The following is a 453,141-nucleotide window of genomic DNA, read 5'->3' as shown; positions in this document are numbered from 1 at the left end:
CACAATGCGCCGAACCGGCACAGCCTGTATCATAGGCGGCCATCTTTTTATCCGAATCGAAGGATATTCGCCCGATGTCCAGCTACCTGTTCACCTCCGAGTCCGTGTCCGAAGGCCATCCGGACAAGATCGCCGACCAGATTTCCGATGCGGTGCTGGACGCGATCCTGGCCCAGGACAAGCGCGCGCGCGTGGCCTGCGAAACCATGGTCAAGACCGGCGCTGCGATCGTCGCCGGCGAAGTCACCACTTCGGCCTGGGTCGATATCGAGTCGCTGGCGCGCAAGGTCATCAACGACATCGGCTACAACAATTCCAACGTCGGCTTCGACGGCCACACCTGCGCGATCATCAACATGCTCGGCAAGCAGTCGCCGGACATCGCCGCGGGCGTCGACCGCAAGAAGCCGGAAGAACAGGGCGCGGGCGACCAGGGCCTGATGTTCGGCTACGCCTGCAACGAAGCCCCGGAGTTCATGCCGGCGCCGATCTACTACTCGCACCGTCTGGTCGAGCAGCAGGCCAAGGTCCGCAAGCAGAAGAACTCCAAGCTGCCGTGGTTGCGTCCGGACGCCAAGTCGCAGGTCACCCTGCGCTACGACGACAAGCACCAGGTCGCCGGCCTCGACGCGGTCGTGCTGTCGACCCAGCACGATCCGGGCATCAAGCAGAAGGACCTGGTCGAGGGCGTGTACGAGCACATCCTCAAGCCGGTGCTGCCGAAGGCGTGGCTGGAAAAGCTGCCCAAGAGCAAGGTCCACATCAACCCGACCGGCATCTTCGTGATCGGCGGCCCGGTGGGCGACTGCGGCCTGACCGGCCGCAAGATCATCGTCGACAGCTACGGCGGCATGGCCCGTCACGGCGGCGGCGCGTTCTCGGGTAAGGATCCGTCCAAGGTCGATCGTTCGGCCGCCTACGCCGCGCGCTACGTCGCCAAGAACATCGTCGCCGCCGGCCTGGCCGACAAGTGCGAAGTGCAGGTCTCGTACGCGATCGGCGTGGCCGAGCCGACCTCGATCTCGGTCACCACCTTCGGCACCGGCAAGATCAGCGACGACAAGATCGAGAAGCTGATCCGCAAGCACTTCGACCTGCGCCCGTACGGCATCGTCAAGATGCTGGACCTGATCCACCCGGTCTATCAGCTGACCGCCGCTTACGGCCACTTCGGCCGCAAGCCGCGCGACGTCACCTACACCGACGGCGCCGGCAAGAAGCACACCGCGACCGCGTTCTCGTGGGAAAAGACCGACAAGGCCGACGATCTGCGCAAGGACGCCGGCATCAAGAAGTAAGTAGCGCCGCGCCCTCGGGCGTCGCCACGAAAACGGAGCGCCTCGGCGCTCCGTTTTTGTTTGGGGGGCGCAAAAGCAAATCTCCCTCAATCCCCCTCAACAAAGGGGGAAGCAGAGCGGCGCCTTGATGGCATTCGCATAGCCGAGGCGCCACGCTCGCTTCACAGACGCCTCATCCTGCGCGCACCCGCACGGCCCAGCCTGTTGCCATCGCAGCGCAGGAGCCCGCCGTCGTGTCCAGCCCGTCCCTAACCTCGCAAGTCGCCGTGTCGCTGCTGTGCCTGGGCAGCCTGTGTCTGATCGCGTTCCGCCTGATCGGTGTCAGCATCGACGAAGACGGCGTGCTGCACGAGCCGTTCGCGCTGATACCGATCGGCTTCGCGCTGATCGCGAGCGGCGCGGTGGTCGGCACGGTCGGCCTGGTCCGCGCCGCCTTGGGCGCCCTCACCCGTCGCCGCCGCTGATAGCAGCCAGGAGCGGTCGCCATGGATCCCAACGATTTCCGCATCCTGCTGCTGAATCCGCCGCACACCGCGATCGGCAGCCGCATCCCGCGCGAGCAACTGCCGCCGCTGGGCCTGCTCAGCATCGGCGGACCCTTGATCGACGCAGGCTTCGCGGTCGAACTGCTGGACGCCGAGTTCGGTCCGCTGACGATCGACGAGATCGTGCGGCGCGTACTCGCGGCCGCGCCCGATCTGCTGATGGTCGGTCACTCCGGCTCGACCTCGGCGCATCCGACCATCGCCCGCATCGCCGCGCGCCTCAAGCGCGAGCGTCCGCAGCTGCGCATCGTCTACGGCGGCGTCTATCCGACCTATCACTGGCGCGACGTGCTGGAGCGCGAAGCCGCGGTGGACATCGTGGTGCGCGGCGAGGGCGAGCGCACCGCGACCCTGCTCGCGCAGGCGCTGGCGCGCGGCGAGGACCTGGCCGGCGTGCCGGGGCTGGCCTATCGCCGCGACGACGGCCGCATCGTGGAGACCGGCCAGGCCGAGATGATCCTGGACCTGGACCAGTGCCGGGTCGGCTGGGAGCTGATCGACCACGACCGCTATTCCTACTGGGGCGGCATGAAGGCGGTGGTGGTGCAGTTCTCGCGCGGCTGCCCCTACCTGTGCAGCTACTGCGGCCAGCGCGGCTTCTGGAGCCGCTGGCGCCATCGCGATCCGGTCAAATTCGCGCGCGAGCTCGCGCGCCTGCACCGCGAACACGGCGTGCGCCTGATCAACTTCGCCGACGAGTTGCCGACAGGTTCGCGCAAAGCCTGGCAGGCCTTCCTGGAGGCGCTGATCGCGGAGAACGTCGATCTGACCCTGGTCGGCTCGACCCGCGCCGGCGACATCGTGCGCGACGCCGACATCCTGCACCTGTACAAGCGCGCGGGCGTGATCCGTTTCCTGCTCGGCATCGAGAGCTATTCCGAAGCCACCCTGAGCAAGATCCGCAAGGGCGCCAGCGTCAGCGAGGACCGCGAAGCGATCCGTCTGCTGCGCGCGCACGGGATCATCTCGATGGCGACCTATGTGGTGGGCTTCGACGAGGAGCGCGATCGCGACTACTGGAATTCGCTGCGCCACCTGCTGCGCTACGACCCCGACCAGATCCAACTGCTCTACGTCACCCCGCATCGTTGGACGCCCTATTACGACAGCGTCGCCGACCGGCGCGTGATCCAGACCGACGCGCGCAAGTGGGACTACAAGCATCAGGTGCTGGCGACCACGCGGGTGCCGCCGTGGCGGGTGCTGCTGTGGGTGAAGGCGATCGAGGCGATCGTGCAGTTGCGCCCGCGCGCGCTCTACCGCAGCCTGCTGCACCCCGACCGCGAGGTGCTCAAGGGCATGCGCTGGTACGTGCGCATGGGCCGGCGGGTGTGGCTGCGCGAGCTGTTCGAGTTCTTCTTCGCCGGCGGACGCAGCCGCAACGGGCCCAGCGTCGAGGAATTCTGGGGCGCCTCGCTGTCGGCGCAGGAGTATGCCCTGGCCAAACCGCAGCGGCGACGGATTCCGATCCGCAGCCTCACGCCCCCGCCTTGAAACGAGAAGGGGCGCCTAGGCGCCCCTTATCGCGCGGCTGCCGGCGCTTACTTGCCGGCCTTGCTCTTTCCGCCCTTGCCCTCGGCCTGCGCCGCCTTGGCCTCGGCCTTGCCGTTCTTGACGTAGCGTTCCAGCCAGTCGTTCGACTCGGCCAGCATGTGCAGGATCGACTCGCGCGCGCGGTAGCCGTGCGCCTCGTTGGGCAGCATCACCAGGCGGGCGTTGCCGCCCAGGCCCTTGATCGCGGCGTACATGCGTTCGCTCTGGATCGGGAAGGTGCCGGAGTTGTTGTCCTGCTCGCCGTGGATCAGCAGGATCGGATCCTTGATCTTGTCGGCGAAGTTGAACGGCGACATGGTTTCGTAGGTGCTCTGCGCCTGCCAGTAATTGCGCTCCTCGGCCTGGAAACCGAACGGCGTCAGGGTGCGGTTGTAGGCGCCGCTGCGGGCGATGCCGGCCTTGAACAGGCGCGTGTGCGCGAGCAGGTTGGCGGTCATGAAGGCGCCGTAGGAATGGCCGCCGATGGCGATGCGTTCGCGATCGGCGACGCCGCGCCGCACCACCTCGTCCACCGCCGCCTGGGCGCTGGCGGTGAGCTGTTCCAGATAGGTATCGTTGGGCTCCTTGTCGCCCTCGCCCACGATCGGCATCGAAGGATCGTCGAGCACCGCGTAGCCCATCGCCAGGAAAGCCTGCGGGCCCCAGTAGCTGATCGCGTTGAAGCGATAAGGCGAGTCGGTGACCTGGCTGGCGGCGCTGGCGGATTTGAACTCCTGCGGATAGGCCCACATCAGCAGCGGCAGCGGGCCGTCGCGCTTGGGCTCGTACTTCGGCGGCAGGTAGAGCGTGCCGGTGAGCTCGACGCCGTCGGCGCGCTTATAGCGGATCTGCTCCTTCTTGACGTCCTTGAGCTGCGGCGTGGGATGCGCGAAGCGGGTCAGCGCGGTCGGCGCGGCCTCGGCCTGGCTCAGGTCGCGAATGTAGTAGTTGGTCGGCTCGGTCGGCGATTCGCGCGTGCTGATGACGCGCGTACCGGCGTTGTCGAGCAGCGCGCGCGGGTACTCGTAGTACGGCGCCTGCGAGTGGAACAGACGGGTTTTCTTGCCGTCGGCGAGATTCAACTTGTCCACGAACGGGCGGTCGCCTTCGGCCGAGGCGCCGTCGCCGATCAGGAACACGTTGTCGCCCTCCAGGATCAGGCGCGGATTGCCGGCCGCGTCGCTCTGCGTGGCCGGCGTGCCGGGGTCGTTGTAGCGGTCCTCGTAGGAGCCTTCGAACACCAGCTGCGGCTCGCGACCGACGTCGTCCGGCGCCACGCGCCACTGCTTGGTCTGGCGGGTCTTCCACCACGACTCGCTGATCAGGGCCAGGTCGCCACGGCCCCATTCGATGTCGGACACGCGCGTGCCCAACCGCGCCAGGGTCACCGGCGGCTGCTCGAACGGCGCGGCCTGCATCAGCACCGCATCGCGGATCGCGACCTGCTTGGCCGGATCGCCGCCGTCCTGGGCCTCAGCCCAGATCAGGGTCGCCGGCGCATCGGCGCGCCAGCCGATATCGCGCACGCCGGTGGGCACCGCGTCGTTGCCGTTGGGCAGTCCCTCGAACAGCGGCAGCTTGGCGATTTCGTTGACCAGCTTGCCGTCCAGCGCCAGCACTTCGATCCGGCGCGGGAAGTAGAACGAGGGCACCACGTAGGAGAACGGCCGCTCGATCCGCTGCGCGAGCAGCAACTTGCCGTCCGGCGACGGCGTCAGCGACTGGTAGAGATCGGGCAGGCCGACCTTGGCGAGCTTGCCGCCCAGATCGATCAGAGCCGGCTGCGAGCGCAGGTAGTGCGCGAACAGGCGCGCGTCGGCCTCATTCTTGAGCAGGTCCTGGTAGGTGCGCAGCTGCCGCACCGAGCCGCCGGCCTGGGTCTGCTGGGTGGCGGGACCGGTCGGGATGCCGTCGGACGCGGGCGGCGCGCCCTGGTTTTCGGGCTGCAGCTGCACCAGCAGGCGGCGGCTGTCGGGCATCCAGGTGTAGCCGCGTCCGCTGACGGTGTTCAGCGGCTGTGCGGTCAGACGACGCGCGCTGCGCGTGGCCACATCGACCACCCACAGCTCGTTGGCGCCGGTCTTGGCGTCGACGTGGTTGAAGGCGATCTGGCTCTGATCCGGCGACCAGCTGACGCTGGCCAAGGCCAGCGGCTGCGGCAGGCCCTGCAGGCGCAGGTCCTTGCGGGTTGCGATATCCAGCAGCCACAAATCGGTGCCGAAGCTGAATCGGCTCTGGGCGTAGGTGCGCGGATTGATGCGCACGCCGGCGAGCTTGAGCTCGGGCTGCGCGACCACGTCGATGCCGGGCAGATTGGGCACCTGCATCATCGCCGCCAGATCGCGGCGCGGGCTCAGCATCAGCTGCGGCGGACGCGGGGCGTCGACCAGGGCCTGCAGCGCGGCCGGCGGCAGGCGGTAGCCGTTGTCGGTGGCGGCGGGCTTGGCCGGCGCGGCCGCGAACACGGCAACCGGCGCTAGCAACAGGGTGGCGATCAGGGCCAGGGAGACACAACCAGGCCGTAAGGGCTTCTTCATGGGCGATCCGCTTGCGTAGTGATGGCGGAACGGCCGCGCCGCGGCGGTGGATCCCCTGCCGGTGGGCGGTCCGTCGATGAACGGGGCCGGGCGCCAGAGCCCTCCCCTGAGTCGAGAATAGCGGCTTCCGGCGGCGACTACCGGTACAATTCTGCCGGTTCGCCGAGGGGCGCTGCGACCGCGACGCAAGAGCGCGGCCAGGCTTGGCGGATTCCAAACGTAACGGCGCCCGATGTCCGCGGTCCCCGCGCATTCCGGCCCCATGCCGGTCTCGACGCGGCAGACCCCAAAAATCGGAGCTAAAAATGAACGCAGTAGCCAAGACCTTCTCCACCGACGGCGATTACAAGGTCGCCGACATCTCGCTGGCCGATTGGGGCCGCAAGGAACTCGATATCGCCGAGCACGAGATGCCGGGCCTGATGTCGATCCGCAAGAAGTACGCCGCCGCGCAGTCGCTCAAGGGCGTGCGCGTGACCGGTTCGCTGCACATGACCATCCAGACCGCGGTCCTGATCGAGACCCTGAAGGACCTCGGCGCCGACGTGCGCTGGGCGTCGTGCAACATCTTCTCGACCCAGGACCACGCCGCCGCCGCGATCGCGGCCACCGGCACCCCGGTGTTCGCCTGGAAGGGCGAAACCCTCGAGGAATACTGGGATTGCACGCTCGACGCGCTGACCTTCCCGGGCGGCAAGGGCCCGGAGCTGGTCGTCGACGACGGCGGCGACGTGACCCTGCTGATCCACAAGGGCTATGAGCTCGAGAACGGCTCCAAGTGGGTCGACGAGCCGGCCTCCTCGCACGAAGAGCAGATCATCAAGAACCTGCTCAAGCGCGTCGCCAAGGAGCGTCCGGGCTTCTGGCACACCGTGGTCAAGGACTGGAAGGGCGTCTCCGAAGAGACCACCACCGGCGTCCACCGCCTGTACCAGCTGGCCGAAGCCGGCACCCTGCTGGTCCCGGCGATCAACGTCAACGACTCGGTCACCAAGTCCAAGTTCGACAACCTGTACGGCTGCCGCGAGTCGCTGGCCGATGGCCTCAAGCGCGCGATGGACGTGATGCTGGCCGGTAAGGTCGCGGTGGTGTGCGGCTACGGCGACGTCGGCAAGGGCTCGGCCCACTCGCTGCGCGCCTACGGCGCCCGCGTCGTGGTCACCGAGATCGACCCGATCAACGCCCTGCAGGCCGCGATGGAAGGCTTCGAGGTCAACACCGTCGAGAGCACCCTGGGCCGTGGCGACATCTACGTCACCACCACCGGCAACAAGGACGTGCTGACGCTCGAGCACATGTCGCAGATGAAGGATCAGGCCATCGTCTGCAACATCGGCCACTTCGACAACGAGATCCAGGTCGATGCGCTGAACGCTTCGGGCGCGACCAAGCTCAACATCAAGCCGCAGGTCGACAAGTACACCTTCAAGAACGGCAACTCGATCTTCCTGCTGGCCGAAGGCCGCCTGGTCAACCTGGGCTGCGCCACCGGCCACCCGAGCTTCGTGATGTCGAACTCGTTCTCCAACCAGACCCTGGCCCAGATCGACCTGTGGGCGAACAAGGACAGCTACGAGCCGAAGGTCTACATCCTGCCGAAGAAGCTGGACGAAGAAGTCGCGCGTCTGCACCTGGAGAAGATCGGCGTGAAGCTGACCCGTCTGACCGACGACCAGGCCGCCTACCTGGGCGTGTCGGCCGACGGTCCGTACAAGCCGGATCACTACCGCTACTGATCGACGCCGGCCGCGAGGCCGTTGCGAAGCAAGACGAAAACGGGCGCCTCGGCGCCCGTTTTTTTTTGGGCGAGTTGTAGCGCGATCGCGAGGACGCGCGCGTGTCATGGCATCGCGAGGCCGTGCGGTTGCCACCGCACGCTACGCGCTCGCCCTTGTAGGAACGGCAATGGCGAGCATCCACTTTTGATGCGCCAACCCGCCCAGTCGCAAGCTACGCGCTGCCCCCTGTAGGAGCGGCGCAAGCCGCGACCACGCGGACGGACGAAGCGACGCGATCGCGGCTTACCCCGCTCCTACCCCAAAGCCGCGGCTTCGAGAATGACGCAACGCTCCGATCGCCCGCGGAAGCCTGGCTCTCTGTGGGAGCGGCGTAAGCCGCGATCGCGCCAGCCAGCGAAGTTACGCCTGCACCCGCCGCAACGACCAGAACGGAATCTCGCGCCGCAGCCGATAACCGTTTTGCTCGTACAACCCGATCGCGCGCGGATTCTCCTGGCTCACGTGCAGGAACGGGATCAGCCCGCGCGCGTGGTTATCGTTGGACAGAAACACCAGCAACCGGCGCGCATAGCCGCGGCCGTTGAAATCCGGATGCGTGCAGACCGCGCTGATCTCGGTGTACGCCTGCGTGCCCATGCGCTCGCCGATCATCGCCGCCAGCCGGCCGTCCTGATAGATGCCGAAGTAGCGCCCCAGCTCGGGCGTGCGCGGCCGGAAGTAATGCGGATATACCAACGCGGTCAGCGCCAGCACGTCCTCGCGCCGGCTCTCGTCCAGGGGCACGATCTGCGGCCCCTCGACCGCGGCGACTGGTCGCTCGCAGATCATCTGCGCCAGCTCGGCCAGATGCGTGAGCTGCCAGCGCGCGGACACCGCCGGCGCGCGCCCCAGCACCAGCGCCGTGTCGCCGGCCGGCACCAGGGTTTCCAGCGCGTCCTCGACCGCGGCGCCGGCCTCGGGCACGCCCAGGAACGGCGCCACCTGGGCCGGATAGCGCGCGGCCGCGCCGGCGCTCAGCGCCAGCGCGCGATGCCGGCTGGCCAGGGATTCCCAGATCGGGTTGTCGAGCACCTGTTCGGACATGCGTGTTCACCGTATGCGCGCAGCGGGGTCTAAGGCCAGGTTTGGGCCGGCAGGACCTGCGATCAAGGGCTGGCCCAACTTGATTTTATTTCATCGCGATGAAGAGATACCATGGACACCACTCCGTCGCCTGCCCCGCGCCCATGCTGCCGATCAGTTTCGAGTTCTATCCGCCCAAGACCGACGAGCAGCGCGCGCAGCTGGACAAGACCGCGGCCAAGCTCAAGGCGCGCAAGCCGCATTACGTGTCCTGCACCTTCGGCGCCGGCGGTTCGACCCTGAGCTACACCCCGGACACCGTGCGCCATCTGCGCGATGCGCACAGCCTGGACGCGGCGCCGCATCTGTCCTGCGTGGGCGGCACCCGCGCCGAGATCCGCCAACTGCTGAACCAGTACCGCGAGATCGGCTGCCGTCGCCTCGTCACCCTGCGCGGCGACCTGCCCTCGGGCATGGCCAGCGCCGGCGACCTGCGCTACGCCAACGAGCTGGTCGAGTTCATCCGCGCCGAAACCGGCGACCACTTCCATATCGAAGTCGCCGCTTATCCGGAAATGCATCCGCAGGCGCGCGACGCGCACAGCGATCTGGAGAACTTCAAGCGCAAGGTCCGCGCCGGCGCCAACGGCGCGATCACCCAGTACTTCTACAACGCCGACGCCTATTTCCGCTTCGTCGACGACGTGCGCGCGGCCGGCATCGAGGTGCCGATCGTGCCGGGCATCATGCCGATCGCCAACTTCAGCCAGCTGCGCCGCTTCTCCGACCTGTGCGGCGCCGAGATCCCGCGCTGGATCCAGCAGCGCATGATGGCCTACGGCGACGACGTCGACAGCCTGCGCGAGTTCGGCGCCGACGTGGTCGCGCAGCTGTGCCAGCGCCTGATCGACGGCGGCGCGCCCGGCCTGCACTTCTACACGCTCAATCTCTCCAAGCCGACCCTGAGCGTGCTCTCGCGCCTGAGCTGAGCCGGTCAGCGCGCTCCGGCTTGCGCCGGGGCCGCGCAGGCTGCCGCAGCGTGAACGGACTGCGACCGCCGCACTGTCGCCGGCTACGCGCCGGCGCTACGCTGCGGCGATGCCTTGGTACGTCCGTGTCTGCGCCCTAGCCCTGCTGTCGCTCGCGGCCCTGCTGTGGCCGCGCGAAAGCCAGGCCCAGATCCGGCGCTGCGTCGGCCCGGACGGCGCGGCGGTGTTCACCGACCGCCGTTGCGAGGACATCGGCAGCAGCGACAGCCTCCCACGCGCGCCCGCCGGCGCGGCCGCATCCAAGGGCGGCTATCGCGGCGGCTGCGCGCGCAACGTGCAGGATCTGGTGTACCAGATGACCAGCGCGATCGACGCCCACGACGGCAATCGGCTGGCCGGGGTCTATCACTGGACCGGCATGTCCGGCAGCACCGCCTATTCGGTGCTGGAACGCCTGGAAACCATCGCCCGGCGGCCCTTGGTCGATATCGTGCCGATCATGCCGGCCGCGGCCGCACCGCCGGTCGTAGCGCCGCCGACGCAGAACCAGGGCTGGGTCGAGGTCGATCCCACGGCCGACATCGAGCCCGGCTCCGAGCTCGCACCCGCCGCGCCCGAACCCGAGTACGTGCCGCAGGCCCGCCGCCTGCCGGTGGCGCTGCGGGTCGAGCAGACCCTGGCCAACGGCAGCACGCCCTCGCATACCGTGTTCGGACTGATCCGGCACTTCGGCTGCTGGTGGATCAAGGGCTGAGCGCGGACACGCCCTGAGCGTGCCGGCGCGTGCGGATGGGCCCGGCCGCGCCGACAGGGCACAATAGCGGTTTCTCCCCCCACGGAAGCCGGCGATGCAATACCCCGAATGGATCTGGCACAACGGCGCGATCAAGCGCTGGGCCGAAGCCACCACCCACGTGATGTCGCACGCGCTGCATTACGGCTCGTCGGTGTTCGAAGGCATCCGCAGCTACGACACGCCGGACGGGCCGAAGATTTTCCGTCTGACCGAGCACAACACGCGCCTGTTCGCCTCGGCCAAGATCTACGACATGCCGATGCCGTACACGGTCGAACAGGTCAATCAGGCCTGCCGCGACGTGCTCAAGGCCAACGACTACACCACCGATTACCTGCGTCCGGTCGCCTACCGCGGCCTGGGCGGCTTCGGCCTGTCCGCCGACACCCCGACCGACATGGCGGTGGCGACCTGGAAGATGGGCCAGTACCTGGGCGCCAGCGTGCTCGAACAGGGCATCGACGCCTGCGTGTCCAGCTGGCAGCGTTTCGCGCCGAACACCATTCCGGCCGGCGCCAAGGCCGGCGGCAACTACCTGTCGGGCCAGTTGGTCGCGCGCGAAGCGCGGCGCCTGGGCTTCGGCGAGGGCATCGCCCTGGCCTCGACCGGTCTGTTGTCCGAAGGCGCGGGCGAGAACCTGTTCCTGGTCTTCGACGGCGCGCTGCACACCACCCCGGTCAGCGCCGCGCTGCTCAACGGCATCACCCGCAACACCATCATCACTCTCGCCCGCGACGCGGGCTACACGGTGGTGGAACGCGATCTGCCGCGCGAATATTTGTACCTGTGCGACGAGCTGTTCATGTGCGGCACCGCCGCCGAGATCACCCCGATCCGTTCGGTCGACGGCCGTCAGGTCGGCACCGGCAAGCCCGGCCCGGTGACCCAGCGCATGCAGGAACTGTTCTTCGGTCTGTTCAGCGGCAAGACGCCGGACAAGTACGGCTGGCTCGAACGCGTCGACTGAGCCGCATCCTCGGCTCACGGCGGCGATGGATTACCGCGAGCGCTACCGCAACGGCGAGCATCGTCAGGTGACGGCGGAGCTGACGCGGCTGGACCCGCGCGAGGGCGACGCGCGCATGCAGATGCGCGCGGTCGCCGAACTGGCGATGGAGCGGGTGGCGCACAACTGCCGGCTGCTCGTCCAGCGCCTGACGGCGCACGGCTATGCCTACTCGGTGTATTGCGACCCGGACGACGGCGGCGGCGTCTCGGCACCCTTGCTCGACGCCGATGCCGTAGCGCCGGCCATGTTGAAAACTCGGATCGGCGCGTTGCCGGTCACGCTGGAATGCTTCTGGCAGGCGATGGGCGGGGTCGCGCTCACCGGCACGCACCCCGATTTCCCCGACATGCTCGACCCTCTGGTGGTCTACCCGGCCGAGGCGCTGCTGGAAGAATCGGAGCAGGCCGAACGCGAGGACGACGGCCTGTTCCACCTGGCGCTGTCGCCGGACGATTACCACAAGGATAACGTCAGCGGCGGCGCGCCCTACTCGGTGGCCCTGCCGCAGGACGGCTTCGACTTCGTGCTGCTGTACGAATCGCGCGAGGCCTATTTCCTCGACTACCTGCGCGACGTCATCCTGCATCGCGGCGGTTTCGGCGCGCTGGACGCCCAAGCCGCCGGCGGCGTGCCGCTGAGCGCGCTCACCGAAGGGCTGCTGCCGTTCTGAGCGACGACGACGCTCAGCGTTTCAGCCGACCAGGGCGGTCGAACCGCCGAAGCTAAGCGTCGCGACCACGCCCTTCTCCTCGCCCGGCTTGACCCGCACGTCCCAGCCGTAGAGCTCGCACAAGCGACGCACGATCGACAGGCCGATGCCGCCGCCCTGCGAATGGCCGGCGTGGGTGCCGCGGTAGCCGCGCTCGAACAGCTTGGCCGCGTCTTCGGCGCTGAGACCGGGCCCGGAATCGATCACCTCCACCCAGCGCGGATGCAGGCGCACGATCACCTCGCCCTGGGTGGTGTACTTGACCGCGTTGCCGATCAGATTGCCCAGCGCCACCGCGACCGCGGCTTCCGGCGCGTCCACGACCAGGCCACGCTCGCCTTCCACGCGCAGGTCCAGCGGCTTGCCGGCGAGCTGGGCGCGGTGCGCGTCCAGCAACTGCTCGGACAGGCGCGCGATGTCGGTGGCGCCGTGGCCGCGCTCGTTGCGCGACAGCAACAGCAGCGCGCTGATCAAGTCGGTGCATTGCTGCTCGGCGCGCTGGATGCGGGCCAGGCGGATGCGGGTCTTCTCGTCCAGGTCCGAGCGCGTAAGCAGCAGCTCGACCGCGCCCTTGATCACCGCCAGCGGCGTGCGCAGCTCGTGGCTGACGTCGGCGTTGAACTCGCGATCGCGCTGGACCACGTCGGTGAGGCGCTCGGCGTAATCGTCCAGGGCCTTGGCGAGCTCGCCGACTTCGTCGTCGGGGAAGTGCGTGGCCAGGCCTTCGGGTTGCGAGGCGCGGCCGGACAGGCGCAGGCGGCGCGCCAGTTCCGACACCGGGCTCATCACGCGCGAGGCCGCCCACCAGCCGACCAGCAACGACAGCAGGGTGAACACCAGCACCGAGCCGTAGATGGCGCGGTTGAATTGCTGCTCGCCGCGCGTGGTCGAGCTCATGTCGTAAGCGAGGAAGAACCAGGCGTTGGGCGTCTTGCGTACCGCGAGTTTGTAGGCGAATGACTCGCCGTTCTCGTCCTGGCCGCGCAGGCCGTGGATGCCGTCCTTGAGTTCGAACCACTCCGGCCGGTTCACCCGCACCGAATCGAATTTGTCCGGGGTGTAGACGAAGGCGCGGATCTGGTCGACCGCGAACTCCGGGTTCTTCGGATCCTTCTCGAACTGCAACGCGAACTGGGTGATGTTGCGGTTCATCACGTCTTCGACCAGCGCGTTCTCGACCCGGGTGCGGGTCCAGTTGGTCGCGAACGCGAACATGGTCGTCAGCCCGAAGCCGAGCAGGACGAAGGACAGAATGATGCGGCTGCGCAAGCGCCGCCGATAGCGCACCCGTTTCTTGCGCCGCTCGGGCGCGGGCGATTCCCCTGTCGCCACGCGATCAACCGTTCTCGGGCGCCGCGATGCGGTAGCCGATGCCGTGGCGGGTCTGGATCAGGGGCGTGTCGAAGGGCTTGTCGACCACCGCGCGCAGGCCGTGGATGTGCACGCGCAGGCTGTCGGAGTCCGGCAGTTCCTCGCCCCACACGCGGGTTTCCAGTTCCTGGCGCGTGACCACCGCCGGCGAGGCTTCCATCAGCGCCTGCAGGATCTTCAGCGCGGTCGGATTGAGCTGCAGCAGCTTGCCCTGGCGACGCACTTCCAGCGTGTCCAGGTTGTATTCCAGATCGGCGGCGTTCAGCACCCGCGTCTGCACGCCGCGACCGCGGCGCGAGAGCGCGTTCAAACGCACCTCGACTTCCTGCAGAGCGAAGGGCTTGATCAGATAGTCGTCGGCGCCGGAGTCGAAACCGGCCAGCTTGTTGTCCAGGCTGTCGCGCGCGGTCAGCATCAGCACCGGAGTCTGCTTGCGCGCTTCGTTGCGCAGCTTGCGGCAGACTTCCAGACCGTCCAGCCCGGGCAGATTCAGATCGAGCACGATCGCGTCGAAGTCGTGCACCACCGCCAGGTGCAGTCCGGTGATGCCGTCGGCGGCGAAATCCACGGTGTGGCCGCGGTCTTCGAGAAAATCGCCCAGATTGGCGGCGATGTCCTGGTTGTCTTCGATTACGAGTATGCGCATTGGACCTTCCTGTTTGAGCCTTCGACCCGAGGGCCGCGGCAAGGTTCCTGAACTCAGCGGCGGCGACGCGCGCCAGCCGATCATGAAGTCGAGGCGGCGAGGCTCACGATTCTGCCAGAGCCCGCGCTGTGCGCTTCTCACTCGCTCATGACGGGCCGCACCGGCAAACAAAGGCCCAAGCGCGGGGCCACCGCGCCTGGGCCAAAAGGGTATTGCCCCGATTACCGTAACCTGCTTCGACCAGATCGCTGACTTGGAAGAGCGGCATGCTGCGGTCCGGACACGCTACGCGGAAATCGATTAAACGGCTGTTAAAACGAATATTAATTATTTGTTAAACGCAACCTGAAATCGCGCTTTGTTCAGGTCCCTGCTGGCGCCGCTGGCAAAGCCCGGGACGTCCGGCAGGGCGCGATAGCCGACGAATCAGACGGTTACCCGGCGTTCGCGGCAGATCGCGGCAAAACGCCAAAATGAGCGGTCCGTCACGATTTCTTGGCTGCCGCCCGTCGGGCCGAATGCCGCTTGGTGCGGCCGGCGACGTAGGCGATGACTTCCCCGGCCACGTCCACCCCGCTGGCCTCCTCGATGCCCTCCAGGCCGGGCGAGGCGTTGACCTCCAGCACCAGCGGGCCGCGATCGGAGCGGATCAGATCGACGCCGGCCACGCCCAGACCGAGCACGCGCGCGGCGCGGATCGCCACGTCCTGCTCGGCCGCGCTGGCCTTGACGCCCTTGGCGGTGCCGCCGCGATGCAAGTTGGAGCGGAAGTCGCCCTTGGGCGCCTGCCGCTTCATCGCCGCGACCACCTTGCCGCCGACCACGAAGCAACGCAGGTCCGCGCCCTTGGCCTCGGCGATGAATTCCTGCACCAGGAAATTGGCGTACAGGCCGCGCAGCGCCTCGATCACGCCGCGCGAGGCCGACAGCTTCTCGGTCAGCATCACGCCGGCGCCCTGGGTGCCCTCGTTGAGTTTGATCACGTGCGGCGGCGGGCCGAGCATCGACAGCAGGTCGGCGGTGTCGTCGGGGTTGTCGCCGAACACCGTCGCCGGCAGGCCGATGTGCTCGGCGGCCAGCAGCTGATGGCTGCGCAACTTGTCGCGCGCGCGCAGGATCGCGTCGGAGGAGTTCGGGGTGTAGGTGCCCATCAGCTCGAACTGGCGCAGCACCGCCGAGCCGTAGCGCGTGATCGAGGCGCCCACGCGCGGAATCACCGCGTGGTAGCCGGCGATCTCGCGGCCCTTGTAGTGCATCTCGAAGCCGTCCGAGTCGATGCGCATGTAGCAGCGCAGCGGGTCCAGCACGCGCACGCTGTGGCCGTGCTGGCGCGCGGCTTCGACCAGGCGCCGGGTCGAGTAGAGCTTGGTGTTGCGCGACAGGATCGCGAGCTTCATGACTGGGGGTTGTCCGAATGGGGTGCGGCAGGATTGGGCGCCGCCTTGCCGTGCAGGAACGAGCGAGCCGGATCTACCGTGAACACTCGCGCCATCGCGGTGCGGCCGAGCAGCATGGGGAAGCGCATGCCGCGACGATCCGCGAGGTTTATTTCAATTTCGCGTTCGACCCCGGCCAGACGCAGGCCGGTGCGCACGAACACGCGCTCGCCGCGGTGGCCGCCGGAGTCGGTGACCACGCGTTCGTCGTGGACCGGCGCCAGGCATTCCACCACCTCCGCCCCGACCGCGCCGGGGCTGAGGCGGAAGCCGACCCAGGGTGCGCCGCCTTCGCTGAAGCGCCACTGCGCGTCGACGTGCAGCGCCGAGCTGCGCGCGCCGCTGTCGATCTTCGCGCGCAGGGCGGCCACGCCCAAGCCGGGCATCGCCACCCATTCCCGCCAACCGAGCACGATACGGGCTGCCATCGCGTCTCCGCTGCGTCGAGGTCGCCCTCAAGAAAAAACAGCGGCCGTCCGGATCAAGGGACGCGCCGCCGTCGCTGTCGGATCGGGCGCGCCGTCGCGGCGCGCATCGAACCGTGGAAGTGTGGCGCGGTGGGTCGGGCTGTGGATAGCAACCGGACCTTGCCCAGCCCCGCCGCGGACGATCGAAAACTTAACGATCGACCGCTCGGGAAACCGCACCTGAAACCACGTCCATAGCCTACCTCAACAGCGCGGGGGACCTCCAGCGATGGGCGTGAGCGGCCGGTTCGCGGACACGAACCGAAGCATCGCCCCCGCGCGAACGATGCCGCGGCCTATCCCCGTGCGGTTCGCTTACTCGGGCATGCCGTCGAATTGCGGCAAGGCCGGATCCACGCGATCCCAAACGTGGCCGCGTGCGCGATAAGTGACCATCTGCGGCCGATAGCGGCCAGGGTCGTCGAGGCTGGCCGCATGCACGGTAAACACGTCGGGCATGGCCGAGAAGGTCAGGTACACCGGCGAGCCGCAGGTGGGACAGAACGCGCGCGTCTTGGCGTTGCCGCTGTCGCCCAGCAGATCCCAATGCGTCGCCGCGCCGCTGAGCTTCACCTGCGCTCGATTCGGGAACGACAGATACGATCCGTGCCCGGTACCGCTCTTGCGCTGGCAATCGCGGCACTGGCAATCGTTCATCGCCAAAGGTTCGCCGGAGATTTCGTAACGGATCGCGCCGCAGGCGCAACCGCCGGTGTAAGGCTCGCTCATGTTCGTATCCAGGTTGTGCTTCAGTGCAGGGAAGTCGGCGGCGCTTGTTCGGCCGCGACGCTGTCGAGCTGTTTGAACACCTTCGGCCAACCTTCGCTGAGGTTGCGGTAGGTGGCGTCGTTGCTGGGCGCGACGAAACCGGCGTGAACCAGGCGCAGGCGCGTGCCGCCTTCGGCCGGCGACAGGTCGAAACTCACCACGGTGTCCAACAAGGCACCGTAGCCGACGTTGCTGGCGTGGCCGCTGCGCCAGGCGAACGCGAGGCGCCGGTTCGGGCTTACCTCCAACACCTCGCAATGGATCACGCCGTCCCAGGCGCCGCCGGGCGTGGTCTGGAAGCTAAAGCGCTGGCCGACCACCGCTTCGAATCCGCTCGGCGGCATCAGCCAGCGCGCCATCAGCGCGCCGCTGGTCAGCGTGGCCCAGAGGATCTCCGGCGCGTGCGGAAATACCTCGTCCAGCACGATCGTCTGCGTGGCGCTCTGCGATGCCGCATAGTTCATGGGTCGATTTCCTTCAAGAGAGTGCGCAGGCTGGCGAAACGTTCGCGCCAGAACACGCCGTAGTGGCTCATCCAATCGACTAGCGGCGCGAGGCCCTCGGGCTGAGCGCGGTAGTAGACCTTGCGACCCTCGGGCCGCTCGATCACCAGCCCGGCCTGCTTCAAGGATTTGAGGTGCTGCGAAATAGCGCCTTGCGTCACCCCGCTGCCGCGTGTGAGCTCGGCCACGGAGATCTCGTCGCTACCGACGATGCGCTCGAACACCGCGCGACGGGTGGGATCGGCGAGCGAGCGCATGACGGCGTCGATGGGGGCGGCTTGGGTCATGGAAAAACATTAGCCAATGCTTATTAATTAGTCAATACTAATTATTATAACGAACTCATGTCATTGTTAAATAATGGATTATCGTTTTCGAAAGACAGGTGCCCCCTGCTCCACCCGGCATCGGCGCAGTGCCTCCAAGCCGCACGAATTCCCATCGGCACCCTGGCGACGTCGCGCAATCGACCGCAGCCGCGGACGATCGGCGTAAGCGAACGGCTACAACGGCCCGATGCGGATCGGCCGCGGAGACTTGAAAGAAATGGAGGCTCGCGCGGAACGCGCTTCGAATACCCGTCGAACAACGTCGGGTGAAAGATCGAGCGGGTGATGGGAATCGAACCCACGCTAGCAGCTTGGGAAGCTGCAGTTCTACCATTGAACTACACCCGCATGCGGCGAAGTCTATGCGCGCCTACGCGGGTTGGCAAACCGCGCGGACCCGTGCGGGCCCGCGCGGTTGCGATGCTGCTTAGAAGCCGGCGCCGATGGTGGCGAAGACGGTGGCGTGATTGCCGCCGGCCTGGCCCACGGTGACGCTGCTGCCGAGGTTGGCGTCGAGCCCGAACAGCTGGGTGCGCGCGCCGATCAGCAGGGTGCCGTAGCTCTGATCGAAGTCGTGGCCGGGCACGGCGTAGGGCGCGGTGCCGGGCATCGACTGCAGACGCGCGAACACTTCCTTGTCGGCGTCTTCGAACTCGCGGTCGTAGGTCAGACGCGCGTAGGGCTTGAGGTGGTCGTTGATCGCGTAGCTCACCTGCCAGCCGGCGCTGCCGATCAGCGAGTCGAAGCTCTGATCGTTATAGGCCAGCGAAGTGGCCAGGGCCGGGTCGCTTTCCTTGAAGCCGTCGACATCGATGCGCTGGGCGACAAAGCCGATCACCGGGCCGTGACGCAGCGCGCCGTCGCCGAATTCCCAACCGGCGCTGATAGCGGCGGTCAGGTTCTTGCCGTCGGTGGAGCCGCGGTGGACGCGGCTGGTCGGGCCCAGCACGACGCGGCGGTCGATGTCGTAATCGACCTTGGTCCAGCTGAGCTGGCCGTTGACCCAGGCGTTGGCGCCGTACCAGGCCGCGAAGCCGCCGAGGGTGGCGTCGCTCTGATCGAACTCGCCGGCGTTGCGGCCGAAGTCCAGGCTCTGCTTGCCGAAGCCGGCGAAGCCGCCGAATACCCAGTCGCCGCGGGTCCAGTCGACGCCGCCGGCGATGCTGGGGCCGCTGCCGTCGTAGACGTCGCCCTTGCCGTAACGCTGGAAGTCGCCGCGCGCGTCGGCCCACCAGCGCATGCCGTCGCCTTCCGGCTTGCCGGCCAGATGATTGGCGACGCGATCGGCGCGCGAACGGCCGACCATGGCTTCGGAGTTCGGCAGCAGCGCGATCTGACGCGGCGCTTCCAGGATCGACACGGCGTAGTCGCCGAGGATCTTGTGCGCGCGCGAGGACGGGTGCACGCCGTCGGCGAAGGCGTAGGTGTCCGGCGCGGTCGGGTTGACGTAGTTGAGCGGGCTGCAGGTGACCGACGAGGCGGTGATCTGCGGATTGCAGGCGGTGCCGGTGACGTTGGTGATGCCGTACGGCGCCGGGTTGGCGACGATCTCGCGCAGCAGGTTGAAGGTGTCGAGCGGGATCACTCGGTAGCCGGCCGTGGCCAGTCCGCCGAACAGGGCGTTGTTGTAGGTGGTCGACAGCTGCGTGCCCGCGGCCTGCTGGGCGGCGCCGCCGGCGCGGAACTGCGGGGTCAGGCCGAGGTCGGGGATGGTCGGCACCAGGATGTACTTGGCGCCGGCGTTGGTCAGCGTGCCCACCAGGCCGATCTGCGAGGTGACCGCGGCGCCGATCAGGGTCGGCGAACCGCCGCCGGCGACCGCGAACAGGTCGTTGGCGCCGCCCCAGACGGTGTACAGCGCGCGCGAATCGGCGCGGCCGCCGTTGGCGGCGAGGTAGCCGGTGACCTGGGTGGTCAGCGACGGGATCGGGCCCAGCGCGCCGGCGGTGTTGGTGCCGGTGCGGGCGCCGCCGACGGCGTAGTTGGTGCCGCCCTGGTTGTCGCTGACCGCGTTGGTGCCGTAGTAATCGGCCAGGTACTCCGCCCAGACCAGGCCCGGATTGGTGGTGAAGCGACCGATCTGGGCGCCGTTCGGGCCCACCGCCTGGATCAGCGCGGGGCGGAAGTGGCCGGAGTCGGTCAGGCTGTCGCCGAAGAAGACCGTCTGCGAATAGGTCTGGGCGAAGGCCGGCGCGGTCGCCAGCGCCAGGGCGGCGGCGAGCACGGTGCGAACGGGTTTGATCATGGGGTTCCCTGCGAGATCGTGAGGTGGTGTTGGTGTCGGAACTGGGCGTTTGCCGCGCTGCGACAGTACGCACGCGGATGGCTCGGCATCGAAGCATGCGGCGCTGCGACATACAAGGCGCAGTGCGTCAAAAACGCTCAGCGGGCAGCCAGCCTGGGCACAGCGACCGGCCGCCCCTGGCCGCGCGCCGGGCGGCGCGGGACAATAGCCGGCATGGACATCACTCTCAATGGCGAGCCGCGCGCTATCGCGGCCGCGACCACGGTCGCGCAACTGCTGCTGGACGAGGGCCTGGGCGAACGCCGGGTCGCGGTCGAGGTCAACGGCGAAATCGTCCCGCGCGGCGCGCACGCCGCGCATGCGCTGGGCGCGGGGGACAAAGTGGAAATCGTGCATGCGTTGGGGGGTGGGTGAGCCCAAACGAGCTTTGCGCGGCACTGCCGCGCAGTTTGGGCGAACGCCCGGCCACGGATTGGCCGGGCCGGGTGAGCCAAGACGCGCTTTGCACGGCACTGCCGTGCAGTCTTGGCGAACGCCCGGCCACGGATTGGCCGGGCCGGACGATCCGAAGCCCAGTAGCCGCGCCATGGATGGCAACGCGCATCAACCCGAAGCGATGCCAGCAACGACGCAACACCACCTCCTATCGGTCTCACGTCGCACCCGCAGCCCATCGCGGCTCACGCCGCTCCCACAGAGAGCTGCGGCGCGTGCAGCGATACCCGACTCGTAGCCACGTCGCCGGCGTAGTTGCCGGTCGCGGCTTGCGCCGCTCCTACCCCTGGGCTCGAACCTCGCCTTGCCTCGGAGCCCATCGCGGCTTACGCCGCTCCCACAGAGAGCTGCGGCACGTGCAGCGATGCCCGACTCGTAGCCACGTCGCAGGCGTAGTTGCCGGCCGCGGCTTGCGCCGCTCCTACCCCGAGACGCGAGCTTCGCCTCGTCCTTGCAGTCCATCGCGGCTTACGCCGCTCCTTCAGAAGGCCGCGGCGCCTTCAGTGAAGTCTGAATCGCGTTCGCACCGCAGCCGTAGTTGATGGTCGCGGCTTGCGCCGCTCCTACCTCTAGGCTCGAGCCTCGCCTTGCCTTGGAGGCCGTCGCAGCTTGCGCCGCTCCTGCCCCAAAGCCCCGGCGCCACGCGCGACCCCGCTCGAACCCCACTCAGGGCTGAAAAAGCCCAGACAAAGCCGCTTCGCGATCACCCTGCGCCCCGGTCGATCGTTCATAATTCCGCCTATGACGACCCCCACCGCTGCAGACACGCTGGTCATCGCCGGCAAGTCCTACCGTTCGCGCCTGCTCACCGGCACCGGCAAGTTCCTGGATCTGGACCAGACCCGCCTGGCCACCGAGGCCGCCGCTGCCGAGATCGTCACCGTCGCGATCCGCCGCACCAACATCGGCCAGAACCCGGGCGAGCCCAACCTGCTCGATGTGCTGCCGCCGGACCGCTACACCCTGCTGCCCAACACCGCCGGCTGCTACAACGTCGACGACGCGGTGCGCACCTGCCGGCTGGCGCGCGAACTGCTCGACGGCCACAAGCTGGTCAAGCTGGAAGTGCTGGGCGACCAGCGCACCCTGTTCCCCGACGTCGTCCAGACCCTGGCCGCGGCCGAGATCCTGGTCAGGGACGGCTTCGATGTGATGGTCTACACCTCCGACGATCCGATCCTGGCCAAGCGCCTGGAAGAGATCGGCTGCGTCGCGGTGATGCCGCTGGCCGCGCCGATCGGCTCCGGCCTGGGCGTGCAGAACAAGTACAACCTGCTGGAGATCGTCGAGAACGCCAAGGTGCCGATCATCGTCGATGCCGGCGTGGGCACCGCCTCCGACGCTGCGATCGCGATGGAGCTGGGCTGCGACGGCGTGTTGATGAATACCGCCATCGCCGGCGCGCGCGATCCGATCCTGATGGCGCATGCCATGAAGCTGGCGGTCGAGGCCGGCCGCGCCGCGTTCAAGGCCGGCCGCATCCCGCGCAAGCGCTACGCCAGCGCGTCCTCGCCGGTAGACGGGCTGATCGGCTGAGATGACCGACCCGTTCTCCAGCGACGGCGCCAAGACCCCGCCCAAGCCGTTCACGGTCGAGCAAGGCCGGCGCCAGGTGCGCAGCTTCGTGCTGCGCCAGGGCCGCTTCACCCCGGCCCAGCAGCGCGCCTTCGACGAGCTGTGGCCGCGCTTCGGCATCGACTACCAAGGCGCGCCGCGCGACTACGACGCTATCTTCGGGCGTTCCGCCAAACGCGTGCTCGAGATCGGCTTCGGCAACGGCGAGGCGCTGCGCTACGCCGCCCAGCACGATCGCGAACGCGATCTGATCGGGATCGAAGTGCACGCCCCCGGCGTCGGCCGCCTGCTCAATGCCTTGGCCGCCGACGGTAGCGATCACGTGCGCCTGTACCACCACGACGCGGTCGAAGTGCTGAACAACGAGATCGCCGACGGTTCGCTGGACGAGGTCCGGATCTACTTCCCGGACCCCTGGCACAAGAAGCGCCACAACAAGCGCCGCCTGGTCCAGCCCGAGTTCGCGCAGCTGCTGGTGCGCAAGCTGGCCAGCGACGGTCGCTTGCACCTCGCCACCGATTGGCAGGACTATGCCGAACAGATGTGGGACGTGCTGGATGCGACCCAGGGCCTGAGCAACCGCGCCGGCGCGCGCGGCGCCGTGCCCCGGCCGGATTGGCGCCCGCAAACGCATTTCGAGACCCGCGGCCAGAAGCTCGGCCACGGGGTCTGGGATCTGCTCTACGACAAGAGCCGGGATTAGAGATTCGGGATTAGGGATTCGGAGTGGACGTCATCGCGCATCCGCAACGCTTCGCTGAAGGCATGCTCCCGGAGCATCGCCGCATCCGCTATCGCCAATCCCGAATCCCGAATCCCGAATCCCGGCCCTGATGGACACCGCGCTGACGCTCACCACCGACATGAAGCTCGTTCTCGGGCTGGTGGGCTTCACGATGGCGATGTTCCTGTTCGAGCGCATCCGCGCCGACGTGGTCGCCCTGGTGGTGCTGGTGCTGCTGGGCCTGTCCGGTCTGGTCGAACCCGACGAACTGTTCAACGGTTTCTCCGGCAACGCGGTGATCAGCATCATCGCGACCATGATCCTGGGCGCCGGCCTGGACCGCACCGGCGCCCTGAACCGGCTGGCCGGCTGGCTGCTGCGGCGCGCGCACGGCGTCGAGCAGCGCTTGCTGTTGCTGACCACCGCGGTCGCCGGCCTCAACTCCTCGTTCATGCAGAACCCGTCGGTGATGGCGCTGTACATGCCGGTCGCCGCGCGCCTGTCCTCGCGCACCGGCCTGTCGCTGCCGCGCCTGCTGCTGCCGATCGCCGCCGCGATCGTGATGGGCGGCGCCCTGACCATGGTCGGCAACTCGCCGCTGATCCTGCTCAACGACTTGCTGCTCAACGCCAACAGCAACCTGCCCTCGGGCGCGGCCACGATCGAACCGCTGAAGATGTTCGCGCCGCTGCCGATCGGCCTGGCCCTGCTGGCCGCATCGCTGGCCTACTTCCATTTCTTCGGCGACAAACTGCTCAAGGACGACAGCGACAAGGGCGCGACCCCGGCACGCACCCAGAGTTACTTCGCCAAGGCCTACGGCATCGAAGGCGACGTCTACGAGCTCACCGTCACCGCCGACAGCCCGCTGGTGGGCATGTCGCTGGGCGAAGCCGAAGCGCTGCGCGGCGCGCCGCTGCTGCTGGCGCTCAAGAGCGACAACGAGTCGCGGCTGTCGCCGCCGGCCGACGCCCGCATCTGGGTCGGCAGCGTGCTCGGCGCGATGGGCTCCAAGCAGCACGTCAGCGACTTCGCCCAGAACCATTTCCTGCGCCTGTCCTCGCGCCTGCGTACCTTCGGCGACCTGTTCAATCCCAGCCGCGCCGGCATCTCCGAGGCGGTGATCCCGGCCACCTCGGCTTACATCGGCAAGACCGCCGGCGACCTGCACCTGCGCAAGCAGGCCGGCCTGAGCTTGCTGGCGGTCAATCGCGACAAGCAGGTGCTGCGCGAGAACGTGCGCAACGTCCCACTGCGCGCCGGCGACATGCTGGTGCTGCACAGCATCTGGACCGACCTGGCCGACGTCGCCGCCAGCAAGGACCTGGTGGTGGTCACCGACTACCCCAAGGGCGAGCAGCGACCGCACAAGCTCAAGCTGGCGCTGACCATCTTCGCCGTGGCCATGCTGCTGGCGCTGTCCTCGCGCCTGCCGGTGTCGATCGCGCTGATGACCGGCGTGGCCGGCATGCTGATCGCGGGCGTGATCAACATCGACGAGGCCTACGCGGCGATCAACTGGAAGACCGTGTTCCTGATGGCCTGCCTGATACCCCTGGGCTGGGCCATGGACTCCAGCGGCGCGGCGGCCTGGATCGCCGGCCACACCATCGAGCGCCTGCCCACCGGCACGCCGGTGTGGCTGCTGGAGTTGTTGATCGGTCTGCTTACTACTTTGTTCTCATTGGTGATCAGCCACGTCGGCGCGACCATCGTGGTCGTGCCGCTGGCGGTCAACCTGGCATTGGCCGCGGGCGGCAACCCGACCGCGTTCGCCCTGATCGTGGCGCTGTCGGCCTCGAACAATTTCATGACCGCGTCCAATCCGGTGATCTCGATGATCACCGGCCCGGCCGGCTACACCGGCAAGGAGCTGTGGAAGATCGGCGCGCCGCTGTCGCTGATCTATACGCTGATCGCGGTGCTGATGGTGAATCTGCTGTTCTGGGGTAAGTGAGCGGCTGCGCTGCTTGGGTGCAAGCAGGAGCAAAGCAAAAGCAAATCCCACCTAGCCCCCCTTTTGCAAAGGGGGGAATAAACAGCCGCTGCTCGAACGCGGACTCAGTTCGCCGCGAATCAGTTCCCCCCTTTGCAAAAGGGGGCCAGGGGGGATTTGCTCTCAACCCCGCAGCACTAAGCCAACCAAACCGCCCCATCGCGCACCACCACCGCGATCGCGCGCAGCGCTTCGCCGCGGCAGGGGCCGGCCACGCAGGTACCGCCGCCCAGTTCGAAGCTGGCGCCGTGCGCCGCGCATACCAGCAGGCCCTCTTTGCTCTTGAGGAACTGACCCGGCGCCCAGTCCAGGCGGCGGCCGGCGTGCGGGCAGATGTTGAGCCAGGCGCGCACCCCGGTTTCGTCGCGGTACAGCAGCAGCGATTCGGCGTCGCCGGCGATGCTGGCCTCGGCCTCGGCGAAGCCGCCAACGGCGATGCGCTCCAATGAAATCAACGGCTGCGCCGCCGAACCGCCGGCTTCGGCATGGTTTAACGAAGTTCTCACACCCTCGTCCATCGCTGGTCCGATACTCATCCGTCCGGCCTTGTTGCCGCATTGTGTCACGACACAAGAAATGTTCGCCCACAGCTTCCGCTTCGACCATCACCAATTCCAGCAGCGCATGCGCAACGCCTTCGAGCCGCGCAAGCCGCGCCACCGGCTGCTGCGCTTCGCCGTGGGCGTGGTCGGCCTGGGATTGCTGGCATTGCTGGTGATGTTCAGCGTCGTCATCGGCACGGCCATGATCGTCGCTGGCATCGTCTACAAACTGTGGAAGCGCCGCGGCCAGCCGATGGCGGCGCGCGATCCGCGCATCGTCGAAGGCGAATACCGCGTCGTCGATGCCGCACGCATCGAACGCGGCGATACCACCCGACCCCTGTAAGGCCCGCAATGACCGATGTGATCGCGGCACCGCCGCAGCCCCGTATTCCGGTCCGCGGCGGCGGACAGTTCCCGGTCCGTCGCATCTACTGCGTCGGTCGCAATTTCGCCGAGCATGCGCGCGAAATGGGCGCTGCCGTGCCCACCTCGGCCGCCGACCGCGGCCGTCCGGTGTTCTTCCTCAAGCCCGCCGACGCGATCGCGCTCGACGAGGCGGTGCCCTACCCGCGTGGCACCCAGGACCTGCACCACGAGGTCGAACTGGTGGTGGCGCTGGGCCGCGACGCGCCCGCCGGCGAGCTCGACCCGGCCAATGCCGGCGCGTTGGTGTTCGGTTACGCGGTCGGCCTGGACCTGACCCGTCGCGACCTGCAGACCGCGGCCAAGGCCAAGGGCCTGCCCTGGGACACCGGCAAGGCCTTCGATCGTTCCGCGCCGGTCAGCCCGATCGTGCCGGTGGCCGAGGTCGGCGAGCTCGGCGCGCGCACGCTCAGCCTGGAGGTCAACGGCCAGTTGCGCCAACGCGGCTCGCTGGACGATCTGGTCTGGAACGTGCCCGAGATCCTGCACGAGCTGTCGCGCCTGTACGCGCTGCGTGCGGGCGACCTGGTGTTCATGGGCACACCGGCCGGCGTGGCCGCGCTGCAACCCGGCGACCGCTACCACGCCGTGCTCGAAGGCGTAGCCGAACTGCACGGCCATATCGTCCCCGCGACGGTATAGTCGGGCCTTAGGCACCCCCGTGCCGTTCAATCCAGGGAGACCGCCATGGGCATGATCAGCGAGTTCAAGGAATTCATTTCGCGCGGCAACGTCGTCGACCTCGCGGTCGGCGTGGTGATCGGCGCCGCGTTCGGCAAGATCGTCACCGCGCTGGTCGACGGCATCGTGATGCCGGTGATCGGCTTCCTCAGCGGCGGCGTCAGCGTCAGCGACTGGAAGTACGTGCTCAAGCCTTCGCAGCTGGACGCGGCGGGCAAGGAAGTCGCGGCCGAGGTCGCGATCAAATACGGCCTGTTCCTGCAGACCGCGATCGATTTCCTGCTGATCGCGTTCGTGATCTTCCTGGTACTGAAGGCCTACAACAAGGTCCGCAAGCCGGCCGAAGCCGCCGCTCCGGCCACGCCGGAGGACGTGCTGCTGCTGCGCGAGATCCGCGATTCGCTGAAGAAGTAAGCGCGCTCCATCGCGAACCACCCGCAACGGCCGCCTAGTGCGGCCGTTGCGCTGTCTGGGCTCGCTCTGCTGTGGGGTAGCAGCGGCGTGAGCCGCGACCACCCATCCCATTGACGACGCAAGGTGGACAAAGCAGGCCTGTCGCAATCGAAAGCCGAGACGAGCCGCGGCTTTCGTCTACGCCGATTGCCGCGATCGCGGCTTACGCCGCTCCTACCCCGAAGCTGGCTTATGGGGTTGTGGCGCCATAGGACGGCAAGGAGCACTCCAGCCCCGAAACGACAACTTCGGCAAACGCAGGAGCCAGCCTCAAGCGCCGCGATAGTCAGCGACAAAAAACGCTCAAGTCCGGCGTGACTTGAGGCATGCAAGCTGCGCGCCGCGGGTTGCTAAGCTCGACGCTTCGTCTTTGCAGCCGGGGAGTTGGGGAATGCGTGCACCGTTGTGGGCGGCCATGGCCGTCGTCTTGTCCGTCGCCACGCTGGGCGGCACCGCGTTCGCGGCCGAACGCGAAACCCGCATCCCCGAATCCGCCCTGGCCAACGTCGCCCAGCTGCGCGAACGCGCGCTGGCCAGCGACCTGGGCTATCGCATCACCGAATCGCTGACCACCGAGGTCGGCCCGCGCCTGGCCGGCAGCGAAGCCGACGCGCGCGCGGTCGCCTGGGCCGAAGCCAAGTTCCGCGAGCTGGGCTTCGACAAGGTCTGGCTGGAACCGGTGACCTTCCCCAAGTGGCAGCGCCGCAGCGAACGCGCCGAAGTGCTGGGCGCGCACCGTCAGCCGCTGACCCTGACCGCGCTGGGCGGCAGCCCGGGCGGCACGGTCGAGGCCGAGGTCGTGCGTTTCGCCGACCTGGCCGCGCTGGAAGCCGCGCCGGCCGGCTCGCTGGCCGGCAAGATCGCCTTCGTCGACTACCGCATGCAGCGCGCGCGCGACGGCGCCGGCTACGGCCCGGGCTCGCGCGTGCGCAGCCGGGCGCCGTCGGCGGCGATCCGCGCCGGCGCGGCGGCCATGCTGATGCGCTCGGCCGGCACCGACTCGCACCGCGCCCCGCACACCGGCATCACCCGCTTCGACGAAGGCCTGACCCCGATCCCCTCCGCCGCGCTGGCCGCGCCCGACGCCGACCAGCTCGCGCGCCTGGTGGCCAAGGGCCCGGTCAAGGTCCGCGTGGCCTTGGATTGCGGCTGGGACGGCACCGCCACCTCGCACAACGTGATCGGCGAGATCCGCGGCAGCAAGAAGCCCGATGAGGTCGTGATCATCGGCGGCCACCTGGATTCCTGGGACCTGGGCACCGGCGCGATCGACGACGGCGCCGGCGTCGGCCTGACCATGGCCGCCGCCAAGCTGATCGGCGAGATGAAGCAGCGCCCGGCGCGCAGCGTGCGCGTGATCGCCTACGCCAACGAAGAGCAGGGTCTGTACGGCGGCAAGGCCTACGCGGCCGCGCACGCCGACGCCGTCGCCAAGCACCAGATCGGCGCCGAGAGCGACTTCGGCGCGGGCCGCATCTACGCCTACTCCAGTTCGGCGCCCGCGCACGCGCAGGCCGCCGACAAGCAGATCGCCGAAGCGCTGGCGCCGCTGGGCATCGAGTACACGCCGGGCAAGGGCGGCCCCGGCCCGGACATCGGGCCGATCGCCGAGCGCGGCATGGCCTGGGCGCGCCTGGCCCAGGACGGCAGCGACTACTTCGACCTGCACCACACCCCCGACGACACCTTCGACAAGATCGATCCCAAGGCGCTGGCGCAGAACGTCGCCGCCTATGCGGTGTTCGCCTATCTGGCCGCCTCCGCCGACGGCGACTTCGGCAGCCAGCCCAAGGCGGCGCCGGTCCCGGAAGAGTAGGCAGGCAGCGCAGCCCCCACGCGTGGGCTGCCTCGCGTGGGCGCCGGCACCGTCGGCGCCCTCCGCCGATGCCGATCGTCGCAAGGCTTCACAACCGGCCCCGCGCGTCGTTGCGCGGCCTTAGACTGGCCGCGCAAGGAATGCCCATCCACCGACCAGGAACGCCGCCATGTCCTTCCCGACCGCCGTCAACGATCAGATCACCGATGCCGTCACCCAGAGCAACGTCAAAGTCATCGGCGAAGCGCCGGCCTTGGCGATGGGCTCGATCTACCAGAGCATGGCCCATTCGACCGGGCTGTTGTTTCAAAACGCGGTAAGCGCGCAGCAGCAGCAGAACGTCCTGATGCAGGCCGCGGTCACCCAGGGCGTGATGCAAATCTACTCGGTGGACACGATGGCGGCGGCGGGAGCCGAGCAGTTGCAGTCGGCGCCCCAGGAAAGCGCGGCCAACCTGCAGAACGCAGTCGCCGGCACCAGCGTGAATTCGCAGATCGTCGACGCGGTGAAGCTGAGCCTGCACAGCGTGCTCGACAGCGCCGGCGATTTTTCCTACGCGGTGCGCAGCGCGGCCGAGGCGATGCAGGCGGCGGTGGACGACATCGGCGAAACCGCGCATCACGAAGGCATGCGCACGCTGCAGCTGGCCGCGACCGCGTCCTGCCTGCGCGCGATGATCGCCGACCCGGACAAGGCCGACGCCTACGCGGGCGTGCTGGATACGATCCGGCGTCTGTGCTGAGCAACGGCGACTGTTTTAGCTCGGCAGCAGCAATAGCAAGAACAACAGCAAATCCCCCAACGCCCGCTGCGCGAGCGTTGGTCCCTTTTTCAAAGGGGGCTAGTGGGCTATCGGTGGGATCGAATTCGCCGGCAGAGGCTTATGGTTTCGAGAATGCCCGCAAGCCCCTTGGAAGCCCGCGTGCCCTCGTGTCCGCGTGCCCGCGTCGGCCAAATCGCCGGCAAGCATTCCCCCCTTTGAAAAAGGGGGGCTAGGGGGGATTTGCTTCTAACACGCAGCGGCGCCCGCTCAAGCGCGCTGTCGCGACGCCCAGGCCGCCAGAAACACCGCCGTCGCCGAAGCCACGTTGAGGCTTTCGACCGCGCCGCTGCCGGGAATGGACAGGCGCAGATCGCAGCTGGCCGCCAGCTCGCGGTCCATGCCCTCGCCTTCGGCGCCGATCACATAGACCACGCGCTCGGGCAAAGCAGTGGCGAACAGGTCGGAACCGCCGCGCACCAGGGTCGCGGCCAACGCGAAGCCGGCGCCGTGCAACTGCGCGATGGCGTTGTCGCCGCGGCCCAGGCGCACCATCGGCACCGCTTCGGCGCCGCCTTCGGCCACGCGCGCGGCCGCGCCGGACAAGGCCAGGGTCGAATGCTTGGGCAGCAGTACCGCGGATACGCCGAAGTGGGCGGCCGCGCGCAGGATCGCGCCCAGGTTGTGCGGATTGCCCACGCCGTCCAGCCACAGCGCGGCCTGCGGGCCGGCCGGCAGATCGCGCAGCCAGGTCGACAGCGACGCGCTTTCCTCGCGCAGCACGTCGGCGACCACGCCTTCGTGATGGCTGCTGGCCGCCAGCTTGTCCAGATCGGCGTCCTCGACCACGCGATAGCCGACGCGATGGGCCACGCACCAGGCCAGCAAGGGCTGCAGGGCCGGAATGCGCGCCTCGCTCAGATACAGCTTGCGGATCGCCTGCGGCCGGCGCGCGAAGGCCGCGCGCACCGCGTTGAGGCCATACAGACGCAGCTCGAGATCGCGCGCGCGGCGTGGCGCGGCCTCGCCCTGCAGTTGCGCTTCGTCCAGACGCTCGCCGACCTGGAAACCTTGCGCGGGTTCGCGCGGCGGGCGCGCGCGCTCGCCATAGGCCGGCGCGGGACGCTCGCCAGCGCGCGCAGGCTGCGGCGCGCGTTCGCGCCAGGGCGTGTCGCGCCCGCGCGGCGCATCGCCGCTGCGTTCGCGTTCGCCGTCGCGCGGCTTGTCCTCGCCACGACCGGCCCAAGGGCCGCCCGGGCGTGGCGGACGCTCGGTACTCGCACGCTCGGGGCCGCCGGCGCTTCCGCGTCCGGCGCCGGAACGCTCTTGTCCCGACCGTTCGCGGCCGGGCGCGCGCTCGTCGCGGCCGCCCTCGCGGCGCCAGGGATCGCCGCCGCCGGGCGGGCGCGGACCACGGGGAGGATCACGGCGCATCTTGCAGACTCCTTCTTACCTTGGCGAACACGCGCAGATCGTGCAGTTCGCCGTACTTGACCACGGCGCCGCGTTGCGCGCCCTCTTCGATGAAACCGTTCTTCAACAGCACCTGCGCCGAGGCCGGATTGCTGTCGAGCACGGTCGCGTACAAACGGTGCAATTCCAGTTCGCGCATGACCCAGGGCGCGAACGCGCCGACCACGCGCGTCATCAGGCCGCGGTTCCAGTGCGCGCGGCCCAGCCAGTAACCGAACTCGGCGCCGTGGCGGCGCTCGCCCTGGCCCGGACGCGCGCCGATGCCGCCGCAGGCCTGGCCGTCGACTTCGATCGCGTAGACCGGATCGGCGAAGTTGACCACCTCGCCGGCCAGGAAACGCTCGCCGTCGGCGCGCGTATACGGATGCGGGAAACGGTCGCTGACGCCGCGCGCGACCAGGGCGTCGTCGGCATGCGCGATCAGGCTGGCGAGGTCGTCGCCGCGCCACGGGCGCAGGACGTAGCCCTCGCCCGCCGGTGGCAGGCTGGCAACGGTGGCGGGTGGGTTCATGCAAGTAGCCTAAATGTGCGACCGTCGCGCTGCAAACGGCGCGCGCGGGCACGGAAGAAAAGGCGGCGATGAAGACCTATCCGATCGAGGAAGTCCATTCCGGCGAAGACGACTGCCTATGGGTCAGCCTGGGCTTCGTCTCCGAGAGCGATCCCTTGGACGTGCTCCATATCGTCTGCGCCTACGAGGTGGAGCCGCAGGACCGCGAACACGGCATGGACGCGATCTACCTGGAGCGCGACGACCAGAGCCGCGGCGGCTACGGCGGCGCCCAGCGCATCCTCGTCGACGAACGCGCGGTCGAGGTCCGACTGAACGAGACCGGGCGCGCGCTGCTCGAATTCGAGGACAGTCTGTGTCTGCTCTGGCCCGCCGAATTGGCGGGCAAGGCCGAAGCGCTGCGGATCCTGGAGCGCATGCGCGAATGCGAAAGCGGTCGCGCGATCGAACTGGCCTGAGCGCGGGAGCGGCGCCTACCGCCCCCGCGCCGACTCAGGCGTGGCCGCCGGCCTGCGGCGTCTCGCGCTCCAGCTTCTCCAACTCGTGCGCCACCGCTTCCGGCGACTTGGTGTACTTGGCCAGCAGCACGTAGAACGCCGGCACGATGAACAGCGACAGCAGGGTCGAGAACGACACGCCGAAGATCACCACTATGCCGATGGTCGCGCGGCTGGCCGAGCCCGGGCCGCCGGCCAGCACCAGCGGAATCGCGCCGACCACGGTGGCGATCGAGGTCATCAGGATCGGGCGCAGGCGCACCGCCGAGGACTCGACGATGGCCTCGTGGATCGCGCGGCCTTCGTCGCGCAGCTGATTGGCGAACTCGACGATCAGGATGCCGTTCTTGGCCGCCAGGCCGACCAGCATGACGATGCCGATCTGACTGAACAGGTTGAGCGTGCCGCCGGTCAGGGCCAGGCCGATCAGCGCGCCGAGCACGCCCAGCGGCACCGTCAGCATGATCACGAACGGGTGGATGAAGCTTTCGAACTGCGCCGCCAGCACCAGGTACACCACCAGCAGGGCCAGGGCGAAGGTCAGCAGTACCGCGCCGCCGGCGGCCTGGTATTCGCGCGACTCGCCCTTCCAATCGATCTGGGCCTGGTCCGGCAGTTCCTCGTGCACGGCCTGGTTGAGCCAGGTGATCGCGTCGCCCATGCGGTAGCCCGGCGACAGGCCGGCGCTGATGGTGATCGAACGCAGGCGGTTGAAGCGGTTGAGGCTGCCCGGCTCGGCCAGCTCCTGCAGGGTCACCAGGTTGGACAGCGGCACCAGCGCGCCGTCGCGCGCGCGCACCTGGATCGCGGCCAGATCGGCCGGCGAGGCGCGCAGGGCCTTGTCCGACTGCACCACCACGTCGTATTCCTCGCCGTTCTGGACGAAGGTGGTGACGCGGCGCGAGCCCATCATGGTTTCCAGGGCGTGGCCGATGTCGGTCACGCTCACGCCCAGGTCGGCGGCGCGCTGGCGGTCGATCTCGACCCGCATCTGCGGCCGGGTTTCCTTGTAGTCGGAGTCGACGGAGAAGAAACCGGGGTTCTTCTCGATGCGCGCGAGCAGCTTGTCGCGCCACTGGGCGAGCTCGGCGTACTCGGGGCCGCCCAGCACGATCTGGATCGGCTGGCCGCGCGTGCGCACCAGGCCGCCGCTGACCTGCGGCAGCGCGCGCACGCCGGTGAGCTGGCCGAGTTCGGCGCGCAGGCCGTCGGCGACGTCGGCGGTGCTGACGTCGCGCTTGTCCCAGTCCTGCAGGAACACCGCGATGCGGCCGGTGTGCATTTCCTCGCTGGCGCCGAAACCGCCGGGCACGCGCGGGTTGTAGCGCTGGATGGTCTTGTCCGGGCCGACGTGCGCGGCGACGATCTTCTCGACCTGCTGGACCTGCTTGACGGTGTAGTCGAAGCCGGCGCCTTCCGGGCCGATGATGGAGATCTGGAACGAACCGCGGTCTTCCGGCGGCGCGAGCTCGGAGGGCACGTAGCGGAACAGGCCGTAGCTGAGCCCGATCGCGACCAGCATCAGGATGCCGAACAACCAGGGCCGCTCGACGCTGCGGTCGAGCCAGCGCCGGTAGCGGCGGCTCACTCCGTCCAGGCGCGCGTTGACCCAGCGATTGATCGGGTTGGATTTTTCCTCGCTGTGCGGACGCACCAGCTTGGACGACATCATCGGCGTCAGGGTTAGCGCCACGAACGCCGAGATCGCGACCGCGCCGGCCAGGGCCACCGACAACTCGCGGAACAGGCGACCGGTATTGCCCTCCATGAAGCCCACCGGCAGGAACACCGCCACCAGCACCGCGGTGGTCGCGATCACCGCGAACGCGACCTGCTTGGTGCCGCGCGCGGCGGCGACCAGTTTGGGTTCGCCCAGGTCGGCGCGGCGCTGGATGTTCTCCAGCACCACGATGGCGTCGTCGACCACCAGGCCGATACACAAGACCAGGGCGAGCAGGGTCAGCAGGTTGATCGAGAAGCCGAACAGGTACAGCGGAATGAAGGCGGCGATCAGGCACACCGGCACCGTCACCGCCGGAATCAGGGCGGCGCGGAAACTGCCCAGGAACAGCCAGATCACGATCAGCACCAGCACGATCGCCTCGGCCAGGGTGTGATACACGCGCTCCACCGCCGACTCGATGAACACCGTGGTGTCGAAGGCGACGAAGATGTCGGTGCCCTGCGGCAGCGAGGGCCGGATGGTGTCGGCGGCCTTGCGCACGGCCAGGGCCACGTCGAGGCTGTTGGCGGTGGAGGTCTTGACTATGCCCAGGCCGATGTTGGGCTCGCCGTTGCTGCGGTAGTAGGCGCGGCGCTCGGCCGAGTCGAGCTGGATCTTGGCAACGTCGCCCAGACGTACCACGTAGCCGTCGGCGCCCTTGCGCAGCGGAATCTGGGCGAAGTCCTCGGGCTTCTGGTAGCTGCGCGCCACGCGCAGGGTGAAGTCGCGGGTTTGCGATTCGATGCGTCCGGCCGGCAGCTCGACGTTCTCGGCGCGCAGCGCGGCCTCGACCTCGTTGACGGTGATGTCGCGCGCGGCCAGGGCGTCGCGGTCCAGCCAGATCCGCATCGCGTAGCGCTGCTGGCCGCCGATGCGGACCTGGGCCACGCCGTCCACCGACGACAGGCGATCGACCACGTAGCGCTCCGCGTAGTCGGACAGCTGCAGCGTGTCCATCTGCTTGGAGCTCATGTTGAGCCAGATGATGGGGTCGGCGTCGCTTTCGACCTTCTCGATCTGCGGCGGGTCGGCCTCCTCGGGCAGGCGGTTGGTGACCCGGCTGACCGCGTCGCGCACGTCGTTGGCGGCGGCTTCGATCTCGCGCTGCAGGGTGAACTCGATGCTGATCGAGGCGCGTCCGTTGACGCTGCGCGACTCGATGGTTTCGATGCCTTCGATGCCGGCCAGCGCATCCTCCAGCACCTGGGTGATGCGGGTTTCGACCACCGCCGCCGAGGCGCCCGGATAGGTCACGTCGACCGAGACGATGGGCGGATCGATCGCCGGCAGTTCGCGCAGGGTCAGGCGCGAGAACGCCATCACGCCCAGGGTGATCAGCAGCAGGCTCATCACGGTGGCGAACACCGGACGGCGGATCGAGAGATCGGAGATGTTCATCGTCGCTCAGCCCCGCGACGCGCTGAAGCGGCAAGCCATGCGCGGGCGCTCAACCATTGCCGGCGCCCTTCGCGGCCGCGGCCGGCTTGGCGCCGCCCTCGACCACCTTGCTGCCCACGCGCAGCTTGCCGGTGCCGTCCACCACCACGCGCTCGCCGGCCTTGAGGCCTTCGACGATCTCGGCCAGACCTTCGCGGCGCGTGCCGATCTTGACGTCGGCGCGCTCGACCGCGCCGTCGGGCTTGACCCGATACACGAAGGAATCGTTGCCGACCTGGACCACCGCGATTTCCGGAATCAGCAGGGCCTGGCGCTGCGGACGCTCCAGGGTGATCTGGACCAGCATGCCCGGACGCAGCACGCGGTCGTCGTTGGCGAAGTCGCCGCGCACGGTGATCGCGCGCGTGGTCGGATCGACGCGCGCGTCGACGGTGCTGACCTGACCTTCGAAGGCGCGGCCCGGATAGGCGGCGCTGGTGCCGCTGAGGTGCTGGCCCGGCGCGATGTCGGCCAACAGGGTTTCCGGCACCGGGAAATCGACGTAGACGCGCGCGGTGTCGTCCAGGGTCGCGATCGGCGTGCCCGGCGTGACCAGCGAACCCGGACTGACCTGGCGGATGCCGAGCACGCCGCCGAACGGCGCGCGGATCACCCGGTTGTCGAGATCGGCGGCCATCTGCGCCACGCGCGCGCGCGCCGCGTCGCGGGTGGCGCGCTGGGTATCCAGGGCCGAGCGCGCGATCAACTGCTGCCCCGCCAGTTCGGTCTGACGCTGGTACAGGCTGTCGGCTTCCTTGGCGGTGGCCTGGGCCTGTTCCAACGCGGCCTGCTGCGCCTGGCCGGTCAGGGTGATCAGCGGCGCGCCCGCGGCGACCACGTCGCCGCTATCGAAATGCACGCGCTGCACGGTCTCGCTGACCTTGGCGGTCACGGTCACCGATTCGCGCGCCTTGACGTTGCCCAGCGCTTGCACGGTGTCGTTCCAGGGCCGCATCGCGGCGGCCTGGATGGTCACCGGCACCGGCCGGTCGCCGCCGCCACCGGGTTGGCGTTCCTCGCCCTTGCTGCAGGCCGCCAAGGCCAGTACGACAACGAGCGTGCAGCCGACGCGGGAGCAAGCTGCACGGAATCCGGGGGCAAGGCGCATGCGGTTCTCTGAACGGGGAACACGGGAGGGAGGCTGGACGCAGGGCCGCAACAGGCGCGTGTAGGCCCAGCCGGGCGATTCTAGCGGCCCTGCGTTAACGTTCGCGTGGGCCATTGGTTGACGCCTGGCGAGCCCCGACATGCCCGTGTGGCCGGATGAAGCCGCTCGGCGCGTGTAAGGTTTGCCGAATGTGGCGGATCGCCCGCAACCGCGCCTCGGGCCGGCGCTAGCCCGCCCCGCCCGCCTGCACTCCTACTCCCGCCCCCGCTCAGGAGCCGTACGCCATGATCCACGACAGCATTCTCGACACGATAGGCCGCACGCCGATCGTGCGCCTGCACCGCATCGCGCCCTCGCACGTGACCTTGTACGCCAAGGTCGAATCCTTCAATCCCGGCGGCTCGGTCAAGGACCGCCTGGCGATCGCGATCATCCTCGACGCCGAAGCGCGCGGCCTGCTCAAGCCCGGCGACACCGTGGTCGAAGCGACCTCGGGCAACACCGGCGTGGCCTTGGCGATGGTGTGCGCGGCGCGCGGCTACAAGTTCGTGGCGACGATGGCGGAAACCTTCTCGATCGAGCGTCGCAAGCTGATGCGCGCGTACGGGGCCAAGGTGATCCTGACCCCGGCCGCCGAGCGCGGCAGCGGCATGGTCCGGCGCGCCGAAGAACTGGCCAAGCAGCACGGCTGGTTCTTCGCCCGCCAATTCCAGAACCCGGCCAATCCGGCCTATCACCGCCAGACCACCGCGGCCGAAATCCTGCAGGACTTCGCCGGCCGCCGGCTCGATCACTTCGTCACCGGCTGGGGCACCGGCGGCACCCTGACCGGCGTCGGCGAGATGCTGAAACTGGCGCGGCCGGAAGTGCGCGTGACGGTGTCCGAACCGGCCGGCGCGTCGCTGCTCAGCGGCAAGGAATGGCAACCGCACAAGATCCAGGGCTGGACCCCGGACTTCATCCCCGAGGTGCTCAACCCGCAGGCCGCCGACGCGATCCTGCCGGTCGACGACCTGCTCGCGCGCGACACCGCACGCCGGCTCGCGGCCGAGGAGGGCGTGTTCGTCGGCATTTCCGCCGGCGCCACCGTGGCCGCAGCGCTCGAGCTCGCGCAAGGCGCGGCGCCGGGCTCGGTGATCCTGGCCATGCTGCCTGACACCGGCGAGCGCTACCTCAGCACCCTCCTGTTCGAAGGCGTCAACGAAGGCTCCGACGACGAATGGCTGGCCAGCCTGTCCTGAGTCCCGCGCGCTGAGCCGCGCACGCATGCAGCCTTCGGCGCGCAACCTGCTGCTGTCCAACGCCGCGACCCTGGTCGCGGCGTTGGTGCTGCACTGGAACGTGGGTTGGCTGTTGTGGGCGTACTGGATACAGAGCGTGATCGTGGGCTACTACGCCCGCGAGCGCATGCTGAATCTGCGCGAGTTCAGCACCGAGGGCTTCACCTCCGGCGGCCAGCGGGTGCCGGAGAACGAGGCCGGCAAGCGCTCGACCGCGCGCTTCTTCGTCTTCCACTACGGCTTCTTCCACCTGGGCTATCTGGTGTTCCTGTTCGCCCAGCACCGCGTATCCGGCATGTTCGACTGGCTGGTGCTGGTGGCCTGCGGCGTCTCGTTCGCGCTGTCGCAGCGCAAGACCTACGAGGTCCAGCACGCGGCCGATCTGCGCGGACGGCCCAACCTGGGCGCGCTGATGTTCACGCCCTATCTGCGCGTGCTGCCGATGCACCTGACCATCCTGTTCGGCGCCGGCGGCCACGGCACGTTCGCGCTGCTGGTGTTCTGCGCGCTCAAGACCGCCTCGGACCTGGGCCTGGACGCGATCGACCGGCGCATGGCCGAACGCGCCGCGCTCCAGCGGCCGGCGACGCGCGGCGACACCGCACGCGAGGAGTAGGCGTTCGACTCGTAGGGTGCGGTGAGCGCAGCGAACCGCATCGAGCGCTCGATTGGAGCGTCGCACGGTGCGGTTCGCTGCGCTCACCACACCCTACGGGGCGGTCGAAGTCGAGGCGTTGCGGCATCCAGCGCGACGCCAGCGCCGGCGCTCGTGTAGGAGCGGCGTGAGTCGCGATCCCCAGTCGCGGGGTTGCGCGGAGCCCGTGGAGTCCAATCGCGGCTCACGCCGCTCCTACAGGAAGCGAAGCCGCGACACCGGCCGTAGGATGCGGTGAGCGCGGCGAACCGCATCGCCGCGATGCCGCGACAGCGAAGCGATTCGCTGCACCCCCTTACGGTCGAGTCCGAGCTTCGCGGGCGTCTACAGCCAGCCCGCTTCCCACAGATAGCCGACCGTCGCGATCGCGACGGCCAGCAGGGCGTACACCACCAGCTTGCGGTCGCTTTCGTCGTGCTGCACGGTCGGCGTGCGCACTGAGATCACACTGGGGCGCGCGCTGGCGGCATTGTGCGCCACCGTTGCAGTCTTGGTGTGCGCGTGCAGATGCGCGTCGACGCGCTCTTTGGCCGTGCGCAGGTCCACGCCGGATTGGTGCAGGACCTTGATCGCTTCGATGGTCTTGCCCTGCGACAGGGCCAGCAAGGCGGCCGCGGGCAGGCCGCCCTGCGCCGTCGGCGCGGCCTTGGGCTTGGACGTGGCGTGGGACGAGGTGCCGCCGCTGGGCAAGGGTCGGCTGTCGCGCCAGGCCTCGACCGCTTCCTTGGCCAGGCGCAGTTCGATCCGGCCATTGGCGTCGCGCACCAGCTTGATCGCGGCGATCAGATCGCCACGCGCGACCGCCGCGGCGGCTTCCGGGGAAATCGCGACCTTCTTGGAATCCGCCATGCCGCGCTGCCTCCCGCATCGACTGGCCTCAGTCTACTCGGCTTTGGCGGGAGACCCGATTAGCCCGATAGCGCTAGGCGGGGCGGGGATGCGCGCGCCGCCGGCGCATGACGGTCGAGGTTCGCCGGCCCCTGCCCTGCCGGCTCTGGAAAACTGGGCGGGGACGCGCAAGCGCGTTGCGTGCGCGCTTCATCGGTCGCCGCGCGCGCCCTCCTCCCGCTCGCGGGAGTAGGGAAACGGAACGGAAAACGCCGGCACGAGGCCGGCGTTTTCGCTACAGCGGGCGACGGGATTACGCGGCCGACTGCCACTGGCCCAGCGCGGCCAGGCCGTTGTCGCGCGCACGCGCGAACACGGTCTGCTGCGCCGAGGCGACGTTGTTGACCAGGTCCTGCGACCACAGCTTGAGCGCGGCCGACTGCATGGCGCGGCCGTAGGAGAACGACAGCGGCCACGGATTCGGGCCCATGCGGTTCATCGCGTCCAGGTGCGCGGTGGCGGCTTCGTCGGACTGGCCGCCGGACAGGAACACGATGCCCGGCAGGGTCGCCGGCACGGTCGACTTCAGGCACTGCAGGGTGGCGGCGGCGACTTCCTCGACGCTAGCCTGCTCGTCGCAGGTCGAACCCGGCAGCACCATCGAGGCCTTCAGGATGGTGCCTTCCAGCATCACGCTCTGCTCGTACAGCGCGCCGAACAGCGAGCGCAGCACGACCTCGGTGACTTCGAAGCAGGTGTCGATGTCGTGGCTGCCGTCCATGATCACTTCCGGCTCGACCATCGGCACCAGGCCCTGCTCCTGGCAGAGCGCGGCGTAGCGCGCCAGGGCGTGGCTGTTGGCTTCGATGCAGGTGCCGGACGGGATGTCGTCGCCGATGTTGATGACCGCGCGCCACTTGGCGAAACGCGCGCCGAGCTTGTAGTACTCCTCCAGGCGCGCGCGCAGGCCGTCCAGGCCCTCGGTGACCACTTCGCCCGGGAAACCGGCCAGCGGCTGCGGGCCCTTGTCGACCTTGATGCCCGGGATGATGCCGTTGTCGGCCATCAGCTTGGTGAACGGCACGCCGGCCTTGGTCGACTGACGGATGGTTTCGTCGTACAGGATCGCGCCGGAGATGTAGTCGCCCAGCTTGGGCGTGCTCAGCAGCAGCTCGCGGTAGGCGCGGCGCTGCTCTTCGCTGTTCTCGATGCCGACGCCGGCGAAGCGCTTGGCGATGGTGGCGTTGGACTCATCGATGGCGATGATGCCCTTGCCCGCGGCGACCATGGCCTGGGCGGTTTCGGCAAGCTGTTCGATGCTCATGGACATCCTGGGGAGCGGTGGGAAGCCCGCAATTATAGCGGCTGGCGACGGCAGCCGCCCCCGCGCGCCGTTCAGACCCGCCAGTCCGTTGCGGGGCCTGGCGGTAACCGTTTTCAAGTCGAGCCGCGCGGCACCGCAAAGGTGTGCCGCGGGCCGGCACGCCCGGCCAGGCTCAGAGCTCGCCCAGACCCTCGGCGCAGCCGCCGGCGCCGACCTGGAGCAGGCGCAGGGTGTTGGTGGCGCCGTGCTGTTCCATGGTGTCGCCGCTGGTGAAGATCACGCGCTCGTCGATCGCCAGCTTGCCGCTGTCGAACAGCTGCTTGACCGCGCTGCGCGCGGCATCGCGCGAGGCCAGGCCGCGGCTGTCGAAATCGATCGGGTAGACGTCGCGCATCAGGGCCATGCGCCGGCGCGCGCCGTCGTGGCGCGAGAAGGCGTAGATCGGCGAGTTGGAGCGGAAGCGCGACAGGAAGCGCGCGGTGCCGCCGGACTCGGTCATGGCCACGATCGCGCGCACGCCGATGTGCTCGGACAGGAACATCGCCGCCATCGCGATCGCCTGGTCGGCGCGCTCGAGGTTGCGCGGCGCGGCTTCGAAATCGGTGTCGTGGTCGAACTGGCGCTCGGCGCCCAGGCAGATGCGCGCCATCGCCTCCACCGCCTTGATCGGATAGCGGCCGGCCGCGGATTCCTGCGACAGCATCACCGCGTCGGTGCCGTCGATCACCGCGTTGGCCACGTCCAGCACTTCGGCGCGGGTCGGGATCGGGCTGTCGACCATGGACTGCAACATCTGGGTGGCGGTGATGACCACGCGGTTGCGCGCCAACGACTCGCGAATGATCTTCTTCTGCAGGCCGGGCAGCTCGGCGTCGCCGATCTCCACGCCCAGGTCGCCGCGCGCGACCATGACCACGTCGCTGGCTTCGACTATTTCGGCCAGGTTCTCGATCGCTTCGGCGCGCTCGATCTTGGACACCAGCGCGGCGTCGCTGCCGGCGGCGCGCGCGATCCTGCGGGCCTCGTTCATGTCCTCGGCGTTGCGGCAGAACGAGACCGCGATGAAGTCGGCGCCAAGCTCGGCCGCGACCGCGATCAGCTCCTTGTCGCGCTCGGTCAGCGCGCCCAGCGACAGGCCGCCGCCCTGCTTGTTCAGGCCCTTACGGTCCGACAGCGCGCCGTCGTTGAGCACGGTGGTGACGATGCGCTGGCCTTCGACCGCGCCCACGCGCAACTGCAGCAGGCCGTCGTCGAGCAGCAGCACGTCGCCGGGTTTGACGTCGTTGGGCAGGCCCAGGTAGCTCACCCCGACCTCGCGCAGGCTGCCGGGCGGCGCGTCGGTGCTGGCGACCAGGTCGAAGCGGTCGCCGGCCTTGAGCAAGACCTTGCCGTCGGCGAAACGCTCGATGCGGATCTTCGGGCCCGGCAGATCGGCCAGGATGCCGACCTCCACCCCGACCCGCTGCGCGGCTTCGCGCACCGCGGTCGCGCGCGCGATCTGCGAGGACGGATCGCCGTGCGAGAAATTGAGTCGGACCACGTCGACGCCCGCGGTCAGCAGGGCGTCGAGCACGCCCGGCGGATCGGTGGCCGGGCCCAGGGTGGCGAGGATCTTGGTGCGACGAGGATTGGCGAGCATGGCAGACTGCGGTTCCGTGACTGCGGGCCACGCTAGCACAGCTGCCGCGTCCTTCCATCGGTTCCGCCCGCATGTCCGCTCCGATCCGAGACGAATCCGCCGAACGCGACGACCTGCCCCTGCTGCGCGGCGAGCGCCTGCGCCTGCGCGGCTTCCGCAGCGACGACCTGGGCGATTTCTACGCCCTGCACGCCGATCCAGCGGTGATGCGCTATTGGAGCTTCCCGGCCTGGACCCAGCGCAGTCAGGCCGAGGACTACCTGGCGCGCGCGATCGCCGCGCGCTCGCACGACAGCATGCTGTGCTGGGCGATCGCGCTGCGCGACAGCGACCGCCTGATCGGCGCGGCGACCCTGTTCGACATCCATCGCGAACAGGGCCGGGCCGAGATCGGTTATGCGCTGCGGTCGGCGCATTGGGGCCGGGGTTACGCGCAGGAGGCCCTGCAGCTGGTGATGGAGCATGCCTACGACCGCCTGGGGCTGCGCCGCCTCGAGGCCGACATCGACCCGCGCAACCAAGCCTCGTGCCGGCTGGTGGAGCGCCTGGGATTCCGCCGCGAGGGCGTGCTGCTGGAGCGCTGGCAGGTCGCCGGCGAATGCCAGGATTCGGCGATCTACGGCCTGCTCGCGCGCGAGTGGCAGGCCCGCGGCGATTGAGCGGGCACCGTAGGGTGCGGTGAGCCGTCAGGCGAACCGCATCGTCGCGTAGCTACGGTGCGCAGCGCCTGGGCCGGGAATGCGTAACGATGCGGTTCGCTGCGCTCACCGCATCCTACGAGGCGCCGGCACGAGGCGCCGGTATGGCGTGCGGGTGCGAGCAGCGATGGCGCACCGCGAGACCGCAGGATGCGGTGAGTCCTGCCACGAAGCGCGGCGTCGTCGTAGGCCAGCACCCAGCGCGCGCGCCGACCGTGCTCGATGACCGGGGTTCGCTGGACTCACCGCATCCTACGTGGGAGAGGAGGCGACGCGGCATGCGGCCTTCGCGCTCACGGTGGCGCGAACGTCGCGCGATGCCGCGCGCGGCTGCGGGACCAACGCGACGCTGGCGTCAGTCGCAGATCCAGGTGTTGCGGGTGTAGTGGGCGGTACGCAGGCCCCAGGACACGTACTGGCCGCCGCAGTTGGCGGTGGCGCCGCCGACCTCGTTGCCGGCGTCGTCGAAATAGATCACCGAATAGCCTTCGCCGGCGCGCCCGGCGACGGCGACGCCGGCCATGAGCAAGCCGAGCAAGGCGACGGCGATCGAGGTATTCCGGAACACACTGCCCTTGCGACGCATGGTGCGGACTCCGTGTCTGCGCGATCGGACGACCGCAACTAGACGCTACCCCCGGCGCGCGCCGCAAACCTTGACCCGCTTCACAGCAGGGCACGTGAATGGCACAAATTGCGTGCATCGGCACATCCGCAGCCGCGCGCGCCGACGCGCGGTGCGGTCGGCGGGTCCGGAATGCTGCGCCACGGAATGCGCTGGCGCAGCTCGCGGTCGCGTAGGCCTGGGCTCAGGCCGCGAGCAGCGCCGGCAACTGCTGCGGCGTCGCCGCCAGCAGGTGCGCGCCGGCCTGGCGCAGTTCGTGCTCGCCGCCGAAGCCCCAGAGCACGCCGATGTTGCGCATGCCGTGGTGGCGCGCGCCCTCGATGTCCATGCGCCGGTCGCCGATCATCCAGCAGTCCTGCGGCGTCAGCGCGAAGCGCCGCAGCGCCTCGGCGATCAGCTCGGGCTTGTCGCTGAGGCTGCCGTCCATGGTCGAACCGATCACGTCGTCGAAGCGGTGCCCGAACGGCAGGTGCTCGATGATCTTGCGCGCGTGCGGCTCGTTCTTGGCGGTCACGATCGCCAGGCGATGGCCGGCCGCATGCAGCGATTCCACGGTCTGTTCGATGCCGGCGTAGACCTCGTGCTCGGCCCAGCCGTGGCTCTCGAAGCGCTCGCGGTAGTGCTCGACCGCGCGTTCGACCTGGGCCGGCTCGGCGAACAACGGCCCGAAGCTGGTGCGCAGCGAGGGGCCGATCCAGCGCCGCAGTTCCGACTCGGGCGGCACCGGCTGGTCCATCCGGGTCAACGCATGGGCGACGCAGCGGGTGATGCCGACCGCCGAGTCGATCAGGGTGCCGTCGAGGTCGAAGAACAGCGTCGGCGTGGCCGCGGCCACGCTCAGGCGCCCGCCTGCTTGAGCGCGGCGACCGCCGGCAGTTCCTTGCCTTCGAGGAACTCGAGGAAGGCGCCGCCGCCGGTGGAGATGTAGCTGACGTCGTCGGCGATGCCGTACTTGTCGACCGCTGCCAGGGTGTCGCCGCCGCCGGCGATCGAGAACGCCTTGGACGCGGCGATCGCGCGCGCCAGGGCCTGCGTGCCGTGACCGAAGGCGTCGAACTCGAACACGCCGACCGGGCCGTTCCAGACCACGGTGCCGGCGTTCTTGATCAGCTCGGCGTAACGCGCGGCGGTGTCCGGGCCGATGTCGAGGATCATGTCGTCATCGCCCACCGCGTCCACCGCCTTGACCGTGGCCGGCGCGTCGGCGGCGAAGGCCGGCGCCACCACCACGTCGGTGGGCACCGGGATATCGGCGCCGCGCGCCTTGGCGTCGGCCATGATCTGGGTGGCGGTGCCGATCAGGTCGGTTTCGACCAGCGACTTGCCGACCTTGTGGCCGAGCGCGGCGATGAAGGTGTTGGCGATGCCGCCGCCGACGATCAGCTGATCGACCTTGCCGACCAGCGAGGACAGCAGCTCCAGCTTGGTCGAGACCTTGGAGCCGGCGACGATCGCCAGCAGCGGACGCGCCGGGTTGTCCAAGGCCTTGGCCAGCGCATCGAGCTCGGCCATCAGCAGCGGGCCGCCGGCGGCGAGCTTGGCCTGGCGGATCACGCCGTGGGTCGAGGCCTGGGCGCGGTGGGCGGTGCCGAAGGCGTCCATCACGAACACGTCGCACAGCGCGGCGTACTGCTTGGACAGGGCTTCGTCGTCCTTGCCCTCGCCCACGTTCATGCGGCAGTTCTCCAGCAGCACCAACTGGCCGGGGTGCACGTCCACGCCGTCGACCCAGTTCTTGATCAGCGGCACCTCAATGCCCAGCAGCTGCGACAGGCGCGCGGCCACCGGCGCCAGCGAATCGGCCTCGCTCCACACGCCTTCCTTGGGCCGGCCCAGGTGCGAGGTCACCATCACCGCCGCGCCTTTTTCCAGCGCCAGCCTCAGGGTCGGCAGCGCCGCCAGGATGCGTTGTTCGGAGGTGATGCGGCCGGCGTCGATCGGCACGTTGAGATCTTCTCGGATCAGCACGCGCTTGCCGGCGAGATCGAGATCGGTCATGCGGACGATGGACACGTAAGGCCTCCTGGGCACGGACATAAGGGGGAAGGCGGCGCGCGCAGGGTCGGCCGCCGTAGCCCGATAGTGTAAAGGCCGGGATTTGGGATTCGGGATTTGTGATTCGAAAAAGCAAAAAAGCCCGCGTTTGCGGGCTTTTGCTCTTGCCGTAACGAATCCCGATTCCCGATTCCCGAATCCCGGCTCTCCAAATCACGCCGCCGGCGGCGCGCTCCCGCGCAACAGACTGAAAGCGAAGCCGGCGACCACCAGCGCGCCCAGCACCAGCACCGCCCACAGCAGCCAGGTGCGCCAGTTGCGCTCGGGCTCCGGCGCCTGCAGCGCGGCCGCGCCGGCCAGGGCCTTCATCGCACCCAGGCTGGCCTCGGCCGGGCGCCAATCGGCGCCGCGGCCCTGTTGCAGCGCCATCATCGCCTGCGGCAGCGGCAGATCGTCGCGTGCGGTGCGCGCGCTGCCGGCGACCAGGGCGTAAGGCGGCGCGCCCTGGGCGATGAAGACCACCATCTCCGATTGATAACCCAGGCGCAGGGTCGGCTCGGCCGGCACCGCCGCATCGGCGCGCAGGCGCCAATAGCGGTCGTCGGTACGCGCCGTCAAGGCGCGCGAGGACGAGCGACCGTCGGCGCCGACCCGGAAGGCGGTCCAGGTGTCCAGGCGGCGCTGCCAAGGCGCATCGGTCTGGTCGCGGCTTTCCAGGGTCCAGCGCACCGCGTAGTTGCCGGGCAGCGCGACGTCGATGCGCTGGATCGGGAAGCGGCCGTCGAGTTCGAATTCGAAACGCGCGCCCTTGTCCTTGGCCCCTTCGGCGGCCAGGCGCTGGCCCTTGAGCTGGCGCCAGCGCAGCGGCGCGGGATCGGCACTGGCGCTGAGCTCGGCGCTGACCGCGCGGATCGGCGCCACCGCATCGGGATTAAGCGGGCTCAGGCGCAGATAGCGCGCACGCAAGCCATTGGTCTCGAACGCGATTCGGCGCTGCAGCAAACGCCGACCGCCCTGCTCCAGGTCGACCAGGCGCCCGTTCGCGGCGACCTCGCGCCAGCGCTCGAGATCGTCGCTGGCCTCGACCCGATAAGCCGCGTCCAGCGCGGTGCCCGGCGCCCAATCCAGCTCCAGCGCGCGGATCGGCGTGCGCACGGTGCTGGCGTCGATCAGCAAGGCGGTCTGCGGGCCGGTCGCAGTGGCGCGGCCGATGCCGCGCGCCTCGACCCGGCGCAGGCGTCCGTCGGCCTCGACCTCGCTGACCAGCTGCCAGTCCTGCGCGCCGCCGGCCGCGCGCGCGGGCAAGGCGAACCAGGGCAGGCTGACCTTGCTGGTCGCGCGCACGTCGTTGGCGCCAGGCCGGTAAATCGCCGCGGGCACCGGATTGCCGGTGCCGTCGATCACGTCGACGTCGCGCAGGCCGGACTGGCGCGCCTGCAGATAGACCGCATCGTCCAGCACGACGCGGTAAGCGCCCGCGTCCGCGCTGCTCAGTTGCAAGGGCCATTGCTGGGCATAGTCGTCGCGCGGCCCGGCCAGGCCCAGCGCGGGCCACAAGACGAAGGCGATGCTCGCTACTGCGCGGACCAGGCTCATGCCGACATCTCCGAAGGGGGCTCTGCGGGTGCATCGCTCGTCGCCGGCGGCGCCGGCGCGAGGTAACCGACCAGGGTGCACAACAGGCCGTAAGCGATGAAGGACGCGATTCCGAGCAGGTTGCCCAGGTGGGTGCGGTCGACGAACACCAGCTTGGCCAGCACCACCGCCATCAGCACCGCGCCGGCCAGCCACAGCCCACGCTGGCCGCGACGCGAGCCGATCACCCAGCCGAGCACGCCGAGCAGGCTCCAGACCACGGTCAGGCTGGTCTGGACCAGGCCGGTGCGGTACATCGACCCATCCCAAGGCACGCCGCCCCAGTGGTGGGTGGCGCGCAGGGTGATCGCGGTGATCAGGGCGAAGCCCGCGGCCGCGAGCAGCGGCACCCGGCGCGCGCGCAGATCGTCCGGCGCCGACGGCGAGGCCAGCCAGAACGCGAACAGCGCCAGCACCGCGAGCTGGATCAGGTCCAGCGGATTGAGCAGCGGCACCCAGGGCAGCGGCGCGCTGCCGCCGGGCTGGCCCAGCACGACGATGGCGCCCAGCGCCAGAGCGAACACGAAGCTGCCCTGGACCACGCCGCGCCATTGCCGGAAGCGCTCGCTCAGCGGCGGCGCGACGGCTTCGGGCCGCCACTGCAGGGCCGCCGCCATCAGCAGGAACGGCAGCGCAAGCGCGGCCCAGGTCCAGCCGTCGCCGACGGTGGCGCGGCCGACGAACTCGTGCAGCGACAGACTGGCCGCCAGCGGCCAGGCCCACAGCCAGGCCGCGTGCGCGAACGCGAGCTCAGCGCCGGCGCGATCGCGCAGGCAGCGCAGCGCGCGCAAGCCCGCGAGCGCGTACACCAACCAGGCGGCGAGGCCATAACCGGCGAACGGATGCAGATGCGCGGTTTCCTGCACGAGCGCCAGCGGCAAGGCCGCGGCCAGGCCCAGCGCGACCGTCCACGACAGCGCGCGCGTGGGCAGGCGGCGGTAGGCTTCCGCGGCCAGCCAGGCGGTGAACGCGACGAAGGCCAGGCTGGCGTCGGCGCGCAAGTCGGACAGCAGGAAGCGGTCGAACTCGCCCCAGGCGTTGCCGCACCACCAGGCCAGGCCCCACAGGTAATACATCAAGGCCGGATTGCGCTGCTCGGCGCGGCGATAGCTCCAGGCGCTGGCGAAACCGGCCAGCGCGATCAGCAAGGCACCCATGAAGCGCGCGTTGAGCACCGCGGTCAGCGGTTCGGGGCCGTCGCTGATGCCGATCAGGAAACCGCCGGCGGCGAACAGCTGCAAGGCCAGGCCGGCCAGCTGCGGCAAGATGCGCTGCTGACGCAGGCCCAGCCACACCAGCGCCGCGCCTTCGACCGCGAACACGCAGGCGGTGGTTTGCGCCGACAGCGCCAAGGGCACGGCCAGGGTCGCGAAACCGACCGCGAGCAAGGCATACGGCGTGGCCAGCGCAACGAAGTGCTCGCGGCGCTTGAGCCACCAGGCCAGCGCCGCATACAGCACGGCCAGGCCCAGCGCGCAGAACGCCAGCGGCATGCGCTCGCCTTCGAGCAGGCCGGCCTGCAGCGAGAACGCGACCAGCGGCGTGCCGAACACCAGGCAGCCGTCGATGAAATCGCGCCGTCCCGCGGCCTGGCGCCAGGCGTAGAGGATGGGGATCAGCAGATAGAAGACGAAGAACAGCAGCAGGAAGGGTTCGGTGCTGGCGAAGTCCGCGCTGCGATAGCGCAGTACGCCCCAGGCGGTGCCGATGCCGAAGGTGAACACGAAGCCGAGCAGGTTGAGCGCGCGCCACGGCCGCCACCAGGCGATCACGAAGATCGCCGCATTGAGCACGGCGTAGTAACTGAACAAGGCGACATGGTTGCCCTGCCCGGTCGACAGCCAGATCGGCGCCATGAAGCCGGCGAAGATGCCCAGCAGCGCCAGCGCGATCGCGTTCTGGCGCACCGCCAGCACGCCGGCGCCGGCGACCAGCACGATGCTGAGCGCGAACGCGGGCCCGGCCTCGATCAGCCCGTACAGTTTGAACGCCGCGAACACCACCAGTAGCAGCACGCCGATCGCGCCGCCCTGCAGGCTCAGCGCGAAGCTGCGCTTGCGTTCGCGCTGGCGCCAGCCGAACACCAGCCCGGCCAGCGCGGCCAGGGCGATGCCGGCCAGGCGGAACTCGATCGGGAAGCGCATCCAGCCCTGATCGGTGGCGTACTTGAGCAGCGCGGCCACGCCGGCGAACAGCACCAGCATGCCGACCTTGACCGGCACGTTGCCTTCGGTGAACCAGCGCTTGACCGCGCCGACCATGCGCTCGATAGGATCCGGCTGCGCGGGCGCGCGCACCTGGGCGCGCGCGGCGCGGGCGGGCTCGGCGCGCGGCGACTCCTCGAAGATCGGACGCGGCGCCGAGGCGGGCAACGGCGGCGGCAGCGCCGAGGCCGGTTCGGCCGCCGGCGTCGGAGCGGCTGGTTCGCCGGGAATCGTGCGCGGCGGCGGGCCCGGGGGCGTGCTCGAGACGGGGCTGGGCGGCGGCGATACGGGTGCGGGCGGCAGCGGCGCGTCGCGCATGAGCTCGCCCAGGGTCGGTTCGCGCTCGCCGGGCTGCTCTTCGGCCACAGCGACGGCCGCCGTCGGCCGCGCGGCGGCGCGCTGCGCGAGTTCGGCGATGCGCGCCTCCAACAGCCCGACCCGGGCCTTGAGCCCGGAGATCGATACCAAGGCGATGATCAACAGCACCGGCACGGCCAGCAGCACCAGCACCAACAACGCCAACAGACCCTCCATCGCGCCCCATCCCTGTCCTTGTCGCCACGCACGTTAACACCAAGCGCGGCGCCGCAACGGCGCCGAAGTTTTTGTTGCGAATCTGCGGTCGCTCACCACATATCGTGTTGACGGATCGGGGCACCCCTAATATGTTGTGCCTGTCGGTGCCGATCGCGAGATCGGCTTAAAAGGGAAGCCGGTGCGGACCCGCCCCGAAAGGGCGGCGACAAAGCCGGCGCTGCCCCGCAGCGGTATGGGAAACGAACGCGGTCATTGCACTGGGCGCCCGGCGCCTGGGAAGCGGCCGCCAGTAGGCGTAGCAGGAACGAGTCGAGAGTAACGAGCACCCATTCGTTACTCGTTGCTCCCGACTCGTTCCTGGCTACAAGTCCCGAGCCCGAAGACCTGCCGACAACCGCGCGTCGCACACCGCGCGGTACCGGCTCAGGAGTCTTCGGGGGAAGACGGCCGGTGTCGCCCCGCCACGGTTCGCCGTCGCGGTCCGCGGTCCGTCTCGGCCCGCGCGACACCCTGTCGTCATCCTCGAACACTTCGCGCCCGCGGGGGCGCAAGCCGCAACGCCGACCCTCGGCGTTGCGTCTGCGTCCGCGCACGTCGGCCCTCGTGGGAAGGCCGACGACCCGTGCGCCCACGCATCGGAGCCCCTATGACCACCACCACCGAAGCGCCCGCCGTTGCGAGCACCTCCCCCGCCCCCACCGTCGCCGAGGCATCGGCGCGCAAGCCCGACGCCGCGCCCGGCTTCGCCCTGACCCCGCCGGCGGCCAACCTCACCATGAGCGTGACCAAGCGCAGCGGTCGCCGCGAACCGGTCGACCTCAACAAGATCGTGCGCGCGGTCACCCGCTGCGGCGAGGGCCTGTACGCGGTCGATCCGATGCGCGTGGCCACCCGCACCATCTCCGGCCTGTACGACGGCGCGACCACGCGCGAGCTGGACGAACTATCGATCCGCACCGCCGCCCTGCTCACCGCCGAGGAGCCCGAGTACGGCCGCCTCGCCGCGCGCCTGCTCAGCAACGTGATCGAGAAGGAAGTCGCCGGCATCGAGATCCACGCGTTCTCGCAGTCGGTCGTGCGCGGCCACGAGTTGGGCCTGATCAACGACCGCCTGTTGACTTTCGTGCAGGCCAACGCGCGCAAGCTCAACGACGCCATCGACCGCAGCCTGGACGCGCGCTTCGACTACTTCGGCCTGCGCACCCTGTACGACCGCTACCTACTGCGCCATCCGACCGCGCGCACCGTGATCGAGACCCCGCAGCAGTTCTTCCTGCGCATCGCCTGCGCCCTCAGCGAGGATGTCGGCGACGCGCTCGCGTTGTACCGCCGCATGGCCCAGCTCGACTACATCCCGTCCTCGCCTACCCTGTTCAACGCCGGCACCACCCACGAGCAGCTGTCGAGCTGCTTCCTGCTCGATTCGCCCGACGATTCGCTGGAAGCGATCTACAAGCGCTACATGGACGTGGCCAAGCTGAGCAAGTTCAGCGGCGGCATCGGCCTGAGCTACACGCGCATCCGCTCGCGCGGCTCGCTGATCCGTTCCACCAACGGCCTCAGCAACGGCATCGTGCCCTGGCTGAAGACGCTGGACGCCTCGGTGGCCGCGGTCAACCAGGGCGGCAAGCGCAAGGGCGCCGCCTGCGTGTACCTGGAGCCCTGGCACGCCGACGTCGAGGAGTTCCTGGAACTGCGCGACAACACCGGCGACGAAGCGCGCCGCACCCACAACCTCAACCTGGCCAACTGGATTCCCGACGAATTCATGCGCCGCGTCGAGGCCGACGCCGAGTGGTCGCTGTTCGACCCGGCCAAGGTGCCGCAGCTGACCGATCTGTGGGGCGAGTCCTTCGACCGCGCCTACCACGCCGCCGAAGCGGCCGGCCTGGCGGTCAAGAAGGTCAAGGCGCGCGACATCTACGGCCGGATGATGCGCACCCTGGCGCAGACCGGCAACGGCTGGATGAACTTCAAGGACAAGTCCAACCGCGCGTCCAACCAGACCCTGCGCGACGGCAACGTCATCCACCTGTCCAACCTGTGCACCGAGATCCTCGAGGTCACCTCGCAGGACGAGACCGCGGTGTGCAACCTGGGCTCGATCAACCTGTCGCACCACGTCGAGATGTACGAAGACGGCAAGGGCGCCTTCGACTTCGACAAGCTCGCCGAAACCGTGCGCCTGGCCGTGCGCCAGCTCGACCGCGTGATCGATCTGAACTTCTACCCGATCGAGACCGCGCGCCGCGCCAATCTGAAGTGGCGCCCGGTCGGCCTGGGCAGCATGGGCCTGCAGGACGTGTTCTTCAAACTACGCCTGGCCTTCGACTCCGAGCCGGCGCGCAAGCTGGCCCAGGAGATCGCCGAGGCGATCTACTTCCACGCCCTGTCGGCCTCCAACGAGCTGGCGATGGAGCACGGCAAGCACCCGTCCTTCGACGACACCCGCGCCAGCGTCGGCGAGCTGCAGTTCGAAGCCTGGGGTGTGACCCCGTCGCAGCCGGAGCGCTGGGAAACCCTGCGCACGCGCATCGCCGAGCACGGCCTGCGCAACTCGCTGCTGATCGCGATCGCGCCCACCGCGACCATCGCTTCGATCGCCGGCTGCTACGAGTGCATCGAGCCGCAGGTGTCCAACCTGTTCAAGCGCGAGACCCTGTCGGGCGACTTCCTGGTGGTCAACAAGTACCTGGTCGAGGAGCTCAAGAAGCTCGGCCTGTGGACCGCCGAGATGCGCGACCGCATCAAGATGGCCGAAGGCTCGATCCAGTCCGTGCACGAAGTGCCCGAGTCGCTGCGCCAGGTCTACCGCACCGCCTGGGAACTGCCGATGCGCTCGCTGATCGACATGGCCGCCGAGCGCGGCGCCTACATCGACCAGAGCCAGTCGCTGAACCTGTTCATCGAAAGCCCGAACATCGGCCAGCTCAGCTCGATGTACATGTACGCCTGGAAGAAGGGCCTGAAGACGACGTATTACCTGCGTTCGCGTCCGGCCACCAAGATCGCCAAGAGCACGGTCAGCGCGCCGGTGGCCGCGCCCAAGCCGGAGTACACCCAGGACGAGGCGATCGCCTGCTCGCTGGAAAACCCCGAGTCCTGCGAAGCCTGCCAGTAAACCCGCTTTAGCCCCTCTCCCGCCGCGCGGGAGAGGGGTTGGGGTGAGGGCCGCCCTGCGACTCGCGCCGTAGCCGATTGTCGAGCGCCCTAATCCGCCCTCCGGGCACCTTCTCCCGCTCGCGGGAGAAGGAAAGCAATTCAAGGAAATCCCATGTCCCTCGCCCCGCCTCGCCTGCTCGACCCCGGTTTCGATCTCACCCTGCGGCCGATGCGCTACCCGCATTTCTACGAGATGTACCGCGACGCGATCCGCAACACCTGGACCGTCGAAGAGGTCGATTTCTCGCAGGACGTCAACGACCTCAAGCACAAGTTCGGCCCGGCCGAGCGGCATCTGGTCGAACGCCTGGTCGCGTTCTTCGCCACCGGCGACAGCATCGTGGCCAACAACCTGGTGCTGAACCTGTACCAGCACATCAACGCGCCCGAGGCGCGCATGTACCTGTCGCGGCAGCTGTACGAGGAAGCGCTGCACGTGCAGTTCTACCTGACCCTGCTCGACACCTACCTACCCGACCCGAACGAGCGCGCCAAGGCCTTCGACGCGGTCGAGAACATTCCCTCGATCCGCGCCAAGGCCGAGTTCTGCTTCCGTTGGATCGACTCGGTGCAGGAGATCAAGCGCATCGAGACGCGCGAGCAGCGCCGCCAGTTCCTGCTCAACCTGATCTGCTTCGCCGGCTGCATCGAGGGCCTGTTCTTCTTCGCCGCCTTCGCTTACGTCTATTACCTGCGCTCGCGCGGCCTGCTCAACGGCCTGGCCTCGGGCACCAACTGGGTGTTCCGCGACGAAAGCTGCCACATGGCGTTCGCGTTCGAGGTGATCCGCACCGCGCGCGAGGAAGAGCCCGACCTGTTCGACGCCGACCTGCGCGCGCAGGTGGTGAAGATGTTCGAGGACGCGGTGAACTGCGAACTCCAGTTCGCCCAGGACGTGCTGTCCGGCGGCGTGGTCGGCCTGTCGCTGAAGGACATGCGCCAGTACCTGGAGTACTGCGCCGACCAGCGCATGGCCCAGCTGGGCATGCCCAAGCATTTCGGCGCCACCAACCCCTTCGGCTTCATGGACCTGCAGGACGTGCAGGAAGTGACCAACTTCTTCGAGCGCCGGGTCTCGGCGTATCAGGTCGGCGTACAGGGCGAAGTGGCGTTCGACGAGGCGTTTTGATTTAGGCGGGTGAGATACCCGCGCGCCGAAACCTCTCCGACCTGCTTAAAGCCCCTCTCCCGCTCGCGGGAGAGGGGTTGGGGTGAGGGCGTGAGCGCCAACGGCGCGAATGCCTCTGCTTTGATTCCTAGCCGCTAAAGCAAAAGCGCCCCTCACCCTAACCCTCTCCCGCAAGCGGGAGAGGGAACTGTTCGCTACGACGTCGCTCTCCTCGCTCCGCCGGGAAACAAACCCATGACCGAAGCCCGCATCATCGAAATCGTCTTTCCCGACCACACCAACCACCTGGGCACCCTGTTCGGCGGCCAGGCCCTGGCCTGGATGGACAAGGCCGCCTTCGTCGCCGCCTCGCGCTACGCGCGGCGCACGGTGGTGACCGCGCGCTCGGAACAGATCGACTTCCACACCGCGGTGCCCAAGGGCGCGCTGGTGGAGCTGATCGCACGCGTGGTCTCGGTGGGCCGCACCTCGATGCAGGTCGAGGTCGAGATGCATTGCGAGGACCTGCTCAGCGGCGAATCGCAACTGGCCACGCGCGGGCGCTTCACCATGATCGCGCTCGATCGCGACGGCGTGCCGACGCCGGTGCCCGCACTGGATTCCGCCGCGGACTGAACCCGCAGTCGTCGATTGACGCGCCCCGCCCCGAGGCGTACTTTGGCAGCCGTCATGGTGACCATCGCTTCATAAAGATAAAGCGATGCGACAAGACGCCGCCGGTTCGCGCCGGCGGCGGCTAGAGGGAATCCGGTACGGACTCGCGTCCAATTCCGGAGCTGCCCCGCAGCGGTATAGGGAACGACCTCCGTCAGGCACTGGGTGCAAGCCCGGGAAGCGACGGACAGTAGGCGGCGTCGAACCACGCCATGCCCCAAGCCCGAAGACCTGCCATGACCGGAGGGTCCGCCCTCCGTCCGACTCCGGCCCCGCGGGCCGGCGCGTGCGTGCGGCCATGGCCGTTCGCCCTCGCCCTCCACGGGACCGGTTCGCCCGCGGGGGCGAAGGTCGAAGGCAGGTCGTGCTCCGGCGTCGCCGCATCCGCGGCGGGCGGTCGCGCGTGCGTACCCACCTTCCTTCGTTGCCCTGCTCATGCCCACACGCATCGCAGGAGACTTCAATGATCAGCGTTACCCACCTCGGCTTCCCGCGCATCGGCGCGCGACGCGAGCTCAAGCAGGCCCTGGAATCGTTCTGGAAAGGCGAGACCGCGGCCGGCGATCTGCACGACACCGCACGCACGCTGCGCGCACGCCACTGGACGCTGGCGCGCGACGCCGGCGCCGACGTCGTGCCTTGCAACGACTTCTCGCTCTACGACCATGTGCTGGACACCGCCGTCCTGTTCGACGCGGTGCCCGCACCCTATCGCGATACCTTGGATGCCGATCCCTTGGCCGGTTATTTCGCGCTCGCGCGTGGCCTGCAGGACGCGCGCCACGACCTGCGCGCCCTGGAAATGACCAAGTGGTTCGATACCAACTACCACTACCTGGTGCCGCAGTTCGAGTGCGATCAGCGCTTCGCGCTGCGCGGCGACAAGCCGCTGGCCGAGCTCGCCGAAGCGCAGGCGCTGGGCCTGCAGGCACGGCCGGTGCTGCTGGGGCCGGTGTCGCTGCTCAAGCTCGGCAAGCGCCGCGACGGCGGCGATCCACGCGAGTTGCTGGACGCGCTGCTGCCGGCCTACGCCGAACTGCTGACGCGACTGAAGGGGGCCGGCGCGCAATGGGTGCAAGTGGACGAGCCCTGCCTCGCGCTGGATCTCGATGACGACGATCGCCGGGCCTATCGCCGCGCCTACGACGCGCTCGCCGGCGTCGACGCGCCCGCGCGCCTGCTCGCCAGCTACTTCGGCGGGCTGGGCGACAACGCCGAACTGGCCGCCGCCCTGCCCGTGCAGGCCCTGCACCTGGATCTGGTGCGCGCGCCCGGCCAGCTCGAAGCGCTGCTGCCCAAGCTGCCCGAAGACCGCGCGCTCAGTCTGGGCGTGGTCGACGGCCGCAACATCTGGCGCGCCGATCTCGACGCGGCGCTCAGTCTGGCGCGCCGCGCCGGTACGCGCGCGCAGTGGCTGGCGCCGTCGTGCTCGCTGCTGCACGTGCCGATCGACCTGGGCCTGGAACGCAAGCTGCCGCCACCGTTGCAGCAGTGGATGGCCTACGCCAAGCAGAAGCTCGAGGAACTGCGCCTGCTCGCCGACACCCTGGCCGACGACGGCCGTGCGGCGGGCGCCTTGGGCGCGGCCGCGAGCGCGCGCGCCGCGCGCCTGGCCTCGCCGCTGCTGCGCGACGCCCAAGTGCGCGCCAAGCTGGCCGCGGTGGTGCCGGCGATGACCCAACGCGATTCGGCCTATGCGCAGCGCGCGCGGGTGCAGGCGCAGCGCCTGAACCTACCCGACTTCCCGACCACCACGATCGGCTCGTTCCCGCAGACCTCGCAGGTGCGCCAGGCGCGCGCCGAGCACAAGGCCGGGCGCCTGGACGACGCCGGCTATCGCGCCTTCCTCGAGCGCGAGACCGAGCTGTGCCTGCGCGAGCAGGAAGCGCTGGGCCTGGACGTGCTGGTGCACGGCGAGTTCGAACGCAACGACATGGTCGAGTACTTCGGCGAGCAACTGTCCGGCTTCGCCTTCACCGCCCACGGCTGGGTGCAGAGCTACGGCTCGCGCTGCGTGAAACCGCCGGTGCTGTACGGCGACGTCGCCCGTCCGCGCGCGATGACGGTGGACTGGGCGCGCTACGCGCAGTCGCTGACGCCGCGCCCGGTCAAGGGCATGCTGACCGGGCCGGTCACGATCCTGCAGTGGTCGTTCGTGCGCGACGACCAGCCGCGCGCCGACACCTGCCGCCAGATCGCCCTGGCCTTGCGCGAGGAAGTGCTGGACCTGGAGGCGGCCGGCATCGCGGTGATCCAGATCGACGAGCCCGCGTTGCGCGAAGGCCTGCCGCTGCGCCGCGTCGACTGGCCGGCCTACCTCGCCTGGGCCGGCGAAGCCTTCCGCCTGGCCGCCAGCGGCGTCGACGACGCCACCCAGATCCACACCCACATGTGCTACGCCGAGTTCAACGACATCATCGAGGCGGTGGCCGCATTGGACGCCGACGTGATTTCGATCGAGACCTCGCGCTCGCGCATGGAGCTGCTGGACGCGTTCGTGCGCTACCGCTACCCCAACGGCATCGGCCCCGGCGTCTACGACATCCACTCGCCACGCGTGCCCAGCGTGGACGAGATGCGCGAACTGCTGGACAAAGCCCTGGACGTGCTCACGCCCGCGCAGTTGTGGGTCAACCCGGACTGCGGCCTCAAGACCCGCGGTTGGCCGGAGGTGCGCACCGCGCTGAAGGCGATGGTGCAGGCGGCGCAGGCTTTGCGCGAGTCGGCAACTGCGGCGGTTTGACGTCGAGCTCGAAAGCAGCCCCTTCGCACGAGTCCCCCCTTTGAAAAGGGGGGGCTAGGGGGGATTTGCTTTTGCCCGGTGCCAACAGCAACAGCAAATCCCCCGGCGCCGCTAGCCACAAATCGACATCGATTCACACAAGGCGCCCGCCCCCTTTTTCAAAGGGGGCGATGGAGATGGTGCAGGCGCCGCAGGGTTTGCGCGAGTCGGCGACCGCGGCGGTTTGACGTCGAGCTCGAAAGCGGCCCCTTCGCACGAGTTCCCCCCTTTGAAAAAGGGGGGCTAGGGGGGATTTGCTTTTGCCCTGTGCCAACAGCAACAGCAAATCCCCGGCGCCGCTAGCAAAGAATCGATATCGACTCACACAAGGCGCCCGCCCCCTTTTTCAAAGGGGGCGATGGGGATGGTGCAAGCGGCGAAGGGTTTGCGCGAGTCGGCGACCGCGGCGGTTTGACGCCGAGCCCGAAAGCGGCCCCTTCGCACGAGTTCCCCCCTTTGAAAAAGGGGGGCTAGGGGGGATTTTCTTTTGGCCGGCGCCAACAGCAACAGCAAATCCCCCGGCGCCGCTAGCAAAGAATCGATATCGACTCACATAAGGCGCCCGCCCCCTTTTTCAAAGGGGGCGATGGAGATGGTGTAGGCGCCGCAGGGTGCGCGAGTCGGCGACCCCAGCGGTTTGACGTCGAGCCCGAAAGCAGCCCCTTCGCACGAGTTCCCCCCTTTGAAAAAGGGGGGCTAGGGGGGATTTGCTTTTGGCCGGTGCCAACAGCAACAGCAAATCCCCCGGCGCCGCTAGCCACGAATCGATATCGACTCACACAAGGCGCCCGCCCCCTTTTTCAAAGGGGGCGATGGGGATGGTGCAGGCGGCGCAGGGTTTGCGCGAGTCGGCGACTACGGCGGTTTGATGTCGAGCTCGAAAGCGGCCCCTTCGCACGAGTTCCCCCCTTTGAAAAAGGGGGCTAGGGGGGATTTGCTTTTGGCCGGTGCCAAGAGCAACAGCAAATCCCCCGGCGCCGCTAGCCACGAATCGACATCGACTCACACAAGGCGCCCGCCCCCTTTTTCAAAGGGGGCGATGGGGAGCCAGCTAGAGATATCGCGCCCGCCCAAAAGAAAAGCCCCGCATGCGCGGGGCTCTTCGTATCGCAACAATCGCCGCGGCTTACTTGCCCGCGACCACCTTGACCATTTCCAGGCACTTGTTCGAGTAGCCCCACTCGTTGTCGTACCAGCTCACCAGCTTGACGAAGGTGCCGTCCAGGGCGATGCCGGCGTCGGCGTCGAAGATCGAGGTGCGGGTGTCGCCGCGGAAATCGGTGGCGACCACCTTGTCCTCGGTGTAACCCAGGATGCCCTTGAGCGCGCCTTCGCTCTGCGCCTTCATTTCGGCGCAGATCTCGGCGTAGGTGGCGTCCTTGTTGAGCTCGACGGTCAGGTCGACCACCGACACGTCCGAGGTCGGGACGCGGAAGGACATGCCGGTGAGCTTCTTGTTGAGTTCCGGAATCACCACGCCGACCGCCTTGGCCGCGCCGGTGCTGGACGGGATGATGTTCTCGAGGATGCCGCGGCCGCCGCGCCAGTCCTTATTGGACGGGCCGTCCACGGTCTTCTGGGTCGCGGTGGCGGCGTGCACGGTGGTCATCAGGCCGCGCTTGATGCCCCACTTGTCGTTCAGCACCTTGGCCAGCGGAGCCAGGCAGTTGGTGGTGCACGAGGCGTTGGAGATGATGGCCTCGCCCTTGTAGGTCTTGTCGTTGACGCCGTAGACGAACATCGGCGTGTCGTCCTTGGACGGCGCCGACAACACGACCTTCTTGGCGCCCGCGTCCAGGTGCTTCTGGGCGGTGGCCTTGTCGAGGAACAGGCCGGTGGACTCGATCACGACCTCGGCGCCGACCTCGTCCCACTTGAGGTTGGCCGGGTCGCGTTCCTGGGTCAGACGGATCTTCTGGCCGTTCACGATCAGGGTGTTGCCCTCGACCGCGATGTCGCCCTTGAAGCGGCCGTGGACCGAGTCGTACTGGAGCATGTAGGCCAGGTAGTCCGGCTCCAACAGGTCGTTGATCGCGACGACCTCGATCTCGCCGCCGAAATTCTGCACCGCCGAGCGCAGCACGTTGCGTCCGATGCGGCCGAAGCCGTTGATGCCTACCTTGATCGCCATTTCTTCAAGCTCCTGCGCCCGCACAGCGGTGGGATGGGAAACCCCTATTCTAGCAAGCCCGGGCCTGGGCCCGGTCCGGGAGCCCCGGGCGGGCGATATTGCAACGAAAGTCATGGTTCCCAAGCTGAACGTGCCACTAAAGTGCCATCTGATCCAAGCCGGATCACTCAGGGGACTCACGGAATGAACAAGCGTTCGCAGCGGGCCGCGCTCGCGGCCCTGGCCTTGGCCTGCCTGGCCCAACCCGCCCTGGCCCAGCAGGCCGGAACCTGGACCCTCGGGGTCGGCGCCCATCAGGTCTCGCCCAAATCCGACAACGGCACCGTCCTGGGCGGCACCGCGCAGTTGGAGATCGGCGACGACGCGCGCCCGACCATCACCTTCGAGTACTTCGTGCACGGCAATGTCGGCATCGAGGTCTTGGCCGCCATCCCGTTCGAGCACGACATCGACGTGGTCGGCGTCGGCCGGGTCGGCAGCACCAAGCACCTGCCGCCGACGGTGTCGGTGCAGTACCACTTCAACAGCCACGGCGTGGTCTCGCCCTTCGTCGGCGTCGGCCTCAACTACACCGCGTTCTTCAGCGAGGACACCCGCGGCGCGCTGGCCGGCACCAAGCTCAAGCTCAAGGACTCCTGGGGCCCGGCCGCGCACGCCGGCCTGGACTTCCCGCTCGGCGATCGCGGCGCGATCCGCGTCGACGTGCGCTGGATGGACATCGACAGCGAGGTCCAGCTCAACGGCGTCAAGATCGGCACCGCCGAGATCGACCCGCTGACCTACGGCATCGCCTACGTCTGGACGTTCTGAGGCGCCCGCCCCGGCGCCGCGATCGCGACGCCGGGGCGCGAAACGACAAGAGCGGCATCGTCCGCGCGCCGCGGCGCGGCGCGGGAACGCGGTTGCCTCTAGTAAAGTGACGGGATGATCCGCGCCCTCTTCATCGCCCTGCTGTTCCTGCTGCCGTTCGACGCCCTGGCCTGGGGCACGCTCGGCCATCGCCTGGTCGCGCTGCTGGCCCTGGGCGAGCTCGATCCGGCCGTGCGCCGCGACATCGACGCCCTGCTCGTCGGCGAACCCGATCCGACCTTGGCCGGGATCGCCAACTGGGCCGACGATTTGCGCAGCAACGACCCCGACCTGGGCAAGAAGAGCGCGAAGTGGCACTACGTCAACCTCGGCGAGGACGACTGCGTCTACGATGCCGCGCGCAACTGCCCCAAGGGCGATTGCGTGGTCGAGGCGATCCGCGCCCAGACCCTGATCCTGGGCGACCGCACGCGACCGCGCGACCAGCGTCTGCAGGCGTTGAAGTTCGTGGTCCATTTCGTCGGCGACGTGCATCAGCCGCTGCACGCCGGCTACAGCCACGACAAGGGCGGCAACGACGTCCAGATCAACCTCAACGGCCGCGGCAGCAACCTGCATCAGTTGTGGGACAGCGGCATGCTCAACGCCGCCAATCTGGACGAGAACGCCTGGCTGCTGCGCCTGCGCGCGCTGCCGTTGGCGGTGACGGTATCGGAGCCCGCGCTGCCGCCGGACTCGCCCGCCTGGGCGCAGGCCTCGTGCCGGATCGCCCTGCAGCCGGGCCTGTATCCGGCCAAGGCGACGATCGACGAAAATTACGTGCAGACTTGGCGTCCCGAGGCCGAGGCGCAGTTGCGCCGCGGCGGCAGCCATCTGGCCGCCGTGCTCAACGCCGCGCTGAAGCGCTGAGCGCAATACACCGCCGCGCGCCGAGCCCGGCGCAGGCGCACGAATCGCACGGACGCCCCAGCAAGAGGAATCCGATGTCCCCGCAGGTGCAGTCTTTCCATCATGCCGACACCGGGACCTGGAGCTACCTGGTGGTCGATCCCGCGACCGCGCAGGCTGCGATCGTCGATCCGGTGCTCGACTACGACGCCCGCTCCGGCCGCACCGGCGGCGCCTCCGCGCAAGCGATCCTGGACGCCGCCGAGGCCTGCGGCGCGCAGGTGCGCTGGCTGCTGGAAACGCATGCGCATGCCGACCACCTCAGCGCCGCGCATTGGCTGAAGCAGCGCCTGCCGCAGGCGCGCATCGCGATCGGCCGGCGCATCCGCGAGGTCCAGCGCACCTTCGTGCCGGTGCTGGGCCTGGACGCCAAGGTCGTGGCCGACGGGAGCCAGTTCGATCACCTGTTCGAGGACGACGAGGACTTCGCGATCGGCGAACTGCACGCGCGTACCCTCGCCGTGCCCGGCCACACCCTGGACAGCCTGGCCTACCTGATCGGCGACGCCGTGTTCGTGGGCGACTCGCTGTTCATGCCCGACAGCGGCACCGCCCGCTGCGATTTTCCCGGCGGCGACGCGGCCATGCTGTACGCCTCGATCCGCCACCTGTACGAACTGCCCGACGCCACCCGCGTGTTCGTCTGCCACGACTACGGCCCCGAAGGCCGCGCACCGCGCTGCGAGACCAGCATCGGCGAGCAGAAGCGCGCCAACATCCACCTGCGCGCCGATACCGCCGAAGCCGACTTCGTGCGCATGCGCGAGGCGCGCGACGCGACCCTGGCGGTGCCGGCGCTGATCCTGCCGGCGCTGCAGGTCAACCTGCGCGCGGGCGCCCTGCCCGAGGCCGAGGACAACGGCGTACGCTACCTCAAGATCCCGCTCAACCAGCTCTGAGGCCGTCATGCATCCGACCCGTACGCCGCTCGCGATGGTCTGTCTGTCACTGAGCCTGGGCTGGTGCCTGGTCGCCGCCGCAGCAGAGCCCGAAAAAAACGCGCACGCGCATGCCTCCGACCCGCCGCAGCGCATGGCACCGATCGACGTGGCCCTGGATGCGGCGAAGATCGCCGGCCTGCCGCGCACGACCGCCACCGACACCGCGCACGGCAAGACCCTGAGCTGCGAAGGCGTGTCGCTGGCCGCGCTGCTGCGCGCGTCCGGCGCGATGCCGGAGGAGCCGCTGCGCGGCGCGCAGTTGGCGAGGATGGTGGTGGTGTCGGCGCGCGACGGCTACCGCGTCGCGTATTCGCTGGCCGAACTCGACGCCAGCCTGGGCGCGCGCGAGGTGGTCCTGAGCGACCGCTGCGACGGCGCCGCGCTCGACGCCGATGACGGCCCCTGGCGCCTGATCGCGCCGGGCGAATCGCGACCGGCGCGCTGGATCCGCCAGATCGAATCGATCCGGGTGATCGACGCGCCTTAGAGCGAGAAGTGAGCGTGGAGGAGTGAGGAGTGAGTAAGTGCAAGGCTTGCTTACGCTCACTCCTCACTCCTCCACGCTCACCCCTCGCTTTTCGCGTTACCCTGCCGCCGTCGCCCATCGGAGCTCCGCCATGCTGCTGTCGCGTCGCCGTTGGCTCGTCGCGTTCTGCGCGCTGGCCCTGTCCTGGTCCGCCCTCGCCGCGCCGCCAAAGCCCGAGCCGATCACGGTGTTCGCCGCGGCCAGCCTGAAGGAATCGCTGGACGAAGCCGCGGTCGCCTACGAGGCCCAGACCGGGCAACCGCTGCGGGTGTCCTACGCCGCCAGTTCGGCGCTGGCGCGCCAGATCGAGCAAGGCGCGCCCGCCGACGTGTTCCTGTCCGCCGACCTGGACTGGATGGACTACCTGCAGCAGCGCAAGCTCATCGACGAATCCAGCCGGCGCAATCTGCTGGGCAATACCCTGGTGCTGATCGCGCCGCAGACCAGCGCCGCTCAGACGCTGACGCTGAAGCCCGGCGTCGATCTGCGCCCCTTGCTGGGCGACGGCCGTCTGGCCCTGGCGCTGACCGCAAGCGTGCCGGCCGGCAAGTACGCGCGCGCCGCGTTCGAATCGCTGGGCGTATGGACACAGTTGCAGCCCAAGGTCGCCGAAGCCGAGAACGTGCGCGCGGCCCTGATGCTGGTCGCGCGCGGCGAGGCGCCTCTGGGCGTGGTCTACGCCAGCGATGCGCGCGCCGAACCCAAGGTGCGCGTGCTCGCGACCTTCCCGGACTCGACCCATCCCGCCATCGTCTATCCGGTCGCGCGCCTGCGCGCGAGCAAGCACCCTCAGGCGGCCGGGTTCGTGCGCTGGCTGAAAACGGCGCCCGCGGCGACCCTGTTCCGCCGCCACGGCTTCAGCGTGCTGAAGTAAACGCGGCCGCGCATGTTCGATTTCAGCCCGGCCGAGCTGACCGCGATCGCGCTCAGCCTCAAGGTCGCCAGCGTGGCGGTGTTGTGCAGCCTGCCGCTGGGCGTGGCGATGGGCTGGTTGCTCGCGCGCAAGCGCTTCCCAGGCAAGCTGCTGTTCGACGCGATGCTGTACCTGCCGCTGGTGCTGCCGCCGGTGGTCACCGGCTACGTGCTGCTGATTCTGTTCGGCAATCAGGGGCCGATCGGCCGCTTCCTGTCCGACAGCTTCGGCGTGAGTTTCGCGTTCCGCTGGACCGGCGCCGCGCTGGCCTGCGCGATCATGGGCTTTCCGTTGATGGTGCGCGCGATCCGGCTGTCGATCGAAGCCGTGGACCAGCGCCTGGAGCACGCCGCGGCCACCCTGGGCGCGAATCCGTGGCGGGTGTTCTTCGGCATGACCCTGCCGCTGGCCCTGCCCGGCGTGATCGCGGGCGCGGTGCTGGCCTTCGCCAAGGCGCTGGGCGAGTTCGGCGCCACCATCACCTTCGTGTCGAACATCCCCGGCGAGACCCAGACCCTGTCCTCGGCGATCTACGGCATGTTGCAGGTGCCCGGCGCCGAATCGGGGCTGTGGCGGCTGACCGTGGTCGCGGTGGCGATCTCGTTCGGCGCGGTGCTGTTGTCGGAATGGCTGGTGCAGCGCCAGCGCCGCGAGCGCGGCGCATGAGCGAGTCGCCGCTGCATGTGCTCGACTTCACCCTGCGGCGCGGCGCGTTCGAGCGCAGCGTGAGCATCCGCAGTCGGCAACGCGTGATCGCCCTGGTCGGCGATTCCGGCGCCGGCAAGACCTCGCTGCTGCATGCCATCGCCGGCCTGCTGCGGCCGCAGCGCGGTCGCATCGAGATCGGCGGGCGCTGCCTGTTCGATGCCCAGGCCGGCATCGACCTGCCCGCGCATCGGCGCCGGATCGGCTACGTGTTCCAGGACGCGCGGCTGTTCCCGCATCTGGACGTGCGCCGCAACCTGCTCTACGGCCTGCGCGGCGAGGCGCGCGCAGCGCCGCGGTTCCAGTTGGAGGCGATCGTCGAACTGCTGGGCATAGGCGCGCTGCTGGCGCGCTCCACCGCAGGCTTGTCCGGCGGCGAGATGCAGCGCGTGGCCCTGGGCCGCGCGCTGCTGTCGCAGCCGCAGATCCTACTGCTGGACGAACCGCTGTCGATGCTGGACATGAACCGCCGCGACGAATTGCTGCCTTATCTGCAGCGCGTGCGCGACGAGGTCGCCTTGCCGATGATCTACGTCAGTCACTACCCCGACGAAGTGCGGCGCATCGCCGACGAGGTTCATATCGTCGGCGGCTAAGCCGCTTCGATGCGCGCCGCTACGCGGCCGCGATCATTCGTCCGTGACCTGGATCGGATCCAGGGCGACCGTCGCCGCGTCGAACGGCGCCGCCGCGGTCGGACCGGACGTGGCGGCGAAATCGACCGGCACCTGCACCCACGACGCCACCGGTTGGCCATTCTGGGTCGCAGGCTGGAAGCGCCACTTGCGCGCGGCCTCGACGGTGCTGGCATCGAGCTCGGCATCGCCCGAACTTTGCGCCAACCGCACCTGCTGTGCGCCGCCGTCGCTGCCGACCTGGATCTCCAACAGCACCCGCCCGTTGACCTTGCGGCCCTTCGGGTACGGCGGCGGCGACAGTGCGCCGTAGGCCGCGGCGGTCATATCCACCGTCTGTGCGTAAGGGTTGGCGACCGGCTTCGGCGCGGGCTTGGCCGCGGCCCGCGGTTCGACCATCGGTCGCGGCTGGACCACGGGCCGCGCATCCGCCGCGGCGCTCACCGTCACCGTCATGTCGATGCCTTGCAGCACTTCGGCGTTGCTCGATCCGCGCACGCTGCCGATGCTGATACGCGCCGGTTCCCCGTTGCGCACCGTCAAGCGCGGTTGTCCGAGCGGCTTGCCGTCGCGTTGCAGCGAGGCCACCAGCAGCGACCGCCCTTCGCCCAGCGGCGATACCCGGCCCTGCAGCGACCACGTCGAACCGCCGTCGTCGCCGCTCACGCCGAAGGATTCGCCGTAGCGTTCGAGCACACGGAAAGTGCTGGGGTCGCCGCCGTCCAGGCTGACCTCGAACTTCAGCAGGGCATAGCCATCGGGCAACGCGGCCGCGGCGGCCGGGGCGCGTTGCGGCTGCGCCGACCATGCAGCCGCGCCGGTGGCTGCGGCCAGCAGCGCCACCAGGGCGCCGCCCGCGATCCAGCGCCTCGACGATACGTTCGCATGCTTCAGCATTTCGATTCTCTCCTTGAGCGGATGGCTGTGGCCCCAGTGGCAGCCCAGCGGCACGGGGCGCGAGGCCAGTTGGGTTTTGAGCATGGCCTCGCCATAGGCGCGACGCGCCTGCGGATGGCGGCGGATCACGCGTTGATCGCAGGACAGTTCCTGGTCGTGGCGGTAGTGGCGCACGGCGTAGTGCAGCAGCGGGTTGAACCAGTAGACGCAGCGCAGCAGCGCGACCAGGGCGTTGAGCGCCAGGTCGCCGCGCGCGATGTGCTCGCGCTCGTGGGCACGCATCAGCGCCTGCTGTTCGACGCTGTAGCGCCGCTCGAAGTCCTCGGGCACGACGATGATCGGCCGCAGCACACCGATCGCGGCCGGCAGGCCGGCCACCGCGTCGGCCTGGCGCGATCCATCGGCGCGCGCGCGCAACACGCCCAGCGCGCGCACGAAGCGACGCTGTTGCCAGGCCAGGGCGAGCAAGGCCAGCAACGCGCCCACCAGCCAGACCAGCACGACCGCGGCGGCCGGCGCGATGGCGGACGCCTGCGGCGCGGCCACCGTCAGCGGGGCCTGGACCATGGCCTGCACCGGCAAGGCCAGCGGCAGGCGTGCGGGCGCGGCCGGCAACAGCACGGCCACTACCGCCACCGGCACCAACGCCCACAGCGCGTACGCGGCGGCCGCGCCGAAGCCGCGCCGCAGCGGGCGCCGCAACAGCAGCACCACGGCGATCGCGAAGCTGCTCGCGAGCGCGGTTTCCAACAGCACGGCGGCGATATCAACGCTGCTCATCGTCGAGCTCCTCCAGCAGTTTGCGCAGTTCGGCGATGTCCTTGCGGCTGAGCTTGCGCTGCTCGCTGAAGTGCGCGACCAACGGCGCGACCCGACCATCGAACAAGCGCTGCAACAGGCCCTGGCTCTCCTCCAGCACCCAGTCCTCGCGCTTGAGCACGGGCGCGTAGAGATAGCGCCGGCCCTGCTTCTCGGCGCGCACGGCGCCCTTGTTCAAGAGCCGGTTGAGCAGGGTCTTGATGGTCGCCTCCTGCCAGTCCTGACGCTGGGCCAGGGCCGCGACCACGTCCTCGGCGGCGAGCGGATGCTCGCGCCAGAGCACGTCCATCACCACCGATTCGGCTTCGCTGATCTGCATCGTTTACATCCGTAATTTTTCTTGAGATTACACCCGTAATCGAAGTTGTCAAGCCAGCCATCGCGGCGATGCGATACTCCTGGCCATGACCGCCCCCGCCCATTACGAACGCCTCGACGACGCCGTCGATTTCCTCTACACCCGCATCCAGGGCCCGCTGCACCTGGGCGCGCCCCTGGGCCTGGGCAAACCGCACCGGCTGTTGAATGCGATCTACGCGCGCGCCGAAGGCGACCCTACGCGGCCGCTGCATCTGTACACCGCGCTGTCGCTGGATCCGCCCGGCGCCGGCCAAGGCCTGGAGGGCCGCTTCATCGGGCCGTTCGCGAGCCGCCACTTCGGCGACGACTTCCCGCGCCTGCGCTATGTGAGCGCGCTCAAGCGCGACGCCCTGCCCGCGCACATCGAGATCGAGGAGTTCTATCTGCAGTCCGGCGCGCTGCTGCATTCGCCGCCGGCGCAGCAGCGCTACGCCAGCCTCAACTACACCCATGTCGCACGCGCGCTGGCCGACCGCGGCGTCAACGCGATCGTGCAGAAGGTCGCGCGCCGCGACGGCGATACGCGCCTGTCGCTGTCGTGCAACACCGACCTGACCCAGGACGCGGTGGATGCGATCGTCGCACGCGGCCTGCCGCGGCCGCTGCTGATCGCCGAGGTCGATCCGGAACTGCCCTGGCTGGGCGGCAGCGCCACCGTCGCCGAGGACTATTTCGACGTGGTACTGACCCCGCCCGGCCCGCACCCCAAGCTGTTCGGCTTGCCGCGCCAGCCGGTCACCGACGCCGACTACGCGATCGGCTTCTACGCCAGCACCCTGGTGCGCGACGGCGGCACCCTGCAGATCGGCATCGGCGCGCTCGCCGACGCGCTCTGCCACGCGCTGGCGCTGCGCCACGCCGACAACGCCGGCTACCGGCGCGTGCTGGCCGCGCTGGATCCGGCGCTGGCCGCGCGCGCGGATCTGGCCCCGTTCGCCGAGGGCCTGTACGGCTGCAGCGAGATGATCAACGAGGGCTTCCGTCGCCTGGTCGAGGTCGGGGTGATCCGGCGCAAGGTGGTCGACGACGAAGCGCTGATGCGGCGCCTCGCCGACGGCAGCGCCGACGACGCCGACCGTGCCGCGCTGGAACGCGACGGCGAATATCTGCACGGCGGCTTCTATCTGGGCTCGCCGGAGTTCTACGACTGGCTGCGCCGACTGCCCGACGAGCAGCGCCGCGGCATCGGCATGCGCCGGATCAGCGAGGTCAACGAGCTCTACGGCGGCCACGAGGCGCTGGAGCGCCTGCAACGCCGCGACGCGCGCTTCTTCAATACCTGCATGATGGCGACCGCGCTGGGCGCGGCGGTGTCCGACGGGCTGGCCGACGGCCGGGTGGTGTCGGGCGTGGGTGGGCAGTACAACTTCGTCGCCATGGCGCACGCGCTGCCCGATGCGCGCTCGGTGCTGATGCTGCGCGCGAGCCGCGAGGCCGGCGGCCAGGCCAGCTCGAATATCGTCTGGAACTACGGCCACACCACCATCCCGCGCCACCTGCGCGATATCTACATCAGCGAGTACGGCATCGCCGACCTGCGCGGCCGCGCCGACGAGGACTGCGTGCTGGCCATGGCCGCGATCGCCGACGCGCGTTACCGCGGCGGCCTGCTCGACACCGCGCGCCGCGAGGGCAAGCTGCGCGCCGATTACGCCATCGCCGCGCCGGCGCGGCACAACACGCCCGAGCACCTGCGCGCGGCGCTGGCGCCGCTGCGCCGCGACGGCCTGCTGCCCGACTATCCGCTGGGCAGCGATTTCAGTGCGGTCGAACAGCGCCTGGTGCGTGCGTTGGGCTGGCTCAAAACCGCCACCGCCAGCCGCGGCGGCAAGCTGGCCACGATCGCGCGCGCCCTGACCGGCGCGCGCAGCGACGACGCCGAGGCGCTGGCGCGCATGGACCTGGCCGCACCCTCGGCACTGGGCGAACGCCTGCTGGCGCGGCTGCTGGCGCTGGGCCTGCGCGAGACGCGCGCGCCCTGACCGGCGCCGGGCGCGCGGCAGGGAAAGCATATTGGCGCCGGTCATGGCGGGCGCGGCCCGGGTCGGGTTCGCGATCGCGGCTGCCGCCGCTCGCACAGGAAGCGGGGGCGGACGCCGCATATACTTCGGTCACTGACCGGGTTTCAGGGAGCGCCTCGCGGATGTCGTCGGATAACGTCTACAAGCATTTCTACCGCACCATGCGCCTGGGCGCGGCCGAGCTCAGCGACGACGGCGGGCCGTTCGGTTTCGACATCACCACCGCGCTGGAGTTCGACTATCTGATCGAGCGCTATCAGTGCGACGCGATCATCGAGACCGGCTCCAACGTCGGCGACACCACCGAGTACCTCGCGCGCGCCTACCCGCACCTCAACATCGTCACCTGCGACGTGGTCGACCGCTATGTCGAGCTGGTCAAGCGCCGGGTCGGCTTCATGCCGCATACGCATGTGGAGAAGCTGGACTCGCCGGAGCTGATCGCCAAGTTCCGCGACCAGTTCCGCTGCCCGCTGTATTACCTGGACGCGCATTGGTACGACGCCTGGCCCTTGGAGCGCGAGCTGTCGCTGATCGACAACGGCGTGGTCTGCGTCGACGACTTCAACATCGGCCATCCGCGCTTCGGCTTCGACAGCTACGACGGCGTCGAGTGCGGACCGCAGATGCTCAGCCGCTTCATCGACAAGATCCCGGCCTACTACACCAACAACCCCGACGCCCAGCACGAACTGCCCTGCCTGCAGCCCGGGCGGCGCGGCGGCAAGGCCTATTTCGGGATCGGCCAGCAGCACGACCATCTGCGCCACCACCGCTACTTCAAGCGCTACGACACGCCGCCTCCGTCAGCCTGAGGCGACAGCCCGGGCGGCGCCCGTCCATGCCGCCCGGGATCACGCTCGCGTTCATCCGGCGCGCGCGATCATGATCGGGTCGGCCGCCGAAACTCGGCGCCGGCCGCGCGGTCCAATCCCGTGCCGACCGCCGCGCGGGCGCCGGCCGCAACCGTAACCAGGACGAGCAAGGCATGTCGAAGAGGTGGTTGTTCGCATCGGGTCTGCTGGCACTGAGCCTGTTGGCCGCGGCCTGTCAGCGGCCGGCGAGCGGCGACGATGCGACGGCCCGGGCCGAGGCGGTCACCATCGGCGACCAGTCCGGCGACCGCTCCGCGGCCCCCGCCGACGACCAGGCGCCGGTCAAGGCCGACGCGCTCAAGGGCACCTACTGGCCGCCGGCCAAGCTCGATTCCGGCGAGGCCTCGATCAGCTGCGAATACGACTACGCCCAGCACGGCGACGGCGAAGCGCTGACCTCGCTGGAGTTCTTCAGCCTGGTCGACGCGCTGCGCGCCTGCCAGCCGCAGGGCATGGTGCGGGTGCGCTACCGCGGCAAGATCGGCGCCGGCTTCACCGCCCTGGTCCAGCGCGTGGCGGCGATGGCCGATCGCATGGAAATCCCCACCCGCATCCTCGACCTGGATTCGACCGGCGGCCACGTCGAGGAAGCGATCCGCGCCGGCGACTCGATCGCCGAATCGCGCTGGGCGATCTGGATCCGCGAGGATTCGCAATGCCACAGCGCCTGCGTGCTGGTGCTGGCCGCGGGCGACACCCGTTCGATCTCGGGCAAGGTCGGCATCCACCGCCTGATCCGCGACCGCTCCACCGCCACCTCGCGCGCCGAACTCAGCGCCGAGCTCAAGGCCATCAACACCCAGGTGCGCGATTATCTGGAGCGCAACGGCGTGGCCACCGCGGTCGCCGATCAGATGATGACGGTCGCCAACCGCGACCTGCGCATCCTCAGCGAGGCCGAGCTCAAGGAGTACGGCCTGGCCGGCACCAACGCGGCCCAGGACGATCTCGACCGGATCCGGGTCGGGCGCAAATGCGGCGAGGATTTCATGCGCCGCCGCGATGCGTTCCGGCGCGATTTCGACAAGCAGTGCATGCAGGTCGGCCAGGCCTTCCAGGCCATGGCCGAATGCGGGCTGGCGCTGCGCCAGCGCTACGGTTTCCCCGACGCGCGCTGCGCGCAGGACAGCCCCATGTCCGAGTACGACCGGTATCCGGGCCGCCTCGAGACCGACGAGCCGCCGACACGCGTCACCGTGCGCGGCGAACGACCCGCCGGCTGATCGCGGCCGCGGGGACGGCGCGCGATCCCCCGAGACGACTCCCCAAAACGATTACAGCTGCGAGCAGTCGGTCCAGCCGGTGGCGTAGGCGGCGTTCATTTCCGCGATCAGCGCGCTGTGGCAGTCCTGGTACGCGGTGCCGTAGACGTAGTAGACGCTGCGGAGGGTAGTGCCGACTTCGCCGATGTGCTCGATGCCGTCGCCCCACACGGTCTGGTCCTTGTAGTAGCTGCCACGCCAGTTGCCGAACTGCGGATCGGCCGGCTTGCCGGGCTGGCTGATGACGCGGCCGGGAATGCCGTTGGCGGCGCTGGCGGGGTCGGAGGCGAGGCCGACACCGAGCAGCACGGTCGTCATCAGGCCCAGGTTGAACAACTTCAGCTTCATAGCGATCTCCAGGTGGGACCGCCGTGGCGACGGCGGTTTGGGTCGGTGCGGGCCCCGAGGCCGGCGGCGCGATCGCGTGATCGGCGGCCGACCGGGTCCGATCACGCTAGGAGCGGCGCCAGCCGGCGGCCAGTGCGCGCACGGGACCAAACCGGACCGCGGCGGGAACGAATCGCGCCGATGCTTCGAAGAATCAATCGCTTGGCGCGGATTCGTACCCCGTTTGTGCCCCCGAAACCGTTGGAGCCGCGACCGCGCCGGCGCCTACACTGAGCGGGCCATCCACCTACCGTGACCGAGCCATGACGCGCCATCGCCTGCTCTGCCTGCTCAGCCTCAGCCTGCTGTTCGCCACCGGCGCCCACGCCCACGACCCTCTGGCCAAGAACAAGAAGTGGTGCCTGGACCCGAACACCGCACCCCAGATCGTCAGCACCTTCAGCATCACGCCGGCGGCGTTGTCGCAGTACCGCACCGAGCACGCGCCGCTGCTGGGCACGGCCGGCGCGACCTACTGCGTGCCGGAAAAGACCTGCGGCATCGTCGACGAGTGGTATTGGGCCAACGAGGCGGCGCACGACCAGTGCTCGGCGCTGGGCGTCAAATCGACCGACCCCGCGGCGCAGGCGGTGCCGTTCGTGCAGGGGCCCGTCGATTTCAGCCCCGACAACGGCGACCACCACGACCTCTACCGTTTCAAGGACGGCAACCTGCAGGGCGTGTGCGTGGTCTGCGTCGACAACCGGGTCGAGGCCGCGCCGCTGTTGCCCGATCGCTGAGGCCGCGCCTCAGACCAGCGCGCGGCGCCGGGTATAGGCCAGCGCCGCGTCGACCCGGCGCTGCAGGTCCTCGCGCTCCTGGGCCGTCATCGTGCAGTGGCTGAGCACGTAGTAGGCCGAGCGCAGCACGTCGCGCCAACGCGGTCGCCGCGGCAGCCGCGCCAGGCTGAGATATCGCTCCATCGCCCGCACCCGCAGACGGCCGTCGTCGACGGTCACCCGCCAGATGCGGCTGCGTTCGGCCAGCTCCAATCGGCTGCTGCCGGTGCTGCGCTCCCAGCTCTCGACCACCGCCAGCATCAGTTCGACCAGGGCGCGCCGGAAGTCCTCGCGCAGGTGCGCGTCGTGGGCGGAGTCGTCGCTGTTGGCCGTCGCTTCGGACAAGCCCGTCATCGCGACCGCGCCGGCGACATCCTCGCGCAGCCCCAGCACGATCAGGCCGTCGCCGCGCAGCCAGGGCGTGAGCCGCGCCTGCAGACGGATCGCGCCATCGCGACGCGCGCAGGCCAGGGTCTGTTCGCTGGCGTCCTCCATGCCCTCCAGCGCCGCCGCCCATGCTTCGCGATCGGCCTCGCCGAGGTAGTCGCCCAGGGCCTGGCCCACCGGCGAGGCGGCGTCGGCATCGAGCAGTTCGCAGGCGGCGCGGTTGGCAGCCAGCACCTGGCCCTCGGCGTCGATCAGGCAGACCGCGTCCTGGCGGCTGTCCAACAGGGCCTGCAACAGGCTGCGGTCTTCGGCCAGGGCCTCGGTCTCGCGCCGGTAACGCGCCAGCGCCTCCTCTTCCCGCACCTCGCGCTCGGCGTCGAGCAGGCGCGCGCGCTGACGCCGGCGCATCCACAGCAGGCCCACCGCCAGCGCCGCGGCCAAGCTCGCCGCCAGGGTCAGCCATAGCAGCAAGGTGCGCTGGCGCAGCTCGCCGCGGCGCAAGCGGTTCTCGCTCTCCAGCCCGGCGATGGTGCGGTCGCGTTCGGCGGTTTCGAAACGCGTGCGCAGCCAGCCCAGTTGGCGATCCTGTTGCGCGCGGCTGAGCATGCGTTCCTGTTCGTGGGCGCCGCGCAGGGTCGCGATCGCGGCGGCGCGGTCGCCCGCGGCCTCCTGCGCCAGCGACAGTTCCTCCAGCAGCGCGATGCGTTCCACGCCGCCTTCCGGCAGCGCCGCGATCGCCGCGCGCAGGCGTTCGGCGGCCGCATCGGCGCGCCCTTCCAGGCGTTCGCTGCGCGCGATCTGCAATTGCAGGCTGGCCGGCAGACCGAGCTTGTGCTCGCTCGCGATCGCGAACGCGGCCTGGCGCCACTGCCGCGCCTGGGCGAGGTCGGCGCGCGACAAGGCGGTGCGCATCAGGCCGGCGTAGACGCGCAACTCGTAGGCGCGGTTGCCGGCTTCGCGGTAGGTCTGCAAGGCTTCCTGCAGCCAGCGCTGCGCCTGCGCCGCGTCGCCGCGGTCCAGGCTGAGCTCGCTCAGGCTTTCCAGCACGTGGCCGGCTTCGACGCGGTTGTTCTGGGCGCGGAACGCGGCCAGCGCCTCGCGGTAATGCCGGGTCGCCTCATCGGAATCGTCGAGCTCGCGATAGACGTCGGCGATGTTGTTGAGCACCGCGCCGCCGACTTCGCCCTGGGCGCGTTGCATCCGCAGGCTGGCGGTGAGCGTGCGCAGGGCGCCGCGGAAATCGCCGAGCCGGCGCAGCGCGCTGCCGACGTTCTTGAGATCGCGCGCGATCGCGTCACGATCCTCGTGCGCGGTCGAGAGTTTGAGCGCGCATTCGAAACGGCTCAGGGCTTCGGGAATCAGTTCGCGCCGATACGCGAGGATGCCGCGCTGGCGCACCAGTTCGTAGTGCAAGGACCAGTCGGCGTCGCGGCCCAGGGTCGCCTCCGCGCAATCCAGGGCCTGCCCGGCCTCATCGAAACGCCCGCCGCCGATGCGCTCGCGCGCCTGCGCGAGCAAGGCTTCGGCGGTGGATGCCGCGGTCGGCGCCGCCGCTGTGGCGGGCAGGCCGAGCCGGCGTGGGCAGGTGTCCGGATCCGGCAGCGGACGCGGCGTCGGCGCGGCATCGCACAGCACCCGCGGCGGCGCGGCGGACGCGCCGCCGATCACGATCAGGAACAGCGCGGCGCAAGCCGCGGCCAGCGCGAGAGGCCGACGCCGCGCGGGCGGCGAGCACCGTCTACGGGCCGGCGCGACGATCAACCGTCGCGCCCTTGCACGACGGCGGCGGCTCGCGCGGCTCGCGCTGCGCGAGCCGCGTTCGACAGTTTCGGTGCCGGCGGCCTCATCGGCGCGGCCCCTGCGCTCAGACCAGCGCCTTCGCCGCCGCGACCACGCGCTCGACCGTGAAGCCGAAGTGCGGGAACAACGCCTCGGCCGGCGCCGACGCGCCGAAGCTGTCGATGCCGATCACGGCGCCGTCCAGGCCGACGTACTTGCGCCAGAAATCGCTCACGCCGGCTTCGATCGCCACGCGCTTGCGCACCGCGTTGGGCAGCACGGATTCGCGGTAGGCGGCGTCCTGGCGATCGAACACGTCGCTGGACGGCATCGACACCACGCGCACCTTGGTGCCTTCGGCGCTCAGCGCGTCGGCGGCCTGGGTGGCCAGGCCGACCTCGGAACCGGTGGCGATCAGGATCAGCTCGGGCGCGCCCTCGCTGTCGCGCAGCACGTAGCCGCCGCGCGCGATCTGTTTGAGCTGTTCGTCGCTGCGCGGCTGATGGGTGAGGTTCTGGCGCGAGAAGATCAGGCAGCTCGGGCCGTCCTTGCGCTCGATGGCGGCGCGCCAGGAGGTCGCCGATTCGACCGCGTCGCAGGGACGCCAGACGTCGTTGTGCGGGATGTAGCGCAGGCTGGCCAGATGCTCGATCGGCTGATGGGTGGGGCCGTCCTCGCCCAGGCCGATCGAATCGTGGGTGTAGACGTGGATCGCGTGCGCGCCCATCAGCGCGCTCATGCGCACGGCGTTGCGCGCGTAGTCGCTGAACACCAGGAAGGTGGCGTCGTAGGGAATGAAACCGCCGTGCAGGCTGAGGCCGTTGCTGATCGCGGTCATCGCGAACTCGCGCACGCCGAAGTAGATGTAGTTGGCGTTCGGATCGTCGCTGGCGACCGACTTGCTGCCCTTCCACAAGGTCAGGTTGGAGTGGGCGAGGTCGGCCGAGCCGCCGATCAGTTCCGGCAGCAGCGGCGCGAAGGTCTCGATCGCCATCTGCGAGGCCTTGCGCGAGGCGATGGTCTGGCCGTCGGCCTGCAGCTTGGCGATGTAGGCGTCGGCATCGGCGGCGAAGGTCTGCGGCAGTTCGGCGTGCGAGCGGCGTACCAGTTCGGCCGATTCGTTCGGGTACTGCGCGGCGTAGGCGTCGAACAGACGATTCCACTGGTCCTCGCGTACCTGGCCGGTGCTGCGCGCGCGCCAGCCGTCGTAGATCGGCTCGGGAATCTCGAACGCCGGATGCGGCCAGTGCAGGGCCTCGCGGGTGGCGACCACTTCGTCCTTGCCCAGCGGCGCGCCATGCGAGGACTCCTTGCCCGCCTTGGCCGGCGAACCGAAACCGATGGTGGTGCGGCAGCAGATCAGGGTCGGCTTGTCGGTCTTGGCCATCGCGGTGTCGATGGCGGTCTTGATCTCGACCGGATCGTGGCCGTCGACGTTGCGGATCACGCGCCAGCCGTAGGCCTCGAAGCGGGCCGGGGTGTCGTCGGTGAACCAGCCGTCGGTGTTGCCGTCGATCGAGATCTTGTTGTCGTCCCAGAACGCGACCAGCTTGCCCAGGCCCCAGGTGCCGGCCAGCGACGCGGCCTCGTGCGAGATGCCTTCCATCAGGCAGCCGTCGCCCATGAACACCCAGGTGCGGTGATCGACCACGGCCAGCTCGGGACGGTTGAAGCGCTGTGCGAGCAGCTTCTCGGCCAAGGCCATGCCGACGGCGTTGGCGAAGCCTTGGCCGAGCGGGCCGGTGGTGGTTTCCACGCCCGGGGTCATGAAGTTCTCGGGGTGGCCCGGGGTCTTGGACTCGAGCTGACGGAAGCGCTTGAGCTCTTCGATCGACAGGTCGTAGCCGGCCAGGTGCAGCAGCGCGTACTGCAGCATCGAACCGTGGCCGTTGGAGAGGATGAAGCGGTCGCGGTTGAACCACTTCGGATTGTTCGGGTTGTGGTTGAGGTAATCGTTCCAGAGCACTTCGGCGATGTCGGCCATGCCCATCGGCATGCCCGGATGACCGGAGTTGGCGGCCTGCACCGCGTCGATGGCGAGGAATCGGATGGCGTTGGCGAGGTCGCGGCGGCTGGGCGTCGTCATGGCGTCGGGCACGGGGTCTTCTGGAGGCGGGAGGCGCCCGCGCGAGCGGCTGGACCAGCCGGGCGGACCGGCCATTGTCCCATCCGCGCGCCGCCCTGTCGCGCCGGATCGGCGCGGGCCGGGCCCGAAAACGGCAAAGCCCGCCGTAGCGGGCTTTGCGCATCCTGGCTGGACGCCGCCGGACGGCGGCGCCGGGCTCAGGCGACGGTTTCGGGCGCTTCCGGCGCCTCGTCGGCGAGTTCGCCGCTGCGATTGGCCACCACCACCGCGGTCGCCAGATCGCCGGTGACGTTGAGGGCGGTGCGGCACATGTCGAGGAAGCGGTCGACGCCGAGGATGATGCCCACGCCCTCGGGCGGGATGCCGAGCACGCCGCAGATCATCGCGATCACCGGCAGCGAGCCGGCCGGGACGCCGGCGGTGCCGATGCCGCCGAGCAGGCACAGGCCCAGCACCATGATCTGGTGGACCAGGGTCAGCTCGATCTGGAAGGCCTGGGCCAGGAACAGCACCGTGATGCCCTCGAACAGCGCGGTGCCGTGGTGGTTGGCCGAGGCGCCCACGGTCAGCACGAAGCGCGAGACCTTGCGCGGCAGGTGCAGGTTCTGCTCGGCCACGCGCAGGGTGATCGGCAGGGTGCCGGTCGAGGACGCGGTCGCGAACGCGGTCAGCAGGGCTTCCTCGCTGCCGCGGAAGAACGCGCGCGGGCTCATGCCGCCGGCGAACTTCACCCACAGCGGCAGCACGATGAACATGTGCACCGCAATCGCCAGGATCACGGTCAGGGCGAACTTGCCCAGCACCAGCAGCAGCTCCCAGCCGAACTGCGCGCACAGGGCGAACATCAGGCAGGCCACCGCGTACGGCGCCAGCTTGATGATCATGCCGATCAAGCGCATGCAGATCTCGAACAGGCCCTGCAGCGCGGTCTTGAAGGCCTTGGTGGCCGGCGTCGGCGTCATCACCAGGCCGATGCCGATCATCAGAGCGAAGAACATCACGCCCAGCTTCTGCTTGTCGTCGACCGCGGCGGCGACCACGTTCTTGGGCACGATGCCCAGCAGCAGCTTCATGAAATCCATCTGCTGACCGGTGGCGGCGATCTCGCCGGCCTTTTGCGCGCCCTGGGCCATGGCCTGGTCGAGCATGGCGCGGTCCAGGCCGTGGCCGGGTCCGATCAGATTCACCATCAGCAGGCCGATCGCCACCGCGATCAGGGTCACCACCGCGGTGTAGAGCAAGGTGCGCCAGCCGAGCCGGCCGAGGCTGGCGACGTCGCCCAGTTCGGCCACGCCCAGCACCAGCGCCGAGAACATCAGCGGCAACACCAGCATGAACAGCAGCGCCAGGAAGATCTGGCCGATCGGCTGCGCGACGTAAGCGACCAGCCCCAACACCAGCGGCGAGCCCGGCGCGACGAAGTGCGCGACCAGGCCGATCACGGCGCCCAGGACGAAACCGATCAACACCTTGATGTGCAGGGGGATGCCCTTGGACGGCGTGGCGTCAGGCAGGCTGGCGTGGCTCATGCGGTACTCCCGGGTGCGTCAGCCGGAAAGAGTACACCAGCCCGGTCACCGTCCCGGCGGGTACAGCGGCGGCAAGGGCGAGGCCAGCTGCGCGGGGGCGGCACGCCAACGCGGGCCGGATGCGAACGCGGCGCGCAGTTGCGCGCGCGCGGCCGGGCCGTCGCCGCCGGCCCAACGCGCGCGCTGCATGGCCTGCAAGGCCGCGCGCTGGGCAGGATCGTCCAGACGCTGGATCAGTTCGTCGACATCGGCCGCCGGCGGCTGCGCGAGCGCGCACAGCGCGGCCGCGACCTCGCCGAAATCGCCGCTGTCCAGGACCTGCTTGAGCGAGCCGCGTCGGCCCGAGCCAGGTATCGGCTGCGCGGCACCCTCCCCCGTGGCCGCGGGCAAGGCCGCCGCGCCGGTGCGCGCCGGCGCCGGATGCGCGCGCAACTGCAGCGCCCAGACCAGGGTCGCCAGCCACAGCGCCGCGAACACCAGCGCCGCCAGCGCCCACCAGCGCGCGGCCGGGTCCTGGGCGATCGCCGCGATCGGCGAAGCGGTCGAAGCGGATTTGGCATCGGCGCCGGCCGGCGCCGGCAACGGCGCCGGGGTCGAACCGTCGGCGGCCGCGATCTTCCAGCTCAGTGCCGGCAGCTGCGTCGTGCGCGCGCTGCCGCTGCCCACGTCCCACCAAGCCAGGCGCAGCCCGTCCAGACGCGCATCGCCGGTGCGCGTGGGCACCAGCGAGAACTTGCGCGTGAGCTTGACCCGCGGCCGGCCGTTGACGAAGTTCTCGTCCGACTGCAGCGGCTCGGCGAACACCTGCACGCCGTCGATCGGCGGCAGCTGCAGCTCCGGCAGTTGCGCGGCGGTGGCGCCGTCGGCGCTGACCTCGACGGTCAGGGTGGCGGCGCTGCCCGCGCGCAGGTCCTGCGGCGCGGATTGGTAGCGCAGTTGCAGATCGCGCAAGGGCAGCCAGGGCTGCGGCGCGTTGGCCGGCATCGCCCGCACCTGCAGGCGCTTGGCGGCGGCGGCGGTGCGCAGGCTGTCGCCGTTGCTGCCGAACATGTCCTCGAAGAAGCTGGGCGCGCCGCGGCCCTCGAAGCGCGCGCCCGGCACCGTCACTTCGCCGCTGCGTTCGGGCACCAGCAGGTAGCGGCGCTCGACCACGTTGTAGCGGCGCCCGCCGAGCTCGCGCGAATACTGGGCATCGTCGCCGACGCGCTGGAACGAGGCCCCTTCCGGTGCCGGCTGATCGAGCTGGCCGGCCACGATCGGCACCGCCGAGTACAGCCGCACCACCCAGCCCACCGCCTGCTGCACATAGGGGTCGGCGTCGTCGGCCTCGCTCTCGATGAAGACATCGTCGCCCGCGCGCGCCGGCGCGCGCGCGGCCACCGGCGCGACCACCAGGGTCAGCGCCGAAGTGCGCTCGCCGCCCACGCTCAGCGCCGGCACGGTCAGGCGCCCGTCGCGACGCGGGCGCAGCGCCACGCCGTACAGCGAGCGGGTGACGAATTGGCCGTTGCTGCGCTCGAAGGAACGCCGGCTGGTGTTGTTGCTGACTTCGAAGTCCTTGGCCAGCGGCGCGTAATCCGGGCCGGCGCCGCTGAGCGAGGTGGTCTCGATATTGAGCGTGACCGTCTCGCCGGCGTTCATGCTGTCGCGATCCAGCCAGGCGCGCGGCTGCGCGATCGCGCCGAAACTGACGGCGCACAGCAGCAGCCACAGCGCGAACGCGGCGGCGGTGCGGACGTGGGCGGATGGCATGCGCGGCATCGCGGTCAATCTCCTTGCTCGCCCAGGACTTGGCGGCGTTCGTGCTCGATACGGAACTTCTCGCGCAGCAGCCCGCCCGGATCGTCGGGCACGCGCTTGAGCCAGGCTTCGTTGGCGACGCGGATCTCGCGCTGCCGCGGCGTTTCCTTGCCGCGCGCACGCGCCTGCGCCGGCTGCTCGCCGCGAGGTTGTTGCTGCAGCGCGCGCTGCATGCGCTCGCGCTGGGCACGGTCGGCCTGCTCCTGGGCCTTGGCCGCGGCGGCCGGGTCCTGCTCGGGTTTGGAGGCGGATTCGTCGCGCTCGGGTTTCTGCTGGCCCGGCGCCGGCTTCTGCTGTTTCTGCTGGCCCTGCTGCGGATCCTGCTGCGGCTGCTGGGGCTGGCCCTTGCCGCCCTGCGAGGACTGGTTCTGCTTGGACTTGTCCTGCGGCGGCGGCTTGCGCTTCATCGCCGCCTCGACCGCACGCTTGTTGGCCAGGGCGTCGGGCATGCCCGGCTGCAGGCGCAAGGCGCGATCGTAGGCCGCGATCGCCTGCGGGTACTGCCCGGCCTTGGCCAGCGCGTTGCCGAGGTTGTAGTGCGCGTCGGCCGTGTCGGAACCGCGGAACAACTGCGCCGCGCGCGGGTAGTCGCCGCCGCGGTAGGCGCGGCTGCCCTCCTGCATGCGCTTGTGCTCGATCTGATCGGGGCGCTGCCACAGGTCGGCCGCGCGCGCCGGTTGCAGCGGCCACCATGCGCACAGCAGCAGCACCGCGAGCGCGCTGCCGCCACGGCGACGGAACGCGAACAGCGCGAGCAGCAGCAGCGGCGGCAACAGCCAATAGCCTTCGTCCTGCCAGATCCGACCTTTCTCGCCCTTGGCCGCGGTCGCGTCGGTGGGCTTGGGTTTGAGCACGCCCAGCGCCTGCAGATCCTCGTCGCCGCCGACCACGGCCGCATAGGCGCCGCCGCCGGCCGCGGCCAGATCGCGCAGCGAGCCGGGATCGAGTTTGACCCCGACGATGCTGCCATCGCCGCGCCGGATCGCCGCGCCGGCGACGCTGCCCAGGCCGAGCGCGGATACGCGATAGCCCTCGCCCGCCGCTTCCGCCGCGGCCGCGCGCGTGCGCGCATCGCTGTGGTCGCTGAGCAGCAGGATGTCGCCGCGCTCGAAGCCGGCGCGACGCAGCAGGCGCGCCGACCAGGCGATCGCGCGATCGCCGCGCTGGCCGTCGACGGGCATCACATCGGGATTGAGCGCGTCCAGGAACAGCGCCACGTTGGCGACGTCGTCGGTCAGCGGAGCCACGGTGTAGGCGTCGCCGGCATAGACGACCAGGCCGACCTGGCCGCCGTCGCGCTCGCGCAGCAGAGTCGCGATCTTGGCGCGCGCCTGGGCCAGGCGCGAAGGCGGCAGATCGGCGGCGAGCGCCGCGCTGGACAGGTCCAACGCGATCACCAGCGGTGCCCGGCTTTGCCATAGCGCCTGTTCGGTCTGGCGCCAACTCGGGCCGGCCAGCGCGAGCACGGCCAGCACGCCGGCGAGCATCGCCAGCCACACGCCGTAGCGCGTGCGGCGGTCCTGCCCGGACTCGAGCAGGTGCGGCAGCAGGTGCGGATCGACCGCGTCGCGCCAGGCGTTGGCGCGGCGTCGACGCGCGCGCCACCACAACGCCAGCAGCGGCAGCGCCAGCAAGGCCCACAGCCAGTGCGGGCGCAGCAGATGCAAGTGCGAGAACGCGCTCGCCAAGCCGCTCAACCAGTCGCTCATGCGCGTCGCCTCCCCTGCAGCGCGAACGCCAGCAGCGCCAGCGCGAACGCGCCGGCGAGCGGCCAGGCGTAACGCTCGATGCGCGGACGCACGGCCTGGCCGGGACGCTGGATCGGCTCCAGGCGGTCGATCTCGGCGTAGATGCCGGCCAGCTCGGCGGTGTCGCGGGCGCGGAAGAAGCGGCCGCCGGTCTGCTTGGCGACCGCGCGCAAGGTGGTCTCGTCGATGTCGTCGCCGGCGCCCGGCATCGGCAGCTTGATGCCGAACAGGGACAGGGCGCCGTCGCCGCCGAAGGCGATGGTGTGCACGCGCACCTGATCGGCCGAGGCGAGTTCGGCGGCCTTCTTGGGTTCGATCGCGCCGGCGGTGTTGACGCCGTCGGTGAGCAGGATCAGCACGCGCTGCTCGGCCGGCTGCGTGCGCAGGCGCTTGACCGCCAGCGCGATCGCATCGCCGATCGCGGTCTCCTGGCCGGCCAGGCCGACCACGCTGTCGGCGAGCTGGTCGCGCACGGTCGCCCGGTCCAGGGTCAGCGGCGCCAAGGCATAGGCGCGCCGGCCGAACACCAGCAGACCGACGCGGTCGCCGACGCGACGGTCGAGGAAATCCGACAGCACGGCCTTGGCCGCGGTCAGGCGGTCCACCGGTTGCCCGCCCAGTTCCATGTCCGGCTCGCGCATGCTGCCCGACAGGTCCAGCGCCAGCATCAGGTCGCGTCCCACCTGCGGCGGTTGCACGGCGTCGCCTAGCTGTTGCGGGCGCGCGGCGGCCACACACAACAGGATCCACGTCGCCCACATCAGCCAGCCCGGGCCGCGCCCGCGCAGGCCGTGGCCGCCGACCGCGGCGACCGCATCCAGGCGCTCGCCGAACGGCACCTTCAAGGCCGCCGAGCCATCGCGCGCCGCCGGCAGCCACCAGCGCGCCAGCAACGGCAGCGGCAAGGCGAGCAGCCACCACGGCCACGCGAACACATCGCGCGCGTCGCTCAGCGCTCGCATCAGCGCGTCCATCAGCGCACGCCCATCAGTTCGAGGAAACGCGCGCGTACCGGCTCGCGCAGCGCTTCCACATGCAGGGGATCGACGTCGCGGCGGAAACCGCCGTCCAGCAGCAGCCGGCCCGCGGCCTCGACGAATTGCGCCGACTTCGCGCCGCGGTCGAGGAAGGCCAGCCAGTCCTCGCCCTGCAGACGATCGGCCGCGCCGTCGCGCCGGCGCGCGGCCCGGCGCAGCAGTTCCGACATCGCCGCGACCTGCGCCGCCGGTGTGGCCGCGGCCGCGATCGCGTCGTCGAACAAACGCTCGGCCGTGCGCCGCTTGCGCAGGCGGCGCGCGCGCAGGAACCACACCGCAGCGGCGATCAGCGCCACCGCGACGAACACCATCCACCAGCCCGGCGCCGGCGGCCACCACGAGGGCGCCGCGCTGTCGTGCACATCGCGCAGCAGCAGGGTCGGATCGGCCATCACGCCACCAGCGGCCGCGCCCGGCCCAGCAAAGGCAACCAGGACTCGCTGGGCGCGTCGGTGGACAGGGCTTGCGCGCGCACGCCGCGCAGCGGCAGGGTTTCCAGCGCCGCCGCGACCGGCGCGGCGAACTCCTGGGCCCAGCGCTGGCGTTGCGCGGGCACGCCCAGATCCAGTTGGATCCGGCGCTCGCCGCTGCGGAAGGCCAAGGCCGACGACGGCGGCGCGTGTTCCAGCGGATCGGTCAACAACAGCACGATCACTTCGTGGTGCTGGGCCAACGCCGGCCAGCGCCGCTCCGGCACCAGCGCCAGGCTGCGCGGATCGGCCAGCACCACCAGCCGCGACCCCGGCCGCAGCAGGCGCTCGGCGTGATCCAGCGCGACCGCGAGCCCGGCGTCGTCTTCGGGCGGGCGCGCGTACCAGCGCACCAGCGCGTCCAGCGCGCGCAGGGCGCCGCGCGGACCCGAGGCCGGCGGCACCGGCGCCTCGCGCAGGCTGCCGCGCAAAGCCGCGATGCGGTCGCCGTCGCGCGCCGCGGCCCAGGCGGCGATCGCCCCCGCGCGCGCGGCCTGCACCGACTTGAAGCGCACGCGGGTGCCGAAGTACAGCGCCGGCGCGGTGTCGGCGACGATCAGGCTCAGGCGTTCGCGCTCGGCCTGGAATAGCTTGGTGTGGGCGCGCCCGGTGCGCGCGGTCAGGCGCCAGTCGATGTGGCGGGCGTCGTCGCCGTTGGAGTACTCGCGCGACTCGGCGTACTCCATGCCGCGTCCGCGCAGGGGCGACAGCGCATGCCCGCTCACGCCGTGGCGGCCCAGGCGCGCGTTGCGGCGGCCGCCGACGGCGGCGCGCAAGGCGACCAGCTCGGCCAGGTCGGGAACGATGCCGTCGCTCATCCGCCGCTACTCGGGGGCCGATGCCGGATCACGAACGCGCCATCCCGGCCGTCAAGGCAGCGGCACGCGCTGCAGCAGCTCGGCGACCAGACGATCGCCGTCCCAGCCCTCGGCGGTGGCCTCGTAGCTGGGCAGGATGCGATGGCGCAGGACCTCGGGCGCGATCGCGCGCACGTCGTCCGGGGTCACGTAGTCGCGACCGGCCAGCCAGGCGTGCGCGCGTGCGCAGCGCTCCAGCGCGATCGAGCCACGCGGGCTCGCGCCCCAGGCGATCCGGCGCGCGAGCGCGCCGTCGTAGCGCGCGGCGTCGCGCGAGGCCAGCACCAGTTCGATCAGATAACGCTCCACCGCCGGCGCCACGTGCAGCGACAGCACCGCCGCGCGCGCCGCGAACACGTCGGTCAGCGGCATCCGGTTTTCGATCGGCGCCGTCGCGCGCAGCGAATCGCGCGCGCGCTCGCGCGCCAGGCGCAGGATCTCGGCTTCCGCCGCGGCTTCCGGGTAGCCGATGCGCACGTGCATCAGGAAGCGGTCGAGCTGGGCTTCGGGCAGGGGAAAGGTGCCTTCCTGCTCGATCGGATTCTGGGTCGCCATCACCAGGAACAGCGAGGGCAGCGCGTAGGTCGCGCGCCCGACCGTGACCTGGCGCTCGCCCATCGCCTCCAGCAGCGCCGATTGGACCTTGGCCGGAGCGCGATTGATCTCGTCGGCGAGCAGGATGGGATGGAAGATCGGCCCGGGCTGAAATTCGAAGCGGCCGTCCTGCGGGCGCCAGACCTCGGTGCCGGTGAGATCGGCCGGCAGCAGGTCGGGAGTGAACTGGACGCGCGCGAAGTCGGCCTCCAGGCGCGCCGCCAGCGCGCGCACCGCACTGGTCTTGGCCAGACCGGGCGCGCCCTCGACCAGCAGATGGCCGTCGGCGAGCAGGGCGATCAGCAGGCGTTCGATCAACGCCGCCTGGCCGACGATCTCGGCCGCGAGCGCCTCGCGCAGGCCGCGAAAGGCGTCGTGCAGGCGCGCCAATTCGGCGTCGGGGAGGACGGGCGTACGGTCCGGCGCAGGGCCGGCGAGGCTTTCGGGGGTATCCATCGAGGGTCCGACGCGGGGCGAAGTCCGATTTTGACCGAACTTGGCGGCCCGGGTTCACCCAACCGATGGCACGTTCAGTTCCCGGCCGTCCGCCCGGCCCCATAAACGCGAAGAGGGCCCGTAGGCCCTCTCGCGTATTTCGGCTGCGGCGGCGGGCGCTTAGCGCTGCGCGACCTTGAGCACCTTCGGGGTGACGAAGATCAGCAGCTCGGCCTTTTCCTTGGAACGTCCCTTCTTCTTGAACAGGTTGCCCAGGAAGGGGATGTCGCCCAGGAACGGCACCTTGGTGATGTCGCTGCGGTCGCGGAACTCGTACACGCCGCCGATCACCACGGTCTGACCGTCTTCGACCAGCACGGCGGTGTTGACCGCGCGCTTGGCGATGATCGGCACCTGACCGATCGAGGTGTTGAGCTGGCCGTCGACCTCGTCCTTCTTGACCGCCATGTTCAGGAACACGCGGCCGTCGTTGGTGATGGTCGGGGTGACCTTGAGCTCCAGCAGCACGTCCTTGAACTGGACGTTCGGGATCGGCGTGCTGTTGCCACCCTGCTGCGGGGAGATCGTCACGTAGCCCACTTCCTGGCCCTGGCTGATCACCGCTTCGCGCTGGTTGCTGGTGACCACGCGCGGGTTGGAGATGACTTCGCCGCGGCCTTCTTCCTGGATCGCCGACAGCTCGATGTCGAGCAGGTAGCCGGCGTTGAGGATCGACAGCGCCAGCGAACCGGCCGGGTTGTCGACGCCCAGGTTGGTCATCAGACCGCGGGTGATCGAGCCCAGGGTGCGCACCGGCGGGGTGCCGACCGAGCCGCCGTTGAGCCAGTCGCGGAAGGCGTTGGCGTAGGCGGTATCGGCGGCGACCTGCGAGTTGCGGGTCGCGGTGTTGGCGTCGAGGTTGCCGCTGAAGTAGGAGTTGTCCTTGTTGCCGCTGATGCCGAACTTGGCGCCGAGCTCGCGCGAGACCGATTCGGTCGCGATCACGATGCGGGCCTCGATCACGACCTGGTCGACCGGGCGATCGATCACCCGAACCAGTTCGCGCATCTGCTGAACCTTCTTCGGGATGTCGCTGATCATCAGCGTGTTGGTGCGCTCGTCGGCGACCAGGCGGCCGCGCTGCGAGAGGAAGCCGTTCTCGTTCTGCGCCTGACCGCCGCCACCGCCACCGCCACCGCCCGAACCGCCGACGCCCTTGGCCTCGGTCAGCGCTTTGAAGATCGCGCCGGCGTTGTGGTAGTTGATCTGGATGTACTCGGTCACCAGGTCGACGCGGTTGTCGAGCGCGATGCGCGCGTCTTCCTTGTCCTGCTCGTACTTGGCGACCTCGGCCTGCGGCGCGATCCACACCACGTTGCCGCTGCGGCGCTTATCCAGGCCCTTGGCCTGCAGGACGATGTCCAGGGCCTGGTCCCAGGGCACGTTGACCAGGCGCAGGGTGACGTTGCCCTGGACCGTGTCGGCGGCGACCACGTTGAGATTGGACTCCTCGGCGATCAACTGCAGCACGGTGCGCACCGGCACGTCCTGGAAGTTGAAGGTCACCGGGCGGCCGCTGTAGCCGCGCTTGCTCGCGTCGCTGGTGCTGCTGATGGTGCTGGCGCCGACCGCACGGCTGGACGCCGCGGCCGCCGACTTGGGCACGATCTCGACGATGTACTCGCGACCGGTCTGGTAGGCCAGCGACTCGAAACCGCCGTTGGTGTTGAGCACCAGCTGGGTGCCGTTGCCGCTGGCGCGCGCGTCGATGCGCTGCACCGGGGTGGCGAAGTCGGTGACATTGAGCGGTCGCTGCAACGCGGCCGGCAACTGAGCGTTGCCGACGTTGATGATCACGCTCGAGCCCTGGTTGCGCAGGTCGGGCGCGGCACCGTCGCCGCTGAACTTCAGGATCAGCTTGCCGGAGCCGCCATCGCCGCGCTTGAAGTCGATGTTCGCGACCGAGATCGCGCCCGGCAGCTGCTTGGCCGGGTCGAGGCTGTGCGCGGGAGCGACCACGGGCGCGGCGGGAGCCGCGACCGGTGCCGCGGCTTCGGACGCCGGCGTCGCGGCGTGCGCGGCGCTGAGTCCCGCGAGCAGGCCGACCACCAGGCCGGCGCTACGCGTGCTGAAAGCCAAGGGGCGCCGGGCCGGCCGCGAGCATTTGGCGTTGAATACGGTCATCGTGCTATCCCCCAATCAATTGTCTTCTAACGCCACGGTGGCTGGACGTTCCAGCCAACCACCCGCGCCATCCGGCACCAGTTCCACCAGCTCGATCCGGTCTTCGGACACGCTGGTCACCCGGCCGTCGTTCTGGCCCATGTACGCGCCCGGCCGTACCCGATAGGTCACCTTGTCGGGCGCCATCACCAGGGCGATCACCCCAGGACCGCGGCCGAGCGTGCCGACCATGTCGAGACTGTCGAGCGGGAACTGCTCCAAGGTCTGCTTGCGACGCGTCGAGTCCGGACGCGGGCCGCTGCCGCCGCCCTGGTCGGTGAACGCGTTGCTGAACGGATCGCGCAGCGCCTGCGCGGCGTATTCGAAGGTTTCGAACTGCTGCATCACCGGCAGCGGGTCCAGCGGCGGCGCCGGACGCGCCTTGACCTCGGCGACCCACTTTTCCAGATTCGGCGCTTCACCCGGCGTGCTGGTGATGCCGCGCGAGCAGGCCGTGGCCGCCAGCAGCATCGTCGCCGCGATCAGGAGACGGCCGCGAGCGCCCTCGTTGAATGTCGTACGCATCAGCCGCCCTCCTTCTTGTCGCCAGTGGGCGCGGCAGGCGCGGCCGCGGCATTCGGATCGCCGTTGGCCTTTTCCTGCGCCGACACTTCTTCTTCGTCCAGGTAACGGTAGGTCTTGACCGTGCCGGCCAGCTCCAGAGGGCTGTTGGGCGTGATCACCGCGGTCTTGTCGCCGGCCGCGGCGCCGCGCGGACGCAGCGAGATGTCGTGCATGGTCATGATGACCACGCGCGGCAGCGAGGCCACGCCGCTGACGAAAGCGCCGAACTGGTGGTAGGTGCCCACCATGCGCAATGCGATCGGCTTCTCGGCGTAGAAGTCCTTGGGTTGCTCCGGGCCGGGCTGGAACAGTTCGTTGGTGATGCCGGTGGCCAGCGCGGTCTGGGAAATGTCGACGATCAGGTCGGGCATTTCGGTCTTGCTCGGCAGCTGGCGCAGCATCTGCTGCAATTGCTGCTCCATCTGCACCAGTTGCTGCTTCAGCGGTTCCAGGTTGGCGGCGCGGCCCTGCTTGGTTTCGAACTCGGCGCGCAGGTCCTTCTCGGTACGCTCCAGGCCTTCCAGCGCGGTGCGCTTTTCGCGCACGAACGCGTACCAGACCAGGCCCACGATCAACAGACCGACGATCACGCAGAAGCCGATTTTGGCCTGCTGCGGCCACGACCCCATATTGTTGAAGTCGAGGTCCTTGAGCGACATCTTCTTCTGGCTCACGATTCGGCCCCCTTGTTGTTGCCTGCGGCCGGAGCCGCTGCGGGCTGCTCCTGGACCGGCGTCGGGACGCCGCCCGGAGCGTTGCTCGGAGCCGGTGCGGCGGCGGGCGCGGCAGCCGGGGTCGTCGGAGCCACCGGAGCGATCGCCGCCGGCGCGGCGGCGCCGGCCGGTGCATTCGCGGCAGGCGCCGCGGCGGCGGGCGCCGCGGCCGGAGCGGTCGCGCTGGCCGCGGCGGCGTCGGCCGTCGCGGCGTCGGCGCCAGCGGCCGGAGCATCGGGCTGACCGTCGCCGTTCTCGTCCTTGGGCGCGTTCGGGTTAGCCAGCTTCACCTGCAGCTTGAACTCGTACGGCAGGCCCTTGTCGGTGCCCTTGGCCTCGATGATCGACAGGTCCGGATTGGTCATCCAGCCCGAGCCTTCCAGGTTGCGCATATAGGTACTGACGCGGGCGTTGGACTGCGCGCGGCCTTCCAGGGTCAAGGTCTCGGCGTCCTGCTTGATCGCGGTCAGCACCGCGCCGTCTGGGATCGTGCGCACCAGCGAATCGAACAGGTGCACCATCTGCGAGCGGTTCGACTGCAACTCTTCGATCACTTCCTTGCGCGCCAGCAGCTTCGACTTCTTCTTGTCGAGCTCCTCGATCTCCTTGATCTGCTTGTCGACCTCGGTGATGCGATCCTTGAGGAAGTTGTTGCGCTTGTTCTGACCGTCGATCTGGCCGTTGTAGAACATCACGATCAGACCGGACAGCAACAGGGCGCCGATCACCGACGCCACGATCATGGTGACGAATTCTTTCTGCCGCTGTTTACGGCGTTCGGCTCGCCACGGGAGAAGATTGATGCGTGCCATCAGTCGAAGCTCCTCAGGGCGAGGCCGCACGCGATCATCAACGCCGGCGCGTCCTGCGCTAGCGCGTGCGCCTGCACGCGCGGACCGAGCGTCATGTGCGCCAGCGGATTGGCGATGATGGTGGGCACGCCCAACTGCTCCTCGACCATCTCGGCGATGCCGGGAATCGAGGCGCAGCCGCCGGCGAGCACGATCTGGTCCACGCGGTTGAACTCGCTACCGGCGTAGAAGAACTGCAGCAGGCGGCTGACCTGCTGCACCATCGCTTCCTTGAAGGGCTCCAGCACTTCGGCCGAATAGCTCTCGGGCAGGCCGCCCTGGCGCTTGGCCAGGCCCGCTTCCTCGTAGCTCAGACCGTAGCGGCGCATCACCTCGTCGGTGAGCTGCTTGCCGCCGAACACCTGCTCGCGGCTGTAGAGGCTGCGGCCGTTGCGCAGCACGTTGAGCGTGGTCATGGTCGCGCCCGAGTCGATCAGGGCGACGATGCCGTCGCGCGGCGTGCTGAGATGATCGGCGATCAGCGCGAACGCGTTCTCGACCGCGAAGGCCTCGACGTCCATGACCCGAGGGGTCAGGCCGCCGATCTCCAGCGCCGAGGCGCGCACTTCGACGTTCTCCGAGCGCGAGGCGGCCAGTAGCACCTGGATCATGTCCGGGCTGTTGGGCATCGGGCCTAGGACCTCGAAGTCGTGATTCACTTCCTCGATCGGATACGGCACGTAGTTCACCGCCTCCAATTCGACCTGGGACTCGAGTTCCTCGCCGTCCAGGTCGCCCGGCATCGGGATCACCTTGGTGATCACCGAGGACCCGGCCACCGCCGCGGCGGCGTGCTTGGCCCGGGTCCCGGACCTCGCGACCGCGCGCTTGATCGCTTCGCCCACGGCCTCGACCTCGACGATGTTCTTCTCGACGACGGCGTTCGGCGGCAGCGGCTCGACGGCGTAATGCTCGACCCGGTAGCGGTTGCCGGCTCGGGAGAGCTGCAACAGCTTCACTGCGGTCGAACTGATATCCACGCCGACGAGGGCCGGCTGGCTTTTTGTGATGACGCCCACTGTTTTCTCCCCATGCCACAAGCGCTTACGCGCACTTCGTGTGGCCCCGCCTTAGATAACGGACTTTTCACAGGCTGGCAACCATTTCTTTCAGGAATGCCAACCTAGACCGCCTTTTTTGCGTAACGGCCTTAGCGGAAATCACCGGCCGCCTGCCCCCTGGGGCGGTCCGTGTCCCCGCTCCTCTATACTCCACGGCCACTACAACCCGCAATCGGAACCCGCTTCGATGCCCCGTCTTCGCCGCCTTCTGCGCTGGGCGCTGTATGCGTTCGCCGGCCTGACCCTGCTTGGGGTGATCGCCGCCGGCACCCTGTATTACCTGATCGCCCCCAAGCTGCCGGACGTGGAGACCCTGCGCACCATCGAGCTGCAGGAGCCGATGTACGTCTACGCCGCCGACGGCCGCCTGATGGCCATGTTCGGCGAGACCCGCCGCTACCCGGTGGCGATCGAGGACGTGCCGCTGCGGCTCAAGCAGGCCTTCATCTCGATCGAGGACGCCCGCTTCTATAAGCACCACGGCATCGACTACAAGGGCATCGGGCGCGCCGTCTGGCTGCTCGCGACCACCGACGACAAGCGCGTCCCGGGCGGCTCCACCATCACCCAGCAGGTCGCGCGCCAGTACTTCCTGAGCTCGGAATACAGCTACAAGCGCAAGCTCGGCGAAATGCTGCTGGCCATGCGCATGGAGCGCGAGCTGAGCAAGGACGAGATCTTCGAGCTGTACTTGAACAAGAGCTTCTTCGGCAACCGCGCCTACGGCGTCGGCGCCGCCGCCGAGTTCTACTACGGCAAGAAGATGAGCGAGCTTGCGCTCGACGAAATGGCCTCCCTGGCCGGCATTCCCAAGTTCCCGTCCAGCGGCAATCCGCTGAGCAACCCCGAGCGCGCCAAGGAACGCCGCGACTACATCCTCGACCGCATGGCCGAACTCAAGTACATCAGCGCCGCCGAGGCCGCCCAGGCCAAGACGGTGCCGATGCACGCCACCCCGCACGAGCGCCCGGTCGAGGTCTACGCGCCCTACGTGGCCGAAATGGTCCGCCAGCAGATGATCGAGCGCTACGGCGCCGAGGCCCTGACCAAGGGCTACCACGTCACCACCACCATCGACCCGACCCTGCAGGTCGCGGCCGACAAGGCGGTGCGCGACGGCCTCAAGGTCTACGACCGCCGCCACGGCTGGCACGGGGTCGAGCAGCACTTCGACCTGGCCGCCAACGAGGACGCGGCCACCGCCAAGCAGCGCCTGCGCTCGATTCCGGCCCAGGCCGGCCTGCTGCCCGCGATCGTGCTCGGCAACGAGGGCGGCGGCGCGCGCCTGGCCCTGGCCGACGGCAGCGAAGTGACGCTGGCGCCCAACCAGGGCTGGGGCGGCCGCAACCCGGGCAGCCTGGTCAAGCGCGGCGACCTGGTCCGGATCGAGCGGATCGAACCGCCGGCGCCCAAGCCCGACCCCAAGAACCCCGACGCCGTGGTCGCGGCGGCCCCGCCCGTGGTCGGCGCGCCGCTGGGCTACCGCCTGGAGCAGCTGCCGCAGGCGCAGGCCGCGCTGGTCTCGCTGGAACCGTCCAACGGTGCCCTGCGCGCCCTGTCCGGCGGTTTCAGCTTCGCCGGCGCCAAGTTCAACCGCGCCACCCAGGCCCGCCGCCAGCCCGGTTCCAGCTTCAAGCCCTTCGTCTACGCGGCCTCGTTCGAACGCGGCTATAACCCGGCCTCGATCGTGCTCGACGCCCCGGTGGTGTTCCGCGACCGTCGCGGCCATATCTGGCGCCCGCAGAACGACGGCGGCAACTTCGCCGGCCCGATGCGCGTGCGCGAAGCCATGGTGCAGTCGCGCAACCTGGTCTCGGTGCGCCTGCTCGACGCCATGGGCGTCGACTTCGCGCGCAAGTACATCGCCAACTTCGGCTTCGACATCGAACAGCTGCCGCCCAACCTGTCGATGTCGCTGGGCACCGCCTCGCTGACCCCGTTGTCGGTCGCCCGCGGCTACGCCACCTTCGCCAACGGCGGCTTTCGTATCACGCCCTGGTTCATCGACGAGATCAAGGACCGCGCCGGCGCGGTGGTGTTCAAGGAAAAGCCGCCGACCGCCTGCCCGGAATGCGGCGGCCGCGGCCCCGGCACCAGCGTGCGCTCCAGCACCGTGGTCGACGGCTTCAACTTCGGCCCCGAAGGCGAGGCCAAGCCCGATCCCAAGGCCAGCGCCAAGGCCTCCGAGCCGGCCAAGCCCGCGGCCAAGCCGCCGGCGGACCTGGTGATGGCGCCGCGCGCGATCGACGACCGCATCGCCTACCAGATCGTGTCGATGCTGCGCGACGTGGTCCTGCGCGGCACCGGTACCGCGGCCAAGGTGCTCGGCCGCGAGGACATCGGCGGCAAGACCGGCTCCACCAACGACCACCGCGACGCCTGGTTCTCCGGCTTCGGCGGCCCGCTGGTGACCACGGTCTGGGTCGGCCGCGACAACTACAAGTCGCTGGGTTACCGCGAATACGGCGGCAAGGCCGCGCTGCCGATCTGGATCGACTACATGCGCGCCGCGCTCAAGGACAAGCCGATCGCCCCCAACGAACCGCCGCAGGGCATGGTCAAGGTCTCGGTCGGCGCCAACGGCGCGCTGATGCCGGACGGCGGCGGCGGCATCACCGAATGGGTCAAGGCCGAGGACCTGGACAAGATGCAGTCCTACGTCGACTACGGCCCGGCCGAAGCCGCGCCGTCGGAAGAGTCCTTCGACATCTTCTGAGCCCGATCCGCAACGGACGCCCGCCCCGACGCGGGCGTCCATCGTTCCAGCGCCAATGTGATTAGCAAAACCACATCGGCGTGGTAGCGTTGAACCGCCGGCACGCGTCGCCGGCCGCGGCGAGTCCCCTCGCCGACGCCGTGCCCGCCGCGGAGGTCGTCATGCCACATCACGCCCGTCAGCACGCACAGCAGCACGCCGAAACCCGCACCCGCGAACGCCGCCACCGCCTAGCCCACGAGGCCGCGCGGCTGATGGCCGAGGGCGGCATCCGCGACTACCACCAGGCCAAGCTCAAGGCCGCCGAGCGCCTGGGCATCTTCGACGACGCCTCGCTGCCGCGTAATCGCGAGATCGAGGACGCGCTGCGCGAGTACCAGCGTCTGTTCCAGCGCGACAACGCGACCGGCCTGCGCCAGCGCCGCGAAGCCGCGCTGCGCGCGATGGAGTTTTTCGCCGCGTTCGAACCGCGCCTGGTCGGCCCGGTCCTGGACGGCACCGCCGACGCGCGCAGCCCGGTCGCCCTGCAGCTGTACAGCGACGACGCCGACGCCGCCCCGCGCTTCCTCGACCAGCACGGCATCCCGGCCGAAGCGCGCAGCCGTCGCCTGCGCCTGGATCGCGAACGCAGCGACGACTTCCCGGTCTGGATCTTCAGCGCCGAAGATCTGAGCTTCGACCTGACCGTGCTGCCGCTGGACGTGCTGCGCCAGGCCCCGCTGTCGGGTGTGGACGAGAAGCCGATGAAGCGCGCCTCGGCCGCCCAGCTGCGACAGTTGCTGGCGGAGGAGGAGATCGCGGTGTACGAGGGGTTGCGGCAGGAGTGAGCGTGGAGGAGTGAGCAGCGAGCGGGCGCGATGGTGCGGTTCGCCCGCGCGCCCCTCGCACCCGCTCGTCTTCCCCCTTTGAAAAAAAGGGGGATTAAGGGGGATTTGCTTTGCAGTGAGATGCGGAGACGCCACATCGACGCCTGCCGCCGAGCACGCGCGACTACGTCGGCGCTCCAACTGCGCGCTGAAGTCACTGGATCCCCGCCTTCGCGGGGATGACGGCAAAAAAGGCCGGGCTATGGCGCTAACGCTGTTGCCGTTGCCGTTGCCGTTGCCGTTGCCGTTGCCGCGGCATTGAAGTCCAAAAGCACCGCACTCACACAGACACCCGTAGACCCGAAGGGCGGCGCGCAGGACGCGCGCCGTTTTTCGAATGGACAGGGACGTCCATTCGAAACATCCCAGCGCCAGCTCCGAACCCGCAGGGGAGGGTTGGTCACGCTAGCCCTTCTCTTTGGTTACTTTTGACCGAAGGGAAGCCAGACGGACTCTTGGGCTAGCAAGGGAAAGTGACCTGCATGCGTAGCAGGCAGGAGCTTTTGACCTTTGTCCAGAAGAAGCAACAGCAAAGCAAAAGCAAATCCTCCCCAACCCTCCTTTTCCAAAGGAGGGAGCTAAGAGCAAGAGCTTGCTAGTGTTCAACCGTGCACGAACCTACGGTTCGTAAGCCGCACGGCTTCGCCCCTTTTCAAAGGGGGAGCCGAAAACGAGCCCTGCTACCCATTCCATCCCCAACCCCCAAACGAAAACGCCCCGCACTAGGCGGGGCGTTTCGTATGCGCTGCGATGCGGCTTCAGCGCTTGTCGCTGGCCACGTAATCGCGCACGCCATGACCGGTATAGATCTGACGCGGACGCCCGATCTTGTTCTCCGGATCGTTCTGCTGCTCCAGCCAATGCGACACCCAGCCGGCGGTGCGCGCGATCGCGAACATCACCGTGAACATCTCGACCGGAATACCCAGCGCCTTGTAGATGATGCCGGAATAGAAGTCGACGTTCGGATAGAGCTTGCGCTGCACGAAGTATTCGTCCTGCAACGCCGCCTCTTCCAGCTTCATCGCCACTTCCAGCAGCGGATCGTTGACGCCCAGCGCGCCCAGCACGTCGTGGGTCATCTTGCGCACCAGCGCCGCGCGCGGGTCGTAGTTCTTGTAGACGCGGTGGCCGAAGCCCATCAGGCGGAAGCCCGATTCCTTGTCCTTGGCCTTGTCGACCGCGGCCTTGACGTTCTCCGGGCGGCCGATCTCGTTGAGCATCTTGAGCACGGCCTCGTTGGCGCCGCCGTGCGCCGGCCCCCACAGCGCCGCGACGCCGGAGGCGACGCTGACGTAGGGGTTGGCGCCGGTCGAACCGACCAGGCGCACGGTCGAGGTCGACGCGTTCTGCTCGTGGTCGGCGTGCAGGATGAACAGCAGGTCCATGGCCTTGGCGGCGACCGGATTGAGCTCCAGCGGCTCGCTCGGCACTTCGAACAGCATGTGCAGAAAGCGCGTGGTGTAGTCCAGGCTGTTCTTCGGATAGCGGATCGGCCAGCCGATCGAATAGCGATGGCAGGCGGCGGCGATCGTCGGCACCTTGGCGATCAGACGGATCGCGGCCAGGCGGCGCTGTTCCGGATCTTCCAGGTCGAGTTCGTTGTGGTAGAAGCTCGCCATCGAGCCGAGCATGCCGACCAGCATCGCCATCGGGTGGGCGTCGTGGCGGAAGCCGTACAGGAAGGTGCGGAAGGCCTCGTGCATCATCGTGTGATGCGTGACCTCGTGCTCGAACTTGCTGAATTCGTTGGCCGTCGGCAGTTCGCCGTTCATCAGCAGATAGGCGACTTCGAGGAAGTTCGACTTCTCGGCGAGCTGCTCGATCGGGTAGCCGCGGTACAGCAGCACGCCTTCGTCGCCGTCGATGTAGGTGATCGCCGACTTGCAGCTGGCCGTCGCGGTGAAGCCCGGGTCGTAGGTGAACAGACCGGTTTCCTTCGGCACCTTGGCGATGTCGATGCAGGAGGCACCGAGCACCGGGTGCTGGACCGGAAGGGTCACGCTCTTGTCGCCAGCGGCCAGGGTGACCTGGTCGAAGCCGGGTTTATTCGGGACAGCTTTCTCAGCAGCGGTTTTTTCAGGGGCGGACTTATCAGTACCGGACACGAACAGCTCCTCATGTCTGCGCCGCGCAGGGATGGCCGCGGGCGAGGTGGGGACAGGGAATCGCGGACTCGCCGCGTGCTTGAATTATCGCACACCGGCATGGAGCACCGGCTCTGACTTTGGTCGCGGGGACGGGCCGGGCTGTTCCGCCGGCGGGGTCGATCGCGGCGCGGGCCGGGGCGCGGAATTCGTCAGCAGGCGCCCGTCCGGCGGCACCGGCGACGGTCGCGAACGCGGGCGATGCGGCGGCCATGAGACGGGGCCGGCGACCGACGCGGCCCAAACGCAAACGGCCGCCCAGAGGGCAGCCGTTGTGCGCGAAACCTGGCGACGCGATTACTTCTGCGCGTAGCGCTTGCGGAACTTGTCGACGCGACCGCTGGTGTCCATGATCTTGTGCTTGCCCGTGTAGAACGGGTGCGAGGCCGAGGAGATATCGACCTTGATCAGCGGGTACTCAGTGCCGTCGACCTTGACCGTTTCCTTGCTCGACAGGGTCGAACGGGTCACGATCTGGAAATCGGTGGTGACGTCCTGGAAAACGACGTCGCGGTACTCGGGATGGATACCTGCCTTCATGGCACTCACAAATTGATGCGGGAAAGAGCGGCATTATAGCCGCCCCTCCGCGGCCGAGGCAAGCCCCGGCCTAAACGGCCGCCAGCGCCCCCCGAATCAGGCCCTGGAAGCGCTCCTGGTCGTAGCGCATCAGGATCGCGACCCGGGCCGGGGCCCCGCCCTCCCCGCGCCAGTCCACGATGGTGGCGCCGCGGCCGTGCTGGCCCTCCAGCTCGATCGCCAGGGCCCGGTCCAACACCTCCAGCGCGCCCTCCGGCTCCAGCGCGAACGCCATCGCCAGAGCGTCGGCGGCATGCCAGTGGGCGCCGCGGCGGTCGGCCGACCACAGCCGGGTCTTCTCCGAGATGCGCTCGTAGAAGCGCGCGCGCTCGCTGTCGGCCTGCAGCCACTGGACCACGTCGTCGTGCAGGAAACCGTGCGCGATCACCGCCTCCCAATCGGCCAGCTCGATGCGCTCGAAGGCCTCGAACACGATGTGCGCGGCCTCCGGATCGAAGTAGATGTTGAACTCGGCGGCCGGGGTGATGTTGCCGCGGCAGGTGACCGCGCCGCCCATGACCACGAAGCGCGCGACGCGCTCGGGCAGGGTCGGGTCCAGCTTGAGCGCCAGCGCGATGTTGGTCAGCGGCCCCAGCGCGACCAGCAGCAGCTTGCCGGCGTGCTCGTGCGACAGGCGCAGGATCGCCAGCGCGGCGTGCTCGGCCTCGACCTGGCGGCGCGCGGCCTGGTAGCCGACGTCGCCGAAGCCGTCCTGGCCGTGCACGTAGCCCGCGTCCGGCGAGGGATGCAGCAGCGGCGCGGCGGCGCCGGCGAACACCGGCACCTCGACGCCGGCGACCTCGCACAGCTTCAGCGCGTTGGCGACGGTGTGCTTGAGGCCGACGTTGCCGGCGGCGATGGTCAGGCCGACCAGCTCATGGCGCGGATCGTTGAACGCCATCAGCAGCGCCAGCGCGTCGTCCACGCCCGGGTCGGTATCGATAAGCAAGGGAATGCGGTCGGTCATGTAGCCACTCTTTCGACATTGACGGCCGGATCGGCCGGGATGGCGTGCAGCGCGCCTTCGTAGCGCAGCAGTTCGCCGAGGGGAAACAGGGAGAAGGCGACCGCGAAGCGATAGCGGTCGCCGTCCTCGATGCGTTTGTAGGCATCGGTGCGCGGGAACAGGAAGCGCGGCAGCGGCAGGCCGCGCAGGGCGACCGAACGCAGGCGCCAGCGCCAGCCGCCGTCGGCCAGGTCCACGCCCAGGCGCAGCCGGGCCGGGCCGGTGGTTTCCAGCCAGTGTCCGTCGGGGTAATGACCGACCGGACGGAATGTCGACACCAGTTCGCTGCCGTCGTCGAAACGGCGGCGCCAGTGCATGGCCTGGCCGTCGTGGACGATGCGCACCTGGAAGCCGCGGCGCGGGCGATCCAGGGGAATGCCCAGGCGTCGCGCCAGGCGCCGGCCCAGGCGCCCGGCCAGGCCGCTGCCGGTGGAGATCGCGACTTCGCCGCTCAGGCTGCCGCCGCTGCGATGCAGCGCTTGCAGCAGCGGGTGCAGCCGCTCGAAAGCCGGGCCGAACCATTGCGTGGCCGCGTTGTGAGGGGCTCCCGGCATCCGGGGGGTGCGCTCCTGGCGGCGGGACACTATAGCCAGAGTTTTGCGGGTTTGTGTGTTGAGGGTGTGGGAGGGGACCTGGATGCTCGAGACGAGGTCACGGATCTCGGGATGCTCGCTTGCGCCGGGCCCTCTCCCCAACCCCTCTCCCCGCTGGCGGGAGAGGGCCCAGAACCGAGCGGGATGCAGACTCTGCAGCCCCTACTCCCGCTTGCGGCGACCGCAGGAGGTGTGGTGCCCGCAGGGCGGATATGGGGCGAGCGGCTGCGAGGCTCCGGCCCCACACCGCCTCGTCGCTACGCTAGGGCGAGCCCTGCGGAAACCGCGACAGCCAGTACCGCGTACGCCGCAGATAGTGATCCGGCGCCAGCGGCGCATAGTCGAAATAGCGCCCATCGCGGTCGGCCGCGCGCGCCGGCTCCAACTGCGTGCCTTCGTGCCATTCGTTGAAGGACGTGATCGACACCCAGCGGGCGCCGCTGTCCACGGCCGCGCCGAACATCGCGTCGTAATAGGTGCCGCCGTCGCGGCCACGCTCATTGGCGCGGTTCCAGGGCCGCACGCGCCGGTCGCTGTAGCCCGGCCCCACCGAGGGGATGAAACGCAGCCCGTGCGCATCCGCCCAGCGCTGCAGTTGCGGCCAGTGTTCCGGCGTGGCGCCCCAGGTGAAGCCGCGGCTGGCGAAATAGGTATAGACGCCGTCGAAGCCGGAGTCGAGGAAGAACCGGCCCTCGTCGGCGTTCACCCACAGTCCGATCACGTCGGCGTCGTAGGCGCCGCCGCGCAAGGATTCGCCGCCGTCCGCGCGCAGCAGGCGCGCCCAGTCGGAGGCCGGCAATTGATAAGAATCGTAGACGAAGAACAGCGGCCGGCCGTTGTCGGGATCGCGGTAGAACGCGGGGTGCCCGCCGTAGTCGTCGATCGCGGCGACGAACTGCGCGCGCGCCGCGCCGATATCGGGGCGCGAGCCGGGCTCGATCTGGAAACAGATGCGCAGGCCATGCCGCTCGGCGGCATCGAACAGCGCCGGCAGGCTGCGCGCGCTCGGGTCCTGGCGGCCCAGCCAGGTCACCGCGACGATGCCGATGCCGGCCTGCGCGATCATCGCCATGTGACGCTCGGCCAGCGCCGGGTCGGCGCTGCTGTACTCGCCCAGCGCGGGGTAGAAGTCGGCGGCGATGTCGCCGCCGCCCGGAATGTCCGGCGCGCCCGCGTCCTCGGCGCGCAGCTTCAGCACCGGATGCGACCAATGCAGGCGCGCGCCGTCGCGCTCGGGGTTGCCGTACCAGTTGTAGTAGAAAACGATCGCGCGCGGATGGAGCGCGACGGCCGGCGGCGTGCGTGGCGGCGTGACGGCACAGGCCACCAGCCACAGCGCGCACAGCGCCAGCGCCGCGCGCGGCCTCACTGCGACTTGGCCGCCGGCAGGCGCAGCGGATGCGCCTCGGTATTGAAGGTCACCTGCTCGAAGTCCAGCGTCTGCGCCGGCGCGAACAGCAGGTAGTAGTACTTGAAGGTCTCGGCGAACAGGAAGCTCTCCATCGAGTCGTCCTGCTGCTTGCTGGTCACGTCCTTGAGCGCGGCGTAGCCGGCCTCGGTGCGACAGTGGCGCACGAAGTCGTCGAAGAACTCGCGCCCCATCGCGCGGTACTTGGGATCGCCGGTCAGCACATGCAGGTAGTAGGCCGATTCGACGATCTCCGGCCGCAGCGCGTAGCCGGGCGATGCGACCTGCATCTTGGCGTAGTCCAGCGACTCGGGCTCGATGCCGTGCAGGCGCCACATCTTCAAGCCCGAATCCTGCAGGCGCTGGGCGCGATCCAGATCGCCGCCCAAGGCCAGCAGCGCCGGCATGAACGCGTCCAGCGCGCCGTAGCGCGTGGCCGTGCGCTTGCCGGTGACCATGTCGGCGTGGCCGTACCACAGCTCGCGCTCGCGCACTTCGTCGGCCAGGTGCGCATTGACCGCGACGATGCTCTGATCCCACATCGCCTTGCATTCCTGGTCGCCGAACAAACGCCAGCACTTGTACAGGTACTCGTAATAGGAATCGATGCCGCCGCCGATGTGCGAGCCGGTATCGGTCCAGCGGCCGCTCTCCACGTCGATCCAGGACCCGACCAGGCCGGTCTTGGGGTCGCGCCGCTTATAGGTCTCCACCAACGCGCGCTTGGCCCGCTCGTAGTACACCGGCTTGCCGGTGAGCTTGGACAGCATGCCGAACTCGATCAGCAGGGTGCCGGTCTCGGCCGGGTTGCTGACCTTGCCGCGGGTCTTGCCGGTGCGCAGATTGACGTGGGTGTAAGGCAGGCCGGTGGGCGAGTCGAACGCCGGCAGCAGGCGCGTGCCCAGGTCGTCGGCGAGTTTGAGCAGGCGCTCGTCGCCCGTGGCTTGATAGCCCGACAACAGGCCGCCGAGCAGGCGGATGGTGACCTCGAAGTTCTGCACGACCATGTCGCGGTCGAAGTTCAGCTGGGTCGCGATCAGCTCGCGCGCCTCGTCGGCCTCGCTCTTCAGGCCCATCAGCAGCAGAGTGTCCAGCGCGTCCACCGGCGTCATCAGCAGCGAGTGCGGATACCAGTCGTGGCCGCTCTTGCTCAGCGGCTTGAGCGCGTCGCGGCCCCAGGCGTAGCGCTTGTAACCCTGCCAGGCATGACGGGTCTCGGCCTTCACTCGTTCGGCCATGCGCGCGGCCTCAGCCACGTCGGCGCTTTGCGCGGGTGCCGCGGCGGGTGGCTGGGCGGCGGGCGCCGTAGCGACATCGCTAGCGGGGCGGGCGCAGCCGACGATCAGGACGGCGGCGATAAGGCAGGCGAGCGTGCGTGGAGTCATCAGGGTCACCAAGGTCGGTTGGGGCCGCGCCCATACCGGCGCGCGGCGCGGGAAAACGGAAGCCGGACTTAGGGGGCGCGCAGCCAGCGCAGCCGCAGCGCCTGGCGCAGACGCGCGAGATCGGCATCGGCGCGCACGCGCAGCTGCACGGTTTCGCCGGGCAGCAGGGTCAAGGCGTTGTCGGACAATTCGGCGTCGAGGCCGTCGAACTCGATCCACAGCCCGCGCGCGAGGCGCTCGGTCTGCAGCGTCAATGCCGCGGCCTTGCCGTCGCGACGCCACTGCGTGCGCAACTGCGGATCGCTCAGCGCCAGCGCCTTGGCTTCGTCGAAATAGATCACACGGCGCGATACCGGCTCGCCTTGAGCCTGCAGCTCGAACACCGCCGCGGTACGGCGCGGGTCGGCGCCGCGCAGCAGTTCGGCATCGCTCCAGGCGCCCGCGGCGGTGACGGCCAGCGGCGTCAGCGCGACCTCGCCCTGCGCACGCCAATGTTCGCGGCCGTCGAAATCGATCACGCGCAGCGTCCATCGCGCCGGCAGGGCCTGGGTGCGGTCCGACAGCAGGCTCAGCGTGGTGCGCCCGTCCTTGCGCAGCGCCGCCGCCGCGACCGGGGCGAAGAAGCGGCGTGCGTGGAAGTGCAAAGCCTTCCAACGGCCGTAATAGTCCAGGCTGGACCAGGACGCGCCCGGCCAGACGTCGTTGAGCTGCCAGTACAGCGAGCCCATGGTGTGCGGCCGGCTGGCGCGGTGGTGCAACGCGGCCAGCTCGATGCCCTCGGCCTGCATGATCTGGCTGAGGTAGACGAACTGGGCGAAATCGCGCGGCTCGCCGTAGCCGGCGCGAATGTAGTGCAGCAGGCGCTCGTTGCCGGCGCCGGCCAGGAACTTCTGGTGGGCGCGGATCACCGGCGTATCGATACCCTGCTCCGCCGCGCTGGCGAAGGCGTCGACGGTGCGCAGCGACGGCCAGGCCTGCAGGCCGAATTCGGACATGAAACGCGGGGTTTCGTCCAAGTAGGCGGCGATCGGTTTGGAGCCGGCCCACACGTCCCAGTAATGCTTGTCGCCCTTGGACGAATCGTTGGCCTTCTCGTCCAGATCGTTGCCGGGCGAACTGGACCAGTACGGCAGGTCGCCGGCCTCCTGCGCGACCACCTCGCGCAGGTCGCGTCCGAACAGCTGCACGTAGCCGTCCCAGACCGTCTGCGCGAAAGCAGGATCGGATTCCATCAGCTTGCTGCGATGGCCCCAATCCTTCCAGGCCGTTTCCTCTTCGTTGTTGCCGCACCACAGCACGATGCTGGGATGGCGGCGCAGGCGTCGGACCTGGTCGCGCGCCTCGGCCTCGGCATTGGCGCGGAAAGCCGGATCGAAGCCCGGCTGCATGCCGCCGCCGTACATGAAGTCCTGCCACACCATCAGGCCGAGCTCGTCGGCCAGGTCGAAGAACGCATCGCTTTCGTAATAGCCGCCGCCCCAGTTGCGCAGCATGTTCATATTGGCCGCGCGCGCGTCCTCCAGGGTCTTGCGCAAACGTTCGCGCGGCACCCGCGCGGGAAACATGTCGAACGGGATCGCGTTGGCGCCCTTGGCGAAGATCTCGATGCCATTGACCGCGAACGCGAAGCCCTGCCCCTCCGCGTCGCGCGGCCGGCGCAGCTCGACCCGGCGCAGGCCGGTGCGCTGCTGCGCCTGGGCGCGCTGGCCGTCCGCGTCGAGCAGACGCGCGCGGAAGGTGTACAGCGCCTGCTCGCCGTAGCCGAACGGGTACCAGCGACGCGGCCGCTCGATCCGCACCGGCACATTCAGCGTCTGCGCGCCGGCTCGCAGTTGCACGGTCTGGCGCAGCGCGCGCGCGCGGCGGCCGTCGGGGTCCAGCCAGTCCAGCTCCAGGGTCGCACTGCCGGCGGCGTCGGCGCGCACTTGCACCTGCGCGCGCAGCTCGGCGACATCGGCATCGACGCGCAGCTGACGCAGGTGCAGTTCGTCGATACGCGGCCCGTCCCAGCTCTCCAGCTTCACGTCGCGCCATACGCCGGCGGTGACGTAGCGCGGGCCCCAGTCCCAGCCGTAGTGGTAGCCGGGCTTGCGCGCGAAGTTGCCGGTCATCGCCTCCTTGGGCTCGTCGCCGTAGGGCGAGGGGTAGTTGCCGGCGATCTTGTGCGGCATCGCCTCCACGCGCGGTAGCAGACGCCGGATCGGCGAATGCAGCACCACCCGCAGCTCGTTGCCGCGCGCGCGCAACTTGCCGGCCACCGGCAGCCGCCAGGTCCGGAAGGCGTTGTCGGCCGACAGCAGCGCCTCGCCGTTGAGGTAGACGTCGGCGTAGGTATCCAGGCCCTCGAATACCAGCTCGGCATGAGACTTGCGCAGTGTCGCCTCGCTCAGATCGAAGCGGCTGCGGTATTCCCAGGTGCCCAGGCCTATCCATTGCAGCTGCGCTTCCGGCGCGCCGACATAGGGATCGGGTATCAGCCCCTGGGCGAGCAGGTCGGTATGCACGTGACCGGGCACGCGCGCGGCGCGCCACTGCGTCGCGGGCGCGTGCTCGCGCGCCTGCGGGTCGTCCGGCAGCAAGCGGAACTCCCAGCCCTGATGCAGGTAGCGCACCTGGGGCTGCGCCGCCGGCGCGGCCGTGGCGAACAGCACCGCCACGGCGATCGATACGACCGCCGCGCCGCTACGCCATCCCCGCCAGAGCTTGGCCGGCCGCATCTTCGCCCTCAGCTCCCGCGCACCAGGTTCAGCACTTCGTAACACGCGCCCATGGTGTGGTAATCGGTCTTGCCGGCCGGACTCTTTTCGTCGCTGTACTTGCGATTGTCGGCATCGAGGATGCGGAACCAGGCGCCGTAGCGATGATCGACCAGATGCGTCCAGGCGTAGGCCCACAGGCGCTGATACCAATCCCAATAGCGATCTTCGCCGGTGCGCGCGGCCAGCAGCGCGGCGGCGGCCAGCGATTCGGCTTGAACCCAGAAATACTTGTCGTCGTCGCACACATACGCGGGTCCCTCCGCAAGCGCCGGGCCATCCATGGCTGGACGTTCCAAAGCGCTTGCTTCGCTCAACGCCTGCCGTAGGCCCTCGAACGCAAAACCGTAATACATGCCGCCGCGCCGTCCATCCCAGGAATGCGCGAGCGCGGTGTCGAACAGATGGCGCGCGGTCGGCAGCAGCCAGTCGGCCTCGACATGCCGGTCCAGGATCAGCAGCAGCTTGGCCCACTCGGTCTGGTGGCCGGGCTGGAAGCCCCAGGGGCGGAATAGGTGTTTGGGATCGTCCAGGTGGTAGGTCCAGTCGATGTTCCAGTCGGCGTCGTAGTGCTCCCACACCAGCCCGCCGGCCTGGGTGGCGTGGTGGCGGGTCATGCGCTCGGCCAGGCCCAGCGCACGATCCAGGTAACGGCGCTCGCCGCTGGCTTCGAACGCCGCCAGCATCGCCTCGCACATGTGCATGTTGGCGTTCTGGCCACGGTAGCCGCTGAAGTTCCAATGCGCGTCCGCTTCGTCGCGATACAGGCCGTGCCGCGGTTCCCAGTAGCGCCGCTCCAGCAGCTGCCAGGTTTCGTCCATCCAGGCGCGCGCTTCGTCCATGCCGGCCTTGAGCGCGGTGGAGTACGCCAGCAGCACGAAGGCCACGCCGTAGCAGTGGTAGGTCTCGTCCTCGACCCGGCCGTCGCGCAGGCTCCAGGCGTAACCACCGGTGTCCGGATTGCGGTGGCGCTCGCGCAGGTAGCGCAGGCCGTGGCGCGCCGCCTGCAGGTACTGCGCGCGCAAAGCCGCGTCCTCGCCGAACTCGCGCGCGGCCATGGCGTAGTTGAAAACGAAGCGGGTGCTGCTGACCAGATGCCGGTGCGAGGCCTCGAAAACCCCGCCGTCGTCCTTGAAATAGTGGAAGAAGCCACCGGACGGATCGATGCAGCGCGGGTGATAGAAGGCCATGGTGCGCGCGATATGCGCACGCAGGAAGTCGGCGGAACGGAAGTCCGGGGCGACGGGGTCAGGCCGCGTGTTCATACTGATCCTTGAGCAATTGCTGGACCTGCGCGCGCGAGGGCATCGCGGCGAAGGCGCCGTGCCGGGTCACCGCCAGCGCGCCGACCGCGGCGGCGAAACGCAGGGCGTCCTCCAGCGCGGCGCGGTCGGCCAGGAACGCGGGCAGGCCCGCCGCATCCACGCCGCGTTCGCACAGATACGAGAGCAGGCCGCCGACGAAGGCGTCGCCGGCGGCGGTGGTGTCGACCGCCTTGACCCGGAAGCCGCGCACCTCGCCCTCGCCGTCGGCGCTGTACCAGCGCATCGGCGCGCCGCCGTCGGTGACCACCAGCCAGCGCGCCGCGCCCGCAAACAGGCGTTCGCGCACCGCGCGTTCGCCGGCTTCGCCGCCGCCGTAGGGCTCGGCCAGATAGTCCAGTTCGTTGCGCGCCAGCTTGACCAGGTCGGCCGCGGCCAGCGCCTGCCACAAGCGCGGCCGCGGCTCCACGCCCTGCGGCCACAGCATCGGGCGCAGGTTGAGATCCAGGCTGACCAGGGCGCCGGCCGCACGCGCCAGACGCATGCCCTGCAAGGTCGCCTCGGCGATCTCGTCTTCGGTCAGGCTGTTGGAGCAGACGTGGAAGGCGCCGGCCCGGGCAAAGCAGTCGGCGGCGTAGTGCTCGCTGCGGAACAGCAGATCCGCCGCCGGCGGACGATAGAAGCTGAAACTGCGTTCGCCGTGTTCGTCCAGGGCGACGAAGGCCAGCGCGGTCTTGGCCGCGTCGGTGCGCAGCACGTAGTCGGTGGCCACGCCGCAACCGCGCAGGCTGTCGAGCAGGAAGTCGCCGAACATGTCGTGGCCCAGCATGCCCACGAACTGGGTCGGCGCGCCCAGCCGCGCCGCGGCCGCGGCGACGTTAGCCGGCGCGCCGCCGGCGTATTTCAGGAACGCGCGCGGCGCGTCGTCGGCGGGCGCGGGCTGGGCGAGGAAATCGATCAAGGCCTCGCCGAAGCAAACGATGTTGCGCATGCGGTTCAATCCTGCCCCTGTACGGTGTTGGCTGGCGGCGATAGGCGCGAACCGCGCAGGCCGTACCAGACGATGTAGGCGTAGCACAGCGCGGATACGACGAACGCGTACTGCAGGGCGCGGGTCTCGTCGCCCAGCGCGCCCTTGAGCAGATCCACCAAGGCGCCCTGCAGCGGCGGAATCACCGCGCCGCCGACGATGGCCATCACCAGCAGGCTGGAAGCCTTCTCGGTCATCGGGCCCAGGCGCTCGATCGCCAGGGTGAAGATGGTTGGGAACATGATCGAGTTGAACAGGCCCACCAGCACCACCGACCACAAGGCCACGCCGCCCAGGGTGTTCATGGTGACCAGCAGCAGCACGATGTTGACCGCCGCGTACAACGGCAGCAACCGGCGCGGATTGGCGCTCATCAGCAGCGCCGCGCCGAGGAAGCGGCCGATCATCGCGGCGCCGTGGTAGTAGGACAGGTACAGCGAAGCCTGGCCTTCGCTCATCGCGCCGATCTCCGGGCGCGAAACGTACTTGACCATGAAGTGAGCGACCGTGACCTCGACGCCCACGTAGAAGAAGATCGCCAGCACGCCCCAACGCAGATGCGAATGACGCAGCACGTCGACGAAGCCGTGCTTGCGCGTGTCGGCTTGTTCGGTGGCCTCGGTGAGCGCCGGCATGCGGAAGAAGTACACCGCCGCCGCCAGCGCGATCAGCGCCACGGCCACGCCGATGTACAGCGGCTGCACGGTCTGCACGCGCTCGGCCGCCGGCAGCTTGGCCAGCTGTTCGGCGCTGAGCAGGGTCGCGCTGAAGATCAGCAGGCCGGCCACGTAGGGGCCGATGGTGTGGCCCAGCGAATTCACTGCCTGGGCGAAGTTGAGCCGGCTGGCGGCGCGCTCGGGCGCGCCCAGCAGGCTCACGTAGGGATTGGCCGAGACCTGCAACAGGACGATGCCGGTGGCCAGAATGAACAAGGCCGGCAGGAACAATTCGAACGAGGCGGCCTGCGCCGCCGGCAGCACCAGCAGCGCACCGCCGCCGGCGATCAGCAGGCCGATCACGATGCCCAGCTTGTAGCCGACTCTGGCCACCACCCGCCCGGCCGGCACCGCCATCACGAAGTAGGCCCCGAAGAAGGCCGAGTCCAGCAGCATCGAGCGCGCGTGGGTGAGCTGGAACACCGACTGCAGGTGCGGAATCAGCACCCCGTTGAGCTCGGTGATGAAGCCCCACATGAAGAAGATCGCGGTCATCGCGATCAGGGCCGCGCGGTTGCGCGCGGCGGACGCCGGCGCGTTGGGATCTTGAGTGCTCATGGCGTCGACGGCTCGGTGGAGGCGTCGTGCGGTCGGCGCCGGAGGAGGGAACTCACATGGCCGCGGCTCCGCTGCTGCCGCGCACCACCAGCTTCACCGGCGCGATCACGCGCCGCGACAACGCGCCCGGATCGCGCACGCGCTGCAACAGCAGCTCGGCGGCCTGGCGCCCGCACGCGCGCGGCTGCGCCGCCAGCGTGGTCAGCGATGGCGTCGACAGCGCCGCCTCGGTGATGTCGTCGAATCCGGTCAGGGCGAAGTCCAGCCCCGGCCGGATCCCGCGCGCGCTCAGGCCCAGCATCAGGCCCAAGGCGACGGTGTCGTTGTAGCAAACCGCCGCGGTCGCATCCGGCGCGTGCTCGAACAGTTCGGCGGTGCGCGAGGCGGCTTCGACGCGGGTCGGGCTGCATTCGACCAGCCAATCCGGCGAGGGCTCGATCGCCGCCGCGCGCATCGCGTCGCTGTAGCCCTGCCGGCGCTGCCGACAGGAACTGGAATCGGCATGCCCGCCGAAGAACGCGATCCGCCGGTGTCCCAGCGACAGCAGGTGCTCGGTGGCCAGACGCGCGCCGTGCTCGTTGTCCAGCGCCAGGAAGTCCCAGTCCACGCCCGGCAAGGCGCGGTTGAACACCAGCGCCGGCGTGTGCGCGCCCAGCAAGCGTTGCAGCGCCGCGCCGTCGCTGTGCTCGGCCGGCGACAGGATGATGCCGGCCGGCCCGTGCTCGACCAGCGAGCCCAGCACCGCCAACTGGCGCTGCGGCGATTCGGCGGTGCTGCCCAACAGGGTGACGTAGCCCTCCTCGCCCAAGGCCTCGTCCACGCCCGCGGCGAACTCGGCGAAGAAGGGGTTGGACAGGTCGTTGATCACCAACGCGACCGAACTGGAAGTCTGCCGGCGCAGGTTCGCCGCCGCGCGGTTGTAGACGTAGCGCTGCCGCTTCAATTCCGCTTCCACCCGCGCGCGGGTATCGGCATGCACCAGCGGACTGCCGCGCAGCACCAGCGACACCGTCGCCCGCGACACGCCGCAGGCTTGGGCGATGTCGGTCACGGTGACCTGCTTGCGGTTGGACCGGCCGGTGCCGGGCTTGTGGGTCGTCATCGGAGATCCCGGGTCCTTGGACTCGTGCTGTCGCCCGATTATTCACCAAGTGGATCGATCCAAGTTGGCTGCTTGCGGCGGTAAGGCCCAGGCCGGCCGACCCGCGGCCGCTGCGGACCGCCGGGCGGCGCGGCGGCGCCGCGACCGCATTCAAGGCGCGCTCCCGGTTTGCGCGCCGCAGGCCGCGGCCGGACGCGCCGAAGCGGCGGTGGCCCAGGCCGACGGCACGGGACCGAGTTCGAAACGCAGGGTGCCGCCATCGCGTACGCGCGACCAATCCAGCCAGACCTGATCGACCGCCGCGCTGCCGAAACGTACCGACTGCGGATATTGCAGCTTGCGGCCGTCGGCGCCCGGCGCTTCGATGCGCAGGGTCTTGCCCTCGCCCAGGTCCAGCTCGACGCGCTCGAAACGCGGCGCGTGCAGCACCAGCTCACCGCTGCCCGGCATCAGCGGGTACAGGCCGATCGCGCTGAACAGGTACCAGGCCGACATGGTGCCCAGGTCGTCGTTGCCGGTGACGCCGTTGGGCGCGTTGGTGAACAGCGTCTGCGCCGAACGCAGCACCGTCGAGGTCTTCCACGGCTGTCCCAGCAGCGCGTACAGCCAGGGCGCGTGCAGGTCGGGTTCGTTGTTGGGGTTATAGCGGTACTGGCTGTAGTAGCTGTACGGCCCCACCACCCACTGCTTGCGCGCGGCGTGGGCCGGGTCCGCCACCAGCGCGTCGTAAGCGAAGAACGCGTCCAGCCGGCGCAGCGCCTCGGCTTCGCCGCCCATCGCCGCGGCCAGTCCGGGCACGTCCTGCTGCACCAGCCACTGGTATTGCCAGGCGGTGCCTTCGTGGAAGCCGTGGTGCGAACGCGGGTTGTAGCGTCCGTCCGGCCCGCTGTACCAGCCGCCGTCGTCCAGGCGCGGACGCGGGAAGCCGGTGTAGCCCAGCTCGGCGTCCTGGGCTTGCGCGTCCCACACCTTGCGCCAGTTACCGCCGCGCGTGCGCAGGGTCTGCGCGTCCGCGTCCTCGCCCAGGGCCTGGGCGAAGCTCGCGAGCGAGCAATCCGCGAGCGCGTATTCCAGCGTGGCCGAACCGCCGTGATGCGGATCGATGTCCATGCTCTTGACCGGGAACGCGCGGTCGTACTGGACGAAACCCCGCTGCAGATAACTGGGATTGCCGGCGCGACCGCTGCTGCGCGAGCCGAACGGCGGCACCCCGAAGGCGTTCTCGCGCAGCGCGGTCCAGGCCTCGCGCTCGCGGCCCTGCAATGCGCCGAACTTCCACAGATCGACCAGGAAGGGCGTGACCGGGTCGCCGGTCATCACATTGGTCTCGAAGCTGGCGTAGCCCCAGCGCGGCAGCCAGCCGCCCTGCTCGCGGATTTTCAGCACCGACTGGGCGATGTCGCGCGCGCGCTGCGGACGCAGCATCGCCAGCAGTTGGTTCTGCGAGCGGTAGGTGTCCCACAGCGAGAAGTACTCGTAATAGGTCCAGCCTTCGGCCTGGTGGATGCGATCGTCGTAGCCGCGATAACGGCCGTCGGCGTCGCTGCCGGTCAGCGGCTGCAACAAGGTGTGGTAGAGCGCGGTGTAGAACACGGTGCGATCGTCGCCGCTGCCGCCCTGCACGCGCACGCTCTGCAGCTCCTTGCGCCAAGCGTCCTGCGCACGCGTGCGCATGGCGTCGAATCCCAGCGTTTGCTCGCCGGCCATGGCATCGGCGCGCAGATTGTTCCAGGCGCCTTGCTGGTCGACGTGCGAGATCGCGCTGATCGCGGTGACCGCGCGGCCCTGCTTGAGATCGAAGCTGAACCACGCGCCGGCCGGACGGCCGTCGCCCTGCATGGCGCCGCGGCCGCCGGGGTGGCCGCCCTCCTCGTCCCAGGTGCCCTGGCTTTGGAACGGGCGATCGAAGCGCAGCACGAACCAGGTGGTGTAGTTCTGGCCGCCGCAGAAGCTCTTGGTGGTGATGCGGCCTTCGACGCTGCGCTCGTCGACCACGCGCAACGCGCTGCCCACCACCCAGTGGCGGTTGTTGGCCTGGCCGGTGTTGACCAGCACGTGGCCGGTGCCGGCATCGACGCTGAAGGTGTAGCGCTCCGCGGCGGCGCGGGTGCGCGCGGTGGCTTCGACATCGATGCCACCGTAATCGGTCAGCCGCACTTTGTAGTAACCCGCCTGCCCGACCTCGCCTTCGTGGGTATAGGCGGCGGCGTACTTGCGCTGATCGAAGCTGTCGGCCTTGGCGGTGTCGAAGGCGCCGCCCGGCGCGATGCTGCCGGTCACCGGCAGCACCGACAACTGCCCGCCCTGCTCCCAGCAGCCGGCACCGGACAGGAAGGAATGGCCGAAGCCGCGGATCTTGGGCTCGTCGTAGCGCCAGCCGGCGTAGTGATCGCCGATCGGCGAGACCTGGATCAGGCCGAACGGCGCGGACGCGCCGGGATAGGTGTTGCCGTCGTCCTTGCTGCCGATGTAGGTGTTGACCGTGGCGGCCAGGTCCTCGCGCGCGGGCGCGGCCTGCGCGGCGGCAACGGTCAAGGCCAGGGCCAAACCCAGCCAGCGCAGGCCAACGCGCAAGCGGAGAGCGGAACCGGCGGTCTGCGGCGGCGTGTGCAAGCGACTCATTCGATCACCAGTTCGTCGACGAAATAGAAGGACGGGCTGCCGGCACCGGGATGGCCCGCGGGCAGAGCGCCATAGCCTTGAATCTGCAAGCGCAGGTAGCGTGCGCGCATCGGCTGCGGCAAGGCCAGACGCGGCGTGTGATAACGCTGGCGCAACTCGGCGGCGTCCACGTCCAGCGCGAGTTCCGCGCCCGGCGTCCAGCGCCGGCCGTCGTCGGACGTGAACAGCTGCAGGCGGCGCGGCGGCAGGATCCAGCTCTGGGTCTGCTGCAGGAAGCGCGCCGACAGCGCGCGCAGCACGGTCGGCGCGCCCAGGTCCACGATGAGTTCGACGTCGCCGCCGGCCCAGGCCGTCCAGCGGCCGTCGGCATGCTCGTCGCCGGCCAACACGCCATCGCTCAGGGTCGCGGTATCGGCATTGCCGCGGTAGCGCGGGTGCGCCGGCAGCGAGTAGCGCACTTCGCGATCCAGACCGCGGTGCGCCACCAGGGTGTAAGCGCGGCTGCGCGCATAGGCGCGGCCGTGGCGATACGGAGTCAACTTCAGCGTGCCCGGCCGGGCGATCTCCAGGCTGTCCTCGAACCAGGGCGAGGTCGCGTCCGGTTCGCGGCCGTCGGTGCTGTAGTGGATGCGCAGGTCGGAGAAACCGCGTTGCGCGTGCACACGCCATACGCGTCGCGCCGGATCGCGCTCCAGCCGATAGCCCACCACGTCCGTCGCTTCCGGGCCGTAGCTCACCCGCCAGGCGTCGAGCCTGGGGTAGTGCTGGCTCAGGCGGCGTTGGAAATCCGGATAGTCGCCGACGCCGCTCCAGGTGTTCTCGGCGAACGCGAGCAGGCGCGGATACAGCATCGCCTCGGCATTGCGCGGCGTCACCCGCTCGGTCCACAGCGGCGCCTCGGCGCCCAGCACCTGCGCGGCATGCTCGGCGAACGCCGGCGCGGCGGCGAAATCGGTGCGATAGAGCTTTTCCAGGCTCAGATCGCTCAGCGCCCGGTCCAAATAGAACGGGCTGGCCACGACGATGCGGTTGCCGTTGCGCAGCGCGCGCGCGGCCGGTTCGTCTCCGCGCCAGACTTCGACGATGGCGTCCTTGCCCAGGCCGCCGTCGAGGATCTCGTCCCAGCCGATCAGGGTCTTGCCCTTGCCGGCGAGGTAGCGCTGGATGCGGCGCACGAACCAGGCCTGCAGTTCGTCCTCGTCCTTCAGCCCGAGTTCGCGCATACGCTGCTGCGAGGACGCGCTTTCCTTCCAGCGCGCCTTGGGCGCTTCGTCGCCGCCGATGTGCACATAGGGCGCGGGGAACAAGGCGACCACTTCGTCCAGCACCTGCTGCAGGAACTCGAAAGTGGACTCGTCGCCGGCGCAGTAGATGTCCTCGAACACCCCCCAGCTGGCGGGCACGGCGATCGGCTGCTTGCGGCAGGACAGTTCCGGATAGGCCGCCAAGGCCGCCGACGCATGCCCGGGCATCTCGATCTCGGGGATCACCATGATGTTGCGCTGGCGTGCGTACTCCACCACTTCGCGTATCTGCGCCTGGGTGTAGTAGCCGCCGTAGCGGCTGCCGTCTTGCTCGTCGCGCCACGCGCCGACCTGGGTCAGCTTGGGATAGCGCTTGATCTCGATCCGCCAGCCCTGGTCTTCGCTGAGATGCCAGCGGAAGGTGTTGATCTTGTAGTAGGACAGCAGGTCGATCTGCTTCTTGACGAAGTCGACCGGCATGAAATGGCGGCCGACATCGAGCATATGCCCGCGATAGCCGTAACGCGGCGCATCCTCGATGCGCAGCGCCGGCACTTCGATGCGCGTGGCGCGGCCCGGCGGCAGCAGCTGACGCAGGCTCTGCACCGCCCAGAACAGTCCGCGCGGCCGCGCGGCGCTCAGCACGATGCGCTGTGGCGCGACCTCGATGCGGTAGGCCTCTTCGCCGGCCACCGCGGCGTCCAGGCGCAGCTCGATGGTGCGCGCGTCGCGTGCCCCGCGGGCGGTCAGCCACAGGCCGTGATCGTCGGCCAGCGAGCGGCGCAGGAAATCGGCGATCTCGCGGCTGCGCGTATCGGCCGGCACCACCAGGGCCACGCCGCTGTCGAGCACGAACCTACCCTCGCCGCGCTGCCAATGCCGCGGCTGCGGAATCAGCGCCGGCGACGTCGGCGCCTGCGTGGCCGCCGCCTGCGACAACGGCGCTTGCGCGCAGACGCAGGCCGGCGCGAACAGCAGCAACAGCAGCGTCGTGGCGAGGCGGATACCCAAGTCGAACGCGTTCCGGATGCGTGCCTACGGCCCGTAGGCGAGGATCGGGCGGTCGCCCGAAAACGGCCGCCGCCCCAGGGAAAAAAGAGCCCGGCCAGTCGGCCGGGCCCAGGGCCCGAGGGGGAGGGCGGGAGAGATCAATCGAAGTTGAACACGTACTCCAGGGACACTTCGCGGCCGACCGGGCTAAACAGGCGGCTGTTGTAGAACTCGTAGTCGAGCTTGTACGGGTCCTTGTGGTTCCAGCCGGTGCTGTTGAACACGTTGTTGACGTAGAAGTTGATCTTGGCGCGGTCGGTCACCTTGTAGCCGACGTTGAAGTTCCAGGTGATCGCCGGACCGACGCGGCCGTAGTAGCGCGAGGTGCTCTTGCCGGCGTTGGGGTTGCTGCTGCCGGGCGGCACCGCGCAATTGGCGTCCAGGCTGTCGCTGGGCACGTAGCCGTCCGGGAACGGGCGGCAGCCGCCGGGGTTGTCGAGACGGTCGGTGCCCCAGTGGTAGCGCACGCCCGGCACCGAGCCGATGCGGTCGCCGTACACGGTCCAGTTCCACTTCTCGCCCTGCCAGCTCACGCTGCCGCGGATCTTGCTGCGCACGTCGCGATCGCGACGTTCCGGGTTGGGATCGGTGGCGTACACCTGCTCCTTCATCGACACCAGGTTGGTGTAGTTCAGGCCGAACTGGAAGTTGCCCCAGCGCGCGGTATCGAGGCGGTAGCGCAGCGAGGCGTCGACGCCGGCGACGCTGCGCTGGGCGATGTTGATCGGGCCGGTTTCCACCGACAGCAGGCGGCCGTTGGCGTCGCGGTTCACGCGCGCCAGGATGGTCGCGCAGTACTCCGCGCCGCTGGGGTTGGACCACGGCACCGAGGGATCGACGGTCTTGCCGGTACGGCAGCCGGCCTCGTCGTTGAGGATCACGTCCAGCGGCAGGTCGCGGATTTCGTCGTCCAGGTCGATAGACCAGTAGTCGGCGGTGAGCGACAGGTTGTCCATCGGATCCCAGACCAGACCGACCGTCCACGACTCGCCCAGTTCCGACTTCAGGTCCGGCGTACCGCGGCGGTTGGCGCCGAAGGCGTAGAACACGTCGGGGTTGCCGCTGCCGCAGTCGTTGGTCAGATAGGCGCCGCTCTGAATGCAGCGCAGCGGGTCGCTCATGCCGACGTCGGAGGTGCTGGGCTGGGCCAGCAGGAAATGCATGTCCGGCGCGTGGAAGCTGGTGGCGTAGCTGCCGCGCAACAGCAGGTTGGACAGCGGGCGCCATTCGATGCCGGCGTTCCAGGTGGTTTCCGCCTGCGAGCCGATCGCCAGACGCGCGACGGAATCGAAGGCGTGGTAGCTGCCGTAGTGATCGCGGCGCGCCGCCGCGGTCAGGGTCACCGAGTCCAGCAGCGGCACCTTGAACTCGACGCCGGCCGAATAGCGCGTGCGCTCGCCGCCGCCGCGGTCGATGTTCTGCACCCAATAGTCTTCGTTGCCGCGCGGATCGGGATCGAGCTGGTAGCCCTGCTTGGCCGCTTCCAGCACCGCGGCGAAGCCGATCGGGCCGGCCCAGCCTTCGAACAGGTCGCCGCTGATCGAGGCCTGGGCCTGATTGACCCAGGACGCGGCGTTGTTGATCGAGTTGACGCCGAACTGGCGGTACTGCTCCGGCGTCACCGGCGCCCACCAGCGCGCTTCGTTGAAGTTGTACACCGGCAGACCGCCCTGGGTGCCGATCTGCGGGCCGAGGAAGAAGTTCTCGGCCGCGTCCCAATCGACCGTGGCGATGCGCTCGTGCACGGTGTAGCGCGAGCGGCCGACCGAGGCGTCCCAGTTGAAGCGGCCGTCGAACACGGTGCCGCTGAGGCCCGCGCTCAGGTCCCAGGACTGTTCCTTGTTGAGGTTGCGCATGTTGTCCATGCCGCCGACCTCGAACGGGGTGAAGCTGCGCACGCCGATCAGCTGGCGGCCGGTGTTGGCATCGATGAAGGCGCCGCCGTCCAGGCCGTCGGTGAGCTGCAGCGACGGCGGCGAGGTGCCCCACTGGGCCTTGGAGTCGTACAGGGCCACGTTGACCCAGGCCTGCATGCCGTTATCGAAATCCCAGGTGGCATGCGCGTAGGCCGACCAGTCCTCGCTGCCGCTGCGCAGCAGCCAGTCGCCGAAGTCGGCGCTCTTGCCGCACAGCTGGCCGGTGTTGCTGACGGTGTTGCTGCCGTAGTTGTAGATCAGGCGGTCGGCGCGGTAGTACTCGCCGCGGAACTGTTCGCAGGCGCCGGCCGGCGGGGCCAGGCGACGGTTGCCGTTGCCGGCGTCGAGCAGGGCCAGGCCGGTGAACGGACGGAAGCCGACCTTGCGCTGCTCGGTGTTCCAGGAGCTGGGCGCGGCGTCGTCGGAGTCGTCCATCTCGGGGCGGTCGCGGCCGAACAGCGGGTCGCGCTTGGTCCACTGCAGGGCGTAGCTCACGCTCCAGCGCTCACCGGTCTTGCCGCCGGCCCAGGACAGGTCCCAGGTGTCGCGGCCGCCCTCGGTGGAGGTACCGCCACGCACGCGCACTTCGTCGCCGCTGTAGTTCTTCTTCAGGATCACGTTGATGACGCCGGCGATGGCATCGGAGCCGTAGATCGCCGAGGCGCCGCCGGTCAGCACTTCGATGCGCTCGACCGCCGCGGCGGGAATGTTGGAGTAGTTGGCGAAGTTGCTCTGGCCGCCGTAGGGCAGCGGGTAATCGGCGACGCGGCGGCCGTTGACCAGCAGCAGGCTGCGGTTGGGCCCCATGTTGCGCAGGTTGAGCGGGCTGGCGTTGGGCGTGTGCGAGCCCCATTGGACGTCGGCCTCGACGGTGCCGATGGCCTCGTTGAGCGTGCTCAGGGCGTCGTGCACGGTGACGAAGCCTTCGGCCTTGATCTGCTCGGCGGTCATCACCGTGACCGGCGCCGGGCCTTCGATTTGGGTGCGCTTGATGCGCGAACCGGTGACGGTGATTTTTTCGACTTCGGTTACCTGGTCCTGGGCGGCCGTCCCCTGCGGCGCGTCCTGGGCCTGCGCGGCCAGCGGTGCGAACAAAGCGAGCGCGAGCGCGCTGGTCAACGCATTGCGGTGAAGCGTGGAGTGAGTCATCACGGCGATCTCGAAAGGTGGGCTGCAACGGGACACGCGGACAGCGATCTCCAGCTTTTGTCACGATCTAAAAATCCGACCGTTTAAAAGGGACGCCGGCCCGGCCATCCCTTTCCCCCTACAAAACTGGATCGATCTAAATTCATCACAGGCTTTGCCGGATTGCATTCTGCGCTGCAACAAATCTTTAACCTTCGACGGCTAAGCGATTGAGCCGGCTGGGTTTAGTGCTCGAGAATCCGGCCAGACCGGGCCCCGTGCCGTTTGTGATCGAGTGGCGAGGCAGCGCTGCACCCCAGGCCGCGGTGGCCGCCGCATTCGGTGCGATGGTGCGGTTCGCGGCTCCCTACTGCGGCGCGGCTTCCACGGCGACGAGCGAGCGCGGCGACGATGCAAGGTCCCGGCGCTTCCAGGGCGGCCTGGCCGCCTCGGTGATTGGCACGAGGTGGCGACCGCCCCGGCACGACGATTCGGGCTCGCGCGACGGTGCGGTTCGCCCCAGGCTCACCACACCCTACGGGCTGGATCAGGCAGCGCTGGCATCCAGGGCCTGGCGCAGCGCAGCTACTTGCTCGCGCTCGCTGGCGATCCAATCCGGATCCAGCCCCACCAGCGCTGCGTTACGCCAGCGCATGCGCGAACGCTGCATGCCCTTGGCCGAGGCGTGCACCTGGTTCACTCCGGTCGCGGCCAGCAAGGCGGCCACGTTGCCGGCCCCGATCCCCGCCCCCGCCATCAGCGCGATGCGTCCCTGCGCCTGCCGCACCAGCGCGGCGATGCCGGCGGCGCCGGCAGGGGCGCCGGCCGCGCCGCCGGAACTCAGCACGCGCTCGCAGCCGAGCGCGATCGCGTCCTCCAGCGCGCGCGCGCGATCGCGCGCGGCGTCGATGGCGCGATGGAAGGTGACGCCCAGCGCACCGGCCGCGGCGATCAGCTCGGCGCAGGCGGCGCGGTCGACGTCGCCGTCGGCATCCAGCGCGCCGATCACCACGCCGTCGCAGCCCAGGCGAACGCACAGTTCGATGTCCCGGCGCATACGCTCGCGCTCCAACGCGTCGTAGAGGAAATCGCCGGCGCGCGGGCGGATCAGCACGTACAGGGGAATGCGCAGGCGCTCGCGCGCCATCGCGATGCTGGCGTAGGACGGCGTGCAACCGCCCTCGCCCAGGTTCTCGCACAGTTCGACCCGGTCGGCGCCGCCGTCCTGCGCCGCCAGCGCCGAGGCCAGCGAGTTGGCGGCGATCTCCAGGGCGATGCGGCTCACTTGCGTGCCGTGGCGTAGACCGACGCCGATTCGTGCAGACGCTCGTGCGGCCCGGCGCCGCCGTCGTGCACGGCGTAGACGAAACCCTGGTGCAGCGCGTAGGCGCCGACTTCGCCGTGCTTGTTCAAGGCCAGGAAGCACACCTGCAATTGCTTGCTGGCTTCCGGCCGTTTGCGCACCACGCGTTCGATCGCCTCCCGGCAGGCCTCGGCCGGCGAGCGGCCCTGGCGCATCAGTTCGACCACGAGAAAGCTTGCCGCGTTGCGCACCATCTCCTCGCCCACGCCCGAGGCGGTGGCGGCGCCGGCCTCGTTGTCCACGTACAAACCGGCGCCGACGATGGGGCTGTCGCCGACCCGGCCGTGCAGCTTCCAGGCCATGCCGCTGGTGGTGCAGGCGCCGGCAAGCTTGCCGTCCGCGCCGATCGCCAGGATGCCCAGGGTGTCGTGGTTGCTGGCGTCGCCCGGGCGCTGTCTGCGCTCGGCATTGATCTGCGGGCGGTACTCGCTGGTTTTCAGCCATTCGCGCCAGGCCTTGCGCGCCTCGTCGGTCAGCAGCGGCTGCTTGGGAAAGCCCTGCGCCAGCGCGAACTGCTGGGCGCCCTCGCCCACCAGCATCACGTGCGGAGTCTTCTCCATCACAGCGCGCGCCACCGACACCGGATGCAGGATGTCCTCGAGCGCGGCGACCGCGCCGCAGCGGCCGTCGCCGGCCATGATGCTGGCGTCCAGGGTCAGCACACCGTCGCGGTCGGGATTGCCGCAGCGGCCCACGGTGGGATTGCACAGGTCGGCCTCGGCCCAGCGCGCGCCGGCCTCCACCGCGTCCAGCGCGTCGCCGCCGCGCGCGAGCACCGGCCAGGCCGCCGCATTCGCGCCGACGCCGAAATCCCAGGTCGACACCACCTTGGCGCCGCTGGCGGGCGCGGACCGCGCCACGCGCGGCGCGGCCAGGGCGCCCGCGGCCAATAACGAGGACTGGAGGAAGTGGCGGCGCGTGCTCATGGCGTGGTCTCGATGGGAAGTCGGTCGGCGGTCGCCGCCGCGCCGCGCGATTAGTCGCCGGCGTGGCGCTCCAGGTAATAGGCGGCGGCGCCGAGCAGGCCGCGTTGGCCGTGCTCGACCAGCCGTACCGGCGTGCGCGCCATCAGCTCGGCGAACACGCCCTTGTTGCGGAAGCGCGCGGCGAAATCGCTGGCCAGCAGGAACGGCGCGATCTGCGCCGGAATGCCGCCGGCCAGGTACACCGACTGCGCGCCGAAGGTCACCGCCAGGTCGCCGGCCAGGCTGCCGAGCATGGCGCAGAAGATCGACAGCGCCTCCACCGCCTGCGCATCGTCGCCGCGCTGCGCGGCCGCGGTGATCGCCTCCGGTGTGTCCAGCCGCGGCGCCGTCGCGTCCAGCGCGCACAGCGCCTCGTAGGCATGGACCAGACCGGGGCCGGACAGCACGCGTTCGTTGTCCACGTGCGGCCAGCGTTGCAGCAGTTGCCGCAGCAGATCCAGTTCGCGCGGCGTGCCCGCGGCCAGCGCGGCGTGGCCGGCTTCGCTGGCCAGCACGCGCGCGGGCGAGCCCGGCACGTACAGCGCGGCGCCGAAGCCGGTGCCCGGGCCCAGCACCAACGCCGGGCCGGCGTTGGCGGCGGTGTCGCCGCAGATGTGCAGCATGCGCGCCGGGTCCAGGCGCGGCACTGCGTAGGCCACGGCTTCGAAATCGTTGAGCAGGGCCAACTGTCCGCAGCCGGCCTCCAGCCGGGTGCGCTCCAGCGAGACCGGCCAGGGCAGATTGCTGTTGAGCAGGCGGTCGCCGTCCAGGCGCCCGGCGATCGCGACCACCGCGTGTTCCGGCGCCACCTGCGCCTCTTCGGCGAAGTCGCGCAGGATCGCGGCCAGGCTGGGGGCCTGCGCGCAGGCGTATTGGCGAAAGCGCAGTACCGACAGCGTGCCGTCGTCGCCGACGCGCACATGTCCGACCCGGGCATGGGTGCCGCCGACATCGGCGGCGATCAGATCGCGCAGCTGCGCGCACTTGGGATGGACCGTCATAGCCGGCGAGCATGCCGGTTCCGACACGTGCACCGCTAGCGCGGTCTCGCCGCGACGAGGGACCGGAGTGCCGGCGGCGGCCGGCGCGGGCAGGACGGCGGCGTTGGAGCGGACGGCGGGCATGGCCTGCTTCCCAGGGGGTTGGCCCGATTATCGACCAAGCCGTCGCGCATTTGTATCGATCAAAACCAGCCGATTTCGTCAATTCAGCGGCGCCGCCCGGATACCGCGGCGCATGGGGGCGCCCGCCCGCCTACGCCGAAGCGTAGCGCGCGGCGCCGCCGACCCAGCGTTCGACGATGCGCTGGGCGATCTCGGGCGCGTCGGCGAGCAGGCGCTCGCCCAGCGCCTGCACCTGCGGCAGCAGGTCGGCGTCGCGGGCCAGGTCGGCGACGCGGAAGCCGGCCAGACCGGTCTGGCGCGTGCCCAGCAGTTCGCCCGGGCCGCGCAATTCCAGATCCTTCTCGGCGATCACGAAGCCGTCGTGGGTCTGGCGCATGGTCTCCAGGCGTTGCCGCGCCAGCCCCGACAGCGGCGCGCGGTACAGCAGCACGCAGCTGGACGCGGCGCGGCCGCGCCCGACCCGGCCACGCAGCTGGTGCAGCTGCGCCAGGCCCAGGCGCTCGGCGTTCTCGACGATCATCAGCGAGGCATTGGGCACGTCCACGCCGACCTCGATCACCGTGGTCGCGACCAGCAGGTCGATGTCGCCGTCCTTGAACGCGCGCATGGTCGCCTGCTTCTCGCTGGCCTTCATGCGGCCGTGGACCAGACCCACGCGCAGCTCGGCCAGCTGCCGCGACAGTTCTTCGAAGGTGGTCTGCGCGGCCTGCGCGACCACTTCGTCGGAATCGTCGATCAGGGTGCAGACCCAATAGGCCTGGCGGCCCTCGGCGCAGGCGCCGCGTATGCGCTCGACCAGTTCCGGACGGCGTTCTTCGCTGAGCGCCACCGTCTGCACCGGCGTGCGCCCGGGCGGCAGTTCGTCGATCGCCGACACGTCCAGATCGGCATAGGCGGCCATCGCCAGGGTGCGCGGGATCGGGGTGGCGGTCATCACCAACTGGTGCGGGACGATCGCGTTCGCGCCGACCTCCCCGCCCGCGCCCTTGTCGCGCAGCGCCAGGCGCTGGTGCACGCCGAAGCGGTGCTGCTCATCGACGATCGCCAACGCCAGATCGCGGAAGGCCACGCCCTCCTGCATCAGCGCGTGGGTGCCGACCACCACCTGGGCCTCGCCCGAGGCCACCTGTTCCAGCACCTTGGCGCGCGCGCGGCCGGTGACCTTGCCGGCCAGCCAGGCCACCCGCACGTCCAGCGGTTCCAGCCAGCCACGCAGATTGTTGAGGTGTTGCTCGGCCAGCAGTTCGGTCGGCGCCATCAGCGCGGCCTGGCGGCCGGCATGCACCGCGATCATCGCCGCCATCGCCGCCACCACGGTCTTGCCGCTGCCGACGTCGCCCTGGACCAGGCGCAGCATCGGCGAGGGCTTGGCGAGGTCGGCGCGGATCTGCGCGAACACGCGCTGCTGGGCGCCGGTGAGCGCGAACGGCAGGGCCTTGCGCAGGCGCTCGGCCAGGGCCAGGCCCCTCAAGGCCGGCGCCTTGTGCGCCTGCTGGGCGATGCGCTGACGACGCAGGCTGAGGTGATGGGCCAGCAGTTCCTCCAGCGCCAGCCGGCGCTGGGCCGGATGGGTGCCGGCGATCAGCGCGGCCACGTCGGCATCCTGCGGCGGCCGGTGCACGGTCAGCAGCGCCTCGCGCAGGGTCGGCAGTTGCAGGCGCTCGCGCAGCTCGCGCGGCAACAGCTCCAGCGCGTCCTCGTCCGGCAGGCGGTCCAGGGCCAGGCCGATCAGGCGCCGCAGCGAAGCCGGGCCGATGCCCTCGACCGCGGGATAGACCGGATCCAGGCGCTCGCCCAGCGCGCTGTCGTCGTGATCGTCGAGCACGCGATAGCTGGGATGCACGATCTCCAAGCCGATCTGGCCGGGCTTGGGCGTGCCGTAGCAGCGCACGCGCGCGCCGACCCGGAACTGCGCGACCTGGGCGGCGCGGAAATGGAAGAAGCGCAGCACCAGGGTGCCGCGGCTGTCGTCGCCGATCGCCACCCGCAGCAGCGGGCGATAGCGGAAGCCGCGCTCGACCGCTTCGACGCGGCCTTCGACCTGCGCCGGCACGCCCGGCTGCAGCAAGCGGATCGGGGTGATCGAGGTGCGGTCCTCGTACTGCCGCGGCAATTGCAGCCACAGGTCCTGCAGGCTGTTCAGACCGCGCGCGGCGAGTTTCTCGGCCACGCTCGGTCCGACCCCGGGCAGGCTGGAGAGCGGCTGCAATTGGAGATCGACGGACGCCCCGCCCTTGCGCTTCGGCATGCGCTAAGCATAAAGGCCGAGAGTCGGGATTAGGGATTCGGGATTCGCAAAAGCGAAGAGCCCGCCATGGGCGGGCCCTCGCTGGTCGCTCTGTCGAATCCCGAATTCCGAATCTCGAATCCCGGCCTTCAAAACTTCGCGTTGAACTCCACACCAAAGGTGCGCGGCTCGGTCACGCGCGCGCCGACGGTGCCGAGCACGGTCTTGCCGTAGGTACCCAGGGAATTGATGTACTGGTTGTCGAACACGTTGTTGCCGAACAGGGCCAGGCCCCAATGGCCGTTGGGTGCGGTCCAGGCCAGGCGCACGTCGGTGCGGTTGCGCGACTCGTCCAGGTCCAGCGCCGGGCTGGGCCCGCAGTCGCCCTGCGCCACCGATTCGGTGTTGCAGCGCTTCTTGCTGCGATAGGCGTGACGCAGCGAGAGACGCAGGTCGCCGTGCTCCTGCAGGTACCACTGGTAGTTCATGCCGCCGGCCAGGAACCAGTGCGGCACGCCGGTGGGCTTGCCCGACAGGTCCAGGCCGCTGATCGACGCATAGTTCTTGTAAGTGGCGTCGATGAAGGCGGCGTTGAAGTCCAGGCCCAGGCCGTCGGTGACCTGCCATCGCGCATCGAAGTCCACGCCGTAGGCTTCCATGTCCGAGGTGTCGACGACGAAGCGCGGGATGGTGGTGCTCATGTCCAGCACCACCGCCTGGCGGTTGTCGTAAACGTAGTAGTAGGCCGACAGGTTGTACTGCAGGCGATGCTCGGGGAAGGACTGCTTCAGGCCGAACTCCAGGTTCCACACGTCCTCGTTGTCGAAGCGGCTGCCGATCTGCAGCGAGTTGAACCCGCCGGCCTTGTAGCCCTTGGCCAGCGAGGCGTAACCCATGGTGTTGTCGTTGAAATGGTAGTCGGCGACGAAGCGCGGGCTGACATCGCTCCAGGAGCGTTTGGCGCGGTTGGTCACGCCCTTGTTGAGCATGGCCGGCGGGTCGATGAAGGCCACGTCGAAGACGAAGGTCTCGCGTGGGATGCCTGCCAGGGCGAAGAAGCCCATCGCTTCCAACTGGTCCAGCGCCGCATCCAGCTCGGGCGCCGAACGCGGGTTGTTGAGCCAGCTGAATTCTTTCTCGTCGCGGGTGTAGCGCAGGCCGAAGGTCAGGTTGAGCTTGTCGGTGGCATGCCAGATCACGTCGCCGAACACCGCGTAGGACTGGGTCTCCAGGGTATTGATGAACTTCTCGTTCCAGCGGTGGCCGCGCAGTCGGATCGGAATGCCGAACGCGGCCAGTTGCTGGTCGACGTAGCCGAACAGATAGCCGGTGGGCGTGGGCGCCAGGCCCAGGTTGTGGACGATGGTATCCACCGAGTCGGTCAGGGCGTTGACCTCGCTGGTCTGGTCGGCCTCCTCCTTGAAGTAGCTGGCGCCGGCGACCCAGTCGATGCGGTCGGTGCTGCCGGCGAACTTGAACTCCTGGTACAGGCTTTCGTTGCTCTCGGTATTGGTGGAGTCGACGTAGAGGTAGTTGCGGTCGGTGCCGTCCTCTTCGACGCGGTTGACCGAGTCGTAGTCGCGCCAGGAGCTGGTCATGGTCAGCGTGCCCCAGTCGAAGCCGTGGTCGACGATCAGGGTGACGCCGTCGAAGCGGCGCGACTCCTCGTTGCCTTCGGCGTCGGAGGCGGTGGGCACCTTGCGCGGATCCAGGTAGCCCAGCTCGTCCACCGGCAGGGTCGGCAGGCCCGGCCGCGGCGGCAGCGGCACGATGCCGGTGGTGGCCTGGCCGAGCTGGTCCAGGTTCTCGTGGTCCCAGCTCAAGGTGGCGGTGGTGCGCTCACCCAGGCCCAGCCGGAACGCGGCGCGCGTGGCCCAGTTGTTCTCGGGGTTGAGATCGCGGCCGGTGTTGGCGTCCTGGATCCAGCCGTCGCTGTGGTTGAACAACGCGTTCACGCGCAGGGCCGCGTCCTCGCCGGTGGGCAAGTTGACCATCGCGTCGGCGTAGACGCGTCCTTCGTTGCCCAGGCGCAGGCGCGCGGCGGCTTCGGTGTCGCTGCCGGGCTTGCGGGTGATGATGGACACCGCGCCGGCGGCGGTGTTGCGGCCGAACAGGGTGCCCTGCGGGCCCTTGAGGATTTCGATGCGCTCCACGTCGGTGAACGGCAGCAGCACGCCGCCGCCGCGGCCGGCGTAGACGCCGTCGACGTAGATGCCGACCGCCGGGTCGGTGCCGATGCCGAAGTCGTCGGTGCTGATGCCGCGCAGCTGGAAGCTGGGCTGGGTCGGCTGCTGGCTGTTCACCACCAGGCCCGGCACGAAGCTGTCGAGATCGCCCAGGTCCTTGGCGGCGACGTCGTCGATGAGCTGGTCGCTCACCACCTGCAGGGCGATCGGCACGTCCTGCAGTTCCTGCTCGCGGCTCTGCGCGGTGACGGTGATGGCGTCGAGGTCCTTGGCCTCGGCGCGCGGCTGCGGCTCGGTCGCGGCGGACTGCGCCAGCGCCGTGGACGGCGCGCCGAAGGTGAGGACGGCACCGCCGCAAAGCGCGGCGATCGCGGTGACCAACTTATGTTTACGCAAGAGCATCGTGATCTTCCTTCACGCTCGTTTTCGACATGGACGACGCGTTCCCCCGAACACGCCCGTCGTCCTCCCCAGGCAGCGCACGCCTCGCCGGGCGCTAGCCGCAATCTCCCTGCTGCGCCGCGATCCATTCTCGGATCAGCGTCACGCCTTCGCGATGCACCACCGAGCGACCGACCTCCGGCATCATCGCCGAGGGGTCGTCGCTGTCCATGCGGTAGGTCAGGATCGACGCGTCCGGATCGCCCGGCACGATGTCGTGGCGGCGGTCGCCGGTGCCCTTGCCCGCGGCGATCGGCAGCTTGCAGCGGCCCAGCCGCAGCGGCTCTTCGGTGGCCGCATCCAGCCACAGGCCCGAGGTGTTGCCCGGTCCTTTGGGGCTGTGGCAATGACCGCAGTTGATATCGAGGTAGGCGCGCGCACGCGCGTCCAGGCTGGCGCGCGCGGTGTCGCGCCAGTCGGCCGCATGCGGCGCGGCGCCGGGCGCCGGCGCATCGCGCAGGTAACCCAGCTGCTGCCAATGCGCGAGCTGGTTGGCGCGGCCGCCGGCGTAGTCGAACTCGCGATTGAGGTGGCGCGCCTTCAGGCCGATCGGCTGCAGCGCCTTGCTCTTGATGTCGGTGCCGTGGCAGCCGCCGCATTGGTTCTGATCGGGAACCTGATAAGTCGCGTCCTCGCGGCTGCCGTCGGCGGCCTGCAGGCTCAGCGCCACCAGTTCGCCGCCGCGCATCAGCTTGGCTTCGGTCTGCTCGGCATTCCACACGTAGGGCAGCGCGATCCAGCCTTCCTGGCGCCGCACCAGCAGGCGGGTTTCGATCAATCGCACCTTGGCCAGGTCCAGGCCGCCGTCGCGGAACTCGCCGTCGGCGCTGTTGCTGCGCACGACCACGTCGCTGTCCGCGGCCTGGCCGGGTACGCGCGGGTAGTAAAAGGTCTTGCTGACCACGGTACCGACCGGAAACTCGAACGCGCCCTCGGCGCTGTAGCGCGCCGATGCGCCCTTGGGCATCCACACCGTGCGCAGCTTGTGCGCGTAGTCGCTGAACAGCGGCGTGTTGAGTTCGTAGGGCACCACACCTTCGTTGAGGCGCAAGTGGCGATCGGCCACGCGCAACACGCCCCATTCGCTGAGCAGGGCCGGCTGGCCCTCGGCATGGAAGCGCACCGGCGCCGGTGCGCGCTCGCAGGCGGCCAGCACCGACAACAGCAGCAATAACAGCAAGCAGGTGCGCGATCGCAATCCCGTCATCGCTTAGCCGCGCTTGAGGTCGATGGCCGGCAGTTTGGGCAGGGTGCAGTTGTAGGCCGCCATGTCCTTGCTCGGGTTCTTGTAGCCGCCGGGGCCGTCGGCGTTGAGCACGCCCGACACGTCGCGCAGACACAGGTGCGGATCGCCGGGCTTGGCCGGCTTGGGATTGCGGTAGCCGTCCCAGAGCACATCGGGCAGGCGGCCGGTGAGGCCGTAGCTGGCCACCTTGAGCGCCTTCAGGTCGAAGCCGTCGGGCGCGTCGCCGCCGCCGGACAAGCGGTTGCCGTAGACCGAGATGCGCTCGGGATAGGGGTCGAAGTCCTTGGCCGCCTGATCGTCCTTGTAGCCGGTCGAGTAGACGCTGGAAATGATGATGTTGGTGGTGGCGTTGTCGCTGATGTCGTTGTCGAAGATCTCGACGTCGTCGTTGGAATTGACCACCACGCCGCTGCCCGCCGGCACGCTGGCCACCGGCGTGCCCTTGGCGCCGAAGTTGGCGGTGTTGTTCTTGTACACCTTGTTCTTGTACACCCGGATCGCCCCACCCTGCTGCGACAGCGCCGGCATGTTGAACACCAGGATGCCGCCGGTGTTGTTGGTGGCCACGTTGTCGTAGACGTCGGCGTTGACGGTGTTCTCGATCTCGATGCCGGCGACGTTGAACTCGGCACGGCTGTTGCGCACGATCACGTCGCGCGACTGGCCGACGTAGATGCCGGCGTCGGAGGCGCCGATCGCCACCGAGTTCTCGATCAGCACGTTGCGGGTCTTGACCGGATACAGGCCGTAGGCGCCGTTCTTGGTGCTGGGCCCGCCGGTCCACTCCACGCGCACGTTGCGGATGGTGATGTGCTCGCCTTCGTTGACCTTGAGGCCGTCGCCCTTGCTGTCCTCGATGGCGATGTTCTCGAGGGTGAAGTGGCTGGCGTTGACCAGCAGGCCTTCGGCGCCCGCTTTCTGGCCCTTGAAGCTGAGCACCGACTTGTCGGGGCCGGCGCCGCGGATGGTCACGCCGTCCACGCGCAGGCTGAGGCTGCGGTCGAAGCTGTAGCGGCCGGCCGGCACCTCGATCACGTCGCCGGGTTTGGCGTCGAGCAAGCGCGTGCGCAGGGTTTCGGCGTAGGCCGGATCGCCCGCTGCGACCTGCGCGCTGGGCACGTGCGCCGGTCCGGCGTCGCGGCCGCAGGCGGTCAGGGCGATCAGGATCGCGAGTGCCAGGGTCAGTCTGCTCATCGAGTCTTGCGCTCCCCGTGTGGTCGTGGCTGGCGCGCTCGCGCGCCGCTGCGTCGGGCCGCGCGGCATCCCCCTGCCGACGCCGCCGTTCCATTCACGAGTCTCGGCCGCGGTCACGCGCGCGCGTGAGGGCAGTTGCGGCACACTAAGGGGGGATTAACGGCCAAGTTGCGAGAACGATGCCGCACCGGATCCAGGAAGCGCCGCGCACCGACATCGCCCTGATGTCGCCGAATCTGCTGTGGGGCCTGTTCCGTAGCGCGGAGGAACACGGCGTGTCCAGCGCCGACTGGCTGCTCGGCACCCAGCTCACCCGCGCCCAGATCGACGACCCCGGCGTGCGCCTGCCCGACCGCCAGACCGCGATCGTGGTCGAACGCGCGCTGCGGGTACTACCGCCGTCGATCGGGCTGGACCTGGGCGCACAGCAGAACGTCGGCAACTTCGGCCTGCTCGGCCTGGCCATGACCACCGCCGCCACCTTCGGCGAGGCGATCGCGCTGGGCCTGCGCTTCACGCCGGTGGTCGGCAGCCTGATGCGCTTCGTCGAAAGCGCGGCCGCGCCGGGCGAGATCGCCCTGGCCGGCGAGATGATCGTGGCCAACGCGGCCATCCACCGCTTCGTGTGCGAGGAGTTCTTCGCCAGCTGCCTGGCGCTGGCGCGCGGGCTGGTCGGCGCGGCGCTCAAGCCCCTGCGCCTGGAGTTCAGCTACCCGGCGCCGGACTACGCCGAACGCTATCGCGAGGTGTTCGAATGCCCGATCGCCTTCGACCAGCCGCAGGACCGGCTGGTGCTGGACGAACGCTGGCTGGCGCATCCGCTGAGCACCCACAACCCGATCGCGGCGCAGCAGGTGCTGGCGCTGTTGCGCGCGCAGATGCCCGCGACCCAGGCCCCGGGCGAGACCACGGCGGCGGTGGAGCGGCTGTTGCGCGCGCAACTGGCGAGCGACCCCAAGCTGGCCGACATCGCCGCGCAGTTGCACGTGAGCGAGCGCACTCTGCGCCGCCAGCTCAGCGCCGAAGGCACGCGCTACAACGCGCTGCACGACCGGCTGCGCATCGACCAGGCCTATGCCCTGCTGCGCGACCGCGAACGCCCGATCGCGAGCATCGCGGCGGCGATCGGCTACAAGGACCCGCGCGAGTTCCGACGCGCGTTCAAGCGTTTGACCCAGACCACCCCGCGCGAGGCGCGCGAGCGGCTGCTGGAAGAGGCGGCGGTGCGCAGGACCGCGCCGGACTGAGCCGCCGATTCGCAACCGCGCGACGCGAGGTCCGCAGCGACCTGCGACAGCGCTCGCGGTTCGACGGGCTCGCCACGAACGGCTTTTGGAACATCTGTAGGTTTTGCGGCACCCAGGGCGCGGGCAGTGCGAGCCCTGCCCGCCACCCCGGAACGATGCGCCGAGCGCGCACCGCCGCGATCGCGACTGGGATCAGTCCAGCACCATGATCGCGTCGGCCTCGAAGGCCACGCCACGCGGCAGCGCCGCGACCTGCACGGTCGAGCGCGCAGGGTACGGCGCGTTGAAGTACTCGCCCATCACCGCATTGACCTTGCCGAAGTGGCCCAGGTCGGTCAGGAACAGGCCGAGACGAACGATCTTTTCCAGCGAACCGCCGGCGGCCTCGCAGACTTCCTTGAGGTTGAGGAAGACGCGGTGGGCCTGGGCCTCGATGTCGCCCTCGATGACCAGGCCGCTGGCCGGATCGAGCGGAATCTGGCCGGACAGATAGACGGTGTCGCCGACGCGCACGGCCTGCGAGTAGGGGCCGATCGCGGCGGGCGCCTTGGCCGTGTTGATGATCTGCTTGGACATGGACGGGCTCCTGATGGGGGACGGGGAATGCTAAGACGTTTGCGCCGTCGCGTGCGGCGCGGCGGCGTCAGCCGCGGTAGCCGTTGCTGATCGGGTAGCGGCGTTCGCGCCCGAACGCGCGGTGCGAGACCTTGGGCCCCGGCGCGGCCTGGTGGCGCTTCCACTCGCTGATGCGCACCAGGCGCAGCACCCGGTCGACGGTGTCGGCGGCGAAACCGGCGGCGACGATCTCATCGCGCGACTGCTCCTGGTCGACGTGGCGCAGCAGGATCGCGTCGAGCACGTCGTAAGGCGGCAGCGAGTCCTGGTCCTTCTGGTTGTCGCGCAGCTCGGCCGAAGGCGGGCGGTCGATCACGCCTGGCGGAATCAGCGGCGCGCCCGCGACCGCGTTGCGCCAGCGCGCCAGATCGTAGACCTCGGTCTTGTAGAGGTCCTTGATCGGCGCGTAGCCGCCGCACATGTCGCCGTAGATGGTGGCGTAGCCGACCGCGTACTCGCTCTTGTTGCCGGTGGTCAGCAGCAGGCCGCCGAACTTGTTGCTCAATGCCATCAGCAACGCGCCGCGCGTGCGCGACTGCAGGTTCTCCTCGGTCACGTCCACGGCCTTGCCGGCGAAGGTCTCGGCGAGGGTGTCCAGATAGCCCTGGAACGGCTTTTCGATCGGCAGCGCGATCAGGCGCACGCCCTGGGCCTGGCATTGCTCGGCGGCCAGGTCGTTGGACAGGCCGGCGGTGTAGCGCGAAGGCATGCGCACCGCGGTGACGTTGTCGGCGCCCAACGCGTCGACCGCGATCGCCAGCACCAGCGAGGAATCGATGCCGCCGGACAGGCCCAGCCAGACCGAATCGAAGCCGTTCTTGCGGCAGTAGTCGCGGGTGCCGCGCACGATGGCGCGCCAGGCCAGCGAATCGCGGCCGTCGTCGGTTTCCTCGGGCCAGGCCACCGGCGCGAACGCGCGCGTGGCGGCGTCGTAGTCGGCGACCAGCCAATGGTCCTCGAACGCGCGCGCGGCGTTGTGCACGCGGCCGTCGCCGTCGGCCAGCACCGAGGCGCCGTCGAACACCAGCGCGTCCTGGCCGCCGACCACGTTGAGATAGGCCAGCGCGCAGCCGCTTTCGCGCACCCGCTGGGCGATCAGGGCGTCGCGCTGGGCGTGCTTGTCGCGCTCGAACGGCGAGGCGTTGGGCACCAGCACCAGCTCGGCGCCGGCCGCGGCGGTCGCCGCCAGCGGTTCGGGGAACCACAGGTCCTCGCAGATCACCAGGCCCAGCGGCACGCCCTTGACCTCGAACACGCAGCGCTCGCCGTCGGGATCGACGTCGAAGTAGCGACGCTCGTCGAACACTGCGTAGTTGGGCAGCTCGCGCTTGCGATACGTCGCCTCCACGCGACCGTCGCGCAGCACGCTGGCGGCGTTGTAGACCACCGCTCCAGCCGCCTGCGGCCAGCCGACCACGGCGGTGATGCCCTGGGTGGTGGCGGCCACGCGCAGCAGCGCGGCCTCGCAGTCGGCGAGGAAGCTCGGGCGCAGCAGCAGGTCCTCGGGCGGGTAGCCGCTGATGGCGAGTTCGGGGAACAGCACCACGTCGGCGCGATGCCGGTCGCGCGCCTCCACGATCATTTCGGCGATGCGTTCGGCGTTGCGCTCGACGGCGCCGACCGGGAAATCGAATTGGGCCAGGGCGATGCGGAGTTGCGTAGACATGCGGCGAGTCTCGGAAAACGGGGATTGATGCGCGCTGCATCGGGTCGCGTCGACTGGAAGCTTCGATCTCAGTCGTGCGAGTAACCGGCTTCGCGCTGGCCTCGAATGGCCAGGATCAGGATCGTGTCGAACTCTTTCATATATCGGTACAGCGCGACGTAGCCCCGCCCTTCGCGGCCCACGACGAGCTCACGCAAATCTCCGGCCTGCGCGCGTCCGATCAAGGGATTGTCGGCTAGCACGTCCACGGCATGCAGGAGGCCGGCGATGCGCTCTTCGCGTTGCGCGACCTCATGCCGATCCAGGTGGTCGAGGATGCGCGCGAAATCCTCCGCCAATCCGGGCGAGAGGACGATTCGGGTCACGGCTGGCGCCCGAAGGTCTTCTCGACGGGCAAGTCCGGGTGCTCGCCGCGCGCGCGGCGCTCCAGGTAGTCGCGCATGTCCTCCCAGGCCAGGACCTGGCCATCGGCTACGAAGGCCTGCCAGCGACGTTCGGCTTCGTCCAGGAACTCGCGCTGGCGCTCGGCTTCGCCCACTTTCTCCTCGATGGCGCCGAGGATGAAGCCGTGCGCGGTGGTGCCGGCGCGCTCGGCGGCGTGGCTGATGCGCGCCTTGAGCTCATCGCTGAGTCGGATCGTGGTGGTCGACATCGGCGCCTCCGGATCGTCTGGGTGCTGCGAGCAGCGTAGCACAAAGGTGCTACATACGAAGAAGCCGCCCGGAGGCGGCTTCTTCGCAACACGGTGGCGCCGGCTTACTTCGCCAGACGCTTCGCGATCGCCGCGCCCAGGTCGCCGGGCGACTTGACCGTGGTGATGCCGGCCTTTTCCATCGCCGCGAACTTGCCGGCGGCGGTGCCCTGGCCGCCCGACGCGATCGCGCCGGCGTGGCCCATGCGCTTGCCGGCCGGAGCCGAGGCGCCGGCGATGAAGCCGACCACCGGCTTGGTCACGTGCTGGGCGATGTACTCGGACGCTTCCTCCTCGGCCGAGCCGCCGATTTCGCCGACCATGATGATGCCCTCGGTCTGCGGATCGTTCTGGAACAGCTTGAGCGCGTCGATGAAGTTGGTGCCGTTGATCGGGTCGCCGCCGATGCCGATGCAGGTCGACTGGCCGAGGCCGGCGTCGGTGGTCTGCTTGACGGCTTCATAGGTCAGCGTGCCCGAGCGCGACACGATGCCGATCTTGCCCGGCAGGTGGATGTGGCCCGGCATGATGCCGATCTTGCACTCGCCGGGCGTGATCACGCCGGGGCAGTTCGGACCGATCAGGACCGTGTCCGGATAACCGGCCAGGGTGTTCTTCACCCGCAGCATGTCCAGCACCGGGATGCCTTCGGTGATGCAGACGATGACCTTGATGCCGGCGTCGGCCGCTTCCAGGATCGCGTCGGCCGCGAACGGCGGCGGCACGTAGATCACCGACGCATCGGCGCCGGTCTGGGCGACCGCGTCGCGCACGGTGTTGAAGACCGGCAGGCCCAGGTGCTGGGTGCCGCCCTTGCCCGGGGTCACGCCGCCGACGACCTGGGTTCCGTAGTCGAGCATCTGCTCGGCGTGGAAGCTGCCCTGCGTGCCGGTGAAGCCCTGGACGATGACCTTGGTGTTCTTGTTGATCAAAACGGACATGTCAGTGGCCCCTTACTTGCCGGCGACGGCGGCAACCGCCTTCTTAGCGCCATCGTTGATATCGTCCGCCGGGGTAATGGCCAGACCCGAGTTCTTCAGCAGTTCCTTGCCGGCTTCGACGTTAGTGCCCTCGAGGCGCACGATCACCGGCACCTTGACGTCGACTTCCTTGACCGCGGCGATGATGCCGTCGGCGATCATGTCGCAGCGGACGATGCCGCCGAAGATGTTGACGAAGATCGCCTTGACCTTGTCCGAGCTCAGGATGAGCTTGAAGGCCTCGGTCACGCGTTCCTTGGTGGCGCCGCCGCCGACGTCGAGGAAGTTGGCCGGCGAACCGCCGTTGAGCGCGATCACGTCCATGGTCGCCATCGCCAGGCCGGCGCCGTTGACCATGCAGCCGATGTTGCCGTCCATGGTGACGTAGTTGAGGTCGTGCTGGCTGGCCAGCACCTCGGTCTCGTCTTCCTGGCGGATGTCGCGCATCGCGGCCAGGTCCTTGTGACGGAACGTGGCGTTGTCGTCGCTGTTGACCTTGCCGTCGAGCACGGCGAGGTCGCCGTTGGTGAGGATGGCCAGCGGGTTCAGTTCGACCAGCGCCAGGTCCTTCTCGTTGAACAGGCGATACAGGCCCTGCATGATCTTGGTCAGCTGGCCAACCTGCTTGGCGTTCAGGCCCAGGTCGAAGCCGAGATCGCGGCACTGGTAGGCCTGCAGGCCCTGGATGTAGTTCACGTGCAGGGTCTTGATCAGGTCCGGCGTCTCCGCCGCGACCTTCTCGATCTCGACGCCGCCTTCGGCGGAGGCGATGAAGGTGATCGACTTGGTGGAACGGTCGACCAACACCGACAGGTACAGCTCCTTGGCGATGTCGGTGCCTTCGGAGATCAGCACCGTGTCGATCGGCAGGGCGACGCCGGCGGACTGGTAGGTCTCCATGCGGGTGCCGAGCATGGCGGTGGCGTACTGCTTCACTTCGTCGTAGCTCTTGGCCAGCTTGACGCCGCCGGCCTTGCCGCGGCCACCGGCGTGGATCTGGGCCTTGACCACCCAGAGGTCGCCAGGAATGGCCTTGGCGGCCGCAACGGCCTCATCCGGCGTGCGCGCGACGCGCCCGGCGGGCACCGCGATGCCATAGTCGGCAAACAGCTGCTTTGCCTGATATTCGTGAAAATTCATGCGTCACCGAGGGGAGTGAAAGACGTCCCGCGCGAATAGCGGACCGCTGGGCGGGCCAGCGCGAGGGGGCCGCATTGTCGCCGATCGCGGCGGAGCGAGCAAAACCGGGCCCGGACCCGGCCGGCCCCGCCAGACCCGGCAAAGCCCGCCGGGGCGGCCCGCGACCGCCCCGGGAGGCCTTGCGCGCGGGGCCCGGCGCATGGGCGATCCGGGCGCTTTCGCGCATACTCGGCGCCATTCCGTCCGGACAGGGTCAGCCGCTTGCCGTCAGGTCTCGCCCCCGTCGCCGCCTCCGACGCCGACCATGCGCTGCGCCGCGAGCTGTACTTCTTCACCCTGTACCGGCTGCTGGAGGCCGCCCTGCTGGCGCTGCTGGTGTTCGGGCCGGCCCAGGTCCTGATCCGCGCCCCCAGCCTGCCCCTGCTCGCGCGCGCTGTGGTCCTGGGCTACATGCTGGCGGCGATGCTGCTGTTCGTGTCCGGGCGCCGCGGCAACCTGCACACCCAGGCCCTGATCGGCATCACCGTCGACCTGCTGGCCGGCATCCTGGCCCTGCACGCCCTGCCCGCCGCCGGCACCGGCATCGCCCTGATGCTGGTGTTCAACGTCGGCGCCGCGGCCCTGCTGCTGCGCATGCGCTACGGCCTGAGCATGGCGGTGATCGCGGTGGCGCTGCTGCTGGGCGAGTACGCATTCAGCGAGCTGATCGGCAACGGCAGCGAGCGCGTGGTCGGCGAGCCGGTCATGTTCGCCCTGGGCTTCATGGCCATCGCCACCCTGACCAGCCTGCTCGGGCGCGAGATGCGCGCCAGCTCGGCCCTGGCCGAGCGTCGCGGCGCCGAGGCCGCCAATTACGCCGAGGTCAACGAACTCATCATCCGGCGCATGCGCACCGGCGTGCTGCTGGTCGACGGCGAGGGACGCCTGCGCCTGGCCAACGAGGCCGCCATGCTGCTGCTGGGCGAACCCGGCGAGCATTCCGACCACAGCCACCGCAACCTGGCGATCGCCTCGCCCGAGCTTGCGCGCCGGCTGGGGCGCTGGCGCGCCGACGCGGTCCCGGACGAGACCCCGCTGCAGATGGCGCCGGACCAGCCCGAGGTGGTGCCGCGCTTCACCCGCCTGCTCGCCGGCAGCGACCAGACCCTGATCTTCCTGGACGACACCTCGCTGGTCTCGCGCCGCGCCGAATCGATCACCCTGGCCGCACTGGGCCGGTTCTCGGCCAGCCTGGCCCATGAGATCCGCAACCCGCTGGCCGCGATCAGTTACGCCGTGCAGTTGCTGGAGGAGTCGCGCGACATCGCCGTGGCCGACCGCCGCCTGCTCGAGATCGTGCGCCAGCAGGGCACGCGCATGAACGGCATCGTCGAGAACGTGCTGGGCATGGCGCGGCGCGAACCGGCCAAGCCCGAGCATGTCGACCTGGTCGCGTTCAATCGCCAGTTCGTCGACGAGTACAACACCAGCCACCCGATCGAACTGGACAGCCTGCGCGCGACCTCGGCGCAGCCGCGCATCCCGGCGCTGGTCGATCCGCGCCAGCTGCATCAGGCCCTGACCGTGCTGGTGCACAACGCCCTGACCTACGGCCGCATGCCGGGCGAACCGGCGCGCGTCACCGTGCACGCCTACCTGGACGCGAGCGCGGCGCCGGTGATCGACGTGCTGGATCGCGGCCCGGGCATTCCCGAATCGGTGGCCTCGCGGCTGTTCCGGCCGTTCTTCACCACCTCCAGCCACGGCACCGGACTGGGCCTGTACATCGCCCGCGAGCTGGTGCGGGCGAACCAGGCCTCGCTCGACTATGTACCCATGCCCGGCGGCGGCGGCTGCTTCCGTATCCATCTCTCCGGCACCAACGCGATGTTGCCGGCGTGACCTGGAGCACGCTCCCGGCTTGGCCGTGACGCACCCTTAAGCTATCGTGTCGGGCGGAGGATGCAATGGCTGAAACTCGTAGTGCACTGGTGATCGACGACGAGCGCGATATTCGCGAGCTGTTGGTCATGACTTTGGGCCGCATGGGCCTGCGTTGCGACACCGCCTCCAGCGTTTCGGAGGCGCGCAGCCAGCTGGCCCGCAATCGCTACGATCTTTGCCTGACCGACATGCGCCTGCCCGACGGCTCCGGTCTGGAACTGATCGCCGAGATCAGCCAGAAGCATCCGGACACCCCGGTAGCGATGATCACCGCCTTCGGCAACGTCGAAGCGGCGGTGGAAGCGCTCAAGGCCGGGGCTTTCGACTTCGTCGCCAAGCCGGTCGAACTGACCGTGCTGCGCGATCTGGTCCGGCACGCGCTGGAACTGAACGAGAGCCGCCGCAGCACCGCCGACACCGTCGCCTCGCGCCTATACGGCGAATCGCCGGCCATGGCCAAGCTGCGCCAGACCATCGGCAAGGTCGCGCGCAGCCAGGCTCCGGTCTACATCGCCGGCGAGTCCGGCGTGGGCAAGGAGCTGGTCGCGCGCACCATCCACGCCGAAGGCGGCCGCGCCGGCGGCCCCTTCGTGCCGGTCAACTGCGGCGCGATCCCGGCCGAGCTGATGGAAAGCGAATTCTTCGGCCACAAGAAGGGCAGCTTCACCGGCGCCCACGCCGACAAGCCCGGCCTGTTCCAGGCCGCCGACGGCGGCACCCTGTTCCTCGACGAAGTCGCCGAACTGCCGCTGCCGATGCAGGTCAAGCTGCTGCGCGCGATCCAGGAAAAGTCGATCCGTCCGGTCGGCGCCCAGGCCGAGGTCGTGGTCGACGTGCGCATCCTCTCGGCCACCCACAAGGACCTGGCCGCGCTGGTCGCCGACGGCCGCTTCCGCCAGGACTTGTACTACCGCATCAACGTGATCGAACTGCGCGTGCCGCCGCTGCGCGAACGCCTGGACGATCTGCCCGGCCTGGCCAGCAAGGTGCTCGAACGCCTCGCCAGCGCCCAAGGCCGCCCGATTCCGCGCCTGGGCGACGACGCCCTGGAAGCGCTGCGCGCCTATGCCTTCCCCGGCAACGTGCGCGAACTGGAGAACATCCTCGAGCGCGCCCTGGCCCTGGCCGAAGGCGAGCTGCTCAACGCCGCCGACCTGCGCCTGCCGCGCCTGTCGACCCAGGCCCCGGCGCCCGTGGCGGGCGCTCCCGCGGCAACCTCCGCGCCCGCTCCCGCGGCCGGCGTCGACCCGCGCACGCTGAACCCCCGCGACACCTCGACCAGCGCCCTGCCCTCGTACATCGAGGAAATCGAACGCGCCGCGATCCAGCAGGCGCTGCAGGAAAACCGCTACAACAAGACCCGCACCGCCGCCGCGCTGGGCATCACCTTCCGCGCGCTGCGTTACAAGCTCAAGAAGCTCGGGATCGACTGAGCGCCGCCGCCGCGCATCCGCGCGGCGCGCTCAATCGCTGCGGACGAACAGCGCCTGCAGCTCATGGTGCGGAAACCAATCGCCGATCTTGCGCACGTCGCCGGGGAAGTAGCGCGCGCGCCGCAGGGCGAATCCGCTGTCGGCGACCAGCGCCGGATCGGCCAGCATCGCGCGATCGACGAAGCTGCGATGGGTGTCGTCGATGCGATAGCCGGCGCGCCCCGGCACGATCGCCAGCACGCGCCGCACGCCCAGTTCGCGCGCGGCGACCAGCAGGCGCGAGGCGATCGCTTCGGGCCCGTCGAAATGCTCCAGCACATGGCTGATCACCATCGATTCGAAACGCTGGCCGCGCAAGGGCGTCAGCCTCCAGTCGTCGGCGTAGCCGTCGTACCAATCCACGTCCAGACCGCGCGAACGGCAGTGCGCGACAGTGGCGCGGTTGTACTCCAAGCCCTTGGAACCGGCCGGAAGGCGCTCCAGCAATTCGCCGACGCCGCAGCCGAAATCCAGGGTCGGCCCGCTCAGTTGCGCCGCCGCGCTGCGCAGATAGATGCGCCGGACCACGCGCCGCAGCGCGCTGCGGTCGGTTTGGTAGGCGGTATAGCGCTCATCGAACTCGCCACTCATCATTCGTCGCCGGAAGGCAGCAGCGGGTGCAAGGTGCGCTTGGGCACCGAGGCTATGTCGTAGGCCAGAAAGCCCAGCACCAACTGGATTCCGACGATCACCTGCAAGGCCGCGAGCATGACGCTGCCAGCCGAAGCGGTGACGCCGGTCAGGAACGACTCGAACCAGAATTTCGCGCCCAACGCGGTGCCGACCAGCAGGAATAACACGCCCAGCGCCAGCTCGATCGACGCCAGCGACAGGTCGCGCAGGAAGTAGTTGTAGAACACCCGCTTGCAGGTGTTGCGCACGTGCTTGAACAGGAAGTCGAACAGGATCTTGGAGATGCGCAGATTGCTGGTCTCGGCGCCGTAGCGCGCGTCCATCGGCACGTCCACCACCACCGCGCGGATGATGTTGAGCCGGAACAGCATGTCGGTCTCGAAGAAATAGCGCCGGCTGATCTTCTTCAGCGGCAGCTTGGCCACCACCTTGGCGTGGATCGCGGTGTAGCCGTTGGTCGGGTCGAACACGTCCCAGTAGCCGGACGAAATCTTGGTCATGAACGACAGCATGGCGTTGCCGAAGATGCGCAGCTTGGGCATGCGGCCGATCTGGGCCAGGTCGTAGAAGCGGTTGCCCTTGGTGTAGTCGGCGTCGCCGCGCAGGATCGGCCCAACCAGCTGCGGCAGCGCCGCGCCGGCCATCTGGCCGTCGCCGTCCATCTTGACCACCACATCGGCGCCGTCGGCCACCGCGCTGCGATAGCCGGCCATCACCGCGCCACCCACGCCCAGATTGACCTCGTTGAACAGCACGCGCACGCGCGGATCGCGGCATTCGCTTTCGACGTAGCGGCCGGATTGCTCAGGGCAGGCGTCGTCGACCACATAGATGCGCCACACCGCCGCCGGTACGTCCTCGATCACGCCCAGAATATGCTCGCGCACGCGATGGCAGGGCACGACCACGGCGATACGCGGCGCGTCGGTCGCGGGATCCAGCCCGGTCAAAGCGGCGATCGGTTCGGCGAGCTGACTCATCAGGCGGCGCTTTCGTAGGACAGGCGATAGGCGCGCGCGAGCAGGCGTGCGATCGGTCGCGGCCACAGGGAATCGAACATCATCTGGTCCTCCGCCGCGCGCACCCCATCGCGCACGCCCGCGCTGGTTTCGCTGCCGGGGTGGATGCGATGCAGCATCAATTGCTCGCGAATGTACACGAACGCGCCCGGCTCCCGCGCGCGCCGCACCCAGGCGTCCCAATCCAGATTGACGCGCAGGTCCTCGCGGAAGCGCGGCGGTACCGGCCCGCGCGCCAGGGTCACCGACGGGCACGGGATCGGGCAGCCGAAGCGCAGCGCGCGCAGCTTGGCGCCCGGTCGCGCGATCGCGCCGCGCCCCAGGAACGCCAACTCCAGTAGCAAGCGCTTGACCCGCAGCATCGCGGTGGCGTCGCGCACGGCCTCGCTGTCGCCCAGCAGCTCGGCGTAGCCGCTGAACAGCAGCGCCGCGCCCGGGTGCACCGCGGCCGCGTCCAAGGTGCGGCGGGTGAACTCGGGCAGGTAAAGATCGTCCTGGTGCGCGATCGTGACCCAGGGCGTGTCGGCCTGGGCCAGGGCCTGGTTCCAGTCGCGGCCGATGCCGGCGTTCGGGGCGTGCACCGCGAGCGTGGCGCCGTACTCGCGCGTCAGTTCGGCCAGCCCCTCGTAGGGCGTCGAAGTCGCCACATGCAGACGCGAAGGCAGGCTCTGCGCGCGCAGCGAGTCCAGGCACGCGCGCAGATGCGGCGAGCGCCCATAGGCGGGAACGACGAAGGAATGCAGCGACTCGGACACGCGCGCGACGCTCAGGCGCTCTGCCCCATCGACGACAGCATCAACACGCCGGTCGAGACCAGCACGATGCCGCCCCACTGCACCGGCGTCAGGCGTTCGCCGTACAGCCACCAGCTCACCACCGCCATCAATATGTAAAACGACGCGCCGTTGATCGCGAAGGCCAGGCCCAGCTTGACCTTGCTGACCACGACCACCCAGATCACGAATCCCAGCCCCTGGATCGCGACCGCAGACAGGACGCCGGGCGACAGGCAGGCCGCCATCAACCACTCGAAGCCCTTAAGGTCGGGGCTGCGCACGGCCAACTGCAACAACGAACGCTTGATCAACAACTGACTGCCCAGGGTCGAGCAGGCCACAAACACGATCATCAGGATTTCGCGAATCACTCGGCCCCCAAGGCGTACGGGCATCGATGCGGCGCCTGCGTGTGCGGGATCCGCGTCGTAGCGGTCGCGATGCAGGGGTCGATGCAGCGTACCTAGTATGCAAGCTCGCCCACCGCCTGCGGCGCGGCGACCGCCGAGCTGCGACCGCCGTCACCGCCCGCCTCATGCGCCTGGGCCTGGGCGGTGCGCCGGATTGGGCGCATCCATGCGGTCGGTTATGGATGTGACGCTGAAGGTCACCACAGCCTCGCTGACTGACAAAAAACGGCAGCCCGCCCCGCTCCGGAAGCCATCCTAAATGTGACCGTATTTTCCTTTTAGGTTTTTAAATGTCCTAAACAGGCTGGCACGAGTTATGCGTGATACCCAGGGCACGCAGCGCTGACGCGGGTCGTCGACGGATCGTCGGGTCGGGGCAGTAGGCACGTGAAACACACCACTCCTAGGGAAAAATCATGAAAAACAACCAACAAGGCTTCACCCTGATCGAGCTGATGATCGATCGCTCTGCCGGCGTACCAGGACTACACCATCCGCACCAAGAACACCGAGTGCCTGAACGTCGCCGCCGCCGCCAAGCTGGCCGTGTCCGAGACCGCCCAGGACCGGGGCTCACTGGCCCTCGTCACCGACACTAATACCGGCTACTCGTTCGCCCAGAGCGACTACTGCAAGGAAGTGAAGGTCAACGCCAACGGCGTGATCGGCATGCTCACCCGCAGCACCGGTGCCGCCGCCGACGCCGCGCACACCCTGACCCCGACCATGCCGGCTGGTTCGGGCCGCATCGAGTGGAAGTGCGAGTCCAACGCACCGGACTCGCAGATCCCGGCCGAGTGCCGCTGATCCGCATCTAAAAAACCGATCCATTCGAAGCCCCGGTCCGCCGGGGCTTTTTTTTCGACCTTAAAAAGACAACATCCATAAATGGGCTATTTACTACAAAAAATATAAATCAAATCCTGTGGAGAAAAAATTCTCCAATGTGACTTCTCCGTGCCTGCCGTCGTTCACCGTTTAACTGCGACTGCGCTCTCATTCGACGTACAGGCACCCACAAGGCAGTCTTTTCGAGACTTAAGTTGGCCTTGTTGGCATGGGTTATGCGTAAGCTTTCACCGCACGTGCAGTTACGCACGGCAAGCCGACGGACCGCAAAAGCCGGGCCAGCAGGCACGTGAAGTTCACCACTCCTAGGGGAAACACCAATGAAGAACAACCAGCAAGGCTTCACCCTGATCGAACTATCGCTCTGCCGGCGTACCAGGACTACACCATCCGCACCAAGAACACCGAGTGCCTGAACGTCGCCGCCGCCGCCAAGCTGGCCGTGTCCGAGACCGCTCAGGACCGTGGTTCGCTGGCCCTGGTCACCTCGACCAACACCGGCTACTCGTTCGCTCAGAGCGACTACTGCGCCCGCGTCGAAGTCGGCGCCAACGGCGTGATCGGCATGACCACCCGCTCGACCGGCGCCGCTGCTGACGCCGTGCACACCCTGACCCCGGCCATGCCGGCTGGTTCGGGCCGCATCGAGTGGACCTGCGCCTCGACCGCTCCGGACTCGCAGATTCCGGCCGAGTGCCGCTAAGCCTTACGTAAGCGCTACACACGAAACCCCGGTTCGCCGGGGTTTCGTTTTTGGCGGACCAAGAACCCCGGCTAGCCGGGGTTCTTGCGTTAGGCCAGCCCTCGCGGCCGCGGCGACAGCTCGGCGACCCAAGTCACAATTCGGCGCACTATGAGTGCCTTTGAGCAATGTGAATAGCCAGTATTGGCATACTTTGTGCGTGGTTATTGGGCAGCACGTGCGCCGCACGGCTACCGCCAGGGCGTAAGCCGCCGGCACACGACCACTACAGGGGACTACATCATGAACAAGCAGCAAGGCTTCACYCTGATCGAGCTGATGATCGTCATCGCGATCCTGGGCATCCTGATCGCCATCGCCCTGCCGGCGTATCAGGACTACACCATCCGCACCAAGAACACCGAGTGCCTGAACGTCGCCGCCGCCGCCAAGTTGGCGGTATCCGAGACCGCCCAAGACCGTGGTTCGCTGAGCCTGGTGACCTCCACCAACACCGGCTATTCGTTCGCTCAGAGCGATTACTGCGCCCGTGTCGCCGTCGGTGCCAACGGCGTGATCGGCATGACCACCCGCAGCACCGGCGCCGCCGCCAATGCCGTGCACACCCTGACCCCGGCCATGCCGGCCGGTTCGGGTCGTATCGAGTGGACCTGCACCTCCAACGCTCCGGACTCGCAGATCCCGGCCGAGTGCCGCTAAGCCGCACCGCGTACGCAACGCCCGAAACCCCGGTCCGCCGGGGTTTCGTTTTTTGGGCGCTCCGCCATTGCTAACGGCGGGGCGACGCCGTTAGCCTCAGCAACCCATAGGAAAGGCCGGCCTCGCATGCGCGTTCGATTGTTGTTGCTCGCAGCGATGCTGGTCACCGTCGCGATCTACTGGCCCGGCCTGACCGGCCCGTTCGTACTCGACGACAACGCCACCTTCGGTGCCCTGCACGGTTGGCTGGCCGGCAAGGCGTCCTGGCAGGAAGTGGTGCCTGGCAACGCTTCCTGGCTGTACGCGCGACCGGTCTCGATGCTCAGCTTCATGCTCAGCGGCTGGCTGGGCGGCGATACGCCGTTCGCCTACAAGTTCGGCAACCTCATCGTCCATCTGATCTGCGGCTTGCTCGGCTGGCAGGTCCTGCGCCGCGCGCTCGCCCGCGACGAACGCCTAGCGCCACACGCCGAACTGATCGCCGGCCTGCTGGCCGCCCTGTGGCTGCTGCACCCGCTGCACGCCAGCACCGTGTTGTACGCGGTGCAGCGCATGGCCCAGCTCAGCACCCTGTTCGTGCTGGCTTCGTTATGGACCTACCTGCATGCGCGCCGCCAGCTCGCCGACGGCCGCAGCCGTTCCGCGATTGCACTGTTGTTCCTGCTGTGTCCACTGCTGATGCTGGCCGCTCTGCTGAGCAAACAGAACGGCGCGGTCGCGCCCGCCTTGTGCCTGGTGCTGGAACTGGCCTACTTCGGGCGCCCACGTCCCAAGCCCGCGCTCGCATTCTTCGGCCTGTTCCTGGCCCTGCCCCTGCTCGGCGCCGCCGCTCTGCTGACGCTGGCGCCCGAGCGCCTGCTCGATGGCTACGCCGAATGGGATTTCAGCCTGGTCCAGCGCCTGCTGACTCAGGCCCGCGTCCTGGCCGACTACCTGGGCACCCTGCTGCTGCCGTATGCGCCGCGCATGGGGCTGTACACCGACGACTTCGCAACCTCGACCGGCCTGCTGTCGCCGCCGTCGACGTTGTTGTGCCTGGCACTGTTGGCCGCGATCAGCCTCGCGGCGATCGCGCTGCGCAAGCGCGCACCCAGCCTGTTCGCCGGCTGGTTTTTCTTCCTGGTCGCGCACAGCGTGGAGTCGAGCTTCCTGCCGATCGAAATGTACTACGAGCACCGCAACTACCTGCCCTCGATCGGCATCTTGCTGGCGGTGGCCGGACTGGGTGCGCTGGTGCCGCGCCGCGCCGCGCCGGCGCAGGGTCCGAACCGCCTGGCCCTGGCTGCCGTCGCCGGCCTGGCGGCGGTGCTCGCCTTCGCCACCCTGGGCCGCGCCCTGGTCTGGCGCCACTACGACACCATCGTGATGCAGGCGCTGAAGTTCCACCCGGACTCCATGCGCGCCCACCTGGATCTGTCGACGCTGGCGCTGCTGGGCGGCAACTACGACGAGAGCGAGCGCCTGTTGTCTCATTTGGCGAAAAGCCCGACGCCGCGCAACCGCCTGATGGCCAATCTCAATCTGATCACCACCCAGTGCCTGCGCAACGGTAAGGCCGAGCGAGCCCTGCTGCAGCGCGCGCTAGCCGATGCGCAGCCGCAGCTGACGATCTTCGAGTCGCAAACCTTGATGCAGATGGCGAAGATCGCCGGCAAGGGCTGCGGCGAGGTGAGCCTGCTGGATATGGCGCAGACCACGGAAAAGCTGCTCGATGCGGCGCATGCGCAGCCCGAGCACCTGCGCTCCAAATGGGTGACCCGCGCGATCGCGGCCGAGTTCTACGCGCGCGCGCGGCGCTGGCAGCAGGCCGAAGCGCAGGCCGCACTGGCCTGGCGGCCGGGCGCGGATTTCGCGGTCGGCGAGATGCTGGTGCGCCTGTACGTGCAGAACAACAAGCTGCCCGAAGCCGAGCGCACGTATGCGAGCCTGCAGGCGCAGACCCGGCCTTACGACGGCATCGGGCAGAAGTACCTGCGCGAACTGCGCAAGGCCATCGACGATCGGCGCCGGCGCGGCGCCGCCCCGCGCGCGCCCGAAGCCGCCGCCAATCCGGGGCCGTAGCGCGCCGCGGCCGCTTTCCGTTCGTCCGCGACGAACGGCCGCAGTAAGTTGCCAGGCTGCGTCATATGCCGACGTAGCAGGCGTCGCCTGGCGAGCCGCCATGGCCTGAACGGCGCCACGATCATGACCGCCGTCACATGCCTGGACTTGGCATGCTCCTTGCTCAGGTACTGATTCAGGGGGGATCGTTGCCGTCGCCGGACGCAGTCCGGGTGGCGCCGACCCGAATCGAGCTCACTGGAGAGGGTCCATGAACAAGCGCAACGCCGGGGGTTTCACCCTCATCGAACTCATGATCGTGATCGCCATCCTGGGCATCCTGATCGCCATCGCGCTGCCGGCCTATCAGGATTACTCGATCCGCACCAAGAATACCGAATGCCTGCACATCTCGGCTGGCGCCAAGCTCGCCGTCGCCGAAACCGCGCACTCCGCCGAAGGCCTCAACAACATCACCGCCACCAGCACCGGCTTCTCCTTCACCGGCAGCGACTACTGCGCGACCGTGGAAGTGATGCCCGGCGGCACCGTGCGTTCGGTGACGCGCAGCACCGGCGGTCCCGTCACCACGTTCGAACTCGACCCGGAAAGCACCCAGAACAGCGGCCGCATCGAGTGGACCTGCACCGCCTCCGGTCAGGACAACGATTCGCAGCTGCCGGCCGAGTGCCGCGGCTGATAGCCCGCAACCCGTTCCGCATCGCCCGACGGCCGCGCAATGCGGCCGTCGGCGCGTTTGAGGCTGGCGTTCCGCAATCGTGTCGCCGCGCTGGACAGCGCGAACGGCGATGACGCAGGATCGCCTCGCCGCTACGCAACCCCTTCCCTACCACGCCCACTACGCGCCCTCCGGCGACGGGTCGGCCACTTCGGTGCAGCCGATCATGCGATTCGACGCTTCCGCACAGCCCGCCACCTCCCTCGCTTCGCCGCTCGGCGCCGGTCCTGCGCGCGCGGCCGCGATCGGTCTGGCCCTGCTCGCGCTGACCACTCTGGCGATCTACTGGCGCGGACTCAGCGGCCCCTTCCTGCTCGACGATGGCGTCACCTTTCCGGTCATCGAGCGCTGGCTTGCCGGTCAGGCGACCTTCGCCGAGGCGGTGTTGGGGCGCGGTTCGCCCTGGGCCGGACGGCCGGTAGCGATGGCCAGCTTCGCCTTGAGCGCGACACTGGGCGGCGTCGCACCGTTCTCGTTCAAGCTCGGCAACCTGATCGTCCATCTGCTGTGCGGCCTGCTGGTCTGGCAACTGCTGCGCCGCCTGCTTGCGCTGGATCCGCGCCTGAACGCGCGAGCACCGATGCTGGCGACGATCGCCAGCGCGATCTGGCTGCTGCACCCGATCCAGGTCAGCACCGTGCTGTACTCGGTGCAGCGTATGGCCCAGCTAAGCACGCTGCTGGTACTGGGAGCGGTACTGGCCTATCTGATCGCACGCCAGGAAATCGCCGCCGGCCAGCTCAGGCCGGCGCGATCGAAGCTGTTTCTGACCTTCCCGCTGCTGGTGCTGCTGGGCCTGCTCAGCAAGCAGAACGCGGCGGTGGCGCCGTTGCTCTGCGCGGTCATCGAATGGGCCTGCTTCAAACGCGATGGCGCTGCGGCACGGCCGGTGCGCGCCTTCTTCGGTCTGTTCCTGTTCGCGCCGGCGCTGCTGGTACTGATCTCGCTGCTGGTCGCGCCGCAATGGCTGCTCGGCGGCTATTCGGAATGGGATTTCACTCTGTCTCAGCGTCTGCTCAGCGAACCGCGTGCGCTGATGGCCTACCTGGGCCATATCGCCCTGCCATACGGGCCCGCGCTGGGTGTATACACGGACGACTTCGCGCGCTCGACCGGTTTGCTATCGCCGATCGCCACGCTCAACTCGATCATCGCCCTGACCGCGATCAGCATCGCGGCTTGGGCCTGGCGGGCGTCGGCGCCCAGCGCCTGTCTGGGCTGGTTCTTCTTTCTCGCCGCGCACGCGGTGGAATCCACGTTTCTGCCGGTCGAGCTGTACTACGAGCACCGCAACTATCTGCCCCTAGTAGGCCTGGCACTGGCGGTGGTCGGGCTTACCGCGCTGCTGCCGGAGAGGTTGCGCTCAGGCCCGGCCTATCGCGCGCAGTTGTTGAGCGTGGCGGCCTTGGCGGTGGTCGCGCTCTCCGCGATCACCTACTCGCGCGTGTCGGTCTGGCAGCGCATGGATACCATCGCGGCCGAAGGCCTGCGCGAGCACCCGCATTCGCTGCGCGCGCTCTACGACCAGAGCGGCGTACTGCTGGCACGCGGCGACCTGCGCGGCAACGTCGCGCTGATGGAGTCGCTGGCCGCCAGTCCCGACCCGCGTCGACGCTGGCTGGGCCGCGTCAATCTGATCACCGCGCGCTGCCGCGCGGGTCTGCCTTCCGACCCCGGTGCGCTGGCCGCGATAGCGGCGCAGGCACCGCCCAGCGCCACCGTCTTCGAGATCCAAGCGCTGCGGCTGCTGGGCCGCTTCAACGCGGCGCGTGGCTGCGGTCTGGAGTCGCGCGAGGTAGCCGATACCGTCGTGCGCACCCTGGCGGCCACATCCACGCAACCGGAATCGTCGCGACCGAAGTGGCTCACGCGCCTGCTCGCCGCCGAAATCTACGCCGGCATAGGCGATCTGGGCGCCGCACAAACCCAAGCCGAGATCGCGTGGACCGCCAGCGGCGACCTGCCCACGGGCACGCTGCTGGCCAAGATCCTGGCAGCGCGCGGCGCCCGCGACGACGCCGCCCGACTGCTGGCCGAACTCGATCGACGCATGAAGCCCTACGACAGCCGCGGCCAATCCGAGCTCGCCGCGATTCGCCAGATGTTGGCCGCGCCCGCGCGCTGATGCGCCTGGCGAGTGCAGGCGCGTGCGCCGCGCCACAAATCGCGCGCGCCCGCTACTGGCGACGCGAGGCTATGCGCTACAGTCGCCGCGGGGACTCGACCGGACGCGCCATGACCGCTGCAGCGACCACCGCGACGGTGGCGATTACTCTCGAAACGCACCGCGCCCCGACGGGCGCCTGCCACCTGCACGCACGCTCGGACCTCACATTCCATGTCGCGGCCTAAGGGGCTGAGCACCGACCTGCGCGCGCACTGGGACCTGGCGCGTTGGCTGCTGCTGGGCGCGGCCGTGGCCACCGTGGCGCTGTACTGGAGCGGCTTGAACGGGCCGTTCCTGTTCGACGACGCGGCCAACCTGGCGCCGCTGCGGCCCTGGTACAACGGCCAGCTCGATTGGCGCCAGGTGGTGCTGGGCCAGGACGGACTGATCGATTCGCGGCCGGTGTCCATGCTCAGCTTCCTGCTCACGGCGGGACTCGGCGGTCCCGGCCCGTTGTCGTACAAGCTCGGCAATTTACTGCTCCATCTGCTGTGCGGCCTGCTCGCGTTCCGGCTGCTGCGCCGTGCGCTGAGCGAAGACTCGGCGCTAGCGCCGCAAGCACGCCTGCTCGCGGCCGCCGCGGTCGCGCTATGGCTGCTGCATCCGATTCAGGTCAGCACCGTGCTGTACGCGGTGCAGCGCATGGCCCAGCTCGGCGCGTTGTTCGCGCTGGGCGCGACCCTGGCCTATCTGGCCGCGCGACGACGCTGGACCGGCGGACATACGCGCTCGGCATGGCTATTGCTGTTCCTGGCATTTCCGCTGCTGCTCGCCGCCGGCGTGCTCAGCAAGCAGAATGCGGCGGTCGCGCCCCTGCTGTGCCTGGTGCTGGAACTGGCGTATTTCCGCGGTCCGCGTCCTCCGGCGATCAAGCTGTTCTTCGGCGTGTTCGTAGCGCTGCCGGTCGCGGCCGCGCTAGCGTCGCTGGCGTTCGCGCCGGACTTGCTGCTGGGCGGCTATGCGGAGTGGGATTTCAGCCCGATCCAGCGCCTGCTCACCCAGGCACGCGTGCTGTGCGACTACCTGGGCACCCTGCTCGCGCCGCGCGGCGCGCACATGACCCTGTTCCGCGACGACGTCGCGGTGTCCACCGGCCTGTTCTCGCCCGCGACCACGGCCGCCGCGATCGCGCTGCTGCTGACCATAAGCGCGGCCGCCGTCGCGCTGCGCAAGCGCGCGCCCAGCGTCTTCGCCGGTTGGTTCTTCTTTCTCGCCGCGCACTCGGTCGAGTCGGGGCTGCTGCCGCTGGAGATGTACTACGAACACCGCAACTATCTGCCCTCGATCGGCCTGGCGCTGGCGGCGATGGGCCTGTTCGCGCTGCTGCCGGCACGCGCCATCGAGTCGAAGCGGCGGCCGGTCGCCGTCCTGGCCCTGATCCCGATCTGCGCCCTGCTGGCCTGGTCGGCCCAGGGGCGGGTCGCGACCTGGCACAGCAAGGCCGATATCGTCGCCAACGCCCTGCTCCACCACCCCGATTCGCTGCGCGCGCGCCAGACCCAGGCCTTCATCGACCTGAGCGCGAACCGCTACGAGCAGGCGGTGGCGCAGATGCGCTACCTCAGCCGCAGTCCGCAGCCGCGACGGCGTCTGTTGGCCGGCATCGATCTAGTCTCGATCGCCTGCCTGGGCGGGCGCGATCCGGATCCTGCCGACCTGCGGCGCGCGCTCGTCGATCGCCAGCCGCAGATCACCCTGGATGAAGTCCTGGTCGCCGACCTGCTCGCCCAGGCGTCGGCGCCGGGGCGTTGCCCACGCATCGGCGACGCACAGGCCATCGCCACCGTGGTCGCCCTGCTCGACGCGGCCTCGGCCCAACCCGAGCGGGCGGCCCCCAAACGCCAACTGCGCTTCCTGACGGCCTTGCTCTACGCCCGCGCCGAGCGCTGGCCGCAAGCGCAGGCGCAAGCGCAATTGGCCTGGTCGCCGCAGGCCTCGGCCGACATCGGCGACCTGCTGGTGCAGGCTTGCGCCAAGAACGGTCAAGCCGACTGCGCCCGCCGCGTGTTGGCGCAGCTGGCGCAGCGCACGCGCGCCTATGATCGCGCCGGCCAGGCCCGCCTGGCCCGCTTGCAGACGCTGATCGAGAATCGCTGAACCCCGCGCCTTGGTCGCGGTCTAAAGCCGGTCCGAAGCCTCGAAATAGGGCCTGCGCAGGCTTCCGGCGCGCGAAAAGGCGACCGCTGTCCGCTCGCGCGGCCCACGGATTGGGGTAAAGTCGGCCTGGGGAAAAACCGAGGACTGCGATGTCTAGCGTCGCTACCGCCAACTTGGTGGGGATCACCGGCATTGCCCGGCGTCTGGTGCTGGACGGCGCCCTGGAAGAGACCGCGGCCCGCGAGGCCATGGCCACGGCCAGCAGCGAACGCAAGCCGATCGCGACCTACCTGTCGGAAAAGCGCCTGGTCTCGGCCGGGCAGCTCGCCGCCGCCAACTCGATCGAGTTCGGCGTACCGCTGTTTGACGCCTCCACCCTCGACGCCTCGCAGTCGGCGATCAAGCTGGTCAGCGAGGAACTGGTACGCAAGCACAGCGTGCTGCCGCTGTTCAAACGCGGCAACAAACTGTTCGTGGGTCTGGCCGATCCGACCAACACCCGCGCCCTGGACGAGATCAAGTTCCAGACCAATCTGGTGATCGAAGCCATCCTGGTCGACGAGGACACGATCCGGCGCAGCCTGGATCAGTGGCTGGAATCGGCCGATGCGCTAGGTGACGGCGTCAACGAAGAAGGCCTGGAGACCCTCGACGTCGGCAGCGGCGACGACGATCTGACCGCGGCCGGCGACAGCGGCGTCGACGCCAAGGGCGACGACACCCCGGTGGTGAAGTTCGTCAACAAGGTGCTGGTGGACGCGATCCGCCGCGGCGCCTCGGACATCCACTTCGAGCCCTACGAAACCGAGTATCGGGTGCGCCTGCGCATCGACGGCATCCTCAAGCAGGTCGCCAAGGTGCCGGTCAAGCTCAGCCCGCGCATCGCCGCGCGCCTGAAGGTCATGGCGCAGTTGGACATCGCCGAGAAGCGCGTGCCGCAGGACGGCCGCATCAAGCTGAACCTGTCCAAGACCAAGCAGATCGACTTCCGCGTCAGCACCCTGCCGACCCTGTTCGGCGAGAAGATCGTGCTGCGTATCCTCGACGGCAGCGCCGCGCGCCTGGGCGTGGACAAGCTCGGCTACGAGGAAGACCAGAAGGAGCTGTTCGTCGGCGCCGTGGTCAAGCCCTACGGCATGGTCCTGGTCACCGGCCCGACCGGCTCGGGCAAGACGGTGTCGCTGTACACCGCGCTGAATATCCTCAACGACGACATGCGCAACATCTCCACGGTCGAGGACCCGGTCGAAATCCGCGTGCCGGGCATCAACCAGGTGCAGATGAACGTGAAGCGCGGCATGACCTTCGCCGCCGCGCTGCGCAGCTTCCTGCGCCAGGATCCTGACGTGATCATGGTCGGCGAAATCCGCGACCTCGAGACCGCCGAAATCGCGATCAAGGCCGCCCAGACCGGCCACATGGTGCTGTCCACCCTGCACACCAACGACGCGCCGCAGACCATCGCGCGTCTGATGAACATGGGCGTGGCGCCGTACAACATCACTTCCTCGGTGACCCTGGTCATCGCCCAGCGTCTGGCCCGGCGCCTGCACGACTGCAAGCGCGAGGTTCACCTGCCCGAACATGCGCTGCTGGCCGAAGGCTTCACCCACGACGAGATCGTCGGCGGTTTGAAGATCTTCGAGCCCGCCGGCTGCCCGGATTGCACCGAGGGGTACAAGGGACGTACCGGCATCTACCAGGTCATGCCCATGACCGAACAGATCCAGGCCATCGTGCTGGAAGGCGGCAACGCGATGCAGATCGCCGCCGCCGCTCTGAAGTCCGGCGTCCGCGACCTGCGCCAATCGGCGTTAATGAAGGTCAGGAACGGCGTCACCAGCCTCTCCGAAATCAACCGCGTTACCAAGGACTAAACCATGTCCGCGACCCGCACCGCGACCAAGCAGCAGACCCCCGTCCGCCGCCCCAATCCGCTCGAGATCTTTGTCTGGGAAGGCAAGGACAAGCGCGGCGTCGTCATGAAGGGCGAGCAGTCGGCGAAGAACGCCAACATGCTGCGCGCCGAGCTGCGCCGCCAGGGCATCACGCCCGGCACGGTCAAGCCCAAGGGCAAGCCGCTGCTGGGCGGCGCCGGCAAGCGCATCACGCCGCGCGACATCGCCATCTTCAGCCGCCAGATCGCGACCATGATGAAGTCGGGCGTGCCGATCGTGACTTCGCTGGAGATCATGGCCGGCGGCCAGAAGAACCCGAAGATGAAGACGCTGATCAACACGATCCGCGCCGACCTCGAAGGCGGCTCCTCGATGCACGAGGCGCTGAGCAAGCATCCGGTCCAGTTCGACGAGCTCTACCGCAACCTGGTCAAGGCCGGCGAATCGGCGGGTGTGCTGGAAACGGTGCTCGACACCGTCGCCAGCTACAAGGAGAACATCGAAAGCCTGAAGGGCAAGATCAAGAAGGCGCTGTTCTACCCCGCCACGGTGGTCGCGGTGGCGATCCTGGTCAGCGCGATCCTGCTGATCTTCGTGGTCCCGCAGTTCCAGAAGACCTTCGAGAGCTTCGGCGCCGAACTGCCGGCGTTCACCCTGATGATCATCGGCGCCAGCGACTTCATGATCGCGTACTGGTGGGCGGTGCTGTTCGTCGTGATCGGCATCGGCGTGGGCTTCATCATGGCCAAGAACCGATCCCCGGCGTTCGCCCACTTCCTCGATCGGATGATGCTGAAGATCCCGGTGGTCGGACAGATCCTGCACAACTCGGCGATCGCGCGTTTCGCACGCACCCTGGCGGTGACCTTCAAGGCCGGCGTACCGCTGGTGGAGGCCCTGGACACCGTCGCCGGCGCCACCGGCAATGTGGTCTACGAATCGGCCGTGCGCCGCATCCGCGACGACGTCTCGGTGGGCTACCAGCTCAACATGTCGATGAAGCAGGTCAACCTGTTTCCGCACATGGTGATACAGATGACCGCGATCGGCGAAGAGGCCGGTGCGCTCGACACCATGCTGTTCAAGGTCGCGGAGTTCTACGAGGAAGAGGTCAACAACGCGGTCGACGCGCTGTCCAGCCTGCTCGAGCCGCTGATCATGATGGTGCTGGGCGTGATCGTGGGCAGCATGGTCATCGGCATGTACCTGCCGATCTTCAAGCTCGCCGCGACGATCTGATCGCTACGTGCCGATGACCATCTAAGGTTATTCTTCACGCATGGCATTCCTGGATCAGAACCCCGGCCTCGGGTTTCCGCTCGCGGCCGGTTTCGGGCTGTTGGTCGGCAGTTTTCTCAACGTGGTCATCCTGCGCCTGCCCAAGCGGCTGGAATGGGAGTGGAAGCGCGACGCCCGCGAGATCCTCGAGCTGCCGGAGATCTACGACCCGCCGCCGCCCGGCATCGTGGTCGAGCGCTCGCATTGCCCGCACTGCAAGCATCAGCTGAGCTGGTACGAGAACATCCCGGTCTTCAGCTACCTGTTCCTGCGCGGACGCTGCCGCAGCTGCAAGACCCCGATCTCGCCGCAGTACCCGCTCGTCGAACTGGTGACCATGCTGGCCGTGCTGGCCTGCGTGTGGCGCTTCGGCTTCGGCTGGCAGGGCTTCGGCGCGATCGTGTTCAGCACCTACCTGATCGCCCTGTCCGGCATCGACTTCCGCACCAAGTTGCTGCCCGATCAGCTCACCCTGCCGCTGATGTGGCTGGGCTTGATCGCCAGTTCCGACAATCTGTACTTCACCACCAAGCCGGCCCTGCTCGGCGCGATCGCCGGTTATCTGAGCCTGTGGTCGGTGTGGTGGGTGTTCAAACAGCTGACCGGCAAGGAAGGCATGGGCCACGGCGACTTCAAGCTGCTGGCCGCGATCGGCGCCTGGGTCGGGCTCAAGGGCATCCTGCCGACCATCCTGCTGTCCTCGCTGGTCGGCGCCATCATCGGCTCGATCTGGCTGACCGCGCGCGGGCGCGACAAGGCCACCCCGATTCCGTTCGGGCCCTACCTCGCGATCGCCGGCTGGATCGTGTTCTTCTGGGGCGAGCAACTGGTCGGCGCGTACATGCGCTACGCCGGGCTGCGCTGACCGCCATGGCCGCGTTCTGCGTCGGCGTGACCGGCGGCGTGGCTTCGGGCAAGAGTGAAGTGACGCGGCGTTTCGAAGCGCTGGGCGTGACCGTGGCCGACGCCGATCTGGCCGCGCGCGCGGCGGTCGAGGCCGGCTCCGCGGGGCTGGCCGAGGTCGTGGCCGCGTTCGGTGCGGAGGTGTTGGACGCGCAGGGCGGCCTGGATCGCGCGGCGATGCGCCGACGCGTGTTCGCCGATCCCGACGCGCGCCGACGCCTGGAAGGCATCGTCCATCCACGCGTGCGCGCCCTGCTGCGCGCGCAATGCGAGCAGGCACCCGGCGCCTATGCGATCGCCGCTATTCCGCTGCTCACCGAAGGCGGCGGCCGCGAAGCCTACCCCTGGCTGCAACGCATCCTGCTGGTCGACGTGCCGGTCGCGGTCCAGCGCGCGCGCGTGATGGCGCGCGACCGGGTCGAGGCCGAACTGGCCGAACGCATGATTGCGGCCCAGGCCACGCGCGCGGCGCGACTGGCGATCGCCGACGACGTGATCGTCAACGACGGACCGCTGGAGGCGCTGGACCGTCAGGTCGCGGCCTTGGATCGGCGCTACCGGGCCCTTGCGGCCGGCTGAGCCGACCGCTGTCGACACTCTTCTGGTCCACGTGCTGCTTGGGCCGGAGCCGCTCTTAAGCCGCCGCCTCGGCGATCGCATCGGGCCATAGGCCGCGGATCGCGGCCACGCCCTGGGCGCCGTGCGCGCGTGCGGTGGCGATGTCGTCCGGCGCCAGCCCGCCGATCGCATAGATCGGCAGGGACACCGCCTCGCGCAGAGCCGCGAAACCGTCCCAGCCGATTCCGGCCGCGCCGGGATGGGTGGGCGTGGCGCGGATCGCGCCGACCACGGCGAAATCGCAGCCTAGCGCCTGGGCGCGGCGCAGCTCCTCGGCATCGTGGCAGGACGCGGCCAGCGGCAGCTCCGCCGGTAGCGGGCGCCGTGCGTACTCGCGCAGTTGCGCGGCGCGCAGGTGCAGGCCCGCCGACAAGGCCAGGGCCAGCTCGGCATCGCCGTTGATCAGGACCTCGGCGCCCGCCGTACGGCAGCGCGTCACCGCGGCCGCGGCCAGCGCGCGCCAGCGCGCGGGTGCGGTGCCGGGCGCGCGCAGTTGCACTCGGGTCGCGCCGGCCGCGAGCGCGCGCTCCAGCGCCGCCAGCCAACGCGCATCGTCGTCGGCGCCGGGCGCGGGCGTAACCAGATAGCGATCGGGTTGCAGCAGGGCCGCGACCACCGGACGGTCGGCCGGCGGCATCTCGTAGCGGGCCAGCTTGGCCGGCGGCACCCAGACCAGGGCCTGGCCCTCGCGACCGCGCACGCTGCCGCGCCAGTGCTTGAGCTCGCGCACGTCCAGGCGCAGGCGCTTGTCGGGATAGGCCTGCGGCACGTCGATCAAGGCCGCGCCGACCTCGCAGTCGATGCCCAGTTCTTCGTGCAGTTCGCGCTGCAGCGCGGCCTCGGGCGATTCGCCAGGCTCGCGCTTGCCGCCCGGGAATTCCCATAGGCCTGCCAGGTCGCGGCCTTCGGTGCGGCGGGTGAGCAGGATGCGGCCGCGCGCGTCGCGGATAACGCCGGCCACTACTTCCACGACCCGAGATTCGGGATTTGGGATTGGGGATTCGGCAGGCCCGCCTTCTACGCCGCATGCAGCGGCTGGACCTGGGGACGGATCGGCCTTGGCCTTTCCAATCCCGACTGCCGAATCCCTAATCCCGGCCTTGTTAGGCCAACTGCCCATGGCAGTGCTTGTACTTCTTGCCGCTGCCGCAGGGGCAGGGATCGTTGCGGCCGACATTGGCGAACGCCTCCTCGGACACTTCCGCGGCCTCCTCGTCGGCGCCGAAACCGCCGGCGCTGGCATGCTGGAACTGCATCTGCCGGGCCTGGGCCTCGGCCTGCGCGCGTTCCTGCGCTTCCATCGCCGCGATCTCTTCCTCGTTGCGGATGCGCACGCGCGACAGCAGCGTGACCACCTCGCGCTTGACCTTTTCCAGCATGTCCGAGAACAGCTCGAAGGCTTCCTTCTTGTACTCCTGCTTCGGCTGCTTCTGAGCGTAACCGCGCAGATGGATGCCCTGGCGCAGGTAGTCCATGCGCGCCAGATGCTCCTTCCAGTTCTGATCGAGCACGTTGAGCATGATGTGCTTCTCCAGCATGCGCATGGTCTCGGCGCCGAGCTGGATTTCGCGATCGACGAAGTGCTGGTTGACCGCCTCGACCACGCGCGCGGCGACGCCGTCGGCGTCGAGCTCGTCGTGGCCGCGGGCGAAATCGACCATGTCCACCTGCACGCCGAACTCCTCGGCGATGCCGGCTTCCAGGCCCGGCAGGTCCCACTGCTCGTCGACCGAATTCGGCGGCACGTAGCGCGCGACCAGGTCGGCGACCACATCCTCGCGGATGCCGTCGACGTTGTCCTGCACGCTCTCGGCTTCCAGCAGTTCGTCGCGCTGGCCGTAGATCACCTTGCGCTGATCGTTGTTGACGTCGTCGAAGTCGAGCAGGTTCTTGCGGATGTCGAAGTTGTGGGCCTCGACCTTGCGCTGCGCGTTGGCGATCTGCTTGGTCACCAGCGGGCTTTCGATGATGTCGTCTTCCTTCAGGCCCATGCGCGCCATCACGCGCTGCACCCAGTCGGCGGCGAAGATCCGCATCAGGTTGTCTTCGAGCGACAGGTAGAAGCGCGAGGAGCCCGGATCGCCCTGACGACCGGCGCGGCCGCGCAGCTGGTTGTCGATACGACGCGACTCGTGGCGTTCGGTGCCGACGATGTGCAGGCCGCCGGACGCCTTGACCGCGTCGTGACGACGCTGCCACTCGCCCTTCAGGCGCGCGTGGGTGACTTCGTCGACCGCCTGGCCTTCGTTCTGCGCCGCCAGTTCCGCCAGTTCGCTCTCCAGCGAACCGCCGAGCACGATGTCGGTACCGCGGCCGGCCATGTTGGTGGCGATGGTGATCGCGCCGGGGCGGCCGGCCTGGGCGACGATGTTGGCTTCGCGCTCGTGCTGCTTGGCGTTGAGCACTTCGTGCGGCACGCCGGCTTCGCGCAGCTGCTGGCTGAGCATTTCCGAGACTTCGATCGAGGTCGTACCGACCAGGACCGGCTGGCCGCGGCCGTGCGCATCCTTGATCTCGTTGAGCACCGCGCGGTATTTGCCGGCGCGATTGAGGAACACCTGATCGGGATGGTCCTTGCGCACCATCGTCCGATGGGTCGGAATCACGATCACTTCCAGGCCGTAGATGCTCTGGAACTCGTAGGCCTCGGTGTCCGCCGTACCGGTCATGCCGGCCAGCTTCTTGTACATGCGGAACAGGTTCTGGAAGGTGATCGACGCCAGCGTCTGGTTCTCGCGCTGGACCGGCACGCCCTCCTTCGCCTCGACCGCCTGGTGCAGGCCGTCCGACCAGCGACGGCCGGCCAGGGTGCGGCCGGTGAATTCGTCGACGATCACCACTTCGCCATCGCGCACGATGTAATCGACGTCGCGCTGGTAGATCGCATGCGCGCGCAGCGCCGCGTTGAGATGGTGCACGACGCTGAGGTTGTTGGCGCCGTACAGGCTGTCTTCGTCGCCCTGCAGGATGCCGGCGCGGCGCAGCAGGTCCTCGGCGTGTTCCTGGCCGGACTCGGACAGATGCACCTGCTTGCCCTTCTCGTCGACCCAGTAATCGCCCTCGCCGTCTTCCTTCTCCTGGCGGATCAGCGACGGCACGATGCGGTTGACCTTGATGTACAGCTCCGGCGACTCGTCGGCCGGACCGGAGATGATCAGCGGCGTGCGCGCCTCGTCGATCAGGATCGAGTCGACCTCGTCGACGATCGCGTAGTGCAGGCCGCGCTGGAAGCGGTCTTCCTTCGACAGCGCCATGTTGTCGCGCAGGTAGTCGAAGCCGAATTCGTTGTTGGTGCCGTAGGTGATGTCGGCGGCGTAGGCGGCGTGCTTGTCGCCGTGCGCCATGCCCGGGTAGACCACGTCGACGCTCAGGCCCAGCCAGTTGTACAGACGGCCCATCCAGGCCGAGTCGCGGCGCGCCAGGTAGTCGTTGACGGTGACCACATGCACGCCCTTGCCCTCGAGCGCGTTGAGGTAGACCGGCAGCGTGCCGACCAGGGTCTTGCCCTCGCCGGTGCGCATCTCGGCGATCTTGCCCAGGTGCAGGACCATGCCGCCGATCAGCTGCACGTCGTAATGACGCATGCCGAGCACACGCCTGGACGCCTCGCGGCAGACCGCGAACGCCTCCGGCAGCAGCTTGTCCAGGGTCTCGCCGGCGGCGATGCGCTGCTGGAATTCGGGAGTCTTGGCCTGCAGCTCGCTGTCGGAGAGCTTTTCCATCTCCGGTTCGAGCGCGTTGATCTTGACGACGGAGCGTTGCAGTTGGCGCAGCAGGCGATCGTTGCGGCTGCCGAAAACGCGGGTAAGCAGGCTGTTGAGCATGAACGGGTCCGTGAAGCGGAACAGGAATCCGGGGGCGGAACGCGTTAAGAACGCTTAACCGCCGGCGAGTTCCCGATTGAGGAAGGTCCAGAGACGGAATCGGAGCGCGTGGCGCCCCGATCGCATCGAGCCTGGTCTTAAGCCAACGCTCATTCTAGCTTGGGCCGCGCCCCGGCGCTTGCAAGGGGCCACGGCGGCCGACGACAGGTCCCGCATTCATGCGGACCGGGCCCTAAAACGCGAACGGCGCCCGAGGGCGCCGTAGCGGTCGTCGCCAGCGCGCCCCGAGGCGCGCTGGCGTCTTGGGCCATCAGCCCCTGAGCGGCGACTGCTGGTTCAAGAACTTGACCGGGTTCACGACCCGACCGTTCTCCCAGACCTCGAAGTGCACGTGGGCGCCGGTGGAGCGGCCGGTGGAGCCGGCCTTGGCCACTTCCTGGCCCGCGCGCACCAGCTCGCCGACCTTCAGCAGCAGGCGCGAGTTGTGCGCGTAGCGGGTCACGTAGCCGTTGCCGTGGTCGACCTCGACCACGTTGCCGTAGCCCGAACGCACGCCGGAATAGCTGACCACGCCGTCGGCCACGGCCAGCACCGGATCGCCGACGTCGGCTTCGAAGTCGATGCCCTTGTGGAAGGCGCTACCGCCGTTGAAGGGATCGGCGCGACCGCCGAAGCCCGACGTGATATAGCTGTTGGCGATCGGCGCGCGCGACGGTACGGCGTTCATGTCGAGCTGGCGATTGAACAGCAGCGACTCCAGCACCGACAGCTGCTCGCCGGAGGCCTTGAACTGGCCGTCCAGCTTGGCCATACCCACCGATAACTCGGCCTTGGGCATGTCCCGGACCGGGCCGGCGCCACCTTGGCCGACCGGCTTGTTGAAGTCGAACTCGCCGTCCTGCAGCTGACCGATACGGGTCAGGCGCTCGCCGAGCGCGTTGAGGCGATTGGCCTCGGCCTGCAGCTCGCCCATGCGGGCGGCCAGGGCGTTGATCTCGCGCTGGGCGTCGCGGCGGGTGGCGTCGATCTGGGCCTGCTGGTCGCGCACCTGGGCGCGCAGCATGGCGTTGTCGGCGATGCCGGCGCCGGCACCCAGCGCCACACCGGTGCCCAGCAGCAGGGCTACCGCGACCGCGGGGCGACGTCCGCCGAAGTGGCCTACGTGCTGGAAGAACGATCCCAGCTGCGCCCGCGATTTGTTTACGATGGTTTGATAGGTCATTTGTTCTATGTCTGATTCCAAGTCCAAACCACCAACGCGCCCCCCCTCGACCCCTCGCGACGCGCTGGAAGCGCTGCTCGCGGAGCCGGCGGGGAACCCGATCCGTCGAGCGCTCTGGCTGGACGGTCTGGACCGACGGTTACGCCCCCTCTTGCCGCCTTCGCTGGCCGCGCACGCGCGACTGGCTAACTTCGAGAACGGCAAGCTCGTATTTGTCGTCGATGCTCCGGTGTGGCGGGCCAAGCTGCGGCTCGCGGCTCCGGAACTACTCGACGCGGCCCGTTCCGTCGGGCTGGATGCAGCTGAACTGATCGTCAAAACGACAGCACCGGCGGCTGCGCCTGTGCAACCGGCCAGGAAAGCCTTACCCATGTCGGCGTACGCGCAAAAAGCGTTGGCGGACGCCCTGGCATCGCTCAAAGAACCCGATCCATCGGGTTCGGATGACGCCGCCTGACCACCGTTCGACGGCTGGCACGGTCTGTGCCGCCGCCGGCTATGAGGCCGGGTCGGGGCATGCTAACGGCCTAAACCCTTGAATTTGTTAAGAGCGCACTAAAGAAACGGAAAAAATCCGTTAAAATTTAGTTAAAGCGTCACCGGACGTTCACGTCTGTGATCCGTCGCACGTTGGGGTCATGCTTTGTGCGCCCTCTGTTCCCGGGCTGTGCCGGGTCGGGCGCGAGGCTCAGGCCGTGACCGGCTCGCCGTAGGCCACCGGCGGCGCGTCGACGTCGGTGTAGGTGACTTCTTCCCAGGCCGAACGCTCGGCCAGCAGGGCGCGCACCAGCTGATTGTTGAGCGCGTGGCCGGACTTGTAGCCCTCGTAGGCGCCGATGATCGGGTGCCCGGCCAGGTACAGGTCGCCGACCGCGTCGAGGATCTTGTGGCGCACGAATTCGTCGGCGTAGCGCAGGCCGTCGTCGTTGAGCACGCGGAACTCGTCCAGCACGATCGCGTTGTCCATCGAGCCACCCAGGCCGAGGTTGCGCTCGCGCATGTACTCCAGATCGCGCATGAAGCCGAAGGTGCGGGCGCGGCTGACCTCGCGGATGTAGTTCTCGGTGGAGAACTCCACTTCCGCGCGCGACTGCGAGGCCGGGATCGCCGGATGGTCGAACACCACCGTGAAGCCCAGGCGGAAGCCGTCGTAGGGTTCGAAGCGCGCGACCTTGTCGCCGTGGCGGACCTCGACCGGGCGCTTGATGCGGATGAAGCGCTTGGGCGCCTCCTGCTCGGCGATGCCCGCCGACTGCAGCAGGAACACGAAGGGGCCGGCCGAGCCGTCCATGATCGGCACTTCGGCCGCGGACAGTTCGATGAAGATGTTGTCGATGCCCAGGCCGGCCAGGGCCGACAACAGGTGTTCGACGGTCATGACCTTGCCGGCGCCCTGGGTCAGGCCGGTGCACAGCACGGTCTCGGTGACCAGTTGGGCGGCCGCGGGGATCTCCACCACCGGATCCAGGTCGACGCGCCGGAACACGATGCCGCTATCCACCGGGGCCGGGCGCAGGGTGAGAAAGACCTTCTCGCCGCTGTGCAGGCCCACGCCGGTGGCGCGGATCACGTTCTTGAGAGTGCGCTGACGCAACATGGTTCGGAGAGGATCTGCCTGGGCTGCTGGGGAACGGCGGCCGGTCGTGGATTCTGGTCTTGCGGCCGACTCCATCACTATCGGGACGGGGTCGAAACCGCGCAAGGGTAGCACGCAGGACCCTGAACCTGAACGGAAAGGACGCAGTGTCCCACCCGAGTTCCTATACCGGAGCCTCGCACGGAGAAACCGACCGGTCGACCCGCCTAGGGACGGGTCGACCGGTCCAAACGCCGTGCGCCGAAGCGTGCGGCGGAGTGTTGCCCCCCGGGCCAGGGGACGAGTCCGGCCCGAGGGCGGTACTGCAGGAGTGAGCTGAGAGATGTGAGTAGTGAGCGAAAGCTGCGCTTACTCGCTCCTCACGCCTCTGCGCTCACTACTCGTTCCTCAGTCCGCCTGCCGGCGCAGGAACGCCGGGATGTCCAGGTAGCTGCTGTCGTTGCCGAAGTCGGCCACGGCCGGGGCCGAGGTCTCGACCGGACGCGAGCCGCCGCGCAGGCTGCCGCCGAAGCTGGGCATCGGCGAGGACGGCATTTCGTCCATGGCCGAGAACTCCGGCTGGCCGGTGGTCGCATTGCGCACCAGCTGGATCGGGGCACGCTGCGATTCGCGCTCGTAGCCCTGGCCGCGCACCGACTGCTTGGCGGCGACGCGGTTGAGGCCGGTGGCGACCACGGTGACCTTGACCTCGTCCTGCATGTCCGGATCGAGCACGGTGCCGATGACCACGGTCGCATCCTCGGAGGCGAAGCCCTCGATGGTGCGGCCGACCTCGTCGAACTCGGCCATGGTGAAGTCCGGACCGGCGGTGATGTTGACCAGGATGCCGTTGGCGCCGGACAGGTTGACGTCGTCCAGCAGCGGGTTCTGGATCGCCGATTCGGCCGCGGCCTGGGCGCGATCGTCGCCGCGCGCCGAGCCGGTGCCCATCATCGCCAGGCCCATCTCGCTCATCACCGTGCGCACGTCGGCGAAGTCGACGTTGATCAGGCCCGGACGCACGATCAGGTCGGCGATGCCCTGCACGGCGCCCAGCAGCACGTCGTTGGCAGCGCGGAAGGCCTGGATCATGGTGGCGTTGCGGCCGAGCACGGTGATCAGCTTCTCGTTCGGGATCGTGATCAGCGAGTCGCAGTGGTGCGACAGCTCCTCGATGCCCTTGAGCGCGACCTGCATGCGGCGGCGGCCTTCGAACGGGAACGGCTTGGTGACCACGGCGACGGTCAGGATGCCCATCTCCTTGGCCAGCTGCGCCACCACCGGCGCGGCGCCGGTGCCGGTGCCGCCGCCCATGCCGGCGGTGATGAAGACCATGTCGGCGCCGGTCAGCGCGTCCATGATGCGTTCGCGATCCTCCAGCGCGGCCTGACGGCCGACCTCCGGATTGGCGCCCGCGCCCAGGCCCTTGGTGACGTTGCTGCCAAGCTGCAGCTGCAGCTTGGCGCCGCAGTTCTTGATCGCCTGGGCGTCGGTGTTGGCGGTGATGAATTCCACGCCGTCGACGTTGCCGCTGACCATGTGCGCCACGGCGTTGCCGCCGCCGCCGCCCACGCCGACGACCTTGATGACCGCGTTCGGGGCCATTTTTTCAACCAATTCGAAATGTGCCATGTCCTCGTCCTCTTATAAGTGCCGGGATTGGGGATTGGGGATTGGGGATTCGCAGAAGCGGGCCCCTCGCCTTTCGTCCTCACCACCGACGTTTTTGGTGCACTGCCGTTTTTGGAACGTGTTGCAAATCCTTCGCTCGCCGTCTTCTCGCCCGCCGCTCTAACCAATTCCGAATCTCGAATCCCGAATCCCGGCCGTCAAAACTCGCCGCGGTACCAGTTCTTGATCTTGTTGAAGAAGCTGCCGGCGCGACCGGTCGGAATCACCGAGCTGCGCCGCGGGTGTTCGATCTGGCTGCCCATCAGCAACAGGCCGACGCCGGTGGCGTGGACCGGGTTGCCGACCACCTCGCCCAAGCCGGTCACGTGCTGCGGAATGCCCACACGCACCGGCATCTGCAGCATTTCCTCGGCCAGTTCGACCACGCCTTCCATCTTCGCGGCGCCGCCGGTCAGGACCATGCCCGCGCGCACGTGCTGTTCGAAACCCGAACGGCGCAGCTCGGCCTGGATCATTTCGAAGATCTCCTCGTAGCGCGCCTGCACCGCCTGCGCCAGCGAGTGACGCGGCATGCGCCGCGGCGGACGGTCGCCGACGCTGGGCACCTGGATCGATTCCTCGGCGGTCGCCATCTGCGCCAGCGCGCAGGCGTAGCGGACCTTGATCTGCTCGGCCTCGGGCGTGGGCGTGCGCAGCATGTGGGCGATGTCCTCGGTGACCTTGTCGCCGGCGATCGCCAGGCTCGCGCTGTGCGCGATCGCGCCCTGCACGAACACCGCGATGTCGGTGGTGCCCGCGCCGATGTCGACCAGGACCACGCCCAGTTCGCGCTCGTCGCTGGTCAGCACCGCGGTGCTGGACGCGAGCACGCTCAGCACCAGATCGTCGACCTGCAGACCGCAGCGCTGCACGCACTTGCTGATGTTGGCCGCGGCCGACTGCGCGCACACCACCAGGTGGGCGTGCACTTCCAGGCGCACGCCGCTCATGCCGACCGGGTTGCGGATGCCTTCCTGCGAATCGTCGAGCACGTAGTCGCGCGGGATCGCGTGCAGGATCTTCTGGTCGGCCGGGATCGCGACCGCCTTGGCCGCCTCCAGCACGCGGTCGAGATCGCCGTAGGTGACCTCGCCATCGCGGATCGGGGCGATGCCCTGCGAATTGCGGCACTGCACGTGGTTGCCGGAAATGGAGGCGTAGACCGAGCGGATCTCGCAGCCGGCCATCAGTTCGGCTTCCTCGATCGCGCGCTGGATCGACTGCACCGTCGACTCGATATCGACCACCACGCCGCGCTTGAGCCCGCGCGATTCGTGCGATCCGATGCCGATGACCTCGATCGGGTTGCCGGGCGAGTACTCGCCCACCAGCGCGACCACTTTCGAGGTGCCGATGTCGAGGCCGACGATCAGCGATTTGTCGCCTTTGCGATTCATGACTTTTCCTGCTGCTGTTGCGTTGCGGCCGAAGGCGCCGTGACCGGCGCCCACGACAGCGCGAAACCATTGGTGTAGCGAAGGTCGGCGCGGGCCAGGATCTGCACCCGTTGCGCCAGCAAGCGCGGCATCAGCCGCACGAAGCGCGATAGCCGCGCGCGCGCCTGCTCGCGTCCGACCACGACTTCGGTACCGCCCGGAGCGGCGCCGTTGACCAGGCCGAGGGTGCAACTGCCGCGCTGGTCGATCTCGACCCGCTGCACCTCCATTCCGATCGGCGCGAACATCGCGCGCGACTCGTTGTACAAAGCCACCACCTCGGCCACCCGCGCTTCCGGCCCGGCGAACTGCGGCAGGCCCTTGGGCACCTGGATGCCCTTGGACGGGAACAGCCGGCCCTGCTCGGACAGCAGGCGGTCGTCGCCCCAGCGCGCGAACGGCCGGTGCTCGGCCACGCTCACTTCCAGCACGTCCGGCCAGCGCTTGCGCACCTCGGCATGCTCGACCCACGGCAGCTTGGCCACCGCGGCCTGCGCCGAGGCCAGATCGACCGCGAAGAAGCCGCGCTGCGCGTAAGGCAACAGCGTGCGCCGCAACAGCGCCTCGTCGACGCGATCGAACTGCCCGGTCACGCGCAGCTTGCGCAAGGGCCATTGGCCCGCGCCGATCCAGCCGTTGAGCACGGCGACCACCGGCAGCGCGACCAGCGCCAGCGCGAGCAGCCAACCGATCAGGCGCAGCATGGCGTTCACGCCGTGGCACCTCCTTGCACCGTCGCCTCGAGCACGCGCCAGCACAGCTCGTCGTACTCGATCCCGAGCTGACGCGCCGCCTTGGGCACCAGCGAATGGCTGGTCATGCCCGGCGCGGTGTTGACCTCGATCAGATACAGCTGGCCGCTGACGCGGTCGCGCATCACGTCGACCCGGCCCCAGCCCTTGCAGCCGGCGGCGACGAAGGCGCGCATCGCGATGCGGCGGATTTCGTCCTCGACCTCGCCTTCCAGGCCCGGACACAGGTATTGGGTGTCGTCGGCGATGTACTTGGCGTGGTAGTCGTACCAGGGGCCCTTGGGCACGATCCGGATCGACGGCAGCGCGGTGTAGCCGTCGCCATCGATCAGCACCGCGACGGTGAGCTCGTCGCCGATCACCATCTGCTCCATCAGCATCTCGCCGGGGTAGCGCGCGGCCAGGGCCACGGCCTCGTCGATGTCGGCATCGGCCAGCACCCGCGAGACGCCCACGCTGGAGCCTTCGCTGGACGGTTTGATGATCACCGGCAGGCCGATCTCGCGCGCCGCCGCATGCACGTCCTCGCCCTTGGCGATGCGCTTGTAGCGCGGGGTCGGCAGGCCTTCGGCCATCCACACCTGCTTGGTGCGGATCTTGTCCATCGCCAGCGCCGAGCCGAGCACGTCCGAGCCGGTGTAAGGCACGCCCAGCGCTTCCAGCACGCCCTGCAGCACGCCGTCTTCGCCGCCGCCCTTGTTGCCGTGCAGGATGTTGAAGACCCTATCGACACGCTTGGTGGGGTCGACGCGGCCGGCCTGGATCGCCTCGATCAGCGCGGGGATGCCGTCGATCGCGAACGCGTCGACGCCGCGCGAGCGCAGCGCATCGAGCACGCCGCGGCCGGAATCCAGCGACACCTCGCGCTCGGCGCTGGTGCCGCCCATGAGCACGGCGACCCGTCCGAACACGGCCGGATCGGTGACGCGGAGCGGTGCGAACTGCGAACTCACTTGGATTCTCCCTGAAAACCTTGGCTGGCGATCTGCTGGGCGGCGTGGCCGATGTCGCCGGCCCCCATCATCAGCAGCAGGTCGCCGTCGTTGAGGACGTCGGGCAGCACCGCGGCCAGCTCGGCCGCGCCGCCGACCACGACCGGATCGATGCGGCCGCGCGCGCGGATCGCGCGCGCCAGCGACTTGGCGTCGGCGCCGGCGATCGGCGCTTCGCCGGCCGGATAGATCTCGGTCAGCACCAGCGCGTCGACGCTGGACAGCACCGCGGCGAATTCGTCGAACAGATCGCGGGTGCGGCTGTAGCGGTGCGGCTGGAACGCCACCACCAGGCGCTTGTCCGGCCAGCCGCCGCGCGCGGCGGCGAACACGGCCTCCAATTCCTTGGGGTGATGGCCGTAGTCGTCGACCAGCTGCACGTTCGCGCCCTTGGCGGTGCGCAGTTGCGCGAGCAGGTTGAAGCGACGGCCGATGCCGGCGAAGTTCTGCAGCGCGCGCGCGATCGCATCGGGCTGCACGCCCAACTGCCAGCCCACCGCGGCCGCGGCCAGCGCGTTCTGCACGTTGTGACGGCCCGGCAGCGCCAGGGTCACCGCGGTGCGGGTGGCGTCCGGCAGGCACAGGGTGAAGCGCATGTTCGGGCCGTGCTGCTCGACGTCCTCGGCGCGCACGTCGGCGGCCTCGTCGAAGCCGTAGGTCATGACGTGGCGCGGGGTTTCCGCGGCCAGCGCGGCGACTTTGGGGTCGTCGATGCACAACACCGCCAGGCCGTAGAACGGCAGGCGATGCAGGAATTCCTCGAACGCGGCCAGGACCTTGGCGAAATCGCCGCCGTAGTTCTCCAGGTGATCGGCGTCGATATTGGTGACGATCGCGATCTGCGGATTCAGGCGCAGGAAGCTGCCGTCGCTCTCGTCGGCTTCGGCCACCAGCCACTGGCCGCCGCCCAGGCGCGCGTTGGCGCCGGCGGCGAGCAGCTGGCCGCCGATCACGAACGTGGGATCGATGCCGCCCTCGCCCAGCACGCTGGCGGCCAGCGAGGTGGTGGTGGTCTTGCCGTGGGTGCCGGCGACCGCGATGCCGCGGCGGAAGCGCATCAGTTCGGCCAGCATCTCCGCGCGCGGCACGATCGGAATGCGCTGCGCGCGCGCTTCCATCAGCTCCGGGTTGTCGCGCTTGATCGCGCTGGACACCACCACGCAGTCGCTGCCCAGCACGTTGGCGGCGGCGTGGCCGCGATGCACGGCGATGCCCAACGAAGCCAGGCGACGGGTCACCGCGTTGTCGGCCATGTCCGAGCCGGACACCTGATAGCCCAGCGTGCACATGACCTCGGCGATGCCGCTCATGCCGGTGCCGCCGATGCCGACGAAATGCACGCGCGGGAAGGCCTTGGCGAGATCGCCCGTGTGCTGCAGCCGGCGGCGCAGGGCCGTACTCATGCCGGCTTCCTCATGTTCGATTGCTCCAGGACGATGTCCGCGACGCGTTCGGCCGCGTCGGGTTTGGCCAGCGCGCGCGCGGCCAGCGCCATCTGCAACAGGCCCTCGCGCTCGCCGAGAATTTCGATCGTGGCCGAGATGCGTTCGGCCAGGTCGGTGCTTTGCGGCAGCAGTTGGGCCGCACCGCGGTCGACCAGGAACTGCGCGTTCTTGGTCTGGTGGTCGTCGACCGCCTGCGGGAACGGCACCAGCACGCTGCCCACGCCGGCCGCGCACAGCTCGGCCAGGGTCAGCGCGCCGGAGCGGCAGATCACCAGGTCGGCCCAGGCGTAGGCCGCGGCCATGTCGGCGATGAAGGGCTCGACCGACGCGGCCACGCCGGCCTCGGCATAGGCGCGCACCGCGTCCTCGCGCAGCTTCTCGCCGCACTGGTGGCGCACTTCATAGCTCAGGCGCCCGCGCAGGCCGGCGATCGCCTTGGGCACCGCGGCATTAAGCGCGCGCGCGCCCTGGCTGCCGCCCAGCACCAGCAAACGCAGCGGACCGCTGCGGCCGGCATAGCGTTCGGCCGGCGGCGCCAGCGCGGCGATCTCGGCGCGCACCGGGTTGCCGACGACCTCTTCCTTGCCGTTGGCGAAGGTGTCCGGAAAGCCGGTCAGCACCTGCCGCGCGAATTTGGCGAGCACGCGATTGGTCAGGCCCGGCGCGCGGTTCTGCTCGTGCACGATCAGCGGAATGCCGGCCAGGCGCGCGGCGATGCCGCCCGGCCCGGCCGCGTAACCGCCGAAGCTGATCACCGCGCGCGGTTGGCGCTGGCGCAGCACCTGCGCGGCCGCGCGCACCGCGCCCACGACCTTGAACGGCGCCGCCAGCAGCGCGGCCACGCCCTTGCCGCGGATGCCGCGCACCGCGATGGTGTCGATCGCGATGCCGTGCTGCGGCACCAGACGCGTTTCCATGCCGCCGTCGGCGCCCAGCCACAGCACCGGAGTGCCGCGCGCGATCAACGCGCGCGCGACCGCCAGGCCCGGGAAGATATGCCCACCAGTGCCGCCGGCGAGGATCATCACCGGATGCAGGTCGGAATCGGTGACGGCCTTGCTCAGGCTCATGCCGTCCTCCCCAGGCTGGGCTCGATGCGCTGGCGCAGGCGGCTGGTGCCGCGCACCGGATCGGCGGCGACGCCGGCCGGCAACGGATTCGCGGTCGCCGGCACGCCGGCCGAGGGCTGGGTAGCCTCGGTGCGCAGGCGCGCGACCTGGCGCTGGGCGCGGTCGAGTTCGTAGGACACGCGCAACAGCACGCCCAAGGCCGCGCAGGTCATGATCACGCTGGAACCGCCGGAGGAGATCATCGGCAGGGTCAGGCCCTTGGTCGGCAACAGGCCCAGATTCACGCCGATCGAAACGAAACTCTGCAGACCGATCCACAAGGCGATGCCGAAGGCGACGTAGCCGGAGAAGTGACGGCGCATTTCCACGCACTTCAGACCGATCCACAACGCGCGCCCGGTCAGCAAGGCATACATGCCGACGACCGTGCACACGCCGGCGAAACCGAACTCCTCTGCGATCACCGCCAGGATGAAGTCGGTGTGCGCCTCGGGCAGGTAGGACAGCTTCTGCACCGACGCGCCCAGACCCACGCCCAGCCACTCGCCGCGGCCGACCGCCATCAAGGCGTTGGTGAGCTGGTAGCCGGTCTTGAACGGGTCCGACCACGGATCGAGGAACGAGGTCAGTCGGCTCACGCGGTAGGGTTCGGCGATCGCGACGATCGCCAGCACCGGCAGGCCGATCAGGACCGGGCCGAACATGCGCGGCATGTTCACGCCGCCCAGCACCAGCATGCCGGCGGTGATCGCCAGGATCAGCGAGGAGGAGCCGAAGTCGGGCTGCAGCAGCAGCAGCGCCACCAGCACCACCGCCACGCCGATCGGCTTCAGCATCGCCATCCAGGTCGCCGAGATGTCTTCGCTGAAGCGCTTGAGGTAGCTGGCCAGCCACAGGATGTAGAGCAGCTTGACCGCTTCCACCGCCTGAAAATTCGACACGCCCAGATTCAGCCAGCGACGCGCGCCGTTGACGCTCTTGCCGATGCCGGGCACGAACACCGCCAGCAGCAGCACCAGACACACCAGCAGCAGCACCTGGTTGTACTGCTCCAGGGTCTTGAGCTCGGTGCGCATCAGCCACACCGCCGCGACCAGGCCCACGGCCAGGAAGATCGCGTGCTTGACCAGGAAGTAGAACGGTCCGACGTCGAGCCCGTCGGCGATGCCGATCGAGGCCGAGCCGACCATGACCAGACCGGCGCAGGCCAGCGCGCACGACACCGCCAACAGCCACGGATCGTAACGTCCGTGGATGGCGTCCAGTCGTGTTGCCTGGCGTGCGGCGGTGTCGTTCATCAGCGCACCTTCAAGGTCGCCAGGCCGACGAGGACCAGCACCACCGAGATGATCCAGAAGCGCACGATCACGCGTGGCTCGGGCCAGCCCTTCAGCTCGAAGTGGTGGTGGATCGGCGCCATCCGGAACACGCGCTTGCCGGTGAGCTTGAACGAGGCGACCTGGATCATCACCGACAGGGTTTCGATCACGAACACGCCGCCCATGACCACCAGCACCAGTTCCTGGCGCACGATCACCGCGACCGTCCCCAGCACCGCGCCCAGCGCCAGCGCGCCGATGTCGCCCATGAACACCATCGCCGGATAGGTGTTGAACCACAAAAAGCCCAATCCCGCGCCGGCGATGGCCGCGCAGATGATCACCAGCTCGCCCGCCCCCGGCACCTGCGGAATCTGCAGATAGTTGGAGAACACCGCATTGCCCGACGCGTAGGCGAACACGCCCAGCGCGCAGGCCACCAGCACGGTCGGCATGATCGCCAGGCCGTCCAGGCCGTCGGTCAGGTTGACCGCGTTGGAGAAACCGACGATCCAGAAATAGGCGATCGCGATGAAGGTCACGCCCACCAGCGGCAGCGCGATCGACTTCAGCATCGGGATATAGAAGGTGGTCGCGGCCGGGGCGTCGGCGGTGTAGTACAGGAAGATGCCCGCGGCCAGGCCGAAGATCGACTGCAGCAGATACTTCCAGCGCGACTTCAACCCGTTCGGATCGCGGTGCACGATCTTGATCCAGTCGTCGTACCAGCCGATCGCGCCGAACGCCAGCATCACCGCCAGTACCAGCCAGACGTAGCGGTTGCGCAGGTCGCCCCACAGCAGCACCGAGGCCAGCACGGTCATGATGATCAGCGCGCCGCCCATGGTCGGCGTACCGGCCTTGGAGAAATGCGTCTGCGGGCCGTCCTTGCGGATCGGCTGGCCGCCCTTGTACTGGGCGAGCTTGCGGATCACCGCCGGGCCCCACCACAGCGACAGTCCGAGCGCGGTCAGCGCGCTGAGGATGCCGCGGAAGGTCAGATAGCCGAACAGGCCGAACAGGCTCTGCAGTTGTTCCAGCCAGCGCGTCAGTTCAAGCAGCATGCGTCGGTTCCTCCCCATTCGGCGACGCGTCGCTGGCCAGCAGCGCTGTCACGATTCGATCCATCGCGCTACCGCGCGAACCTTTCACCAGCGCGCGCACACCCTCGCGCAGCTCCGCCGCGAGCGCCTGTGCCAGCGCCTCGTGGCTGTCGTAATGCGTGGCGCCCTCGCCGAACGCGCGCGCCGCTTCGGCGCTGAGCGCGCCCAGCGCGAACAGGCGCTTGAGCCCGGCGCCCTTGGCGCGACGGCCGGCCTCGGCGTGCATCGCCGCGCCGTCCGGCCCGAGTTCGCGCATGTCGCCCAGCACCAGCCAGCCCTCGCCCGCGCGGCCGTGCGCGGTGGCGTCGGCGAGCGTGTCGATGGCCGCCGCGACCGAGCCCGGATTGGCGTTGTAGCTGTCGTCGATCAGCACCGCGCCATTGCGCAGGCGATGGGTGACCAGACGCCCGGACACCGGACGCGCGGCGTTGAGGCCGGCCGCGATGATGTCCAGCGCCACCCCGGCGCCCAGCGCCAGCGAGGCCGCGGCGAGCGCATTACGCACGTTGTGGCGGCCCGGAATGGCCAGCGCGATCGCGGCCTCGCCCTGCGGCGCGGTCAGCACGAACTGCGAGCCTTCCTCGCCCAGGCGAATGTCGCGCGCGCTCACGTCGGCACTGGCATCCAGGCCGAAGCGGATCAGGCGGCGGCCGTGCGCGCGCTCGGCGAAATACGGCGCGAACGCGTCGTCGGCGTTGATCACCGCCACGCCGTCCGGCGGCAGCGAGTCGTAGACGGCGGCCTTGGTATCGGCGATCGCGAGCAGGCTGCCCATGCGCTCCAGATGCGCGGGCGCGATGTTGTTGACCAGGGCCACGCGCGCGGGCGCGATCGCGGTCAGGTAGGCGATATCGCCTGGCGCGCCGGTGCCCATCTCGTAGACCGCGTACTGCGCGTCTTCGGGCGCGGCCAACACCGCCAGCGGCATGCCGATCTCGTTGTTGCGGTTGCCGGGCGTCGCGTAGGCGCGGCCCGCGCGTTCCAGGATCGCGATGGTCAGGTTCTTGACGCTGGTCTTGCCGCTGCTGCCGGTGATCGCCAGGGTGATCGTGGCGTTGCGCTCGCGCTGCACGGCGGTGGCGAAGGCGGCCAGCGCGCGCTCGGTGTCGGCGACGACCACCTGCGGCAGTGCGCTGTCGATCTGACGCGACACCAGCGCGCCCGCCACACCGGCGGCGGCCGCGGCGGCGACGTGGTCGTGGCCGTCGAAACGCTCGCCCTTGAGCGCGACGAACAGCGCATCGCGCGCCTCGGCCAGGGCGCGGGTGTCGGTGACCACGGACGCGACCGAGGCATCCTCGCCGTGCAGGCAACCGCCGGTCATGCGTGCGATCTCGGACAGGCGCAGCGACTTCATGCTCGCGCCTCCAGCGCCGCGCGCGCGACGTCGGTGTCGTCGAAGGGGTGCTTCACGCCGTCGATTTCCTGATAGGGCTCGTGGCCCTTGCCGGCCACCAGCACGATGTCGTCGGCGCCGGCATCGGCGATCGCGCGGGCGATCGCGGCGGCGCGGTCGCGCAGCACGATCGCGCGTTCGGGATGGGCGAAGCCGGCGACGATGTCGGCGACGATGGCGTCGCCGTTCTCGCCGCGCGGGTTGTCGTCGGTGACCACGACCGTGTCCGCGCGCGCCTCGGCGATCGCGGCCATCTGCGGGCGCTTGCCGCGGTCGCGTTCGCCGCCGCAGCCGAATACGCAGATCAGGCGCGCGCGCGCGTGACCGCGCAGCGAGCTCAGGGCCTGATCCAGCGCGTCGGGCGTGTGCGCGTAGTCGATCACCACCAGCGGGCGGCCGTCGCCGCCGAGGCGGTTCATGCGGCCGTGGATCGGCTGCAGCTGCGACAGCGTCGCGGCGATCTGCGCGGGCGCATCGCCCAGCGCGTACAGCGCGCCCGCGACCGCCAGCAGGTTGTCGACATTGAAACGGCCCAGCAGCGGCGAGGCCACCGCGTGCGCCTGGCCGTCGACCACCAGGTCGAAGCCGATGCCGCGGTTGTCCAGGCTCAGGCGCTCGGCGCGCAGGTCGGCGCCGTCGGCGCCGCGCGAGCTCAGGCCGATCGCACGCACGCTCGCGGACAGTCCCGCGTGCAGCGTGCGCCCGAACTCGTCGTCCAGGTTGATCGCGCCCGCCTTCAGACCCGGCCACGCGAACAGCCGCGCCTTGGCCGCGCCGTAACTGGCCATGTCGCCGTGGTAGTCCAGGTGGTCGCGGGTGAGATTGGTGAACACGCCGACATCGAAATGCACGCCGTCGACGCGACCCTGATCGAGCGCGTGCGAGCTGACTTCCATCGCCACCGCCTGGGCGCCGGCATCGTGCATGTCGGCCAGCAGCTCGTGCAGCTGCAGCACCAGCGGAGTGGTGAAGCCGGTCGGCACGATCTGGCCGTAAAGCCCGGCGCCGAGCGTGCCGATGGTGCCGCAACGCAGGCCGCGCAGATGCCAGGCCTGGGCCAACAACTGCACGGTCGAAGTTTTGCCGTTGGTGCCGGTCACCCCGACCATGCTCATCGCGGCGCTGGCGCGGCCGTGGAATTGGTCGCCCATCTCGCCCAAGCGCGCGCGCAAGCCGGGCACAGCGATGGCGTCGTCGGGCGCCGGCAGGTCTTGCGGCGCGGGCGGCTCGAACAGGATCGCGCTGGCGCCGGCGGCACGCGCCTGGGCGACGAACTTAAGCCCGTGCGCGCCGAAGCCGGCGATCGCGACGAAGGCATCGCCCGCGCGCACCGCGCGGCTGTCCAGTGTGAGCCCGGTGATGCTCAGGCCGGCCGGCACCGCCGCCACGTCCGGCAGCAGTTCGGTCAACGGCATGGCGCGGCGCGCGGCGTTCATCGCCCGGCTCCGAGCGGCGCGACCGCGCCCGCCGCCACCGGCGGCAGATCGGCGGGCAGTTCTTCGATGTTCTCGCTCACGCTGTCGGCGTCGATCGGCAGCACCGGGCCGCTGGGCTTGCCGCCGTTTGCCTTGAGCCGCTTGGCTTCGGCTGCCGACTGCGCCGCCAGCCAGGTGTCGATGTCGTCGGGCGCCACGTCCATCAGGCGCAGGGCGCCGTCCATGACGTTGCGGAACACCGGGCCGGACACCGAGCCGCCGTAATAGCCGCGCATCGACGGATCCGGCTCGCTGATGACCACGGTCATGGCGAAACGCGGACGCTTGACCGGCACCACGCCGGCGAACAGCGAGATGTACTTGTTGGAATAACCGCCGGTGCCGCTGAATTTGCGCGCGGTGCCGGTCTTGCCGGCGACGTGGTAGCCCAGGATCGCCGCGGCCTTGGCGGTGCCGCCGGGCTCGGTCACGGTCTGCATCATGCGCATGACCTCAGCCGAGACCTTCGGGTCCATCGCCTGCTGCGGCTCGTTGCGCTGGCCGCGCACGAAGGTCGGCGCGATCAGCTTGCCGCCGTTGGCCATCGCTGCGTAGGCCATCGCGATCTGTAGAGGCGTCGCCGACAGGCCGTAGCCGTAGGACATGGTCGCCTTGGTGGTGCCGCTCCAGCGGTCCGGAGGCATCAGCACGCCAGAGGATTCGCCGGGGAAGCCGCTTTCGGGCTTGCGGCCGTAACCGAAGCCCTTCACGAACTGATAGTAGTAGTCGTTCGGCAATGGCAGCGCGAGCTTGGCGGCGCCGACGTTGGAGCTCTTGGTGATCACGCCGGTAACCGTCAGCACGCCGTAGTTGTGCGTGTCGTTGATGCGGTAACGGCCGTTGGGCATCGAGCCCGGGCGGGTATCGACGATGGTGTTGGGGGTGACCCGGCCCGACTGCAGGGCCGCCGCGATGGTGATCGGCTTCATGGTAGAGCCGGGCTCGACCACGTCGGTGACGGCGCGGTTGCGGTGGGTGTCCGGATTGCCGGAACCCAGCAGGTTCGGGTTATAGGTCGGCAGGTTGGCCATCGCCAGCACCTCGCCGGTGTCGACGTCCAGCACCACCGCCGAACCGCTGCTGGCGCCGGTCTCCAGCAGAGCGCGGCGCAGTTCGCGGTAGGTCAGGTACTGGATGCGACGGTCGATGGTCAGGGTCAGGTCGTGACCGGGCTCGGCCGACTTGACCAGATCGACGTTCTCGATGATGCGGCCGGCGCCGTCGCGGATCACGCGCTTGGCACCCGGCTTGCCGCGCAACCAGTCGTCGAAGGCCAGCTCCAGCCCTTCCTGGCCGCGGTCGTCGATATTGGTGAAGCCCAGCACGTGCGCCATCGCTTCGCCCTGCGGGTAGAAGCGACGGAACTCGCGCTGCGAGAACACGCCGGGAATCTTGCGCGCGAGGATGCGGTGGGCCTCGTCCGGATTGATCCGGCGCTTGAGGTACAGGAACTCCTTGCCCGAGCGTTGGCTGAGCTTGCGGGTCAGGTAATCGGTGGGCACGCCCAGCGCCGCCGCCAGCTCCGGCAGGCGCGCCGGGTTCTTCAACAGTTCCTTGGGATTGCCCCAGATCGACTCGACCGGCGTCGACACCGCCAGCGGCTCGCCGTTGCGGTCGGTGATCATGCCGCGCGAGGTCGGGATCGGAATCTCGCGCAGCGCGCGCGCGTCGCCCTGCTGGCGGTAGAAATCGTTGCCGATCACCTGCAGATAGAACGCGCGCCCGACCAGCGCCAGCGCGCACAGACCCAGAGTGCCGCCGACGATCAGCAGGCGATTGCGCAGGTCGAAGCGCGCGCGCCCGCGCGGCTTGCCCGCGCCGCGATCCGAAGGGCCGCGCGAATACGGGCCTTGGCGCTTGCCGCGCTCGCCCAGCAGGCGGTCCAGCGGGCCGCTGCGGTGGTCGTCGCGCCGGCCGCTCATGGCTTGATCACCACGGTTTCGACGCCTTCCGGGAACTTCATGCCCAGGCGATCGCGCGCGACCTGATCGATGCGATTGCTCTCGGCCCAGGTCGCCTGCTCCAGCTGCAGGCGGCCGAATTCGATGTTGAGCTCGTCGCGCTCGCGGTCGAGCTTGTTGATCTGGACGAAGTACTGGCGGTGCTGATGGCGCGCGTAGACCACGGCCAGGGCCGAGGCCACGTTGGCCACCACCAGCACGGTCACGAGCAGGCGCATCACTGGGCGACTCCCGCCGGTGGCGCCGGGAGTCGGGAATCGGGAATCGGGAATCGGACAAGCAAGGCCCCGGGCACATCGTCAGCGGCTTGGGCTTTCGCCGTGCCGATTCCCGATTCCCGATTCCCGATTTCCCGCTCTCCCAGCTTCTCGGCCACGCGCAGCACCGCGCTGCGCGCGCGCGGGTTGTCGGCGGTTTCTTCGTCCAGCGCCTTCTGGGCGCCGCCAACCGCCAGCAGGGTCGGCGTGAACGCGATCTCGATCGGCATGCGCCGGTTGGCCGGCGGGGCCTTGCTGTGGCGCAGGATGAACTGCTTGACGATGCGGTCCTCCAGCGAATGGAAGCTGATCACCGCCAGGCGGCCGCCGGGCTTGAGCCGCGCCAACGCGCCGTCCAACCCGGTCTCCAGATCGGCCAGCTCGCGATTGATGTGGATGCGGATGGCCTGGAAGCTACGCGTGGCCGGATGGATCTTGTCGCCGCCGCGCGGCACCACCGAGGCGATCAGGTCGGCCAGCTGGGCGGTGCGGGTCAGCGGCTGCTCGCCGCGACGGGCGACGATCGCGCGCGCGATGCGCCGGCTCTGGCGCTCTTCGCCGTAGGTCCACAGCACATCGGCGATCTCGCGATCGTCCGCGCGCGCCAGCCACTGGGCCGCGCTCTCACCGCTGTCGGGGTCCATGCGCATGTCCAGCGGACCGTCCTTGCCGAAGCTGAAACCGCGCTCGGCCACGTCCAACTGCGGCGAGGACACGCCCAGGTCCAGCAGCACGCCGTCCAGACCGGACTCGGCCGCATCCCAATGCGCGAGCTGGGCGAAGCTGCCGCGGAAGATCGCCACGCGCGGATCGGCGCCGAACTCGCGTTCGGCGACGGCGATCGCTTCGGGATCCTTGTCCATCAGCAGCAGCCGGCCTCCGGCGCCGAGTTGATCGAGTACGCCGCGCGCATGACCGCCACGGCCGAACGTGCCATCCAGGTACGTCCCACTCCCGTCGATGCGCAAGCCGTCCAGGACCTGCCGATACATCACGGGGAGGTGGCCGGACCGCGCACCCGGGCGCTCCATGCCACCGCCCGTCACAGCTGCAGGTCGAGCAGCTCGTCGCTCAGATCGTCGTCGGTAATGGTCTGACGGATCTGGGCGTGATGCGCCTGCTCGCTCCACAACTCGAATTTGTCGCCCATGCCCAGCAGCACGGCCTTCTTCTCTATGCCCACGGCGGCGCGATGGCTGGCCGGCACGGTGATGCGGCCGTTGCCGTCGAGCTCGACAAAGGAGGCCGCGCCGACCAGCTTGAGCTGGATGTTGCGGTTGACCTTCTTGGCCTTGGGCAGGGCGTTGACCTGGTCGCGCACGCGCTCCCAGATCGCCAGCGGATAGAGATAGAGGCTGCCGGCCTCGAACGGGTTGTAGGTGATGACCAGACGGTTGCCGCAATCGCGCGCGACAAGGTCCCGGTAAGCGGTGGGCACCGCTAGCCGGCCCTTGTCGTCGATCGTGATGGCGGTTTCGCCCTGGAACATTGCCCACCTTGTGCGGCGCCCCTCTCTACCGGATGGGTCGCCTGGTTAGGTCCGCCTCGCGACGGATCACCTGCGTACTGGCCGCCAACCGGCGGCCAAGGCCTCCGAAAAAACCACAAAAAACCCGGTTTTCCCTCGGATGCCCACCTTAGCACTGCGCACAAGGTTGTCAACAACTTTTGAGACGGAATTTCGCTAGGCGCATCAATGGCTTGCGGCAATCTTCAGAGTTTTATTCAAGACTTATCCACTAACCTTTGTTTCGTCTCATATTTTGAGATTCTGGCGATTAGTTTGACCGCCGTCGCAATCTGCGGCCGCCCGGCAGCCAGCCTGCTGCGCCGCAACACTCAAATTGGGACGATGAGCCGGGCGATCCGGGGCCGACCTGCCAACGCCAGCGCGCCGCGCCAGAATCCTGAATAGGGGCACGCGGCCACGCCCGCGACAATCTCGGGGCGCGCTACTAAGCTCACGGCGCTGTCGGCGCAGGTGCTGGGGATCGCTACATGAAATGGATGCTGCTTCTGATCGTCTTATGCGCGAGCCTCGGCGTCGGTCACGCCCGCCCACCGAAGCCCGCGCCGGCCGAGGCCGCGAAGCGCTACTTCACCCTGGAGCAGGACGTCGTCGCCCAGGACTACTTCACCGACAAAGGGCAGCCGTCCAACATCACGCTGGGCGCATGCACCTACCGCGTCGCGCACCGGGATTCGTCCGGCGATTATTTCATCGGCCCCGAGGGTTGCTTCCGGCTGGTCAACTTCCTCGGCGACGGACAAGTCATCCAGACGCAGGGCGGCGTGTGGGTGCCCAACAATCCGAACAAGAAGCCGCGACTGTTCCGGTACGTGGGTGCGCCGGGCAACGCCGACAGGCGCGCCGTTGGCCCGATCATCTACGCAATGATGTCGCTGGAGGCCGGGAGGATTAAGAAGGAACCCGGAACCCTCAAGGACTCGGCCATCGCGCAGTTGCACGTCCGCGAGGACGAATAAGGCAAGCGCAGCTCATTGCCGCCTACGGCGTCGCGGCTCGATAGCAAGGGGCTGTTCTGGGACAACCAGGCCTTCATGAAGCAGATCGGTTTGGCGAAGTAATCCGCATGCCGATTTTTCGCTGCGCATGCGCGAAACAAAGAGCGCGCGAAACGAGAATTTCGGCGCGAACCCGATGCCCCGCGTGCCCTCACCCCAACCCTCTCCCGTAAACGGGAGAGGGAGCAAAATCGCAAGCCATAAAACGTACAAATGCCCCCGCCATCGCCACAACGTGGAGAGCCCCCTTAGTATGGGGGCGCGGCGACAGCCGCGGGGATTGGAGGCACATAGCGGGGCCCGAACTTGCGCAGCAAGTTTGGGATTTCGTGCGCAGCACGAAATGCTCCCCCCATAGTAAGGGGGCGCCGCGAAGCGGCAGGGATCGGAAGCACATAGCGGGGCCCGAGCTTGCGCAGCAAGTTTGGGATTTCGTGCGCAGCACGAAATACATCGCGGCTCACGCCGCTCCCACAGGAAGCGACCACAGCGACGCCGCTCGATATGGAGAGCCCCCTTAGTAAGGGGGCGCGGCGACAGCCGCGGGGATTGGAGGCACATAGCGGGGCCCGAACTTGCGCAGCAAGTTAGGGATTTCGTGCGCAGCACGAAATGCCCCCCTTAGTAAGGGGGCGCCGCGAAGCGGCGGGGATTGGAAGAAGAGGCCTGGGGCCCAAAGTTTTCTACGAAAACTTTGGGGCTTTTTTAGACGCCACTGGCGTCTAAAAAAGCGGCGGAGCCGGCCATAAGCCGGGTTCTGTCGTGAGCAGTCATTCCTCTAGGCGCAACGTCGCCGTTACGCTCAAGCAGCCTACCCGGAGACACCGCGGGCCGCGGCATAGTCTCCCTATTTGGCCTTGCTCCCGGTGGGGTTTGCCGTGCCGGTCCGTTACCGGACTCGCGGTGCGCTCTTACCGCACCGTTTCACCCTTACCACGCGCGTCTTGCGACGCCGTTCGGCGGTTTGCTCTCTGTTGCACTTTCCGTCGGCTCGCGCCGCCCAGGCGTTACCTGGCACCGTGCCCTGTGGAGCCCGGACTTTCCTCGGCACCCGATCTTGCGATCCGATGACGCGACTGCCTGGCCGACTCCGCCGCGCGTATTGTCGCACGTGGGACGCCGCGCCGACGCGGCGGGGCTAAATTGGCGAAAACGCACAAAGCGCGCGCTCAGGTAAGGATCGGCTGGAACCCATGCATAGCGACGACCCGGAAGACCATTACCCGCTGTATCCGTCGGGCATGTTGCGCCGTCACGGCCTGATCGGCGCCCAGGACCTGGCCCAGCGCCTGCCCGACTGGACCGAACAGCGTTTGCGTGACGCCTTCTGGCCGGCGTATCGCTCGATCCGCGAAACCGAAACCGACCTGGAGCAGATGTACGGTATCGACGGCGGCGAGCGGGTGATCCTGCTCAACGGCCTGCCGATCTTCGTGTCCGAAGACATCTGGAGCTTCCAGGTACTAGCCGGCCCGCAACTGATGGGTCGATTGGTCGCCGCGCTGCTGCACCCGCGCCCGACGCAAGCGGATTAGCCGCCCGCGAAAGCGAACAAGCCTTCGCTGCGGCCAGCATCGGCGCAACTCGTCGGCAGCTCGAATGCAAGGTCGCGCCGCATACAGGGCGCGGTACTGCGAGACCGCCCGCCGATCGCTCAATCGCCGCCGTATAGCATCTTGCGCGATGCTCCGCTGAGCTCTGCCGCCACTTTGGCGGCCTGCGACGGCTTCAAGTATTCGGTCAGCTTCGCATACAGCCGCCGCCCTTCGACGATCTGCGCATCGGCGTCTTCGCCAGCGCCTTCGATCATCACCACGAACTCGCCCTTGCGCTGGTTCGGATCGGCGGCGACGCGTTCGCGCAATTGCGCCAGGCTGCCGTCGAGCACGGTCTCGAACAGTTTGGTCAGCTCGCGCGCGAGCACCGCCGGGCGCTCGTCGCCGAACGCGGCGGCCATGTCGGCCAAGGCTTCTTCGATGCGATGCGCGGATTCGTAGAACAGCAAGGTGCGCGGTTCGGCCGCCAGCCGGCTCAGGCGCTCGCGGCGCGCGGACGCCTTGGCCGGCAGGAAGCCTTCGAACGCGAACCGGTCCGAGGCCAACCCGGCCACGCTGAGCGCGGCGATCGCGGCGCAGGCGCCGGGCACCGGCGAGACCCGGATGCCGGCCGCGCGCGCGGCGCGCACCAGGCGGAAACCGGGATCGCTGACCAGGGGCGTGCCGGCGTCGGACACCAGCGCCAGCGAGTCGCCGGCCTGCAGGCGCGCGATCAGTTGCGCGGCCTGGGCGTCCTCGTTGTGCTGGTGCAGGGCCAGCAGCGGCCGCTCCAGGCCGAAGTGGGACAGCAGCTGACGGGTGTGGCGGGTGTCCTCGGCGCAGATCGCGGCCACTCCGCGCAGGGTCTCCAGCGCGCGCGGCGACAGGTCGCCTAGGTTGCCGATCGGGGTCGCAACGATGTGAAGGGTGCCGGGGCTGTGCATCGTGCTTCCGTGTCGGGGCCGGGTAGAATCCTAACCGGTCCCCCAAGGAACGCCGCGTCGCGGCGGGAAGCAAGCCGATGCGCCTTCAGCTCGAGATCGCAGGATCCCCCCTCACGCCTACCGCTGCCGGCCGGGTCGGCTGGCGCGGCGCGCGGTTCGCCTTGGCCGCTCTGGCGCTGGGCCTCGCGCTGGCGGGCTGCGGCACGGTAGCCACCCAAACCGGCCCGGCGCCGGCGCGGACCGCCGGCCATCCGTTGGTGATGCAGGCCGCCGAGCTGGCGCGCAACGGCGCCGCCCTCAGCGGCGCGGCGCGCAGCGAGAACGACAGCCAGATCGAGCGCCTGCTCAATCAGCTCGACAACGACAGCCTGGCCCGCGAAGCCGCGGCGCTGCCGGCCGGCGACCCGCTCTACAACTACGCAGGCCGTGCCCTGCTGCGCCGCGGCCTGCCGCTGCCGCGCCCGTTCGACCGCAATTTGCGCCTCGATCCCAGCCGCCCGCCGGCCGACAGCGATGGCTACCGCCCGCCGAACAAGATCGCGGTGCTGCTGCCGTTGTCGGGCGGCCTGGCCACCGCCGCCTCGCCGGTGCGCGACGGCTTCCTCGCCGGCTACTACGGCGAGAACCGCCGACGTCCGGACGTGGTGTTCTACGACACCCTCGGCACCGCCGGCGGCACCTTGGCCGCCTACGACAAGGCCGCCGCCGAGGGCAACGATTTCGTGGTCGGCCCGCTCGGCCGCGACGAGGTCAGCGCGCTGTTCGGTAAGGGCGCGCTGCCTTTGCCGGTGCTCGCGCTCAACCGCGGTAGCGTCGCGCCGCCGTCCGGCAATGCCAGCTTCTCGCTGTCGCCGGAAGACGAAGGCATCGCGGCGGCCGACTACCTGCTCGGCCGCGGTGCGCGTCGCGTGCTGGTGGTCGGCGGCGGCGACGACGGTCAGAACCGCGCGGTGGCCGCGCTGCGCGCACGCCTGAACGAGCGTGGCGCCGCGGTCAGCGACGTGGTCGGCGAAGGCACCGCCGACTTCGCGCCGTTCGCCAACAAAGAAGGCGGCATCGATGCGATCTTCCTTGCGGTCAAGGGCGCCTCGGCGCGCACGCTGATGCCCAAGCTGGCCCTGGCCGGCCTGGGCGGCAAGCCGCGCGTGGCGACCTCCTATGTGCTGTCGGGCACCGGCAAGCCGGAACAGGACCGCGTGCTGGACGGCATCGTGTTCCCCTCCGAAGCCTGGACCACCCGCGGCGTGCGCGGCCTGCCGGCGGCGGCGTCCGCCGGTCAGACCCTGCCGACCGCGCGCGGGCCGGCCGCGCGCCTGTTCGCGTTCGGCTACGACGCCTGGCTGTTGTCGGCCTATCTGGAACGCATGGCGACCGCCACCGACGGCCAGATCACCGGCGCCACCGGCACCCTGCGCATCGACGGCTTCGGCAACGTGATGCGCACGCCGGCGTGGTCGACCTTCAGCAGCGGCGTCGCGGTTTCGCTGAGCGACGTGGCGCGCCAGTAAGCCAGCCAGCATGGCCGCGCCGACGGACCGACGCAGCCGCGGCGCGGCGGTCGAGGCCGCCGCGCGTGCGCACTTGCTGGAACAGGGCCTGCGCGATATCGCCGCCAACGCCAGCTTCCGGTTCGGCGAGCTGGATCTGGTGATGCTGGACCCTGCCGCGCGCGAGGACTGCGTGGTGTTCGTCGAGGTGCGTTACCGCCGCAGCGCGGCCTTCGGCGGCGGCGCGGCCTCGGTCGATATCGGCAAACGCCGGCGCCTGGTCCAGGCCGCGCAGGCCTTCCTCGGCGCGCACCGCGCCTACCGCAACGCGCCCTGCCGCTTCGACGTGATCGAAGCCGACGGCGATCCCACCGCCCCGCGCCTGCACTGGCTGCGCGACGCCTTCCGCGCCGACGAGATCTGACACCGCATGCCCACCGTCATCAGCCATGCCGTGGTACCGCTAGCGCTGGGCTGGGCCCTGGGCCCGCGCCGGGTCGACCGGCGTTTGCTGGTGGCCGGTGCGATCGCGGCCATGCTGCCCGACGCCGACGTGGTCGCGTTCAAGCTGGGCATCGCCTACGCCGACGATTTCGGCCATCGCGGCGCCAGCCACTCCTTCGCGTTCGCCGCCGCCGTCGGCGCGCTGGGCGCGCTCGTTAGCCGCTGGCTGCGCAGTCCGCCGCTGTGGGCGGCGCTGTGGCTGGCGCTGTGCGTGGCTTCGCATCCCTTGCTGGACGCGTTCACCGACGGCGGGCTCGGCGTCGCCCTATGGTGGCCGTGGTCGGATGCGCGCCTCTTCGCGCCGTGGCGGCCGATCGAGGTCTCGCCGATCGGCGCCGGTTTCTTCAGTCTGCGCGGTGTGCATGTGCTGTGGTCGGAGATCCAATGGGTGTGGCTGCCGACCCTGCTGCTGGCGGCGCCGCTGGCCTGGCTGGCGCGCCGGAACGCGGGTACGCGCCCATGAGCGCGCTGCCGGTCGAGCTGGCGCGCACGCTGGCCGAGCTGCTCGGCGACGGCTGGCTCACCGACCCCGGCGAGCGACTGGCCTACGCCTACGACAATTCGCGCCGCGAGGCGCTGCCCGACGCGGTCGCGCTGCCGCGCACGCGCGAGCAGGTGCAGGCGCTGGTACGCGCTTGTCGCGCGCACCGCGTGCCGGTGGTCGCGCGCGGGCGCGGCACCAATACCACCGGCGCCTCGGTGCCGGTCGCGGCGGGCGTGGTGGTGTCGTTCGAGCGCATGAACCGCATCCTCGCGATCCGTCCCGGCGACCGCTGCGCGGTGGTCGAACCCGGCGTGCTCAACGGCGAGCTGCAAACCGCGCTCAAGCCGCACGGCCTGTTCTGGCCGCCGGATCCGACCAGCGCCGCCTTCAGCACCGTCGGCGGCAATCTGGCCTGCAACGCGGGCGGCCCGCGCGCGGTCAAATACGGCGCCAGTCGCGACAACGTGCTCGCGATCACGGCGGTCACCGGCGCGGGCGACCTCATCGTCTGCGGCACCGCGACCACCAAGGGTTCGACCGGCTACGACCTGCATCGCTTGTTGGTCGGCAGCGAGGGCACCCTGGCGCTGATCGTCGAGGCCAGCCTGCGGCTCACGCCGTCGGCGCCGCAGCGGCGCGCGCTGCGCGCTATCTACCGCGATGTCTCGTCGGCGGCGCTGGCGGTGGCGCGCCTGATGGCGCAGCCGGTGACGCCCTCGATGCTGGAATTCATGGACGGCGACGCCTTGCGCCTCGCGCGCGACGTCGGCGGCGCGGATCTGCCGCACGAGGCCGGCGCGCTGCTGATGGTCGAGGCCGACGGCGATGCGGACACCTTGCCGCAGGCGATCGAGGCGCTGAAACGCGCGGCCGCCGGCGAAGGCCTGCTGGCGCTGGACGATGCGGCCGACGAGGCCGCGCGCGAAAAGCTCTGGGCCGCGCGCAAGGCGCTGTCGCCGGCGCTGCGCACGCTGGCGCCGGGCAAGATCAACGAAGACGTGGTGGTGCCGGTGTCGCGCATCCCGGAACTGGTCGACGGCGTGCAGGCCTTGGCGCGCGAGTTCGCTCTGCCCATCGTCTGCTTCGGCCACGCCGGCAACGGCAATCTGCACGTGAACCTGCTCTATGACCCCGCCGATGCCGACCAAAGCGCGCGCGCTAACGCGGCGATGGCGCGGGTGTTCGGCCTGGCGCTGGCCTTGGGCGGCACGCTCTCGGGCGAGCACGGCATCGGCCTGGCCAAGCGCGACTTTATGACGCAGGCGATCGACGCACCGACCTTGGCGCTGATGCGCCAGATCAAGGCGGTGTTCGATCCGCAAGGGATACTCAATCCGGGGAAGTTGTTGCCGGATTGAGGGGGCGTGGGAGACGCTGGTAGCGAGCGTATCGGACCGTGCGCGACTGATTTTCATCGCGCAGAAGCAAATCCCCCTCAATCCCCCTTTTTCAAAGGGGGAGGAAGAGCGACGGCCTCGCGGTTGCTAGAACCGTAGGATGCGGTGAGCCGCAGGCGAACCGCATCGTCGCGCAAGCGCGCGCAGGTGCGTTGCGACCATGCGCGATGGGAACCACGACCGCCTACGCGGCGAAGTGGTCGTACCCCGTGCGCGCGTCNCCGCATCGTCGCGCAAGCGCGCGCAGGTGCGTTGCGACCATGCGCGATGGGAACCACGACCGCCTACGCGGCGAAGTGGTCGTACCCCGTGCGCGCGTTCTGCCAAGGCGAACCATCGGCATCGATTGAGGGTTCGGTGGAGCCGCTCGTAGCGAGCCTGTCGGCTGTGCGCGACTGATTTTCATCGCGCGAAAGCAAATCCCCCTCAATCCCCCTTTTTCAAAGGGGGAGGAAGAGCGACGGCATCGCGGTTGCCAGAGCCGTAGGATGCGGTGAGCCGCAGGCGAACCGCATCGTCGCGCAAGCGCGCGCAGGTGCGTTGCGACCATGCGCGATGGGAACCACGACCGCCTACGCGGCCGCATCGTCGCGCAAGCGCGCGCAGGTGCGTTGCGACCATGCGCGATGGGAACCACGACCGCCTACGCGGCGAAGTGGTCGTACCCCGTGCGCGCGTCCCGCCAAGGCGAACCCTCGGCATCGAACGCCGACACGCCCGTGCCCGCCACCACGCGGCCGATCGCGGCAACCGCCACGCCGGCGTCGGTCGCGTCGCGCAGGATCGCCTCGCGCGCGCTCTGCGGCGCGGTGAAGCACAGCTCGTAATCGTCGCCGCCTGTGGCCTGCAGCCGATACCGCGTCGCGTCGTCGAAGCACGCGCGCAAGGCTTCCGTAGCGGGCAGCGCAGGCAGATCGACTTGCGCCCCCACGCCGCTGGCCGCGCACACATGCCCCAGATCGGCCAACAAACCGTCCGACACGTCGATGCCCGCGTGCGCATGCCGCAACGCGGGCAGTAAGGCCAAGCGCGGCGTCGGCCGGTTCAGGCGCTCGCGCAGGAAGGCGTCCATCGCCGCGCCCGCGCGCCACTGCGCCAGAGCGCCCGCGGCATCGCCCAGGCTGCCGCTGACCCATACCGTGTCGCCTACGCGCGCGCCATCGCGGCGCAGTGCGCGGCCCGGTTCGACCAGCCCATGCACGGTCACGCACACCGACAACGGGCCGCGGGTGGTGTCGCCGCCTACCAGGGCCACACGGTGCTGCGCGGCCAGGCCGAGAAAACCGTCGAGGAACCCGTCCAACCAGCCCGCGTCGGCCTGCGGCAGGGACAGCGACAAGGTGCACCAGGCCGGCTCGACCGCCATCGCGGCCAGGTCCGACAGATTCACGGCCAGGGCTTTCCAGCCGATATCGGCCGGCGCGGTCTCGTCGGGGAAATGCACGCCGCTGTTGAGCGTGTCCATCGCCACCACCAGCTCGCGCCCGGCCGGCACGCGCAGCACCGCCGCATCGTCGCCGATGCCGAGCACGACGTCGTCGCGCGCGGCCACGCGCTGGCGGATGCGCGCGATCAGGTCGAATTCGGCCATCGCGGCAGGTCGCGCTTATTTGGTGCGCGGCGCCTGCGTTTCCACCGGGCGCCAATCGGCGGCGGCATGATCGAGCACGCCGTTGACGTAGGTGTGCCCGTGCTCGGCACCGAAACGCTTCACCGTTTCGATGGCCTCGTTGAGGACCACGCGATACGGCACGTCCGGGCGGCGGCGCAGCTCGTAGGCGGCGATGCGCAGCACCGCGCGCTCGATCGGATCGACCTGCTCGATGTCGCGGTCCAGGAACGGCGCCAGCGCGACGTCCAGTTCTTCCTGGTACTTGTCGACGCCGCGCACCAGATCCTCGAAATACAGCAGGTCGGCGACTTCGTGGGCCTGTTCGTGCGCGAACTGGGCGATCACGTCCTCGACGCGCGCGCCCGACAACTGCCAGGCGTAGACCGCCTGCAGCGCGCGGCGACGTGCGCGCGAACGCGCGACCGGATCGATGCCATCGTGGCGGCGGCGGTTCATCGGCTGTGCTCCTGTGATGCTTGCTCGAACGGCGCCTGCGCGAGCAGGTGGGCCATCTCCAATGCGGCCAATGCGCACTCCTCGCCCTTGTTGCCGTGGCTGCCGCCGGCGCGGGCCTCGGCGTCTTCGTGACGCTCCACCGCCAGCACGCCGTTGGCGATCGGCAAGCCGTAGTCCAGCGATACCCGCATCAGTCCCTCGGAACAACCGTCGGCGACCTGCTCGTAGTGGCGGGTATCGCCGCGCACCACGCAGCCCAGCGCGACCACCGCGGCGTGCGAGCCGGCGCGGGCCAGTCGCGCGGCCACCACCGGCAGCTCCCAGGCGCCCGGCACGCGGATCACGTCGATCGCGTCCTCGGCGACGCCGTGTTCGGCGAAGGTGCGGCGCGCGCCGGCGACCAGCGTATCGGTGATGCGCGGGTTCCAGCGGCTGGCGATGACGGCGTAGCGCGCGCCTTCGGGGCTGCGCAGATCGCCTTCGTAATGGGACATGGGGGAACCGTCTGGACGAAAGGGGTAGTTTAGCGGCTGGGGCGGCCAGTGCCGACGAATCGGCGGCCGCGACCGCCGCGGTGCGCGCACGCGACCGCGAACGGACGCATGCGCGGGCGCCGCGGCTCAGCCCAGCGCGGCCGGATCGACGTATTCGACGACTTCCAGGCCGAAGCCGGCCAGGCCGACCTGGCGCCGGGGCGTGCCGAGCACGCGCAGGCGGGCCAAGCCGAGATCGGCCAGGATCTGGCCTCCGGCGCCGTTGCGGCGCCATTCGGCCAGGGTATGGCCCTGGCTGGGCGCGGCCACCGGCTCCGCCTCGTGCGCGGCCGGCTGCTCGCGCACCCGCGCCAGCAGCGCATCGGCGCCGGAGGCGTCGCCCAGCAGCACCAGCGCGCCTCGCTCCTCGCGCGCGATCGCGGCCAGCACGTCGCCGACCGCGGGGCCGAAGTCGGCGCGGCGCCAGTGCAGCGCATCGGCCAGCGGGTTCTGCACGTGCACGCGCACCAGGGTCGGCAGGGTCGGATCGGGCTGGCCGCGCAGCATCGCGAAATGCAGCGCATGGCTGAGGCGGTCGCGGTAGCTGATCAAACGGAACGGACCGTATTCGGTTTCGATCTCGCGCTCGTCGACGCGCTCGACGGTGTGCTCGGTGGCCAGGCGGTAGCGGATCAGTTCCTCGATCGAACCGATCTTGAGCCCATGCTCGGCCGCGAACGCTTCCAGCTGCGGCCGCCGCGCCATGCTGCCGTCGGGGTTGAGTATCTCCACCAGCACGCCCGCCGGTTCCAGGCCCGCGAGCATGGCCAGGTCGCTGGCCGCCTCGGTATGGCCGGCGCGATTGAGCACGCCGCCGGGCTGCGACATCAGCGGGAAGATGTGGCCGGGCTGGGCGAGGTCGGCGGGCTTGGCGTCCGGGCGCACCGCGGTGCGCACGGTGTGGGCGCGGTCGTAGGCGGAAATACCGGTGGTGACGCCCTCGGCGGCCTCGATGCTGACGGTGAAGTTGGTGTGGTGCGAGGAGGTGTTGTCGCGCACCATCGGGCCCAGGCCCAGTTGCAGGCAGCGCTCGCGCATCAGCGACAGGCAGACCAGGCCGCGCGCGTGGGTGACCATGAAGTTGATGTCGGACGGGCGCACCAGTTCGGCGGCCATGATCAGGTCGCCTTCGTTCTCGCGGTCCTCGTCGTCGACGATGACCACCATGCGGCCGTTACGGATCTCTTCCAACAGTTCGGGAATGCTGGCGAAACTCATGCGCCGGTCTCCTGTGCGTGGCCCAGCAGGCGCTCGACGTAACGGGCGACCAGGTCGATTTCCAGATTCACCGCATCGCCGACCGCGGTCTGCGCGAACGCGGTGTGGGCGACGGTGTGCGGGATCAACGCGACCTCGAAGCCCTGCGCATCGGTTTCGTTGACGGTGAGGCTGACGCCGTCGACGCAGATCGAGCCCTTCTTGGCGATGTAGCGCGTGAGCGCGGCGGGCGCGGCGAAACGCCAGCGCTGCGCGCGCGCGTCCTCGCGCACGTCGAGAACGCGGCCGACGCCGTCGACGTGACCGCTGACCAGGTGTCCGCCGAGGCGATCGCTGGGCCGCATCGCACGTTCCAGATTGAGGATGGCGTTGTCGCGCAGGCCGCCCAGGGTGGTCAGGGCCAGGGTTTCGGTGGAGGCGTCGGCGTCGAACCAGTCGCTGCCGAACGCAATCACGGTCAGGCACACGCCGTTGACCGCGATGCTCTCGCCCAGCTTGGGTTCGGCGAAGTCGAGGCTGCCGGTGGCGACCCGCAGGCGCACGTCTCCGCCCAGGTTCTGGCGATCGGCGAGCGCGCCGACGCCTTCGATGATGCCGGTGAACATCAGCGCGTCTCCCGGACAGCGAGCGCGCGGCGGCTAAGGTGGAGCTTGGACATGAAACGTTTCCCGCATGATGGTGAGCGAAAAACGCCTCAAGGCACGAGGCAAGCGCACGGCGACGCGCGCCATGCGAAAGCCGTCTTCTTTCATCCGGACTGTGACCGTCGGCTCCGGCATCCGACCGGATCTGCTGACCCTCCGGCGTGGCCGGAGGCGCTCGCGGGCTCACGCGGGGAGCTTAGGCCCCGCGCCTACCGCCGGTGGGGAATCGCACCCCGCCCTGAAGACGTTACGTAAGTAGTAGTGCCGGAAACCGGCGCGGGCATTCTAGCACCGGGGGTGGGGACGGCCGGCCGGATGCAGTGTTCTGGGGGTGGTGGGGGTTCGCGGCCTAAAGCAAATCCCCCTCAATCCCCCTTTTTCAAAGGGGGAAGAGAAGCGGGCGCTGCCCCCCCTTTGAAAAAGGGGGCTAGGGGGGATTTGCTTTCAAGCCTTGCGCCGCAAATGCAAAAACAGCGGCCACTGCAGCGTGCGCAGGTCGCCCGCATCGCCCCAGGCCGCCGCCAGCGCCGGCGCATGCCGCGCGACCGGGTCGTCGCCGCTGTCGGCGCGGCAGCGCGCGGTCGCCGACATGCTGCCCAGATACCCCAGAAAACGCGCCAACGACCATTCGGCCTCCAGCCACAGGCTGGGCGCGGGCAGCGCGGGGAACGGCCAGTCGTAACCGGCATAGGCGGCGTCGACCTGGGCGCGCTCCGGCGGCCAGTAGGCCTCGATCTGGGCGCGGAACGCCGCGACCGGCTCCAGCATGCCTTCCGGGGCCAGGAAGTCGCCGTAGCCCCAGGCCGCAAGCACGCCGCCGGGCGCGAGCACGCGCTCGCATTCGCGGAAGAAGGCCGCGCGGTCGAACCAATGCAGGGCCTGAGCGACCGCGATCAGTTGCACGCTGCCATCGGTCAAGGCGGTGCGCTCGCCGGGTTCGACCGCGAGTTCGACGCGCGCGTCGCCGGCCTGTGCCCAGTGCTGAGCGATCTGCTGCGCGCTGGGATCGCTGGCGTGGACCCAGGCGAAACGCGCCGCCAGGCCGCGCGTGGCCTGGCCGCTGCCGCAGCCCGGCTCCCACACCCGCGCGGTCGCCGGCGCCACGCCGCTCAGCACGTCGAACAAGGCATCGGGGTACTCGGGCCGCGCCGCCGCGTAGGCGCCGGCGATCGCCGAGAAATGGTCTTTGAAATCGGTGCCGCTCATGACCTCGCCCTCAGCCCGTAGTCTCCGGCCGCAGCAACAGGCGCACGTCCTCGCCGATGCGGCGCGATTCGACGATGTTCAAACGCAGCTTCTGGGTCATGGCCTCGATGTCCAGGCCGTCGAACAAGGGCCGCGCGTTCTGCCCCAGCAACACCGGCGCCACGTACAGCAACACTTCGTCGACCAGGCCGGCGGCGAGGAAGGCGCCGGCCAGGGTCGCGCCGGCTTCGAGCTGGATTTCGTTGACGCCGCGCTCGGCCAGCAGGCGCAGCACCGCGTCCAGATCGAAACGCCCCTCGCGCACCGCGATCGCGGCGTGCTGGGCGGTGAGTTCGCGCGGCGGCTTGGCGTCGGGCGCATGCAGGTACAAGGTGGGCGCATCGCCCTCGCGCACGCGCCCACGCGCGACCGTGGCCAGGCCCGGATCCAGCACCACCCGCAGCGGCGCCACGAACGCGGTATCGTCGCCCAGGCGCACGGTCAGCGAGGGATCGTCGGCCAGCACGGTGCCGGCGCCGGTGACGATCGCGCCCGCGCGCGCGCGCCAGCGCTGCACGTCCAGGCGCGAGGCGTCGCCGCTGATCCATTTCGATTCGCCGTTGGCCAGCGCGCTGCGGCCGTCGATGCTGGTCGCCAGCTTGACCCGCAACCACGGCCGGCCGCGCTCGATCCGCGACAGGAAGCCGCGATTGAGCGCGCGCGCCTGCGTCTCCATCAGCCCGCTGATCACCTCGATGCCGGCCGCCTGCAGCTGGGCGAAGCCGGCGCCGTCGACCTGCGGGAAGGGATCGCGCATCGCCGCGACCACGCGCGCGACGCCGGCCGCGATCAGGGCTTGGCTGCAAGGGCCGGTGCGGCCGGTGTGCGCGCAGGGTTCGAGGGTGACGTAGGCGGTGGCGCCGCGCGCGCGTTCGCCGGCCGCGTTCAAGGCGTGCACTTCGGCGTGCGCCTCGCCCGCGCGCTGGTGCCAGCCCTCGCCCACCACCTCGTCGCCGTGGGCGATCACGCAGCCGACCATGGGATTGGGCTTGGTGGTGTAGGCGCCGCGCTCGGCCAGGCGCAGCGCGCGGGCCATGTGGAGGTGATCGGAGGCGGTGAAGGAGGTCGTCATGGGGCGCGCTTGAAATGGGTGGCGTCGGGAAAGTCGGAGATCAGGCTGCGGTCCGCCTGCACGCTCAGGGTCATCGCGCCGCCCTCGCTGGCGCCGATGGCGTTGGCGTCGAACTCGATCAGGTACAACAGCTTGGTCGCATCGTCCACGTTCAGCCAGCGTGGACGGTCGGGCTGTTCGGGGAAGCGTACGCCGACGGCTTTCACCGCGGCATCGGCCGGCAAGGCCGCGAACTCGAATTCCCCGTCGCCGCCCTCCTTCGAGGTCTGCTCGATCACCCGACCGTCGGCTAGACGCAGCATCGCCTTGGCCTCGCCCACCGCCAGACCGATACGCGGCTCGTACACCTTCACCCAAACGGCCTCGCCGGCGCGACGCGGCCGGTGCGCCCACCAGGTGCCGATCGGCAACAGTCCCGCGTCCACCGCCTGCTGCAGGGTTTCGATGCCGTCGCCGCGCACTTTGTTCAGATCGGCCTCGGTCAGGGGCGGCGGTAGCGCGCGCTTGATTCCGTCCTCGCTGTCGATCATGCGCTCCACCAGCACCAGCGTGCCGTCGCTGCGCTGCCAGCAGCCGGTCACGTCCATGCCCGGCATCGGCAGCTCGCGCAGGCGGAAGCTGCCGTCCGCGTTCAACTGCAGACTCGGCGCCGCTTTCGTCGCGCTCGCCGCATAACGCCCCGCGAGCGCCGCGTCGCCCGACGCGCAGGCCGCGGCTGCGGGTAGCGCGAGCATCCAGGCGCACACCAGCACGATCGCGCCGGCGGCGCGCGGGTAGGATCGATGGCGCGTCATGCGGTGGAGATTCCCTCGGCGCAGGTCGCGCTCATGGTGTGCGTTTGAAATGGATGCGGTCGGGCGTATCCGCGCGCAGGCTGCCGTCGGCTTGGACCGTCAGCGTCAAGGGGCCGCCCGGAAGAGCGCCAACGGCCAGCGCATCGAAATCGATCAGGTACAAGCGCTTGGTCGAATCGGTCGTCGTCAGCCAGCGCGTGCGCTCGGGCGGGTACGAAAAACGTACGCCGATGGCGGTCACCACGGCGTCGGCGGGCAAGGACGCGAGCTCGTACTCGCCGTCGCCCGTTCCCGCGCTGGCCTCGAGCTCCTGGCCGTCGGCCAGGCGCAGCACGACCTTGGCCTCGCCCGCGGCGATGCCGACCTTGGAGTCGAACAGCTTCACCCGCACCGGCTCGCCGGGCTTGCGCACCTGGTGCGACCACACGCGTCCGGCCGGCAGCAAACCGGCGTCCACCGCCTGCGCGATCGTCTCGATGCCGTCGCCGCGCACCGGGTCCAGATCGGCCTGGGTCAGCGGATCGGGCAGGACGCGCTGGATGCCCTCGCCGCCGGTATCCGCGCCAGGCGCGAAGATCACGCGGTCGCCGTCGCGCGACCAGCAACCGGTCACCTCGGGTGTCGGCGCCGCCGCCGGCAGGTCGTAGATTCGGAAGCGGCCGTCCTGGTGCAAGCTCAGGCTCACCGGCACTTCGGCCACCGAGGCGTAGCGCGCCGCCAGCGCGGGGTCGGCGGGCTTGCAGGCCGCCACCGCGGAGGCGGCCGGGATCAGGCAGGCGACCAGGGTGCACAGGCGCGCGCAACGGGGCAAGCGCGCAAAACGCGCGCAAGGTTCGGCGCGGTGTCGCGCGGGGATCTCGGGGTTCACGTCGCGCTCCTGTACTGGTCACTGCCGTACATAGCGACCGCGGATCTGCGGCGATATCAGATCGCCATCGTCCTGGGTCAGGATCATTTGCTCGAAAGACGGCGGCCGCGCCGCCGCGGTGTCGAGGCGGATCGCGAACACCCGGCCCTGGCCCTCATCCAGCGCCAGGGTTTCGCTTGGCCGATCGGGCGCCTGCAGGACCACGCGTTGCAGACGCGCACCTGGTCGTTGCAAGGCCAGGGCCCAACCGCCAGGACTGGTCTGGGCGCTCGCACTGCGACCATCGGAATACACGAACTCGACGCCGATGCCCTCGGCCCGGTAGCCACGCTGCGGATCGCCGACGACGACCGCATAGCCGCTGGGTTTGGCGGCCGCGGACGGCGGCAGACAGCCCGTCGTATCGAATTGGGGTTGGCGCAGCTGCGGCGGGGCGCGGCCGGCCAGCGCGTGCAATTCGCCGACGCGCTGGTATTGCCGCAGGTAGGCGCGCACCGCGCGGTCGGCGGCTTCCATCTCGTCGACGGGAGTCGCGTGGCCGGGCGACTGCATGGCCTTGGCCTCGTTCGCCGCGGCGGCCGCGGCCGCCGCGGCCGCGTCCGTCGCCGACGGCATCGGCGGCGGCAAGGGGTCGTAGGCAGCAGCGGATCCCGCCTTGCGCTTGATCGCCGTGGCGGCCGCCGCCTCCACCGCCAGGCGCGACCGCTCCAGGGCAGCCAACTCCGGCGTCAGGGCCGCCTCGGCGGCGGCGCGATGCGCCGGGTCGGCCGGATCGTTCGCAGGCTGGGCCACCAGGGCCTCGGTTTCGGCCTGAGCCAGGCCGAGCCGGTAGGTCTGCGCGAAGCCGCATGCGCGTTCGGCCATCGCGTCGCGCTGTTCCTGCGCAAACTCTTCCAGGCGCCGCTGCGCGTCCTGATTCCACGGCAGCACCTGATCGAGCGAGAACAGCGGCTTGCCTTCGGCCGGCGCTTGCATGGTCAGCACCACCCTATCCGCGCCCACATTCCAGATGCCGCTGGCGGACTCGACCATCAGGCCGTAGCTCAGGCTCCACTCGAAGCGGCCGTCGGGCCTGAGCTCCAGTTCGGAGCCGGCATCGGCCACGCCTTCCAGGACGTAGTGCCCGGCCAACGCCGCGCGTTGGCGGTCTTGGATCGGATCGGCGGCCTGGGCGCCGGCCGCGAGCAAGCTCAGGGCGAGCAGCGAAAATTTCAATGCGTTCGACATGCGCGAACTCCTTTCGGCGCGTGACAGGGGCTCGCGCTCGGTTCAGCGCTTCTTCTTATCCGGACGCGGTTCGTCCTCGCCCAGCAACGGCAACTGCGCGTCGCCCGGGATATCGCGTTCCAGGCGATCGAGCTCCTCGCGGAAATCGGCCACGTCCTCGAACGAGCGGTAGACCGAGGCGAAGCGCACGTAGCCGACGTGGTCGAGCTTACGCAGCTCGGCCATCACGAACTCGCCGACCCGCCGCGAAGCCAGTTCGCGCTCGGCGGTCATGCGCAGCTGGTGCACGACCGCGCGCACCGCCGCTTCGATCTGCTCCTCCGACACCGGCCGCTTCTGCAGCGCACGGTCGAAGCCCACGCGCAGCTTGCGCGCGTCGAAGGCTTCGCGGCGGCCGTCGCCCTTGATGATCATCGGCAGTTTCAGCTCGATCGTCTCGAGCGTGCTGAAGCGCTCTCCGCAGGCCTCGCAGACGCGGCGGCGGCGGATGGTGGCGCCGTCGTCGGACACGCGCGAATCGATCACGCGGGTGTCCTGGTGCTGGCAGAAGGGGCAATGCAAAGGATTAGCCTTGGCTGGACAGCAGCGGGGAATCGGCCTTCGCGTCGTTCATGCGCTCAGAACCGCGGGTACCGGTATTCGACGGACTCCACGCTGGCGACGGCAACGCCGCGAGACGTGGCGGGGACGAACGTCGCCGATCTTACTGCGGCCAGGGCCGCATCGTTGAACAAGGCTCGTGCGGACGACACGCCCATTGGGCTCATGGCTTCGTTTCGGCCGGTAGCGGAGGCGATCATTTATGCCGCCGAAACCCGTACTGCGGCCCATCCGGATAAAAACGCATGCTCACGTTGCCGTAGTCCGCCACCGGCCGACCATCGCTCAAGGCCGGCGTGTAGCTCACTTTCCGCGCGAATGCCAACGCGGGCGCGTGGAAAACCGGGTCGTTGCTGCAGATCACCATCGCATCGCGGGTGCGGCCCTTGGCGTCGATAATGACCTTGACCACCACCTCGCCGACCTTGTCGCCGGCGGCGGCGGGATACACCGCCTCGGGGCGGTTGTTCGGCTCAGGCGCGCGGCTGCCTTCTTGCGTATAGGCGGCTTGCGCCTTGCCGCGATTGGCTTCCGACAACCACGGTACGCGGTTGCGCGCGTGGAAGTCCGAGATCTCGCGCCAGTTCGTTCGGTACGGCCCCGCTCCGGCGGACAGCTCGCACATCGGGATGTAGTAGGTCTCCGTCATCCCGATGCTTTCGCGCATGTCAGGCAGCGGCGGCGGCGCGGGCGCGTTGATCTCGACGATCGTCGCTTCGGCGGCTTCGGCCGGCGTCAGCGTCCTGTACTCGATCGCCGGCGGCGGCTCTGTCCCAGCCAGCGGCGCCTCGGCGGCTTGCACGCTCAGGCATGCAAGCCAGCCGACCATCGCCAGCCGGAAACCGGCCTTAGCCATACACCGGGAACTGCGCGCACTGCTTGGTCACGTTCTCGCGCACGCCGGCGATGACCTTCTCGTCGGTGGGGTGGTCGAGCACGTCGCACATCCACTCGGCCAGCGCCACGCAGTCGGCTTCCTTGTAGCCGCGGGTGGTGACGGCCGGGGTGCCGATGCGCAGGCCCGAGGTCACGAACGGCTTCTGCGGGTCGTTCGGCACGGCGTTCTTGTTGACCGTGATGTGGGCCTTGCCCAGCGCTTCCTCGGCGGCCTTGCCGGTGATGCCCTTGCCGATCATGTCGACCAGCATCAGGTGGTTCTGGGTGCCGCCGGAAACGATCTTGTAACCGCGCGCGATGATGGTCTTGGCCATCGCCTGCGCGTTCTTGACCACCTGGGCCTGGTAGTCCTTGAACTCCGGCTCCAGCGCTTCCTTGAACGCGACCGCCTTGGCCGCGATCACGTGCATCAGCGGACCGCCCTGGATGCCCGGGAACACGATGCTCTGCAGCTTCTTGACCAGGTCCTCGGAGGCGTCCTTGGCGACGATGATGCCGCCGCGCGGGCCGCGCAGGGTCTTGTGGGTGGTCGAGGTGACCACGTGCGCATGCGGGACCGGGCTGGGGTAGACGCCGGCGGCGATCAGGCCGGCGACGTGGGCCATGTCCACGAACAGGTAGGCGCCGATCTTGTCGGCGATGGCGCGGAAGCGCGCCCAGTCGACCACCTGCGAGTACGCGGAGAAGCCGGCCACGACCATCTTGGGCTTGTGCTCCAGGGCCAGACGCTCGACTTCGTCGTAATCGATCAGGCCCTGGTCGTTGACGCCGTACTGGACGGCGTTGAACAGCTTGCCGCTGGCGTTGACCTTGGCGCCGTGGGTGAGGTGGCCGCCGTGGGCCAGGCTCATGCCCAGGATGGTGTCGCCGGGGTTGAGCAGGGCGAAGTAGACGGCCTGGTTGGCCTGCGAGCCCGAGTGCGGCTGGACGTTGGCGTAGTCGGCGCCGAACAGTTCCTTGACCCGGTCGATCGCCAGTTGCTCGGCGATGTCGACGTACTCGCAGCCGCCGTAATAGCGCTTGCCCGGGTAGCCCTCGGCGTACTTGTTGGTGAGCACGCTGCCCTGCGCTTCGAGCACGCGCGGGCTGGCGTAGTTTTCCGAGGCGATCAGTTCGACGTGGTCTTCCTGGCGACGCGCCTCGGCGGCGATGGCCTGGGCGAGTTCGTCGTCGAATCCGGCAATACGGGTCTGGCTGGGGAACATTCGCGGCCTCGGAGGGTAAAACGGACGGGGGGAGAGGGGTGCGCCGCGTCAGGCCCAGGCCGGCGTTAACCTACGAGCAGGCTTGACGTAAGACTTGAAATGTTAGCCTAGGGGCGTATGGCGGCCAACCGCCATGATGGGCCCGCAGGCCCCGGAGCGCCCGAAACCGCTCCCGCACCCCCACCCCACCGCTTTGTTGGATGTCCCGACCGTGAAATGGGTCTTCGTCTTCCTGTTCCTGGCCAGCGCCGTGTACGTGCACCTGCGCGGCAAGGTACGCCACCGTCTGGGGCGGCAGCTGCTGGACCATTCGACCTTCATGGCCCCGATCAACGTGCTGATGTACGCCTGCTCGCGGGTGCCGACCAGCCCCTACATCGAGCCGGACCGGCATTTTCCCGAACTCGAGCCGCTGCGCGCGCGCTGGCGCGAAATCCGCGAGGAAGCCCTGCACCTGCGCGAGCTGCAGCACATCAAGGCCGCCGACGGCTACAACGACGTCGGCTTCAACTCGTTCTTCCGCCGCGGCTGGAAGCGCTTCTACCTGAAGTGGTACGACGAGGCCCACCCCTCGGCCGCCGAGCTGTGCCCGCGCACCACCGAGCTGCTGCGCCAGATCCCGGCGGTCAAGGCCGCGATGTTCGCCGAGCTGCCCCCGGGCGGCGAGCTGCGCCCGCACCGCGACCCCTTCGCGGGCTCGCTGCGCCTGCACCTGGGCCTGGACACGCCCAACGACGACGCCTGCTTCATCGACGTCGACGGCCAGCGCTACAGCTGGCGCGACGGCGAGTGGACCATGTTCGACGAGACCTACATCCACTGGGCCCAGAACGGCTCGCAGGCCAATCGCATCATCCTGTTCTGCGATATCGAGCGGCCGATGCGCTTCGCCTGGGCGCGCGGCCTCAACCGCTTCGTGGCCAAGCATTTCATCGCGGCGGGCGCCTCGCCGAACATGGAAGGCGACAAGACCGGCGGCATCAACCGCCTGTTCAAGTACTTCTACGCCCTGCGCCTGAAGGCCAAGGGCCTGCGCGAGCGCAACAAGCCCCTGTACTACGCCCTCAAATACGCCCTGGTGCTGGCGGCGATCGGCTTCGTGATCTGGCTCTAACCCCCGTCTTGGGATAGGAGCGGTGTAAGCCGCGACCACGCAAACCGGCCTCCCGGCGCAAGCCAGGCCCCTCGGCGCCCGCTCCGCCTGCCTCCGACGGGGCCTGCCGCCCCATCGGATCCCCCACCGCCCCGCCCCGCGCTGGAACCCCGCCCGCGCCTGCGGGATAATTACCGCTTCCCGCCTCGCCCCTCCGGCCATCCCCGGCCCGGCTCGGCGCGCCCATGCTTCGGAGTCCGCATGCAATACATCTACACCATGAACGGCGTCAGCAAGACCGTGCCGCCGAAGCGCCAGATCATCAAGGACATCTCGCTGTCGTTCTTCCCGGGCGCCAAGATCGGCCTGCTCGGTCTGAACGGCGCCGGCAAGTCGACGGTGCTGAAGATCATGGCCGGCGTCGACCAGGACTTCACCGGCGAAGCGCGTCCGGCCAACGGCATCAAGGTCGGCTATCTGGCCCAGGAGCCGCAGCTGGATCCGGCCCACACCGTGCGCCAGGCGGTGGAAGTCGGCCTGGGCGAGATCATCAACGCCCAAGCCGCGCTGGACGCGGTCTACGCCGCCTACGCCGAGGAAGGCGCGGACTTCGACAAGCTCGCCGCCGAGCAGCAGCGCCTGGAGTCGATCCTGGCCGCGGGCGACGCGCACACCCTCGAAAACCAGCTCGAAGTCGCCGCCGACGCGCTGCGCCTGCCCCCGTGGGAAGCCGTGGTCGGCAACCTGTCCGGCGGCGAGAAGCGCCGCGTCGCGCTGTGCCAGTTGCTGCTGCAGAAGCCCGACATGCTGCTGCTCGACGAACCCACCAACCACCTCGACGCCGAATCGGTCGAATGGCTGGAGCAGTTCCTGGCCCGCTACACCGGCACCGTGGTGGCCGTCACCCACGATCGCTACTTCCTCGACAACGCCGCCGAGTGGATCCTGGAACTCGACCGCGGCCGCGGCATTCCGTGGAAGGGCAACTACACCGACTGGCTGGTGCAGAAGGACGAGCGCCTGAAGCAGGAAGAGAACCAGGAAAAGTCGCGCCAGAAGGCGATCCAGAAGGAACTCGAGTGGGCCCGCAGCAACGCCAAGGGCGGCCGCAGCAAGGGTAAGGCGCGCCTGGCGCGCATCGATGAGCTGCAGTCGGTCGATTACCAGAAGCGCCAGGAAACCAACGAGATCTTCATTCCGCCGGGCGAGCGCCTGGGCAACAAGGTCATCGAGTTCAAGAACGTCAACAAGAAGTTCGGCGACCGCCTGCTGATCGAGGACCTGAGCTTCAGCGTGCCGCCGGGCGCGATCGTCGGCATCATCGGCCCCAACGGCGCCGGCAAGTCGACGCTGTTCAAGATGATCATCGGCAAGGAACTGCCGGACTCGGGCACCATCGAGACCGGCCCGACCGTCAAGCTGGCCTATGTCGACCAGAGCCGCGAGGCCCTGACCGGCAACCACAACGTGTTCCAGGAAGTCTCCGGCGGCCTCGACATCCTCAACATCAACGGCATCGAGATCCAGTCGCGCGCCTACATCGGCCGCTTCAACTTTAAGGGCCAGGACCAGCAGAAGATGGTCGGCTCGCTGTCGGGCGGCGAACGCGGCCGTCTGCACATGGCCAAGACCCTGCTGCAGGGCGGCAACGTGCTGCTGCTGGACGAACCGTCCAACGACCTCGACATCGAAACCCTGCGCGCGCTCGAAGACGCCCTGCTCGAATTCCCGGGCAACACCTTCGTGATCTCGCACGATCGCTGGTTCCTGGATCGCATCGCGACCCACATCCTGGCCTTCGAGGGCGACTCGCACGTCGAGTTCTTCCAGGGCAACTACCGCGAGTACGAGGAAGACAAGAAGCGTCGCATGGGCGAGGAAGGCGCCAAGCCGCATCGCTTGCGCTTCAAGGCGCTTAAGTGACGCGAGGCCTGGCCGGTCTCCTGCTCGCAGCCTGCCTGGTCTCGGCAGGCTGCGACGGCAGTTTGAAGTTGTCCGGCCAGGTCGTCGGCCCCACCGGTACGCCGATGGCGCGAGTTCCGGTGTATCTGTTCGTGTCGGATCGTGCCGATACGTACGACCCGGTGTTGTGGACCGATGCGCAAGGTCGCTTCGGACTGCAGCGCACGGACTGCACCTGCGACTTCCCCATCGAACTGATCGCCACACACCCCGATTTCGGCATAGGCCGGCACGCGACCACGCACAAGGCGCTGGGAAACGGCGATAGCGCGCCCATCGTCATCCGCCTGATGCCGCGACCGAAGCCGCCGAGTTACGGAGAGGCCGATCAGGCCTCTCCTCCTAACGGATAAGCAGGACTCGCCATGAGCCGATTCATCGCCGACTTGAAGCAACGCTGGACCCAGGCCGACTCGCTGGTCTGCGTCGGCCTCGATCCCGAACCGGCCAAGTTTCCAGCGCGCTTGGCCGCCGATCCGGACGCGGTGTTCGGGTTCTGCCGCGACATCGTCGATGCCACCGCGCAGTACGCCTGCGCGTTCAAGCCGCAGATCGCGCATTTCGCCGCGCTCGGCGCCGAGGATGCGCTGACGCGCCTGATCGCCCACATCCACACCGCGCATCCCGGCATCCCGGTGATCCTGGACAGCAAGCGCGGCGATATCGGCAGTACCGCCCAGCACTACGCGAGCGAGGCCTTCGATCGCTATGCGGCCGATGCGGTCACCGCCAATCCCTACCTCGGCCGCGATTCGGTGCAGCCGTTCCTGGATCGCGCCGACCGCGGCGTGGTCGTGCTCTGCCGCACCTCCAATCCGGGCGCGGGCGACCTGCAGGACCTCATGGTCGACGGCCGTCCGCTGTACCAGCACGTCGCCCATAAGGTCGCGCACGAATGGAACGCGCACGGCAATTGCGCGCTGGTGGTCGGCGCGACCTGGCCGGCGCAGTTGCGCGAAGTGCGCGCGATCGTCGGCGACGTACCCTTCCTGGTGCCTGGCGTGGGCGCCCAGGGCGGCGACGTCGAGGCGGTGGTGAGCAATGCCAAGACCGCCGATGGCACCGGCCTGATGGTGAGCTCCTCGCGCGCGATCCTGTACGCGTCCGCGGGTGATGACTATGCCGAGGCCGCCGCGACCGCGGCGCGCACCCTGCGCGACCAGATCAATGCCTTCAGGTGAGCAGTAACGAGTAGCTAGTAACGAGGAACCAGTAGAGGCACCATGACTCTTACTAGTCACTAATTACTCTTCATTTAGTTACTGCTCCCCATGGATCGCCACCGCCGTCGCCTGCTCGCCGCCGCTCCGTTCGGGCTCGCTGCCGGCGCCTGTCCGGCCCTGCCCGCGCTCGCCAGCGCGATCGCGCGCAAGCGCACGCGCCTGATCCTGCTCGGCACCGCCGGCGGCCCCACGCCCAAGGCCTTGCGCGCGGCGCCGGCCAGCGCGGTGGTGATCGACGACGCGGTCTACGTGGTCGACTGCGGCAACGGCGTTGCGCGGCAGCTGGCCCTGGCCGGCCTGTCGCTGGGCGCGATCGCCGACGTCTTCGTCACCCATCACCACTCCGATCACAACGCCGACTACGGCAATCTGCTGTGGCTGGCCTGGGCCGCGGACCTGCGCCATCCGGTCGACACCTGGGGGCCGCCGCCGCTCAAGCGCATGACCCGGCAGTTCCTGGCCATGAACCAGGCCGACATCCGTACCCGCATCGAAGACGAAGGCCGCGCGCCGCTGGCGCCGATGATCCGCGCCCACGAGCTCACCCGCGGCGGCGTGGTGATGCGCGACCAGCGGGTGAAGGTGACCGCGGCGCTGGTCGAGCATCCGCCGGTCGCGCCCGCGTTCGCCTATCGCTTCGACGGCCCCGACCGTTCCATCGTGTTCTCGGGCGACACCCGGCCCTCGCCGGCGCTGGTCGAACTGGCGCGCGGCGCCGACGTGCTGGTGCACGAGGTGATGTACCTGCCGGCGCTGGAGCGCCTGATCGCCAGCGAAGCGCAGGCCGCGCGCCTGCGTCAGCATCTGCTCGACAGCCACACCACCACCGAACAGGTCGGGCGCCTGGCCAGCGAGGCCGGCGTCAAAACCCTGGTGCTGAATCACTTCGTGCCGGGCGGCGACGCCTCGTTGACCGATGCGGTGTGGCGCGAAGCGGTGGCGCCGCACTTCAGCGGCGAGCTGATCGTGGGGCGGGATTTGATGGAGATTTGAGGGCAGGAGCAAATCCCCCCTAGCCCCCCTTTTTCAAAGGGGGGAACAGCAACAGCTCTTCAAAGAACGGGCCGGCAACAACTTGGCCCCGCTTTTGATCCCCCCCTTTGAAAAAGGGGGGCTAGGGGGATTTGCTTTGGCTTGGCCGTATCAGCGCAGCCAAGCACGCACGGCCGCGATGGGGAATCGCAGCCAGATCGCCGCGAACACGCCCACCCGGGTCGCGAAGCCGCGACGCTCGTATTCGAACTTGCGGAAGTAACGCCACAGCCCGCGGTGCTTGTGCCACTCCACGAACAGCGGCCGTGAGCGGCTGGACACGCCGCGCACGTGCAGCACGCGCACGCCGTTGGCCACCGCGACGGTGGCGCCGGCCTCGCGCGCGCGCCGGCACAGGTCCAGGTCTTCGGCGTGCAGGCGATAGCCCGGATCGAAACCGCCGATGCGCTCGAACAATGCGCGCGGCATCAGCATCAGGGCGCCGGACACCGCCTGCACGCGTTGCAAGGCCTGGCTGTCGTCGGGCGCGAGGTTGAGCGCAGCGCTGGGCGCGCGCCGCAGCGCGCCGGCCAGCATGCCGGCGAAGTCGGGATCGTTGCGCCGCGCCGCGCCGTCGCGCACGCCGTCGTCGTCGACCAGATCGGCGCCCAGCAGCGCCTCGCCCAACGGCGCGGCCAGCGCGCGCAGGCGCGCGAGCGCGTCGGCTTCGAGCAGGCAATCCGGATTCACGAACGCCAGCCAGCCCGTCGGCGCGGCGCCGAGATCGGCCACGCCCTGGTTACAGCCCACGCCGAAGCCGGGATTGTCGGGATTGTCGATGAAACGCACGCGCGCGTCGCCGGCCGCGTGGCGCTGGACGATCTCCAAGGTGCCGTCGCTGGAGTGGTTGTCGACCACGCGGATCGCGCTCACGCCTTGCGCGGCGCGCAGGCGGCTGAGGCAGTCGTCGATGGTCGCCGCGCTCTGGTAGCTGACCACGATCGCGGCGATGCCGTCGTCGGGCGCCGCCGCGACGCGCGCAGGGGTATCAGGTGAAGAAGTCACGTTGCGGATCCGGTGGGCCGACGCCGTCGAGCAGCGCGGCCAGTCGTTCGCGCGAACCGCGTAGCGGGTCGCTCATCAAGAATCCCGCCAGACGCGCGTGCCAGTCCGGCCAGCGCACCGCCAGGTGGTCCATGTCGCCGTCGCAGGGCCCGCCCTCGCCGCGCCGGGCGACGAAGGCGGTCTCGCACAGCGCGTTGCGCCAGCCCAGGCCGGACAGGCGCAGCGACAGATCGGTGAGCGCGGCGTACCAGGAGCCGTAGCTGGCGCCGTCGATGCCGCCTGCGCGCTTGCGCGCGCTGCCGCGCAGCAGCACGGCGTGGCCGATCGCGGCCGGCAGTTCTGGATACAGGGCCGGCATGCCGGCGGCCGCGCGCGACAGCCGTTCCAGGTCGGCGGGCACCGCCTCGATCTCGCCGATGCGCGGCCAGGACGCGGCCTCGCCGGCGTTGCTCCAGGGGGTGGCGGTGGCGATCGCGCCGTCGGTGCTCAGGCAGGCGGCGAGCCGGCTGAGCCAGCCCGGCGCGGGGATCGCGTCCGGCGCCAGCACCGCCACGTCGGCATCGCCGCAGACCGCGAGCGCCTCGCCCAGGTGGGCGGCCTCGCCGATCGGGCGCTGGCGGCGGGTGTAGTCGGCCTTGAGCGGGGTGCGCGCCATCCAGCGTTCGACGATGGCATAGCCGCGCGGACCGGCCTGGGCGTCGTCGGCCAGCCAGACCCGGGTGCCCGGCGGCGTGCACGCGTCCAGCGCGGCCAGGCAGGCGTCCAGCGCGTCGTCGTCGACGCCGACCGGGACCACGACGATGGGCAGCTCGAGCATGCGCAGACGATCCGCGATTGCTCGCGGATCCGTCAAGGCTGGATCGACCGGCTCAGGGCTTGCGGCGCTTGGGCTGCAGCGGCTCCATGGCCCGGAAGCGACGGCCGTACTCGTCGGTGAGATTGCGCACTTCCTGCGGGTTACGGACGATGGTCGGAGTCAGCAGGATGATGGTTTCCAGGCGCTCGTTGACCGAGGACTGGCGCCCGAACAGACCGCCGATCACGGGAATCCGGCTCAGCCCCGGGAAGCCCGAGGAGCCGCGACCGAGCTGATCGCTGATCAAACCCGCCATCAACACCGTGTCGCCGCTCTGGATCGCGGCCTCGGTCTTGAGCTTGCGGGTGTCGATGCGGACGTTGCCGTTGCGATCGGGATTGCCGGTCGGGCTGCTGACTTCCTGGACGATGTCCAGGAACACCATGCCATCCTTGCTCACGCGCGGACGCACCTTGAGGATGATGCCGGTGTCCAGGTACTGCACCTGGCTATAGGTGTTGTCGTTGCTGGAACCCGGATTGACCGTGACCGAGGAGATCGGGATACGGCTGCCGACGTTGAGCGTGGCCTCGGCGTTGTTGCGCACCAGCACCGACGGCGACTGCAGCAACTGCACGTCGGTGACCGCGTCGAGCGCGCTGATCACGGCCGCGGCGTTGCGGCCGAGGAAGGTCCAGCCCAGGCCGCCGGTACCGTCGACCACCGGCTTGATGCTGCCGGCCAGGGTGCTCCAGGTCGTGCGGCCGACCGCATCGGGCAGGCCGTTGTCGGTGACCGCTTTTTCGAAGAACCAGTTCACGCCGTAGGACAGATCGCCCTTGAGCTGCACGGTCGCGACCTGGGCCTCGATGTGCACCTGCATCGGCATCACGTCGAGCTTGTCGATCACGTCGCGGATCGAACGCCAGGCGCCGGGGCTGCTGCGCACCAGCAGCGAATTGGTTTCCTCGACCGCGGCCACGCCCACACGCGCGCCGTCGATTTCCAGGGTGACCGCGCCGTTGCCGCTCTGGCGCGAGCCCAGCGACATCTCGCCGCCGCCGCTGCCGCCACCGGTACCGCCGGTGCCGCCGTCCTTGCCGCCGATGTTGGCGGTGGAACCGTTGGCGCCGTCCTGCAGTTCGACCGGGTCCAGGCCCGGCATCAGCGAGGGCGAACCGCCGCCCGAATCGCCGCCGCCGCTGCGGCCGCCGCCGAACACTTCCGACAGACGCTGGGCGAGTTCCTTGGCCTTGATGTACTTGAGTTCGTAGGTGTACAGCTGCATCTCGCCGCCGGCGCCGTCGATGCGTTCCAGCCACTGCTGGATGTCGTCGAGGTAGTCGGCCTGGGTGCTGATCACCAGCACCGCGTTGGCGCCTTCCAGCGGCATGAAGCGGAACATGCCCGCGACCGGCGACTTGCTCTGCTCGCCGAACACCTTCTCCAGATCGGCCACCACCTTGGTCGCCTTGCCCGATTGCAGCGGGAACACGCCCACCGACATGCCCGACAGCCAGTCGACGTCGAAGATCTCGATGGTGTGCAGGTAGTTCTCGAGCTCGGCGCGGCTGCCGCCGACGCTGATCACGTTGCGCGCGCCGTCGACGTTGATGATCGCGTTCGGACGCGCGTAAGGCTTGAGGATCTTCTCCATCTCGGTGGCCGAGATGTAACGCAACGGCACCGTGCGCACTTCGAAGCCGCGCGCGGTCGAGGCCGGATTGGTGCTGGGCGCGACGTTGCCGGCCAGGGCCTGATCGGCGGGCACCACGTTGTAGCGGCCGCCGCTGTAGACCAGGCGCGCGTTGTTCCAGCCCAGCACCATTTCCAGCAGGTTCATCGCCGCCGCCGGGCTGACCGGCTTGGGCGTGGACAGGGTCACCGTGCCCTGCACGCCCGGCGCGATCACGTAGTTCTGGCCCAGCATGTCGCCGAGGATGGCCTTGACCACCGCATGCAGCGACTCGCCTTCGAAGTTGAAGGTGGCCGAACCGCTGGTGGCGCCGATGCCCGGAGGCGCTTCCGCCGCCGCGCTGCGATTGATGACCTGGCCGGTGCCGCGCCGGATCTGCGGGCGCGGGCCGCGCTCTTCTTCCTTCAGCGGCTGCGAGGTAACGCCCTCGCTGGACGAAGTACCGGCGGTACCGGCCTTGCCGGAGAGCGTTGCTGGATCGGCATCGCGCCTGACGTTGGGAACCGGTCCGCTGGCGCAGGCCGCCAACAGGCTGGCGATGGTGACACCGACGAGGGCGCGGGACGCGGTTGGGTTGTGACGTAGCTTCATGCGTTCACTCTCACGGCGTCTTGGCCGGGGGTTGCTGGGCTTGCTGTTGCCGCAATTGGGCGCGACGCGCCTCTATCCTTTTGCGGATGGCTTCCATCTGCGCCTGCTCGGTCATCGGTTCGCTACCGGCAGGGCTGACGACGGTGTTGCTGTTGGTAACGGGTGCGACCTGTCCAGGCGGGTTGGTCGAAGGCATCGGCCCGGCGGTGCTGCGTGCGACTGGCTGCGGCTGCGGCTGCGGTTGCGGCGGCGGCGGCGGCGCGCGCGTACCAGGCCCGGCCTGGTTAGGCGGCGGCACCGGCACGGCGACCGCGGTCGGCGGTTGACCGCCCTGGCCGTCGTACACGCGCAGGTCCATCTCGCGCCGGCCTTCGGGGCCTTCGAACACGGCCTTGCGCGGATCCAGCGCGCTCAGGCGCCAGGCCGGATGCGATTCCGGCACTTCGCCCAACTTGACCCGCACCGACTCGCTGCCGTCGGCCGGCTGCAGGATCGCCATCTTCAAATCCGGCGTGATCAGCACGCTGGTCAGCACGTAGTCGAAGGTGTTGGCCTGCGCGGTCTCGTCGCCCTTGCCCTGGACGAAGAACGCGCGCGGCCGGCGATCGTCCATCAACAGCGGACGCGCGGCGATTTCGCCGTACTGGGTGAGCGGACCGATACGCGGCTTGGCCGGCGCGCGCGACTGCGGCAGCGCCTGAACCAGGCTGGCATCGTCGTCCAACAGCCGGGTCTGGCGCCCCATGCCGGCCAGGGCCAGCAGCCAGGCCAGCACGGCCCAGCCGGCCACCGTGGCCAGCAACCAGGTACGGGGGCTGGCGGCGTCAAGACGCATCGGCGGCCCCCGGAATGTTGGCCTTGGGCGCGGGCGTCGCGGCCGCGGGGCCGGGGCGCAGATAGCCGTAGAGGTCGAAGCTCACGTCGATGCCGCCGTCGGACGAGGGCCGGCCGGTGCCGGGCACGAAATAGCCGCGCGCCGACAGCAAATTGAGATTGCCCACGAACAAACGCGGCGAACCGGTCTCCAGCGAATGCAGCACGGCCGCGGTCTCGCCGGTGCCGCAACGCAGGCGCACCTGCACGACCACGCGCGCGTATTTGTCGCGGCGACTGTTGTCGGCCAGCGGCGAGCGGTTGTCGATGCGGCAGCTGCGGTTGCCCGGGCTGGCCTGGGCGACTACGTTCTCCAGGCGCTGCACCAGGGACGCGCTGGCCAGTTCGGCCGAGGCCTCGGGCAGGAAGCCCGGCAGCCCGGCCTGTTGCTGGCGCACTTGCTGCAAACGCTGCTGCACCTGCGGCGCCTGCTGCAACTGCATGCGCTGGCGCAGCTCGCGCTCCTTCAGGTCTTCCAGGCGTTCGTTGGCTTCCAGCATCGGCACTGTCCACCACGGGTGCACCAGCACCGCGTAGGCCAGCGCGAGCGCGGCCAACAGCAGGCCCAGCGCCGCCCAGCGGTCGCGTTCGATGCCGCCGATCTTCAACTCATTGGCCACGGGCGGCCTCCGCTCGCGGCGGACCGATCTCGGCGGTCAGGGTGAAACGGTCGCGGCCGCTGGTGGGGTCGGGCTGGACCGCGCCGGTCAAGGCCGGCGAGCGCCACAGCTGGGTGCCCTGCAGGCGCGCGATCAAGGAAGAGGCTTCGCGGCTGAGGCCGATCAGCAACAGGCTGTTGTCCTCGATCGCGAGTTTTTCCAGGTAGGTGCTGTCGGGCAGGCGCTTGCTGAGTTCGTCGATCAGTTCGATCGTGCTCGGACGCTCGGCGCGGGTGCGATCGAGGAAGGCCTGGCCTTCGATCAGTCCGATCAGTTCCTGGCGCTGCGCGGCGGCGTTGCGCGCGGCGACGGCGTGGCTGGCGATGGTCTGCTCCAGGGCGTCGGCGGCGCTGCGGCGGTTGGCCAGCAGCTGCCACATGGTCGCGGCGATCGCGACCAGCGCGACCGCGGCCAGGGCCAGGTTCCACAGCCGGAACGGATCGCTGTGGCTGCGGCGCTGCGCGGGCGGCAACAGGTTCACGGCCAGCGGCATGCCGTCGGCGCCGGCGACGTCGACACCGGCCAGGCTGTCGGCGAGCGGACCGATCGCCGCCAGTTGCGTGGTCAGGGCCTGGCGCGGCACCGCCACCAGTTCGGCGTCGAGCTGGCCGTCGGCATCGCGGCGCGCGAGCACGCGCGCGTCGAACGCGACCGCGTCGGCGGTGAAGGGGGTTTGGCGGTCGATCTCGAAACCGACCACGTCGCGCAGGCGCTCGGCCGCGGCGGCCGGCAAGGCCAGGCGACGGCGCAGGCTGCTCGCGGCCGGCAGCAGCAGCCAGCGCGGCAGATCCGCCAGACCGGACGGCAGCAGCGGCGCCAGCGGATCGCTGGTGTGGGCGACCACCGCGTTCGGTCCGGCAAGCGCGGCCAGTTCGGCGGCGGCGGGGTCGGCGTAGCCCGCCAGCCCGGGCAGCACGCCCAGTTCGCGCAGTTCGGCGCCGCGTTGCAGCCGCAGCGACACGGCATCGCCCTGCACCTGCAGCAGCAAGCGGCCGCGGTCCATGCCCAGGGCCTGGCGCGCGCGCAGCGGTAGCCAGGCCGCGAGATTGCGCCCCCACCACGACAGGAAGCCGCCCGCGCCCGGCATCACGCGGCTGCCCAGACGTCGTAACGGATTGTCCGTCTGCCAGCTTCCCGGCCGGCTTTCCACTTGCGAATTCATCGTGGCGAAGCTCCCTCCTCCCAACGCAACGGTGTATAGGCCATGCCTGGCACGGCACCGCCTCCCGCGCGCACGACTACTCGCAACACCGACTCGCGGCCATCGGAGAGCCGCGCGCGGCTGTCGATACTATAGGTGCCACTGCCTTCGCCGACGAGACCGGGCAATTGCCCGGGCGCCCCCCCACCCGGCATCGGTGTGCCATCGGGGTTACGGCGGCCACGCTGGGCCACCACATCGGCACCGTTCAGCCCCATCGCATCCAGCACCGGTGCCGCAGCGAACGCGGGATCGGGCTGGGCGCGGCCACTGTAGACGGTCAGGTAAGGCTCGAGCTTGGCATACAGCGCGGGCGTAAAGCCCAGGATCTGCTCGACCTCGGCCACACTTTCGAACTCCGCGTCCTTGGCGCCGTAGGGCAGGCCCGCGGAGGCGTAGTCCGGATCCTCGGCGCCGCCGGCGATCTGGGTCAGCGGATCGGGATCGCGCCAGTCGGCGATCGCGGAGGCCAGACGCGCCGCGTCGGCCTGTTGTTCGATGCCGCCGACGCCCTGGATCAGCGCGGTCAGCAGGGCCGGATCGGCCTGATTGAGATCGACCTTGCCGTTCTCGTCGATCAGCTTCACTTCCACTTCGGCGCCGCCATACGACCAGCGATAGGCCGTGCCGTCCGGCCGCCATTGCAGACGCGGATCGGTCTGGCCGACCCGGGTCAGCGCAAATTCCATGCCTGCACGCGCTGCGTTTTGCGCGACCAAACCGCGCATCAGGACGCGGCCCTGCAGATTCTCGACCCGTGCCGACAGCGCGAACGCGCCGATCAAGGCGGTCAGCATCGCGATCAGCCACAGCACCAGCAGCAGCGCGGCGCCGCGAGCGTGACGGTGGGCGCGGATGCCGGGCGCGCTCATATCGTCCCCGGCACGACGCCGCGCGCGACGCTGGCGGCCAGCGGCAGCGATACCACCAGCGGCGGCCAGTCGCGGCCGTCGATATCGGTCAGGGTGACTTCGACCATCAGCGGCAATTGCTCCACCGCCTGCCAACGCTCCTGCCAGTCGCCGAGCTTGCCGGTCTCGTCCAGGGCGCGGTAGCGGAAGCGCGCCGACTTCAGGCCTTCGACCAAAAGTTCCGGCGGACGCTCCTGTTCCTCCTCGATGGTCTGGCCGGCCAGCACCATCGACAGCGACAGCATGATGCGCGCCTGGTCGCCGTCGGATTCGATCGCGAAATCGTGCAGGTAGGGACCGCCGCGGCCGAGGTAGTCCGGCAGGTCGGCGACGAAACGCAGGCGGTCGGGCTCGCCGATGAAGCGCTGCGGCAGGGCGCTGGCCTGGTCGAAGCCGAACGCGACCGGCCGGGTCGCGATCAGACGCTTGCGCAGGAAGCCTTCGACCGCGCGCTGGCGCTCGTTGCGCTGGGCCATGGCCTCGCCGCGCGTCGCGGTCTGGGTGGCGGCCGACAGCGTCGCGAAAGCCAGGGCCACGCCCGCGGCCAACAGCACGGTCGCGAGCAGGATCTCGATCAGGGTGAAGCCGGCGGCGGCGCGACGCGCGCGCATCATGGCAGCACCGCTTCGGTGCCCGGCAAGGCGCTGCGCAGGCTGCGCAACTGGAAGCGCTGCGCGGGCCCACCGTCGCCCCACTCCACCGCCAGGGTGATTTCGAACAACTGCGGACCGTTCACATCGAGCGGTTGCGCGACCGCGGCCACGGCGCGGTCGCGCCACGGCGCCACGCCCAGGGTCCAGCGGTAGCGGCCTTCCTCGAAATCGCCGCTTTGCTGGCCCGGCGTGAGCGGCTCGGCCACACCGACCTGGTCCAGCAGCGACTGCGCGTACAAGCTCGCGCGCCCGGCGTCGCCGGCCCAGCGCACCTGCCGCGCCGAGCCCGACAGCGTGCCCAGCAGCAGGGTCATCGCCAGCGCCAGCAGCGCGAACGCGATGATGACTTCGATCAGGGTGTAACCACGGGCCGCGCGCGGCGCGCGCCAGCCGGACCGACGCGGCGACGCGCTCATCGGCGCGCCTCCACGCGTTTGAGCCGCACTTCGCCGGTGAGCCAGGCGACATCGATGTTCCAGCCCGCGCGCTTGGCGCTGAGCTGGATGCGCCCGCCGGTGGAGGCGCCGTCGTTGAAGAACACGATCGCGCCCTGGCCTTCGGCGGGCTGGGTCTGACGCGCGCCGACGAAGGACAGTTTCAAGGACTTCGGAATCTCGCCCGCGCGCCCGTTCGCGCCGCTCCAGGTATGCGCGCCCGGATCGATGGTGAAGGTCTGCTTGCGGCCGGTGGCGATCGCCTGGGTGCGGGTGTAACGCAGTTGCGCGGCGAGTTCCTTGGCGTTGCTGCGCAGCTGCATGCCGGCGATGCCGCCGGTGAACGCGAACGCGGCCAGCAAACCGATCGCCGCGATCAGCGCGATCACCAACAGCATTTCCAATAACGTGAAACCGCGTACGAGGCGAGGCGAGGCGACAGCCGCCCGCGCCGCGGCATAGCCCCGGTGGCCCCTTACGGGAGCGCAAGGGCGTTGCCGCGACTGCCTCATGCGCGGCTTACTCGTACTTGACGTCGCCGTCGACGCTGGTGCCGCCGGGCTTGCCGTCCTTGCCCAGGATCACCACGTCGAAATCGCGGCCTTCGCCGGGCGAGCGGTACTCGATCGGGTGGCCCCAGGGATCCTTGAGGTCGGTGTCCTTGACGTAGGGGCCGAGCCAGCCGCTGGCGTCCGAGGGCGCCTTGACCAGCTCGTCCAGCGAGCCCGGCAGGCGGCCGGTGTCCATCTGGAAGGACTCGATCTTGCCGGCCAGGGTCTGCACCTGGGTCTTGGCGAGCTTGAACTTGGCGTTGTCGTTGGCGCCGAATACCTTGGTCCCGACCACCGTCATCACCGCGCCGATCAGCACGATCACGATGATGATTTCGATCAGGCTCATGCCGCGCTGCAGGGCGGCGGACGGGCGGCGCAGGGAACGGGGATTTCGCATTTCGTTCATCCGTAAGTGGTTGGGTACACAGAAGAGGCGATCCTGCCAGGGACGATCCCGCTGCCCCCGCGACTCGGTTCGACCGCCGCGTGCCGGAACGGTTCCGGAGCGGCGTGGTCCAGCTCGATTCTGTGCCGCGATCCCGACGCCGGTGCAAGCGCGCGGGAAGCGGTACAGCTTGCGTTCAAAACGGCGGAAGCGCGCCGATCCGGACCGCCGGGCGCCAGCCTGAACAGGGAACCGTGTCGCAGTTTTGTCGCCCCGCGCTCAGCCGATCGCATTGGTCAGATCGTACAGCGGCGTCAAAACGGCCAGCACCACCGTACCGACCACGCCGGCCAGGACCACGGTGATCACCGGCACCATCGCCGCCAGCATGCGGTCCAGGGCCAGGCTGGTTTCGTGCTCGAAGGTCTCGGCGGTCTTGACCAGCATGGTGTCCAGCGCGCCCGACTCCTCGCCGACCTGGATCATCTGCAGGGCCAGGCGCGGGAAGCGCTTGCCCTTGCCCAGCGCGGTCGACAGGGCGACGCCGTTCTTGACCTCTTCGGCCGCGGCCTCGACATCGGCGGCCAACACCCGGTTGTCCATCACGTTGCGGCCGATGCCCAGCGCGGTCATCAGCGGCACGCCGTTGCGCACCAGCGTGCCCAAAGTGCGCGCCAAACGTGCAGTTTCGATCTTGGCGACCAGCGCCCCGGCGAACTTGCGCTTAAGCAGCCAGCCGTCCAGCGCCTCGCGGAACACCGGGTCGCGACGCTTGCGGTCGAACCACCAGAACGCCACCGCCGGCGTGGCCACCAGCAGGAACCACCAGTCGCGCACGAACAGACCGATGCTGAGCACGATCTTGGTGAAGAACGGCAACGGCGCGTCCAGGCTCTCGTACATGACCGCGAACTGCGGCACCACGTAACCCAGCAGGAACAACAGGCTGGCGCCGACCATCACCACCAGGATCGCCGGGTAGATCAGGGCGTTGATCACGCGGCCCTGCAGCGCGCGGCTGCGCTCCAGATAGTCGGCCAGGCGCGCCAGGGTCTCGTGCATGCTGCCGCCGGCTTCGCCGGCGCGCACCATGTTGATGTACAGGCGCGAGAAGGTGCCGTGCTGGCGCTCCAGGGCCGTCGACAGCGAGGCGCCGCCGCGCACCGCGTCGCGCACGTCGGTGACGGTGCGCTTGGCCGCCTCGTCCTCGGGCAGTTCCAGCAGGATGGTCAGCGCGCGATCCAGCGGCTGGCCGGCGCCCAGCAGGGTCGCCAACTGCTGGGTGAACTGGACCAGGCGCGCGCCCGCAAACGGCTTGGGCTTGAACAGGCCCTTCCATACCGAAGCGCCGCTGGCCTCGCTGGCCAGCTTGGCCTCGACTGGGAGATGACCCTGCTCCTGCAGGCGCTGCACGACCTCGGCGTTGCTGACCGCCTCCATCTGGCCGTCCAGCATTTCGCCGCGGGCGTTGAGGGCTTTGTAGTGGTACAGGGCCATCGGCGGCTCAGTCGCAGGCCATGCGGTCGGCCGGCACCACACGCGGGTTGCCCAGCGCGAAGGCGCGAATCGGGCGCGACCACATCTCGAAACTGGAAATGCCCGGCGTGACCGCGCAGGAGCTGGTGTACTCGAAGCGCTCGCCGTCGGAGGAGATGTAGAGATCGAACTTGATCGCGACCGCCAGGTCGTGACGGATCGTCAGCATGGTCTCGCCGCCGTCGGCGCCGCCGCTGGCGGTGACGTTGGCCTGGGCCGCGTCGCTGACCACCGTGCTGCTGGCCTTGCCGTCGGCCACGTCCACCTTCAGGGTCAACGGCGGCTGGCCCTTGCCGACCGCGAAGCCGGCTGGCAGCGCGTCCTTGCTCAGCGACTTGGCGGGCGCCTTGCCCGCCGCATGCACGACGCCGGCCATGGCCAGCGCGGCCGCCAGCGCACACAGGCCCGATATCCTTACCGTTGCGTTACTCATACGCCCTGCCCCTATGGTGGTGGCGCGCGGCCGCGACGCGATCACGCGTCCTCGGTCACGCGCAGTACTTCTTCGATCGTGGTGTGCCCGGCCAGGGCCTTGACGATGCCGTCCTCGTACATGGTGCGCATGCCGGCGTCGCGCGCGATCTGCTCGATCTCGCCCATGCCCGCATGGCGCATCACCGCACGCCGCAGCTCGTCGTTCATGACCAGGAATTCCATGATCGTGGTGCGGCCGTGGTAACCGGTCGGCGCCAGCGCCGACCCGCGCGGGCGATACAGGAAGATCTCGCCCTGCGGCTGGTAACGGCGCAGATGGAACTTGTCGATCTCCTCCGGCGAGGCGGGATACTTCTCGGCGTGGGTCGGCTCCAGGCGGCGCACCAGGCGCTGGGCCAGGATGCCGTTGATGGTCGAGGTCAGCAGGTAGTCCTCTACGCCCATGTCGAGCAAGCGGGTGACGCCGCCGGCCGCGTTGTTGGTGTGCAGCGTGCTCAGCACCAGGTGGCCGGTCAGCGCGGACTGGATCGCGATGCGCGCGGTCTCCAGATCGCGCATTTCGCCGATCATGATGATGTCCGGGTCCTGGCGCACGATCGAGCGCAGCGCATGCGAGAAATCCAGGCCGATCTGCGGCTTGGCCTGGATCTGGTTGATGCCCTCGATCTGGTACTCGACCGGGTCCTCGACGGTGATGATCTTGACGTCGCTGGTGTTGAGCTTGCTCAGCGCGGTGTACAGCGTGGTGGTCTTGCCCGAGCCGGTCGGGCCGGTCACCAGCAAGATGCCGTGCGGCTGGTCCAACACCTTTTGGAACTGCGGCAGGAACTCGTCGGTGAAGCCGAGCTTGTAGAAGTCGAACACCACCGTCTCGCGGTCCAGCAGTCGCATCACCACCGACTCGCCGTGCGCGGTCGGCACCGTGCTCACGCGCAGGTCCAGCTCCTTGCCCTGCACGCGCAGCATGATGCGGCCGTCCTGCGGCAGGCGGCGCTCGGCGATGTTGAGCTTGGCCATGATCTTGATGCGGCTGATCACCGCCGCGGTCAGATTGGCCGGCGGGCTCTCGCCCTCGGCCAGCACGCCGTCGACGCGGTAGCGCACTTTCAGGCGGTTCTCGAACGGCTCGATATGGATGTCCGACGCGCGCAGCTCGACCGCGCGCTGGATCACCAGGTTCACCAGCCGGATCACCGGCGCCTCGGAAGCGAGGTCGCGCAGGTGCTCGACGTCGTCCAGATCGCCCGAGCCCTCGCCCTCGGCGGTCTCCACGATCGCGCCCATCGCGCTGCGGCCCTGGCCGTGCCAGCGCTCGATCACGTCGCCGATCTCCGAGCGCAGCGCCACGTAAGGCCGGATGTCGCGCTGGGTCGCCAGGCGCAGCGCGTCCAGCGTGTAGACATCCTGCGGGTCGGCCATCAGCACCTCAACGGCCTGCTCGGTCTCGCGGACCGGGCAAACCGCGAACTGCTTCATGAATTTGAGTGTCAGGGCGACGCCTTCCGGAGGTAATTCCGGTGCGTCCTTGATGCTGACCAGGGGCAGGTCCAGCACCGCGGCCACGGTTTCGGCGTGGTCGCGCTCGGACACCAGGCCCAGCCGGGCCAGCAGCGCCAGCAAGCTGCCGCCGGTTTCCTCCTGCAGCCGGCGCGCGCGCGCCAGGTCCGGCTCCTTGAGCCGGCCCTTGGCCAGCAGGGCCTCGACGATGGCCGCGTCCACGGCGGCCTGCGGGCCTCCGGCCCCGGCCTCGGCGGCGGACAGCCCGGGTTCCGGAGCCACGGGCGATCCCATATTGGTGGCTACTGCGTTCACGTCACCCTCCTGCGCGTGAACGTTGGACTTTAGCAGTTTCAAAAGAAATGGCGACGCAGGGGCCGGGGAGGCCGGAACCGCAGCCACGACGGCCAGCAGCCTCCATCCGGTCAAAGATCGAGCATCCACAATGGATACAGACCTCAGGACACCCAACCATCTCGCTACACTTCGTAAACAGACCCTCACCTCCTTGGGGGTCAGGGGGTCACCCCTTTCTTTCGAAGGGAAAGCCGACGCCACCGTCGATTGAAAAACTCATCCTCTTTGTTACGTCGAACTTCAAGTTTGCGACAGGAACAACCCCAACAGAATACAGATTCTTTCCTGCGGCCAGAGCCGCAAACGAGGCTAGCGCCGCGTCTGAGCCCCGCTCCAAGGAATGAACCGCATATTCACTTGAATACTCGTCACGAGCCTCATCGAACACACAATCAAAGATCCAAAACACACCTCGGTGACTAGCTAAAATAAGCCGAGGGACATCGAAGAAATCCCGATAACGAACGATCTCAAACTGAAGGCGATCTGTACTTGTCACTTGATGCGATCTTCCCTTGGCACAGGATTCGGCTGACGAGGACCAAACGTCGTAGTTTTTCCACCCTCGATAACATTAACGTGCTTGCCATTTATTGTTCCCGAGCGCGTCGGCTCCGGCGCCACCTCTACCTTTCCTCCAGCCGCTCTAATTTCGCCCGCAGTGGAAGTGCTGATGGTTCCGTGGGGCACCCCAGCTGCAGCATCCGCGACGGTGTCGCCTTGAGAGCCTGAGATAAGCTCTCCTGGCTCTGGCATATCACCCACCCCGCCCCTCACTATAACGGTTCCGTCGGGAGCATCACCTGGCGCGTGCAAATCTCCTTGGCTGCCTCCCTCTGCGCTGGAACCACCCTCCATAGCTTGATTTGCCAGCCAGGTAATGCCCCCACCAATTGCTAGGCCCGCGATAGCAGAACCATATACAGCGGCTTTTCCTGGGGCCGCCGCATCTGATGGATCAGGAGTAGCCACATCCGTGCCTACGAAAACGAGAAACGCCCTCAGCGCTGTGAATTCTTGCCTTCCATCAGGGTCAACAAATCTGTAAGGATTGTTGTTTGCGTACTTATACCGATTGAAATTCCCTCCCGTCATAACATCAGCAGTAACCGGGTCAACACTCAGGAATCTTCCAAGGTTTTGATCGTAGTATCGCTGCTGCATGTAGGTCAGGCCGGTGGCGCCATCCATTACATGACCGGTGTAGCCCACACCGTTGTAGTTCGTCTTTCCGATTGCCGCGCCGTAGGGTTCCCAGTCGGTGCGATCGATGACCGCGCCTGCGGCATTGGTGACCGCGATCGGACTGCCCAACGCGTCGGTATGGTGGTACTTGACCTGACCGTTGCCCGCCGCGCGGTTCCATTCGATCGTCGCCAATAGACTGCCGTTCAAATAGACGTGCGGTACGGTGAGTTCGGGGCGACTGTCGTTCTGCGCCTCGGCGGTGTGATGGTCTTCGCTCATCACCATCTGGCCATCGAGGTTGTAGAACGATCGCGAGTACGTGGTGTCGGGGCGCCCGGTCGTAGCTACGCGCCGGCCCTGCGCGTCGTATAGGTAGGCCTCCTTGCCGACGACCGTGCGCAGACGGTTGCCGTAGTCGAACTGGTAGGCCTGGCCGTTCTTGTTCTCCAGATTGCCCTGCGGGTCGTAGCCCAGGCCCAGCACCGCCGCACCCGCGCTGTTTCGGATGTTGGTCAGGCGGTTACGATCATCGTAGTAGTAGGTAGCGTGATCCTTGACGCCGCCCAGGGTCCAGCTCTTGAGGTTGTCGAGCGGGTCGTAGGTGAAACGATGCCAACAATCGCCGAGGAAACTGCACGAACCCGCGGCGGTCAGACGGTCGCGATAGTCGTAGGTCATCCAACGGCTGTAGGTATCGCCGCGCACCCGATCCAGGATGCCGTTGACGTTGCCATTGGGGTCGTAGGTGTAGTCCAACCGAGCCACGCCCGCGTCGGCGCTGGAGCTAGGCAGCTGACGGGCATTCTGGGTCAGGGTGTGGACGACGCCATTACCGTAAGTGAACTGCTTGATCGCACCGTTGGGGTAGTAGCTGATACCAGTGGCGTGATTGCCCCAGTTCGAGCTCACGCTGACCGGCTGGCCCAGCGCGTTGTTGGCGTAGCTGATCGGTTGGCCGTCCGGCGTGGTGTATTGGCTGCGATTGCCGTAGGCGTCGTAAGCGTAGGCGATGAGGCCGGTGTAGTCGCCTGGCAGGGCCTGCGTTTCGGCAGTCAGCAGGCGGCGCTTGTTGTAGGCGTAGGTATTGACCACGACACCCAAACCCGGGCCGTCGTTGCTGGTGCTGATCTCCTTGGCCAAACCGTCGGGCGTATAGACCCAGGTTTGATTGCCGCGACCGTCAGGGAACACCAAGGTGTGCAAACGGTTGCGCTGATCGTAGCCGCGATCGACACGACGACCGGACGCATAGCCTTCGTTGGTATTGCAGTTGTTCTGGTCCGGAAGATCGAGACCGGCGGCCGACCAGGCCAGGTTGCCGGCCGCGTCGTAGCCCATGACTGTCGCGCCCGTTTCGGGCTCAATGACCTTGCACAACTGCTGATGCAGGTCGTAGACGTAGCGCCTAGCGACACCCGTCGGACCCGATGGCGGCTGCGAAACCGTGACGTTGGCGGTGGCCGATTGCACCGAGGCGCCAAGGTTGTCGTGCACGATCGCGTGCACGCTGTGCGAGCCCACGCCTACACCGGACCAGGTGTACTCGTAGGGCGCCACGGTATCGGTATTGACCAGCTGACTATCGGCATAGAACTCGACCCGGTTCACGCCATCCCAATCCGACGCATCCGCCCTCAGGACGAAGCTTGCGGGCAGATTCGCCTGGGCGCCGTTGGCGGGACTGGTCAGCGTGATGACGGGGCGGCCGTTGCCGACGATCCACATGCCTGCGGACGACGTCGACACGCCGCGCGTATCGAACGCACGCGCGACCAACGTGTGACCGCCCTCGGTGCCGACCCAATTCAATTCGTAGGGCGCGCTGATGTCTTCGCCCACCTTGACGCCGTCTATCAGGAACTCGACCCGCTGCACGCCGTCGTCGGTGTCGCTGGCGTTAGCCGCGAGCCGCACCGCGGCCCCGAGCTGGTAGACATAGCTGTGCCCGGGCGCGGTCAGACCAACCGTGGGCGCGCTGTTATTGGTTGGTACCGCAGCTACATCGACGGTCGCTAGCGTTAGATCGCCGCTCTTCAGGTAGAAGCGCCGACCGTTAGTGTCGATCCCGGCCAGCGCCGAGCCGTTCTGGCCCTGCGTCCACAGCGTCATGCCGCTGCCATTGGGCAACGAGTACCAGATCTGCGCACTAGGAGCGTTCGAGCTCCAGTTGATCGTCGACGTGCAGCTGCTGCCGCCCCAAGGGATGGTGCAAGTGCCCGGCGAAGCGGTGATGCTGCCGCCTAGCACATTGAATGCACGCCCCGCACTAACCGGGTCGATCCACTGCCGATTGCACATCTCGAACGAAGCATCGATGAAGTATCGACCCGGCGGCAGATTGTTGAGGGTATCGCCGTTGTTGATCGAGGTATCCAACCCCGGCCCGCTGACGAAAATATTGATGGGGCCGCAGCCCGAAGTCGCGTTCAGCAGTACCTTGACGTTGGCTGGTGCGGCGTAGTCGCGCTCAGGCGTTGCCGGATAGCTGAAGCTCAGCGTCGGCCCCGCCGCAGCGACAGCCAAGCCCGGCAGCAAGACCGCCACCAGCAGCCACAGCCACAACGCCATTCGCCGCGGCGCGCTCGTCGCCCACAGGGAACCCACCACATCACGTGTCTTGCGCATAAACCGACCTATGGGCCGAATCCGGCCTGCTGTCCCATGCCCCACCGCAACCCGCGCACACGCGCGGATCGCAATCCCCTATGCGAACGCCGGTTAACCCCCGGGACCGCGCACGATTTCCTTGGTATTGCCCAGCACGTCGCGAACGATGGTGGTGCGGGCCTTGTCGACGGTGTTCTCAGCGGCGTCGATCTGCCTCGGCGCGTCGTAACCCGGCGTCCCATAGACTTCGAACGTCTCGCTGGTGGCGATTCCGCGTGGGTCGGTGGTGCGACGCTTGAAACCGGCCAGGTAGTCGATCACCGTCGTCAGCGGCCCCTCTTCGCCGTCCTGTATCGTCCGCGTCGGCCGTCCGAGCGCATCGAACTGCGACACCATGCCTTTCAATGCGGGATTTGAGAACGTCGACTCACCATCGACCCGTGGATTGCGCATGTAGGAGGCGAACACTGTCCGCCCTTCGTCATCGTAGCGCTTGGCGCTCCAGCGCAGCGTGCCGGCAGGGTTAGCCATATCCTCTTCCTGCTCCACAACGGCACGCCACAAAGCGTCGAAATAGACGATTTTCTTTCGATTCCCAGTGGTCACCACCTGGCGCCAATGCCCGCCCTCCAGGCCGTACTCGGCCGTGGCTACGGGTTCGAAACGCAGCACCGTATCCAGCCACGCGACATTGTCGCCAGCCGGCTGCGTGACGCGCGTGATACGCCCCATGGAATCGTAGGAATAGCCCGTGGCATAACCATTTTCATCGGCAACCGATCCGACCCAGCCGTTTCCGTCCACGCCCACGAGCTTCTGCGTGCCGTCATGAAAACGTATCGTCTGCGGAATACCGCGCTTCCAATTGCTTACCGTCGTGGCCAAACCGCGTCCATCGACGACGCTGGCCAGCGTACCGTCGGCGTTGTAGGTCAGTCCCTGCTGCGGTTTTTCGTAGGCGAAGGTTTTCTTTGGCAATGCGGTAGCGGGGTCGTATTCGGTGCGCGAAGGAATAGCACCGGTGTTGAAGTTGGTCTGGCGCTCGACCTGGCCAATCACCCACTTCGCCTTGTCGTTGAGGTACTCGGTGATGTCGGTGCGGGTGTAGCCCAAAGTGTTCGACTGCCAAACGCGCTTCGTCTGGGCGAACTCGTCGAATGTCTCGTATGTCGTATCGAAGCGCACGCCGTCCTGCTGCACCGAGCTGAACACCGCCGGCCGCTGGCGTTCAGACGAGAAGGAGTCGAGGCGAATCTGCGGGCTTACGCCCATTCGGTCGGCGAACTCCTGATTCGGCGCCGCCGCATTGCTGAGGTAGGTGGTGGTCGAACTGCGAAGCAAGCTGCTGCCGGCGTAAACGTCGACCTTCAAAAGCTTGCCGTCGTTGTCGTTGTAGACCACGCCGTAGGTATTCACCGTGCGATCGCCGTCGGGATCGGTGACCGTGGTGGTCTTGGTGGTCGCGCAGCTCGGACACTCGCCTTCCCAGCTACCGATCGGAGTGGTGTAGCTGTAGCTCCAGACATGACCCGGCAGGCCCGGCCCGGTGACGCGCTTGGTCTGCAGGGCCAGCACGTCGAAGCGTGCCGGAATCATGGCGCTCAGCGTGTCATCGCCCGGCTCGAAATCGGGATCGGGACGCGGCCCCATGTTCGGCGGGAAGACGCAATCGAACGGCACGCCGTTTCGGCCATGGCGCACCGTCTGGAACACGAACTCGCCACTGGCGCCGGACGGATGCCGGATGGTCGCGGTACGTGTCAGCGGCCTGAGTTTGCGCATCCAGGAGCAATACAGCGCCTTGTCCTGCAGAGGCACGCGACGGCCGTCGGTCATGGTTTCTTCGTCGATCTCGTAGTACGGGCTTCCCCAAAGCGCGGCGAAATTGATCGCCCACTGGCTGCTGTCGGGCAGCGTCACCGCCGTGAGCTGCGAGTACGGCGAATAGCCATAGCTCCATTCGCGCCCGGTGTTGGTCGCCACCTTGGTGACCCGGTCGTAGCCGTTGACGTTCTCCCAGCTCAAGCTGAGCTGACGGCCGTCGCTGGAGGTGATCGACAGCAGTTTGGCGCCGCTCCAGGCGTAGGCGACCCAGTTACCGAATCGATCCTCGATCCGCGTCGGATACAGGCGTATCTCGTCGCGCGGCACCGGGCGCTGAACCACGACGCCCTGGCTGACCACCGGCTTCAACAGATCGTCGGAAGGACGCGCCACCATCCAGTCGAAACGGTAGCGGGTACCGTCAGGCGAACGCGCCATAAAGCCCTCGCCCGCCTGTCCGCTCTGCAGGCTCGACACGCAGGACAGGTGCCAATGCTTGTTGGTGACCCAGGGGTACACGCCGCCGTCGGTGGGGCGCGGTCGCGTCTCCGCGGTCGCGATCAGCAGTTCCTGGCTTCCGCCAGGAACCGACATGTTGTAGCCGCTCCAGTATTCCCAGGGCTGCACCGCCGGCGCACTCGTAGGCGTCGAACTCTGCACTTTGACCAAGGGTGGCCGCGCCGTTTCCGGGCTGGTGGGGAACGAACAGCGATTGGCGCTGGCAGTGGCGGCCGAGGTTCCCAACACCCAGCCTTCGGCGCGGCTGAAGTTGCCGCTGATATACGGAACGTCCCAATCCCAATCTCCGAATGGGCGGCTGCGCGCGTCGGTCGCGGAAGAGAAACGCCGCCCCAGCGCGACTGGAATCGGAAAGTTGCCGGGGATCGACACGTCCACGGTCGCGAACGAAGTCGCGCCCGTGTACAGGTTCACCGAATCGCCGAACAAGGTCGGGCCCTCGGACTTGATGGTCTGCGCCGACTTGATGAGCTTGTCGTATTCCTCCCACGGCGCCTTCTGCGCGCAAACCGCGCAGGACGTAAGCGTGAGCAATGCACCGATCAGATATCGCACGGTCTTCCCCTCGACCCAGGACCAGAGGCCCGATGTGAGACCGGTATGAACTCCCGGTCGTGTCGATGCATTGTCGGACCGAAGAACGCGCGAATGCGTTCGCTTCGGCGCAGTGGGCGCACGCCTGATCGCAGGATCGCAGCCGAGTGGAAAAGGCTGTCAATCGGATGTTCGTGGTGAAACTCCGTGCATGCGCATGCGCGATCACGCCTTAGCGCAATGCGAGCACGGCTCGGCGCAGATCCGAACGCTATGCCGTCGAATCGAGCGCAATTCAGCGGTTCTATCGCCGTCGCAAGCGGCGTGCGCGCACCAAGCCGGCCATGCGAAATTCGCCGCTTTTTATGCGTGCCAACTGGCACAAAAAAAGGGCGCCCTTGCGGACGCCCTTCTTCAATGCCTCGCTCGCTGCGGCGCCAAGACTTACCCCACCCACACCCGCGCATTGCGGAACATGCGCATCCACGGCGAGTCGCCGCTCCAGTCGCGCGGGGCCCAGCTCAAGTTGGCGCTGCGCAAGGTGCGTTCGGGGTGCGGCATCAGGATGGTGGCGCGGCCGTCGCGCGAGGTCAGGCCGGCGATGCCGTCGGGCGAGCCGTTCGGATTGAGCGGGTAGCGTTCGGCGACGCGGCCTTCGCCGTCGATGTAACGCAACGAGATGTCCGCCGCGCTCTGGTCGAGGTTGTTATCGAAGCTGGCGCGGCCTTCGCCGTGCGCCACCGACACCGGGATGCGCGAGCCGGCCATGCCACGGAAGAACAGCGACGGCGACTCGCCCACTTCGAGCAGGCCCAGACGCGCTTCGAACTGTTCGCTGCGGTTGCGCAGGAAGCGCGGCCAGTGCTCGGCGCCCGGGATGATCGGCTTGAGCTGGGCTAGCATCTGGCAACCGTTGCACACGCCCAGCGAGAAGCTGTCCTCGCGCGCGAAGAAGGCCGCGAACGCGTCGCGCAGGGCGCTGCGCTCGAGCACGCTGGTGGCCCAGCCGCGGCCCGCGCCGAGCACGTCGCCGTAGCTGAAACCGCCGCAGGCCGCGAAGCCCTTGTAGTCCTGCAGCGAGACGCGGCCGGCGATCAGGTCGCTCATGTGCACATCGAAGGCTTCGAAGCCGGCGCGGTCGAACGCGGCCGCCATTTCGATCTGGCCGTTGACGCCCTGCTCGCGCAGGATCGCGACCTTGGGACGCGCGCCCAGGTTCACGAACGGCGCAGCGACATCGTCGGCGGGGTCGAAGGTGAGCTTGGGCTTCAGGCCCGGCGCGGCGAAGTCGCGCGCGATCGCGCGCTCCTCATCGGCGCAATCGGGGTTATCGCGCAGCTTCTGCATGGCGTGGCTGACCGACCACCAGGCATCGAACAGCTCGTCCCAACGCCACTCGGCCAGGGTTGCGCCATCCTCGCGCACGCGCACCGCGGGTGCGGCCGCCGCGCCTTCTACGCGGCTCAGCACCGGTTTGGCGATGCGCTGAGCGCAGTCGATCAGGCCATGGCGCGCGACCAGGTCGGCGAATTCGGCGCGGTCCTCGTCGGCGATCTGCACGATCGCGCCGAGTTCCTCGTTGAACAGGGTGCGGAACGGATCCTCGCCCCAGCCGTCCAGACTGATATCCAGGCCCAGGCGCGAGCAGAACGCCATTTCGCACAGCGCGGTGAACGCGCCGCCGTCGCTGCGATCGTGGTAGGCCAGCAGCAGGCCGGCTTCGCGCGCGTCGCGGATGAGTTCGAAGAAATCGCGCAGGCGCTGCGGGTGGTCGAGATCGGGCACGCCCAGGTCGTCGCGGTCGCCATCGGCGGACAGCGCGGCGAACGCGGGCAGACCGCCGGCCTCGGCCGGTCCGGTCGCCTGCGGATGGCATTGCGCGAGCACCGAGCCGCCCAGACGCTGCTTACCCGCGCCCAAGCCGATCAGCCACAGCTCGCTGTCGGGCTCGCGGGCGAGCAGCGGGGTGAGTTGCTGGCGCACATCGACCACGGGCGCGAACGCGCTCACGATCAGCGACACCGGCGACACCGACTTGTGGGCGACGCCGTCGGCCTGCCATTGCGCCTGCATCGACAGCGAGTCCTTGCCGACCGGAATGCTCAGCTCGAGCTCCGGGCACAGCTCCAGGCCGACCGCCTTGACCGCGTCGAACAGCAGCGCGTCCTCGCCCGGGTGACCGGCCGCCGCCATCCAATTGGCCGACAGCTTGATCCGGTTCAAGGATTCCACCGGCGCGGCGCACAGGTTGGTGATCGCTTCGCCCACCGCCATGCGCGCGGCCGCGGCCGCATCCAGCAGGGCCAGCGGGGTGCGCTCGCCGATCGCCATGGCTTCGCCGACATAGCCTTCGAAGCCCGACAGCGTGATCGCGCAATCGGCCAGCGGCAGCTGCCAGGGGCCGATCATCTGATCGCGTGCGGTCAGGCCACCGACGCTGCGGTCGCCGATGGTGACCAGGAATTGCTTGGAGGCGACGGTGGGATGCGCGAGCACGCGCAGCGCGGCCTGATGCAGGTCCAGGCCGTTCCAGTTCAGCGCCGGCCACGGCGCGGTCGGCGGACGCCGGGTGTCACGGTGCATCTTCGGCGGCTTGCCGAACAGCAGGTCCATGGGCAGGTCGATCGGCCACTGCTGAGAGTCGCCGCCAACGCCTTGCCGCGTGCCCTCTTCCGCCCTGCGGGCACCTTCTCCCGCAGGCGGGAGAAGGGAATCCGCAACGCCGTAGACGGATTCGACGGTCGCGCCATACCCCACCACCAGGCGCTCTTCCGCGGTCGCGTAACCGACCACCGCGAACGGGCAGCGCTCGCGTTCGCAGATCGCGGCGAAGTCGGCGACGCGGTCGGCCGGCAGGCCGAGCACGTAGCGCTCCTGCGATTCGTTGCACCACAGCTGCATCGGCGACAGCGAGGGATCGTCGCTGGGCACGCGCGCCAGATCGATCACGCCGCCGAGGTTGGAGTCGTGCAGCAATTCGGGGATCGCGTTGGACAAACCGCCGGCGCCGACGTCGTGGGCGCTGTCGATAGGATTGTCCGCGCCGAGCGCGACGCAGCGGTCGATCACTTCCTGGCAGCGGCGCTCCATTTCCGGGTTGTCGCGCTGGACGCTCGCGAAATCCAGGTCCTCGGCGCTGTCGCCGGATGCGACCGAACTGGCGGCGCCGCCGCCCAGGCCGATCAGCATGGCCGGACCGCCGAGCACGATCACGGCGTGACCGGGCTTGAGGCCGAGCTTGGCGACCTGGATGCGGTCCATCGCGCCGAGACCGCCGGCGAGCATGATCGGCTTGTCGTAGGCGCGCGCATGCGCGCCCTCGGCGAGCTCGAAGCTACGGAAATAGCCGACCAGATTCGGACGGCCGAACTCGTTGTTGAACGCGGCCGCGCCGATCGGGCCGTCGAGCATGATCTCCAGCGCCGGCGCCATGCGCGGGTTCAAGGCGCGCTCGCCCTCCCAAGGCTGCGGCAGGGTCGGAATGCGCAGGTGCGAGACGCTGAAACCGCACAGGCCGGCCTTGGGGCGGCCGCCGCGGCCGGTCGCGCCTTCGTCGCGGATCTCGCCGCCGTTGCCGGTGCTGGCGCCCGGGAACGGCGCGATCGCGGTCGGGTGATTGTGGGTTTCGACCTTGATGCAGAACGCCGACGGCGTTTCCGCTTCGGCCGCGTAGGCCTGGCTGCCCGGCTGCGGGCGGAAACGCCGGCTCGGATAGCCCTCCACCACGGCCGCGTTGTCGCTGTACGCCGATAGAGTGTTTTCCGGCGTCTGCGCGTGGGTGTGCTTGATCATCTTGAACAGCGAGCTGGTCTGCTCGCGGCCGTCGATGGTCCAGGAGGCGTTGAAGATCTTGTGCCGGCAGTGCTCGGAATTGGCCTGCGCGAACATCATCAGTTCGACGTCGGACGGGGCGCGGCCGAGCGCGGCATAGCGTTCGCGCAGGTAGGCGATCTCGTCCTCGGCCAGGGCCAGGCCGAGGCGGACGTTGGCGCTCTCCAGGCCGTCCAGCGGGATGCGTTCGAGTTCGCCGCGCTCCGGCACCGCGAACAGCGCCGCGGCGTCGTCGCGCGCATCCAGCAGCGACTGCGTCATCGGATCGTGCAGGGCCTTGGCCAGCGCGCCTTGGATGGCGGCATCGGCCGGCCAGCCGGCGAGGTCGTAGCGGGTGCCGCGCTCCACGCGCGCGACCGGCTGCCCGGCGCCGCGCAGCAGTTCGGTGGCCTTGCTGGCCCAGGGCGACAGCGTGCCCAGGCGCGGGGTCACGTAGCGCGAGACCGCGCCGGCTTCGCGCGCGGCGGCGTCCGGCTCGGCCTGCAGGATACGGCGCAGGGTGTCGCCATCCGGCTGCGCGCCCACGTCGGGCCGGACCCAATACACGGGCCAGGCGTCGATCAGGCGGACTTCGGGGTGAATGGCTTGCAGGCGGGCTTGGAGCCGTTCGCGGCGGAACGGAGACAGGGCCGAAAGGCCCTCGAGGACGATCATGTCCGGGGAACCGTGCAACGTCGGGCCCGGTATTGTATCCAAGCGCCCGCACCCGCGCCGTTTTCCGTGCACACGGCCCGCCGCGGCAAGCCCGGCGGGCCTGGGCGGGGCCCGGAAACGACGATGCCGCCTCGCGGCGGCATCGTCAGTGGCGCCCGGCCGGGTCGGCCGGGGCGACGGGACTCAGGCCCCGCCGGCCGTGGCCGCCGCGGGTACGGCGTCGACCGGGCCGGTCGCGGCCGGCTTGGCGCTGCCGTCCGTGGCCAGCTTGTCCAGGGTTTCGCGCAGCGCCGCCGGCGGCACGTAGCCGCCGAGCTGGGTGCCGTCGGCCGCCAGGATCATCGGCGTGCCGGTCAGGCCCACGCGCTGGCCCACGTCGTACTGCTGGTTGATGCTGTTCTTGCAGTTCTTGTTCGGCACCGCGTGGTCGGCCTTGGCGTCGGTCAGGGCCTTGCGACGATCCGGCGCGCACCACACCGACACCATCTTGTTGTAGTCCTGGCTGCCGATGCCGGCGCGCGGGAACGCGAGGTACTCGATCGCGATGCCCTGGCGGTTGTACTCGGCGATTTCGCTGTGCAGCTTGCGGCAGTAGCCGCATTCGACGTCGGTGAACACCGACACCGTGTACTTGGGATTGGCCGGCGCGAACACGATGCGCTCGCTGGCCGGGATCGCCTTCAACGCCTCTTTGCGCATGCCGGCCAAAGCCACTTCGCTGAGGTTCTTCTTGGCGGTGGTGTCGAACAGCGCGCCGCCGGAGCCCGGCAGGAACAGGTAGCGACCGTCGTCGCTGACGTAGACCACCTGGCCGGCGACGATCGCCTCGCGGAAGCCCGGGATCGGCGCGGCGCCGACGCGCTCGACGGTGACGCGCGAGTTGAGCACGCGGATGGCTTCGATCGCGCGCGCGTCCGGCGTGCCGGCGGCGGCCTTGGCCTCGGCAGGCTTGGCGCTGGCGGCGGCCGGGGTTTTAGCGGCATCGGCGGCGGGCTTGGGGGCCTCGGCGCAGGCCGACAGGCTGAGCGCTCCGAGCACGGCGAATAGGGCGTACTTCATCGATCGGGTCCTTGGCTGGTTCACCGAGCGTTTGGACCGCGCGGGGAAGGTGTGGTTCAACGATTGTCGCACGGGGCGCGGGACGGGGTCGGCCGGGGGGGGCCGGACCGGTGGCGCTAGCGCGACGGGGTTGGCGTTTTCGGGAACTGGGGAGTACGGGAATCGGGGCTGGAAACGGCCGGACCAGGTTGAATGGCGGTTCACCCTCGAGGGTGATGCTTGGCGTGCAACTGCTTGAGCTGCTCGCGCGCGACCAGAGTGTAGATCTGGGTGGTCGACAGCGAGCTGTGGCCCAACAGCATCTGCAATGCGCGCAGATCGGCGCCGTGATTGAGCAGGTGGGTGGCGAAGCTGTGGCGCAGGCCGTGCGGGCTGATCCGGGCCGGGTCGATGCCGGCGACCGCGGCGTAGCGTTTGACCAGGCCCCAGAACTGCTGGCGGGTCAGCGCCCTTTCCTCGCCGGCACCGCCGACGAACAGGGGCTTCAGCGCCTGCTTGCCGGCCAGCAGCGGACGCGACTGCGCCAGATAGCGCTCCAACCAGTGCTGGGCCTCTTCGCCCAGCGGCACCAGGCGTTCCTTGCCGCCCTTGCCGGTCACGCGCAGCACGCCCTGACGCAGGTTGACCGCGGTCGCGGCCAGGTTGACCAGCTCGCTCACGCGCAAGCCGGCGGCGTACATCAGTTCCAGCATGGCGCGGTCGCGCAGGCCCAGCGGCGTGTCGACCTCGGGCGCGGCCAGCAGCGCCTCGATCTGGCTTTCCGCCAGCGCCTTGGGCAGCGAACGCGGCAGCCGCGGCGGCTCCAGCAGGGCGGTGGGATCGTCGGCGCGCTCGCCACGACGCAGGCGCAGCGCGTAGAAGGCCCGCAGCGCCGACAACAGGCGCGCGTTGCTGCGCGGCGAATAGCCTTCCTTGGTGCGCCAGGCCAAGTAATCGAACAAGCCCGCGCGATCGGCGCCGGCCAGGCCGCCGTCGCGGCCGCCGCGCCAGCGCGCCAGGCCTTCGAGGTCGCGCCGGTAGCTGTCCAGGGTCTGCTGAGCCAGGCCGCTCTCGGCCCAGATCGCATCCAGGAACACGCGGATCGCGGCCTCGTCGGCGTCCGGCAGCGGCGGCAGCGACATCGCCAGGCTGCGGCGTTCGGCGGGCGTGGTCTTGCGGGATTTCGGCGACGTCATCGCGGCAGCGTCCCTCAGCCGGGCGCGGCGGCGCAAGCCCGGCGCGCGCCGGCGATCGCGCACGCGCGCATCGGCGGCGCTACGACCGCGCGCGCACGGCGGCTATCCTGTTGCGATGAGCACCGAACACACCGCCCCGGACACGCCTACCCGCCCCGCCCCTGTCTTGCTGTGGCGCTGGTTCGCGCTGTTCTACGATTTCTGGCCGGCGCTGGCGCTGTGGATGCTGGCCTCGGCCCTGTTCTCGGTCGGCTACACCGTGTCCGGGCACGACGTGCACGAGAACATCGCGCCGTTCAGCGCGCTGCAGTGGCTGCTGTGGCTGGTGTGCTGGCTGCTCACCGGCGCCTACGCGACGATCAGCTGGCGCCGCGGCGGCCAGACCCTGGGCATGCGGCCGTGGCGCCTGCGCCTGATCGGCGCCGACGGCGGCCGGCCGGGCTGGAAGGCCTTGTTGATTCGCTACGGCGTCGGCAGCGTATCGCTGCTGGCCGCCGGCCTGGGCTTCTGGTGGGCTTGGCTGGATCGCGACCGCCTGACCTGGCACGACCGCGCCAGCGGGACGCGGTTGATTCGGTTGCCGAAAAAATAGCTCGATCCGCGCGCATCGCCGCCGCCACGCGACGATGCGGTTCGCCTGCGGCTCACCGCATCCTACGAATACCGCCTTTCACGGAGCTGCAATTGCCGTTGCCGTTGCCGTTGCCGCGGCATTGAAATCCAAAGGCACCGCACTCACACGACCAGTCGTAGACCCGTAGGGCGGCGCGCAGGACGCGCGCCGTTTTTCGAATGGACAGGGATGTCCATTCGAAAAATCCCGGCGAAAGCCTCGAACTCGCAGGGGAGGGTTGGTCACGCTAGCCCTTCTCTTTGGTTACTTTCTCTTGGGCTAGCAAGAGAAAGTGACCCGCATGCGCAGCAGGCGGAAGCCCTTGACCTTCGGTCTGAAAAGACGAAACCAAAGCAATAGCAAATCCTCCCCAACCCTCCTTTGATAAAGGAGGGAGCTAGGAGCAAGAGAAAGTGACCCGCATGCGCAGCAGGCGGAAGCCTTTGATCTTCGTGACGAAGAGACTAGGCAAAAGCAAAGCCCCGAATCCCGACCTGAAGCCTAGCTTGCGCAGCAACCAGAGCTCGCGATCGCGGCTCACGCCGCTCCCACAGAAAGCCGCCTCGAATCGAAAATTACGATGCGGCCGGAGGTCGGGGCCGCGGCTTGCGCCGCTCCTACAGGGGCGCTGCGGTCAGCGCCCGGGCTTTAGCCCGAGCGCTTCTTGAACAGGAATGCCGACACCCCGACCATGATCACCGTGGGCATCAGATAAGCCAGGCGGAAATCGAACTTGTACACGCTGGCCAACTTCACGAACTGCGTCTGCAACAGCCAGAAGCCCAGCGCGAACACGATGCCGATGAACAAGCGCTTGCCCATGCCACCGCTGCGCAGCGCGCCGAACGCGAACGGAATCGCGGCCAGGCACAGCGCCAGCACGTTGATCGGATAAAACCAGCGGCCCCAGTAGTGCTCTTCGAACTCGCCCGCGTCCAGACCGTTGCGCTCGCGGTAGTCGATCGCCGCGGCCAACGCCGTCGAACTCAGGTAGCGCGGCCGGTCGGAGCCGGCCATCAGCGCGGCGCCGTCCAGCTTGGACTCCCAACGCTCCTGCGCCACATGGGTCTGGGTCACCGACTTGGCGCCGAATGTGGTGCGGGTGACGTCGCGCAGCACCCAGCCGCCCGGACGGTGTTCGGCGATATGCGCGATCGCGGCCGACTTCAGGCGGCCATCCTCGGCGAACTCGTAGAAGAACACGTCGCGCAGCTCCAGCCAGGTGTCCTTGCCGTTGCTGCGGTCCTGACCGCCGCCGGCGTTGAGGATGAAATCGCCCTCGCGCGCCCACAGGCCCGAGTACTGGGCGACGATCATGTTCTTGGACTTGGCCGAGGCCTTGAGCGCCTCGGCGCTGCGCTGCGCCCACGGCGACAGGGTCTCGCCGTTGACCACCATCAGCAGGGTCAGGGTCGTCAGGGCACCGGCCACGGCCAGGCTCAGGCGCCGGCGCGACAGGCCGACCGCGCGCAGCGCGGTGAGCTCAGAGGTCGCCGCAAGCTGGCCCAGGGCCATCAGCGCGCCGATCACCGCCGAGGTCGGGAACAGCGTGTAGGCGCGGCGCGGGATCGTGTAGACCATGTAGGTCAGGGCCTGGGTCAGGCCGTAGTTGCCTTTGCCGATGTCGCTGAGCTCGCTGCTGACGAAGCCCAGCATCACATCCAGGCCCATCAAGACCGTCCAGGTCAGCAGCACCGTGCCCAGCACGACGCGGCCGACGTAGACGTCGTGGATCTTCGGGAAAGGCTTCATGCCAGCGCCCTCGCCCGGCGCAGACGGCCGTCGCCGAAGTACAGCCACAGCGCCAGCGCCAGCATCGGCAGCACCAGCCACCACAGGCCCAGGCTCAGCGAAATCTTGCCGCTCTCCAGCCAACCGGTGCCCGCGATCATCAGATTGATGCCGATCAGATAGGCCAGGAAGCCCATCAGAATGCGTCCGTAGCGCGCCTGGCGCGGCATGCTGCGCGCCAGCGGGATCGCCATCAGGGCGAAGGCGAAGGTCAGCAGCGGCGGCGCCAGCCGGTAGTGCAGCTGCGCGCCGGCCTCGCGGCGCGCATCGCCGAGCAGGGCCGGGGTCGACATCAGCTCGGGGTTCTTGGGGTCGAACTTGGTCTCGCCGGCGGGCAGCAGCAGCTCGTTGCTGGCGTAATGCATCATGCGGAAATCCAGGCCGTTATCGCGCGGCCCCTCGACCTGGAAGCCCTTGTTGAGGGTCAGGTAGCGGTTGCCCTGCTCGTCGACATTGAGCACGCCGTCGTTGGAGGTGGTGATTTCGCGGCGGTCGTCGCTCTGGCGGTACACGAACACGCGCTGGAAGCGGCTGCCGTCGTTGGACATGGCGCCGACATAGATCACCCCGCCCTTGCCGCCCGGCAATTCGGTGAAGCTGCCCGGCTCCAGGCCGGCCACGATCAGGTTGCGGTTGGCCTGACTGATCATCTGCTTGGACACGCGCTCGGCCCAGGGCCCCAGCCACAGCGAGCAGGCGCCCACCACCAGCACGATCGGCACCACCAGCAGCATGACCGGCTTGAGCAGGCGGCGCGGGCCGACGCCGATCGAGGCGATCACCGGCATTTCCGAGTCGCGGTAGAGCCGCCCGGTGCCCATCATCAGGCCCAGCATCAGCGCCAGCGGCAGGATCAGCGGCAGCCATTTCAGCAGCACCAGGCCCAGCTGGGCCAGCATCATCCCGGCCGGCACCCGGCCGCGGGCGATGTCCTGCAGCACGTCGGTGAAGGCCCCGCCCACGGCGACGATCAGCAGCACCACCAGGGTGGCGAAGGTGGCCTGGGCGAATTCGCTCAGCAGGTAGCGGTCAAGCTTGGGCATCGGGCATTGGGCTTCGGCATGGGGGCGGGCTTGCGTTAAACTCGGGGGTTCGTTCGACGGCATGGGACGGCTGAAGCCGGCGCGATGCGCGCAAGTCCAGCCCACCGGAAGCCGCCCGATTGTACGGAACTCACTTCCTTTAGCTGCACTTCTACCTGGGAATCTGTTGGATGACCCTCGAATTCGACCTGAACCGCGATGCGCCCGCCGCCGTCAAGACCGATTGCATCGTGGTCGGCGCCTATGCCGACAAGACCCTGACCGCCGCCGGCCAGGCGCTGGACGCCGCCAGCGGCGGCCGCCTGACCGCCCTGCTGGAGCGCGGCGACGTCAGCGGCAAGACCGGCAAGACCACCCTGCTGCACGATCTGGCCGGCGTGGCCGCGCCGCGCGTGCTGGTGGTAGGCCTGGGCGAAGCCGGCAAGTTCGGCGTGCCGCAGTACCTCAAGGCCGCCGCCGACGCCGCCCGCGCGCTCAAGGCCGGCCCGGTCGAACACGCCGTGTTCACCCTGTCCGAAGCCCCGGTGACCGGCCGCGACAACGCCTGGGCGATCCGCCAGGCCGCGATCGCCGCCGATCACGCCTGTTACCGCTACACCGCCACCCTCGGCAAGAAGAAGGACGAGGCCGGCCTGCGCAAGCTCGCGATCAACGGCGACGACGCCGCCGCGCTGGCCCAGGGCCAGGCGATCGCCGCCGGCGTCGCGTTCGCGCGCGAGCTGGGCAACCTGCCGCCCAACGTGTGCAACCCGGCCTACCTGGCCGAGCAGGCGCAGACCTTCGCCGCGCGCTTCCCGACCACCAGCTGCGAAGTGCTGGACCGCGCCCAGATGCAGGAACTGGGCATGGGCTCGCTGCTCGCGGTGGCGCGCGGCTCGGCCAATCCGCCCAAGCTGATCGTGCTCAAGTACAACAACGGCGGCGACGCCAAGCCCTATGTGCTGGTCGGCAAGGGCATCACCTTCGATACCGGCGGCATCAACCTGAAGGTTCAGGGCGGCATCGAGGAAATGAAGTTCGACATGTGCGGCGCGGCCACGGTGATGGGCAGCTTCGTGTCCGCGGTCGGCATGCAGCTGCCGATCAACCTGGTGGTGGTGGTGCCGGCGGTGGAGAACATGCCCGACGCCGACGCCTACCGCCCCTCCGACGTGCTCACCAGCATGTCCGGCAAGACCATCGAGGTCGGCAACACCGACGCCGAGGGCCGCCTGATCCTGTGCGACGCGCTGACCTACGCGCAGCGTTTCGAGCCGCAGGCCCTGCTCGACGTGGCCACCCTGACCGGCGCCTGCGTGGTCGCGCTGGGCAAGTACGCCAGCGGCCTGATGAGCAAGGACGACGACCTCGCCGCCGAGCTGCTCGGCGCCGGCGAGCAGGTGTTCGACCGCGCCTGGCGCCTGCCGCTGTGGGACGAGTACCAGACCCAGCTGGAATCGACCTTCGCCGACGTCTACAACATCGGCGGCCGCTGGGCCGGCGCGATCACCGCCGGCTGCTTCCTGGCCCGCTTCACCGAAGGCCAGCGTTGGGCGCATCTGGATATCGCCGGCGTGGCCAACGACGAAGGCAAGCGCGGCCTGGCGACCGGCCGTCCGGTCGGCCTGCTGAGCCAGTGGCTGCTCGAGCGCGCGGCCTGAGCTGAGCTGTCGACTCCATACGATGCCGACCCTGATCCTGACCCCACGCCAGACTGAAGATTCCCGCTCTCTGTGGAAAGCGGCGAATGCGCTCGGCTGGTCTACGGAAAGGCTGGGCGGATGGCGCCTTCCTGACCATGTCGTCGCGCTACCGGACCCCGTGCTGTACGCAGAGGCTCTGTTTGCCCCCGACTACGCAGAAACGCTTGGGCTGACGCTGCTGTCGCCGTCGGAGGATTGGCTCGTCCGCCTGCCAATGAAGTACAAACATCGGCATATCCGCCTGACGACCTTGCAAGAGGCGCGCAAGCTGGAAGTGCCGATGTTCGTGAAGCCGCCGAACGACAAATCGTTTCCTGCGGGCGTCTATGGCGGCGCGGACCTCCCGATCGAGTACGACGGAGACACTCCGGTCCTGGTATCGGACGTCGTGCAATGGAATATGGAGTTCCGTTGCTTCGTGCTGAATCGCGTGCTGCATACCTACTCGATCTATTCGCGTAACGGCGATCTGCAGCGGGATACAGGGTTCTCCACCAGCGACGACGAGTGTTCAGCGCTCGAAGCTTTCATGGCGGAGATACTCGCCGACCCTTCCGTCGAAATCCCCAATGCCGTGGTCATTGATGTCGGAACGCTCGACGATGGCCGTTGGGCCTGCGTAGAACAGAATGCGGCCTGGGGATCCGGCATTTACGGTTGCGATCCCGTGCGCGTACTGGAAGTCGTCCGCGCCGCGTCGTTCAAAAAAAGTGAATAGTTAGGACACCATGCCGCGCGCCGACTTTTATCTGATCACCACCGCGCGCTTCCGCGAGGAGCCGCTGCGGCTGGTGGGCGAACTGGCGCGCAAGGCGTTCGACGCCGGCCTGCCGACCCTGATCCTGGCCCGCGACGCGGCCCAGGCCGAGGCCCTGGACGATCTGCTGTGGGACATGGGCGACGACGTCTTCATCCCGCACCAGATCGCCGGCGCCGACGTCGACGAGGAGGAGGCCGACGTGCTGATCAGCGCGCCGGATGCCGACGCGGCGATGCGCCCGCTGGTCATCAACCTGCGCGACGACGCCGTACAGGGCAGCTTCGACCGCGTGCTGGAAGTGGTACCCGCCGACGCCGAAGCGCGCGGCCCGCTGCGCGAACGTTGGAAGCAGTACCAGTCCCGCGGCTTCGACCTGAAAAAGCACGACATGTGATGAAGGCCGGGATCCAGGATGGGTGATTCGAGATTCGAACAACCCAACCGCATCCCGCCCTTGCCCTTACCAATCCCGAATCCCCAATCCCGAATCCCGGCTCCTATGTCCCTCGCCCCCAGCTACGACCCCAAGCAGTTCGAAGCCCGCCTGTACGCGCAATGGGAGAGCAGCGGCGTATTCCAGCCGCGCGGCGAGGGCCCGGCGTACACGATCCTGCTGCCGCCGCCCAACGTGACCGGCACCCTGCACATGGGCCACGCCTTCCAGCACACCCTGCAGGACGCGCTGATCCGCTATCACCGCATGCGCGGCTATCGCACCCTGTGGCAGATGGGCACCGACCATGCCGGCATCGCGACGGAAATGGTGGTCGGGCGCAACCTCGCCATCGAAGGCAAGGGCGAGACCCGCGATTCGCTGGGCCGCGACAAGTTCATCGAAAAGGTGTGGGCCTGGAAGCAGCAATCCGGCGGCACCATCGAGCGCCAGATGCGTCGCCTCGGCGCCAGCGGCGACTGGTCGCGCAGCGTGTTCACCATGGATCCGATGGCCTCGGACGCGATCACCGAAGCCTTCGTGCGCCTGCACGAGAAGGGATTGATCTACCGCGGCCAGCGCCTGGTCAACTGGGACCCGGTGCTGAAGACCGCGATCTCCGACCTGGAGGTGGCCAACGAAGAAGAGAACGGCCACATGTGGTCGATCCGCTACCCGTTGGCCGACGGCGCGAGCTACGAATACGTCGAACGCGACGCCGACGGCAACGAAATCCTGCGCGAGATTCGCGACTACGTCGTGGTCGCCACCACCCGCCCGGAAACCATGCTGGGCGATACCGCGGTGATGGTGCACCCCGAGGACGAACGCTACACCGCGATCCACGGCAAGTTCGTCGATCTGCCGCTGACCGGCCGCCGTATCCCCGTCGTCACCGACAGCTACGTCGACCGCGCGTTCGGCACCGGCGTGGTCAAGGTCACCCCCGCCCACGACGCCAACGACTACGCGGTGGGCCAGCGCCATTCGCTGCTGTCGATCAACATCTTCGCGCCCGACGCGTCGGTCTGGACGCTTTCCGGCCCGACCGCGCTCAAGCACGTGCTGTCGTCCGCCGATCCGAATTTCACCAAGATCGATCTGGACCACTGCACGCCGCAGCAGGCTCAGTACACGGACGATTTCTCCTTGTTCACCGAACAAGGCATGGCGGCGATCGTCGAGAAGTACATCCCGGCCGCGTATCGGGGCCTGGACCGCTTCGAAGCGCGCAAGATCATCGTCGCGGATCTGGATGTCGCGGAACTGCTGATCGAGGTCAAACCGCATCGCCTGCAGGTGCCGCGCGGCGACCGCAGCGGCCAGGTGATCGAGCCCTACCTGACCGACCAGTGGTTCGTGAAGATGGACAGCCTGGCCCAGCGCGGACTCGAACTCGTCGAGTCGGGCGAAGTGAAGTTCGTCCCGGCGAACTGGATCAACACCTACCGCCATTGGCTGGAGAACATCCAGGACTGGACGATCTCGCGCCAGCTCTGGTGGGGCCACCGCATCCCCGCCTGGACCGTTCGCTCGGGCGAGACGGATTTCACGCTGCTCATCGGCGAGGTGGTCGCCCGCACCGAAGCGGAAGCCGCGGTTTCCGCTCACGCAAAGCTGCTGCGCGCGCTCGGCCAAGACAACTACGAGAAGATCAAGGACCGCATCGAGCTGGTGCAGGACCCGGACGTGCTGGAAACCTGGTTCTCCTCGGCCATGTTCCCGTTCAGCACGCAGGGTTGGCCGAACGAAGACAAGATGGGCGAGCTGGGCTTCGACATCGCGCTGCCGACCAGCGTGCTGGTGACCGGCTTCGACATCATCTTCTTCTGGGTCGCGCGCATGATCATGATGACCGACGAGTTGGTCGGCCGCGTGCCGTTCCGCGACGTTTACATCACCGGCCTGGTCCGCGACAAGGACGGCCAGAAGATGTCGAAGTCGAAGGGCAACATCCTCGACCCGCTGGACATCATCGACGGCATCACCGCCGAGGCCCTGGTCGCCAAGCGCACCACCGGCCTGATGAAGCCGCAGGACGCGCCCAAGATCGAAAAGGCCACGCGCAAGGAGTTCCCCGACGGCATCCCGGCCTTCGGCGCCGACGCGCTGCGCTTCACCATGACCGCGCTGGCCGGCCCCGGCCGCGACATCAAGTTCGACCTGGGCCGCGCCGAGGGCTACAAGAACTTCTGCAACAAGCTGTGGAACGCGACCCGTTTCGTGCTGATGAACACCGAGGGCGCGAGCTTCAGCGGCGCCCCGGAGCCCAAGACCGACGCCGAGCGCTGGATCCTGTCGCGCCTGGCGCGGGTCGCGGCCGAAGCCGAAACCCACTTCGCCGCCTACCGCTTCGACCTGCTCGCGCAGGCGTTGTACGAATTCGCCTGGAACGAGTTCTGCGACTGGTTCGTGGAGCTGGCCAAGCCGGCCCTGCTGGGCGAGGACCAAGCCGCCGCGCAAAGCACCCGCCACACCCTGCTGTACGTGCTCGAACGCCTGCTGTCGCTGCTGCACCCGCTGACGCCGTTCGTGACCGAGGAACTGTGGCAGCAGGTCGCGCCCAAGCTGGGCATCGCCGAGACCACGATCATGCTGCGGCCGTATCCGCGGGCCGCGGACCTGGACACCGATTACGCAGGCGCGGAAGCCGACGTGGAGTGGTTGAAGGCGATGGTCACCGCGCTGCGCAGGATCCGCAGCGAGCTCAACGTGGCCCCGTCCAAGACCGTCGTGCTGCTGCTGTCGGGCGGCAACGATGGCGACCGCGCGCGCGCCGCGCGCTTCGATTCGCAGCTGCGCTTCCTCAATCGCCTGGAGCGGGTCGAAGCGCTCGCCGCCGGCGCCGCATCGCCGGCCGCCGCGATCGGCGTGGTCGGCGACCTGACCCTGCTGGTGCCGCTGGAAGGCCTGGTCGATCTGGACGCCGAGCGCACCCGCCTGGACAAGGAGATCAAGCGCGTCGACGGCGAGATCGGCAAGTGCGAGAACAAGCTGTCCAGCGAAACCTTCGTCCAGAACGCGCCGCCGGCCGTGGTCGAGCAGGAGCGCAAGCGTCTGGGCGACTGGCGCGCACAGCGCGAAGCCTTGCAGGTGCAGCGCGCGAAGCTGGGCTGAGTCCGTGCTGCGGCGCTTGCTAGGTTGGTTCGATCGCGAGGGCGCCGATGCGGCGTTCCGCGCCGCGCTGCCGCCGCTGGAGGTGTCGCCCGAACTCGTCGCCCAAGCCATAGAAGCTTTCGGGCACGGCGACCGCGCGGAAGCGCAGATCGAAGCCGAAGTGTTGCGGCTGGCTGGACATCCGCTGACCGCACGACGCTTGTTGGATGTGATCGCGGAGGCCTTCGGCCTGACCTTGATCGCGCACATCCCCGAATGCGCGGGCGTCGTACTGCCGGCCACCTTTTCGGCACGCGGCCGCAACGGCCGCTGGCATACGATCGAATGCGCGCGCGAACCGATCTTCGCCTTGGCGGCGGCAACGGCGATGCGCATGCTCCACGACGAGGGCCCCAGCGAGGCTTTCAATACCATCGCGCTGCGCAGCGCATCGCTGACCACGGTCAATCGCGCCTTGCACAAGGGCGATTCGCTCGACGGTGGCGAACTGTCGGGCCCGGCCTTCATCGGCCTTCCGGCCGAGCTCTATGTCGCCCCGTAACTCGTAGGGTGCGGTAAGCCGTAGGCGCACCGCACCGGCGTGGGTAGGCCGGGATCACGAGGATACGTTTGTCATCGCACCCTACGGCCGCAGCGGGCGCGGGGAAAGCATCGCGGCTTRCGCCGCTCCYACAGGAAGCGYGCGRCTGCGTCGCGGATSSGCTYTGCTYYGGGGTAGGAGCGCGCGGTACACATCGCACGGGGGCCACCTGCACCGATGGGGCGATAGCACCGCCTAGAACGCGGTACCGGTTTCCTTGACCACGTCCTCCGCTTCGCGCGCCGACACCTCGCGCGCGAACGTCTGCGGATCGAGCAGGGCCAGTTCGCAGGCCGCGTCTGGGTTGGCGAGCGCGATCACCGCGCCTTGCAGGGACACATAGCTGGGCCGGCGCGAGGCACGCGCGCCCTTGGCGACATAAGCCGCTTCGTGGCCGCGCAACACCACCGCGTCGCCGCCCTTGGCCTGCGCCGCTCGCGCCAGCTTGGCGAAGGCCAGACGATAGTCGACCGGGGACGGACGCATGCCTGTGCGCAGGTTGGGCGCCTTCTCGCCCAGCGTCACCGACACCTGGCCCAGGCGCTTGTGCGCGCAGGTCGGCGCCGAGGTCAACAGGTGCACGCTCGGCGCCGGCTCGGACGCCAACGCGGGCGCCAGCGCCAAACCGGCCAGCAGCCACGCAAGGGGCCATCGCGTCGGTCGCATTCGCTCAGCCTTCGTCCGCGAACAATTCCATCGCCATCACCAGCGCGTCCTCGCGGCCGTCGCGGGCCGGGTAATAGCGCGGGCGACGGCCGATCTCGTTGAAGCCTTCGGCGTGGTAGAGCGCGATCGCGCCCGGATTGGACGGGCGCACCTCCAGGAACACGCGCTGCGCCCCGCGCCCGCGCGCGACCTGCAGCAGCGCGTGCAGCAGGCGGCGGCCGTAGCCGTGGCCCTGCTGCTCGGGGGCGACGCAGACGTTGAGGATGTGCGCCTCGCCGGCGGCCAGACTCATCAGGAAATAGCCCAGGATGCGGTCCTTGCGGTACAGCACCCAGGACGGGTAATCGGCGCGCAGGCAGTCGCGGAAGATGCCCAGCGTCCAAGGGAATTCGTAGGCGCGGATCTCGATCGCGTGCACCGCGTCCAGGTCCTCCTCGCGCATCGGCCGGAGCGCGGCGGCCGGAGAATCGCGGTCGACGTCGGCGGCCAATGCGCTCATGGGCGGGAGCCCCGCCGCAGGCTGCGCAACAGCGGCCACAGGGCGCGCTTGGCGGCCGGATAGCCGCGCAGGGTGGCGGCGTCGTACAGGCTCAGCACCGCCTCGTCGGGCGCGGCATCGGCGCGGCGGCCGGCCGCGCGCAGCACCGCGCGCAGCAGGGCGTCGTCGCCGCCGCGTGCGGGTGTCGCGGGCCTGGCGCGCTCGATGGGACGCTCCGGCGCGCGTTCGGCGGCGGGTGCGCGCAGTTCGGCGCGTGCGCGCTCGTGCGCGGCCGGCGTGTCCGGGCGCGACGGCGGCGCCGCTTCCGGCGCGGCCGACGCCAGCGCGAGCGCGGGATGGCCCAGCGCCTGCAGCCATTCGCGTTGCTGCGCGCTCCACAAACTCACGTGGCGGCCCCCGTGTCGGCCGGCGGCAGCCGGCGCGCGCGCCGGTACAGCGCGTAGACCGGGCCGGACAAGGCGTAGGGCGCGAAGATCAGCAGCAGCACGCTGGGCGGATCGATCGCGATCGCGATCACCACCACCACCACCACCAGGATCGCCAGGAACGGCACCCGGTCGTGCTTGGGGCCGCCGCCCTTGAAACTGAAATAGCGCAGCCGGCTGACCATCAGCAGGCCGGCGATCACGGTCACCGTCAGGGCGACGTAGCGCAGCTCGTCGCCGGTCCAGCCCAGTTCGTCGCAGGTCCATACGAAACTGGCGACCAGCCCGGCCGCGGCCGGGCTGGCCAGGCCGATGAACCAGCGCTTGTCGACCTGGCCGACCTGGGAATTGAAGCGCGCCAGCCGCAGCGCGGCGCAGGCGGCGTACAGGAAGGCGGCGATCCAGCCGATCTTGCCCGGCATCGGACCGTCGTGCTTCATCGCCTCCAGCGCCCAGTGGTACATCACCAGCGAGGGCGCCAGGCCGAAGCTGATCAGGTCGGCCAGCGAGTCGTACTGGACCCCGAATTCGCTCTGGGTATTGGTCAGGCGCGCGACCCGGCCGTCGACGCCGTCCAGGATCGCGGCAATGAAGATCGCGACGCAGGCGTCGCCGTAGCGGCCCTGGGTGGCCGAGATGATGGCGTAGAAGCCGGCGAACAGGCCGCCGGTGGTGAACAGATTGGGCAGCAAATAAATGCCGCGTCCGCGCGGTCGAGGCGTAGGTGTAGGTTCCATAACGGAAGTGTAGCGCTTGCCTGCGCGCCGGCACGGTGCTGCAATCGACGTTCCCCCCGTAGTCCCCCTACCCGCCACCGTCCAGCACCGTCCTGCCCGGAGCCGACCATGCCCTGCCCGACCCGCATTCCCACCCCCCGTCCGTCGCGCCACGCGTGGCTGGCCGCCGCCCTGCTGGCGCTGGCCCTGCCAGCCGCCGCGGGCGAGGTCTACCAGTGGAAGGACGCCAACGGCGTCACCCACTACTCCGATTCGCCGCCGCCCAACCAGAGCAACGTCAAGGGCCGCCAGATCCAGCACAAGACCGGCGCGCCCTCGGTGACCCAGGCCAAGCCCAGCGAAAGCGCGGAATGCACCACCGCGCGCAGCAATCTCAAGCAGCTGCAGAGCAACGCCCCGATCGGTCTGGACACCGACAAGGACGGCAAGGCCGATTCCGCCTTCACCCCGGAGCAGCGCGCCGCCCAGGTCAAGCTGGCCGAGGCCTCGATCGCCGCCTACTGCAAGCCGGCCGTCGCGGCCGCCGCCCCGCAGCTGTAACCCGGGATGAAACTGGGCTGGGCCATCGTCGCGGGCATCGCGCTCGGCGCTGGCTTGGCCTGGTGGGCCGCTCAGGACGAGCCGGCCCCGGGCCGCCGGGCCCAGGCCGATGCGCGGGCCCGCGCCGAATCCGCCGACCCGCCGCTGTACCGCTGGCGCGACGCCTCCGGCCAGCTCCACGTCGGCGAACGGCCGCCCAAGGGGCGCCCGTACGAGCGCGTGGCGCGCCAGCCGCAGGCCGGCATCGAAGTCCACGGCGACCGCGACTGAACCGGCGCATTCGCGCGACGAGCGCGCGCACGGCAGAATGGGGGTTCCCCTCCGGTTTCGAATTCCCGCCGATGCGTCTGTCGCAGTTCCATCTCCATACCAGCAAGGAAACCCCCGCCGACGCCGAAGTCGTCAGCCACAAGCTGATGCTCAAGGCCGGCATGATCCGCAAGCTCGCCGCCGGCCTGTACACCTGGTCGCCGCTGGGCCTGCGCGTACTGCGCAAGGTCGAGCGCGCGGTGCGCGAGGAAATGGACGCCGCCGGCGCGATCGAGGTGCTGATGCCGACCGTGCAGCCGCGCGAGCTGTGGGAGGAAACCGGGCGCTGGGAGAAGTTCGGCGGCCAGCTGCTCAAGCTCAAGGACCGCAAGGAGGCCGAGTACTGCTACGCGCCCACCGCCGAGGAGGTCATCACCGACTTCGCGCGCAACGAGCTGTCCAGCTACAAGCAGCTGCCGGTCAACTTCTATCAGGTCCAGACCAAGTTCCGCGACGAGATCCGCCCGCGTTTCGGCGTGATGCGCGCGCGCGAGTTCCTGATGAAGGACGCCTACTCCTTCCATCTCAGCGATGAGGACCTGGGCCGCGAGTACCGCAACATGTACGACGCCTACGGCCGCGTCTTCACCCGCCTGGGCCTGCAGTTCCGCGCGGTGTTCGCCGATACCGGCGCGATCGGCGGCAGCGCCTCGCACGAGTTCCATGTGGTCGCCGATTCGGGCGAGGACGCGATCGCGTTCTCGGACGGCTCCGACTATGCCGCCAACGTCGAGCTGGCCGAGGCGCTGGCGCCCGGCGCGCGCGCCGCGGCGACCGAGACGCTGCGCAAGGTCGATACGCCGACCCAGAAGACCTGCGAGGAGGTCGCGGCGCTGATGGGTATCGGGCTGGAGCGCACGGTCAAATCGGTTGCGATGATAGGCATCGACGAGCAAGGAAAATCACGATTCATTCTGGTCTTGGTTCGCGGCGACCATCAGATCAATGAAATTAAACTTGCCAAGCATCTCGGTGGCGAGTATCGCCTAGCAAATGAAGGCGAAATTCTGAATACACTCGGCGCAGCCCCAGGATTCCTTGGCCCGATCAAACCCCAGCGGCTGTTGACGATCATCGCCGACCGCAGCGTCGCCGCCATGGCCGACTTCGTGGTCGGCGCCAACGAAAACGGCTACCACCTGGCCGGCGTCAACTGGGGCCGCGATCTGGCCGAGCCCGACGAAGTCGCCGACGTGCGCAACGCGGTCGAAGGCGACCCCTCGCCCGACGGCAAGGGCACGCTGCGGATCGGCCGCGGCATCGAGGTCGGCCACGTGTTCCAGCTCGGCCGCAAGTACGCCGAGGCGATGAAGCTCAGCGTGCTCGACGAGACCGGCAAGGCCGCGGTCCCGGCGATGGGTTGCTACGGCATCGGCGTGTCGCGCATCGTCGCCGCCGCGATCGAGCAGAACCACGACGCGGCCGGTATCTGCTGGCCCGAGGCGATGGCGCCGTGGGCGGCGGTGGTGTGCGTGATCAATCCCAAGAACGATGCCGGCGTGACCGAGGCGGCGACGGCGCTGTACCGCGACCTCAACGCGGCCGGCATCGAAACCGCGCTGGACGACCGCGGCCTGCGCCCGGGCGCGATGTTCGCGGACATGGAGCTGATCGGCATTCCGCACCGCATCGTGGTGTCCGAGCGCGGCCTGGCCGCCGGCACCTACGAGTATCGCCAGCGCCGCGCCGCCGAGGCCGAAAACCTCGACCGCGAGCGCCTGTTCGCGCGTCTGCTTGCCGGCCCGACCGCGGCCGTCTGAGCCCGCCGACCGCGCGGGATTATCCGACCTAGAATCTCCCGGAAAACCCCGGGAGATTTACTTCCGTCGCGCCGGACCATTAATATGGGCCGGCACGCCATGGACCGGCCGATAATCCCCACCGATATTCCCACCGGAGTCCCCCATGTCGATCGATCTGAACTCGTTGTCCGCGAAAGAACTCGAATCGCTGATCTCGCAGGCCAAGAAGCGCAAGACCACGCTGAGCAAGCGCAAGCCGATCGCGGCCGTGCGCAAGAAGCTGAGCCAGCTCGCCAAGGCCGAGGGCTACGATATCGCCGAGTTGTTCGGCAACGGCGCCAGCGCCCCCAGCACGCGCGCCAAGGCCGCCAAGCCGGCGGCCGCGGCCGCGCGCAAGACCCGCAAGCCGCTGGGCAAGGTCGCGCCGAAGTACCGCAACCCGGCCAACACCGGCGAAACCTGGACCGGCCGCGGCAAGCAGCCGCGCTGGCTGGCCGCCTACACCGGCAACGGCCGCAAGCTCGACGAGTTCCTGATCAAGTAACTCATCAAAAAGCCGGCTTAACGCCGGCTTTTTTTGCTGCGGGATTCGGGATTGGTTATTCGGGATTAGTAGCCGCTTCAGGCTCTTTCGAATCTCGAATCCCCACTCCCGGCTCCTCACAGATTCCGCCGCGCCGGCAACAGCAGGTTGCCGAACAGCAGGCCGGCGATCAGGGCCAGCAGGATATTGATCACCGCCAGCACCGCATCCTGGCCGACTTCCATGTCCTGCTGCTGGATCAGGGTCAGCAGGCCGCGCAGGCTCACGCTGCCCGGCACCAGCATGATGATGCCGGGCACGCGCACGATCGCGCCGGGCCGGTTGCCCCAGCGCGCGTAGGCGTTGCCAGCCGCGGTCAGCGCCAGCGCGGCCAGGAAGATACCAGCCGGGCTGCCCCAGGCTTCGCCGGCGAAACGCGAGATCAGATAACCGCAGGCGGCGGCCGCCATCACTTTCGGATAATCGGAGCGATGGGCGCGGAACAGCACCGCGAACGCGTACGAAGCCACCGCCAGGCCGCACCACTCCACCCAGGCCGGCTGCGGACGCGAAGCCTGGATCGCCGGGGTCAGGCCGACCAGGTCGCCCAGGTACAGCGCGATGATGGTGCCGACCGCCAGCTTGACCACCGTGGTCAGCGCGCCGGCGAAGCGCGCCGTGCCCGACACCAGATGCTGGCTGGTGAGTTCGTTGACCGCATTGGTCAGCGCCATGCCGGGCAGCAGCACGATCAGCGAAGCGATGATGACCGTGTTCTGGTTCAAGGGCACCAGGAAACTGGCCACCAGCACCGCGACCATGGCCGCGACCATGCCGGCGACCGCCTCCACCGCCTCCTTGAAGCGCGGCCGCGCGCTCGACCAGTCGATCAGCACGCCGATCAGCAGGCCGTTCACGCCGGCCACGGCGATGTCCGGCCAGGGCAGCCGCAGCAGGCCGCCGACCGCCGCCGCGGCCAGGCCGAAGGCCAGCACCTGCATCGCGCGCCAGCGCGCGGTGCGCGGACGGTCCAGGGCCTGCAGCGCGGCATGGCCGGCGGCCAGGTCCAGGCGCCCCGCCATCACGTCCTCGGCGATGCGGTCGGTCTCGCTGAGCTTGTAGAGGTCGTTTTCGCCCGGCGGCATCCGGATCACGCGGGTGGTGTCGCTTTCGCCGGGCGGGCGGTGGGGGTCGCTGAAGGTCAGGATCAGGCCGGTCGGATTCGACCAGGGCTCGCACTCCAGGCGCAGCCGCTGGGCCACCGCCGACACCGCGCCTTCCAGGCGCTGCGCGGTGGTGCCATAGGCGTGCAGGCGCTCGGCCAGTTCGACCACGAAGCCGATACGCGCGGCATAGCTGGTCGCGCTCAGCGGGGCGGGCGGCGCGCTCGAGGAATCGGGTGTCGACATGCGCGAAAGCATCGCATGCGGACGTGCCGCATGGGCAGCGCGACCGCACGTCGAGTCAGCCCGCGGACGGTCCGCGCATGCGCACGCCGCCCTCACCTCGTCGTTCCTAGCCTGTATCCTCCGCCGGAGAGCCTATGACCGCACCGTCCACGCACACGCCGCAGATCGCCGCCGACGCCCAGACGCCGTCGCGGTTGCGGCTATCCGGCCGCTGGACGCTGGAAAACGCCAACGCGATCTCGGCCGCGCTGCACGGCGCGCCGCAGGACGCGACCACGATCGACGCCAGCGCGGTCGAGCGCCTGGACTCGGTGGGCGTGCTGCAGCTGATGCGCTTCGCGCGCCGGCGCGAGCTGGATTTCGACGGCTTCGCCTTCCACGACAACCACCGCGCCCTGGTCAGCGCGATCGAGGACGTCGCCGACGAGCGCCCCAAGAAGAAGCGCGAGTACGGCGTCTACGCCGCGCTCGCGCGCCTGGGCTACGCGGTCACCGACAACTGGAAGGAAGTGCTGGCGCTGATCGCCTTCTTCGGCGAAACGCTGATGAAGATCCTGCGCCTGTTCAAGGACCCGGGCCGCTTCCGCCCGACCGCGACCGTGCACCACATGGAACAGGTCGGTCTGGACGCGGTGCCGCTGATCGCGCTGCTGTGTTTCCTGGTCGGCGCAGTGGTGGCGTTCCTGGGCGCGACCATCCTGCGCGACTTCGGCGCCACCATCTTCGTGGTCGAGCTGGTCAGCATCTCGTTCCTGCGCGAATTCGGCGTGCTGCTGACCGCGATCGTGCTGGCCGGCCGCACCGCCAGCGCCTTCACCGCCCAGATCGGCGCCATGGTCAGCCGCGAGGAAGTCGACGCGATCCGCACCCTCGGCATGGACCCGATCGACCTGCTGGTGATCCCGCGCGTGCTGGCGCTGCTGGTGATGCTGCCGCTGCTGACCTTCGTGGCGATGATCTTCGGCCTGCTCGGCGGCCTCACCGTGGGCGCCTACAACCTCGACATCCCGCCCCAGCAGTATCTGGCGCGCATGCACGAGACCATGGAGCTGCGCCATTTCCTGGTCGGCCTGTCCAAGGCCCCGATCTTCGCCCTGCTGATCAGCCTGATCGGCTGTCTGGAAGGCCTGCAGGTCGAGGGCACCGCGCAATCGGTGGGCGAACGCACCACCTCCAGCGTGGTTCAGGCGATCTCGCTGGTGATCATCATCGACGCCTTCGCCGCGATCTGGTTCATGGAGGTCGGATTTTGAGCGAGCCCCTCGACGATCCGCGCGACCATATCGACGCCGACACGCCGATCATCCGCGTGCGCGGCCTGGTCAATCGCTTCGGCGAACAGACCGTGCACGACGGCCTGGACCTGGACGTGAAAGCGGGCGAGATCCTGGGCGTGGTCGGCGGCTCGGGCACCGGCAAATCGGTGCTGATGCGCTCCATCCTGGCCCTGCGCCGCCCCGACGAGGGCAGCATCGAGGTGCTGGGCATCGACGCGCGCAGCGAGGACCCGGCGCGCCGGCGCGAGATCGAGCGCAACACCGGCGTGCTGTTCCAGGACGGCGCGCTGTTCTCGTCGCTGACCGTGGGCGAGAACGTGCAGGTACCGCTGAAGGAGTACCACAGCGACCTGCCCGACTCGCTGCGCTACGAACTGGCGCTGCTCAAGGTCAAGCTGGCCGGCCTGCCCGCCGACGCGATCAACAAGCTGCCCTCGCAGCTGTCCGGCGGCATGCGCAAGCGCGCCGGCCTGGCGCGCGCGCTGGCGCTGGACCCGCCGCTGCTGTTCCTGGACGAACCCACCGCCGGCCTGGACCCGATCGGCGCGGCCGCGTTCGACCGCCTGATCCGCACCCTGCAGCAGGCACTGGGGCTGACCGTGTTCCTGATCACCCACGACTTGGACACCCTGTACGCGATCTGCGACCGCATCGCCGTGCTCGCCGACCGCAAGGTGATCGCCTGCGCGCCGATGGCCGAGATCGAGAAGCTCGACCACCCCTGGGCGCACGAGTATTTCCACGGCCCGCGCGCGCGCGCCGCCCAGGTCGCGCGCGACAACTACGCGGCGACCGAACGCTGACGCCGCACGCAAGGACGCCCCGGTTTGCTTTCCGCCCTCTCGCCCGCGCTCGCCGCCGTCGACCACCTGCCCTGGGCCGCGCTCGCGCTGGCCTCGCTGCTGCTGTGGTGGCCGCGCGCGCGCGTCGCCAGCCTGGCCCTGTTGGCGATCGCCGGCGTGGCCGGCTTCGCGCTGGGCCAGCTCGATATCCGCGCGCTGATCGCGCTAGCCCTGCTGGCCTTGGCCGGCTGGATGGTGGGCGCGGCGCGCGCGAAAGCGACGCGCATCGGCGGGCATGTACTTTTTGTGGTGGTCGCGCTGGCATTGGGCTTCCATGTGGCGCCTGGATTCCACAATCCGCTCGCGATCGCGCCGACCCGGATCACCGCCGACGCGATCGAATTCAGCATGTACCTCAATCTCGACAAGCCCCTGGTCGGTTTCTGGCTGGTGCTGGTCTGGGCCGGGGTGCAGCGCGAGCGGCCGCTCGCCGACTGGCTCAAGGCCGCGCTACCGGCCTGCCTTGCTGTGACGCTTGTGTGCCTGGGCTTGGCCTGCGCGCTGGGCCAGATCGCCTGGGCGCCGAAGTGGCCGAGCTGGGGGCTGCTGTGGGCGCTCAACAACCTGCTGCTGGTGACGCTGGCCGAGGAGGCGCTGTTCCGCGGCTATCTGCAGGAAGGCCTGAGCCGGCACTGGCGCGAGCGGCGCTGGGGCGACGCGGCCGCGATCGCGGTCGCCGCGCTCGCCTTCGGCCTGATCCATCTGGCCGGCGGCTGGGCCTGGGCGCTGCTGGCCGGCGTGGCCGGCGCCGGCTACGGCCTGGCCTACCGCCGCGGCGGATTGCAGGCCGCGATGCTGACCCATTTCGGACTCAACCTGGTCCACTTCACCACGTTCACTTACCCCGTGCTGGCATGATGTCCGTCACGGACCGCCCGCCGGGCCTCATCGTCTCAGGTGCCTGATGGAAACCAAGGCCAATTACGTCCTCATCGGTGCGTTCACGATCATCGCGACGCTGTTCCTGCTGTTGTTCGCGCTGTGGGCCGCCAAGTACTCGTCCGAGAAGAGCTGGCGCGAGTACGCGGTGATCTTCAACGAACCGGTGACCGGCCTGTCGGAAGGCAGCACCGTGCAATACAACGGCATCTCGGTGGGCACGGTGAAGCTGCTGCGGCTCGCACCGGACGACCCGCGCCGGGTGATCGCGCAGCTGCGCCTGCAGGCCGACGCGCCGATCAAGGCCGACACCCGCGCCAAGCTGTCGCTGACCGGCATCACCGGCAGCCCGATCATCCAGCTTACCGGCGGCAGCCCCGGCAGCCCGGCCCTGGCCGACGTCGACCGCCGCGAAATCCCGGTGATCCAGACCGAGGCCTCGGCGCTGCAGAACATCGCCGACACCGCCAACCGCCTGGTCGCGCGCCTGGACCAGGTGCTCAGCGACGAGAACGTCAAGCGGGTGTCGAACACGCTATCCAACATCGAGGCCATGACCGGCTCGATCGCCGACCAGCGCGACGACCTGCGCCTGCTCATCGTCAACGCGCGCAAGTCCAGCGAACAGCTGTCGGCCACCCTGGACACCACCAATCAGGCGGTCAAGAACGTCGACCGCGAACTGGTCGCCAAGCTGCCCGGGCTGATCTCCAAGCTCGACAGCACCCTGACCCGCCTGGACTCGGCCGCCAACGGCGCCAACGGCATCCTCAACGACAACCGCGCCGCGATCAGCAGCTTCGCCAACGACGGCCTCGCGCAGCTCGGCCCGACCCTGGCCGAGTTGCGCGTGCTGGTGCGCGACCTGCGCCGCATCAGCGACCGCATCGACAGCAACCCGACCCGTTACCTGCTCGGCCGCGACGCCCAGAAGGAGTTCGAGCCGCAATGACCTCTCGCCCCCTGCCCCGCCCTTACGCGCTGCTGCGCCGCGCCGCCGGCCTGAGCCTGCTGTTGAGCCTGAGCGCGTGCTCGATCCTGGGCGAAAAGCCCAAGGAGCGCTCCACTCTGTACGCGCCCGATCCGCGCGTGCAGGCCGACGCCGCCTGGCCCAACGCCGACTGGCAGCTGTCGCTGACGCCGCCGACCTCGGCGCGCATGATCGACAGCCTGCGCATCGCGGTGCGCCCCAGCCCGAACGAGATGCAGGTCTACAAGGGCGCCGGTTGGGCCAAGCCGCCCGGCGAGATGCTGCAAGACGCGCTGCTGCGCGCGCTGGAAGACTCCGGCCGGATCGACGCGGTCGCGCGCCAGGGCAGCGGCGTGGCCGCCGACTACAAGCTGGTGCTGGACCTGCGCCGCTTCGAATCCGACTACAACGGCCAGGCGCTGCCCTCGGCGACCATCGAAGTCAGCGCCAAGCTGCTGCACAACAGCGACCAGAAGATCGCCGCCGCACGCACCTTCGTGCAGAGCCAGCGCGCGTCCACCACCGCGGTGCCGGACGTGGTCGCCGCCTTCGACGGCGCCCTGGCCGCGATCACCCGCGACCTCGGCGGCTGGATCTTGACCAGCGGCAACGCCCACGAACAGGCCGAGCACCCGCGCAGCGCGCGCCGCTGACCGCGCTCAGAACGGGTCGGCCGGCCGCAGCACGCGGCCGGCGCCGCGATAGGGCAAGGCCGGCACGGTTTCGATCGCGATCGCCTGCGCGGCGACGCGGCGGCTGCGCAGGGCGATCGCGCCGACATGCGCGGCGTCCAGCCGGAAACTCCAGAACCGCCACGCCGGCGCTTCGGCGCGATCGCGCTGCAATCGCGGCGCGCCGTCGTCCGCGCGCGCGAACGCGATGCGATCGAACGGCAGGCGCAGGCCGCGGCCGCCCGCCTTGGCATAGGCCTCCTTCAGCGTCCAACTGCGCAGGAACGCGGCGTCGCGCCGGTCGGGCGCCTGCGCCAGCAATTCGTCCAGTTCCTGCGGCGCCAGCGTGCGCGCGTTCCACAGTTCCTCGGTGGCGCGCGCGCAGGGCTCCAGGTCCAGACCCACGCGGCCGCCGGGCGCGACCAGGCAGCCGACCAGGCCGGCGCAATGCGACAGGCTGAAACTCAGTTCCGGCGCATCCGCCACGCGCGGGCGCCCATAGACGCCGCGCAGGTAGCGCCAGTCCTGCGGCCGCCGCGGTTGGCAGGCCGACAGCGCGTGGCGCAACAACAAGCGCGCGGCCAGGGCCTCGCGCCGCACCGGCACCAGGCGCAGACGCGCCAGGCGCGCGCGCTCGTCCTCGTCCAGCAGGCCCAGTTGGGCCTCGTAGACGGCGTCGTAGGCGGCATCGACCTCGGCCAGGAACAGGCGCGGCCCGGCGGGCACGCGCGCGTCCTTCGCGGGTGGAGAGGCGGGGCCGGTCATACGCGCAGGGCCAAAGGGAGGCGGCGTCGAGCATACCGTCGCCGCCGCGTTCGCGGGCCGACTTTGAGCTCGGGGCCCAAACCCGCGACAATTCCAGCCTCAGCAAGCGGAGAGCCAGCATGAGCGAACACAGCCCCAACCCCGCCGAGGTCGAGCGCGACGTCATGGAGTACGACGTCGTCACCGTCGGCGCCGGTCCGGCCGGCCTGTCGTTCGCGATCCGCCTCAAGCAGATCAACCCGGAGCTCTCGGTCTGCGTGATCGAGAAGTCCAGCACCATCGGCGCCCACATCCTGTCCGGCGCGGTGATCGAGACCGGCCCATTGGACGCGCTGCTGCCGAACTGGCGCGACAACCCGCCGCCGATCTGCGTGCCGGTCACCCAGGACGAGTTCTGGCTGCTGAGCAAGGACGGCGGGCGCCGCCTGCCGGTGCCGCCGGGCATGAACAACCACCACGGCAACGTGATCGTCAGCCTGGGCGCGACCTGCGCCTGGCTGGCGCCGCAGGCCGAAGCGCTGGGCGTGGAAATCTACGCCGGCTTCGCCGCCTCCGAGACCCTGCACGACGCCGACGGCCGCGTGGCCGGTGTGCGCATCGGCGACATGGGCGTGGCCAAGGACGGGTCGCACAAGCCCGGTTACACCGCCGGCATCGACATCCGCGCCAAGGTCACCGTGTTCGCCGAGGGCGCGCGCGGCCACCTGACCAAGCGCCTGATCAAGCGCTTCGGCCTGGACGCGGACAGCGACCCGCAGGGCTATTCGATCGGCATCAAGGAACTGTGGCAGGTGCCGGAAGACCGGGTCACCCCGGGCAAGGTCGTGCACAGCTTCGGCTGGCCGGCCGACAACCACACCTACGGCGGCAGCTTCCTGTATCACCTGGACAAGGGCCGCATCGCCCTGGGCTACGTCAGCGGCCTCGACTACCGCGACCCCGACTACAAGCCCTGGGAAGCCTTCCAACAGTGGAAGAACCACCCCACGGTGAAGCCCCTGCTGGAAGGCGGCAACCTGGTCTCGGCCGGCGCGCGCGCGATCGTCACCGGCGGCTGGCAGTCGCTGCCCAAGGTCGAGATGCCGGGCGCGCTGCTGATCGGCGACACCGCCGGCCTGCTCAACGTGCCCAAGATCAAAGGCACCCACCAGGCCATCCGCAGCGGCATGCTCGCCGCCGAACACCTGGCCGCGTCCGAACTGGCGCCGGAAGGTTACGACGCCAAGCTGCGCGCCTCGCCGGCGATGGACGAGCTCAAGAAAGTCCGCAACATCAAGCCCGGGTTCAAGCGCGGCCTGTGGTTCGGCATGCTCAACGCGGCCTGGGAAACCGTCACCGGCGGGCTGTCGCCGTGGACGCTGAAGAACAAGCCCGACTGGTCCTCGCTGCAGAAACTCGACGAGGCCGAAAAGCCCAAGCGCGACTACGTCGACCGCAGCCTGGCGCCGCGCGACCGCCTGGCCGGCGTCTACTTCGCCGCCACCGAACACGACGAAGACCAGCCCGTGCACCTCAAGGTCGCCGACACCTCGATCTGCGTGACCCGCTGCGCCGAGGAATACGGCAACCCCTGTACCCGCTTCTGCCCGGCCGGCGTCTACGAGATCGTCGAAGACGCCGAGGGCAAGCGCCTGCAGATCAACGCCGCCAACTGCGTGCACTGCAAGACCTGCGACATCAAGGATCCCTACGAGATCATCACCTGGGTCACGCCGGAAGGCGGCTCGGGGCCGAATTACCAGAATCTTTAAGGCCCAACCTCATGGCGATCCGGGCCGAGCGCATCCTGGTAACGACCGGTGCGCTCGCGATCGTGGCGATTCTGGCCACGGCGGTCTGGGCTAGCCTACAAGTCGCGCCCCCTTCGCCAGCTCGGGCAGCATGGCTTTCCATGCCGCCCGAAAGCGAGTTCGACGGCGGCGCAAACGCTAGAGGCGCACTGTTGGCAGCCAGTCCGATGCTCGGCGAGCTGCCGCACATCTGCGGGCGCGAGGACCATGCGCAGGACGAAGAGCGATACGTCGCGCTCTTCGATCCGGGCGGGTTCAAACCCTACTACCGTGCCGATTTCAGTATCCGCGACTCGAATGCGTCGATCGCCATCGAGCTGGAGTCGCGCGGATTGATGGGCGAACAGCCTCTCAGAATGCATGCTCGCCGGTTGTTCCATGCGGACACGAAAGAACTAGAAGGCATACGGCGCACCTGGCAAGACCCAACCTTGTGGCGCACGCCGCAGCTACGCACATCGGTATGCGTCAGCGGCGGCAACATCATGCAGTCGTGCGTGCGAGGTCGCTATACGCTGTCGAGGCAGCATTGCAAATCACCCGCCCACCAGGCACTCAAGGCTGCGATTCAAGCGAAGTTCCCATTGCCGCCGAGCGGCGACTGAGCCTCCCTACTGTCGCGCCTCAAGCGAACAACAAATCACGCATGCGCTTGTCCACCTGCGCGGTGACGTTGAACCGCATCCAGGTGCTCGGCGCCTGCTGCGCGGTGAACAGACTGCCCGGCGCGATCAGGATGCCCTGCTCGCGGCAGCGCACCGCCAGTCGATTGGTGTCGGCGCGCATGTCCGCCCACAGAAACATGCCGTCGGCGGGGTCGCCGAGGATCTCGACGCCTTCGGCCGCGAACAGGCGCTTGGCCAGCTCGCGCTGACCCGCGAGGCGTTCGCGCAGGCCTTCGACGTGCTTGTCGTAACGGCGCTCGGCCAGCAGCTTGTGCACCAGCCGCTCGTTGAGCTCGGGCGTGGTGAAGCCGGTCAGGATCTTGGCGTTGGTCAGCTTGCGCGCGAGTTCGGCGTTGGCGGCCAGGTAGCCCACGCGCACGTTCGCCGCCAAGGTCTTGGAGAAACTGCCGGCATAGACCACGCGATCGAGCCGATCCAGCGCCGCCGCGCGCGTCACCCGCGTGCCGCACAGATCGGCGTAGACGTCGTCCTCGAACACGGTCACGTCGTGGCGCGCGGCCAGCGCGAGGATGCGCACCACGATGCTCTCCGGCAGCGATAGCCCGGTCGGATTGCGCGCGGCGGTGCTCAGCACCATCAGGCGCGGCCGCTCCTGCGCCATCCGCCGCTCCAGCTCGGCCAGATCCGGGCCGTCGGCGCCGCAGGCGATGCCGACCACGCGCGCGCCGTGCGCGGCCACGATGCCGAGCGCGCCGAACCAGCACGGGTCCAAGGTCAGCACCGCATCGCCGGGTTTGACCAGGGCCGCGAGCACCAGATTCAGCGCATGCGCGACGCCGGTGGTCAGCACGATCTGATCGGGCTGGGCCAGGATGTCCAGCTCGGCCAGGCGCTGCTGCAACAGGGAGCGCAAGGGCCCATAGCCGTGCGGCTTGCCGCTGTCCAGCCAGCGCCCCTCGCGCCCCAGCGCGCGGATCGCCGCGCCCAGTTGCGCGCCGTCCAGCCACGACGCCGGCAGCACGCCCAGTCCCGGCCCCTGCGCGGCACCGCTTTCGAGCATGTTCTGCATCAGCCAATCCAGATCGATCACCGATCCCGCCGGCGGTTCCCACGCGGGCGCCGCGACCGCGCGCTCGCGCACGTAGAACCCCGAACCGCGGCGCGCTTCCAGATAACCGTCGGCGACCAGACGTTCGTAGGCCTCGACCACGGTGAACGGCGACACCCCGCGTTGGCGCGCCAACGCGCGCACCGAAGGCAGGCGCATGCCCGGCCGCAGCACCTCGCCCTCGATGCGCCGGCGCGCCCAGCGCACGCAGTCTTCGACCCGGCTCAGGCCGGGCGGGCGAGGCTTGGAAGGCACGGACACCGTATCGGCCCCAGGCGCGGAAAGTGTATCGGTACTGTACTGGTCGCGAGGGGTAAAAAGTACCTGCGGCGTAATGCCGCGGCTCCCTCTCCCTGCCTTCGGCCCGACCTAGACCATGGATAACGCCCCCTCCCTCCTCCGCCGCGGCCTTGCTCTGTGCGCGCTGCTGGCCGCGAGCGCCCTGCTGCCCGCGTCCGCCGCCGAGCCGACCGACAAGAGCTGCATCGGCAGCTACCGCCTGCGCGACGGCCGCGACGTCGATATCGCGGTGTCCGACGAATCGCACTACCGCTGGCGCATGAAGGACGGCACCAGCGGCAAGCTGAGCTGGGCCGCGCCGGGCGACTGGTCGAGCACGCAAGGTTGGACCGAACGCGCCGATGGCCACCAGATCGCCTTGCGCGACTGCGCCGCCGGCCGCATCGCCTTCGACCGCGTCGAAGGCCAGCGGCTCGCGTTCGACGTGACCGAGACGCGCTTCCAGTCCGGCGGCGCAACCCTGTCCGGTCGTCTGGTGCTGCCGCCGGGCAAAAGCCGGGTGCCGATCGTGGTGCTGGTGCACGGCTCCGAACGCGATTCGGCGCGCGACTACTACGCGCTGCAGCGCCAGTTCCCGTCCGAAGGCATCGGCGCCTTCGTCTACGACAAGCGCGGCACCGGCGCATCCGGCGGGCGCTACACCCAGAACTTCCTAACCTTGGCCAACGACGCGATCGCCGCCTTGCGCGAAGCGCGCCGGCTGGCCGGCGCGCGCGCCGGCAAGATGGGTTATCAGGCCGGCAGCCAGGGCGGTTGGGTGGCGCCGCTGGCGGCGCAGATCGAACCGGCGGATTTCGTGATCGTCAGTTTCGGCCTGGCGGTGTCGCCGCTGGACGAGGACCGCGCCGCGATCGAATTGGACATGACGCGTCGCGGCTACGGCCCCGAGGTGGTCGCCAAGGCCATGCAGGTGGCCGACGCCACCGCCGCGGTGCTGGAGAGCGATTTCCGCGAAGGCTACGAGCAGGTGGCCCGGATCAAGCAGCGCTACGGCGCCGAACCCTGGTTCAAGTTCGTGCGCGGCAACGTCAGCTACTTCATTCTGGAAAAACCCGAGGCTGAACTGCGCAGCGTGGGCCCAACGCTGTTTCCGGGCGCGTCCCTGGACTACGACGCCCTACCGGTGCTGCGCAATCTGCGCACGCCGCAGCTGTGGCTGTTGGGCGCGCAAGACATCGACGCGCCCAGCGCGGAGACCGTGCGCCGCCTCACCGCATTGGCCAAGGCCGGCGCGCCGATCCGCCTCACTGTGTTCCCGCATGCCGAGCACGGCATGTACGAATTCGAACTGGCCGCCGACGGCAGCCGCCTGTCCACGCGCCAACCCGCGGACTACTTCCCGCAGATGCGCGACTTCATCAAATCCCGTTGATGCGAACCGGGCGCAGCGCCCGGTTTCGCCTTCGTCCGTGGCCGGTGGCGATGCTTCAGGGGCGTCGCCGCAGGTGGCGGACGCGCGCCTCAGGCGGCGCGCTTGAACGCCACGCCGGTCTTCTCGCGCAGCTCGTCCTCGCTCACGCCGGGCGCGCTTTCCACCAGCACCAGGCCATCCTCGGTCACGTCCATCACCGCCAGTTCGGTGATGATGCGGTTGACCACGCCCAGCCCGGTCAGCGGCAGGGTGCACTCGGGCAGGATCTTGTGTTCGCCGTTCTTGGCGCTGTGCTCCATCAGCACCACCACGCGCTTCACGCCGGCCACCAGATCCATCGCCCCGCCCATGCCCTTGACCATCTTGCCGGGCACCATCCAGTTGGCCAGATCGCCCTTGTCGGTGACCTGCATCGCGCCCAGGATCGCCAGGTCGATGTGGCCGCCGCGGATCATCGCGAAGCTGTCGTGGCTGCCGAAGTAGCTGGCGCCGGCGCGCGCGGTCACGGTCTGCTTGCCGGCGTTGATGAGGTCGGCGTCGACCTCGGCCTCGCTCGGGAACGGGCCGATGCCGAGCAGGCCGTTCTCGGACTGCAGCCACACGTCCATGCCCTCGGGGATGAAGTTGGCCACCAGCGTCGGCAAGCCGATGCCGAGGTTGACGTAGGCGCCGTCGGTGAGTTCCTGCGCGGCGCGTTGCGCCATTTGATCGCGGGTCCAAGCCATGTCGAATTCCTTGAAAGAGTCGTAAGCGTCGAGTCGTCGGTGGGGCCTGCGCGTCAGGCGCGCACGGTGCGCTGCTCGATGCGCTTCTCGGGCGCGGCGTTGAGCACGATGCGATCGACGTAGATGCCGGGCAGGTGCACGTGATCGGGATCGATCGCGCCGATCTCGACGATTTCCTCGACTTCGGCCACGCAGACCTTGCCCGCCATCGCGCAGGCCGGATTGAAGTTGCGCGCGGTCTTGCGGAACACCAGGTTGCCGGCCTTGTCGGCCTTCCAGGCCTTGACCAGCGAGACGTCGGCCTTGAGCGCGGTTTCCATCACGTAGTGGTGGCCGTCGAACTCGCGCGTCTCCTTGCCGTCGGCGACCACGGTGCCGTAGCCGGTGCGGGTGTAGAACGCCGGAATGCCGGCGCCGCCGGCGCGCAGGCGCTCGGCCAGGGTGCCCTGCGGGTTGAACTCGAGCTCGAGTTCGCCGGACAGGAACTGGCGTTCGAATTCCTTGTTCTCGCCGACGTAGGACGAAATCATCTTGCGGATCTGGCGCGTTTCCAGCAGCAGACCCAGGCCGAAACCGTCGACGCCGGCGTTGTTGGAAATCGCGGTCAGGCCCTTGACGCCGCTGTCGCGCAGCGCCGCGATCAGGGCCTCGGGAATGCCGCACAGGCCGAAGCCGCCGACCGCCAGGGTCTGGCCGTCCGCGACCAGTCCGCGCAGCGCTTCGTCGGCATTGGGGAACACTTTGTTCTTCGCGGCGCCGGCGCTGGGCGTCGCGGCAATGGCCTCGGCCATGGGGGAACTCCTGTACGGGATGGGCGCAGTTTAGCGCGCCAGCCGGCCCGGCCCCACCGGACCTTAGGGCAATGGTCACTCGTGCCGGGATGGGTGGCGACGTTAGACTCGAAGCATGAGCAAAATCGCCCTGGTCACCGCCATCGCCGCTACCGGAACCGACACCGATATGGTGCCGCTGATCGAGGCCTGCGCCCGCGCCGGCCTGGCCGCCGAGGTGCGCGCCTGGGACGACCCCAGCGTGGCCTGGACACGCTACGACGCTGCGCTGCTGCGCTCGCCCTGGGACTACACCGAGCGCCTGCCGGAATTCCTGGCCTGGTGCGAGCGCGTGGCCGCGCAGTCGCGTCTGCTCAATCCCTTGCCGGTGGTGCGCTGGAACACCGACAAGCACTACCTGGCCGACCTGGCCGCGCGCGGCGTGGCGGTGGTGCCCAGCGCCTTCGTCGAACCCGAGGCCGAGCCCCTGCCCGCGCTGCAGGCCTTCCTGGCCGAGCACGCCGGGGCCGCCGAGTTCGTGGTCAAGCCCACGGTCAGTGCCGGTTCGCGCGATACGCAACGGTATGCGCGCTCGCAGGAGTTCGCCGCCGCCAACCACATCGCGCGCCTGCTCGACGCCGGCCGCAGCGTGCTGCTGCAGCCCTATCTGGCCTCGGTCGATCGCGACGGCGAAACCGCCCTGCTGTATTTCGATGGCGACTACAGCCATGCGATCCGCAAGGGCGCGCTGTTGCGTCCCGACGACGGCGGCAACGGCACCGCGCTCGTGCCCGAACAGATCGTCGCGCGCGAGCCCGGCCAGGACGAGCACGCGCTGGCGCAGGCGGTGCTGGCGGCCGCGCGCGATGCGCTGAAGCTGGAGGCGCCGCTGGCCTATGCGCGCGTGGATCTGATCCGCGACGCCGACGGCACGCCGCGCCTGCTGGAACTGGAACTGTGCGAGCCGTCGCTGTTCTTCCCTTACGCCGACGGCAGCGCCGACCGTTTCGTCGCGCGCCTGCGCGAACGCCTGGGCGCGACGAACTAAGCGCGTACGCGAATCACGGGCGCCTCAGGAACGCTACGCATACCTGACGTATACGGACGCTCAAGAGCGCCCGTATACGTCCTCGAGCCGGACGATGTCGTCCTCGCCCAGGTAGCCGCCGGACTGCACTTCGATCAACTCGACCGGTTCGCTGCCGCGGTTGCGCAGGCGGTGCACGCTGCCGCGCGGGATGTAGGTGCTCTCGTTCTCGCGCAGCTCGAACACCTTGTCGTCGCAGGTGACCTCGGCCACGCCGGAGACCACGATCCAATGCTCGGCGCGGTGCTGATGCTTCTGCAGACTGAGCGCGGCGCCGGGCTTGACCACGATCTTCTTGACCTGGAAGCGTTCGCCCACGCCGATCGAATCGTAGCTGCCCCAGGGCCGGTAGACCTTGCGGTGGAACAGGTGTTCCTGGCGGCCGGCGGCCTTGAGCCGGTCGACGATGATCTTGACGTCCTGGACCCGATCCTTGCGCGCGACCAGGGTGGCGTCGGCGGTATCGACGATGACCAGATCCTCGACGCCCAGAGTCGCGATCATGCGGCGGTCGGACGCGCGCACCAGGCTGTCGCGGGTGTCGACCGAAATCACGTCGCCTTCGTGGCGGTTGCCGTCGGCGTCGCGCTCGGCCACCGACCACAGCGAGGACCAGGAGCCGATGTCGCTCCAGCCGCAGCTCACCGGCACCACCGCGGCGCGGTCGGTTTTCTCCATCACCGCGTAGTCGATCGAATCGCTGGGACTGGCCGCGAACGCGTCATGGCCCAGGCGCAGGAAATCCAGGTCGGTGCCGGCGCTGGCGAACGCGGCCTGGGCGGCGGCGTGGATCGCCGGCGCCAGCCGCGCCAGTTCGTCCAGATAGCTGCGCGCGCGGAATAGGAACATGCCCGAGTTCCAGGCGTAGGTACCCTCGGCGAGATAGCGTTCGGCGGTGGCCTGGTCGGGCTTCTCGACGAAGCGCTCGATGCGATAGCCGTCCGCGCCCAGCGCGTCGCCACGCAGGATGTAGCCGTAGCCGGTTTCGGCGTAGTCGGGGCGGATGCCGAACGCCACCAGCCAGTCCTCGCGGCCCAGCCGCAGCGCCGCGCTCACGGCGTCGCGGAAGGCGGCTTCGTCCTCGATCAGATGATCGGCCGGCAGCACCAGTAGCAGCGCGTCGGGGTCGCCGACCAGCGCGTGCAGGGCCGCGGCCGCGATCGCCGGCGCGGTGCTGCGCGCGACCGGCTCCAGCAGGATGCCGCCGCTGCGCACGCCGATCGCCTGCAACTGCTCGCCGACCATGAAACGGTGGTCGTCGGCGCAGACCGTGATCGGGGCCTGCGCATCGGGCAGCTTGCTCGCGCGCAGCACGGTTTCCTGGAACAGCGAATGGTCCCCGATCAGCGACAGGAACTGCTTGGGTTGGTTCTGTCGCGAAAGCGGCCACAATCGGGTTCCGCTGCCGCCGCTGAGGATGACCGGGTGAAGCATTTCGACTCCGCACTGGGGTTACGTCGTGAAGGGTACCGGATCGGAGCCGCGCGCCGCCCGCTTGGCGGCGCGTCGGTACGGGCCGTCGCTCAGGCGGCAGTCACCCAGCCTCGCCGTCCGGCCCCAGAGGCGGCGTGAACGGCGCCCCGTCGGTGCGCCTGCAGGGGCCGGACGGCGCCAGCGCGCAGGTGGCCCTGCACGGCGGACAGCTGCTGTCCTGGACCTGCCGCGGCCGCGAGCGCCTGTACCTGAGCCCGCGCGCGCGCTTCGCGCCGGGTCAGGCCATCCGCGGCGGCGTGCCGGTGATCTTTCCGCAGTTCTCCGACCGCGGGCCCGGCCCGCGTCACGGCTTCGCGCGCGTGCGCGAGTGGACGCATGCGGGCGCGGGCCGCTTCGTGCTGCGCGACGACGCCGACACGCGCGCGTCGTGGCCTTATGCATTCCAGGCCGAGTTGACGGTCGAACTGGGCGCCGATGCCTTGGCGATCGCGCTGCAGGTGCGCAACACCGGCGCAGAGACCTTCGCCTTCACCGCTGCCTTGCACACGTATCTAGGCGTGGACGACCTGGCCGGCGCGCGCGTTCAAGGATTGGAAGGACGCGCCTACGCCGACGCCACCCGCGCCGGCGCCTCCGCCGTCCAGCGCGAACACGACCTGCGCTTCGACGGCGAGCTCGACCGCCTCTACCCCGACATCGCCGGCGGTCTGCATCTGCTCGACGGCGAACGCGGCTTGCGCATCGACGCCGAAGGTTATGCCGACACCGTGGTCTGGAACCCGGGCGCCGCGCTCGCCGCCGGCCTGGACGATCTGGGCGCGGGCGAGCACGCGCGCTTCGTCTGCATCGAAGCCGCCGCGGTCGCCATGCCGCTGTCGCTGGCGCCGGGCGCGGACTGGCGCGGGCGCCAGATCCTGACCGTGGCCGACCGCACGCCGGCCGCATAATTCGTACGGATCGGCGCACGTTGCCTGCACGCTGGGCGCATTTCGGCCGCCCGGCGCCTGCCACCGGCCGTTCCGCCCCCTGCGCCCGCGAACGGTCTCCGCTAGAATTGGCGGTTCTCGGCCCCCGGGCCGCGCACCCCCCAACGGGCACCCCAAGGAACCCCCGCACGATGAAGATCCTCGTCGGCTACAAGCGCGTGGTGGACTACAACGTCCGCATTCAGGTCAAGCCGGATGGTTCCGGCGTGGTCACCGACGGCGTCAAGCTGTCGGCCAATCCCTTCGATGAGATCGCGCTGGAAGAAGCGCTGCGGCTGCGCGACAAGGGCATCGCGACCGAGGTCGTGGTCGCCACGATCGGTCCCGCCGACGCCCAGGCGCATCTGCGCAACGGCCTGGCGATGGGCGCGAACCGCGCCATCCACGTCGTCAGCGACCAGCCGATCCAGCCGCTCACCGCCGCGCGCACCCTGCTCAAGCTGATCGAGAAGGAACAGCCGGACCTGGTGATCCTGGGCAAGCAGGCGATCGACGACGACGCCAACCAGACCGGCCAGATGCTGGCGACCTTGTGGGGCCGCCCGCAGGCCACCTTCGCCTCCAAGCTCGAGGTCGCCGACGGCAAGGCCACGGTCACGCGCGAAGTCGACGCCGGCCTGGAAACGCTGGAAGTCGATCTGCCGGCGGTGGTCACCACCGACCTGCGCCTGAACGAGCCGCGCTTCATCAAGCTGCCCGACATCATGAAGGCCAAGAGCAAGCCGATGGAGTCCATCGCCTTCGCCGACCTCGGCGTGGACACCGGCGACACCCTCAAGACCACCCATTACGCGCCGCCGCCGAAGCGCAGCCGTGGCGTGATGGTCAAGGACGCGGCCGAACTGGTCGCCGCACTGAAGCAGAAGGGGTTGCTGTGATGAGCAAGGTTCTGATCGTTGCCGAACACCTGGGCGGCAAGCTCAACGCCTCGACCGCCAAGTGCGTGTCCGCGGCGCTGGCGCTGAAGCCCGACGCCATCGACGTGGTGGTGCTGGCCGCCGACCCGGCCGGCATCGCAAGCGAAGCCGCGCAGATCGCCGGCGTCGCGCGCGTGCTGACCGTGAGCAACCCCGCCAACGCCAACGCGATCGCGCAAGTGCTGGCGCCGCAGGTAGCCGCGCTGGCGCCCGGCTACAGCCACGTGTTCGGCCCCTCGACCACCTTCGGCAAGGACCTGATGCCCTGCGTCGCGGCCCTGCTCGGCGTGGCCCAGGTCTCCGACGTGATGGCGGTCGACGCCAGCCACACCTTCAAGCGTCCGATCTACGCCGGCAACGCGATCATCACCGTCGAAGCCCCGGCCGATCACACCGTGGTCGCCACCGTGCGCACCGCCTCGTGGCCGGAAGCCGGCAAGGGCGGCAGCGCCGCGGTCGAAGCGGCCACGGTCGAAGCGACCCTGCCCGGCCACACCCGCTTCGTCGGCCTGGCCGCTGGCAAGTCGGATCGTCCCGACCTGCAAAGCGCCAAGCGCGTCGTCTCCGGCGGCCGCGGCGTCGGTTCGGCCGACAACTTCAAGATCATCTACGACTTCGCCGACAAGCTCGGCGCCGCGGTCGGCGCCTCGCGCGCCGCGGTCGATGCCGGCTACGTGCCCAACGAACTGCAGGTCGGCCAGACCGGCAAGATCATCGCCCCCGAGCTGTACGTCGCGGTCGGCATCAGCGGCGCGATCCAGCACCTGACCGGCATCAAGGACGCGGGCACCATCGTCGCGATCAACAAGGACGGCGACGCGCCGATCTTCGAGATCGCCGATATCGGCCTGGTGGGCGATCTATTCACGCTGTTGCCGGAGCTGGAAAAGGCACTCTGAACCGACCTCGCCGCGACACGCGAAAGGCCGCCTTCGGGCGGCCTTTTTCGTTGCCGGTCGCCGTTTTCCCAGGGAACAGGCGCCGGCCCGTTTCCGGGCGATCGGCGACAACGCAGGTAGCTGGCACACGAACGCCCCCATTCATGTGCTTTCGGAACTGGAATAGGCGTAGCAAATAGCCGCGATCCGCCCCGAGCCCGGTCATGCGACGGCCCGAGCTAAGGCGCTATGCTTGCCACCGGGCGCCACCAACGATGCAGCCAGCTGAGGCAACGATGCGTTATTCCATATTAGCTTTGACCCTTACTTTGTTCTTTGCCGGCTGTGCGTCCGAATCGGACGACGGCCGCAAGGCCACAGCCTCGGCGAAGACGGGTGCTGGCGCCGTCGCCCAGGCCACGAGCCCCGCATTCGGCCACGCGCCGGGCCAGGGCTTCGCAGCGCTGCCCGACCGCGGCGCCCTGATCCAGTACGACCGCAAGCAGCCCAGCGAACAGCGCGGCGCCTTCACGTATCTGCCGGTCGAGCTGAGCGAGGCGCATGGCCTCGCCGCCACCGTGCCGGGTCGCGCGATCTCGCTGACCACGCCGGACGGCCGTCCGATGCGCATCGCCTACCAGCGCCACGAGGAAAGCCTCGACGGCAACTGGACCTGGATCGGCCAGACCGAGGACGGCCTGCGCGCCGTCATCACCTTCGGCGAGAAGGCGGTGTTCGGCAAGATCGAACAGAAGGCCACCGAAGCCCTGCGCATCACCACGCTCAACGGCCGTACCTGGGTCATGCAGGCCGATCCATCCAAGCTGCTCGACGGCAACCTACGCAGCGAGGCCGAATCCGACACCCTGATTCCGCCCAAGGCCGCGGCGAACGCCGCGTCGGCCCAGGTCGGCACGCTGGCCAACGCGGCCAACACCGTCGACGTGGCGCTGGGCTACACCGCCGGCATGGTCGCCCGCTACGGCGGCACCACCCAGGTCAACACGCGCCTGGTCAACCTGATGGCGATCACCAACCAGGCCTACCAGGACAGCCAGATCAACCCGCGCGTGCGCCTCGTGCACACCATGCAGGTCGACTACACCGACGCCAACAGCAACGACACCGCGCTGGAAGCCCTGACCGGTTACACCTGCACCAGCTCCGGCTGCACCCAGCAGCCGGTGCCGGCGGGCCTGCAGGGCCTGCGCGCCGCGCGCGACGCAGTCGGCGCCGACCTGGTGTCGCTGGTGCGTCCGTTCACCACGCCCGAACAGGACGGTTGCGGCATCGCCTGGCTGCTCGGCGGCGGCGGCAGCACCATCGACAACAGCGATGCCGGCTTCGGCTACTCGGTGGTCAGCGACGGCCAGGACCGCGACGAAGGCGACGGCAAGACCTACTTCTGCCGGGAGGAAACGCTGGCCCACGAGCTCGGCCACAACATGGGCCAGGCGCACAATCCCGAAGACAGCAGCGGTCAGGGTGCGCACAGCTATTCCTACGGCTACCGCGAAGCGGCGACCAACGGTTTCTACACCGTCATGGCCTACCGCCTGGCCAGCAGCACCCAGTTCTCGATCCCGTACTTCGGCAACCCCAACGTCGTCCATCCGGGCACCGGCCGTCCCACCGGCTCGGCCACCGCCGACAACGCGCGCAGCCTGAACATCACGATGCCGCTGATCGCGCAGTTCCGCGCTTCGCTGGTGCCCAACCCGAGCCGCAAGCACAACGACATCAACGGCGACGGCTACTCCGACCTGGTCTGGTACAACGCGAACCAGCCGGGCATGGCGTACTGGTTCATGAACAACACCACGAACATCGGCAGCGGCTACTACCCGCTGGCGGCCAGCACGCGCATCGCCGGCACCGGCGATTTCGATGGCGACGGCCGCATGGACGTCCTCTGGGTCAACTTCAACCAGCTGCAGCTGTGGCGTAGCCGCGGCGACGGCCAGTTCGACTTCTCGGTGATCGGCGGTTTCGCCAGCGAATGGAAGGTCGTGAAGACGGTCGACCTCAACGGCGACGGCAAGGACGACATCGTCTGGGAGAACACCAGCGCGAGCCTGATGGCGTACTGGCTGATGAGCACCAACACCGTCACCGGCAGCCGCGTGTTCCCGGTCGGCGCCGCGCGCGTGGTCGCCGCCGGCGACTTCGATGGCGACACCCGCGGCGACCTGGTGCTGGCCAATCCGAGCCTGGGTCAGCTGACCCTGTGGCGCGGCCGCGCAGACGGCGATTTCGATAAGCCGTCCCTGGGCGGTTACGACAGCGCCTGGACCATCGTCGGCACCCCCGACCTCAACGGCGATGGCCGTTCGGATCTGGTCTGGGAACACTCCGGTCACGCCATGATCGCGTACTGGATGATGAACGGTGCGAGCGTGCAGTCCAGCGGCGTGAAGGGCGTGGCGCCCGAGTTCCGCATCGCCACCACCGGCGATCTGGACGGCGACGGCCGCGGCGATCTCATCTGGACCAATGCCACCACCGGTCAGATGTACCTGTGGCGCAGCCGCGGCGACGGCAACTTCGATGCCTCGTTCGTCGCCGGCTACTCCACCGCCTGGTCGTTGTTGCCCTGACCGACGCTCGCGTCTCGACCCCAAAAGCCCCGCGAAATTCGCGGGGCTTTTTTTTGCGCGAACGCGGTCTCAACCAGTATTCGCGTGCCGCTACTGCAATGCGCCGATGCCGCAACCGCAAGATGCGACACACGCAATGCACACACCATCAATATCAATGGCACTTTAAGAACGTAGGCCCATTTTTCGCGAGCGCGCGCGTGATTTCTTCCTCACGCAAGCGTCGTATCCTGCGTGCGGCCACTGGGATGATCCAGCCGCAGGGAGCGCAGCATGCGCCATTACGTTTCGATCGCAGTCTTTGCTGCGCATCCGCGCAGCTACGCCATCGAACCCGATAAAAACGCCGTCGCTATCGACATGCGCGCGGCCGACATGCGAACGCGCACCGCGCTGGCTCGCGCACCGCAAGCACGCGCGATCTTGCCCTCGCATCCCGTCGATCCGATGCGCGCCCATGCCATCGCATCGGCGAGGCGCCATGCGGGCATCGCGTTGCCAGGTCCGGCGCAAGTCCACGCATGCGGCGCTGACGACATCGCGACGCTCGCGGCATGCGCCGATGTCACTCGCGCAGCGCTTCGCGATGCGCATGCGGATAGCCGCCCGGATCTCGTTCGCCAGAACCGGTACACGCGGGCACGGCTCGCCGGCGCGCAACCGGCAACCGAACCTCGGATATCAGCAAGGAGCTCCTCATGCGTCATCTCGTTCTATCAGGAATCGCCGCCGTCTCCTTGTCGGGCTGCCCGCTCGATTCGAACAAGGTCGCCGCGCCCACGCAGGCCGCCACGGCGCCTGTGCCGGCGCAAGCCCTGGGCGCGAACGCCTCCAGTTTCGTCGCGCCGAGCGGATCCGCATCCGGGCCGCTGGCCCGCGCCTCGGCGCCCATCGAACGCGGCAGCCCATCCGCGCAACCCCTGGCGAGCGCGCGCGGCGCCTACAACGATGCCAACGCGGATGGCCGTTCGGACCTGGTCTGGGCCGGCGACCTCTCCGGGCTGCATGTCGCCCATTGGCTGATGAATGGCAACCAGGTTATGCGCACGCTCAGCCCGACGCCGATGGCCGCCGACAGCCATGTCATCAGCACCGGCGATTTCGACGGCGACAAGCGGGTCGACCAACTCTGGTTGCGGCTCGAACGTCGCGGCGGCAGCTTGACCCTGGGCCGACTGAACGAAGCCGGCTCCTACGAACACAGGCACGTCGCCGGGATCGGCGACGGCTGGTTGCTCGATCGCTCCGCGGACCTCAACGGCGACGGCCGCAGCGACGCGATCTGGACCAACCGCACCTTGGGCCGGATGGCGTACTGGCTCATGAACGGCACCGCCATACTGAGTAGCGGCGTGTACCCGCTCGACGTCAACAACTATGCGCTCGTCGCAGTCGGCGACTTCGATGGCGACGGCCGCGAAGACCTGCTGTGGCGCGGCCGCCAAAACAGCGCCTATTACATGTGGCGCAGCCGCAGCGATGGCCATTTCGATCAGTCCTACGTCGGCACGGTGCCGGCGGGCTGGGTGCTCGATGCCGTGGTCGACCTTAACGCAGACACGCGCTCCGACCTGGTCTGGACCAACCGGGACGCGAACCAGATGGCGTACTGGTGGATGAATGGAGCCGCCCCGCAACGGACGGGCGTGATCGGTGCGGACACCGAGCGCTACACGATCGCCGCATGCGGCGACTTCGACGGCGACGGCAAAGGCGATCTCGTCTGGGCGACGCGACGCGATGCCACCGCCGCTTCGCTCTACCTCTGGCGTAGCCGCGGCGACGGCTCGTTCGATCCGAGCTTTATCTCGACTTACGACGACAGCGTCTGGCAGCCGATGCCGCCGTATGCGGACGCATGAACACCGTCCGTTGCGAACCGATGGCCTCGACCGGCGCTCAGCGCATCGCATCCAAACCCAGGGATAGAACCATGCGAAATCTCTTTTCGGCCGCCGTCGCCGCCGCGCTATTGACCGGCTGCCCGCTCGAGCAGGCGAAAATCGCGACGTCCTCGGAAGGCGACGCAGCCATGGCCAAGCAGGTCGCGAGCGCAGCGCAGGCGCGGATGCCCGCCGCCCCTTCGGCCCGCGCGCCCGGCGCAGCGCAGGGCGGCGTGGTCCAGGCTCTGGGTGTCGGCCCGACCGGCGCGGCGGCGGCCTCGCCTCTCGCAACCGCCGTGCGCCCGCCCAACAGCGACGCCAACGCCGATGGCCGTTCCGACATGTTCTGGCTAGGCGGCAGCAGCGGAACCTTTCATGTCGCGCATTGGCGAATGAACGGCGCCACGATCCTGCAAATGGTCGGGGCGACCGTGCTGCCGGAGGGGAACTACTCCATCTTCAACGGCGATTTCGACGGCGACCGGCGCGTCGACCAGATATGGTTCAACCCAGACGCCGGCAACCGTCGGCTGTTGCTGGCCCGCCAGGACGCAAACGGCATCCTAGCGCCCACCTTCGTGGCCGGTGTCGGCGGCGCGTGGCTTCCGTCCGCGGTCGAGGATCTGAACGGCGACGGCAAGAGCGATATCGTCTGGGTGGATAAGACGCGCGGGCAAATGGCGTATTGGCTCATGAACGGCACCGCGATCGCGGGCAGCGCCGTGTTCGGCGTGGACACCGCCAACTACGACTTCCTCGGCCGCGGCGACTTCAATGGCGACGGCCGCGGCGACCTGCTATGGCTGGGCCATCGAACCAACGGCCCCTTGTACATGTGGCGCGGCCGCGCCGACGGTCAGTTCGATCAAGTGCTGGTGGGCAACCTCAGCATCGCCTTTCAGTTCCAGGGCACGACCGATCTTAACGGCGATGGCCGATCCGATATCGTCTTCACCAGTTACACCGGCAGGTCGTTCGCCTACTGGCTGATGAGCGGCGACGGCGTACTGCAGGGCGGCACCATCCCGATCGACCGCGACCGCTTCGAGATCGCGGGCGTGGGCGATTACGACGGCGACGGCAAGGGCGACGTCATGTGGACGACCAAGGCTCAGCGAGAGGATGCGTTGCTGTATCTGTGGCGCGGACGCGGCGATGGCAGCTTCGATTCGACGCTCGTAGCCCAGTACGACCACAGCATCTGGGTGCCATTCCAACGCCAATGATTCGACGCGATCGCGGCGCTGTCGCTACGCTCCGGCGCGCGCCGCAGAGTCGAGCGTTACAGCCAATCGATCGCCTGCCGCAGGCGATCGATGACGGCGGTCGGCACGACCTCGCCCTGGCCGGGCTCCTCCGCCGCTGCCGCTCCCAGGGGGCGGTACAGCAGGGTCGTGGCCAGGCCGGCACGCTGGCCGGCAAGGATGTCGGAGGGCTTGTCGCCCACCAGCAGGCTGTCCGCCAGCGACACGCCGAACTCCTGCGCGGCCGCGAGCAGCATGCCCGGGTTCGGCTTGCGCATCGGCGACTCGCGGCGATAGTCGCCGATGCCATGCTCGGGATGGGTGGGGTCGAAGTAAACCCGATCGATCGGCGCGCCTTCGGCGGCGAAGGCCTCGCACATGCGCTCGGTCAGCGCGAGGAAGTCCTGCTCGGTATAGCGACCGCGGCCTATGCCGGCCTGGTTGGTGACCACGAACAAGCGGTAGCCCTGGGCGCGCGCGGCGCGGCACAGGTCGAAGATGCCGTCGATGAAGACGAAATCCTCCCAGCGATGGGTATAGCCCTCGTCGCGATTGACCACGCCATCGCGATCCAGGAACAGCGCCCGCGCGAGCTCGGCCACGGTCAGTGGATCGCCGACAGCAGGGTCTGCGCGCGCGCGTAGTCCTCGGGCGTGCCGATGTCGATGAAATCCGTATTGGTCGGCAATGCCAGAAACTCGCGGCGGCTCACCGCATCGCGCAGGTACTCGGTCTCGAACGAGAAACGCTCGCGGTCCGGAAACTCGCGCACGATGTCCGTCGGCAGCACATAGCAGCCGGCGTTGATCAGCCCGGGACCGCCGCTGGCGTCCTTCTCGAGGAAACCGGTGATGCGCCCCTGGTTATCCACCTCCAACTTGCCGTAGCGCGCGGTGTCTTCGACCTCGCGGGCGACGATCACGGGCAGGCCGCGGCGCGCCCACAGCGCGTCGGTTTCGGCGGTTTCCACGGCCAGATAGGTGTCGCCGTTGAGTACGTAGACGTGGCCATCGTCGCAGTGGGCCATCGCCTCGCGTATCGCGCCGCCGGTGCCCAGCGGCTCGTTCTCGACCGCGTAGGCCAGCGGCACGCCGCGGAACGCATCGCCGAAATGGGCGACGATGGTGTCCGACAGATAGCCTACCGACAGCACGATGCGCTGGAAGCCGTTGCCGACCAGGTGGCTCAGCAACAGCTCCAGGAACGGCCGCCCGGCGATGCGCGCCATCGGCTTGGGAACGTCGCTGACCACGCTGCGCAGACGCGTGCCGAAACCGCCCGCCAGGACGATCGCTTGCTTCACGCGGGCTTACCGAAAATCGCGCTCTCGACCAGGCCGGTGATGATGTGGCCCAGCACCGCGTGCCCCTGCTGGATTTCGGCGGTGTCGGTGGCAGGCGTGCGCAGCAGGATGTCGCACAGCTCGGGCATGTCGCCGCCGCCGCTGCCGGTCAGGCCGATGCAGAACAGGCCGCGCTCGCGCGCTTCGCGCAGACCGGCCAGCACGTTCGGCGAACGGCCCGAGGTGGAGTATGCGATGAAGACATCGCCGCTGCGGCCCAGCGCCTGGATCTGGCGCGAGAACAGCTTCTCGTAGCCGTAGTCGTTGCCGATCGCGGTGAGGATCGAGGTGTCGGTGGTCAGCGCGATCGCCGGCAAACCGGGGCGGTCGAAGGCGAAACGGCTGACGAACTCGGCTGCGATGTGCTGGGCGTCGGCGGCGCTGCCGCCGTTGCCGGCCAGCAGGAGCTTGCCGCCCGAGTTCAGCGTCTCGATGCACTTGGCCGCGCAGGCTTCCAGCTGCTGCTGCGTGGTCTGGTCGTCGGCGAGGGCGCGCATGACCTGCACGGCGCGCTCGAGCTTCTCGATGATCTGTTGTTTCACTCGATTCTCCAGGCTTGCGTGCCATTCTTGGTGAAGTGGCAGTTGCTGACTTGGCCGTCGAAGGCCTTCAGCGCTCGGATCACTTCCATGCGTCGATCCGGCTTGACGAAAAACATCATGAAGCCGCCGCCGCCGGCGCCGGACACCTTGCCCGCCAGCGCGCCAGCGCCGACAGCCGCTTCGTAGATCGCCTCGATCTTCGGCGTCGATACCGAACTGGCGGTGCTCTTCTTGCTTTCCCAGCCCAGACGCATCGAACTGACCATCTCGCCGAAGCTGCCCTTGAGCAGGGCGACCTTCATGCTTTGCGCCTCTTCCTTCAGCCGATGCATGGCCTCGATCGTGCCGGAATCCTTGTCGCGCACGTTGTCGCTCTGATCGGCGATGATCTTCGCCGACTCGCGCGACACCCCCGAGTAGTACAGCAGCAGCGAGGCTTCCAACTCGCACAGCACCCAGTTCTTGATCCGCAATGGGTTCACGATCACGCGATCGTTCTCGTAGAACTCCATGAAGTTGAAGCCGCCGAAGGTGGCCGAATACTGATCCTGCTTGCCGCCCTTGAGGCCGCAATCGACGCGCTCGATCTTGTAGGCCATGTGAGCGATCGCGTAGTCGTCCAGCGGCAGGCCCAGCAGCTCGGCGAACGCACGGATCATCACCACGACCAGCGTCGACGAAGAGCCCAGGCCGGAACCGATCGGCGAATCGCAGAACGTGGTCAGCTCGACGGCCAGCGGCTCGCCGTTGTTGTAGCGGGCGACGATCTCGTTGTAGACCGCCTTGTGCAGCTGCAGGCCGTCGCGCAGCTCGTATGACGGCTGCAGCGGCAGATCGGCCGATTGCTGCTGATCGCTGGCCACGAAGCGGACGTTCGGGCCTTCCATCGGCTTGATCACCGCATACGCATAACGGTCGATCGTCGCATTGAGCACATAACCGCCGTACGTATCGCAGTACGGAGAAACGTCCGTGCCGCCACCGGCCAAGCCGAGGCGCAGGGGCGCGCGGGCTCGGATGATAGCGTTGCGGTTCACAACGGCTCGTCGTTCTGGAAGGGCGCGGCGCCCTGGTTCGAGTTCTTCATCGACTGCATGTCCTGTCGATACTGATTGAAATGGATGCGCAGTTCGCGATCGTCCAGGGTGGCCGGGCGCTGCCAACGGCCGCGCGCCTCCACTTCCGCCGCAGGGCGCTTGCGCAGCACCAACTCGATACCGCATTCGCCGACCGGAGTGAGGGTTTGGTCGAAGCGCGGAAGATCGAAGCGATAGGTCGAGGACAGCTGCTCGATGCGGACGATCTCGGCCTCCGCGCCCAGGTCGCGGGCGAGGTCGACCAGGTTGATCGAGCGATCGGACCAGGACTGCGGCTTGTACGCGGTGAAGGTCCACTTATGGTCGCGATTGAACGTGCTCGGGAAGACGCCCTGCTCGTAGAGGTCCTCGTCGGGCACGGTAAGCACCAGGTAGCCGCCCGGCTTCAGCACGCGGAACCAGTTCTTGAGCCCTTCGCGCGGATCGGTCAGGTGCTCCAGACAATGGCTGCTGTGCACGAAATCGTAGCTGCCGTCGCCCGCGCTCTGCAGGTGCTGGGCGTCGCCGTCCTCCCAATCCCAGGTCTTCACGCCGGTCATGCGCGAGAACATGCCGACGTAGAGCGCCAGCGGATCGGGCTTGCCGCCGATATCGATGCCTTCGCCGACGAAATACCGATTGCTGAAGTTCGGATCCGACAGTCGGCGGGCGATCGATTTGCTGCATTCTTTCATGGTGCGATCCTAGTCACGCGATACGTTGCCGGGCCAGGCCCGAACCTTCACTTCGGCGAGCGCGCCGCGTCGGCCTTGGCCACCAGCCCCGTCGGCACCGGCGCCCATTCGCCGCCGATGGACGGTAGCTCACGATCCGTGATCGCTCCGTTCGCGGCAAGCAGCCATGCGCCGACCTGGCCGGTCTTCGGGTTGTGCCACAGCAGGTCGGCGTAGCCGTTGCCGTCGACGTCCAGCGCGGCGACGAAACGCCAGTCGCCGGTGGCCTGACGGGTGAACGCGATCTGCTTACCCGGATCGGCCGAGCTCCAGCCTTGCAGACGACCGTCCGAGGCGCGCCACAACAGATCGTCGCCGGCCTGCCCGTCGAACTTGCCGGCGGCCACCAGGCTCCAGTCGCCGCCCGTGTAGGTGATGGCCCGGGCGCTCTTGAGCTTGGCGCCATCCAGCAGCCACAGGCTCGCGGACGAACCGTCGTCCTTGATCCAGAACAGGTCGCCGCGACCGTCGCCGTCGAAATCGCCGACTTGCGCGGCCGACCAGCCGGTGCCGACGTTGCCGATCAGCGCCTGTTCCTGGACCTTGCCGTCGCGCAGCGTCCAGACCGCGACGCCGCCGTCGCGACCCAGCCACACCACATCGTCGAAGCCGTCTTGATTCACGTCGGTGAATGCCACGACCTGCCAGCTCGCGTCCGCGGCGGGAAGGATCTCCGCGGCCGGCTCGGGGCTAGCGGCGGAAAGCTTCCACAGCCGGACCTCGCCCGTCGCCTTCATGCGCCATGCGGCCAGATCGTTGCCGCCCCAGGCGCGCGACATGTAGCCCAGCGCGCTCCACTCCGGCGCGACCGCCCAGGTTTCCAGGGGCGCCATGGCGGTCTTGCCGTCGAAACGCCAGCGCCGGTTCTCGCCCGTCGCGCCGTTGCGCCACAGCAAGGTCACCGGACCGACGCTGGCTTGCGCCGCATCGGTCGTCGTCGGCGTCGCCGTGGACGCCGGCGCGCCAGCCGCGGGTTCGACGCTGGCCGCCGGGGGCGCCGCGTCCTTGCCGGACTTCGGTTCGGTAAGCCACCAAATCCCCGCAAGCGCGGCGATCGTCAGCAACACCACCAGGATCCCTTTCTTCATTGGAACATTCCTTCTTCGAGTGCGCGGGGCGCCGAGCGCCGCCTAGCCTTATAGACCATCAAGCTTGAAGCCCGTGCGAATGGGCCCGGTCGGATCAACGCGCCGCCTTGGTGGCGATGCAAAGAATCTGTTCCTGTCCGAGGTATGCGAACTTGGGCGACCAGTAGAACAACAACCGCGCGTCGGCGAACCCCGCCGCGCGCATCTGCTCAAGCACCTGCAGACCGAAGTACTGGAAGCACAAAGCCCCACCGTCGGGATCGACGGGATTGCAGTGATACTCGGGCTCCATCAGGTGCACGAGCTCGCCGTCGCCATCGATACGCGCCCGGATCACGTTCCGGTCCAGCATCTTGTGATTGCCGTCCAGCGCGAAAGGCGCGGCCCACAGCATCGAGCCGCCCGGGCGCAGAATGCGGGCGCACTCGGCGAAGGCCTTGGCGGGATCGGGCACGTGCTCCATCACGTCGAACGAAAGCACGAAATCGAAACTCGCGTCCGGCCAGGTCAAGGCCATGATGTCTTCGTTGCGCAGCCCGCCCAGCTCCTCGCCCGGCGGCACCTTGTCGGCGAAGTATTCGCTGCCCTTGGCGTTCGGGAACTGCTCGTGCAGCCAGCGGTACAGCGGCGTGGTCTGCTCGGTGATATAGACCCGCGCTTCCGGCTCGGGCTTCAGCTCCGAGCGGAACGCGTGGATCGCCGCGCGGATCCGGTTCGTGAAGCCGCACTTCGCGCAAACCAGATGCTCGCGCCAATTCGGCATCGGCCCGCCGTCGGACCGCGTGCCGCAGGAATACAGGAAGCTGACGTCGAACGCGGAAGGACGATCGCAGACAGCGCAATGACCGTCGGCCAGGAACGAATCGACGCGCTCGGGAATCAGAGCTTCTTCCGCGGCAACGCGCTTGGGATATTCCCCGATCGCCTCGGCGTGATAACGGGCGTACTCGGCGGGCGTGGACACGGCCACGGCCGGGAACGCCGGCGGATCGCCCGCGACCATGCTCATGAACTCATCGATGCGCTTCAGGCCCGCGTCGAGCGAATAGGTATCGGCCACGAAATCCAGCCCAGCCTGACTCAGTCGGTTCCACAGCGCCTCGTCGTTGTACAGACGCACCACTTGGTCGGCGAACGCCTCCGGCTCGTCGGCGACCAGCACATGCTGCTCGTCGACCACGCGCATGCCCTCCACCGCCACCGACGTGGCGACCGAAGGCACGCCGAAGCTCAGGCTCGTGCCGAGCTTGCCCTTGATGCCGGCGCCGTAGCGTAGCGGCGCGATGCTCATGCGGATGCCGTTGAACCACGGCTTGAGATCTTCGACGTAGCCGACCACGTTGACGCCCGGAATCTCGCCCAGAGCGAACACTTCTTCCGAAGGCGAATTGCCCAGCAGATGCACCTTCGCATCCGGAAGTCGGGCGCGGACCATCGGCCACACCTGCTCGCAGAAGTAGGTGACGGCGTCGACGTTGGGAAGGTGCGGGAAGCCGCCAATGAACAGAATGTCCTTGCGCGAGGCGTAGTCGCCGGTGCGCCCCGGGATATCGACGAACATCAGCGGCACGTGATGAATGTTCGAGTTCGGCAGCTCCTTCGACAGGATCGCCAGTTCGTGATCGCTCATCACGATGCTGTGATCGCAGCGCCGAATGACCTCCAACTCGCGCTCCTTCCAACGCAGCGCGGCCTGCATCTTCTCCTCCGAGCCCTCGATCTCGGCCTGGCGGATATCGCGCAGGTAATGCAGATCGGAGGTGTTGAGGATGATCTTGGCCCGGCTGGCGTGCTGCCGGATGATGTCGAGATAGGGCTCCACGACGGGCGCGCGGCAAAGCAGCGCGTAGTCGTACAGGTGGCCGTCCGCGATCAGGTGCGCCTCGATGGACGGCACGTCGTCGCGGCCCAGACAGGTCACGCCGACGTTCTGCAGCTGCTGCGTGTAGTGACCCAGCTTGACCAGATCGCTGGGAATGAAGGTCACGTCGTAGCCGATGTCGACCAGGATCTTCATCAGGTAGAACGCGGTGATCGAGCCGGCGTCGCAATCCGGCCTCGGCGTGTACATGTCGATGAAGAGCAGCTTGCCGCGACTGTTGTTGGCGGCCTCGACGATCGCCTCGGTTTCCGGCGCGAGATAGGGCAGCACTTCGACCGGCCGGCTCAGACCACGACCGTGCAACAAGGGATAGATGAGGTTGAGCTGGCGGACGGTGTCGCGAACCAGGCGCAAGCCGCCGCGACGATACACCGCGACGGCCTTGCTCATCACCGCCGACCAGCCGCCGGAGTGATCGCGCACCCGGCGCAGGGTCGTGATCGCGTTGGACAGCTTGCTCAGCGCGCCGCCGCCGGCGGCGGCCTGCGCAACCACGACATGCTCGCCCGACGGCTGCATCGTGGCCTCGGATTCCGGCGCGCGCGCCGGCTCCGGGGTGTGCTCGTTCACGCCAGAGGCGCCATTCCAGCTGAACGCGTACGGGAGCTTGGAGTAACTCGCGTGGCCGTTGGCGAACACGCGTGCGCGATATTCCTTGAGCAACTCGTTGGCTTCGCCGACGTTCGCCGCGGTCAAGCGCGGGCTATGCCGCGAAAACACGTTCTCGTCGTTGAGATTGTTGCCGCTGAAATGCACGAAACGCAGGGGCAAGCCGTTGGACAGCCAGCCGTCGCCCGATCTTTCGATCTTGCGCTGCCACAGATTCCAGTAAGCCACGTTGTAGCCGGGGTGATGCAGGATATGCGTCTTGGCGATGAAGGAGGGCAGCAGATCCGCCCACTTCTGATCCACGAACAGTCCGTTCGGAATATCGATGACGCACTGGCTCTCGAGCCGCCGCGCCCACCAGCGCACGATATCCAGCACGCGCGGGGTGCGGTTGAAGGCGACGAAGCCCAGATTGTAGATGCCCAGCTGCAGCATCTTGATGTCGTCGATATCGACGTTCTCGGCGGGATTCAGCACGTGCGGCGTCAGCACGGCGTCCGCGCCCGCATCCATGGCGTCCTGCAACTCCTTCAGCGGGCCGACCACGATAATGTCGGGGTCGAGATACGCCACGCGCTGCTCGTCGCGCTTGCTGAACAGATAATCGAACACATACGGCTTGATCGACGTATTGAGCTCGGTGATGTTGTAGCGGGCGATCATTCCGGCCAGATCCGGAATATCCAATTGATCCAGCTCGATGATCTCGAACGGCTCGTTCGCGCGATCGATCATTCCGTCGACGCGATCGCACAGGGCGACATAGAAGGTCGCGTCCGGGTGGTGTTCGCGCACGGAGTCGAACAACGTACGCGCATAGGCGAGGAAGTTCTTCGAGCAGATCGTGAAAAAGGTAAGTTGGGCAGTATCTTTCATATCGACAACATCGGATCCAGAGCGGGATAGTCCATAAATTCGGCGCCGCAGGCGTTGAGCTCCTTGCGCACCGACCCCATCGCTAATCGTTAGACCGCGCCGTAGCGGCCGCAGCGCCGAGAAACCACCCGGCACACGAAAGCCACCTTTTGCGTGGGTGCCGATACCCGAGCGCCCGGCGTCCAATCGCAGGCGTTGTTCGAATGCTGCTTCATGCCCTGTATTCCTTGAAGTCCACTACAGATTTTATAGCTATTAACAAGTCTTTAATACGTCTCAAGTGGGTCTTTAGTACGCATCGGCTCGCGCCCTCCCCGCAGCGCGGGAATCGGTTCAGGAAGGTCGAGTTCCAAGCTCGGCTCAACCGCCCTCACGCCAGGTGCGCGCCAAGCCTTCCTCCAGATCGATCCGCGGGCGCCAACCGAAACGTGCGCCGGCCGCGGCGATATCCAGCACGATGCCGCGCACATCGAAACCTTGCGCGGGCAAGTACTCCACGTTCATGGTCTTGCCCGCGACCCGCTCCGCCGCCGAGCGCACATCGTTGAGGCTATGGCCGATTCCGCTGCCGACGTTGTACACGCCGCACTCCGCCCCGTTCACCGCCTGCGAGACCAGGGACACCAGATCGTCGATATAGAGGTAATCGCGGACCGCGCTTCCGTCGCCCCAGATCTGCAGCGGGGCGTCGTCGTGCAGGCAGGACAGGACCTTGGCGATGAACCCCTGGCGTCCCGATGCGGCCTGACGCGGCCCATAGGGGTTGGACGGCCGCAGGATCAACGGGTCCAGCTCGCCCAGGCGGTGGTACATCAGCAAGTACTGCTCGATCGCCGTCTTCACCACGCCGTAGGAGGAGACCGGCCGCAGCGGATGCGTCTCTTCCACGGGCAGGCTATCGGGATTGCCGTAGACGGTACCGCCGGAGGAGAAGAACACGATGCGGCGCAGACCGCGGCTGCGCATCGCGCCCAGCAGGCGCAAGGTATCGACCAGATTGGTCGATACGTCGTAGACCGGATTGGCGTTGGAAGTGAACGGCACCGTGGTGCTGGCCAGGTGCAGGACCACGTCGCAATCCGCCAGCATCTCGCCCAACACGGTTTCGTCGGCATGCGAGGCGCAGCGATAGTTCACGCCGCTCCAATCCACGTCGTCGCGCGCAGGCCGGGGATCGAGCACCGAAACCGCGTGGCCCGCGGCGCGTAAGCCCTCGACCAGGTGCGAGCCGATGAAGCCGTTGCCGCCAATCAATAAAGTCCGCATGTCGCTCCTCTCACGCCAAACCGAAGTGCTCGCGCAGATGCGCGGCGTAGTTCGATGCGGCGACTGACGTTTCTTCCTTCAGCGGATACAACCGCGCGGCCAACGCCTGCGCCGCGACCACTTCGTCGTAATGCCGCTGCAGGTCTAACGCCGCGGTTACGCTGGAGGTGTGGCGGCGATGGCGATTCAGGGCGCGCGGCTCGAAATGGATACGCCCCAACGCTAGCAGGCGCAGATAGACGATCCAGTCGCCGGCAACGCGATAGGACACGATCTCGTCCTCGTGCTCGCTCAGCACCCGCAGCAACGCCTCGCGCCGGAACACGGCGGCGCTGACGTTCGGCACGGTGTTCTTGATCGCCAGCCCGGCGATCGCCTCCTCGGCGCCGGTGGCGGTGTAGGCCGAGCGCCAACGATCCCGGGACAGGTCGTCGGTGTAGCCGGTGTAGTCGGCCGCGATCACGACGCCGTCGGCATCGATCGCCTCTGACTGGCAATAGGCCATGACCAGGCTGGTATCGGCACGCAGCGCGCCCACCAAAGACTCGACCATTTCCGGCCGGGCCTCGTCGTCGGCCTCCGCGATCCAGACGAACTCGCCGGTCGCGCGCCGCGCACCCGCCAGCCACTGGCGGAACACCGAACCCGAGTTGCGCTCGTTGCGCACGATCATCGGCTCCGGGTGATAGGAGCCCCTGCGCGCCTGCACCACCGCGACGCTGTCGTCGGAAGACGCGTCGTCCAGCACCAGGATCTCGGTCAGCGGCAGCGTCTGCGCGGACAGCGTGGCCAGCCTGTGCGGAAGATAATGGGCGTAGTTGTAGTTGGGCACGATGGCCGACACCCGCGGCGCCGGCACCTCGCAGAGCTCCAACAGGTCCTGGGCGTAACGGCGGAAGGAGTACTCCGTGTCCACCATATCCCGGCCCGCGCGTGCGTAGCGCGCGCGCAGCTCGCCGTCCCTGCAGATGCGCAGCAACGCTTGCGCGTAGGCGTCGACATCGAACGCCCTTACCGTCAGGCCGGCGCGGTCGGCCACCAGATCGGCTCCGCCGCCGGTGCCCTCGAACGCGACCACCGGCGTACCTACCGACAGGCTTTCCAGCACCACCGACGGGAACGGGTCTTCGCGCGAGGGAAGCGCATACACGTCGGCACCGGCGTAATAGTCGTCGGTGTCGAAGTCGAGCCCGACGAAGTGGAAGCGAGAAGCGATGCCCGCTTCCTCCAGCATCCGATCGACATCCTGCTTCACTTCGTCCTCGTGGTTTCCCACCCAGACGACATGCAGGTTCGGCTCGCTGCGGTAGGCGATGGCGGCCGCGCGCGCGAGCAGGTCCAGGCCCTTGCGCAGATCGCCGAAGCCCACCGCCAGCACCACCACCGCCTGCTCGGAGACGCCGAGCTTCCGGCGCAGATTCGCGCGCGGCTCCGACAGGTCGTCCAAACCGCGATAGCGGCTGCGCGTGAACAAGCCCTGCGGCCGCAGGATCAACTTGCCGGCCAGCGCTTCGGGCGGCACCAGTCCGTCGACGCCCTTGCGTACCGCTTCGGACGAGATCACGACGCGATCGCTGGCGTCCACCAGGTCCAACAACGCCTGACCCAAGCCGTACTTGGCGATGATGCCCGGCAGCTCGTGTATCAACGAGACCACGCGCAGCCCGGCTTCGCGGAACGGCGCGATGACGAGACCCGGTACGGTGGTATTGGCGATCACCGCCTGCACGCCCTGCTCGCGCAGGCGCACGGCGAAGGCGCGGAGCTCGGCCTGATCCATTTGATACAGGCGATGCAGCGGCGCGATCGCCTCGAACTCGGGCTCGAGGAGGCCGCCGTTCTGCATCAGGACTTCCACGTCCTGATGCATGCGCTGCAGTTCGCGAACCAGATTCAGCGCCAAGTACTGCGCGCCATGCGGATTGGCGTCGTGCGAAATCAAGGCCAGTTTGGCGCGCAACGGCACAGCCGGCGCCGCCACGGAAAGCGGTGCCGGATCGTCGGTGGCCGCGATGGCCGCGAGCTCCGCGACCGAGCCATCGGAAACCTGCTGATCCCACCGCCGGTAGGCGTGCGTGCCCGACAGCACGGGCGCGAAGCCGCGAAAGATCAGCTGTTTCAACTTCAGCCGCATGGCCCAGGACAAGGGCAAGGCGTGATACACCTTGCGCAGAGACCTGCCGATCAGGGCCTTGAGCGAGGCCATGCTATTTTCCCTTGAGCTTCGTCGAGAGCCAGCGCATGGGCGCGGCCAGTCTCCAACTGAACGAAGCCATGATCGCGCGCACTTGCTCGTCGCGCGCGCGCAAGCGCGTCTCGCGATCCTGCAACGCGGTTTCGAGATTCGTGCGAACCGTCTCGTTGGTGGCGTTGGCCGAGCGCAGGGCCGTCACCTCGGTGGACAACTGGGCCGCCTGCAGACGCGTGACGGCCAGATCCTTGGACAGCTGGGACATCTGCTCGCGAACCACGGTCAGACCTTCGGGCAGTTGTACCGCCCGGTCGCGGACGAGGGCGGCGCCTTCCTGCAGCCCCTCGGCCGCGGCGCCGGATTGGGCCAAGCGCTGACGGGTCTCGAGCAGGACTTCGTCGACGCGCTGTTCGGCGGCCTCGATGCGTTGATCGGCGCAGATGCGGCTGCCGAGCGCATCGAACAGTCGCAGCACGGTCACCTCGCTGTCCGTGCCGCGCAGCGCGGCCAGATCCAGCAGGGACTGCGGCTGCTGCGGCCCCACCAGCAGAACGCCCAGACCGTGCGAATGCACGAACTCGAAGCTCGGATAGCGTTGGCTCAACTCGGACCACAACCGCCAGACGCCGAAGTTACGCTCGCGCACCATGGTGTCGTGGAACAGCACGATGCCGCGCGTCGACATCTTCGGCAACCAGTTCTCGAAATCCTCGCGCACCGCTTCGTAAGTGTGCAGACCATCGATATGCAGCACATCGACGCTGCCGTCGGCGAAGTAGCCGCGGGCCTCGTCGAAGGTCATGCGCATCAAGGCCGAGAAGCCGCCGTACTGCTCCTGGTTGTACTGCCAGAGCGTGTTGAACACTTCGTCGCCATAGAAGCCCGAGTGCTCGTCGCCGGTCCAGATGTCGACGGCGAAACAGCGCGTGTCCAGGCCGCAGTGACGAACGGCCTGACAGAACCCCAGGTAGGAGGTGCCATGGTGGCTGCCCAGCTCGACCAGCATGCGGGGCTTGGCTTCCTCGACCAGCCAGAAGGCGAACGGAAGATGCCCCGTCCACGCGCTGGGCGGAACATGCAACGCCGGCAAGGACATGGCGGCGTTGAGCTTCAAACGCGGTGTACCCGTACTCATGCTTGTACCTTCGATTCGCATAGGGGCGACGTATCGAGAGCGGTCTCAGCCCCGGTTTCGCCGACTCGCGGTCTGCTTTGGTAAAGACGGAGACTCAAGTTCAACACTCCGGGGCTTCAGGTGTAGGGGAGAAAATCGATTCGCATCGGCCGACGGATATCGCGGCGAGCGGCTCGATCGATCGCGGTGGCGAGGGATGCGATCGGATCAGATCGGCGTCCCGGAGGCATGCGCCGAATCGGCGGCCTCGGCCACGTCCGATACCGAAAGCTCGATCGCGCGGAAGGGAATCCCGACCAGCCCGGTCGAACGCGTGTCCGTGGTGGAATCGAGCACGAGCGCATCATAAACCCAAACGGTTTGCACATGATTTAGGTAAGTTCCGTCTGCCAACGCTGCGTCTATCGTGTAGCGGCCAGGCTGCAAGAAAGGCACGCGGAACTCGAAAATCGCGCGCACTTGCCGGCCCGCTTCGACCGCCTTCGCGGGTTCGCCGTCCCTATAGGTGTTGGTGCCGAACAGATGCTGGCCGAGGCGATCCTTCAGCATGAAGCCGATGACCGGGCTGGGGATGCGGCGATTGGCCGTCGCCTCGATGATCAGGCGCACGATCTGGCCGCCCTCAAGCAGGCTCAGGCCGCGACCTTCGGCGTTTTCCAACCGTATCGAGGTCATCGTCGCGCCGCCGTCGCCGAAGCTTTGCGCATCCGGATCGAAGCGGAAAACGCGCATGCTGCTTCGATCCAGACTCGGATCGAACGCATCGGGATCGGCGGCATCGATGGCGGCGACGTCCTGGGCGGCGTCGGTCTGGCTCGCCTCGTCGCCATCCGACGCCGCGGCGACCGCGATCGCGGCCGGCTTGGACGGATCGGGACGATGGCCGTAGACGCTGGCGTTGTAGGCCTCGCAGACCTCCTTCGCCGGGCCGTCCATCACCACCTGGCCGCCATCCAGCCACAGCGCGCGATCGCACAGCATCGTCACCGCGCCGGCATCGTGGCTGACGAACAGCACGGTGCCGCGTTTCTGGAAGTCGCGCAGGAAGCGCATGCACTTCTGGCCGAAGAACACGTCGCCCACCGACAGGGCTTCGTCGATGATGAGGATGTCCGCATCGGCGTGAGCGATCACCGCGAACGCGAGACGCACGTACATGCCGCTGGAGTAGGTCTTGACCGGTTGCTCGATGAATTCGCCGATATCGGCGAAAGCGACGATGTCGTCGTACTTGGAGGCGATCTCCTGTTCGCTCATGCCCAGGATCGCGCCGTTCATGTAGACGTTCTCGCGCCCGGTGAACTCGGGATTGAAACCGCTTCCGAGCTCCAGCAACGCGCCGACGCGCCCGGAAATCGCCACATCGCCGCTGGTGGGCGACAAGGTGCCGCATACGATCTGCAACAAGGTCGACTTGCCCGAACCGTTGCGGCCGACGATGCCGACGGTCTCGCCGCGGGCGACGGTCATGGAAAGGCCGCGCAGCGCCCAGAACTCGCGGAAATACGCGCGCGGCTTCAGGCCGGCCATGCGGTCCAAGCGCGGCAGCAGCGCCTGCTTCAGGCGATCCTGCGGCCGTTCGTAGATTTGATAGCACTTGCCGACGTCGGACACGACGATGGCGCGCTCCGGCGCGGCGTCGGCGATGTCCGTCAGCTGCGTGTCAGAGGACATCGGCGAACCCTCGGCGCGACTTCTGGAACCACCAGTAGCCGAACGCCATGAACACCAACGCGAACGAGTAGTAGCGGATCAGCATCGCGGCGTCCGGCGCGGTGCCCGCGAACAAGGCCGCGCGGCTCTGCTCGATGGCCACCGTGATCGGATTCATATAGACCCAGCGATGGTATTTTTCCGGCAGCGACGCGATCGGATAGAACACGGGCGCCAGGAACATCAGTACCGTCGAGATCACGCCGGTCATCTGCCCGATGTCGCGGATGAACACGCCCAGGGCGGCCAGCAGCCAGGAGATGCCCAGCGCGAACAGCACCAAGGGCAGCAAGATCACCGGCAACCACAAGGTCGCCAACGTGATGGAACCCTCGAACACGAGCTTGGCCGCGAGCAGGATCGCCAGGCTCGCCAGCGCATGAAACACGGCCGAGCCGACCAGGCTCCAGCCCAACGTTTCCAGCGGGAACACCACCTTCTTGACGTAGTTGGCGTTCTGCACGATCAGAGCCGGCGCCCGGGTCAGGGCCTCGGCGATGATGCCGTGCGCGATCACGCCGACGAAAAGCAACAGCGCGAACTGGGTCTTGCTCTGCCCCGCCATAGCGCCGGGCCACTTCGCCGAAAACACCACCGAGAACACGAAGGTGTAGACCGCCAGCATCAGCACGGGATACAGGAACGACCAGGCCACACCCATTACCGAGCCGCGATAGCGGCCCAGCACTTCGCGACGGATCAACTGCCCGATCAGCCTGCGCTCGCGCCAGAAGCCAGCGAACATGCTGACCGGCCCGGCCTTCGGCGGAAGATGCGCGTTCACCAGATGGCCGTAACTCATGTCGGCCGCACGCCTGCCGGCAGCGCGCGCGGCTGCGCCGAGCGGGCGATGCTCGCGCGGGTTCGGTAATCGGAATCTGACATGGGCACGGTCATGCGCTCTTGTGGAGGCGGTACGCGAATCGCATCGCGGCCTGGAACGCGCGGGTCCTGAGGCCGACGCGTTGCTTGCGGAACACGCCGACGGTGTCGCCCCAGTCCTGGCTGTGCGGATCGGGATGGTTGCGCTCCCAGTCCGTGCTCACTTCCAGCAGGTCGCAGGCGCCGTACTTGGCCAGGGCGCGGTAACCGTCCGGGTAGAACCGCCAGCAATCTTGCGGGTAGCGGTGCTCGGGGCCGCGTGAAGGCGCGATCAGGAAGATCCGGCCGCCCGGCTTGAGCACCCGCACCATTTCCAGCCAGCTCATCCAGAAGTACTCGACGTGCTCGAAAGCCTGGCCGGAGATCACCAGGTCGACCGAGCCGGAGGCGAACGGCAGGCGGTAAGGCGAGGTCAGCACGACGTCGACGCCGGGGCCGGCCTCCAGGTCGATGCCGGTGTAGGACCACTTGGGCTGACGGAAGAGGGTGCGGTAAGAGCCGTTGACGTCGTAGGAGCCGATGTCCACGACCGAAAGCGACTGCTGCGGGTCCAGGTGGCGGGTCACCAGATCCTGCATGTGTTCGTACGAACTGTGGTGCACTTAGACGCTCCAGGTGGCCGCTCGCGCGCGGCGAACGGGCATGGCGGGGGAAATTCGATTGGGCTGGGTGGGAGCCGCGCGCACGCGGCTTTCCTGCCTGTCCGCGGCCACGAATCGCGGCGCGGAAAATGGAGCGGACCCGTCGGATCGCGATACGGAGCGAACGCGCGCAGCGGCGCTGGCGTTGCGCTCCGTCGCGATCGGCGTCAAGCCAGCGCGCCTTCTAGCTCGGCGCGCAGATCCGCCAGATCCTCCACGCCCACGCTCAGGCGCACCAGGTTGTCGGCGATGCCCAGCGCGGCGCGGCGGTCGGGCGGAATCGAGGCGTGGGTCATCACGGCCGGGTGGTTGATCAGGCTTTCCACGCCGCCCAGGGATTCGGCGATCGCGAACAGTTCGCAGCGCTCCATCATCCGGCGCGCGCCGTCCATGCCGCCCTTGACCAGGATGCTGACCATGCCGCCGAAGCCGTGCATCTGGCGCTTGGCCAGCTCGTGCTGCGGGTGCGAGCTCAGGCCCGGGTAGATCACCTTCTCCACCGACGGGTGCGACTGCAGCCACTCGGCCAGCGCCTGCGCGTTCTCGCAGTGCGCCTTCATGCGCAGGTGCAGGGTCTTCAGGCCGCGCAGGGCGAGGAAGCTGTCGAACGGGCCCTGCACGCCGCCGATGGCGTTCTGCAGGAAGGTCATCTGCTCGGCGATGCCGGCGTCGTCGCCGACCACCACCATGCCGCCGACGATGTCGGAGTGGCCGTTGAGGTACTTGGTCGCCGAGTGCATGACCAGGTGCGCGCCCAATTCGAGCGGGCGCTGCAGGATCGGCGAGCTGAAGGTGTTGTCCACCACCACGATCAAGCCGCGCTTGCGCGCGATCTCGGCGATGCGGGCCACGTCCACCAGCTTCAGCAGCGGGTTGGTCGGGGTTTCGATCCAGACCAGCTTGGTCTCGGGACGGATCGCGGCCTCGAAGGCGGCGATGTCGCTGAGGTCGACCCAGCTGAAGTCCAGGCCCGCCGAGCGTCGGCGCACGCGCTCGAACAAGCGGTAGGTGCCGCCGTAGACATCGTCCATCGCGATCACGTGGCTACCGGAGTCCAGCAGTTCCAGGATCGTCGAGGTCGCGGCCAGGCCGGAGGCGAAGGCGTAGCCGTGGCTGCCGCCTTCCAGGCCGGCGACGCAACGCTCGTAGGCGAAGCGGGTCGGGTTGTGGCTGCGCGAGTACTCGAAACCCTGGTGCACGCCCGGGCTGCTCTGGGCATAGGTCGAGGTCGCGTAAATCGGGGTCATCACCGCGCCCGTGGTCGGGTCGGGGGACTGGCCTGCGTGGATCGCGAGGGTGCCCAGTCCGGGCTTGTGCGCCCCGCCATCCGGCTTTCGTTCAGTCATTGCGTTCTTCCGCTTCGGCTAGCATGCGCAAACGCGAATTCTACCATCGCCCATGAGTCCGACCCGGCGCCTGCCACCCGACTTCAGTCACAGTGCAGCCTATCCATTGTTCGCCTTCGACGCGGCAGCGGGGCGCGGCTGGGTGCTGCATTTCGAGCCCGCCGACTACCGCCGCGCGAGCTTCCTGGACCAGCGCGCCCTGCACCATCGCAACATCCGCGGCTGGGAGCTGCCGCTGGCCGAAATCGAGGCCGCGCTGGCGCCGCCGCCGGCAACGGCGCCCCTGCACTGGATTTTCCATATAGGACATTGCGGCTCCAGTTTGGTCAGCCGCTTGCTGGATACGCTAGATCCGGTATTGGGGCTGCGCGAGCCCCTGCCCCTGCTGAGCCTGGCCCAGGCCCCCGACGACCCCGCCACGCAGGCTTGGCAGGGCCCGGTGCTGCGCCTGCTGAACCGGCGATTCGCCGACGATCAGGTCGTGCTGATCAAGCCGACCAGCACCGTGACCACCCTCGCCGCGCGGCTGCTGGCGCGGGTACCGGGGCGCGCCTGCCTGCTGTGGATCGACCTGCGCAGCTGGCTGGCGACGATGTTGCGCGACGACGGCCTGCGCGACGGCAGCCTGGCCGGCGAGACCCTGCGCCTGGCCGAGTTCGGCCGCGACGGCCTGCCCGCCGCGGCCGGCGACGGCGCCCGCCTGGCCCGGCTATGGCTGGCCGAACAACTGCGCTGGCGCCGCTTGAACGCGGACCCGGCCCTGGCCGGCCGCCTGATCGATCTGGATTTCGCGGCCGTGCTGGCCGACCCGGCCGCGCGCACCGCCGAACTGGCCACGCACTACGGCCTGGCTGTGCCGGCGGACTGGGCCGCGCGGATCGCGGCCTCGCGCCTGCTGGATCGCTACGCCAAGGACCACAACCAGGCCTATGACGCCGCCGCGCGCGAACGCGAGCTGGCGGCGGCGGCGCGCGCGCATGCGGCGCAGATCGAGGCCGGCCTGGCCTGGGCGGAAAGCGCGCTGGCCGGCTTGGACGCGGAGAGTCTGCGACCGCGACTGGGCCTCTGAGCGCGGACGCTCAGGCCAGAAACGTCGTCATCGCGTAGCGGGTGCCGCTGCGTACCGGCAGCACCTCGTGCAGCAGCGAACACGAGAACACCAGCGCCGAGCCGGTCGCCGGCGAGAACAAATGCGGGCCGAATTCGGGATAGCGGAATTCGCCGCCGGCGTAGGCGCCGGCATTGAGGTTCACCGACAAGGCGAAGCGGCGGTAAGCCACGTCGGGCGTTTCGTTGTCGCGATGGGCGCGGAAATAGCCCGCATCCTGCGGATAGGCCAGCAGCTTGAACGGATCGCGCCGGCTTACGTTGAACTGATAGACGCGCGCGATCTCGGGCAGCGCGCGGCGCAGCAGGCGTTCGTGCATGCGCGCGTCCAGGGCTGGATCGCGCGGAAAACTTTCGCGGCGCTGCTTGACCGTGGGATCGAGCTGGAAACGCTGCGCGCCGTCCTCCAGCACCATCACGCCGGAGGCGTCGCCGCCGCCGCAGTCGACGTCGAGATGGCGGATCAGCTCGGCGCACAGCTCGGCTTCGAACACGTCGGGAATTTGCAGCACCGGCGCGATGCGCCAGGTCTGCGCCGGCGTCAGCGCGCTTTCGATCGCGGCCGGCGCAGGCGGCGCGGCGGCCGGCAGCGCGCTCGCGGCCTGCAAACGCAGGTTGGCGTCGGCTAGCCACAAGGTGTCCGCGCCCAGGCCGGCCAGCCAACGCGGATCGGTCGCGAACGCGCGCCAGCCGGCGGGCGGATTCGGGTAGACGTCCGCGCCCAGGCACAGCGCCAGCACCCCCGCCGGCGGCGCCGGCAGGGCCGCGGCGAGCGCGGCCTGGGAGGGTGCGGCCAGCCACAGCGGCGCGCCGGCGAACTCGGCGTGCAGGGTCTGGGCCTGGCCGGCGCCGTCGCGCAGCAACACGTCGGGCAGGCGGTCGCCCGGCAGCCAGCGTTCGGCCGCCGCCGCGGTCACTGCACGCGCCGCCGCAGGAAGTTGAGCAGGTCGATGCGGGTGATCAGGCCGAGGAAGCGCTCGCCGTCCATGACGATGGCGACGTGGCCGCGGTCGAACACCGGCAGCAGCGACTCGATCGGATCGGACACCGGGATCTTGTCGAGCTTGCTGACCATCGCGGTCGAAACCGGATCGCGGAAGCGCGACTCGTCGCCGTACACGTGCAGCAGCACGTCGCTCTCGTCGACGATGCCGACGATGTGCTCGCCGTCCATCACCGGCAGCTGCGAGACGTCGTACAGCTTCATGCGCTGGTAGGCGGTGACCAGCAGGTCGTTGGGGCCCACCACCACGGTGTCGCGCTGCGAGTACGGGCGCAGGATCAGGTCGCGCAGATCGCCGTGGCTTTCGCGCTGTATGAAGCCGTTGTCCAGCATCCAGTAGTCGTTGTACATCTTCGACAGATACTTGTTGCCGGTGTCGCAGACGAACACCAGCACGCGCTTGGGCTGGGTCTGTTCGCGGCAGTACTTCAGCGCCGCGGCCAGCAGGGTGCCGGTGGAGGAGCCGCCGAGGATGCCTTCCTTCTCCAGCAGCTCGCGCGCGGTCAGGAAGCTTTCCTTGTCGCTGATCGCGTAGGCCTGCTTGACCCGGGTGAAGTCGGAGATCGGCGGCAGGAAATCCTCGCCGATGCCCTCGACCATCCAGCTCGCCGACTTGTCCGAGAGCGTGCCGCGGTTGATGTATTCCTCGAGGATGGAACCGACCGGATCGGCCAGCACCAGCTCGGTGTTCGGCGACAGCTTGGCGAAGGCGCGCGACAGGCCGGTCATGGTGCCCGAGCTGCCGCAGCCGAACACGATCGCGTCGAGCTGGCCGCCCATCTGTTCGAGGATTTCCGGCGCCGTGCCGAACTCGTGCGCGGCCGGATTGTCGGGATTGCCGAACTGGTTGATGAAGTAGGCGCCGGGGGTTTCGCGCGCGATGCGCTCGGCCAGGTCCTGGTAGTAGTCGGGATGGCCCTTGGCCACGTCCGAACGGGTCAGCACCACCTGCGCGCCCATGGCCTTGAGGTTGAAGATCTTCTCGCGGCTCATCTTGTCGGGCACCACCAGCAGCAGCTTGTAACCCTTCTGCTGCGCGACCAGGGCCAGGCCGATGCCGGTGTTGCCGGCGGTGCCTTCGACCAGGGTGTCGCCGGGCTTGATCTTGCCGGCCTTCTCCGCCGCTTCGATCATCGACAGGCCGATGCGGTCCTTGATCGAGCCGCCGGGGTTCTGCGATTCCAGCTTGAGGTAGAGCTCGCACACGCCGGTGTCCAGGCGCTGGGCTTTGACGATCGGAGTCTGACCGATCAGTTCGAGTACGGATTGATGGATGGCCATGCGGTTACGCGGCTTCTGCGAGGCCGCGTTCGGCGCGGCGGGACCCGGCCATTCTAGCGGGGCGCCGCGCTTCGCGGCCGCGCTGGGCGCGCGATCGGGCCGCCCGCGGGCGCGGAGGCGATGAGGGAACGTGTCGGGAATACGGGCCGGCGATGGTCACGGTCCGTCCGGTAGCCGCGGGCGGTGGCGGCCGACGAGGATGGCCGCCACCGCCCGCGCTGAAGAAGATTCAGTGAGGTTGCGTGTCGTACAACTGGGTCAATCGGTCTTTCGCCGCCAGCTTCTCGCGCTTCATCTGCGCCAGGGTGACATCGTCGATCGGCAGCACGCCGAGCTCGGCGTCCATCACCTTCTTGTCGAGTTCCTTATGGCGCTGGTAGAGCTGTTTGAACTCGGGGCTGCTCTTGATCAGGGCGTCGATTTCGGGCTGCGGTCGTTCTTCGAACATGAAAGCCTCCTTCAGCAGAAAAGCAAACGCCCCGGCCTAATGACCAGGGCGTCGCGGGGGGTCCGTGAGGGGCGCCAGGCGGGGCGCGGCGCCGGCCTCATACAGGCCGGCCACCGACATGCTTGCGGTGGCGGGTTCCTGCAGATGGTGGGCTTGCGTCATCGGCCTGGCTCTTCGCCAAGCGGAAATCCGGCCGCTTGGGTATTCGACCCTACTCCTCCTTTTCGGGGTCGGCAAGGCCGACGGTCGCATTCGACAGGATCGGCATCGGGCCCGCGCCAAGGCGGTGCCTTTGGCGCGGGCTCAAGCAACAAATAACTGATTTTTAAGATTATTTATCCGATACCACGACATCGACGCGGTCGCCCTTGCCGCTGCGGCCGCTGCTTTGGATCTTGCTCTTGGCCACGCCGCCGGCGACCAGGGCATCGCGTACCGCGTCGGCGCGGCGCTGAGCCAGCTTGGCGTCGCCGGCCTGGGCCTCGACCTTGACCGAACCGGAGGGACCGGCCTGGACGTAGGCGGCCAGGGTCCGCACCTGCCCGGCCGCGGCGCCGCCCAGGGCGGCCTTGCCGGCGCCGAAGGCATCGCGGTTCAAGGCGAACACTTCGCCGCGTGCGTCGCGCTTGGACGCGGGCAGCTTGCCGCCGGCCATCAGCTCGGCTTCCTGGCGCGCCAGCGCCGCCTCGCGCTCGCGCGCGGCGTTGAGCTTGGCGGTCTGGGCGTCGCCGACCGTGGCCAGGGCCGCGTCGGCGTCCTGGATCGCCAGCGCATCGGCGGCGGCCTGGGCACGCAGGCGCTCGGCCTCCTCGGCCTGCATCTGCGCCTGCAGGCGCAGGCGTTCGGCCTCGGCGCGCGCGCGTTCGGCGTCGCGGCGGCTGGCCTCGACCAGCAGGTCGCTGCGCTCGCGGTCGAGACGGTCGACCTCGCGCTGCGCGGCCTGGCTGCGCGCCGCGATCTCGGCGATCTGGACCCGGCGCTCGGCCACGTAGAAGGCGCCGTCGCGGTCGCGGCGGCTGGCCTCGGCCAGGGCTTGCACGGCCTGACGCGCCTGCAGGCGTTCGTAGGCGCCGAAGCCGTTGAGGCCGGGATCGGCGTCGACCGCGGTCAGACGGCGCGACAGCCGCGCCACGTCCGGGTCCTCGGCGGCGTGCGCGGCCGGCATTGCGGCGGCCAGCGCGGTCGCCAGCAGGGTGCAGCTGAGCAGATGGCGCAGGCTCATCGGTCGTCTCCGGTCTGCAGGCGGCGGCGCAAGTCGGCGATCTCGGCGCGGCGCTGGGCCAGCTCGGCGTTGATCACCGCGTCGCGGCTCTTAGCGGCGGCGAGGTCGCCGTCGGCGGCGGCGGCCGCGGCCAGGCGACGGGCGTCGTCCTCGCGGCCGCGCGACATCGCGCCCTGGGCCTGGCCCAGCGCATTGCGCGCGGCGGCCAGGTCCTGCGGCGCGTACTGGTCGGCATCGGCGCCGTCGGCGCGCGTGACCGCCTGCTGGGCGGCGGCCAGCTCCGAGGTCGGCGGCGGCAGCGTGGCGCATGCGCTCAGCGCGGAAGCGAGAACTAGTGCCAGCGCCACGGTGCGCATCTGTGAGAAGCTGATTCGTGCGAAGCTTGCGTTCATAGGGGATGCCGTTGCGTAAGGAGTGCGCTCGGCCATTGTCGGAAGCCGGCGGCGTGCTTGCAACGGTACGTCGTCGTTAACAAGGGGTGTGTGCATGGACATCGGCTATTTCCTGAAGCTGATGACGGAAAAGAACGCGTCGGACATGTTCCTGACCACCGGGGCGCCGGTTTATATCAAGGTCGAGGGCAGACTGTACCCGCTTGGCAACACCGGGTTGCCCCCGGGCATGGTCAAGAAGATCGCCTATTCGCTGATGGACGAGGGCCAAGTACCGCAGTTCGAGCGCGACCTGGAGCTGAACATGGCTCTGGCGCTGCCCGACGCGGGCCGGTTCCGCATCAACGTGTTCAAGCAGCGCGGCGAAGTCGGCATGGTGATCCGCGCCATCCGCAGCATCATTCCCAGCATCGAGGAACTGCAGCTGCCGCAGGTGCTCAAGGAGATCATCATGGCCCCGCGCGGCCTGGTGCTCATCGTGGGCAGTACCGGCTCCGGCAAGTCGACGACGCTGGCGTCGATGATCGACCACCGCAACAGCAATACCTCGGGCCATATCCTCACCATCGAGGATCCGATCGAGTATCTGCACAAGCACAAGAAGTCGATCGTCAACCAGCGCGAAGTCGGCCTGGACACCCACGCTTTCCACAACGCGCTCAAGAACGCGATGCGAGAAGCGCCGGACGTGATCCTGATCGGCGAAATCCTGGACGCGACCACGATGGAGGCGGCGATCGCCTTCGCCGAAACCGGTCACCTGTGCCTGGCGACGCTGCACTCCAACAACGCCGACCAGACCCTGGAACGCATCCTCAACTTCTTCAACGAGTCGGCGCATAAGAACGTGCTGATGAACCTGGCCTTGAACCTCAAGGCGGTGGTGTCACAGCGCCTGGTGGTCGGCACCGACGGCCGCCGCTTGCCAGCCGCCGAGATCCTGATCAACACCCCGCACGTGCGCGACCTGATGCGCCGTGGCCAGGTGCACGAGATCAAGCAGGCGATGGAAGAGTCGCTGGAAGAAGGCATGGAGTCGTTCGACCAGTGCCTGTTCCGCCTCTACAAGGAAGGCCGGATCGAGATGGAGGAGGCGCTCAAGGCGGCCGACTCGCGCGACGGCCTGGCGCTCAAGTTCCGCCTCTCCGAGGGCGGCGCCGAGCACGATCCTTACGCGGACATGTACGACGCCAACGCCGCGCATTGAGCGCGGCGCGGTCCGCCCCCGCTCCGATGAGCAGCGGCATCCGGCTGCACCGATACTGGTTTCCTACCCGTATCGGTTTCGGCATCGGTTTCGGCGCGACCGCATGGACCGAGCAAGACGCGCGCAGGTTCTTGCGATCGGCCGTGCCGTATATCGGCATGACCACCTTGGGCCCGCCTATCGTCGACATCGATATCCGCGATCTGGACCCGCGACACGTGCTCCCGAACATCGGTGTGTGCAGCGTGCGCGGCGTCTGGTATCCGAATGTTCCGTCGCCGGGCACCTGAGCGGACGCGCGCCCTCAACGCCAGAGCTGAAGCACCGCCAGGGTCGCAAGGGGCCGACTGCGCGATGTCGCGCGCAAGAACGTACGATGAGCCAAGTCCGCGACACGGCATCCACCGGCAGGAGCAGGCATGAGCACTCGCACGATCGCGGCCGTCGCCGTCTGCCTCACGCTGGCGATTTCGGCCTACCTGGGGCTGCCGCTGCTGATGCGCCCGGCCGCGGTCGTGCCAGCGCCCATTCTTGAACCAGCCGGCGATGAAGCCCGCGCACCTTCGCTCGAAGGACTGCAGCCGATTCCGCTGACGCGACAACTCGCTTCGGAAAACGACCTCGCCGTGCTTTCGCTCGTGCTCAAGGATCTATGCAAGGGACAGAGCAAACCCCTGCTGCTTCACGACGTGCCCGACGAACTTGCGCACGAGCGCAAGCAACTGGATTCGACTCAATTCCCACCAGGGATCGACCGTGTCTGCGCGCTCGTGAGGATCGAACCGTCCGCGAAGCTGGACGCCGCGCTCGCCGGCAAGCCTCCCTGCCCGGAAAGCGAAAAATCGGCGCTACCGCTATGGCGTTGTTTTCACCGCCATTACCCCGAAGCGCACGGAACCCTGCGCATGGGCCTGCCCGTCTACTACCGTCGCGACGAGCTGATCGCCACCGTCGACACCGGAATCGGCTGCGGCCCGCTGTGCGGCGAGGGCCAACGATTCGTGCTCGCCCATCGGGCAGGCGCATGGAAGCTGTTGGCGGTACAAGGCACCTGGATCGCCTGACCCGCCCCGCTCACTCCGGCGGCCGGTCCGGCTGATTCTCCGGCCGCGCCGCATCGAACGCGGGCAGCTCCAAACAAGCCTGCTCGATCCGCACGATGGTCGGGAAATCGTCCAGCGGCACGCCGAAACGGCGGGCGTTGTAGACCTGCGGCACCAGGCAGCAGTCGGCCAGGGTCGGGGTGTCGCCTTCGCAGTAGCGCCCGGTGGCCGGATGGTCGGTCAGGGTGGCCTCGATCGCGCTGAAGCCTTCGCGCACCCAGTGCTTGATCCAGTCCTCGCGCTCCGGATGCGGCACGCTCCAGGTGCGGTCGAAGTACTGCAGCACGCGCAGGTTGTTGAGCGGATGGATGTCGCAGGCGATGGTCTGGGCCAGCGCGCGCACGCGTTGGCGGTCGCGCGCGGTGGCGGGCAGCAGGGACGGCTGCGGCCAGGTCTCGTCCAGGTATTCCAGGATCGCGATCGACTGCCGCATCTTGCGGCTGCCGTGCTCCAGCACCGGCACCAGGCCCAGCGGATTGATCTCGCGATAGGCCTCGCTGTGCTGCTCGCCGCCGTTGCGGACCAGATGCACGGGCACGGTCTCGTACGCCAGGCCCTTGAGATTGAGGCCGATGCGCACCCGATAGGACGCGCTCGACCGCCAGTACGAATACAGCCTGAGTTGCTCGCCCACTGCCTGTCCCTGGATCTGCCGTCGTGCCTGGTCGATCGCCACCTTAGCCGGTGGCCGGCGCGCCGGGGATACCTCTCGTCCGGCGCGCCGCTGCCGTCAGGCGGAAGCCTGCCGCTCGATGCGCTGCTCGATCGCGCCAAAGATACTGCGCCCGTCGGCGTCCAGCATCTCGATGCGCACGGTGTCGCCGAACTTCATGAACGGGGTCAGGGGCTTGCCGTGCTCCAGGGTCTCGACCGTGCGGCGCTCGGCGAAGCAGGACGCGCCCAGCGAGGTGTCCTCGTTGGCGACGGTGCCGGAGCCGACGATGGTGCCCGCCGACAGCGGCCGGGTCTTGGCCGCATGCGCAACCAGTTGGGCGAAGTTGAACTGCATGTCGATGCCGGCCTCGGGCGCGCCGAACCACTCGCCGTTGATGTGGGTGAGCAGCGGGCGATGGACCTTGCTGTCCTGCCAGGCCTCGCCCAGCTCGTCCGGGGTCACGAACACCGGGCTCAGCGCCGAGCGCGGCTTGGACTGCAGGAAGCCGAAGCCCTTGGCCAGCTCGTTCGGGATCAGGTTGCGCAGCGAGACGTCGTTGACCAGGCCGATCAACTGGATATGGGCGGCGGCCTGCTCCGGCGTGGCCGCCATCGGCACGTCGTCGGTCACGATCACCACCTCGGCTTCCAGGTCGATGCCGTAGTCCTCGCTGACCACGCGCACCGGATCGCGCGGGCCGTAGAAGCCGGCGCTGACCGCCTGGTACATCAGCGGGTCGACGTAGAAGCTCTCCGGCACCTCGGCGCCGCGCGCGCGGCGCACGCGCTCGACATGCGGCAGGTAGGCGCTGCCGTCGACGAATTCGTAGGCGCGCGGCAGCGGCGAGGCCAGGGCGGCGCAGTCCAGATCGAACGCGCCCTCGGCGCTGCCAGCGTTGAGCGCGTCGGACAGGGCGTTCAAGCGCGGCGCGGCGTTGGACCAGTCCTCCAGCGCGCGCTGCAGGGTGTCGGCGATGCCGCTGGCGCGCACGGCGCGGGTCAGATCGCGGGAGACGACGATCAGCGTGCCGTCGCGGCCGCCTTCCTTCAGGGAACCGAGCTTCATCCAGACCTCAAATTGCAGGGCGCCGCAGCGCGATAGTTTCAATTGTAACCGAATCGTCGCGGGCAACAGACCCGCGCGGATCGGTCCTCACCCTACCGGGCCTGCGCGTCGGCGGCGAGTCGGGGCGAGGCGCGTTGCATGGACGGGTTCCCGAAGCTCGCGTCGCGGCCGTTTGGCGCGACGATGCGGTTCGCCTTCGGCTCACCCCATCCTACGCAGCGTGGCGGCTGAGCCGCAAAAACAAAAACCCGCCGGAGGGCGGGTTTCTTGTTGCCGATCCGCGCCGTCGCCGGCATGGATCGATCTTGTTGTGGCAGCCCCGGATGGATTCGAACCACCGAATGCCTGAGTCAGAGTCAGGTGCCTTACCGCTTGGCGACGGGGCTATAGAACAAATCTTAGCAAAAAACGCAGGATTGCTACTGCGATTAACGCTTCGAGAACTGGGTAGCGCGACGTGCCTTGTGCAGGCCGACCTTCTTACGCTCGACTTCGCGGGCGTCGCGGGTCATGAAGCCGGCCTTGCGCAGCTCGGACTTCAGGGTTTCGTCGTACTCGACCAGCGCACGCGCGATGCCGAGGCGGATCGCACCGGCCTGGCCGGTGATGCCGCCGCCGGCGACCGTGACGCTGACGTCGAACTTGTCGCTGGACTGGGTCAGCTCGAGCGGCTGGCGCACGATCATGCGCGCGGTCTCGCGACCGAAGAACTCTTCGATCGAACGCTGGTTGATGGTGATCTTGCCCTCGCCCTTGCGCAGGTACACGCGAGCGGTGGAGGACTTGCGGCGGCCGGTGCCGTAGTTCTGCTGGATAGCCATGTGCGTGTCTTTACCTTAGATGTCCAACGGCTGCGGCTGCTGGGCAGCGTGCGGATGCTCGGAGCCCTTGTAGACCTTGAGCTTGCGATACATGGCGCGGCCGAGCGGATTCTTCGGCAGCATGCCCTTGACGGCGATCTCGATGACGCGCTCCGGGTGGCGCTCCAGCGCCTGGCCCAGGGTTTCGCTCTTCAGGTTGCCGACGTAGCCGGTGAAGCGGTGATAGATCTTGTCCTGGAGCTTATTGCCCGTGACAGCGATCTTCTCGGCATTGATCACCACGAGGTAATCGCCGGTATCCACGTGAGGGGTGTAGACGGGCTTGTGCTTGCCGCGCAGACGGCGCGCGAGTTCGGAGCTCAAGCGGCCGAGCGTTTTGCCCGACGCGTCGACGATGTACCAGTCGCGCTGGACGGTCTCGTTCTTAGCGGTAAAAGTCTTCATGGAAGTCTGCTATGGGTACCTGGTCGGGCTGATTTCGCGCATCTCCCCGACCTGCGATCAGGGCGGGCGCGGCGCGGAATTTCGCCTCGCGTTGTGAATGTGGAACGAAAGAGGCGGAATGATAGCGGGGTCGGGCCAGGCCTGCAAGTCGAGCTGAACCGGTGCTAGCATCGGGGGTCATGTCCGCCGCCCGCCCGCCTTCCGCCGACCCGCTGGTGGCGCTGGCCGACCGTTGCGTCCAGTGCGGGCTGTGTCTGCCGGCCTGCCCGACCTACGGCCACGACCGCCTGGAAGCCGAATCCCCGCGCGGCCGCATCGCCGTGGCGCGGGCCTGGGCGCTGGGCACGATCGAGCCCAGCACGATCGCCGACACCCACCTGGACCACTGCCTGGGCTGCCGCAGCTGCGAAGCCGTATGCCCGGCCGGCGTGCAGTATGGCGAGTTGCTGGGGCTGGCGCGCAGCCGTCAGCGTCAGCGCCGCCCCGCCGGCCGCCGCCAACGCTGGATCGAGGCCCTGGCCGCGCGTCCGCGTGCGCTGCGCGCCCTGCTGGGGCTGTATCGGCTGGCCTACCCGGCCCTGCCGGGGGCCTGGCGGCCGCTGCCAAGGCCGCCGGCGCCAAGCCTCGCGGCCGCGCTCCCCGCCTCAACGGGCTCGCGCGGCGAACTCGCGCTGTTCGTCGGCTGCGTCGCCGGCCCGTATGAGACGGCGCTGCGCGACGCGGTCGCCCGCCTCTGCGGCCATCTGGGCTATCGGATACGCCCGATCGCCGCGCAAACCTGCTGCGGCAGCCTGCATGCGCATGCGGGCGACGCCGAGCGCGCGCAGGCCCTGGCCGCGCGCAACCGCGCCGCGTTCGCGGGCGTGGGTACCGTGCTCAGCCTGGCCAGTGGCTGCCACGAAGCGCTGGCGCAGGCCTTGGACCCGGGCGCGCGCGTGGTCGACGCGGTCGCCTTTCTCGAACCGCAGGCCGACGCGCTGCGCCTGCGCGCGCTGCGCGAACGCGTGGCCCTGCACCTGCCCTGCACCCAGCGCAACGTGGTCGGCTCGGTGCCGGCGCTGCGCCGCCTGCTGGCGCGCGTGCCCAGGCTGGACGTGGTCGAACTCGACGCCGGCTACGGCTGCTGCGGCGCGGCCGGCACCCAGATGCTGACCGAGCCCGAGCGCGCCGACGACTACCGCGCGCCGCTGCTGCGCCAGTTCGCCGACAGCGGCGCGAGCCGCCTGCTCAGCGCCAATATCGGCTGCCGGCTGCACCTGGGCGCGACGCTGGCGACGCCGCCGCTGCATCCACTGGAATTCCTGGCCGCGCTGATCGAGGACGCCGCGCCCGATTCACTGCCGGCGAACGCCGCCGCGCCGTAAACTGCGCGCATGAACACGATCCGCGAGCTGTCTCCCCTGGACCGCCTGCTCAGCGATGCGCAGCGCGCCCTCGACACCGTCTTCGGCGCGCCCTACGCCGCGCGCCCCAACCCGGCCGCCGATACCGCCCAGATCGAGCTAGACGACAGCGAGCGCCGTCACGCCGCCGGCCTGATGCGCATCAACCACGTCGGCGAGGTCTGCGCGCAGGCGCTGTACTGCGGCCAGGCCGCGGTCGCGCGCGACGCGGCCACGCGCGAGCACCTGCTCGAAGCCGCGCAGGAGGAAACCGATCACCTGGCCTGGTGCGCGCAGCGCCTGAACGAACTCGACAGCCGCCCCAGCCTGCTCAACCCGCTTTGGTACGCCGGCAGCTACGCGATCGGCGCCCTCGCCGGCCTGCGCGGCGACGGCTGGAACCTGGGCTTCGTGGTCGAGACCGAACACCAGGTCGAGGCCCATATCGACGAGCACCTGGAATCGCTGCCGGAAGCCGACGCGCGCAGCCGCGCGATCCTGCGCACCATGAAGGAAGACGAGGCCCGCCACGCCGCCAACGCCGAAGCCGCCGGCGCGCGCCTGCTGCCGCCGCCGGTACCCAGCCTGATGGCGGCGGCGTCGAAGCTGATGAAGGCGGTGGCTTATAGGCTGTGATTCGGGATTCGGGATTCGGGATTCGAAAAAGCAAAAGGCCCGCCATTGGCGGGCCTTTTGCGTTCTTGCTCTATCGAATCCCGAATCTCGAATCCCGAATCCCGGCCCTCAATCGACCAGATTGCGGCCATGGAACAGCTCTTCGATCTCGCGCTTGAGCCGCGCCTCGATCTTCATGCGTTCCTTGAACGACAGGTTCTTGGCCTTCTCCTCGAACAGGTAGTTGTCGAGGTCGAATTCCTTCAGGTGCATCTTGGTGTGGAAGATGTTTTCCTGATAGACGTTGACGTCGAGCATCTCGTAGCGCGACTTCACGTTCTTGGCCAGGTAATCCTGGATCGAGTTGATCTTGTGGTCGATGTAGTGCTTCTTGCCCTTCACGTCGCGGGTGAAGCCGCGCACGCGGTAGTCCATGACCACGATGTCGGACTCGAGGCTCTCGATCAGGTAGTTCAACGCCTTCAGCGGCGAGATCACGCCGCAGGTCGCCACGTCGATATCGGCGCGGAAGGTCGCGATGCCGTTGTCCGGGTGGGTCTCCGGATAGGTGTGCACGGTGATGTGCGACTTGTCCATGTGCGCGACCACGGCGTCGGAGATCACGCCCTTGGCCGCCGACTTGTCGATCACCGGCTCTTCCGAGATCAGGATCGTCACCGAAGCGCCCTGCGGATCGTAGTCCTGGCGCGCGATGTTGAGGATGTTGGCGCCGATGATGTCCGCCACATCCGTGAGGATCTGGGTCAGTCGATCGGCGTTGTAGGCCTCGTCGATGTACTCGATGTACCGCTGGCGCTGCTCTTCCGAGACCGCGTAGCAGACGTCGTAGATGTTGAACGAGAGGGCCTTGGTGAGGTTGTTGAAACCTTGCAACCTCAGGCGCGGCAACGGCTTGACCACGGTAGGGGGATCCCGGTCGGACGGCGAGGGCGTGGATTATGCGGCAAACGGCAGCGGGGGGAAACGCGCCGCTGTCACCCCGCGGTCACAAGTCGGAGACCTGGGCGGCCAGGGGACTGCCCATATCGGCCCGGGGTGACGTAGAGTGCCGCAGGGTGACGCTATTTGCCCAATCCCCCGGTTCGTCCTAAGCTCACTCGATAACCTAAGCCCAATCCCATGTCCGCCAATCCGGTAGCCCCCTTGACTGCCCTGCGCCGAACCAATAGCCCGTTGCTGCCCGACGGCGCGACGATCGAACGCTTCCTGGCGCACTGCCACCGCCGACGCTACCCGTCGCGGACCGACGTGTTCCGCCCGGGGGACCCCGCCAGCACGCTGTACTACGTGGTTTCCGGCTCGGTGAGCATCATCACCGAGGAGGAAGACGGCCGTGAACTGGTGCTGGGCTACTTCGGCCCCGGCGAGTTCGTCGGCGAGCTGGGCCTGTTCATCGAGAGCGACCATCGCGAGGTGATCCTGCGCACGCGCAGCACCTGCGAGCTCGCCGAGATCGGCCACGAGCGCCTCTACGACCTGCTGCTGACCCGTCTGTCGCTGGACGCGCCCAAGCTGCTGTACGCGATCGGCGCCCAGATTTCGCGCCGCCTGCTCGACACCAGCAGGAAGGCCGGCCGCCTGGCCTTCCTGGACGTGACCGACCGCATCGTGCGCGCCCTGCACGACCTGGCCAAGGAACCCGAGGCCATGAGCCATCCGCAGGGCACCCAGCTGCGGGTGTCGCGCCAGGAGCTGTCGCGCCTGGTCGGCTGCTCGCGCGAAATGGCCGGCCGCGTGCTCAAGAAACTTCAGGCCGACGGCAAGCTGCACGCCCGCGGCAAGACCGTCGTCCTGTACGGGACGCGCTGAGCCGCCCGTCCACGATGGGTCGCGCCGCCCCTTCCGCCGAGACCGCACCCCGGGTGCGTCCGGCGGAATTGGGCGATGCCCACGATGTCGCCCGCCTGCTCGGCGACCTGGGCTATCCCTGCAGCCGCGACGAAGCGGCCGAACGCATCGCGGTGGTCCGCCACGACCCGCGCCAGCACCTGCTGCTGGCCGAGATCGACGGCGACGCCTGCGGCCTGATCTCGCTCTACACCCTATATTCGGTGGTCCACGGCACCGAGCTGGCGCGCATCACCGCCCTGGTGGTGTCGCCGGCCTGCCAGCGCCAGGGCGTCGGCCGGCGCTTGCTGCGCGAGGTCGAGCAGATCTCGCGCCGCGTCGGCGTGGCGCGGATCGAGGTCACCAGCAACCTGCGCCGCGAGGAGGCGCATGCCTTTTATCGCGATTGCGGCTATAGCGACGGCTCGCTGCGCTTCGTGAAGGCGCTGGGCGACTAGCCCCGCCGACAGCCGCTTGGGAGCGCTCGTAGGGTGTGGCGAGCGTAGAGAACCGCACCGACGCCGCCTCCCGAGCCCCGCAACGATGCGGTTCGCTGCGCTCACCGCATCCTACGGCGCTGCGCTGGAAGGTCCGCGCCCGGCGCATTTGCGCGTTCGCGGCCCGCACCGCGCCTGCCCCGAGGCCATCGGGCTCTAAGACTTTAGTCGGGTGCGGAAAGCGCAGCGACCCACGCCGTATGCGACCTCGATACCGCGCGGCGATGCGGTTCGCTGCGCCCACCGCATCCTACGGGACCGCCGCGGATTGGGCGTCTCGCCGCTGTGCGTGCTTGCGCGGATCGCGGCCCCCCACAACGGGGCGCCCTGGCTCTCTGTGGGAGCGGCGTAAGCCGCGATTACGAAACCTGGCGGCCTGTGCGAGGCCGCGGCCCTAGCCTGCCGCCGACGCCACCGCGTCGCCGCCGCGGCCGGGGCAGCCCCAGTTGAGGATGGGCGTGCCCGGCGGCAGCACACGCCGGAACATCTCGATGCGGCGCGGCTTGGGGTTGACCACCACCGGCCGGCGCGCGGCCTTGAGCAGCGGCAGGTCGGCGCTGCTGTCGGAATAGGCGACTTCGACCGGCGCGGTGTAGCCGGCCTCGCGCAGCATGGTCATCTTCATTTCGGAATGGCAGTGGCGCAGCGCGCCGACCGCGCCCAGGCGCGCGCCGACCAGGGTGCCGACCACCGGCACGTCCTCGTGGGCGACGAAGGCCAGGATCGCGCGCGCCAATTCCGGCGGCGCGCCGGTGGCGATCACCACCCGGTCGCCGCGCTCGCGGTGGTGGTGCAGCACGTCCAGCGCCACCGGCAGCAGGCGGCGGCGGATTTCGTCGGTGTGCGCGGCCACGTAGCGGTCGATGGTGGCGTCGAACTCGCGCCGCCCGCCCATGCCGACCGAACCGACCCAGACGAAGCCGGAAATGCCGACCCGGCGGGTCGGCAGGTAGGCGATCATCGGCCCGAACAGCGGCGCGATCAGCAGCGCCAGCAGCTGCCGCCACCACGAGCGCCGGATCAGCCAGGCGAACAGATGGCTGCCCGAATCGCCGTCGTAGAGGGTGTGGTCGAAGTCGAACACCACCAGCGGCGCGTCCTCGCGCGCGGGCGGGAAGCGCCCCGCCGCGCTCATGCCGCGAACAGCCGCTGCAGGGCCGCGCCCGGGTCGCGCTCGCGCATGAAGCTTTCGCCGATCAGGAAGGTCTCGATGCCGGCGCCGCGCATCTTGGCCACGTCGGCGCCGGTGGCGATGCCGCTCTCGGTGACCAGGGTGCGATCGCGCGGCACCGCGTCGCGCAGCGCGATCGTGGTGTCCAGCGAGACCTCGAAGGTGCGCAGGTTGCGGTTGTTGACGCCGATCAGCTCGCAATCGGTCTGCAGCGCGCGTTCGAGCTCGTCGATGTCGTGGACCTCGACCAGCACGTCCATGCCCAGTTCCATCGCCAGGCCGGCCATTTCGATCATCGGGCCGTCCTCGAGCGCGGCCACGATCAGCAGGATCGCGTCGGCGCCGATCACCCGCGCCTCGTAGACCTGGTAGGGATCGATGGTGAAATCCTTGCGCAGCACCGGCAGCGCGCAGGCCGAGCGCGCCTCGCCCAGGTAGAGGTTGCTGCCCTGGAAGAAATCCACGTCGGTCAGCACCGACAAACAGGCGGCGCCGCCGGCCTCGTAGCTGCGCGCGATCTGCGCGGGCTGGAAGTCGGCGCGGATCAGGCCCTTGGACGGGCTGGCCTTCTTGACCTCGGCGATCACCGCGGCCTCGCCGACGGCGTGCTTGCGCTTGATCGCGTCGACGAAGCCGCGCGCGGGCGCCTGCTGCGCCGCGCGCGCGCGCAGGTCGTCCAGCGAGCGCACCCGGCTGCGCTGTTCGATCTCCTCGACCTTGCGGGCCAGGATCGTGCGCAGGACATCGGTCATTCCATCATCTCCACATCGCCCTCCAGGGGCTGGCCGGGGCGCCATTGTCCCAGTTGCAGCCGATCGAGCAAGACGACGACCGCATCGCGGGCCTCGCTGTTGTGGATGGGCAGCACCAGCACGTCGCCCGGCCGGGCCCAGCGCAGCAGGCGGGTGGCGGCCTCGACCTCCTGCAGGCAGACCTCCAGCGCGTCCTCCGCCAGGCCGTGGCGCAGCAGCTCGTCGCGCAGGATCCCGGCGACCTCGCCCTCGGCGCGCCCGCGCAGGTAGCCCTCCATGTCCTTGAGCACCACCCGGTCGGGGCGGAAGCCGGCCGCGACCGCCGCCAGCTCGCGGATGTCGCGGTCCTCGCGGTTGCCGGCCTGGCCCAGCAGCAGGCCGAGCCGGCGTGCGGGCCGGGCCGCGACCTCCAGCAACTTGCCCAGGCCGTCCGGGTTGTGGGCGTAGTCCAGATAGACCTCGCTGTCGCCATAGGCCCAGCGCTGCAGGCGCCCGGGGTTGTCGCCGGGCGCGGCGCCGAAGCGCGCCAGCACCTGGGCGATGCGCTCGGGTGCGACGCCCAGCGCGGCGGCCGCGAGCGCGGCGCCGGTCAGGTTGGCGAGGTTGTAGGCGACGCGGCCGCCCAGGGTCAGCGGCATCGCGGCGACCTCGCCCAGGTCGTGATCGTGGCCTCGGTAGTGCAGCCGCAGGCGGCCGTCGCGCACGCCGCAGGTCGCGCCGCCTTGCTCGCGGTGCGCACGCAGGCGCGGATGCGCCTCGTCCAGCGCGAACCAGCCGATCCGGTGCGGCAGCGCCGCGCCGTGCCGCACCAGCAGTTCGTCGTCGGCATTGAGCGCGAGCAGGCCGTCCTCGGCCAGGCCACGCGCGACGGTGAGCTTCACCTGCGCCAGATCGTCGAGAGTGTGGATGCCGTATTCGCCGAAATGGTCGGGGCTGATGTTGGTGACCAGGGCCACGCGCGCATCCTGCGGGGTCAAGCCGCGACGTAGCAGGCCGCCGCGCGCGGTCTCCAGGATCGCCGCTTCGACGTCGGGGTGGCGCAGCAGGGTGCGCGCGCCGACCGGGCCGGAGTAGTCGCCGCCGTCGATGCACTCGCCGCCGACGTAAAGGCCGTCGGTGCTGCTGTGCGCGGTGTTCCAACCCTGCGCGCGCGCCATCGCCGCGAGCAGGCGCACGCTGGTGGTCTTGCCGTTGGAGCCGGTGACGATGGCCTTGGGGATGCTGCGCAGCAGCGGCCAGGGCACTTCGTCGGCCGCCGGCAGCGCATCCAGGCTCCAGGTGCGGCTACCGACACCCTCGCCCAGCGACAGCGCCTCGTCGTCGCTGTAGGCGAGCACCTCGCGCGCTTGCGCCTGCTCGATCAGCGCCACCAGGTCGGCACGCGCCTCGGCGCGCGCCGCGGCTTGCAGGGTGCGCAAGGCATTGTCGCGATCCCAGTACGCGGCGTGGCCTGGCGCGTGCGGCGGCAACGCGGCTTGCGCGATCGGGCCGACCGCGTCGATCCAGGCCCATTCGTTGATTTCGGTGGCGCTGTACAGGCAATCGACCGGGGCCACGAACGCCAGCGATGCGCCGCTGGCATGCTCGCGCACGACGACGTCGCCCGCTTGCGGCCAGCGCAGCAGATCGCGGGCATCGGCGATGTTCCGCCGCCAGCCTGCGAGCGCCGGCGCCTGCGGCCGCTCGCCGCGCGTCTCCAACACCGCGCCAGGCCGATCGAAATACAGATTCGCGCCGGTCAGCCGGCGCGAATCCTCGAACGGGAACTCGTACTCCGGTAGCGCTGCCGCTTTGGATTCGGCCGTCACTCAGTCGCTCTCTTCGCGCTCGAAGCGCAGGCCGCGTTCGTCGCGGACCACGCCTTCCATGGCCGCGACCACGGCCTCGTCCAGGGTCTGCTCCAGCGGCGGCAGCTCGATCCGAGCGGCCGCGGCGGTCATGCCGCCCTCGGGCTGGAAGTGGATGATCTGCTTCCACGAACGCGCCAGCGCGTCGGCGAACACCAGCAGCAGGTCGCCGGACTGGGCCATGCGCAAGGCGGCGTCGATCGCGGCCTGCTCGTCGGGAATGAGGGTGATCGCATCGTCGCTCACGCCGCGCGCCTGCAGGGCCTTGGCGATGATGCGCGGCACTTCGTCGCCGTCGCGTCCGCGCAGGCCGTCGTCGCGGCGGCAGATGTAGTGATCGAACTTGCCGGCCACCGCCTCGGCGATCGCGTGCAGGTCCTCGTCGCGGCGGTCGCCGGGGCCGGCGACCACGACCAGGCGGCGCCCGGCCACGTCCAGGCGCTGGGCCAGATCGGCCATCACCCCGACCGCGTGCGCGTTATGGCCGTAGTCCATGAGCACCTTGAACGGATGCTCGTTGTAGACGTTCATGCGCCCCGGCGCCTGGAAGAAGGTGGTGTCGAAGGTGCGCAGGCCGTGGCGGATCGCGTCCAGCTTCATGCCCAGCGAGAACGCCATCGCCGCGGCCACCATCGCGTTCTGCACGTTGTGCAGGGCGCGGCCTTCCATCGTGGCCGGGATCAAATGCGTCCACAGCAGCGGGATGTGGCTGCCCTTGTCGTACAGGGTGATCATGTGGCCGTTGACGCCGGCTTCGAGCGCGCAGGCGCGGCCACCGGCGCGGATGTGCTCGCGCACCAGCGCGTGGGCCGGGTTCATGGTGACGTAGCAGATCACCTTGGCGTCGGTGTAGGCCGACATCTTCAGCACGTTGGGATCGTCGGCGTTGAGCACCGCGCAATCCTTGGCCACCTCCACCACCACGCGCTTGACCTCGGCCAGTTGCTCCAGGGTGTCGATGCCCTTCAGGCCCAGGTGGTCGGATTGGATGTTGATGACCGCGCCGACGTTGACCTCGGACACGCCCATGCCGGCGCGCAGCAGGCCGCCGCGCGCGGTTTCCAGCACCGCCAGGTCGATCTGCGGATCGGACAGCACCATGCGCGCCGACACCGGCCCGGTCATGTCGCCCTCGACCGTGCGCTGGCCGTCGATGTAGACGCCGTCGGTGGTGGTGAGGCCCGGGGTGTAGCCGGCCATCTTGGCGATGTGCGCGAGCATGCGCGCGGTGGTGGTCTTGCCGTTGGTGCCGGTGACCGCGGCGATCGGCACCCGCGACGGTGCGCCGGGTGCGAACAGCATGTCGATCACCGGGCCGGCGGCGTCGCGCGGCGTACCCTCGCTGGGCGCGACGTGCATGCGAAAGCCGGGCGCTGCGTTGATCTCGCAGATGCCGCCGCCGGCGTTCTTGTAGCTCTCGGCGATGTTGGGCGAGATGAAATCCACGCCGCCCACGTCCAGGCCGATCGCGCGCACCGCGCGCACCGCCATGTCGCGGTTGTCGGGATGGATGATGTCGGTGACGTCGGTGGCGGTGCCGCCGGTGGACAGGTTGGCGGTGGAGCGCAGGTAGACGACCTCGTCGTCGGCCGGCACCGATTCGGCGGTGTAGCCGACGCGTTCCATCATCAGCACGGCCTGCGCGTCCAGCTCCAGCCGGGTCAGCACCTTCTCGTGGCCGACGCCGCGGCGCGGGTCCTGATTCACCGCCTCGACCAGCTCGGCGATCGTGCGCTGGCCGTCGCCGACCACGTGCCCGGGCGTGCGCCGGGTCGCGGCGATCAGCTCGCCGTTGACCACCAGCAGGCGATGATCGTCGCCGCCGACATAGGTCTCGACGATCACCGAGCGCGAATGCTCGCGCGCGGCCTCGAAGCCGGCCCGGATTTCGTCGTCGCCGGAGATGTTGATGGTGATGCCGCGGCCGTGGTTGCCGTTATAGGGCTTGGTCACCACCGCGCCGCCGAGCTTGCGCGCCGCGCGCACCGCGCCGGAGGCGTCGGTGACCAGTTCCTGGCGCGGCACCGGCAGGCCCAGCGAGGCCAGGATCTTGTTGGTCTCTTCCTTGTCGCTGGCCAGCTCGACCGCGATATGCGGGGTGCGGCCGGTGATCGTGGCCTGGATGCGCTGCTGGTACTTGCCGTGGCCGAACTGGATCAGCGACTGGGTGTTCAGGCGCAGCCACGGAATCCCGCGCTCCTCGGCCGCGCGCACCAGCGAGGCGGTCGACGGCCCCAGCGCGCGGCGCTGGGCGTAGCGGATGAAGTCGTCGCGCGCCGATTCCCAATCCCAGTCCTCGGGCACGCTGCCGGCCGGACGCAGTTCGGTCGGCAGCAGCGAGCTGAGCAGCTTCAGACCGAGCTCGCCGGCGGCGATGCCCTCCTCGCGCTGGGCGTACTCGTAGACCACCGAGTACACGCCGGGGCGGTCGTCGCCGACGCTGCGGGTCTTGCCGAAGGTGACGTTCTCGCCGGCGACGTTCTGCAGCTCGATCGCGACGTGTTCGAGCACGTGGCCCAGCCAGGTGCCCTCGTCCTCGCGCAGACGGCGCACGAAGCCGCCGGGGGCGCGGTAGGAGCAACCGTGTTCGGCCAGCCCGGGCAGCGCCGCCAGCAGGCCGTCCACGAAGGCCGGCCCCAGGCGCGCGGTAGGCCAGGCCTCCAGCGCCTGCAGGTCCAGTTCCAGCCGTATGACCGGAAAATGCGCATAGAGCGAAGGGCCGACGTAGACGGTGCGTTCGAGTATGCGCATGTGAACCTCACTTCATGTCTTGGGTGGTGCCAGAGAACCGGCGGATGCTTTGCGGGTGTTGAGATTGAACGTGGCGCCCTTGGTGAGGATATGCACGCCCAGGCCGAGCAGGCACACCGGCTCGTTCTCGCCCACCAGATGCATGGACGAGAACTGCAGGCCGTCGGCGTCGACCACGGTGACCGAACCGCTGCCCTCGACCTCGATCGTGTTGTCGGGCGCGATGAAGGCCGCCGTGTCCTCGTCCAGACCGATCCCGACCGCGAACGGGTTGTAGGCCAGCGATGCCACCAGACGACCGAGACGGTCGCGCTGACGGAAGTGCTGGTCGATCACCACGCGATTGGTCAGACCCAGGCCCGGCGCGAGCCGGACGCTGTTGGCGCGCGGCGACGCCCCTTCGACACCGTAAGCGATCATGTGCTCGCTGAGAATACTGGCGCCGGCGCTGGTGCCGCCGACGGTCACGCCCTGCGCGTTGCGGGCGCGGATCGCTTGCGCCACCGGCGTGCCGCCCAGCATGGTCGAAATCCGGATCTGATTGCCGCCGGTGAAGAAGATGCCGCTGGCGCGCTCGATCCGGCGCACCCGGCCCGGTTCGTGGCAGTCGCGGCGGGTGTCGAAGTCCATCACCTCGACCTCGGCGGCGCCTAGCTCGCTGAACAGCTTCTCGTAACGGTCGCCGGTATCGGCCAGACGACTCGCCGTGGGAATCACCACGATATCGGCCGAGCGGCCGCCACTGACCTGGAGGAAACGCCGCAGGATGGCGGTATCGTTCTCTTTGTCTTCCGCTCCGCCGATCGGAACGATCCAACCCCGTTGTTCGCCATCGGGGATTTTGCTGGGTGCCATCCTACTTACTCGCTTCTACTTAAACTTGATCGGAATGCCGCGACGGGGTTTCGAACTGGCCATGGCGCAACAGCGCGCCATCGCGTACATGCGCCGTCCCGCCTATGAACACATCATGCGCCGCACCGCGCGAGTCCAGGGCGACCAGGTCGGCGTCGGCGCCGACCTCGATCCGGCCCTTGCGGTCCAGGCGCAGCAGGCGCGCGGGGTTGAGGGTGTAGGCCGGCAAGGCGCGCTCCAGCGCGACGCCGCGCGCGAGCACCGCGTTCAGGCTGTCCAGCAAGGCGCCGGACTCGCCCACGTCCATGCCGCACACGCGCCCATGCGCGTCGAAGCACGGCAGGCAGCCGCCGGCGTCGGAACTCACCGTCACCCGCTCCGGCGGCGCGCCGCTGTCGAGATAGCGTTGCAGCGCCTCATCGGCGCTCCAGGCGTCCTCGCCCTCCTCGACCGGGAACGCGGTGATGTCGATCCAGCAACCGCGGCGCGCGAGTTCCAGCGCTTCCTCGAACAGCGCCTTGCGCCGGTTGACGTGAGTGGGGTTGAACACGCGCGCCGGCAGTTCGCTGCGCTCCAGGGCCTGGCGCACCAGCTCCAGCCCGCGCGCGCCGTCGCCCAGGTGCAGATGCACGATGCCGGCCTTGCCGGTCATCAAGCCGGCGACGTGCGCTTCCGAGGCCAACCGCAGCAGTTCGTCCAGGATCGGCTGGCTGGAGCGGTGGTCGCTGATCGCGACCTCGCCCACGCCGAGCAGGGGTTCGATGAAGGCCACGTCGCCGCGCACGCTGCCGGTCAGGGTGGTCGGCGGCAGGTGGTAGCCGCCGCAATAGCCCCATGCGTTCAAGCCTTCTTCGCGCAGCGCGTAAATCGCCGCGACCAGTTCGCGCGTGCTGCGCGCCAGATCGTCGGTGCCGAGCAGGCCGACCACGCTGGTCACGCCGGCGCGGGTGTAGCGCGACAGCATCGGCGCGGGCACGCGGGTGCGGAAACCGGCTTCGCCGCCGCCGCCGGTGACGTGCACGTGGCCGTCGATCAAGCCGGGAATCAGGCGCCGGCCTTGCAGGTCGATGCTCTCGACCTGCAACTGTGCGGGCAGCGCGGGCGCGTCGGCGCCCATCCACAGGATCCGGCCGCCGCCCAGCAGCAGTTGCTGCCGGCCCAGCGGCTGCGGCGCATAGACCTCGGCGTTGCGCAGTAGGCGCATTCCGGCCTGCGGCGCGGCGTCATTCATCCTGCGGTCCCTTGGTCCAGCCGTAAGCGCGCTCGACCTTGGCCACGCGCAATTCGTAGCGACCATACCAGTGTTTGCGGCCGCGTTCGCGGGTGGCTGCGTGCTCGAGATTGCGCTTCCAGGCCACGATCGAGGCCTCGTCCGCCCAATAGCTGACGGTGATGCCGAAGCCGTCCGCGCCGCGCGTGGATTCGACCCCGAGGTAGCCCGGCTGCTGCGCGGCCAACTCGACCATGCGGTCGGCGGCCTCGCCGTAGCCGGCGTCGTCCTGCTCGGTGCGACGCGAACTGAAAATCACCGCGTAGTACGGCGGCGCGGGCAGTGCGGCGAAGGGTTCGCTCATGGTCGGACTCGCTGGCGAAGGCTGGCGAAGGGGTCAGGACGCCAGCCGCCGGGTCGCAGCGACGAACTCGTCCAGTTTGGCGCGCGCGGCGCCGGAGGCGAGCGCGGCGCGTGCGCTCGCGATGCCTTCGGCGATGCTGTCGACGGTGCCGGCCGCGTACAACGCGGCGCCGGCGTTGAGGGCGACGATCTCGCGCGGCAGGCCGTCGCGGTTCTCCAGCGCCTGCAGCAGCATGGTCTTGGATTCGGCCGCGTCGGCCACGCGCAGATTGCGGCTGGCGGCCATGGCGATGCCGAAGTCCTCCGGATGCACTTCGTACTCGCGCACCACCCCGTCGCGCAACTCGCCGACCAGCGAGCCGGCGCCCAGCGACAGCTCGTCCATGCCGTCGCGGCCCCAGACCACCAGCGCGCGCCGCGCGCCCAGTTCCTGCAGCACGCGCACCTGGATGCCGACCAGGTCGGGGTGGAACACGCCCATCAGGATGCTGGGGGCGTTGGCCGGATTGGTCAGCGGGCCGAGGATGTTGAACAAGGTGCGTACGCCCATTTCGCGCCGCACCGGCGCGACCACCTTCATCGCCGGATGGTGCACGGGTGCGTACATGAAACCGATGCCGGTGTCGGCGATGCACTGCGCGACCTGTTCGGGCTGCAGTTCGATCGCCGCGCCCAGGGCCTCGAGCACGTCGGCGCTGCCGGACTTGGACGACACGCTGCGGTTGCCGTGCTTGGCGACCTTGGCGCCCGCGGCGGCGACCACGAACATGCTGGCGGTGGAGATGTTGAAGGTGTGGGCGCCGTCGCCGCCGGTGCCGACGATGTCGACCAGGCCGCTGCGGTCGGCGACCTCGACCGGACGCGCGAATTCGCGCAGCACGGTGGCCGCGCCGGCGATCTCGCCGACGGTTTCCTTCTTCACCCGCAGGCCGGTGAGAATGGCCGCGGTCATGGTCGGCGAGACTTCGCCGCGCATGATCATGCGCATCAGCTCGACCATCTCGTCGTGGAAGATCTCGCGATGCTCGATCGTGCGCTGCAGGGCTTCTTGCGGAGTCAGGGGCATGGCGCGGTCCGGATTCAAAGCTCTCAGATCAGAGCGAGGCGTGTTCGAGGATTTCCTGGCCCATCAGGACGCAGTCGTTGCCGAGGCGGTAGTACTCCAGACGCATCCGGTACTGGCCCTTGTAGACGTAACCCCAGACTTCCAGCACGTCGAAGCGCTGCTTGGCATTGGCCGGATTGACGATGGACGGCAAGGGCTTGGCCGGTCCGGACACTTCGGCGCGATCGTCGTCGTCGGTGTGGAAGGCCAGCAGCTTCTTGGCCTGAATCACCGCGTCGGCGGCGCAGGCGTTGCTGGACGGCTTGGTCGCCGCGTGCGCGCCCAGGGCCGGCACGGCCAGCAGCGCGAGAGCGAGGGTCAACTGCATGCGGGTCATCTCAACGCTCCAGGAAGTTCTTGAGCAGGGCGTGGCCGTGCTCGGTCAGGATCGACTCGGGGTGGAACTGCACGCCTTCCACCGGATGCTCGCGGTGGCGCAGGCCCATGATCTCCTCGAAGCTGCCGTCCTCGTGCTCGGTCCAGGCGGTGATTTCCAGGCAATCCGGCAGGGTCTCGCGCGACACCACCAGCGAGTGGTAGCGCGTGGCCTCGTAGCGGTCCGGCAGCCCGGCGAATACGCCCTGGCCCTCGTGGCGGATGCGCGAGGTCTTGCCGTGCATGATGGTCTTGGCCCGGATCACGTCGCCGCCGTAGGCCTGGCCCAGGCTCTGGTGGCCCAGGCAGACCCCCAGGATCGGCACCTTCGCGCCGAGTTCGCGGATCAGGTCCAGCGACACGCCGGCTTCGTTGGGCGTGCACGGACCGGGCGAGATCACGATCCGCTCCGGCTGCAACGCAGCGATCTGCGCCACGCTCAAATCGTCGTTGCGGATCACTTTCACCTCCTCCCCCAACGCCTGCAGGTACTGCACGAGGTTGTAGGTGAAGCTGTCGTAGTTATCGATCATCAGTACGGACATGACGCGTCTCGAAAGCGTTGGGGGCCGGGGCTGGGGAGGCGGACATCGGGCTGCGGACCGCCACGCGCGGACACATCCGGCGACGGTCGCGGGCCAGCGAACGCCAGCCCACGATTATCCGGCCGCGGGCGGCCCACGGGAAATAACGATCGCAAGGGGGTGCGGCGCGGGGACGCGCGGCCGTCAGGCGAGGCTGGACAGCGGACGGCGCGGGCTTGCAGCGAAGGCGATGGAGTCACGCGGGGTTTCCCGGAAGGTCGACGGAACGCAGACAGCGGCAGCACGCCACCATCGCCAGCCCGGGACGGCCTTGGACGGGAATTGCGGGTTCGCGCGAACGATCATGGCCCTACTGTAGCCGCTTCCCGGCTTAGACGCGACGGGGCCGGACCCGCGCCGGCGCTAACCGCGGCCGGTCTCGGCCGCGCTCAGCGCGATGCGCACTTCCAGCCCGGGCGCGTTGTCGCCCAGGCTGACATGGCCGCCATGGCGGTGGGCGATCGCGCGCACCAGGCTCATGCCCAGGCCGGTGCCGGGCGAGCCGCGGTGCGCTTCCAGGCGCTGGAAACGGTCGAACACGCGTTCGCGGTCGGCCGGCGGAATGCCCGGGCCGCGGTCGCCGATGGCCAGCGTCACCGTGCCGCGCTCGCGACGCAGGCGCACCTCGACCTCGCTATCGGCCGGCGCGTACTTGACGGCGTTGTCGAGCAGGTTGACCAGCATCTGGAACAGCTGGTCGGCATCGCCGCGCACCGTCGCCGACGCCTCGTCGGCGCGCGGCAGCTGGGTGCGCAAGACGATGCCGCGCTCGCCCGCGCTGGGCGTGTACAGCTCGACCGCGTCGCGCGCGAGTTCGGCCAGGTCCAGTACCGGCTCGTCGTGCACCGGCGGCTGGGCCTCGATCCGCGCCAACCGCAGCAAGGCGCCGAAGGAATGCAGCAGTTGGTCGGTTTCGGCGATCGCCGCGTCCAGCTCGGCTTCGCGGCCGGCATCGTCGGGGCGGTCGCGCAGTTCTTCCAGGCGGTTGCGCAAACGCGTCAGCGGCGTGCGCAGGTCGTGGGCGATGTGGTCGGTGGCGTGGCGCACGCCGCCCAGCAGCTCGCCGATGCGGTCGAGCATGCCGTTGAAGCGGCGCGCGAGGCGGTCGAAGGCGTCGTCGCTGCCGTCCAGGGCCACGCGCAAGGCGAGCTCGCCGCCGCCCACGCGCTCGGCGGTGTCGTCCAGGCTGCGCAGGCGCCGCGACACCCAGCGCGAGGTCAGCCAGCCGATCAGCGCGCCCAGGGTGGCGGCGACCAGCAGCGCGGCCAGCGCGGTGCGCAGCATCAAGGCCAGGAAGCGCCCCTGCGAGCGCAAGCGCACGCCGGTCAACAGGGTGTCGCCGCCGGACAGGCGCTGCAGTTGCGCGACCACGCGCAGGCGTTCGTCGCCGTCGCGCTCGACGAATTCGGTCCAGCGCGTGCTGGGCGCGCGCGCGATCGCATGGCCTTCATAGCGGCCCGCGAGCACGCGCCCGTCGGCGGCGATCAGGGCGTAAACCGCATCGGGATCGTCCTGCGCGTCCAGGCGCTCGCGCAGCTCGGTCCGCAGCGCTTGCCGGCCGTGTTCGCGGTACAGCTCGACCAGGCCGGCGGCGTCGGCGCGCACGACCTCGCGTGCGTCCTCGACCAGCAGCGCCGACACCGCGTAGTGCACGCCCGCGCCCAGCAGCACGAACGCGAGCAGGAAAGAGGCGGTGACCGCCAGCGCCAGCCGGCCGCTGGTGGAACGCAGGGTCATGCGCCCAGCCGGTAGCCGGCGCCGCGCACCGTGTGCAGCAGCGGTTTGGGATAGCCCAGGTCGATCTTCTGGCGCAGGCGGCTGATGTGCACGTCGATGACGTTGGTCTGTGGGTCGAAGTGATAGTCCCAGACCGCTTCCAGCAGCATGGTGCGGGTGACCACGCGCTCGGCTTGGCGCATCAGGTATTCGAGCAGACGGAACTCGCGCGGCTGCAGCTCGATGCGCTTGCCGCCGCGGCGGGCCTCGCGGCTGAGCAGGTCGAGTTCGAGATCGGCCACGCGCAAGCGCGTCGGCTCGCTGCCGCCGGCGCTGCCGCGGCGCAGGATGCTGTCCAGGCGCGCGCTGAGCTCGGCGTAGGCGAAGGGCTTGACCAGATAGTCGTCGGCGCCGGCGCGCAGGCCCTCGACGCGGTGATCGACCTCGCCCAGCGCGGTCAGCAGCAATACCGGGGTGCGGTTGCCGGCGCCGCGCAGGGTCTGCAGCAGGACCAGGCCGTCCAGCCCGGGCAGCATGCGGTCCAGCACGAGCGCGTCGTAGGTTTCGGTGGTGGCCAGGAACAGGCCGTCCTTGCCGTTGTCGGCATGGTCGACGGTGTGCCCGTCCTCGCGCAGGCCCTTGGCGATGAAGCCCGCGGTATGGGGATCGTCTTCGATCAGCAGAACGCGCATGCCGACTCCCGGTGTCGCAAAAAGAATACCCCGCCGGGAGGAAGCCGGCGGGGCAGCCACCTGGGGTCGAGGTGGGCTTCGGGGACGGGTGGAACGGTCGAACGCAGGAGAACGCTATGGCGGTACGGCGATTACGAAGCGATCAGCTCTTCTTGGCTTCGGTTGCGGCGGTCTTGGCCTCGGCCTTCTTGGCCTTGTGGGCCTTGTGCTTGACGGCGGCGGTCTTGGCCGGAGCGGCGGCGCCCGGCGCGGGGGCCGGAGCGGCGGCGAACGCGGAACCGGCGACGGCGGTCAGGGCGAGCGCGATCAGGGCATTGCGGACGTTCATGGTGAGGCTCCTGGACGATGGATGGGGAACACGGGATATCGGGTTCTTGCCGTTGGGGTCTGCCCCAGCGCAGGGTCAGATTGCGCGCCGGGCGTTGCCGGCGAGCTTTCGGGCGCATGAACTATCCGTAATGTTCGGCGCGGACCGTTGCGGCCCGCGCAGGGTCCGAAACCGAGACGGCCTCAGTCTTCGAGCAGGAAGACGGTGTAGATCTTGTCCTGGAAATCGACGTAGCCGGCCTGGAACGAAGGCGCCTGGTTGGCGCCGATACGGCTGCCGGTGACCTGGATGCGCTCCAGTCTGCCGAAGCCATCCGAATAACCCTGCGTGTCCCAGGCGTACTGCGCCGGCCAGGAGCCCTCGCGCACGCCGTACTGAAACTGCGGTGCGACATCGGACACGCTGTAGACGCCGCCGAGGCGGGCGCCGTAGGCCTTCGCGATGACCTCGGCTTTCTCACGCGAGGACTCGATGCTTTTCTGGCGCAGCTGACGCTGCAGCTCGGCCTCGCTCGACAGTTCGGTGGCGACACTGGAGATCGACAGCTCGTTCGAGGTCTTGAGCGTGCCCAGAAACTGCTCCAAAGTTTCCTTGCTATCGAAGCGCGCGCTGAGCGTACGGCGCACACCGGTACCGACGAAGACCTGCTCGTTCAACCTGTCGTCGTGGCGCCGACGGGTATCGACCTGCATCGAAGTCGCGACGATTTCGTTGTCGGCCACGCCCGCGCTCTTGAGCTGGGCCAGCACCTGCTGCAGTCGGGTTTCGACGCGGCGGCGCGCCGCGGCTGGGTCGACGTCGATCGCCTCGAACTGCAGGGCGATCTTGAACCGGTCCGGCACCGCGCGTGCCTGGGCATCGCCGTAAACCAGGATATGCCGCGTCGGCGGCAAGGCGTTGACCTGCGCCTGCGCGGCGGTGGAAATGAAAGCCAGGCCGAGCAAGGCCAGGGTACGCAACTTCATGTCGCCTCCTTGATGACGATCGTGGTGTCGATGCTGAACGCGCTGCCGTCCGGGGTCGGACGGGGCACCTGTATCGCAACGGGCGAAGTCGGAGTCCGGGGTTAGCGGATAGGACGCGCACGAGCTATCGACCCGCGCGAACCGCTTTGGGGTAGGAGCGGCGTAAGCCGCGACAGGTCATGCGCTTGCGTCGTGAGATGCGCGCTGGCGTCGCCGTGTGGATGTCGCGGTCGCGGCTCACGCCGCGCCTACCCCACAGCAAATGCGCGTGAATGGAGGCGCGCCGCGAAGCAGCGGCGCGCGGGCGACGCGTGCTTACAGCCCGCGCGCCGCCTGGGCCACCGCGCGGAACAGCGCGCGGCCCTTGTTCATCGTCTCTTCCCATTCCTTCTGAGGGTCGGAGTCGTAGACGATGCCGGCGCCGGCCTGGATGGTCAGGCGGCCGTCCTGGATCACCGCGGTGCGGATCGCGATCGCGGTGTCGGCGTCGCCGTGCCAGCCGATGTAGCCGACCGCGCCGGAATAGACGTTGCGCTTGATCGGTTCGAGTTCGCGGATCACTTCCAGCGCGCGGATCTTGGGCGCGCCGCTGACCGTGCCGGCCGGGAAGGTCGCGCGCAGCACTTCGGCGTAGCTCAGGCCTTCCTTCAGGCGGCCGGTGACTTCGCTGACGATATGCATCACGTGGCTATAGCGTTCGATCACGAACTGTTCGCCCACCTGCACCGTGCCGGCCTCGGCGACCCGGCCGACGTCGTTGCGGCCCAGGTCGATCAGCATTAGGTGCTCGGCGCGTTCCTTGGGATCGGCCAGCAGTTCGGCTTCGAGCGCGTTGTCCTCTTCCACGGTCTTGCCGCGCGGACGGGTGCCGGCGATCGGACGCACGGTGATTTCGCCGTCCTGCAGGCGCACCAGGATTTCCGGCGACGAACCCACCACCTGGGTTTCGCCGACATCGAGGAAATACATGTAGGGCGAGGGGTTGAGCGCGCGCAGGGCGCGGTACACGTCGACCGGGCGCGCCTTGAACGGCACGCTCAGGCGCTGCGACAGCACCACTTGGAAAATATCGCCGGCGCGGATCAGTTCCTTGGATTTCTCGACCGCGGCGATGAAGCCCTCGCGGGTGAAACCGGACACGAAATCCTCTTCCTCCAGCCCGACCGAGTCCAGGGTTTCCGGATAGCCGGCGCCGGCGTGGCGCAGGCGATGGGTGAGCTGGTCGAGGCGGCGGTTGGCGCGGGCGTAGGCCTGCGGCTCGCTGGGATCGGCGTGCACGATCAGGTACAGCCGCCCCTTGAGATTGTCGAACACCGCGACTTCCTCGCTCTGCATCAGCAGGATGTCGGGCGTGCCCAGCTCGTCGGGCTTGTGGCTGCCGTCGGCCTGCGGCGCGGCCAGGCGCGGCTCGATGTACTGGATGCATTCGAAACCGAACCAGCCGACCAAGCCGCCGGTGTAGCCCGGCAGGCCCTCGATGCGCGGCACCGAGTGCGCGGCGCGCAGGCGCTCGACTTCGGCGAACGGATCCTCGACGGTGCGGGTCTCGAGCAGTTCGCCCAGTTCGGTCACGAACAAGGTGTGCCCGGCGAAGGCGTACACGCGCTTGGCCGGCAGACCGATGATGGAATAGCGACCGAAGCGTTCGCCACCCTCGACCGATTCGAACAGATAGGTGTGCGGGCCGTCGGCGAGCTTGAGGTAGACCGACAGGGGCGTGTCGAGGTCGGACAGGACCTCGCGCACGACGGGAATGCGGGTGTAGCCGTTAGCGGCCTGTTGCTGGAAGAGTTCGGGCGAAATCACGCGGCGGTTCCTTCATGGACGAGTGGGCAGGAGCGACGATGGCCGACGGCCACCATCGCCAACCCACGTCGGCGCAAAAGGAATGCGGGTTCGCCCAGGCTTTCATGGCCGACACTGTAACGGCTTCGCCGGGCCGGCGCGACGGGGGACCGGGGCTAAGCCGCCGGCACCGAGGCCGCCAGCAGCGGGCAGCCCTCGGGCAGGTGCATGCGCACGCGCGCGGGCACGCAGTCGATGCGAAAATGGTGCGAACGTACCGGCTCGCCGTCCAGGTTGAGGGTCAGTTCGCGCTCGCTGTCGATCTCCACGCTGCGCAGGCGCGCGCGCACCGCCACCCGCTCCAGCGCGGCGTGCTGGCCCTGGGTCAGCAGGGTCGCGGCGGTGGCGCCGACTTCGCCGCTCAGATCGGGCACCACGGTCAGATCGAGCAGGCCGTCGTCGATCAACGCGTCCGGGCACAGCGCCTGGCCGCCGCCGGCCTGGCGGCCGTTGCCGATGCCCAAGGCGATGAAGTCGCCTTGCCAGTCGAAACCCTCGCCGCGCAGATGCGCGCGGATCGGCTCGATGCGACCGAGCTTGGAGATGCCGGTGATCAAATACGCCAGGCCGCCGAGCATCTTCTTCAGGCCCGCGTCGGTTTCCACCGTGACCTGGGTGCCGAAACCGCCGCTGGCGAGATTGGCGGCCCAGTGGCCGCCGTCGGCCGCCTCCAGGCGCAGCAGGTCGATCGGCTGCGGGCGGCTGGCGCGGATCAGCCGCAAGGCCTCCAGCGCATCGACCGGCAAGCCGGCGGCGCTGGCGAAATCGTTGGCCGTGCCCATCGGCACCAGGCCCAGCGCGGGCAGCGCGTCGGCGGGCTCGTCGCGATGCGCCAGCGTGGTCGCGACCTCGCTGAGGGTGCCGTCGCCGCCGGCCGCGACGATGCAGTCGGCGCCGTCGGCGATCGCCTCGGAGACGTAACGCTCGGCGTCGCCGCCCTCCCAGGTCACGCGCACGTCCAGGTCGACGCCGTCGGCGCGGATCGCGGCCACCGCCTCGCGCAGGGCGTCGTCGCCGGCGGACTTGCCGTTGAGGATCAGGCGCCAGTGCGGCTGCGACATCGGGTGGGTCTCGCGCGTAAGGATCGGCGAGGCTAGCAGCGGTGCGCTAAAACCCGGTGAACGGGTCGCGCGCTTTTGGTGGCGCGCCTGTCATCGTCGCGTCATCGCCGGCCTGGAGTATCGAAGGCCATATCAGGGACGACGGGCGGAGGCTGGATTGCCTCCAATATTCCGGAGGGGCGCCGCGGCGCCCTTTCAAGACGCCGGGCAGGACGCCCGGCGTTTCAGCGGAGGACGGCGTCGGACACGACGACGCCGTCCTCGTCGGCGCACAGCCAATCGCCGGGCCGCACGGTCGCGCCGCCGATCTCCACCGCCACGTCGCGCTCGCCGCGATCGTGTTTGTCGGTCTTGCGCGGGCAAGTGCCCAAGGCTTTGACGCCCAACTCGAGCGCGCCGATCGCGGCGCTGTCGCGGATCGCACCGATCACGACCACGCCGGCCCAACCGTTCTCCACCGCCTTGGCCGCCAGCAGGTCGCCCAGCATCGCGCGCCGCATGGAGCCGCCGCCATCGATCACCAGCACCCGGCCGTGGCCGGATTCGGCCACCGCCTCGCGCACCCGCGAATTGTCCTCGTGCGCCCGCACCGTGCTGACCACGCCGTCGAACGCGATGCGCCCGCCGTAGTCGCGCAGCGGCAGCTCGATCACGCGTAGGCGATCGCCGTGCAGGTCGCACAGATCGCAGGTGTTCACCCGCGCGCGCCCTGCACCGCCGCCTTCATGCGGCCGATCACGTCCGCATAGTCGGGCGCGTTGAAGATCGCCGAACCGGCGACGAAGCTGTCGGCGCCGGCGGCCGCGATTTCGGCGATGTTGTCGGCCTTGACCCCACCGTCGATCTCCAGGCGGATCGGCTTGCCGGTGGCGTCGATGCGCTCGCGCACGCGGCGCAGCTTGTCCAGCGCCGAGGGAATGAAGCTCTGGCCGCCGAAGCCCGGATTGACCGACATCAGCAGCACCAGGTCCAGGTCTTCCAGCACCCAGTCCAGCACCTCGATCGGCGTGGCCGGGTTCAACACCAGGCCGGCCTGGCAGCCGTGCGACTTGATCAGCTGGATGGTGCGGTGCACATGGGCGCTGGCTTCGGGGTGGAAGCTGATGATGCTGGCGCCGGCCTTGGCGAAGTCGGGGACGATGCGGTCCACCGGCTCGACCATCAGGTGCACGTCGATCGGCGCGGTCACGCCGTGCTTGCGCAGCGCCTCGCAGACCAACGGGCCGATGGTCAGGTTAGGCACGTAATGGTTGTCCATCACGTCGAAATGCACCCAGTCGGCACCGGCCGCCAGCACGTTGTCGACCTCCTCGCCGAGCTTGGCGAAATTCGCCGAGAGGATGGACGGAGCGATCACGGTGGGCTGCATGGGCGGGGCTCGGACGGACAGGCCGCCATTGTCGCCTCCCGGCGAGGGGCCGGCCAAGCGCGGCGCCTGCATCCGTCCCGGCCACGCCGTCGTATGCCCTAAAGCGGGCCCAGACCCGTTGCGCGGCGCTGCCCGGCCGCCGGACCGCCCCCTAAGGAGAGAACGCATGACCCGCAAGCATCCGCATCTACGCTACAGCCCCCTGTTGCTCGCCCTGCTCGGCGCCAGCCTGGCCCCGGCCGCGCTGGCCCAATCCTCCGGCGACTGGACCGGCGGCTACGTCGGCGGCTACCTCGGCCAGGTCCTGGACCCGGACGACGGCAACGACCGCTTCGTGTTCGACACCAACCTGGACGGCCGCTACGGCGATACCGTGACCACCGCGGCCGGCGCCGACGCGTTCTCGCCCGGCTCCTGCAATGGCGTGGCGCGCGGCCCGACGCCGGCCGCCGGCTGCGACGGCAACAACGGTGGCGCCGAATGGGGCCTGCGCGCGGGCTACGACTGGCAGGTCGGCGACTGGGTGTTCGGCGTGGTCGGCGACTACGGCATGAACGACGCGCGCGACGCGGTGTCGTCCTTCAGCACCACGCCGGCCCGCTACACCATGCTGCGCAAGGTCGACAGCGTGGCCGCGATCCGCGCTCGCGTCGGCATGGCATTCGGCGACGACGGCCGGAATCTGGCCTATTTCACCGCCGGCTACGCCACGGCGAAGGTCGAGAACACCTTCCTGACCAGCAATGGCGTCAACACCTTCACCACCAACGGCGACAGCGACGCCAACGGCGCCCAGTTCGGCATCGGTTACGAACGTCGGGTCAACGAGCACCTCGCGCTCGGCATCGAGTACCTGCGCACCCAGCTCAAGGACGACGAGTACCGGGTGCGCGCGCAGGGCCCGGCGCCGGCGACCAACCCCTTCATCCGCCAGAACGCCGCCGGCACCGATTTCCGCCGCAGCGACGACGATTTCGATCTGGACAGCATCCGCCTGACCGCCACTTACCGCTTCTGAACCCAACCGCGGGCGCCGGGGTGCGGGCCGACCGGCCCCGCCCCGGCTGCGCGGTCCCGGACGGCTCAGCGCCGCTGGCGCAGGGTCTTGATGCGGTCGTAGGCGCCGTTGATCGCGCGCGCCTTGGTCTCGGCCTGCTGGCGCAGCTCGGGCGCGGCGCCGTTGAGGCGGTCCGGGTGGTACTGAGAGATCAGCCGGCGATAGGCCTGGTCGACCTCGGCGTCGCTGGCCTCGGCGGTCAGGCCCAGCACCGCGTACGGGTTGTCGCGGCCAAGCCGGAACCAGTCGCTGTCGAAGGCATGGCCGACCAGCAGACCGATCAGCGCGCCCAGGAAGGGGTTGGAGCGCAACAGCGCCGCACCGGCGAAAAACCCCAGCAACTTGCCGTACCAGCGTTTCGTCGCCATCGCCGCCGCAACCGCCTGCCCAGAACCGGCCGTCAGTCTACCTGCACGCGAGGCCCGGCCGGCGTACACTGCCCGGCCCCGTCGCGCCCGCGCACGCGGCCGACGTCGGGGATTCCGCCCGCCGCCATGGGGACTACACGTTGTCGACCACCTTGCGATCCGCCCTTTCCGAGTCCCATCTGCCCGGCCTGCCGCTGCGCCATCGCGGTAAGGTCCGCGACGTCTTCGACCTGCCGGCCGAACGCCTGCCGCCGGGCACGCCCGCCGGCGACTACCTGTTGATCGTCGCCACCGACCGCCTCAGCGCCTTCGACGTGGTCCTGCCCGACCCGATTCCGGGCAAGGGCGAGATGCTGTGCCAGATCAGCAACTTCTGGTTCGGCAAGACCGCGCACATCGTCGCCAACCACCTCACCGGCATCGACGTCGCCGCGGTCCTGCCCGCGGGCACCGATCCGGCGCTCTACGCCCAGCGCGCGGTGGTGACCAAGCGCCTGAAGCCGGTGCCGATCGAATGCATCGCGCGCGGTTACGTGATCGGCAGCGGCTGGAAGGATTACCAGCGCACCGGCCGCATCAGCGGCATCGCCCTGCCCGACGGCCTGCGTCAGGCCGAGAAGCTGGCCGAGCCGATTTTCACGCCCTCGACCAAGGCCGCCGTCGGCGACCACGACGAGAACATCGACTTCGACACCGCGGTGCGCACCGTCGGCGCCGAGCTGGCCGAAGCCGTGCGCGACGCCACCCTGCGCCTGTATCGCTATGCCGCCGATTACGCGGCCGAACGCGGCATCCTGCTGGCCGACACCAAGTTCGAGTTCGGCACCGACGCCGACGGCCGTTTGTACGTGATGGACGAGATGCTCACGCCCGACTCCTCGCGCTATTGGCCGGCCGACGAATACCAGGTCGGCACCAGCCCGCCCAGCTACGACAAGCAATACGTGCGAGACTATCTGGAGGCGCTGGGCTGGGACAAGACGCCGCCGGGCCCGCCGCTGCCGGCCGAGGTGATCGAGCGCACGCGCGCCAAGTACGCCGAAGCGCTGCAGAAGCTGGCGGGGATTTCGGTCGACTGAGGTCAGCCGGATCCGCGTATGTCCGTGGGCTGGATGCTGGGACTGTTTGCGCTGGTAGCGATCAGCCTACTGGCGGCGGAACTTTGCGCCTACACCGCGAAGCTGCGCATTTCGGAAGTCGCTCCCGATTATGCGCAGCAGCTGTTCCGGACCTGGGGTCAACGCATCCTCCCAAAATCCGGCCCGTGTCGATTCAAAGTTCTGTACTTCCAACCGCCGCCGCCGGGGTTGGCAAAGACCGTCAAGAAATTACGCATGGTTCTGCTGACCAGCGATATTTTGTTGTATGCGTATCTCGGTGTGGCAACGATCTGGATCGTCCATGGCTGGCTCGGCTGATCGACCGTAGGATGCGGTGAGCGCAGCGAACCGCATCGTCGCGCACCGCCCTCGGAGCCACCCTCATGCCCAAAGGCCTGCTCTTCCTCGCCATCGCGATCCTGGCCGAAGTGGTGGCCACCAGCGCGCTCAAGGCCTCCGAGGGCTTCACCCGCCTCGGGCCTTCGCTGATCGTCGCAGCCGGCTATGCGACTGCGTTTTATTTCCTCTCGCTGGTGCTCAAGACCGTACCGGTGGGCGTGGCCTATGCGATCTGGTCCGGCGTGGGCGTGGTCCTGATCGCCCTGATCGGCTGGCTGGTGCTGAAACAGCCGCTGGATCTGGCCGGCATGATCGGCATCGGTCTGATCGTGGCCGGGGTGGCGGTAATCCAGCTATTCTCCCGTACTGGTGCGCACTGAACCGCCCGTCCGCCGCCGCGCACGCCTGACCCGCCGGGAGCCCGTCATGAGCACTGCCGCCGAACCCGCATCGCAAGACGCCTCGTACCAGCAGCGTCCGATCGATCGCTACTTCGCCAACTATTCGCGCGATCACCAGAACCACTCCAACCAACTCATCCACGTGATCTGCGTGCCCGCGATCGCCTGGAGCGTGATCGCGCTGCTGTGGTGCATTCCCTCGCCGGGGACCTTGTTCGGCGCCGGCTTATGGGCCGGTCTGGCGATGTTCGCGGCCTGGATGTTCTATTACCGCGCCTCGCGCCGGCTCGGCCTGGGCATGCTGGTCCTGTTCGTGCTGTCGGGCTGGCTCACCCAGTGGCTGCACCAGCGCCTGGGCACGACGCAGCTGCTGTACCTGGGCATCGGCGTGTTCGTGGTCGCCTGGATCGGCCAGTTCATCGGCCACAGCAAGATGTTCGAAGGCAAGCGCCCGAGCTTCTTCACCGACCTGCGCTATCTGCTGATCGGGCCGGCCTGGGTGCTGGCCAAGCTGTACCGCAAGCTCGGCTGGTCGTACTGAACGCGTAAGCGCAACGCTGCGTGCGACGGCGTACGCGCCGCGCGCGTACGCCAGCGGCGACAATAGGGCCCGCGCGGCTACGCCTCGGCCGCGCCGCTTCCGGTTTCCGACCTCATGCCCGCCCGCGACATCGTCCTGCTGCTGCTCATCGTCCTGGCCTGGGCCGGCAACTTCCTGACCTCGGCGTTCGCGATGCGCGAGATCCCGCCGTTCCTGTTCACCGGCCTGCGCTTCGCCCTGCTCGCGCTGCCGCTGATGTTCTTCGTCAAGCGCCCGGCACCCGGGCAATGGCCGCGGCTGATCGCGGTCTGCCTGTGCATCGGCGTGCTGCATTTCGGCCTGAGTTTCACCGCGCTCAAACTGGCCGGCGATCTGTCCTCGCCGGCGATCGTGATGCAGAGCTATGTGCCGATGACCGCGCTGCTGGCGTGGATGGTGTTGGGCGAGCGCTTCGCCTGGCGCACCGGCGTGGCGATCGCGGTGAGCTTCGCCGGCGTGCTGGTGCTGGGCTTCGATCCGCTGGTGCTGGACAAGCCGATGTCGCTGGTGCTGATGCTGATCTCGGCCGCGTTCCTGGCCGTGGGCACGGTGCTGATGAAGGGCCTGCGCGGACTGGACGTTTACAGCCAGCAGGGCTGGACCGCCTTGCTCAGCGTGCTGCCGCTGCTGGCGATCAGCGCGCTGCTCGAGCCCGGCGGCATCGCCAGCCTGGGATCGGTGAGCTGGGTCGGCTGGTTCGGCGCGCTCTACGCCGCGTTCGTGTCCTCGCTGCTGGGCCATGGCCTGTACTACGTGCTGGTGCAGCGCCACCCGGTCGCGCAGGTCACGCCGTGGCTGTTGCTGGTGCCGGTGCTCGCGATCGGCCTGGGCGTCGCGTTCTGGGGCGACCGCCCCGGCCCGCGCCTGCTGCTGGGCGGCGCCATGGTGCTGGGCGGCGTGCTCATCATCGCGCTGCGCGCGCTGGCCAAATCGCGCCCGATCCCGGCCTCCGACACGCCCTGAACGCGCGCGACCGCGCGCGGCCGTGTCCGCTCGCGCGCCGCCACGCCGTTGATCGTCCTTGTCAGCCGCCAAACCACGCCCCCCGACAAGGACGCCCGCCATGACGATTCGGACTTCGACCGCGAGTTTGGCCCTGCTGCTCGCCTGCACGGCCCTGGCAGGCGGCTGCCGCCTCGAGCGCAGCGTGCTGAACGGCATGGGCCAGGTCACGCCCGCGCAGTACTGCCCCGGCGATACCGTCACCGCGTCCTACGACTTGTTGCGCGAGGAAACCTGCCCCGCCGACGTCGACTGCGCCGCGCATTTTCCGACCATGAACATCACCAGCGCGCCCGAGGCCTTCCCGCCGCGCACGGTGCGCGCATTCGCCGATAGCTTCACCTTCGCGCCCACCGCCGACCGCGTCGACGTGACCTTCGACATCGATCGCGATGCGGTGACGATCCCCACCTCGCGCTTCGACGGCAGCACGCGCATCTTCGTCCAGCGCACCAACCTGCGCGACCAGACCCACACCATCACCCGCATCACCGGCACCATCGACAGCGAGCTGCTGCACGAAGGCGTCTGCTCGGGCAATACCCCGGTCAATCTGCCGGCCGAAATTCCCGGCCCGCCGCGGCTGTCGCCGAACATGCGCCTGGCCGAGCTGTGCAATACCAACGGCGTGCCGATCATGGTCGAGGTCAGCACGACCTCGGGCAGCATGGCCTTCAACCTGCTGCCGGGCCGCTGCCTGCAGCCCGGCGTCGACGGGGTGCCGGCCGACCTGGCCAACGCGCGCACCATCGGCGCCAGCGCGCCCGACCTGGCCGCGCGCTGCTCGGCGACCATGCAGCAGCCGCCGCGGCCGCTGCGCACGATCGCGCGCATGGCCTGCCGCTGAGCCGCGCCCGTCCCCCTTCCAGCTACGGGAACATCGCCATGAAACTCCCCCTGCGCTTCGTCGCCATCGGTCTGTTTTGCCTCGCGCCGCTGGCCCTGCATGCCGCCAGCTCGGCCACCGCCTTGCTTCAGAGCATGGACAAGACCCACTACAGCGCGCGCGTCGTCGCCCGCATCAGCCAATACGCGCCGCCGCCCAAGGGCAAGAGCGAGCACGCGCTGGTCAGCGTCGACAGCGTCGAGCTGCTGCTGGAACGCCCGGACCGCTTCCGCTTCGTGCTGCGCCCCGGCCAGAAGAACGAGCTGACCTTCGTCGCCCAGGCCGGCATCGCGCGCTGGCGCGACAAGGCCAGCGGCACGACGGGCAAGGCCACCACCGACCAAGTCGTCGATCCGCTGGCCTTGATCGCGTTGGGCACGGCCGGCGAACTCAAGCGCTATTCGTCCTTGGGCGAAATCAATCCCGGCAAGTCCTCGCCCTTGCGCGGCGCGCGCCTGGATCCGCGCGTGTTCGGCAGCGACGTCGAACGCGCCACCGCCTGGTTCGGCAACGATCAGCCGGTCGGCTACGGCTTCGAGATGAGCGACGGCAGCCGCATCTACCTCGCCATCGCCAGCTACAAGCCCAACGTGCAGACCAATCCCGGCGATTTCGAACTCTGAGCGCGCCGCCTCAGCGCGGATCGAACATCGAGCGTTCGGGCAGGAAGCGGCGCGGCGCGTACGCGAAATCGCGTTGCGCCGGCGCCAGGTCGAACACCAGGTCGCTGCGCATGCGCCGCACCGCGGCCTCGCCCAAGCCGGTGGCATGGCCGCTGGCCTGCGCGGCCAGCAAGGCCAGGTTGAACACCGGAGACGGCAGCTCGATCAGTTTCGGCGGTGGCTCCAGCACGCCCAGCACGCGCGCGACCATGTCGCGATAGCTCAGGGTCTCGCCGCCGGGCAGCGCGTAACCCTGGCCGTAGCTGGCCGGCGCCGACACGCAGGCGAACGCGGCCGCGGCGAGATCGTCCACGTGCACCGGCTGGCGCAGGCCGGTGGCGTTGCGCGGCAGCGGAAAACGCCCCCAGCGCTGGGCAATCGCGGCGATTCGGGTCAGGGTGGCGTCGCGGCCGGCGCCGTAGACCAGCGTGGGCCGCAGCGCGGTCGCGGCCGCGGCGCGCTCGCTGGCTTCGGCGAACAAAGTCGCCTCTCCCGCGCGCAAGCGCGCGGCGACGTCGCGTTCGTCCGGATCGGCCGAACCGCGCTTGGTCTCGACGCTGGTCGAGCCGAACGCGACCACGCGCGGCGATTCAACCCGCGAGGTCGCGTACCAACGCGCGAAGGCGTCCAGCGGCCCGCAACTGAAGATCGCATCGACCCGGCGCGGCAGCTCCTCGAGTTGGGCGAAGTCGCCGCGCAGCCAGTGCAGCCCCGGCTCGTCGTGCTGGTCCTGGCGCGACACCGCGCTGACCCGCCAGCCGGCGCGCCGCAACGCGCCCAGCAGCGGCAGACCGATCTGCCCGCTGGCGCCGAACACCAAAGCGTGCCGCATCCCTTAGCTCCGTTGCGCGCGCGACGGCAGCACCGCGCGCAACCACAGATAGCCCACCAGCGCCGAGATCACCGAGGCGGCCAGCACGCCCAGCACCGCCTCTTCGTAATGCAGGGGGTTCTGGTACGCCAGCGAGGCGATGAACAAACTCATGGTGAAGCCGATGCCGCACATCAGGCCCAGGCCCAGCATCGCGCGCAGGTCCATGCCCGCGGGCAGCTTGACCCAGCCCAGCGCGCGCAGCAGCAGGGCGATGCCGACGATGCCGATCGGCTTGCCGATCACCAGGCCCAGCACGATGCCCAGCGGCAGCGCGGCGGTAGCGTCGTCCAGGCTCAACCCGCCCAGCACCAGGCCGGCATTGGCGAACGCGAACAGCGGCAGGATCGCGTAGGCGACCCAGGGATGCAGCGCGTGCTCCAGGGTTTCCAGCGGCGAATGCTCGTGCGCGTCGTCGATGGCGTTGCGCTTGTCGACGTGCGGAATCATCAGGCCGGTGGCGACGCCGGCCAGGGTGGCGTGCACGCCCGACTTGAGCACGCACACCCACAGCACCACGCCCAGCAGCAGGTACGGCGCCAGCGCGGTCACGCCGCGACGGTTCAACAGCCACATGCCGGCCAGCGCGGCGCCGGCCCAGATCAACGCCGTCATCGACAGGCCGTGCGAATAGAACAGCGCGATGATCAGGATCGCGATCAGGTCGTCGATCACCGCGATCGTCGACAGCAACAGCTTCATCGCCGCCGGCACGCGCGACCCCAGCAGGGCCAGCACGCCCAGGGCGAAGGCGATATCGGTCGCCGTCGGCACCGCCCAACCGCGCATGGCCTCGGCGTCGCCGCGGTTCATCGCGTAGAACAGCAGCGCCGGCACCGCCACGCCGGCGCTCGCGCAGGCCAGCGGCAGGATCAACTGGGCGCGTCCGGCGAGCTGGCCGCTGAGCATTTCGCGCTTGATCTCCAGCGCCACCAGCAGGAAGAAGATCGCCATCAGGCCGTCGTTGATCCACAGCAGCGCGGGCTTGGCGATATCCAGCGCACCGATGCGCACCTGCACCGGCATCTGCCGGAACGATTCGTAGGCGTCGTGCAGCGGCGAGTTGGCCGCGATCAGGGCCAGCGCGGCGGCGGCGATCAGGACCAGGCCACCGGCGGCTTCCAGGCGGAAGAACTCGCTCAGCGCGCGCAGCGCGCGGGTCGGAATCGGACGCGCCGACGGCGGCGGCGAGGAGACTGGCGTGTTCATGGCCTCAGTATATCGACCCGACGCCGGCGCCCGCTCCGCATCAGCGATACAGCATCGCCAGTTCGAAGCCGATCCAGGCCAGCAAGGCGATCAACAGAACCGCGCCCTCGCCTTTGCTCACGCGCAGATCGCCGCGCAGCATCGGATACAGCATCAGCGCGAACGCGATCGCCGCGGGCAGTTCGAAGCGCACGAACGAAGCCGGCAGCGCCACCGCGTTCCAGGCCGCCATGCCGCCGACCACGATCAGCAGATTGAACAGGCTGGAGCCGATCACGTGCCCGACCACAATATCGCCCTGGCCGCGACGCGCGGCGGCGATGGCGGCGGCGGCTTCCGGCAGCGCGGTGCCGATCGCGACCGGCAACAGACCGGTGAGCAGCGGCGTGAGGCCCAGCGAAGCGCCCAAGCGCGGCGCCGCGCCGACCACGAATTTGGAACCGAAGTACAGCAGCACCGCCGCGATCGCGAAACGCAGCAGGTTCAAGCCCAGATCGGTGCGGGTGCGCGCGAACGCGGCGATGGCGTCCTGCAGTTCCGGCGCCTCGCGGCGCGTGCGCGCCATCGCGTAGGCGACCACGGCGAAGAACACGACCACCATGCCCGCGCCCTCGGCGCGGCTGAGCACGCCGTCCAGGCCGAGCGCGATCACCGCGGCGGTGCCCAGGATCAGCACCAGCAGCAGCGGCGCCAGCGAGCGCCAGCGCACCAGCAGCGGCGCGGCGAACGCGGCGATGCCCAGGGTCAGGCCGAAATTGACGATGTTGCTGCCGACCGCGTTGCCCAGCGCCAGGCTCTGCTCGCCGCGCACCACCGCCTGCAGGTTGACCGCCAGCTCGGGCAGCGAGGTGCCGAAGGCGACCAGCGCCAGCCCGGCCACGAACGGCGAGGCGCCGAAACGCTGGGCCAACCCGGACGCGCCCTTGACGATGGAATCGCCGCCCAGCGCCAGCAGCACCAACCCCAGCACGAACAAGCCGATGGCTTCGAGCATGGTTTCTTCCCCTCGCGGACACTGCCCCGATTCTATGCCGAGCGCGGGGCTTGGCGTCCATCGGCGGTGCGGATAGGCGCCACGCCCGCTTTGCGGGCCAAGGCGAGCGAGCGGATAGGGCGATGCCGCGGTTCGCTGCGCTCACCGCAGCCTATGGCCCTGTCGGCGGGCTGGGGTCAGGAGCAGCCTTCGACATAATCGACCTGCGGCGCCAGGCCCACCCGCCACAGGCTGGCCTTGCCGTCGACGATCTCGAACAGCAGCACGCCAGGGCCGGCCGCATCCTTGATGCGCCAGTACTCGCCGCCGTCGACGTACTTGTGCGGCTGGGTTTCGATTCGTCCCGCGTACAGCGCGCGCAGCTCGTCTGCGCCCATACCGACCTTGCCGCCGCCGGGCGCGACGATGTCCTCGCCCTCGCCGACGTCGTAGCGGACCAGTTTCTCGCCTTCGATCATCAGGCCCGGCAGCTCAGGGCGGCTGCTCGAACTCAGGTAGTAGCAGCCGCCGGGTTCTTCCGCCTTGCCCGCGACGTCGCCGCCCAGGGCCTTGCGGGCTTCGGCCGCGTCGCCGCCCAGGCGCAGATCGCCATAGCCGTCCATGCGCGCCGGGCCGCCGTTCTTGGCCGGCGCCAGCGGCGTCGGCGCCGTGGCCGGCGGTACGTCTTCGCTGGGCTGATCGCTGACCGGCGGCGTTGCGGTCGGCGCAGGCGCCGGGGCGGAGGCGCGATCGCCGCAGGCGGTCAGCGCGAGACTCAGCAGCAGCGCGCTCGCGCCCAACTGGATGGAACCCTGCTTCATTACGACCCCGGCTGCGGCGCAGCGTGTGCAAGACGCGCGCAGCCTAGCGGCCAGGCGTGAACGGCGCGCGAAGCGCCGCGCGGCCTCAGGCCGAGCGCGGCGGCTCGAAGTGCCGGCGCAAACCGGCCCAGCAAGCCTGGTACTCGCGCTGGCGGTGCGGCGCCTCGAAGGCCTGCGCGGTCGGGCGGATCACCGCGCGGGTCTCGAACATGAAGGCCATGGTGCCGCCGATCACGTCGGGCTTGCTCAAATCGGCGTGGCTGGCCTTCTCGAACGTGGCCGCGTCCGGGCCGTGCCCGCTCATGCAGTTGTGCAGCGACGCGCCGCCGGGCACGAAGCCTTCGGCCTTGGCGTCGTAAGCGCCGTGGATCAGGCCCATGAACTCGCTGGCGACGTTGCGGTGGAACCACGGCGGACGGAAGGTGTGCTGCGCGACCAGCCAGCGCGGCGGGAAGATCACGAAATCCAGGTTGGCCGTGCCCGGGGTGTCGCTGGGCGAGGTCAGCACGGTGAAGATCGACGGGTCCGGATGATCGAAGCTGATCGAACCGATGGTGTTGAAGCGGCGCAGGTCGTACTTGTACGGCGCGTAGTTGCCGTGCCAGCCGACCACGTCCAGCGGCGAATGGCCGAGCTCGGCGCGCCACAGCTGGCCCTGGAACTTGGCGATCAGTTCGAACTGCCCGTCGACGTCCTCGTAGGCCGCGTTCGGGGTCAGGAAATCGCGCGGATTGGCCAGGCCGTTGGCGCCGATCGGGCCCAGGTCCGGCAGGCGCATCAGCGCGCCGAAGTTCTCGCAGACGTAACCGCGCGCGACGCCGTCGGGCAGTTCGACACGGAAGCGCACGCCGCGCGGGATCACCGCGATCTCTTGCGGCTCGACCTCGAGCACGCCCAGTTCGGTCGCCAGGATCAGGCGGCCGTGCTGCGGCACGATCAGCAGCTCGCCGTCGGCGTCGTAGAAGAACCGCCCGTCCATCGAACGGTTGGCCGCGTACATGTGCACGCCCACGCCGTGTTGCGAAGCCGGCGAGCCGTTGCCGGCCATGGTGTAGAGGCCGTCGACGAAATCGACCGGCGCGTCCGGCATCGGCAGCGGATCCCAGCGCAACTGGTCGGGCGAGACCGGGCCGTGCTCGAAATCGTTGTGCAGGCGCGGCTGCGGATACGGCGCGAACGTGCCGTGCATGGCCGCGGGGCGGATGCGGTACAGCCAGCTGCGGCGATTCTCGCCGCGCGGCGCGGTGAAAGCGGTGCCCGACAGCTGCTCGGCGTAGAGGCCGTAGGCGACCTGCTGCGGCGAGTTCTGGCCCTGCGGCAGCACCCCGGTGTAGACCTCGGTCGCGAACTCGTTGCCGAAGCCGCTGAGATACCCGCGCGCGGCCACCCGCTGCGCATCGCGCTCGGGCATCGGGATCACGTTGTCGCTGTCGTTGGCGGCGGTGTTCATGGCGATTGCGCTCTGGAGCTTAGAGCCCCACTCCCTGCGGGAGAGGGGTTGGGGCGAGGGTCCGGCCGCCGAGGGCCCAGAGGGTCGCCTCGACCACCGCTTCGATGTTCATCCATCCTAGACAGTGGGGAGAGGCGGATTTGAACGTACGGCCATGTCCCGCCCCTCTCCCACCCCTCTTCCGACGGAGAGGGGCTTGAAGCGCCGAGCTTAGAGCACGCCGCGGCGCATCTGGTCGCGTTCGATGCTCTCGAACAGGGCCTGGAAGTTGCCCTCGCCGAAGCCCTCGTTGCCCTTGCGCTGGATGATCTCGAAGAAGATCGGACCGATCGCGTTCTGGGTGAAGATCTGCAGCAGCTTGCGCTGGTGGGTTTCCGGGTCGGCGTCGATCAGGATCTTGTTCTTGGCCAGGCGCGGCACATCCTCGCCGTGGTTGGGCACGCGCTGGTCGATCACGTCGAAGTAGGTGTCCGGAGTGTCCAGGAACGCCACGCCCTGCGCGCGCATCGCTTCCACGGTGTCGTAGATGTTGTCGGTGAAGCAGGCGATGTGCTGGATGCCCTCGCCCTTGTAGGCGTCGAGGTATTCGTTGATCTGCGACTTGGGATCGCTGGATTCGTTGAGCGGGATGCGCACCACGCCGTCCGGCGCGGTCATCGCCTTGGACACCAGGCCGGTCTTGGCGCCCTTGATGTCGAAGTAGCGGATCTCGCGGAAGTTGAACAAGCGCTCGTAATAGTCCGACCACTTCTGCATGTTGCCGAAGTAGAGGTTGTGGGTGAGGTGGTCGATGAAGGTCAGACCGAAACCGGCCGGATTCTGCGGCGCGCCCTGCACCGGCAGGTAGTCCTCGTACACGTTGCCCTTGTCGCCGTAGCGGTCGACCAGGTACAGCATGCAGTCGCCGATGCCCTTGACCACCGGCGCGTCGACCGCGCGGCTATCGGCCTGGTCGACGATCGCCTCGCCGCCGTTGCCGAGCACGGCATCGAGGACGGTGGTGCCGGGCTGCTGGAAGCGGATCGCGAAGCCGCAGGCGCTGGGGCCGTGGGCGCGCGCGAAGTCGGCGGCGAAGCTGTCCGGGTCTTCGTTGACCAGGAAGTTGACCCCGCCCTGGCGGTAGACCGTGATCGGACGGGTCTTGTGGTGCAGCACGGCGGTGAAGCCGAGCTTGCGGAAGTAGTCGTGCAGCATTTCGCCCTGACCGGCCGGGGCGGCGAACTCGACGAACTCGAAGCCGTCGATACCCAGCGGATTTTCGAAGGTGGTGACCTGCATGCCGAGGTTGGGCTGCGCATTCATGGCATTGTTCTCAGGTAGCGGCCGGACCCGCGCGGGACGGCCTGGTGCGAAGAGCCGTTATAGTTTCATATGAAACCATATGCAAGCAAGGTACAGCGCAGCATGAACAAGCCCCGACCCCGCCATGCCGAGCTCGACCTTGAGCATTTCCTGCCCTACCGCCTGTCGGTGCTGTCCAACCGGGTCAGCAGCGCGATCGCGCGGGTCTACTCCGAGCGCTTCGCCCTGAGCGTGACCGAATGGCGGGTGATGGCCGTGCTGGGCCGCTATCCGGGCCTGTCGGCCAACGAGGTCGCCCAGCGCACGGCCATGGACAAGGTCGCGGTCAGCCGCGCGGTGGCGCGCCTGATCGAGGCCGGCCGTCTGGCCCGCGAGACCCACGACGACGACCGCCGCCGCTCGGTGCTGCAGCTGTCGCCGGACGGCTACAAGATCTACGACGAGGTCGCGCCGCTGGCGCTGGCCTTCGAGCGCCGCCTGCTGGACGGCATGGACGGCGCCGAGCGCGAACTGCTGTTCCGCTTGCTGGATCGGCTGGATGAGCTGGAGATTCGCGCCGAGGCGGAGTTGCCGGTGGCGGGGTGAGCTAGCTGGCGCTGCATTCAAGCCCCTTTGCCGCTCGCGTGAGAGGGGTGGGGTGAGGGCTGGCGCAGGCGCGCAACGCCAAGCGCGTGCGCCGCCCTCATCCGCCCTACGGGCACCTTCTCCCGCCAGCGGGAGAAGGGACTGCAAACCTCCCATCGCGCTTACGCCTTCCAGCGCGCTTACGCCTCTCATCGCGCCTACGGGTTAGCCCCTCTCCCGTTCGCGGGAGAGGGGTTGGGGTGAGGGCCGGCGCAGGCGCGCAACGCCAACCGCGTGCGCCGCCCTCATCCGCCCTTCGGGCACCTTCTCCCGCCAGCGGGAGAAGGGACTGCAAACCTCCCATCGCGCTTACGCCTTCCAGCACGCTTACGCCTTCCATCGCGCCTACGCTTTAGCCCCTCTCCCGCTCGCGGGAGAGGGGTTGGGGTGAGGGCCGGCCCGCGTATTGAACCTCCACCGCAGGCGCTGCCCTCATCCGCCCTACGGGCACCTTCTCCCGCAAGCGGGAGAAGGGACTGCAAACCTCCCATCGCGCTTACGCCTTCCAGCACGCTTACGCCTTCCATCGCGCCTACGCGTTAGCCCCTCTCCCGCAACACGGAGAGCTGTGAGCTTCGTAGGATGCGGTGAGCCGAAGGCGAACCGCATCGCCACAGCGCCTTAGGTCGAAGGCGGTGCGGTGCCCGGGCAGACCCTACTCTCCGCAACGCCGGTACTCGAACGCGATCCGCAGCTCCTTCCCCTCCCGCCCTGGCCCCGCGATCTCCGCGTGCAGCCGCTCGCCCTCGCGCCGGTACTCGATGCGCTGCGGAAAATCGTGCGCAAGGTTCTCGAACCGAACCCGATTCGGCCCGCCCTCGCTGCGCCGGAATGCGGTCGCCTTGCCGCCGCCGGGCTGGGCCAGATACGTCGATACGCCGTCCACGGGCTCGATGCGTAGGAACTCGAAACTGCCGACGCGCTCGCCGCGCGCGGTGCGCGACACCCCGTACAGGCGCCCGCCCACCGCCGGCAGCCAGGTCTCGTCGATGCGCTCCCCGTCGGCTTCGCTGCACCAGTGCCCGGCCATCCAGCCCAGATCGGCGGCGGCTTCACTGGCGGCCGTCGGCAACACGGCCAGCAGCAACCCCAGGCCCAACAGACTCGCGGCGAAATTCATCGGCTTCCCCTTTTCGTGATCGATTGACCGCCACGCTAGCCTCGGCGCACCGCGATCGGCTTGTAAAAACGCGCAGGCTCGGGCTTTGATGGTGGCATGGACTACAGCGAGCAGCCCGTACCGCCATCGCTGAGCCGCCACGTGCAATGCCTGTGGCGGCTGCGCGACGACGCGCCCGCGCCCGAAGTGCAGGCGATCTATGCCGACGGCCGCTGCGAACTGATCGCGCACCTGGGCGCACCGATGCGCCTGTACGGCGCCAACGGCGACTCCCAGTTGCAGGCGCCGCTGTTGTTCGCCGCTCAGCAACGCGGCCCGATCCGCCTGCAGCCGACCGGACCGGTGCATTGCCTGGGCGTGCGCCTGACCCCGGCCGGCTCGACCTTGGTCGCCGGCGCGCGCCTGGCCGCGTTGCGCGATCGCATCCCCGACCTGCGCGAGCTCGATCCCGGCTTCGCCGCGGCCTTCGCCGAGGCCGCCCACGCCTGCGTCGCCGGACACGGCGCCGACGCGATGTGGGCGCTGCTCGCGCAGCGCGCGGCCGCCCAACCGCCGGACGCCGCGATCGAACAGGCGCTCGCGCAGTTGGACCAACACGACGGCGACCTGCGCATCGCCGAACTCGCGCGCACCACCGGCCTGGGCCTGCGCAATCTGCAGGCGCGTTTCCTGGCCGCGGTCGGCATGACCGCGAAGGAGTACGCGCGGGTGCGGCGCCTGCAAGCCCTATTGCGCAGCCTGGACGAAGAACGCGCCGGGATCGCCGATGCCGCCGCGCGCCATGGTTACAGCGATCAGGCCCACGCCACTCACGACCTGAGCCGCTGGACCGGCACCACGCCCGCGCGGTTGGTGCGCGCGCTGCGCGGCGATCGCGACGGCGAAGCCACCCTGCGCCTGGCCGCGGCCTTCGTGCGTGGACATTCGGGTGTGCGCGCGGTGGCGCTGGGCGACTAGCGCAGGCGGCTCAGTCGCTTTGCGACTCGGGCCAGTACGCGCGCATCCGATTCCAGCAACGCTCGATCTCGGCGACCGTGGTGCGCGGTCCGGAGCGCACGGCCGGCCCCGAGGCGATGCGCAGATGCGCCAGCAACCACTCGTCCGGCCAGCCGTCCCAGACGCCCAGGTGATTGCGCAAGTTCGCGTGCAGCGCCGGGAACACCTCGTTCCACAGCACCGCCTCGGCCTCGCTCCGGCTCAGCCCGGACTCGGCCACCGTCCGGGCGATGTAGGCGCAAGTAGGCTCGTCGATTTCGGTATCGAGGAAGAACTCCGCATAAGCGCGCCACAGCGGCAGTCGGTCCTCGGGGCTGGCTTCGATCATGTTCACATTGAACATCCAATGCCTGCTCGGGCCAAGCCGATCGGCGACCAGGGCGTATCCATCGCTGCCGTCGGCTGCTCCTGCGGCCAGCGCCTGAACTCCCCTTCAGGCAGCGGGTTGCGGCTCCCGTATCTCCGCCAAGTCCATGCGCATCGACGATGGCCGACGATCCAGCCTCAAGGAGCGTCCGCGTACTGCCCGGACCGCCTCCGATCCGGCAGCACGTGGATGAACCAATAGAACAGCTTCGACCAGCCAGAGGTCTCGAACACCAGGAACGCGCCCCATACGTTGCTCGCGCCGCCGATGTAACGATCCTTCCAATGCAGGACGGGAATGAACATGAGCCAGAAGAACAAGGGCGCGGCCAACAGGATGCCGACGAACGTAAGCGCCATCACATCGGTCGGAATGCCGACGATCATGAGGACTAGCCCCAAGCCCGCCGCCAGTGCGAAACGCTTCAGCCACAGCCATTTGGGTTCGAACCATTCAGCGCGCGTCATACGTCCTCCAAGACCGGATCCGATCGAACAGATGCGAACGACCTCCGATGGCCTACTTCACCCCGTGCATCAACTTGTTGATGAACGGCGCGAACAGCAGGAAGGCCACGCCCATGCCGAAGCCCGCGTACGCGATGTGGGTATAGGTGGCCGAGTACTGCGCCAAGCCGCCCAGATCGCCGCCCGACGCCACCGCCGCGACCAGACCGGCGACGTAGTTGCCGATCGCCGAGCACAGGAACCAGGCGCCCATCGCCATGCCCGTGTCCTTGGGCGCGGCCAGCTTGGACACCATCGACAGGCCGATCGGCGACAGGCACAGCTCGCCCATGGTGTTGAACAGGTAGGCCAGCACCAGCATTTCCCAGGGAATGCGCCCGCTGCCGTCGGCCATGTAGGCGATGCCGGCGATCAGGACCGAGAAGCCCACCGCGACCAGCAGTAGCGCCAGCGCGAACTTGCGCGGCACCGACGGGTTCCAACCACGCGCGTCCAGGCGCGGCCAGGCCCAGGCGAACAGCGGCGCCAGCGCGATGATGAACACCGAGTTGGCCGACTGGAACAAAGCGAAGTTGAACGGCGCGTCGACGTGGTCCTTGGCGAAGAAATTCAGCGACGAGCCGGCCTGCTCGAACATGCCCCAGAACAGGATCTTGGCCAGAAACAGCAGCAGCATCGCGGTGTAGCGGTGCATCTGTACCTTGTCGCCGCTGCGCAGGCTGCCGCCGATGAAGTACACGCTCAGACCGATCATCATCGCCAGCAGGATGTAGCCGACGATCTGGGTGCGGCTGAGCATCAGGTAGACCACGGGCACCGCGGCGATGCAGCCCAGCAGCACCTTGATCAAACGCGCGCGGTTGAGCGCGGGTACCGGCGATTCGCCGATGCGGCCGAGCTGGCCGCGCAGCCAATGGAACATCATCAGGCCCAAGATCATGCCCACACCGGCGGCGAAGAAACCCCAGCGATAGCCGAAGCGCTCGCCGATGATGACGCCGCACACCAGCGGCGCGAGCGCGCCGCCGATATTGATGCCCATGTAGAAAATGGTGAAGCCCGAGTCGCGGCGCGGATCGGCCGGCGCATACAGGCGTCCGACTATGGTCGAGATATTGGGCTTGAACAAACCATTGCCGACCACGATCACCGCCAAGCCCAGCAGGAACCAGGTCAGCTGCGGAATCATCAGCAGGAACAGCCCCACGGCCATGATCGCGCCGCCGAGCACGATCGACGGCCGGTAGCCCAGGTAGCGGTCGGCGATGAAACCGCCGAACAGGCCGGTCGCGTAGATCAGTGCGGTGTAGGCGCCGTAGGTCAGGCTGGCCTGGGCGCGCGCCTCGCCTTCCGGCAGCAGGCTGAAAAAGGTGCTGGCCACGTACACGGCCAGCAGCGCGCGCATGCCGTAGTAGGCGAAGCGCTCCCACATCTCGGCGCCGAACAGCATCCATAGCGCGCGCGGGTGGCCGACCAGCTCGCCCGGCGGCGGTGCGATGAATTCGGGTTCGACGTGTTTGCTGACGGTCATCGGAAGGCGCTCATGCGATAGCGGGTTGCGAATGCGGCGACGCCACGGCCGGAGCTCTCCGGCCGTGGCGCCTAGGGGTACGGCTGCGGGCGACGGCGCTTACTTGACGCCGTGCATCAACCGGTTGATCAGCGGGGCGATCAGGAACAGCAGCAGGCCCGCGCCGGCCAGGATGTAGAAGCCCATGGTGTAGGCGGTCAGCGCCGAGGCCGTGGTCATGCCGGTCTCGCCGCTGGCCTGGCCGGCGAAGATGCCGGCGAGGTTGTTGCCGATCGCGATCGACAGGAACCAGGCGCCCATGGCGAAGCCGGTCAGGCGCGCCGGCGCCAGCTTGGTCACCATCGACAGACCGATCGGCGACAGGCACAGCTCGCCCACCGACTGGATCCAGTACACCGTGAACAGGGTCCAGAACGGGATCTTGCCGGTGTCCGGCGCGATCAGGTTGACCAGCGCGAACATCAGCAGCAGGAAGGCCAGGCCGTTGAAGATCAGGCCCAGGCCGAACTTGCGCGGGATCGAGGGATTGGCGCGGCCCATGCGCACCCAGATCCAGGCGATCACCGGTGCCAGGGTGATGATGGCCACCGAGTTCACGCTCTGGAACCACGACACCGGGAACTGCGTGCCGCCGGCCAGCGCCTGGAACAGGCTCTCGAAGCCGATGTTGCGGTCGACGATCTTCTCGGCCAGGAAGTTGAACGAGCTGCCGGCCTGTTCGAAGAAGCACCAGAAGAACACGTTGAAGGTCAGGATGATCAGCATCGCGATCACCTTGTCGCGCGAGACCTTGCCCTCGCGGATGCCTTCCACCACCAGCATGATGGCCGGCACGATCAGCAGCGCGATCAGGATGTACTGCAGCACCATCGCGTTGATGGTCAGCAGGAAGAAGAAGATCGGAATCGCGATCAGCGCCGCGCCGGCCAGGACCATGAAGGAACGGGTCAGGCTGGTCTTGTCCGCGGGCGGCAGGCCGATGCCCTTGAGCTGGGCGCGACCGAACCAGAACCAGATCAGGCTCAGCACCATGCCGACGCCGGCGGCGATGAACACCACCTTGTAGGCCGGCGTGTCGTTGACGCCGAACACCTTCTGGGCCAGGTACTGGGTGATCAACGGCGCCAGGAACGCGCCCAGGTTGATGCCCATGTAGAAGATGGTGAAGCCCGAATCGCGGCGGCCATCGCCCTGCAGGTAGAGCTTGCCGACCATGGTCGAGATGATCGGCTTGAACAGGCCGTTGCCGACGATGATCGTGGCCAGGCCGAGCTTGAACATGGTCTCGGTGGGCGAGGCCAGCAGGAACAGGCCGGTCGCCATGATCAAGGCGCCAAGCAGAATCGAGCGTTGGTAGCCGATCAGCTTGTCGGCGATCCAGCCGCCGAAGATCGCCGAGGCGTAGACCAGCGCCAGGTAGGCGCCGTAGAGCTCGCTGGCGGGCTTCTCGTAGCCGGCGTCGCCGCCGTGGAACTGCGCCACGATGTACAGGACCATCGCCCAGCGGATGCCGTAGAACGCGAAGCGTTCCCAGAATTCGGACATGAACAGCATCCATAGAGGCTTGGGATGCCCCAGGACCTGCTTGAATTCCGGAATGGGCGTTTCGCCCGTCGTCGTTGCGGCTCCGCTCATGCGGTGTCCCCCGTGTGTCGAAACTGAATGAGATGACCCTTGCCGGCGGCACGGGATCGGGGAGATTTACCGGGTGCTGTCGGTCCCGTCAAACCTTTGTGAAGACGCTCGCGTATTGCTGCGGCGCAGCAATCGGCGCCGCGCGTCGCGCGAAAATGCCTGAACGGGAAGCGATTTTGCCGAATCCCGCCGCTGGGCTTGCGCCTGGCTGGGACATGCAGCGCTGCCGTCGCGCCGACGCGGACCCTGCGGACCGGATGAACGAATGCCTAGCGCGGCATGCGGCGCCCGCCGCGTGCGCGCCGTCGGCGCGCGATTGCGCGGTCGACGATCTCAGCCCAGTGCCCGCGCCCGCCCGCTTCAAGCCCCCTCGGCCGCCAGCGCCTCGCCCAGCAGGCGCGCGAACGCCGGATGCGCCGCAGCGAGGTGGCGCGCCGCCTCCTGCGCCGTGCACCAGCGCAATTCCTCGTGCTCGTCCGGCTGCCGGTTGCAGGGCTCGCCGCGCCACTGCGTGACCGCATACAGATGCAGGCGCCAGGGCGTGGGCTGCGCGCCCTCGAGGGTGTCCAGGCGTCGCCAGCGCGTGGGCACCACGCCGGCCTCCTCGTCCAATTCGCGCATCAAGGTGTCGAGTTCGCTCTCGCCGTCCTCGCTATGGCCGCCCAGCACGTCCCAGGCACCGGCGAGAAATTCGCGGTCGGCCGTGCGCCGGCCCAGCAGCACGCGCCCGTCGCACACCAACAAGGCGCCGACGCACTCGTGCACGCGCGCGCTCACGGCACGATCGCGCCGCCCGGGCCGATGCTGGTGCGCACTTCGAACAGCTCCGGGAAGAAGGTCAGTTCCAGCGCCTGCTTGAGGAAGCCCACGCCGCTGGAACCGCCGGTGCCGCGCTTGAAGCCGATGATGCGCAGCACCGTGCGCATATGGCGGAAACGCCAAAGCTGGAACTGGGTTTCGACGTCGACCAGGTCCTCGCACAGCGCGTACTCGCGCCAGTACACATCGGTGTTTTCATAGATGCGTTCGAACACCGGCTGCAGGGCGGGATCGGCCACATGCGGCTGGCGCCAGTCGCGCTGCAGGTGCGCGGCCGGGATCGCGTGACCGAAACGCGCCAGGTACATCAGGAATTCGTCGTAGAGACTGGGCGCGGCCAGCGCGCTTTCGAGTTCGGCCTGGGCCTGGGGATCGTGCCCGAACACCCGCAGCATGCCCTCGTTCTTGTTGCCCAGCATAAATTCGATGCGCCGGTACTGCAGCGACTGAAAGCCCGAGGACGGCCCCAGGGTGTCGCGGAAGCCCATGTATTCCGACGGCGTCAGGGTCTCCAGCACCGACCACTGCTCGGTCAGCTGACGCAGCACCTGCTTGCAGCGCGCCAGGACCTTCTGGCACTGCCAGACCTGGTCGTTGCGCAGGTGTTCGATGGCCGCGCTGAGCTCGTGGATGATCAGCTTCATCCACAGCTCCGACACTTGATGCTGAATGATGAACAGCAATTCGTCGTGGTGCGGCGGGTCGGAGCGGCCGTGCTGGGCCGACAGCAGGCGATCCAACTGCAGATAGCCCGCATAGGTGATCCGCCCCTGCAGATCGGTGTGGATTCCGGTCTCCAGTTCGCGCTGGTTCTTCTCGACGGTCATCGCGGTTCTCGCTTAGGGGCGCAAAGGGTACCGCAGCGCACACCTTCCGGACGGTCCACCCCCATCACCGTATGGTATGCCGTCATGCCTCTGAAATGCCGATTTGTGACGATTGATGCACAATCTTGCCAGCCCGCGTCAGGGGAGCATTCCTGGGGAATCTTTGGGCGGGCGGCATCCAACGGGGAAAAACATGGACAAGTTCTTAGGCCGCCTGGCGGCCGTGGCTTTGACGTTCCTGATGGCCGGCGGCGCGCATGCGCAGGTCGTGGTCAGTCAGGTCTACGGCGGGGGCGGCAATTCCGGTGCCACGCTGAAAAGCGACTTCATCGAATTGCGCAATAACGGCGCCACGGCGGTCGATCTAAGCGGATGGAGCGTGCAATACGCGTCTTCCGCCGGCGCCACCTGGGCGCGCACACCGCTGACCGGCAGCATTCCGGCGGGCGGCTACTACCTCATCAAGCAGGCCGACGGCGCCGGCGGCACCGTCGACCTGCCCACGCCCGACGCGACCGGCACCCTGGCCATGGCCGGCACCGCCGGCAAGGTCGCGCTGGTCAACAACAACGTGTCGCTGAGCGGCGCCTGCCCGGTCGGCGGCGCCACCGTGGTCGACTTCGTCGGTTACGGCACCGCCGCCAACTGCTCGGAGACGGCGCCCACCGCGACGCTGACCAACTCCACGGCCGCGCTGCGCAAGAACGACGGCGCCACCGACACCGGCAACAACAGCGCCGACTTCAGCACCGGCGCGCCGACCCCGCGCAACACCGGCACCGCGCCGCCGAACCCGCCGGATCCGCCGGTCGCGCTGACCATCGCCCAGATCCAGGGCGCCGGCCTGCTCTCGGCCTACGACGACAAGCTCGTGGTCACCGAGGGCATCGTCACCGCGCGCAAGTTCAACAACGGCTTCTTCCTGCAAAGCGCCAACGACGACGGCAACCCGGCCACCTCCGAAGCGGTGTTCGTGTTCACCGGCGCCGCGCCGCCGGCCAGCGCCGCGGTCGGTAACCGCGTGCGCGTGACCGCCAAGGTCGACGAGTTCACCCCGCCCTCGAATCCGAACCAGCTCAGCATCACCGAACTGGTCTCGCCGACGGTGGAGCTGCTGGAAACCGGCGTCGCCCTGCCCGCCGCGGTCGAACTGAGCTCGGCCGAGCTCGGCGCCAACGCCACCCCGGGCACGCTGGAACGCCTGGAAGCGATGCGCGTGAGCGTGGCCCAGTCGGTCGCGATCTCCGGCACCGACGGCAGCATCGACGAAGACGACGCCAACTCCTCCAGCGACGGCGTGTTCTACGTGCGCCTGCCCGAGGTTGCGGTGCCGTTCCGCGAGCCCGGCATCGGCATCATGGACACGATCCCGATCCCGGCCGGCAAGAACCCGCCGCGCTTCGACACTAACCAAGAACGCCTGATGGTGCGCAGCCGCGGCCAGATCGGCGCGCTGCCGCTGTCGGTCGACGGCCAGGCCCAGATCTCCGGCCTGCTCGGCGTGCTCGACTACTTCGCCGGCACCTGGGCGCTGTTGCCCGACACCGCCACCCCGCCGACCTTCGCCGGCGGCAAGCAGCCCGAGGCGGTCGCCGACGCGGCCTACGAAGACATCACCATCGGCGGCTTCAACCTGCTGCGCTTCTTCGACGAAGTGGCCGAGAGCAACGGCGCGCCGACGCTGAAGCCCGAAGCGGTGGAGAAGCGCCTGGGCAAGACCTCGGCGGCGATCTGCCAGTACCTGAAGACGCCCGACATCCTGGGCGTGGTCGAAGTCGAGAACATCGGCATCCTCGGCCGCCTGGCCGAGCGCATCAACGCCAACTGCCCCAGCGCGCCGGCCTACGTGCCCTACCTGGTGTCGGGCAACGACCCGGGCGGCATCAACGTCGGCTTCCTGGTCGCCACCCGCGACAACGGCGCCGGCCAGCCGCGCGTGGAAGTGCTGGAAGTGGTGCAGTACGGCAAGGACGCGACCTTCGCCAATCCGAACGGCAGCACCGCCCTGCTCAACGACCGTCCGCCGCTGCTGCTGCGCGCGATCGTGCACCAGGACAACGGCGCGTCGTATCCGATCACGGTGATCGCCAACCACCTGCGTTCGCTCAACGGCATCGACGATGTCGCTTCCGGCGGCAACGGCTGGTCCACCGAGGGCGCGCGCGTGCGCGCCAAGCGCGGCGCGCAGGCGGCCTACCTGGCCGGCCTGATCGAGCAGATGCAGCAGGCCAACCCGAACGAGAAGATCGTGCTGATCGGCGACTTCAACGCGTTCGAGTTCAACGACGGCTACACCGACGTGCTGGGCATCATCAAGGGCGAGGAAGCCGCCGAAGACCAGGTCCTGACCTACGTCGACAGCCCGCTGACCAGCATCTTCGTCGACGGCTCGCAGCTGATCGCCGATCCGGCCCAGCGTTACTCGTACGTGTTCGAAGGCAATGCGCAGACTCTGGACCACGTGCTGGTCAACGAGGCGCTGGTGATGGACAACGTCGGCCTGTCGGTCGACCACGCCCGCATCAACGCCGACTTCGGCGTGTTCCGCTTCGGCGATGCCAGCCAGCCGCTGCGCGTGTCCGACCACGACCCGGTGCGCCTGGTCCTGAGCGTGCCCGGCTTCCGCAGCGCCGACCTGGCGGTGAGCGCCTCGGCCAGCCCGGCCAGCGCCCGCGCCGGCCAGACGGCGACCTACACCGCCGGCGTGTTCAACGCCGGCCCGAACGCGGCCGACGCCGCCGCCGTGGCCTTCGTGTTCGACGCCCTGGTGGCGCCGGTCGCGACCGCTCCGGCCGGCTGGACCTGCGCCGCACCGGTGCAGGACGCGACCACCACCACCGTCACCTGCACCACGCCCAGCCTGGCCTCGCAGGCCTCGGCCACGTTCTCCTTGAACGTGGTGCTGCCGGCCCTGGCCAGCGGCACCCCGCTGCGCATGGCAGTGGCCGCGCAGTCGCAGACCCGCGACCCGGCCAACGGCGACAACCAGGCCTCGGCGCAGGTCGTGGTGACCACCCAGGCCGACCTGTCGGTGCAGATCGCCGGCGGCGCGCTGCCGGTGCGCAAGGGCGCGATCGCGACCTTCCTGGTGCCCGTGACCAACGCCGGCCCGGACGCCGCCGCCCAGCCCAAGCTGGTGCTGACCGGCAACGTCGCGGTCTCGTCCGCGGCGGTCGCCGCCCCGGCCGGCTGGACCTGCGCCCGCACCGCGGTGCCCACCGGCTTCCGCGCCGAGTGCAACCGCAACGGCAGCATGAACCGCGGTACCCAATGGTTCGCGCTGGCGGTCGTGGTGCCGGAACGTCCGGCCGTGGGCAGCAGCCTGGTGTTCGACGCCAACATCAGCGCCGCCACCCCGGACCCGGTCGCCGGCAACAACAGCGACACCATCAGCGTGCAGATCCGCCGCTGATCCGTAGCAAGCTTTGAACGAAAGGGCGCGGCGCGAGCCGCGCCCTTTTCGTTTGTGCGGCCCGCCGCCCGCGACCGCGGTTGCCCTTGCTCCCTGTGGGAGCGGCGTGAGCCGCGATCGCGCAAGCCCGCACGTCCGCGCCGAATCGGATTCCGGTCTAGCGCCGCGGCTTTGATTTCGCGGTCGCGGCTCACGCCGCTGCTACCCCGAAGCGGTGCGCAGCGCCCCCAAAACGGGGCCCACCGTACGCCCGCGTGCAGTCGCGCCTAGTCGTTTCCGCGATTTTTTGCATGCCGCAGCGCGCAACGGCGCTTAACACGCGTTTGGGTATCATCCGCAGCACCACGCAACAGCCGCCACCGCGGCCGCTGCGACAGCGCCAGGTCCGCAGCAAGCCCTCACCGGCCGCCGCGGACCCAGCCAGTCTGAACGGTCCGCGCGCCGGCACTGGATCCGGGCGGGAAGGTTCGGGCCTCCCCCATCCCCAATTCAGGACTGCCCCGCGATGACCGTCGCCGCGACGTTCGAAATCGAATACCTGCAATACCTCGGCATCGACGGCCAGCCCGTCGCCGAACTGCCGCCCGCGTTCCGCGACGCCAGCAAGCTGCTGCCGCTGTTCAAGCAGATGCTGTTCGTGCGCGTGTTCGACACCAAGGCGATCGCGCTGCAACGCACCGGCAAGCTCGGCACCTACGCCGCCTGCCTGGGCCACGAGGCCACCCACGTCGGCATCGGCGCCTCGATGCTGCCCGACGACGTGTTCGCGCCCAGCTACCGCGAGTACGGCGCGCAGTTCATGCGCGGCGTGCTGCCGCGCGAAGTGCTGCTGTACTGGGGCGGCGACGAGCGTGGCAACGACTTCTCCGGCCCCAGGAAGGACTTCTCCTGGTGCGTGCCGATCTCCACCCAGTGCCTGCACGCCGCCGGCGCCGCGCTCGCGTTCAAGCTGCGCAAGGAAAACAACCTGGCCGTGGCCTGCTGCGGCGACGGCGGTTCGTCCAAGACCGACTTCTACGCCGCCCTGAACTCGGCCGGCGCCTACCAGCTGCCGCTGATCCTGTGCGTGATCAACAACGGCTGGGCGATCTCGGTGCCGCGCTCGGCCCAGACCGGCGCCAAGACCCTGGCCCAGAAGGGCATCGCCGGCGGCCTGCACTGCCTGCAGGTGGACGGCAACGACCTGATCGCGGTGCTGGAAGGCATGCGCCGCGCCGCCGAGCGCGCGCGCAAGGGCGAAGGCGGCAGCGTGATCGAGTTCATGACCTACCGCTTGCACGACCACACCACCGCCGACGACGCCCGCCGTTATCGCGGCGAAGCCGAAGTCAAAGAGGCCTGGACCCGCGACCCGGTGCCGCGCCTGCGCGCCTATCTGACCGCGCAGGGCCTGTGGAGCGAGGACGAAGAGAAGGCCTGGGCCGAGGAATGCGGCAAGAAGGTCGACGTCGAGATCAACGCCTATCTGGAAACCCCGGTGCAGCCGGTCGAGGCGATGTTCGATTATCTGTACGCCGATCCGCCGCCGGATCTGCTCGCGCAACGTGCGGCCGCGCTGGCCCTGGAGGGTCGTCGATGAACGTCGATACCAAAGTGAAGGTCGAGACCGCCAACGCCGTGGCCGCGCCGGTCGCGATCACCCTGATCGAGGCCATCACCCAGGCCCTGGCCTACGAGATGCGCGCCGACGAGACCGTGCTGGTGCTGGGCGAGGACGTGGGCGTGAACGGCGGCGTGTTCCGCGCCACCGCCGGCCTGCAGCAGCAGTTCGGTTCCGAGCGCGTGCTCGACACGCCGCTGGACGAAACCACCATCGCCGGCCTCACCGTCGGCCTGGCCGCGCAGGGCATGAAGCCGGTCGCCGAATCGCAGTTCGACGGCTTCGTGTATCCGATGGTCGATCACATCATCTGCCACGCCGCGCGCTTCCGTTACCGCACCCGCGGCCGTCTGCACTGCCCGATGGTGCTGCGCGTGCCGTGGGGCGGCGGCATCCGCGCGCCCGAGCACCACAGCGAAGCCAACGAATCCATCTTCACCAACGTGCCCGGCCTGCGCGTGGTCATGCCGTCCTCGCCGGCGCGCGCCTACGGCCTGCTGCTGGCCGCGATCCGCGACCCGGATCCGGTGATCTTCATGGAGCCCAAGCGCATCTACCGCCAGTACAAGGAAGTGGTGGCCGACGACGGCGAGGCGCTGCCGCTGGACGTGTGCTACGTGCTGCGCGACGGCAGCGACGTGACCCTGGTCAGCTGGGGCGCGCAGGTCAAGGAAGCGCTGGAAGCGGCCGACAAGCTGGCCGGCGAAGGCATCAGCGCCGAGGTGATCGACGTGGCCACCCTGCGCCCGCTGGACTTCGCCACCATCGCCGAATCGGTGAGCAAGACCGGCCGCTGCGTGATCGTGCACGAAGCGCCCAAGACCGCCGGCTTCGGCGCCGAAATCGCCGCGCGCCTGGCCGAGGAGTCGATGTACGACCTGCTCGCGCCGGTCGAGCGCGTCACCGGCTACGACACCCACATCCCGCTGTTCCGCCTGGAAATGAAGTACCTGCCCAGCGTGGAACGCATCGTCGCCGCGGCCAAGCGCGCGCTGGCGGCGGGCTGAGCGCAGGGCGATGCGTCGCGCACGCGTCGTCGTCGGCCACCGCGTGCCGGATCGGCCGCCGATCCAGGTCGCGCGCGGCCAGCGCGTGACCCTGGGCGAGCGCGACCGCGACTGGCCGCAGTTCGTCTGGACCGTGCTCAACGAAGGCCACGGCGGCTGGGTGCCGGCGGCGCTGTTCGACGGCGAGCGCGGCCCCGCCACCGCGCTCAGCGACTACGACACCCGCGAACTGGCCGCGCGGACCGACGAAATCCTGGCCCTGCACTACGAGCTCGCGCAGTGGTGGTGGGCCGAGAACGATCGCGGCGAACAGGGCTGGATCCCGGCGCGCGCGCTGGAACTCTTCGACGAAGGATCGCCATGACCGAGTCCGCCGCGCCACGCGAGGCGATCAACCTAGCCGACAAGCTCGCGCGTTTCAGCGAGCACTGGTCGCCGCGCGTGATCGCCGAGATGAACGACTACCAGTTCAAGCTGGTCAAGCTGCAGGGCGAGTTCGTCTGGCATGCGCACGAGCACACCGACGAAGTGTTCATGGTGGTGCGCGGCCGCATGCAGATCGGCTTCCGCGATCACGACGTGGAGCTGGGCGAAGGCGAGATGTACGTCGTGCCGCGCGGCGTCGAGCACATCACCCGCGCCGAACACGAATGCCATGCCCTCATCATCGAGCCGCGCGGCGTGGTCAACACCGGCGAAGCCGGCGGCGACCTGACCGCGCGCAACGACGTGTGGGTCTGAACCTTATCCGCCGCCGGCCCGGGCCGACGGCGATCGCATAACCAACGAGACGATCGAACCATGACCGACACCAAAACCTTCCTGCTCCCCGACCTCGGCGAAGGCCTGCCCGACGCGACCATCGTCGAATGGGCGGTGAAGGTCGGCGACACGATCCGCCTCGACGACACCCTGGTGTCGATGGAGACCGCCAAGGCCGTGGTGGAGGTGCCCTCGCCGGTCTCGGGCAAGGTGCTCAAGCTGGCCGGCGCCGCCGGCGACATCGTCGTGACCGGCACCATGCTGGCCGAGTTCGAACTCGATCCCAGCCAGCCGCAGCGCGCCGACGGCCAGGACACCGGCCATCACCACGGCGGCGGCCATGCCGCGCCGGCCGCGCCCGCGCCGCAGGCCGAGGCCGCACCGGCCAAGGCCGCCGACGCCGAACGCGCCGACAGCGGCACCGTGGTCGGGGCGATGCAGTCCTCCGACGCGGTGCGCAGCGAACAGGCGGTCGCGGTCGGCGGGGTCAAGGCGATGCCGGCGGTGCGCGCGCTCGCGCGCAAACTCGGCGTCGACCTGGCGCGCGTGCGCGCGACCGGCAGCGACGGCGTGGTCACCAGCGACGACGTCAAGCGCGCCGCCGCCGACGGCAGCGCCGTCGCGGGCGCCGCACCGGCGCCGCGCGCGGTCGATCGCGCGCCGGTGGCTGCCGCGGCCCCGGCCGCCGCGCCCGCGCGCAGCGCGCTGTCGGCCAGCGGCCGGCCGATGCGCACCCAACCGCCGGGCGTGAGCGTCAGCGGCCAGCCCGAACAGCTCAAGGGCGTGCGCCGCAACATGGCGCGGGTGATGGCCGACGCCCACGCCAAGGTGGTACCGACCACGCTCAGCGACGACGCCGACATCCATGCCTGGGCGCCGGGCAACGACATCACCGGCCGCCTGGTGCGCGCGATCGTGGCCGGCTGCAAGGCCGTGCCCGCGCTCAACGCCTGGTTCGACGGCGACAAGCTGACCCGCACCCTGCATCCGCACGTCGACATCGGCATCGCGGTCGACACCGACGACGGCCTGTTCGTGCCGGCGCTGCGCAACGCCGACGTGCTCGACGCGCGCGGCGTGCGCGAGGCGGTCAACCGCCTGCGCGCCCAAGTCGAGGACCGCAGCATTCCGGCCTCCGAGCTCAGCGGCTACACCATCTCGCTGTCCAACTTCGGCATGTTCGCCGGCCGCTACGCCACTCCGGTGATCGTGCCGCCGACCGTGGCCATCGTCGCCGCCGGCAAGGGCCGCCACCAGATGACCCCGGTGATGGGCGGTTTCGAATCGCACAAGGTCATTCCGCTGTCGCTGACCTTCGACCACCGCGCCTGCACCGGCGGCGAAGCCGCGCGCTTCCTCAAGGCGATGCTGGACGATCTGGCGCGGCCGATGTGATCGCGGCGCCGGCGCGAACGGGCAGCGGCATCGACGGCGGCGCGCCATGAACCTGCGCGCGCTGACGCCGATGCTGCGCACGCCCGACCCGGCGGCGACGATCGCGTTCTACACCCAGGTCCTGGAGTTCCGCCTCAGCGCCGGCGACGCCGCCGGCGGCTGGGCCGCGCTTGAGCGCGACGGCGTCGAACTCATGCTCAGCGGCCTCAACGCACACGAGGGCGACCTCGCACCGGCCTTCACAGGCTCGCTGTACCTGCGCACCGACGATGTCGACGGCTGGTGGCGGCGCCTGCGCGAACGCGCGCGCGTGTGCTATCCGATCGAGGACTTCGGCTACGGCATGCGCGAATTCGCGATCTACGACAACAACGGCTATCTGCTCCAGTTCGGGCAGCCGATCGCCGCCTTCGACGAGGCATAGGAGCCCCGCATGACCCACCGCAGCCGCCTGGCCGGCTTCATCATCGATTGCGAGACCGGCGACGTCGACCGCGCCGCCGGCTTCTGGAGCAATGCGCTCGGCCTGCCCCTGGGCGACGGCTACGACGAGGACGGCGCCAGTTACGTCGAACTGCGCAACGCGCCCGGCGAACTGCACGTGGAAGTGCAGCGCGTGGACCATCCCTCGCGCGTGCATCTGGACATCGAGTCCGACGACATCGACGCCGAAGCCGCGCGCCTGGAACGCCTGGGCGCGAAGAAGATCAAGTTCATCAAGCGCTGGTGGGTGATGGAAGCGCCCACCGGCCACCGCTTCTGCGTGGTGCGCATGAAGCACCCCGAGCGCGGCGCGCCGCCCAAGGTCTGGGACTGATCGCAACGGCCGCAATCGCCCGTCCGGCGCGCGCCGGCGGCTCGATCGGACCGCGCGGCGTCAAGCCGCGGCGCTCTCCGCCGTGGTCGGACCGATCACGTGTTTCACCTGCGCCACGCTGGTGACCGGAAAACCGCCGAGTTCGCCATGGCGGCGGATGCTGTCCTCGTCGGGCGCGATGTAGACGCAGTAGATCTTGTCGTCGGTCACGAACGACTCCTGCCACTGCACTTTCGGCCCCAGGCCGTCCAGCACCTCGCAGGATTTGCGCGCGATCGACTGCAGCTCGGCGCCGGTGAGCGCGCCGGCGCCGACCAGTTCACGTTCGATGATGTATCTGGGCATGACACGCCCTCGGAAGCGCGTGCTGACGTCCGGTGTCCGGCTACGCGGACTGCGATCGCGGCAAGCTCCACTTGTCGCCGCCTGCGCCTGAGCGCAAGGCCAGTCTGCGCCCGCGTTCGCGGCCCGGCAAGCGTCAGTCGCGCTGCGGCGTGTCGTCGGCGACCACGCGGTCGCGGCCCAGGTTCTTGGCCCGGTACAGGGCCTGGTCGGCGCGGTCGAACACGCGCTCGGGCGTGTCCCGGCCCGGCTCGCCCGCGGCCACGCCCACCGACACCGACAAGGCGAACGGCAGCGAGGAACGCGCGACCCGCTGGCGGATGCGTTCGGCGATTTCGTAGGACTGCGCCAGGCGCGCGTCCGGCAGCACGATCAGGAATTCCTCGCCGCCGTAGCGCACCGCGATGTCGCCCTGCCGGACCGAGGACGCGACCGCATCCGCGACCGCGCGCAACGCGCGATCGCCGAGCAAGTGGCCGTAGCGGTCGTTGACCTGCTTGAAATGATCCACGTCCAGCAGCAGCAAGGCGTAGGGCGCGCTTTCCAGGCGCCGCATCGCCTGCGGGCTTTCGCGCAGCTGCGCCAACGCGGCGCGGTTGAGCAGGCCGGTCAGGGCATCGTGGCTGGCGCTGTACTGCAGTTCGTCGTGGCGGCGCTGCAGATCGGCCTGGGCGTCCTCGAGCCGGCGCGCGAAGGCTTCGCGTTCGTTGAGCAGGCGCCGTTGCTCCATCGCGTAACGGCGCAGCTCCAACAGGTGCTGGGTCTGGCGCGCCAGCACTTCCAAGCCGTCGCGCTGGGCCGGACGCAGGTCGCGCGGCTGGCTGTCGAGCACGCAGATCGTGCCCAGCGCATGGCCGTCGGGGCTCAGCAGCGGCACCCCGGCGTAGAAGCGCAGGGGGCGGCCGTCGATGCTGACCACACGCGTGCTGAAACGCGGATCGTCGGCGACGTCGCGCACGACCAAGGTTTCGCCCGGGGTGCGGATGGCGTGATCGCAGATCGCCAATGCGCGCGGCGTCTGCGACTGGTCCAGCCCGACGCGCGCCTTGAACCATTGGCGGTCGCGATCGATCAAGGAAATCGCCGCCGCCGGCGCGTCGCACAGCGTCGCGGCCAGGCGCACCAGGTCGTCGTAGGCTTGTTCGGAAACGCTGTCTACCACCGCGTAGGCGTCGAGCGCATCCTGGCGCTGAGCCTCGTCGGTGGGCGCCGGAACGGCGCGTAGGCGGGCAAGGGACATCGGGGGGTACCGGAGAGACCCTTGCAGGCTACCGCCCCTGGGACCGCCGTCCTGTGACCGCCCTCACAGCTGCCGGGGCGGTAGCGCGCCGGTTAAGGCTGCGGCCATTCAGCCAGCTGAATTCGCGCCCGATCCGGTCAATGCCGACCCAACCAGACCTCCAGCCCCTGGGCATTGAGCTCGATGTCCACCGCCAGCAGGGCCAGTACCTGGGCGGCGTCCATGGCGCTGCCGTGCGCGGCCGCGCGCGCGACGTAGAGCTCGCCCAGCGAGGCGACCAGACGCGCATGCCGGTCCGGGTGGCCGTCGGCCGCGCGCGCCAGCGCGACCATGGCGTCGATCTGCGCGATCAGATCGTCGGCGAGGCGGGCGACGTCGCCGACCGGGCCGTAATGGGTGAGCCGCATGGTCTGCGGCTCGTACGCGAGCAGCTTGCGGATCGAGGCCTGCAAGGCTTCGGGTTCGAACTGCACCGGCGTGCTGGTCGGGATCGCGAACGCGCCGCGCGCGCTGTCGAACTCGCGATAGGACAGGCCGAAGGTGTCGCCGGTGAACCAGCTGCGGCTGCGCTCGTCCCACAAGCACAGGTGATGGCGCGCATGCCCCGGCGTGTCCAGGCACAGCAACGAACGCCCGGCCAGGTCGATGCGATGGCCGTCGCCGGCCGCCACCACGCGCTCGGCCGCGACCGGCAGGATCTCGCCGTAGCTGCGCGCGATTTCCTCGGCGCCGTAGACCGCGGTGGCACCGGCGATCAGCCGCGAAGGATCGATCATGTGCGGCGCCCCGCGCGGATGCACCGCCAGACGCGCGTTCGGCAAACGCCGCATCAGCGCGCCCGCGCCGCCGGCGTGATCGAGATGGACATGGGTGAGGATCAACCAGTCGACGTGCTCGGGCCCCAGGCCCTGCGCCTGCAACGCCGCCAGCAGCGCCGGCACCGAATGCTGGGTGCCGCAGTCGACGTAGGCGGCGCGGCCTTGCTCGACGATCAGATAAGCCGCATCGAAGGCCGGCCGATGGAAGCCGGTATCGATGGTGACGATGCCATGGGAGTCGGTCATGGAAGCGACGCGTGGGGCGAGGCCGCCAGTCTAGGTCGCCCTCAGGCGATAAGCGAAGACGTCCCGTCCCGTCGGCGTTCCAGCCCCTCTCCCGCGTGAGTGGAGAGGGATCGGGGTGCGGGCCGCTCTTGCCTCAGCCTTCCTCAACCGCGAACTGCGCCAGCGCCTCGGCTACCTCGGCCAGCTCCACGCCTTCGTGCAGGTGCCCGATCAGTTCCTCGCCCGCATGCACCGCCGCGTTCTCCGCGCGATGCAGCGCCGCGCCGCCTTCCTGCTTGAGGCGCCCGATCAACTGGCCGGCGGTGCGCGCCGACTCGTGACCGGCGCTCTGCAGCAACACGCGCTCGCCGTCGACCAGCTTGAAGTAGAACTTGCCGTCGCTCTCGCGGTACTGCTTGAAGCTGGGCGCGGCCGCCTTGGCGGCCTTCTTGCGCTCGCCCACCACCACCTGCGACAGGTCGCGCAGGCCCACCGCCGCGCGCAGCGACTGCATGAAGGGCACGCCATGGGTCGCGCGCACGCGCTGCGCGCCGTCGCGCAGGATCGCCTCGATCTCGGCCGGCTTGGCCATCAGGGTCTCGTACTTATCGCGCTGCGGCGCGACTTCGGCGTCGATGCGCTCGAACAGCGCCTGCTTGGCCTCGCCCCAGGCGATGCCGTCGGCGAAGGCCGCGCGCATCCGCTCGGTCTCGGCGCCGCTGGCGAAGGCCTGGTAGAGCTGGAACACGTTGGAAGTCTCGGCGTCCTTGGACTCGCCGGGGGCGCGCGAGTCGGTGACGATGGAATAGATCAACTTCTTCAGCGTCTCGCGCGGCGCGAACAAGGGGATGGTGTTGTCGTAGCTCTTGCTCATCTTGCGGCCGTCCAGGCCAGGCAGCGTCGCCACGTTCTCCTCGATCGCCGCTTCGGGCAGGGCGAAGTGCTCGCCGTACAGATGATTGAAGCGCTGGGCAAAATCGCGCGCCATCTCGATGTGCTGGATCTGGTCGCGGCCCACCGGCACCTTGTTGGCGTTGAAGACCAGGATGTCGGCGGCCATCAGCACCGGATACATGAACAGTCCGGCGGTGATCGCGGCATCGTCGTCCTCGCCGTCGGCGCGGTTGCGATCGACCGCGGCCTTGTAGGCGTGCGCGCGGTTGAGGATGCCCTTGCCGGCCACGCAGGTCAGGAACCAGGTCAGCTCCGGGATCTCGACGATCTCGCTCTGGCGATAGAACCAGACCTTGTCCGGCTCCAGGCCGCAGGCCAGCCAGGTCGCGGCGATCTCCAGGGTCGAACGCTGCACGCGCTCGGGTTCCTGCACCTTGATCAGCGCGTGCAGGTCGGCCAGGAAGTAGAAGCTCTCCACGCCCGGGGTGCGGCTGGCGGCCACCGCCGGACGGATCGCGCCGACGTAGTTGCCGAGGTGGGGAGTGCCGGACGTGGTGATGCCGGTCAGGACGCGGGTCGAGGTCATTGCGGGCCTGGATGGAGCGGGGCCCGCCAGTTTACCCGCTGGCCCCGGCCCTCGTGGCCGGCCCGGCCGGCGCGCCGAAGCTGAGCGCCCGCCAACGGCCGCGGCGCCGACGCCGGCGCTTAACCCCGCCGCCGATGCCGGTGCGTTCGCAGCAGTGCCCACCCCGGAGAACCCGCCATGTTCCGCTCCCTAGTCCTGCTGGCCGGCGCCCTGATCGCCGCCACCGCCTGCGCACCCCTGTCCGCCCGCCCGCTGGTCGACGTCGCCGTGATCGACCGCGACGCCGGCGACTGGCTGCCGACCTACCCCCACCGCGGCCAGCAGTGGATCGCCGGCGCGCCCGGCCACCGCTACGCCGTGCGCCTGACCAACACCAGCGACCAGCGCGTGCTGGTGGTGCTGTCGGTGGACGGCGTCAACGCCGTGACCGGCCAGAACGCCCACCCCTCGCAGGCCGGCTACGTGCTCGAGCCCTGGCAGAGCACCGAGATCAACGGCTGGCGCAAGTCGATGGAGGACGTGGCCCAGTTCGTGTTCACCGACCTGCCCGACAGCTACGCCGCGCGCACCGGCCGCCCCGACAACGTCGGCGTGATCGGCGTGGCCGTGTTCGAGGAAGCCCGTCCGGTCTACCGCTACGACTACCCCGCGCCGATCGCGCGCGGCGAACGCGAGGCCAGCGGCCGCTACCGCGCCGGCAACGACGCCGCCAAGGCCGCCGCGCCCGCCGCCGAATCGCGCAGCGCCGACGCGATGGCCACGCAGTCGATCGGCACCGGTCACGGCCAGCGCGAATGGTCGCCGGTGTCGCAGACCGGATTCAATCGCGCCACGCGCTCGCCCGCACAGGTCACCCAGCTGCGCTACGACGACTACAACACCCTGGTCGCGCGCGGCGTGCTTCCGCGTTACCCGCGCTATCCGGACTACCGCAACAGCGAGCCGCGCGCCTTCCCCAGCGGCTTCGTCGCCGATCCGCCGCGCTATTGATCGCCACAAAAGCGAAGGGCCGGGTGCGCACCCGGCCCTTCGCGTTCCTGCTTGGCTATCCGCGCGCTAGCCGGCGTCTGAGGCGGCCCGCACGCGGATCGACGAGATCGTCAGTTCAGGGTCTTCTCGAAATCGCTCACTTCCTTCTCGGCGCGTTCGCGTTCCCAGCCGTAGCGCTCCTGCAGCTTGCCGGCGAGATACTTGGAATCGCCCGCCGCCACATCGAACACGTCGTCGGTGAGGTCGCCCCACTTGGCCTGGGCCTTGCCCTTGAGCTGCGTCCACTTGCCCGCGATGATGTCTTTGTTCATCAGTCAGTCCTCGATCTCGTTTGGGGGAGAACGGTGCGTCCAGCGCTGCACCGTTGACGCAAGCTTCGCAAGCGCGGCATTCGCGCAAGGTCGCGATTGCGTTAGTCGCGTGTTGACGAGGATGAACGCGATGAACGCTTCAGCTAGGCGAATGCGCGATTCGCACGATCGCGCGCCTGCGCGCGCGCAAAAAGAAAGGCCGGATCGCTCCGGCCTTTCTCCATTGCGAGAAACGCGAGGCGATTACTTGCCGTCGCGCACTTCCTCGGCCTTCTCTTCGACCTTCTCGCCAGCCTTCTGCACGTCCTTGCCGGCGCCGGCAACGGTGTTGCAGGCGGTCAGGGTGCCCATCGAAAACAGGGCGAGCAGCAACAGGGCAGTCAGACGCTTCATTGAATTCTCCTTGGTCGGTAGTACCGGTCGGTAAGCCGTTCGGACGCGTCGTCCGGCGGCGTGACCTTGGAGAAATGAGACGTGAGGCGATGTGAAGCCCGTGTGGAATCGGCCCTAATGCGCCTGCCGCCGTTCATGCTGCGGCGCACACGTCGCGTTCAGTCGCGCATCAAAGTCGACTTGCCGAACAGGCTTTCGACCAGGTCCACCGACAGCTTGGCGGTGCGATTGCGCTTGTCCAGCACCGGATTGAGCTCGACGATATCCAGCGAGGCCAGACGCCCGCTGTCGGCGATCATCTCCATCACCAGCTGCGCCTCGCGGTAGTTGGGGCCGCCCGGCACCGTGGTGCCGACACCCGGCGCGATGCTGGGATCGAGGAAGTCGACGTCGAAGCTCACGTGCAGATGAGTGTTGTCGTCGATGCCTTCCAGCGCCTCCTCCATCACCCGCTTCATGCCGATCTCGTCGATATAGCGCATGTCGTAGACGTCCAGGCCATGCTCCTTGATCAGCTGCTTCTCGCCCGGATCGACCGAACGGATGCCGATCTGGCGGATATCCTCGGCACGCATCGCCGGCGCTTCGCCGCCCAGCGTGGTCAGTGCTTCCGGGCCGATGCCGCACAGGCAGGCCACCGGCATGCCGTGCACGTTGCCCGAGGGCGTGACCCGGCTGGTGTTGAAATCGGCGTGCGCATCCAGCCACAGCACGCGCAGCTGCTTGCCGGTTTCGCGGCAATGGCGCGCGACCGCGGTGATCGAGCCCAGGCCCAGGCAGTGGTCGCCGCCGAGCAGGATCGGCATGCGGCCCTCGCGCAACTCGGCCGCCACCGCGTCCATCACCAAACGGTTCCAGGCCACCACTTCGGGCAAATGGCGATAGCCATCGACCGGCTTCTGCCAGGGATTGCGCGGGCCGTCGAGATTGCCGCGATCGATCACGTCGACGCCACGCTTGAGCAGGGCCTCTTCGAGACCGGCGATGCGCAGCGCTTCCGGCCCCAGCCGTGCGCCGCGATGTCCCGCGCCTACGTCGGTAGGCGCGCCGATCAGCGAAACCGGGGGATAGTTGCGACTCATACGTGATCCTCCTGACCCTGCCGGCTGGCGGCAACGAATGCGATGGCAGGACGGCCGCGGCCGCCCCGGCCGGATGCGCCGCGAAGCGCGCGTCCGGCCAAGCGTCCATTGTCGCACTCAAACGACCGCCGAGGTCGCCCGCGCAAACCCGCCGGTGCGCGCTCGCTGCGCAAGCGGCGCCGCCGCCTTGGGTTAGCCTAGAGCGCGCCTGAACGAGGGCCGGAGTGAGCGACGTGGCGGAATACCAGTGGACTCGCTGATCACGGCGGCGGCGCGCGCGCTCGCGGCGGGCGATGCGCTGCTCGCATTGAAGTACGTCGCGCTGCGCGAGGACGCGTCCGCGCTGGCCTTGCGAGGCATCGCGATGGCCCAACTCGGCGACCTGGATCGCGCCCGCCAGCTGGTGCGCCGCGCAGCGCGCGCGTTCGGCCCCAGGGAAGCGCTGGCGCGCGCCCGTTGCGTGCTGGCCGAGGCCGAGATCGCGTTCGCCGCACGCGACCTGGGCTGGCCCGAACCCACGCTGGACGCGGCGCGCGCGACGCTGGAGCGCCATGGCGACCGCGCGAACGCCGCCTATGCGCGCCAGCTCGCGATCCGACGCCTGCTCCTGATCGGCCGCCTCGACGAGGCCGAACGCGCCTTGGCCGAGCTCGATCCCGCACCGCTGCCGCCCGCCGCGCGCGCCGTGCACGAACTGGTGCTGGCCGGCATCGCCATGCGCCGCCTGCGTACCCAGCCCGCGCGCGCGGCGCTGATCCGCGCCGAACGGGCCGCGCGCCACGCCAACATCTCCGCGCTGATCGCCGAAGTCGCGAGCGCGCAGGCCATGATGGACGCGCCGGCCGCGCATCTGATCGAGCGCGACGGCGCGCGCCCTCTGCGATTGCAGCAGGTCGAAGCCTTGTTGGCCTCGGATGCCTTCGTGATCGACGCCTGCCGATACGCGCTGAGCGACGGCCGCACGCGCGTATCGCTGGCTTCGCGCCCTATCCTGTTCGCGCTCGCGCGTGCGCTGGGCGAGGCCTGGCCCGACGATGTCGCGCGCGACGCCCTGATCGCGCACGCCTTCGGCTTCAAGCGCGTCGACGAAACCCACCGCGCGCGGCTGCGCGTCGAGATCGGACGCCTGCGCGCCTTGCTGCGCCCAATGGCGGAAGTCGACGCGACCGCGCGCGGCTATGCGCTGCATCCGCGCCATGCGCGCGAGCTGGCCGTGCTGGCGCGACCGGTCGAAGAGAAGCATGCGGCGGTGCTGGCCTTGCTCGCCGACGGCGAATCCTGGTCGAGTTCGGCCTTGGCGCTGGCACTGGGCGCGAGCCAGCGCAATGTGCAGCGCGCGCTCGACACCCTGGCCGCCGCGGGCAAGGCGCAGTCCTACGGGCGCGGGCGCGCGCGCCGCTGGACCACGCCGCCGATGCCCGGTTTCGCGACGAGCTTGTTACTCCCCGCCCTGCCCTAGAGCCGCTACGGTGTAGCCATGAAAACCTCAAACGCAGACATCGTACGAGAGTACGGCCCGTTCCCCGGCACGGACACCGTGCACGGGGTCACCTTCGACGGCGAGAACGTTTGGTTCGCCACCGGCGATTCGCTGCAGTCCCTCGATCCCGAGAGCGGCAAGACCTCGCGATCGATCGCCACCGCGGCGCATGCCGGCACGGCCTTCGACGGCCGCCATCTGTACCAGATCGTGCAGGACCGCATCCACAAGATCGATCCGGCCAGCGGCGTCGTGCTGGCGACGATCCCCTCGCCCGGCCAGGGCGGCGACTCGGGCATGAGCTGGGCCGAGGGCTCGCTGTGGGTCGGCCACTATCGCGACCGCAAGATCCATCAGGTCGATCCGGACACCGGCAAGGTGTTGCGCAGCATCGAATCCAACCGCTACGTCACCGGCGTCACCTGGGTCGACGGCGAACTCTGGCACGGCACCTGGGAAAGCGACGAGAGCGAATTGCGCCGCGTCGATCCGAACAGCGGCGAAGTGCTGGAACGCGTGGAGATGCCGGCGGGCAAGATGGTGTCCGGCCTGGAATCCGACGGCGCCGACCGCTTCTATTGCGGCGGCGGCAGCAGCGGCAAGGTCCGCGCGGTGCGTCGCCCGCGCTGAGCGCCGGCGCGAACGCCGGGCCGGACACGGCCCGGCGACCGTCCCGTCCGACCCGCGTCGGTCGAGGCTATAGTGCAACGCCCTCCCAGGGACGCGTTGCCGAACTGCCTGCGCGCCCGCCTATGACCGGTACGCACGCGTGAGCCGAACTTATCCCGCATTGATCGCAATCCTGCTGAGCACCGCGCTGCTGACCGCATGCGGCCCCCGTCTCTCCGGCGCCGACGAGCGCGCCTTCGATGCCTCCAGGGCGGAAATGGAAGCGACACTGAACCCGACGCAGAAGATCGTGCTGGAGAAAGCGCTGCGCGTGGTGGTGCTGAAGGCCATGAGCGACAAGGCCGAGCACCCCGAGCAGTACCGGCGGCAATCGTTCAACGCGATTTCGCTGAAGCTGGTGGACGGCCAGAGCTACGCCGGCATCGTCGAACTGGCCGAGGATCACCTCAAGGCGGCCAACCAGAAGGATCAGGCGCGCACACTCGCGAAGATCGCCGAACTCGAGCAGGACCGGGCCCAGACTGCAGCCCTGATCCGTCAGCTCGACGCCTTCCAGCCCAGCCCGGTCGAGATCAGCATGGACGATTTCATGGGCGAGGACATTCCTTTCCTGGACCTGGTCTTCCGCAACCGCGGCGATACCGACGTCGTCGGCGAGTACGCCTACAGCGTCGCGATCTCCTCCCAGACCAGCGGCGAACTGCTCGACTCGCAGCAGATCGGCGGCACGTTTTCCGACGACTACGCGGTGGCGCCCGGCGCGGAACATCGCGTCAGCGAGCCGATGCCCAGCGAAGCCCGCGCACACAGCAAAGCTCGCTGGCAGCAAGTACGGTTTCCGCTCAAGGACGCGGCGCAGCTGGACCTGGTCATCAAGGTAGAAACCCTGAAGTTCAGCACTCGCAAGGGCACGGTCGAGCGCCCCAAGCGCAGCCTGGCGGCGATCGACGCCGAGTTGCGCGAGCTACACGACGAACTCAAGGCGCTGGGCACGGTGCGCGGCAGCCTGGACGAGCTGGAGCTGAGCGACGAATCGACGGCGCCCGAGCAGGCGCTGTGACCACGCGCGCCGACTGAGCGCGGGCGGCTCAGTCCAGCCACGCCCCCGGCGCCATCGGATGGATGTCGATGGGCGTGTCGCGCGCGGCCTTACGCAGGCGTCCGATCGGATCGTCGACTTCCACGTACTCCGCGAGCCCGGACACGCCGTAGTGGATCGGCACCAGACGGCGCGCACCCAGGATGGTCGCGGCGGCCACCGCCTGCTCCGGCGTCAGCACGCCCGGCAGGCCGCTGACCGGCTTGCGCCAGCCAAAGCGCGCGCCGTTGACCGGCAGGAACACCGTATCGAACGGACCGAATTGGCGGCCGATCCGCCACCAATGCCCATGCCAGAGCGTGTCGCCCGCATGAAAGATGCGCCGACCGCCGGCCGACACCACCCAGGACACCTGCGGATCGCCGTAACCGTCCGAAGCCGGCACGGGCGTGGCGGTGAAATCGCCCAGCAGTTGCGGCTCCCAGGGCGCGCTGGGCCGTGCGCGCGCGTTCTCGGGCAGCGGCAGCGGATTGGTGCCGGCCGGATGCACCAGCGCGCCGCCCTGGCTCAGCGCCTGCGCCACCGCCATCGCGTCGAAATGATCGGGATGCGCGTGGGTGATGAGCACATAGGTATCGCCGACGGCGTCGCCGACCGGAATCAGTTTGTCCTTGAGCGCCGGGCCCCAGGCTTCGGGATTGATCAGCGGATCGATGAACAAGGTCGCGCCCGGCAGTTGCAGGCGTATGCCCGCCCAGGCCAAGCGTTGGATCCGCAAGCCCTCGGCCGACGCGGCCGCGAGGATGCGCCCGGCGGGCAGCAGCGCCGCGGCGCTCAGGCCGACGCAGCCGGCCAGGAATCGCCTGCGCGCGATGCCGCGATCGAGCGGCTGCGGGCGCCGGCTCATGCGCGACCCGCCTGCGCGGCCAGCGCCGCGTCGAAGGAAAACACCGACTGGGCGACGACGGCCTCCAGATTGCGCTGGTGCCATTCGCGTTCGAACGCCACCGCCTCCACGCCCGCCGCCAGGCAGTCCTCGATGGTGATCGCTGCGATGCGCGCATCGGCCTGCTGCGGTGCGAGCTCGGCGCGGATACGCACGACCGCGTCCTGCAGCCGATCCAGGTAATGAAGCGCGTGGTCGAGCACGGCCGCGGGAAAGCGCCCCATATGCCCGCCCACGACCGTGGCGCGACCGAACTGGCGGAGCCGGCCGATCGCGGCGCGGATCAGCTGCGGATCGGCCTTGGACAGATACACGATGCGACCGACGATGTTGTCGCCCGCGCAGACCAGATCGGCGCTGGGCACGTCCACGCTGAGGTGGTCCATGGTCTTGCCGGGGTTGTGCAGCAAGCGCAGCTCGTGCGGCCCCCATTGGATGCTCATCGCGTGGTCGAACACCACCTTGGGCTCGCGATAGAACGCATCGACGCGGCGGTTCTGCGACAGGAAGCTGTGGCGATGGTGGCGGTGCGCGATCGTCAGCGCCTCGGGAAACTGCGCCAGACCTGCGAGGTGATCGCTCATGTAATGGGTCGCCACGATCATGCGCACCGTCTTGCCCATCTCCACGCACAGCGTGCGATGCAGCCAGCGCGCGTCTTCCTCGCTGCCCAGGGCGTCCACCAACAAGACCTCATCTCCGGCCAGGAAGGCGGTGGCGACCGACTCGTAGCCGTCGCCGACGAACATCAGCACCTGGGGACCCAACGCTTCGAATCGCATGACCAACGCCCTTGGTATCGAGGGACGCATCATTGCCAGCGCGTGCGGGCGCGACAAACGAGATGTTTTCGCGATCACATTAGTAAAAATAACTTGATACCATGCGCTCAGGCATCCGCCAGTCCGAGGCGCCCGTGAAGCCCCGCCACGCTGCTCCGCTCAACGCCCTGCGGGCCTTCGAAGCGGCCGCGCGCTGCCTCAGTTTTCAGGCTGCGGCCGCGCAGTTGTTCGTGACCCCGGCCGCGGTCAGCCATCAGGTCAAACACCTCGAGGCCTACCTCGGCCTGAAGCTGTTCCATCGCGGCCATCGCTCGGTCGAACTGACCGCCGAGGGCGCGACCCTGGCCGCCTCCCTGGGCGAGGTGTTCGGGCAACTCGATCTGGCCCTGGACCGCGCGATGGCGCCCACGGTCGCGGACCTGCGCGTGAGCACGGTCGAGTCCTTCGCCGCGAAGTGGCTGGCGCCCAGGCTGCATCGCTTCCATCGCGACCATCCGGAACTGCGCCTGCGCATCGAGACCGGCAACGAGCGCAGCGACTTCGTGCGCGACGGCACCGACGTCGCGATCCGCTACGGACCCGGCGGCTACAGCGGCGTCGATGCCGAACGTTTCCTGGAAGCGCCGGTGTTTCCGGTTTGCGCGCCTACACTGCGCGCCGACGCGGCGCATCCATTGGCCAAGCCCGACGACCTGCGCCACCACACCCTGCTGCACGACGAAAGCGCGCTCGGCCGCGTCGGCGTACCCGATTGGCCGGCCTGGCTGCAGGCCAGCGCCGCCAAGCGCGTGGACGCGAACCGCGGCCCGGTGTTCGCCAGCATCTACCTGGCCCAGGAAGCCGCGGTCGCCGGCCACGGCGTCGCACTCGGCGTCGCGCCGCTGGTCGAGGACGACCTGCAACGCGGGCGCCTGATCCGTCCCTACGCGCTCGCGCTGCCCAACGCCTACGCGTTCTGGATCGTGCGTCGCGCGGGCGCCGAACGCCATCCATCCGTCGATGCGTTCTGCTCGTGGTTGCGCAAGGAAGCCTCGGAACCGATGACAGCCACGCACGCACGTCGCGAATGAAGAGGCGCCAGCCGAGGGACGCGCGGGCCTGGCCAGGCTGGCCGACCTGAAGCGGTCCCAGCTGAAGCTCGCGGACGCCCGAATCTATCCGGCCACGCTCGCGTCCGCGCCCGTCATCGTCCATTCCAGGCTGCTCATCGCCCCCGCATAGGCGTATCGATACTTGCTGGACCCAGCTTTTGCGCGCTCCGAAGCTTGCCCATCGAATTTCGCCAGCACTGAGCGCAGACGGTCCCGATCGGGGTGCGTCGCGATGACCGCGTGGAGAACGGCGTTGGTGGCCAGCAGGTCGCCGCGCGCGACGTCCAGGTCCTCGCGCAACTGCAGGACATGCTGATTCATCTCGAAACGCAAGCGATCCAGTTCGAACTTGAGGTCCAAGGAAGTCTCCGGCGGTGAGTTGGGTGATTGGCCCCTCCAGCCTACTACCGGATCCGGTCCGATTCGCCCGCTAGCAAAGGGTTCCCGTGGCTAGCAGGCAATCGACAGCGCGTACCGGCGGCGAGTCCGCGAGGGCGTGGCGCTGCATGCACTACCTACTCACCGATTGGCCGCGCCGCTGTTCTTCGGATGGTTCGACCGGGCTCCTCGGCCTGCCCCTGTGCTCTACCATCGGGCCTCCAACCAAGGAGGACCGAGCCATGTGGACTGAAGTTGCCGGCTATCTGATCGACCCGCGCCAGATCGCCGCACTGGGACCTGTGCATCCCTCTGGCACTGGCGGGGGCGGCGGCGCGGTTGCCTCGACGTTCGAGATCGTCACGCTGGGCGGGCACGTCGTGCTGCCCAAATTCGCCGACGCCAACCAGGCGAATGCGGCGCGCAACGCGCTCAAGGGCAGGCTTCCCGCGTGAGCCCGGGAAACGCGAGCGGCCCGCCGATGAGGGAAGTCGCTGGCACCGTCCCTGCGAGTGTCTCCGGCCTTCGCCATTACATCGCTAGTTCTGCTATGGCCTCAGCGGAGCTTTAGGTCAGGCGGAGGTCACGACCGATGCGATGTCCGCTTCCGACCCGAAGCGGACGTCTACACACACCTGGCTGGGGACGGCCTCTGCGAGAACAGATGCAGGCGCGAGCCTCGGCATTCAGCTATCTTGGGAGACCTTTCCACAGCCCTTCAAGCACCGACGCATGCAAGCGATTTCGAGGATTGTTCGAAACGGGCGGTGGTTCAACTACTTCGTATTGTCCGTCGTGCTCTTGGCTGCGGGCTGCAAGGGCGAGGATGTACCGGCAAAGGATCTGGGAGCGGACATCGATGATGTTGCCGCAACACTGATACAGCAGCCGTTGCTCCACTCGACCTCGATCGCAGTCGTCTATCGGGGTAGAGAATTCATCCGTCATCGCGGCGACATGGAAGCCGGCAAGCCTGGACCTCCGACCGATGCAACCCTCTACGAAATCGGTTCGTTGAGCAAGACCATGGCGGGGACCCTGATGGCTAATGCCGTCCTGGAGGGCAGGCTGGAGCTGGACGACGACGTTCGGAAGTATCTGCACGGCGATTATCCGAACCTGCAGTACAAGGGCAATCCCATTCGCATCCGTCACCTGTTGTCGCATACGAGCGGCTTGCCGAATATGTTGCCAGAACGCGCGAACAGGGTGCTCGAGGACTTCACCGATCAGCGCACGCCTCGCGAACTCAATGCCATTTACACCGGCTATGGCAAAGCGCATTTCTTCAAGGACCTGCATTCCGTCGAGATTCGCCAGGTGCCCGGAAAGGATTACGCTTACTCCAGTGCTGGAACCCAACTGGCGGCGCATATCCTGGAGATGGTTTACAAGAGCGACTACGAGTCGGTGTTACGCGGGTTCTTTCGCGATTCCGCGGCGATGGCGGACCTTAGAATCAGGCTGAGCGATGCTGAGGCGCCCCGGCTTGCGGTCGGCTACCACAGTGACAACGCGGTACCGACCACGCCCATGCCGGAGCTGCCTTGGGGAGCATCAGGGAACGTAAAGGCGACCGCCCCGGAAATGGTGAAGTACCTCAAGTTCCAGCTGGCCGGCGGGCCCGTCGTGACGGAATCGCACCGTACCCTCGTCGAATTCGATTCCGAGTTCAGCATCGGCTATTTCTGGAACATCATTGGCGGCGATCGCTTGAAGGGCGCCTACTATGCCCATCATGGTGGCGTGCCCCGCTCGCAGTGCTACATCTACATCGTGCCGAAGTACGACCTTGGCATTTTCGTCATCACCAACCAGAGCGGCGACAAGACTGCCCGTGCGATGGAGGCGGCGATCAACACGCTGGTCGAGAGAATAGCTGCGCGAGAAAATGTCTCCAGCTAAGGCCTGTCACGATCGCGCTTTGCGGCGCGGCTGGACTGAGGAGCTGCAGATGACCGCTACTGGCTGATAAGGGACATTCGGCAGGGCGGACCCGCCTGGGCGACGTTAATGTCCGCTTCCGGCTCAAAGCGGACATTGCGCGCGGCGCAACAGCGATGCCGGGAGACTATGTCGACCACCTAGGCGCATGAGGGCCGGCATGGCCTTCCTTGCTGATGAATAGGGGAGTCGAAGAAGTCCCTGAAGATCGATCCGTGCCAAACCGCTCGCTCATTGAGACCTGCTGCTCACCTTGAATGTGGATGGTGACTGCGGATCAGCTTGCGATAGTCGATCAAACGCTGCGAATTCTCGCGGAACCCGATGAATTCAGGCTACAGCTCTCACTAATTGCCACATCTTCACAATCCATCCACGTACTTCAACCTCAGCTGAAGACGGGTCATGACACCGATAAAAAGGCCGCTATATTCCAGGTTCCCCCGACGAAGGAGATTGGAATGTTTTTGACCAAGCAACATCTGGTGGTGGCACGTACGCTCGGCGTGGCGATCATAGCTCTGAGCCTCGGCGCCTGTGCCACCTATAAAGAAGAGTTCGCAGGGATCAACTCGCGCCTCGACCAACTCGACACGAAGGTGCAGGGCGCGGCCCAGAGCGCCGAATCCGCCAATCAGTCCGCCCAGCAGGCCAACCAGCGCCTGGATCAAATGGAAAGCCGCGTCCAGCAGCTCGAAGCGGCGCCGCGCCGTAAGCCGCGCGGCTAATCGCTCTTGCACGACTCGCGACGAACGACCTGAATCGGGACCCGGTGGCCTTTGCCGGCCACCGGCGTCCTTGGTCTTTGCCCAGTCTTCGTTCTAAGGAACCGTCCCATCCGTACGAGCACACGCCCTGCGATCCGGGCCATTCATGGTGCGCTGGCATTGGTGCTGGCGTTCGCGAGCTTCGACGCGGCCAGCGCCGAGGAGGCCCCTACGCGACCAGTAGCCGCCGCCGACCAGCTTCCGCCAGATCAAGACGTATCCGCCACGGTCATCGAGCTCGCGGGCTGGGTGGTCGCAGCCAAGGACAGCCACGGCTACCCCTTCGCGGTCATCGACAAGGCCTCCGCGCAGATCTTGGTGTTCGGCGGCGACGGCCGGCTACGCGGCGCGGCACCCGGGCTGTTTGGCTCGGCGGTCGGCGATCACACGGCCCCCGGCGTCGCCGGTCTCGCGCTGCGCGAGATTCCAGGCCGGGATCGCACCACGCCTGCCGGTCGCTTTGTGGGCGGTTTCGGCCCGTCGATCGACGCAGGCCGCGTGCTGTGGGTGGACTACGATTCCGCGGTCTCCATCCACCCAATCGCCACTGGCGTCCCGGAAGAGAGACGCCCCGAACGCCTTGCATCGCCTTCGCCGGACGACAACCGCGTCACTCATGGCTGCATCAACGTCTCGCCCGAGTTTTACGAGCAGATCATCCGTCCGACGTTCGAGCGCGGCGGAGTGTTCTACATCTTGCCGGATGCGGAGCCGATAGCGGAGGCCTTCCCGGACTTCGCTAAAAGTCGCGAGACCACGAAACGCAAGGGTGGAAAACGCGCACGCGCCTCCCGCGAGTGAAGGGCGCGCCGGCGGCTTGCCTTTGCTGTGCGAGGCAGCGTAGCGAATGACGCTGGTGGTGGTGGCCTGGCCTCACCCCTAAGCCGCTGCAGCAGGCGACCCAGGACGACCAGACACAAAAAAACCCCGCCACTGCGAGGTTTGCTGTCATCGCCAGGTTGTCTTGGGAACGACCAAGCCTGGGCTTTGGTGCCGGCAGTCAGAATCGAACTGACGACCTACCGCTTACAAGGCGGTTGCTCTACCAACTGAGCTATGCCGGCGAAGGGCGACATTCTAGCCCGTGCGCACGTCGGGTGGCGGATTCCGGTGCGGATGCGCCCCGGAAATGCCCCAGGCGTGCCGCGACTCAGCGCAGCTTCGCGCAGTCGATGCCGCGGCGCTGCACCGCGATCGCCGCTTGGGCGGCGTCGGGATCGAAGCCCTCGCCCGCGACCACGTCCAGCCAGGTGCTGGCGCGGGCGTCGCCCAGCGGTTCGGCCTGGGCCGCGAAGCCGCCCGCATTAAGGGCTTGCGCGCGTTTGCGCGCGGCGTCTTCGGTGCGGTAACGGCCGAGCGCGATCGCATTGGCTTCGGCGCCGTCGGCGACCACGAAGTAATCGTTGAAACCGGCGGCGGCGATGCGCTGCGCAACCGCCTGCGCCTGCTCGCGCGAGGGCTGCGGCGGCAGCAGCACGCGCCAGCCGCGCGCGGGCGCGGCGCGTTGCTCACGCACCGCGATGCGTTGCGCCAGCGGTTGCAGGTACTGACGCGCGGACCCGGCCAGGTCGGCGCTCTCGAACGGACCGAAGCTGTAGCAGCGCGCGTTCTTGGCTAGCGCGGCCACGGGTTCGGGCGCGTTAGCCTCGGGCGTGGACGTGGGCGCGGCATCCGCCGGTGGCGATGCCGGGGCGGGTGCCGGCGGCGGCACGGTCGCGGTGGCATCGCGCAGCGCGGCGCTGGGCGCGCCGATCGCGGGGCGCGCGTTCGCGCGCGCGGCCGGCGCATCGCGCTCGCTGAGCAATTGCAGACGGGCGATGCCCAGCGGCTGCGCATCGGGCGCAGGCGGCGACACCGGCGCGCGCAGGCCCCACCACGCGGTCACGCCGAGGTTGAGCATCAACAACAGAACGAGCAGCGCACGGACCAGCATGGGGCGATTCTATGCCCTGGGCCGCGCGCGCTCCCAGTTCGCACGGGCCTCGAACGCGCGCGTTGCGACGCACGTCATATTCGCTGCGTGCGCGTGCGCAATGCGATGGCGAGCGTCACATGGCCGCCGATGCGGTGTTGGCGCCGACCGGCGCATCGTGTGCTGCGGCGCATGCGTATCGAGCCGATGGCAACGACGCCGAAGCGGACGACGTCGCGCTGTGTGCTAGCGATGCGCCATGCTCAGTTCGCGGCGGCGGCCACGGCCGGATCGGGCGCGCTGACGACGGCCGCCGGCACCGCCTGCGCGAGCGCGGGCTTGACGGCCGTGCGCGGGCGCGGCGCGGTCTCGCTCAACAGACGCAGCGGTGCGACACCGGCAGGAGCCGCGGCGGGCACAGCGGCGGGCGCGGAATCGCGCTGCCACCACCACGCGGCGACGCCCAGGTTCAGCACCAGCAACAGGACGATCAAGGCGCGCAGCAGCATGGGCCGGGTTCCGGGCGGATCACGCACCGATTCTAGGCAGCAATCGCGCGCATCGGCACGCCCCAGCCCGCTGGACGGGCGCTCACGGGGATCAGGCGGCGACGCCGCCTGCCGCCAGGCCCTCGCGCTCGACCGCGGCCCAGATCGCCAGCCCGTCCAGCACCAATCCCGGCGCCGGCTCCGCTTCGGGCAGGTGCGGCTGCAGGGCCTCGGCGCCGCCGCCGTGCAGCAGCAGGCGCGGGCGTTGGCCCAGGCGCTGCTGGGCGGCGTCCAGGCTGCGCTCGATCAGGGCCAGCGCGGCGCCGTCGCAACCCGAGGCCAGCGCGTCTTCGGTGTCGGCGGCGAAATCGACGTAGTCGCCGCCCTGCTCGGGCAGTTGCGCCGCGCGCGCATGCAAGGCCTCGCGCATCAGGGTCGGCGACGGGGCGATGCGGCCGCCCAGGTGCAGGCCGTCGGCGTCGATCAGGTCCACGGTCAGGGCGGTGCCGACGCCGCAGACCAGGCTGGCGCCGTCGCCGCGCGCGTGGGTGCCCAGCAGGGCCAGGAAACGATCCACGCCGAGCTTGCGCGGATCGGCGTAGGCGATGCGCACCGCGCCCAGGCGCGCCTGGGTGCGCGCGACCGCGATGCGCGCGCAGCGCGCGGTGAGCGCGTCGAGTACCGTCAGGCGCAGGCCGGGCGCGGCCACGCTGGCCAGATAGGCGACCTCGATGCGCGCGGGCAAGGCCTGCGCCAGCGCCGCGGCCACGTCTTCCTCGCGATGCGGCAAGGCCAGCGCGGCGCCGGCGCGACCGTCGGCCTGCAGCGGCGCGCACTTGAGCCGTGTGTTGCCGAGATCGAACAGCCAGGCGCTCATGCGCTCGCTCCAGGCGCGCGCCGCACGCTGACTTCGCCGGCGTGGAAATTCTGCAGGGAACCATCGTCCAGGCGCACGCGCAGGGCGCCATCCTCGGCCAGGCCGATCGCGACACCGTCCTGGCGTTGGCCGTTGCCGCCGTGCACCGCGATCGCCGCGCCCGCCAGCGCGTCCAGCGCCGCATAGCGCGGCAGGAACGGCGCCAGGCCGTCGGCGTCGAACTCGTCCAGCGCCGGCAGCAGGCGCGACAGCAGCGCCGCCGCGACCGCGTCGCGCGCGGGCGCCGTGCCGTCGCCGAGCGTGGCCAGATCGCACCAGGGCTGGTCGATCGCCGCCGCCGCGGCCGCCGGCATGCGCACATTGAGCCCCAGGCCGATCACCGCGCGCGCCGGACCGGCGTGCTCGCCGCCGCCTTCGATCAACAGGCCGCCGAGTTTGCGCAGGCCGCGCGCGTCCAGCACGACCAGATCGTTCGGCCATTTCAAACGCACGCCGTCGTAACCCAGGCCGTGCAGGGCCTCGACCGCGGCGATGCCGGCGACCAGGCTCAATCCGCCCAGGCGCGCGAGTCCGCCGCCGAAGCCGCGCGACAGCGACAGATAGAGATGCGCGGCCAGCGGCGACGCCCACTCGCGCCCGCGCCGGCCGCGGCCGCCGGTCTGGCGCTCGGCCAGCAGCACCGTCGCGCCCTGCGCGGGCGTGGCGCGGCGCAGCAGTTCGCTGTTGGTGGAGTCGATGCTCCAGGCCACTTCGAGCTCGGCCAGTCGCGCGCGTTCGCGCGCCGGCAGCGCCGCCACGATCGCAGCGGCATCCAGCAAGTCCAGCGGTTGGCTGAGCGCGTAACCGCGACCGGGCTTGGCCTCGATCGCGACCCCGGCTTCGCGCAGCGCCTCGATGCGTTTCCACACCGCGGCGCGGGTCTGTCCGGACACGCGCGCGAGCGCGTCGCCCGAAGCCGGACCGGCGATCAATCGTTGCAACAGCGCGCGCTCGTCCATCAGCCGCGGCGCAGGCGGTGCAGCAGGCGCGCGCGCGCGAAGCGCGACTCGGTGCCCGCGCGCAGGCGCGCGAGATTGCCGCGATGGGTGTAGACGATCAGCAGCGCCGCCGCGCAAGCGAACCACAGGCGCGGCTCGCCGGCATCGCTCCACCAGGCCAGCAGCGGCAGGCACAGCGCCGCCAGCACGGTGGCCAGGCCGACGTAGCCGCTGAGCACCAAGGTCGCGACCCATACGATCAGCAGCGCCGGGATGGCGAACGGCCACAACACCAACAGGCCGCCGACCACGGTCGCCGCGCCCTTGCCGCCGCGGAAGCCGTGCCACAGCGGCCAGACGTGGCCGAGCACGGCCGCGAACGCGGCCGTATAACCGTGCGCGGTCACGCTCAGGGCGCTGGCCACCGGCGCATAGCGCAGCGCCAGCCAGGCCGCGAGCATGCCCTTGCCGATATCGATGACCACCACGCCCAAGGCGAAGCGCAGGCCCTGGGTGCGGAAGGCGTTGGTGCCGCCGGCGTTGCCGCTGCCCAGCTGGCGGATGTCCACGCCGCGCAGGCGCCCCAGCAGCAGGCTGCCGGACAGCGATCCGATCAAATAGGCGGCGAGGATCAGCGCGTAGGTCGCCGGAGCGATCGAGGTCAGGGACGGGGACGGCATACGCGGATTATGCGCGAGCGCCGCGCCCGCATGCGTACCGCGGCCCTGGGGTAGGAGCGACGCAAGCCGCGACCGCGGGCCTCACTAAGGGCACGAGCCTGGCCGCATGGGTGCATTTTGAACGCCTGCGGTTTGGGCGCCTGCGGTGGCGATAGCGTGCCGACATCGGGGCTTACACCGGGGCCGCATGGGCGCGGGCGCGGCTTGCGCCGCTGCGACATCACAACGCGGATGGGTCAGGGCGCCGGCTGCACCGATACCAGCAGCGCGCCGCGTCCGGCGTGCGCGCCGATCGCCGGGCCGGTCTCGACCAGATGCGCTTCGGCCAGATCGATGCGGCGGCGCAGGCATTCGAGCAGGCGCGCGCCATCGTCGTACGCGTCGCAATGGCCGACGATCGCGCGCCAAGACGCGTTGCGCGGCAGTCGGAGCGCGACGTAGCGCGCGAACTTCTCCGGCGCGCTGCGCCGCGCCAGCAGCCCGCCGCTGACGCCGAGACGGCCGTCGCCCTTCATCCGCGCCACCGGGGTCAGGCCGCTGTAGCGCACCGCGGGACCGGCCCAGGCCGGAATACGGCCGCCACGCACCGCGTGCGAGATGTCGCGCGCCATCGCCCAGGTCAGGGTCAGCGGGCGCAACCGTTCCAGCTCGGCCAGGATCGCGGGCAGGTCGGCGCCGGCCTCGGCCAGTTCGGCCGCGCGCCAGGCCAGCAGGCCCTGGCCGCCGGCGGCGTTGACGCTGTCGAACACGCGCACCCGCAGCGGGTCGGCGCGCGTGGCCGCCTGCTCGCCGGACTGCAGCGTGCCGGAAACCGCGCGCGACAAACCCACGTACACCACTTCCGGATGATGGGCGAGCAGGAAATCGAAGGGCCGCCGGAAATCGCCGGGCGGCGGCTGGCTGGTCTTGGGCAGGTCGGCGGCGGCGGCCATGCGCCGGTAGAACTCGGCCGTGGCCAGACCGACCTTGTCCAGATAATCGCGGCCGTCGACGCTGACGCGCACCGGCACCACGTGCAGCGCATGGCGCTCCAGCACGGCCTGCGGCAGATCGGCGGCGCTGTCGGTCACCACCGCCACGCGTTGCGAGGATTCCGCGCTGCGCTGCTGCAACAGCATGTCGTCGGCCTTCATGCCCTCGACCGTGCCGAACGCGGCGCAGGCATCGAACAGATGCTGCGGCGCGCCGACGTGCGCATGCACGCGCATGCGCGTGCCGCCGCCGGCCAGCACCAGCGAATCGGCGCCGATCGCTTCCAGCGCGGCGCGCAGGCGATCGCGTTCGATGCCTTCGCCCAGCAGCAGGCATTCGCTGCACCAGCGCCGCTCGGGATCGACGCCCTCGTGCGGCGCATGGCCTTCGTTCGCGCTGGGCGCTTCGTTGGCGGCCGCCACCGCGCCATGCACGCGCAGCGCGCGTGGGCCGCCGTCGACGAACTCGGCGATGCCTTCGAGCAGGTCGACGAAACCCTGCGCGCCGGCATCGACCACGCCGGCGCGTTGCAGCAGCGCCATCTGCTGCGGCGTGCGCGCCAGAGCGATGCGGGCGCGGGCCAGCGCGCTGGCGAAGCCGGGACGCGGGTCGCCCTCGCCGCTCGCCTCGCGCGCGGCTTCGTCCAGGGCGTCGGCGAAGGCGCCGATCACGCTCAGGATGGTGCCCTCGACCGGATGCGCCAGCGCCGCGCGCGCGCTGTCGGCGCCGTGCCGCACCGAGGCCGCCAGCGCGGCCGCGTCCAGCACCGGCTGGCCGCGCGCGTGCTCGGCCACCCCGTGCAGGAACTGGGCCAGGATCGCGCCGGAATTGCCGCGCGCGCCGTCGATGGCGTCGTTGCCGATGCGCAGCAGGAGCTCGCCGATATGCCGGCTGCGCCGGCTCAGCGCCCCATTCAGCAAGCTACCCAGGGTGTGCGCCAGGTTGTTGCCGGTGTCGCCGTCGGCGACCGGGAACACATTGATCTTGTTCAAAGTGTCGCGCCCGGCGATCACCCGGCGAGCGCCGGCGATCAGGGCCCGGCGCAGGGCGGGAGCGGTCAGGGGCGGGCGCGGCGGGCTCATGTCCGGAGTCTGCCCGAACCGTTCGTCCGAACCTGCTGCGACGCAGCATGGGTTGCCGCAACGGGGCGCACAGTTTCGCGCTATAGTCCGGATCTGTCCGGTGGCGATACCCATCCGGGCTAACGAGGATTCCGCCATGCTACGGATCTGCTTCTGCCTGCTGATCGCCCTCGCCAGTGCGAGCGTCGCCGCGCGCGAGGTCAAGCTGAGCGCGAACGAAAGCTGCCCGGAAAGCGCCTCGCAGAAGAAGGACACGGTGCGCGCGAACAATCGCGCGGTGGTCGCGCCGACGCGCGCCGCCGACACCAAGGCCAAGCCCACGGTGCACAGCGACGCCAACAACGGCCGTCTGCAGTCGCCGCGCTGGCATAGCTTCCTGCCGGGCATGTTCCGCTAAGCCCGACCCACTGGAGCGCGCCGCGCTCTGGCTGTTGCCCTAGTCCACCCATTCGCTCTCTTGGCGCGTCCGTTTGTGCGTCGGCGAACGCTTGCGGTTAGCCTGTCGCTCCCTCCGCCGCGCCCTCGCCCGCCGTGTTCGAACTTCTGCGCCGTCTGCGGCGCCCGCCGCCCATCGCCGACGATCTCTGGCGCGACGCACGCGCGGCGGTGCCGTGGGCGCAAGCGCTGGACGCGCCGCGCGACGCGCGCCTGCGCGAGCTGGTCGCGCGCTTCGTGCACGAGAAGACGATCAGCCCGATCGGCGAGCTCAGCCTCGACGATCGCCAGCGCTGCATGCTGGCGATGCTGTGCTGCCTGCCCTTGCTGGAGTTCGGCGAGGAAGGCCTGCGCGGCTGGTCGCAGCTGATCGTTTATCCGGATGCGTTCCGGGTCAATCGCAGCCACATCGACGCCGCCGGTGTGCTCCACGAATGGCAGGACGAGCTGATCGGCGAAGCCTGGGACGCCGGGCCGGTGATCCTGTCCTGGGCCGACGTGCTGGCCGACTGCGAGGACCCGCGCGCGGGCTTCTGCGTGGCCGCGCACGAGATCGCGCACAAGCTCGACGCGCTCGACGGCCTGCTCGACGGCACTCCGCCGCTGCCGCGCCCCTGGCAGCGCGAGTGGGCGCGCGATTTCCAGCGCGTGTACGACGGCTTCGTCGACGAGGTCGATTCCGGCCGCGAGACCCTGATCGATCCCTACGCAGCCGAAGCGCCGGAGGAGTTTTTCGCGGTCGCGACCGAGTACCACTTCAGCGACCCCGCCCTGCTGCGCGAGGCGATGCCGGAGATCGCGGCGCAGCTGCGGCGCTTCTATGGGGCGTCGCCGTTTGGTTGAGGGGTGGGGAATCGGGGCGAGAGCAACGGCAACAGCAACAGCAAATCCCCCCTAGCCCCCCTTTTGCAAAGGGGGGAACTTACGCGGTTCGATTTGGAATCGCGACTCGCCCGACGGCCGCTGGTCTTCCCCCTTTGCAAAAGGGGGATCGAGGGGGATTTGCTCTTAACCCGTACCGCCCCTCAAAGCCCCGGCGGCAGCTTGACCTCGAACCTCGCGCCGCCCAGCTCTTCCGACGGCACCACGTCCAGGGTGCCGCGGTAGCCGCGTACCAGGTCCTGCACGATCGCCAGGCCGATGCCGTGGCCGTGCACGCGCTCGTCGCCGCGCACGCCGCGCTGCAGGATCAGGGCGACCTTCTCCGCCGGTATGCCGGGGCCGTCGTCGTCCACCGCCAGCAACAGGCCGGGGCGGCGGTTGGGCGCGGTTTCGCCCGGGGTCACCGTCAGCAACACGCGCGAATGCGCCCACTTGAACGCGTTCTCGAGCAGGTTGCCCAGCAGCTCCTGCAGGTCGCCCGGCTCGCCGTGGAACTGCACGTCGGGCGCGACGTCGAACTCGCACAGCACGCCCTTGCCGGCATAGACCTTTTCCAAGCCGCGCACGATCTGCTCGGCATGCGGCTCGATCGCCACCGGCGCGGCGAACAGGGCGTGGCCGCCCGAGGCCGCGCGCGCGAGCTGGTAGGACACCAGGTCGTTCATGCGCCGCAGCTGCAGGTCCACGTCCTCGCGCAGCTCGCCGTCGGGCGCGTTGTCGTCCAGGCGCGCGCGCAGCACCGCCAGCGGCGTCTTCAGGCTGTGGGCGAGATCGGCCAGGGTGTTGCGCTGGCGGTCCAGGTTCTCGCGCTCGCTCTCGATGAAGGCGTTGATGCTCTCGGTCAGCGGCTCCAGCTCGCGCGGGTGGCGCTCGCTCATGCGCGAGGCCAGACCGCGCTGCACGCGCTTGAGCTCGTCGATCACGCGCTGCAGCGGGCGCAGGCTCCACTGCATGATCAGCGCCTGCAGCAGCAGCAGAATGAAGCCGGCGCCGCCCAGGTAGCGCCACAGGGCGCCGCGGAATACCGCGACCTGGCCGCTGAGCGAGGTCGTGTTCTCGAGGATGTAGATCGTGTACGGGAACTCGGCGCGCGGATCGCCGCCCGCAGCCCAGGTCAGGCCGATGCCGTAGCGGTAGGCCTCGCCGACGTCGCCGTTGATCTCGGTGATCGGCAGCGGGCCCTCGAAGCGGCGCTCGCTGGGCTTGAGCATGGACGCGGCCGGCAGCAGCGGGCCCTGCGCCGAGGGCGAGTCCCAATGCCCGTTGGGCAGCACCAACTCGGCGTACAGACCGCTGCCGGGCTGATCGAAGCGCGGGTCGATCGGCTCATAAGGTTCGACGAACTCGCCGCTGCGGTCGAAGTCGCCCTTGGCCGCATAGGCCAGGGCGTAGCCGTGCAGGCGCTCGCGCAGGTTGTTCTCGGCGGTGTCGAGGAAGGCGCGGTCCAGGGCGTAGCCGGCCAGGGCCAGGAAGGCCAGCAGGCCCAGGCTGGCCGCCAGCAGCTGGCGGGCGCGCAGCGAGCGCGCTTGGCCCCAGCTCATGGCCGCAGCCTCCGGCGCAGCAACGAAAACCGGGCGCGAATCGTGTTCGCGCCCGGTCGCTTAGGTTCGCTGGAAGTGGCGTCCGCCCGCATGCCCGGCCCGACGTCCTCGTCCGGCCGTGGCCGGACGAAGCCCGTCCTTACTCCCCGCTGCGCGGAATGGCGAAGCGGTAGCCGCGGCCGCGCACGGTCTCGATCGGCTTCATCGCGCCGTCCGGGTCCAGCTTCTTGCGCAGGCGGCCGATGAAGACTTCGAGCACGTTGGAGTCGCGGTCGAAATCCTGCTGGTAGATGTGCTCGGTGAGGTCGGCCTTCGAGACCAGCTCGCCGGCGTGCATCATCAAGTACTCCAGCACCTTGTATTCGTAGCTGGTCAGGTCGACGTTGGTGCCGGCGACGCTGACCGTCTGCGCGGCCAGGTCCAGCATGACCGGCCCGCATTCCAGGGTCGGCTTGCTCCAGCCCGCGGCGCGGCGCACCAGCGCGTTGAGGCGCGCCAGCAGCTCTTCGACGTGGAAGGGCTTGACCAGGTAGTCGTCGGCGCCCTGCTTGAGGCCCTCGACCTTGTCCTGCCAGCTCGAACGAGCGGTCAGGATCAGGACCGGGAACTTCTTGCCTTCGTCGCGCAGGGCCTTGATCAGCTCCATGCCCGACATCTTGGGCAGGCCGAGGTCGATGATGCCCAGGTCGAACGGGACTTCGCGGCCCATGTACAGGCCTTCCTCGCCGTCCTGGGCGGCATCCACAGCGAAGCCTTCCCGCTTCAGGCGCGCGGCCAGAGTCTCGCGCAGCGGTGCTTCGTCTTCGACCAACAGAATTCGCATGGGCACTCCCTTATCAGTCGACCGCGCCGGAGGGCGCGACCTCTACGCCAGAGGTTAGTCGTTGTCGTTGTCGTCGCCGCGTGTACGGCCGCCGTCGTCGCGCCGTTCGCGGCCCTGCTGCGGGTCGTCCATGTAGATCCGGACCCGACCGCTGGGATCGACGACCTTGACCCGATTGACGTCGCGGCCGTCGAACGGCACGCGCTCGGCGCTCAGGACCTGGCCGCCGCCGCTTTCGCGTTCGACGCGGCGCACAGCATCGGACAACGCGCGATGGCCTTCGTGCCGGTCATGGCCGTCGTCGCGGTCGCGCCGCTCCTGGCCCTGACCCTGGCCGCGACCGCCCCGGTCCTGCGCCCAGGCGTCGCCCGCCCCGACCGCGGTAGCGGCGAGCAGCAGCGTAGCCATGACTCGGGCGGACAGGATCTTCATGGGGACTCGGCAGGACAACGTGACGGAACAATAGCGCACGGGCGCTGGATGAGGTGGCATTCTCGAAACGGAGCGGTGAATCCGGTCTGAACTTTTTCTTTACCTCCCAGCCACCATTCAGGCCCGTACTTGCGAGCAATGGCGCGGAGCGTCGGCGAAACCGTCCGGTACTGGAATTCGAGGGCCGCGACCGCCGCACTTGCCCCGCGGCGATGACATCGTGGTCAACGGCCTCAGTAGATCTCGCCCACGCAGCAGCGCAGCGAGCCGCCGCCGGCCTCGATCGCGTCCAGCGCGACCGCCGCCACGGCGAAGCCGGCGCGCTCCAGCCCGGCCCGGCTGGCCTCGCTCAGGGCCCCGGCCGCGCGCGCGCTCATCCAGACCCGGTCCGGCGAGAGCGCGATCGCGTTGCCGGCGAAGGCGGCGTGCTCGGTCGGGCTCAGTTCGATCGCATGCGGCGCATACACCGCGGCGATCGCGGCGGCCGCGGCCGGGTCGGCGAAGCCGCCCGGGCAGATCAGGGCGGCGCGGCCGGCCAGCACCGCCAACACCACGTTGGTGTGGTATTCGCCGCGCGCCAGGTCGAACAGCAGGGTCGCGCGCAGGCCCAGGGCCTCGTGCATCAGACGCGCGCCCTCGGCGTCGCAGCGCTCGGACAGACCGCAGTAGCCCAGCCCGCGCGCGCGGTCGATCACCAGCGCGCCGGTGAGCTCGCAGGGGTGCGGCTGGGTCGACAGGTCGATCTCGGCGTAGCCCAGCACCTCGCGGAAGAAGGCGCGGATGTCGGCGCGCGCGGCCTCGCGCTGGCGCACCGGGTGGCGCATGCGCCCGATCAGGGTGCGGCCGGGCGCGGTCGCGTAGACGTTGTTGGGGAACAGCGCGTCGGGCGTGTCCGGGTCGCCGGCGAAACACACGGTCGGCAGCAGCGCCGACAGCGCGCGCTGCAGCTCGCGGTGCTGGGCGCTGGCCAGGCCCGGATCGAAGCCCTCGGCCGCGGCCATGTAGCGGTTGTCGCCGGCCGACTGCTCGGCGCGCGCGAAGCCGTCGGGCGCGACCAGGAAGGCGGCGCGCGCGGTGGCCGGCCCGAAGTCCGGCGCGCAGTCGCGCGCGATCGCCAGGAAGGCCTCGCGATCGCGACCGATCATGCCGCGTCGGCCCGCGCTTCGGTCAGCGCCAGCGCGCGTTCCACCAACGACCAGTCCGCGCCGGGCCGGTGCGCGCCCTCGCTGAGCACTTGCCGGAACGCGCGCCCGCCGCGCTCGCCGTGGAACAGGCCGAGCACATGGCGGGTGATGTGCTTGAGCGCGACCCCGCGCGCGAGCTGGCCTTCGACATAGGGCCGCAGCCCGCGCAGCAGCTCGGCGCGGCTGCGCAGCTCTCCGCCGAACCAGGCCACGTCCAGCCGATGCAGCAAATAGGGATCGTGATAGGCGGCGCGGCCGAGCATGGCGCCGTCGCTGTGGGCCAGGTGCGCGGTCGCGCCGGCCTGGCTGGCGATGCCGCCGTTGACGATCACCTGCAGCTCAGGATGGTCCTGCTTCAGCCGGTAGGCCCAGTCGTAACGCAGCGGCGGCACCTCGCGGTTTTCCTTCGGCGACAGCCCCTTGAGCCAGGCGTTGCGCGCATGCACCACGAACATGCCGCAGCCAGCCGCGGCCACACGCTCGATGAAAGCCAGGAACACCTCGTAATGCTGGTCGTCGTCGACCCCGAGTCGGCACTTCACCGTCACCGGCACGTCGCAGGCCGCGACCATGGCCGCGACCGAATCGGCCACCAGCGCCGGCTCGCGCATCAGGCAGGCGCCGAAACGCCCGGCCTGGACGCGGTCGGAGGGACAGCCGCAGTTGAGATTGATTTCGTCGAACCCGCGCTCGGCGCCGATCCGCGCCGCCTGCGCCAGCAGCGCCGGCTCGCTGCCGCCCAACTGCAGCGCCACCGGATGCTCGACCGCATCCATCGCCAGCAAGCGGTCGCGATCGCCGTGGATCACCGCATTGGCGTGGACCATCTCGGTGTACAGCCGCGCATGCGGCGCCAGCGCGCGGTGGAAGACCCGGCATTGGGTATCGGTCCAATCCATCATCGGGGCGACGGACAGGCGCAATTGCGCGGCGGGAATGGCGGTGGCGGCGGTCATTTCGGCCATTGTAAGGGCTGGTAACCGAGCTCCGGCTCTGGGGCGCCGCAAGCCGCTATCACCTCTCACGCTCGATGCTGCCGACAAGGTATGGGCCGTCGCAGAGCTCCCACGACTGCGGTTTCGTTGGCGCCAGACGAAGTTCGGCGGTAGTTAAAGGGGCTCGTAGGTGGACATGGCACCAGAACAGCGCCACGCGTCTCACGCGCTGGACGCCCAGGCCCTAAGTTCGAGGCTTGTCGTGCTTGGCGATGATGCGCGCCATCTCGGCGCCCAGAGCGGCCTGCTCCCGAGTCAGCTGTTCGCGACGTTACAGCACAGGCTTTGACTCCTTAGACTAATCGCCAGGCTCGACTCCCGGGCAAATTAGCGTCGTGTTGGATAGCCGCGTCGCATTTCGCTTCACTCGGAATCGATATCCGAAGATGGTCTTAATGGTCCCAGTGCATTGCAGAGCTCAAGGCGGTACTTCAACATTCTGTCCTTAGAGACTCGGACCTGAGCAATGTGATCTGCTATGCGTATTTCTGCGTGTCCAGGCTGTCCTTCACGCGGCGTCTGCAACACGCGAAAGGTCTGGGAACCGTCTTCGTCTGCTTTGATCTCATGAACCGCGCGGACACATGCAATTAGCGCGCCTGTTAGGATGTATTCCGAGACCTTTCCCTTCTGGGCACGAAATTCTTTGCGCTCCTCCGCGAACTGAATCGCTTCCGCTTCAGAGTAAAGCGTCTTCCGCTGAACAGAGAAGCCTCTCTCTGTCAAGTCTTGCCAGCTGATCTCTTCCAACAAAATCAGACCCGTTTCAGGGTCGATCTGGTTCAACCAGTCACCTCTGAAAGCAGGAAGATCGGAAGCGAAGCACAGACGACAAACGTCCTCCTCTTCGCTCACCAGGACCTCTGCCGCCCCCACGGCCTCCCCCTCCATGCTTCAGCGCTGCCTACTTTTTGCGCTCAACGAAGCGCAGCACTTTGAAGTAGTCGAATTCACTAGGCGACTGGTCACTTCCAAACAACTCCTTTCCACCGACCTTGCCGTAGTGGCTAATTCCACCATTTGGATCAATCAGGATTTGGAAGGGCGTCGTAGACGGCCCAAAGAAAAAGTTGATCTCACCGTCGTGAGAAATACCTATGCGAAAATCCAGGCATGCGTCGGGCAAATTATTGATAAACGCTTCAGCGCTTGCCGCCGCCGCATCAGTCGGCCCGATGATCTCGTCCCCATCAGCCGCCTCTCGAGCATACGCAAGCCGTGTTCGGAACGAACTCAGCTGAGACATTCGCTTGGAGTAGGTTCGACCAGGAGGATCGTAGGCACGATCTTCAGCAATAGGCTCAAACGAATCTGCATGGCGCAAGCCATGGAAATGCAGGGACTCGTCCCTCATCCAGGCGCCATGATCTTCAATGCGTTCGCGCAGACAATAGTTGTTTGACATGTCTTTCAATCCTTGAGGCCGATTCTGCGGATCATCTCGTCGCTAAGCAGCTCACCCAACAAGGTCTTGTTGAATCGGTGCGCTACATCTAGACGATGCTTAACGGCACTTTCGCTCCATTCGACACCTGGATCGGCGTCTTTGTTCCCAAAAAAAATCTGCTGCCTATGGTGCAACTCAGTTACGTGCACGAACGATTCAGAATCGCCTTTTGAAGCAGGCTTCCGAACTCGAGCCTCGACTTGCAAAGAAGAGTACAGCCCGTGCTGCTCCAACTCTTCATCTTCCACAAACCAAGAAAACTCCTGCTCCCACATACCTCCACAGCCGTAAGCAATGGGTGGCAGGTATTTGTTCTCTGGTTGAAAGACATCAGCAATGTCATATGACCCTGGGTCGTCGTTTACAAATACATCTTTAAACACGAGACCAAGAGCGGAGACACTTATTCGTCCTTCTCGGGCCCATTGGACAATCGTCGCCAGCCTTTGAAGTGTCGCGTCCCGAGTGAACGTCCACCCGCGATACTCGTACCAAGCGAGGTGTGCGAAGCGCCGATGGATATGTAGCTCTTCCGTCCTCTCGTTCTCGATTCCTCTCCTAACTAAGCCCACCTCGGCCCGCGCTCTATCTCTGCCCTTGAGCGAGCTGAATCCATATTCCTTGAGCTCATTCAGTAGAGTCGAACGTAATTCTTTGATCTGGCCGGCAGAGAGAGGACTGTCCAGCAGCAAGGCGACGTCCACCATCGCGACCGCATGGACTTCTGTGTAGGGCCGGGTGTTACCCATTGGTGAGAGCCCGATGGATCTTGAACCAACCGTCACTGTGTTGACGAATACCGTGCATTGCCATCGCATCTCCTCTGCACGAGGGATGCGCGAAAAGCGGGCATTGCCCGCTTTTGCCTCCCCCCAGCTGCTGTCTATATATCAAGTACGCGGATTACGCGCGATGAACTTCCGACACAGTAGACCGCATTTCCGTCCCAGAACCACGCCGAAATTATGTAACTAATTGATAATATTGTCATTATGGCCGGTCCACCATGGGGCGACGGACAGGCAATTGCGCGTCGGGAATGGCGGTGGAGGCGATCATTGCGCGCATTGTACGGGGCGGCGCCTGAGCCCCGGCTCTGGCCGCCGTCCGGCGCCCGCCGGCCATGCGTCGGCCCTTGCGCCGACATGCCAGCGCCCTGCCCGGCCGCGCATTGTTGGCAGGCCGCGCTGCCGCTAACTTAGGGCGGTCGGCGATAGGGAGCGATCATGGCCTACGCAGTGCTGGTGCTGGCCGCATGGGGCATGGTGTTCCTGCGCCTGCCGGTGTGGCTGGCGTTGCTGCTCGGCCTGGGCAGCTTCGGCTTCGGCGCGGTGCTGGTGGTGTTCGGCGCGGGCGGCGCCTATTGGAACAGTCATATGGCGCCCGGCAACCACGGCGCTTACTGGACCCTGGGAACGGGCGTGCTGCTGTTGCTGGCGGGCATCGCGATGCTGGTCAAGCCGATGTTGCGTGCACCGCCGGAGCCCTGATCCCCCGCCCTGCCCGCGCCGGCGCATTCCGAGAACCGACATCCACACGCGCCGCATCTGCGCGCAGCCGATTCGGATTTGCGAACCACCTTACTCCGGCGGATGCCAGACCATGTAGACGTCGGCGCGGGCGTAGTGCGAACCGGGACGCGGCGCCGGGTAATGACGGAAGCCGACGCTCTCGTACAACTTCAACGCCGGCGTCAGCTTGGTGTTGCATTCCAGGAACAGTTCGCGGCCGCCCATCGCCCGAAAGCGTTCCAGCGCGCCCAGTATCAGCAGGCGCCCGAGGCCGCCGCCGCGCAGGCCGCTGTCGACGGCCATCTTGGTGAGCTCGTAGACGCCATCGCCCTCGTGCTTGAGCGCGACCGTGCCCAGCGTGCGCTGCGCGCCGTCCACGGCGAACAGCACGCATCCGCCGTCGGCGAGCAAGTGGGTCTCGGGGTCTTCCAGCACCGTGCGGTCGATAGGTTCGACCACGAACCAGCGTTCCAGCCATTCGATATTGAGGCGGGCGAAATCGGCGCGCCATTGCGGCGCGAAATCGACGATGCGGATGTCCGCGGCGGGGGCGCGTTCGCTCATGCGGCCATCATAAAGCCGCCCCAGCCCAGCCGCGCGGGCGCGCCTATTGCTTGCCCTGTGCCTTGCGCGGCGCGGGGCCTTTGGCCTTGTCGGCGCCCTTGCCCTTGTCGGCGCCCTTGCCCTTGCCTGCCTCGCGCGCGACCTGCGACGGCTGCGCGCGCTTGCTCTTCACGCTGGGCCGGTTCGGGAAATCGCGGCGCAGTTCGGCATCGATCGCGATCGGCCGGCCCCAGCGGTCGTAGGTGGGCACGAAGCCGCGCTTGAGGCGGTGGAACTCGGGCGAGCCGGGCTTGATGCCCAGGCGCTGCGCGACCGCGCCCCAGCCTTCGCCGTGGCTGCGTTCCCATTCGTCGACCACGTAGCGGCAGGGACGGCCCAAGACCTGGGCCAGCGCGCAGGCGTAGTAGACGTCGCCCGCGGCCCAGCGGCGCGCGCCCAGCAGTTCAGACACCAGTTCGCGCGGCGCGCCGTAGTTGCGCACCATCTCGTCGACGAAGGGCTCGCGGTAGCGCGCGCCGTAGCGGTTCACGTCGCCCAGCCAGGTGTCGACCCAGGCGTCGCCGCTGCGCGGATCCCAGCCGAAGGCGTAGTCCTGCGCCCAGCTCTGGCCGATCCCGAGCATCGCCGCGATCGAGGCCAGCAGCGCCAGCAGGCGCACCCGCAGGCGCCGACGCGGCGGCTTGGGCGACGGTGCGACGCCGCGGTCCATGCTCAACGCGAAATCACGAACTTGCCGAAGGCCACGCCCAGGTCCCAGCCCTGGCCCTTGCCGGCCAGGGCCAGCGAGACTTCGCCCTTGGTCATGACCTGGGCCTTGCTGGACTTGACCGCGCCGGCATGGGCCTCGGCGGTGGCGTAGGTGCCCAGGATCTCGGAAATGTCGTGCACGCCGGAGAATTCGCCGACGCCGTTCTCGATCTTGGACTTGCCCACGGTCAGGCCGCCGCCCTTGGCGCTGATCTTGACCGCCATGCTCTGGCCGTTGCCGCAGGTGACCGTGCCGCTGCCCGAGGAGGTCTTGTAGAACACCGACCAGCCCGCGAGGTTGAAGCGCAGCTTGCAGTCGACGTGGCCGGCGGCCTGCGCCGCGGGGGCCCAGGCGGAACCCAGGCCGGCGACGGCCAGACTGGCGCACAGCAATAGCGATTTCATGGCGGGACGACTCCTTGCGGGCAGGGCCGCAGGCTAGCACCGAACGCGGTGCGCGACAGCAGGGCGGACGACGGCACCGCGCCATGCGGTGCCGTCGGGGCGGCGCTTAGTCGTCGTAGCGCCGGCGGTCGTAGCGGCTGTCGTAGCGGTTGTCGTAGTAGCGACCGTTGTAATACCGGTTGTCGTAGCGATTGTCGTAACGACGATCGTGGCGACGGTCGTAGCGGGCGTCGTAGTACTCGGTGCGGCACTTGCCGTACTGGTTGCAGTTGCCGGTGCTATAGCCCGGACGGTTGTACTGATTGCGATAGCCGTAGGCGTTGCCGTACGGCGGCTGCGCGTAGCCGTGGCGCGGCACGTTGCGGTAGTAGGTCGGACGACCGTAGCGATCGCGCACCACGATCAGGCGATCGTCGTAGCCGTAGTTGCCGTAGCGGTAGTACGGGGTGTTGCCGCGGATGATCACATCGGCCACGTTGACGATCACGCGGGCGAGGTCGTCGCTCTGCGCCATTGCCGGGGCCGGCGCCATCGCGACCACGCCGAAACCGGCGGCCACGACCACCGGGGCGAGCCATCGGGACAGTGCGGTCATGTCGTTCTCCTCAAGCCTGCACCATTGCAGGCATGCGGCGACGATGCGACCGCGACGGTGAACGATTTCGTAATTTCGCCGGCTTGGCGCGGAACCGCTCAGCCGGCGTTGGGCTGGCGTCGTCGCCCGTTCAGGCGACGGCCGCGCGCGCCAGTTCGCGCACCGCATCCGGCAGCGCGGCGGCGCCGTCGACGCGGCGCAGGCGCGGCGCATCGGCGGCGACCTCGGCCTCGTTCTCGTGCGCCCAGGTCACGTGGTAGGGCATGTGGATGCCCCAGCCGCCCAACTCCAGCACCGGCGCGATGTCCGAGCGCAGGGAGTTGCCGATCATCACGAACTGCCCGGCGCTCAGGCCGAACTCGTCGAACAGGCGCGCATAGGTGGCGGTGTCCTTCTCGCTGACGATCTCGATGCGACGGAACAAGTCGGCCAGGCCGCACTGGCGCACCTTGGCTTCCTGGTGGAACAGGTCGCCCTTGGTGATCAGGACCACGTCGTATTCGCCGGCGATCGCGCGCACCGCCTCGGGGATGCCCGGCAGCAGCTCGACCGGGTGCCGCAGCAGGTCCTTGCCCAGGCCGACGATGCGGTGCAGGTCGGCGGCGCTGATGCGCTCGCCGGTGATCTCGACCGCGGCCTCGATCATCGACAGCACCATGCCCTTCACGCCGTAGCCGAACAGCGCGATGTTGCGCTTCTCGACTTCGTACAAGTGCTGATGCACGCCGGCATCGTGCAGGTCGACATAGGCGCCGACGATGCGCTCGAAATCGAGCTGGGCCTGGTCGAAATAATCCTGGCTGCGCCAGAGCGTGTCGTCGGCGTCGAAGCCGACCAGCCGGATGGCGGCCGCGTGCGTGCGATTCATGCGCGCATTATGCCGCGCGCGCGGCCCGGCGAAAAACCGGGCCTGCAAACAGGAAGGGCGGCCCTAGCCGCCCTTCCTCCGCAGGGGAGTCCACACCCCTCGGGTTTTACCGAGCTACGTCGGCGCGGATCAACCGCCGTGCTTGGCCGGCTTGCTGCTCTGCGCCTTGGCCACATAGGCCTTGTACTCGTCGGCGGTCAGCGAGCCGTCGGCGTTGCTGTCGGCCTTGTCGAAGACCTGGCCCAGGGCCGGCACGCTCGAGGCCTCGGTCTTGCTCAGGTTGCCGTCCTTGTCGACGTCGACATCGCTCCAGCTCTTCTTCTGCGGCGCGGCGGCGGTCGCCGCCGGCTCGCTGGTCTGGGCGGCGGTCGCATCGGTCGCGGCGGCGGCCGCGGCGTCGGTGGTCTGCGCCTGCTCGGCCGGCGGAGCCTGCTCGGCCTGCTGCGCGAACGCGAGCGGAGCCGACAGGCTGGCGACGAGGGCGAAAGCACCGATCAGCGACTTGCGGGACAGGGTATTCATGCGATCTCTCCTGGAGGTGATGTGTTGCGCGGATGTCTGAAAGCTTGGGGGTCACCGCACGACTGCACCTTGCCGGCGCGCGTCTGAACCGATCTCGCGCGCGAAGCGTTAAAGCTACGTTCGCTTAACCACATCGCTTAGGAATGACGTTAGGCGAGTCCGTCGAAACGCGTCAAAACGTGACCTAAGGCGGCATTGCGCCGGGTCGCGCTGTGCCTGGATTGGCTGAACGCAACACAACCTTTACGAAATCGCGCGTGCTCCGGTCATGCGCGCATGCGTTCGCGGGCGACGCGCTCAGGCGCGCACGCGCATCGGCGTCGAACCGATCGCGGATTCGACGTGATCCGGGGCACCGCGAGTTCGCCTAGGCGGGTTGGAAGCTCACCGCGTGTGCGAGCGTCGGTGCGAACGCGCTCAAGCAACGCTGCGCCAGCTCATCCAAGGCGGCGCGCTGCGGCTTGGCCAGCGACGCGAACGGGACGATCGCGATCGTCGCGGTGTCCTTGGTGCGCTCCAGGCTCCAGGTGCCGGCGACGAAGCCGTCGATCAGCACGGTGGCGCGCACGATCCCATTGCGGGTGAACACCGACCACTTGCGCCGCTCGTCGAAGATGCGGCTGCGGTCGGCGTGGGCGAGCAGAAGATTGTCGAAATCGGCGAGCAGGCGCGGCGGCGCCGGCGAATCCGGATCGGGCGCTGGCGCGTCGAGCGGATCGAACAAGGTCGTGCCGGCCGCGTCGCGATACGTGCGCAAGCGCGGACGCAGGCGCTCGACGATCGCGCGCACGCCCTGCAGGCCCGACCAGGCGGCGATGTCCTGCACCGTCGCCGGGCCGAACGCGGCCAGATAGCGCAGCACGATCGCGTCGCTGGCGTCGTCCGCGCTCAAGGGCTGGCCCAGCCAGTCCGCCGCCGGCGCGAAGCCGGCCGCGCGATGCGAGTCCCAGACCCCGGCCGGCGGCACGTGCACCAGCGGCTCGACGCCGCGCACCCAGCGCGCCATCGCCGCGGCGTCGCGTTGCGGCCACTGCGGCTGCAACGCCGCGCCCAGGTCGGTGGCGTTCAAGCACTGGCGCGCCAGCAGCACCAGCCCGGCCGCGCCCAGCGCGTCCAGATCCATGCCCTGCACCGCGCGGCCCTGATCGCTTTGCAGGAACAGGCGCCGCAGCATCGGCTGCAGGGTCGCGCGCCAGTCCAGGTAGTCGCGTGCGCTGACCAGATGCAGGGTGCCGCGCATCATGGTCGCGCGCACCACCTGACGCGCCTGCATCAGTTCGGTCAGTTGCTGGGGGCGGAACTCGGACAAGCGCGACCACAAACCCAGATACGGCGGGTTCGGCGCCTGCGCCTGCAGACCGCCCAGGCGCTCGATCATCGCCAGCGGCGATGCCGACGACGGCTGCAGCAGCGACTGCCGCTGCAGCAAGGCGCGATTGAGCGCGCGCGTATCCAGCGTGTCGCCGGCCGGGCCGCGCGCGGCGGCGGATTTGCTTGCGGGCATGGTCGCGGTTTGAGGGGACTGGTGCGAACGATAGCCGGATCGGCGGCGATGCGTCGCGCTCGCTCTCATCGTGTCTGCGCCGAACCGGCGCGCGCGGACCTGCGGTATCAGCCGTCCTTCGGGCACTTCGGCGGCCAGGCTTCGTCGCCCTTGCCGCGCAACAGGAACAACTCGCCCGACCGCTCGCCCTTGGTGTCGCGCGCGAACAGCATCGAATGCCCGCTAGGCGACAGCAGCGCGCCGATCTCGCTGCCGTTGACGTTGATCTGGGGACCCAGCTTGGCGCGCGGCGCCCACCGGCCGTGCTTGCGATGACTTTCGTAGAGGCCGTCGCCGGCCATGAACACGATGCGCTGGCCGCCCGGCGCGATCAGCGGTTCGTACTCGTCCTCGGCGGTGTTGAGTTGGGGGCCGAGGTTTTCGACCTTCCAGGCGCCCTGCGCGTCCTGGCGCGCGCGCCACAGGTCGGTCTTGCCGTAACCGCCGGGGCGGTTGGTGGAACCGAAGTACAGCCAGCCATCCGCGGCGGGACGCGGGAACCATTCGGCGCCGGGCGAATTTACCGGCTCGGGCAGCCGCTGGGGTGGGCCCCACTGCCCGCTGGCGTCGCGATCCACCCGCCAGATATCCAGGTCCTTGCGCGGCACGCCGTCGACCGAGCGCGAGGAAATGAAGTACAGGCTGCGTCCGTCGGGCGTGAACCAGGGATCGGCCTCGACGCCGTCGCCCGCGAATGGCGGCGATGCGGGTTCCGACCAGCCGTCGGCGCCGCAATGGCTGGTGTAGAGGCGCCAGCCGCTGAAATCGGGGCGGCTGCGCACGAAGTACAGATCGCCGTTGCGCGGGTCGAAGGCCGGATGCGATTCGAATTGCGCGCTGGAGATGCGCGCCGGCTGCCACGGCAGCACCTCGGCGGCGTGGGCGGAGGCCGCGAGCATCCAGCCCCACAACAGACACCAGGCCGCGGTGCGGCCGCCCACGCTTGCGCTCATGCCTCGTCCTCTGCGCTGACGCCGACTTGCGGCTCGCCCTCCTCGTCGATGGCGACGGAGACGACGATGGGACGGCAGCACACTTGGCAGTCCTCGATGTAAGTCTGATCGCCCGCGGAGACGTCCAGCAATAGGCCGATGGTCTCCCCGCAATACGGGCAGCTCACGTCGATGAAGGGCTGCATGGACATGGTCAAACGCCGGGGCGGCGGACCCGTCCGGTCCGCAGGCCCAGAACGCTGCGCGCGAACACCCGCGCCGCGCGGCGGCTTGCGCCCTCGCTCGTCGCGGCCGCGCTCATATCGACGTGTTCGCCTGCGCAGTCGGCAGGGTCTGGTCCGCCGCCGGCACCAGCAGCACTTCCACCGGCTCGCCGGGGTTGTGGCTGCGGATGCGGAACTCGCCGGCATCCAGCTTGAGGATATCGGTCGGATAGACCTGGCCTTCCTCGATGATGGTCAGCTGACCGCCATCGAACTTCCATTGCGCCTGCAGCGGGGTGCCGCCCGGGCCGTCGATCACCAGATGGCCGTCGGCGAGGAAGGCGTAGGTGGTGCCCTTCTCGACCGTGGCCGACTCCTTGACCTCCCAGACCTTGCCGGCGAACTGCGACGGCGTAGCCGCGTTCGCGACGGGCGGCGTCGCTTCGGCGACCGGCGCGGCGGTCTCGGCGGCGGCCGGCGTGGCCGCCGGTGCGGCCGCTTCCGGCGGTGCCGCCGGCTTGCAGGCGGCCAAGCTCAGCGCGACGAGGGCGGCGAGTACGTAAGCGGAACCGGGATGACGACGCATGCGGAGCTCCATGAATGCGGTGACGAACGAAGCGCACATTAGCACCGCGACGTTAACGCCAAGCGCAGGCGCGCCGCCCTCACGTCGCGGTAACCCGGCCGCGCCCAAGCTCGCCGCGACGGCCGGGCGACGACGCTGCGGCTTGCGCGCCCCAGGCCGCCATCCACGCGATGCGCATCGCGATCGAACGTATCGCAACGCTCTCCAGGACGAAGCTTCGTCAGGAGGAAGCATGAAGATCCGACATGTATTCAGCACGCCCGATCTAGCCAGCGCCCAGGCCGCGATGAACGCCGCCCTGGAAGCCGGTGTGCACGACGACGACATCCTGTTGATCGCGCGCTCGGACATCGAGCTCGCGTCGATCCCCAACGAACGCAAGGAAGCCGACACCGACCTGATGCCGGCCGCGTTGCGCGGCGCCGGTATCGGCGGCGCGGCAGGATTGGCGGCGGGCCTGGCGGTGGTCGCGGCCACGCCGATCGCGCTGACCCTGGCCGGCGCCGCGGCGGCGACCATGGCCGGTGCGATGGTCGGCTGCTGGGCCTCGGCGCTGGTGGGCTCGTCCCTGCCCGATCCGATCCGGCGCAAGTTCCACGACGAGATCGAGGCCGGCCGCATCCTGGTGGTGGTCGACGGCAGCAAGGAACTGCTGACCGCAGCCGAGCCGCGCATCGTCGCCCAGAGCGGCGCGACGCCGCTGCCGTTCGAGGCGCACAAGGCCGCGCTGGCCTGAGGCTAGCGAACCGCGCCGCCGCTTCGCGCTCGCGTCAGCGCTTCTTGCCCGCGCGCTTGGGCTTGGGCGCGAGCGCGGCGCGGTAGTTCTCGTGCAGGGCCTGGACCTTGGCGATGTAGGCCTGGGTCTCGCGGTAGGGCGGTACGCCGCCGTAGCGCGCGACCACGCCGATGCCGGCGTTGTAGGCGGCCGCGACCAGGGTCAGGTCGCCCTTGTAGCGACGGATCAGTTGCTTGAGGTGGCGCGCGCCGCCGTTGATCGAGTCCTCGGCCGAGAACGGATCGACCACGCCGTATTCCCTCGCCGTGGCCGGCATCAGCTGCATCACGCCCTGCGCGCCCTTGGGCGAGACCGCGGCGGCGTTGAAGCCGCTTTCGGCATGGGCGATCGCACGCAACCAGGCGTCGTCGACGCCGGTGGCCTTGGCGGCGGAACGGAACTGCGCCGCGTACTTGTCCAACTGCGGCTTGCCGACCAGGCCCAAGCCGACGTGCGCGGGTTCGCCCGGCGGCGTTTCCACCATGAACGACAGCACCTTGGTCGAGCCGGGCAGATTGCGCGTGCTGTAGACGGTCTGGCCGTCCTGCTGGCGTTCGTAGAGGGTGCCGTTGATGACGCCCATCGAGCCCCACAGGTTGGGCACCTTGGCGACGTTGTCGTCGAACTCGCGCGCCTCGCAGCGCGAGCCCGGCTCGGGCGCGGTCGCCAGGCTGACCGAGCCGTCGCGGCCGACGCAGCGGTAGACCTTGCGTGCGTGCGCGCTGCCGGCCGCCCCCAAGGCGAGCACGGCGCTCAGCACGATCGCCAGCGGCAGGGGCGGACGCCTGTTAATGAGCGGCCGCCGGTTCGCCGGACTGCAGCGCGACCACGCGCACGTCCACGCGCTTGCAGTCCTTGTCCTGGCAGATGCCGTTGATCCAGGCCTCGCCGTTGCCGAACATCACGCCCTTGCCGCTGACGGCCAGCTCGGCGTACTTCTGCTCGGTCACGACCTTGGCGATCGCCGGCGTCACGATGCGGTCGTAGGCGGCGACGAAGGCGGCCGCGTCCTGGATCTTGGTCGGCTTGCCGGCAACGGTCGCGTTGAACGGATAGTCGGCCATCCGGGCCACCGCCGCGGCGTCGTGCGCGGCGACCGCTTTCTGGAAGGCGAGGATCGCCGGCTCGTACAGCGCCGGATCGCCCAGCACTTCCTCGATCGACTGGTTGACCTGGGCCCGGCCCGCGTCGTTCGTGGGCGGCGTAGGCGCGGGATCGGCGGCAGGCGCTTCCGGACTTGCGACCGCGGGCGGAACGGCGGGCGGGTCCACCACGGGCGCGGCAGGCGCGGCGGGCGCGTCGGGCGCGGCAGGCGCCGGAAGCTCGCTGGGCGGCACGGGCTTGCAGGCGGCCAGCAGTGCGACAGTGGCGGCGGTCAGGATCAGCGCTCTCATCGGGTCGATCTCCTTGAGGATCGGCGGCCAGCGGCGGCCGAGGCGTGCGGATAGTAGCGCCGTAGCCGTGATTCCCGGCCTAACGGGCGCCCAACCGGTGGCGGCGGTCGCGATACGGCGCGCCCGCGCTGGATTCGCGGGCGCCCACTCGGGCACTCTGGCCCTCACGCTCCCGCCCGGTGATGCCTTGGAACCGTCCTCGTCCGATCGCACCGGCGCGCGCTCCGCCGACACCGCCCCCGCGACCCTGCGCGCGGTCAGCCGCTGGCAGCTGCTGGGCCTGTCGATCAACGACGTGGTCGGCAGCGGCATCTACCTGCTACCCGCGACCGCGGCCGCCTTGCTGGGCCCGTCCAGTTTGTGGGCGGTGCTGCTGGCCGGCTTCGCGGTCGCCCTGCTGGTGCTGTGCTACGCCCAGGCCGCGAGCTATTTCGACCAGCCCGGCGGCGGCTATCTGTATGCGCGCGAGGCCTTCGGTTCGTTCATCGGCTTCGAGGTCGGCTGGATGCTGCTGCTCACGCGCATCGCCACCGCCGCCGCGCTCAGCAACGGCCTGGCCGAGGCGGTCGCGCACTTCTGGCCGGGCGCGGCCAGCGGCGCGGGACGCATCGCGGTGGTGGTGGGCTCGCTGGCGTTGCTGGTCGCGATCAACCTGGTCGGCGTGCGCGCGGCCGCGCGCGCCGGCGTGCTGCTGGCGGTCGCCAAGCTGCTGCCGTTGTTCCTGTTCGTGCTGCTCGGCGCCAGCCACTTCGATGCCACGGTGGCCGACAGCGCCGGCGCCCTGCCCGGCGACGCGATTCCGCTGCGCAACCTGGGCGAGGCGGCCTTGCTGCTGCTGTTCGCCTACGCCGGTTTCGAGAACCTGCCGGCCGCGGCGGGCGAATACCGCAATCCGCGTCGCGATGTGCCCTTCGCGCTGCTGACCATGATCGCCTCGGTCACCGCGATCTATTTCGCGGTGCAATGGGTGGCGCTGGGCACCTTGCCCGGCCTGGCCGAATCGAAGGCGCCGCTGGCCGAGGCCGCCGCGCGTTTCGGCGGCTGGTGGTTGGCGCTGATCCTGACCGTGGGCGCCAGCGTCTCGATCCTGGGCACCAACAACAACACGGTGATGATGGCGCCGCGCTATCTGCTGGCGCTGGCCGCCGACGGCTACGGGCCGCGCGCGCTGGCGACGATCCATCCGCGCTTCCGTACGCCCGCGGTGGCGATCCTCAGCATCGGCGCGATCTCGCTGGCGCTGGCGCTGTCGGGTTCGTTCGTGCAGTTGGCCTTGTTGTCGGTGGTTTCGCGCCTGTGCACCTATCTGGGCACCGCGGTGTCGGTGCTGGTGTTGCGGCGCCGCCACGGCGACCGCCCCGAAGCGCTGCAACTGCCGGGCGGGCCGCTGATCCCGATCTTGGCGACCTTGCTGTCGTTGGGCCTGCTGGCCAGCGCCAGCCTGAAGAATCTGGTCGCCGCGGCGATCGCGCTGGCGGTCGGCGCCGTCGTTTATCTGCTGCGCCGCAAGCCCGACATCGCGCCCACCGCTTAAGCCGGACGCGGCCGCTGCCTGGGGAGCCCAGGCGGCGGGCGCGGCACAACGCAAGCATCCGAAATCCGTCTTATCGGGGCAGACGCACCTCAAACGTGCGCGATCCGTAGGGATTTCTCCCGATTGACCCTCCTTCTCGGCGCCCGGCACTGTCGGGGCAGGGTGCGACCGCGCCCTCGCCTGCCGCCGTCCGGCCACGCCAATGCCGGGCAGCATCCGATTCCGCTCAAGGGAGAGCCCCATGCGATCGCAGCATCCGAAACTCCGCCACGCCGCACTCGCCGTCGCCTTGTCCGCCGCCTGTCTGTCCGCGCCGGCCTGGTCGGCCGAACGCGTGAATCTCGGCACGCTGGGGCTCAACGGCCCCGTCGACGGCTTCATCGTGCGCTATCGCCCGGGCAGCGCCAGCCGCAGCGATGCCGGCGTATTGCAGCGCAGCCTCAACAACGCCGCGACCGTGTTCGGGCGCGCCAAGCCGCTGAGTCTGCAGCGCGAACGCACCCTGGGCATCGGCGCCGAACTGGTGCGCGCCAGCACCCTGCTCGACAGCGTCGAGGCCGCGACGGTGATGCGCCAGATCGCGACCAATCCGGACGTGGAATACATCGAACCCAACATCCGCCTGTACGCGGTGGCGACCCCGAACGATCCGCAGTTCTCCACTCAGTACGGCTTCGGCACCGGCGCCGGCGGCAGCAATGCCACCACCGCCTGGGACAGCGGCCACCTCGGCCAGGGCAAGATCGTGGCGGTGGTCGACACCGGCATCACCTCGCACCCGGACCTCAACGCCAACGTGATCGCGGGCGGCTACGACTTCATCAGCAGCGCCAGCACCGCCGGCGACGGCAACGGCCGCGACGCCGATCCCTCCGATCCGGGCGACTACACCACCTTCCTGCAGTGCGGTATCGCCAATCCGCTGCCGACCAACTCCAGCTGGCACGGCACCCACGTCGCCGGTACGGTCGCGGCGGTGACCAACAACGCCACCGGCGTCGCCGGCATGGCCTATCAAGCCAAGATCCTGCCGGTGCGCGTGCTCGGCCGTTGCGGCGGCACCATCGCCGACATCATCGACGGCATCGTCTGGTCCTCGGGCGGCACGGTCGCGGGCGCGCCCGCGGTGGGCGCCAACAAGGCCGACGTGATCAACATGAGCCTGGGCGGCAGCGGCGCCTGCAGCGCGGCGATGCAGTCGGCCATCGACGGCGCGGTCTCGCGCGGCACCACCGTGGTCGTGGCCGCCGGCAACAGCAACGCCGACGTCTCCGGCGCCACCCCGGCCAGCTGCAACAACACGGTCGTGGTCGGCGCCACCGATTCGGCCGGCGCCAAGGCCAGCTTCTCCAGCTACGGCACCGGCGTGGACGTGTCCGGCCCGGGCGTGGACATCCTGTCCACGATCAACCTCGGCACCAAGGGCCCGACCACCGCCGGCTATGCCTCCTACAGCGGCACCTCGATGGCGGCGCCGCACGTGGCCGGCCTGGTCGCGATGATGCTGTCCAAGCCCGGCACCGATCCCACCCCGGCCCAGGTCGAGGCCTTGCTGAAGGCCAACACCAAACCCTTCGGCGCCACCCCGGCGCAAGCGATCGGCACCGGCATCATCGACGCCAAGAAGACCCTGGACGCGACGCCGTAACGGCAGCGCCGCATGAACGAAGAACCCCGGCGCGAGCCGGGGTTTTTCGTTGCGGCTGCGTGCTCAGGGCGCGCCGCCGCAGGTGGCGTTGGCGCAGACGTTGCGCTGCTCCAGCGCGCGGTCCATACCCCGCTTGTCGGCGCGTTCGCGATCGGCCCGGCGTTGGGCGACGGTCCTGCACACGCGCTCGACGCGGTTGCTGCCCATCGACTTCACCCGTTCGCAGACCACGCGCTCCTCGGCCGACTGCTTGGGCGCGGCTTCGATCCAGGCCAGGTCGTCGCTGACCTGGACACGCTGGCTCTCGTCCAACTGTTCGTAGCTGCGTCCTTGCAGCAACTGGAACAGCGCGTCCTGGCGCTTTACGACTTCGCGCCGCAGATCCGCCGGAAGGCGGCCGTAGGCGCCGCTGCCGGCGTCGATGTCGCTGCGGATCTGGCGTTGCTGCACCAGCACCGTGGCGGCGTCGAACGACTTCGCCTCCTGGGCGACGGCGATAGGTGCGGCGCACAAGGCCGCGATCAGAATCAAACTCAAACGAAATGCGCGCATGGTTCCCTTGCCTGCAAAGAGGCCGGACGACCGGTCGCGCCCGTCTCGTGTCTGTGCGGGCGCGCGCGTCCCCGGTCGCCCGCGCCGGCACGCGTGTGCGTACCGGCACGCTCGATGCTAAGTGAGCGTGCCAGCGAGCAGAGGCCACGCAGCGATTCCGCCAAATTCGGACAAGTCGTTCAAGCCGGGCAGTCCGCGACCGCCGCGCCGGCGCGCGCCTGCGCCGACATCAGCCACAGCGACAGGGCGATCGCGACCGCGACGATCGCCGCCGCCGCGTAGCCCAGGGCGCCCACGCCGATCGCCTCGATCACGCGGCCGCCGACCAACGCGCCCACGCCGATGCCCAGGTTGGCGCCGGAGATGTTCAGCGAGGCCGCGAACGCCGACGCGCCCGGCGCGGCCTTCATCACCCGCACGTGGCTGACGATGAACAAGGCGGCCTGGGTCACGCCCCAGACCGTCAGCGCCAGGGTCAGTCCCCAGGCCGAACCGATCGCCGGCACCACCGCCAGCAGGCCCAGCGCCATCGGCGCGCTGAACAGCAAGGACGCGCCGATCGGATTGCGATCGACCAGGCGCCCGCCGATGCTGTTGCCAATCAAGCCGACCGCGCCGAAGGCCATCAGGGTCCAGCCGATCCAGCTGCCGTCGAAACCGGCCAGGCGTTCCAGCAGATCGGCCAGATAGGTGTAGGCGGTGAACATGCCCGTGAACAGCAGGGTCGACAGCAATACGTGGCCGATCAGCAGCGGATCGCGCAGCACCCGGAACTGTTCGGCCAGGGGCGCGTGCGCGCGTTCAAGACGGGTCGACGGCAGGAAGAAATACAACAGCGCCGCCTTGCCGAACGCGACCGCCGCCAACGCGCCGAAGGCCACGCGCCAACCGTAGGCGTCGGACACCAAGGTGCCGATGGGAACGCCGAGCACGGTGGCGCAGATCACGCCGAAGGAAATGATCGAGATCGCGCGGCCGGCGCGTTCCTGTCCGACCAGATCCACCGCGGTCTCGCTGGCCAGCGCCCAGAACACCGGCACGCCCAGCGCCGGGATCAGGCGCGCGAGCGCCATCACGCCGATGTTCGGCGCCAGCGCCGCGGCCAGATTGGACAGACCGAACAGCACCAGCACGATCACGAACAAGCGCTTGCGCTCGAAGCGCGAGAAGTAGGCGGTCAGGAACGGGCCGCTGGCGGCCACCGCGAACGCGAACAAGGTCACCAGCAGACCGGCCTGGGGAATGCTGACGCCCAGATCGCGCGCCAGCGGCGGCAACAGGCCGACCAGGATGAACTCGGTGGTCAGCACGGTGAAACCCGCGGCCGACAGCAGCATGATGGGCAAGAGCAGCACGTGGGGCTCCGTAGCTTGCGAATAGGGCGCGGCCGCGAGCGCCGCCGACGAAGACGGGCTACGCGACGATGGCGGGGGTGGTGGCGGATTGCGCTGCGATCCGCGCTGCGCGGCTTTGCAATCTAGACGGCGCGCATGCATCGATAAACGCGAACGGCGCCGCGTCTGCGTTCCAGCAACGGATCAATCCGCGCAAGCCCGCGCCGCGCATGGCTTTGGCGGGAATTCGATGTTGTGGGAATCACTATCCCAATTCGCGCCGCGTCATTCGACACAGCGCGCGGGCCACGGCTGCGACAGCGACCGTACGAACGCGAGCTTGCGGTACAGGGCGATGATGCGGTTCGCCTTCGGCTCACCGCATCCTACGGTGTCGCCTCAGACCGAGGCGGCGATCTGGTCGCGCAGCCAGCGATGGGCGGGATCGCGATGCGAGCGCTCGTGCCAGAGCATGGACAATTCGAAGCCCGGCAGTTCCAAGGGCGGCTCGACCACGCGCAGCGCGGGCGCGTCGCGCACCAGCCGCTCGGGCAGCAGCGCGACCAGGTCGGTGCTGGCCACGACCGATGTCACGAACAGGAAGTGCGGCACCGACAGCACGACCCGGCGCGACAGGCCCAGCGGTGCCAGCGCTTCGTCGGTGACGCCGTGGAAGCCGCCGCCGTCCGGCGACACGATCACGTGCTCGAGCGCGCAGAACTGCGCCAGGGTCGGGCGTCGCTTCAAACGCGGATGACCGGCGCGCCCCACCAGCACGTAGCGCTCGCTGAACAAGGCGCGTCGACGCAAGCCCTCGGGCGCGCCCTGGGTGGTGTGCAGGGCCAGATCGATCTCGCCCTGTTCGGCCTGCCTGGCCACGCGCGCGGGCTGCATCTGCAGCACCGCCAGACGACAGGCCGGCGCCAGCGCGCGCAGGCCGGCCAGGGCCGGCAGCAGCACCGCCGATTCGCCGTAGTCGGCTGAGGCGACGCGCCAGGTCTGCTGCGCCTGCGCCGGATCGAAGGGGCCTTGCGGCGACACCGCGCGTTCGACCGCCTCCAGCGCCTGCCGCAACGGTTCGCGCAAGGCTTCGGCGCGCGCGGTCGGGCGCATGCCGCGCGGTCCCGGCAACAGCAACGGGTCGCCGAACAGGTCGCGCAGCTTGGCCAGATGCACGCTGACCGAGGGCTGCGAGAAATTCAGACGTTGCGCCGCGCGGGTCACATTGTGCTCGGCCAGCAGGGCGTCCAGGGTGACCAGCAGGTTGAGGTCCAGCCGCCGGAGATTATCCATTGCTATACCTGGAATATTGAGAATTCATTTCCAATATACCTGGACGGGTTCTAGCCTGCGCGCACCCTCTCTCCGAGCCTTCGCATGAACGTCCTGCTCGTCTACGCCCATCCCGAGCCTCGATCCTTGAACGGCGCGCTCAGGGACTACACCGTCGAACGCCTGCGCGCGGCCGGTCACGAGGTCCAGGTCTCGGACCTGTACGCGATGGACTGGAAAGCCGTGTTGGACGGCGACGATCACCTGGACCGCCCCGCCGACGCGCCCTTCCATCCGGTGCTGGACTCCAAGCGCGCCTACGACAGTGGCCGCCAGAGCCCCGACATCACCGCCGAGCAGGACAAGCTGCGTTGGGCCGACGCGGTGATCCTGCAGTTCCCGCTGTGGTGGTTCACGATGCCGGCGATCCTCAAAGGCTGGGTCGATCGCGTCTATGCCTACGGCTTCGGTTACGGCGTGGGCGAGCACTCCGATGCGCGTTGGGGCGACCGCTACGGCGAAGGCACCCTGGCGGGCAAGCGCGCGATGCTGGTCGTCACCACCGGCGGCTGGGAGTCCCACTACGGCCCGCGCGGCGTCAACGGCCCGATCGACGACCTGCTGTTTCCGATCCAGCACGGCGTGCTGCACTACCCGGGCTTCGAGGTGCTGCCGCCCTACGTGGTCTACCGCACCAGCCGCATGGACGAGGAGCGCTACGCGGCCGTGCGCGACGGCTTAGGCGAACGCCTGGACGCGCTGTGGACGACCGCGCCGATTCGGTTCCGTCGCCAGAACGGCGGCGAGTACGAAATACCCGCGCTGACCCTGAAGCCGGAAGTCGCACCCGATCGGGTCGGATTCGGCGCGCATATCGAGTAAGCGAATCTTTAGACGATGCGCGCTCTCAGTTGCTGTCTCCCCCTTTGAAAAAGGGGGATTAAGGGGGATTTGCTGTTGCCCCACCCACCGGCATCACCATCAACCGCCGCTGCAGATCGAGTAGACCAATCTTTAGGCGGTGCGCGCCCGCAGTCGCTGTCTCCCCCTTTGAAAAAGGGGGATTAAGGGGGATTTGCTGTTGCCCCACCCACCGGCATCGCCATCAACCGCCGCTGCAGATCGAGTAGACGAATCTTTAGGCAGTCCGCGCCCGCAGTCGCTGTCTCCCCCTTTGAAAAAGGGGGATTAAGGGGGATTTGCTGTTGCCCACCCACCGGCATCGCCATCAACCGCCGCTGCAGATCGAGTAGACGAATCTTTAGGCGGTGCGCGCCCTCAGTTGCTGTCTCCCCCTTTGAAAAAGGGGGATCAAGGGGGATTTGCTGTTGCCCCACCAGCCGGCATCGCCATCAACTGCCGCTGCAGATCGAACAGGATCTCGTCGTCGCCTTCCAGCCAGCCCTCGCTGTCCTGGCCGCGATAGTGGCGATGAAAGGCGCGCTGCGCCGCGGCGGGATCGCGCAGGTCGTAACCGATGGTGCGCAGCGCGGCCCAGCGGTCGAAACCCGCGGGCGCGGCGGTACGCTCGGCGCGCGGCCACAGGCCGAAGCCGGCCTCGGCCAGGCGCGACCAGGGGAACAGCGCGCTGGGATCGTGCTTGCGCGTGGGCGCGATATCGCCGTGGCCGACGATCAGTTGCGGCGGGATCGACAGGCGCTGGGTGATGTCGCGTAGCAAACGCAACAAGGTCTGAATCTGGGCCTCGGCGAAGGGCACGCTGCCGTCGTTGTCCAGTTCGATGCCGATCGAGGCCGAGTTGAGGTCCTCGATGCCGCCCCAGTTGGCGGCGCCGGCATGCCAGGCGCGGTCCTGTTCCGAGACCAGTTGGTACAGGCGTCCATCGGCGCCGATCAGGTAGTGCGCGCTGACCCGGCGCTCGGGATCGCCCGCGCTGAGCACGCGCAGGGCGCCCTCGGCGCTGTCCATTTCGGTGTGGTGCAGCACAATCAGCTGGGCCCGGCGCGGGCTGTAGTTGGGCGAGCCGTGCCACTGTGCGAGCGGGTTGCGCGCGGGCGCGCTCGCGCAGGCGCCGAGCACGGCGATCAACAACGCCGCGATGCACAGACGCAGCGCGTTCACAGGCCGAACGCGTACGGCGTTTTCAGAGTCGAGCTCTTCGGAAACGAGCTTGCTGGAACCGGATTTATTGAAAGCGGCTACCGACTGCACCATCGCGCTCCGTTCGCATCGCAGCCGGATCGTCGCACGACGCCCGCTCGCAAGCGAACCAGCGTATCGCGATCACGACCATGGCGGCCTTCGGCGCCAGCCTGCTGCGGCCTACGGCCAGGACGCGGCGGGCCGCGGTGCCGGAGGCCGCCACCCTCGCCTATTCGATGGCCGACGCGGCCGCGGGGCGGCGGATCTGGCGGCGCAAGCCGATGCCGTACACCAGGTAATAGCCGACCAGGGTCGCCGCGATCGCCATCGTCAACGGGCTGGCCTGCGACGTCGGCATCCCACTGGAGAACGCGCCGCCGGCCCAACGCCAGGCCAGGCGCCCGATCAGCAGCAGCGACAGCGCGCCGCCGATCCAGGGGTTGGGCGTGTAGTACGCGGCCTTCATGCACGGCTCGACATGGGTATGGCGCAAGGCGAATACGCCGATCGCGGCGCCGATCAGGCTGCCCGCGAGCACGCCCGGCCACACGTGCGGCAACATGACCGCACCGAAGATCAGGGCCAGCATCGCCACGCCCAGGATCGTCAGGCGCACCAGCGCGCGCCGCGGCCGGTAGGCCTGGCGGCCGAACTGGCTGCGGATGCGGCGGTAGTAAATCCAGCCGATGCCCGCGGTGGCGAGTATCGGCGTCATGGCGGGCAGGCTCAGTTGCATGGTCGCGCTCCAGGGTTCAGGCGCACTTTGCGCCGGCCGCGCTGCGCAGGCTAGGTGCCGGAGGTAACTTTCCGCATTAGCCGGCCTTGACCTTGTGGCCGCCGAACTCGTTGCGCATCGCCGCCAGCAGCTTGTCGGCGAAGGAATCGCTTTCGCGCGAACGCAGGCGCTCCAGCAGCGAGGCGGTGATCACCGGCGCCGCCACGTCCAGGTCGATCGCCTCGGCCACGGTCCAGCGGCCCTCGCCGGAGTCCTCCACGTAGGGCGCGATGCCGTCCAGGGCCGGATTCCTGCCCAGCGCGTCCGCGCCCAGGTCCAGCAGCCAGGAGCGCACCACGCTGCCGTGGCGCCAGATCTGGGCGATCTGGTGCAGGTCCAGGTCGAAGCCGGGTTTGCGCTGCATGATCGCGAAACCCTCGGCATAGGCCTGCATCAGGCCGTACTCGATGCCGTTGTGGACCATCTTGGTGAAATGCCCGGCGCCGCTGGGCCCGACCCGGCCCCAACCGCGGTCCGGTGCCGGCGCCAGCGTCTCGAACAGCGGGCGCAGGTGTTCCACCGCGTCCTCGTCGCCGCCGATCATCAGGCTGTAACCCTCGGCCAGGCCCCAGATGCCGCCGCTGGTGCCGGAGTCCACGAAGTGCAGGCCGCGTTCGGCCAGCTCCGCCGCGCGCCGCATCGTGTCCTTGTAGTTCGAATTGCCGCCGTCGATCACGCTGTCGCCAGGGGCCAGCAGCGGCAGCAACTGGGCCAGGGTTTCGTCGACGATGCGGCCGGCCGGCACCATCAGCCACAGCACGCGCGGCGCCGGCAGGCCCGTCACCAGCTCCGCCAGCGAGGCCGCGCTGCCGATGCCGCGCGCCGCCGCCTGTTCGCGCGCCGTCGCGCCGGGGTCGTAGCCCGTAACGCGGTGCCCGCTACGCACCAGGCGCTCGGCCATGTTCGCGCCCATTCGGCCCAAGCCGACCATGCCCAGTTCCATCGCCCGCTCCCGCTGTAAGGTTGTGGCAGTGTATGGGGCCGGCCGGGCAGGCCCGCAACACGCTCCTCACGCAGCACTGCGTTGCACGGACGCTGCTGACAGGAACTGACACGCGCCCGGGCGATCATGGACCACAACCCAGCGAGGACCCGCTCATGCCCCTGCAAGGCAGTTGCCACTGCGGCAAGACCCGTTTCGAAGTGACCGAAGCCCCGACCGAAGTGACCCGTTGCACCTGTTCGATCTGCAGCAAGCGCGGCGGCCTTTGGGCTTACTACACCCCCGCCCAGTTCCGCCTGCTGACGCCGCTGGAAGACGTGGCCACCTACCGCTGGAACACCGGCATGGTCGCCCACCACTTCTGCGCCACCTGCGGCTGCACCACCTACGGCGAAAGCCCCAGCTGGGTCGATTTCAAGCCGGATTTCGACAACCCCAAGATCAGCATCAACGCGCGCCTGCTCGACGAGTTCGACCTGGACGCGGTGCCGGTGACGGTGATCGACGGCAAGAACCTGTGGTGAACGCGGCGGCGCGGCCCTAGAGGCCGTGCCCGCCCACCGGGTGGGTGGTGGTGCCGGCATCGAAGCCGGCGATCATCGGCATCGCGCGCGCGATCGCCGCGCGCACGGCCGGCAGCTTGAGCGAGGCGGCGTGGCTGTCCTGGCCGTCCCAGACCTCGGTGATCCAGATCGCGTCGGCATCGCCGGCGTCGTGGGCGACGATATAGCTCAGGCAGCCGGGCATGTCGTGCACGCCCTCGAGCAGGATCGCGACCAGTTCGTCGCGCTTGCCCGCATGGGCGGTCATCTTTCCGATCAATCCGTACATCGTCTGCGCTCCTGCGGGGCTCGCGCGCACCGGCGCGAAGGCGGCGCCGGTCGTGAGCACGAACTCGCGTCGCTTGCGGTCCATGGCGCGCATCTTAGCGCCGCCGCGGTCGATCGCGACCTCAGTCGGCCTTGACCATGCCCGCCGCGTCGGGATCGAAGCCCGGCGGGAACCGGGTAGTCGCGTCGTACTCCGCGCCCGACAGCCGACAACCGCCCAATGTCGCTTCACGCAGGTCGGCACCTTGCAGCCGCACGGGACCACCCAGCGCATCCAGTCCCATATCGGCATCGCGCAGGCACGCGGCGTACAGCCTCGCACCCTTGAGGTTCGCGCCTCTGAGATCGGCCCCTTCGAAATCGCAGCTCGACAGGTCGGTCTCTTGCAGCAGTGCCGCGTATAGGCTGGCACCGGTACAGTTGCGGCCGCGTAGCGTGGAAATGCCGCTGGCGAGCAAGCCGTCGAGGTCGGCGCCCTCCAGATCCGAGGATTCCGCGGACACGTAGCAGGCCATCAGGTGGCGGCCATCGTCATCGACGATGGTGACTCGACGCTTCGACATGACGCCTCCTACACAGCGCCCGATTATGATCCAGGCGCGCGGGTTCGCACGAGCGCGCGCTCTCCACCCGCCGAGGTGCCCATGCCCTGGACCCGCGACCGACTCGATGCCGAACTGGCCGCGCTGGAGACCCAGCTGCCGGCGGTGGAACACGATGTCGACCGCCACGACGTGCTCGCGCGTTTCGCGGTGTTGGCCAATCCCATACTCGAAGCCGCCGCCGCGGACGACTACGCGCATGCGCTGGACCGCATCCAGGCCATGCTGGCCGCGCGCGGGCTGGTGCTGGAGGACGACGGCGTCGCCGGCTAGGCCGCGCTGGCGTCGAACAGTTCGGGGCCGTAGGCGGTCAGGCGTTCCAGCACGCTGGCGCGGTCCGGGCATTCGAAGATGCGCACGCGGCGCTCGACGAAGGCCTGCGAGGCCTCCTGCATCAGGAACGGCAGGTCCTGGTCGTCGCCGACGATGTAGATCGACGGCTTGCCCAGGATCAGGGCCCAACCGGCCTCGTAGAGCACGCTGGACACGATCCTCTTCGGATAGAACAGGATGAAATGACGGCTCTCGCGCAGCGCCGCCATGTCCTTGCGCAGCGCGAGTTCCTCCGGATCGAAATCCTCCATCGTCGGCATCGTGGCGCCGGCGTAGAACACCGAGGTATAACCGCAACGCTGCTTGAGCACCTCGATCATCGCCAGCACGGTGGCGCGGTTGTCGGCGTACTCGGCGTCGCCGCTGTGGCCGGCCATGGCCGCGGCCACGAACACGTCGTACTTGAAGCGGTCCAGGGCGATGCCGATGCGTTCCCTGACCCAGGCGTAGACGTCGCTGTCGCGGTCGTCGGGTTTGACGATGGAGGTATGCGAGCCGCGCACCACCTTGATCCGCGACGAGGTCAGGCCGATGCCCGCGCTCAGCGAGTCCACCCAGCGGTCGTAGACGGCCTCCACCGCCCAGGTCGGGATCGTGGTCCGGCGCAAGGTGCTGACGCGCTCGTCCAGGGCGATGTGGTTTTCGAAGCTCAGGTTGATCTTGCGCACCAGCTCGCCGTGCGGCCGCAACGCGCGCGCATCGAGGGAGAACGCGCCCAGCCAGCCCGGCACCCGCAGCGCTCCCAACTGCGGCGTCGCCATCAGCAGCAGGCCGGCGATACGGTTGAGCGCGTCGTGTTCGCCGGTTTCCAGCAGGCGATGGATCGTGGCCTTGCACAGCAGTCCGCCCATGCTGTGGCCGATCAGGACGATGCGCTTGTAGGCCTTGAGCTGGTCGCGGATCAGATCGGCCAGCACGCGCGCTTCGTCCTCCAGCGCGATCGATCGCGTCCAGGCCCAGCGCCCGGCCGCGGTGCGGTACTGGTACATGCCGACGTCGACCTCGGGCAGATCGTCGTACAGGAAGGCGGGAAAGCGGCCCCAGGTCGCGCCCGGCCCGTAGCGGCTGCCGCCCAGACCGTGCACGAACACCAGCAGACTGTCGTTGGCGCTGACCGGGCTGCGCTGATGCACGACCAGCGCTTCCTCGCCCAAGCGCGTGTAATCGGCCGGATCGGCGTAGGCGGCCTGCGACTCGCGTTTCATCGTCGTCCTCTCCATGAACGCCACGATGTCCTGACATCCAACGGCGCCGAGGCCGCCGACGGGCCAGCGCGCGGGCCGCGCGCGACTAGGCGGCCAGGGCCGCGATCGCCTCCACCTCGAACAGCATGCCGTCCAGGGCCAGGCGCGGCACCGGGATCAGGGTGCACGCAGGCTTGGCGGCATCGCCGAACGCGGCCTGCAACTCGGCCCCGAACACATGCAGGCGTTCCTCGCTGTGATCGACGATCAAGACGGTCAGTTTGGCGACATCGGCGGTGCCGGCCCCGGCCGAGGCCAGTGCGGTCTCGAGATTGGCCAGCGCCTGGCGCACCTGATCGCGGAAGTCGTGCGACAGGCGTCCATCGGCGGTTTCGCCGCCCTGGCCGGCGACCAGCAGCCAGCGCGTCGCGCCGCTCACGCTGGCCAGATGGGAATAGCCGTTGGGCGCGGGGTCGTAGAGGCCTGCGGGGTTGGAAAGGCTCAGCACCGGGGTCGGATGAAAGGTGGTCATGGTGGTCCTGTTGGGGGAATGAATGCCGTCGGAGATGGCGACCGCGACGGCGCGATCAAGCGCGCGCCGCACAGCCGCCATGAGCTATGCGGACACCGGGACGACGATTCAGCGCGGATCCGCGTGACATCGCCACCCGCCCTGTCGCCGTCGGTCCGGGCGCAAACCTCACAACCGCGGCCCCGCCGCGTTGATAACGACAGGCGGACCCGTGCGCGCGTCCGCCGTCCTTATCACGCGCGCATGGAGACGCGACATGAGCCTTGCAACACACAAGTTCGCCCATGCACTGCTGGGCGCGGCGTTCTGGCTGGCCGTGCTGGGTTGGAGCGGCGCGGCCGCGGCCGCCTGTCCGGGCGCCAGCCCCTGCGAAACCATCCACGTTTACCGGATCCAGTCCTGGCCGACGATCCAGGTCGACGCCGCCGGTCGGCCGCTGATCTCGATCCAGGAAGCCAACGGCGCGGACGAAAAAGCCTTCGCCCTGGCGGTGGCCGGGCAAGTCGGTTCGAAGGCGCTGGCGATCCGCTACAACGTCACCCGCATCGAAGACCCGCCCAACGACTACTGCGAGTGCAATCTGGAGAACAAGAACAAGGGCTGCCCCTCCAACCTCGCGCCGGAGCTGCTGCACCAGTGCGCGCGCGTCTGCCGGCGCGGCGCCTTGGACTCCTGCACCGGCACCGGCTTCAACGTCAAACAGGACAGCGGTGGCAAGTGGTACGCGTTTCCGGCCGCCACTCAATGCGGCGGCGCGCGCAACGTCTGGAAGAAGCACGCCTTCGGCGCGGTGAAGCCCACGTCCTGCGATTGGCTGGAGAATTCGCGCGTGATCAAGCAGGTCAGCTGCATCGCGACCGCGCTCGCCGCCGATCCCTTGGTCGGTCTGGACGCACTGTTCAACAACGGCGCGCCCTGCCCCGCGATCGCCGAAGCGACGCTGGAGTACCTGCCCTAAGCCGGGCTGCGATCGGCAATGCGCGCCCGCCGTATCCGGTGGGCGCGCGGCGCCGGCCCGGGCTGGGCGGCGCCTACAGGCCCAGCTCGCTCAAGCTCGGGTGATCGAGCGGACGCGGGCCCGAGGAATCCCAATCGAACTTGCGTTCGCCGGTCTCGATCGCCAGGTCGTTGATCGATGCGTGACGCTGGCGCATCAGGCCGTCGGCGTCGAATTCCCAATTCTCGTTGCCGTAGGCGCGGAACCAGCGGCCGGCCTCGTCGCGCCACTCATAGGCGAAGCGCACCGCGATGCGGTCGTCGCTGTAGGCCCATATCTCCTTGATGAGCCGATAGTCGAGTTCCTTCGCCCACTTGCGAGTCAGAAAGTCGACGATCGCGGGTCGGCCGCTGAAGAACTCGGCGCGATTGCGCCAGGCGCTGTCCTGGCTGTAGGCGAGCGCGATGCGTTGCGGATCGCGGCTGTTCCAGGCGTCTTCGGCCGCGCGCACCTTGGCGATCGCGGTTTCGAGGGTGAAGGGCGGCAGCGGTGGGCGGGATGGGTTTGCGTTCATGGCTGTCTCTGGATCGGAAGAGAGCGGAACAGCGCTCCGGCGTACCGGAGCGCTGCGGGCGGTTCACTGCTTGGCGAGGAAGTCGCGGATCAGCTGCGCGATCCGCGCGGCCTGGGTTTCCAGGGCGAAATGACCGGCATCCAGCAGATGCACCTCGGCCTTGGGATTGTCGCGACGGTAGGGCTCGGCGCCCGCGGCCAGGAAGATCTGATCGTTCTTGCCCCAGATCACCAGGGTCGGCGGCTGATGCTTGCGGAAGTAGGCCTGCCATTGCGGGTACTTGGGCAGATTGTTGCGGTAGTCGTAGATCATCGCCAGTTGGATGTCGGTGTTGCCGGGCCGGTCCAGATAGGCCTGGTCCAGCGTGTAGGCGTCCGGGCTCACCAGCGACGGATCCGGCTCGCCGTGCAGGTACTGCCAGCGCGTGCCTTCCAGGGTCATCGCGGCCTGGCGCAGGTGCTCGCCGTTGGCGGCGCTGTGGTCGTTCCAGTAGGCCTTGATCGGGTCCCAGAACTTGCCGATGCCTTCGAGATAGGCGTTGCCGTTCTGCACGATCAGCGCATCGACGCGCTCGGGATGCGCGCTGGCCAGGCGGAAGCCCACCGGCGCGCCGTAGTCCATGAGATACAGCGCGTAGCGCGGCAGCTTGAGCTGGCGGGTGAACCCGTCCATCAGCACGGCGTAGTGGTCGAAGCTGTACTCGAACTCTTTCGGCGCCGGCGTCGCGCTGCGGCCGAAGCCCGGATAGTCGGGCGCGATCACCCGATAGCGATCGGCCAGGCGCGGGATCAGGTCGCGGTACATCTGGCTGGAGGTCGGAAAGCCGTGCAGCAGCAACAGCACCGGCGCATCGCGCGGGCCGGCCTCGCGATAGAAGATTTCCACGCCGTCGACCTTGACGGTGCGGTAGTGGACGGCGCGGGGATCCTGGCGTTCGATGCCGGCGGAGGGCGTCTGGGCCAGCGCCAGCGGTGCGGCGAACACGCTGGCGGTCGCCAGCAACAGGGCGGCGGCGGTGCGCAGGCTGGGCGAGGACTTGCGTGCGGTCGGGACGGACATGAGAGGGCTCCTTGGGGTTGGATTGCGCTTTGTACCGAACGATCGGTACAATAGATTCGGGCGCCTCGCCCGTCAACGCCGGCAATGCGGACGCAGCGTTGCAGCGGTGGCCACATTGACCGCGCCGCGCACTGCAACCATATTGGACCGATCGTTCCATCCGACCGACCGCCATGCCTGCCCCTCTGCTCTCCCGCGATGCCGTCGTCGACCGTTTGCTGGGCGCGTTCCGCCGCCACGGCTACGACGCCGCGTCGCTGGGCCAGTTGTCCGAAGCCACCGGCCTGGGCCGCTCCAGCCTGTACCACTACTTCCCCGGCGGTAAGGAAGACATGGCGCGCGCCGTGTTCGATCGCGTCGATGCCTGGATGCAGGACGAGGTGCTGGCGCCGATGCAGGGCAGCGGCACGCCCGAGCGACGCCTGGCCAAGGTGATCGCCAAGCTCGACCACTTCTACGGCGGCGGCGCCGAAGCCTGTCTGTTCGGCAACCTGGTCGTCGGCGATGCGCGCACGCTGTTCCAGGATCGGCTCAACGCGTCCTTGCGCGGCCTGATCGACGGATTCGCGCGACTGGCGCGCGAGAAGGACGGCGTGTCCGCGCGCGAGGCGCAGCGCCGCGCCGAGGACGCGGTGGTGCGCATCCAGGGCTCGCTGATCGTTTCGCGCGCGATCGCGGAATCCGAGCCGTTCCGCCGCGTGCTCAACAGCCTGCCGCAGCAACTGCTGGGCTGAGCGCGAACTTCCGTCGCAACCGCATAGGAGATTGAACGCGCCGCCCGCGACCGTTCGTCGCCGGCCTGGCCGATTCCGCGTTGCCGATTCGTTCGTTGAGAGTGGCGCCTGGGCTTAGGGCGCGGAACGGATTCCAGGCACGACAAGGAGGTTGGCCATGCCGAACAGCGCGGACATGCTGTGGTTCAAGACCCGTTTCGCCGCGCGCGTGGCGCCGGCGCTGGTCGACACCCCGCTCACCCTGGACCTGATCACCGCCCTGGCCTGCCAGGAAACCGGCGAGGTCTGGCCGCTACTGCGGCGCACATCCATGAGCGAGGAACGCATCCTGGCCCTGTGCGTGGGCGACACCCTGGACGCGAACGCCGGCCGCAGCGCGTTTCCGCAAACCAAGACCGCGCTGCTGGGCGTCGCGCGCGGCGACGAGATGTTCGCGATCGCGCGCCAGGCCCTGGTCGACATGGCCGCGCACGTCGAGGCCTACCAGGGCGCCGCGTCGCGGCCGAACAAGTTCTGCCATGGCTTCGGCATGTTCCAGCGCGATCTGCAGTTCTTCCGCGACGATCCGGACTATTTCCTCGAACGCCGTTACGAGCAGTTCGAGCAGACACTGGAGATGTGCGTGGCCGAGCTCAAGCGCGGCCTGCGCAAACTGCGCCTGCAGGACCGTCCGGCATTGACGACGATGGAGTTGGCCTCGGTGGCGATCGTCTACAACACCGGCGGCTTCAAGCCCGAACGCGGGCTGCGCCAGGGCCACTTCGACGGCCAGCGCTTCTACGGTCAGGCCATCTTCGATTTCATCCGTCAGGCCCAGACCGTGCCGACGCCGGACGCACCGGCGCCGCTGCCCACTCCGCGCCCAGGCGAGGCGGCCGTGCCTCCGCCCGCCCCGGTCACCGCCACCGGACCCTTCTTCCGCGTCGACACCCGCGTCTCGACCCTGCGCCTGCGCAGCGAACCGCGCGTCAGCCGTCCGCCCACCGCCAACGTCAAAGGCGAACTGCCGGACGGGCATCCGGTGCGCGCAATCACCGGACGCGCCGTCAACGGCTTCATGGAGGTCGAAACCAGCCTGTTCGGCGCGCTGCTGCGCGGCTTCTGTTCGACCCAGTTCCTGGTCCGCGACGGCGGCATCGGCGAAATTCCAGTGGTCGAACCCGCACGCGACCCGCCGCGCACCGGCGTGGTCGCGGTGTTCATGCCGCGCCGGCCGGGCACGGTCACGCGCCGTCGCGACGCCGCTGGCGCGCATTCGCTCAACGAGGACGGCCAGCCCGAACACTCCGGCGCCACGGCGCCGGAACTGCGCGAGAACCTGGCCCGAATCATCGACTGGCTCGCGGTCGACAAACCCGGCCACAAGCGCTACCAGCCGCATTCGGGCCTGACTTTCTGCAACATCTACGCCCACGACTACTGCCATCTCGCCGGCGTCTATCTGCCGCGCGTGTGGTGGAGCTCGCCGGCGATCGAAAAGCTGCGCCGCGGCCAGACCGTCGAGCCGCTGATCGGCAACACTATCTTCGAGATGCGCGCCAACGACCTGTTCCGCTGGCTGCGCGATTTTGGCCCCGAGTTCGGCTGGCGCCAGATCGCTTCGCCGACGCGGCTGCAGGAAGAAGCCAACCAGGGCGCGGTGGCGCTGATCGTGGCGCGGCGCAAGATCGAGGGTAAATCCGGGCATATCCTGCCGGTGGTGCCCGAGACCGAAACCGAACGCGCGCACCGCACCGCCAGCGGCGAGGTCGACAAGCCGCTGCAAAGCCAGGCCGGCGTCAGCAACTTCCGCTACGGCACCAGCACCGCCAACTGGTGGAAGGACGAGCGTTTCGCCGAAAGCGCGTTCTGGGTCCACGCCTGAGCTGTTCGGCCGGCGCGGCGCGGTCGGGGGACCGCGATGCGCGGGAGGCGGCGCGCCCCACGTCCACACGGACGACGTGGGGCGCGCCGGCTAAACCCTGACGCCGCTGCGGGCATCGCATCGAGGAGGCGCGACGACGAGGGTCGCGCCCGTATCATGGCCCTGGCAATGCGTGGAGCGGCGAATGAAGGCTTTGTGGTTGGCGGCGGCCTGGTGCGTCGCAGGTAGCGTACCCGCGGGCGCGGCCGAGCCGGCGGCTGCAAAGCCCGATCGCGGCGTCTGGGTGATCCGGGATGTGACGGTAATCCCCGCCGATACCGATGAAGTGCTCGCGCACCGCACTGTGGTGATCCGTGAGGGTCGCATCGCGGGTATCCAGGCACCTGGCGCCCTGCTCCATCCGGCGGGGGCACGCTACATCGACGGCCGCGGCAAATTCCTGATTCCCGGCCTGGTCGACGCGCACGTCCATATCGCCACCGAAGGCGCGCTGCGCGACAGCAAGAATCCGCTGCTGGCCGGTCTCGATACCGGTGCCGACCACGTCTACGACCGCCACGTGCTGCTGAGCTTCCTCAAGGCCGGCGTGACCGGCGCGGCCAACCTGGGCGGCGGCGCGCACAGCGACGAGGACCTGCTGTGGCTGCGCGACGAGATCGCCGCCGGCCGCATCCTCGGGCCGCGCCTGTACGTGGCCAAGCGCATCAACGGACCGCGCGCGGAAGTCGCTTCGCCGCGTCCGGCCGAAGTGCCGGCTTCCAAGCCCGGCGCGCCGACCACCGCCGCCGACGGCATCGCCGCCGTGCGCGCCGCGCGCGAGCGCGGCTACGACTTCATCAAGCCCTATCAGTTCCTCAATCGCGAGACCTACCAGGCCGTGGTCGAGGAAACCCGGCGCCAGGGCATGGTCAGCTCCGGCCACCTGCCGGAACTGGGCTGCGGCGTCTGCGCCGACCGCGCCTTCGCGTTCGCGCATCCGCTGGACAACATCGCCCACAGCGAGGAGCTGGGCCGCTACGGCCGCGAATCCGACTTGGCGCCGCGCGATATCGACGCGCTCGCCGAGCGCGTCGCGCGCGGGAAGATCGGCGTCACGCCGACCCTGATCACGCTCAAGCAGATCCTGCACATGTACGTGCAGCGCGAAGTCCCGCCCGTGCCCGGCGACTGGCTGGCGCTGGTCGATCCGGTCACCCGCCTGGACTGGGCGCCCGCGAACAACCCCTATCTCAGCGCGAAGTTCCGCAACCAGGACGGCGCCGACACCTTCTCGGCCGGCTACGATTTCTCGCGCCTGCTCACGCGCGAACTGTGGAAACGCGGCGTGCCGCTGACCGTCGGCACCGACGCCCCCCTGCCGGGTCTGGCCTTCGGCGTTTCGGTGCACCAGGAAATGATCGAACTGCGCGAGGTGGGCCTGTCGCCGCTGGAGGTGCTGCGCGCCGCGACCGTCAACGCTCACCGCCTGTTCGACCGCCAGGGCGGTAGCGGCGCGGTACGCGTCGGCGAGCGCGCCGATCTGGTCCTGCTGGACGTCGACCCGCTGGCCGACCTCCGCAACGTCGCCCGCATCGACGGCGTGTTCGTGCAGGGCCGCTGGCTGCCGGCGGCCAGGATAGAAGCGATGCTGAAGGAGTCGGATCAGGCGATGCGCGAGCTCTCGCAACGCATCCAGGCCCGCCAGGCGGCAGCGGAGCGATCCAAGCCAGCGCCCTGACGGGTGGATCGCGGGCCTACGTCCCGGCGCCCCCCGGGGCGATCGGCCAACGCCACCGCGCGACCCGAACCGCTGGGCCTACAAGCCGCGCCCGAACCGACGCCGCATCGAAGCCTGCACGGTCGACGCCTTGGCGCGATCCGAAGCATGCGGCAGCAATTTCGCCCGGCCCAGATCCACGTCGCGGCTCAGCGTGCTGACGCAGCGGTTGGCGTAGCGGGTGCTGGCGTCGTACCTCGCATAGGCCGCGCGCGCTTCGTCGATGCGGCCCGCCTGCGACAGCGCGAGCGCCAGGGCCCCGTCGACGACATGCAGGTTCCAGCGCGCCTCCATGCCGGGCTGCGCCGCCAGCCGCCGCGTGGCACGGTAATAGGCGATCGCCTTGTCGAACTCGCGCGTTCGCAGATACCACTCGCCGAGCGCGCGGTAGACCCACACTCGCGACCCGGGGTCATCGGCCAGCCTCTGCAGTTGTTCGATCTCGGCGACAACCGGTCGCGCGCGCTCGATCTCGCCGCTGCGCAGCAAGGCGATCGCGTACACAGCTTGGGTGCCGATGCTCCAGGTATGCCGCGGACCGAACGCGATTTTGCGAGCGCTCAGACTGCGCGCCGCCCATACCTCGGCAGGCACAGGATCGTTGCCGCACAGATAGAGCACCGCCAGATGATCCATGTAGGCGGCGGTGACGCCGTGCTGCTCCCCCAGCAGATCGATGAGGGTCTCCACCTCGCGCTGAAAGCGCTGGGTGGATTCGCGATGCCGGCCTAGCTCGCCCAGGGCCACGGCGATGCGAATGCGCGCGATGACGGCATTGCCGCTGCGCGGGCCGCTGGCGGCGCTGGCCAGGCCTGCGGCCCGTTCGCCGCTGAGCAGGGCCTGCGCGGGGAATCCGGCCGCCGTCTGGCAGACGCTGAGACTGCTGTAGGCATCGCCGAGCTCGCTTCCGCCCACGGCACCCGGACGCTCCAGGATGCCGGTATAGGTAGCGATGCATTCGGCATAGCGATTGCGCAGCATCGCATTCCATCCGCGCGCCGCTTGAATGCGCCATTCCATCGAGGATGGCGCATCGACTCGGTAGGGGAACGCGGTCTGCAGTTCATCCAGGCGTGCTTGCGCACGATCCGGATAGCCGCGGTGCATGTCCACGGTCGCGCGCAGCAGACGCGCATCCGCGACCGCCCTCGTGCTCGCCCTATCCGCTCCGCTCAACAGCACGATGGCGCGATCGGCGGCGCGCTCGGCCGCAGCGTAACGCCCCCGCGAGATCAACCCCTTGCCGAGCGCGACGAGGATGCGGCCAGCGGTACCGGGGTGCTCGCGAAAACGCGATTCAGCCGCTGCGATGCCCTCCTCCAGCGTATCGGCGATGGACTTGTCGTGGTCGCGTCCTTCGAAGGGATCGCTGGCGGCCAGGATGTTCTCGCTCAGGAAATCGTTGACCGCGACGGTTTCGTCGCGCGCCAGCCGTAGCCGCGACCGCTCCTGCGCCGCATAGACCACAAACCCCGTCACCAGCGCGGTCGCGGCCAAGGTCGCCAGGGCGATGCCGATCGTACCCAGGGGATGGCGGCGGACCATCCGGCCGAGGCGGTACAGGTACCCCGCTTGTCGGGCCGCGACCGGCTTGAGTTCCAGGTATCGGATCAAGTCGTACTTCAACGCGGTGACGGTGGGGTAGCGCCGCGCGGGATCGTCCTGGGTGGCCATGCCGATCACGGCCAGCAGGTCCTGGCCCGGTTCGCGCAGGTTGCCCGCACGCAGTACCGCGTCCAGCAGACGACCGAGCTGCCAGACGTCGGACGGCGTCCCGACGTGTTGCATGGCGCGCTGCTCGGGGCTGGCGTAGCCCGGTGTGAACGCGGCGGCCTGCTCCTCGTCCTGAGCCAGGCCGGCGATCCCGAAATCCAGCAACTTGGCCTGCCCTTGCGGGTCGACCAGGACGTTGCCGGGTTTGATGTCGCGGTGGATCACCAGCCGACTGTGGGCGAACTCAAGCGCCCGCAGCACCGGCAGCAACAAGGCCACGCGCGCGCGCGCGCTCAGCGCGTTGGCCTGCGCATGCCGATCGATGGGCAGCCCTTCCACGTATTCCATCGCGAACCACGGATGTCCGTCGTCGGTGTGCCCGCCATCGACGAGGCGGGCGATGTTGGGATGCGACAGCCCGGCGAGCACCTGGCGTTCGCGGCGGAACAAGGCTTCGCCGGTCGGCGACTGGGCCGCGTCCGGCAACCATTTCAGCGCGACCGTCTGTTCGAAGTCGCCTTCGCAGCGCTCGGCCAGATAGACCTGCCCCATGCCGCCGCGCCCCAACTCGCGCACAATCCGCCAGGCGCCCACGCGCGCGTCCGCCATCAGCGCACGGTCGGCGAGCCGGGTGCGCAGCAGGTCCTGGAACAGCGCGCCGCGCAGGATCCCTTGCGGTTCGAGCAGGCGGTCGCGCAGCGCCATGCGGGGACGCTCAGCCCGTCTCGTCGGCCAGATCGCGCAGGCGCGCACGCGCGCGCTGCCATAGCCGCTGCGCGGATCGCAGCGGCAGATCCATTGCCGTCGCGGTCTCCTCCTCGCTCAGCCCGCCGAACAGCCGGCATTCCACCACCCGCACCAGTCGGGCATCGGTTTCGCCCAATCGCTTGAGCGCGGCGTCGATCGCCAGCAGTTCTTCGGCCTCGGAGTAGACCGCTTGCGCGATATCCAGATCGGCCTTGCCCAGGGTGGTGTGGGCCTGATCGCCTCCGCGCTTCTGGGCGAGGTGATCGCGTGCGTGGTTGATCAACAGCTGACGCATGACCATCGAGGCCAGCGACAGGAAGTGGGCACGGCTCTCGATATGGTCGGCGCCCGAACGGTCCAGGCGCAGGTAGCAGTCGTGCACCAACGCGGTCACCTCCTGCGCGGCGGCCCCGGCGCTGGCGCGCCGCGCCAGGCGTTTCAGATCCGCATACAGCAGGTGCACCACGCGATCCCAGGCGGCATCGTCGCCGCCGCGCGCGCGCCCCAGCAGCACGGTGATTTCCCCTATGCCCGCAAGCGTCGGCTCGGTCCGTTCAGGTCGCTCGATCACGGCGGCTCCAGGTGCGGCGGTTGCCGCGGCGCGCACGTCGTCCATCGCGTGCGACTCACGCTATATCACCGGCCGCGTTTTCGAGCTCCGAATTCGCAAGCCGCAAGCGCTCAAAACACAGGCAGCGATCACGAATTCGCGTGATGCGTTGCGGAAATCGGCGATGGCTGGCGGATCGCGCGTCGCTATCGGGTAGCTCCATACGATGGCATCGACAGGACGCCCGCTTATCCCCGCGATTACGCCTGAACAATTCCATCGCATATGCGCACATCAACGACACCATTTTGGAGATTCATTGATGAAAACCAGGCACATCAGAAACGCAGTCATCTCGCGCGCGATCGCCCTAGGCTTGATCGCGGCCGCCGCCACCTTCTCTGCCGCGGCGCAGTCGCCGGCCGTCGAGGGCAGGATCGCGTTGCGCGATCAATCGAATACGACGCTGCGCGTAGCGGCCGAACAGGGTCTGCGCACGATGATGTCGGAGTTGGCGCGCGGGCAGGCGGCCAATGCGCGCGTTCCGGCGGACTTTCCGATCGCGGTGGCGACCTTCGGCGAGCTTCGCAAGGTGTCGCTGGGCGCCGGCTTCGAGGTGAGCACGATCGACCCGGCGCCGCTGATGTTCGCCAAGCAGACGGCCGATCTGAGCCGCATGACGCGCGGCACCGACACCTGGAAGTTCATGCTCCTATCCGATGGCCGGCCGGTGGGCCTGCTGGACATGAACAAGGTCCAGGGCCGTTGGCAAGCGATCGGCGCGGGCTCATCCAAGCTGGCCGAGGATCTCGCCGCATCCGCGCCGGCGACCGGAGCCGGCGCGTTCCGCTTCGTGCGCATCTATCAGGCCACCTCCGACCTGATCGAAGTGCGCGGCGCCAACAACACCGCGCATTACGTGCCGCTGCGCTCGGCGCGGCGCTCGCTGTCGCTCTCCGACGCGGCGGCGAAAAGCGCGACCTTGACCAGCGAGGAACTGCTGCCCTCGTTGCAATCCGCCGTGCAGGGCAACCTGCAGCGCGGCAGGCAGTGACCCACTACTTTCGGAGAAAGCCATGAACCTCAAGAACAAACTCTCCACTGCCCTGCTGCTGGCGCTGAGCGCCGTCGGCACCGCATCGGCCGGCGTGCTCAATGTTCCTCTGCACATGCAGGAACACAGCAACTGGTGCTGGGCCGCCTCGGCCACGATGATCCTGCAGTATCACGGCAGGCCTTTGGCGCAGTGCACCTTCGTCAACAAGGCGTTCAACATCAACTACGCCTGCGGCAACAGCACCTTCTACTGGAACAGCCCCGCCAATCAGGGCAACTGGAACTACTACGTCGACGACCACATGAACTACTACTGGGGCGGGATGCGCTTTTATCAGCAGAACGGCTACCTGAGCCAGGCCGATCTGCAGTACCGCATCAATGCCAACAAGCCCTTCATCATGTCCTGGCGCTGGAGCAACGGCGGCGGCCACGACGTGGTGGTGAAGGGGTATTCGGGCAGCTACGTGTACTTCAACGACCCCTGGGACGGCAGCTACACCCGCACCTACGCCTCGACCGTATCGGCGCCCGATCGGCATTGGGAAGACGTGCTGGTGCAGTACTGAGGCCGCTGCGCGCCCGCTCCACGGCGAGCGGGCGCGTGATGAGCGCAAGCGCACTCGCACCACGGCCCACCAGCGTCGCCGGGGTCCTCTCTGGCGGCGTTACCCGCGCATCCGCCGCGCGATCTCGCTGATCGCGGCGATACCCAGGGTCAGCGCGATCGTCGACAGCAGCTGCATGCGCGGGCCCTCGGTGAGCAGGGCCAGCGCGATCACACAGCCCAGCATCGCCAGGCCCAGCCAGGTCAGGTAGGGAAAGGCGTTCATGCGGAACGGCAGCGGCGTGCCCAGGCGGTCGGCGCGACGGCGCAGGATCAACTGCGAGACCAGCGACATGCCCCAGACCAGCAGGCAGGTCGAGCCGACCACGTTCAGCAGCGCCGGCAGCACGCGCTCGGGATACCAAAGTTCCAGCAGCGCGGCGAAGAAGCCGAACGCGACGCTGGCCAGCACCGCGGCCACCGGCACCTGGCGGCGGTCGACGGCGGCCAGGAAGCGCGGCGCTTCGCGGCGTTCGGCCAGCGAATAGATCATGCGCGAGGCGCCGTAGAGGTTGGCGTTGAGCGCCGACAGCAGCGCGATCACGGCGACCAGGGTGATCGCGGCGGCCGCGCCCGGGATGTTGGCGACCTGCAGCACCGCCGCGAACGGCGACTTCAGCGACTCGCTGGTCCAGGGCACCACCGCGATGATGACGCTGACCGAGCCGATGTAGAACACCAGGATGCGCCAGGCCACGGTGCGGATCGCGCGGGTGATGCTGCGCACCGGATCCTGGGTCTCGGCGGCCGCGACCGCGACGATCTCGGTGCCGCCGAAGGCGAAGATCACCACCAGCAGCGCCGCGCCCACGCCGGCCCAGCCCTTGGGCGCGAAGCCGCCGTGGTCGACGAAGTTCGACAGCCCCGGCGACTTCACCTCCGGCAACCAGCCCAGCAGCAGCGCCGCGCCGACCGCGATGAAGGCCAGGATGGCGGCGACCTTGAGGATCGCGAACCAGAATTCGAAAGCGCCGAAATTCTTGACGCCCAGCAGGTTGATGCCGGTGAACACCACCATGAACAACAGCGACATCATCGCCACCGGCAGCCCCGGCCAGACCGTCGCGAGCAGACCCGCCGCGCCCACCGACTCGGCCGCGATCACGATCACCAGCTGCGCCCACCACAACCAGCCCAGGGTGGCGCCGGCGGTGGCGCCCATGGCGTCGGCGGCGTAGACCGAGAAGGCGCCGCTGGCCGGCTTGGCCGCGGCCATCTCGCCCAACGCGCGCATCACGATGATCACCAGCACGCCGGCGATCAGGTAGGACAGCAGCACCGCCGGACCGGCCGCCTGGATACCCACGCCCGACCCCAGGAACAGCCCGGCGCCGATCGCACTACCCAGGCCCATCATCACCAACTGACGCGGTTTCATCGCGTAGCCCAGCTGCGGTTCGGCGGGGCGGGCGGTCGTGGATTCGGGCGTCATTCGGCCATCTGCGATCGGAGCGGTGAAGGCGGAACGATACAGCAGCGGGGGCCGGGACGCGGGCCGTCGGCGCCACCGGAAGCCGGTCCCGCTAGGACCGCCCGCTTTGAATGTCCCGCCAAAGCTCCGGCGTAGGCGTCCAATCGCCCTCGCCAAGGATGGCCAGCGCCAGATTCTCGACCGGGTAGCCCAGTTCCGCGATCGCCGCTGCGGCGCCGCCGTCGTCCAGATGCGCAGACAGCGCGAAGCGGATGAAGCGGTCGTGATCGCGAGCGATCAGCAGGGTCATTTTCTTGGCCAGATCGTAGGACAAGCTATTGCCGTCGTCGCTGCGCAGGAACGAGGTACCGGCCCAGAATTCCTGGATGCGCTCACGATCCCAGAACACTCGGTGCTTGTGCGCGATCTCCTCCAGCGAGTAACCCGATGCGCGCGGATCGGCCAGGCTCGGAAACAACGCATGCTCCGTATTGACCGCCATGCCCTCGTTGAGCCAGGCCGGTATCGGCAGATGCGACAGCAAAGCGTGAGTCAGTTCGTGCGCGATGACCGGCCGCATCGCGTCCATATCGAACGCCGACAGCGCGAAGTGCCCGTAGCCCGCCTGGATGAATACTCCTGAAGACATGGCGTACACGCCACCGTCGTCGGGGTAATAGTGATCGATGTAGTCGTAATACGCGTCCTGATCGGCGAACACCAGGCAGACATGCTTCCCGCCACCCACCGGATGGGCCAGCGTCCCCAGATTGCCCATGATCCGACGCCGTGCGTGCTCGCAAAACGACAGAAACTTTCGCGCGTCGCCGTCCGGCAACCCCGCCAGCAGCAGGAATCGCTCAGACGTATGCACGCGGTAAACGTCGGGGCCCAGCGCTGCCGCAAGCTCGCGCAACCAGTTATCCGCCGCCGCGGTCCAGAAGGCGTCGCGTTCGGACTCCGACCAGAGGCCGTCCTCCGCTACCGCGATACGCTCCCAATCCGGCACCGGCTGGCGTGTGTCGGCCAGCCAGTGCATGGTCACCTGCGGGTGCGCGGACGCGGCGGGCGGCGCGTGCGCCGCGGACTCGGGCGCAGCGCGAAACCAAGCTTTCAGTCGATCCAGCATGGGGCCTCCGGCAGAACGGTCAGGGTAACCCGCCCGGGCGAGGCGAGCCCAGAGGCCCCAGTCGGAGCAAACCGCAAGACTCAGTGCGCAGCTTCGACCTGCTCCGCCCAGCTTTTGACATCCTTGGTGCCATCCAGGAACGGCAGCACCGTGGTCGCCAGGCGCGGCGAGGCGAAAATGTCGTAGTGGGTCAGGTCGGGCAGGATCGCGAGACGGTTCTGGGACAAGGTCTCGCGGCCCCAACCGGCATCCTGCAGGCCGCCGCCCAGCAGTTGGTAGAACTTGACCATGTACTCCGGGCGGTACATGTCGCCGTCGCCGTAGACCAGCATCACCGGCAGCTTCAGCTGCTTGACCTCGGCCGACCAGTCGAAGTGGGCACGCATGAAGTCGCCCAGGGTGTCGAGCAGGCGCGGGAACTCGTCGACGTTCGGCGCGACCGCGGCGTAACTTTGGTACATCGGCGTGTCCTTCATCATCGGTGCGGCCGCGGCGGTCAGGCCGTTCTGCTGCGCGCGGATGCCGGGATAGAAACCCTCGTCGGAGTAGGCCGCCGACACCAGGGCCAGGCGTCGCACGCTGGCCGGCTTCTGGATCGCCATGCGCAGCGCCACGCAGCCGCCCAGCGAATAGCCCAGCACATCGACCTGCGGGTGGCCGAGCTTGACGACCAGCGCGGCCATGTCGTCGGCGTTGGCCTGACAACTGAAGGGCCGATCGCCCAGCGGCGTGCGGCCATGGCCCTGATAGTCGACCGCGATCACCTGACGGTGCGCGGCCAGCTGCGGCAGCACGGCGCCGAACATATCGGTCGAGCCCAGGCCGCCGTGCAACAGCAGCAAGGGCTCGCCCTTGCCGTGAATCTCGTAGTAGTAATCGATGCCATCGATCTTCTGACGGCCCTTGGTGACGGCGGCGCTGATCTTGGCCGCGGGACGGGTTTCGGCCGCGGATACGGCGGCGGGCAGCGCCACGGCGATGGCGGTACAGGCCCACAGGGCCAGGTCGAGCAGTTTCATGGTCGGTCTCCGGTGAGGTCCGGCGCCGGAATGGCGCCGAGTCTTAGCTCTCACTGGAACGACGAACCACGGTGGCCCGAATCGACACGCCCCGCTAAATTTTTTCGGCGCCGCTCAATCCTCGGCGACCAGGCCGGTCTCCAGCGCGCGCTCGCGGTTGAGGAAAATCGCCATCGCCGTGCGCATGCGCAGGAAGCCGAGCTTGCGATAGAAGCCTTCCTTGCCCGGGTTGGCGTAGAGGATGATCTTGCGATGGCCGGCCGACAGCGTCTTCAGGCGCTCGATGATCGCCTTGCCCAGGCCGCCGCCCTGATAGTCCGGATGCACGGCGATGTCGCACAGATAGGAGCAGTCCAGACCGTCGGCGAGGGCGCGGCCGGCGCCGACCAGACGCTCGCCGTCGTAGACGAAGCACACATAGCGGCTGTTGCCGAACACCACCGCCAGATCGGCCGCGGGCTTATCGCCCAGCGGCGCGATCCGGTAGAGCTCGGACAGCCGTTCCCAATCGATACCTTCGAGGTCCAGTCGCCATTCCATCGTCGTCGTCATCTCATACGCTCGCAGGGCGCCTGTCGCGGCGCGGTGGTCGGGGGCGCGGGCGCTGGGTGGCCTGCACCGACCCAGCTTAGGCTGGCACTGGTTCCTTCTACGATCCAGTCTTGGTGAGCTCAGTGGAACGAGGTTTCGAGTTCCGGATCGACCTGGACGGCAGCGGCGGACGCCTGCGCCAATCGCACCAGCGATTGCGCGCGGCGATGCTCGACCGGCGCCTGCGCCCGTCCGATCGACTTCGAGGCTTTCTAAAGCGTTCGCGCGCGACCAGGCGCCGAACTCGCGACGCGCTCGCCGATTCTCAAGCCGGTCGCGGAGCATCTTGCACGCGCACTGAGTGATTCCCCTCACGAGGCGCGCGTCACGACGGCGTGACGTTGTTGCAGTACACAACGAATCCACAATCGACTTCACAGTTCCAATTTCACGGTGATGGCAACCTGAGCTTGAGTTCGGACTTGAACTCATCACCGACACGTCTGGACGACACCATCGCACCGGAGGCGGCAGGCAGCCGCGGCCACTCCGGCGATGCGCACAAGGAGCAGTGCGATGAACGATGCGCGTGCAGTCTCGTTGCCGCTGTCCGTGGCCCAGCTCGGATTGTGGTTCAGCCAGAAAATCGCCGGGCCTGGCGCCAATTTCAATCTCGCCGAGGCGATCGAGATCCACGGCTGGATCGATCCCGGCCTGTTCCTGCGCGCCTTGCGCCAGGTCTCGTCGGAAGCCGAGGCGGTGCGTCTGCGTCTGATCGACGTCGATGGCGTACCGCGTCAATGCGTGGTCGGCACGCGCATCGATGCGTTTCCGTACTTCGATTATTCCGAACTGAGCGATCCCGACACCGCGACCGCGGCGGCCGAGGCCTGGATGGCGCACGAGCTGAGCACGCAAACCGAGGTGGACGATCGTCCCTTGTGGGTGTGCGCCTTGTTCAAGATCGCCCACGACCGCCACGTCTGGTACCACCGCGCGCACCACATCGTGCTGGACGGCTACGCGGGCGGCCTGATCGCGCGCCGCGTGGCCGAGGTCTACTCCGCCTACGCGCTCAATCGCGAACCGGACGCCAGCGGCTTCCATTCGCTGGCCTCGCTGCTGGAATCGGAGGAGAGCTACCGCGCATCCGACCGTTGCCGCCGAGACCGCGAGTACTGGCACGAGCAGTTGGCCGATCTACCGGAACCGGTGACGCTGTCGCGACGGCAGGTGCGCGGCGACGGCGGCCTGCGGCGCAGCACCGGTTTCCTCGACAGCGAGCGCACCCGGCGTTTGCGCGCGCTCGGCAAACAACACGCGGCAAGCCTGCCGCAGGTGTTGATCGCCCTGATCGCCGCCTACTACTTTCGCGCCACCGGCGCCGCCGATCTGGTGCTGGGCATGCCGGTCAGCGGCCGGGTCAACCATCAGCTGCGGCATACCCCGGGCATGCTCGCCAATGCGGTGCTGCTGCGCCTGCGCATGCGGCCGCAACAGAGCATAGGCGAGCTGATCGCGCAGGTCGCGCGCGTGGTCGCGCAGGCGCTGCGCCATCAGCGCTATCGCTACGAAGACCTGCGCCGCGAGCTGGGCCTGGTCGGCCAGGGCCAGCGCGTGGCCTGGCTGGGCGTGAACATCGAACCCTTCGACTACGCGCTGGATTTCGGCGGCGCCACCGGCGTGCCGCGCAATCTTTCCAACGGCTCGGCCGAGGACCTCACCGTCTTCGTCTACGACCGCGGCGACGATGGCGGCCTGCGCTTCGACTTCGACGCCAATCCCTCGCTGTACGGCGACGCCGAACTGGACCAACACCGCCGTCGCCTGCAGCGCCTGATCGACGCCGCCCTGAGCGATCCCGCCGCCGCGCTGTGCGCGATCGATGTCATCGGCGAGGAAGAACGCGAGCGTCTGCTGCGGCACTGGAACGACACCGCCGCGCCCTTGCCCACCGCGACCCTGCCGGCCCTGTTCGCCGAGCAGGCCTGGCGCAGCCCGGAGGCGGTGGCCGTGTGCCACGGCGAGCGGCGCCTGAGCTATCGCGAACTGCACGTGCGCAGCCTGCACGAGGCCAACCGCCTGATCGAGCGCGGCGTCGCGCCCGGCCAGATCGTGGCGATGGCGCTACCGCGCGACGAGAACCTGTTGGTGGCCATGCTCGCGATCGGCTTCGCCGGCGCGGCCTATATGCCGCTGGACCCGGAAGCGCCGGAGGAACGTCTGGCGAACATGCTGGACGATGCGCGGCCGGTGTTGTTGCTGACCTCGGCGGAACTGGCGCCGCGGCTGGCACGGCTGTCCACGCCGCTGGCGACGCTGGCGCGGGCCGAACTCGCGCCGGCGCTCGCGACCCCACGTGCGTTCGACCTGTCCACGTTGCGGTCGCGCGCCTACGTGCTCTACACCTCCGGCTCCACCGGCCGGCCCAAGGGCGTGGAGGTCAGTCACGCCAATCTGAGCAATCTGCTGGAGGCCATGCGCCGCCGCCTCGCGCCCTTGGCCGCCGATCGCTTCCTCGCGGTCAGCACCGTGATCTTCGACGTCGCCGCGCTGGAACTGTTCCTGCCCCTGATCGTGGGCGCGCGCACCGTGATCGCCGGCGCCGACATCGTGCGCGATCCCGCGCGCCTGGCCGGCCTGATCCGCGAGCACGGCATCGGCTATATGCAGGCCACGCCCTCGCTGTGGCGCATGCTGCTGTCCAGCGGCGACACCGATCTGAGCGGCGTGCATGCGCTGGCCGCCGGCGAAGCGCTGTCGGCCGAACTGGCGCAGCGGTTGGCGGCGTTGGCGGATCGGGTCAGCAATCTCTACGGTCCGACCGAGACCAGCGTCTACTCCACCGCGATCGAATTGTCGGCCGCCGACCTGGCCGCGCCGCCGATCGGCCGCCCGATCCGCAACACCCGCGTGTACGTGCTCGACGACAGCGGCGGACTGGCGCCCAGCGGTTGTCCGGGCGAGCTGTACATCGGCGGCGCCGGCGTCGCCCTGGGTTACCTCAATCGGCCCGAGTTGACCGCTCAGCGATTCCTGCCCGACCCTTTCGACCCCGACGGCGGGCGCATGTACCGCAGCGGCGACCGCGTGCGCTGGCGCGAGGACGGCGTGCTGGAGTACCTGGGCCGCAGCGATCAGCAGGTCAAGATCCGCGGGATCCGGGTCGAGCCGGGCGAAATCGAAAGCCAGCTGATGCGGCATGCCACGGTCGGCGAGGCCGCGGTGATCGCCGAGCCCGCCGGCAGCGAAGGCGGCCTGCGTCTGACCGCGTATCTGGTGCCGGCCGCGGGCGAGACCATTCGCATCGATGCGCTGCGCCGGCATCTGGCCGAGCGACTGCCCGACTACATGATTCCCAGCGCGCTGGTGAGCCTGCCGGCGCTGCCGCTGACCCCCAGCGGCAAACTCGACCGCAAGGCCCTGCCCGCGCCGGAACGCGGCGAACGCAACGGCTTCGTGGCGCCGCGCACGCCGGTGGAGCGCAAGCTCGCGGCGATCTGGAAGGAGCTGCTGGGGCTGACGCGCGTCGGCGTCCACGACAACTTCTTCGAACTCGGCGGCGACTCGCTGATCGCCGCGCAACTGATCGCGCGCCTGCCCGAGCGCTTCGGCAAGCGTCTGCCTGTCGCCAGTTTGTTCGAAGCCTCGACCATCGCCGGCCTGGCCGCGCTGCTGGAACACACCGACCACGAGCACGGCGACCCGCTGGGCGTGGTGCTGTCGCTACGCCGCGCGACCACGCCCAGCGCGGCCCCGCGCCCGCTGTTCTGCATCCATCCCATCGCCGGCCTCAGCCTGGGCTACTCCGGCCTGCTGCGGCATCTGGACCCGGCGATGCCGGTGTACGGCCTGCAGGCGCGCGGCTTGCGCGGCATGGATCGCCTGCCGGACAGCATCGACGAGATCGCCGCCGACTACCTCGCCCAGATCCGCCGCATCCAACCCGAGGGACCGTATCGCCTGCTCGGCCGCTCGCTGGGCGGCCTGATCGGCCACGCCATCGCCGCGCAGATGAGCGAACAGAGCGAGCGCGTGGAACTGCTGGCGATGATCGACAGTTATCTGTTCACCGCCGGCGCGCCCGGGCAGGCGCGCGAGCCCGGCGATGAAGTGCGCGCGGCGCTGGACTTCCTGGGCATCGCGCCCGGGCCCGGGCCGGCGCCGCGCACGCTGGACGAACTGGCGCCGGCCCTGCTCGCCTACAACGCCCGTTCGATGCCGCTGCTGCGCGAGATCGCGCGCGATCATCCGCGCTTCGTCGAGCACGCCTTCGCGGTGATGCGCAACAATCTGGCGCTGGCGCGCCGGCATGCGCCGCGTCGCCTCGACCTGGACCTGGTGTACTTCCACGCCACCCAGCGCCTGAGCGACCCCTCCGCGCTGATCGAACACGACCCCGAGACCTGGCGGCCCTATATCGGCGGCCGCTTCGAACTGCACGCCTTGGACTGCCACCACGAGAGCGTGCTCGACACCCTGCCCGCCGCGCGCATCGGCCATGTCCTGAGCCGACACCTGGAACGGCTGCAACCGCGTAGCGCGGCCTGCGCGAACGCAGGCGACGACGGCCTGGAACCGCGCACGGTGGCGCATGCCTGAGCCGACCATGAGCGCCATCCGACCGATCGCGATCTTCACCATCGGCACGCTAGGCGACGTGCTGCCCTGCGTCGCCCTGGGCCAGGGATTGCAGCGCGCCGGCTATCCCGTGCGCATCGTCACCAGCGCCAACTTCGCCCCGCTGGTGCGCGAAGCGGGCCTGGATCACTACCCGCTGACCGCCGACTTCGAGGCCATGTTGGCCGCCGACCGCAGCATCGCCGACCGCGGACTCAACCTGTACGCGATGGCGCGCACCTTCCGCGAGCGCTATGCGCATTGGGCCCGCCACTGGACCGCCGAAGGCCTGGCGGCCAGCGAGGGCGCCGGCCTGTTGATCGGCGTCAGCAATGCCATCCAGTTGGCCAAGGCGATGTCCGAAGCGCGCGGCCTGCCGTTCGCGGTCGCGCGCCTGCAGCCGCTGACGCCGTCGCGCCTGCTGCCGCCGATGGTGATGGCCGGCGGCCGCGACCGCCTGCCCGGCGCGCTCAGTCTCGGGCTGTACCGCCTGATCCACCTGCTGGTCTGGTACGTGATGAAGCCGGCGATCAACGACATCGTGCGGCCGCAACTGGGCCTGCCGCGCTATCCCTGGTACGGCCCGCATCTGGGCCGCAACGCCCAGCGCGAGAAAACCCTTAACGGCTACAGCCCCAGTCTGCTGCCGCGCCCGGCGGACTGGCCCGAGAGCTCGCAGGTCACCGGCTATTGGTTCGCGCAGAACACCGCCTGGCGGCCCGACGACGCCTTGCAAGCCTTTCTCGACGCCGGCGACAAGCCGATCTACGTCGGCTTCGGCAGCATGGTCAACGCCGACGCGGTCGCGTTCACCCGCACCGTGCTGGACGCGGTCGAGCGCAGCGGATTGCGCGCCGTGCTCGCGACCGGCTGGGGCGGCCTGGACGGCGCCGACGGCGCGCGCGACGGCCGCTGTTATTTCCTGCGCCAGGCCCCGCACGACGCCTTGTTCCCGCACATGTGCGCGGCCGTGCACCACGGCGGCGCCGGCACCACCGCGGCGGCGGTGCGCGCCGGCATTCCCTCGGTGGTCGTGCCCTTCTACGGCGACCAGCCGTTCTGGGCGCGCTGCCTGCACGCGCGCGGCGTCGCGCCGCCGGCGGTGCAACGCAAAGGCCTGGATGCGGCGCGACTGGCCGCCGCCATCGCCGCCACCCAGGCGCCAACGATGCGGCAGGCGGCCGCGCGGCTGGGCGACACGGTGCGCGCCGAAGACGGCATCGGCAATGCACTGGCGCAGCTGCGCGCCTGGGGCCTGGTCGAGCCGATCGCCGATCCGGTACTGCCCCAGCGGCGGCACCTGCGGAGCGTGGCATGAACGCGTCGTCGGGCCGCCCGCTGAGCTTGTTCGAACGCGCCCTGTACGGCGACGGTACCCTGCCGGGCAACGTCGTCGTCACCGCCTGCATCGAAGGCCGGATCGAGCCGGCCGCGCTGCTGCGCGCGCTCGGCCACGCGCAGGCGCGGCATCCCCTGCTGCGCTGCCTGATCGTGGAACGCGAGGGCCGGCCTTGGTTCGAGCTGCGGCGCACGCCGCCGCAGATCCCGCTGCGCATCATCGATCGCCGCAGCGACGAGGACTGGGTGACCTGGTCGGACCGCGAGCTGCAACGCTGCTTCGACGCCAGGCGCGAGCCGCTGGCGCGCCTGTTGTGGTTGCGCGGCGAGCACCGCAGCGAGCTGGTGCTGATCTGCCATCACGCGATCTGCGACGGTCGTGCGCTGACCCACCTGCTGGGCGAACTCCTGCGCGATTGCGACGGACAGGAGCGCGCGGTCGAGACCCGCGACGCGCTGCCCGGCTTCGCCGATCTATTGCCCGCCGCGGTGCGCGCCGATCGCGGCCTGCAGCGCAGCATCCGCTGGCGCGCGGCCGCCCTGGCGCTGGCCTTGCGCCTGTTGGTACGCGATCGCCCGGCGCAACGCTACGGCGCGATCTACCGCGAGCTGTGGACGCTGGACGAAGCCGCCAGCCGGCGCCTGTCCGAGCAATGCCGCGCGCAGCGCGTGAGCGCCTACGTCGCCATCAGCCTGGCCTTCGTGCTGGCCTTCCGCGCGGTCTGCGGCGCGCGGCGCATCCAGCGCTTCGTCGCCCCGGTGGACATGCGCAGCCTGCTGCCGAACATAGGCGACGACGATCTGTTCGGGATCGCGCCCACGGTCGAGCTGCGCCCCGGCAAGACCGGCGCCGGCACCGCCGCGCCGGAGGAATTCTGGACGCGTGCGCGCGCCCTGCAGGCCGACCTGCAGCGCAAGATCGAAGTCCTGCCGGCCAAGGTCTATCGCAACTTCCTCGGCCTGGAACGCCTGCACGGAGTGTTCGAGCGCATGGCCGTGTACGGCCGCTCGCGCCGCGCGGGCCGCCAACTCACCCTCAGCAACCTCGGCCGCCTGTCGCTGGCGCAGGACTACCGCGGCTTCCACTTGCGCGCGGTGCGCGCCATCTCCGGCGTGGTCGGCGCGACGCCCGCGCATCAGCTGGTGATCTCGCGCTACGCCGGCCGCTACGACTTTGCGCTGTCCTCCGATCAGGAGTCGCTGCCGCGCGCGCAGGCGCTGGAGATCCGCGAACGCGCGACGGCCCTGCTGCTGGCGCTGACCGCGCCGCAAACGCAGCCCCGCGCCGAGCCCGCCCCCGCCTCCGCCGAACCGGTGCGCGCCGCATGAACCGCTATGGCCTGATCTTCGTGCTCTACCAGCCCGACGCGGAGTTCGTCGACAACCTGCGCCACGCGCGCGAGATCTGCGCGGATCTGGTCGCGGTGGACAATACGCCCGAACCCGACGCGGCCCTGCACGCGGCCCTGCATCGGGAACGCATCGATGTCCTGGTCAACCGCAATCGCGGCGGCCTGGCTGGGGCCTACAACCGTGGCGCCGAGGTGCTGCTGGCGCGCGGCTGCGAGGTGATCTTCCTGCTCGATCAGGATTCCAAGATCGAGGCCTCGTTCTTCACCGCGATGATGCGGGCCAGCGCCGAGGTCGGCGGCGACAGTTTCGTGCTTGGGCCGCGCGTGTACGAGATCAACCTGCGCAAGTGCATGCCGACCTTTCCGCCCGGCCGGCGCTTCCCCAGGCCGGTGCGCATGACCGAACGCGAGCACGGCCTGTTCCCGACCCTGTTCGTGATCTCGTCGGGCTCGGCGATCTCGGCGGCGGCCTATCGCAAGCTCGGCGCCTTCCGCGAGGACTACTTCATCGAGTACATCGATATCGAGTACGGCCTGCGCGCATCCAGCCAGGGCGTGCCGGTGTACGTGAACGCCGATGTGACCATGCAGCAGACCACCGGCCATATCCGCCGCCACGGCAAGCTCTACACCACCCACCACGTCGCCTGGCGCCGCTACTACGGCGCGCGCAACGCGGTGCACTGCCTGCGCCTGTACAAGGCGCATTGGGGCCTGCACTGGCTGAGCGGCGCGCTGGCCCTGCACCAGGGCCTGTGCGTGGCCCTGTTCGAGCCGGACAAGCTGCGCAAGCTCACCGCCATCGCCTGCGGTTACCTGGACGGCCGACGCGAGCGGTTGGGCACTTTCGAACGTCTGCATCCGCGCATCCACGCCTATTGCACCCGCGCCAGCCGCGATGCGCATCCGGCGGAGCACGCCAAGCCCGCATCCGCACCGGGAGACGCCGGGTGAGCCGCCCGCTGTCCACGATCGAGCAGTTGATCGACGGCTGCATCGTCTACGCGCTGCGGATCGAGGGCGAGATCGACGAGACCGACCTGCGCAAGGCGATCGCGCGCGTGCAGGCCAAGCACCCGGCCTTGCGCGCGACCCTGCGCACGCAAGGCGCGGCGGTGCGCTACGTCGACGACGGTGCGGGCCCGATCCCGCTGCGCGCGCTGGCGCTGCGCGGCGGCGGCGACGCCCGCCGCGAGATCGACCTCGAACTGCAGACGCCGTTCGCCGAGGGCCAGCCGCAGCTGCGCCTGGTCTGGCTGCGCGGCGCCGGCCGCAGCGAGCTGCTATTCGCGGCCTCGCACCGCATCTGCGACGGCATGAGCCTGCTGATCGTGGCCAGAGAGACCTTGCGCGCCTTGCACGACGACGCCCCGCTGCTGCCATACCCGCCGCTCACCGCCGCCGATATCGTCGGCGACTACAGGCCCGAGCATCCGCGACGGCGGCGCTGCGTCGCCGGCCTGATCGGCCTGGCCCTGCGACTGCTGCCGCCGATGGCCCCGCCGCGCAACCGCGAGCATCACCTGGAATGGAGCGCGGGCGCGGTGCTGTCCAGCGCGCTGCGCCAGCGTTGCAAGCGCGAGGACGTGTCGGTGCACGCCGCCCTGCTGGTTGCCCTGGACGAGGCCTTGCTCACCGCCCTGGGCCGCGAACAGGTGCCGGCCTGGATCGAAAGCCCCATGGACGGCCGGCGCGGGCGCGTGCCGGCGCTGGCCGACGATCGCCTGTTCTACGGCGGCGGCGGCCTGAAGTTCCGCACCGGCCAGGACAACGGCACCGGCTTCTGGGAACGCGCGCGCGACGCGCATCGCTCGATGCAGGCGCAAATCGAACGCGAGAGCCGTGAGATTCCCAGCCGCTACCACTTCTGCGAGTTGATCCGGCCGCCCGCGCCGGCGCGCTTGAACGCGTTGATCCGCTTCGGCAACGCGCTGGGCCTGAAGGGCAGTTGGAACCGCATCACCCTGTCCAACCTGGGCCAACTCGATCTGGTCGAAGACCATGCACCGTTCCGCCTCGAGGACTTCCGCCTCTACGTGCACTCGCATTCGGTGCGCGCGCTGGGCCTGATGGTGTATTCCCTGCACGGACAGATCCGCTTCTATTGCATGGGCGACGAGCACTGCATCGATCTCGACCGCGCCCAGGCCCTGCGCGAAGCCCTGATGGCGGTGTTGGAAACCCAGGTCGCGCGCGCGCCGACCGCAGCGGCTCCGCACGCGCGCGTCGAAGACGCGGCCCTGGCCGGCTGAGCCGCCCTGACTTTGGGCACGGCTGCGTCGCGGCCGCCATGGGGCTAACCTGAAGACCGCCCCCGATCGAGGAAGCCGCGATGGCGCTCGTGCTGTACCAGCATCCCCTGGCCTCGTTCTGCCACAAGGTCCTGATCGCGCTGTACGAGAACGGCACCGCGTTCGAGCCGCGTTTGATCGAACGCGCGGCCGCAGACGAGAACGCCCGCTTCCTCGACCTGTGGCCGGTCGGCAAGATGCCGGTGCTGCGCGACGAAGCGCGCGACGCGACGGTACCCGAGACCAGCATCATCATCGAGTACCTGGACCGGCATTACCCGGGGCCGCAACCGCTGTTGCCCGTCGATCCGGCCGCCAACCTGGACGCGCGCCTGTGGGACCGATTCTTCGATCTGTACGTGAGCGTGCCGATGCAGAAGATCGTGCTGGATCGGCTGCGCGGCGACGGCGAACGCGACCCGTGCGGTGTGGCCGACGCCCACGCCAGTCTCGGCATCGCCTACGGCATGGTCGAGCGCCGCATGGCCGGCAGGGTCTGGGCCGCCGGCGACAGCTTCGGCCTGGCCGACTGCGCGGCCGCGCCGGCCTTGTTCTATGCCGGCATCGTGAGCCCGTTCGGCGAGGCCTATCCGCAGCTCGGCGCCTACTTCGAACGCCTGCTGCAGCGCCCCTCCTACGCGCGCGTGCTGAACGAGGCGCGGCCCTACTTCACCCTGTTCCCCTACTACGAGCGCATGCCGGCGCGGTTCCTGGCCGAGGACTAGATGCGCGCAGGCGCCGACGCGCCATGACCTCGCAGGTCATGGCCGGCGCGGCCTGCCCTGTCTATCATCGGCATGAAAGCCCGAACCTGGCCGCAGCAACGCGATGTCGGATTTCGCAGTCGCCCGATTGTTCGATAGCGGCACCCTGGCGGTGCGCGATGTGCTGTGCGGCGGCCAGTGCCGCCACCGCAGCCAGGAAGAGTGCGCCTCCTCGACCCATCTGGTGTTTCCCTATCGCGGCCTGTACCTGCGCCACGTCGGCCAGGACCAGTCGGTGGCCGACGCCAACCACGCCCTGCTGTTCAACGCCGGCGAGGGTTACCAGGTCAGTCACCCCGTCACCGGCGGCGACGCCAGCCTGGTGATCGCCCTGTCCGAACCGCTGCTGCGCGAACTGGCGCCGGCCGAACTGCTGCAAAAGCGCGACCAGCTCGGTTTCCGTCTGCAATCGCTGCGCATCGATGCGCGCGCGCAGGCGCTGGTCGCCCTGCTCCGGCATAACCTGCAGCTGGGCCGCATCGAAACGCTGGAAGCCGAGAGCCTGGCCCTGACCCTGGTCTGCCGCAGCCTGGGGCCGCGCACCACCCATATCACCGCGGCGACGCATGCGCGGCGCCGTTTGGTGGATCGGGTCAAGGTGCTGCTGGCCGCCGACCTGACCCGGCGCTGGACACTGGAAGAAATCGCGGCCGAGATCGGTGGGTCGGCGGTCTATCTGACTCAGGCCTTCCAGCAGGTCGAAGGCCTGCCGCTGTACCGCTATCACCTGCGCCTGCGCCTGGCGCGCGCGCTGGATCGGATCCCGCACAGCCAGGACATGTCGGCGCTGGCTCTGGACCTCGGTTTCTCCAGCCACAGCCACTTCACCGCCGCGTTCAAGCAGGCCTACGGCCGCACGCCCTCGGCGTTCCAGCGTTCGGCGCTGGCCAAGAGCGCCTGAGGGCGCGCCGCGCAAACAGCTAAAGAATCCGACAGCGGCGCCGCCGCCGCGATGGTCTCCTGAGCGTGCCCGAACCGGGCCCCTATCGGAGAACCCCATGAACGAGAACACCTGCGCCGCTTGCGACAGCGAGCTGGACGAACACGCGATCCAGGTCACGATCGGCGGCCGCGCCGTCGAAGTGTGCTGCGAAGAATGCGCGCACAAGCTGCGCGAAGCGGAGCTGCGGCCATGAGCGGCGGTCAGCGCTATTTCGCCGACCGCCGTACGGTCGACACGCCCTCGGGCCGGATCAGCTACGTCGAACAGGGCCAAGGCCCGGTGGCGCTGTTCGTGCACGGCGTGCTGCTCAACGGCTACCTGTGGCGGCATCAGCTCGCCGAGCTCGGCGATAGCCGGCGCTGCATCGCGCCGGATTTGCTCGGCCACGGCTACACCGAGGCCGGTACGGGACAGGACGCGTCGGTTACCGCCAACGCCCACATGCTGGCGCAGTTCCTCGATGCGCTGGGCATCGACCGCGTCGACCTGGTCGGCAACGACAGCGGCGGCGGCATCTGCCAGATCTTCGCCGCGCTCTACCCGCAGCGCATTCGCAGCCTGGCGCTGAGCAACTGCGATGCCCACGACAACTGGCCGCCGGAGGCGTTCAAGCCTTTCGTGGCGATGGTCGCCGCGGGCGGGCTGGGCGACACCCTGCAGGCCATGCTGGCCGACAAATCGGTGTTCCGCGGCGCGTTGGCGCCGGCGTACGAGCGCCCGGAACAGGTCAGCGACGCCACCATCGACACCTATCTGCGGCCGCTGCTGGAACCGGCGCGCCTGGGCGAGCTGGAACGCTTCGTCAACGCCTTCGACTGCCGCCACACCCTGGCGATCGAGGACGGCCTGCGCCGCTTGCAGGCGCCGACCCTGATCGCCTGGGGCACCGACGACGTCTATTTCCCGCTGCAGTGGTCGTTCTGGTTGCAGCAGACCATCCCCGGCACGGTGCGGCGGGTGGAGTTCGAGGGCGCGCGCATCTTCTTCCCCGAGGAGCGCTGGCAGGACTTCAACCGCGAACTGCGCGCGCATTGGCAGGCGCATTCGGTCGAGCCGGTGCGCGCGCAGGCCGCCACGGCATGAATCGCCGCAGCGCGCATCCGCTCTCTCACGCCAGGTCACGGAGTTTCAACTGATGCACACCATCGCTGTCTACGGTGCTTACGGCCACACCGGCCGCTTCGTGATCGCCGAACTGCTCCGGCGCGGCCTGGTGCCGCGCCTGGGCGGACGCGACGCCGCCAAGTTGGCGGCGCTCGCCCAGACCCATCCGGACCTGCAATGCCGTCAGGCGTCCATCGAGGCGCCGGCCGAGCTGGATCGACTGTTGGAAGGCACCGCTGCGGTGATCAACTGCGCCGGCCCCTTTCTGGACACCGCGGCGCCGGTGCTGGAGGCGGCGCTGCGTGCGCGAGTGCCGTATCTGGACCTGTGCGCCGAGCAAGGCGCCGTGCTCGACTTGGTCGAACACCACGACGAGCGCGCCCGCGCCGCCGGCATCGTCGCGATACCGGCGATGGCCTTCTTCGGCGGTCTGGCCGATCTGCTGGCCACCGCCGCGCTGGGCGATTGGCCCGATGCGGACGCGATCGAAATAGCGGTCGCGCTGGACAGCTGGCATCCGACCGCGGGCACGCGCATCACTGGCCAGCGCAATCAGCGCGCGCGCCTGGTGATCGCCGACGGCGAACTGGCGCCGCTCGCGCAGCCGCCGGCGACGCGCGACTGGACCTTCCCAGCGCCTTTCGGCGTCCAGTCCACCGTCGCGTTGCCGTTCTCGGAGATCGCCACCCTGTTGCGCCATGTGCGCAGTACGCGCGTGGATTCGTACATGAACCTGACCGCGCTCCAGGACGTGCGCGATCCGCACACGCCGCCGCCGACGGCTGCGGATGCGAGCGGACATTCGGCGCAGCGCTATGCGGTCGATGTGCGCGTGCATCGCCAAGGCCGCAGCCATCGTGCGTTGGCGCAAGGGCGCGACATCTATGCGGTCAGCGCACCGTTGATCGTCGAGGCCTTGGTGCGGATCCTCGACGGTCGCGCGCACGCGGTGGGTGTGGTCGCACCGGGTCAGACCTTCGACGCGGCGGCGTTCCTGAGCGCGTTGCCGGCGCTGCAATGGACGCTGGAGGTCGAGGCCTGAGCGCTAGGGCCGGCGGACCCGCAGGCTCCGCCGTCCCCCACTCAGTAGAACGCGATGCCCGGACGCAGGATCAGATGGAAGATCAGCGTCAAGGCGATCAAGGCCAGCAACGGCACCGCGATCGAACGCACAGGCGCGGTTTCGCCGGCGCGCGCGGGAATCGCGAACCAGGCCGCGGCCTGCATCCACCACAGGCCGATCACGTACTCGGCCACCGGCACGATCGCAACCTGGTCCAGGCTGCCCGGCACCCGCATCGCGATGATCAAGGGCAAGGCCAGCAAGCCCGGCAAGGTCGCGACGCGGAACACGAAGCCCGCGCGCCGGCCCGGCGTGGCGACCTCGTCGGCTTGCGCGGCCAGGCTGAGCAGCGGGCGCAACAGGCGCACCGCGATCCACACGATCAAAGCCATCGCCAGCAAGGCGGCGACGGTCTTGGTCGCCGCGCTCCACTGCAGGTACTCCATCGCCATGCCGACGTCGTTGCCGGGAAAAATCGCGCCGACCACGAACTGCGGCAGGGCCTGATAGCAGCCGTGGAAGACCATCCACAGCGCGAACATCCGCCACAGCGCCGAACGCGGCGGGCAGCGCTTGAGCCAGTAGGCGCAGAGCGCGGCCAGGATCAGGGTCGCCAGCGCGCCCGTACCCTGGAACAGCTTGGCCAGCGGGTTGTCGCCGTCCCAGTTGTGATTGTTGTGGAACAGGGTCGGCCGCAAGCCCGGCGTGAACGCCTTGGGCAGGACCAGGAACAGTTCCTGCACGAAGAAGATCAGGCTGAAGCTCAAGGCGTACAGCAGCATCGAGGCCAGGATCAGCTTCCAGTCCCAGGCCGGCGACGGCGAGGCCGCGCGCGCTTGTCCGCGACTGCGCAAGACGCCCCACAGACCCAGCAACACGGGGCCGCCCAGGGCGAAGGACGGAGCGAAGACGGACAAGAAACCGGTAGAGGTCATTGCGAGCGAGCGTGGCGGGGATCAGGCGCGAGTGTAGGGCCTTCGCGGCCGCGCGAACGGCTCAGCGCCGAAATTCGTAGAGCACGTCTTCGCGCAGACCTTCCAGCAGCTCCTCGCTCAACATCGGCAAGGGCAGGCTTTCGCGCGCGGACAGCACGATGTCGGCGTCGAGGGCGCCGCTGTAGTGATGCATCAGCAGTCCCATCTGCGTGTTCTTGGTCTGGGTCAGCATGTCGCGGATGAAGGCCAGCCACGGCGCTGTGGATTCGACGACGCGCTGTGCGCGCTTGTCCTGTTGCTGGGCGAGCGCGCGCTCGATCTTGGCCCCGCTCCAACCTTTGCGGCGCAGGCGCTGGATCGCCTCGTCCATATCCTTGGCGCGCTCGCGCAGGCGCCGGCCGATCGGCACGTCGCAGTCGCAATGCCCGGGCGTGGTCAGGTAATGACGCAGGCCGGGACCGATCTGGCGGTCGATGCTGGGGTTGGATATCGGCAGCAGACGGCGCCCATGCCGGTGCGCGATCGCCGCCAAGGCGGCGTGGTCGGCGTCGGCGGGCAGGGTGGCGGTGATGAAGCGGCACATGGCCGCAGTTTAGGCGAAGCCGAACCTGGCGTTCGGCGACCATCCCAGCCATCGCCGCGGGTGGGATCAGGGCCTTCCGGCACAAGACCGCGCGGGCCGCGGGGCCTATAAACAGCGCAGACGTCACCGATGCCGACAGGAGTCCCGCATGCCGCCGTCCAGCTCCGTTCCCCAACCGCGCCTGGCCGCCTGGGTCGAACGCGGCGCGCAGCCGGCGATCCTGGCCGGCGCCTTGCTGCTGTGGTGGAGCCTGCTGCCCAGCGAGGCGGCGAGCCTGATCGTGTTGATCGCAGCGCTGTTGGCGGCCAGCGCCTTGGAGGTCTGGATACCGGCGATGCCCGAGTGGCGACAAAGCCTGGGCACGCGCCTGCGCCTGATCGGGGTGTACGCGCTCGCGTTGGCGCTGTCGGTGCTGCTGTTGGGCGCCTACGAGGCGGTACTGGGGCCGGCGCTGAGCGGAGTCCGCGCCGGCATCGGCGCCGCACTGTGGCCCGAGACCTGGCCCCTGCCGCTGCAGGCGGCGCTGCTGTTCTTCGCCTCCGACCTGATCTATTACTGGATTCACCGCGCCATCCACCGCTGGCCGCTGCTGTGGCGCCTGAGCGGGCACGGCTTCCACCACGGCTTCCACAACCTGCACGCGCTCAATGTCGGCACCAACCATCCCTTCGAGGTGGTGTTCCTGATCCTGCCGCTGGTGCTGCTGGCCGCCGCCACCGGCGCACCGGAACGGGCGGTGGAGGCCGCGGGCATCGTGCTGATGGTCAACGCGGTGCTGGCGCACGCCAACCTGCGCATGCACACGCCGGGCCTGTCCTGGCTGATCACCAGCGCCGACCACCACCGCCGCCACCACTCGCTGGTGTTCGAGCAGAGCAACAGCAACTACGCCTGCAACGCGATCGTCTGGGACCGCCTGTTCGGTACCTACAGCCAGGGCCCGGTCGCGCAGACCGGGATCGGTCCCAACGAGCCGGGCCTGTGGCGCATGTACCTGCTGCCGTTCCGCGAACCGGTCGATGCCGACACGGTGTCGTCGCGCCGACACGCGCCGCCCGACTGAGGTCGACGGGCGCCGCGCAAGCGTCGCAAGGCCCGTCACAGCGCGGTTTCATAATTCTTCACTCGCCGATCAGGCACTTCAGACGGTTTCCCGCTGTGATCGCGGCTCCTTCCGCCGATGAGAGCCGATTATGTCCCTGCACCGCCTGCTGCTGTTGCTCGCCCTAGCCAGTCCCGCCGCGTACGCCGCCGACGACGGCTGGCCCGACGCGCGCCCCAGCGAGAGCGCGTTCGACCCGGTGCCGCTGAAGGCGCTGGACGCCCGCCTGAGCGACGGCCGCCTCAAGCAGCTGACCAGCGTGATGGCGGTCCAGCGCGGCCAGCCCGTGTACGAGCGCTACTTCAACGGCGCCGACGCCCAGACCCTGCACGACGTGCGCTCGGCGACCAAGAGCGTGACCGCGCTGCTGGCCGGCGCGGCCATCGATCGCGGCCTGCTGCCCGGCGTGCAGGACCGCGTCTACGATCGCTTCCCGGAGTTCACCGCCGCCCATCGCGTCGATCCGCGTCTGCGCGCGACCACCCTGGCCGATCTGCTGACCATGAGCTCGTTGTGGGAATGCGACGACGAGAATCCGTTCTCCAGCGGCAACGAGGAGCGCATGTACGTGACCGAGCGCTGGCTGGACTTCGCCCTGGCGCTGCCGGTGAAGGGCTACGCGCCGTGGATGCGCAAGCCGGCCGACAGCCCGCACGGGCGCGCCTTCGCCTATTGCACCGCCGGTTCCTTCGTGGTCGGCGCGGTGGTCGAACGCGCGACCGGCCAGCCGCTGCCCGAGTTCGCCGCGCAGGCCCTGGAACGGCCGCTGGGCATCGTGCGCAGCCAATGGAACCGTTCGCCCGAGGGCATCGGCATGGGCGGCGGCGGTACCCGCTACCGCACCCGCGACCTGGCCAAGTTCGGTCAGCTGGTGGTCGACCAAGGCCGCTGGCAGGGCAAGCAGGTGATCTCGGCCTCCTACATCGCCGCCATGACCAGCGTGCAGGCCCAGGCCAACGACGAATCCGAGTACGGCTACCAGTGGTGGCGCATGCACTTCCAGGTCGGCGGCCGCGACGTCGCCGCCTGGGCCATGTCCGGCAACGGCGGCAACTATGTGTTCGTGGTACCGGAGCGGCAGTTGGTGGTAACCATCACCAGCAGCGCCTACAACCAGCGCGACGGCCACACCCAATCGCGCGAGATCTTCCGCGAGCTGTTGGCCGCGTTGCGCTGACTCAGGGCAGGTCGGCCGGCTTCCAGTCGGCCGACGCCACCCGCGCGCGCTGGGCCGCGAGATCGGCGTCGATGCGCGCCAGCACGCGTGCGTAGCCGGGATCGCCGTGCAAGGCGCGGAACAAGGGCGAGGCCTGCAGGTAGGCGCGGTCGCGATAGCCCGCGCCGACCGCCTCGTCCAGCGCGGCCACAGCCGCGGCCGGCTGCCGCCGCCCCAGTTCCAGCAAGGCCAGCTCCAGGTACAGACTGGGCCAGGGCGCCGGTTGCGCCGACTTCGGACGCAGCTCGGCGATGCGCTGCGCGATCCATTGCGGGCTCGGCGCGGGTTCGGCGTAGAGCCCGTCGACGGTGATCCCCAGCGATCCCTGCGGGCGCAGGCGCCGCGCCTGCGCGAACGCGAGGCGCGCGGCCGCGCGATCGCCGCGTTGCAGGGCCAGCTCGCCTTGCAGCAGATACAGCTCCGGATGCGGCGTGCCGCGCGTCAGCGCCTCGTTCAAGGCGCTGGTCGCTTCGTCGTAGCGGCCGGCGCCGAACAGGCTGCGCGGCCAGGCGATATTGGAGAACACATTGTCGGGGAACAGGCGGAAATTGGCCTGGTGGCGGCGGCGCGCGGCTTCGGCGAAACCCAGCAGTTCCAGTTCGCGCGCGACCTGGACGTCGCGGAAACGCACCCGCGCCGGATCGCCGCGCAGCTGCATGTTGCCGCGCAGGGCGTCGGCGATCTTGCCCTGCTCCTGATACAGATAGGCCAGCGAGGCGCGGGTGTGGTCGTCGTCCGGGTCCAGGCGCAAGGCGCGCTCGTAGCCGGCCACGGCCTGGCCGATATCGCCCAGGCAATCGTGCGCATAGCCCAAGGCGCTCCAGGCCGCCGCGCTGCCGGCATCGCGGCGCAGCAACTGCCGGGCCAGGCGCAGCCCGCGCTCGGCATCGTCGCGGCTGCCGTTGTAGAGGCAGGTGCGCGCGCTGGACAGACGGCTCAGCCCCAGCAACGCCGTGGCATCGTCCGGATCGGCGGCCAAGGCTTGTTGGTACAGCGCGATCGCGCGTTCGTTGTTGTCGGCCTGGCCGATGCCGGCGTAGTAGGCCGCTCGCGCCAGCAACGGCGAGCGCGGCCGCTCGTGGTTCGCCCGCCACCACAGCGCCGCGCCCACGCCGATCAATGCCAATGCCGCGAGCCCGGCCCACAGCCAGCACCGCGTTCGCCGCGTCGGCGCCTGCGGCGCGGTCTCGGCCTCCGCCAGCGGCCGCGGCGGCGCGCACAGCTGATAGCCCTGCCCGCGCACCGAACGGATGTAGCGCGGCGCGCGGCTGTCGTCGCCCAGGGCCTGGCGCAGCAGCTTGATGCGCTGGGTGATGGTTTCCTCGCTGACCACCGCCGGCGCCCAGACCTCGCTGGCCAGTTGATCGAAACCCAGCACGCGGTCGCCGTGCGAGAGCAGGCAGGCGAACAGGCGGAAGCTGAGCCCGGACACGTCCAAGGCCACGCCCTCGCGCTCCACGCGTTGGCGTTGCAGATCGATGCTCAGGTCCAGCAATTGCAGTCGGGACACGGCGATACGAGGCAGCGGAGGGAACGCGCACCAGGGCGCGGCGTCCGCGATGCTACACGGCGCGCGACCGCGTAGTCGCGTCGACCGTGCTTTCGCCCGCGCCGGCGCGCTAGCCCGGCGGCCGCACGCGGAATACCACGCTGATGCGCGGCCCCTGCGCGCGCCGGGTCTTGGGGATGCCGTGCTCGTGGCTGAGCTGGGAGGCGTGGCTCATGCTGAGCAGGCTGCCCGGGGCCAGGTCCACCGCGATGGTCTCGCGCGCGCCGCGCTGGGCGCGGATCAGCATGCGCCGCGGCGCGCCCAGCGAGACCAGGGCGATGGGATGGCCGCGCAACAGGGTGTGCAGCTTGTCGTGGTGCATGGCCACGCTGTCGCGGCCGTCGCGGTACAGGTTCATTCCGATGCGGTTGTACGGCGCCGGCACCCGGGCGCGCACCTGCTGCAACATCCGCGCCAGCGGCAATGCGTCGGGTAGCTCGTCGGTGGCGTAGTGGGCGAGCAGGCGCGGCACGTCGACGATGCGGTCGTACATGGGGCGTTGCAGATGCGTCCAGGCCGCGCGCGCATGCAGCGCCTCGAACCAGACCCGCGCGGTCGCGGCATCGACGAAGCCGGGCCAATAGCGCACCCCGCCCTCGGCGTCGTCCACCAGGGTCTGGCAGTCGGGCGCGAACAGGTCGTCGGCGTAGTCGCATAGGGCTTTCATGGCCGACCTCAATGGAAATCGCGCGAGCTGGTCTGCAGCTCGCCGAGCAGATGGCTCAGGTCCTGCAGCTCGCGCGCGATCAGATGGCGCACGCCGTCGACCTGCTCCCAGCGCCCGCGCACCGCCAGCAGACGCGCGCCCAGCAGGGCCTTGCGCGACCGCAGCGCCACGTCCTGCCACACCACCACGTTGACCGAGCCGTGCTCGTCCTCGAGGGTGACGAAGATGGTGCCGCCGGCCGTGGCCGGGCGCTGGCGCTGGGTGACGATGCCGGCCGCATGCACGCCGCGCCCGTGCCGCTGCGCGCTCAGCTGCTGCGAGTCCATCACCCGCAGCTGTTGCAGGCGCTGGCGCAGCAAGGCCAGCGGATGCGCGCGCAGGCTCAGGCCGACCGCGCGGTAATCGGAGGCCACGTCCTCGCCCTGGGTCGGCGCCGGCAGTTCGATGAGGTCCTCGTCCGGGCTGTCGGGCAGCAGCGGACGCTGACGCTCGATCCCCGCCACTGCCCAGCGCGCGGCATGGCGATGCCCGGCCAGGCTCTGCAAGGCACCGGCCTCGGCCAGGGCATGGCGCGCCTTCTCGTCCAGGCCGGCGCGCAGGCACAGGTCGCGCACATCCGCGAACGGCGCCTGCGCGCGCGCGGCGACCAGAGTGCGCGCCATCGTCTCCGACAGCCCGCTCACCTGACGCAGGCCCAGGCGAAGTGCCGCCTGCCCGTCGTCGTTCTCGCCGATGCGCAGGCCGCCGCCCTCCAGCGTGTTGTCCCAATCGCTGCGGCTCACGTCGACCGGGCGCACTTCCACGCCGATGCGGCCGCCGCGCCCACGACGCGCGTCCTGCACGATTTCGCTGGGCGAGTAGAAGCCCATCGGCTGCGCGTTGAGCAAAGCGCAGACGAAGGCCGCCGGCTCGTGTCGCTTCATCCAGCAGCTGATGTAGACCAGCTTGGCGAACGAGGCCGCATGGCTCTGCGGGAAACCGTAGGAACCGAAGCCCTTGATCTGCTCGAAGATCTGCTCGATGAAGACGGAGGAGTAGCCCTTGCCCTCCATCAGCTCGCGGATGCGATCGCGATGCGGCTCCATGTCGCCGCCGCGCCCCCAGGCCGCCATCGAACGGCGCAGATGATCCGCCTCGTGCGGCTCGTAACCGGCGTGGATCACCAGCTCCATCACCTGCTCCTGGAACAGCGGAATGCCCAGGGTCGGGCCAAGGATGTCCTCGATCCCGGCCGAGGGATACTCCACTTTCTCCTTGCCCTGCCGCCGCCGCAGATAGGGATGCACCATGCCGCCCTGGATCGGACCGGGCCGCACGATCGCGACCTCCACCACCAGGTCGTAGAAGTTTTTGGGCTTCAGGCGCGGCAGCATGCTCATCTGCGCGCGCGATTCGATCTGGAACACGCCGACCGTGTCGGCGGCCTGGATCAGTTCGTAAGTCGGACCGTCGCCGGCCGGCAGACGCGCGATGTCCAGGCGATAGCCGCGATGGCGTTCGATCAGGTCCACGGCCTTGCGGATGCAGGTCAGCATGCCCAGCGCCAGGCAGTCGACCTTGAGCAGCTTCATGGTCTCCAGGTCGTCCTTGTCCCACTGGATGATGGTGCGCTCGTCCATGGCCGCGTTCTCCACCGGCACCACCGTGCTCAGGGCCGCATCGCTGATGACGAAGCCGCCGACGTGCTGGGAGAGATGGCGGGGATGCCCGCGCAGTTGCGCGGTCACCGCCAGCACGCGCCGGATCAGCGGATTGTCCGGATCGAAACCGGCCTCGCCCAGGCGCTGCTCCATCGGCGTCTCGCCGTTGCCCCAGCCGTAGCATTCGGCGAGCAGCGCGATCTGGTCCGGCGGCAAGCCGAAGGCCTTGGCCACGTCGCGCACCGCGCTCTTGCCGCGGTAGCGGATCACGGTGGCGGCCAGCGCCGCGCGCTCGCGGCCATATTTGGCGTACACGTACTGCAGCACTTCCTCGCGCCGCTCGTGCTCGAAGTCGACGTCGATGTCGGGCGGCTCGCCGCGCTCCTCGGACAGGAAACGCGCCATCAGCAAACGGCTCTCGGCCGGATTCACCGCGGTGATGCCCAGCGCGTAGCACACCGCCGAATTGGCCGAGGACCCGCGCCCCTGGCACAGGATGTTGAGCGAGCGCGCGTAGCGCACGATGTCCTCCACGGTCAGGAAGAAGGCCTCGTACTTGAGCTTGGCGATCAGTTCCAGCTCGCCGTCGATCTGCGCGACGACGGCCTCCGGCGTGCCGTCCGGCCAGCGCTGGCGCATGCCGGCCTCGGTCAGGGCGCGCAGCCAGGTGGTGGGCGTATGCCCGTCCGGCACCAGTTCGGCCGGATAGTCGTAGCGCACCTGATCCATGCGGAAGCGGCAGCGACGCGCGAGCCCGACGGCGGCGTCCAGCAGCTGCGGCGGATAGATGTTGCCCAGCGCGCGGCGCGTGCGCAGGTGGCGCTCGCCGTTGCGGAACAGCTGCGCGCCGCAATCGGCCAACGGCGTGTTGTGGCGGATCGCGGTCATGGTGTCCTGCAGCACACGCTGGCGACGCAGGTCCATGTGCACGTCGCCGCTGGCCAGCGCCACCAGCCGCAGCTGCGCCGCCAGCGCCAGCAAGGTCTGCAGGCGCGCGACATCGTCCTCCTCGCGGCGCAGTTCCACCGCCAGAAACGCGCGCTCGCCGAGCAGGGCGCGCAGCCAGCCTCCCTGCTCGGCGTCCGGCACCGACGCCGGCAGCCACAGCGCGAACACGCCCGCCTCGGTATCGCCCAGCACCTGCTGCAGGTCCTGCCGGGTCAGGCGGTAGGCGCCTTTGGGCGCGGCACGCCGCGCGATGGTGATCAGCCGGCACAGTTGGGTGTAGCCGTCCTGGGTTTCCACCAGCAGCACCAGCTTCAGCCCGCACTCCAGCGTGAACTCGCTGCCCACCACCAGATCCAGGCCGGTCGCGCGCGAGGCCTCGTAGGCGCGCACGATCCCGGCCAGCGAGCATTCGTCGGTGATCGCCAACGCCTGGTAGCCGCAGTGCAGCGCGCGCGCGAACAGGTCCTCGGCGCTGGACGCGCCGCGCAGGAAGGAGAAGTCCGACAGGCAATGCAGCTCGGCGTAGGCGGGCAGATCGTCGGCGCTGTCGGTGTCGTCGTTGGCGGCCTGCAGGCGCAGCCGCTGCGCGACTTCCCAGGCGCGCGGCGGACGCCCGCCCGGCGTATCGCGGTCGACGCCGTTCACCGCGTCGTCCCAGCTCATGCGAACCACCCGTGCAGCATCCAACCCTCGCGCTCGCCCGGCGCCGCATAGGCCCAGGCGCGTTGGCCCTGGCCGGTCTCCAGCACGTAGTAATCGCGCCGCGCGTCGGCGCCGTCCCACCAGCCGCTTTCCAGGCGCTCGGGACCGGACAGGATGCGCGGCTGCGGATCGCGCAGCGGCACGGGCTGCGGCAGCAGCCACAGCGGGCGAGGCGGACGCGCGGGCGCCGCGCCGATGCGGGTCTCGTCGCCGTCCACGCGTCGCCAGGCCCGCTCCGGGCGCGGATCGCCGGCCGGCGCCACCCGATACACCGCCTCGTCGCCCAGGCGCGCGCGCATGCGTTCGCGCAGTTGCGGCCAGGGCTGGGTCTGTTGCGCGCGCAGATCGAACAGATCGCGCGAGGCCGGCACGAACGGCGGCAGTTCGCGCGCGAGCAAACGCAGCGCCACCACCGGCTGCGCGATCTGGACCCGCTCCAGGCGATTGCGGGTGAGCTCGAACAGCATCGCCGGCTCGCGCTCCGACGCCAGCAGGCCGACCTCGACGTCGGTGTGCGCGCCTTCGTGCTCCAGGCGCAGCACGAAGCGCTGCACGCCGCCGTCGCGGATCGACAGATAGGTGCACAGATCGCCGAGCAGACGCCGCAGCGGAAACAGCAGCGCCATGTGGCTTTCCACTTCGTAGCCCAACTCCACCCGCGCATCGAAATGGTCCGGCGGCGCGTAGTAGCTCAACGGGTCGTCGGCCTGCCCGTACAAGCGATCCAGATGCTCCAGCAGCGGCAGACCGAAGCGACGGCGCAGGCTGTCGCGCGGCAGCGCGCGCAAGGCGCGCAGGTCGCGCACGCCCATACGCTGCAGGCGCTCGCCGTCGCCCTCGGGCAGGCGCGCGCGCCGCACCGGCACGCGGTCCAGGTAGTCCGTCATCGCGCCGGGATGCGGCAGGGCCAGACCGTCGCTGAGACCGGCCAGCACGTGCGCCGCGCGCGCGGTCGGCGCCAGGGCGATGCGATGGCTGAAGCCCAACGCGGCAAGTTCTTCGCGCAGCCGCGCCTCGATGCGCGGCCACGGCCCCAGCAAGCGGAAACTGGCGCGCACCTCCAGCACGATGCAGCCCGGCCATTGCGCGCTGACCAGCGAACTGTGGCGGTAGGCCCAGGCGGCCAGGAAACGCTGCCAGCGCGCCTCGGCCTGCGGCTCGTATTCCACCATCGCGAAATCCGGCAGCAAGGCATGCGCGGCGGTCAGGCGCATGCCCGCGCGCAGGCCGGCCTCGGCGGCGCGGGTATTGACCGCATGCAGGCTGCGCAGCTGCGCCGGCCCGGCCACCAGGGCCAGCGGCGGGTCGGGATCAGGCAGACGCCGGAGGACGGCGTCCAGCGCCAGCTGCGGCAGCAGTATGCAGGCCCACAACATGCGTGCGTCTCACGCCGTGCCCGGTGCGTAGGTCTGCGCGGGCGCGGGACCGCCGCGGCATTTGCGCACCTGCCAGGCGCCCTGGCCGCGCGAGTCGCGCGCGTATTCCACGCGCAGCGCGGCCGGCGAGGGATTGGCCGCGTGCTTGCGATCGCGCAATGCGAAACCCAGGCAGTCGCCGCTGTCGGCGGCCACCTGCAAACGCCGCAACGCCTGCGTATCGGCCTGCAGCGGCCAGCCGATCACCGCCGCGCAGGCGCCGCTGCGCAGGCATTGCTCGAACGCCCACAAGGCATCGCGCGGACCGGCATCGACGATCTGCAACGCAGCCAGTTCCACGCCCGCGGCCTGCCACGCCGGCGCATACGGCAGATACGGCGGCGCGATCAGCGCCACCGTGCCGCCGGCCCGGGTCGTGCGCACCAGGGTCGGCATCAACAACGACAACTCGCCCACCCCGTCGGCGGGCAACAGCAACTCGGTCAGCGCGCGTCGCGGCCAGCCGCGCTGCGGCAACAGCGCGTCCAGCGCCGCATGCCCGGTAGGCTCGCCCTCGGCGGCGATGCCGACGCTGCGCCCGGCGTGCCACAGCGTCTGCGCGGCCAGCAGGGTTTCGATGGCGACCACGCCGCCCATCTCAGCCCAGCCGCACCAGGCCGCAGTAGACGCCTTCGATGGCGAAGTCCTGATCCGCTTCCACCACGATCGGCGCATGCGCGGGATTGCGCGGCAGCAGGCGGATCTGCCGGCGCGTGCGCTGCAGGCGCTTGATGGTCAGTTCGCCGTCGATGCGCGCGACCACGGTCTGGCCGTCGCGGGCGTCGGCGGTGCGGTGCACGCCGACCAGGTCGCCGTCGAGGATGCCGTCGTCGATCATCGAATCGCCCTGCACCTTCAACAGGTAATCCGGCGCCGGCGAGAACAGGCGACGGTCCAGCCACAGTTGTTGGTCCAGGCCGATGTCGGCCCCGATCGGCGCGCCCGCCGCGACCCGGCCCAGCACCGCCAGCGGCAGCACGTCGGCGCCGCCGCCGGGCAGGCGCAAGCCGCGCTTGCGGCCTGGGACCAGGGCCAGCAGGCCGTCGGCGACCAGGGCCTGTACGTGCTTCTGGGCGGCATTGCGCGAGGCGAAACCGAAGGCGGCGGCGATCTCGGCCAGGCTGGGCGCGCGCCCGGCCGCCAGCTCCCGGCGCAGGAAGGCCAGCACGGCGGCGCGTTGCGGCGGCAGGGAGTCGATCGGGTCCATAGGTGTACATTTGTACACCCATTGGTCGCCCGAGGCGAGCCCCCGGCTGCGCGCCGTTCGTGATCCGCGCCCAGGCCACCTCGATGGTCTGGAACGGCAGCGAAGACGAGACCTATCGCTCGCTGTCCGATGCCATGGGCGACGCCCACCTGCAGCTGGTCCACTCCCTCAACAAAGACGGCAAGGCGAACGAAGCGGGCTGATCGCCCGACGGTTCTTCGATCTCGACCGGGGCGGCGCCCCGCCCTGACCCGCCCGCGCGGCGATCGTGCCGCAGGCGGGCGCTAACCCGAAGCGCGAAGCCGGCCGCCTGTATCCTTGGCGGCACGCAGTTGGATGCGCAGTCCAGTTGCAGGAAGCCTGCGCGACGCAGGCATCGCGCCGCACACGCCGCCGGGGACACATGCTTCGAATTCTTCTGCTGCTCGCCGTCTGCCTGCTGGCCGGCTGCGGCGTCACCCCGGGCATCGTCGAGCGCGACGTGCTCACCCTCTATCCGGGCTGCACGCTGGACAAGCTCAACGAGACCCGCAAGCTGGGCCGCGACGACAAGCTGGTGCTGGCCAAGTTCACCTACACCTGCAAAGACGAAACGCACCTGCGTTACGGCAACCTGGTCTATACCAAGACCATGGACACCGGCGTCACCATCTACTGCTGCGCGCGCGAAGCGACGCCGGAAGAGCTCTAACCGGCGCGGCCGAGCTCGACGACGCTCAATCGTGCTGCGCGGCCGTATCGCTCAAGCTGTAGACGTAGGCCTGCACGCGGCTGCCGTCGGCCAGCGTCGCCGTGGTCGGGACGCGCCGGTAGCCCTCGCCTTCGAACTCGTCCAGACGCGCCCAGTGCTCGGCCAAATGATCCGAGCTGAACACCAGACCGGACACCTCGGCGCCGTCCTCGTCCAGCACGATGCCCGGAAAACCCGCCGCCGCGCCCCAGCCTTCCTGCAGCAAGGTGCCGACCACGCTCGCGGGCTCCCATCGCCCCGGAATGTCGGCCATAACGTGCGCATTGACGCGGCCCGGGGCCAGCGTTCCGTATACGAACAGTCGCTCGGTCATCGCCATCTCATGGGTTCGGAAACATCGGATCCATTGTAAATGGTCGTCGCCCCGATTCGATCCGGAGTGGCGCGAAGGAAGCGGCATGAGCCTGGAAGCGACCGTCCCGACCATGGCGGCGATCCACGCGCGCGGTTCGGACATCCTCGCAAGCGCCGGCCCTCAAGGCGTCGACGCTTCCGCATGCGACATATCGCCGCGCGTCAAAGGCAGGCGCGCGATCAACTCGTTGTCCACGGATTCGAAACGCAGACCCAGCCCGAACCGTCCGCACAGGCGATGCACGATAGTCAGCCCCAGGCCGAAGCCGTCGCTGCCGTCGCCCTTGCGAAACAACGCGACGCCTTCCTCGCTCACGGGGAAGACGTCCTCGCGCGCGGGGTTGCGGATGAGCAGGGCGTCTTCTTCGACACCTATGCGTATCGTGCCGGCATCGGTATGGGCGAAGGCGTTGCCGACCAGGTTGGTCAGGACGATGCGCAGCACGGCCGCCGGCGCACGCACCCGCGCGCTGTCCGGCACGTCGAAGCGCAGTTGCACCGGCTTGCCGTCGAGGCGGCAGGATTGCTCCAGCACGATCTGTTCCAGCAGCGGCAGCAGGCGCAACTCGACCGCAGGCGCATCGGCGTGCTCCTCACGCGCGAGGGTCAACAGGGTATCGACGGTTTGCTCCAGATGCATCGTGGATTCGCGGATCAGGCGCGCATGGCCGCGCGCCGCCGGGCCCAACTCGGGCTGCAGGTCCAGTTGCTCGCCGGCTGCCCGAATAACGGCCAGCGGCGTGCGCAATTCGTGGCTGGCGTCGCGGGTGAAACCGCGTTCGCGCTCGATGAACTGGCGCAGGCGCGCGGTCATGTCCTCCAGGCCTTGAGCGACCGCGCCCACTTCGTCGTCGCCGTCCGCGGACGACCAGCTCGACGGCAGACGGGCCGGGTCCAGATGGTCGACCTCGTCGGCCAGACGCGATAGGCGCCGGGTGATGCGCCGCGACACCAGGTAACCCGCGACCAGGGCCAGCGCGACGGCGATCAGCGAGGTCCACGCGAGCAGCCACAGGATGGAATCGCGCATCGGCTTCACCACCAGGCCACGACTGACGTCGTACAGCAACCAGGCGACCTCCCCGTCCGCGCGTAAGGCTCGGACGTGATAATGGCGACCGTCGCGCCCCGAGGCCTCCAGGCGTTGCGGTTCGCGACGCATCAGCTGCGCCACCTCCGGAGGTAGCGTGGCGAGGCTGCGATGAAGCTGGATGCGCGGGTCTCGGGTGGGGCCCCAATAGCCGGTTTCGGCTCGGCGCGCCTTCTGAAACGCGGCCTCGTCCGCGACCTGCGCGTTCAGAAACGCGTCCTCGACTTCATAGGTGAAAACCACGGCATACAGCGAGAACACGGCCGCCACGGCCAGCGTGACGCCGGCCAGCACCAGCAGAATGCGCCGCTGCAGGCGGCGGTTCGGATTCACAGGTCCGTCTCTAGACGGTAGCCGACGCCATGCACGTTGCGCAGCATCGGCGACACGCCCGGCGGGTCGAGCTCGCGCCGCAGCAGATACAGATGCGTGCGCAGCGGATCGGACGGCGGCGACTCGTCGCCCCACAGCCGGCGCACCAGCTCCGAGCGCGTGAGCGAACGCGGATAGGCCTCGGCCAGGGCGCGCAATAGATGCAAGGCGCTCTGGTTGAGCGCCAACATCCTGTCTCCGCGCCGGACGGCGCCGCTACGTCGATCGATCACCAGACTGCCGATCGTCAACTCGTTCGCTTCGCCGACGCGGTGGCGACGCGACAGGGCGACGCAGCGTGCGAGCAACTCGGCGCCCGAGAAGGGCTTGACCAGATAGTCGTCGGCGCCGGCATCGAAGCCCTGCAGTTTGTCGGCGACCGCATCGCGCGCCGTCAACATCAGCACCGGCACGTGGCGGTCCGCGCGCGCGCGCAACTCCCGGCACACGCGCAGGCCGTCCAAACCGGGCAGGCCCAAATCCAGCACCAGGACGTCGGGCGGCTGGTCCAGCGCGAGTTGCAAGCCGCGACGACCGTCGGCGGCGAAGTCGGCGCGATGGCCGTGGGACTCGAACAAGGTCGCCAGCGTCGCCTGCAGTGCGAGGCTGTCCTCCACCACCAACACCCTGAGACCGGAACGCGTCATCTCACTCGTCCAATCGCCGCATCAAGGCCTGAGCTTCGGGCAACTGCGGGTGGGTCGCAAGCACGCGGTCCAGCAGGCTGCGCGCCTGGTCGCGCCGACCCAGGCGCCGGTGCGCTTCAGCGCGGCTGAGGCTCAGCTCGGGGGCGGTCATGTACGGCGCGGCCAAGTCCATCGCGACCAGCGCCGCGCGCACCGCCGCGTCGTCCTGGGCAAGCTGCAGTTGGTAGTGGCCGATGATGCCGATCAGTTCGGGGTGGAAGCGCGCGGGCGCGTCGGCGAGTTCGGTGACCGCGGTGGCGCTGCCGGCGAGGGCGCGTTGAAGCAGCGCAAGGCTGGCCTCGTCCCGGTCCGGTACGCGCGGCTGCGGCGTCATGCCCAGGCCACGGACCAGCGCCTCGGCGACGGCATGCGTGGAGTACGGGTTCTGGCCGGTGATCAAACGCTCGTCGACCGCCAGCATGGGCATCATCAGCGGCGCCTCCACCCAGCGCGCGCCGCGCGCGCGCAGGCCGTCCTCGAGTACGAACGGAAACGCCTGGGACCACTTCTTGCCGAACACGCTTTCCTCTTCGGCGCTGAAGCCGGTGACCCGCCTGCCCTCGATCAGCCGACGGCCATCGGCCAGGCGCACTTCGGCCAGGGCGGCGCTGCCATGGCAGACGGCGGCGACCAGGCCGCCGCGGTCGTAGACGCGCCCCAACAAGGCCGCCAGCCCCGGATGCTCGGCCAGGTCCAACATCGCGCCCTTTCCGCCCACCACGTAGACCGCGTCGTAGGCCGCCGGATCCAGCTCGTCGATACGCGCCGTGGCTCCCAATTGCGCCATGACGCCCGCATGCGCGAGCAGGCGCGCGTTGGCGGCATCGCGCGCGTTGTAGGCGTCGGCTTCGACCTTGCCGCCAGCCGGGCTCGCCAATTTCACCTGCAGGCCGTTATCCACGAAGATGCCCCAAGCCTGCGCCAACTCGTCCATCTCGAAGCCCGGCCGGGTCTTGCCGCCGTCGCGGCCCGCCGAACTGAGCACGATCAGCACCGAGGGCGATGCCTTCGAGGTATCCGGTGCCGCCGGCGTCAGCGCGAGCGCGCTGCTGGGCGAGGCCGCCGCGAGCAGGAAGCAAATCCAGAGGGTGCGTCGTAGCGACATGAGGCGATCCCGCAGTGAACTAGGTAGCCCTCATTGTTCAGGCGCAATATCAAAAATTCGGCAAACGCTCGTGCCCGGGCGGCGGAGGCGCCGCTCGACGCGTATCGCCCTCTGGCTGTCCGCCGCGCTCCGACTGGCGCCTAACGCACGCGAACGAAGCGATCGTCGTTCCAACGCAAGGAATCGACGTCATCGGCGTAGCGGAAAACCTCGGGTGCGTCGAGCGCGGACTTGCTGGCGCCGAACAAGCCGGGGCTCGCCGGCGTCAAATTCAGACGCATCTCACCCAGCCGGACCTCCAAGCCGTGCGCGCCCTGCACCACCTCCAAGCTGCCCAGACGCTCGCTGCGGAACACCCCCAGATATCGGCGCGTCTCGGCCTGCGACGGCATCCATGCCCAGTCGCCCCAGATGCCGTCGGCGCGGGCTTTTTGCACACTCTCACGCCGTGCCGAGACGACACGCGCCAGGCGCGAGGGATAGTCCGCCACCGCCTTGCGCAGGCGCTCGCTTTCGCCGCCCTTGTCGGTGGATAAGCCGATAAAGGCCTTCATCAGCTCCAGTGCCAGCCCCTCGATCGCGCTATCGCTGTTCACCACCAAGGAAAAACCGGCGTCCCTCGCCGGCAGTAGCACGGTGGCCGACACCACGCCGGTGTAGCTACCGGGGTGCATCAACACGCGCTCATCCTTGTAGACGCACGAGTACCAGCCGAGACTGTATCCGTCGCACACGAACTCGCCATCCGATAGCTTCGCCTGGGCTATCGGGCGCTGGGCGCGCTCGAAGCCACGGGCCGACGGGGTTCCGGTCGGAGAATGCCGGCGCAGGTTGGCCCGCATCCAGGTCGCCATGTCGTCCGTGGAGGCGAGCAAGCCGCCTGCCGCGTGCATCAACTCGTCCGGTTTGGGCGGATACGCGATCCACGCGCTGCCGTCCCAACGATGGTTCCACACCATCCGATGCGTGGGCGCTTGCGATGAGCGGCTATGGACCTGTTCCAGTCGCAGCGGCCGCAGCACTTCCTGCCGCAACCAGTCTTTCCAATCCCGGCCGGTCCGCGTTTCCAGCGCGGCGCCGTAAATCAGGTCGCCGATGTTGGCGTAGCGGAACCCCTCTTCGCGCGCCTCGGTGTAGCGCGCGAGCATGGTCGGGTAGTCGCTCGTGGGCACGGCGCGCACGTAGGCGGTCAGGAAGTTCAAGGTATCCGTCTTCAATCGTTCCTGATGCGACAGCAGATCCGCCATCGTGATCTTGGCCGGATCCGCGGGCGCCGGCAGCGCCAGTCGCGGCCAGATCTCCGCCAAGCTGGTATCCAGCGGCAGCACGCCGGTCTCGTCGAGGTGGGCGGCCAGCAAGGCGATGAACGATTTGGTTTGCGAAGCGATATAGAACCGCGATCCGCGATCGACCGTTCCAGGATGCCCCGCACGCGCGACGCCCTGGACGAATCGCAGAGGAGTGGCGTCGCCGTGCACGATCAGCGCCGACACCGCGGGAAAAGAGCCCGGCGTCTTTTGGATATCCGCCAGCGCCGCGCGGATTTCATGGGCCGCCGCCCGCACGCCGGATGCGCCGTCGTCGGGCTCGCTCGCGGCCGCCACGGAGGTCGTGGCCATGGCCCACACGACACCGAAGCAAGCCCGACGCAATGCGGCGGCCCTCCCAATCCTGAACAGTCCGATATGTATGCCGCTCTCCATAGGCGTAGGGATCGACCTCCGCACAAGGCACCTCGGCTGTCGCGAACCCGGGATACGCCGGTCGCGAGATCGGTTGCAGGGCCCGAGCTTTCGGCTCAGTCGGAAAACGAACGCTGCGGCAGGGGCCACGCCCCGCGCGCAGGCGGGGTCATGCACGTCGTCTTGTCGCCACCGGTGTTAGCGTCGGCCTTCCCCCAAGCCGGAGCGCAGCATGGAAACGCAACGGATTCATCGCGGTCGCTTGATCGACCACGTTCAATTGGTGGTGAAGGACCT

General features: G+C 68.9%; 409 protein-coding genes, 3 tRNA genes, 1 other RNA gene, 4 pseudogenes and 4 riboswitches (1 of these 421 cut by a window edge). Of the genes and pseudogenes, 155 read left to right on the top strand and 262 right to left on the bottom strand.

What is annotated here, in order from left to right; all coding sequences use genetic code 11:
* Positions 1-74: 74 nt before the first annotated feature.
* The 3 genes from metK to bchE all read left to right on the top strand — a co-directional run bounded on the left by metK (position 75) and on the right by bchE (position 3,337).
* Positions 75-1,298 (top strand): methionine adenosyltransferase, encoded by a 1,224-nt coding sequence (gene metK / locus ASE43_RS11925; RefSeq protein ID WP_056179524.1) that lies wholly within the window; start codon positions 75-77, stop codon positions 1,296-1,298.
* Between the two features lie 233 nt (positions 1,299-1,531).
* A complete protein-coding gene (locus ASE43_RS11920) occupies positions 1,532-1,762 on the top strand; it encodes a DUF3955 domain-containing protein (protein ID WP_157499872.1) in 231 nt (76 codons plus the stop codon).
* 21 nt (positions 1,763-1,783) lie between these two features.
* Positions 1,784-3,337 (top strand): magnesium-protoporphyrin IX monomethyl ester anaerobic oxidative cyclase, encoded by a 1,554-nt coding sequence (gene bchE, locus ASE43_RS11915; protein ID WP_057160590.1) that lies wholly within the window; start codon positions 1,784-1,786, stop codon positions 3,335-3,337.
* A 47-nt stretch (positions 3,338-3,384) separates the two neighbouring features.
* On the opposite strand, the gene ASE43_RS11910 is transcribed toward bchE, so the two are convergent.
* Positions 3,385-5,913: a prolyl oligopeptidase family serine peptidase gene (locus ASE43_RS11910; protein WP_057160589.1), complete on the bottom strand. Its 2,529-nt coding sequence runs from the start codon at positions 5,911-5,913 to the stop codon at positions 3,385-3,387.
* Positions 5,914-6,071: 158 nt separating this feature from the next.
* Positions 6,072-6,151, top strand: a riboswitch (S-adenosyl-L-homocysteine riboswitch).
* A 67-nt stretch (positions 6,152-6,218) separates the two neighbouring features.
* Here ASE43_RS11910 and ahcY point away from each other — a divergent pair.
* The gene (gene ahcY, locus ASE43_RS11905; protein ID WP_057160588.1) at positions 6,219-7,649 is read left to right on the top strand and encodes an adenosylhomocysteinase; all 1,431 of its coding nucleotides are present in this window, start codon (positions 6,219-6,221) and stop codon (positions 7,647-7,649) included.
* A 402-nt stretch (positions 7,650-8,051) separates the two neighbouring features.
* Here ahcY and ASE43_RS11900 read toward each other — a convergent pair whose 3' ends face one another.
* Entirely contained in the window at positions 8,052-8,735 is a 684-nt protein-coding gene (locus tag ASE43_RS11900) for a GNAT family N-acetyltransferase (RefSeq protein ID WP_056179510.1), read from the bottom strand.
* Positions 8,736-8,878: 143 nt separating this feature from the next.
* On the opposite strand from ASE43_RS11900, the gene metF reads away from it, so the two are divergent.
* From metF to ASE43_RS11880, 4 genes are all read left to right on the top strand, one after another.
* On the top strand, positions 8,879-9,703 hold the full coding sequence (gene metF, locus ASE43_RS11895; protein ID WP_056179507.1) for a methylenetetrahydrofolate reductase [NAD(P)H]: 825 nt from the start codon (positions 8,879-8,881) through the stop codon (positions 9,701-9,703).
* A 109-nt stretch (positions 9,704-9,812) separates the two neighbouring features.
* Positions 9,813-10,457: a hypothetical protein gene (locus tag ASE43_RS11890; RefSeq protein ID WP_057160587.1), complete on the top strand. Its 645-nt coding sequence runs from the start codon at positions 9,813-9,815 to the stop codon at positions 10,455-10,457.
* Positions 10,458-10,551: 94 nt separating this feature from the next.
* Positions 10,552-11,466 carry a branched-chain amino acid transaminase gene (locus tag ASE43_RS11885; RefSeq protein ID WP_057160586.1) on the top strand — a complete coding sequence of 305 codons (915 nt, stop codon included), beginning with the start codon at positions 10,552-10,554 and terminating at the stop codon, positions 11,464-11,466.
* Between the two features lie 25 nt (positions 11,467-11,491).
* Entirely contained in the window at positions 11,492-12,178 is a 687-nt protein-coding gene (locus ASE43_RS11880) for a hypothetical protein (protein WP_057160585.1), read from the top strand.
* 21 nt (positions 12,179-12,199) lie between these two features.
* Here ASE43_RS11880 and ASE43_RS11875 read toward each other — a convergent pair whose 3' ends face one another.
* From ASE43_RS11875 to ASE43_RS11835, 9 genes are all read right to left on the bottom strand, one after another.
* Positions 12,200-13,549 carry a HAMP domain-containing sensor histidine kinase gene (locus ASE43_RS11875; protein WP_056179496.1) on the bottom strand — a complete coding sequence of 450 codons (1,350 nt, stop codon included), beginning with the start codon at positions 13,547-13,549 and terminating at the stop codon, positions 12,200-12,202.
* Between the two features lie 4 nt (positions 13,550-13,553).
* On the bottom strand, positions 13,554-14,234 hold the full coding sequence (locus tag ASE43_RS11870) for a response regulator transcription factor (RefSeq protein WP_056179494.1): 681 nt from the start codon (positions 14,232-14,234) through the stop codon (positions 13,554-13,556).
* Between the two features lie 485 nt (positions 14,235-14,719).
* On the bottom strand, positions 14,720-15,631 hold the full coding sequence (gene rimK, locus ASE43_RS11865) for a 30S ribosomal protein S6--L-glutamate ligase (protein WP_056179491.1): 912 nt from the start codon (positions 15,629-15,631) through the stop codon (positions 14,720-14,722).
* Positions 15,628-16,098, bottom strand: coding sequence for a RimK/LysX family protein (locus ASE43_RS11860; RefSeq protein WP_056179488.1), 471 nt, complete (start codon positions 16,096-16,098; stop codon positions 15,628-15,630). The genes rimK and ASE43_RS11860 overlap by 4 nt, the downstream gene beginning before the upstream one ends.
* A 354-nt stretch (positions 16,099-16,452) precedes the next feature.
* Positions 16,453-16,866, bottom strand: coding sequence for a GFA family protein (locus ASE43_RS11855; protein ID WP_056179484.1), 414 nt, complete (start codon positions 16,864-16,866; stop codon positions 16,453-16,455).
* Positions 16,867-16,886: 20 nt separating this feature from the next.
* Positions 16,887-17,369 (bottom strand): SRPBCC domain-containing protein, encoded by a 483-nt coding sequence (locus tag ASE43_RS11850; protein ID WP_057160584.1) that lies wholly within the window; start codon positions 17,367-17,369, stop codon positions 16,887-16,889.
* A complete protein-coding gene (locus ASE43_RS11845) occupies positions 17,366-17,695 on the bottom strand; it encodes a metalloregulator ArsR/SmtB family transcription factor (protein WP_057160583.1) in 330 nt (109 codons plus the stop codon). The genes ASE43_RS11850 and ASE43_RS11845 overlap by 4 nt, the downstream gene beginning before the upstream one ends.
* 319 nt (positions 17,696-18,014) lie before the next feature.
* A tRNA-Gly gene (locus ASE43_RS11840) sits at positions 18,015-18,085 on the bottom strand.
* Between the two features lie 79 nt (positions 18,086-18,164).
* Positions 18,165-19,982, bottom strand: coding sequence for an autotransporter domain-containing esterase (locus tag ASE43_RS11835; protein ID WP_056179475.1), 1,818 nt, complete (start codon positions 19,980-19,982; stop codon positions 18,165-18,167).
* Between the two features lie 213 nt (positions 19,983-20,195).
* On the opposite strand from ASE43_RS11835, the gene thiS reads away from it, so the two are divergent.
* From thiS to ASE43_RS11815, 4 genes are all read left to right on the top strand, one after another.
* Positions 20,196-20,396: a sulfur carrier protein ThiS gene (thiS, locus tag ASE43_RS11830; protein ID WP_055903698.1), complete on the top strand. Its 201-nt coding sequence runs from the start codon at positions 20,196-20,198 to the stop codon at positions 20,394-20,396.
* 822 nt (positions 20,397-21,218) lie between these two features.
* Positions 21,219-22,013, top strand: a complete 795-nt coding sequence (locus ASE43_RS11825) for a thiazole synthase (protein WP_056179471.1) — start codon at positions 21,219-21,221, stop codon at positions 22,011-22,013.
* A gap of 1 nt (position 22,014) precedes the next feature.
* Complete coding sequence (trmB, locus tag ASE43_RS11820; RefSeq protein WP_057160582.1) at positions 22,015-22,755, top strand: tRNA (guanosine(46)-N7)-methyltransferase TrmB; 741 nt, start codon at positions 22,015-22,017, stop codon at positions 22,753-22,755.
* Between the two features lie 130 nt (positions 22,756-22,885).
* Positions 22,886-24,733 carry an SLC13 family permease gene (locus ASE43_RS11815; protein WP_056179464.1) on the top strand — a complete coding sequence of 616 codons (1,848 nt, stop codon included), beginning with the start codon at positions 22,886-22,888 and terminating at the stop codon, positions 24,731-24,733.
* Between the two features lie 176 nt (positions 24,734-24,909).
* On the opposite strand, the gene ASE43_RS11810 is transcribed toward ASE43_RS11815, so the two are convergent.
* Positions 24,910-25,227, bottom strand: coding sequence for a Rieske (2Fe-2S) protein (locus tag ASE43_RS11810; protein WP_235567238.1), 318 nt, complete (start codon positions 25,225-25,227; stop codon positions 24,910-24,912).
* Between the two features lie 121 nt (positions 25,228-25,348).
* Here ASE43_RS11810 and ASE43_RS11805 point away from each other — a divergent pair, with 121 nt between their 5' ends.
* From ASE43_RS11805 to ASE43_RS11785, 5 genes and pseudogenes are all read left to right on the top strand, one after another.
* Positions 25,349-25,660, top strand: coding sequence for a hypothetical protein (locus ASE43_RS11805; protein WP_056179457.1), 312 nt, complete (start codon positions 25,349-25,351; stop codon positions 25,658-25,660).
* 8 nt (positions 25,661-25,668) lie between these two features.
* Positions 25,669-26,382 (top strand): fumarylacetoacetate hydrolase family protein, encoded by a 714-nt coding sequence (locus ASE43_RS11800; protein ID WP_057160581.1) that lies wholly within the window; start codon positions 25,669-25,671, stop codon positions 26,380-26,382.
* Between the two features lie 45 nt (positions 26,383-26,427).
* Positions 26,428-26,835, top strand: coding sequence for a large-conductance mechanosensitive channel protein MscL (gene mscL / locus ASE43_RS11795; protein ID WP_056179452.1), 408 nt, complete (start codon positions 26,428-26,430; stop codon positions 26,833-26,835).
* 454 nt (positions 26,836-27,289) lie between these two features.
* On the top strand, positions 27,290-28,690 hold the full coding sequence (locus ASE43_RS11790; protein ID WP_157499890.1) for a M28 family peptidase: 1,401 nt from the start codon (positions 27,290-27,292) through the stop codon (positions 28,688-28,690).
* Positions 28,691-28,859: 169 nt separating this feature from the next.
* Positions 28,860-29,180 (top strand): annotated as a pseudogene (locus ASE43_RS11785) (RebB family R body protein); the annotation flags it as partial.
* Positions 29,181-29,720: 540 nt separating this feature from the next.
* Here ASE43_RS11785 and ASE43_RS22600 read toward each other — a convergent pair.
* Together ASE43_RS22600 and ASE43_RS11775 are read right to left on the bottom strand one after the other, a co-directional pair.
* Positions 29,721-30,500, bottom strand: a complete 780-nt coding sequence (locus ASE43_RS22600) for a TrmH family RNA methyltransferase (RefSeq protein WP_057160674.1) — start codon at positions 30,498-30,500, stop codon at positions 29,721-29,723.
* A 373-nt stretch (positions 30,501-30,873) separates the two neighbouring features.
* A complete protein-coding gene (locus ASE43_RS11775; protein ID WP_056179444.1) occupies positions 30,874-31,434 on the bottom strand; it encodes a GNAT family protein in 561 nt (186 codons plus the stop codon).
* Between the two features lie 68 nt (positions 31,435-31,502).
* On the opposite strand from ASE43_RS11775, the gene ASE43_RS11770 reads away from it, so the two are divergent.
* Positions 31,503-31,892, top strand: coding sequence for an Imm10 family immunity protein (locus ASE43_RS11770; RefSeq protein ID WP_057160579.1), 390 nt, complete (start codon positions 31,503-31,505; stop codon positions 31,890-31,892).
* A gap of 34 nt (positions 31,893-31,926) precedes the next feature.
* Here ASE43_RS11770 and ASE43_RS11765 read toward each other — a convergent pair whose 3' ends face one another.
* Both ASE43_RS11765 and ASE43_RS11760 read right to left on the bottom strand, forming a co-directional pair.
* Positions 31,927-35,052 (bottom strand): efflux RND transporter permease subunit, encoded by a 3,126-nt coding sequence (locus ASE43_RS11765; RefSeq protein WP_057160578.1) that lies wholly within the window; start codon positions 35,050-35,052, stop codon positions 31,927-31,929.
* Between the two features lie 49 nt (positions 35,053-35,101).
* The gene (locus tag ASE43_RS11760) at positions 35,102-36,199 is read right to left on the bottom strand and encodes an efflux RND transporter periplasmic adaptor subunit (RefSeq protein WP_056179435.1); all 1,098 of its coding nucleotides are present in this window, start codon (positions 36,197-36,199) and stop codon (positions 35,102-35,104) included.
* Positions 36,200-36,483: 284 nt separating this feature from the next.
* Between ASE43_RS11760 and cysK the strand changes: the two genes are divergently transcribed.
* Both cysK and ASE43_RS11750 read left to right on the top strand, forming a co-directional pair.
* The gene (gene cysK / locus ASE43_RS11755; protein WP_056179432.1) at positions 36,484-37,440 is read left to right on the top strand and encodes a cysteine synthase A; all 957 of its coding nucleotides are present in this window, start codon (positions 36,484-36,486) and stop codon (positions 37,438-37,440) included.
* Positions 37,352-38,095, top strand: coding sequence for a DUF6498-containing protein (locus tag ASE43_RS11750; RefSeq protein WP_343123559.1), 744 nt, complete (start codon positions 37,352-37,354; stop codon positions 38,093-38,095). Before cysK ends, ASE43_RS11750 begins: the two co-directional genes overlap by 89 nt.
* Before the next feature lie 363 nt (positions 38,096-38,458).
* Here ASE43_RS11750 and ASE43_RS11745 read toward each other — a convergent pair whose 3' ends face one another.
* The 3 genes from ASE43_RS11745 to pyk all read right to left on the bottom strand — a co-directional run bounded on the left by ASE43_RS11745 (position 38,459) and on the right by pyk (position 41,925).
* Complete coding sequence (locus ASE43_RS11745) at positions 38,459-38,983, bottom strand: hypothetical protein (RefSeq protein WP_057160576.1); 525 nt, start codon at positions 38,981-38,983, stop codon at positions 38,459-38,461.
* Positions 38,984-39,275: 292 nt separating this feature from the next.
* Complete coding sequence (locus tag ASE43_RS11740; RefSeq protein WP_056179423.1) at positions 39,276-40,286, bottom strand: class I fructose-bisphosphate aldolase; 1,011 nt, start codon at positions 40,284-40,286, stop codon at positions 39,276-39,278.
* 172 nt (positions 40,287-40,458) lie between these two features.
* Complete coding sequence (pyk, locus tag ASE43_RS11735) at positions 40,459-41,925, bottom strand: pyruvate kinase (protein WP_056179421.1); 1,467 nt, start codon at positions 41,923-41,925, stop codon at positions 40,459-40,461.
* Between the two features lie 71 nt (positions 41,926-41,996).
* On the opposite strand from pyk, the gene ASE43_RS11730 reads away from it, so the two are divergent.
* Positions 41,997-42,584, top strand: a complete 588-nt coding sequence (locus ASE43_RS11730) for a GNAT family N-acetyltransferase (protein WP_057160575.1) — start codon at positions 41,997-41,999, stop codon at positions 42,582-42,584.
* A gap of 394 nt (positions 42,585-42,978) precedes the next feature.
* Here the strand turns inward: ASE43_RS11730 and ASE43_RS11725 are convergent, their stop codons facing one another.
* The 5 genes from ASE43_RS11725 to ASE43_RS11705 all read right to left on the bottom strand — a co-directional run bounded on the left by ASE43_RS11725 (position 42,979) and on the right by ASE43_RS11705 (position 49,616).
* Positions 42,979-43,209 (bottom strand): DUF6289 family protein, encoded by a 231-nt coding sequence (locus ASE43_RS11725; protein ID WP_056179417.1) that lies wholly within the window; start codon positions 43,207-43,209, stop codon positions 42,979-42,981.
* Positions 43,210-43,432: 223 nt separating this feature from the next.
* Entirely contained in the window at positions 43,433-44,083 is a 651-nt protein-coding gene (locus ASE43_RS11720) for an HAD hydrolase-like protein (RefSeq protein ID WP_056179412.1), read from the bottom strand.
* 2 nt (positions 44,084-44,085) lie between these two features.
* Positions 44,086-45,261: a phosphoglycerate kinase gene (locus tag ASE43_RS11715; RefSeq protein WP_057160574.1), complete on the bottom strand. Its 1,176-nt coding sequence runs from the start codon at positions 45,259-45,261 to the stop codon at positions 44,086-44,088.
* 195 nt (positions 45,262-45,456) lie between these two features.
* Positions 45,457-46,839: a DUF3999 domain-containing protein gene (locus ASE43_RS11710; RefSeq protein ID WP_057160573.1), complete on the bottom strand. Its 1,383-nt coding sequence runs from the start codon at positions 46,837-46,839 to the stop codon at positions 45,457-45,459.
* On the bottom strand, positions 46,836-49,616 hold the full coding sequence (locus tag ASE43_RS11705) for a DUF2339 domain-containing protein (RefSeq protein WP_057160572.1): 2,781 nt from the start codon (positions 49,614-49,616) through the stop codon (positions 46,836-46,838). Before ASE43_RS11705 ends, ASE43_RS11710 begins: the two co-directional genes overlap by 4 nt.
* 127 nt (positions 49,617-49,743) lie before the next feature.
* Positions 49,744-50,026: riboswitch (cobalamin riboswitch) on the top strand.
* Between the two features lie 368 nt (positions 50,027-50,394).
* Here ASE43_RS11705 and ASE43_RS11700 point away from each other — a divergent pair.
* The 4 genes from ASE43_RS11700 to metE all read left to right on the top strand — a co-directional run bounded on the left by ASE43_RS11700 (position 50,395) and on the right by metE (position 57,307).
* Positions 50,395-52,740: a ribonucleoside-diphosphate reductase subunit alpha gene (locus ASE43_RS11700; protein WP_235567237.1), complete on the top strand. Its 2,346-nt coding sequence runs from the start codon at positions 50,395-50,397 to the stop codon at positions 52,738-52,740.
* Positions 52,741-52,893: 153 nt separating this feature from the next.
* Complete coding sequence (locus tag ASE43_RS11695; RefSeq protein ID WP_057160571.1) at positions 52,894-53,910, top strand: ribonucleotide-diphosphate reductase subunit beta; 1,017 nt, start codon at positions 52,894-52,896, stop codon at positions 53,908-53,910.
* Positions 53,911-54,144: 234 nt separating this feature from the next.
* A complete protein-coding gene (locus ASE43_RS11690; RefSeq protein WP_057160570.1) occupies positions 54,145-54,525 on the top strand; it encodes an acyl-CoA thioesterase in 381 nt (126 codons plus the stop codon).
* Between the two features lie 85 nt (positions 54,526-54,610).
* A riboswitch (cobalamin riboswitch) is annotated at positions 54,611-54,818 on the top strand.
* A 209-nt stretch (positions 54,819-55,027) separates the two neighbouring features.
* On the top strand, positions 55,028-57,307 hold the full coding sequence (metE, locus tag ASE43_RS11685; protein WP_057160569.1) for a 5-methyltetrahydropteroyltriglutamate--homocysteine S-methyltransferase: 2,280 nt from the start codon (positions 55,028-55,030) through the stop codon (positions 57,305-57,307).
* A gap of 1,165 nt (positions 57,308-58,472) precedes the next feature.
* Here metE and gap read toward each other — a convergent pair.
* The gene (gene gap / locus ASE43_RS11680; protein ID WP_057160568.1) at positions 58,473-59,477 is read right to left on the bottom strand and encodes a type I glyceraldehyde-3-phosphate dehydrogenase; all 1,005 of its coding nucleotides are present in this window, start codon (positions 59,475-59,477) and stop codon (positions 58,473-58,475) included.
* 183 nt (positions 59,478-59,660) lie between these two features.
* On the opposite strand from gap, the gene ASE43_RS11675 reads away from it, so the two are divergent.
* From ASE43_RS11675 to ASE43_RS11645, 7 genes are all read left to right on the top strand, one after another.
* Complete coding sequence (locus tag ASE43_RS11675; protein ID WP_056179385.1) at positions 59,661-60,287, top strand: OmpW family outer membrane protein; 627 nt, start codon at positions 59,661-59,663, stop codon at positions 60,285-60,287.
* Positions 60,288-60,401: 114 nt separating this feature from the next.
* Entirely contained in the window at positions 60,402-61,196 is a 795-nt protein-coding gene (locus ASE43_RS11670) for a S1/P1 nuclease (RefSeq protein ID WP_057160567.1), read from the top strand.
* A 74-nt stretch (positions 61,197-61,270) separates the two neighbouring features.
* A complete protein-coding gene (locus ASE43_RS11665; RefSeq protein WP_057160566.1) occupies positions 61,271-62,134 on the top strand; it encodes an MBL fold metallo-hydrolase in 864 nt (287 codons plus the stop codon).
* A 7-nt stretch (positions 62,135-62,141) separates the two neighbouring features.
* Positions 62,142-62,663 (top strand): hypothetical protein, encoded by a 522-nt coding sequence (locus ASE43_RS11660; protein WP_057160565.1) that lies wholly within the window; start codon positions 62,142-62,144, stop codon positions 62,661-62,663.
* A 130-nt stretch (positions 62,664-62,793) separates the two neighbouring features.
* Positions 62,794-63,576 (top strand): molybdate ABC transporter substrate-binding protein, encoded by a 783-nt coding sequence (gene modA, locus ASE43_RS11655; RefSeq protein ID WP_057160564.1) that lies wholly within the window; start codon positions 62,794-62,796, stop codon positions 63,574-63,576.
* A 12-nt stretch (positions 63,577-63,588) separates the two neighbouring features.
* Positions 63,589-64,281, top strand: a complete 693-nt coding sequence (modB, locus tag ASE43_RS11650; protein ID WP_056179370.1) for a molybdate ABC transporter permease subunit — start codon at positions 63,589-63,591, stop codon at positions 64,279-64,281.
* 11 nt (positions 64,282-64,292) lie between these two features.
* The gene (locus ASE43_RS11645; RefSeq protein ID WP_157499221.1) at positions 64,293-64,916 is read left to right on the top strand and encodes an ATP-binding cassette domain-containing protein; all 624 of its coding nucleotides are present in this window, start codon (positions 64,293-64,295) and stop codon (positions 64,914-64,916) included.
* A gap of 33 nt (positions 64,917-64,949) precedes the next feature.
* Here the strand turns inward: ASE43_RS11645 and ASE43_RS11640 are convergent, their stop codons facing one another.
* Both ASE43_RS11640 and ASE43_RS11635 read right to left on the bottom strand, forming a co-directional pair.
* Positions 64,950-66,632: a TonB family protein gene (locus tag ASE43_RS11640; protein ID WP_057160563.1), complete on the bottom strand. Its 1,683-nt coding sequence runs from the start codon at positions 66,630-66,632 to the stop codon at positions 64,950-64,952.
* Positions 66,619-66,990, bottom strand: coding sequence for a BlaI/MecI/CopY family transcriptional regulator (locus ASE43_RS11635; protein WP_056179358.1), 372 nt, complete (start codon positions 66,988-66,990; stop codon positions 66,619-66,621). The genes ASE43_RS11640 and ASE43_RS11635 overlap by 14 nt, the downstream gene beginning before the upstream one ends.
* Positions 66,991-67,075: 85 nt before the next feature.
* Here ASE43_RS11635 and ASE43_RS11630 point away from each other — a divergent pair, with 85 nt between their 5' ends.
* The 3 genes from ASE43_RS11630 (at position 67,076) to ASE43_RS11620 (ending at position 71,150) form a co-directional block, all read left to right on the top strand.
* Complete coding sequence (locus ASE43_RS11630) at positions 67,076-69,013, top strand: acetyl-CoA hydrolase/transferase C-terminal domain-containing protein (RefSeq protein WP_057160562.1); 1,938 nt, start codon at positions 67,076-67,078, stop codon at positions 69,011-69,013.
* A gap of 161 nt (positions 69,014-69,174) precedes the next feature.
* Entirely contained in the window at positions 69,175-69,867 is a 693-nt protein-coding gene (locus ASE43_RS11625; RefSeq protein WP_056179352.1) for a hypothetical protein, read from the top strand.
* A 173-nt stretch (positions 69,868-70,040) separates the two neighbouring features.
* Positions 70,041-71,150 carry a hypothetical protein gene (locus ASE43_RS11620; RefSeq protein WP_157489414.1) on the top strand — a complete coding sequence of 370 codons (1,110 nt, stop codon included), beginning with the start codon at positions 70,041-70,043 and terminating at the stop codon, positions 71,148-71,150.
* 51 nt (positions 71,151-71,201) lie between these two features.
* On the opposite strand, the gene ASE43_RS11615 is transcribed toward ASE43_RS11620, so the two are convergent.
* Positions 71,202-71,537 (bottom strand): hypothetical protein, encoded by a 336-nt coding sequence (locus ASE43_RS11615; protein WP_057160561.1) that lies wholly within the window; start codon positions 71,535-71,537, stop codon positions 71,202-71,204.
* A 302-nt stretch (positions 71,538-71,839) separates the two neighbouring features.
* Between ASE43_RS11615 and ASE43_RS11610 the strand changes: the two genes are divergently transcribed.
* Entirely contained in the window at positions 71,840-72,316 is a 477-nt protein-coding gene (locus ASE43_RS11610; RefSeq protein WP_056179344.1) for a hypothetical protein, read from the top strand.
* A gap of 9 nt (positions 72,317-72,325) precedes the next feature.
* On the opposite strand, the gene ASE43_RS11605 is transcribed toward ASE43_RS11610, so the two are convergent.
* The 14 genes from ASE43_RS11605 to ASE43_RS11540 all read right to left on the bottom strand — a co-directional run bounded on the left by ASE43_RS11605 (position 72,326) and on the right by ASE43_RS11540 (position 90,447).
* Complete coding sequence (locus ASE43_RS11605) at positions 72,326-74,410, bottom strand: tetratricopeptide repeat protein (RefSeq protein WP_235568705.1); 2,085 nt, start codon at positions 74,408-74,410, stop codon at positions 72,326-72,328.
* A 196-nt stretch (positions 74,411-74,606) separates the two neighbouring features.
* A complete protein-coding gene (gene tkt / locus ASE43_RS11600) occupies positions 74,607-76,607 on the bottom strand; it encodes a transketolase (RefSeq protein WP_057160559.1) in 2,001 nt (666 codons plus the stop codon).
* A 197-nt stretch (positions 76,608-76,804) separates the two neighbouring features.
* On the bottom strand, positions 76,805-78,136 hold the full coding sequence (locus ASE43_RS11595) for a dicarboxylate/amino acid:cation symporter (RefSeq protein ID WP_056179337.1): 1,332 nt from the start codon (positions 78,134-78,136) through the stop codon (positions 76,805-76,807).
* Between the two features lie 45 nt (positions 78,137-78,181).
* The gene (locus ASE43_RS11590) at positions 78,182-79,888 is read right to left on the bottom strand and encodes a BatD family protein (RefSeq protein ID WP_057160673.1); all 1,707 of its coding nucleotides are present in this window, start codon (positions 79,886-79,888) and stop codon (positions 78,182-78,184) included.
* 14 nt (positions 79,889-79,902) lie between these two features.
* Positions 79,903-81,645, bottom strand: a complete 1,743-nt coding sequence (locus ASE43_RS11585; protein ID WP_057160558.1) for a VWA domain-containing protein — start codon at positions 81,643-81,645, stop codon at positions 79,903-79,905.
* Positions 81,642-82,658, bottom strand: a complete 1,017-nt coding sequence (locus tag ASE43_RS11580; RefSeq protein WP_057160557.1) for a VWA domain-containing protein — start codon at positions 82,656-82,658, stop codon at positions 81,642-81,644. The genes ASE43_RS11585 and ASE43_RS11580 overlap by 4 nt, the downstream gene beginning before the upstream one ends.
* On the bottom strand, positions 82,658-83,113 hold the full coding sequence (locus ASE43_RS11575) for a DUF4381 domain-containing protein (protein WP_057160556.1): 456 nt from the start codon (positions 83,111-83,113) through the stop codon (positions 82,658-82,660). Before ASE43_RS11575 ends, ASE43_RS11580 begins: the two co-directional genes overlap by 1 nt.
* Positions 83,113-84,009, bottom strand: coding sequence for a DUF58 domain-containing protein (locus ASE43_RS11570; RefSeq protein ID WP_057160555.1), 897 nt, complete (start codon positions 84,007-84,009; stop codon positions 83,113-83,115). Before ASE43_RS11570 ends, ASE43_RS11575 begins: the two co-directional genes overlap by 1 nt.
* Before the next feature lie 51 nt (positions 84,010-84,060).
* Positions 84,061-85,098 (bottom strand): MoxR family ATPase, encoded by a 1,038-nt coding sequence (locus ASE43_RS11565; protein ID WP_082576491.1) that lies wholly within the window; start codon positions 85,096-85,098, stop codon positions 84,061-84,063.
* A 159-nt stretch (positions 85,099-85,257) separates the two neighbouring features.
* Positions 85,258-87,261, bottom strand: a complete 2,004-nt coding sequence (locus ASE43_RS11560) for a type IV pilus secretin PilQ family protein (RefSeq protein WP_057160554.1) — start codon at positions 87,259-87,261, stop codon at positions 85,258-85,260.
* A gap of 15 nt (positions 87,262-87,276) precedes the next feature.
* Positions 87,277-87,771, bottom strand: coding sequence for a pilus assembly protein PilP (locus ASE43_RS11555; RefSeq protein ID WP_057160672.1), 495 nt, complete (start codon positions 87,769-87,771; stop codon positions 87,277-87,279).
* A gap of 53 nt (positions 87,772-87,824) precedes the next feature.
* Complete coding sequence (gene pilO, locus ASE43_RS11550) at positions 87,825-88,538, bottom strand: type 4a pilus biogenesis protein PilO (protein ID WP_057160553.1); 714 nt, start codon at positions 88,536-88,538, stop codon at positions 87,825-87,827.
* Entirely contained in the window at positions 88,535-89,389 is an 855-nt protein-coding gene (locus ASE43_RS11545) for a PilN domain-containing protein (protein ID WP_057160552.1), read from the bottom strand. The genes pilO and ASE43_RS11545 overlap by 4 nt, the downstream gene beginning before the upstream one ends.
* Entirely contained in the window at positions 89,389-90,447 is a 1,059-nt protein-coding gene (locus ASE43_RS11540) for a pilus assembly protein PilM (protein ID WP_056179307.1), read from the bottom strand. Before ASE43_RS11540 ends, ASE43_RS11545 begins: the two co-directional genes overlap by 1 nt.
* Before the next feature lie 229 nt (positions 90,448-90,676).
* Between ASE43_RS11540 and ASE43_RS11535 the strand changes: the two genes are divergently transcribed.
* Positions 90,677-93,205, top strand: coding sequence for a penicillin-binding protein 1A (locus tag ASE43_RS11535; RefSeq protein WP_057160551.1), 2,529 nt, complete (start codon positions 90,677-90,679; stop codon positions 93,203-93,205).
* Positions 93,206-93,366: 161 nt separating this feature from the next.
* Complete coding sequence (locus ASE43_RS11530; protein WP_057160671.1) at positions 93,367-94,032, top strand: hypothetical protein; 666 nt, start codon at positions 93,367-93,369, stop codon at positions 94,030-94,032.
* A 797-nt stretch (positions 94,033-94,829) separates the two neighbouring features.
* On the opposite strand, the gene ASE43_RS11525 is transcribed toward ASE43_RS11530, so the two are convergent.
* From ASE43_RS11525 to ASE43_RS11425, 21 genes are all read right to left on the bottom strand, one after another.
* Positions 94,830-96,095, bottom strand: a complete 1,266-nt coding sequence (locus ASE43_RS11525) for a citrate synthase (protein WP_056179981.1) — start codon at positions 96,093-96,095, stop codon at positions 94,830-94,832.
* 420 nt (positions 96,096-96,515) lie between these two features.
* Positions 96,516-96,758, bottom strand: coding sequence for a type B 50S ribosomal protein L31 (locus ASE43_RS11520; protein WP_055903860.1), 243 nt, complete (start codon positions 96,756-96,758; stop codon positions 96,516-96,518).
* Positions 96,759-96,828: 70 nt separating this feature from the next.
* Entirely contained in the window at positions 96,829-97,764 is a 936-nt protein-coding gene (locus tag ASE43_RS11515) for a nucleoside hydrolase (RefSeq protein WP_057160550.1), read from the bottom strand.
* Entirely contained in the window at positions 97,761-98,357 is a 597-nt protein-coding gene (locus ASE43_RS11510; protein WP_057160549.1) for a DUF4166 domain-containing protein, read from the bottom strand. The genes ASE43_RS11515 and ASE43_RS11510 overlap by 4 nt, the downstream gene beginning before the upstream one ends.
* A gap of 301 nt (positions 98,358-98,658) precedes the next feature.
* The gene (locus ASE43_RS11505) at positions 98,659-99,765 is read right to left on the bottom strand and encodes a glycoside hydrolase family 99 protein (protein WP_200956256.1); all 1,107 of its coding nucleotides are present in this window, start codon (positions 99,763-99,765) and stop codon (positions 98,659-98,661) included.
* Entirely contained in the window at positions 99,762-101,042 is a 1,281-nt protein-coding gene (locus tag ASE43_RS11500) for a glycoside hydrolase family 47 protein (protein WP_157499870.1), read from the bottom strand. Before ASE43_RS11500 ends, ASE43_RS11505 begins: the two co-directional genes overlap by 4 nt.
* 215 nt (positions 101,043-101,257) lie before the next feature.
* Positions 101,258-103,906 carry a glycoside hydrolase family 2 protein gene (locus tag ASE43_RS11495; RefSeq protein ID WP_057160548.1) on the bottom strand — a complete coding sequence of 883 codons (2,649 nt, stop codon included), beginning with the start codon at positions 103,904-103,906 and terminating at the stop codon, positions 101,258-101,260.
* 8 nt (positions 103,907-103,914) lie between these two features.
* Entirely contained in the window at positions 103,915-105,210 is a 1,296-nt protein-coding gene (locus tag ASE43_RS11490) for an AGE family epimerase/isomerase (protein ID WP_057160547.1), read from the bottom strand.
* Complete coding sequence (locus ASE43_RS11485; protein WP_057160668.1) at positions 105,194-106,198, bottom strand: carbohydrate kinase; 1,005 nt, start codon at positions 106,196-106,198, stop codon at positions 105,194-105,196. The genes ASE43_RS11490 and ASE43_RS11485 overlap by 17 nt, the downstream gene beginning before the upstream one ends.
* Positions 106,199-106,203: 5 nt before the next feature.
* On the bottom strand, positions 106,204-107,511 hold the full coding sequence (locus tag ASE43_RS11480; protein ID WP_056179287.1) for a sugar MFS transporter: 1,308 nt from the start codon (positions 107,509-107,511) through the stop codon (positions 106,204-106,206).
* A 52-nt stretch (positions 107,512-107,563) separates the two neighbouring features.
* Positions 107,564-108,613, bottom strand: a complete 1,050-nt coding sequence (locus ASE43_RS11475) for a LacI family DNA-binding transcriptional regulator (RefSeq protein WP_056179285.1) — start codon at positions 108,611-108,613, stop codon at positions 107,564-107,566.
* 150 nt (positions 108,614-108,763) lie between these two features.
* Complete coding sequence (locus tag ASE43_RS11470; RefSeq protein ID WP_057160546.1) at positions 108,764-111,235, bottom strand: GH92 family glycosyl hydrolase; 2,472 nt, start codon at positions 111,233-111,235, stop codon at positions 108,764-108,766.
* Positions 111,232-113,490 carry a family 20 glycosylhydrolase gene (locus tag ASE43_RS11465; protein WP_057160545.1) on the bottom strand — a complete coding sequence of 753 codons (2,259 nt, stop codon included), beginning with the start codon at positions 113,488-113,490 and terminating at the stop codon, positions 111,232-111,234. Before ASE43_RS11465 ends, ASE43_RS11470 begins: the two co-directional genes overlap by 4 nt.
* Before the next feature lie 137 nt (positions 113,491-113,627).
* Positions 113,628-116,528 (bottom strand): TonB-dependent receptor, encoded by a 2,901-nt coding sequence (locus tag ASE43_RS11460; RefSeq protein ID WP_235568727.1) that lies wholly within the window; start codon positions 116,526-116,528, stop codon positions 113,628-113,630.
* A 592-nt stretch (positions 116,529-117,120) separates the two neighbouring features.
* Complete coding sequence (locus ASE43_RS11455) at positions 117,121-117,858, bottom strand: copper homeostasis protein CutC (protein ID WP_057160543.1); 738 nt, start codon at positions 117,856-117,858, stop codon at positions 117,121-117,123.
* Positions 117,855-118,862, bottom strand: a complete 1,008-nt coding sequence (locus tag ASE43_RS11450; RefSeq protein WP_057160541.1) for a N(4)-(beta-N-acetylglucosaminyl)-L-asparaginase — start codon at positions 118,860-118,862, stop codon at positions 117,855-117,857. The genes ASE43_RS11455 and ASE43_RS11450 overlap by 4 nt, the downstream gene beginning before the upstream one ends.
* A gap of 50 nt (positions 118,863-118,912) precedes the next feature.
* The gene (locus ASE43_RS11445; RefSeq protein ID WP_255356378.1) at positions 118,913-120,025 is read right to left on the bottom strand and encodes a glucokinase; all 1,113 of its coding nucleotides are present in this window, start codon (positions 120,023-120,025) and stop codon (positions 118,913-118,915) included.
* A 130-nt stretch (positions 120,026-120,155) separates the two neighbouring features.
* Positions 120,156-122,273 (bottom strand): ATP-dependent DNA helicase RecG, encoded by a 2,118-nt coding sequence (gene recG, locus ASE43_RS11440; protein ID WP_057160540.1) that lies wholly within the window; start codon positions 122,271-122,273, stop codon positions 120,156-120,158.
* Positions 122,274-122,401: 128 nt separating this feature from the next.
* Entirely contained in the window at positions 122,402-124,840 is a 2,439-nt protein-coding gene (locus tag ASE43_RS11435; protein WP_082607233.1) for a TonB-dependent receptor, read from the bottom strand.
* A gap of 94 nt (positions 124,841-124,934) precedes the next feature.
* The gene (locus ASE43_RS11430) at positions 124,935-126,086 is read right to left on the bottom strand and encodes an SO2930 family diheme c-type cytochrome (protein WP_057160536.1); all 1,152 of its coding nucleotides are present in this window, start codon (positions 126,084-126,086) and stop codon (positions 124,935-124,937) included.
* A 3-nt stretch (positions 126,087-126,089) separates the two neighbouring features.
* On the bottom strand, positions 126,090-127,319 hold the full coding sequence (locus ASE43_RS11425) for a parallel beta-helix domain-containing protein (RefSeq protein WP_056179262.1): 1,230 nt from the start codon (positions 127,317-127,319) through the stop codon (positions 126,090-126,092).
* A gap of 179 nt (positions 127,320-127,498) precedes the next feature.
* On the opposite strand from ASE43_RS11425, the gene ASE43_RS11420 reads away from it, so the two are divergent.
* Positions 127,499-128,566, top strand: coding sequence for an AraC family transcriptional regulator (locus tag ASE43_RS11420; RefSeq protein ID WP_056179259.1), 1,068 nt, complete (start codon positions 127,499-127,501; stop codon positions 128,564-128,566).
* Between the two features lie 192 nt (positions 128,567-128,758).
* Here ASE43_RS11420 and ASE43_RS11415 read toward each other — a convergent pair whose 3' ends face one another.
* From ASE43_RS11415 to sucC, 6 genes are all read right to left on the bottom strand, one after another.
* Positions 128,759-129,142: a RidA family protein gene (locus ASE43_RS11415; protein ID WP_056179256.1), complete on the bottom strand. Its 384-nt coding sequence runs from the start codon at positions 129,140-129,142 to the stop codon at positions 128,759-128,761.
* A gap of 67 nt (positions 129,143-129,209) precedes the next feature.
* Positions 129,210-130,847 carry an NAD+ synthase gene (locus tag ASE43_RS11410; protein ID WP_057160534.1) on the bottom strand — a complete coding sequence of 546 codons (1,638 nt, stop codon included), beginning with the start codon at positions 130,845-130,847 and terminating at the stop codon, positions 129,210-129,212.
* 68 nt (positions 130,848-130,915) lie between these two features.
* Entirely contained in the window at positions 130,916-131,212 is a 297-nt protein-coding gene (locus ASE43_RS11405; protein ID WP_056179251.1) for a type II toxin-antitoxin system RelE/ParE family toxin, read from the bottom strand.
* Positions 131,209-131,499 (bottom strand): DUF1778 domain-containing protein, encoded by a 291-nt coding sequence (locus tag ASE43_RS11400; RefSeq protein ID WP_056179248.1) that lies wholly within the window; start codon positions 131,497-131,499, stop codon positions 131,209-131,211. The genes ASE43_RS11405 and ASE43_RS11400 overlap by 4 nt, the downstream gene beginning before the upstream one ends.
* Before the next feature lie 104 nt (positions 131,500-131,603).
* The gene (gene sucD, locus ASE43_RS11395; RefSeq protein WP_056179245.1) at positions 131,604-132,479 is read right to left on the bottom strand and encodes a succinate--CoA ligase subunit alpha; all 876 of its coding nucleotides are present in this window, start codon (positions 132,477-132,479) and stop codon (positions 131,604-131,606) included.
* A gap of 12 nt (positions 132,480-132,491) precedes the next feature.
* Complete coding sequence (sucC, locus tag ASE43_RS11390; RefSeq protein WP_056179243.1) at positions 132,492-133,658, bottom strand: ADP-forming succinate--CoA ligase subunit beta; 1,167 nt, start codon at positions 133,656-133,658, stop codon at positions 132,492-132,494.
* Between the two features lie 261 nt (positions 133,659-133,919).
* Here sucC and ASE43_RS11385 point away from each other — a divergent pair, with 261 nt between their 5' ends.
* Both ASE43_RS11385 and ASE43_RS11380 read left to right on the top strand, forming a co-directional pair.
* Entirely contained in the window at positions 133,920-135,539 is a 1,620-nt protein-coding gene (locus ASE43_RS11385) for an ATP-binding protein (RefSeq protein ID WP_057160532.1), read from the top strand.
* Positions 135,540-135,604: 65 nt separating this feature from the next.
* The gene (locus ASE43_RS11380; protein ID WP_056179236.1) at positions 135,605-137,014 is read left to right on the top strand and encodes a sigma-54 dependent transcriptional regulator; all 1,410 of its coding nucleotides are present in this window, start codon (positions 135,605-135,607) and stop codon (positions 137,012-137,014) included.
* Positions 137,015-137,044: 30 nt separating this feature from the next.
* On the opposite strand, the gene ASE43_RS11375 is transcribed toward ASE43_RS11380, so the two are convergent.
* From ASE43_RS11375 to ASE43_RS22160, 4 genes are read right to left on the bottom strand one after another with little or no spacing between them, the layout of a single operon-like run.
* Positions 137,045-137,644 (bottom strand): class I SAM-dependent methyltransferase, encoded by a 600-nt coding sequence (locus tag ASE43_RS11375; RefSeq protein ID WP_057160530.1) that lies wholly within the window; start codon positions 137,642-137,644, stop codon positions 137,045-137,047.
* Positions 137,644-138,666, bottom strand: a complete 1,023-nt coding sequence (locus tag ASE43_RS11370) for a glycosyltransferase (protein ID WP_082607232.1) — start codon at positions 138,664-138,666, stop codon at positions 137,644-137,646. Before ASE43_RS11370 ends, ASE43_RS11375 begins: the two co-directional genes overlap by 1 nt.
* Positions 138,666-139,460 carry a glycosyltransferase family A protein gene (locus ASE43_RS11365; protein ID WP_057160528.1) on the bottom strand — a complete coding sequence of 265 codons (795 nt, stop codon included), beginning with the start codon at positions 139,458-139,460 and terminating at the stop codon, positions 138,666-138,668. Before ASE43_RS11365 ends, ASE43_RS11370 begins: the two co-directional genes overlap by 1 nt.
* An 11-nt stretch (positions 139,461-139,471) precedes the next feature.
* Positions 139,472-139,834 (bottom strand): EamA family transporter, encoded by a 363-nt coding sequence (locus ASE43_RS22160; RefSeq protein WP_162258784.1) that lies wholly within the window; start codon positions 139,832-139,834, stop codon positions 139,472-139,474.
* Between the two features lie 473 nt (positions 139,835-140,307).
* On the opposite strand from ASE43_RS22160, the gene ASE43_RS22595 reads away from it, so the two are divergent.
* From ASE43_RS22595 to coaE, 12 genes are all read left to right on the top strand, one after another.
* The gene (locus ASE43_RS22595; protein WP_235568703.1) at positions 140,308-140,490 is read left to right on the top strand and encodes a prepilin-type N-terminal cleavage/methylation domain-containing protein; all 183 of its coding nucleotides are present in this window, start codon (positions 140,308-140,310) and stop codon (positions 140,488-140,490) included.
* On the top strand, positions 140,438-140,698 hold the full coding sequence (locus ASE43_RS11355) for a pilin (protein ID WP_235568701.1): 261 nt from the start codon (positions 140,438-140,440) through the stop codon (positions 140,696-140,698). Before ASE43_RS22595 ends, ASE43_RS11355 begins: the two co-directional genes overlap by 53 nt.
* 331 nt (positions 140,699-141,029) lie before the next feature.
* A complete protein-coding gene (locus tag ASE43_RS11350) occupies positions 141,030-141,443 on the top strand; it encodes a pilin (protein WP_157499866.1) in 414 nt (137 codons plus the stop codon).
* A gap of 282 nt (positions 141,444-141,725) precedes the next feature.
* Positions 141,726-142,142, top strand: coding sequence for a pilin (locus tag ASE43_RS22585; RefSeq protein WP_057160524.1), 417 nt, complete (start codon positions 141,726-141,728; stop codon positions 142,140-142,142).
* Between the two features lie 126 nt (positions 142,143-142,268).
* Entirely contained in the window at positions 142,269-144,203 is a 1,935-nt protein-coding gene (locus tag ASE43_RS11340; RefSeq protein ID WP_157499864.1) for a hypothetical protein, read from the top strand.
* A gap of 250 nt (positions 144,204-144,453) precedes the next feature.
* On the top strand, positions 144,454-144,882 hold the full coding sequence (locus ASE43_RS11335) for a prepilin-type N-terminal cleavage/methylation domain-containing protein (RefSeq protein WP_057160521.1): 429 nt from the start codon (positions 144,454-144,456) through the stop codon (positions 144,880-144,882).
* 205 nt (positions 144,883-145,087) lie between these two features.
* Entirely contained in the window at positions 145,088-147,046 is a 1,959-nt protein-coding gene (locus ASE43_RS11330; protein ID WP_157499862.1) for a hypothetical protein, read from the top strand.
* 213 nt (positions 147,047-147,259) lie between these two features.
* On the top strand, positions 147,260-149,185 hold the full coding sequence (locus ASE43_RS11320) for a hypothetical protein (protein WP_057160517.1): 1,926 nt from the start codon (positions 147,260-147,262) through the stop codon (positions 149,183-149,185).
* Between the two features lie 149 nt (positions 149,186-149,334).
* Entirely contained in the window at positions 149,335-151,062 is a 1,728-nt protein-coding gene (gene pilB / locus ASE43_RS11315; protein WP_057160515.1) for a type IV-A pilus assembly ATPase PilB, read from the top strand.
* 3 nt (positions 151,063-151,065) lie between these two features.
* On the top strand, positions 151,066-152,322 hold the full coding sequence (locus ASE43_RS11310) for a type II secretion system F family protein (RefSeq protein WP_057160513.1): 1,257 nt from the start codon (positions 151,066-151,068) through the stop codon (positions 152,320-152,322).
* 40 nt (positions 152,323-152,362) lie between these two features.
* A complete protein-coding gene (locus tag ASE43_RS11305) occupies positions 152,363-153,226 on the top strand; it encodes an A24 family peptidase (RefSeq protein ID WP_056179202.1) in 864 nt (287 codons plus the stop codon).
* 5 nt (positions 153,227-153,231) lie between these two features.
* The gene (gene coaE, locus ASE43_RS11300; RefSeq protein ID WP_057160511.1) at positions 153,232-153,843 is read left to right on the top strand and encodes a dephospho-CoA kinase; all 612 of its coding nucleotides are present in this window, start codon (positions 153,232-153,234) and stop codon (positions 153,841-153,843) included.
* 55 nt (positions 153,844-153,898) lie between these two features.
* On the opposite strand, the gene ASE43_RS11295 is transcribed toward coaE, so the two are convergent.
* The 3 genes from ASE43_RS11295 to ASE43_RS11285 all read right to left on the bottom strand — a co-directional run bounded on the left by ASE43_RS11295 (position 153,899) and on the right by ASE43_RS11285 (position 158,928).
* Positions 153,899-154,876, bottom strand: a complete 978-nt coding sequence (locus ASE43_RS11295) for a Nudix family hydrolase (protein ID WP_057160665.1) — start codon at positions 154,874-154,876, stop codon at positions 153,899-153,901.
* Between the two features lie 109 nt (positions 154,877-154,985).
* A complete protein-coding gene (gene secA / locus ASE43_RS11290) occupies positions 154,986-157,706 on the bottom strand; it encodes a preprotein translocase subunit SecA (protein ID WP_057160509.1) in 2,721 nt (906 codons plus the stop codon).
* Positions 157,707-158,016: 310 nt separating this feature from the next.
* Positions 158,017-158,928: a M23 family metallopeptidase gene (locus ASE43_RS11285; protein WP_056179193.1), complete on the bottom strand. Its 912-nt coding sequence runs from the start codon at positions 158,926-158,928 to the stop codon at positions 158,017-158,019.
* 7 nt (positions 158,929-158,935) lie between these two features.
* Between ASE43_RS11285 and ASE43_RS21280 the strand changes: the two genes are divergently transcribed.
* The gene (locus ASE43_RS21280) at positions 158,936-159,385 is read left to right on the top strand and encodes a DUF721 domain-containing protein (protein ID WP_082576486.1); all 450 of its coding nucleotides are present in this window, start codon (positions 158,936-158,938) and stop codon (positions 159,383-159,385) included.
* 231 nt (positions 159,386-159,616) lie between these two features.
* On the opposite strand, the gene lpxC is transcribed toward ASE43_RS21280, so the two are convergent.
* The 15 genes from lpxC to mraZ form a co-directional block, all read right to left on the bottom strand.
* Entirely contained in the window at positions 159,617-160,525 is a 909-nt protein-coding gene (gene lpxC / locus ASE43_RS11280) for a UDP-3-O-acyl-N-acetylglucosamine deacetylase (RefSeq protein ID WP_056179191.1), read from the bottom strand.
* Between the two features lie 387 nt (positions 160,526-160,912).
* The gene (ftsZ, locus tag ASE43_RS11275) at positions 160,913-162,136 is read right to left on the bottom strand and encodes a cell division protein FtsZ (RefSeq protein ID WP_056179188.1); all 1,224 of its coding nucleotides are present in this window, start codon (positions 162,134-162,136) and stop codon (positions 160,913-160,915) included.
* A gap of 197 nt (positions 162,137-162,333) precedes the next feature.
* Complete coding sequence (gene ftsA, locus ASE43_RS11270; RefSeq protein ID WP_056179184.1) at positions 162,334-163,572, bottom strand: cell division protein FtsA; 1,239 nt, start codon at positions 163,570-163,572, stop codon at positions 162,334-162,336.
* Positions 163,569-164,324: a cell division protein FtsQ/DivIB gene (locus tag ASE43_RS11265; protein ID WP_056179181.1), complete on the bottom strand. Its 756-nt coding sequence runs from the start codon at positions 164,322-164,324 to the stop codon at positions 163,569-163,571. The genes ftsA and ASE43_RS11265 overlap by 4 nt, the downstream gene beginning before the upstream one ends.
* Entirely contained in the window at positions 164,321-165,316 is a 996-nt protein-coding gene (locus tag ASE43_RS11260; RefSeq protein WP_057160507.1) for a D-alanine--D-alanine ligase, read from the bottom strand. Before ASE43_RS11260 ends, ASE43_RS11265 begins: the two co-directional genes overlap by 4 nt.
* Positions 165,313-166,746: a UDP-N-acetylmuramate--L-alanine ligase gene (gene murC / locus ASE43_RS11255; RefSeq protein ID WP_056179962.1), complete on the bottom strand. Its 1,434-nt coding sequence runs from the start codon at positions 166,744-166,746 to the stop codon at positions 165,313-165,315. The genes ASE43_RS11260 and murC overlap by 4 nt, the downstream gene beginning before the upstream one ends.
* An 8-nt stretch (positions 166,747-166,754) precedes the next feature.
* Positions 166,755-167,870 (bottom strand): undecaprenyldiphospho-muramoylpentapeptide beta-N-acetylglucosaminyltransferase, encoded by a 1,116-nt coding sequence (gene murG / locus ASE43_RS11250; RefSeq protein ID WP_057160506.1) that lies wholly within the window; start codon positions 167,868-167,870, stop codon positions 166,755-166,757.
* Complete coding sequence (gene ftsW / locus ASE43_RS11245) at positions 167,867-169,168, bottom strand: putative lipid II flippase FtsW (protein ID WP_056179173.1); 1,302 nt, start codon at positions 169,166-169,168, stop codon at positions 167,867-167,869. The genes murG and ftsW overlap by 4 nt, the downstream gene beginning before the upstream one ends.
* Positions 169,168-170,253 (bottom strand): phospho-N-acetylmuramoyl-pentapeptide-transferase, encoded by a 1,086-nt coding sequence (mraY, locus tag ASE43_RS11240; RefSeq protein WP_056179171.1) that lies wholly within the window; start codon positions 170,251-170,253, stop codon positions 169,168-169,170. Before mraY ends, ftsW begins: the two co-directional genes overlap by 1 nt.
* Positions 170,243-171,649: a UDP-N-acetylmuramoyl-tripeptide--D-alanyl-D-alanine ligase gene (gene murF, locus ASE43_RS11235; RefSeq protein WP_057160504.1), complete on the bottom strand. Its 1,407-nt coding sequence runs from the start codon at positions 171,647-171,649 to the stop codon at positions 170,243-170,245. The genes mraY and murF overlap by 11 nt, the downstream gene beginning before the upstream one ends.
* Complete coding sequence (locus ASE43_RS11230; protein WP_057160664.1) at positions 171,646-173,103, bottom strand: UDP-N-acetylmuramoyl-L-alanyl-D-glutamate--2,6-diaminopimelate ligase; 1,458 nt, start codon at positions 173,101-173,103, stop codon at positions 171,646-171,648. Before ASE43_RS11230 ends, murF begins: the two co-directional genes overlap by 4 nt.
* 17 nt (positions 173,104-173,120) lie before the next feature.
* Positions 173,121-175,085: a penicillin-binding transpeptidase domain-containing protein gene (locus tag ASE43_RS11225; RefSeq protein ID WP_082576485.1), complete on the bottom strand. Its 1,965-nt coding sequence runs from the start codon at positions 175,083-175,085 to the stop codon at positions 173,121-173,123.
* On the bottom strand, positions 175,082-175,345 hold the full coding sequence (gene ftsL / locus ASE43_RS11220) for a cell division protein FtsL (protein ID WP_056179165.1): 264 nt from the start codon (positions 175,343-175,345) through the stop codon (positions 175,082-175,084). The genes ASE43_RS11225 and ftsL overlap by 4 nt, the downstream gene beginning before the upstream one ends.
* On the bottom strand, positions 175,342-176,412 hold the full coding sequence (rsmH, locus tag ASE43_RS11215) for a 16S rRNA (cytosine(1402)-N(4))-methyltransferase RsmH (RefSeq protein ID WP_056179162.1): 1,071 nt from the start codon (positions 176,410-176,412) through the stop codon (positions 175,342-175,344). The genes ftsL and rsmH overlap by 4 nt, the downstream gene beginning before the upstream one ends.
* Positions 176,413-176,423: 11 nt before the next feature.
* Positions 176,424-176,870, bottom strand: a complete 447-nt coding sequence (gene mraZ / locus ASE43_RS11210) for a division/cell wall cluster transcriptional repressor MraZ (protein ID WP_057160503.1) — start codon at positions 176,868-176,870, stop codon at positions 176,424-176,426.
* 509 nt (positions 176,871-177,379) lie between these two features.
* Here mraZ and ASE43_RS11205 point away from each other — a divergent pair.
* Positions 177,380-177,868 carry a hypothetical protein gene (locus ASE43_RS11205; protein ID WP_057160501.1) on the top strand — a complete coding sequence of 163 codons (489 nt, stop codon included), beginning with the start codon at positions 177,380-177,382 and terminating at the stop codon, positions 177,866-177,868.
* Between the two features lie 770 nt (positions 177,869-178,638).
* Here ASE43_RS11205 and rnpB read toward each other — a convergent pair.
* An RNA gene (gene rnpB, locus ASE43_RS12220) (RNase P RNA component class A) lies at positions 178,639-178,999 on the bottom strand.
* A gap of 101 nt (positions 179,000-179,100) precedes the next feature.
* On the opposite strand from rnpB, the gene ASE43_RS11200 reads away from it, so the two are divergent.
* Positions 179,101-179,442 (top strand): hypothetical protein, encoded by a 342-nt coding sequence (locus ASE43_RS11200; protein WP_057160499.1) that lies wholly within the window; start codon positions 179,101-179,103, stop codon positions 179,440-179,442.
* Between the two features lie 119 nt (positions 179,443-179,561).
* Here the strand turns inward: ASE43_RS11200 and rsmI are convergent, their stop codons facing one another.
* Positions 179,562-180,386, bottom strand: coding sequence for a 16S rRNA (cytidine(1402)-2'-O)-methyltransferase (rsmI, locus tag ASE43_RS11195; protein WP_057160497.1), 825 nt, complete (start codon positions 180,384-180,386; stop codon positions 179,562-179,564).
* 266 nt (positions 180,387-180,652) lie between these two features.
* On the opposite strand from rsmI, the pseudogene ASE43_RS11190 reads away from it, so the two are divergent.
* The 4 genes and pseudogenes from ASE43_RS11190 to ASE43_RS11175 form a co-directional block, all read left to right on the top strand.
* Positions 180,653-181,894, top strand: a pseudogene (locus ASE43_RS11190) (penicillin-binding protein activator); the annotation flags it as partial.
* Between the two features lie 10 nt (positions 181,895-181,904).
* The gene (locus ASE43_RS11185) at positions 181,905-182,297 is read left to right on the top strand and encodes a YraN family protein (protein ID WP_057160496.1); all 393 of its coding nucleotides are present in this window, start codon (positions 181,905-181,907) and stop codon (positions 182,295-182,297) included.
* A gap of 6 nt (positions 182,298-182,303) precedes the next feature.
* Positions 182,304-182,840, top strand: coding sequence for a metal-dependent hydrolase (locus ASE43_RS11180; protein ID WP_057160495.1), 537 nt, complete (start codon positions 182,304-182,306; stop codon positions 182,838-182,840).
* A complete protein-coding gene (locus ASE43_RS11175) occupies positions 182,837-184,219 on the top strand; it encodes an FAD-linked oxidase C-terminal domain-containing protein (RefSeq protein ID WP_057160494.1) in 1,383 nt (460 codons plus the stop codon). Before ASE43_RS11180 ends, ASE43_RS11175 begins: the two co-directional genes overlap by 4 nt.
* 682 nt (positions 184,220-184,901) lie before the next feature.
* On the opposite strand, the gene thiL is transcribed toward ASE43_RS11175, so the two are convergent.
* The 13 genes from thiL to glyA all read right to left on the bottom strand — a co-directional run bounded on the left by thiL (position 184,902) and on the right by glyA (position 196,629).
* Complete coding sequence (gene thiL, locus ASE43_RS11170; protein WP_057160493.1) at positions 184,902-185,849, bottom strand: thiamine-phosphate kinase; 948 nt, start codon at positions 185,847-185,849, stop codon at positions 184,902-184,904.
* Between the two features lie 15 nt (positions 185,850-185,864).
* Positions 185,865-186,326 carry a transcription antitermination factor NusB gene (nusB, locus tag ASE43_RS11165; RefSeq protein ID WP_057160492.1) on the bottom strand — a complete coding sequence of 154 codons (462 nt, stop codon included), beginning with the start codon at positions 186,324-186,326 and terminating at the stop codon, positions 185,865-185,867.
* Positions 186,323-186,820: a 6,7-dimethyl-8-ribityllumazine synthase gene (gene ribH, locus ASE43_RS11160; RefSeq protein ID WP_056179129.1), complete on the bottom strand. Its 498-nt coding sequence runs from the start codon at positions 186,818-186,820 to the stop codon at positions 186,323-186,325. Before ribH ends, nusB begins: the two co-directional genes overlap by 4 nt.
* 126 nt (positions 186,821-186,946) lie before the next feature.
* Positions 186,947-188,077 (bottom strand): 3,4-dihydroxy-2-butanone-4-phosphate synthase, encoded by a 1,131-nt coding sequence (ribB, locus tag ASE43_RS11155; protein WP_057160491.1) that lies wholly within the window; start codon positions 188,075-188,077, stop codon positions 186,947-186,949.
* Positions 188,074-188,682 carry a riboflavin synthase gene (locus ASE43_RS11150; RefSeq protein WP_056179123.1) on the bottom strand — a complete coding sequence of 203 codons (609 nt, stop codon included), beginning with the start codon at positions 188,680-188,682 and terminating at the stop codon, positions 188,074-188,076. Before ASE43_RS11150 ends, ribB begins: the two co-directional genes overlap by 4 nt.
* A 131-nt stretch (positions 188,683-188,813) precedes the next feature.
* Positions 188,814-188,971, bottom strand: a riboswitch (FMN riboswitch).
* A 194-nt stretch (positions 188,972-189,165) separates the two neighbouring features.
* The gene (locus ASE43_RS11145) at positions 189,166-189,927 is read right to left on the bottom strand and encodes a class I SAM-dependent methyltransferase (protein WP_057160490.1); all 762 of its coding nucleotides are present in this window, start codon (positions 189,925-189,927) and stop codon (positions 189,166-189,168) included.
* A 10-nt stretch (positions 189,928-189,937) separates the two neighbouring features.
* A complete protein-coding gene (ribD, locus tag ASE43_RS11140; protein ID WP_057160489.1) occupies positions 189,938-191,038 on the bottom strand; it encodes a bifunctional diaminohydroxyphosphoribosylaminopyrimidine deaminase/5-amino-6-(5-phosphoribosylamino)uracil reductase RibD in 1,101 nt (366 codons plus the stop codon).
* Positions 191,035-191,832 (bottom strand): hypothetical protein, encoded by a 798-nt coding sequence (locus ASE43_RS11135; RefSeq protein ID WP_057160488.1) that lies wholly within the window; start codon positions 191,830-191,832, stop codon positions 191,035-191,037. The genes ribD and ASE43_RS11135 overlap by 4 nt, the downstream gene beginning before the upstream one ends.
* A 31-nt stretch (positions 191,833-191,863) precedes the next feature.
* Positions 191,864-192,700, bottom strand: a complete 837-nt coding sequence (locus tag ASE43_RS11130) for a hypothetical protein (protein WP_157499860.1) — start codon at positions 192,698-192,700, stop codon at positions 191,864-191,866.
* An 18-nt stretch (positions 192,701-192,718) separates the two neighbouring features.
* Positions 192,719-193,927, bottom strand: coding sequence for a hypothetical protein (locus ASE43_RS11125; RefSeq protein ID WP_057160486.1), 1,209 nt, complete (start codon positions 193,925-193,927; stop codon positions 192,719-192,721).
* A 42-nt stretch (positions 193,928-193,969) separates the two neighbouring features.
* The gene (gene nrdR, locus ASE43_RS11120) at positions 193,970-194,488 is read right to left on the bottom strand and encodes a transcriptional regulator NrdR (RefSeq protein WP_056179102.1); all 519 of its coding nucleotides are present in this window, start codon (positions 194,486-194,488) and stop codon (positions 193,970-193,972) included.
* Between the two features lie 235 nt (positions 194,489-194,723).
* Positions 194,724-195,383: a TonB family protein gene (locus tag ASE43_RS11110; protein WP_057160484.1), complete on the bottom strand. Its 660-nt coding sequence runs from the start codon at positions 195,381-195,383 to the stop codon at positions 194,724-194,726.
* The gene (glyA, locus tag ASE43_RS11105; protein ID WP_056179097.1) at positions 195,376-196,629 is read right to left on the bottom strand and encodes a serine hydroxymethyltransferase; all 1,254 of its coding nucleotides are present in this window, start codon (positions 196,627-196,629) and stop codon (positions 195,376-195,378) included. Before glyA ends, ASE43_RS11110 begins: the two co-directional genes overlap by 8 nt.
* Before the next feature lie 211 nt (positions 196,630-196,840).
* Here glyA and lpxO point away from each other — a divergent pair, with 211 nt between their 5' ends.
* The 5 genes from lpxO (at position 196,841) to ASE43_RS11080 (ending at position 201,900) form a co-directional block, all read left to right on the top strand.
* Positions 196,841-197,743: a lipid A hydroxylase LpxO gene (gene lpxO / locus ASE43_RS11100; protein ID WP_056179953.1), complete on the top strand. Its 903-nt coding sequence runs from the start codon at positions 196,841-196,843 to the stop codon at positions 197,741-197,743.
* Positions 197,744-197,983: 240 nt separating this feature from the next.
* On the top strand, positions 197,984-199,645 hold the full coding sequence (gene ettA / locus ASE43_RS11095) for an energy-dependent translational throttle protein EttA (RefSeq protein ID WP_056179093.1): 1,662 nt from the start codon (positions 197,984-197,986) through the stop codon (positions 199,643-199,645).
* Positions 199,642-200,037 carry a hypothetical protein gene (locus ASE43_RS11090; protein WP_056179090.1) on the top strand — a complete coding sequence of 132 codons (396 nt, stop codon included), beginning with the start codon at positions 199,642-199,644 and terminating at the stop codon, positions 200,035-200,037. Before ettA ends, ASE43_RS11090 begins: the two co-directional genes overlap by 4 nt.
* A gap of 12 nt (positions 200,038-200,049) precedes the next feature.
* The gene (gene pyrF, locus ASE43_RS11085) at positions 200,050-200,865 is read left to right on the top strand and encodes an orotidine-5'-phosphate decarboxylase (protein ID WP_057160483.1); all 816 of its coding nucleotides are present in this window, start codon (positions 200,050-200,052) and stop codon (positions 200,863-200,865) included.
* 90 nt (positions 200,866-200,955) lie between these two features.
* Positions 200,956-201,900 (top strand): MBL fold metallo-hydrolase, encoded by a 945-nt coding sequence (locus ASE43_RS11080; protein WP_056179086.1) that lies wholly within the window; start codon positions 200,956-200,958, stop codon positions 201,898-201,900.
* Positions 201,901-202,050: 150 nt separating this feature from the next.
* Here the strand turns inward: ASE43_RS11080 and ASE43_RS11075 are convergent, their stop codons facing one another.
* From ASE43_RS11075 to xerD, 19 genes and pseudogenes are all read right to left on the bottom strand, one after another.
* Positions 202,051-202,890 (bottom strand): glycosyltransferase family 2 protein, encoded by an 840-nt coding sequence (locus ASE43_RS11075; RefSeq protein ID WP_057160662.1) that lies wholly within the window; start codon positions 202,888-202,890, stop codon positions 202,051-202,053.
* A gap of 37 nt (positions 202,891-202,927) precedes the next feature.
* Complete coding sequence (locus tag ASE43_RS11070) at positions 202,928-203,761, bottom strand: glycosyltransferase family 2 protein (protein ID WP_057160482.1); 834 nt, start codon at positions 203,759-203,761, stop codon at positions 202,928-202,930.
* Positions 203,762-203,813: 52 nt separating this feature from the next.
* A complete protein-coding gene (gspD, locus tag ASE43_RS11065; protein WP_057160481.1) occupies positions 203,814-206,027 on the bottom strand; it encodes a type II secretion system secretin GspD in 2,214 nt (737 codons plus the stop codon).
* Positions 206,028-206,037: 10 nt separating this feature from the next.
* Complete coding sequence (locus tag ASE43_RS11060; RefSeq protein ID WP_056179074.1) at positions 206,038-206,862, bottom strand: hypothetical protein; 825 nt, start codon at positions 206,860-206,862, stop codon at positions 206,038-206,040.
* Positions 206,852-207,520, bottom strand: coding sequence for a type II secretion system protein GspM (gene gspM / locus ASE43_RS11055; RefSeq protein WP_235568699.1), 669 nt, complete (start codon positions 207,518-207,520; stop codon positions 206,852-206,854). The genes ASE43_RS11060 and gspM overlap by 11 nt, the downstream gene beginning before the upstream one ends.
* Positions 207,510-208,646: a PilN domain-containing protein gene (locus ASE43_RS11050; RefSeq protein WP_057160479.1), complete on the bottom strand. Its 1,137-nt coding sequence runs from the start codon at positions 208,644-208,646 to the stop codon at positions 207,510-207,512. Before ASE43_RS11050 ends, gspM begins: the two co-directional genes overlap by 11 nt.
* Before the next feature lie 71 nt (positions 208,647-208,717).
* A complete protein-coding gene (locus ASE43_RS11045) occupies positions 208,718-209,632 on the bottom strand; it encodes a type II secretion system protein GspK (protein ID WP_056179067.1) in 915 nt (304 codons plus the stop codon).
* A complete protein-coding gene (locus ASE43_RS11040) occupies positions 209,629-210,285 on the bottom strand; it encodes a prepilin-type N-terminal cleavage/methylation domain-containing protein (protein WP_057160478.1) in 657 nt (218 codons plus the stop codon). Before ASE43_RS11040 ends, ASE43_RS11045 begins: the two co-directional genes overlap by 4 nt.
* Entirely contained in the window at positions 210,282-210,740 is a 459-nt protein-coding gene (locus ASE43_RS11035; protein ID WP_057160477.1) for a prepilin-type N-terminal cleavage/methylation domain-containing protein, read from the bottom strand. Before ASE43_RS11035 ends, ASE43_RS11040 begins: the two co-directional genes overlap by 4 nt.
* A pseudogene (locus ASE43_RS11030) lies at positions 210,737-211,177 on the bottom strand (GspH/FimT family pseudopilin); the annotation flags it as partial. The pseudogene ASE43_RS11030 and the gene ASE43_RS11035, both read right to left, overlap by 4 nt.
* Before the next feature lie 100 nt (positions 211,178-211,277).
* Positions 211,278-211,709, bottom strand: coding sequence for a type II secretion system major pseudopilin GspG (gene gspG / locus ASE43_RS11025; protein ID WP_056179943.1), 432 nt, complete (start codon positions 211,707-211,709; stop codon positions 211,278-211,280).
* A 267-nt stretch (positions 211,710-211,976) separates the two neighbouring features.
* Positions 211,977-213,194 (bottom strand): type II secretion system F family protein, encoded by a 1,218-nt coding sequence (locus ASE43_RS11020; RefSeq protein WP_056179055.1) that lies wholly within the window; start codon positions 213,192-213,194, stop codon positions 211,977-211,979.
* A gap of 7 nt (positions 213,195-213,201) precedes the next feature.
* Complete coding sequence (locus tag ASE43_RS11015) at positions 213,202-213,666, bottom strand: hypothetical protein (RefSeq protein ID WP_157489405.1); 465 nt, start codon at positions 213,664-213,666, stop codon at positions 213,202-213,204.
* 41 nt (positions 213,667-213,707) lie between these two features.
* Positions 213,708-215,459: a type II secretion system ATPase GspE gene (gspE, locus tag ASE43_RS11010; protein ID WP_082607228.1), complete on the bottom strand. Its 1,752-nt coding sequence runs from the start codon at positions 215,457-215,459 to the stop codon at positions 213,708-213,710.
* Positions 215,460-216,017: 558 nt separating this feature from the next.
* Positions 216,018-219,335, bottom strand: a complete 3,318-nt coding sequence (locus ASE43_RS21275) for an Ig-like domain-containing protein (RefSeq protein WP_157499858.1) — start codon at positions 219,333-219,335, stop codon at positions 216,018-216,020.
* A 93-nt stretch (positions 219,336-219,428) separates the two neighbouring features.
* Positions 219,429-222,215, bottom strand: coding sequence for an RHS repeat domain-containing protein (locus ASE43_RS11000; RefSeq protein ID WP_157499856.1), 2,787 nt, complete (start codon positions 222,213-222,215; stop codon positions 219,429-219,431).
* A gap of 423 nt (positions 222,216-222,638) precedes the next feature.
* The gene (gene purL, locus ASE43_RS10995; protein WP_057160473.1) at positions 222,639-226,679 is read right to left on the bottom strand and encodes a phosphoribosylformylglycinamidine synthase; all 4,041 of its coding nucleotides are present in this window, start codon (positions 226,677-226,679) and stop codon (positions 222,639-222,641) included.
* A 183-nt stretch (positions 226,680-226,862) separates the two neighbouring features.
* Entirely contained in the window at positions 226,863-227,738 is an 876-nt protein-coding gene (locus ASE43_RS10990; protein ID WP_056179043.1) for a DsbC family protein, read from the bottom strand.
* Between the two features lie 200 nt (positions 227,739-227,938).
* Positions 227,939-228,913, bottom strand: a complete 975-nt coding sequence (gene xerD, locus ASE43_RS10985; RefSeq protein WP_057160472.1) for a site-specific tyrosine recombinase XerD — start codon at positions 228,911-228,913, stop codon at positions 227,939-227,941.
* A 115-nt stretch (positions 228,914-229,028) separates the two neighbouring features.
* Between xerD and ASE43_RS10980 the strand changes: the two genes are divergently transcribed.
* Positions 229,029-229,505: an RDD family protein gene (locus ASE43_RS10980; protein ID WP_057160471.1), complete on the top strand. Its 477-nt coding sequence runs from the start codon at positions 229,029-229,031 to the stop codon at positions 229,503-229,505.
* Positions 229,506-230,174: 669 nt separating this feature from the next.
* Here ASE43_RS10980 and lptG read toward each other — a convergent pair.
* The gene (gene lptG, locus ASE43_RS10975; protein WP_057160470.1) at positions 230,175-231,278 is read right to left on the bottom strand and encodes an LPS export ABC transporter permease LptG; all 1,104 of its coding nucleotides are present in this window, start codon (positions 231,276-231,278) and stop codon (positions 230,175-230,177) included.
* On the bottom strand, positions 231,275-232,360 hold the full coding sequence (gene lptF, locus ASE43_RS10970; protein ID WP_057160469.1) for an LPS export ABC transporter permease LptF: 1,086 nt from the start codon (positions 232,358-232,360) through the stop codon (positions 231,275-231,277). The genes lptG and lptF overlap by 4 nt, the downstream gene beginning before the upstream one ends.
* 170 nt (positions 232,361-232,530) lie before the next feature.
* Between lptF and ASE43_RS10965 the strand changes: the two genes are divergently transcribed.
* From ASE43_RS10965 to ASE43_RS10945, 5 genes are all read left to right on the top strand, one after another.
* A complete protein-coding gene (locus ASE43_RS10965) occupies positions 232,531-234,000 on the top strand; it encodes a leucyl aminopeptidase (RefSeq protein ID WP_057160468.1) in 1,470 nt (489 codons plus the stop codon).
* Positions 234,001-234,022: 22 nt separating this feature from the next.
* Entirely contained in the window at positions 234,023-234,760 is a 738-nt protein-coding gene (locus ASE43_RS10960; protein WP_056179026.1) for an ATP-grasp domain-containing protein, read from the top strand.
* A 10-nt stretch (positions 234,761-234,770) separates the two neighbouring features.
* Positions 234,771-235,196, top strand: coding sequence for a DNA polymerase III subunit chi (locus ASE43_RS10955; protein WP_057160467.1), 426 nt, complete (start codon positions 234,771-234,773; stop codon positions 235,194-235,196).
* A gap of 105 nt (positions 235,197-235,301) precedes the next feature.
* On the top strand, positions 235,302-238,352 hold the full coding sequence (locus ASE43_RS10950) for a valine--tRNA ligase (protein WP_057160466.1): 3,051 nt from the start codon (positions 235,302-235,304) through the stop codon (positions 238,350-238,352).
* 16 nt (positions 238,353-238,368) lie between these two features.
* A complete protein-coding gene (locus ASE43_RS10945; protein WP_157499854.1) occupies positions 238,369-238,893 on the top strand; it encodes a hypothetical protein in 525 nt (174 codons plus the stop codon).
* 234 nt (positions 238,894-239,127) lie between these two features.
* Here ASE43_RS10945 and ASE43_RS10940 read toward each other — a convergent pair whose 3' ends face one another.
* The 4 genes from ASE43_RS10940 to pssA are packed head-to-tail and all read right to left on the bottom strand — an operon-like array spanning position 239,128 to position 241,259.
* Entirely contained in the window at positions 239,128-239,598 is a 471-nt protein-coding gene (locus tag ASE43_RS10940; protein ID WP_057160464.1) for a hypothetical protein, read from the bottom strand.
* 4 nt (positions 239,599-239,602) lie between these two features.
* Complete coding sequence (gene rimI / locus ASE43_RS10935) at positions 239,603-240,097, bottom strand: ribosomal protein S18-alanine N-acetyltransferase (protein WP_056179011.1); 495 nt, start codon at positions 240,095-240,097, stop codon at positions 239,603-239,605.
* Complete coding sequence (locus ASE43_RS10930; protein ID WP_157499199.1) at positions 240,094-240,483, bottom strand: alanine acetyltransferase; 390 nt, start codon at positions 240,481-240,483, stop codon at positions 240,094-240,096. Before ASE43_RS10930 ends, rimI begins: the two co-directional genes overlap by 4 nt.
* Entirely contained in the window at positions 240,480-241,259 is a 780-nt protein-coding gene (gene pssA / locus ASE43_RS10925; protein ID WP_056179006.1) for a CDP-diacylglycerol--serine O-phosphatidyltransferase, read from the bottom strand. The genes ASE43_RS10930 and pssA overlap by 4 nt, the downstream gene beginning before the upstream one ends.
* Positions 241,260-241,367: 108 nt before the next feature.
* On the opposite strand from pssA, the gene ASE43_RS10920 reads away from it, so the two are divergent.
* The 4 genes and pseudogenes from ASE43_RS10920 to ASE43_RS10905 all read left to right on the top strand — a co-directional run.
* Positions 241,368-241,799 (top strand): DUF4124 domain-containing protein, encoded by a 432-nt coding sequence (locus ASE43_RS10920; protein ID WP_057160463.1) that lies wholly within the window; start codon positions 241,368-241,370, stop codon positions 241,797-241,799.
* 6 nt (positions 241,800-241,805) lie between these two features.
* Positions 241,806-242,069 (top strand): DUF4124 domain-containing protein, encoded by a 264-nt coding sequence (locus ASE43_RS10915; RefSeq protein ID WP_056179000.1) that lies wholly within the window; start codon positions 241,806-241,808, stop codon positions 242,067-242,069.
* A 71-nt stretch (positions 242,070-242,140) separates the two neighbouring features.
* Positions 242,141-243,868 carry a proline--tRNA ligase gene (locus tag ASE43_RS10910; RefSeq protein WP_057160462.1) on the top strand — a complete coding sequence of 576 codons (1,728 nt, stop codon included), beginning with the start codon at positions 242,141-242,143 and terminating at the stop codon, positions 243,866-243,868.
* Positions 243,869-244,013: 145 nt separating this feature from the next.
* Positions 244,014-244,388, top strand: a pseudogene (locus ASE43_RS10905) (H-NS histone family protein); the annotation flags it as partial.
* 122 nt (positions 244,389-244,510) lie between these two features.
* Here the strand turns inward: ASE43_RS10905 and ASE43_RS10900 are convergent.
* The gene (locus tag ASE43_RS10900; RefSeq protein ID WP_056178990.1) at positions 244,511-245,782 is read right to left on the bottom strand and encodes a threonine/serine exporter family protein; all 1,272 of its coding nucleotides are present in this window, start codon (positions 245,780-245,782) and stop codon (positions 244,511-244,513) included.
* 134 nt (positions 245,783-245,916) lie between these two features.
* Between ASE43_RS10900 and ASE43_RS10895 the strand changes: the two genes are divergently transcribed.
* Genes ASE43_RS10895 through ASE43_RS10875 form a run of 5 tightly spaced genes read left to right on the top strand, consistent with a single transcriptional unit; the run spans position 245,917 to position 250,403 of the window.
* A complete protein-coding gene (locus tag ASE43_RS10895; RefSeq protein ID WP_057160460.1) occupies positions 245,917-247,035 on the top strand; it encodes an MlaE family lipid ABC transporter permease subunit in 1,119 nt (372 codons plus the stop codon).
* Positions 247,029-247,862 carry an ABC transporter ATP-binding protein gene (locus ASE43_RS10890; RefSeq protein ID WP_056179938.1) on the top strand — a complete coding sequence of 278 codons (834 nt, stop codon included), beginning with the start codon at positions 247,029-247,031 and terminating at the stop codon, positions 247,860-247,862. The genes ASE43_RS10895 and ASE43_RS10890 overlap by 7 nt, the downstream gene beginning before the upstream one ends.
* Positions 247,863-247,886: 24 nt before the next feature.
* Complete coding sequence (locus tag ASE43_RS10885; RefSeq protein ID WP_057160459.1) at positions 247,887-248,759, top strand: CPBP family intramembrane glutamic endopeptidase; 873 nt, start codon at positions 247,887-247,889, stop codon at positions 248,757-248,759.
* Between the two features lie 46 nt (positions 248,760-248,805).
* Entirely contained in the window at positions 248,806-249,732 is a 927-nt protein-coding gene (locus tag ASE43_RS10880; RefSeq protein WP_056178980.1) for an MlaD family protein, read from the top strand.
* A complete protein-coding gene (locus tag ASE43_RS10875) occupies positions 249,729-250,403 on the top strand; it encodes an ABC-type transport auxiliary lipoprotein family protein (protein ID WP_057160458.1) in 675 nt (224 codons plus the stop codon). Before ASE43_RS10880 ends, ASE43_RS10875 begins: the two co-directional genes overlap by 4 nt.
* A gap of 6 nt (positions 250,404-250,409) precedes the next feature.
* Here ASE43_RS10875 and ASE43_RS10870 read toward each other — a convergent pair whose 3' ends face one another.
* Positions 250,410-251,147: a 4'-phosphopantetheinyl transferase superfamily protein gene (locus tag ASE43_RS10870; RefSeq protein ID WP_162258783.1), complete on the bottom strand. Its 738-nt coding sequence runs from the start codon at positions 251,145-251,147 to the stop codon at positions 250,410-250,412.
* 158 nt (positions 251,148-251,305) lie between these two features.
* Between ASE43_RS10870 and ASE43_RS10865 the strand changes: the two genes are divergently transcribed.
* Both ASE43_RS10865 and ASE43_RS10860 read left to right on the top strand, forming a co-directional pair.
* The gene (locus ASE43_RS10865; protein WP_056178970.1) at positions 251,306-252,937 is read left to right on the top strand and encodes an electron transfer flavoprotein-ubiquinone oxidoreductase; all 1,632 of its coding nucleotides are present in this window, start codon (positions 251,306-251,308) and stop codon (positions 252,935-252,937) included.
* A gap of 11 nt (positions 252,938-252,948) precedes the next feature.
* On the top strand, positions 252,949-253,581 hold the full coding sequence (locus tag ASE43_RS10860) for a hypothetical protein (RefSeq protein WP_057160456.1): 633 nt from the start codon (positions 252,949-252,951) through the stop codon (positions 253,579-253,581).
* A 19-nt stretch (positions 253,582-253,600) separates the two neighbouring features.
* Here the strand turns inward: ASE43_RS10860 and ASE43_RS10855 are convergent, their stop codons facing one another.
* A complete protein-coding gene (locus ASE43_RS10855) occupies positions 253,601-254,965 on the bottom strand; it encodes a PLP-dependent aminotransferase family protein (protein WP_157499852.1) in 1,365 nt (454 codons plus the stop codon).
* A gap of 121 nt (positions 254,966-255,086) precedes the next feature.
* On the opposite strand from ASE43_RS10855, the gene ASE43_RS10850 reads away from it, so the two are divergent.
* Positions 255,087-256,382 carry an alpha/beta hydrolase gene (locus ASE43_RS10850; RefSeq protein WP_057160454.1) on the top strand — a complete coding sequence of 432 codons (1,296 nt, stop codon included), beginning with the start codon at positions 255,087-255,089 and terminating at the stop codon, positions 256,380-256,382.
* 89 nt (positions 256,383-256,471) lie between these two features.
* On the opposite strand, the gene ASE43_RS10845 is transcribed toward ASE43_RS10850, so the two are convergent.
* Both ASE43_RS10845 and ASE43_RS10840 read right to left on the bottom strand, forming a co-directional pair.
* On the bottom strand, positions 256,472-257,107 hold the full coding sequence (locus tag ASE43_RS10845; protein ID WP_057160453.1) for a CoA transferase subunit B: 636 nt from the start codon (positions 257,105-257,107) through the stop codon (positions 256,472-256,474).
* 53 nt (positions 257,108-257,160) lie between these two features.
* Positions 257,161-257,898 (bottom strand): CoA transferase subunit A, encoded by a 738-nt coding sequence (locus tag ASE43_RS10840; RefSeq protein WP_056178953.1) that lies wholly within the window; start codon positions 257,896-257,898, stop codon positions 257,161-257,163.
* Between the two features lie 115 nt (positions 257,899-258,013).
* Here ASE43_RS10840 and ASE43_RS10835 point away from each other — a divergent pair, with 115 nt between their 5' ends.
* Positions 258,014-258,925, top strand: a complete 912-nt coding sequence (locus tag ASE43_RS10835) for a hypothetical protein (protein WP_056178949.1) — start codon at positions 258,014-258,016, stop codon at positions 258,923-258,925.
* Positions 258,926-258,985: 60 nt separating this feature from the next.
* On the opposite strand, the gene ASE43_RS10830 is transcribed toward ASE43_RS10835, so the two are convergent.
* Positions 258,986-260,398, bottom strand: a complete 1,413-nt coding sequence (locus ASE43_RS10830) for a mannose-1-phosphate guanylyltransferase/mannose-6-phosphate isomerase (RefSeq protein WP_056178946.1) — start codon at positions 260,396-260,398, stop codon at positions 258,986-258,988.
* A gap of 134 nt (positions 260,399-260,532) precedes the next feature.
* Between ASE43_RS10830 and ASE43_RS10825 the strand changes: the two genes are divergently transcribed.
* The 6 genes from ASE43_RS10825 to ASE43_RS10800 all read left to right on the top strand — a co-directional run bounded on the left by ASE43_RS10825 (position 260,533) and on the right by ASE43_RS10800 (position 268,885).
* Positions 260,533-261,345, top strand: a complete 813-nt coding sequence (locus ASE43_RS10825) for a D-hexose-6-phosphate mutarotase (protein ID WP_057160452.1) — start codon at positions 260,533-260,535, stop codon at positions 261,343-261,345.
* A 170-nt stretch (positions 261,346-261,515) separates the two neighbouring features.
* Positions 261,516-262,262, top strand: a complete 747-nt coding sequence (locus ASE43_RS10820) for an electron transfer flavoprotein subunit beta/FixA family protein (protein ID WP_056178938.1) — start codon at positions 261,516-261,518, stop codon at positions 262,260-262,262.
* Entirely contained in the window at positions 262,262-263,200 is a 939-nt protein-coding gene (locus ASE43_RS10815) for an electron transfer flavoprotein subunit alpha/FixB family protein (protein ID WP_057160451.1), read from the top strand. Before ASE43_RS10820 ends, ASE43_RS10815 begins: the two co-directional genes overlap by 1 nt.
* 275 nt (positions 263,201-263,475) lie before the next feature.
* On the top strand, positions 263,476-265,776 hold the full coding sequence (locus ASE43_RS10810) for an FG-GAP-like repeat-containing protein (protein ID WP_235568695.1): 2,301 nt from the start codon (positions 263,476-263,478) through the stop codon (positions 265,774-265,776).
* 698 nt (positions 265,777-266,474) lie between these two features.
* Positions 266,475-267,638 carry a VCBS repeat-containing protein gene (locus ASE43_RS10805; RefSeq protein ID WP_082607226.1) on the top strand — a complete coding sequence of 388 codons (1,164 nt, stop codon included), beginning with the start codon at positions 266,475-266,477 and terminating at the stop codon, positions 267,636-267,638.
* Positions 267,635-268,885 (top strand): VCBS repeat-containing protein, encoded by a 1,251-nt coding sequence (locus ASE43_RS10800; RefSeq protein ID WP_157499850.1) that lies wholly within the window; start codon positions 267,635-267,637, stop codon positions 268,883-268,885. The genes ASE43_RS10805 and ASE43_RS10800 overlap by 4 nt, the downstream gene beginning before the upstream one ends.
* A 56-nt stretch (positions 268,886-268,941) precedes the next feature.
* Here the strand turns inward: ASE43_RS10800 and ASE43_RS10795 are convergent, their stop codons facing one another.
* From ASE43_RS10795 to ASE43_RS10730, 14 genes are all read right to left on the bottom strand, one after another.
* On the bottom strand, positions 268,942-269,505 hold the full coding sequence (locus ASE43_RS10795; protein ID WP_057160447.1) for an HAD family hydrolase: 564 nt from the start codon (positions 269,503-269,505) through the stop codon (positions 268,942-268,944).
* 2 nt (positions 269,506-269,507) lie between these two features.
* Positions 269,508-270,206 (bottom strand): nucleotidyltransferase family protein, encoded by a 699-nt coding sequence (locus tag ASE43_RS10790; RefSeq protein ID WP_057160446.1) that lies wholly within the window; start codon positions 270,204-270,206, stop codon positions 269,508-269,510.
* The gene (locus ASE43_RS10785; protein WP_304438368.1) at positions 270,203-270,787 is read right to left on the bottom strand and encodes a D-sedoheptulose 7-phosphate isomerase; all 585 of its coding nucleotides are present in this window, start codon (positions 270,785-270,787) and stop codon (positions 270,203-270,205) included. Before ASE43_RS10785 ends, ASE43_RS10790 begins: the two co-directional genes overlap by 4 nt.
* Entirely contained in the window at positions 270,784-271,824 is a 1,041-nt protein-coding gene (locus ASE43_RS10780) for a dehydrogenase (RefSeq protein ID WP_235567215.1), read from the bottom strand. The genes ASE43_RS10785 and ASE43_RS10780 overlap by 4 nt, the downstream gene beginning before the upstream one ends.
* Entirely contained in the window at positions 271,821-272,558 is a 738-nt protein-coding gene (locus ASE43_RS22575) for a class I SAM-dependent methyltransferase (protein ID WP_057160445.1), read from the bottom strand. Before ASE43_RS22575 ends, ASE43_RS10780 begins: the two co-directional genes overlap by 4 nt.
* A 47-nt stretch (positions 272,559-272,605) precedes the next feature.
* Positions 272,606-273,685, bottom strand: coding sequence for an FG-GAP-like repeat-containing protein (locus ASE43_RS10770; protein ID WP_057160444.1), 1,080 nt, complete (start codon positions 273,683-273,685; stop codon positions 272,606-272,608).
* A 94-nt stretch (positions 273,686-273,779) separates the two neighbouring features.
* Entirely contained in the window at positions 273,780-277,052 is a 3,273-nt protein-coding gene (locus tag ASE43_RS10765) for a glycosyltransferase (RefSeq protein WP_057160443.1), read from the bottom strand.
* 360 nt (positions 277,053-277,412) lie between these two features.
* Positions 277,413-278,318, bottom strand: a complete 906-nt coding sequence (locus ASE43_RS10760; RefSeq protein WP_057160442.1) for an NAD-dependent epimerase/dehydratase family protein — start codon at positions 278,316-278,318, stop codon at positions 277,413-277,415.
* A gap of 10 nt (positions 278,319-278,328) precedes the next feature.
* A complete protein-coding gene (locus tag ASE43_RS10755; RefSeq protein WP_057160441.1) occupies positions 278,329-280,524 on the bottom strand; it encodes a glycosyltransferase in 2,196 nt (731 codons plus the stop codon).
* Between the two features lies 1 nt (position 280,525).
* Positions 280,526-281,644: a class I SAM-dependent methyltransferase gene (locus ASE43_RS10750; protein ID WP_235568693.1), complete on the bottom strand. Its 1,119-nt coding sequence runs from the start codon at positions 281,642-281,644 to the stop codon at positions 280,526-280,528.
* Positions 281,645-281,851: 207 nt separating this feature from the next.
* Positions 281,852-283,318: an ABC transporter ATP-binding protein gene (locus ASE43_RS10745; protein ID WP_056178896.1), complete on the bottom strand. Its 1,467-nt coding sequence runs from the start codon at positions 283,316-283,318 to the stop codon at positions 281,852-281,854.
* Positions 283,308-284,159: an ABC transporter permease gene (locus ASE43_RS10740; protein WP_056178894.1), complete on the bottom strand. Its 852-nt coding sequence runs from the start codon at positions 284,157-284,159 to the stop codon at positions 283,308-283,310. Before ASE43_RS10740 ends, ASE43_RS10745 begins: the two co-directional genes overlap by 11 nt.
* Before the next feature lie 91 nt (positions 284,160-284,250).
* Entirely contained in the window at positions 284,251-284,841 is a 591-nt protein-coding gene (locus tag ASE43_RS10735) for a class I SAM-dependent methyltransferase (protein WP_057160439.1), read from the bottom strand.
* Between the two features lie 206 nt (positions 284,842-285,047).
* Positions 285,048-286,226 (bottom strand): cystathionine gamma-synthase, encoded by a 1,179-nt coding sequence (locus ASE43_RS10730; protein ID WP_057160438.1) that lies wholly within the window; start codon positions 286,224-286,226, stop codon positions 285,048-285,050.
* 52 nt (positions 286,227-286,278) lie between these two features.
* On the opposite strand from ASE43_RS10730, the gene ASE43_RS10725 reads away from it, so the two are divergent.
* Positions 286,279-287,295 (top strand): hypothetical protein, encoded by a 1,017-nt coding sequence (locus ASE43_RS10725; RefSeq protein WP_157499848.1) that lies wholly within the window; start codon positions 286,279-286,281, stop codon positions 287,293-287,295.
* Between the two features lie 10 nt (positions 287,296-287,305).
* Here ASE43_RS10725 and ASE43_RS10720 read toward each other — a convergent pair whose 3' ends face one another.
* The 5 genes from ASE43_RS10720 to ASE43_RS10700 form a co-directional block, all read right to left on the bottom strand.
* A complete protein-coding gene (locus ASE43_RS10720; RefSeq protein WP_057160436.1) occupies positions 287,306-288,250 on the bottom strand; it encodes a 2OG-Fe(II) oxygenase in 945 nt (314 codons plus the stop codon).
* Complete coding sequence (locus ASE43_RS10715) at positions 288,247-289,617, bottom strand: pyridoxal-phosphate dependent enzyme (protein WP_056178880.1); 1,371 nt, start codon at positions 289,615-289,617, stop codon at positions 288,247-288,249. Before ASE43_RS10715 ends, ASE43_RS10720 begins: the two co-directional genes overlap by 4 nt.
* A gap of 229 nt (positions 289,618-289,846) precedes the next feature.
* Complete coding sequence (locus ASE43_RS10710) at positions 289,847-290,065, bottom strand: YdcH family protein (RefSeq protein ID WP_056178877.1); 219 nt, start codon at positions 290,063-290,065, stop codon at positions 289,847-289,849.
* A 331-nt stretch (positions 290,066-290,396) separates the two neighbouring features.
* Positions 290,397-291,287, bottom strand: a complete 891-nt coding sequence (locus ASE43_RS10705; protein WP_056178873.1) for an OmpA family protein — start codon at positions 291,285-291,287, stop codon at positions 290,397-290,399.
* Positions 291,284-291,679, bottom strand: a complete 396-nt coding sequence (locus tag ASE43_RS10700; RefSeq protein WP_057160435.1) for a DUF4398 domain-containing protein — start codon at positions 291,677-291,679, stop codon at positions 291,284-291,286. The genes ASE43_RS10705 and ASE43_RS10700 overlap by 4 nt, the downstream gene beginning before the upstream one ends.
* A 94-nt stretch (positions 291,680-291,773) precedes the next feature.
* Here ASE43_RS10700 and ASE43_RS10695 point away from each other — a divergent pair, with 94 nt between their 5' ends.
* The 3 genes from ASE43_RS10695 to ASE43_RS10685 all read left to right on the top strand — a co-directional run bounded on the left by ASE43_RS10695 (position 291,774) and on the right by ASE43_RS10685 (position 293,950).
* Positions 291,774-292,886: a PilT/PilU family type 4a pilus ATPase gene (locus ASE43_RS10695; RefSeq protein ID WP_056178868.1), complete on the top strand. Its 1,113-nt coding sequence runs from the start codon at positions 291,774-291,776 to the stop codon at positions 292,884-292,886.
* A 158-nt stretch (positions 292,887-293,044) separates the two neighbouring features.
* Complete coding sequence (locus ASE43_RS22825; RefSeq protein ID WP_255356377.1) at positions 293,045-293,176, top strand: hypothetical protein; 132 nt, start codon at positions 293,045-293,047, stop codon at positions 293,174-293,176.
* Between the two features lie 129 nt (positions 293,177-293,305).
* Complete coding sequence (locus ASE43_RS10685) at positions 293,306-293,950, top strand: hypothetical protein (RefSeq protein ID WP_057160433.1); 645 nt, start codon at positions 293,306-293,308, stop codon at positions 293,948-293,950.
* 10 nt (positions 293,951-293,960) lie between these two features.
* Here the strand turns inward: ASE43_RS10685 and maiA are convergent, their stop codons facing one another.
* The 5 genes from maiA to rplM form a co-directional block, all read right to left on the bottom strand.
* On the bottom strand, positions 293,961-294,623 hold the full coding sequence (gene maiA, locus ASE43_RS10680) for a maleylacetoacetate isomerase (protein ID WP_056178858.1): 663 nt from the start codon (positions 294,621-294,623) through the stop codon (positions 293,961-293,963).
* Between the two features lie 96 nt (positions 294,624-294,719).
* Positions 294,720-295,709 (bottom strand): fumarylacetoacetate hydrolase family protein, encoded by a 990-nt coding sequence (locus tag ASE43_RS10675; RefSeq protein ID WP_057160432.1) that lies wholly within the window; start codon positions 295,707-295,709, stop codon positions 294,720-294,722.
* A gap of 311 nt (positions 295,710-296,020) precedes the next feature.
* Positions 296,021-296,095 (bottom strand) — tRNA-Gln (locus tag ASE43_RS10670).
* 42 nt (positions 296,096-296,137) lie between these two features.
* A complete protein-coding gene (rpsI, locus tag ASE43_RS10665; protein ID WP_056178853.1) occupies positions 296,138-296,530 on the bottom strand; it encodes a 30S ribosomal protein S9 in 393 nt (130 codons plus the stop codon).
* A 15-nt stretch (positions 296,531-296,545) separates the two neighbouring features.
* Positions 296,546-296,974 carry a 50S ribosomal protein L13 gene (gene rplM, locus ASE43_RS10660; RefSeq protein ID WP_056178849.1) on the bottom strand — a complete coding sequence of 143 codons (429 nt, stop codon included), beginning with the start codon at positions 296,972-296,974 and terminating at the stop codon, positions 296,546-296,548.
* Between the two features lie 179 nt (positions 296,975-297,153).
* Between rplM and ASE43_RS10655 the strand changes: the two genes are divergently transcribed.
* Together ASE43_RS10655 and coq7 are read left to right on the top strand one after the other, a co-directional pair.
* Complete coding sequence (locus ASE43_RS10655) at positions 297,154-298,338, top strand: (Fe-S)-binding protein (RefSeq protein WP_057160431.1); 1,185 nt, start codon at positions 297,154-297,156, stop codon at positions 298,336-298,338.
* 9 nt (positions 298,339-298,347) lie between these two features.
* Positions 298,348-298,992 carry a 2-polyprenyl-3-methyl-6-methoxy-1,4-benzoquinone monooxygenase gene (gene coq7, locus ASE43_RS10650; protein ID WP_057160430.1) on the top strand — a complete coding sequence of 215 codons (645 nt, stop codon included), beginning with the start codon at positions 298,348-298,350 and terminating at the stop codon, positions 298,990-298,992.
* Positions 298,993-299,100: 108 nt separating this feature from the next.
* Here the strand turns inward: coq7 and speD are convergent, their stop codons facing one another.
* Entirely contained in the window at positions 299,101-299,892 is a 792-nt protein-coding gene (gene speD / locus ASE43_RS10645; protein ID WP_056178839.1) for an adenosylmethionine decarboxylase, read from the bottom strand.
* 243 nt (positions 299,893-300,135) lie between these two features.
* On the opposite strand from speD, the gene crp reads away from it, so the two are divergent.
* Both crp and ASE43_RS10635 read left to right on the top strand, forming a co-directional pair.
* Complete coding sequence (gene crp / locus ASE43_RS10640) at positions 300,136-300,801, top strand: cAMP-activated global transcriptional regulator CRP (protein ID WP_036148366.1); 666 nt, start codon at positions 300,136-300,138, stop codon at positions 300,799-300,801.
* A 14-nt stretch (positions 300,802-300,815) separates the two neighbouring features.
* Entirely contained in the window at positions 300,816-301,277 is a 462-nt protein-coding gene (locus ASE43_RS10635; protein WP_082576477.1) for a GNAT family N-acetyltransferase, read from the top strand.
* Between the two features lie 433 nt (positions 301,278-301,710).
* Here the strand turns inward: ASE43_RS10635 and ASE43_RS10630 are convergent, their stop codons facing one another.
* From ASE43_RS10630 to rpe, 18 genes are all read right to left on the bottom strand, one after another.
* Positions 301,711-302,451 (bottom strand): haloacid dehalogenase-like hydrolase, encoded by a 741-nt coding sequence (locus tag ASE43_RS10630; RefSeq protein ID WP_056178833.1) that lies wholly within the window; start codon positions 302,449-302,451, stop codon positions 301,711-301,713.
* Entirely contained in the window at positions 302,448-303,239 is a 792-nt protein-coding gene (gene trpC, locus ASE43_RS10625) for an indole-3-glycerol phosphate synthase TrpC (protein ID WP_057160429.1), read from the bottom strand. Before trpC ends, ASE43_RS10630 begins: the two co-directional genes overlap by 4 nt.
* Positions 303,236-305,047, bottom strand: coding sequence for a Mur ligase family protein (locus ASE43_RS10620; RefSeq protein WP_057160428.1), 1,812 nt, complete (start codon positions 305,045-305,047; stop codon positions 303,236-303,238). The genes trpC and ASE43_RS10620 overlap by 4 nt, the downstream gene beginning before the upstream one ends.
* Entirely contained in the window at positions 305,048-307,837 is a 2,790-nt protein-coding gene (gene cphA, locus ASE43_RS10615; RefSeq protein ID WP_056178825.1) for a cyanophycin synthetase, read from the bottom strand.
* Positions 307,838-307,849: 12 nt separating this feature from the next.
* Positions 307,850-308,692, bottom strand: a complete 843-nt coding sequence (locus ASE43_RS10610) for a cyanophycinase (protein WP_056178822.1) — start codon at positions 308,690-308,692, stop codon at positions 307,850-307,852.
* 19 nt (positions 308,693-308,711) lie between these two features.
* On the bottom strand, positions 308,712-309,923 hold the full coding sequence (gene iadA, locus ASE43_RS10605; protein WP_057160427.1) for a beta-aspartyl-peptidase: 1,212 nt from the start codon (positions 309,921-309,923) through the stop codon (positions 308,712-308,714).
* Positions 309,916-310,266, bottom strand: coding sequence for an antibiotic biosynthesis monooxygenase (locus ASE43_RS10600; protein WP_057160426.1), 351 nt, complete (start codon positions 310,264-310,266; stop codon positions 309,916-309,918). Before ASE43_RS10600 ends, iadA begins: the two co-directional genes overlap by 8 nt.
* 33 nt (positions 310,267-310,299) lie before the next feature.
* Positions 310,300-311,331 carry an anthranilate phosphoribosyltransferase gene (trpD, locus tag ASE43_RS10595; protein WP_057160659.1) on the bottom strand — a complete coding sequence of 344 codons (1,032 nt, stop codon included), beginning with the start codon at positions 311,329-311,331 and terminating at the stop codon, positions 310,300-310,302.
* Positions 311,332-311,359: 28 nt separating this feature from the next.
* On the bottom strand, positions 311,360-311,707 hold the full coding sequence (locus ASE43_RS10590) for a hypothetical protein (protein WP_056178812.1): 348 nt from the start codon (positions 311,705-311,707) through the stop codon (positions 311,360-311,362).
* Between the two features lies 1 nt (position 311,708).
* Positions 311,709-312,290, bottom strand: coding sequence for an aminodeoxychorismate/anthranilate synthase component II (locus tag ASE43_RS10585; RefSeq protein ID WP_057160425.1), 582 nt, complete (start codon positions 312,288-312,290; stop codon positions 311,709-311,711).
* A gap of 402 nt (positions 312,291-312,692) precedes the next feature.
* On the bottom strand, positions 312,693-314,066 hold the full coding sequence (locus ASE43_RS10580; protein ID WP_057160424.1) for a HAMP domain-containing sensor histidine kinase: 1,374 nt from the start codon (positions 314,064-314,066) through the stop codon (positions 312,693-312,695).
* Positions 314,063-314,737: a response regulator transcription factor gene (locus ASE43_RS10575; protein WP_057160423.1), complete on the bottom strand. Its 675-nt coding sequence runs from the start codon at positions 314,735-314,737 to the stop codon at positions 314,063-314,065. Before ASE43_RS10575 ends, ASE43_RS10580 begins: the two co-directional genes overlap by 4 nt.
* A 142-nt stretch (positions 314,738-314,879) precedes the next feature.
* Entirely contained in the window at positions 314,880-315,065 is a 186-nt protein-coding gene (locus ASE43_RS10570; RefSeq protein ID WP_056178800.1) for a hypothetical protein, read from the bottom strand.
* 182 nt (positions 315,066-315,247) lie between these two features.
* Positions 315,248-316,030 (bottom strand): SIMPL domain-containing protein, encoded by a 783-nt coding sequence (locus ASE43_RS10565; RefSeq protein WP_057160422.1) that lies wholly within the window; start codon positions 316,028-316,030, stop codon positions 315,248-315,250.
* Between the two features lie 315 nt (positions 316,031-316,345).
* The gene (gene trpE, locus ASE43_RS10560; RefSeq protein WP_056178795.1) at positions 316,346-317,836 is read right to left on the bottom strand and encodes an anthranilate synthase component I; all 1,491 of its coding nucleotides are present in this window, start codon (positions 317,834-317,836) and stop codon (positions 316,346-316,348) included.
* 155 nt (positions 317,837-317,991) lie between these two features.
* Entirely contained in the window at positions 317,992-318,936 is a 945-nt protein-coding gene (gene yegS, locus ASE43_RS10555; RefSeq protein ID WP_057160421.1) for a lipid kinase YegS, read from the bottom strand.
* Between the two features lie 224 nt (positions 318,937-319,160).
* Positions 319,161-319,634, bottom strand: a complete 474-nt coding sequence (rraA, locus tag ASE43_RS10550; RefSeq protein ID WP_057160420.1) for a ribonuclease E activity regulator RraA — start codon at positions 319,632-319,634, stop codon at positions 319,161-319,163.
* On the bottom strand, positions 319,631-320,305 hold the full coding sequence (rpe, locus tag ASE43_RS10545; protein WP_056178787.1) for a ribulose-phosphate 3-epimerase: 675 nt from the start codon (positions 320,303-320,305) through the stop codon (positions 319,631-319,633). Before rpe ends, rraA begins: the two co-directional genes overlap by 4 nt.
* 166 nt (positions 320,306-320,471) lie before the next feature.
* On the opposite strand from rpe, the gene ASE43_RS10540 reads away from it, so the two are divergent.
* Positions 320,472-321,323, top strand: a complete 852-nt coding sequence (locus tag ASE43_RS10540) for an outer membrane beta-barrel protein (RefSeq protein WP_056178785.1) — start codon at positions 320,472-320,474, stop codon at positions 321,321-321,323.
* A gap of 65 nt (positions 321,324-321,388) precedes the next feature.
* Here ASE43_RS10540 and ASE43_RS10535 read toward each other — a convergent pair whose 3' ends face one another.
* Positions 321,389-321,730 (bottom strand): DnaJ domain-containing protein, encoded by a 342-nt coding sequence (locus tag ASE43_RS10535; protein ID WP_057160419.1) that lies wholly within the window; start codon positions 321,728-321,730, stop codon positions 321,389-321,391.
* A 152-nt stretch (positions 321,731-321,882) separates the two neighbouring features.
* On the opposite strand from ASE43_RS10535, the gene ASE43_RS10530 reads away from it, so the two are divergent.
* The 7 genes from ASE43_RS10530 (at position 321,883) to ASE43_RS10500 (ending at position 326,661) form a co-directional block, all read left to right on the top strand.
* Positions 321,883-322,809: a phosphoribosylaminoimidazolesuccinocarboxamide synthase gene (locus tag ASE43_RS10530; RefSeq protein ID WP_057160658.1), complete on the top strand. Its 927-nt coding sequence runs from the start codon at positions 321,883-321,885 to the stop codon at positions 322,807-322,809.
* 18 nt (positions 322,810-322,827) lie between these two features.
* Positions 322,828-323,148, top strand: a complete 321-nt coding sequence (locus ASE43_RS10525; RefSeq protein WP_056178779.1) for a hypothetical protein — start codon at positions 322,828-322,830, stop codon at positions 323,146-323,148.
* 65 nt (positions 323,149-323,213) lie between these two features.
* On the top strand, positions 323,214-323,549 hold the full coding sequence (locus ASE43_RS10520; protein ID WP_056178776.1) for a multidrug efflux SMR transporter: 336 nt from the start codon (positions 323,214-323,216) through the stop codon (positions 323,547-323,549).
* Positions 323,550-323,595: 46 nt separating this feature from the next.
* A complete protein-coding gene (locus ASE43_RS10515; protein WP_057160418.1) occupies positions 323,596-324,111 on the top strand; it encodes an Mpo1-like protein in 516 nt (171 codons plus the stop codon).
* A 114-nt stretch (positions 324,112-324,225) separates the two neighbouring features.
* Positions 324,226-325,113, top strand: coding sequence for an EamA family transporter (locus tag ASE43_RS10510; RefSeq protein ID WP_056178771.1), 888 nt, complete (start codon positions 324,226-324,228; stop codon positions 325,111-325,113).
* Positions 325,114-325,213: 100 nt separating this feature from the next.
* Positions 325,214-325,999: a hypothetical protein gene (locus tag ASE43_RS10505; protein WP_157499846.1), complete on the top strand. Its 786-nt coding sequence runs from the start codon at positions 325,214-325,216 to the stop codon at positions 325,997-325,999.
* A 38-nt stretch (positions 326,000-326,037) separates the two neighbouring features.
* Complete coding sequence (locus tag ASE43_RS10500; RefSeq protein WP_057160416.1) at positions 326,038-326,661, top strand: hypothetical protein; 624 nt, start codon at positions 326,038-326,040, stop codon at positions 326,659-326,661.
* Between the two features lie 10 nt (positions 326,662-326,671).
* Here the strand turns inward: ASE43_RS10500 and ASE43_RS10495 are convergent, their stop codons facing one another.
* The 6 genes from ASE43_RS10495 to hppD form a co-directional block, all read right to left on the bottom strand.
* Positions 326,672-327,532: a nucleoside-diphosphate sugar epimerase gene (locus ASE43_RS10495; protein ID WP_057160415.1), complete on the bottom strand. Its 861-nt coding sequence runs from the start codon at positions 327,530-327,532 to the stop codon at positions 326,672-326,674.
* A gap of 3 nt (positions 327,533-327,535) precedes the next feature.
* Positions 327,536-328,780 (bottom strand): Na+/H+ antiporter NhaA, encoded by a 1,245-nt coding sequence (gene nhaA / locus ASE43_RS10490; RefSeq protein ID WP_157499844.1) that lies wholly within the window; start codon positions 328,778-328,780, stop codon positions 327,536-327,538.
* Between the two features lie 40 nt (positions 328,781-328,820).
* On the bottom strand, positions 328,821-329,774 hold the full coding sequence (locus tag ASE43_RS10485; RefSeq protein ID WP_057160414.1) for a sodium:calcium antiporter: 954 nt from the start codon (positions 329,772-329,774) through the stop codon (positions 328,821-328,823).
* A gap of 176 nt (positions 329,775-329,950) precedes the next feature.
* Positions 329,951-330,574: a hypothetical protein gene (locus ASE43_RS10480; RefSeq protein WP_057160413.1), complete on the bottom strand. Its 624-nt coding sequence runs from the start codon at positions 330,572-330,574 to the stop codon at positions 329,951-329,953.
* An 85-nt stretch (positions 330,575-330,659) separates the two neighbouring features.
* Positions 330,660-331,985, bottom strand: coding sequence for a homogentisate 1,2-dioxygenase (gene hmgA / locus ASE43_RS10475; protein ID WP_057160656.1), 1,326 nt, complete (start codon positions 331,983-331,985; stop codon positions 330,660-330,662).
* Positions 331,986-332,234: 249 nt separating this feature from the next.
* Positions 332,235-333,326, bottom strand: coding sequence for a 4-hydroxyphenylpyruvate dioxygenase (hppD, locus tag ASE43_RS10470; RefSeq protein ID WP_057160412.1), 1,092 nt, complete (start codon positions 333,324-333,326; stop codon positions 332,235-332,237).
* Positions 333,327-333,428: 102 nt separating this feature from the next.
* Here hppD and ASE43_RS10465 point away from each other — a divergent pair, with 102 nt between their 5' ends.
* The gene (locus ASE43_RS10465; protein ID WP_056178748.1) at positions 333,429-333,911 is read left to right on the top strand and encodes a MarR family transcriptional regulator; all 483 of its coding nucleotides are present in this window, start codon (positions 333,429-333,431) and stop codon (positions 333,909-333,911) included.
* A 694-nt stretch (positions 333,912-334,605) separates the two neighbouring features.
* Here ASE43_RS10465 and ASE43_RS10460 read toward each other — a convergent pair.
* Positions 334,606-335,070, bottom strand: a complete 465-nt coding sequence (locus tag ASE43_RS10460) for a DUF6265 family protein (protein ID WP_057160411.1) — start codon at positions 335,068-335,070, stop codon at positions 334,606-334,608.
* Positions 335,071-335,166: 96 nt separating this feature from the next.
* Between ASE43_RS10460 and ASE43_RS10455 the strand changes: the two genes are divergently transcribed.
* Positions 335,167-336,027: an AraC family transcriptional regulator gene (locus ASE43_RS10455; protein WP_057160410.1), complete on the top strand. Its 861-nt coding sequence runs from the start codon at positions 335,167-335,169 to the stop codon at positions 336,025-336,027.
* A 10-nt stretch (positions 336,028-336,037) separates the two neighbouring features.
* On the opposite strand, the gene ASE43_RS10450 is transcribed toward ASE43_RS10455, so the two are convergent.
* The 6 genes from ASE43_RS10450 to ASE43_RS10425 all read right to left on the bottom strand — a co-directional run bounded on the left by ASE43_RS10450 (position 336,038) and on the right by ASE43_RS10425 (position 341,712).
* On the bottom strand, positions 336,038-336,400 hold the full coding sequence (locus tag ASE43_RS10450; RefSeq protein WP_200956255.1) for a hypothetical protein: 363 nt from the start codon (positions 336,398-336,400) through the stop codon (positions 336,038-336,040).
* A 170-nt stretch (positions 336,401-336,570) separates the two neighbouring features.
* Entirely contained in the window at positions 336,571-336,900 is a 330-nt protein-coding gene (locus tag ASE43_RS10445; RefSeq protein ID WP_057160409.1) for a hypothetical protein, read from the bottom strand.
* 52 nt (positions 336,901-336,952) lie between these two features.
* Positions 336,953-338,431, bottom strand: a complete 1,479-nt coding sequence (locus tag ASE43_RS10440) for an oligopeptide:H+ symporter (RefSeq protein WP_056178736.1) — start codon at positions 338,429-338,431, stop codon at positions 336,953-336,955.
* 99 nt (positions 338,432-338,530) lie between these two features.
* Positions 338,531-340,066 (bottom strand): oligopeptide:H+ symporter, encoded by a 1,536-nt coding sequence (locus ASE43_RS10435; RefSeq protein WP_057160408.1) that lies wholly within the window; start codon positions 340,064-340,066, stop codon positions 338,531-338,533.
* Positions 340,067-340,426: 360 nt separating this feature from the next.
* Entirely contained in the window at positions 340,427-340,843 is a 417-nt protein-coding gene (locus ASE43_RS10430) for an NUDIX domain-containing protein (protein ID WP_057160407.1), read from the bottom strand.
* Complete coding sequence (locus ASE43_RS10425; RefSeq protein ID WP_056178727.1) at positions 340,840-341,712, bottom strand: tryptophan 2,3-dioxygenase family protein; 873 nt, start codon at positions 341,710-341,712, stop codon at positions 340,840-340,842. Before ASE43_RS10425 ends, ASE43_RS10430 begins: the two co-directional genes overlap by 4 nt.
* A 193-nt stretch (positions 341,713-341,905) precedes the next feature.
* Between ASE43_RS10425 and ASE43_RS10420 the strand changes: the two genes are divergently transcribed.
* The 8 genes from ASE43_RS10420 (at position 341,906) to ASE43_RS10385 (ending at position 350,705) form a co-directional block, all read left to right on the top strand.
* Complete coding sequence (locus ASE43_RS10420) at positions 341,906-345,124, top strand: lamin tail domain-containing protein (protein ID WP_056178724.1); 3,219 nt, start codon at positions 341,906-341,908, stop codon at positions 345,122-345,124.
* A gap of 505 nt (positions 345,125-345,629) precedes the next feature.
* Positions 345,630-346,703: a pyruvate dehydrogenase (acetyl-transferring) E1 component subunit alpha gene (gene pdhA / locus ASE43_RS10415; RefSeq protein ID WP_057160406.1), complete on the top strand. Its 1,074-nt coding sequence runs from the start codon at positions 345,630-345,632 to the stop codon at positions 346,701-346,703.
* On the top strand, positions 346,700-347,731 hold the full coding sequence (locus ASE43_RS10410) for an alpha-ketoacid dehydrogenase subunit beta (protein WP_056178718.1): 1,032 nt from the start codon (positions 346,700-346,702) through the stop codon (positions 347,729-347,731). Before pdhA ends, ASE43_RS10410 begins: the two co-directional genes overlap by 4 nt.
* Positions 347,732-347,741: 10 nt before the next feature.
* Positions 347,742-348,095: an SH3 domain-containing protein gene (locus tag ASE43_RS10405; protein ID WP_056178715.1), complete on the top strand. Its 354-nt coding sequence runs from the start codon at positions 347,742-347,744 to the stop codon at positions 348,093-348,095.
* Entirely contained in the window at positions 348,092-348,472 is a 381-nt protein-coding gene (locus ASE43_RS10400; protein ID WP_056178711.1) for a cupin domain-containing protein, read from the top strand. The genes ASE43_RS10405 and ASE43_RS10400 overlap by 4 nt, the downstream gene beginning before the upstream one ends.
* 60 nt (positions 348,473-348,532) lie before the next feature.
* On the top strand, positions 348,533-349,888 hold the full coding sequence (locus ASE43_RS10395) for a dihydrolipoamide acetyltransferase family protein (protein WP_057160405.1): 1,356 nt from the start codon (positions 348,533-348,535) through the stop codon (positions 349,886-349,888).
* Between the two features lie 46 nt (positions 349,889-349,934).
* Positions 349,935-350,312: a VOC family protein gene (locus ASE43_RS10390; protein ID WP_057160404.1), complete on the top strand. Its 378-nt coding sequence runs from the start codon at positions 349,935-349,937 to the stop codon at positions 350,310-350,312.
* A gap of 9 nt (positions 350,313-350,321) precedes the next feature.
* Positions 350,322-350,705: a VOC family protein gene (locus ASE43_RS10385; protein ID WP_056178701.1), complete on the top strand. Its 384-nt coding sequence runs from the start codon at positions 350,322-350,324 to the stop codon at positions 350,703-350,705.
* Positions 350,706-350,765: 60 nt separating this feature from the next.
* Here the strand turns inward: ASE43_RS10385 and ASE43_RS10380 are convergent, their stop codons facing one another.
* The 4 genes from ASE43_RS10380 to ASE43_RS10365 all read right to left on the bottom strand — a co-directional run bounded on the left by ASE43_RS10380 (position 350,766) and on the right by ASE43_RS10365 (position 354,810).
* Positions 350,766-351,050 (bottom strand): DUF4242 domain-containing protein, encoded by a 285-nt coding sequence (locus ASE43_RS10380; RefSeq protein WP_056178699.1) that lies wholly within the window; start codon positions 351,048-351,050, stop codon positions 350,766-350,768.
* Positions 351,051-351,183: 133 nt separating this feature from the next.
* Positions 351,184-352,287 (bottom strand): sensor domain-containing diguanylate cyclase, encoded by a 1,104-nt coding sequence (locus ASE43_RS10375; RefSeq protein WP_057160403.1) that lies wholly within the window; start codon positions 352,285-352,287, stop codon positions 351,184-351,186.
* A gap of 137 nt (positions 352,288-352,424) precedes the next feature.
* Positions 352,425-353,351, bottom strand: coding sequence for an MBL fold metallo-hydrolase (locus ASE43_RS10370; protein WP_057160402.1), 927 nt, complete (start codon positions 353,349-353,351; stop codon positions 352,425-352,427).
* 133 nt (positions 353,352-353,484) lie between these two features.
* A complete protein-coding gene (locus ASE43_RS10365) occupies positions 353,485-354,810 on the bottom strand; it encodes a tryptophan--tRNA ligase (RefSeq protein ID WP_057160401.1) in 1,326 nt (441 codons plus the stop codon).
* Between the two features lie 177 nt (positions 354,811-354,987).
* Between ASE43_RS10365 and ASE43_RS10360 the strand changes: the two genes are divergently transcribed.
* The gene (locus tag ASE43_RS10360) at positions 354,988-355,800 is read left to right on the top strand and encodes a hypothetical protein (protein ID WP_056178688.1); all 813 of its coding nucleotides are present in this window, start codon (positions 354,988-354,990) and stop codon (positions 355,798-355,800) included.
* A gap of 110 nt (positions 355,801-355,910) precedes the next feature.
* Here ASE43_RS10360 and ASE43_RS10355 read toward each other — a convergent pair whose 3' ends face one another.
* From ASE43_RS10355 to rocF, 3 genes are all read right to left on the bottom strand, one after another.
* The gene (locus tag ASE43_RS10355; protein ID WP_056178684.1) at positions 355,911-356,111 is read right to left on the bottom strand and encodes a CsbD family protein; all 201 of its coding nucleotides are present in this window, start codon (positions 356,109-356,111) and stop codon (positions 355,911-355,913) included.
* 243 nt (positions 356,112-356,354) lie between these two features.
* Positions 356,355-356,504, bottom strand: a complete 150-nt coding sequence (locus tag ASE43_RS10350) for an entericidin A/B family lipoprotein (protein ID WP_056178681.1) — start codon at positions 356,502-356,504, stop codon at positions 356,355-356,357.
* Between the two features lie 158 nt (positions 356,505-356,662).
* On the bottom strand, positions 356,663-357,586 hold the full coding sequence (gene rocF, locus ASE43_RS10345) for an arginase (protein ID WP_056178678.1): 924 nt from the start codon (positions 357,584-357,586) through the stop codon (positions 356,663-356,665).
* Between the two features lie 247 nt (positions 357,587-357,833).
* Between rocF and ASE43_RS10340 the strand changes: the two genes are divergently transcribed.
* The 3 genes from ASE43_RS10340 (at position 357,834) to ASE43_RS10330 (ending at position 360,756) form a co-directional block, all read left to right on the top strand.
* Positions 357,834-359,045 carry a hypothetical protein gene (locus ASE43_RS10340; protein WP_057160400.1) on the top strand — a complete coding sequence of 404 codons (1,212 nt, stop codon included), beginning with the start codon at positions 357,834-357,836 and terminating at the stop codon, positions 359,043-359,045.
* An 18-nt stretch (positions 359,046-359,063) separates the two neighbouring features.
* Entirely contained in the window at positions 359,064-359,696 is a 633-nt protein-coding gene (locus ASE43_RS10335) for a hypothetical protein (protein ID WP_057160399.1), read from the top strand.
* A 139-nt stretch (positions 359,697-359,835) separates the two neighbouring features.
* On the top strand, positions 359,836-360,756 hold the full coding sequence (locus ASE43_RS10330; protein WP_157499842.1) for a hypothetical protein: 921 nt from the start codon (positions 359,836-359,838) through the stop codon (positions 360,754-360,756).
* Between the two features lie 28 nt (positions 360,757-360,784).
* On the opposite strand, the gene ASE43_RS10325 is transcribed toward ASE43_RS10330, so the two are convergent.
* On the bottom strand, positions 360,785-361,642 hold the full coding sequence (locus ASE43_RS10325; RefSeq protein ID WP_057160397.1) for an MBL fold metallo-hydrolase: 858 nt from the start codon (positions 361,640-361,642) through the stop codon (positions 360,785-360,787).
* Positions 361,639-362,463, bottom strand: coding sequence for an MBL fold metallo-hydrolase (locus ASE43_RS10320; RefSeq protein WP_057160396.1), 825 nt, complete (start codon positions 362,461-362,463; stop codon positions 361,639-361,641). Before ASE43_RS10320 ends, ASE43_RS10325 begins: the two co-directional genes overlap by 4 nt.
* A gap of 134 nt (positions 362,464-362,597) precedes the next feature.
* Here ASE43_RS10320 and gcvA point away from each other — a divergent pair, with 134 nt between their 5' ends.
* The gene (gcvA, locus tag ASE43_RS10315) at positions 362,598-363,533 is read left to right on the top strand and encodes a transcriptional regulator GcvA (protein WP_162258781.1); all 936 of its coding nucleotides are present in this window, start codon (positions 362,598-362,600) and stop codon (positions 363,531-363,533) included.
* A gap of 84 nt (positions 363,534-363,617) precedes the next feature.
* Here gcvA and ASE43_RS10310 read toward each other — a convergent pair whose 3' ends face one another.
* A complete protein-coding gene (locus tag ASE43_RS10310) occupies positions 363,618-363,914 on the bottom strand; it encodes a hypothetical protein (RefSeq protein ID WP_057160394.1) in 297 nt (98 codons plus the stop codon).
* Positions 363,915-364,174: 260 nt separating this feature from the next.
* Here ASE43_RS10310 and ASE43_RS10305 point away from each other — a divergent pair, with 260 nt between their 5' ends.
* The 4 genes from ASE43_RS10305 to ASE43_RS10290 all read left to right on the top strand — a co-directional run bounded on the left by ASE43_RS10305 (position 364,175) and on the right by ASE43_RS10290 (position 367,444).
* Complete coding sequence (locus tag ASE43_RS10305; RefSeq protein WP_057160393.1) at positions 364,175-364,387, top strand: hypothetical protein; 213 nt, start codon at positions 364,175-364,177, stop codon at positions 364,385-364,387.
* A gap of 142 nt (positions 364,388-364,529) precedes the next feature.
* Positions 364,530-365,837: a serine hydrolase domain-containing protein gene (locus ASE43_RS10300; RefSeq protein ID WP_235568689.1), complete on the top strand. Its 1,308-nt coding sequence runs from the start codon at positions 364,530-364,532 to the stop codon at positions 365,835-365,837.
* 500 nt (positions 365,838-366,337) lie between these two features.
* Positions 366,338-366,604: a hypothetical protein gene (locus ASE43_RS10295; protein ID WP_057160391.1), complete on the top strand. Its 267-nt coding sequence runs from the start codon at positions 366,338-366,340 to the stop codon at positions 366,602-366,604.
* Positions 366,605-366,757: 153 nt separating this feature from the next.
* Positions 366,758-367,444: a L,D-transpeptidase gene (locus ASE43_RS10290; RefSeq protein WP_343123522.1), complete on the top strand. Its 687-nt coding sequence runs from the start codon at positions 366,758-366,760 to the stop codon at positions 367,442-367,444.
* A gap of 187 nt (positions 367,445-367,631) precedes the next feature.
* On the opposite strand, the gene ASE43_RS10285 is transcribed toward ASE43_RS10290, so the two are convergent.
* The 7 genes from ASE43_RS10285 to ASE43_RS10255 all read right to left on the bottom strand — a co-directional run bounded on the left by ASE43_RS10285 (position 367,632) and on the right by ASE43_RS10255 (position 373,631).
* Positions 367,632-367,707 (bottom strand) — tRNA-Thr (locus tag ASE43_RS10285).
* Positions 367,708-367,793: 86 nt separating this feature from the next.
* The gene (locus tag ASE43_RS10280) at positions 367,794-368,576 is read right to left on the bottom strand and encodes an SPOR domain-containing protein (protein WP_057160390.1); all 783 of its coding nucleotides are present in this window, start codon (positions 368,574-368,576) and stop codon (positions 367,794-367,796) included.
* A gap of 242 nt (positions 368,577-368,818) precedes the next feature.
* Complete coding sequence (locus tag ASE43_RS10275) at positions 368,819-369,064, bottom strand: hypothetical protein (protein WP_057160389.1); 246 nt, start codon at positions 369,062-369,064, stop codon at positions 368,819-368,821.
* A gap of 91 nt (positions 369,065-369,155) precedes the next feature.
* Positions 369,156-369,920 carry a type III pantothenate kinase gene (locus tag ASE43_RS10270; RefSeq protein ID WP_057160388.1) on the bottom strand — a complete coding sequence of 255 codons (765 nt, stop codon included), beginning with the start codon at positions 369,918-369,920 and terminating at the stop codon, positions 369,156-369,158.
* Positions 369,917-370,918 (bottom strand): bifunctional biotin--[acetyl-CoA-carboxylase] ligase/biotin operon repressor BirA, encoded by a 1,002-nt coding sequence (gene birA, locus ASE43_RS10265; protein WP_057160387.1) that lies wholly within the window; start codon positions 370,916-370,918, stop codon positions 369,917-369,919. Before birA ends, ASE43_RS10270 begins: the two co-directional genes overlap by 4 nt.
* Positions 370,918-371,577, bottom strand: a complete 660-nt coding sequence (plsY, locus tag ASE43_RS10260) for a glycerol-3-phosphate 1-O-acyltransferase PlsY (RefSeq protein ID WP_056178630.1) — start codon at positions 371,575-371,577, stop codon at positions 370,918-370,920. The genes birA and plsY overlap by 1 nt, the downstream gene beginning before the upstream one ends.
* 236 nt (positions 371,578-371,813) lie before the next feature.
* Positions 371,814-373,631: a DegV family protein gene (locus tag ASE43_RS10255; RefSeq protein ID WP_057160386.1), complete on the bottom strand. Its 1,818-nt coding sequence runs from the start codon at positions 373,629-373,631 to the stop codon at positions 371,814-371,816.
* Positions 373,632-373,767: 136 nt separating this feature from the next.
* On the opposite strand from ASE43_RS10255, the gene ASE43_RS22155 reads away from it, so the two are divergent.
* Both ASE43_RS22155 and ASE43_RS10245 read left to right on the top strand, forming a co-directional pair.
* Positions 373,768-374,028, top strand: a complete 261-nt coding sequence (locus tag ASE43_RS22155) for a hypothetical protein (RefSeq protein WP_057160385.1) — start codon at positions 373,768-373,770, stop codon at positions 374,026-374,028.
* A gap of 134 nt (positions 374,029-374,162) precedes the next feature.
* Positions 374,163-374,909: a M90 family metallopeptidase gene (locus ASE43_RS10245; RefSeq protein ID WP_057160384.1), complete on the top strand. Its 747-nt coding sequence runs from the start codon at positions 374,163-374,165 to the stop codon at positions 374,907-374,909.
* A gap of 182 nt (positions 374,910-375,091) precedes the next feature.
* Here the strand turns inward: ASE43_RS10245 and ASE43_RS10240 are convergent, their stop codons facing one another.
* The 8 genes from ASE43_RS10240 to ASE43_RS21840 all read right to left on the bottom strand — a co-directional run bounded on the left by ASE43_RS10240 (position 375,092) and on the right by ASE43_RS21840 (position 382,119).
* Positions 375,092-376,489: an ATP-binding protein gene (locus ASE43_RS10240; RefSeq protein ID WP_056178618.1), complete on the bottom strand. Its 1,398-nt coding sequence runs from the start codon at positions 376,487-376,489 to the stop codon at positions 375,092-375,094.
* 139 nt (positions 376,490-376,628) lie between these two features.
* On the bottom strand, positions 376,629-377,312 hold the full coding sequence (locus ASE43_RS10235) for a response regulator transcription factor (protein WP_055909122.1): 684 nt from the start codon (positions 377,310-377,312) through the stop codon (positions 376,629-376,631).
* Between the two features lie 54 nt (positions 377,313-377,366).
* Positions 377,367-377,720, bottom strand: a complete 354-nt coding sequence (locus ASE43_RS22570; RefSeq protein ID WP_235567231.1) for a hypothetical protein — start codon at positions 377,718-377,720, stop codon at positions 377,367-377,369.
* Positions 377,721-377,977: 257 nt separating this feature from the next.
* Positions 377,978-378,889 carry an arginine deiminase-related protein gene (locus tag ASE43_RS10225; protein ID WP_057160383.1) on the bottom strand — a complete coding sequence of 304 codons (912 nt, stop codon included), beginning with the start codon at positions 378,887-378,889 and terminating at the stop codon, positions 377,978-377,980.
* The gene (gene dusA / locus ASE43_RS10220) at positions 378,886-379,884 is read right to left on the bottom strand and encodes a tRNA dihydrouridine(20/20a) synthase DusA (protein ID WP_057160382.1); all 999 of its coding nucleotides are present in this window, start codon (positions 379,882-379,884) and stop codon (positions 378,886-378,888) included. The genes ASE43_RS10225 and dusA overlap by 4 nt, the downstream gene beginning before the upstream one ends.
* Before the next feature lie 402 nt (positions 379,885-380,286).
* Complete coding sequence (locus ASE43_RS10215) at positions 380,287-380,709, bottom strand: hypothetical protein (RefSeq protein ID WP_157499838.1); 423 nt, start codon at positions 380,707-380,709, stop codon at positions 380,287-380,289.
* Positions 380,710-380,827: 118 nt separating this feature from the next.
* On the bottom strand, positions 380,828-381,328 hold the full coding sequence (locus tag ASE43_RS10210; protein ID WP_157499836.1) for a hypothetical protein: 501 nt from the start codon (positions 381,326-381,328) through the stop codon (positions 380,828-380,830).
* Positions 381,329-381,333: 5 nt separating this feature from the next.
* A complete protein-coding gene (locus tag ASE43_RS21840) occupies positions 381,334-382,119 on the bottom strand; it encodes a hypothetical protein (protein ID WP_157499834.1) in 786 nt (261 codons plus the stop codon).
* A gap of 477 nt (positions 382,120-382,596) precedes the next feature.
* Between ASE43_RS21840 and ASE43_RS10200 the strand changes: the two genes are divergently transcribed.
* A complete protein-coding gene (locus tag ASE43_RS10200; RefSeq protein WP_056178609.1) occupies positions 382,597-382,860 on the top strand; it encodes a hypothetical protein in 264 nt (87 codons plus the stop codon).
* A gap of 90 nt (positions 382,861-382,950) precedes the next feature.
* Here ASE43_RS10200 and ASE43_RS10195 read toward each other — a convergent pair whose 3' ends face one another.
* The 10 genes from ASE43_RS10195 to ASE43_RS10150 all read right to left on the bottom strand — a co-directional run bounded on the left by ASE43_RS10195 (position 382,951) and on the right by ASE43_RS10150 (position 389,867).
* Complete coding sequence (locus tag ASE43_RS10195; protein ID WP_057160378.1) at positions 382,951-383,445, bottom strand: GNAT family N-acetyltransferase; 495 nt, start codon at positions 383,443-383,445, stop codon at positions 382,951-382,953.
* Positions 383,446-383,488: 43 nt separating this feature from the next.
* Positions 383,489-384,160: a hypothetical protein gene (locus ASE43_RS10190; protein ID WP_157499832.1), complete on the bottom strand. Its 672-nt coding sequence runs from the start codon at positions 384,158-384,160 to the stop codon at positions 383,489-383,491.
* Positions 384,157-384,597, bottom strand: a complete 441-nt coding sequence (locus tag ASE43_RS10185) for a hypothetical protein (protein WP_056178598.1) — start codon at positions 384,595-384,597, stop codon at positions 384,157-384,159. The genes ASE43_RS10190 and ASE43_RS10185 overlap by 4 nt, the downstream gene beginning before the upstream one ends.
* Positions 384,598-384,703: 106 nt before the next feature.
* Positions 384,704-385,192, bottom strand: coding sequence for a hypothetical protein (locus ASE43_RS10180; RefSeq protein ID WP_056178596.1), 489 nt, complete (start codon positions 385,190-385,192; stop codon positions 384,704-384,706).
* A 130-nt stretch (positions 385,193-385,322) separates the two neighbouring features.
* The gene (locus ASE43_RS10175; protein ID WP_056178593.1) at positions 385,323-386,060 is read right to left on the bottom strand and encodes an HAD family hydrolase; all 738 of its coding nucleotides are present in this window, start codon (positions 386,058-386,060) and stop codon (positions 385,323-385,325) included.
* A 129-nt stretch (positions 386,061-386,189) separates the two neighbouring features.
* Entirely contained in the window at positions 386,190-386,582 is a 393-nt protein-coding gene (locus tag ASE43_RS10170) for a hypothetical protein (protein WP_056178591.1), read from the bottom strand.
* Positions 386,583-386,949: 367 nt separating this feature from the next.
* On the bottom strand, positions 386,950-388,086 hold the full coding sequence (locus ASE43_RS10165) for a winged helix DNA-binding domain-containing protein (protein ID WP_057160376.1): 1,137 nt from the start codon (positions 388,084-388,086) through the stop codon (positions 386,950-386,952).
* A gap of 107 nt (positions 388,087-388,193) precedes the next feature.
* A complete protein-coding gene (locus tag ASE43_RS10160) occupies positions 388,194-389,078 on the bottom strand; it encodes a hypothetical protein (protein ID WP_235568687.1) in 885 nt (294 codons plus the stop codon).
* On the bottom strand, positions 389,075-389,269 hold the full coding sequence (locus tag ASE43_RS10155) for a CPXCG motif-containing cysteine-rich protein (RefSeq protein ID WP_056178582.1): 195 nt from the start codon (positions 389,267-389,269) through the stop codon (positions 389,075-389,077). Before ASE43_RS10155 ends, ASE43_RS10160 begins: the two co-directional genes overlap by 4 nt.
* 106 nt (positions 389,270-389,375) lie before the next feature.
* A complete protein-coding gene (locus ASE43_RS10150; RefSeq protein WP_157499828.1) occupies positions 389,376-389,867 on the bottom strand; it encodes a hypothetical protein in 492 nt (163 codons plus the stop codon).
* Between the two features lie 232 nt (positions 389,868-390,099).
* Here ASE43_RS10150 and ASE43_RS10145 point away from each other — a divergent pair, with 232 nt between their 5' ends.
* Positions 390,100-390,603 carry a hypothetical protein gene (locus ASE43_RS10145; protein ID WP_057160374.1) on the top strand — a complete coding sequence of 168 codons (504 nt, stop codon included), beginning with the start codon at positions 390,100-390,102 and terminating at the stop codon, positions 390,601-390,603.
* Positions 390,604-390,637: 34 nt separating this feature from the next.
* On the opposite strand, the gene ASE43_RS10140 is transcribed toward ASE43_RS10145, so the two are convergent.
* Together ASE43_RS10140 and ASE43_RS10135 are read right to left on the bottom strand one after the other, a co-directional pair.
* Positions 390,638-391,402: a lytic transglycosylase domain-containing protein gene (locus ASE43_RS10140; RefSeq protein ID WP_235568686.1), complete on the bottom strand. Its 765-nt coding sequence runs from the start codon at positions 391,400-391,402 to the stop codon at positions 390,638-390,640.
* Between the two features lie 28 nt (positions 391,403-391,430).
* Positions 391,431-392,036 carry a hypothetical protein gene (locus ASE43_RS10135; RefSeq protein WP_057160372.1) on the bottom strand — a complete coding sequence of 202 codons (606 nt, stop codon included), beginning with the start codon at positions 392,034-392,036 and terminating at the stop codon, positions 391,431-391,433.
* Positions 392,037-392,283: 247 nt separating this feature from the next.
* Here ASE43_RS10135 and ASE43_RS10130 point away from each other — a divergent pair, with 247 nt between their 5' ends.
* Positions 392,284-393,570 (top strand): APC family permease, encoded by a 1,287-nt coding sequence (locus ASE43_RS10130; RefSeq protein WP_057160653.1) that lies wholly within the window; start codon positions 392,284-392,286, stop codon positions 393,568-393,570.
* Between the two features lie 241 nt (positions 393,571-393,811).
* Complete coding sequence (locus ASE43_RS10125) at positions 393,812-395,218, top strand: S8 family peptidase (protein WP_057160371.1); 1,407 nt, start codon at positions 393,812-393,814, stop codon at positions 395,216-395,218.
* A gap of 63 nt (positions 395,219-395,281) precedes the next feature.
* Here the strand turns inward: ASE43_RS10125 and ASE43_RS10120 are convergent, their stop codons facing one another.
* From ASE43_RS10120 to ASE43_RS10110, 3 genes are all read right to left on the bottom strand, one after another.
* Positions 395,282-395,770: a hypothetical protein gene (locus ASE43_RS10120; RefSeq protein ID WP_157499824.1), complete on the bottom strand. Its 489-nt coding sequence runs from the start codon at positions 395,768-395,770 to the stop codon at positions 395,282-395,284.
* Between the two features lie 179 nt (positions 395,771-395,949).
* Positions 395,950-397,125: an MFS transporter gene (locus ASE43_RS10115; protein ID WP_235568684.1), complete on the bottom strand. Its 1,176-nt coding sequence runs from the start codon at positions 397,123-397,125 to the stop codon at positions 395,950-395,952.
* Between the two features lie 378 nt (positions 397,126-397,503).
* Positions 397,504-398,397 carry a LysR family transcriptional regulator gene (locus ASE43_RS10110; protein WP_057160369.1) on the bottom strand — a complete coding sequence of 298 codons (894 nt, stop codon included), beginning with the start codon at positions 398,395-398,397 and terminating at the stop codon, positions 397,504-397,506.
* Between the two features lie 84 nt (positions 398,398-398,481).
* Between ASE43_RS10110 and ASE43_RS10105 the strand changes: the two genes are divergently transcribed.
* Positions 398,482-399,258, top strand: a complete 777-nt coding sequence (locus ASE43_RS10105) for an NAD(P)H-dependent oxidoreductase (protein WP_057160368.1) — start codon at positions 398,482-398,484, stop codon at positions 399,256-399,258.
* Positions 399,259-399,687: 429 nt separating this feature from the next.
* On the opposite strand, the gene ASE43_RS10100 is transcribed toward ASE43_RS10105, so the two are convergent.
* The 3 genes from ASE43_RS10100 to gnd all read right to left on the bottom strand — a co-directional run bounded on the left by ASE43_RS10100 (position 399,688) and on the right by gnd (position 402,197).
* The gene (locus ASE43_RS10100) at positions 399,688-400,458 is read right to left on the bottom strand and encodes an N-acetylmuramoyl-L-alanine amidase (RefSeq protein WP_057160367.1); all 771 of its coding nucleotides are present in this window, start codon (positions 400,456-400,458) and stop codon (positions 399,688-399,690) included.
* Positions 400,459-400,708: 250 nt separating this feature from the next.
* Positions 400,709-401,215, bottom strand: a complete 507-nt coding sequence (locus ASE43_RS10095) for a hypothetical protein (RefSeq protein WP_057160366.1) — start codon at positions 401,213-401,215, stop codon at positions 400,709-400,711.
* Between the two features lie 76 nt (positions 401,216-401,291).
* Positions 401,292-402,197, bottom strand: coding sequence for a phosphogluconate dehydrogenase (NAD(+)-dependent, decarboxylating) (gene gnd / locus ASE43_RS10090; RefSeq protein WP_057160365.1), 906 nt, complete (start codon positions 402,195-402,197; stop codon positions 401,292-401,294).
* Between the two features lie 155 nt (positions 402,198-402,352).
* Here gnd and ASE43_RS10085 point away from each other — a divergent pair, with 155 nt between their 5' ends.
* On the top strand, positions 402,353-402,721 hold the full coding sequence (locus tag ASE43_RS10085; RefSeq protein ID WP_056178548.1) for a GFA family protein: 369 nt from the start codon (positions 402,353-402,355) through the stop codon (positions 402,719-402,721).
* A gap of 16 nt (positions 402,722-402,737) precedes the next feature.
* Here the strand turns inward: ASE43_RS10085 and ASE43_RS10080 are convergent, their stop codons facing one another.
* On the bottom strand, positions 402,738-403,112 hold the full coding sequence (locus tag ASE43_RS10080; RefSeq protein WP_082607252.1) for a putative quinol monooxygenase: 375 nt from the start codon (positions 403,110-403,112) through the stop codon (positions 402,738-402,740).
* Positions 403,113-403,149: 37 nt separating this feature from the next.
* Positions 403,150-403,590, bottom strand: a complete 441-nt coding sequence (locus tag ASE43_RS22150; protein ID WP_057160364.1) for a pentapeptide repeat-containing protein — start codon at positions 403,588-403,590, stop codon at positions 403,150-403,152.
* Positions 403,591-403,671: 81 nt separating this feature from the next.
* Between ASE43_RS22150 and ASE43_RS22145 the strand changes: the two genes are divergently transcribed.
* Positions 403,672-403,902, top strand: coding sequence for a hypothetical protein (locus ASE43_RS22145; RefSeq protein ID WP_057160363.1), 231 nt, complete (start codon positions 403,672-403,674; stop codon positions 403,900-403,902).
* Here the strand turns inward: ASE43_RS22145 and ASE43_RS10065 are convergent.
* Positions 403,899-405,167, bottom strand: coding sequence for an alpha/beta fold hydrolase (locus ASE43_RS10065; protein ID WP_057160362.1), 1,269 nt, complete (start codon positions 405,165-405,167; stop codon positions 403,899-403,901). The genes ASE43_RS22145 and ASE43_RS10065 overlap by 4 nt on opposite strands.
* An 85-nt stretch (positions 405,168-405,252) precedes the next feature.
* Positions 405,253-405,678 (bottom strand): RidA family protein, encoded by a 426-nt coding sequence (locus ASE43_RS10060; protein WP_057160650.1) that lies wholly within the window; start codon positions 405,676-405,678, stop codon positions 405,253-405,255.
* A gap of 256 nt (positions 405,679-405,934) precedes the next feature.
* Here ASE43_RS10060 and ASE43_RS10055 point away from each other — a divergent pair, with 256 nt between their 5' ends.
* Positions 405,935-406,636 (top strand): hypothetical protein, encoded by a 702-nt coding sequence (locus ASE43_RS10055; RefSeq protein WP_056178537.1) that lies wholly within the window; start codon positions 405,935-405,937, stop codon positions 406,634-406,636.
* 73 nt (positions 406,637-406,709) lie between these two features.
* Here ASE43_RS10055 and ASE43_RS10050 read toward each other — a convergent pair whose 3' ends face one another.
* Together ASE43_RS10050 and ASE43_RS10045 are read right to left on the bottom strand one after the other, a co-directional pair.
* Positions 406,710-407,189: a nuclear transport factor 2 family protein gene (locus tag ASE43_RS10050; RefSeq protein ID WP_057160361.1), complete on the bottom strand. Its 480-nt coding sequence runs from the start codon at positions 407,187-407,189 to the stop codon at positions 406,710-406,712.
* Positions 407,190-407,252: 63 nt separating this feature from the next.
* The gene (locus ASE43_RS10045; protein ID WP_057160360.1) at positions 407,253-408,248 is read right to left on the bottom strand and encodes an alpha/beta hydrolase; all 996 of its coding nucleotides are present in this window, start codon (positions 408,246-408,248) and stop codon (positions 407,253-407,255) included.
* Positions 408,249-408,421: 173 nt separating this feature from the next.
* Between ASE43_RS10045 and ASE43_RS10040 the strand changes: the two genes are divergently transcribed.
* The 3 genes from ASE43_RS10040 to ASE43_RS10030 all read left to right on the top strand — a co-directional run bounded on the left by ASE43_RS10040 (position 408,422) and on the right by ASE43_RS10030 (position 412,563).
* On the top strand, positions 408,422-408,982 hold the full coding sequence (locus ASE43_RS10040) for a TetR/AcrR family transcriptional regulator (RefSeq protein WP_056178529.1): 561 nt from the start codon (positions 408,422-408,424) through the stop codon (positions 408,980-408,982).
* A 157-nt stretch (positions 408,983-409,139) separates the two neighbouring features.
* Positions 409,140-410,846, top strand: a complete 1,707-nt coding sequence (locus ASE43_RS10035) for a hypothetical protein (protein ID WP_057160359.1) — start codon at positions 409,140-409,142, stop codon at positions 410,844-410,846.
* Positions 410,847-411,030: 184 nt separating this feature from the next.
* The gene (locus ASE43_RS10030; RefSeq protein ID WP_082607217.1) at positions 411,031-412,563 is read left to right on the top strand and encodes an amidohydrolase family protein; all 1,533 of its coding nucleotides are present in this window, start codon (positions 411,031-411,033) and stop codon (positions 412,561-412,563) included.
* A 78-nt stretch (positions 412,564-412,641) separates the two neighbouring features.
* Here the strand turns inward: ASE43_RS10030 and ASE43_RS10025 are convergent, their stop codons facing one another.
* Complete coding sequence (locus tag ASE43_RS10025) at positions 412,642-415,020, bottom strand: serine/threonine-protein kinase (RefSeq protein ID WP_057160357.1); 2,379 nt, start codon at positions 415,018-415,020, stop codon at positions 412,642-412,644.
* Positions 415,021-415,030: 10 nt separating this feature from the next.
* Positions 415,031-415,633 (bottom strand): ECF-type sigma factor, encoded by a 603-nt coding sequence (locus ASE43_RS10020; RefSeq protein WP_162258780.1) that lies wholly within the window; start codon positions 415,631-415,633, stop codon positions 415,031-415,033.
* Between the two features lie 205 nt (positions 415,634-415,838).
* Between ASE43_RS10020 and ASE43_RS10015 the strand changes: the two genes are divergently transcribed.
* The gene (locus tag ASE43_RS10015; RefSeq protein WP_157499822.1) at positions 415,839-416,666 is read left to right on the top strand and encodes a hypothetical protein; all 828 of its coding nucleotides are present in this window, start codon (positions 415,839-415,841) and stop codon (positions 416,664-416,666) included.
* A gap of 22 nt (positions 416,667-416,688) precedes the next feature.
* On the top strand, positions 416,689-417,237 hold the full coding sequence (locus ASE43_RS10010) for a C39 family peptidase (protein WP_056178512.1): 549 nt from the start codon (positions 416,689-416,691) through the stop codon (positions 417,235-417,237).
* A gap of 99 nt (positions 417,238-417,336) precedes the next feature.
* On the opposite strand, the gene ASE43_RS10005 is transcribed toward ASE43_RS10010, so the two are convergent.
* The 4 genes from ASE43_RS10005 to ASE43_RS09990 form a co-directional block, all read right to left on the bottom strand.
* On the bottom strand, positions 417,337-418,707 hold the full coding sequence (locus tag ASE43_RS10005; protein WP_057160354.1) for an amino acid permease: 1,371 nt from the start codon (positions 418,705-418,707) through the stop codon (positions 417,337-417,339).
* Positions 418,708-418,798: 91 nt separating this feature from the next.
* Positions 418,799-419,815: a hypothetical protein gene (locus ASE43_RS10000; RefSeq protein ID WP_057160353.1), complete on the bottom strand. Its 1,017-nt coding sequence runs from the start codon at positions 419,813-419,815 to the stop codon at positions 418,799-418,801.
* A gap of 80 nt (positions 419,816-419,895) precedes the next feature.
* Positions 419,896-420,834: an alpha/beta hydrolase gene (locus tag ASE43_RS09995; protein ID WP_057160352.1), complete on the bottom strand. Its 939-nt coding sequence runs from the start codon at positions 420,832-420,834 to the stop codon at positions 419,896-419,898.
* A gap of 114 nt (positions 420,835-420,948) precedes the next feature.
* Positions 420,949-421,386 (bottom strand): GNAT family N-acetyltransferase, encoded by a 438-nt coding sequence (locus ASE43_RS09990; protein ID WP_057160351.1) that lies wholly within the window; start codon positions 421,384-421,386, stop codon positions 420,949-420,951.
* A gap of 555 nt (positions 421,387-421,941) precedes the next feature.
* Here ASE43_RS09990 and ASE43_RS09985 point away from each other — a divergent pair.
* From ASE43_RS09985 to ASE43_RS09945, 10 genes are all read left to right on the top strand, one after another.
* Positions 421,942-425,967 carry a non-ribosomal peptide synthetase gene (locus ASE43_RS09985; protein ID WP_057160350.1) on the top strand — a complete coding sequence of 1,342 codons (4,026 nt, stop codon included), beginning with the start codon at positions 421,942-421,944 and terminating at the stop codon, positions 425,965-425,967.
* 7 nt (positions 425,968-425,974) lie between these two features.
* On the top strand, positions 425,975-427,303 hold the full coding sequence (locus ASE43_RS09980) for a glycosyltransferase (RefSeq protein ID WP_235568683.1): 1,329 nt from the start codon (positions 425,975-425,977) through the stop codon (positions 427,301-427,303).
* Entirely contained in the window at positions 427,300-428,652 is a 1,353-nt protein-coding gene (locus ASE43_RS09975) for a condensation domain-containing protein (RefSeq protein ID WP_057160348.1), read from the top strand. Before ASE43_RS09980 ends, ASE43_RS09975 begins: the two co-directional genes overlap by 4 nt.
* Positions 428,649-429,629 (top strand): glycosyltransferase, encoded by a 981-nt coding sequence (locus ASE43_RS22140; RefSeq protein WP_057160347.1) that lies wholly within the window; start codon positions 428,649-428,651, stop codon positions 429,627-429,629. Before ASE43_RS09975 ends, ASE43_RS22140 begins: the two co-directional genes overlap by 4 nt.
* Positions 429,626-430,927, top strand: a complete 1,302-nt coding sequence (locus tag ASE43_RS09965; RefSeq protein WP_057160346.1) for a condensation domain-containing protein — start codon at positions 429,626-429,628, stop codon at positions 430,925-430,927. The genes ASE43_RS22140 and ASE43_RS09965 overlap by 4 nt, the downstream gene beginning before the upstream one ends.
* Positions 430,928-431,007: 80 nt before the next feature.
* Entirely contained in the window at positions 431,008-431,691 is a 684-nt protein-coding gene (locus ASE43_RS09960; RefSeq protein WP_057160345.1) for a glutathione S-transferase family protein, read from the top strand.
* 103 nt (positions 431,692-431,794) lie between these two features.
* A complete protein-coding gene (locus tag ASE43_RS09955; protein ID WP_056178480.1) occupies positions 431,795-432,631 on the top strand; it encodes an AraC family transcriptional regulator in 837 nt (278 codons plus the stop codon).
* A gap of 97 nt (positions 432,632-432,728) precedes the next feature.
* The gene (locus tag ASE43_RS22340) at positions 432,729-432,866 is read left to right on the top strand and encodes a hypothetical protein (RefSeq protein ID WP_175488926.1); all 138 of its coding nucleotides are present in this window, start codon (positions 432,729-432,731) and stop codon (positions 432,864-432,866) included.
* Positions 432,863-433,756: an alpha/beta hydrolase gene (locus ASE43_RS09950; RefSeq protein ID WP_057160344.1), complete on the top strand. Its 894-nt coding sequence runs from the start codon at positions 432,863-432,865 to the stop codon at positions 433,754-433,756. Before ASE43_RS22340 ends, ASE43_RS09950 begins: the two co-directional genes overlap by 4 nt.
* 52 nt (positions 433,757-433,808) lie before the next feature.
* Positions 433,809-434,819, top strand: a complete 1,011-nt coding sequence (locus ASE43_RS09945; RefSeq protein ID WP_057160343.1) for a saccharopine dehydrogenase NADP-binding domain-containing protein — start codon at positions 433,809-433,811, stop codon at positions 434,817-434,819.
* A gap of 41 nt (positions 434,820-434,860) precedes the next feature.
* Here the strand turns inward: ASE43_RS09945 and ASE43_RS09940 are convergent, their stop codons facing one another.
* Together ASE43_RS09940 and ASE43_RS09935 are read right to left on the bottom strand one after the other, a co-directional pair.
* Positions 434,861-435,775: a hypothetical protein gene (locus ASE43_RS09940; RefSeq protein WP_057160342.1), complete on the bottom strand. Its 915-nt coding sequence runs from the start codon at positions 435,773-435,775 to the stop codon at positions 434,861-434,863.
* A gap of 61 nt (positions 435,776-435,836) precedes the next feature.
* Positions 435,837-436,358 (bottom strand): hypothetical protein, encoded by a 522-nt coding sequence (locus ASE43_RS09935; RefSeq protein WP_057160341.1) that lies wholly within the window; start codon positions 436,356-436,358, stop codon positions 435,837-435,839.
* A 148-nt stretch (positions 436,359-436,506) separates the two neighbouring features.
* On the opposite strand from ASE43_RS09935, the gene ASE43_RS09930 reads away from it, so the two are divergent.
* Positions 436,507-437,421 carry a sterol desaturase family protein gene (locus ASE43_RS09930; protein WP_057160340.1) on the top strand — a complete coding sequence of 305 codons (915 nt, stop codon included), beginning with the start codon at positions 436,507-436,509 and terminating at the stop codon, positions 437,419-437,421.
* A 130-nt stretch (positions 437,422-437,551) separates the two neighbouring features.
* A complete protein-coding gene (locus tag ASE43_RS09925; RefSeq protein ID WP_057160339.1) occupies positions 437,552-438,637 on the top strand; it encodes a serine hydrolase in 1,086 nt (361 codons plus the stop codon).
* A 1-nt stretch (position 438,638) separates the two neighbouring features.
* Here ASE43_RS09925 and ASE43_RS09920 read toward each other — a convergent pair whose 3' ends face one another.
* The 6 genes from ASE43_RS09920 to lexA all read right to left on the bottom strand — a co-directional run bounded on the left by ASE43_RS09920 (position 438,639) and on the right by lexA (position 446,795).
* Positions 438,639-440,186 carry a winged helix-turn-helix domain-containing protein gene (locus ASE43_RS09920; protein ID WP_057160338.1) on the bottom strand — a complete coding sequence of 516 codons (1,548 nt, stop codon included), beginning with the start codon at positions 440,184-440,186 and terminating at the stop codon, positions 438,639-438,641.
* A 109-nt stretch (positions 440,187-440,295) separates the two neighbouring features.
* Positions 440,296-440,892 (bottom strand): alpha-ketoglutarate-dependent dioxygenase AlkB, encoded by a 597-nt coding sequence (locus ASE43_RS09915; protein ID WP_057160337.1) that lies wholly within the window; start codon positions 440,890-440,892, stop codon positions 440,296-440,298.
* Positions 440,893-440,900: 8 nt separating this feature from the next.
* Positions 440,901-444,143: an error-prone DNA polymerase gene (locus ASE43_RS09910; protein WP_057160336.1), complete on the bottom strand. Its 3,243-nt coding sequence runs from the start codon at positions 444,141-444,143 to the stop codon at positions 440,901-440,903.
* The gene (locus ASE43_RS09905; protein WP_057160335.1) at positions 444,140-445,558 is read right to left on the bottom strand and encodes a DNA polymerase Y family protein; all 1,419 of its coding nucleotides are present in this window, start codon (positions 445,556-445,558) and stop codon (positions 444,140-444,142) included. Before ASE43_RS09905 ends, ASE43_RS09910 begins: the two co-directional genes overlap by 4 nt.
* 9 nt (positions 445,559-445,567) lie before the next feature.
* A complete protein-coding gene (imuA, locus tag ASE43_RS09900) occupies positions 445,568-446,194 on the bottom strand; it encodes a translesion DNA synthesis-associated protein ImuA (protein WP_057160334.1) in 627 nt (208 codons plus the stop codon).
* 1 nt (position 446,195) lies between these two features.
* Positions 446,196-446,795, bottom strand: a complete 600-nt coding sequence (lexA, locus tag ASE43_RS09895; protein ID WP_056179902.1) for a transcriptional repressor LexA — start codon at positions 446,793-446,795, stop codon at positions 446,196-446,198.
* Positions 446,796-446,863: 68 nt separating this feature from the next.
* Here lexA and ASE43_RS21830 point away from each other — a divergent pair, with 68 nt between their 5' ends.
* Complete coding sequence (locus ASE43_RS21830; RefSeq protein ID WP_157499818.1) at positions 446,864-447,007, top strand: hypothetical protein; 144 nt, start codon at positions 446,864-446,866, stop codon at positions 447,005-447,007.
* A gap of 200 nt (positions 447,008-447,207) precedes the next feature.
* Positions 447,208-447,495 carry a hypothetical protein gene (locus ASE43_RS09890; RefSeq protein WP_056178444.1) on the top strand — a complete coding sequence of 96 codons (288 nt, stop codon included), beginning with the start codon at positions 447,208-447,210 and terminating at the stop codon, positions 447,493-447,495.
* A gap of 25 nt (positions 447,496-447,520) precedes the next feature.
* Here ASE43_RS09890 and ASE43_RS09885 read toward each other — a convergent pair whose 3' ends face one another.
* The 5 genes from ASE43_RS09885 to ASE43_RS09865 all read right to left on the bottom strand — a co-directional run bounded on the left by ASE43_RS09885 (position 447,521) and on the right by ASE43_RS09865 (position 452,781).
* A complete protein-coding gene (locus ASE43_RS09885) occupies positions 447,521-447,868 on the bottom strand; it encodes a gamma-glutamylcyclotransferase family protein (RefSeq protein WP_057160649.1) in 348 nt (115 codons plus the stop codon).
* A gap of 162 nt (positions 447,869-448,030) precedes the next feature.
* Positions 448,031-449,332: a HAMP domain-containing sensor histidine kinase gene (locus tag ASE43_RS09880; RefSeq protein ID WP_057160333.1), complete on the bottom strand. Its 1,302-nt coding sequence runs from the start codon at positions 449,330-449,332 to the stop codon at positions 448,031-448,033.
* Positions 449,329-450,018 (bottom strand): response regulator transcription factor, encoded by a 690-nt coding sequence (locus ASE43_RS09875; RefSeq protein WP_057160332.1) that lies wholly within the window; start codon positions 450,016-450,018, stop codon positions 449,329-449,331. The genes ASE43_RS09880 and ASE43_RS09875 overlap by 4 nt, the downstream gene beginning before the upstream one ends.
* A gap of 1 nt (position 450,019) precedes the next feature.
* Positions 450,020-451,162, bottom strand: a complete 1,143-nt coding sequence (locus tag ASE43_RS09870; protein ID WP_057160331.1) for a type 1 glutamine amidotransferase domain-containing protein — start codon at positions 451,160-451,162, stop codon at positions 450,020-450,022.
* A gap of 140 nt (positions 451,163-451,302) precedes the next feature.
* Positions 451,303-452,781 (bottom strand): serine hydrolase domain-containing protein, encoded by a 1,479-nt coding sequence (locus tag ASE43_RS09865; RefSeq protein WP_057160330.1) that lies wholly within the window; start codon positions 452,779-452,781, stop codon positions 451,303-451,305.
* 295 nt (positions 452,782-453,076) lie between these two features.
* On the opposite strand from ASE43_RS09865, the gene ASE43_RS09860 reads away from it, so the two are divergent.
* Positions 453,077-453,141, top strand: partial view of a VOC family protein gene (locus tag ASE43_RS09860; RefSeq protein WP_056178432.1) — the start only. The gene runs 370 nt beyond the window's last position; only the first 65 of its 435 coding nucleotides appear in the window; it begins with the start codon at positions 453,077-453,079; the stop codon falls past the right edge of the window.

Origin of the sequence: Lysobacter sp. Root983, from assembly GCF_001429345.1 — a bacterium.
GTDB lineage: Bacteria > Pseudomonadota > Gammaproteobacteria > Xanthomonadales > Xanthomonadaceae > Lysobacter.
Note: the sequence above shows the minus strand (reverse complement) of the source record. Positions and strands in the feature narration are given on the sequence as shown.

Excerpts from the sequence above, each read along its gene's own strand:
- metK (WP_056179524.1), top strand. The coding sequence starts at position 75 with ATGTCCAGCTACCTGTTCACCTCCGAGTCCGTGTCCGAAGGCCATCCG.
- bchE (WP_057160590.1), top strand. The coding sequence starts at position 1,784 with ATGGATCCCAACGATTTCCGCATCCTGCTGCTGAATCCGCCGCACACC.
- ASE43_RS11910 (WP_057160589.1), bottom strand. The coding sequence starts at position 5,913 with ATGAAGAAGCCCTTACGGCCTGGTTGTGTCTCCCTGGCCCTGATCGCC.
- ahcY (WP_057160588.1), top strand. The coding sequence starts at position 6,219 with ATGAACGCAGTAGCCAAGACCTTCTCCACCGACGGCGATTACAAGGTC.
- ASE43_RS11900 (WP_056179510.1), bottom strand. The coding sequence starts at position 8,735 with ATGTCCGAACAGGTGCTCGACAACCCGATCTGGGAATCCCTGGCCAGC.
- metF (WP_056179507.1), top strand. The coding sequence starts at position 8,879 with ATGCTGCCGATCAGTTTCGAGTTCTATCCGCCCAAGACCGACGAGCAG.
- ASE43_RS11890 (WP_057160587.1), top strand. The coding sequence starts at position 9,813 with ATGCCTTGGTACGTCCGTGTCTGCGCCCTAGCCCTGCTGTCGCTCGCG.
- ASE43_RS11885 (WP_057160586.1), top strand. The coding sequence starts at position 10,552 with ATGCAATACCCCGAATGGATCTGGCACAACGGCGCGATCAAGCGCTGG.
- ASE43_RS11880 (WP_057160585.1), top strand. The coding sequence starts at position 11,492 with ATGGATTACCGCGAGCGCTACCGCAACGGCGAGCATCGTCAGGTGACG.
- ASE43_RS11870 (WP_056179494.1), bottom strand. The coding sequence starts at position 14,234 with ATGCGCATACTCGTAATCGAAGACAACCAGGACATCGCCGCCAATCTG.
- rimK (WP_056179491.1), bottom strand. The coding sequence starts at position 15,631 with ATGAAGCTCGCGATCCTGTCGCGCAACACCAAGCTCTACTCGACCCGG.
- ASE43_RS11860 (WP_056179488.1), bottom strand. The coding sequence starts at position 16,098 with ATGGCAGCCCGTATCGTGCTCGGTTGGCGGGAATGGGTGGCGATGCCC.
- ASE43_RS11855 (WP_056179484.1), bottom strand. The coding sequence starts at position 16,866 with ATGAGCGAGCCTTACACCGGCGGTTGCGCCTGCGGCGCGATCCGTTAC.
- ASE43_RS11850 (WP_057160584.1), bottom strand. The coding sequence starts at position 17,369 with ATGAACTATGCGGCATCGCAGAGCGCCACGCAGACGATCGTGCTGGAC.
- ASE43_RS11845 (WP_057160583.1), bottom strand. The coding sequence starts at position 17,695 with ATGACCCAAGCCGCCCCCATCGACGCCGTCATGCGCTCGCTCGCCGAT.
- ASE43_RS11835 (WP_056179475.1), bottom strand. The coding sequence starts at position 19,982 with ATGATCAAACCCGTTCGCACCGTGCTCGCCGCCGCCCTGGCGCTGGCG.
- thiS (WP_055903698.1), top strand. The coding sequence starts at position 20,196 with ATGGACATCACTCTCAATGGCGAGCCGCGCGCTATCGCGGCCGCGACC.
- ASE43_RS11825 (WP_056179471.1), top strand. The coding sequence starts at position 21,219 with ATGACGACCCCCACCGCTGCAGACACGCTGGTCATCGCCGGCAAGTCC.
- trmB (WP_057160582.1), top strand. The coding sequence starts at position 22,015 with ATGACCGACCCGTTCTCCAGCGACGGCGCCAAGACCCCGCCCAAGCCG.
- ASE43_RS11815 (WP_056179464.1), top strand. The coding sequence starts at position 22,886 with ATGGACACCGCGCTGACGCTCACCACCGACATGAAGCTCGTTCTCGGG.
- ASE43_RS11805 (WP_056179457.1), top strand. The coding sequence starts at position 25,349 with ATGTTCGCCCACAGCTTCCGCTTCGACCATCACCAATTCCAGCAGCGC.
- ASE43_RS11800 (WP_057160581.1), top strand. The coding sequence starts at position 25,669 with ATGACCGATGTGATCGCGGCACCGCCGCAGCCCCGTATTCCGGTCCGC.
- mscL (WP_056179452.1), top strand. The coding sequence starts at position 26,428 with ATGGGCATGATCAGCGAGTTCAAGGAATTCATTTCGCGCGGCAACGTC.
- ASE43_RS11790 (WP_157499890.1), top strand. The coding sequence starts at position 27,290 with ATGGCCGTCGTCTTGTCCGTCGCCACGCTGGGCGGCACCGCGTTCGCG.
- ASE43_RS11775 (WP_056179444.1), bottom strand. The coding sequence starts at position 31,434 with ATGAACCCACCCGCCACCGTTGCCAGCCTGCCACCGGCGGGCGAGGGC.
- ASE43_RS11770 (WP_057160579.1), top strand. The coding sequence starts at position 31,503 with ATGAAGACCTATCCGATCGAGGAAGTCCATTCCGGCGAAGACGACTGC.
- ASE43_RS11765 (WP_057160578.1), bottom strand. The coding sequence starts at position 35,052 with ATGAACATCTCCGATCTCTCGATCCGCCGTCCGGTGTTCGCCACCGTG.
- ASE43_RS11760 (WP_056179435.1), bottom strand. The coding sequence starts at position 36,199 with ATGCGCCTTGCCCCCGGATTCCGTGCAGCTTGCTCCCGCGTCGGCTGC.
- cysK (WP_056179432.1), top strand. The coding sequence starts at position 36,484 with ATGATCCACGACAGCATTCTCGACACGATAGGCCGCACGCCGATCGTG.
- ASE43_RS11745 (WP_057160576.1), bottom strand. The coding sequence starts at position 38,983 with ATGGCGGATTCCAAGAAGGTCGCGATTTCCCCGGAAGCCGCCGCGGCG.
- ASE43_RS11740 (WP_056179423.1), bottom strand. The coding sequence starts at position 40,286 with ATGAGCATCGAACAGCTTGCCGAAACCGCCCAGGCCATGGTCGCCGCG.
- pyk (WP_056179421.1), bottom strand. The coding sequence starts at position 41,925 with ATGCTCGCCAATCCTCGTCGCACCAAGATCCTCGCCACCCTGGGCCCG.
- ASE43_RS11730 (WP_057160575.1), top strand. The coding sequence starts at position 41,997 with ATGTCCGCTCCGATCCGAGACGAATCCGCCGAACGCGACGACCTGCCC.
- ASE43_RS11725 (WP_056179417.1), bottom strand. The coding sequence starts at position 43,209 with ATGCGTCGCAAGGGCAGTGTGTTCCGGAATACCTCGATCGCCGTCGCC.
- ASE43_RS11710 (WP_057160573.1), bottom strand. The coding sequence starts at position 46,839 with ATGAGCCTGGTCCGCGCAGTAGCGAGCATCGCCTTCGTCTTGTGGCCC.
- ASE43_RS11705 (WP_057160572.1), bottom strand. The coding sequence starts at position 49,616 with ATGGAGGGTCTGTTGGCGTTGTTGGTGCTGGTGCTGCTGGCCGTGCCG.
- ASE43_RS11700 (WP_235567237.1), top strand. The coding sequence starts at position 50,395 with ATGAGCGTGACCAAGCGCAGCGGTCGCCGCGAACCGGTCGACCTCAAC.
- ASE43_RS11695 (WP_057160571.1), top strand. The coding sequence starts at position 52,894 with ATGTCCCTCGCCCCGCCTCGCCTGCTCGACCCCGGTTTCGATCTCACC.
- ASE43_RS11690 (WP_057160570.1), top strand. The coding sequence starts at position 54,145 with ATGACCGAAGCCCGCATCATCGAAATCGTCTTTCCCGACCACACCAAC.
- metE (WP_057160569.1), top strand. The coding sequence starts at position 55,028 with ATGATCAGCGTTACCCACCTCGGCTTCCCGCGCATCGGCGCGCGACGC.
- gap (WP_057160568.1), bottom strand. The coding sequence starts at position 59,477 with ATGGCGATCAAGGTAGGCATCAACGGCTTCGGCCGCATCGGACGCAAC.
- ASE43_RS11675 (WP_056179385.1), top strand. The coding sequence starts at position 59,661 with ATGAACAAGCGTTCGCAGCGGGCCGCGCTCGCGGCCCTGGCCTTGGCC.
- ASE43_RS11670 (WP_057160567.1), top strand. The coding sequence starts at position 60,402 with ATGATCCGCGCCCTCTTCATCGCCCTGCTGTTCCTGCTGCCGTTCGAC.
- ASE43_RS11665 (WP_057160566.1), top strand. The coding sequence starts at position 61,271 with ATGTCCCCGCAGGTGCAGTCTTTCCATCATGCCGACACCGGGACCTGG.
- ASE43_RS11660 (WP_057160565.1), top strand. The coding sequence starts at position 62,142 with ATGCATCCGACCCGTACGCCGCTCGCGATGGTCTGTCTGTCACTGAGC.
- modA (WP_057160564.1), top strand. The coding sequence starts at position 62,794 with ATGCTGCTGTCGCGTCGCCGTTGGCTCGTCGCGTTCTGCGCGCTGGCC.
- modB (WP_056179370.1), top strand. The coding sequence starts at position 63,589 with ATGTTCGATTTCAGCCCGGCCGAGCTGACCGCGATCGCGCTCAGCCTC.
- ASE43_RS11640 (WP_057160563.1), bottom strand. The coding sequence starts at position 66,632 with ATGAGCAGCGTTGATATCGCCGCCGTGCTGTTGGAAACCGCGCTCGCG.
- ASE43_RS11635 (WP_056179358.1), bottom strand. The coding sequence starts at position 66,990 with ATGCAGATCAGCGAAGCCGAATCGGTGGTGATGGACGTGCTCTGGCGC.
- ASE43_RS11630 (WP_057160562.1), top strand. The coding sequence starts at position 67,076 with ATGACCGCCCCCGCCCATTACGAACGCCTCGACGACGCCGTCGATTTC.
- ASE43_RS11625 (WP_056179352.1), top strand. The coding sequence starts at position 69,175 with ATGTCGTCGGATAACGTCTACAAGCATTTCTACCGCACCATGCGCCTG.
- ASE43_RS11620 (WP_157489414.1), top strand. The coding sequence starts at position 70,041 with ATGTCGAAGAGGTGGTTGTTCGCATCGGGTCTGCTGGCACTGAGCCTG.
- ASE43_RS11615 (WP_057160561.1), bottom strand. The coding sequence starts at position 71,537 with ATGAAGCTGAAGTTGTTCAACCTGGGCCTGATGACGACCGTGCTGCTC.
- ASE43_RS11610 (WP_056179344.1), top strand. The coding sequence starts at position 71,840 with ATGACGCGCCATCGCCTGCTCTGCCTGCTCAGCCTCAGCCTGCTGTTC.
- tkt (WP_057160559.1), bottom strand. The coding sequence starts at position 76,607 with ATGACGACGCCCAGCCGCCGCGACCTCGCCAACGCCATCCGATTCCTC.
- ASE43_RS11595 (WP_056179337.1), bottom strand. The coding sequence starts at position 78,136 with ATGAGCCACGCCAGCCTGCCTGACGCCACGCCGTCCAAGGGCATCCCC.
- ASE43_RS11590 (WP_057160673.1), bottom strand. The coding sequence starts at position 79,888 with ATGCCATCCGCCCACGTCCGCACCGCCGCCGCGTTCGCGCTGTGGCTG.
- ASE43_RS11585 (WP_057160558.1), bottom strand. The coding sequence starts at position 81,645 with ATGAGCGACTGGTTGAGCGGCTTGGCGAGCGCGTTCTCGCACTTGCAT.
- ASE43_RS11580 (WP_057160557.1), bottom strand. The coding sequence starts at position 82,658 with ATGGACGCGCTGATGCGAGCGCTGAGCGACGCGCGCGATGTGTTCGCG.
- ASE43_RS11575 (WP_057160556.1), bottom strand. The coding sequence starts at position 83,113 with ATGGCCGATCCGACCCTGCTGCTGCGCGATGTGCACGACAGCGCGGCG.
- ASE43_RS11570 (WP_057160555.1), bottom strand. The coding sequence starts at position 84,009 with ATGAGCGACGGCATCGTTCCCGACCTGGCCGAGCTGGTCGCCTTGCGC.
- ASE43_RS11565 (WP_082576491.1), bottom strand. The coding sequence starts at position 85,098 with ATGGATACCCCCGAAAGCCTCGCCGGCCCTGCGCCGGACCGTACGCCC.
- ASE43_RS11560 (WP_057160554.1), bottom strand. The coding sequence starts at position 87,261 with ATGACCGTATTCAACGCCAAATGCTCGCGGCCGGCCCGGCGCCCCTTG.
- ASE43_RS11555 (WP_057160672.1), bottom strand. The coding sequence starts at position 87,771 with ATGCTGCTGGCGGCCACGGCCTGCTCGCGCGGCATCACCAGCACGCCG.
- ASE43_RS11545 (WP_057160552.1), bottom strand. The coding sequence starts at position 89,389 with ATGGCACGCATCAATCTTCTCCCGTGGCGAGCCGAACGCCGTAAACAG.
- ASE43_RS11535 (WP_057160551.1), top strand. The coding sequence starts at position 90,677 with ATGCCCCGTCTTCGCCGCCTTCTGCGCTGGGCGCTGTATGCGTTCGCC.
- ASE43_RS11530 (WP_057160671.1), top strand. The coding sequence starts at position 93,367 with ATGCCACATCACGCCCGTCAGCACGCACAGCAGCACGCCGAAACCCGC.
- ASE43_RS11520 (WP_055903860.1), bottom strand. The coding sequence starts at position 96,758 with ATGAAGGCAGGTATCCATCCCGAGTACCGCGACGTCGTTTTCCAGGAC.
- ASE43_RS11515 (WP_057160550.1), bottom strand. The coding sequence starts at position 97,764 with ATGACCGACCGCATTCCCTTGCTTATCGATACCGACCCGGGCGTGGAC.
- ASE43_RS11510 (WP_057160549.1), bottom strand. The coding sequence starts at position 98,357 with ATGCCGGGAGCCCCTCACAACGCGGCCACGCAATGGTTCGGCCCGGCT.
- ASE43_RS11500 (WP_157499870.1), bottom strand. The coding sequence starts at position 101,042 with ATGGCCGAACGAGTGAAGGCCGAGACCCGTCATGCCTGGCAGGGTTAC.
- ASE43_RS11495 (WP_057160548.1), bottom strand. The coding sequence starts at position 103,906 with ATGCGGCCGGCCAAGCTCTGGCGGGGATGGCGTAGCGGCGCGGCGGTC.
- ASE43_RS11490 (WP_057160547.1), bottom strand. The coding sequence starts at position 105,210 with ATGAACACGCGGCCTGACCCCGTCGCCCCGGACTTCCGTTCCGCCGAC.
- ASE43_RS11485 (WP_057160668.1), bottom strand. The coding sequence starts at position 106,198 with ATGCGCAACATCGTTTGCTTCGGCGAGGCCTTGATCGATTTCCTCGCC.
- ASE43_RS11480 (WP_056179287.1), bottom strand. The coding sequence starts at position 107,511 with ATGAGCACTCAAGATCCCAACGCGCCGGCGTCCGCCGCGCGCAACCGC.
- ASE43_RS11475 (WP_056179285.1), bottom strand. The coding sequence starts at position 108,613 with ATGACGACCCACAAGCCCGGCACCGGCCGGTCCAACCGCAAGCAGGTC.
- ASE43_RS11470 (WP_057160546.1), bottom strand. The coding sequence starts at position 111,235 with ATGAGTCGCTTGCACACGCCGCCGCAGACCGCCGGTTCCGCTCTCCGC.
- ASE43_RS11450 (WP_057160541.1), bottom strand. The coding sequence starts at position 118,862 with ATGAGCACGCGCCGCCACTTCCTCCAGTCCTCGTTATTGGCCGCGGGC.
- ASE43_RS11445 (WP_255356378.1), bottom strand. The coding sequence starts at position 120,025 with ATGCCCGCCGTCCGCTCCAACGCCGCCGTCCTGCCCGCGCCGGCCGCC.
- recG (WP_057160540.1), bottom strand. The coding sequence starts at position 122,273 with ATGCCGAAGCGCAAGGGCGGGGCGTCCGTCGATCTCCAATTGCAGCCG.
- ASE43_RS11435 (WP_082607233.1), bottom strand. The coding sequence starts at position 124,840 with ATGCTCTTGCGTAAACATAAGTTGGTCACCGCGATCGCCGCGCTTTGC.
- ASE43_RS11430 (WP_057160536.1), bottom strand. The coding sequence starts at position 126,086 with ATGACGGGATTGCGATCGCGCACCTGCTTGCTGTTATTGCTGCTGTTG.
- ASE43_RS11425 (WP_056179262.1), bottom strand. The coding sequence starts at position 127,319 with ATGAGCAGACTGACCCTGGCACTCGCGATCCTGATCGCCCTGACCGCC.
- ASE43_RS11420 (WP_056179259.1), top strand. The coding sequence starts at position 127,499 with ATGCCGCACCGGATCCAGGAAGCGCCGCGCACCGACATCGCCCTGATG.
- ASE43_RS11415 (WP_056179256.1), bottom strand. The coding sequence starts at position 129,142 with ATGTCCAAGCAGATCATCAACACGGCCAAGGCGCCCGCCGCGATCGGC.
- ASE43_RS11410 (WP_057160534.1), bottom strand. The coding sequence starts at position 130,847 with ATGTCTACGCAACTCCGCATCGCCCTGGCCCAATTCGATTTCCCGGTC.
- ASE43_RS11400 (WP_056179248.1), bottom strand. The coding sequence starts at position 131,499 with ATGTCGACCACCACGATCCGACTCAGCGATGAGCTCAAGGCGCGCATC.
- sucD (WP_056179245.1), bottom strand. The coding sequence starts at position 132,479 with ATGTCCGTTTTGATCAACAAGAACACCAAGGTCATCGTCCAGGGCTTC.
- sucC (WP_056179243.1), bottom strand. The coding sequence starts at position 133,658 with ATGAATTTTCACGAATATCAGGCAAAGCAGCTGTTTGCCGACTATGGC.
- ASE43_RS11380 (WP_056179236.1), top strand. The coding sequence starts at position 135,605 with ATGGCTGAAACTCGTAGTGCACTGGTGATCGACGACGAGCGCGATATT.
- ASE43_RS11375 (WP_057160530.1), bottom strand. The coding sequence starts at position 137,644 with ATGAGTGGCGAGTTCGATGAGCGCTATACCGCCTACCAAACCGACCGC.
- ASE43_RS11370 (WP_082607232.1), bottom strand. The coding sequence starts at position 138,666 with ATGAGTCAGCTCGCCGAACCGATCGCCGCTTTGACCGGGCTGGATCCC.
- ASE43_RS22160 (WP_162258784.1), bottom strand. The coding sequence starts at position 139,834 with ATGATCGTGTTTGTGGCCTGCTCGACCCTGGGCAGTCAGTTGTTGATC.
- ASE43_RS22595 (WP_235568703.1), top strand. The coding sequence starts at position 140,308 with ATGAAAAACAACCAACAAGGCTTCACCCTGATCGAGCTGATGATCGAT.
- ASE43_RS11340 (WP_157499864.1), top strand. The coding sequence starts at position 142,269 with ATGCGCGTTCGATTGTTGTTGCTCGCAGCGATGCTGGTCACCGTCGCG.
- ASE43_RS11335 (WP_057160521.1), top strand. The coding sequence starts at position 144,454 with ATGAACAAGCGCAACGCCGGGGGTTTCACCCTCATCGAACTCATGATC.
- ASE43_RS11330 (WP_157499862.1), top strand. The coding sequence starts at position 145,088 with ATGCGATTCGACGCTTCCGCACAGCCCGCCACCTCCCTCGCTTCGCCG.
- ASE43_RS11320 (WP_057160517.1), top strand. The coding sequence starts at position 147,260 with ATGTCGCGGCCTAAGGGGCTGAGCACCGACCTGCGCGCGCACTGGGAC.
- pilB (WP_057160515.1), top strand. The coding sequence starts at position 149,335 with ATGTCTAGCGTCGCTACCGCCAACTTGGTGGGGATCACCGGCATTGCC.
- ASE43_RS11310 (WP_057160513.1), top strand. The coding sequence starts at position 151,066 with ATGTCCGCGACCCGCACCGCGACCAAGCAGCAGACCCCCGTCCGCCGC.
- ASE43_RS11305 (WP_056179202.1), top strand. The coding sequence starts at position 152,363 with ATGGCATTCCTGGATCAGAACCCCGGCCTCGGGTTTCCGCTCGCGGCC.
- coaE (WP_057160511.1), top strand. The coding sequence starts at position 153,232 with ATGGCCGCGTTCTGCGTCGGCGTGACCGGCGGCGTGGCTTCGGGCAAG.
- secA (WP_057160509.1), bottom strand. The coding sequence starts at position 157,706 with ATGCTCAACAGCCTGCTTACCCGCGTTTTCGGCAGCCGCAACGATCGC.
- ASE43_RS11285 (WP_056179193.1), bottom strand. The coding sequence starts at position 158,928 with ATGACCTATCAAACCATCGTAAACAAATCGCGGGCGCAGCTGGGATCG.
- ASE43_RS21280 (WP_082576486.1), top strand. The coding sequence starts at position 158,936 with ATGTCTGATTCCAAGTCCAAACCACCAACGCGCCCCCCCTCGACCCCT.
- lpxC (WP_056179191.1), bottom strand. The coding sequence starts at position 160,525 with ATGTTGCGTCAGCGCACTCTCAAGAACGTGATCCGCGCCACCGGCGTG.
- ftsZ (WP_056179188.1), bottom strand. The coding sequence starts at position 162,136 with ATGGCACATTTCGAATTGGTTGAAAAAATGGCCCCGAACGCGGTCATC.
- ftsA (WP_056179184.1), bottom strand. The coding sequence starts at position 163,572 with ATGAATCGCAAAGGCGACAAATCGCTGATCGTCGGCCTCGACATCGGC.
- murG (WP_057160506.1), bottom strand. The coding sequence starts at position 167,870 with ATGAGCCTGAGCAAGGCCGTCACCGATTCCGACCTGCATCCGGTGATG.
- ftsW (WP_056179173.1), bottom strand. The coding sequence starts at position 169,168 with ATGAACGACACCGCCGCACGCCAGGCAACACGACTGGACGCCATCCAC.
- mraY (WP_056179171.1), bottom strand. The coding sequence starts at position 170,253 with ATGCTGCTTGAACTGACGCGCTGGCTGGAACAACTGCAGAGCCTGTTC.
- murF (WP_057160504.1), bottom strand. The coding sequence starts at position 171,649 with ATGAAGTCGCTGCGCCTGTCCGAGATCGCACGCATGACCGGCGGTTGC.
- ASE43_RS11230 (WP_057160664.1), bottom strand. The coding sequence starts at position 173,103 with ATGCCGTTGACCGAACTGCTGCCGGACGTGGCGGCGGTGCCGGCCGGC.
- ASE43_RS11225 (WP_082576485.1), bottom strand. The coding sequence starts at position 175,085 with ATGAGCGGCCGGCGCGACGACCACCGCAGCGGCCCGCTGGACCGCCTG.
- rsmH (WP_056179162.1), bottom strand. The coding sequence starts at position 176,412 with ATGGAGCGCCCGGGTGCGCGGTCCGGCCACCTCCCCGTGATGTATCGG.
- mraZ (WP_057160503.1), bottom strand. The coding sequence starts at position 176,870 with ATGTTCCAGGGCGAAACCGCCATCACGATCGACGACAAGGGCCGGCTA.
- ASE43_RS11205 (WP_057160501.1), top strand. The coding sequence starts at position 177,380 with ATGAAATGGATGCTGCTTCTGATCGTCTTATGCGCGAGCCTCGGCGTC.
- ASE43_RS11200 (WP_057160499.1), top strand. The coding sequence starts at position 179,101 with ATGCATAGCGACGACCCGGAAGACCATTACCCGCTGTATCCGTCGGGC.
- rsmI (WP_057160497.1), bottom strand. The coding sequence starts at position 180,386 with ATGCACAGCCCCGGCACCCTTCACATCGTTGCGACCCCGATCGGCAAC.
- ASE43_RS11185 (WP_057160496.1), top strand. The coding sequence starts at position 181,905 with ATGGCCGCGCCGACGGACCGACGCAGCCGCGGCGCGGCGGTCGAGGCC.
- ASE43_RS11180 (WP_057160495.1), top strand. The coding sequence starts at position 182,304 with ATGCCCACCGTCATCAGCCATGCCGTGGTACCGCTAGCGCTGGGCTGG.
- ASE43_RS11175 (WP_057160494.1), top strand. The coding sequence starts at position 182,837 with ATGAGCGCGCTGCCGGTCGAGCTGGCGCGCACGCTGGCCGAGCTGCTC.
- thiL (WP_057160493.1), bottom strand. The coding sequence starts at position 185,849 with ATGGCCGAATTCGACCTGATCGCGCGCATCCGCCAGCGCGTGGCCGCG.
- nusB (WP_057160492.1), bottom strand. The coding sequence starts at position 186,326 with ATGAACCGCCGCCGCCACGATGGCATCGATCCGGTCGCGCGTTCGCGC.
- ribH (WP_056179129.1), bottom strand. The coding sequence starts at position 186,820 with ATGTCCCATTACGAAGGCGATCTGCGCAGCCCCGAAGGCGCGCGCTAC.
- ribB (WP_057160491.1), bottom strand. The coding sequence starts at position 188,077 with ATGAGTTTCGCCAGCATTCCCGAACTGTTGGAAGAGATCCGTAACGGC.
- ASE43_RS11150 (WP_056179123.1), bottom strand. The coding sequence starts at position 188,682 with ATGTTCACCGGCATCATCGAAGGCGTCGGCGCGCTCGCCGATCGCCAG.
- ASE43_RS11145 (WP_057160490.1), bottom strand. The coding sequence starts at position 189,927 with ATGAGCGGCACCGATTTCAAAGACCATTTCTCGGCGATCGCCGGCGCC.
- ribD (WP_057160489.1), bottom strand. The coding sequence starts at position 191,038 with ATGACGACCTCCTTCACCGCCTCCGATCACCTCCACATGGCCCGCGCG.
- ASE43_RS11135 (WP_057160488.1), bottom strand. The coding sequence starts at position 191,832 with ATGACGCGCCATCGATCCTACCCGCGCGCCGCCGGCGCGATCGTGCTG.
- ASE43_RS11125 (WP_057160486.1), bottom strand. The coding sequence starts at position 193,927 with ATGTCGAACGCATTGAAATTTTCGCTGCTCGCCCTGAGCTTGCTCGCG.
- ASE43_RS11110 (WP_057160484.1), bottom strand. The coding sequence starts at position 195,383 with ATGGCTAAGGCCGGTTTCCGGCTGGCGATGGTCGGCTGGCTTGCATGC.
- glyA (WP_056179097.1), bottom strand. The coding sequence starts at position 196,629 with ATGTTCCCCAGCCAGACCCGTATTGCCGGATTCGACGACGAACTCGCC.
- ettA (WP_056179093.1), top strand. The coding sequence starts at position 197,984 with ATGCAATACATCTACACCATGAACGGCGTCAGCAAGACCGTGCCGCCG.
- pyrF (WP_057160483.1), top strand. The coding sequence starts at position 200,050 with ATGAGCCGATTCATCGCCGACTTGAAGCAACGCTGGACCCAGGCCGAC.
- ASE43_RS11080 (WP_056179086.1), top strand. The coding sequence starts at position 200,956 with ATGGATCGCCACCGCCGTCGCCTGCTCGCCGCCGCTCCGTTCGGGCTC.
- ASE43_RS11070 (WP_057160482.1), bottom strand. The coding sequence starts at position 203,761 with ATGCTCGAGCTGCCCATCGTCGTGGTCCCGGTCGGCGTCGACGACGAC.
- gspD (WP_057160481.1), bottom strand. The coding sequence starts at position 206,027 with ATGAAGCTACGTCACAACCCAACCGCGTCCCGCGCCCTCGTCGGTGTC.
- ASE43_RS11060 (WP_056179074.1), bottom strand. The coding sequence starts at position 206,862 with ATGCGTCTTGACGCCGCCAGCCCCCGTACCTGGTTGCTGGCCACGGTG.
- ASE43_RS11050 (WP_057160479.1), bottom strand. The coding sequence starts at position 208,646 with ATGCCGGGCGCGGGCGGCTTCCTGTCGTGGTGGGGGCGCAATCTCGCG.
- ASE43_RS11045 (WP_056179067.1), bottom strand. The coding sequence starts at position 209,632 with ATGAGCGCGCCCGGCATCCGCGCCCACCGTCACGCTCGCGGCGCCGCG.
- ASE43_RS11040 (WP_057160478.1), bottom strand. The coding sequence starts at position 210,285 with ATGATGCGCGCGCGTCGCGCCGCCGCCGGCTTCACCCTGATCGAGATC.
- ASE43_RS11035 (WP_057160477.1), bottom strand. The coding sequence starts at position 210,740 with ATGAGCGCGTCGCCGCGTCGGTCCGGCTGGCGCGCGCCGCGCGCGGCC.
- gspG (WP_056179943.1), bottom strand. The coding sequence starts at position 211,709 with ATGCGAAATCCCCGTTCCCTGCGCCGCCCGTCCGCCGCCCTGCAGCGC.
- ASE43_RS11020 (WP_056179055.1), bottom strand. The coding sequence starts at position 213,194 with ATGGCCCTGTACCACTACAAAGCCCTCAACGCCCGCGGCGAAATGCTG.
- ASE43_RS11015 (WP_157489405.1), bottom strand. The coding sequence starts at position 213,666 with ATGAGTAACGCAACGGTAAGGATATCGGGCCTGTGTGCGCTGGCGGCC.
- gspE (WP_082607228.1), bottom strand. The coding sequence starts at position 215,459 with ATGGGATCGCCCGTGGCTCCGGAACCCGGGCTGTCCGCCGCCGAGGCC.
- ASE43_RS21275 (WP_157499858.1), bottom strand. The coding sequence starts at position 219,335 with ATGCGCAAGACACGTGATGTGGTGGGTTCCCTGTGGGCGACGAGCGCG.
- purL (WP_057160473.1), bottom strand. The coding sequence starts at position 226,679 with ATGATCGTCCTCGAGGGCCTTTCGGCCCTGTCTCCGTTCCGCCGCGAA.
- ASE43_RS10990 (WP_056179043.1), bottom strand. The coding sequence starts at position 227,738 with ATGAAGTACGCCCTATTCGCCGTGCTCGGAGCGCTCAGCCTGTCGGCC.
- xerD (WP_057160472.1), bottom strand. The coding sequence starts at position 228,913 with ATGACGTCGCCGAAATCCCGCAAGACCACGCCCGCCGAACGCCGCAGC.
- ASE43_RS10980 (WP_057160471.1), top strand. The coding sequence starts at position 229,029 with ATGAGCACCGAACACACCGCCCCGGACACGCCTACCCGCCCCGCCCCT.
- lptG (WP_057160470.1), bottom strand. The coding sequence starts at position 231,278 with ATGAAGCCTTTCCCGAAGATCCACGACGTCTACGTCGGCCGCGTCGTG.
- lptF (WP_057160469.1), bottom strand. The coding sequence starts at position 232,360 with ATGCCCAAGCTTGACCGCTACCTGCTGAGCGAATTCGCCCAGGCCACC.
- ASE43_RS10965 (WP_057160468.1), top strand. The coding sequence starts at position 232,531 with ATGACCCTCGAATTCGACCTGAACCGCGATGCGCCCGCCGCCGTCAAG.
- ASE43_RS10960 (WP_056179026.1), top strand. The coding sequence starts at position 234,023 with ATGCCGACCCTGATCCTGACCCCACGCCAGACTGAAGATTCCCGCTCT.
- ASE43_RS10955 (WP_057160467.1), top strand. The coding sequence starts at position 234,771 with ATGCCGCGCGCCGACTTTTATCTGATCACCACCGCGCGCTTCCGCGAG.
- ASE43_RS10950 (WP_057160466.1), top strand. The coding sequence starts at position 235,302 with ATGTCCCTCGCCCCCAGCTACGACCCCAAGCAGTTCGAAGCCCGCCTG.
- ASE43_RS10940 (WP_057160464.1), bottom strand. The coding sequence starts at position 239,598 with ATGCGACCGACGCGATGGCCCCTTGCGTGGCTGCTGGCCGGTTTGGCG.
- rimI (WP_056179011.1), bottom strand. The coding sequence starts at position 240,097 with ATGAGCGCATTGGCCGCCGACGTCGACCGCGATTCTCCGGCCGCCGCG.
- pssA (WP_056179006.1), bottom strand. The coding sequence starts at position 241,259 with ATGGAACCTACACCTACGCCTCGACCGCGCGGACGCGGCATTTATTTG.
- ASE43_RS10920 (WP_057160463.1), top strand. The coding sequence starts at position 241,368 with ATGCCCTGCCCGACCCGCATTCCCACCCCCCGTCCGTCGCGCCACGCG.
- ASE43_RS10915 (WP_056179000.1), top strand. The coding sequence starts at position 241,806 with ATGAAACTGGGCTGGGCCATCGTCGCGGGCATCGCGCTCGGCGCTGGC.
- ASE43_RS10910 (WP_057160462.1), top strand. The coding sequence starts at position 242,141 with ATGCGTCTGTCGCAGTTCCATCTCCATACCAGCAAGGAAACCCCCGCC.
- ASE43_RS10900 (WP_056178990.1), bottom strand. The coding sequence starts at position 245,782 with ATGTCGACACCCGATTCCTCGAGCGCGCCGCCCGCCCCGCTGAGCGCG.
- ASE43_RS10895 (WP_057160460.1), top strand. The coding sequence starts at position 245,917 with ATGACCGCACCGTCCACGCACACGCCGCAGATCGCCGCCGACGCCCAG.
- ASE43_RS10880 (WP_056178980.1), top strand. The coding sequence starts at position 248,806 with ATGGAAACCAAGGCCAATTACGTCCTCATCGGTGCGTTCACGATCATC.
- ASE43_RS10875 (WP_057160458.1), top strand. The coding sequence starts at position 249,729 with ATGACCTCTCGCCCCCTGCCCCGCCCTTACGCGCTGCTGCGCCGCGCC.
- ASE43_RS10865 (WP_056178970.1), top strand. The coding sequence starts at position 251,306 with ATGAGCGAACACAGCCCCAACCCCGCCGAGGTCGAGCGCGACGTCATG.
- ASE43_RS10860 (WP_057160456.1), top strand. The coding sequence starts at position 252,949 with ATGGCGATCCGGGCCGAGCGCATCCTGGTAACGACCGGTGCGCTCGCG.
- ASE43_RS10850 (WP_057160454.1), top strand. The coding sequence starts at position 255,087 with ATGGATAACGCCCCCTCCCTCCTCCGCCGCGGCCTTGCTCTGTGCGCG.
- ASE43_RS10845 (WP_057160453.1), bottom strand. The coding sequence starts at position 257,107 with ATGGCTTGGACCCGCGATCAAATGGCGCAACGCGCCGCGCAGGAACTC.
- ASE43_RS10840 (WP_056178953.1), bottom strand. The coding sequence starts at position 257,898 with ATGGCCGAGGCCATTGCCGCGACGCCCAGCGCCGGCGCCGCGAAGAAC.
- ASE43_RS10835 (WP_056178949.1), top strand. The coding sequence starts at position 258,014 with ATGAGCAAAATCGCCCTGGTCACCGCCATCGCCGCTACCGGAACCGAC.
- ASE43_RS10830 (WP_056178946.1), bottom strand. The coding sequence starts at position 260,398 with ATGCTTCACCCGGTCATCCTCAGCGGCGGCAGCGGAACCCGATTGTGG.
- ASE43_RS10820 (WP_056178938.1), top strand. The coding sequence starts at position 261,516 with ATGAAGATCCTCGTCGGCTACAAGCGCGTGGTGGACTACAACGTCCGC.
- ASE43_RS10815 (WP_057160451.1), top strand. The coding sequence starts at position 262,262 with ATGAGCAAGGTTCTGATCGTTGCCGAACACCTGGGCGGCAAGCTCAAC.
- ASE43_RS10810 (WP_235568695.1), top strand. The coding sequence starts at position 263,476 with ATGCGTTATTCCATATTAGCTTTGACCCTTACTTTGTTCTTTGCCGGC.
- ASE43_RS10805 (WP_082607226.1), top strand. The coding sequence starts at position 266,475 with ATGCGTCATCTCGTTCTATCAGGAATCGCCGCCGTCTCCTTGTCGGGC.
- ASE43_RS10800 (WP_157499850.1), top strand. The coding sequence starts at position 267,635 with ATGAACACCGTCCGTTGCGAACCGATGGCCTCGACCGGCGCTCAGCGC.
- ASE43_RS22575 (WP_057160445.1), bottom strand. The coding sequence starts at position 272,558 with ATGAAAGAATGCAGCAAATCGATCGCCCGCCGACTGTCGGATCCGAAC.
- ASE43_RS10770 (WP_057160444.1), bottom strand. The coding sequence starts at position 273,685 with ATGAAGAAAGGGATCCTGGTGGTGTTGCTGACGATCGCCGCGCTTGCG.
- ASE43_RS10765 (WP_057160443.1), bottom strand. The coding sequence starts at position 277,052 with ATGAAAGATACTGCCCAACTTACCTTTTTCACGATCTGCTCGAAGAAC.
- ASE43_RS10760 (WP_057160442.1), bottom strand. The coding sequence starts at position 278,318 with ATGCGGACTTTATTGATTGGCGGCAACGGCTTCATCGGCTCGCACCTG.
- ASE43_RS10755 (WP_057160441.1), bottom strand. The coding sequence starts at position 280,524 with ATGGCCTCGCTCAAGGCCCTGATCGGCAGGTCTCTGCGCAAGGTGTAT.
- ASE43_RS10750 (WP_235568693.1), bottom strand. The coding sequence starts at position 281,644 with ATGAGTACGGGTACACCGCGTTTGAAGCTCAACGCCGCCATGTCCTTG.
- ASE43_RS10745 (WP_056178896.1), bottom strand. The coding sequence starts at position 283,318 with ATGTCCTCTGACACGCAGCTGACGGACATCGCCGACGCCGCGCCGGAG.
- ASE43_RS10740 (WP_056178894.1), bottom strand. The coding sequence starts at position 284,159 with ATGAGTTACGGCCATCTGGTGAACGCGCATCTTCCGCCGAAGGCCGGG.
- ASE43_RS10730 (WP_057160438.1), bottom strand. The coding sequence starts at position 286,226 with ATGACTGAACGAAAGCCGGATGGCGGGGCGCACAAGCCCGGACTGGGC.
- ASE43_RS10725 (WP_157499848.1), top strand. The coding sequence starts at position 286,279 with ATGAGTCCGACCCGGCGCCTGCCACCCGACTTCAGTCACAGTGCAGCC.
- ASE43_RS10715 (WP_056178880.1), bottom strand. The coding sequence starts at position 289,617 with ATGGCCATCCATCAATCCGTACTCGAACTGATCGGTCAGACTCCGATC.
- ASE43_RS10710 (WP_056178877.1), bottom strand. The coding sequence starts at position 290,065 with ATGTTCGAAGAACGACCGCAGCCCGAAATCGACGCCCTGATCAAGAGC.
- ASE43_RS10705 (WP_056178873.1), bottom strand. The coding sequence starts at position 291,287 with ATGAGCCTGCGCCATCTGCTCAGCTGCACCCTGCTGGCGACCGCGCTG.
- ASE43_RS10700 (WP_057160435.1), bottom strand. The coding sequence starts at position 291,679 with ATGAACGCAAGCTTCGCACGAATCAGCTTCTCACAGATGCGCACCGTG.
- ASE43_RS10695 (WP_056178868.1), top strand. The coding sequence starts at position 291,774 with ATGGACATCGGCTATTTCCTGAAGCTGATGACGGAAAAGAACGCGTCG.
- ASE43_RS22825 (WP_255356377.1), top strand. The coding sequence starts at position 293,045 with ATGACCACCTTGGGCCCGCCTATCGTCGACATCGATATCCGCGATCTG.
- ASE43_RS10685 (WP_057160433.1), top strand. The coding sequence starts at position 293,306 with ATGAGCACTCGCACGATCGCGGCCGTCGCCGTCTGCCTCACGCTGGCG.
- ASE43_RS10675 (WP_057160432.1), bottom strand. The coding sequence starts at position 295,709 with ATGAAGCTCGGTTCCCTGAAGGAAGGCGGCCGCGACGGCACGCTGATC.
- rpsI (WP_056178853.1), bottom strand. The coding sequence starts at position 296,530 with ATGGCTATCCAGCAGAACTACGGCACCGGCCGCCGCAAGTCCTCCACC.
- rplM (WP_056178849.1), bottom strand. The coding sequence starts at position 296,974 with ATGAAGACTTTTACCGCTAAGAACGAGACCGTCCAGCGCGACTGGTAC.
- ASE43_RS10655 (WP_057160431.1), top strand. The coding sequence starts at position 297,154 with ATGTCCGCCGCCCGCCCGCCTTCCGCCGACCCGCTGGTGGCGCTGGCC.
- coq7 (WP_057160430.1), top strand. The coding sequence starts at position 298,348 with ATGAACACGATCCGCGAGCTGTCTCCCCTGGACCGCCTGCTCAGCGAT.
- ASE43_RS10635 (WP_082576477.1), top strand. The coding sequence starts at position 300,816 with ATGGGTCGCGCCGCCCCTTCCGCCGAGACCGCACCCCGGGTGCGTCCG.
- ASE43_RS10630 (WP_056178833.1), bottom strand. The coding sequence starts at position 302,451 with ATGAGCGCGGCGGGGCGCTTCCCGCCCGCGCGCGAGGACGCGCCGCTG.
- trpC (WP_057160429.1), bottom strand. The coding sequence starts at position 303,239 with ATGACCGATGTCCTGCGCACGATCCTGGCCCGCAAGGTCGAGGAGATC.
- cphA (WP_056178825.1), bottom strand. The coding sequence starts at position 307,837 with ATGCGCATACTCGAACGCACCGTCTACGTCGGCCCTTCGCTCTATGCG.
- ASE43_RS10610 (WP_056178822.1), bottom strand. The coding sequence starts at position 308,692 with ATGGCACCCAGCAAAATCCCCGATGGCGAACAACGGGGTTGGATCGTT.
- iadA (WP_057160427.1), bottom strand. The coding sequence starts at position 309,923 with ATGAATGACGCCGCGCCGCAGGCCGGAATGCGCCTACTGCGCAACGCC.
- ASE43_RS10600 (WP_057160426.1), bottom strand. The coding sequence starts at position 310,266 with ATGAGCGAACCCTTCGCCGCACTGCCCGCGCCGCCGTACTACGCGGTG.
- trpD (WP_057160659.1), bottom strand. The coding sequence starts at position 311,331 with ATGCCCCTGACTCCGCAAGAAGCCCTGCAGCGCACGATCGAGCATCGC.
- ASE43_RS10590 (WP_056178812.1), bottom strand. The coding sequence starts at position 311,707 with ATGACCCGCATGCAGTTGACCCTCGCTCTCGCGCTGCTGGCCGTGCCG.
- ASE43_RS10585 (WP_057160425.1), bottom strand. The coding sequence starts at position 312,290 with ATGTCCGTACTGATGATCGATAACTACGACAGCTTCACCTACAACCTC.
- ASE43_RS10580 (WP_057160424.1), bottom strand. The coding sequence starts at position 314,066 with ATGACCCTGCGTTCCACCAGCGGCCGGCTGGCGCTGGCGGTCACCGCC.
- ASE43_RS10575 (WP_057160423.1), bottom strand. The coding sequence starts at position 314,737 with ATGCGCGTTCTGCTGATCGAAGACGATCCCCATACCGCGGGCTTCATC.
- ASE43_RS10570 (WP_056178800.1), bottom strand. The coding sequence starts at position 315,065 with ATGAACGTCCGCAATGCCCTGATCGCGCTCGCCCTGACCGCCGTCGCC.
- ASE43_RS10565 (WP_057160422.1), bottom strand. The coding sequence starts at position 316,030 with ATGAAGTTGCGTACCCTGGCCTTGCTCGGCCTGGCTTTCATTTCCACC.
- yegS (WP_057160421.1), bottom strand. The coding sequence starts at position 318,936 with ATGTCGCAGCCGCACTGGCGCCTGATCCTCAACGGCAAGTCCGCCGGC.
- rpe (WP_056178787.1), bottom strand. The coding sequence starts at position 320,305 with ATGCAGCCCACCGTGATCGCTCCGTCCATCCTCTCGGCGAATTTCGCC.
- ASE43_RS10540 (WP_056178785.1), top strand. The coding sequence starts at position 320,472 with ATGACCCGCAAGCATCCGCATCTACGCTACAGCCCCCTGTTGCTCGCC.
- ASE43_RS10535 (WP_057160419.1), bottom strand. The coding sequence starts at position 321,730 with ATGGCGACGAAACGCTGGTACGGCAAGTTGCTGGGGTTTTTCGCCGGT.
- ASE43_RS10525 (WP_056178779.1), top strand. The coding sequence starts at position 322,828 with ATGTCCGTGGGCTGGATGCTGGGACTGTTTGCGCTGGTAGCGATCAGC.
- ASE43_RS10520 (WP_056178776.1), top strand. The coding sequence starts at position 323,214 with ATGCCCAAAGGCCTGCTCTTCCTCGCCATCGCGATCCTGGCCGAAGTG.
- ASE43_RS10515 (WP_057160418.1), top strand. The coding sequence starts at position 323,596 with ATGAGCACTGCCGCCGAACCCGCATCGCAAGACGCCTCGTACCAGCAG.
- ASE43_RS10510 (WP_056178771.1), top strand. The coding sequence starts at position 324,226 with ATGCCCGCCCGCGACATCGTCCTGCTGCTGCTCATCGTCCTGGCCTGG.
- ASE43_RS10505 (WP_157499846.1), top strand. The coding sequence starts at position 325,214 with ATGACGATTCGGACTTCGACCGCGAGTTTGGCCCTGCTGCTCGCCTGC.
- ASE43_RS10500 (WP_057160416.1), top strand. The coding sequence starts at position 326,038 with ATGAAACTCCCCCTGCGCTTCGTCGCCATCGGTCTGTTTTGCCTCGCG.
- ASE43_RS10495 (WP_057160415.1), bottom strand. The coding sequence starts at position 327,532 with ATGCGGCACGCTTTGGTGTTCGGCGCCAGCGGGCAGATCGGTCTGCCG.
- nhaA (WP_157499844.1), bottom strand. The coding sequence starts at position 328,780 with ATGAACACGCCAGTCTCCTCGCCGCCGCCGTCGGCGCGTCCGATTCCG.
- ASE43_RS10485 (WP_057160414.1), bottom strand. The coding sequence starts at position 329,774 with ATGCTCGAAGCCATCGGCTTGTTCGTGCTGGGGTTGGTGCTGCTGGCG.
- ASE43_RS10480 (WP_057160413.1), bottom strand. The coding sequence starts at position 330,574 with ATGAAGCAGGGTTCCATCCAGTTGGGCGCGAGCGCGCTGCTGCTGAGT.
- hmgA (WP_057160656.1), bottom strand. The coding sequence starts at position 331,985 with ATGCCCGAGCGCGATGCGCAGCGGGTGGCCGCGCGCGGGTATCTCAGC.
- hppD (WP_057160412.1), bottom strand. The coding sequence starts at position 333,326 with ATGAATGCGCAGCCCAACCTCGGCATGCAGGTCACCACCTTCGAAAAT.
- ASE43_RS10465 (WP_056178748.1), top strand. The coding sequence starts at position 333,429 with ATGAACAAGCCCCGACCCCGCCATGCCGAGCTCGACCTTGAGCATTTC.
- ASE43_RS10460 (WP_057160411.1), bottom strand. The coding sequence starts at position 335,070 with ATGAATTTCGCCGCGAGTCTGTTGGGCCTGGGGTTGCTGCTGGCCGTG.
- ASE43_RS10455 (WP_057160410.1), top strand. The coding sequence starts at position 335,167 with ATGGACTACAGCGAGCAGCCCGTACCGCCATCGCTGAGCCGCCACGTG.
- ASE43_RS10445 (WP_057160409.1), bottom strand. The coding sequence starts at position 336,900 with ATGACGCGCGCTGAATGGTTCGAACCCAAATGGCTGTGGCTGAAGCGT.
- ASE43_RS10440 (WP_056178736.1), bottom strand. The coding sequence starts at position 338,431 with ATGACCGTCAGCAAACACGTCGAACCCGAATTCATCGCACCGCCGCCG.
- ASE43_RS10435 (WP_057160408.1), bottom strand. The coding sequence starts at position 340,066 with ATGAGCGGAGCCGCAACGACGACGGGCGAAACGCCCATTCCGGAATTC.
- ASE43_RS10425 (WP_056178727.1), bottom strand. The coding sequence starts at position 341,712 with ATGACCGTCGAGAAGAACCAGCGCGAACTGGAGACCGGAATCCACACC.
- ASE43_RS10420 (WP_056178724.1), top strand. The coding sequence starts at position 341,906 with ATGGACAAGTTCTTAGGCCGCCTGGCGGCCGTGGCTTTGACGTTCCTG.
- pdhA (WP_057160406.1), top strand. The coding sequence starts at position 345,630 with ATGACCGTCGCCGCGACGTTCGAAATCGAATACCTGCAATACCTCGGC.
- ASE43_RS10410 (WP_056178718.1), top strand. The coding sequence starts at position 346,700 with ATGAACGTCGATACCAAAGTGAAGGTCGAGACCGCCAACGCCGTGGCC.
- ASE43_RS10405 (WP_056178715.1), top strand. The coding sequence starts at position 347,742 with ATGCGTCGCGCACGCGTCGTCGTCGGCCACCGCGTGCCGGATCGGCCG.
- ASE43_RS10400 (WP_056178711.1), top strand. The coding sequence starts at position 348,092 with ATGACCGAGTCCGCCGCGCCACGCGAGGCGATCAACCTAGCCGACAAG.
- ASE43_RS10395 (WP_057160405.1), top strand. The coding sequence starts at position 348,533 with ATGACCGACACCAAAACCTTCCTGCTCCCCGACCTCGGCGAAGGCCTG.
- ASE43_RS10390 (WP_057160404.1), top strand. The coding sequence starts at position 349,935 with ATGAACCTGCGCGCGCTGACGCCGATGCTGCGCACGCCCGACCCGGCG.
- ASE43_RS10385 (WP_056178701.1), top strand. The coding sequence starts at position 350,322 with ATGACCCACCGCAGCCGCCTGGCCGGCTTCATCATCGATTGCGAGACC.
- ASE43_RS10380 (WP_056178699.1), bottom strand. The coding sequence starts at position 351,050 with ATGCCCAGATACATCATCGAACGTGAACTGGTCGGCGCCGGCGCGCTC.
- ASE43_RS10375 (WP_057160403.1), bottom strand. The coding sequence starts at position 352,287 with ATGTCCCTTGCCCGCCTACGCGCCGTTCCGGCGCCCACCGACGAGGCT.
- ASE43_RS10370 (WP_057160402.1), bottom strand. The coding sequence starts at position 353,351 with ATGACCGACTCCCATGGCATCGTCACCATCGATACCGGCTTCCATCGG.
- ASE43_RS10365 (WP_057160401.1), bottom strand. The coding sequence starts at position 354,810 with ATGACCTCGACCCGCGTCCTGACCGGCATCACCACGTCCGGCACTCCC.
- ASE43_RS10360 (WP_056178688.1), top strand. The coding sequence starts at position 354,988 with ATGTTCCGCTCCCTAGTCCTGCTGGCCGGCGCCCTGATCGCCGCCACC.
- ASE43_RS10355 (WP_056178684.1), bottom strand. The coding sequence starts at position 356,111 with ATGAACAAAGACATCATCGCGGGCAAGTGGACGCAGCTCAAGGGCAAG.
- ASE43_RS10350 (WP_056178681.1), bottom strand. The coding sequence starts at position 356,504 with ATGAAGCGTCTGACTGCCCTGTTGCTGCTCGCCCTGTTTTCGATGGGC.
- rocF (WP_056178678.1), bottom strand. The coding sequence starts at position 357,586 with ATGAGTCGCAACTATCCCCCGGTTTCGCTGATCGGCGCGCCTACCGAC.
- ASE43_RS10335 (WP_057160399.1), top strand. The coding sequence starts at position 359,064 with ATGAAAACCTCAAACGCAGACATCGTACGAGAGTACGGCCCGTTCCCC.
- ASE43_RS10325 (WP_057160397.1), bottom strand. The coding sequence starts at position 361,642 with ATGAGCCGGCGCCCGCAGCCGCTCGATCGCGGCATCGCGCGCAGGCGA.
- ASE43_RS10320 (WP_057160396.1), bottom strand. The coding sequence starts at position 362,463 with ATGCGATTCGAAGCGTTGGGTCCCCAGGTGCTGATGTTCGTCGGCGAC.
- ASE43_RS10305 (WP_057160393.1), top strand. The coding sequence starts at position 364,175 with ATGTGGACTGAAGTTGCCGGCTATCTGATCGACCCGCGCCAGATCGCC.
- ASE43_RS10300 (WP_235568689.1), top strand. The coding sequence starts at position 364,530 with ATGTCCGCTTCCGACCCGAAGCGGACGTCTACACACACCTGGCTGGGG.
- ASE43_RS10295 (WP_057160391.1), top strand. The coding sequence starts at position 366,338 with ATGTTTTTGACCAAGCAACATCTGGTGGTGGCACGTACGCTCGGCGTG.
- ASE43_RS10280 (WP_057160390.1), bottom strand. The coding sequence starts at position 368,576 with ATGCTGGTCCGTGCGCTGCTCGTTCTGTTGTTGATGCTCAACCTCGGC.
- ASE43_RS10275 (WP_057160389.1), bottom strand. The coding sequence starts at position 369,064 with ATGCTGCTGCGCGCCTTGATCGTCCTGTTGCTGGTGCTGAACCTGGGC.
- ASE43_RS10270 (WP_057160388.1), bottom strand. The coding sequence starts at position 369,920 with ATGAGCGCCTGGCTGTTCGATCTCGGCAACACACGGCTCAAGTGCGCG.
- birA (WP_057160387.1), bottom strand. The coding sequence starts at position 370,918 with ATGGACGAGCGCGCGCTGTTGCAACGATTGATCGCCGGTCCGGCTTCG.
- plsY (WP_056178630.1), bottom strand. The coding sequence starts at position 371,577 with ATGCCGTCCCCGTCCCTGACCTCGATCGCTCCGGCGACCTACGCGCTG.
- ASE43_RS10255 (WP_057160386.1), bottom strand. The coding sequence starts at position 373,631 with ATGAGCCCGCCGCGCCCGCCCCTGACCGCTCCCGCCCTGCGCCGGGCC.
- ASE43_RS22155 (WP_057160385.1), top strand. The coding sequence starts at position 373,768 with ATGCTACGGATCTGCTTCTGCCTGCTGATCGCCCTCGCCAGTGCGAGC.
- ASE43_RS10240 (WP_056178618.1), bottom strand. The coding sequence starts at position 376,489 with ATGAGCTGGGGCCAAGCGCGCTCGCTGCGCGCCCGCCAGCTGCTGGCG.
- ASE43_RS10235 (WP_055909122.1), bottom strand. The coding sequence starts at position 377,312 with ATGCGAATTCTGTTGGTCGAAGACGAAGCACCGCTGCGCGAGACTCTG.
- ASE43_RS22570 (WP_235567231.1), bottom strand. The coding sequence starts at position 377,720 with ATGGCTACGCTGCTGCTCGCCGCTACCGCGGTCGGGGCGGGCGACGCC.
- ASE43_RS10225 (WP_057160383.1), bottom strand. The coding sequence starts at position 378,889 with ATGATCGGTCGCGATCGCGAGGCCTTCCTGGCGATCGCGCGCGACTGC.
- dusA (WP_057160382.1), bottom strand. The coding sequence starts at position 379,884 with ATGACCGCCGCCACCGCCATTCCCGCCGCGCAATTGCGCCTGTCCGTC.
- ASE43_RS10210 (WP_157499836.1), bottom strand. The coding sequence starts at position 381,328 with ATGTCAAACAACTATTGTCTGCGCGAACGCATTGAAGATCATGGCGCC.
- ASE43_RS21840 (WP_157499834.1), bottom strand. The coding sequence starts at position 382,119 with ATGGGTAACACCCGGCCCTACACAGAAGTCCATGCGGTCGCGATGGTG.
- ASE43_RS10200 (WP_056178609.1), top strand. The coding sequence starts at position 382,597 with ATGGCCTACGCAGTGCTGGTGCTGGCCGCATGGGGCATGGTGTTCCTG.
- ASE43_RS10195 (WP_057160378.1), bottom strand. The coding sequence starts at position 383,445 with ATGAGCGAACGCGCCCCCGCCGCGGACATCCGCATCGTCGATTTCGCG.
- ASE43_RS10185 (WP_056178598.1), bottom strand. The coding sequence starts at position 384,597 with ATGAAATCGCTATTGCTGTGCGCCAGTCTGGCCGTCGCCGGCCTGGGT.
- ASE43_RS10180 (WP_056178596.1), bottom strand. The coding sequence starts at position 385,192 with ATGACCGCACTGTCCCGATGGCTCGCCCCGGTGGTCGTGGCCGCCGGT.
- ASE43_RS10175 (WP_056178593.1), bottom strand. The coding sequence starts at position 386,060 with ATGAATCGCACGCACGCGGCCGCCATCCGGCTGGTCGGCTTCGACGCC.
- ASE43_RS10170 (WP_056178591.1), bottom strand. The coding sequence starts at position 386,582 with ATGAATACCCTGTCCCGCAAGTCGCTGATCGGTGCTTTCGCCCTCGTC.
- ASE43_RS10165 (WP_057160376.1), bottom strand. The coding sequence starts at position 388,086 with ATGCCCGCAAGCAAATCCGCCGCCGCGCGCGGCCCGGCCGGCGACACG.
- ASE43_RS10160 (WP_235568687.1), bottom strand. The coding sequence starts at position 389,078 with ATGAGCGCAAGCGTGGGCGGCCGCACCGCGGCCTGGTGTCTGTTGTGG.
- ASE43_RS10155 (WP_056178582.1), bottom strand. The coding sequence starts at position 389,269 with ATGTCCATGCAGCCCTTCATCGACGTGAGCTGCCCGTATTGCGGGGAG.
- ASE43_RS10150 (WP_157499828.1), bottom strand. The coding sequence starts at position 389,867 with ATGCGTCGTCATCCCGGTTCCGCTTACGTACTCGCCGCCCTCGTCGCG.
- ASE43_RS10145 (WP_057160374.1), top strand. The coding sequence starts at position 390,100 with ATGAAGATCCGACATGTATTCAGCACGCCCGATCTAGCCAGCGCCCAG.
- ASE43_RS10135 (WP_057160372.1), bottom strand. The coding sequence starts at position 392,036 with ATGAGAGCGCTGATCCTGACCGCCGCCACTGTCGCACTGCTGGCCGCC.
- ASE43_RS10125 (WP_057160371.1), top strand. The coding sequence starts at position 393,812 with ATGCGATCGCAGCATCCGAAACTCCGCCACGCCGCACTCGCCGTCGCC.
- ASE43_RS10120 (WP_157499824.1), bottom strand. The coding sequence starts at position 395,770 with ATGCGCGCATTTCGTTTGAGTTTGATTCTGATCGCGGCCTTGTGCGCC.
- ASE43_RS10110 (WP_057160369.1), bottom strand. The coding sequence starts at position 398,397 with ATGGATAATCTCCGGCGGCTGGACCTCAACCTGCTGGTCACCCTGGAC.
- ASE43_RS10105 (WP_057160368.1), top strand. The coding sequence starts at position 398,482 with ATGAACGTCCTGCTCGTCTACGCCCATCCCGAGCCTCGATCCTTGAAC.
- ASE43_RS10095 (WP_057160366.1), bottom strand. The coding sequence starts at position 401,215 with ATGCAACTGAGCCTGCCCGCCATGACGCCGATACTCGCCACCGCGGGC.
- gnd (WP_057160365.1), bottom strand. The coding sequence starts at position 402,197 with ATGGAACTGGGCATGGTCGGCTTGGGCCGAATGGGCGCGAACATGGCC.
- ASE43_RS10085 (WP_056178548.1), top strand. The coding sequence starts at position 402,353 with ATGCCCCTGCAAGGCAGTTGCCACTGCGGCAAGACCCGTTTCGAAGTG.
- ASE43_RS10080 (WP_082607252.1), bottom strand. The coding sequence starts at position 403,112 with ATGGACCGCAAGCGACGCGAGTTCGTGCTCACGACCGGCGCCGCCTTC.
- ASE43_RS22150 (WP_057160364.1), bottom strand. The coding sequence starts at position 403,590 with ATGTCGAAGCGTCGAGTCACCATCGTCGATGACGATGGCCGCCACCTG.
- ASE43_RS22145 (WP_057160363.1), top strand. The coding sequence starts at position 403,672 with ATGCCCTGGACCCGCGACCGACTCGATGCCGAACTGGCCGCGCTGGAG.
- ASE43_RS10065 (WP_057160362.1), bottom strand. The coding sequence starts at position 405,167 with ATGAAACGCGAGTCGCAGGCCGCCTACGCCGATCCGGCCGATTACACG.
- ASE43_RS10060 (WP_057160650.1), bottom strand. The coding sequence starts at position 405,678 with ATGACCACCTTTCATCCGACCCCGGTGCTGAGCCTTTCCAACCCCGCA.
- ASE43_RS10055 (WP_056178537.1), top strand. The coding sequence starts at position 405,935 with ATGAGCCTTGCAACACACAAGTTCGCCCATGCACTGCTGGGCGCGGCG.
- ASE43_RS10050 (WP_057160361.1), bottom strand. The coding sequence starts at position 407,189 with ATGAACGCAAACCCATCCCGCCCACCGCTGCCGCCCTTCACCCTCGAA.
- ASE43_RS10045 (WP_057160360.1), bottom strand. The coding sequence starts at position 408,248 with ATGTCCGTCCCGACCGCACGCAAGTCCTCGCCCAGCCTGCGCACCGCC.
- ASE43_RS10040 (WP_056178529.1), top strand. The coding sequence starts at position 408,422 with ATGCCTGCCCCTCTGCTCTCCCGCGATGCCGTCGTCGACCGTTTGCTG.
- ASE43_RS10035 (WP_057160359.1), top strand. The coding sequence starts at position 409,140 with ATGCCGAACAGCGCGGACATGCTGTGGTTCAAGACCCGTTTCGCCGCG.
- ASE43_RS10030 (WP_082607217.1), top strand. The coding sequence starts at position 411,031 with ATGAAGGCTTTGTGGTTGGCGGCGGCCTGGTGCGTCGCAGGTAGCGTA.
- ASE43_RS10025 (WP_057160357.1), bottom strand. The coding sequence starts at position 415,020 with ATGGCGCTGCGCGACCGCCTGCTCGAACCGCAAGGGATCCTGCGCGGC.
- ASE43_RS10015 (WP_157499822.1), top strand. The coding sequence starts at position 415,839 with ATGGCATCGACAGGACGCCCGCTTATCCCCGCGATTACGCCTGAACAA.
- ASE43_RS10010 (WP_056178512.1), top strand. The coding sequence starts at position 416,689 with ATGAACCTCAAGAACAAACTCTCCACTGCCCTGCTGCTGGCGCTGAGC.
- ASE43_RS10005 (WP_057160354.1), bottom strand. The coding sequence starts at position 418,707 with ATGACGCCCGAATCCACGACCGCCCGCCCCGCCGAACCGCAGCTGGGC.
- ASE43_RS10000 (WP_057160353.1), bottom strand. The coding sequence starts at position 419,815 with ATGCTGGATCGACTGAAAGCTTGGTTTCGCGCTGCGCCCGAGTCCGCG.
- ASE43_RS09995 (WP_057160352.1), bottom strand. The coding sequence starts at position 420,834 with ATGAAACTGCTCGACCTGGCCCTGTGGGCCTGTACCGCCATCGCCGTG.
- ASE43_RS09990 (WP_057160351.1), bottom strand. The coding sequence starts at position 421,386 with ATGACGACGACGATGGAATGGCGACTGGACCTCGAAGGTATCGATTGG.
- ASE43_RS09985 (WP_057160350.1), top strand. The coding sequence starts at position 421,942 with ATGAACGATGCGCGTGCAGTCTCGTTGCCGCTGTCCGTGGCCCAGCTC.
- ASE43_RS09980 (WP_235568683.1), top strand. The coding sequence starts at position 425,975 with ATGAGCGCCATCCGACCGATCGCGATCTTCACCATCGGCACGCTAGGC.
- ASE43_RS09975 (WP_057160348.1), top strand. The coding sequence starts at position 427,300 with ATGAACGCGTCGTCGGGCCGCCCGCTGAGCTTGTTCGAACGCGCCCTG.
- ASE43_RS22140 (WP_057160347.1), top strand. The coding sequence starts at position 428,649 with ATGAACCGCTATGGCCTGATCTTCGTGCTCTACCAGCCCGACGCGGAG.
- ASE43_RS09960 (WP_057160345.1), top strand. The coding sequence starts at position 431,008 with ATGGCGCTCGTGCTGTACCAGCATCCCCTGGCCTCGTTCTGCCACAAG.
- ASE43_RS09955 (WP_056178480.1), top strand. The coding sequence starts at position 431,795 with ATGTCGGATTTCGCAGTCGCCCGATTGTTCGATAGCGGCACCCTGGCG.
- ASE43_RS22340 (WP_175488926.1), top strand. The coding sequence starts at position 432,729 with ATGAACGAGAACACCTGCGCCGCTTGCGACAGCGAGCTGGACGAACAC.
- ASE43_RS09950 (WP_057160344.1), top strand. The coding sequence starts at position 432,863 with ATGAGCGGCGGTCAGCGCTATTTCGCCGACCGCCGTACGGTCGACACG.
- ASE43_RS09945 (WP_057160343.1), top strand. The coding sequence starts at position 433,809 with ATGCACACCATCGCTGTCTACGGTGCTTACGGCCACACCGGCCGCTTC.
- ASE43_RS09940 (WP_057160342.1), bottom strand. The coding sequence starts at position 435,775 with ATGACCTCTACCGGTTTCTTGTCCGTCTTCGCTCCGTCCTTCGCCCTG.
- ASE43_RS09935 (WP_057160341.1), bottom strand. The coding sequence starts at position 436,358 with ATGTGCCGCTTCATCACCGCCACCCTGCCCGCCGACGCCGACCACGCC.
- ASE43_RS09930 (WP_057160340.1), top strand. The coding sequence starts at position 436,507 with ATGCCGCCGTCCAGCTCCGTTCCCCAACCGCGCCTGGCCGCCTGGGTC.
- ASE43_RS09925 (WP_057160339.1), top strand. The coding sequence starts at position 437,552 with ATGTCCCTGCACCGCCTGCTGCTGTTGCTCGCCCTAGCCAGTCCCGCC.
- ASE43_RS09915 (WP_057160337.1), bottom strand. The coding sequence starts at position 440,892 with ATGAAAGCCCTATGCGACTACGCCGACGACCTGTTCGCGCCCGACTGC.
- ASE43_RS09910 (WP_057160336.1), bottom strand. The coding sequence starts at position 444,143 with ATGAGCTGGGACGACGCGGTGAACGGCGTCGACCGCGATACGCCGGGC.
- ASE43_RS09905 (WP_057160335.1), bottom strand. The coding sequence starts at position 445,558 with ATGTTGTGGGCCTGCATACTGCTGCCGCAGCTGGCGCTGGACGCCGTC.
- imuA (WP_057160334.1), bottom strand. The coding sequence starts at position 446,194 with ATGGGCGGCGTGGTCGCCATCGAAACCCTGCTGGCCGCGCAGACGCTG.
- ASE43_RS09890 (WP_056178444.1), top strand. The coding sequence starts at position 447,208 with ATGCTTCGAATTCTTCTGCTGCTCGCCGTCTGCCTGCTGGCCGGCTGC.
- ASE43_RS09885 (WP_057160649.1), bottom strand. The coding sequence starts at position 447,868 with ATGACCGAGCGACTGTTCGTATACGGAACGCTGGCCCCGGGCCGCGTC.
- ASE43_RS09875 (WP_057160332.1), bottom strand. The coding sequence starts at position 450,018 with ATGACGCGTTCCGGTCTCAGGGTGTTGGTGGTGGAGGACAGCCTCGCA.
- ASE43_RS09870 (WP_057160331.1), bottom strand. The coding sequence starts at position 451,162 with ATGTCGCTACGACGCACCCTCTGGATTTGCTTCCTGCTCGCGGCGGCC.
- ASE43_RS09865 (WP_057160330.1), bottom strand. The coding sequence starts at position 452,781 with ATGGCCACGACCTCCGTGGCGGCCGCGAGCGAGCCCGACGACGGCGCA.